The 448,161-nt window shown below is 62.3% G+C and carries 432 protein-coding genes, 5 tRNA genes and 17 pseudogenes (2 of these 454 only partly in view); 189 read left to right on the top strand and 265 right to left on the bottom strand.

The features are described 5' to 3' along the window. Positions 1-293, bottom strand: the start of a protein-coding gene (locus ACVILI_RS15590) for a hypothetical protein (protein ID WP_457102526.1). Its footprint begins 601 nt before the window's first position; the window shows 293 of its 894 coding nt (coding positions 1-293); the start codon lies at positions 291-293; its stop codon lies beyond the left edge, outside the window. A gap of 274 nt (positions 294-567) precedes the next feature. Here ACVILI_RS15590 and ACVILI_RS15585 point away from each other — a divergent pair, with 274 nt between their 5' ends. Beyond that, complete coding sequence (locus ACVILI_RS15585) at positions 568-1,122, top strand: hypothetical protein (protein WP_457102525.1); 555 nt, start codon at positions 568-570, stop codon at positions 1,120-1,122. Between the two features lie 21 nt (positions 1,123-1,143). Here the strand turns inward: ACVILI_RS15585 and ACVILI_RS15580 are convergent, their stop codons facing one another. From ACVILI_RS15580 to ACVILI_RS15565, 4 genes are read right to left on the bottom strand one after another with little or no spacing between them, the layout of a single operon-like run. Then, positions 1,144-1,515, bottom strand: coding sequence for a DUF1515 family protein (locus ACVILI_RS15580; protein ID WP_457102524.1), 372 nt, complete (start codon positions 1,513-1,515; stop codon positions 1,144-1,146). A gap of 49 nt (positions 1,516-1,564) precedes the next feature. Continuing rightward, positions 1,565-1,744 carry a hypothetical protein gene (locus tag ACVILI_RS15575; RefSeq protein ID WP_457102523.1) on the bottom strand — a complete coding sequence of 60 codons (180 nt, stop codon included), beginning with the start codon at positions 1,742-1,744 and terminating at the stop codon, positions 1,565-1,567. Beyond that, the gene (locus tag ACVILI_RS15570; protein WP_457102522.1) at positions 1,716-2,009 is read right to left on the bottom strand and encodes a hypothetical protein; all 294 of its coding nucleotides are present in this window, start codon (positions 2,007-2,009) and stop codon (positions 1,716-1,718) included. The genes ACVILI_RS15575 and ACVILI_RS15570 overlap by 29 nt, the downstream gene beginning before the upstream one ends. After that, positions 2,006-2,860, bottom strand: a complete 855-nt coding sequence (locus tag ACVILI_RS15565) for a glycoside hydrolase family 108 protein (RefSeq protein ID WP_457102521.1) — start codon at positions 2,858-2,860, stop codon at positions 2,006-2,008. The genes ACVILI_RS15570 and ACVILI_RS15565 overlap by 4 nt, the downstream gene beginning before the upstream one ends. A gap of 54 nt (positions 2,861-2,914) precedes the next feature. On the opposite strand from ACVILI_RS15565, the gene ACVILI_RS15560 reads away from it, so the two are divergent. The 3 genes from ACVILI_RS15560 to ACVILI_RS15550 are packed head-to-tail and all read left to right on the top strand — an operon-like array spanning position 2,915 to position 3,665. Continuing rightward, positions 2,915-3,112, top strand: a complete 198-nt coding sequence (locus tag ACVILI_RS15560) for a hypothetical protein (protein WP_457102520.1) — start codon at positions 2,915-2,917, stop codon at positions 3,110-3,112. Then, positions 3,109-3,327, top strand: a complete 219-nt coding sequence (locus ACVILI_RS15555) for a hypothetical protein (protein WP_457102519.1) — start codon at positions 3,109-3,111, stop codon at positions 3,325-3,327. Before ACVILI_RS15560 ends, ACVILI_RS15555 begins: the two co-directional genes overlap by 4 nt. Positions 3,328-3,356: 29 nt before the next feature. Continuing rightward, positions 3,357-3,665 (top strand): hypothetical protein, encoded by a 309-nt coding sequence (locus tag ACVILI_RS15550; protein ID WP_457102518.1) that lies wholly within the window; start codon positions 3,357-3,359, stop codon positions 3,663-3,665. On the opposite strand, the gene ACVILI_RS15545 is transcribed toward ACVILI_RS15550, so the two are convergent. The 21 genes and pseudogenes from ACVILI_RS15545 to ACVILI_RS15445 form a co-directional block, all read right to left on the bottom strand. After that, positions 3,646-4,749 carry an acyltransferase family protein gene (locus ACVILI_RS15545; protein WP_457102517.1) on the bottom strand — a complete coding sequence of 368 codons (1,104 nt, stop codon included), beginning with the start codon at positions 4,747-4,749 and terminating at the stop codon, positions 3,646-3,648. The two genes, ACVILI_RS15550 and ACVILI_RS15545, sit on opposite strands and share 20 nt — an antisense overlap. Positions 4,750-4,807: 58 nt before the next feature. After that, positions 4,808-6,916, bottom strand: a complete 2,109-nt coding sequence (locus ACVILI_RS15540) for an SGNH/GDSL hydrolase family protein (protein WP_457102516.1) — start codon at positions 6,914-6,916, stop codon at positions 4,808-4,810. 54 nt (positions 6,917-6,970) lie between these two features. Then, a complete protein-coding gene (locus tag ACVILI_RS15535; RefSeq protein ID WP_457102515.1) occupies positions 6,971-9,253 on the bottom strand; it encodes a hypothetical protein in 2,283 nt (760 codons plus the stop codon). Further along, positions 9,238-9,645, bottom strand: coding sequence for a DUF6950 family protein (locus ACVILI_RS15530; protein ID WP_457102514.1), 408 nt, complete (start codon positions 9,643-9,645; stop codon positions 9,238-9,240). Before ACVILI_RS15530 ends, ACVILI_RS15535 begins: the two co-directional genes overlap by 16 nt. Positions 9,646-9,653: 8 nt before the next feature. After that, a complete protein-coding gene (locus tag ACVILI_RS15525) occupies positions 9,654-10,286 on the bottom strand; it encodes a hypothetical protein (protein WP_457102513.1) in 633 nt (210 codons plus the stop codon). Between the two features lie 3 nt (positions 10,287-10,289). Beyond that, positions 10,290-11,045: a hypothetical protein gene (locus ACVILI_RS15520; RefSeq protein ID WP_457102512.1), complete on the bottom strand. Its 756-nt coding sequence runs from the start codon at positions 11,043-11,045 to the stop codon at positions 10,290-10,292. Positions 11,046-11,048: 3 nt separating this feature from the next. Beyond that, entirely contained in the window at positions 11,049-14,141 is a 3,093-nt protein-coding gene (locus ACVILI_RS15515) for a phage tail length tape measure family protein (RefSeq protein ID WP_457102511.1), read from the bottom strand. 9 nt (positions 14,142-14,150) lie between these two features. Next, positions 14,151-14,348 carry a hypothetical protein gene (locus ACVILI_RS15510; RefSeq protein ID WP_457102510.1) on the bottom strand — a complete coding sequence of 66 codons (198 nt, stop codon included), beginning with the start codon at positions 14,346-14,348 and terminating at the stop codon, positions 14,151-14,153. 38 nt (positions 14,349-14,386) lie between these two features. Beyond that, the gene (locus ACVILI_RS15505) at positions 14,387-14,734 is read right to left on the bottom strand and encodes a hypothetical protein (RefSeq protein WP_457102509.1); all 348 of its coding nucleotides are present in this window, start codon (positions 14,732-14,734) and stop codon (positions 14,387-14,389) included. After that, complete coding sequence (locus ACVILI_RS15500; protein WP_457102508.1) at positions 14,731-14,919, bottom strand: hypothetical protein; 189 nt, start codon at positions 14,917-14,919, stop codon at positions 14,731-14,733. The genes ACVILI_RS15505 and ACVILI_RS15500 overlap by 4 nt, the downstream gene beginning before the upstream one ends. A 12-nt stretch (positions 14,920-14,931) precedes the next feature. Next, complete coding sequence (locus tag ACVILI_RS15495) at positions 14,932-15,666, bottom strand: hypothetical protein (protein WP_038645889.1); 735 nt, start codon at positions 15,664-15,666, stop codon at positions 14,932-14,934. A 52-nt stretch (positions 15,667-15,718) separates the two neighbouring features. After that, positions 15,719-16,132: a DUF4128 domain-containing protein gene (locus ACVILI_RS15490; RefSeq protein ID WP_457102507.1), complete on the bottom strand. Its 414-nt coding sequence runs from the start codon at positions 16,130-16,132 to the stop codon at positions 15,719-15,721. Position 16,133: 1 nt separating this feature from the next. Beyond that, the gene (locus ACVILI_RS15485) at positions 16,134-16,583 is read right to left on the bottom strand and encodes an HK97 gp10 family phage protein (protein WP_457102506.1); all 450 of its coding nucleotides are present in this window, start codon (positions 16,581-16,583) and stop codon (positions 16,134-16,136) included. Continuing rightward, complete coding sequence (locus ACVILI_RS15480; RefSeq protein ID WP_457102505.1) at positions 16,583-17,623, bottom strand: head morphogenesis protein; 1,041 nt, start codon at positions 17,621-17,623, stop codon at positions 16,583-16,585. The genes ACVILI_RS15485 and ACVILI_RS15480 overlap by 1 nt, the downstream gene beginning before the upstream one ends. Before the next feature lie 3 nt (positions 17,624-17,626). After that, positions 17,627-17,989 carry a hypothetical protein gene (locus ACVILI_RS15475; RefSeq protein ID WP_457102504.1) on the bottom strand — a complete coding sequence of 121 codons (363 nt, stop codon included), beginning with the start codon at positions 17,987-17,989 and terminating at the stop codon, positions 17,627-17,629. Between the two features lies 1 nt (position 17,990). Further along, entirely contained in the window at positions 17,991-18,476 is a 486-nt protein-coding gene (locus ACVILI_RS15470; protein WP_457102503.1) for a DnaT-like ssDNA-binding protein, read from the bottom strand. A 5-nt stretch (positions 18,477-18,481) separates the two neighbouring features. Next, complete coding sequence (locus ACVILI_RS15465) at positions 18,482-18,817, bottom strand: hypothetical protein (RefSeq protein ID WP_457102502.1); 336 nt, start codon at positions 18,815-18,817, stop codon at positions 18,482-18,484. Positions 18,818-18,827: 10 nt separating this feature from the next. After that, positions 18,828-19,782 (bottom strand): annotated as a pseudogene (locus tag ACVILI_RS15460) (DUF2184 domain-containing protein). A 14-nt stretch (positions 19,783-19,796) separates the two neighbouring features. Beyond that, entirely contained in the window at positions 19,797-20,234 is a 438-nt protein-coding gene (locus tag ACVILI_RS15455) for a structural cement protein Gp24 (protein ID WP_038645874.1), read from the bottom strand. Between the two features lie 2 nt (positions 20,235-20,236). Beyond that, positions 20,237-21,385, bottom strand: a complete 1,149-nt coding sequence (locus tag ACVILI_RS15450) for a DUF2213 domain-containing protein (protein WP_457102501.1) — start codon at positions 21,383-21,385, stop codon at positions 20,237-20,239. Between the two features lie 644 nt (positions 21,386-22,029). Then, positions 22,030-23,491 (bottom strand): annotated as a pseudogene (locus tag ACVILI_RS15445) (DUF1073 domain-containing protein). A gap of 62 nt (positions 23,492-23,553) precedes the next feature. On the opposite strand from ACVILI_RS15445, the gene ACVILI_RS15440 reads away from it, so the two are divergent. After that, on the top strand, positions 23,554-24,033 hold the full coding sequence (locus ACVILI_RS15440) for a pyridoxamine 5'-phosphate oxidase family protein (RefSeq protein WP_457102500.1): 480 nt from the start codon (positions 23,554-23,556) through the stop codon (positions 24,031-24,033). Here ACVILI_RS15440 and terL read toward each other — a convergent pair. Together terL and ACVILI_RS15430 are read right to left on the bottom strand one after the other, a co-directional pair. After that, positions 24,030-25,418 (bottom strand): phage terminase large subunit, encoded by a 1,389-nt coding sequence (gene terL, locus ACVILI_RS15435; RefSeq protein WP_457102499.1) that lies wholly within the window; start codon positions 25,416-25,418, stop codon positions 24,030-24,032. The genes ACVILI_RS15440 and terL overlap by 4 nt on opposite strands. Continuing rightward, positions 25,405-25,485 (bottom strand): annotated as a pseudogene (locus tag ACVILI_RS15430) (DUF2280 domain-containing protein); the annotation flags it as partial. The pseudogene ACVILI_RS15430 and the gene terL, both read right to left, overlap by 14 nt. 290 nt (positions 25,486-25,775) lie before the next feature. Between ACVILI_RS15430 and ACVILI_RS15425 the strand changes: the two are divergent. The 3 genes from ACVILI_RS15425 (at position 25,776) to ACVILI_RS15415 (ending at position 28,437) form a co-directional block, all read left to right on the top strand. After that, positions 25,776-26,606 carry a trypsin-like peptidase domain-containing protein gene (locus ACVILI_RS15425; RefSeq protein ID WP_457102498.1) on the top strand — a complete coding sequence of 277 codons (831 nt, stop codon included), beginning with the start codon at positions 25,776-25,778 and terminating at the stop codon, positions 26,604-26,606. Between the two features lie 228 nt (positions 26,607-26,834). Beyond that, positions 26,835-28,103 carry an IS256 family transposase gene (locus tag ACVILI_RS15420; protein WP_457102496.1) on the top strand — a complete coding sequence of 423 codons (1,269 nt, stop codon included), beginning with the start codon at positions 26,835-26,837 and terminating at the stop codon, positions 28,101-28,103. Between the two features lie 127 nt (positions 28,104-28,230). After that, positions 28,231-28,437 (top strand): hypothetical protein, encoded by a 207-nt coding sequence (locus ACVILI_RS15415; protein ID WP_457102497.1) that lies wholly within the window; start codon positions 28,231-28,233, stop codon positions 28,435-28,437. Positions 28,438-28,539: 102 nt separating this feature from the next. Here ACVILI_RS15415 and ACVILI_RS15410 read toward each other — a convergent pair whose 3' ends face one another. The 16 genes and pseudogenes from ACVILI_RS15410 to ACVILI_RS15335 form a co-directional block, all read right to left on the bottom strand. Further along, complete coding sequence (locus ACVILI_RS15410; RefSeq protein WP_457102496.1) at positions 28,540-29,808, bottom strand: IS256 family transposase; 1,269 nt, start codon at positions 29,806-29,808, stop codon at positions 28,540-28,542. Positions 29,809-30,104: 296 nt separating this feature from the next. After that, positions 30,105-30,797 carry a class I SAM-dependent methyltransferase gene (locus tag ACVILI_RS15405; RefSeq protein WP_457102495.1) on the bottom strand — a complete coding sequence of 231 codons (693 nt, stop codon included), beginning with the start codon at positions 30,795-30,797 and terminating at the stop codon, positions 30,105-30,107. A 375-nt stretch (positions 30,798-31,172) separates the two neighbouring features. Then, positions 31,173-32,426: an MFS transporter gene (locus ACVILI_RS15400; RefSeq protein ID WP_457102494.1), complete on the bottom strand. Its 1,254-nt coding sequence runs from the start codon at positions 32,424-32,426 to the stop codon at positions 31,173-31,175. After that, positions 32,423-32,587, bottom strand: coding sequence for a hypothetical protein (locus ACVILI_RS15395; RefSeq protein ID WP_457102493.1), 165 nt, complete (start codon positions 32,585-32,587; stop codon positions 32,423-32,425). The genes ACVILI_RS15400 and ACVILI_RS15395 overlap by 4 nt, the downstream gene beginning before the upstream one ends. 84 nt (positions 32,588-32,671) lie before the next feature. Continuing rightward, positions 32,672-33,277, bottom strand: coding sequence for a transcription termination/antitermination protein NusG (nusG, locus tag ACVILI_RS15390; protein WP_457102492.1), 606 nt, complete (start codon positions 33,275-33,277; stop codon positions 32,672-32,674). Between the two features lie 35 nt (positions 33,278-33,312). Further along, entirely contained in the window at positions 33,313-33,801 is a 489-nt protein-coding gene (locus ACVILI_RS15385) for a hypothetical protein (protein ID WP_457102491.1), read from the bottom strand. Positions 33,802-33,940: 139 nt separating this feature from the next. Next, a complete protein-coding gene (locus tag ACVILI_RS15380; RefSeq protein ID WP_457102490.1) occupies positions 33,941-34,402 on the bottom strand; it encodes a YdaU family protein in 462 nt (153 codons plus the stop codon). 20 nt (positions 34,403-34,422) lie between these two features. Next, positions 34,423-34,644 (bottom strand): hypothetical protein, encoded by a 222-nt coding sequence (locus ACVILI_RS15375; RefSeq protein ID WP_457102489.1) that lies wholly within the window; start codon positions 34,642-34,644, stop codon positions 34,423-34,425. Next, the gene (locus tag ACVILI_RS15370) at positions 34,641-35,492 is read right to left on the bottom strand and encodes a phosphoadenosine phosphosulfate reductase domain-containing protein (protein ID WP_457102488.1); all 852 of its coding nucleotides are present in this window, start codon (positions 35,490-35,492) and stop codon (positions 34,641-34,643) included. Before ACVILI_RS15370 ends, ACVILI_RS15375 begins: the two co-directional genes overlap by 4 nt. Then, positions 35,489-35,710, bottom strand: coding sequence for a hypothetical protein (locus ACVILI_RS15365; protein ID WP_457102487.1), 222 nt, complete (start codon positions 35,708-35,710; stop codon positions 35,489-35,491). Before ACVILI_RS15365 ends, ACVILI_RS15370 begins: the two co-directional genes overlap by 4 nt. Continuing rightward, positions 35,707-36,432, bottom strand: coding sequence for a hypothetical protein (locus ACVILI_RS15360; RefSeq protein WP_457102486.1), 726 nt, complete (start codon positions 36,430-36,432; stop codon positions 35,707-35,709). Before ACVILI_RS15360 ends, ACVILI_RS15365 begins: the two co-directional genes overlap by 4 nt. Beyond that, positions 36,429-36,686 (bottom strand): hypothetical protein, encoded by a 258-nt coding sequence (locus ACVILI_RS15355; RefSeq protein WP_038645847.1) that lies wholly within the window; start codon positions 36,684-36,686, stop codon positions 36,429-36,431. The genes ACVILI_RS15360 and ACVILI_RS15355 overlap by 4 nt, the downstream gene beginning before the upstream one ends. 16 nt (positions 36,687-36,702) lie before the next feature. After that, positions 36,703-37,023, bottom strand: coding sequence for a transcriptional regulator (locus ACVILI_RS15350; protein ID WP_044549986.1), 321 nt, complete (start codon positions 37,021-37,023; stop codon positions 36,703-36,705). A 377-nt stretch (positions 37,024-37,400) separates the two neighbouring features. Continuing rightward, the gene (locus ACVILI_RS15345) at positions 37,401-37,586 is read right to left on the bottom strand and encodes a hypothetical protein (RefSeq protein ID WP_457102485.1); all 186 of its coding nucleotides are present in this window, start codon (positions 37,584-37,586) and stop codon (positions 37,401-37,403) included. A gap of 539 nt (positions 37,587-38,125) precedes the next feature. Continuing rightward, positions 38,126-38,371 (bottom strand): annotated as a pseudogene (locus ACVILI_RS15340) (DUF2312 domain-containing protein); the annotation flags it as partial. Further along, on the bottom strand, positions 38,368-38,589 hold the full coding sequence (locus tag ACVILI_RS15335) for a helix-turn-helix domain-containing protein (RefSeq protein ID WP_095791770.1): 222 nt from the start codon (positions 38,587-38,589) through the stop codon (positions 38,368-38,370). The gene ACVILI_RS15335 and the pseudogene ACVILI_RS15340, both read right to left, overlap by 4 nt. Before the next feature lie 92 nt (positions 38,590-38,681). Here ACVILI_RS15335 and ACVILI_RS15330 point away from each other — a divergent pair, with 92 nt between their 5' ends. Beyond that, positions 38,682-39,095 (top strand): helix-turn-helix domain-containing protein, encoded by a 414-nt coding sequence (locus tag ACVILI_RS15330; RefSeq protein WP_095791771.1) that lies wholly within the window; start codon positions 38,682-38,684, stop codon positions 39,093-39,095. Here the strand turns inward: ACVILI_RS15330 and ACVILI_RS15325 are convergent. Beyond that, positions 38,992-39,222: a hypothetical protein gene (locus ACVILI_RS15325; RefSeq protein WP_179300993.1), complete on the bottom strand. Its 231-nt coding sequence runs from the start codon at positions 39,220-39,222 to the stop codon at positions 38,992-38,994. The two genes, ACVILI_RS15330 and ACVILI_RS15325, sit on opposite strands and share 104 nt — an antisense overlap. 26 nt (positions 39,223-39,248) lie before the next feature. Continuing rightward, the gene (locus ACVILI_RS15320) at positions 39,249-39,500 is read right to left on the bottom strand and encodes a hypothetical protein (protein ID WP_457102484.1); all 252 of its coding nucleotides are present in this window, start codon (positions 39,498-39,500) and stop codon (positions 39,249-39,251) included. Between the two features lie 345 nt (positions 39,501-39,845). Between ACVILI_RS15320 and ACVILI_RS15315 the strand changes: the two genes are divergently transcribed. The 7 genes from ACVILI_RS15315 (at position 39,846) to ACVILI_RS15285 (ending at position 43,936) form a co-directional block, all read left to right on the top strand. Next, positions 39,846-40,061 (top strand): hypothetical protein, encoded by a 216-nt coding sequence (locus tag ACVILI_RS15315; protein ID WP_457102483.1) that lies wholly within the window; start codon positions 39,846-39,848, stop codon positions 40,059-40,061. After that, positions 40,061-40,291, top strand: a complete 231-nt coding sequence (locus ACVILI_RS15310) for a hypothetical protein (RefSeq protein WP_142877699.1) — start codon at positions 40,061-40,063, stop codon at positions 40,289-40,291. Before ACVILI_RS15315 ends, ACVILI_RS15310 begins: the two co-directional genes overlap by 1 nt. Next, positions 40,288-41,070, top strand: a complete 783-nt coding sequence (locus ACVILI_RS15305) for an ERF family protein (protein WP_457102482.1) — start codon at positions 40,288-40,290, stop codon at positions 41,068-41,070. Before ACVILI_RS15310 ends, ACVILI_RS15305 begins: the two co-directional genes overlap by 4 nt. Further along, entirely contained in the window at positions 41,067-41,714 is a 648-nt protein-coding gene (locus ACVILI_RS15300) for a lambda exonuclease family protein (RefSeq protein ID WP_457102481.1), read from the top strand. Before ACVILI_RS15305 ends, ACVILI_RS15300 begins: the two co-directional genes overlap by 4 nt. A gap of 63 nt (positions 41,715-41,777) precedes the next feature. Next, positions 41,778-42,293 carry a hypothetical protein gene (locus ACVILI_RS15295; RefSeq protein WP_457102480.1) on the top strand — a complete coding sequence of 172 codons (516 nt, stop codon included), beginning with the start codon at positions 41,778-41,780 and terminating at the stop codon, positions 42,291-42,293. Continuing rightward, positions 42,290-42,694 carry an HNH endonuclease gene (locus ACVILI_RS15290; protein ID WP_457102479.1) on the top strand — a complete coding sequence of 135 codons (405 nt, stop codon included), beginning with the start codon at positions 42,290-42,292 and terminating at the stop codon, positions 42,692-42,694. The genes ACVILI_RS15295 and ACVILI_RS15290 overlap by 4 nt, the downstream gene beginning before the upstream one ends. Positions 42,695-42,910: 216 nt before the next feature. Continuing rightward, the gene (locus ACVILI_RS15285; protein WP_457102478.1) at positions 42,911-43,936 is read left to right on the top strand and encodes a tyrosine-type recombinase/integrase; all 1,026 of its coding nucleotides are present in this window, start codon (positions 42,911-42,913) and stop codon (positions 43,934-43,936) included. 87 nt (positions 43,937-44,023) lie between these two features. Here ACVILI_RS15285 and ACVILI_RS15280 read toward each other — a convergent pair. Both ACVILI_RS15280 and ACVILI_RS15275 read right to left on the bottom strand, forming a co-directional pair. Continuing rightward, a tRNA-Arg gene (locus ACVILI_RS15280) sits at positions 44,024-44,100 on the bottom strand. A 46-nt stretch (positions 44,101-44,146) separates the two neighbouring features. After that, positions 44,147-44,452: an ETC complex I subunit gene (locus tag ACVILI_RS15275; RefSeq protein WP_015318428.1), complete on the bottom strand. Its 306-nt coding sequence runs from the start codon at positions 44,450-44,452 to the stop codon at positions 44,147-44,149. Between the two features lie 125 nt (positions 44,453-44,577). On the opposite strand from ACVILI_RS15275, the gene ACVILI_RS15270 reads away from it, so the two are divergent. Beyond that, positions 44,578-44,654 (top strand) — tRNA-Pro (locus ACVILI_RS15270). Between the two features lie 403 nt (positions 44,655-45,057). Here ACVILI_RS15270 and hdaA read toward each other — a convergent pair. Genes hdaA through ACVILI_RS15255 form a run of 3 tightly spaced genes read right to left on the bottom strand, consistent with a single transcriptional unit; the run spans position 45,058 to position 47,496 of the window. Further along, a complete protein-coding gene (hdaA, locus tag ACVILI_RS15265; protein WP_019857373.1) occupies positions 45,058-45,762 on the bottom strand; it encodes a DnaA regulatory inactivator HdaA in 705 nt (234 codons plus the stop codon). Next, positions 45,759-46,967, bottom strand: a complete 1,209-nt coding sequence (locus tag ACVILI_RS15260) for an AI-2E family transporter (RefSeq protein ID WP_240565152.1) — start codon at positions 46,965-46,967, stop codon at positions 45,759-45,761. Before ACVILI_RS15260 ends, hdaA begins: the two co-directional genes overlap by 4 nt. Continuing rightward, positions 46,939-47,496, bottom strand: a complete 558-nt coding sequence (locus ACVILI_RS15255; RefSeq protein ID WP_019857371.1) for a CDP-alcohol phosphatidyltransferase family protein — start codon at positions 47,494-47,496, stop codon at positions 46,939-46,941. Before ACVILI_RS15255 ends, ACVILI_RS15260 begins: the two co-directional genes overlap by 29 nt. Positions 47,497-47,701: 205 nt before the next feature. Here ACVILI_RS15255 and purM point away from each other — a divergent pair, with 205 nt between their 5' ends. Genes purM through ACVILI_RS15235 form a run of 4 tightly spaced genes read left to right on the top strand, consistent with a single transcriptional unit; the run spans position 47,702 to position 50,399 of the window. Beyond that, positions 47,702-48,826, top strand: coding sequence for a phosphoribosylformylglycinamidine cyclo-ligase (gene purM, locus ACVILI_RS15250; RefSeq protein ID WP_019857370.1), 1,125 nt, complete (start codon positions 47,702-47,704; stop codon positions 48,824-48,826). After that, positions 48,823-49,536 (top strand): phosphoribosylglycinamide formyltransferase, encoded by a 714-nt coding sequence (gene purN, locus ACVILI_RS15245; RefSeq protein ID WP_019857369.1) that lies wholly within the window; start codon positions 48,823-48,825, stop codon positions 49,534-49,536. Before purM ends, purN begins: the two co-directional genes overlap by 4 nt. Positions 49,537-49,548: 12 nt before the next feature. After that, entirely contained in the window at positions 49,549-49,890 is a 342-nt protein-coding gene (locus tag ACVILI_RS15240; RefSeq protein WP_019857368.1) for a hypothetical protein, read from the top strand. Further along, positions 49,890-50,399, top strand: coding sequence for a SixA phosphatase family protein (locus ACVILI_RS15235; protein ID WP_019857367.1), 510 nt, complete (start codon positions 49,890-49,892; stop codon positions 50,397-50,399). The genes ACVILI_RS15240 and ACVILI_RS15235 overlap by 1 nt, the downstream gene beginning before the upstream one ends. 46 nt (positions 50,400-50,445) lie before the next feature. Here the strand turns inward: ACVILI_RS15235 and ACVILI_RS15230 are convergent, their stop codons facing one another. From ACVILI_RS15230 to ACVILI_RS15210, 5 genes are all read right to left on the bottom strand, one after another. Then, positions 50,446-50,685: a DUF680 domain-containing protein gene (locus ACVILI_RS15230; RefSeq protein ID WP_019857366.1), complete on the bottom strand. Its 240-nt coding sequence runs from the start codon at positions 50,683-50,685 to the stop codon at positions 50,446-50,448. Between the two features lie 212 nt (positions 50,686-50,897). Beyond that, the gene (locus ACVILI_RS15225; protein WP_019857365.1) at positions 50,898-51,131 is read right to left on the bottom strand and encodes a DUF680 domain-containing protein; all 234 of its coding nucleotides are present in this window, start codon (positions 51,129-51,131) and stop codon (positions 50,898-50,900) included. A gap of 386 nt (positions 51,132-51,517) precedes the next feature. Then, on the bottom strand, positions 51,518-51,745 hold the full coding sequence (locus ACVILI_RS15220) for a DUF680 domain-containing protein (protein WP_019857364.1): 228 nt from the start codon (positions 51,743-51,745) through the stop codon (positions 51,518-51,520). A gap of 48 nt (positions 51,746-51,793) precedes the next feature. Further along, positions 51,794-51,997: a DUF680 domain-containing protein gene (locus ACVILI_RS15215; RefSeq protein WP_019857363.1), complete on the bottom strand. Its 204-nt coding sequence runs from the start codon at positions 51,995-51,997 to the stop codon at positions 51,794-51,796. A 46-nt stretch (positions 51,998-52,043) separates the two neighbouring features. Continuing rightward, on the bottom strand, positions 52,044-52,247 hold the full coding sequence (locus ACVILI_RS15210) for a DUF680 domain-containing protein (protein WP_019857363.1): 204 nt from the start codon (positions 52,245-52,247) through the stop codon (positions 52,044-52,046). 484 nt (positions 52,248-52,731) lie between these two features. On the opposite strand from ACVILI_RS15210, the gene ACVILI_RS15205 reads away from it, so the two are divergent. After that, positions 52,732-53,403, top strand: coding sequence for a response regulator (locus ACVILI_RS15205; RefSeq protein ID WP_019857362.1), 672 nt, complete (start codon positions 52,732-52,734; stop codon positions 53,401-53,403). Then, positions 53,390-54,748 (top strand): sensor histidine kinase, encoded by a 1,359-nt coding sequence (locus tag ACVILI_RS15200; protein WP_038645812.1) that lies wholly within the window; start codon positions 53,390-53,392, stop codon positions 54,746-54,748. Before ACVILI_RS15205 ends, ACVILI_RS15200 begins: the two co-directional genes overlap by 14 nt. 13 nt (positions 54,749-54,761) lie before the next feature. Here the strand turns inward: ACVILI_RS15200 and ACVILI_RS15195 are convergent, their stop codons facing one another. The 10 genes from ACVILI_RS15195 to ACVILI_RS15150 form a co-directional block, all read right to left on the bottom strand. After that, the gene (locus tag ACVILI_RS15195) at positions 54,762-55,640 is read right to left on the bottom strand and encodes an ABC transporter permease (protein WP_019857360.1); all 879 of its coding nucleotides are present in this window, start codon (positions 55,638-55,640) and stop codon (positions 54,762-54,764) included. An 11-nt stretch (positions 55,641-55,651) separates the two neighbouring features. Beyond that, positions 55,652-56,461 carry an ABC transporter ATP-binding protein gene (locus ACVILI_RS15190; RefSeq protein ID WP_038645810.1) on the bottom strand — a complete coding sequence of 270 codons (810 nt, stop codon included), beginning with the start codon at positions 56,459-56,461 and terminating at the stop codon, positions 55,652-55,654. A gap of 108 nt (positions 56,462-56,569) precedes the next feature. Next, positions 56,570-57,583, bottom strand: coding sequence for an ABC transporter substrate-binding protein (locus ACVILI_RS15185; protein WP_038645808.1), 1,014 nt, complete (start codon positions 57,581-57,583; stop codon positions 56,570-56,572). Positions 57,584-57,787: 204 nt separating this feature from the next. Continuing rightward, positions 57,788-58,564, bottom strand: coding sequence for a 4-hydroxy-tetrahydrodipicolinate reductase (dapB, locus tag ACVILI_RS15180; protein WP_457102477.1), 777 nt, complete (start codon positions 58,562-58,564; stop codon positions 57,788-57,790). An 8-nt stretch (positions 58,565-58,572) separates the two neighbouring features. After that, positions 58,573-60,666, bottom strand: coding sequence for an ATP-dependent helicase (locus tag ACVILI_RS15175; protein WP_457102476.1), 2,094 nt, complete (start codon positions 60,664-60,666; stop codon positions 58,573-58,575). A gap of 111 nt (positions 60,667-60,777) precedes the next feature. Continuing rightward, positions 60,778-60,951 carry a hypothetical protein gene (locus ACVILI_RS15170; RefSeq protein WP_019857355.1) on the bottom strand — a complete coding sequence of 58 codons (174 nt, stop codon included), beginning with the start codon at positions 60,949-60,951 and terminating at the stop codon, positions 60,778-60,780. Positions 60,952-61,241: 290 nt separating this feature from the next. Beyond that, on the bottom strand, positions 61,242-61,415 hold the full coding sequence (locus ACVILI_RS15165) for a hypothetical protein (RefSeq protein ID WP_236952089.1): 174 nt from the start codon (positions 61,413-61,415) through the stop codon (positions 61,242-61,244). A 317-nt stretch (positions 61,416-61,732) separates the two neighbouring features. Next, positions 61,733-62,893 (bottom strand): M20 aminoacylase family protein, encoded by a 1,161-nt coding sequence (locus tag ACVILI_RS15160; protein WP_038645803.1) that lies wholly within the window; start codon positions 62,891-62,893, stop codon positions 61,733-61,735. 4 nt (positions 62,894-62,897) lie between these two features. After that, positions 62,898-64,130 (bottom strand): Zn-dependent hydrolase, encoded by a 1,233-nt coding sequence (locus ACVILI_RS15155; RefSeq protein ID WP_019857352.1) that lies wholly within the window; start codon positions 64,128-64,130, stop codon positions 62,898-62,900. Further along, complete coding sequence (locus ACVILI_RS15150) at positions 64,127-65,335, bottom strand: diaminopropionate ammonia-lyase (RefSeq protein ID WP_032921036.1); 1,209 nt, start codon at positions 65,333-65,335, stop codon at positions 64,127-64,129. The genes ACVILI_RS15155 and ACVILI_RS15150 overlap by 4 nt, the downstream gene beginning before the upstream one ends. Positions 65,336-65,437: 102 nt before the next feature. Here ACVILI_RS15150 and ACVILI_RS15145 point away from each other — a divergent pair, with 102 nt between their 5' ends. Together ACVILI_RS15145 and ACVILI_RS15140 are read left to right on the top strand one after the other, a co-directional pair. Beyond that, positions 65,438-65,917 carry an Lrp/AsnC family transcriptional regulator gene (locus ACVILI_RS15145; protein ID WP_019857350.1) on the top strand — a complete coding sequence of 160 codons (480 nt, stop codon included), beginning with the start codon at positions 65,438-65,440 and terminating at the stop codon, positions 65,915-65,917. A gap of 28 nt (positions 65,918-65,945) precedes the next feature. Further along, complete coding sequence (locus tag ACVILI_RS15140) at positions 65,946-67,133, top strand: flavin-containing monooxygenase (RefSeq protein WP_019857349.1); 1,188 nt, start codon at positions 65,946-65,948, stop codon at positions 67,131-67,133. A gap of 13 nt (positions 67,134-67,146) precedes the next feature. Here the strand turns inward: ACVILI_RS15140 and ACVILI_RS15135 are convergent, their stop codons facing one another. The 3 genes from ACVILI_RS15135 to ACVILI_RS15125 all read right to left on the bottom strand — a co-directional run bounded on the left by ACVILI_RS15135 (position 67,147) and on the right by ACVILI_RS15125 (position 71,276). Continuing rightward, on the bottom strand, positions 67,147-67,950 hold the full coding sequence (locus ACVILI_RS15135) for an arginase family protein (protein WP_038645799.1): 804 nt from the start codon (positions 67,948-67,950) through the stop codon (positions 67,147-67,149). A gap of 100 nt (positions 67,951-68,050) precedes the next feature. Beyond that, positions 68,051-70,156: a molybdopterin-containing oxidoreductase family protein gene (locus tag ACVILI_RS15130; RefSeq protein ID WP_038645797.1), complete on the bottom strand. Its 2,106-nt coding sequence runs from the start codon at positions 70,154-70,156 to the stop codon at positions 68,051-68,053. Between the two features lie 217 nt (positions 70,157-70,373). Further along, positions 70,374-71,276, bottom strand: coding sequence for a LysR family transcriptional regulator (locus tag ACVILI_RS15125; protein ID WP_038645795.1), 903 nt, complete (start codon positions 71,274-71,276; stop codon positions 70,374-70,376). Positions 71,277-71,454: 178 nt separating this feature from the next. Here ACVILI_RS15125 and ACVILI_RS15120 point away from each other — a divergent pair, with 178 nt between their 5' ends. The 3 genes from ACVILI_RS15120 (at position 71,455) to ACVILI_RS15110 (ending at position 74,581) form a co-directional block, all read left to right on the top strand. Next, positions 71,455-72,735, top strand: a complete 1,281-nt coding sequence (locus ACVILI_RS15120; RefSeq protein WP_038645793.1) for a serine hydrolase domain-containing protein — start codon at positions 71,455-71,457, stop codon at positions 72,733-72,735. 39 nt (positions 72,736-72,774) lie between these two features. Next, a complete protein-coding gene (locus tag ACVILI_RS15115; RefSeq protein WP_038645791.1) occupies positions 72,775-73,650 on the top strand; it encodes an NmrA family NAD(P)-binding protein in 876 nt (291 codons plus the stop codon). A 103-nt stretch (positions 73,651-73,753) separates the two neighbouring features. Beyond that, entirely contained in the window at positions 73,754-74,581 is an 828-nt protein-coding gene (locus ACVILI_RS15110) for an aldo/keto reductase (protein WP_038652423.1), read from the top strand. A 64-nt stretch (positions 74,582-74,645) separates the two neighbouring features. Here ACVILI_RS15110 and ACVILI_RS15105 read toward each other — a convergent pair whose 3' ends face one another. Next, positions 74,646-76,523 (bottom strand): ABC-F family ATP-binding cassette domain-containing protein, encoded by a 1,878-nt coding sequence (locus ACVILI_RS15105; RefSeq protein WP_020628819.1) that lies wholly within the window; start codon positions 76,521-76,523, stop codon positions 74,646-74,648. A gap of 937 nt (positions 76,524-77,460) precedes the next feature. Between ACVILI_RS15105 and ACVILI_RS15100 the strand changes: the two genes are divergently transcribed. Next, positions 77,461-78,132 carry a Crp/Fnr family transcriptional regulator gene (locus ACVILI_RS15100; protein ID WP_038645789.1) on the top strand — a complete coding sequence of 224 codons (672 nt, stop codon included), beginning with the start codon at positions 77,461-77,463 and terminating at the stop codon, positions 78,130-78,132. 75 nt (positions 78,133-78,207) lie between these two features. Here ACVILI_RS15100 and ACVILI_RS15095 read toward each other — a convergent pair whose 3' ends face one another. The 4 genes from ACVILI_RS15095 to ACVILI_RS15080 all read right to left on the bottom strand — a co-directional run bounded on the left by ACVILI_RS15095 (position 78,208) and on the right by ACVILI_RS15080 (position 80,823). Then, the gene (locus ACVILI_RS15095) at positions 78,208-78,666 is read right to left on the bottom strand and encodes a MucR family transcriptional regulator (RefSeq protein ID WP_019857325.1); all 459 of its coding nucleotides are present in this window, start codon (positions 78,664-78,666) and stop codon (positions 78,208-78,210) included. Between the two features lie 152 nt (positions 78,667-78,818). Then, a complete protein-coding gene (locus tag ACVILI_RS15090; RefSeq protein ID WP_019857323.1) occupies positions 78,819-79,022 on the bottom strand; it encodes a hypothetical protein in 204 nt (67 codons plus the stop codon). Then, complete coding sequence (locus ACVILI_RS15085; protein WP_038645787.1) at positions 79,015-79,941, bottom strand: DMT family transporter; 927 nt, start codon at positions 79,939-79,941, stop codon at positions 79,015-79,017. The genes ACVILI_RS15090 and ACVILI_RS15085 overlap by 8 nt, the downstream gene beginning before the upstream one ends. Before the next feature lie 45 nt (positions 79,942-79,986). Further along, positions 79,987-80,823 carry a hypothetical protein gene (locus ACVILI_RS15080; protein WP_038645785.1) on the bottom strand — a complete coding sequence of 279 codons (837 nt, stop codon included), beginning with the start codon at positions 80,821-80,823 and terminating at the stop codon, positions 79,987-79,989. A 112-nt stretch (positions 80,824-80,935) separates the two neighbouring features. Between ACVILI_RS15080 and ACVILI_RS15075 the strand changes: the two genes are divergently transcribed. Beyond that, positions 80,936-81,895: a LysR substrate-binding domain-containing protein gene (locus tag ACVILI_RS15075; RefSeq protein WP_038645783.1), complete on the top strand. Its 960-nt coding sequence runs from the start codon at positions 80,936-80,938 to the stop codon at positions 81,893-81,895. A gap of 80 nt (positions 81,896-81,975) precedes the next feature. Next, positions 81,976-82,551, top strand: a complete 576-nt coding sequence (locus ACVILI_RS15070; protein ID WP_240565153.1) for a GNAT family N-acetyltransferase — start codon at positions 81,976-81,978, stop codon at positions 82,549-82,551. Between the two features lie 23 nt (positions 82,552-82,574). Here ACVILI_RS15070 and ACVILI_RS15065 read toward each other — a convergent pair whose 3' ends face one another. After that, positions 82,575-83,087 (bottom strand): DinB family protein, encoded by a 513-nt coding sequence (locus ACVILI_RS15065; RefSeq protein ID WP_019857317.1) that lies wholly within the window; start codon positions 83,085-83,087, stop codon positions 82,575-82,577. A 67-nt stretch (positions 83,088-83,154) separates the two neighbouring features. Between ACVILI_RS15065 and ACVILI_RS15060 the strand changes: the two genes are divergently transcribed. Then, positions 83,155-83,847 (top strand): glutathione S-transferase family protein, encoded by a 693-nt coding sequence (locus ACVILI_RS15060; protein WP_038645781.1) that lies wholly within the window; start codon positions 83,155-83,157, stop codon positions 83,845-83,847. Positions 83,848-83,930: 83 nt separating this feature from the next. Here the strand turns inward: ACVILI_RS15060 and ACVILI_RS15055 are convergent, their stop codons facing one another. Further along, positions 83,931-84,356 carry a DUF2934 domain-containing protein gene (locus ACVILI_RS15055; RefSeq protein ID WP_240565154.1) on the bottom strand — a complete coding sequence of 142 codons (426 nt, stop codon included), beginning with the start codon at positions 84,354-84,356 and terminating at the stop codon, positions 83,931-83,933. A 131-nt stretch (positions 84,357-84,487) separates the two neighbouring features. Between ACVILI_RS15055 and ndk the strand changes: the two genes are divergently transcribed. Beyond that, positions 84,488-84,910, top strand: a complete 423-nt coding sequence (ndk, locus tag ACVILI_RS15050) for a nucleoside-diphosphate kinase (RefSeq protein WP_019857314.1) — start codon at positions 84,488-84,490, stop codon at positions 84,908-84,910. 60 nt (positions 84,911-84,970) lie between these two features. Here ndk and ACVILI_RS15045 read toward each other — a convergent pair whose 3' ends face one another. The 6 genes and pseudogenes from ACVILI_RS15045 to ACVILI_RS15020 all read right to left on the bottom strand — a co-directional run bounded on the left by ACVILI_RS15045 (position 84,971) and on the right by ACVILI_RS15020 (position 90,097). Further along, positions 84,971-85,735, bottom strand: coding sequence for a YbaY family lipoprotein (locus tag ACVILI_RS15045; protein WP_038645779.1), 765 nt, complete (start codon positions 85,733-85,735; stop codon positions 84,971-84,973). Positions 85,736-85,830: 95 nt separating this feature from the next. Next, positions 85,831-86,310 (bottom strand): molybdenum cofactor biosynthesis protein MoaE, encoded by a 480-nt coding sequence (locus ACVILI_RS15040; RefSeq protein WP_038645777.1) that lies wholly within the window; start codon positions 86,308-86,310, stop codon positions 85,831-85,833. A 5-nt stretch (positions 86,311-86,315) separates the two neighbouring features. Continuing rightward, positions 86,316-86,573: a molybdopterin converting factor subunit 1 gene (gene moaD, locus ACVILI_RS15035; RefSeq protein ID WP_019857311.1), complete on the bottom strand. Its 258-nt coding sequence runs from the start codon at positions 86,571-86,573 to the stop codon at positions 86,316-86,318. 1 nt (position 86,574) lies between these two features. Continuing rightward, positions 86,575-87,171, bottom strand: coding sequence for a CDP-diacylglycerol--glycerol-3-phosphate 3-phosphatidyltransferase (pgsA, locus tag ACVILI_RS15030; protein WP_010915213.1), 597 nt, complete (start codon positions 87,169-87,171; stop codon positions 86,575-86,577). 97 nt (positions 87,172-87,268) lie between these two features. Continuing rightward, positions 87,269-89,335 carry an excinuclease ABC subunit UvrC gene (gene uvrC, locus ACVILI_RS15025; protein WP_019857310.1) on the bottom strand — a complete coding sequence of 689 codons (2,067 nt, stop codon included), beginning with the start codon at positions 89,333-89,335 and terminating at the stop codon, positions 87,269-87,271. After that, a pseudogene (locus ACVILI_RS15020) lies at positions 89,332-90,097 on the bottom strand (SDR family oxidoreductase). Before ACVILI_RS15020 ends, uvrC begins: the two are co-directional and overlap by 4 nt. 413 nt (positions 90,098-90,510) lie before the next feature. Here ACVILI_RS15020 and ACVILI_RS15015 point away from each other — a divergent pair. After that, on the top strand, positions 90,511-91,167 hold the full coding sequence (locus tag ACVILI_RS15015) for an outer membrane protein (RefSeq protein ID WP_038645772.1): 657 nt from the start codon (positions 90,511-90,513) through the stop codon (positions 91,165-91,167). A gap of 61 nt (positions 91,168-91,228) precedes the next feature. On the opposite strand, the gene ACVILI_RS15010 is transcribed toward ACVILI_RS15015, so the two are convergent. Beyond that, complete coding sequence (locus ACVILI_RS15010) at positions 91,229-91,825, bottom strand: glutathione S-transferase family protein (RefSeq protein WP_457102475.1); 597 nt, start codon at positions 91,823-91,825, stop codon at positions 91,229-91,231. Positions 91,826-92,243: 418 nt separating this feature from the next. Beyond that, entirely contained in the window at positions 92,244-92,618 is a 375-nt protein-coding gene (locus ACVILI_RS15005; protein ID WP_196232816.1) for a hypothetical protein, read from the bottom strand. A 643-nt stretch (positions 92,619-93,261) separates the two neighbouring features. Between ACVILI_RS15005 and ACVILI_RS15000 the strand changes: the two genes are divergently transcribed. Beyond that, positions 93,262-93,573, top strand: a complete 312-nt coding sequence (locus tag ACVILI_RS15000; RefSeq protein WP_038645770.1) for a transcriptional regulator — start codon at positions 93,262-93,264, stop codon at positions 93,571-93,573. A 108-nt stretch (positions 93,574-93,681) separates the two neighbouring features. On the opposite strand, the gene ACVILI_RS14995 is transcribed toward ACVILI_RS15000, so the two are convergent. The 6 genes from ACVILI_RS14995 to ACVILI_RS14970 all read right to left on the bottom strand — a co-directional run bounded on the left by ACVILI_RS14995 (position 93,682) and on the right by ACVILI_RS14970 (position 97,440). Next, complete coding sequence (locus ACVILI_RS14995) at positions 93,682-94,296, bottom strand: LysE family translocator (RefSeq protein WP_019857303.1); 615 nt, start codon at positions 94,294-94,296, stop codon at positions 93,682-93,684. A 238-nt stretch (positions 94,297-94,534) separates the two neighbouring features. Continuing rightward, complete coding sequence (locus tag ACVILI_RS14990) at positions 94,535-95,371, bottom strand: EamA family transporter (protein WP_457102474.1); 837 nt, start codon at positions 95,369-95,371, stop codon at positions 94,535-94,537. Continuing rightward, the gene (locus ACVILI_RS14985; RefSeq protein WP_038652405.1) at positions 95,368-95,949 is read right to left on the bottom strand and encodes a TetR/AcrR family transcriptional regulator; all 582 of its coding nucleotides are present in this window, start codon (positions 95,947-95,949) and stop codon (positions 95,368-95,370) included. Before ACVILI_RS14985 ends, ACVILI_RS14990 begins: the two co-directional genes overlap by 4 nt. A 133-nt stretch (positions 95,950-96,082) precedes the next feature. Then, complete coding sequence (locus ACVILI_RS14980; protein WP_019857300.1) at positions 96,083-96,535, bottom strand: hypothetical protein; 453 nt, start codon at positions 96,533-96,535, stop codon at positions 96,083-96,085. 89 nt (positions 96,536-96,624) lie between these two features. Beyond that, the gene (locus ACVILI_RS14975) at positions 96,625-96,987 is read right to left on the bottom strand and encodes a DoxX family protein (RefSeq protein WP_019857299.1); all 363 of its coding nucleotides are present in this window, start codon (positions 96,985-96,987) and stop codon (positions 96,625-96,627) included. A gap of 30 nt (positions 96,988-97,017) precedes the next feature. Continuing rightward, a complete protein-coding gene (locus ACVILI_RS14970; RefSeq protein ID WP_019857298.1) occupies positions 97,018-97,440 on the bottom strand; it encodes a VOC family protein in 423 nt (140 codons plus the stop codon). 205 nt (positions 97,441-97,645) lie between these two features. On the opposite strand from ACVILI_RS14970, the gene ACVILI_RS14965 reads away from it, so the two are divergent. Then, the gene (locus ACVILI_RS14965; RefSeq protein WP_020628817.1) at positions 97,646-98,419 is read left to right on the top strand and encodes an AraC family transcriptional regulator; all 774 of its coding nucleotides are present in this window, start codon (positions 97,646-97,648) and stop codon (positions 98,417-98,419) included. Between the two features lie 34 nt (positions 98,420-98,453). Here ACVILI_RS14965 and ACVILI_RS14960 read toward each other — a convergent pair whose 3' ends face one another. From ACVILI_RS14960 to ACVILI_RS14950, 3 genes are all read right to left on the bottom strand, one after another. Then, positions 98,454-99,302 (bottom strand): 23S rRNA (adenine(2030)-N(6))-methyltransferase RlmJ, encoded by an 849-nt coding sequence (locus ACVILI_RS14960; protein ID WP_019857293.1) that lies wholly within the window; start codon positions 99,300-99,302, stop codon positions 98,454-98,456. Between the two features lie 62 nt (positions 99,303-99,364). Continuing rightward, positions 99,365-99,970: a hypothetical protein gene (locus ACVILI_RS14955; protein WP_038645766.1), complete on the bottom strand. Its 606-nt coding sequence runs from the start codon at positions 99,968-99,970 to the stop codon at positions 99,365-99,367. A 19-nt stretch (positions 99,971-99,989) separates the two neighbouring features. Further along, a complete protein-coding gene (locus ACVILI_RS14950) occupies positions 99,990-100,640 on the bottom strand; it encodes a TetR/AcrR family transcriptional regulator (protein WP_240564698.1) in 651 nt (216 codons plus the stop codon). 112 nt (positions 100,641-100,752) lie between these two features. Here ACVILI_RS14950 and ACVILI_RS14945 point away from each other — a divergent pair, with 112 nt between their 5' ends. From ACVILI_RS14945 to galE, 4 genes are all read left to right on the top strand, one after another. Beyond that, a complete protein-coding gene (locus tag ACVILI_RS14945; RefSeq protein ID WP_051726760.1) occupies positions 100,753-101,226 on the top strand; it encodes a carboxymuconolactone decarboxylase family protein in 474 nt (157 codons plus the stop codon). Between the two features lie 312 nt (positions 101,227-101,538). Then, on the top strand, positions 101,539-101,766 hold the full coding sequence (locus tag ACVILI_RS14940; RefSeq protein WP_141700921.1) for a hypothetical protein: 228 nt from the start codon (positions 101,539-101,541) through the stop codon (positions 101,764-101,766). A 527-nt stretch (positions 101,767-102,293) separates the two neighbouring features. Continuing rightward, on the top strand, positions 102,294-103,334 hold the full coding sequence (locus tag ACVILI_RS14935) for a UDP-glucuronic acid decarboxylase family protein (RefSeq protein ID WP_038645758.1): 1,041 nt from the start codon (positions 102,294-102,296) through the stop codon (positions 103,332-103,334). Then, positions 103,331-104,362: a UDP-glucose 4-epimerase GalE gene (gene galE / locus ACVILI_RS14930; protein WP_038645756.1), complete on the top strand. Its 1,032-nt coding sequence runs from the start codon at positions 103,331-103,333 to the stop codon at positions 104,360-104,362. The genes ACVILI_RS14935 and galE overlap by 4 nt, the downstream gene beginning before the upstream one ends. Before the next feature lies 1 nt (position 104,363). On the opposite strand, the gene ACVILI_RS14925 is transcribed toward galE, so the two are convergent. The 4 genes and pseudogenes from ACVILI_RS14925 to ACVILI_RS14910 form a co-directional block, all read right to left on the bottom strand. Further along, positions 104,364-104,777 (bottom strand): hypothetical protein, encoded by a 414-nt coding sequence (locus tag ACVILI_RS14925; protein WP_069091813.1) that lies wholly within the window; start codon positions 104,775-104,777, stop codon positions 104,364-104,366. Positions 104,778-105,195: 418 nt separating this feature from the next. Then, on the bottom strand, positions 105,196-105,840 hold the full coding sequence (locus ACVILI_RS14920) for a DUF995 domain-containing protein (RefSeq protein ID WP_244748221.1): 645 nt from the start codon (positions 105,838-105,840) through the stop codon (positions 105,196-105,198). A 332-nt stretch (positions 105,841-106,172) separates the two neighbouring features. Then, complete coding sequence (locus ACVILI_RS14915; RefSeq protein WP_223217757.1) at positions 106,173-106,583, bottom strand: hypothetical protein; 411 nt, start codon at positions 106,581-106,583, stop codon at positions 106,173-106,175. Positions 106,584-106,885: 302 nt separating this feature from the next. Beyond that, positions 106,886-108,761, bottom strand: a pseudogene (locus ACVILI_RS14910) (glycosyltransferase family 2 protein). A gap of 620 nt (positions 108,762-109,381) precedes the next feature. On the opposite strand from ACVILI_RS14910, the gene ACVILI_RS14905 reads away from it, so the two are divergent. Together ACVILI_RS14905 and ACVILI_RS14900 are read left to right on the top strand one after the other, a co-directional pair. Continuing rightward, a complete protein-coding gene (locus ACVILI_RS14905; protein ID WP_038652399.1) occupies positions 109,382-110,305 on the top strand; it encodes a glycoside hydrolase family 26 protein in 924 nt (307 codons plus the stop codon). Between the two features lie 66 nt (positions 110,306-110,371). Continuing rightward, positions 110,372-110,890, top strand: a complete 519-nt coding sequence (locus ACVILI_RS14900) for a DUF995 domain-containing protein (protein ID WP_038645744.1) — start codon at positions 110,372-110,374, stop codon at positions 110,888-110,890. A gap of 78 nt (positions 110,891-110,968) precedes the next feature. On the opposite strand, the gene ACVILI_RS14895 is transcribed toward ACVILI_RS14900, so the two are convergent. Further along, positions 110,969-111,418, bottom strand: a complete 450-nt coding sequence (locus tag ACVILI_RS14895) for a DNA polymerase III subunit chi (RefSeq protein WP_019857282.1) — start codon at positions 111,416-111,418, stop codon at positions 110,969-110,971. Positions 111,419-111,427: 9 nt separating this feature from the next. Then, positions 111,428-112,939, bottom strand: a complete 1,512-nt coding sequence (locus ACVILI_RS14890; RefSeq protein ID WP_038652396.1) for a leucyl aminopeptidase — start codon at positions 112,937-112,939, stop codon at positions 111,428-111,430. Between the two features lie 355 nt (positions 112,940-113,294). Between ACVILI_RS14890 and lptF the strand changes: the two genes are divergently transcribed. The 7 genes from lptF to ACVILI_RS14855 all read left to right on the top strand — a co-directional run bounded on the left by lptF (position 113,295) and on the right by ACVILI_RS14855 (position 121,281). Beyond that, positions 113,295-114,497: an LPS export ABC transporter permease LptF gene (gene lptF / locus ACVILI_RS14885; protein ID WP_019857280.1), complete on the top strand. Its 1,203-nt coding sequence runs from the start codon at positions 113,295-113,297 to the stop codon at positions 114,495-114,497. Further along, positions 114,494-115,579: an LPS export ABC transporter permease LptG gene (lptG, locus tag ACVILI_RS14880; RefSeq protein WP_240564700.1), complete on the top strand. Its 1,086-nt coding sequence runs from the start codon at positions 114,494-114,496 to the stop codon at positions 115,577-115,579. Before lptF ends, lptG begins: the two co-directional genes overlap by 4 nt. After that, positions 115,579-118,005, top strand: a complete 2,427-nt coding sequence (locus tag ACVILI_RS14875) for an LPS-assembly protein LptD (RefSeq protein ID WP_019857277.1) — start codon at positions 115,579-115,581, stop codon at positions 118,003-118,005. Before lptG ends, ACVILI_RS14875 begins: the two co-directional genes overlap by 1 nt. A gap of 90 nt (positions 118,006-118,095) precedes the next feature. Beyond that, positions 118,096-119,028: a peptidylprolyl isomerase gene (locus ACVILI_RS14870; RefSeq protein WP_019857276.1), complete on the top strand. Its 933-nt coding sequence runs from the start codon at positions 118,096-118,098 to the stop codon at positions 119,026-119,028. 13 nt (positions 119,029-119,041) lie between these two features. Continuing rightward, complete coding sequence (gene pdxA / locus ACVILI_RS14865; RefSeq protein WP_171880394.1) at positions 119,042-120,058, top strand: 4-hydroxythreonine-4-phosphate dehydrogenase PdxA; 1,017 nt, start codon at positions 119,042-119,044, stop codon at positions 120,056-120,058. Positions 120,059-120,083: 25 nt separating this feature from the next. Beyond that, positions 120,084-120,923: a 16S rRNA (adenine(1518)-N(6)/adenine(1519)-N(6))-dimethyltransferase RsmA gene (gene rsmA / locus ACVILI_RS14860; RefSeq protein WP_019857274.1), complete on the top strand. Its 840-nt coding sequence runs from the start codon at positions 120,084-120,086 to the stop codon at positions 120,921-120,923. 64 nt (positions 120,924-120,987) lie between these two features. Further along, positions 120,988-121,281, top strand: coding sequence for a DUF1330 domain-containing protein (locus ACVILI_RS14855; RefSeq protein ID WP_038645734.1), 294 nt, complete (start codon positions 120,988-120,990; stop codon positions 121,279-121,281). A 6-nt stretch (positions 121,282-121,287) separates the two neighbouring features. Here the strand turns inward: ACVILI_RS14855 and gmk are convergent, their stop codons facing one another. From gmk to fabD, 7 genes are all read right to left on the bottom strand, one after another. After that, positions 121,288-121,944: a guanylate kinase gene (gene gmk / locus ACVILI_RS14850; RefSeq protein ID WP_027053294.1), complete on the bottom strand. Its 657-nt coding sequence runs from the start codon at positions 121,942-121,944 to the stop codon at positions 121,288-121,290. A 21-nt stretch (positions 121,945-121,965) separates the two neighbouring features. After that, positions 121,966-122,856, bottom strand: coding sequence for a YicC/YloC family endoribonuclease (locus tag ACVILI_RS14845; protein WP_038645732.1), 891 nt, complete (start codon positions 122,854-122,856; stop codon positions 121,966-121,968). A gap of 155 nt (positions 122,857-123,011) precedes the next feature. Continuing rightward, positions 123,012-124,277 carry an endolytic transglycosylase MltG gene (gene mltG, locus ACVILI_RS14840; protein ID WP_019857270.1) on the bottom strand — a complete coding sequence of 422 codons (1,266 nt, stop codon included), beginning with the start codon at positions 124,275-124,277 and terminating at the stop codon, positions 123,012-123,014. Between the two features lie 102 nt (positions 124,278-124,379). After that, the gene (gene fabF / locus ACVILI_RS14835; RefSeq protein WP_019857269.1) at positions 124,380-125,642 is read right to left on the bottom strand and encodes a beta-ketoacyl-ACP synthase II; all 1,263 of its coding nucleotides are present in this window, start codon (positions 125,640-125,642) and stop codon (positions 124,380-124,382) included. 34 nt (positions 125,643-125,676) lie between these two features. Further along, a complete protein-coding gene (locus tag ACVILI_RS14830) occupies positions 125,677-125,913 on the bottom strand; it encodes an acyl carrier protein (protein ID WP_006203723.1) in 237 nt (78 codons plus the stop codon). Positions 125,914-126,112: 199 nt separating this feature from the next. Then, on the bottom strand, positions 126,113-126,850 hold the full coding sequence (fabG, locus tag ACVILI_RS14825) for a 3-oxoacyl-[acyl-carrier-protein] reductase (RefSeq protein WP_019857268.1): 738 nt from the start codon (positions 126,848-126,850) through the stop codon (positions 126,113-126,115). Positions 126,851-126,909: 59 nt separating this feature from the next. Then, positions 126,910-127,857: an ACP S-malonyltransferase gene (fabD, locus tag ACVILI_RS14820; protein ID WP_038645726.1), complete on the bottom strand. Its 948-nt coding sequence runs from the start codon at positions 127,855-127,857 to the stop codon at positions 126,910-126,912. 280 nt (positions 127,858-128,137) lie between these two features. On the opposite strand from fabD, the gene ACVILI_RS14815 reads away from it, so the two are divergent. Next, positions 128,138-130,066: a sulfatase-like hydrolase/transferase gene (locus ACVILI_RS14815; RefSeq protein WP_038645723.1), complete on the top strand. Its 1,929-nt coding sequence runs from the start codon at positions 128,138-128,140 to the stop codon at positions 130,064-130,066. A 45-nt stretch (positions 130,067-130,111) separates the two neighbouring features. Here ACVILI_RS14815 and ACVILI_RS14810 read toward each other — a convergent pair whose 3' ends face one another. Then, positions 130,112-131,758 (bottom strand): pilus assembly protein, encoded by a 1,647-nt coding sequence (locus ACVILI_RS14810; RefSeq protein WP_038645721.1) that lies wholly within the window; start codon positions 131,756-131,758, stop codon positions 130,112-130,114. Between the two features lie 464 nt (positions 131,759-132,222). Here ACVILI_RS14810 and rpsF point away from each other — a divergent pair, with 464 nt between their 5' ends. The 17 genes from rpsF to ACVILI_RS14725 all read left to right on the top strand — a co-directional run bounded on the left by rpsF (position 132,223) and on the right by ACVILI_RS14725 (position 147,041). Beyond that, positions 132,223-132,723 (top strand): 30S ribosomal protein S6, encoded by a 501-nt coding sequence (gene rpsF, locus ACVILI_RS14805; protein WP_010915168.1) that lies wholly within the window; start codon positions 132,223-132,225, stop codon positions 132,721-132,723. Then, complete coding sequence (gene rpsR, locus ACVILI_RS14800; RefSeq protein WP_006203718.1) at positions 132,723-132,971, top strand: 30S ribosomal protein S18; 249 nt, start codon at positions 132,723-132,725, stop codon at positions 132,969-132,971. The genes rpsF and rpsR overlap by 1 nt, the downstream gene beginning before the upstream one ends. 217 nt (positions 132,972-133,188) lie before the next feature. Continuing rightward, positions 133,189-133,773: a 50S ribosomal protein L9 gene (gene rplI / locus ACVILI_RS14795; protein WP_010915167.1), complete on the top strand. Its 585-nt coding sequence runs from the start codon at positions 133,189-133,191 to the stop codon at positions 133,771-133,773. A 175-nt stretch (positions 133,774-133,948) separates the two neighbouring features. Further along, the gene (locus ACVILI_RS14790; RefSeq protein WP_038645716.1) at positions 133,949-135,241 is read left to right on the top strand and encodes an SAM-dependent methyltransferase; all 1,293 of its coding nucleotides are present in this window, start codon (positions 133,949-133,951) and stop codon (positions 135,239-135,241) included. 80 nt (positions 135,242-135,321) lie between these two features. Beyond that, positions 135,322-135,645 (top strand): YnfA family protein, encoded by a 324-nt coding sequence (locus ACVILI_RS14785; RefSeq protein ID WP_038645713.1) that lies wholly within the window; start codon positions 135,322-135,324, stop codon positions 135,643-135,645. A gap of 1 nt (position 135,646) precedes the next feature. After that, entirely contained in the window at positions 135,647-136,618 is a 972-nt protein-coding gene (locus tag ACVILI_RS14780; RefSeq protein ID WP_038645711.1) for a small ribosomal subunit Rsm22 family protein, read from the top strand. Between the two features lie 142 nt (positions 136,619-136,760). Then, complete coding sequence (locus tag ACVILI_RS14775) at positions 136,761-137,474, top strand: DUF1428 domain-containing protein (RefSeq protein WP_038645708.1); 714 nt, start codon at positions 136,761-136,763, stop codon at positions 137,472-137,474. A 28-nt stretch (positions 137,475-137,502) separates the two neighbouring features. Then, positions 137,503-137,868: a YciI family protein gene (locus ACVILI_RS14770; RefSeq protein WP_027046676.1), complete on the top strand. Its 366-nt coding sequence runs from the start codon at positions 137,503-137,505 to the stop codon at positions 137,866-137,868. Continuing rightward, positions 137,865-139,118, top strand: a complete 1,254-nt coding sequence (locus ACVILI_RS14765) for an RNA polymerase sigma factor (protein WP_038645706.1) — start codon at positions 137,865-137,867, stop codon at positions 139,116-139,118. The genes ACVILI_RS14770 and ACVILI_RS14765 overlap by 4 nt, the downstream gene beginning before the upstream one ends. A 199-nt stretch (positions 139,119-139,317) precedes the next feature. Further along, positions 139,318-140,808: a replicative DNA helicase gene (locus tag ACVILI_RS14760; RefSeq protein ID WP_019857258.1), complete on the top strand. Its 1,491-nt coding sequence runs from the start codon at positions 139,318-139,320 to the stop codon at positions 140,806-140,808. Positions 140,809-140,855: 47 nt separating this feature from the next. Then, positions 140,856-141,371 carry a hypothetical protein gene (locus tag ACVILI_RS14755; RefSeq protein ID WP_457102473.1) on the top strand — a complete coding sequence of 172 codons (516 nt, stop codon included), beginning with the start codon at positions 140,856-140,858 and terminating at the stop codon, positions 141,369-141,371. A gap of 61 nt (positions 141,372-141,432) precedes the next feature. Next, positions 141,433-142,836 (top strand): DNA repair protein RadA, encoded by a 1,404-nt coding sequence (radA, locus tag ACVILI_RS14750; RefSeq protein ID WP_019857257.1) that lies wholly within the window; start codon positions 141,433-141,435, stop codon positions 142,834-142,836. Between the two features lie 47 nt (positions 142,837-142,883). After that, on the top strand, positions 142,884-143,552 hold the full coding sequence (locus ACVILI_RS14745; RefSeq protein WP_019857256.1) for a CvpA family protein: 669 nt from the start codon (positions 142,884-142,886) through the stop codon (positions 143,550-143,552). 103 nt (positions 143,553-143,655) lie between these two features. Further along, positions 143,656-145,125, top strand: coding sequence for an amidophosphoribosyltransferase (gene purF, locus ACVILI_RS14740; RefSeq protein WP_019857255.1), 1,470 nt, complete (start codon positions 143,656-143,658; stop codon positions 145,123-145,125). Between the two features lie 24 nt (positions 145,126-145,149). After that, positions 145,150-145,890, top strand: a complete 741-nt coding sequence (locus ACVILI_RS14735; RefSeq protein WP_038645702.1) for an SDR family NAD(P)-dependent oxidoreductase — start codon at positions 145,150-145,152, stop codon at positions 145,888-145,890. 118 nt (positions 145,891-146,008) lie between these two features. Then, entirely contained in the window at positions 146,009-146,650 is a 642-nt protein-coding gene (locus tag ACVILI_RS14730; RefSeq protein ID WP_019857253.1) for a hypothetical protein, read from the top strand. Positions 146,651-146,822: 172 nt separating this feature from the next. Beyond that, positions 146,823-147,041: a hypothetical protein gene (locus ACVILI_RS14725; protein WP_038645700.1), complete on the top strand. Its 219-nt coding sequence runs from the start codon at positions 146,823-146,825 to the stop codon at positions 147,039-147,041. Positions 147,042-147,091: 50 nt separating this feature from the next. Here the strand turns inward: ACVILI_RS14725 and ACVILI_RS14720 are convergent, their stop codons facing one another. After that, a complete protein-coding gene (locus tag ACVILI_RS14720; RefSeq protein WP_027046675.1) occupies positions 147,092-147,598 on the bottom strand; it encodes an OsmC family protein in 507 nt (168 codons plus the stop codon). Positions 147,599-147,745: 147 nt separating this feature from the next. Here ACVILI_RS14720 and ACVILI_RS14715 point away from each other — a divergent pair, with 147 nt between their 5' ends. The 3 genes from ACVILI_RS14715 (at position 147,746) to ACVILI_RS14705 (ending at position 151,672) form a co-directional block, all read left to right on the top strand. After that, positions 147,746-149,617 carry a WG repeat-containing protein gene (locus ACVILI_RS14715; protein ID WP_081296147.1) on the top strand — a complete coding sequence of 624 codons (1,872 nt, stop codon included), beginning with the start codon at positions 147,746-147,748 and terminating at the stop codon, positions 149,615-149,617. Positions 149,618-149,827: 210 nt separating this feature from the next. After that, positions 149,828-150,715 carry a DMT family transporter gene (locus ACVILI_RS14710; RefSeq protein ID WP_038645699.1) on the top strand — a complete coding sequence of 296 codons (888 nt, stop codon included), beginning with the start codon at positions 149,828-149,830 and terminating at the stop codon, positions 150,713-150,715. A 60-nt stretch (positions 150,716-150,775) separates the two neighbouring features. Next, positions 150,776-151,672 (top strand): DMT family transporter, encoded by an 897-nt coding sequence (locus tag ACVILI_RS14705; RefSeq protein WP_038645697.1) that lies wholly within the window; start codon positions 150,776-150,778, stop codon positions 151,670-151,672. Positions 151,673-151,901: 229 nt separating this feature from the next. Here the strand turns inward: ACVILI_RS14705 and ACVILI_RS14700 are convergent, their stop codons facing one another. Further along, complete coding sequence (locus ACVILI_RS14700; RefSeq protein WP_038645696.1) at positions 151,902-152,765, bottom strand: LysR substrate-binding domain-containing protein; 864 nt, start codon at positions 152,763-152,765, stop codon at positions 151,902-151,904. A gap of 114 nt (positions 152,766-152,879) precedes the next feature. Between ACVILI_RS14700 and ACVILI_RS14695 the strand changes: the two genes are divergently transcribed. Next, on the top strand, positions 152,880-153,287 hold the full coding sequence (locus ACVILI_RS14695) for a tautomerase family protein (RefSeq protein ID WP_038645694.1): 408 nt from the start codon (positions 152,880-152,882) through the stop codon (positions 153,285-153,287). Positions 153,288-153,425: 138 nt separating this feature from the next. After that, positions 153,426-155,648 carry an AMP-binding protein gene (locus ACVILI_RS14690; protein ID WP_240564695.1) on the top strand — a complete coding sequence of 741 codons (2,223 nt, stop codon included), beginning with the start codon at positions 153,426-153,428 and terminating at the stop codon, positions 155,646-155,648. Positions 155,649-155,675: 27 nt separating this feature from the next. Here the strand turns inward: ACVILI_RS14690 and ACVILI_RS14685 are convergent, their stop codons facing one another. After that, positions 155,676-156,494 carry a CDP-alcohol phosphatidyltransferase family protein gene (locus ACVILI_RS14685; RefSeq protein WP_019857246.1) on the bottom strand — a complete coding sequence of 273 codons (819 nt, stop codon included), beginning with the start codon at positions 156,492-156,494 and terminating at the stop codon, positions 155,676-155,678. Between the two features lie 3 nt (positions 156,495-156,497). After that, positions 156,498-157,196 carry a phosphatidylserine decarboxylase gene (locus ACVILI_RS14680; RefSeq protein WP_038645692.1) on the bottom strand — a complete coding sequence of 233 codons (699 nt, stop codon included), beginning with the start codon at positions 157,194-157,196 and terminating at the stop codon, positions 156,498-156,500. A gap of 330 nt (positions 157,197-157,526) precedes the next feature. On the opposite strand from ACVILI_RS14680, the gene ACVILI_RS14675 reads away from it, so the two are divergent. Continuing rightward, entirely contained in the window at positions 157,527-158,390 is an 864-nt protein-coding gene (locus ACVILI_RS14675) for an SMP-30/gluconolactonase/LRE family protein (protein ID WP_240564694.1), read from the top strand. A gap of 22 nt (positions 158,391-158,412) precedes the next feature. On the opposite strand, the gene ACVILI_RS14670 is transcribed toward ACVILI_RS14675, so the two are convergent. The 4 genes from ACVILI_RS14670 to ACVILI_RS14655 all read right to left on the bottom strand — a co-directional run bounded on the left by ACVILI_RS14670 (position 158,413) and on the right by ACVILI_RS14655 (position 162,104). Next, on the bottom strand, positions 158,413-158,760 hold the full coding sequence (locus ACVILI_RS14670) for an antibiotic biosynthesis monooxygenase family protein (protein ID WP_038645687.1): 348 nt from the start codon (positions 158,758-158,760) through the stop codon (positions 158,413-158,415). 87 nt (positions 158,761-158,847) lie between these two features. Then, positions 158,848-160,731, bottom strand: a complete 1,884-nt coding sequence (locus ACVILI_RS14665) for an ABCB family ABC transporter ATP-binding protein/permease (RefSeq protein ID WP_019857240.1) — start codon at positions 160,729-160,731, stop codon at positions 158,848-158,850. A 25-nt stretch (positions 160,732-160,756) separates the two neighbouring features. Next, entirely contained in the window at positions 160,757-161,104 is a 348-nt protein-coding gene (locus tag ACVILI_RS14660) for an ArsR/SmtB family transcription factor (protein WP_038645685.1), read from the bottom strand. A gap of 67 nt (positions 161,105-161,171) precedes the next feature. Further along, positions 161,172-162,104 carry a LysR family transcriptional regulator gene (locus ACVILI_RS14655; protein ID WP_038645683.1) on the bottom strand — a complete coding sequence of 311 codons (933 nt, stop codon included), beginning with the start codon at positions 162,102-162,104 and terminating at the stop codon, positions 161,172-161,174. Between the two features lie 93 nt (positions 162,105-162,197). On the opposite strand from ACVILI_RS14655, the gene ACVILI_RS14650 reads away from it, so the two are divergent. Next, a complete protein-coding gene (locus tag ACVILI_RS14650; protein ID WP_038645681.1) occupies positions 162,198-162,995 on the top strand; it encodes an NAD(P)H-dependent oxidoreductase in 798 nt (265 codons plus the stop codon). 13 nt (positions 162,996-163,008) lie between these two features. Here the strand turns inward: ACVILI_RS14650 and ACVILI_RS14645 are convergent, their stop codons facing one another. Further along, positions 163,009-164,484: a LysM peptidoglycan-binding domain-containing protein gene (locus ACVILI_RS14645; RefSeq protein ID WP_064984996.1), complete on the bottom strand. Its 1,476-nt coding sequence runs from the start codon at positions 164,482-164,484 to the stop codon at positions 163,009-163,011. A 142-nt stretch (positions 164,485-164,626) separates the two neighbouring features. On the opposite strand from ACVILI_RS14645, the pseudogene ACVILI_RS14640 reads away from it, so the two are divergent. Then, positions 164,627-165,239 (top strand): annotated as a pseudogene (locus ACVILI_RS14640) (LOG family protein). A 35-nt stretch (positions 165,240-165,274) separates the two neighbouring features. Here the strand turns inward: ACVILI_RS14640 and ACVILI_RS14635 are convergent. Further along, on the bottom strand, positions 165,275-166,165 hold the full coding sequence (locus ACVILI_RS14635; RefSeq protein WP_240564693.1) for a LysR substrate-binding domain-containing protein: 891 nt from the start codon (positions 166,163-166,165) through the stop codon (positions 165,275-165,277). A gap of 107 nt (positions 166,166-166,272) precedes the next feature. On the opposite strand from ACVILI_RS14635, the gene ACVILI_RS14630 reads away from it, so the two are divergent. Both ACVILI_RS14630 and ACVILI_RS14625 read left to right on the top strand, forming a co-directional pair. Beyond that, on the top strand, positions 166,273-166,563 hold the full coding sequence (locus ACVILI_RS14630) for a muconolactone Delta-isomerase family protein (protein WP_019857232.1): 291 nt from the start codon (positions 166,273-166,275) through the stop codon (positions 166,561-166,563). A gap of 174 nt (positions 166,564-166,737) precedes the next feature. Beyond that, positions 166,738-167,733, top strand: a complete 996-nt coding sequence (locus tag ACVILI_RS14625) for a transporter (RefSeq protein WP_038645676.1) — start codon at positions 166,738-166,740, stop codon at positions 167,731-167,733. Here ACVILI_RS14625 and rarD read toward each other — a convergent pair. From rarD to cysS, 8 genes and pseudogenes are all read right to left on the bottom strand, one after another. Continuing rightward, the gene (gene rarD, locus ACVILI_RS14620; RefSeq protein WP_038645672.1) at positions 167,711-168,643 is read right to left on the bottom strand and encodes an EamA family transporter RarD; all 933 of its coding nucleotides are present in this window, start codon (positions 168,641-168,643) and stop codon (positions 167,711-167,713) included. The two genes, ACVILI_RS14625 and rarD, sit on opposite strands and share 23 nt — an antisense overlap. Before the next feature lie 83 nt (positions 168,644-168,726). Further along, positions 168,727-170,349, bottom strand: coding sequence for a citramalate synthase (gene cimA, locus ACVILI_RS14615; protein WP_202360326.1), 1,623 nt, complete (start codon positions 170,347-170,349; stop codon positions 168,727-168,729). Then, positions 170,346-171,296 (bottom strand): prolyl aminopeptidase, encoded by a 951-nt coding sequence (gene pip / locus ACVILI_RS14610; protein WP_019857228.1) that lies wholly within the window; start codon positions 171,294-171,296, stop codon positions 170,346-170,348. The genes cimA and pip overlap by 4 nt, the downstream gene beginning before the upstream one ends. Beyond that, a complete protein-coding gene (locus ACVILI_RS14605) occupies positions 171,293-171,769 on the bottom strand; it encodes a GFA family protein (protein WP_027046669.1) in 477 nt (158 codons plus the stop codon). The genes pip and ACVILI_RS14605 overlap by 4 nt, the downstream gene beginning before the upstream one ends. Beyond that, entirely contained in the window at positions 171,766-172,257 is a 492-nt protein-coding gene (locus ACVILI_RS14600) for a GFA family protein (protein WP_019857226.1), read from the bottom strand. The genes ACVILI_RS14605 and ACVILI_RS14600 overlap by 4 nt, the downstream gene beginning before the upstream one ends. A 3-nt stretch (positions 172,258-172,260) precedes the next feature. After that, positions 172,261-172,647: a VOC family protein gene (locus ACVILI_RS14595; protein ID WP_038645668.1), complete on the bottom strand. Its 387-nt coding sequence runs from the start codon at positions 172,645-172,647 to the stop codon at positions 172,261-172,263. Further along, positions 172,644-173,052 (bottom strand): annotated as a pseudogene (locus ACVILI_RS14590) (endonuclease domain-containing protein). Before ACVILI_RS14590 ends, ACVILI_RS14595 begins: the two are co-directional and overlap by 4 nt. A gap of 282 nt (positions 173,053-173,334) precedes the next feature. After that, a complete protein-coding gene (cysS, locus tag ACVILI_RS14585) occupies positions 173,335-174,768 on the bottom strand; it encodes a cysteine--tRNA ligase (RefSeq protein WP_019857223.1) in 1,434 nt (477 codons plus the stop codon). A gap of 417 nt (positions 174,769-175,185) precedes the next feature. On the opposite strand from cysS, the gene ACVILI_RS14580 reads away from it, so the two are divergent. Continuing rightward, positions 175,186-175,341, top strand: coding sequence for a hypothetical protein (locus tag ACVILI_RS14580; protein WP_019857222.1), 156 nt, complete (start codon positions 175,186-175,188; stop codon positions 175,339-175,341). 71 nt (positions 175,342-175,412) lie between these two features. Here the strand turns inward: ACVILI_RS14580 and ACVILI_RS14575 are convergent, their stop codons facing one another. After that, entirely contained in the window at positions 175,413-176,174 is a 762-nt protein-coding gene (locus ACVILI_RS14575) for an SOS response-associated peptidase (protein ID WP_038645664.1), read from the bottom strand. Between the two features lie 126 nt (positions 176,175-176,300). Between ACVILI_RS14575 and ACVILI_RS14570 the strand changes: the two genes are divergently transcribed. The 4 genes from ACVILI_RS14570 to ACVILI_RS14555 all read left to right on the top strand — a co-directional run bounded on the left by ACVILI_RS14570 (position 176,301) and on the right by ACVILI_RS14555 (position 178,647). Continuing rightward, positions 176,301-176,726, top strand: a complete 426-nt coding sequence (locus ACVILI_RS14570; RefSeq protein ID WP_019857220.1) for an NUDIX hydrolase — start codon at positions 176,301-176,303, stop codon at positions 176,724-176,726. A 72-nt stretch (positions 176,727-176,798) separates the two neighbouring features. Beyond that, the gene (locus ACVILI_RS14565; protein ID WP_019857219.1) at positions 176,799-177,176 is read left to right on the top strand and encodes a TIGR02301 family protein; all 378 of its coding nucleotides are present in this window, start codon (positions 176,799-176,801) and stop codon (positions 177,174-177,176) included. 350 nt (positions 177,177-177,526) lie between these two features. Beyond that, positions 177,527-177,784: a hypothetical protein gene (locus tag ACVILI_RS14560; RefSeq protein WP_008874920.1), complete on the top strand. Its 258-nt coding sequence runs from the start codon at positions 177,527-177,529 to the stop codon at positions 177,782-177,784. 71 nt (positions 177,785-177,855) lie between these two features. Beyond that, a complete protein-coding gene (locus ACVILI_RS14555) occupies positions 177,856-178,647 on the top strand; it encodes a hypothetical protein (RefSeq protein ID WP_019857218.1) in 792 nt (263 codons plus the stop codon). Positions 178,648-178,681: 34 nt separating this feature from the next. Here ACVILI_RS14555 and ACVILI_RS14550 read toward each other — a convergent pair whose 3' ends face one another. Beyond that, on the bottom strand, positions 178,682-180,013 hold the full coding sequence (locus ACVILI_RS14550) for a dihydroorotase (RefSeq protein ID WP_027046667.1): 1,332 nt from the start codon (positions 180,011-180,013) through the stop codon (positions 178,682-178,684). A gap of 75 nt (positions 180,014-180,088) precedes the next feature. Here ACVILI_RS14550 and ygfZ point away from each other — a divergent pair, with 75 nt between their 5' ends. The 3 genes from ygfZ to ACVILI_RS14535 all read left to right on the top strand — a co-directional run bounded on the left by ygfZ (position 180,089) and on the right by ACVILI_RS14535 (position 183,791). Then, the gene (gene ygfZ / locus ACVILI_RS14545) at positions 180,089-180,949 is read left to right on the top strand and encodes a CAF17-like 4Fe-4S cluster assembly/insertion protein YgfZ (RefSeq protein WP_038645660.1); all 861 of its coding nucleotides are present in this window, start codon (positions 180,089-180,091) and stop codon (positions 180,947-180,949) included. Then, a complete protein-coding gene (locus ACVILI_RS14540; protein ID WP_019857215.1) occupies positions 180,949-181,584 on the top strand; it encodes an HD domain-containing protein in 636 nt (211 codons plus the stop codon). The genes ygfZ and ACVILI_RS14540 overlap by 1 nt, the downstream gene beginning before the upstream one ends. A gap of 65 nt (positions 181,585-181,649) precedes the next feature. Continuing rightward, entirely contained in the window at positions 181,650-183,791 is a 2,142-nt protein-coding gene (locus ACVILI_RS14535) for a putative bifunctional diguanylate cyclase/phosphodiesterase (RefSeq protein ID WP_038652391.1), read from the top strand. 16 nt (positions 183,792-183,807) lie between these two features. On the opposite strand, the gene ACVILI_RS14530 is transcribed toward ACVILI_RS14535, so the two are convergent. Further along, complete coding sequence (locus ACVILI_RS14530; protein WP_038645658.1) at positions 183,808-184,698, bottom strand: fatty acid desaturase family protein; 891 nt, start codon at positions 184,696-184,698, stop codon at positions 183,808-183,810. Positions 184,699-184,811: 113 nt separating this feature from the next. On the opposite strand from ACVILI_RS14530, the gene ACVILI_RS14525 reads away from it, so the two are divergent. After that, positions 184,812-185,729 carry a LysR substrate-binding domain-containing protein gene (locus ACVILI_RS14525; protein ID WP_027046664.1) on the top strand — a complete coding sequence of 306 codons (918 nt, stop codon included), beginning with the start codon at positions 184,812-184,814 and terminating at the stop codon, positions 185,727-185,729. Positions 185,730-185,747: 18 nt separating this feature from the next. On the opposite strand, the gene ACVILI_RS14520 is transcribed toward ACVILI_RS14525, so the two are convergent. From ACVILI_RS14520 to ACVILI_RS14485, 8 genes are all read right to left on the bottom strand, one after another. Then, the gene (locus ACVILI_RS14520; protein ID WP_019857211.1) at positions 185,748-186,020 is read right to left on the bottom strand and encodes a DUF3303 domain-containing protein; all 273 of its coding nucleotides are present in this window, start codon (positions 186,018-186,020) and stop codon (positions 185,748-185,750) included. Positions 186,021-186,041: 21 nt separating this feature from the next. Further along, positions 186,042-187,505 carry a RimK family alpha-L-glutamate ligase gene (locus ACVILI_RS14515; protein ID WP_019857210.1) on the bottom strand — a complete coding sequence of 488 codons (1,464 nt, stop codon included), beginning with the start codon at positions 187,503-187,505 and terminating at the stop codon, positions 186,042-186,044. After that, the gene (locus ACVILI_RS14510) at positions 187,502-188,608 is read right to left on the bottom strand and encodes a peptidase C39 family protein (RefSeq protein WP_038645656.1); all 1,107 of its coding nucleotides are present in this window, start codon (positions 188,606-188,608) and stop codon (positions 187,502-187,504) included. The genes ACVILI_RS14515 and ACVILI_RS14510 overlap by 4 nt, the downstream gene beginning before the upstream one ends. 207 nt (positions 188,609-188,815) lie before the next feature. Beyond that, a complete protein-coding gene (locus tag ACVILI_RS14505) occupies positions 188,816-189,607 on the bottom strand; it encodes an anti-sigma factor family protein (RefSeq protein ID WP_038645654.1) in 792 nt (263 codons plus the stop codon). Continuing rightward, on the bottom strand, positions 189,604-190,122 hold the full coding sequence (locus tag ACVILI_RS14500) for an RNA polymerase sigma factor (protein WP_038645651.1): 519 nt from the start codon (positions 190,120-190,122) through the stop codon (positions 189,604-189,606). The genes ACVILI_RS14505 and ACVILI_RS14500 overlap by 4 nt, the downstream gene beginning before the upstream one ends. A 161-nt stretch (positions 190,123-190,283) precedes the next feature. Beyond that, positions 190,284-193,037, bottom strand: a complete 2,754-nt coding sequence (locus ACVILI_RS14495; RefSeq protein ID WP_038645649.1) for a DUF2339 domain-containing protein — start codon at positions 193,035-193,037, stop codon at positions 190,284-190,286. A gap of 184 nt (positions 193,038-193,221) precedes the next feature. After that, complete coding sequence (gene recO, locus ACVILI_RS14490) at positions 193,222-193,983, bottom strand: DNA repair protein RecO (protein ID WP_019857205.1); 762 nt, start codon at positions 193,981-193,983, stop codon at positions 193,222-193,224. A 133-nt stretch (positions 193,984-194,116) separates the two neighbouring features. Continuing rightward, entirely contained in the window at positions 194,117-195,268 is a 1,152-nt protein-coding gene (locus tag ACVILI_RS14485; RefSeq protein WP_019857204.1) for a porin, read from the bottom strand. Between the two features lie 715 nt (positions 195,269-195,983). Between ACVILI_RS14485 and ACVILI_RS14480 the strand changes: the two genes are divergently transcribed. Beyond that, a complete protein-coding gene (locus ACVILI_RS14480) occupies positions 195,984-196,787 on the top strand; it encodes a CPBP family intramembrane glutamic endopeptidase (protein WP_038645647.1) in 804 nt (267 codons plus the stop codon). Between the two features lie 131 nt (positions 196,788-196,918). Continuing rightward, positions 196,919-198,424 (top strand): winged helix-turn-helix domain-containing protein, encoded by a 1,506-nt coding sequence (locus tag ACVILI_RS14475; protein WP_019857201.1) that lies wholly within the window; start codon positions 196,919-196,921, stop codon positions 198,422-198,424. 184 nt (positions 198,425-198,608) lie between these two features. Here the strand turns inward: ACVILI_RS14475 and era are convergent, their stop codons facing one another. The 9 genes from era to rpoZ all read right to left on the bottom strand — a co-directional run bounded on the left by era (position 198,609) and on the right by rpoZ (position 206,161). Next, entirely contained in the window at positions 198,609-199,541 is a 933-nt protein-coding gene (era, locus tag ACVILI_RS14470; RefSeq protein WP_010915105.1) for a GTPase Era, read from the bottom strand. Further along, positions 199,526-200,239, bottom strand: a complete 714-nt coding sequence (gene rnc, locus ACVILI_RS14465; RefSeq protein ID WP_019857200.1) for a ribonuclease III — start codon at positions 200,237-200,239, stop codon at positions 199,526-199,528. The genes era and rnc overlap by 16 nt, the downstream gene beginning before the upstream one ends. A 4-nt stretch (positions 200,240-200,243) precedes the next feature. Beyond that, a complete protein-coding gene (gene lepB, locus ACVILI_RS14460; protein ID WP_010915103.1) occupies positions 200,244-200,993 on the bottom strand; it encodes a signal peptidase I in 750 nt (249 codons plus the stop codon). Between the two features lie 78 nt (positions 200,994-201,071). Next, the gene (acpS, locus tag ACVILI_RS14455) at positions 201,072-201,485 is read right to left on the bottom strand and encodes a holo-ACP synthase (protein WP_038645644.1); all 414 of its coding nucleotides are present in this window, start codon (positions 201,483-201,485) and stop codon (positions 201,072-201,074) included. Further along, the gene (locus ACVILI_RS14450) at positions 201,482-202,081 is read right to left on the bottom strand and encodes a DUF2062 domain-containing protein (protein WP_019857197.1); all 600 of its coding nucleotides are present in this window, start codon (positions 202,079-202,081) and stop codon (positions 201,482-201,484) included. Before ACVILI_RS14450 ends, acpS begins: the two co-directional genes overlap by 4 nt. Before the next feature lie 263 nt (positions 202,082-202,344). After that, positions 202,345-202,725, bottom strand: coding sequence for a VOC family protein (locus ACVILI_RS14445; RefSeq protein ID WP_019857196.1), 381 nt, complete (start codon positions 202,723-202,725; stop codon positions 202,345-202,347). Positions 202,726-202,792: 67 nt separating this feature from the next. Continuing rightward, on the bottom strand, positions 202,793-203,371 hold the full coding sequence (gene pyrE / locus ACVILI_RS14440) for an orotate phosphoribosyltransferase (protein WP_019857195.1): 579 nt from the start codon (positions 203,369-203,371) through the stop codon (positions 202,793-202,795). Between the two features lie 31 nt (positions 203,372-203,402). Beyond that, positions 203,403-205,631, bottom strand: a complete 2,229-nt coding sequence (locus tag ACVILI_RS14435; protein ID WP_457102472.1) for a RelA/SpoT family protein — start codon at positions 205,629-205,631, stop codon at positions 203,403-203,405. A gap of 128 nt (positions 205,632-205,759) precedes the next feature. Further along, positions 205,760-206,161 carry a DNA-directed RNA polymerase subunit omega gene (gene rpoZ, locus ACVILI_RS14430; protein ID WP_019857193.1) on the bottom strand — a complete coding sequence of 134 codons (402 nt, stop codon included), beginning with the start codon at positions 206,159-206,161 and terminating at the stop codon, positions 205,760-205,762. A gap of 320 nt (positions 206,162-206,481) precedes the next feature. Between rpoZ and ACVILI_RS14425 the strand changes: the two genes are divergently transcribed. Then, positions 206,482-207,063, top strand: coding sequence for a LabA-like NYN domain-containing protein (locus ACVILI_RS14425; RefSeq protein WP_010915096.1), 582 nt, complete (start codon positions 206,482-206,484; stop codon positions 207,061-207,063). 11 nt (positions 207,064-207,074) lie between these two features. Then, a complete protein-coding gene (locus tag ACVILI_RS14420; RefSeq protein WP_038645642.1) occupies positions 207,075-207,731 on the top strand; it encodes a uracil-DNA glycosylase in 657 nt (218 codons plus the stop codon). A 10-nt stretch (positions 207,732-207,741) separates the two neighbouring features. On the opposite strand, the gene ACVILI_RS14415 is transcribed toward ACVILI_RS14420, so the two are convergent. Continuing rightward, the gene (locus tag ACVILI_RS14415; protein ID WP_038645640.1) at positions 207,742-208,755 is read right to left on the bottom strand and encodes a zinc-binding alcohol dehydrogenase family protein; all 1,014 of its coding nucleotides are present in this window, start codon (positions 208,753-208,755) and stop codon (positions 207,742-207,744) included. Positions 208,756-208,865: 110 nt separating this feature from the next. Between ACVILI_RS14415 and ACVILI_RS14410 the strand changes: the two genes are divergently transcribed. After that, positions 208,866-209,228, top strand: coding sequence for a winged helix-turn-helix transcriptional regulator (locus ACVILI_RS14410; protein WP_171903274.1), 363 nt, complete (start codon positions 208,866-208,868; stop codon positions 209,226-209,228). Positions 209,229-209,259: 31 nt separating this feature from the next. On the opposite strand, the gene ACVILI_RS14405 is transcribed toward ACVILI_RS14410, so the two are convergent. The 3 genes from ACVILI_RS14405 to dapA form a co-directional block, all read right to left on the bottom strand. Further along, positions 209,260-210,003 (bottom strand): glycoside hydrolase family 25 protein, encoded by a 744-nt coding sequence (locus tag ACVILI_RS14405; protein WP_069091767.1) that lies wholly within the window; start codon positions 210,001-210,003, stop codon positions 209,260-209,262. An 86-nt stretch (positions 210,004-210,089) separates the two neighbouring features. Further along, positions 210,090-210,569: an SsrA-binding protein SmpB gene (gene smpB, locus ACVILI_RS14400; protein WP_006202221.1), complete on the bottom strand. Its 480-nt coding sequence runs from the start codon at positions 210,567-210,569 to the stop codon at positions 210,090-210,092. Between the two features lie 25 nt (positions 210,570-210,594). Further along, positions 210,595-211,476, bottom strand: a complete 882-nt coding sequence (dapA, locus tag ACVILI_RS14395) for a 4-hydroxy-tetrahydrodipicolinate synthase (RefSeq protein ID WP_038652384.1) — start codon at positions 211,474-211,476, stop codon at positions 210,595-210,597. A 303-nt stretch (positions 211,477-211,779) separates the two neighbouring features. Here dapA and ACVILI_RS14390 point away from each other — a divergent pair, with 303 nt between their 5' ends. After that, positions 211,780-213,810, top strand: coding sequence for a lytic transglycosylase domain-containing protein (locus tag ACVILI_RS14390; RefSeq protein ID WP_457102471.1), 2,031 nt, complete (start codon positions 211,780-211,782; stop codon positions 213,808-213,810). A 367-nt stretch (positions 213,811-214,177) separates the two neighbouring features. After that, positions 214,178-215,077, top strand: coding sequence for an alpha/beta fold hydrolase (locus ACVILI_RS14385; RefSeq protein ID WP_038645635.1), 900 nt, complete (start codon positions 214,178-214,180; stop codon positions 215,075-215,077). A gap of 70 nt (positions 215,078-215,147) precedes the next feature. Here ACVILI_RS14385 and ACVILI_RS14380 read toward each other — a convergent pair whose 3' ends face one another. Both ACVILI_RS14380 and ACVILI_RS14375 read right to left on the bottom strand, forming a co-directional pair. Continuing rightward, complete coding sequence (locus ACVILI_RS14380) at positions 215,148-216,224, bottom strand: tyrosine-type recombinase/integrase (protein WP_276315230.1); 1,077 nt, start codon at positions 216,222-216,224, stop codon at positions 215,148-215,150. 240 nt (positions 216,225-216,464) lie between these two features. Further along, positions 216,465-217,604, bottom strand: a complete 1,140-nt coding sequence (locus ACVILI_RS14375) for a porin (protein WP_240564692.1) — start codon at positions 217,602-217,604, stop codon at positions 216,465-216,467. Between the two features lie 471 nt (positions 217,605-218,075). Here ACVILI_RS14375 and ACVILI_RS14370 point away from each other — a divergent pair. Both ACVILI_RS14370 and ACVILI_RS14365 read left to right on the top strand, forming a co-directional pair. Beyond that, a tRNA-Ser gene (locus ACVILI_RS14370) sits at positions 218,076-218,166 on the top strand. A 294-nt stretch (positions 218,167-218,460) separates the two neighbouring features. Next, positions 218,461-219,669, top strand: a complete 1,209-nt coding sequence (locus tag ACVILI_RS14365; protein WP_019857181.1) for a porin — start codon at positions 218,461-218,463, stop codon at positions 219,667-219,669. Positions 219,670-219,917: 248 nt separating this feature from the next. Here the strand turns inward: ACVILI_RS14365 and ACVILI_RS14360 are convergent, their stop codons facing one another. Then, positions 219,918-221,582 (bottom strand): tetratricopeptide repeat-containing sulfotransferase family protein, encoded by a 1,665-nt coding sequence (locus tag ACVILI_RS14360; RefSeq protein WP_038645633.1) that lies wholly within the window; start codon positions 221,580-221,582, stop codon positions 219,918-219,920. Between the two features lie 121 nt (positions 221,583-221,703). Between ACVILI_RS14360 and ACVILI_RS14355 the strand changes: the two genes are divergently transcribed. Further along, positions 221,704-222,816, top strand: a complete 1,113-nt coding sequence (locus ACVILI_RS14355; protein ID WP_038645631.1) for a pyridoxal phosphate-dependent aminotransferase — start codon at positions 221,704-221,706, stop codon at positions 222,814-222,816. On the opposite strand, the gene ACVILI_RS14350 is transcribed toward ACVILI_RS14355, so the two are convergent. Next, positions 222,813-223,343: a MarR family winged helix-turn-helix transcriptional regulator gene (locus ACVILI_RS14350; RefSeq protein WP_038645629.1), complete on the bottom strand. Its 531-nt coding sequence runs from the start codon at positions 223,341-223,343 to the stop codon at positions 222,813-222,815. The two genes, ACVILI_RS14355 and ACVILI_RS14350, sit on opposite strands and share 4 nt — an antisense overlap. A 182-nt stretch (positions 223,344-223,525) precedes the next feature. Between ACVILI_RS14350 and ACVILI_RS14345 the strand changes: the two genes are divergently transcribed. From ACVILI_RS14345 to ACVILI_RS14310, 8 genes are all read left to right on the top strand, one after another. Beyond that, positions 223,526-223,810 carry an acylphosphatase gene (locus tag ACVILI_RS14345; protein ID WP_038645627.1) on the top strand — a complete coding sequence of 95 codons (285 nt, stop codon included), beginning with the start codon at positions 223,526-223,528 and terminating at the stop codon, positions 223,808-223,810. 83 nt (positions 223,811-223,893) lie between these two features. Continuing rightward, complete coding sequence (locus tag ACVILI_RS14340) at positions 223,894-224,535, top strand: TetR/AcrR family transcriptional regulator (protein ID WP_038645625.1); 642 nt, start codon at positions 223,894-223,896, stop codon at positions 224,533-224,535. Between the two features lie 72 nt (positions 224,536-224,607). Then, positions 224,608-225,771 (top strand): isovaleryl-CoA dehydrogenase, encoded by a 1,164-nt coding sequence (locus ACVILI_RS14335; RefSeq protein ID WP_038645624.1) that lies wholly within the window; start codon positions 224,608-224,610, stop codon positions 225,769-225,771. A 2-nt stretch (positions 225,772-225,773) separates the two neighbouring features. After that, positions 225,774-227,381 (top strand): carboxyl transferase domain-containing protein, encoded by a 1,608-nt coding sequence (locus ACVILI_RS14330; RefSeq protein ID WP_038645621.1) that lies wholly within the window; start codon positions 225,774-225,776, stop codon positions 227,379-227,381. 1 nt (position 227,382) lies between these two features. Further along, positions 227,383-227,913, top strand: a complete 531-nt coding sequence (locus tag ACVILI_RS14325) for an O-acetyl-ADP-ribose deacetylase (RefSeq protein ID WP_038645619.1) — start codon at positions 227,383-227,385, stop codon at positions 227,911-227,913. A 120-nt stretch (positions 227,914-228,033) separates the two neighbouring features. Next, positions 228,034-228,411 (top strand): hypothetical protein, encoded by a 378-nt coding sequence (locus tag ACVILI_RS14320; protein WP_038645617.1) that lies wholly within the window; start codon positions 228,034-228,036, stop codon positions 228,409-228,411. A 46-nt stretch (positions 228,412-228,457) separates the two neighbouring features. Next, the gene (locus tag ACVILI_RS14315; RefSeq protein WP_457102470.1) at positions 228,458-230,458 is read left to right on the top strand and encodes an acetyl/propionyl/methylcrotonyl-CoA carboxylase subunit alpha; all 2,001 of its coding nucleotides are present in this window, start codon (positions 228,458-228,460) and stop codon (positions 230,456-230,458) included. A gap of 140 nt (positions 230,459-230,598) precedes the next feature. Continuing rightward, positions 230,599-232,227 carry an IS1634 family transposase gene (locus tag ACVILI_RS14310; protein WP_038655116.1) on the top strand — a complete coding sequence of 543 codons (1,629 nt, stop codon included), beginning with the start codon at positions 230,599-230,601 and terminating at the stop codon, positions 232,225-232,227. 184 nt (positions 232,228-232,411) lie between these two features. On the opposite strand, the gene ACVILI_RS14305 is transcribed toward ACVILI_RS14310, so the two are convergent. Beyond that, positions 232,412-233,533 carry a branched-chain amino acid ABC transporter substrate-binding protein gene (locus tag ACVILI_RS14305; protein ID WP_027046653.1) on the bottom strand — a complete coding sequence of 374 codons (1,122 nt, stop codon included), beginning with the start codon at positions 233,531-233,533 and terminating at the stop codon, positions 232,412-232,414. A 425-nt stretch (positions 233,534-233,958) separates the two neighbouring features. Next, the gene (locus ACVILI_RS14300; RefSeq protein ID WP_010915070.1) at positions 233,959-234,225 is read right to left on the bottom strand and encodes an SEL1-like repeat protein; all 267 of its coding nucleotides are present in this window, start codon (positions 234,223-234,225) and stop codon (positions 233,959-233,961) included. A gap of 437 nt (positions 234,226-234,662) precedes the next feature. Here ACVILI_RS14300 and ACVILI_RS14295 point away from each other — a divergent pair, with 437 nt between their 5' ends. From ACVILI_RS14295 to ACVILI_RS14275, 5 genes are all read left to right on the top strand, one after another. Beyond that, positions 234,663-235,004 carry a DUF2147 domain-containing protein gene (locus ACVILI_RS14295; protein WP_019857170.1) on the top strand — a complete coding sequence of 114 codons (342 nt, stop codon included), beginning with the start codon at positions 234,663-234,665 and terminating at the stop codon, positions 235,002-235,004. A gap of 226 nt (positions 235,005-235,230) precedes the next feature. After that, on the top strand, positions 235,231-235,386 hold the full coding sequence (locus ACVILI_RS14290; RefSeq protein WP_167470439.1) for a hypothetical protein: 156 nt from the start codon (positions 235,231-235,233) through the stop codon (positions 235,384-235,386). 41 nt (positions 235,387-235,427) lie between these two features. Next, positions 235,428-235,622 (top strand): hypothetical protein, encoded by a 195-nt coding sequence (locus tag ACVILI_RS14285; RefSeq protein ID WP_019857168.1) that lies wholly within the window; start codon positions 235,428-235,430, stop codon positions 235,620-235,622. A gap of 116 nt (positions 235,623-235,738) precedes the next feature. Next, positions 235,739-237,202 (top strand): AMP nucleosidase, encoded by a 1,464-nt coding sequence (locus ACVILI_RS14280; protein WP_236952097.1) that lies wholly within the window; start codon positions 235,739-235,741, stop codon positions 237,200-237,202. A gap of 66 nt (positions 237,203-237,268) precedes the next feature. Next, positions 237,269-238,345 carry an endonuclease/exonuclease/phosphatase family protein gene (locus tag ACVILI_RS14275; RefSeq protein WP_457102469.1) on the top strand — a complete coding sequence of 359 codons (1,077 nt, stop codon included), beginning with the start codon at positions 237,269-237,271 and terminating at the stop codon, positions 238,343-238,345. 141 nt (positions 238,346-238,486) lie between these two features. Here the strand turns inward: ACVILI_RS14275 and ACVILI_RS14270 are convergent, their stop codons facing one another. The 3 genes and pseudogenes from ACVILI_RS14270 to ACVILI_RS14260 form a co-directional block, all read right to left on the bottom strand. Then, positions 238,487-239,083 carry a DUF922 domain-containing Zn-dependent protease gene (locus tag ACVILI_RS14270; protein WP_038645614.1) on the bottom strand — a complete coding sequence of 199 codons (597 nt, stop codon included), beginning with the start codon at positions 239,081-239,083 and terminating at the stop codon, positions 238,487-238,489. Positions 239,084-239,220: 137 nt separating this feature from the next. Continuing rightward, a pseudogene (locus ACVILI_RS14265) lies at positions 239,221-240,901 on the bottom strand (electron transfer flavoprotein-ubiquinone oxidoreductase). A gap of 63 nt (positions 240,902-240,964) precedes the next feature. Further along, positions 240,965-241,123, bottom strand: coding sequence for a hypothetical protein (locus tag ACVILI_RS14260; RefSeq protein WP_155772704.1), 159 nt, complete (start codon positions 241,121-241,123; stop codon positions 240,965-240,967). Between ACVILI_RS14260 and ACVILI_RS14255 the strand changes: the two genes are divergently transcribed. Genes ACVILI_RS14255 through ACVILI_RS14245 form a run of 3 tightly spaced genes read left to right on the top strand, consistent with a single transcriptional unit; the run spans position 241,122 to position 243,563 of the window. Continuing rightward, positions 241,122-241,766: a hypothetical protein gene (locus tag ACVILI_RS14255; protein ID WP_081296151.1), complete on the top strand. Its 645-nt coding sequence runs from the start codon at positions 241,122-241,124 to the stop codon at positions 241,764-241,766. The two genes, ACVILI_RS14260 and ACVILI_RS14255, sit on opposite strands and share 2 nt — an antisense overlap. A gap of 51 nt (positions 241,767-241,817) precedes the next feature. After that, on the top strand, positions 241,818-242,693 hold the full coding sequence (locus tag ACVILI_RS14250; RefSeq protein ID WP_038645612.1) for a uracil-DNA glycosylase: 876 nt from the start codon (positions 241,818-241,820) through the stop codon (positions 242,691-242,693). Positions 242,694-242,750: 57 nt separating this feature from the next. Further along, positions 242,751-243,563: a helix-turn-helix domain-containing protein gene (locus ACVILI_RS14245; protein WP_019857160.1), complete on the top strand. Its 813-nt coding sequence runs from the start codon at positions 242,751-242,753 to the stop codon at positions 243,561-243,563. Positions 243,564-243,647: 84 nt separating this feature from the next. Here ACVILI_RS14245 and ACVILI_RS14240 read toward each other — a convergent pair whose 3' ends face one another. Then, positions 243,648-244,607 carry a DMT family transporter gene (locus ACVILI_RS14240; RefSeq protein WP_027046652.1) on the bottom strand — a complete coding sequence of 320 codons (960 nt, stop codon included), beginning with the start codon at positions 244,605-244,607 and terminating at the stop codon, positions 243,648-243,650. Continuing rightward, positions 244,604-246,910: a xanthine dehydrogenase family protein molybdopterin-binding subunit gene (locus tag ACVILI_RS14235; RefSeq protein WP_038645610.1), complete on the bottom strand. Its 2,307-nt coding sequence runs from the start codon at positions 246,908-246,910 to the stop codon at positions 244,604-244,606. Before ACVILI_RS14235 ends, ACVILI_RS14240 begins: the two co-directional genes overlap by 4 nt. A gap of 152 nt (positions 246,911-247,062) precedes the next feature. Between ACVILI_RS14235 and pepN the strand changes: the two genes are divergently transcribed. Together pepN and ACVILI_RS14225 are read left to right on the top strand one after the other, a co-directional pair. Continuing rightward, a complete protein-coding gene (gene pepN / locus ACVILI_RS14230; protein WP_457102468.1) occupies positions 247,063-249,708 on the top strand; it encodes an aminopeptidase N in 2,646 nt (881 codons plus the stop codon). A 195-nt stretch (positions 249,709-249,903) separates the two neighbouring features. Beyond that, positions 249,904-252,225, top strand: coding sequence for a PAS domain-containing sensor histidine kinase (locus ACVILI_RS14225; RefSeq protein WP_019857156.1), 2,322 nt, complete (start codon positions 249,904-249,906; stop codon positions 252,223-252,225). A 45-nt stretch (positions 252,226-252,270) separates the two neighbouring features. On the opposite strand, the gene ACVILI_RS14220 is transcribed toward ACVILI_RS14225, so the two are convergent. The 20 genes from ACVILI_RS14220 to ACVILI_RS14125 all read right to left on the bottom strand — a co-directional run bounded on the left by ACVILI_RS14220 (position 252,271) and on the right by ACVILI_RS14125 (position 274,013). Then, positions 252,271-252,741 (bottom strand): EF-hand domain-containing protein, encoded by a 471-nt coding sequence (locus ACVILI_RS14220; protein ID WP_038652367.1) that lies wholly within the window; start codon positions 252,739-252,741, stop codon positions 252,271-252,273. A 139-nt stretch (positions 252,742-252,880) separates the two neighbouring features. Beyond that, complete coding sequence (locus ACVILI_RS14215) at positions 252,881-255,841, bottom strand: bifunctional [glutamine synthetase] adenylyltransferase/[glutamine synthetase]-adenylyl-L-tyrosine phosphorylase (RefSeq protein WP_240564690.1); 2,961 nt, start codon at positions 255,839-255,841, stop codon at positions 252,881-252,883. Next, a complete protein-coding gene (locus tag ACVILI_RS14210; protein WP_038645603.1) occupies positions 255,841-257,319 on the bottom strand; it encodes a sensor histidine kinase in 1,479 nt (492 codons plus the stop codon). Before ACVILI_RS14210 ends, ACVILI_RS14215 begins: the two co-directional genes overlap by 1 nt. An 8-nt stretch (positions 257,320-257,327) precedes the next feature. Further along, entirely contained in the window at positions 257,328-258,002 is a 675-nt protein-coding gene (locus tag ACVILI_RS14205; RefSeq protein ID WP_027046649.1) for a response regulator transcription factor, read from the bottom strand. Positions 258,003-258,357: 355 nt separating this feature from the next. Further along, positions 258,358-259,908, bottom strand: a complete 1,551-nt coding sequence (locus ACVILI_RS14200; RefSeq protein ID WP_019857150.1) for a Do family serine endopeptidase — start codon at positions 259,906-259,908, stop codon at positions 258,358-258,360. Between the two features lie 133 nt (positions 259,909-260,041). Beyond that, entirely contained in the window at positions 260,042-260,509 is a 468-nt protein-coding gene (locus ACVILI_RS14195) for a cytochrome c-type biogenesis protein (RefSeq protein WP_038645598.1), read from the bottom strand. Continuing rightward, a complete protein-coding gene (locus tag ACVILI_RS14190; protein ID WP_038645596.1) occupies positions 260,506-262,497 on the bottom strand; it encodes a heme lyase CcmF/NrfE family subunit in 1,992 nt (663 codons plus the stop codon). Before ACVILI_RS14190 ends, ACVILI_RS14195 begins: the two co-directional genes overlap by 4 nt. Positions 262,498-262,535: 38 nt before the next feature. Further along, positions 262,536-262,979 carry a cytochrome c maturation protein CcmE gene (ccmE, locus tag ACVILI_RS14185; protein WP_010915048.1) on the bottom strand — a complete coding sequence of 148 codons (444 nt, stop codon included), beginning with the start codon at positions 262,977-262,979 and terminating at the stop codon, positions 262,536-262,538. Positions 262,980-262,987: 8 nt separating this feature from the next. Next, positions 262,988-264,127: a c-type cytochrome biogenesis protein CcmI gene (gene ccmI, locus ACVILI_RS14180; protein ID WP_240564689.1), complete on the bottom strand. Its 1,140-nt coding sequence runs from the start codon at positions 264,125-264,127 to the stop codon at positions 262,988-262,990. A gap of 172 nt (positions 264,128-264,299) precedes the next feature. Further along, entirely contained in the window at positions 264,300-264,737 is a 438-nt protein-coding gene (locus ACVILI_RS14175) for a hypothetical protein (protein WP_038652364.1), read from the bottom strand. A gap of 206 nt (positions 264,738-264,943) precedes the next feature. Beyond that, on the bottom strand, positions 264,944-266,314 hold the full coding sequence (locus ACVILI_RS14170; protein ID WP_051112886.1) for an ATP-binding protein: 1,371 nt from the start codon (positions 266,312-266,314) through the stop codon (positions 264,944-264,946). A 40-nt stretch (positions 266,315-266,354) separates the two neighbouring features. Next, positions 266,355-267,020 (bottom strand): response regulator transcription factor, encoded by a 666-nt coding sequence (locus ACVILI_RS14165; protein WP_019857144.1) that lies wholly within the window; start codon positions 267,018-267,020, stop codon positions 266,355-266,357. A 71-nt stretch (positions 267,021-267,091) separates the two neighbouring features. Beyond that, positions 267,092-267,391: a hypothetical protein gene (locus ACVILI_RS14160; protein ID WP_019857143.1), complete on the bottom strand. Its 300-nt coding sequence runs from the start codon at positions 267,389-267,391 to the stop codon at positions 267,092-267,094. Between the two features lie 174 nt (positions 267,392-267,565). After that, the gene (locus ACVILI_RS14155) at positions 267,566-267,973 is read right to left on the bottom strand and encodes a DUF3168 domain-containing protein (RefSeq protein ID WP_038645591.1); all 408 of its coding nucleotides are present in this window, start codon (positions 267,971-267,973) and stop codon (positions 267,566-267,568) included. A gap of 246 nt (positions 267,974-268,219) precedes the next feature. Continuing rightward, positions 268,220-268,939: an SDR family NAD(P)-dependent oxidoreductase gene (locus tag ACVILI_RS14150; protein ID WP_240564688.1), complete on the bottom strand. Its 720-nt coding sequence runs from the start codon at positions 268,937-268,939 to the stop codon at positions 268,220-268,222. A gap of 113 nt (positions 268,940-269,052) precedes the next feature. Then, positions 269,053-269,859: an ABC transporter permease gene (locus tag ACVILI_RS14145; RefSeq protein ID WP_038645588.1), complete on the bottom strand. Its 807-nt coding sequence runs from the start codon at positions 269,857-269,859 to the stop codon at positions 269,053-269,055. After that, positions 269,859-270,692, bottom strand: coding sequence for an ABC transporter permease (locus tag ACVILI_RS14140; RefSeq protein WP_038645585.1), 834 nt, complete (start codon positions 270,690-270,692; stop codon positions 269,859-269,861). The genes ACVILI_RS14145 and ACVILI_RS14140 overlap by 1 nt, the downstream gene beginning before the upstream one ends. Before the next feature lie 20 nt (positions 270,693-270,712). Next, positions 270,713-271,825: an ABC transporter substrate-binding protein gene (locus tag ACVILI_RS14135; protein WP_019857138.1), complete on the bottom strand. Its 1,113-nt coding sequence runs from the start codon at positions 271,823-271,825 to the stop codon at positions 270,713-270,715. Between the two features lie 69 nt (positions 271,826-271,894). Further along, positions 271,895-272,989, bottom strand: coding sequence for an ABC transporter ATP-binding protein (locus ACVILI_RS14130; RefSeq protein ID WP_019857137.1), 1,095 nt, complete (start codon positions 272,987-272,989; stop codon positions 271,895-271,897). 136 nt (positions 272,990-273,125) lie between these two features. Further along, positions 273,126-274,013 carry a LysR substrate-binding domain-containing protein gene (locus tag ACVILI_RS14125; protein ID WP_038645582.1) on the bottom strand — a complete coding sequence of 296 codons (888 nt, stop codon included), beginning with the start codon at positions 274,011-274,013 and terminating at the stop codon, positions 273,126-273,128. A gap of 75 nt (positions 274,014-274,088) precedes the next feature. Between ACVILI_RS14125 and ACVILI_RS14120 the strand changes: the two genes are divergently transcribed. The 14 genes and pseudogenes from ACVILI_RS14120 (at position 274,089) to ACVILI_RS14055 (ending at position 288,951) form a co-directional block, all read left to right on the top strand. Next, positions 274,089-275,675 (top strand): zinc-binding metallopeptidase family protein, encoded by a 1,587-nt coding sequence (locus tag ACVILI_RS14120; protein ID WP_240564687.1) that lies wholly within the window; start codon positions 274,089-274,091, stop codon positions 275,673-275,675. Between the two features lie 40 nt (positions 275,676-275,715). Beyond that, complete coding sequence (locus ACVILI_RS14115) at positions 275,716-276,648, top strand: dimethylarginine dimethylaminohydrolase family protein (RefSeq protein WP_010915034.1); 933 nt, start codon at positions 275,716-275,718, stop codon at positions 276,646-276,648. 159 nt (positions 276,649-276,807) lie between these two features. Then, on the top strand, positions 276,808-277,425 hold the full coding sequence (locus ACVILI_RS14110; RefSeq protein ID WP_019857133.1) for a cupin domain-containing protein: 618 nt from the start codon (positions 276,808-276,810) through the stop codon (positions 277,423-277,425). A gap of 139 nt (positions 277,426-277,564) precedes the next feature. Beyond that, on the top strand, positions 277,565-278,506 hold the full coding sequence (locus ACVILI_RS14105; RefSeq protein WP_019857132.1) for an ABC transporter substrate-binding protein: 942 nt from the start codon (positions 277,565-277,567) through the stop codon (positions 278,504-278,506). A gap of 92 nt (positions 278,507-278,598) precedes the next feature. Beyond that, a complete protein-coding gene (locus tag ACVILI_RS14100) occupies positions 278,599-279,399 on the top strand; it encodes an ATP-binding cassette domain-containing protein (RefSeq protein ID WP_019857131.1) in 801 nt (266 codons plus the stop codon). Then, positions 279,396-280,409 carry an ABC transporter permease gene (locus tag ACVILI_RS14095; protein ID WP_038645578.1) on the top strand — a complete coding sequence of 338 codons (1,014 nt, stop codon included), beginning with the start codon at positions 279,396-279,398 and terminating at the stop codon, positions 280,407-280,409. The genes ACVILI_RS14100 and ACVILI_RS14095 overlap by 4 nt, the downstream gene beginning before the upstream one ends. A 1-nt stretch (position 280,410) precedes the next feature. Continuing rightward, a complete protein-coding gene (locus tag ACVILI_RS14090) occupies positions 280,411-281,499 on the top strand; it encodes a phosphotriesterase family protein (RefSeq protein ID WP_038645576.1) in 1,089 nt (362 codons plus the stop codon). Positions 281,500-281,532: 33 nt separating this feature from the next. Beyond that, positions 281,533-282,304, top strand: a pseudogene (locus tag ACVILI_RS14085) (glutamine amidotransferase). A 2-nt stretch (positions 282,305-282,306) separates the two neighbouring features. Continuing rightward, positions 282,307-283,218: a ribokinase gene (locus ACVILI_RS14080; protein ID WP_038645573.1), complete on the top strand. Its 912-nt coding sequence runs from the start codon at positions 282,307-282,309 to the stop codon at positions 283,216-283,218. Continuing rightward, positions 283,215-284,060, top strand: coding sequence for a BtpA/SgcQ family protein (locus tag ACVILI_RS14075; protein ID WP_038645572.1), 846 nt, complete (start codon positions 283,215-283,217; stop codon positions 284,058-284,060). Before ACVILI_RS14080 ends, ACVILI_RS14075 begins: the two co-directional genes overlap by 4 nt. Further along, positions 284,057-285,301, top strand: a complete 1,245-nt coding sequence (locus ACVILI_RS14070) for a Zn-dependent hydrolase (RefSeq protein ID WP_069091742.1) — start codon at positions 284,057-284,059, stop codon at positions 285,299-285,301. Before ACVILI_RS14075 ends, ACVILI_RS14070 begins: the two co-directional genes overlap by 4 nt. 238 nt (positions 285,302-285,539) lie before the next feature. Continuing rightward, positions 285,540-287,693 carry a transglycosylase domain-containing protein gene (locus ACVILI_RS14065; RefSeq protein ID WP_240564686.1) on the top strand — a complete coding sequence of 718 codons (2,154 nt, stop codon included), beginning with the start codon at positions 285,540-285,542 and terminating at the stop codon, positions 287,691-287,693. Between the two features lie 111 nt (positions 287,694-287,804). Next, positions 287,805-288,389 (top strand): DUF1214 domain-containing protein, encoded by a 585-nt coding sequence (locus ACVILI_RS14060; RefSeq protein WP_019857122.1) that lies wholly within the window; start codon positions 287,805-287,807, stop codon positions 288,387-288,389. Then, positions 288,382-288,951 carry a DUF1254 domain-containing protein gene (locus tag ACVILI_RS14055; RefSeq protein ID WP_038645568.1) on the top strand — a complete coding sequence of 190 codons (570 nt, stop codon included), beginning with the start codon at positions 288,382-288,384 and terminating at the stop codon, positions 288,949-288,951. Before ACVILI_RS14060 ends, ACVILI_RS14055 begins: the two co-directional genes overlap by 8 nt. Before the next feature lie 51 nt (positions 288,952-289,002). On the opposite strand, the gene ACVILI_RS14050 is transcribed toward ACVILI_RS14055, so the two are convergent. Beyond that, the gene (locus tag ACVILI_RS14050) at positions 289,003-289,188 is read right to left on the bottom strand and encodes a hypothetical protein (RefSeq protein WP_056563609.1); all 186 of its coding nucleotides are present in this window, start codon (positions 289,186-289,188) and stop codon (positions 289,003-289,005) included. A gap of 210 nt (positions 289,189-289,398) precedes the next feature. Between ACVILI_RS14050 and ACVILI_RS14045 the strand changes: the two genes are divergently transcribed. Further along, positions 289,399-290,433 carry a hypothetical protein gene (locus ACVILI_RS14045; RefSeq protein ID WP_038645565.1) on the top strand — a complete coding sequence of 345 codons (1,035 nt, stop codon included), beginning with the start codon at positions 289,399-289,401 and terminating at the stop codon, positions 290,431-290,433. Here ACVILI_RS14045 and ACVILI_RS14040 read toward each other — a convergent pair. The 3 genes from ACVILI_RS14040 to ACVILI_RS14030 form a co-directional block, all read right to left on the bottom strand. Next, positions 290,411-290,758, bottom strand: a complete 348-nt coding sequence (locus tag ACVILI_RS14040) for a DUF1491 family protein (RefSeq protein WP_019857119.1) — start codon at positions 290,756-290,758, stop codon at positions 290,411-290,413. The two genes, ACVILI_RS14045 and ACVILI_RS14040, sit on opposite strands and share 23 nt — an antisense overlap. A gap of 208 nt (positions 290,759-290,966) precedes the next feature. Then, positions 290,967-291,779 (bottom strand): peptidoglycan-binding domain-containing protein, encoded by an 813-nt coding sequence (locus ACVILI_RS14035; protein ID WP_038645563.1) that lies wholly within the window; start codon positions 291,777-291,779, stop codon positions 290,967-290,969. Further along, the gene (locus ACVILI_RS14030; protein ID WP_038652361.1) at positions 291,754-293,517 is read right to left on the bottom strand and encodes a sensor histidine kinase; all 1,764 of its coding nucleotides are present in this window, start codon (positions 293,515-293,517) and stop codon (positions 291,754-291,756) included. Before ACVILI_RS14030 ends, ACVILI_RS14035 begins: the two co-directional genes overlap by 26 nt. Positions 293,518-294,049: 532 nt before the next feature. Here ACVILI_RS14030 and ACVILI_RS14025 point away from each other — a divergent pair. Then, complete coding sequence (locus ACVILI_RS14025) at positions 294,050-294,400, top strand: DUF5330 domain-containing protein (protein ID WP_019857116.1); 351 nt, start codon at positions 294,050-294,052, stop codon at positions 294,398-294,400. A gap of 100 nt (positions 294,401-294,500) precedes the next feature. Then, positions 294,501-294,929, top strand: coding sequence for a SufE family protein (locus ACVILI_RS14020; protein ID WP_038645561.1), 429 nt, complete (start codon positions 294,501-294,503; stop codon positions 294,927-294,929). 82 nt (positions 294,930-295,011) lie between these two features. On the opposite strand, the gene ACVILI_RS14015 is transcribed toward ACVILI_RS14020, so the two are convergent. Then, a complete protein-coding gene (locus ACVILI_RS14015; RefSeq protein WP_019857114.1) occupies positions 295,012-295,437 on the bottom strand; it encodes a MucR family transcriptional regulator in 426 nt (141 codons plus the stop codon). Positions 295,438-295,883: 446 nt separating this feature from the next. Continuing rightward, complete coding sequence (locus ACVILI_RS14010) at positions 295,884-296,252, bottom strand: SH3 domain-containing protein (protein WP_038645559.1); 369 nt, start codon at positions 296,250-296,252, stop codon at positions 295,884-295,886. A 114-nt stretch (positions 296,253-296,366) separates the two neighbouring features. On the opposite strand from ACVILI_RS14010, the gene ACVILI_RS14005 reads away from it, so the two are divergent. The 5 genes from ACVILI_RS14005 (at position 296,367) to ACVILI_RS13985 (ending at position 301,097) form a co-directional block, all read left to right on the top strand. Then, positions 296,367-298,490 (top strand): S9 family peptidase, encoded by a 2,124-nt coding sequence (locus tag ACVILI_RS14005; protein ID WP_038645557.1) that lies wholly within the window; start codon positions 296,367-296,369, stop codon positions 298,488-298,490. After that, complete coding sequence (locus tag ACVILI_RS14000) at positions 298,487-299,113, top strand: LysE family translocator (protein ID WP_038645555.1); 627 nt, start codon at positions 298,487-298,489, stop codon at positions 299,111-299,113. Before ACVILI_RS14005 ends, ACVILI_RS14000 begins: the two co-directional genes overlap by 4 nt. 150 nt (positions 299,114-299,263) lie before the next feature. Next, entirely contained in the window at positions 299,264-299,653 is a 390-nt protein-coding gene (locus ACVILI_RS13995) for an SET domain-containing protein (protein WP_027046644.1), read from the top strand. 102 nt (positions 299,654-299,755) lie between these two features. Further along, positions 299,756-300,319, top strand: coding sequence for a hypothetical protein (locus ACVILI_RS13990; RefSeq protein ID WP_038645553.1), 564 nt, complete (start codon positions 299,756-299,758; stop codon positions 300,317-300,319). Next, complete coding sequence (locus ACVILI_RS13985) at positions 300,306-301,097, top strand: serine hydrolase domain-containing protein (protein WP_051726757.1); 792 nt, start codon at positions 300,306-300,308, stop codon at positions 301,095-301,097. Before ACVILI_RS13990 ends, ACVILI_RS13985 begins: the two co-directional genes overlap by 14 nt. Positions 301,098-301,107: 10 nt before the next feature. Here the strand turns inward: ACVILI_RS13985 and ACVILI_RS13980 are convergent, their stop codons facing one another. The 4 genes from ACVILI_RS13980 to ACVILI_RS13965 form a co-directional block, all read right to left on the bottom strand. Continuing rightward, on the bottom strand, positions 301,108-302,058 hold the full coding sequence (locus ACVILI_RS13980) for a cytochrome c (protein WP_038645550.1): 951 nt from the start codon (positions 302,056-302,058) through the stop codon (positions 301,108-301,110). A gap of 9 nt (positions 302,059-302,067) precedes the next feature. After that, positions 302,068-302,505, bottom strand: a complete 438-nt coding sequence (locus ACVILI_RS13975; protein ID WP_038645548.1) for a c-type cytochrome — start codon at positions 302,503-302,505, stop codon at positions 302,068-302,070. A gap of 162 nt (positions 302,506-302,667) precedes the next feature. Next, positions 302,668-303,267, bottom strand: a complete 600-nt coding sequence (locus ACVILI_RS13970; protein ID WP_019857106.1) for a superoxide dismutase — start codon at positions 303,265-303,267, stop codon at positions 302,668-302,670. A gap of 178 nt (positions 303,268-303,445) precedes the next feature. Beyond that, the gene (locus tag ACVILI_RS13965; RefSeq protein WP_019857105.1) at positions 303,446-304,324 is read right to left on the bottom strand and encodes a branched-chain amino acid aminotransferase; all 879 of its coding nucleotides are present in this window, start codon (positions 304,322-304,324) and stop codon (positions 303,446-303,448) included. Between the two features lie 154 nt (positions 304,325-304,478). Here ACVILI_RS13965 and ACVILI_RS13960 point away from each other — a divergent pair, with 154 nt between their 5' ends. Both ACVILI_RS13960 and ACVILI_RS13955 read left to right on the top strand, forming a co-directional pair. After that, entirely contained in the window at positions 304,479-305,138 is a 660-nt protein-coding gene (locus ACVILI_RS13960; RefSeq protein ID WP_019857104.1) for a haloacid dehalogenase type II, read from the top strand. 174 nt (positions 305,139-305,312) lie between these two features. Then, the gene (locus tag ACVILI_RS13955; protein ID WP_019857103.1) at positions 305,313-306,143 is read left to right on the top strand and encodes a L,D-transpeptidase; all 831 of its coding nucleotides are present in this window, start codon (positions 305,313-305,315) and stop codon (positions 306,141-306,143) included. Between the two features lie 85 nt (positions 306,144-306,228). On the opposite strand, the gene ACVILI_RS13950 is transcribed toward ACVILI_RS13955, so the two are convergent. The 7 genes from ACVILI_RS13950 to ACVILI_RS13920 form a co-directional block, all read right to left on the bottom strand. Further along, entirely contained in the window at positions 306,229-307,041 is an 813-nt protein-coding gene (locus ACVILI_RS13950) for a 3-methyl-2-oxobutanoate hydroxymethyltransferase (RefSeq protein WP_038645545.1), read from the bottom strand. A gap of 9 nt (positions 307,042-307,050) precedes the next feature. Next, positions 307,051-307,833 carry a hydroxypyruvate isomerase family protein gene (locus ACVILI_RS13945; RefSeq protein ID WP_038645542.1) on the bottom strand — a complete coding sequence of 261 codons (783 nt, stop codon included), beginning with the start codon at positions 307,831-307,833 and terminating at the stop codon, positions 307,051-307,053. A 1-nt stretch (position 307,834) separates the two neighbouring features. Then, the gene (locus tag ACVILI_RS13940) at positions 307,835-308,146 is read right to left on the bottom strand and encodes a MocE family 2Fe-2S type ferredoxin (protein ID WP_038645539.1); all 312 of its coding nucleotides are present in this window, start codon (positions 308,144-308,146) and stop codon (positions 307,835-307,837) included. Between the two features lie 105 nt (positions 308,147-308,251). Further along, on the bottom strand, positions 308,252-309,076 hold the full coding sequence (locus ACVILI_RS13935; protein WP_019857099.1) for an ATP-binding cassette domain-containing protein: 825 nt from the start codon (positions 309,074-309,076) through the stop codon (positions 308,252-308,254). Continuing rightward, on the bottom strand, positions 309,073-310,077 hold the full coding sequence (locus ACVILI_RS13930; RefSeq protein ID WP_038645537.1) for an ABC transporter permease: 1,005 nt from the start codon (positions 310,075-310,077) through the stop codon (positions 309,073-309,075). The genes ACVILI_RS13935 and ACVILI_RS13930 overlap by 4 nt, the downstream gene beginning before the upstream one ends. Positions 310,078-310,229: 152 nt before the next feature. After that, the gene (locus ACVILI_RS13925) at positions 310,230-311,210 is read right to left on the bottom strand and encodes a sugar ABC transporter substrate-binding protein (RefSeq protein ID WP_019857097.1); all 981 of its coding nucleotides are present in this window, start codon (positions 311,208-311,210) and stop codon (positions 310,230-310,232) included. Between the two features lie 110 nt (positions 311,211-311,320). Beyond that, a complete protein-coding gene (locus ACVILI_RS13920; protein WP_038645535.1) occupies positions 311,321-312,328 on the bottom strand; it encodes a sterol desaturase family protein in 1,008 nt (335 codons plus the stop codon). Between the two features lie 287 nt (positions 312,329-312,615). Between ACVILI_RS13920 and ACVILI_RS13915 the strand changes: the two genes are divergently transcribed. After that, positions 312,616-313,653, top strand: a complete 1,038-nt coding sequence (locus tag ACVILI_RS13915) for a LacI family DNA-binding transcriptional regulator (protein ID WP_038645533.1) — start codon at positions 312,616-312,618, stop codon at positions 313,651-313,653. Between the two features lie 37 nt (positions 313,654-313,690). Here the strand turns inward: ACVILI_RS13915 and ACVILI_RS13910 are convergent. Beyond that, positions 313,691-315,239: pseudogene (locus ACVILI_RS13910) on the bottom strand (helicase HerA-like C-terminal domain-containing protein). Positions 315,240-315,546: 307 nt separating this feature from the next. Between ACVILI_RS13910 and ACVILI_RS13905 the strand changes: the two are divergent. From ACVILI_RS13905 to ACVILI_RS13895, 3 genes are read left to right on the top strand one after another with little or no spacing between them, the layout of a single operon-like run. Beyond that, positions 315,547-316,989: a methylmalonyl-CoA mutase subunit beta gene (locus ACVILI_RS13905; RefSeq protein WP_027046642.1), complete on the top strand. Its 1,443-nt coding sequence runs from the start codon at positions 315,547-315,549 to the stop codon at positions 316,987-316,989. Then, on the top strand, positions 316,986-319,106 hold the full coding sequence (gene scpA / locus ACVILI_RS13900; RefSeq protein ID WP_038645529.1) for a methylmalonyl-CoA mutase: 2,121 nt from the start codon (positions 316,986-316,988) through the stop codon (positions 319,104-319,106). Before ACVILI_RS13905 ends, scpA begins: the two co-directional genes overlap by 4 nt. Positions 319,107-319,144: 38 nt before the next feature. After that, positions 319,145-319,399, top strand: coding sequence for a hypothetical protein (locus ACVILI_RS13895; RefSeq protein WP_240564685.1), 255 nt, complete (start codon positions 319,145-319,147; stop codon positions 319,397-319,399). Between the two features lie 16 nt (positions 319,400-319,415). On the opposite strand, the gene greA is transcribed toward ACVILI_RS13895, so the two are convergent. Beyond that, positions 319,416-319,889: a transcription elongation factor GreA gene (gene greA / locus ACVILI_RS13890; RefSeq protein WP_038645527.1), complete on the bottom strand. Its 474-nt coding sequence runs from the start codon at positions 319,887-319,889 to the stop codon at positions 319,416-319,418. Between the two features lie 108 nt (positions 319,890-319,997). Here greA and ACVILI_RS13885 point away from each other — a divergent pair, with 108 nt between their 5' ends. Then, a complete protein-coding gene (locus ACVILI_RS13885; RefSeq protein WP_038645525.1) occupies positions 319,998-321,374 on the top strand; it encodes a TIGR03808 family TAT-translocated repetitive protein in 1,377 nt (458 codons plus the stop codon). Here ACVILI_RS13885 and ACVILI_RS13880 read toward each other — a convergent pair. Both ACVILI_RS13880 and ACVILI_RS13875 read right to left on the bottom strand, forming a co-directional pair. Beyond that, a complete protein-coding gene (locus tag ACVILI_RS13880) occupies positions 321,367-322,371 on the bottom strand; it encodes an asparaginase (protein ID WP_038645523.1) in 1,005 nt (334 codons plus the stop codon). The genes ACVILI_RS13885 and ACVILI_RS13880 overlap by 8 nt on opposite strands. A 29-nt stretch (positions 322,372-322,400) precedes the next feature. After that, on the bottom strand, positions 322,401-323,567 hold the full coding sequence (locus ACVILI_RS13875; protein ID WP_457102467.1) for an acetyl-CoA acetyltransferase: 1,167 nt from the start codon (positions 323,565-323,567) through the stop codon (positions 322,401-322,403). A gap of 200 nt (positions 323,568-323,767) precedes the next feature. Here ACVILI_RS13875 and betI point away from each other — a divergent pair, with 200 nt between their 5' ends. From betI to betB, 5 genes and pseudogenes are all read left to right on the top strand, one after another. Continuing rightward, positions 323,768-324,358 carry a choline-binding transcriptional repressor BetI gene (gene betI, locus ACVILI_RS13870; RefSeq protein ID WP_019857087.1) on the top strand — a complete coding sequence of 197 codons (591 nt, stop codon included), beginning with the start codon at positions 323,768-323,770 and terminating at the stop codon, positions 324,356-324,358. 29 nt (positions 324,359-324,387) lie between these two features. Beyond that, positions 324,388-325,885 (top strand): annotated as a pseudogene (gene betC, locus ACVILI_RS13865) (choline-sulfatase). Then, on the top strand, positions 325,885-326,886 hold the full coding sequence (locus tag ACVILI_RS13860; protein WP_084791748.1) for a threonine/serine dehydratase: 1,002 nt from the start codon (positions 325,885-325,887) through the stop codon (positions 326,884-326,886). The pseudogene betC and the gene ACVILI_RS13860 overlap by 1 nt, the downstream one beginning before the upstream one ends. Then, the gene (gene betA, locus ACVILI_RS13855; RefSeq protein WP_038645516.1) at positions 326,879-328,531 is read left to right on the top strand and encodes a choline dehydrogenase; all 1,653 of its coding nucleotides are present in this window, start codon (positions 326,879-326,881) and stop codon (positions 328,529-328,531) included. The genes ACVILI_RS13860 and betA overlap by 8 nt, the downstream gene beginning before the upstream one ends. Positions 328,532-328,608: 77 nt before the next feature. Next, positions 328,609-330,073 (top strand): annotated as a pseudogene (gene betB, locus ACVILI_RS13850) (betaine-aldehyde dehydrogenase). A 7-nt stretch (positions 330,074-330,080) separates the two neighbouring features. Here the strand turns inward: betB and ACVILI_RS13845 are convergent. Further along, positions 330,081-332,321 (bottom strand): mannose-1-phosphate guanylyltransferase/mannose-6-phosphate isomerase, encoded by a 2,241-nt coding sequence (locus ACVILI_RS13845; protein WP_038645512.1) that lies wholly within the window; start codon positions 332,319-332,321, stop codon positions 330,081-330,083. 41 nt (positions 332,322-332,362) lie between these two features. Next, positions 332,363-333,262 carry a LysR family transcriptional regulator gene (locus tag ACVILI_RS13840; protein WP_038645510.1) on the bottom strand — a complete coding sequence of 300 codons (900 nt, stop codon included), beginning with the start codon at positions 333,260-333,262 and terminating at the stop codon, positions 332,363-332,365. Positions 333,263-333,363: 101 nt separating this feature from the next. On the opposite strand from ACVILI_RS13840, the gene ACVILI_RS13835 reads away from it, so the two are divergent. From ACVILI_RS13835 to ACVILI_RS13795, 9 genes are all read left to right on the top strand, one after another. Then, on the top strand, positions 333,364-334,248 hold the full coding sequence (locus ACVILI_RS13835) for an NmrA/HSCARG family protein (RefSeq protein ID WP_038645507.1): 885 nt from the start codon (positions 333,364-333,366) through the stop codon (positions 334,246-334,248). A gap of 75 nt (positions 334,249-334,323) precedes the next feature. Further along, positions 334,324-334,400, top strand: a tRNA-Pro gene (locus ACVILI_RS13830). 417 nt (positions 334,401-334,817) lie between these two features. Beyond that, entirely contained in the window at positions 334,818-335,270 is a 453-nt protein-coding gene (locus tag ACVILI_RS13825) for a pyridoxamine 5'-phosphate oxidase family protein (RefSeq protein WP_019857079.1), read from the top strand. A 33-nt stretch (positions 335,271-335,303) separates the two neighbouring features. After that, complete coding sequence (locus ACVILI_RS13820) at positions 335,304-335,951, top strand: DUF6064 family protein (RefSeq protein WP_064983552.1); 648 nt, start codon at positions 335,304-335,306, stop codon at positions 335,949-335,951. 562 nt (positions 335,952-336,513) lie between these two features. Next, complete coding sequence (locus ACVILI_RS13815; protein ID WP_141700918.1) at positions 336,514-337,020, top strand: hypothetical protein; 507 nt, start codon at positions 336,514-336,516, stop codon at positions 337,018-337,020. 121 nt (positions 337,021-337,141) lie between these two features. Next, entirely contained in the window at positions 337,142-337,423 is a 282-nt protein-coding gene (locus ACVILI_RS13810; protein WP_019857076.1) for a hypothetical protein, read from the top strand. Between the two features lie 593 nt (positions 337,424-338,016). Continuing rightward, positions 338,017-338,232 carry a hypothetical protein gene (locus tag ACVILI_RS13805; RefSeq protein ID WP_038652355.1) on the top strand — a complete coding sequence of 72 codons (216 nt, stop codon included), beginning with the start codon at positions 338,017-338,019 and terminating at the stop codon, positions 338,230-338,232. A gap of 4 nt (positions 338,233-338,236) precedes the next feature. After that, entirely contained in the window at positions 338,237-338,674 is a 438-nt protein-coding gene (locus tag ACVILI_RS13800) for a hypothetical protein (RefSeq protein WP_038645501.1), read from the top strand. Between the two features lie 319 nt (positions 338,675-338,993). Then, on the top strand, positions 338,994-339,338 hold the full coding sequence (locus tag ACVILI_RS13795; protein ID WP_051112822.1) for a hypothetical protein: 345 nt from the start codon (positions 338,994-338,996) through the stop codon (positions 339,336-339,338). A gap of 46 nt (positions 339,339-339,384) precedes the next feature. On the opposite strand, the gene ACVILI_RS13790 is transcribed toward ACVILI_RS13795, so the two are convergent. The 4 genes from ACVILI_RS13790 to ACVILI_RS13775 form a co-directional block, all read right to left on the bottom strand. Further along, entirely contained in the window at positions 339,385-341,004 is a 1,620-nt protein-coding gene (locus tag ACVILI_RS13790; protein WP_027046636.1) for an ABC transporter ATP-binding protein, read from the bottom strand. Between the two features lie 17 nt (positions 341,005-341,021). Continuing rightward, positions 341,022-342,143, bottom strand: coding sequence for an ABC transporter permease (locus tag ACVILI_RS13785; protein ID WP_019857070.1), 1,122 nt, complete (start codon positions 342,141-342,143; stop codon positions 341,022-341,024). Continuing rightward, positions 342,136-343,059: an ABC transporter permease subunit gene (locus ACVILI_RS13780; RefSeq protein WP_019857069.1), complete on the bottom strand. Its 924-nt coding sequence runs from the start codon at positions 343,057-343,059 to the stop codon at positions 342,136-342,138. The genes ACVILI_RS13785 and ACVILI_RS13780 overlap by 8 nt, the downstream gene beginning before the upstream one ends. 160 nt (positions 343,060-343,219) lie before the next feature. Continuing rightward, a complete protein-coding gene (locus ACVILI_RS13775; RefSeq protein ID WP_019857068.1) occupies positions 343,220-344,812 on the bottom strand; it encodes a peptide ABC transporter substrate-binding protein in 1,593 nt (530 codons plus the stop codon). A gap of 283 nt (positions 344,813-345,095) precedes the next feature. Here ACVILI_RS13775 and ACVILI_RS13770 point away from each other — a divergent pair, with 283 nt between their 5' ends. Both ACVILI_RS13770 and ACVILI_RS13765 read left to right on the top strand, forming a co-directional pair. Continuing rightward, on the top strand, positions 345,096-345,542 hold the full coding sequence (locus ACVILI_RS13770; protein ID WP_019857067.1) for a TadE/TadG family type IV pilus assembly protein: 447 nt from the start codon (positions 345,096-345,098) through the stop codon (positions 345,540-345,542). After that, entirely contained in the window at positions 345,543-347,312 is a 1,770-nt protein-coding gene (locus ACVILI_RS13765; RefSeq protein WP_019857066.1) for a TadG family pilus assembly protein, read from the top strand. Positions 347,313-347,363: 51 nt separating this feature from the next. On the opposite strand, the gene bglA is transcribed toward ACVILI_RS13765, so the two are convergent. From bglA to ACVILI_RS13715, 10 genes are all read right to left on the bottom strand, one after another. After that, positions 347,364-349,010 (bottom strand): beta-galactosidase BglA, encoded by a 1,647-nt coding sequence (gene bglA / locus ACVILI_RS13760; protein ID WP_038645498.1) that lies wholly within the window; start codon positions 349,008-349,010, stop codon positions 347,364-347,366. Next, positions 349,010-351,007 carry a glycogen debranching protein GlgX gene (glgX, locus tag ACVILI_RS13755; protein ID WP_240564682.1) on the bottom strand — a complete coding sequence of 666 codons (1,998 nt, stop codon included), beginning with the start codon at positions 351,005-351,007 and terminating at the stop codon, positions 349,010-349,012. Before glgX ends, bglA begins: the two co-directional genes overlap by 1 nt. 172 nt (positions 351,008-351,179) lie before the next feature. Beyond that, a complete protein-coding gene (locus tag ACVILI_RS13750; RefSeq protein WP_038645496.1) occupies positions 351,180-352,808 on the bottom strand; it encodes an alpha-D-glucose phosphate-specific phosphoglucomutase in 1,629 nt (542 codons plus the stop codon). Positions 352,809-352,811: 3 nt separating this feature from the next. Then, the gene (glgA, locus tag ACVILI_RS13745) at positions 352,812-354,257 is read right to left on the bottom strand and encodes a glycogen synthase GlgA (protein WP_038645492.1); all 1,446 of its coding nucleotides are present in this window, start codon (positions 354,255-354,257) and stop codon (positions 352,812-352,814) included. A gap of 83 nt (positions 354,258-354,340) precedes the next feature. Beyond that, on the bottom strand, positions 354,341-355,606 hold the full coding sequence (gene glgC / locus ACVILI_RS13740; RefSeq protein ID WP_019857060.1) for a glucose-1-phosphate adenylyltransferase: 1,266 nt from the start codon (positions 355,604-355,606) through the stop codon (positions 354,341-354,343). Between the two features lie 34 nt (positions 355,607-355,640). Beyond that, positions 355,641-357,860 (bottom strand): 1,4-alpha-glucan branching protein GlgB, encoded by a 2,220-nt coding sequence (gene glgB, locus ACVILI_RS13735; RefSeq protein WP_019857059.1) that lies wholly within the window; start codon positions 357,858-357,860, stop codon positions 355,641-355,643. 106 nt (positions 357,861-357,966) lie between these two features. Further along, the gene (locus ACVILI_RS13730; RefSeq protein WP_027046634.1) at positions 357,967-360,435 is read right to left on the bottom strand and encodes a glycogen/starch/alpha-glucan phosphorylase; all 2,469 of its coding nucleotides are present in this window, start codon (positions 360,433-360,435) and stop codon (positions 357,967-357,969) included. A gap of 131 nt (positions 360,436-360,566) precedes the next feature. Continuing rightward, a complete protein-coding gene (locus ACVILI_RS13725) occupies positions 360,567-361,349 on the bottom strand; it encodes an ATP-binding cassette domain-containing protein (protein WP_019857057.1) in 783 nt (260 codons plus the stop codon). Further along, positions 361,346-362,407 carry an ABC transporter permease gene (locus ACVILI_RS13720; RefSeq protein ID WP_019857056.1) on the bottom strand — a complete coding sequence of 354 codons (1,062 nt, stop codon included), beginning with the start codon at positions 362,405-362,407 and terminating at the stop codon, positions 361,346-361,348. Before ACVILI_RS13720 ends, ACVILI_RS13725 begins: the two co-directional genes overlap by 4 nt. Before the next feature lie 160 nt (positions 362,408-362,567). Further along, positions 362,568-363,545, bottom strand: a complete 978-nt coding sequence (locus ACVILI_RS13715; protein ID WP_394811859.1) for a sugar ABC transporter substrate-binding protein — start codon at positions 363,543-363,545, stop codon at positions 362,568-362,570. A gap of 268 nt (positions 363,546-363,813) precedes the next feature. Between ACVILI_RS13715 and ACVILI_RS13710 the strand changes: the two genes are divergently transcribed. From ACVILI_RS13710 to ACVILI_RS13695, 4 genes are all read left to right on the top strand, one after another. Then, positions 363,814-365,040, top strand: a complete 1,227-nt coding sequence (locus ACVILI_RS13710) for an ROK family transcriptional regulator (RefSeq protein WP_019857053.1) — start codon at positions 363,814-363,816, stop codon at positions 365,038-365,040. Then, entirely contained in the window at positions 365,041-365,487 is a 447-nt protein-coding gene (locus tag ACVILI_RS13705; protein WP_038645490.1) for an RbsD/FucU family protein, read from the top strand. After that, positions 365,484-366,407, top strand: coding sequence for a carbohydrate kinase family protein (locus tag ACVILI_RS13700; RefSeq protein ID WP_038645488.1), 924 nt, complete (start codon positions 365,484-365,486; stop codon positions 366,405-366,407). The genes ACVILI_RS13705 and ACVILI_RS13700 overlap by 4 nt, the downstream gene beginning before the upstream one ends. A gap of 265 nt (positions 366,408-366,672) precedes the next feature. Continuing rightward, on the top strand, positions 366,673-367,815 hold the full coding sequence (locus ACVILI_RS13695; RefSeq protein ID WP_038645486.1) for a DegT/DnrJ/EryC1/StrS family aminotransferase: 1,143 nt from the start codon (positions 366,673-366,675) through the stop codon (positions 367,813-367,815). Positions 367,816-367,828: 13 nt separating this feature from the next. Here ACVILI_RS13695 and cysQ read toward each other — a convergent pair whose 3' ends face one another. The 3 genes and pseudogenes from cysQ to cysD all read right to left on the bottom strand — a co-directional run bounded on the left by cysQ (position 367,829) and on the right by cysD (position 371,538). Then, the gene (gene cysQ, locus ACVILI_RS13690; protein WP_019857049.1) at positions 367,829-368,620 is read right to left on the bottom strand and encodes a 3'(2'),5'-bisphosphate nucleotidase CysQ; all 792 of its coding nucleotides are present in this window, start codon (positions 368,618-368,620) and stop codon (positions 367,829-367,831) included. Between the two features lie 10 nt (positions 368,621-368,630). Continuing rightward, complete coding sequence (gene cysN, locus ACVILI_RS13685; RefSeq protein ID WP_019857048.1) at positions 368,631-370,568, bottom strand: sulfate adenylyltransferase subunit CysN; 1,938 nt, start codon at positions 370,566-370,568, stop codon at positions 368,631-368,633. A 2-nt stretch (positions 370,569-370,570) separates the two neighbouring features. Next, positions 370,571-371,538: pseudogene (gene cysD / locus ACVILI_RS13680) on the bottom strand (sulfate adenylyltransferase subunit CysD). A gap of 592 nt (positions 371,539-372,130) precedes the next feature. Between cysD and ACVILI_RS13675 the strand changes: the two are divergent. Together ACVILI_RS13675 and ACVILI_RS13670 are read left to right on the top strand one after the other, a co-directional pair. Beyond that, entirely contained in the window at positions 372,131-373,384 is a 1,254-nt protein-coding gene (locus ACVILI_RS13675) for an O-antigen ligase family protein (RefSeq protein ID WP_457102741.1), read from the top strand. Between the two features lie 18 nt (positions 373,385-373,402). Next, positions 373,403-374,356, top strand: coding sequence for an NAD-dependent epimerase/dehydratase family protein (locus tag ACVILI_RS13670; protein WP_038645482.1), 954 nt, complete (start codon positions 373,403-373,405; stop codon positions 374,354-374,356). Here ACVILI_RS13670 and ACVILI_RS13665 read toward each other — a convergent pair. Together ACVILI_RS13665 and ACVILI_RS13660 are read right to left on the bottom strand one after the other, a co-directional pair. Further along, positions 374,335-374,889: a sugar transferase gene (locus ACVILI_RS13665; protein WP_171880397.1), complete on the bottom strand. Its 555-nt coding sequence runs from the start codon at positions 374,887-374,889 to the stop codon at positions 374,335-374,337. The genes ACVILI_RS13670 and ACVILI_RS13665 overlap by 22 nt on opposite strands. 154 nt (positions 374,890-375,043) lie before the next feature. Beyond that, entirely contained in the window at positions 375,044-377,032 is a 1,989-nt protein-coding gene (locus ACVILI_RS13660; RefSeq protein WP_019857043.1) for a nucleoside-diphosphate sugar epimerase/dehydratase, read from the bottom strand. A 397-nt stretch (positions 377,033-377,429) separates the two neighbouring features. Between ACVILI_RS13660 and ACVILI_RS13655 the strand changes: the two genes are divergently transcribed. Further along, the gene (locus tag ACVILI_RS13655) at positions 377,430-378,881 is read left to right on the top strand and encodes a phosphomannomutase (protein ID WP_148307352.1); all 1,452 of its coding nucleotides are present in this window, start codon (positions 377,430-377,432) and stop codon (positions 378,879-378,881) included. A gap of 197 nt (positions 378,882-379,078) precedes the next feature. Here ACVILI_RS13655 and ACVILI_RS13650 read toward each other — a convergent pair whose 3' ends face one another. Beyond that, positions 379,079-380,011 (bottom strand): glycosyltransferase family 2 protein, encoded by a 933-nt coding sequence (locus ACVILI_RS13650; RefSeq protein WP_038645480.1) that lies wholly within the window; start codon positions 380,009-380,011, stop codon positions 379,079-379,081. A gap of 502 nt (positions 380,012-380,513) precedes the next feature. On the opposite strand from ACVILI_RS13650, the gene ACVILI_RS13645 reads away from it, so the two are divergent. From ACVILI_RS13645 to ACVILI_RS13635, 3 genes are all read left to right on the top strand, one after another. Next, entirely contained in the window at positions 380,514-381,305 is a 792-nt protein-coding gene (locus ACVILI_RS13645) for an ABC transporter permease (RefSeq protein ID WP_019857040.1), read from the top strand. Positions 381,306-381,310: 5 nt separating this feature from the next. Next, complete coding sequence (locus tag ACVILI_RS13640) at positions 381,311-382,012, top strand: ABC transporter ATP-binding protein (RefSeq protein WP_010914947.1); 702 nt, start codon at positions 381,311-381,313, stop codon at positions 382,010-382,012. 294 nt (positions 382,013-382,306) lie between these two features. Continuing rightward, positions 382,307-383,515: a sulfotransferase family protein gene (locus tag ACVILI_RS13635; protein ID WP_051726756.1), complete on the top strand. Its 1,209-nt coding sequence runs from the start codon at positions 382,307-382,309 to the stop codon at positions 383,513-383,515. A gap of 95 nt (positions 383,516-383,610) precedes the next feature. Here the strand turns inward: ACVILI_RS13635 and ACVILI_RS13630 are convergent, their stop codons facing one another. The 15 genes from ACVILI_RS13630 to ACVILI_RS13560 all read right to left on the bottom strand — a co-directional run bounded on the left by ACVILI_RS13630 (position 383,611) and on the right by ACVILI_RS13560 (position 402,824). Continuing rightward, positions 383,611-385,440 (bottom strand): rhamnan synthesis F family protein, encoded by a 1,830-nt coding sequence (locus tag ACVILI_RS13630; protein ID WP_019857038.1) that lies wholly within the window; start codon positions 385,438-385,440, stop codon positions 383,611-383,613. Between the two features lie 346 nt (positions 385,441-385,786). Beyond that, a complete protein-coding gene (locus ACVILI_RS13625; RefSeq protein WP_038652337.1) occupies positions 385,787-387,700 on the bottom strand; it encodes a rhamnan synthesis F family protein in 1,914 nt (637 codons plus the stop codon). 44 nt (positions 387,701-387,744) lie between these two features. Next, positions 387,745-389,679, bottom strand: a complete 1,935-nt coding sequence (locus ACVILI_RS13620; RefSeq protein WP_457102466.1) for a rhamnan synthesis F family protein — start codon at positions 389,677-389,679, stop codon at positions 387,745-387,747. 103 nt (positions 389,680-389,782) lie between these two features. Then, entirely contained in the window at positions 389,783-390,841 is a 1,059-nt protein-coding gene (locus tag ACVILI_RS13615; RefSeq protein ID WP_038645475.1) for an NAD-dependent epimerase/dehydratase family protein, read from the bottom strand. 571 nt (positions 390,842-391,412) lie between these two features. Then, positions 391,413-391,967 carry a class I SAM-dependent methyltransferase gene (locus ACVILI_RS13610; protein WP_084791438.1) on the bottom strand — a complete coding sequence of 185 codons (555 nt, stop codon included), beginning with the start codon at positions 391,965-391,967 and terminating at the stop codon, positions 391,413-391,415. A 237-nt stretch (positions 391,968-392,204) separates the two neighbouring features. Then, positions 392,205-394,340, bottom strand: a complete 2,136-nt coding sequence (locus ACVILI_RS13605; protein WP_457102465.1) for a hypothetical protein — start codon at positions 394,338-394,340, stop codon at positions 392,205-392,207. A 396-nt stretch (positions 394,341-394,736) separates the two neighbouring features. Continuing rightward, positions 394,737-395,609 (bottom strand): lysylphosphatidylglycerol synthase domain-containing protein, encoded by an 873-nt coding sequence (locus tag ACVILI_RS13600; protein WP_038645468.1) that lies wholly within the window; start codon positions 395,607-395,609, stop codon positions 394,737-394,739. Between the two features lie 70 nt (positions 395,610-395,679). Beyond that, positions 395,680-396,303: a class I SAM-dependent methyltransferase gene (locus tag ACVILI_RS13595; RefSeq protein ID WP_038645467.1), complete on the bottom strand. Its 624-nt coding sequence runs from the start codon at positions 396,301-396,303 to the stop codon at positions 395,680-395,682. 1 nt (position 396,304) lies between these two features. Further along, positions 396,305-397,315 carry a glycosyltransferase family 2 protein gene (locus ACVILI_RS13590; protein ID WP_240564679.1) on the bottom strand — a complete coding sequence of 337 codons (1,011 nt, stop codon included), beginning with the start codon at positions 397,313-397,315 and terminating at the stop codon, positions 396,305-396,307. A gap of 300 nt (positions 397,316-397,615) precedes the next feature. Then, positions 397,616-398,494 (bottom strand): dTDP-4-dehydrorhamnose reductase, encoded by an 879-nt coding sequence (gene rfbD / locus ACVILI_RS13585; RefSeq protein ID WP_038645461.1) that lies wholly within the window; start codon positions 398,492-398,494, stop codon positions 397,616-397,618. Beyond that, complete coding sequence (gene rfbB, locus ACVILI_RS13580) at positions 398,491-399,561, bottom strand: dTDP-glucose 4,6-dehydratase (protein ID WP_019857027.1); 1,071 nt, start codon at positions 399,559-399,561, stop codon at positions 398,491-398,493. Before rfbB ends, rfbD begins: the two co-directional genes overlap by 4 nt. A gap of 19 nt (positions 399,562-399,580) precedes the next feature. Beyond that, complete coding sequence (gene rfbC, locus ACVILI_RS13575) at positions 399,581-400,132, bottom strand: dTDP-4-dehydrorhamnose 3,5-epimerase (RefSeq protein ID WP_019857026.1); 552 nt, start codon at positions 400,130-400,132, stop codon at positions 399,581-399,583. 3 nt (positions 400,133-400,135) lie between these two features. Then, positions 400,136-401,017, bottom strand: a complete 882-nt coding sequence (gene rfbA / locus ACVILI_RS13570) for a glucose-1-phosphate thymidylyltransferase RfbA (RefSeq protein WP_038645459.1) — start codon at positions 401,015-401,017, stop codon at positions 400,136-400,138. A gap of 132 nt (positions 401,018-401,149) precedes the next feature. Further along, positions 401,150-402,169 carry an NAD-dependent epimerase gene (locus ACVILI_RS13565; RefSeq protein ID WP_038645458.1) on the bottom strand — a complete coding sequence of 340 codons (1,020 nt, stop codon included), beginning with the start codon at positions 402,167-402,169 and terminating at the stop codon, positions 401,150-401,152. Positions 402,170-402,233: 64 nt separating this feature from the next. Then, the gene (locus tag ACVILI_RS13560) at positions 402,234-402,824 is read right to left on the bottom strand and encodes a biotin transporter BioY (protein ID WP_027046626.1); all 591 of its coding nucleotides are present in this window, start codon (positions 402,822-402,824) and stop codon (positions 402,234-402,236) included. A gap of 113 nt (positions 402,825-402,937) precedes the next feature. Between ACVILI_RS13560 and ACVILI_RS13555 the strand changes: the two genes are divergently transcribed. Further along, positions 402,938-403,846 (top strand): MBL fold metallo-hydrolase, encoded by a 909-nt coding sequence (locus ACVILI_RS13555; protein ID WP_038645456.1) that lies wholly within the window; start codon positions 402,938-402,940, stop codon positions 403,844-403,846. A 51-nt stretch (positions 403,847-403,897) separates the two neighbouring features. On the opposite strand, the gene ACVILI_RS13550 is transcribed toward ACVILI_RS13555, so the two are convergent. Both ACVILI_RS13550 and ACVILI_RS13545 read right to left on the bottom strand, forming a co-directional pair. Further along, positions 403,898-404,683 (bottom strand): DUF1499 domain-containing protein, encoded by a 786-nt coding sequence (locus tag ACVILI_RS13550; protein ID WP_038645453.1) that lies wholly within the window; start codon positions 404,681-404,683, stop codon positions 403,898-403,900. Positions 404,684-404,763: 80 nt separating this feature from the next. Then, the gene (locus ACVILI_RS13545; RefSeq protein WP_038645452.1) at positions 404,764-406,392 is read right to left on the bottom strand and encodes a fatty-acid--CoA ligase; all 1,629 of its coding nucleotides are present in this window, start codon (positions 406,390-406,392) and stop codon (positions 404,764-404,766) included. Between the two features lie 323 nt (positions 406,393-406,715). Between ACVILI_RS13545 and ACVILI_RS13540 the strand changes: the two genes are divergently transcribed. Together ACVILI_RS13540 and ACVILI_RS13535 are read left to right on the top strand one after the other, a co-directional pair. Next, positions 406,716-407,072, top strand: a complete 357-nt coding sequence (locus ACVILI_RS13540; RefSeq protein ID WP_010914922.1) for a hypothetical protein — start codon at positions 406,716-406,718, stop codon at positions 407,070-407,072. Between the two features lie 131 nt (positions 407,073-407,203). Beyond that, positions 407,204-407,593, top strand: coding sequence for a DUF427 domain-containing protein (locus ACVILI_RS13535; RefSeq protein WP_019857019.1), 390 nt, complete (start codon positions 407,204-407,206; stop codon positions 407,591-407,593). A gap of 31 nt (positions 407,594-407,624) precedes the next feature. Here the strand turns inward: ACVILI_RS13535 and ACVILI_RS13530 are convergent, their stop codons facing one another. Next, positions 407,625-408,365 (bottom strand): polysaccharide deacetylase family protein, encoded by a 741-nt coding sequence (locus ACVILI_RS13530; RefSeq protein WP_027046625.1) that lies wholly within the window; start codon positions 408,363-408,365, stop codon positions 407,625-407,627. A 208-nt stretch (positions 408,366-408,573) separates the two neighbouring features. After that, positions 408,574-411,253: pseudogene (ppdK, locus tag ACVILI_RS13525) on the bottom strand (pyruvate, phosphate dikinase). A gap of 225 nt (positions 411,254-411,478) precedes the next feature. On the opposite strand from ppdK, the gene ACVILI_RS13520 reads away from it, so the two are divergent. The 3 genes from ACVILI_RS13520 to ACVILI_RS13510 all read left to right on the top strand — a co-directional run bounded on the left by ACVILI_RS13520 (position 411,479) and on the right by ACVILI_RS13510 (position 412,507). Beyond that, positions 411,479-411,823: a VOC family protein gene (locus ACVILI_RS13520; protein WP_038645446.1), complete on the top strand. Its 345-nt coding sequence runs from the start codon at positions 411,479-411,481 to the stop codon at positions 411,821-411,823. 128 nt (positions 411,824-411,951) lie between these two features. Beyond that, positions 411,952-412,026: transfer RNA gene (locus ACVILI_RS13515), tRNA-Gln, on the top strand. Between the two features lie 112 nt (positions 412,027-412,138). Further along, positions 412,139-412,507 carry a VanZ family protein gene (locus ACVILI_RS13510; RefSeq protein ID WP_038645443.1) on the top strand — a complete coding sequence of 123 codons (369 nt, stop codon included), beginning with the start codon at positions 412,139-412,141 and terminating at the stop codon, positions 412,505-412,507. A 49-nt stretch (positions 412,508-412,556) separates the two neighbouring features. On the opposite strand, the gene smc is transcribed toward ACVILI_RS13510, so the two are convergent. The 3 genes from smc to ACVILI_RS13495 all read right to left on the bottom strand — a co-directional run bounded on the left by smc (position 412,557) and on the right by ACVILI_RS13495 (position 417,540). Beyond that, a complete protein-coding gene (gene smc, locus ACVILI_RS13505; protein ID WP_038645441.1) occupies positions 412,557-416,015 on the bottom strand; it encodes a chromosome segregation protein SMC in 3,459 nt (1,152 codons plus the stop codon). A 117-nt stretch (positions 416,016-416,132) separates the two neighbouring features. Beyond that, positions 416,133-416,876 carry a DsbA family protein gene (locus tag ACVILI_RS13500; RefSeq protein WP_027046623.1) on the bottom strand — a complete coding sequence of 248 codons (744 nt, stop codon included), beginning with the start codon at positions 416,874-416,876 and terminating at the stop codon, positions 416,133-416,135. Between the two features lie 154 nt (positions 416,877-417,030). Further along, positions 417,031-417,540 carry a DUF721 domain-containing protein gene (locus tag ACVILI_RS13495; RefSeq protein WP_019857012.1) on the bottom strand — a complete coding sequence of 170 codons (510 nt, stop codon included), beginning with the start codon at positions 417,538-417,540 and terminating at the stop codon, positions 417,031-417,033. A 55-nt stretch (positions 417,541-417,595) separates the two neighbouring features. Between ACVILI_RS13495 and mutY the strand changes: the two genes are divergently transcribed. Further along, positions 417,596-418,729 (top strand): A/G-specific adenine glycosylase, encoded by a 1,134-nt coding sequence (gene mutY, locus ACVILI_RS13490; RefSeq protein ID WP_081296020.1) that lies wholly within the window; start codon positions 417,596-417,598, stop codon positions 418,727-418,729. Positions 418,730-418,739: 10 nt separating this feature from the next. Then, entirely contained in the window at positions 418,740-419,378 is a 639-nt protein-coding gene (locus ACVILI_RS13485) for an HAD family hydrolase (protein WP_038645437.1), read from the top strand. A gap of 40 nt (positions 419,379-419,418) precedes the next feature. On the opposite strand, the gene ACVILI_RS13480 is transcribed toward ACVILI_RS13485, so the two are convergent. After that, positions 419,419-420,552: a site-specific DNA-methyltransferase gene (locus ACVILI_RS13480; protein WP_038645434.1), complete on the bottom strand. Its 1,134-nt coding sequence runs from the start codon at positions 420,550-420,552 to the stop codon at positions 419,419-419,421. A gap of 176 nt (positions 420,553-420,728) precedes the next feature. On the opposite strand from ACVILI_RS13480, the gene ACVILI_RS13475 reads away from it, so the two are divergent. Beyond that, positions 420,729-421,418, top strand: a complete 690-nt coding sequence (locus ACVILI_RS13475; protein WP_027046621.1) for an HAD family hydrolase — start codon at positions 420,729-420,731, stop codon at positions 421,416-421,418. Between the two features lie 53 nt (positions 421,419-421,471). On the opposite strand, the gene ACVILI_RS13470 is transcribed toward ACVILI_RS13475, so the two are convergent. Then, positions 421,472-422,197 carry a hypothetical protein gene (locus ACVILI_RS13470; RefSeq protein ID WP_027046620.1) on the bottom strand — a complete coding sequence of 242 codons (726 nt, stop codon included), beginning with the start codon at positions 422,195-422,197 and terminating at the stop codon, positions 421,472-421,474. A gap of 129 nt (positions 422,198-422,326) precedes the next feature. Here ACVILI_RS13470 and thrC point away from each other — a divergent pair, with 129 nt between their 5' ends. From thrC to ACVILI_RS13450, 4 genes are read left to right on the top strand one after another with little or no spacing between them, the layout of a single operon-like run. Further along, positions 422,327-423,724 (top strand): threonine synthase, encoded by a 1,398-nt coding sequence (gene thrC, locus ACVILI_RS13465; RefSeq protein ID WP_019857007.1) that lies wholly within the window; start codon positions 422,327-422,329, stop codon positions 423,722-423,724. A 14-nt stretch (positions 423,725-423,738) separates the two neighbouring features. Next, positions 423,739-425,031 carry a M16 family metallopeptidase gene (locus tag ACVILI_RS13460; protein ID WP_038645432.1) on the top strand — a complete coding sequence of 431 codons (1,293 nt, stop codon included), beginning with the start codon at positions 423,739-423,741 and terminating at the stop codon, positions 425,029-425,031. 14 nt (positions 425,032-425,045) lie between these two features. Then, positions 425,046-425,642, top strand: coding sequence for a GNAT family N-acetyltransferase (locus ACVILI_RS13455; RefSeq protein WP_010914906.1), 597 nt, complete (start codon positions 425,046-425,048; stop codon positions 425,640-425,642). 3 nt (positions 425,643-425,645) lie between these two features. Then, positions 425,646-428,534 carry an EAL domain-containing protein gene (locus tag ACVILI_RS13450; protein WP_019857005.1) on the top strand — a complete coding sequence of 963 codons (2,889 nt, stop codon included), beginning with the start codon at positions 425,646-425,648 and terminating at the stop codon, positions 428,532-428,534. 21 nt (positions 428,535-428,555) lie between these two features. Here the strand turns inward: ACVILI_RS13450 and ACVILI_RS13445 are convergent, their stop codons facing one another. Beyond that, positions 428,556-429,164, bottom strand: a complete 609-nt coding sequence (locus ACVILI_RS13445) for a YqgE/AlgH family protein (RefSeq protein WP_027046619.1) — start codon at positions 429,162-429,164, stop codon at positions 428,556-428,558. Positions 429,165-429,335: 171 nt separating this feature from the next. Between ACVILI_RS13445 and ACVILI_RS13440 the strand changes: the two genes are divergently transcribed. The 3 genes from ACVILI_RS13440 to ACVILI_RS13430 all read left to right on the top strand — a co-directional run bounded on the left by ACVILI_RS13440 (position 429,336) and on the right by ACVILI_RS13430 (position 431,284). After that, positions 429,336-430,142 (top strand): protein-disulfide reductase DsbD domain-containing protein, encoded by an 807-nt coding sequence (locus ACVILI_RS13440; RefSeq protein WP_019857003.1) that lies wholly within the window; start codon positions 429,336-429,338, stop codon positions 430,140-430,142. Between the two features lie 87 nt (positions 430,143-430,229). Beyond that, positions 430,230-430,712, top strand: a complete 483-nt coding sequence (locus tag ACVILI_RS13435; protein WP_038645430.1) for a peroxiredoxin — start codon at positions 430,230-430,232, stop codon at positions 430,710-430,712. Between the two features lie 95 nt (positions 430,713-430,807). After that, positions 430,808-431,284: a DUF2938 domain-containing protein gene (locus tag ACVILI_RS13430; RefSeq protein ID WP_038645428.1), complete on the top strand. Its 477-nt coding sequence runs from the start codon at positions 430,808-430,810 to the stop codon at positions 431,282-431,284. Between the two features lie 8 nt (positions 431,285-431,292). Here ACVILI_RS13430 and ACVILI_RS13425 read toward each other — a convergent pair. The 15 genes and pseudogenes from ACVILI_RS13425 to coxB form a co-directional block, all read right to left on the bottom strand. Then, positions 431,293-431,597: pseudogene (locus ACVILI_RS13425) on the bottom strand (type II toxin-antitoxin system RelE/ParE family toxin). Next, positions 431,587-431,754, bottom strand: coding sequence for a hypothetical protein (locus ACVILI_RS13420; RefSeq protein ID WP_457102740.1), 168 nt, complete (start codon positions 431,752-431,754; stop codon positions 431,587-431,589). Before ACVILI_RS13420 ends, ACVILI_RS13425 begins: the two are co-directional and overlap by 11 nt. 12 nt (positions 431,755-431,766) lie before the next feature. Then, positions 431,767-432,134 (bottom strand): annotated as a pseudogene (locus ACVILI_RS13415) (histidine phosphatase family protein); the annotation flags it as partial. Between the two features lie 40 nt (positions 432,135-432,174). Further along, a complete protein-coding gene (rnhA, locus tag ACVILI_RS13410; protein WP_038645426.1) occupies positions 432,175-432,708 on the bottom strand; it encodes a ribonuclease HI in 534 nt (177 codons plus the stop codon). An 11-nt stretch (positions 432,709-432,719) separates the two neighbouring features. Further along, entirely contained in the window at positions 432,720-433,682 is a 963-nt protein-coding gene (locus ACVILI_RS13405; RefSeq protein WP_019856998.1) for a homoserine kinase, read from the bottom strand. Positions 433,683-433,687: 5 nt separating this feature from the next. Beyond that, positions 433,688-434,698 (bottom strand): 4-hydroxy-3-methylbut-2-enyl diphosphate reductase, encoded by a 1,011-nt coding sequence (gene ispH / locus ACVILI_RS13400; protein ID WP_038645424.1) that lies wholly within the window; start codon positions 434,696-434,698, stop codon positions 433,688-433,690. Between the two features lie 88 nt (positions 434,699-434,786). Beyond that, entirely contained in the window at positions 434,787-435,542 is a 756-nt protein-coding gene (locus ACVILI_RS13395) for an SURF1 family protein (RefSeq protein ID WP_019856996.1), read from the bottom strand. Further along, a complete protein-coding gene (locus ACVILI_RS13390) occupies positions 435,539-435,925 on the bottom strand; it encodes a DUF983 domain-containing protein (RefSeq protein WP_019856995.1) in 387 nt (128 codons plus the stop codon). The genes ACVILI_RS13395 and ACVILI_RS13390 overlap by 4 nt, the downstream gene beginning before the upstream one ends. A 2-nt stretch (positions 435,926-435,927) precedes the next feature. After that, positions 435,928-436,419, bottom strand: a complete 492-nt coding sequence (locus ACVILI_RS13385; protein ID WP_038652332.1) for a L,D-transpeptidase family protein — start codon at positions 436,417-436,419, stop codon at positions 435,928-435,930. Positions 436,420-436,510: 91 nt separating this feature from the next. After that, complete coding sequence (locus ACVILI_RS13380; protein ID WP_019856993.1) at positions 436,511-437,392, bottom strand: cytochrome c oxidase subunit 3; 882 nt, start codon at positions 437,390-437,392, stop codon at positions 436,511-436,513. Between the two features lies 1 nt (position 437,393). After that, the gene (locus ACVILI_RS13375; RefSeq protein ID WP_038645422.1) at positions 437,394-438,026 is read right to left on the bottom strand and encodes a cytochrome c oxidase assembly protein; all 633 of its coding nucleotides are present in this window, start codon (positions 438,024-438,026) and stop codon (positions 437,394-437,396) included. Beyond that, positions 438,026-438,184, bottom strand: a complete 159-nt coding sequence (locus ACVILI_RS13370; RefSeq protein ID WP_080512128.1) for a hypothetical protein — start codon at positions 438,182-438,184, stop codon at positions 438,026-438,028. The genes ACVILI_RS13375 and ACVILI_RS13370 overlap by 1 nt, the downstream gene beginning before the upstream one ends. A 2-nt stretch (positions 438,185-438,186) precedes the next feature. Then, on the bottom strand, positions 438,187-439,131 hold the full coding sequence (locus tag ACVILI_RS13365; protein ID WP_038645420.1) for a heme o synthase: 945 nt from the start codon (positions 439,129-439,131) through the stop codon (positions 438,187-438,189). Positions 439,132-439,205: 74 nt separating this feature from the next. Continuing rightward, positions 439,206-440,858, bottom strand: coding sequence for a cytochrome c oxidase subunit I (gene ctaD / locus ACVILI_RS13360; RefSeq protein ID WP_019856990.1), 1,653 nt, complete (start codon positions 440,856-440,858; stop codon positions 439,206-439,208). A gap of 38 nt (positions 440,859-440,896) precedes the next feature. After that, positions 440,897-441,781: a cytochrome c oxidase subunit II gene (coxB, locus tag ACVILI_RS13355; RefSeq protein ID WP_027046617.1), complete on the bottom strand. Its 885-nt coding sequence runs from the start codon at positions 441,779-441,781 to the stop codon at positions 440,897-440,899. A 376-nt stretch (positions 441,782-442,157) separates the two neighbouring features. Between coxB and ACVILI_RS13350 the strand changes: the two genes are divergently transcribed. The 4 genes from ACVILI_RS13350 to ACVILI_RS13335 all read left to right on the top strand — a co-directional run bounded on the left by ACVILI_RS13350 (position 442,158) and on the right by ACVILI_RS13335 (position 445,780). After that, positions 442,158-442,718 (top strand): invasion associated locus B family protein, encoded by a 561-nt coding sequence (locus ACVILI_RS13350; RefSeq protein ID WP_027046616.1) that lies wholly within the window; start codon positions 442,158-442,160, stop codon positions 442,716-442,718. A 172-nt stretch (positions 442,719-442,890) separates the two neighbouring features. Continuing rightward, complete coding sequence (gene tldD, locus ACVILI_RS13345; protein ID WP_019856987.1) at positions 442,891-444,303, top strand: metalloprotease TldD; 1,413 nt, start codon at positions 442,891-442,893, stop codon at positions 444,301-444,303. Positions 444,304-444,367: 64 nt separating this feature from the next. Further along, on the top strand, positions 444,368-444,712 hold the full coding sequence (locus ACVILI_RS13340; RefSeq protein WP_084791746.1) for a Sir2 family NAD-dependent protein deacetylase: 345 nt from the start codon (positions 444,368-444,370) through the stop codon (positions 444,710-444,712). A gap of 393 nt (positions 444,713-445,105) precedes the next feature. Beyond that, a complete protein-coding gene (locus ACVILI_RS13335) occupies positions 445,106-445,780 on the top strand; it encodes a transglutaminase-like cysteine peptidase (RefSeq protein ID WP_167470411.1) in 675 nt (224 codons plus the stop codon). A gap of 117 nt (positions 445,781-445,897) precedes the next feature. Here the strand turns inward: ACVILI_RS13335 and ACVILI_RS13330 are convergent, their stop codons facing one another. Both ACVILI_RS13330 and ACVILI_RS13325 read right to left on the bottom strand, forming a co-directional pair. Then, entirely contained in the window at positions 445,898-446,173 is a 276-nt protein-coding gene (locus tag ACVILI_RS13330) for a hypothetical protein (protein WP_038645418.1), read from the bottom strand. Positions 446,174-446,415: 242 nt separating this feature from the next. Further along, a protein-coding gene (locus ACVILI_RS13325) for a caspase family protein (RefSeq protein WP_457102464.1) crosses the window boundary here: on the bottom strand, positions 446,416-448,161 show its 3' portion. The gene runs 837 nt beyond the window's last position; 1,746 of the gene's 2,583 nt are visible here — the last part of the coding sequence; its start codon lies off the right edge, out of view; the stop codon is at positions 446,416-446,418.

The following is a 448,161-nucleotide window of genomic DNA, read 5'->3' as shown; positions in this document are numbered from 1 at the left end:
CAATGCATTCCTTTGGTATCTTCAGCCACAGCTTGCTGGGCTGCGAGATCACACCAATCAGGAGCTTTCTGGCCGTTGTCGGCTGGCCGGGCTTCTGGATCGCGGGCAGCGGAATCGACGCGGGAGGCCGAAAATGGGCTATCTGGATATTGCTGGGCGCATAGCTGGGCATAATAAGAACTTTGATGTTTGCTGGTACTGTATGACTGCCCCAGCGCTCCGAATAGCAACAGGCCGATGATAGTGGCTATCCAGCCGAATGTAATGTAGTCGTGCCCACCGCCGTCAAGCATGTAAGTAAAAATGCCGCCGTGAATTTGCCTTTAGAGAGCTTATTGCACACGTTTACCTATTCCTCGTCAACGGGCTAATAGGCAGCGTCCTAAACTCATCAGGGAAGTTCGTGCATAAAGACCGCAAAAAAGCCCGCCCCGGCGAACCGGAGCGGGCATTTTAACGTTCTGGCGATCAGCCGACCGGCTTGAAATCGAGATAGAATCTATTGCGGTAGCGCACACGCTCTGTTTAACTTTTGAATATATGATCCAAGTCGACGAGAATTTTTCCATGACGGATGCAGTGGTCGAGTCAAAGATACAACGGCTTCTACGGGCTGCGTCCGAAGAAATGTCACGCTTTTCAAAAACATACGATCCACATCGGAAACAGGAGAGTTGGGAAGACTTCCTCATCAAATGGCGCAGAGCTATTGAAGTCATGAACCACTATGCCGACGAGACACAACGCCCGGATGTGAAGGACGCTAAGCACAGAATACGGACGGCCGACCAAGCGCTGACCTATGCGTGGGAAGCCCGCAATTCAGAGGCTCACGCCGAGGGCAGTTCCACGGTGGGCGATGTTGCGGCTTGGGGCATAGGTGCCGAAGATCCGTCTAAGCCAGTTTATATCGAAAGGATGATCGTCGCTAACGGCGTGGTGTCGGTTTCCCCGGGGAGTTCCAATTGGACCGTCGACCATGAAGGGGGGTTAGAGTTGAAGGCCGTCAAGACACGCGCCAAAACAATGGTTAATCACCCCCAAGGCATGCGGCCTATTGATATCGCACGGGAAGCAATGAAGTTCGCCAGGCTATATGCAACCGATCTAGGCATAAGGTAAGCCGATTGCGGATCAATCTTGTCACCCGCCGCGCATCACGCGCCAAATGTCCCCCCAATAGGCCGTCACCAGCGAAGCCAGCGCCGCCGCTGCCATGCCGGTGACGCCCAAGGCGCCGAGCCCCATAAGCTTCCAGCGCGTCACTTCGGCGGTGACTTCCTTGACGCTGGTCATGTCGGCATTGAGCCTGCTGACCGCGCTTTCGGTGGCGCTCACGCGTTCAACCAGCTCGTCGGTCTTCTGATACATCTTCGCGCGACTGGCGGCGGCGCGCTGCTCAGACTGCTCATAGCTCAAGGCAGCCCGGGCATCGCTATCTTTGATGTCGCGGCGGATTTCGGTGATGTCGCGTTGCATGTTCTGCGTCGCCTCGAGGAGACCGCCGATCATCATTTCGAGACTTTTGTTGGATGGTCCCGGCATGTCATCCGCCCCCAATGTGCTATTTGAGTTCGGCACGGCGCGCTGCGCTGGCCTTGGTGTGCAGATCGCATTCCGCACGGGTGTAGAGCTTGACCGCGCAGCCTGGCGCTACGGTGCGGTCGATCTTGTTCTGATCGGCAACCGTCTTGCCCTGTGCGCCGGGAAGGCTGCTACCGAGGGCCGAGCGTAGCGGCGCCACACCGCTGACGTCCGAAGTCGTACACGCCGCCAGCGTCAATGCACTCATCAAGAGACATGCGAGCGTCGATACCCTTGCGTATCGCATCCTGATTTCCCTTCTCGATTTTGGCGCGAACCTCGTCAGCGCCTTTGTGTTTGATGAACTCGTAGCCGGCGAACACGACGCCCGAGATGGCAACCGCAATCGCCGTCCACGCGATGATGACAGCGACCGGCCGGGGCACGCCGACGACGCCGGCGACAAGGGTGATGAGCCAGGTCACGCCGGCGCCGTTCCAAGCGCCGCGGCGAGACGCTTGGCCTTGCGATTGGCGTACCAGCGATAGCCGAGCCCGCCGATCGCCAGCACCGCGCTTGCGAGTGCCACGACCACGACCACCTTGCCGATCCACTCGCTGGTGTAGGACAGCGGCGACAGCTGGTTCTGCAGATCATAGAGGTAGCCAGACAGACCGAGGCCACCGGTGCCGGCGCCAGTTGCCAAGTCCGCCGGCGCGGTCGACGGTGCGGCGTTGGCATCATCGACAACAAAGGCTTTCGCTTGGCCGCCGTCGACGAAGTTAGCCGCCTGAGGCACCTGACCGGTTGCCCAGGCCTGGCCGATTGCTCGGACTTCAGCAACGCGAGCCGTCCAGCCCCGGCCGAAGGTTCCGAACGTGCTGAGGTGCTTCAGGAACGCCATGCGTGCGTTGCAGATGCGGTCGATCAGCGCGTCGTTGTTCTTGTCCGCCTTCAGCGCCGCAAGCGTGCCAATGCCGAGGACGCCGTCAATGCGGCCGGTATAGGCAGGCCGCAACGCCTGCTGAAGCCACATGATCGAGCGACCAGGACCGGAATTAACCGCACCGTCGAAAACCACGTAGTCGACGCCGGCCGGCAACGCGTCGCCCTGCACCGCGTCCCAATACTGACGATCATAGATATCATTCAGTTCGGCGGTGGTGATGCTTTTAACCGAGCGGGTGGCAAGGCCTTTGCCCTTCCGATAGCCGTCATAGACGCGCTGAGTGACGCCCTTCATTGTCGGGCCACCGGGATCATTGGGATGGTTCGAATAGCCGCCCTCATGCGCAAGCACGCGGGCAAGCGATTCCTTTTCACGGGAAACAGCCATGAATTTACCTTTCGAAGTAATTGCGATTAGGATCGGACCGGGAGGCTTCGTTCGATGCCGAGTTTTACCGTCGAATTGGTACGCGACGGCAAAGCCATGAATAGTGCTGGGGTTCAGGCCGAAAATGCCGTTGAGGCAGCGAAGACCTGGGGCCCGGTAACAATCCCGTTCGGCGATGAGCCCGACATGGGCGAATGGATCAGGGTGACGCACCCGGACGGGACGACGAACTGGTTTGAGGCGGATAAATGAACTACGACGAACCCAAAGGGGATTGGGTCAAACTCCCCGTTGCCTGGTCAGAGCTACGTCCCGGATTGCGGGAAGAATTCGCGCGCAAGGCTGGTGACATCCATACCTTTGACGGCGGCCATGTCCGCCGCGTCGATGGTCAATGGGTGGTGCTGTCAAGCGGCACGTCGAACGACGCCGACGTGGTCCTCAACGCGCTGCGGAAGCCGAACTAGGCGTACCCTGGTTGAACGATGAGATTCAGATGTTCAACTTCAAGCTAACCGAACGAGAACAGCTTCTTGCCCGTTTTGCCGGCGCACTGGCGTTTTTGGTCCTCCTGGCTTCGCTACTGCATGTTGTTGGCGAGAGCCACATCAAGGACGGCGAATGGCATTTCTACGCGCCATCTGACCCCGTCGTGGTCAGCGACGGCACCGAGGTTGCCGGAAGTCCCGTCATGAGCCGATGGAATGGCAGCACTTGGGAATACCGGCATATGACCCAGGATGAGGAAATCGCCTTCAACGATTTGATCGGCGGGCCGCCGATGCCTAGGCCGTCTCGGCCTTGAGATCAGTTACCGTTGCGGCAGACTTCTTTCGCGTCGTGCCAGCCAACCGAGCCACCCATTCAGCTTCGTTGAACCATCGCTCGACCCAATGATAGCTGATCAAGCTAACGGGGAAGATCGCCGCAAACAGGGACAGCCACAAAACCCACTCGCTAACCTTCCCCACAAGGCCCAGTTGCACATAGCTGGCCGCCATCACCGCGAATAGCAGTTGATGCCACAGGTAGAGCGAATAGGAAGCGTTGCCCAGGTCTGTCCAAGCTTTTGAGAACGTCCATATCCGCCTCATCTCGACAGCGACCAAGCCATAGACGATGAAACCGCTCGGTAAGCCGAAGCACACAGTCCGCCACATCACAGGCAAAGCCCACGCCCCCTTCGGATCGTGGAAACGATAACAGATCGCGCCGATGACCAGCCCGCCAAGCCCTAAGGCTAAAGACGACAAGGCGTACTCCGAGAATTTCCTCTCGACCAGCAACGCGACGATAATTCCGAACACGAACTCGAGCACGATAGGCGCGGTAAACACCGAATTCATGTAGATGCCGGCGCTCCAGATGTAGAGAACAATTGCCATCCAAAGAGCGATGATGGCCACGATGCGGCGCGGGAATAGCAAAATACCTAGAGCGCACACCGCATAGAATGTCATCTCATACTGTAATGTCCAAGCAGCCAGAATCCGATTGTTCGGCTGGGCAATGAGCAGCGCCAGCTTCCACCATGGTTGCTGCTTCATGCCCGCCGGGGATAACTCAGCGGCAGGCATCAGAATTAGCACCAGCGATGCGATGAGGAACGCTGTCAGATACACGGGGTAAATTCGGAAAACCCGCCTCACCACAAATTCTCGCAAGGCCCGCCACCTTCCGGTGACGTTGGCTTTCCTCCCCAGCCTGTCAGCGGAGAGGAAAACCACGAAGCCGGAAATCACGAAGAAGAGGTCTACGCCGGATGGGCCGATGGCCCCGACGTACTGCGACCAATGATTCCGCATAGGGACGAGCGGGTAGAAAGAGTGGGTGAACACCACCATCAACGCCGCGATGGCGCGGAGTCCCTGGACATTCTTGTAAACCATGCCACCTGACTATTTCTGACGGCAGGTGGCATAGCAGCACGAGACCGACTGGGCAACTTCACTCCCAGTGGGCGTCAGAGAGGCGGACGAACTTGCTAGTGGTGTTCACCCCGTAGACGTTGACGGCGCCCGATGCCAATATCTCCACCCAGCCCTGCGCATTGCTGCCCGCCACCGCCGCGATTTGCGTGATTGTCGGCAACTGGATTGTCCTAGATGGCCGCATGAAGGTAGGCAGGAGAAGGACCTGTGTGCCGTCCGCTATGGTCGACCCAGCTGTGTTGATGATGCCGTCAAGGTGCTTGTACCCCCGCTCATCAATCCAGAACACGCTGGCCGTCATGTTGACCCAACCGTTCTGAAACCATCCGGCGGGGATTGCAGTGACGGGGTAGGCCTTTGTTTTTCTCGGCGTAATGATACCATAGGCTGCCCTGGCGCACGCCTGCGCAATCTTCGTGCGAGCAGTGCGCCCCTCGTGGATATTGTCGAAGACGTTGGTGTCGACACGACTCCCACTCCATGACGAAGCCCAAGTCAGATATTGCGCGAGGGTAGGCCCACAGATCTTTCCGGCGTCCACCAGGGCAACCTTGCTTCCCGCGTCCCGGTACGTTGCGACGACACGTCGGATGATCTCTCGATACGCAGGGACAGCTGCGCCGTTGACAGAAGCTTGGCCCTGATTGACAAATCCTGTGACCGCATACCCGTCGGCTCTGGTATAGAATGCCGGGGTCAGCAAAAGCGTTACGCGAGCCCCCAGGCTCAAAGCCTGGTTGAGCATCAAACCCAAGTTTGTGGCGAACGTGGTTTGCGATGTGAGACCTTGGGCATCGTTGGTGCCAAGGCCAATGAACACATCGGTGTAACCAGTCATGTCTAGAGCGAGGATGCGAGTAAGCTGCTGAGCCAAGGTCTCGCCAGCTACAGCGATGTTCCTTGTATATTCCCACTGTACGCCCATCGAGCCCTGCATGATGCGCGCAATGTCGTCGGGCCACCCTTGGAAAACGGGGTCCATTTTGCTGTCGCCAACGAACAACGCGCGGATTGGGCGGGGCGCCAGGCGGCTGGGGTTTTTCACCTTCACCATGTTGAAAAAATGAGACGTGCCCGTCTGACCTGGCCCAAAAAACAGGCCTGGCCCGATATACAACGCAGGCGACGGAAGGTCCCCCTCCGCGAACACCACGCCGTTTAAGCCAACCTGGTATTTCGTTGGCGAAATAAGGTCTATCGTGATCGACCCTTGGGCGAAAGTGTACGACGTCTCTGGCGTTATTCTCGCGCCGAAATCCGGAATATTGACTTCAGTGAAAGTGTTGGCGGCCGTCAGCTTCTTGTGGATGGCACGGGAGTTGAGAGCCGCATAGACGGCGTGGTATCCGCCATCAAAGGCAAGCACTGCAAACGGAACGTCGTTGACGTTAGGACCAACCGCCCACGAGTATTGGCAAGTCACCTCGGGCACTACGCCAGCGAACATAAGAACGGAATTGTCTGCCGTCGCCCGATTGATCTGAATGTCGTTGGTCGTCTTGGTGATACCTGTTGACGTCGCCGAAGTCGTGTTGCCGTTCGGCCATGCGTATTTCAGCATAGTGACCGCCGCCGTCGACATGTCGACAACAGTCGGCTCGTCATAAGCGACATCGCCATCGGTAAGGAAATCCACCTTTGCCACCGGCTCCGCATGGCGACGGTACGTGACGTTCAGCGATGTGCTGATCGACGTAAGCCGTCCCGCCCCTACGATCGTAATGGGGGGTCCGCCGGCACCGACTTCGGCTGACGTTCTGTCATTGTAGACGTTCGGTCCGTTGAAAGTCGGATTGCTCGTTGCGTCGATAGGGATGCCGGTAAAATCGCTCGCCGTCGCGAAATAGAACACCCCGGTGTTCTGCCGGACCATGACGAGGATTTCGCCATTCGTGAGCGCTGCCTTTGCCGCAGCCCAGGCGGCGTCGTTGTTGGTGCCGGCATCAACGCCGGCCACGCCATCGTCTACAAACCCGAATTCGGTGGAGTAGTGGACCGAGTCACTGACGGTGCTGATCCGGCCATTCAGATCATTGAAAGTGTCGCGAAGGTCTTGCTTCGTCGGCTGATACGGGTTGCCGACAGGGCCGTCAGCGAAAAGCGTGTTGAAGGGTACGACTGCCATGGATGGTTTTCCTTTTGGCGAACAGGCGGGCGAATGAGAATGATCGGGTGGGCTTTAGGTGACGACTTTCGGCCCTGTGGCGACGCTTGTGGTGCTCTCCACAGCGGATCCGTTCGCCGAGCGCAGCCAATAGTAATAGGTGCCTGCCGCGCGCCCGGTGTCCGTCCAGGCATCGGCCGATGAAGGCGCGCCGTATTCGGTGCGAACGAGGGTAGCGGTGCCCTCATTGTTCACGGTGTTGCGCCTGATGTTGGTAGCGACATAGTTGCCGGAATTCGGCGTGTTCCAGGTGAGCGCGACCTGGCCGACACCGCCCGTGGCGACAACGCTGGTGACCGCCCCGGGCGGCGTCGTATCGACCGTCGAGACCAGCGTCACGGTGCTAGTCCAGGTGCCGTAGCTATTGTCGGCACCGATATAGGCGGCCTGAATGCCGATCGAGTTGTTAGCCGGAACCGGATTTGTGTTGAGGACGATGAGGCCAGCCGACGGCGTCGCGCCAGGGAACTTCTGCTCCACCCAGGCGCCGGGAACGCCACCGCCGACATCCGTTATCCTGTAGTGAACAACCGGCGTGAGATCGATCCGGTTCGGATCGATCAGCGCGACGCGGATGTAAACGCTGCCGCCCCCGGAGACTGCAACCGCTGTGTCGATGATCGGGATCGGAATGCCATCCGATACCGGCTTGGGCGGCACAGGCGGCGCCGATCCCTCGTCGACGGCTGGGTCCCAGGCGTCAATATCGTCGGGCATCATCACGAAAGTCATCTGGAAGCCGCCGCGCGATACCGACAGGACGGACCGGCGGTTGTTGACCAGCTTGCCGTTGAGCGACGGCAACCGACGCGGCGTGTTCAGCCGAACCCACGGAGCGTAGATGGCATTGATACCCGTGAACCTGACGTCGAGCGTGCCGCGCTTCTTGGCACGCGCGCGGGCGAACTCGCGCTTGCCCAGCCGGCGGGCCTGGCGCCATTGCTGGCACCAGATGTAATTGCCATCCTGCGGCAACACGCGACCGGCCGCGACCTGCGCTGCGGTATCCTCGAAATAGTCGGTATCCGTCGTCGTGTAGTCGGTTGCCGGATAGGTGAATTTCGGGATGAACTGATTGACCTCTTCTTCCGGCAACACGTCATGCTGCACGGTGTGGCCGACAATGTCGGCATCGGTCAGCGTGGCGACATATTTTTCGCGAAACTTGCCGGCGACGACAAGCAAGGCGCCATCGCCGCGTTCGCACATCCAGCCGTCGCACGTCGCCAGGATGGCGTTGGTGCCGCTTTTCGGATCATGCTCGGTTGTGTCGAAGCCGCCGCATTCGTAGCGCTTTTCCGTGCCGCCGGAAGCCCTTGGCACATCCTCGTCGCAGACATCGGCTTCCTCCTGCCACATGTCGAGAACAGGCAGCAGCGCCTTGCGGAAATCACGCTTGGTGCCGAACGGATTGAAGCATTCGTGCCAGGCGAGGTGAAGGATCGGATTGCGGGAGAACGCCCAGGTTGATGGGTCTTCCGGACTTTGCGACGGGTTGCGGAAATCCCAGACTAGGGCCATCTCGGCAACAACGGATAGTGCCGGCTTGCCATAGGGGAAGGACTTCAGGAAATTATCAGCTCCGGGGCCGACACAGAGCATGCCGATGGAGGCCTGTCCGTCGCCACGATGATTGTTCGTCCAGATGCCTTGGCCGCTTAAGATGGTAACGAAATCGGCGATCGGCGTCTCAGGCACCAAGCCAAGGGCGGGGTAGACAAAGACAAGATCTCTGTCGTCGTCGACGTAGCGACCGCCGCCGGGCGATTGAACGTGACCGCCGATGACTTCAACCTTGTCATCGTTCAGATAGAAGCCGGTGTAGGCATTGATGCGATGACCGACGATGGCCTGCACCGAGAACATGCGGTTGTCGAGCGCTTCCCACAGCATCATCGCGCCGGCCAGCCTGGCCTCGCCAACACCCCAGAACCGATAGGGAATCGGTTGCGTGAGCGGCGCACGGCCGTCCTCCGGTTTCGGCGGCTTCGGCGTCAGGAGATATTGCACGCCGGCGACAATCGCCGTGGTGACGATCGCCGACGCGATCGCCGCGTAGGAGATAGTCGCACCGAAGAGCGAGAAACCGCCGCTGCCGAGAATGGCGGTGAAGATCGGCGTGAAGATTGGGTCGCGATGGACCGGCCAACGATATTCGCCACTCCAGCCATGGGCGACGATCTCCTGCGTCGTCGCCGTCTCAAAGGCGCCGATGCCGGGATTATAGGTGCTTTTGCGCGACGCTGTCGCCAGCGCCTGGCGTAGCGCATCGTCGAACGGGTTCACACTATGCGCCATGCCACGCCAGTCCAATCGAGATGCTTGACCATGACGCCGCGCGCCGACATGACGGCCCAGAGCGGGCCGAAGCGGATGGCCGGGATTTCCTTCACCATGGCGCTGGCGGCGTCGAAGCCGGTCATGGCCAGGACCATGCCGATATCGCCGTCATGCGGCGCCTGGACGCGATGGAAGCCCAGAGCGGAGAGTTTCGCGCCGACCAGCCGTTCGGCGCCGCCAGAAGCGCGCAGGATGGTGGCAGCGGCATCAGCGTCGAAATAGGTGCCGCGCAATTCGGCACCCGGATCCTTGCCGGTCGCGGCGACAACCCAGTCGGCCGCGAACAGCGTACAGTCGGTGTAGCCCCACTGCCAGCGGTGCGGCAGCCGGATGTATTCTTGCAGCGTCATCTAATGCCTCAGTAATTCGGCCAGGCCGGTGCGACGCCGCGCGCCAGGCGCGCCGTGCCGTCGCAGAACTTGTCGGTGGGATACATCGCCTTCTGGTGTGGCCCCGACCACAGCACCAGCGACGCCCGCGACCTGGTGTTGTTGCCCGATACCGTGGCCAGGGTGATCGTCGTCGTGGGGTTTTCAGAGCCGGACACTGCAGGGCTCGATTCCGTCGGATGCGATGCCGTTCCCGTCCATAGCGCGATGATCGGGCTCGTCGGCTGGTAGTAATCGTCAAGCGTGGTGATGCCGATCTTCAAATCCTTGCCGCGAACATCCGGCATGGTGTCGAGGACTTTGGCGGCGGTATCGGGATCGATGCCGGAGATGCCGAATTCGACACTGGAGCTTTGCCCGTTGACCAGCACCTCGAGCGTCGGGACGTTGAGCAGTCTACCGCCCCCGAGATAAACCGTGCCGTCCTCGTCGAGGCTGTCGAAGCCGGCCGGGATGTCGTTGACGCCGGCCCATATGTGCAGGCCGGGGTCCGTATCGAGCCGAAAGAAGATGCCGAGCATATGGCTCGACGCCATGCGGTCGAGAACGGATTGCGGCACATATTGGAGGCTGTAGGAGCCGACAAGATCCTGCCAGGCCATGGCTCAAAAACCCTCGACGAATTGCAATGTCGGAGACGACTGCCACCAGCCTTCAGCTTCCCATGCCAGCGAGAAATTGGCCGGGAATTTCATGACGCTGCGCGGCCGCGCGAATTCGACCCGGGTTCCCTGGATCACCGCCTCGCGCAACGGACGGTCAAGCGACAGCGTGTAGCGCTGGCCGGCACGCGCCACGCCGTCGATGGTCTCAAAGGCCGGGACTGGGTCAGTGTGATCCCAATTTCGGTAGGCGCGCCAACCCTTGTTTGGATGGTAGATCGAAAACCAGTCAGACCAGCGCAGTTTCCGGGCGGCGCCATAGATCCGAAGCGTGATCTTTCCGGCATTGAGCGCGGCGGCATCCATATTGGCGATCACCGTCGTCTGGCTGTACCCGGCGCCATCGGCAAACAACGCGCCATCGGAATGCGGAATGCCTGATATGACAGGCTGCGGAATACCTTTCGCATCGAGTGGGAAAGGCCCGATCCAGTCGGACATGATCGGCACGTTCATGAACCGGACAGAGCTATTCATGCGCGCGGCGATCCAGTTGATGTATTCGTGCTGCTCTCGATCTTTGACGACGCAGCCCTCATAGGAGCCGACCAGAACCCCGCCGCCGCTGGTCTCAATCGTGACAGATTCCCCGAGACCATTGCGGCCGCCTTCCAAACCACCACCCTTGGTGTCGAATGACATCTTCGTAGGCTTCAGGAAGTCGACGTCGAGCGTGGGGAGATCGGTGTAGCGCCCCATCGCTTAACCCTTCTGCGACGTGTAGCGCCGCTGCGTCTCGCCAAAGCCGCCGTTGATCTGGCCTTGGTGATACTCGCTGATCGCCTCTTGCGCGCCCTGCCTGGACAGCGTGCGAATGTGGTCGTCGCCGCTGGCGCCGGTAACGTGGACATGAAGGTCTATCTTCGGCGTCACAGGCGGCGCACCGTTGTTGTTTTGGGCCGCCATTTGCATCGACCGCGGATTGTTGCGGATGACGTCGCCGGCGCGCAGTTTGCGCAGTTCCGGGCCGCGCTCGCCGACCCAAGCCCAGCCAGACGGGGCGCTTTCCGTACCGTCGGCGAAGCCGAACAGTTTGGGAAGGAAGCCGAGGATCGCACCAAGGAAACCGCCGCCTGACGAACCGCCAGCGGATGTGCCGCCCCCGGAATACCCAAGGATGTCCGAGAGCGTGGTGTTCGCCTGGAAATTCCCCGGCTTCAGCCCATCCAAGATCGATGCAAGCCCGCCCTGCCCCCCAATGCTGCCCGCTAGGCTCTGCACTGTGTTTGTTACCGTCTGGTCGAGACCGCCAAGGCTGTCGGAAGCCTTGGCAACGGCAGTGTTGAACTTGTCGACGTAGACAGAGCCGGAAGTGCCAAGCACGTCCTTGGCCTTGGCGCCGGTCGATAGCGGGCCGCCGGTGAACCAAGCCGACGCCGCGTCCTGTGGGTTGCCGTATTTGATCAGATACTTCCCGAACTGCTTTTCGAAAATCGCATCCTGGGCGGCCGGGTCGGCCAGGAACTGACTTGGCGACAAAGTCTTGCCTAACGCATCCTGGGACCATGACGGCAGGTTGCTCTTCATCACCTGGTAGGCGCCGAGTGCCTGGTTGCCGTTCTTCAGAACCGGGCCGAGCGCCGAATAGCCGCCACTGCCGGCGCTCTCAATCGATCGGATGGCGGCCGCGTAAGCGGCCATATTGCCGCCGACTGCCGCAAGCGGTGCGCGCGTCACCGCGCCAGGCGCATAGTTGTCGTTCGAAGCGGCACCGAAGATCATGTCAGAGAAGCCGCCAGCAGTCCCAAGCGCGGCCGCGCCGCCCACACCCGGCCGCTGTCCGGTGAACGCTGATGCCAACCAGGTCGCCATGGTGTCGAAGATCTTGCCCAACTGATCGTCCATCGACTTGGTCAGTGCGTTCAGGATCGACGCGCCGAGCGCCTTGCCGACGTCTCCACCATTGCGCAGCAGTTCCGACTTGAAGTCGGTCAGGAAGCCGACTGCCAGCCCCTTCGCGTCAGCGAATTTGGCCACGTCGCGCATTTGCTGCGCTTCCGGCGAGTCCATGCCGATGCCGGTGTTGCGAAGGCGGGAGGCGATCTGCTGCTCGCCGGCAGACAGGAATTGCTGCGAGCGCTCGAACGCCAGATCATTTCCCAATTGAGCACGCGCGATCTGGTCGGCCATCTTGCCATAGGCATCGGCCTTCTGTTTGATCAGCTCGAGTTCCTGTTGATCGACGGGGACATTGTTGCGCGCCGCTTCCTCACGAAGCTGCTGCGTCAACTGGAACTGCATCCGCATCGCTTCAGCGGCGCCGGTCGTTTTGCCGATCAGGTCAAGGTCGAGTTGCTGCGAGGCAAGCGTCTGGTCGAGCGACCGCTTGCGTTCCTTTTGCGCCTCGTCCAATGCATGCTGCGCAGCAAGCGCGGCTTGCTGGCCGGCTATGTCGATACGCCGGGCACGCTCCGCCGGGTTCTCGTTGTCGTTGTACTGGGCGCTGGCCTGAGCTCGAGCAGCGGCTGCCAGTTCGGCTGGCGAACGGGCATAGAGCCCCTGACGCTGAGCATCGAATGCCTGTTGTGCGCGATCAGCCGACACAGAGCCGGCCGCCCGGTATCGCTCATAGGCACCCATGTCTTCAGTGCTGAGAGAGCCACGACGCAAGGGCAAGCCGCCGGGTCCCACGCTCCTGGCAAGCGCCTCTTGGGCGATCTCCAACTGCTTCAACGCGCGTGCGGCGGCATCCGCGTCCTTGGTCAGATCGATCAGCTTGCCGGCCGATTCCGTCAACGCGGCATTGTTCGGATCAAGCGCCCATTTGTCCTCGACCATCTTGCGGAACCCGATGATGTCGGGCGTGCCCTCGCGGGCCGTCTTCCGCAGATAGTCAATCGCATCGGAGAAGGGCTTGAACTCCCCAGCAGTGCTGAAAAAGCCCCCAGCGCTCTTGCCAGGATTGACGAACCGGCCGAGATCCGACATCGCGCTTTGGGTCTGGTTCGCGATCTGAATTTTCAGCCCGGCCTGCGTCGAAGACGACAGCAGCTGCAAGCCGTTCAGGTTCGAGACGGAAAACGCGCTCTTTGCCTTGTCGGCAATCGACCCATAGATGTCGCCGATCCCGCGCAGAACCGAGGCGTGGTCCTTCAACAGTTCGTCGAGGCCCTTTACCTCCTTGCGCGTCGAGATGATGTAGGTGGCAAGGCCAGCAACAGCCGCTACGCCAGCACCAGCGGCAAGACCAGCCGGCGTCACCATGAATGCGAGGAGCGCCTGCCCAGCCGATTTGGCCGTAGCGCCGATGGCCGACAGCGATCCGCGAAGGCCGCGCGGACCGCTTTCCAACGCGTCGTAGACTTGGCCAATCTGGGAGGCAAAGATCTGCACCGGGGACGCACCCAAGGCGAACATCGTGATGACGTCGTTGCCTTGGCGCGACAGATTGAGCATCTGGTTCGAAGTCAGCCGCGCTGCATTGGCGTTGTCATTGAGGGCTTTGGTCGACTTGTCCGCCGCCGGCGCCACCTTACCGATGCCGGACACAACCTGCGTCGAGCCGGTGCCGATAGTCGCCAGCGTCGTGTTGGTCTTTTCCGCAGTGGCGACGAGCTTGACCAGCGAGGCATTGCTGCCCTCGGCGATGCTGGCAAGCTTGATGAGCGTGGCGTTTGCCTGCTCGACGCCGGCGGCGATCTTGGTGAGCGCCGCGTTGGACGCCGACGAGGTCGACGACAGACGCTTCTGCGCAGCCTCGGCCTTGGCCGAAGCCGCCGACATGTTGTCGAGGTTCGTCTTCGCCGCGACGGCCTGAGACGAATCTACGGCGAGGCCGAGAGAAGCAACAGTCACTTCGCCACCTCATTCCACCGCAAACATCGCATCGAAGTAATCCTCGCTGATGGGCTGAGCGGTGATCTCGATCGGCGGCTTGTCGGGCTCGCCAAATACGGCGCGCAGGATGGAACTGATCATGTCCCCTCGCCCATCAAGGCCGACCAGGATTGCGTTCACGTCGGCCCTAAGCGTCTGCTCTTCAGTCCAGCCGAGCCAGCCCAAAGCTTTCTCGGCGAGGTCGTCATAGAACTCTGCGAGGCTTATTCTTTCTTCAGAGGGTCCGCCGCTTCCTCTCCTCCCGACATCGGTCGGCCGCCATTGGCAATGATCGTGAGGTAGGTCGAAACAGGCCCAATGAGATCGGTCAGACCGGTGCGCCACACCTTTTCAGGGATGGCCTTCGCTTCCTGGCCGGTCGCGCCAAGGCCGAGCGTGACGACAGAAACGATCACATCGAAATCGTAGTTGCCGACGGATCGGACTGCGCTGGATATGCCGCCGCTCTGACGTGAAATGGCCTGGGCAGCCATCAGTGACGGGCGCAGCACAACGGTTTCGCCGTCGAGCTCAATATCGACGTTCCCGGCGCCCAATGCTGGCTTGCTCATGTCTTTTTCTCCTGCTCGGCCTTAGGTGCCTTGATCGGCGTACCCGTGGCTTCGAAAGGCGACGGCATGGCCTTCGCTTCCGCGTGGGTCAGCTCCAGTTCGACGTGATTGCCGGGGGCGAGAAGATAATCCTCGCCCTTGTGCGACAGCTTGTGGGCGTCGGCCCCGCGATTGAACACTTTCATCTCAGCCTCCTATCAGCCCAGCGCGGCGGCTCGGGCATAGTTCGTGTTGGGCAGCACCGTGCAGTTCAGCATCTGGGCGTTGTTGGCGCCGCCCATGCCTTCCTCCGCCGCCAACACTTGGCCCATGAACAGGCGTTGCGGACCTGACGGAATGGTAGTGGCGGTGTGGGTTCCAGATTGGGTTCCAGTCGTGGCGATCACGGGGCCGCCCTTCGTGGCGGAAAGGGTGAAGGTGTCGGCGTCGAGAACCGTCTTCACGTAGTAGCTCGTGCCGGCGGTCAGACCGGTAGGCAGCGCGCCAGTGGTGGAGAACTTGACTGCGGTGTTGGCCGCAAGGTTGTGGCCGGTCCACGTCACGACGCCCGGCGACGCGATGGTGATGATCGCGGTGGCGGACTTCGGGATTGGAGCGCCGTTGAGCTCGACCTTGAATGGATAGTTGAAGTCCGTAGCTTCGGCCGCGATCATGGCAAGCTGGCCGGGGTCGCTCGTGTTCAACGCGAAATTGTCGGAGCGCTGCGGGGCCTGGCGCGACCCCTTCCAATTGTAGGTGCGGCGACGGTTCAGCAAATTGACCGTGTTGCCTTGGGCGGAATCGCCGGAATTGCCCATGGTCTCGTACTGGCCGACCTCGATCCACGTCACCGCCGAGAAATCGGCCTCGGTCACGTCGGTATCGGGGACGTCGACGGGAGCCGAACCGATATAGAAGCGGCTGCCCGCAACAGGGGACACTTTGATAGGCATTGCTGCCTCCTTTCAGGGTTTTAGGGAGTGGCCTTGCCGAAGGGCGAAGCGGCTATGCGAAGCACTCGTATTCGACGCTCGTCGGCACCAGCCAATGCGTGTCGTCCGCGATGGCTTGGGCGACGTCAGGCGCCTTGGTGACGCGAACGGCGACGGTGCCGTAGATCATCCGGAGATCGGTCGGGAACCATGCTACGACCTGCCCGGCAATCTCAGCCGCGACGGACGCGTCCTGGTTTTTCTTGCTGAACACGTCGACCTGCAGAAGCCCGATGCGCTGGTGGGGCTCGGTTGTGCCGATGAAAAGCCGGCGATTGACGTTGGGGACGTGAGTGACACGGAGATAGCCCTTATTCGGCTTGATGAAATCCTCGTTCGGCCATGCGATGGGCAGGGCCGGCGATAGGGTCAACGCGGCGACCCTCGCCTTCAAGGCTAGCCAGATCTGGGTCTCAATGGATGGCATTTCAGAGCCCCAGTCGCGTCTTCACTTCGGCCGCCTTGGCCTCGACGATCATGACCCAGCGCTGCGCTACCATCGTCACCCAAGGCCGCGGCGTCGTGCCGTTGGCGCCATAGTGGACGTAGGCCGCATAATTCGCCGTGTAGCCGAGGAAGAGCGTGTCGCCGAGATCGGCGCCATTTATCACCAGGATGACGTCGCCAAGGTCGGGCGGCACCGCTACGCCTGGGTTATCCCGCGATAGCGTTGGCATGGCCGAGGTTGACGCCATCAACGAGGCGCGGAGGAAGCCGGTTCGCTTGTATCCCGGTGCCTGCGGCTTGGCGTAGACCTCATCGGCCAGCAGCTGGTCGAGTTGGGAAACAAGCTCTTGTGCCGATTCCTTAAACACAATCTCGAGGGCGATCGGCACCGTCAGGCACCAGTCGCCGACCGTCGCGGCAAAGGATGCCATTACCGCACCAACTGAGCGACGAAATCGATCTTGTATTCAGCAAAGCACTTGCACCCGAGCGTGTGCCTGATCGGAACGCCAGGCGCATGAGGGTAAGGAATTGCAGTACCGTCGGGTGCGGTGAACGACAGATCGAACGGCACGACCTGCCCTTGCATGGCGATGTGCTGCATCCTGCCGTGCTCCTGCGGCGTGTGCTTCCAGCACTTCGTGACGTGCTGGGCCAGAAGGTTGCCCTTCTCGATCTGCTGGCGGAAGGCGATGTCTTTCGACGCGCCGAGGGCTGCGAAAGTCTCGTGCAGGCCGATCGTGTCGGCCCTCAGTTTCAAAAGGTTGTCCGCATACCGCCCGGTGATCCTGTCGACCAACGCGGTAGGGATTGGTTTACCATCTCGGATCGCGGCTGTGATCGTGCGATCGAAACGTTTGTCGCGACGCTGCCGGTTCAGATAGGCCTTCAACTGGTCGGGCTCACCAGTAAGCAGCTCTTGGCGGGCTCGGGCAATGTATTCGCTTTGCGCTGTGGTGAGCCCGATCAACCCGCCTTCACGCCTACCAGTGACGGCGCTGATCTTGCCGACAACAGCCGTCGCCGTCTTGGTCGGATTGTCCCCGCGTGCCAGTCCTGTCTCCAAGGCAGCCCTGATCGCGGTCTGTTGGTCCTGGACGATGCCGCCGATCAGCTGGCTGGAATGCGTCTGCAGCCACTGCTCGGCCGCCAGATTGCGTGCATCCCAGCGAACCACGATGCGATGGCCCGATGGATCGCGCAGCGTCGCCAAGGCATCGACGGTAGCGACACCGCCACCGTTGAACGCCGCCCTGATCGCCTCATCCAGCGGTCTGAAGGCGGCCGGGTCGAGGTTCATGGCGGAGATCGCGCCGTTGATGTCGCCACGCTCCAGGCGCTCGACAATGCGGCGAAGCACTATGTTCGACGTAATGTCGTCGATCGCCTCGATGAAGGCGGCGCGGACGGCCGGCTCGAACTGGCCGACCAGGATTTCGAAGCGTTGACGAGGCGTGAGCCGGACGAGCATCGATCAACCCGCGACGAAAGCGATATACGCGACCACAGTCCCGGCCGGCGGGATCGGCCGCAGGTCCTTCATGGCCAGTTCGACTCCGTCGACGATGAGCGTGTCGGTCATGGCCGGGACGATGGCGGGCACGGCGAACGTGACCTGGTTGTCCGTGGCGACGATGAGGGTGCCATCCACGTATTTCTGAGACACACGGCGCACCGCGGCGTTAAGCGGCCAAGTCTCCACTGTCGGCTCGATCGGCACCCATGGTTGATCGGGATCGACCACACCAGGGGTTTCGCGCTTCAACTGGACGCCGCCTTGGTTGAATTCGGTCAGCAGTTCCGTGGCGACCCCGGCCATCTCGTCGTAAAAGCCCACGTCACACCACCATGATGGCCGGCAGGCCATAGACAGGCCCGATCAACGGGGCGAGCAAGCCCTCGATGATGGTCGAGACGGGCGCATTCGGAGCGAAGATGTTGCCGGTATCTCCCGGCTCGAAGAACTCGCGCTCGATGACGTCGACCTTTTGGCGCTTCACGCGCTGGGCTGGATCGAATGAGATCGACAGCGATCCCGGCTTCTTCAATTCGATATAGGCGGCCTCATAGCTGGCCTCCTCAACCCTCGTGGGTATCAGGTCAGATGCAAGGGCCGAACCATAAGCCGTCGCGCCGGTACGGGGCCATTCCCGCTCTTGCACGATGCCGCCGGTGGGCTGACCCGTAAACCTGAGACCATAAGTCCCATCGATGTAGGCGCTGCCCCGCTGCCTCAAAGCAGCAAACGGGGCATCCGCCGCATAGGTATAGCCGGCTGCGTCCCAATACGCCTTGAGGGCGCTATCCGATCCGTAGCCGGCCATGGTCGTTACTCCGGCTTCGTTGCCAGATCTTCGAGAGCCGCGACGATCTCGGCCTTCTTCTCAGGCGTCTTGTCTCCGAGCAGCTTGGAAGCCGCCGACTTGAACGCCATGAAGTTGCCGTCGGCCAGAGCGAGGACTTCGGCCGCCGTCTTTGCATCGCCAGGCTCGTGGGGCCTGTCGGCCTTACCCCCTCCCTCGAAGCCGAACCAGCCGGTCGCCTTGGCAACCTTCAGTTCCGCGTCCGACAGTTCGACCTCGGCGGATTGACCCGGCTCGACGAGAACCGGTCCAACCTTGGTGTTCAGGCCGCGCGGGCCTGCCTGGTTGTTGGTGACTTTCATGGTCGCCTCCTTAGATGCCGTCGAGGTAGCGGACGGCCTTCGGCCGACGAATATCGACGCCACCCAGGCGGAAGATGCCGGGCACGTCGAACTTGATCGGGCCTGTCTGCCACGCCGGCAGGAACCGGAACGGCATCGGCATGTGCATTTTCAGCACTTCCGGGCTACGCCGATAGGCGACCATGCGCTTGGTACCGCCGGCGCCGGCCGTATCGAGGTAGCCGAACACCCCGCGGATCGTGAGCGGCTGACCCGTGGTGCGGGTGTAGATGTTGTTGCGCTCGATCCATTCCAGGATGGTGGTCTGGTTGACCGCATCGATGCGGCGCGTAGACAGGTCGAGCAGCACCGAATACGGCAGAAAGCAGAGTATCCGCGATCTCCGCGCCCAGCGTCCCGGTGAAGATGCCGGTCAGCTGGCCGTTGATGTCGCGCAGGATCTGATCCGGCGTCTTCGACACGAATGTCGTCGCCGAACCGGTACCGTCGGCCGGAGCCGTGGTTGCGGTCGGGGTCGATGCATTGACGAGACCCGAGAAGCCCTTGCCGGCATCGCCGATGAAGGCGACCTGGTCGATCTTCTCCTCGGCGACGCGACGGGCCGAACTCGCTTTGTCGTTGCTGAGGTTCATCCCGAGCAGCTGGGCGGTGCCGAGCTCCTCGAGATTGTAACCGTAGCCGATCGCCGCCATGGAAACGGTGGTCTCGAACTTCTCGCGGGTCAGCTCGACCTTGGGCACGTCGTGCGCATTGCCGTTGAACCACTGCGCCTGGCCGACCGAATCCATCGAGAAATAGGTGACGGACTGGATCCACTCGGGCGCCGAAGTGTCGACCGGGATCAGGGACGGATACTGGATGTCCTGATACCGGATCGCGTAAACCGTCGGCTCGATGAGCGAGGCCTGACGGATAAGGAAGCTCATCGCGACTTGCTGAGCGTCCTGCATGATGTGTGCGTTCATTGTGGCCGCTCCTGTTAGCCGAGGCGCAGCGCAGCGAGGCCGGCACCGGCGGTGCTGGTATCCCACTGAGCGTTGGCGATGAGGGTGTTGCCCGACGCGGAGTTCGTGAGAACGCCGGTTGCCGGGACGTAGTAGACGGGATCGCCGACGGCGACCGCGACCGAAGCCTGGACGACGATTACGCCCTTCTTCATGACTGCCGCCGTGGCGTACTGTTCGTACTTGCCGGTCGGCTGAGTTTCGTCGAGCACGGCGATACCGCAGAACTTGACGGTGGCTTCGCTGTCCACGACCTGATTGTCGGCCGTGCCCTGAACAGCGACCTTGCCGAAGCCGATCCCTTCCGCGTCCTCGCAAAGGCGCGAGACGATGACGGACGGCTCCATGTCGAGGACCATGCCCTCGATCCAACGCGCATGCTGTGCGCTATAGTTGGTCTGGATTGCCGGCATGACTAGGCCTCCTTCTTGTTCTGCCAAGCCGACGCGAGATGATCGGTCATGGCCTGGTGCGCGGTGGTGACGTTGCCGGCCGCGTCATTGCTCTGCAGGCCGGATTGAACGACCTGACGAAACGGATCGGCGCCGCCAATCTTCTTCGCTGCATCCTCGACCAGAATGTCGAAGCGCGCGTCGATATAGGCGTCGGCCTTGTCCTTCACTGCGGCATCACCGAGCGCGGCGGTGACGGCGGCCTTGCGGATGGCACCGTCGCTGAGACCATCGGTCTTGACGTCCTTGGCGATCGCCTTGGCCTTGGTGATCAGATCGGCGCGGGCCGCGACACGCTTGTCGAGGTCGGCATCCGAAAGCACCTTGGCGTTGGCGGCGTCGCGCTCGGCATGAGCTTTCGCGAGGTCGGCATCCTTGGCCGCGAGTGCGGCCTGATGCTTCGTCTCGGCATCGACCAGCTTTGCGGCCGAGGATTCGAGATCCTTGAGCAGCTTGGAAATGGCCTGGGCGCCCTGATCGGTGGTGGTCACCGACAGTCCGTCCACGACCACAGTGCGAAGTGCATCACTCATGGTGATGGTCTCCTTGTCAGTGGTTGAAATCGGGGCGGCGCCCCACGGTCCCCCATCGTCACCGATGCGAGCTTTTGAACCGGCCCGGGCTCGATCGACGAGCGCCAGGTGGTTGATCTTGATGCCGCGCTGCTGCGCGTCGTAGGCCTCGCCATCGGCCGTAACGCCGGGCGTGAAATCCAGATCGCAGGTGTAGCCGGCGGAAAGCTCGCGCTTGCCATCGACCACCGACTTGATGGCGGCCGCGTCCTTCAGGATCAGCGGGAGCATCACCCACTGGCCGTCCTGCTTGGCGGCGGTGCTGACTTCACCAACCGAGAGAGCTTTCCAGTTCTCGGCGGACACCTCTTCGTCGGGATGGTCGACCGTTATTGGGGCATGGGAGAAGGATTGCAGGCTGTCGGTCGAAAACACCTGATCGGCGGCCCGATAGACCCGAACGACTTCCTGATCCGGCTTGCCTACTTCGTGCCCGGCGTAAAGCTGGACGCCAGTCCTGACTGCCCTCGCCGTTGCGACAAGGTAGCCGTCGGCGGTCTGTCGCGTTCCCGCGACAGATACTTTGTCGGTGAATTGCATGTTATTGGACAATCTCAGTTTGGGATGGGGGTCAAAACCGTGATACCGAGATGGAGCTTTCTTCGAGCGTTTGGTAATTCTGGCATCGTACGGCTAACGATCGTCATGCCCTTGTTCGGCTACATGATCCTGCTGAATGACAATATCTCTCAATGGCTTAGTATGAACGCCCCTTGGCTCGGGCCCGACATATCGTGGTCATTCGGATGGCGAATTGCACTCGTGTATTATGGAACAATGGCTCTGGGGCTAGGTTCCTTAATTTATGCGTGCCGCTGCCCTCCGGAGGTAAAAAGATACGACACTGCGGTCGAGTATGCTCTACAAGAGCGAGAATTCTTTTGGGTTAGAGACCATCACTACCCATATTTACAAAGAATTAAGGCTTTAGCGAGCACACTTTCTGTCAGACAAAAGAATAGACAAGAACTGAGAGACATAGAAACCATACTTGGGAAAGCTGGCCGCGCGACAACCGAAGCTTTAGCCCGTGATGAGCTGATATCCTTGATGAACCTTCGCTGGAACATCCTAGATACAAGCCGTATCTGTAGCCTGTTCGTGGTAGGTTTTCTTTTTTTTGTTGGAACGCTTTTGGTGAGTGTTCCTTCGATAGATACTCTATGGAGGGTCAGCGAGGCGACTTATCGCAGGGTGTTCGACCTCGATGCCGCAGCCGCAATGTCTTGCTCGCTCGGCTCTTGCTCCGCCAGCGTGCCGAATTCCTCGATAGCGGCTTCAAGCCCAGGCAGCGAGCCGTCCTCAACGAATGCGTTGACCAATGCCTCACTGAGCGCATCAATCGGGATCAGTGGCGATTGACCGTTGCCTCCGGCAAGCGTTCGGCCAGCGTCGGCCTTGGTCTTGAAGACGTCGGCCTTTTCCTTTTCCGACATGCCCCAGAGCGGCGCCCACTCATAATAGACGTCGGAAGGTCGAGAGCCGAGAGCGGAGCGGATCAGCGCCTCATCCAAGCGATGCATGGCCGGCGTCATCTCGACTTCCTGCATGGCGCTGAGGCGGTCGTAATAGTTGCGAAGATCGGATTCGCCCGTCGCGTTCATGCCAGCTGGGGCTTGGCCAAGAAGGCGCGTTGCCGGGATATCGGCGGCGCCGGAGACGATCTGCAGGAACCGATCAAGGACATCGGGCAGCGTAGCGAAGGATGCCGCCTTCTGCTCGTATTCCTCTTCCTTATCGAGGAGCAGCGTGCCGTTGATGCCCTTGGCAGTGTTGGCCAAGGTGTACCTTTCTAGGATCTTCGCCTTGTAGTCCTCGCTGGCGAGGCTTGCCATGAAGTTCGGCACCTTGATGATGTCGACCTTCGCTTCGAAGACGAGGGACGCGATATTCGCCGCGGTTCCGTCGGCCTGCTTGATCGCATCCATCACCGACTGGAGCACGCTATCGCCCCAAGCCATGTCGCCCGAGACCAGATCGATATCCGGTTGGGTGTTGCCCTGAAAGTTGACTAGGCGCGATGGGTGAATTTGCACCTGTGCCGTCGTGCCGGCCGTCAGCGTGTAGAATTTCGGCTGTCCGTAGAATTCAGATGCCGGGTCGCGGTCGATCTCGCCGGCGGTCAGCTGGCGCCGCGACAGAACGGTGAGGTATTTTACCCCGCCCTTACCGATACGCTCAATCTCAAGTGGCGCTGCCAAATCCGCGTCACCGGTGCCGATATGAATGGCAGCCCCGCCCCATAGCCTTGCCTTGACCTTGGCCTCGAAAACTACGCTCAATCTCAAGTGGCGCTGCCAAATCCGCGTCACCGGTGCCGATATGAATGGCAGCCCCGCCCCATAGCCTTGCCTTGACCTTGGCCTCGAAAACTTTGCCGCGAACGTTGAGCCGCTTCTCCTCCGCCTCGATCGGCTCGATGCTGTCTCCCTCGGCCTGCCAGTCGCGCCAGGCACGAACGGCGTCAAAGGCCGGAATGTCGACGATCTTCCTAGGCAACCATGCCGTGCGATAGGCCGCCAGCAGTTCGGCGTCCGAAAGAGACGTGAAGGCGTAAAAGCTCGACGCCGCCTTGTCCCGGCCCGTTCCCATGCGGGATACGAGGTTGGTCAAACTGTCGCGAACCAGCGCAATGACATTCGCCATTCCAACCTCGATCCCCGGAACGATTTTCTTGGCCTGACGTTGGCACGGCAAAGGAGAGCCCCATGCCGAATGATCAAGAATTTGCCGACGAGTTCTGGGACTCGATCAGGTCTGACATGACCGCGATGATTGGGACACGTAAGTTGCACCCGAAGCCCATGACAGCTCAATTTGATGGCGATCGTCGAACGATCTACTTCTTTACGGCGTCAGACACCGAGTTGGCATCGGGCGCTGCCGCCCCGACCGACGCAACTTTGGTATATGCATCGAAAGGCCATGATCTGTTCGCGACAGTGCAAGGGACACTGCAGGTCGACAACGACCGCGCGCTTATCGATCGGCTTTGGAACCGTTTCGTGGCCGCTTGGTTCGAAGGCGGCAAGGATGATCCAAAGCTCTGCCTCCTGCGATTTGATCCTGGCCAAGCTGAAATCTGGAAAGACGCCTCGAGCATCGTGGCCGGCGCCAAGATGTTTCTTGGGCTGGGCGATCCGAAAGAAGACTACAAGGACAGCGTAGCGACGGTTAGCCTGAACTAGATATTCGCCAAGGTGTAGGTGCTGGCATCGATCAGGGCGTTGAATGCCCTGCTTGTGCTGTCAGCATCGTCATCGTGCGCGGCTTCGGGAAACCCTTCGAGCGCGGAGAACCACGCCTCGTTCCACGGCGCGCGAAGGACCATCACATTGCCGGCTTCAGCCTGCGCAGAGAACGGGCTGAAGCGCGTAACCTTGTCGCCGGATTCTGGCGTTGCCCTGGCATCGAACCCGATGAGCAGTTTCACCAGGTTCGTCACCTGCGACTTGCCCGCCTGGCCAGGATCTTGCGGAAGCGAGATTTTCGCGTTCCTGCCGTCGGCCTCGGCCGTGTTCTTGATCAGGCGCTCAACGCCGGCGGGTGAGAGGAAGTCCTTGACGTGGTGTCCGACGATGTAACGCCCGTCGGGTAGCTTTCCGATCTTCGTCCCTGCCGTGCCGTCAGGATCGTTGCCTTCAACCTTGGGCGTCGAAGCCAAATCCCAGCCGCGCATCCATGTGACGCCGGCGGGCACCGCGTCTACGACTTCGCACCAGCCACGCTGGAACAGCAGGCCAGCAGCCGGGCGGATTTTCCAGTTGCCGCCGAGAAGGCGCTCCCGCTCTACCGTCGGCTGCGCCATCAGGTTGGCGAGATAGCCGGGGTCCGCCGCCATAAGCAGAGCATTGTCGCTCAGCTTGGCCGGGATGAACGTCACCGACTTCGGCGGGATCGGCTGGCCGTCGATCGGATTGACATGGTGAGCAAGCTCCTCTCGGCTGCTCGCCCAGATGATCGTATCGCCGATCCGGATGAACCAGCGTATGACGCCGGCGCGCTCCGGGATCGCAAATCCGGTCTCCTGATTAATCCACCAGGAAATAAACTCGGCAACCCAGCTATCAGCATCAGGGTTGCAGGTCGCTCGTACGTAGGGCCGCACGCCGCACATGGAGCGATTGCGGCTGAGCATGTACCAGAACTGCTTGGCCGAGAAATGCGTGAGCTCATCGAAACAGATGAGCGGGATCTGCGCGCCTTGCCAGTTGTAGATCGTCTTTTCGTGCTCAAGATGCGCGAACGAGACGGTGGCGCCGGCCGGGAACGTCCAGCTTAGATCGGGCGCCGATCGCGGCTGCGCGTTCAAGCCCGGATAGAGCTTTTCGCTTTCATCCCAGAGGCCGCCTTCGTTCCTGACCTGGGTGAGGTTGCGCCGGAAGAAGACCGCGCCGAAACCAGGATTGGCGACATGCCGAAGCGGCTCCATGAGGAGCGCCCATGTCTTTCCGCCGCCAGCTGCGCCACCGTAGATCGCGATATCCGCCGAGCTGGCCAGGAAGGTTGTCTGTGGCCCGGCCTGTGGACGAACGATAGTTGGGCCGCCCTGCCCTTGCTCAACTCCTGCCATTGTCGGGCAACTGGAAGATGGTGACCAGTACAGCGGGTGCCGGCAAATCCCTTCCATCCTTCCCGGTGTGCTGAACAGCTTGTGGCGGTTTCCCATACGCTCGATCGAGAATGGCATTTGCCGCCGACACTCTGGCTGCCTCGCTTTCACCTTCGCTTGCAATATCGGCCAGAGTCTTGAGCGCCGCCTCGGCATGGACTTTCGCCATGTCGGCAATGGCTCGCTTGGCTTGGGATACCTTCCCCTTCTTGCGCCCAGCACCGGGCCGCTTGCCGCCGCGCTGGTCCATTTTGATTTCCTTGATTGTTTTTCAAAGTAGGCAGTCGGCTTCCCCTAGTGAAGGGCTTGCCTAGTTCAATGCTGGTTGAGAACCTTGCTCTGCCGTCTTCTTGCCGAACGCCATCCAAACTGTTCTACTTCAATTTCAGATCGGGGGACGCAATGCCGATAATGCCGCAATCGGTGCAGTCGTTGCTACTTGAGATGGCTTTCCAGGAAACGGTACTGAGTACGTGCACTGGATTTCTCACAAATTATGACGGCGGCACCGCACTGATAACCAATCGTCACAATTTAACAGGCCGACATCAGCAGACTGACCAGCCTCTATCCGCCCATGGCGGAGTTCCAGATCGCATCTCTATCTGGCAAAATTCGCAAAACGGCCTCGGACATTGGCACAAAGAGACGCATGAAATCTATCGACCTAACGGCGATCCTGCATGGAAGGAGCATCCTCAGCTAGGTGCCCAGGCGGATATTGTAGCGCTTCCACTAACCCTTAATCCTCTGTCGAGGATATACCAATACAGCACAGCGGCACCCGAAGTAGATATATTGGTTACCCCCGGGGACACGTTAAGCGTCGTCGGCTTCCCCTTCGGCCTAACGGGCGGCGGGCGATTTGCAATTTGGGCTACCGGCTTTTTGGCCACTGAGCCCGATGTCGACTTCGACAATCAGCCAGTTTTCTTGATTGACTGCAGAACTCGTCCCGGACAGTCGGGCTCTCCGGTCGTTGCGAGCAGGAGCGGAGGTATGGTTTCCCTTGCGAACGGAAATTCCGCGGTATTTGGCGGCCCCGTGTCAACATTCCTTGGCATCTACAGCGGCCGCATTAACGATCAGTCAGACCTCGGCATTGTCTGGAAGCGAAAAGCTATTGCTGAGCTGATTGCCTCACTTTAGCAAGGCCCGCGCTGCTTGTTGGTGAGCACCATCGGTGACGGGTCTTTACGGGGGAGCGAAATCTTATGGACTGGTGGGTGCCGCTACTGTCGGCCGCATTAGGCGGTGTGCTGTCAACCGCCGGCTCAGGAGCTATGGCGGAAAATGGGTGATGACGGTTTGAGAAGGGCGGCGTATCGAGGCGGGTGATTGAAGCCTGCCAGAACCTCTCAAGGAGAGCGATACGCCATGAACGAGACTATCAACATTGTTCGCCTTCGTCAGCCCGACGAGATCGATGATCCCCTGACGGATGTGCTCCGCACCGGCGCGCGCAAATTGCTGGCGCAGGCGATCGAGATGGAGGCCGAAGCGTTTCTTGCCGAGATGCGGGATCTGAAGCTGCCGGACGGACGTGAGCGGCTGGTCCGGCACGGTCGCGGCCCGGAGCGGAGCATCCAGACGGGGATCGGGCCGGTGCCCGTCAGCCGGGTGAAGGTCCGGGACCGCGGCGCGACCGGCGAAGCGGACCGGGTCCGGTTTTCCTCATCGATCCTACCCAAATGGGCGCGTCGGACGCGAAGTCTGGACGCGCTGCTTCCCGTTCTTTACCTGCGCGGCGTTTCGACGGGCGACTTTCAGGAAGCTCTGGCAGCCCTGCTCGGCAAGGAGGCAGCGAACCTCTCACCCTCGGTGATCACGCGGCTGACGGCAGAGTGGACCACCGAATACGAGCGTTGGCAAAAGCGCGATCTTTCGGCGCGCCATTATGTCTATGTGTGGGCGGACGGGGTCTATCTCCAGGCGCGCATGGAAGACCATGCCGAATGCATGCTGGTGCTGATCGGCGCCACGCCTGAGGGCAAAAAAGAACTCGTCGGCTTCCAGACAGGGATTCGTGAGAGTGCGCAGAGCTGGCGCGAGCTGCTGGTCGACGTGAAGCGTCGTGGCCTGCAAATCGCGCCCGATCTTGCCGTCGGCGACGGCGCGCTTGGCTTCTGGAGCGCGCTCGATGAGGTCCTTCCCGGCACCAAGCACCAGCGGTGCTGGGTGCACAAGACAGCCAACGTGCTCAACAAGGTGCCGAACTCAATGCAGGCCGGCATGAAGACAGATCTGCGCGAAATCTTTTCCGCCCCGAACCGAGCCTCAGCCGAGACGGCGATTGCCGTCTTTGTCGAGAAATATGATGCGAAATACGGCAAGGCGGTCGACTGCCTGACCAAAGATCAGAATGCCTTGCTGGCGTTCTACGATTTCCCCGCCGAACATTGGGATCATCTGCGGACATCGAATCCCATCGAGAGCGTTTTTGCCACCGTTCGCCATCGCACGGTGCGCACGAAAGGCTCCCTATCATCGAAGACCGCAAGGCTGATGGTCTTCAAACTGGTCATGGCCGCCGCCAGGACATGGCGACGATTGAAAGGACAAAATCAGTTGCCGAAACTCATCGCAGGTGCCAGATTCCAAGATGGAATCGAGGTCATCGAATTGAAGCCGCAGAGCGCCGCTTGATCAGCCTCGTCACCCAAATTCCAGCATAGCTCCCGGCTCAGTCTCGGTTATGCTAATACAGGCGAGAAAAGAGGGCAGACGACAATCGAGAGAACTTGCCGTGCGGTTGGCACTAGAAGAGAGAGCCATGCAGATCGAGATGATTAAAAATCTGCAGGCTCCGGCAGCCATATACCCGCTGGATATCTATGTGGCTCATAGCCTTGCGCTCATGGATGTACTGGAAAAGCGGAAGCTGACGCCAGCGGATCTAAAGCGGCTCAGCTCCGATGTCCAACAGCTCAAAGCATCCTTGGATGAATTGAACCCTCCACCAGCAGGATGGCCTGGCTGACAGGTTAGAATAGCTTCGCAAATCTGGGGAGCGGTGACGCTCTCCCCTATGGCCCGGCGAGTATCCCCTCGAGCTATGCTGGAATTTGGGTGACGAGGCTGATCAAGCGGCGCTCTGCGGCTTCAATTCGATGACCTCGATTCCATCTTGGAATCTGGCACCTGCGATGAGTTTCGGCAACTGATTTTGTCCTTTCAATCGTCGCCATGTCCTGGCGGCGGCCATGACCAGTTTGAAGACCATCAGCCTTGCGGTCTTCGATGATAGGGAGCCTTTCGTGCGCACCGTGCGATGGCGAACGGTGGCAAAAACGCTCTCGATGGGATTCGATGTCCGCAGATGATCCCAATGTTCGGCGGGGAAATCGTAGAACGCCAGCAAGGCATTCTGATCTTTGGTCAGGCAGTCGACCGCCTTGCCGTATTTCGCATCATATTTCTCGACAAAGACGGCAATCGCCGTCTCGGCTGAGGCTCGGTTCGGGGCGGAAAAGATTTCGCGCAGATCTGTCTTCATGCCGGCCTGCATTGAGTTCGGCACCTTGTTGAGCACGTTGGCTGTCTTGTGCACCCAGCACCGCTGGTGCTTGGTGCCGGGAAGGACCTCATCGAGCGCGCTCCAGAAGCCAAGCGCGCCGTCGCCGACGGCAAGATCGGGCGCGATTTGCAGGCCACGACGCTTCACGTCGACCAGCAGCTCGCGCCAGCTCTGCGCACTCTCACGAATCCCTGTCTGGAAGCCGACGAGTTCTTTTTTGCCCTCAGGCGTGGCGCCGATCAGCACCAGCATGCATTCGGCATGGTCTTCCATGCGCGCCTGGAGATAGACCCCGTCCGCCCACACATAGACATAATGGCGCGCCGAAAGATCGCGCTTTTGCCAACGCTCGTATTCGGTGGTCCACTCTGCCGTCAGCCGCGTGATCACCGAGGGTGAGAGGTTCGCTGCCTCCTTGCCGAGCAGGGCTGCCAGAGCTTCCTGAAAGTCGCCCGTCGAAACGCCGCGCAGGTAAAGAACGGGAAGCAGCGCGTCCAGACTTCGCGTCCGACGCGCCCATTTGGGTAGGATCGATGAGGAAAACCGGACCCGGTCCGCTTCGCCGGTCGCGCCGCGGTCCCGGACCTTCACCCGGCTGACGGGCACCGGCCCGATCCCCGTCTGGATGCTCCGCTCCGGGCCGCGACCGTGCCGGACCAGCCGCTCACGTCCGTCCGGCAGCTTCAGATCCCGCATCTCGGCAAGAAACGCTTCGGCCTCCATCTCGATCGCCTGCGCCAGCAATTTGCGCGCGCCGGTGCGGAGCACATCCGTCAGGGGATCATCGATCTCGTCGGGCTGACGAAGGCGAACAATGTTGATAGTCTCGTTCATGGCGTATCGCTCTCCTTGAGAGGTTCTGGCAGGCTTCAATCACCCGCCTCGATACGCCGCCCTTCTCAAACCGTCATCACCCATTTTCCGCCATAGCTCTATCCCCTCCGACGGAGGTCCGCTACAGAACAGCCAAATCACCTGAGCACAAATGATAGATCACCTGTGCGCCAGAATGCAAGCGATGTTCCTGATGCGTTCCAAAGCCGAGCCTATGGAAAATCGCTAAGGTGGGATGTGCAGTTCAACGGGTTGGCGCCACTGCCGAAGCGATGCGCCAGAGCGAGTTCATGGCCCTAGTGACGGAACCGGTAGACGCGTGCCAGTCTGTTCGGCACCATCATCAATTCGTCCGCAGTTCTGAAGCCGGCATCGCGACCCATCCCAATCCAAGTCGCGGCCGTCTCGGCATAGTCGGATGCCCGGCAGTGGCTCTCAAAGGCGGCGAACTCCTCGTCGGAGATCGACGCCCACTCGGGCCTCATCCGATGAAATCGCTCCAGCCATCCCTCGCGATCTTCGCCCTCGAGGCGCGTGGGCTCCCAAATCAGGAAAAGACCATCTCGCGGCAATAGGTCTCGGATTTTGCGGATGAATATCCTCTTATCCGGCGCGAGAAGATGGTGCAGGGACTGACCAATCCATACAACGTCAAGCGGTCCTTTCCAATAATCGATGGCCGCAACGAAATCTCCGCAACGCAGTTCGACCGGACAGGTGAGCGGGGCAAGCGCTTGCTTGGCTGCGTCGAGCGAAGGTTGGGATATGTCGATGCCGATATAGCGTGCGACGTTGCTGCCGGCTAGCGCGGCCGCTGAACCAGGCGCTGTGCCGCAGGCTAGATCGGCAAAGACGAAGCCGTCGGAAGCCTCATCGAGAAGAACTTGGCGCAGGGTTTCATAGACCTCCCTATGAGCCATGTAGTTCGCCGCGACAACCTTTTGGTATGTTGCAAGACCCTTCTCGAATAACTCTTGGTCGGACTTCATGGCCCCTCCTCGAGGCGAGCATTTCGCGTACTGCAAAACTCGCTGCGTTCCGATTGGCGCCTGGCATTAGCTCGGAGCGGCCGTGATATTAGCTGCAGCTTAAGGAATGTCCGCCTTTTGCCAGGGGCCGTCAATCTCTTTGCTTTGACGCGAGACGGACGTCATCGGGATAGAGCCGCCCGAACGATCGGTCGACTTCGCATGCTCCACGGACAAGCCGTGGCAGGGTTCGTGGAAGTCCCACCTCTTAACGGCTGCAGGCCGGGCCGCGCTCCAACGGTCCAAAGTAATGCTCGTCGTAGGCCGTGTCCTCCAATTCGGACCGGGCTCCATCATGTATGGCGCTGCGGAATGGCCCGTTCGTGGTTTAGGGCCTCATGCAGGCGGTTCTAGATCGATTGGCGCCACGTTATCGAGTTTATGTTCTTCGGCATGCCATGGGGCTGCAGCGAGTCTTATCGCAAGGGATGCCACTGCTATTCCCAGAATCGAGACGACACCTCCGACCCAAGGCAGCCAGACGTAGCCGACTCCGGCCGACAACACTGCGGCTCCGGCAAATGGTCCTAGTGCATTTCCGACATTGAAGGCCGATTGGTTCAGCGTTGACGCGAGGTTCGGTCCGTCCTTCGACTCTTTTACAACCCGCGTTTGAAGAGGGACGCAGGGTGCGAGGAACAAGAAACCCCATACCGCCATTGTAATTCCGGTCAGGACAACGCTGTGAATAGTGAAAACCAGCAGCAGGAAGACAAGAGCTTGTCCCGCAAACATTGCGACGACGATTGGGAGTTGACGACGGTCGTCAACGTACCCGGCAGCCAATAAGCCTATCGTACCACCGACGCCGAAGAGAAAAAGCATCACGGGTATTGCTTGCTCTGATATTCGCGTTTCAAGCGACAGAAGCGGTGCGATGTACGTGAACACAGAGAATGTTGAAGCGCATACAAGCAGACTCATCGTCATCGCTAGAAGTACTTGTGGTCGACCGAGCGCTCGAATTTCTGTGGCAAGGTTGGACTGCTGACCTTTGGCTTGCCTTGGTATAAATATCGCAATACCTAATGTCGCAATAACTCCGACCGCGGTGATCGCCCAGAAAGTCGCTCTCCAGCCGAACAGATGCCCAATTGCGGCTGATCCAGGCACACCTATTAGACTAGATGCAGAGAATCCCAGCCAAACCATGGAAACCGCACGAGCGCTGCGATTTTCCGCTACGCTGTGAGCAGCGACAACCGCAGCAATCCCTAGGAAGGATGCATGGCAAACGGCGGCCAGAATCCTCGCGAACATTAGCCAAGCATAAGTTGGAGCTGTGGCGGACAGTACGTGTCCCGACACGAAGATCGCCATGAGCAATAATAGAGTGACCTTTCGCTCAAGCGACATGAACAATATCGTTAGTATGGGGCTGCCAATGGCAACACCAGCCGCGTACCCACTGACAAGAATTCCAGCTTTTGGAATGCCAATTTTGAAGTCGTGGGCGATCTCAGGCAATATTCCCACAATTGCGAGTTCGGTGGTGGCGATGCAGAAGGTGGCAACGAACAGTGCGACGATGGGACCGAACGTTCCAACCCTGTCCCCCACCGGTTGGGTTGCTGCAGACCCTTTGGTCACGCTCTCGCCTGGATTTGACGATTCGCTGAACTGGATCGACGCACCTTGTCGCCGATCACTTTGGGCCAGGCCAACGCGTTGGCCTGATCCTTGATAACCGTGCGCCAATGCGACAGGTCGAGCATCCTAGCGACGTAATTCGTCAGTAGTAGATCGGTCATGGGTGCTGCCCCCTGCTCACCGCTAAAATTGCAATAAGTAGATCTATAAGACAATGCGAATGTCCGCGCGAGCTTCGCCGAAGCTCAGGCCGCGCGGGACGGACAGGGCTCGATATCGTCGGCGTCGAATTCTGCCGCTACCAGGCGCCCGAACAGTTCAATCATGCTCTTGACGGTGCCGCGGCCGGTGACGCTGATCACCTCGCCATGGAAGCCGGCGAGCATGTGCTTGTGCTGCCAGTCCTGCTTGACCCGGATGGTTTGCCCTTGGGGAAACGTCATAGCGATCGTCTCGCGCCTGGTCTTGCCTTCGAGCTTACGCTTGATCCTCGATTCCTTGGTGTCGTCGAATTCTAGATCGGCCTCGGCTCGCATGTAGCCCTCGACCGCGCCGGTCGGAACTTGCCAAGGCTTGCCGAACTCGCCTTCGTAGCTCAGGAGGCGACCGAGCCCATCGCAGTCTTTGAGGTGCTCGCCGTTCGCGGACGGCAGCGCAACGAAGATGTAGCCGGTGAATAGAGGGAAGCAGCGCACAATGCGCACGTTCGTCCGGTGATGGATGATCTCTTTGCGCATGCGGGGATAGTAGCACTCGAAGCCGGCGTCGCGGATCGACCGTTCGGCAACGATTTCACCCTTCCTCTCCTCCGGCGTTCCAATCCGATCCTTGGCCGCCTTCGCGCCGCCCATGCCGATCCTCGCGATGAACCATTTTGCCGAATTGCTCATGACCGACCTTTCACGATTTTGGTTTGCTCGAGTTTCGAGATTTCCTGTCGGGGCCGCTTGAGCGTGTCGATGCGCTTCTGCTCGGCTTCGTTCAGCCCGAGGTGCGGCAAGCCCTGACGCTTCGCCGCGCCGGCGGTGACTGCTTCGGCCAACGCGGCTACCCGGCTGCGCACTCCAGGATCCTGCCGTTCCATCTCGACCAGGTGGCGCTTGTGATCATCGGTCGCGCGCTCGATCAGTTTCGAGGCTTCAGTGCGCAGCGCGGCCCGCTCGGACAGGAACGGCATCATGATCGCCCTCGCCCGCTTGGCGAACTCGGCGCATGTCGGCATGAACTGCCCGGTGTGATTGTCGATGCGGCCAGCAAGAAAGTCGCTGGCTGCTTCGAAGACTGCCCATGCCGGCAGGTCGCGGCATGCGGCGAGGAATTCCCCTGCCATGTCGGCGTGATCTATCTCGGGCTGGTCGCGGAACTGTCCGGCCATGCGGACCACCGAGGCGCGAACGTCCTGCGGCCGACACGGAACCATCAGCCCGTCGATCTCGGCAACGCGGGCTCTGATCGCCCTGGCACGGTTGCGATACTTCCCCGGCAGCTTGTCGAAATCATCTTTGGCCACGAGGTCATGCATCGGCGAAAGCCTCCTCGATTTTCTGTTTGCGGGATTTTTTCGGCGCGCCTGCGCGCTCTGAAAAACCGTTAGGTTTTTCTTTGACGGTTATGGAAGGATGGCATTGCCGGAGCATCGCTTGAGCATCATCCTTTTTCTCGTCTTTCCAACGGCTTGCGGCGGCATTGCTCGCTTTGGCCTTTCTATCGACCGCCAATCGCCTCTCTTTCTTGAGGCGTTTTTGCGCCCACCTTTTGCTCCGACCGTCGAGACTCCAGAAGGCCATGACAATGGCTTTCATCTTGCGCCAGCGGGCGAGAGACACGCCGGCGACGCGCGCCAGCATGTCATCGTCATCGGGCAAGGAATTGGTCGGCGATGCCCAGGCGGCCATGAGCAGGAGCAGATAGGCGCCGTGTTCCTCAGTGGTGAGGTGACGAGTGTCGCGCTGGTAGTCGTCGACCCAGAGCGGCATGTATGGGAGGCGCCTTTTGCTCACGCCCGCCTCCGATCGGCCCGGGCGCCGTCCTTGGCCATCTGCAGGGTGCGGTAAACCGCATCCTCGCGGCATTGGAGGGCCTTGGCGATGTCGACGGTGTCGAACTGGCCCGAGCCCCACAGCACGATGGCAGCAAGCGCCTGTTCGTCGCGCAAATAGGCGCCGCCGGCGTGGCCGTCTTCGAAAACGCCATGGCAGTGTGGGCAGGAGGTTTTCATTCGGCCGCCTCCGCTGAGCAGTGAAGGCCGCACTCGGCGTCGTACTCTTCATCACCGGTTAGCCCCGGCATAAACGGCTGTGTGACCACCTCGAGCTCAATGTCAGCGTATGTCCGGGCGCGATTGAATCGTCCGCCAGCGCCCTGGGCCGACACTGAAGCAAGCTCCTCTTGGTGCTTCCACCAGTCGACCATTCCAGGGTTCGCTCGGATGATCTCTTTGAGCTTGCTTATGCTTTTCAAGAAACACAGGTCACAATTGCCTTCGTGTGACTTAAGCTGCAGGTCAAACGGCTGACCGTCCCAAAACGCCTTCACGTCACGGACGGTGACCTTTGCCTTCGAAAGGGGCATGACCGCCGTGTAGCGCTCTTTGCCAAGATCGTTGCGGGCGAGCTGCTTTAGGACGCGGTGGCCTTCATCGTACCGAAGCCCGACAGCATTCACCCACCGCTCATTGCCGAGCGAGCGCATGAACTTGCTCATGACATGGACTTTCAGCTTGGCGGTACAAAATCGGCTCACGCCGTTCGGAACGATGCCGTACTTTCTGATGACGCCGGCAAATGGTTCTCCCGATCGACTCGCCGATTTGAACCCGACCTCTCGAAATCCGATGTCGTCGTCTGTCCATTCCAACCAGCGGACGGAGAGGTTCCACCTGCTCTCACACTCGTGGACAAAGCGCAGGGTTTCCTCACGCTCCTTGCCAGTGTTGGCAAAGGCTACGATGACATCAGCCGGCAGCTTCCCATCATGCGCCCGCAAGATCTCATGCAGCATGAAAGCGCTCGTGCGGCCGCCAGAGAACGAGATCAACGCCGGGCCGGTGATGAGGTACGGGTTCATACCGCGGCCCTCGTCTTCGTGACTTCAACCGCGCGCTCGTAGTCTTCGGCGATGGTGCCGAGCACGATGAGTTCGGCTCGCTTCTGGTCGATCTCGTGGTCAGGACGCTTGGCCTTGCCGTGCGAAAAACGGCCAAGCCAGTCCTGCTTGCCGGCGATGAGTGCGCGCACGGTCGAAAGCTTGACGTCGTAGGTGATCGGCTGGCCGGCGGAGATCATGCCGCCTCCGCAATGAACTCGGCCCTGCGGGCGGCCAGCCTGATTTCATGGTAGGCGCAGTACGGGCGCGACTGAATGACGAGATGGCCGCAACACAGCATGTCGGGACCGGGCCGTTCATCAAGGTCATAGCTGAGCGGAGCCCGGCAGCGAGCAGGAAGACAGTCAACGAAACGCATCGCCGCGAAGTGCGGCTGCGGCGCCAAAGTCCGCACAACCGGCCGCGTGAGATAGTCGAATGCGCTCTGGTCGCGATCGATGTATGCTGTTGCCGCGATAAACAGCCTGCCGGGCAGTTGGCCAGGCGCCGCCTTCGTCCTGTCGCTCGGCCTGCCCTTCTTGCCTCTGAAGCCGATCTCGCTGAGTTCGGGGGTGCGCCGGATCAGGCTTTTCACCCCAAAACGAGAGATGACCCGCCCGCTCTTAAGGGCAAGCCGCTGCGCAATCTGGACGTAGTTTCTCTTCGCCTTCAGGCAGTCGGCGACCAACCTGATTTCCTCGGGCGTGTATGTGCTGGTCCCTTCGGATGCAGGCGATGATTTGGCGCGGCCAAAACCGATTGCAGCGAGCTTGGCGTTTCGGTGAACGATGCCGATGATGGCATTGCGCGAGACCGTTCGGCCTCGCATCGCTGACAGCTTGGCGGCGGCTTTGGAGGCGGAATCCCCTGCCCTTAGCCAGCCGGCAATGCTGTCGATTTCAGATTGGGTGTAGCCGGTCATTTCGGCCTCGCGACAAAATACCGGCAGCAAGGCGTCCCCGACGGGATCGCCTTGCGATCGTCGCCGGTGAGCTGACGATACTTGTCACAGATCATCTTGTTTCGATTTGTGACCCAAAGATCGCACTCGCTGCATGATGAGCCGGACGGCCCTGAGCCCGCGAAATGCGCCATGCCAACAACGGTGCGGTTCAGCGCATCCCTCGCCACAGTGGCGGCGTCGGTCATTATCCCCGCATGCTGGAATGCTGGCATTGCAACCTCCTTCAGATCATTCCGCAGCCTCCAGGATCTCGGAAAGCTGCCGTGAGATTTCAGCCAGCCTGGCGCGCTCGATGATCGGCGCGGCCCACTGGCGGGTTGATGGAACTGCTTCGGCGAGGAAGGCCGGGCCGAAGGCTGAGATCATCGCGGCGAGGTGTTCGCCGGACGGTCGTGTGTGGCCGCTGAGCCATTTCTCTGCTGTCGACATTGTGGCGCCGACGACGCTGGCGAGATGTGCCGCCGTTGATGTCGGAAACGCCCGCCGCGCGAACCGGCAAAAGCCGTCCATGTCGAGCCGCAAAGTTTTGTGGTCGAAGGTCGAAGACATTCTGTGGTGCCCCATGCTGGATTGAAGTCCAGCCAGCCGGGGCGTCGACATCGGGTCGACTTCGCGGAAGAGCGGAGAGCCCGCCTGGTGGCGGCTCCAGAGAGGATCGAACAACATGGAAAGGCCCCACAGACACGATACAAACAGTGAGTTCGAGACGATTGGTCAGGCCGCGCGCAGGCTCCTGGAAGAACTGGACGCGCGGGTAGCAACGAGGGGGGCGAACGATAATCATGCTGCCTCCCTCGCGGTGGCGATGAGGCGGCGCAACTCCGCCTCAGCCTTTGAACGAGTGGCTCCGGTGGCGAATGCCCCGGTTTGTGGATCGCGAGCGGTCCAGGTGCCGTCACAGGTGCAAGTGATGACGAATGACGCGCTCATGACCGCACCGCTTCGATAACCGTCTGGACGAAGCCCCAGCACCAAACAAAGGGGATCGTGACAGGCCAGAACAAGGCGAGCGCGACGGTGCCAATCGACAGCCGTCCGTCGCCGATCTCATGGCTGTACTGGACCGCCAGCAATGAACCTGCAGCGTAGAGATAGATGGCTAGCCCGCTCATGCTGCCCTCCCCCGCTGCCGAGCTATGGCGGCGTCATTGGCGCACTTCGCGCAGGAGGCTTGGCTATGCGACCAGCGGCACGATTGCGGTTTCTGGCAATCGGGATTTGGCGCAGGCGACGGCGGCTTCCTGAGGAATGCCGGAACGTCGGCATCGGAAATGGTGACGGCTTGCTCGGAATGGCCCCGTACAGGCCCTTCCTGACCAATAACGGCCTTGTGAGGACCGTCATTTTTTGCGCGAGCAGCTTCCGAGCTTGGTTTGCTGGGCTGGCCGTCAGCAGCCCCCGAAGTGGCGTGGTCAGGAATCTCGGAATTGGTGCCCGACACGGAGGGAGGAGGTTCCGTGCCGGGCTGGTCCGTCAGCTCCGGGGAGGAGGTCGGAGCGGACGAATTCTGTTCGAAAATCTCGCCTGTTTCGGCGTCGTGCGGAACGTCGGTGGCCAGCTTGGCCGTCTTCGCGCTGGAAGCCTTGTCCGCGCGGGTTTTTGTGGCCGTCGCCTTGGGCTCCTCGTGCACGTGCACGCGAGAGGCGCCCGTAAGAGCCTCCCAATACAGGTCGAAAATCGCGTTGCGCTCTTCGCGCTCGGCACTGTCCAGCTTGCGAGCTGCGACGCACTGCCGAACCGCCTTGACGTCAAAACCGACGCCGCGCAGTTCCTTGTAGATTTCGGACTTGTCGGCGTTCAGCGTTTTGATTTCTTCCTCGACCCGCTCAATGCGCTCGATGAACGCACGCAGTTGGCCGGCGGCAACTGTCTGGCTGGTTTCGGTGATGTCGGTCATGCTGCGCGCTCCGAACTCGGAGCCGGTCCGAAGATGTCAGGGCGCAGGTGATGGCGGGATACCCCAGTGACACGCTCGACATCGAGAACTTTGTCGGCCGCCACGGAACGCGAGCCGTTCTCCATCCTGGACCATTGGACGCCGCTGACCTCAATCAGTGCGCCGGCCTCAGTCGTCGAAATCCCTTTGGCTTTTCGCCAATCACGCAGTTGTTCCATGAGGCATCTATACCATCATGGTATTTTTCCTGCAAGCAGAAATTACCAACATGGTTGAATACCGTTTTCAGCCATCTTGGTAACCTCGAAAAATGGTAGCTCGGTTCAAACTGGACGCCGCTCCCGAGGCGAAGGTTTACCTCCAAGAGTGGCGCGAGACGAAATTCCCAACGCAGCAAGCGCTGTCTGATGAAATCGGACTGGCGGCAGCAACAATCTCACGTATCGAGACGGGAGAGCGCGAGTGGGGTAAAGGATACCTTGAGGCCCTTGCGCATGCGGTGGGTTGCCAGGTGGCCGACCTTTTCGGGCCGCCAGCAGTCGATGCCGAAAGAGCGCTCCGGTCGGCGCTCTTGCGATTCGGCGTCGATGGTGAGGATCTTGGTCGCGCAGTCTCCGCGGTCAAAGTGTTCGTCGACGACCGCGACGAGCAACCATCACCACCCCTTCCCGATGATCGATCCGCACCCGCCACTCACCGCCGTGTAAAAGCGCCATCTCGATAGCCACCTCGGCTGTAAGGCGCTTCACCTTCATCTCTGGATCGATCGGCGGACCGGCGCCCGCCGAGTTTCGCAGATCCGCAACAATCTGCTCGTTCCGCGTTCTGTATCGCGGCTTGACCTTGATCATGGTCGATGCCCCTCCGATGCGATTTGCTACTGGACGCGGTCCATTTCCTTGACCTCGTCCGGCACCGCGCCGAAGGCTTCAATTAGCTTTGCGTCTTCCCACTCGCCGGTTTTCGGATCGCCTTCTCGCTGGAACGCAACCACAAGTGCCTTCCGCACGGCCAGACGCTGCGCAAGGCTGCGCGCATGGCCGGTGCTATTCGCTTGGATGGGGCTGTCGGCCTGCAGCTGGCCGCGCTTACCTGCGATGTAAGACTGAACGACGTACATTGCACTCATGTCGCCTCCCTGGCGCTCGTTGTTAACGGCGATAGGAAAGACTTCCTATGACACAGAGTCAACGACCAGCCGAGATGTCCGCCTGACGAGGCTCCTGACAAGTACCTTCAGGAGTGATTGCGGTCTGGCCGGTTCCTGACAGCTTGAGAGCTGCCGTTCTTGCGGCTACCGAATGGTGGCCTCCAATCAGCCCGCAACCAGTCCGCTTTGGCGCGCCTTTTTGTTGGGCACGATTCGGCTTCGCATGTTGGCTCGCACAACAAAAACGTACCATGATGGTATTTAGCTATTGCCATTTGCTACCATGATGGTAATATCCTCATCAACACCAGATGAGGAGCGGCAATGAACGCCCACCTTCGCCAAGCCATCGCCGAAAGCGCGGACTTCCGCATTGTCACCAAGATTTTCGGTGGCCTTCTCGGCCCCGAGTACACAGTCGCCGCCGGCGGGCGTTATTACCGCGTAGGTCAGCTGACCCTTGACCAGTTGAAGCGCGGCATTCCTGCCGAAGACCTCGACCTGCTCGAGGTCGACCCTGAGACGGACGAGGCGCTGTGATGGGCGCCCCGGTCTTCTTCTCTGAGCACGTTGACGCGGCAATCGCCGACAAACCCGTCGATGAACAGCTGTCAGCGCTCGCCACGCTCATCCAAGACGCCGAATTCGCCAAGCTCTCCGGCTATGGGCCGCCGGCCGATGAACTGCGCACGGCGCGCCGTCGCTGGCTCACTCTCTACGACCAATGGGCAGCGGAAAACCTGCCTTATCAGGAAAGGAAATTTGCATGAGCGCCCTCGCCTCACAGGCCCTTGTCGAGCATGACGCGGCGCAGATCGCCGGCCCGGTTGCCGTCGTACCCGGCGAGCGCCGGGAAATGACGCCCATGGAGATGGTTGGCCTCGCGCTCGAAAAGGGCGTCTCTGCCGAAATCCTCAAGCAGATGATGGACCTTCGCGACCGCGAGGAAGCACGCAACGCCAAGTTAGCGTTCACCAAGGCAGTGTCGGCGGCCAAGGCGGAACTTGGCCCGATCATGCGGACGCGCGCCGTGGATTACACGCCGAGCGGCAAAGAGCGCGTCTATTACAGGCACGAAGACCTTGCCGGCATCGAAAAGCAGGTGACGCCGGTCTTGACCAAATACGGCCTGAGCTACCGATACGAGAGCGACAACGGCCCCGACCGGCCCATCACGATCACCTGCATTCTGGAGCATGTCGACGGCCATTTCACACGCACCCCGCTTTCCGGCCCGGCTGACAACGGCGCCGGCAAGAACAGCCTCCAGGCTATCGCGTCGACGACGACATACCTCCAGCGCTACACGCTGAAAATCGCTCTCGGCCTGTCGGTCAGCCACGACGACGACGGGCTGAAGGCCGACGAAAAGGTCGAGGACCGGATCACCGCCGAACAGCGCGACACCATTCTGAAGCTCATCGATGAGACCGACACCGATATCGTGAAATTCTGCCAGTGGGCGAAGGTCGAAGCCGTCGCCGATATGCTGGCCATCCACTACGACAAGGCCGTCGGCGTCCTCCAGCAGAGGAAGGCCAAGCCATGATGCAGATCTTCGACTGCGAGCAAGGGTCAAGCGAGTGGTTCGCCTGCCGCGCCGGCATCCCGACCGCCTCGAAATTCGCAACCGTAATGGCGAAGGGCGAAGGCAAGACGCGCTCCAAATATCTGCGCCAGTTGGCTGGCGAGCTTTTGACCGGCGAGCCGATGGAGTACTTCACAACGCTGCACATGGATCGCGGCAAGACGATGGAGGACGAGGCGCGGGAAACCTACGCTTTCGTCCACGACGCCGATATCCGGCGCGTTGGCTTCATCCGCAACGGCGACAAGGGCGCAAGCCCTGACAGCCTGGTCGGCGACGAAGGCGGCCTCGAGATAAAGACCGCCCTGCCCGATATCCAGATCGAACGCCTGGTGAGCGGGAAACTTCCTCCCGAGCACAAGGCGCAGGTGCAGGGCAATATCTGGATTTCCGGCCGTGAGTGGTGGGATTTTGTGAGCTATTGGCCGAAGCTCCCGATGCTGACTGTCCGCGTGTTCCGCGACGACATCTACATCGCCAACATGTCGGCCGAGATCGATGCTTTCAACGCCGAGCTCGCCGAGCTTGTGGAGCGCATCCGCAACTATGACCGGCGCGGCGAAGTCCTCAAGAACCAACTCGTTCAAAGCGTTTTAGCTGGCTGACCTCCAGCGTCCGCCGGCGGCAGTGTTTGAGTACCGCCGGCGATTTCTTCGAAAGAACGACCGATGACAGATGCACCGATCATGGTCAGGTACGAAGGCGATGGCTCTTTCTCGCCGGCCTCTCAGTTTTGGGCCGCCCGCGCCGACAAGGCTTTCGTCGTCGGCGAGGTCTACCGGATCGTCGAGCATCACGACCGTTCCGCCAATTCGCATCGGCATTTTTTCGCCTGCGTCCATGCGGCCTGGCAGAACCTTCCCGACGAGCTGGTCGAAATCTACCCGACTGCCGAACACCTCCGCAAAAAGGCCCTGATACGGAAAGGCTACCGTGACGAGCGCGAATATGTCTGCGCGACGAAATCGGCCGCGCTGGATCTGGTTCGCACCATCCGCCCGCTAGACGACTATGCCATCATCGAGGCGCGCGAGAACGTGGTGCGCATCTGGACGGCCAAGAGCCAATCCGTGCCGGCTATGGGCGCCAAGACATTCCAGGAGAGCAAGCAGGCCGTTCTCGATTTTCTCGACGACCTTCTCGGCGTCGAACGCGGCGCGACCGCGAAAAGCGAGGCCGCATGATCGGCAGCACTGGAAAGATCGATGATCCGAATGGCGGCCGCAGCGTGAAGGAATGGATCGGCAAGACGCCGGATTCCGTGCCGCCTCCGACCGTCCGCGCTCGCATCTTCCTTCGCGCCAACGGCATGTGCCATATCAGCCAGCGGCCAATCGGCGCCGGTGAGAAATGGCAGCTTGAGCACGTCAAGCCTCTGTCGTTGGGCGGCGAGAACCGCGAAAGCAACTTGCGGCCCGCCCTGGTCGAACCACACAGGGCGAAATCGGCGGACGAAAACGCCCTGCGAGAAAAGGCTGATCGCGTCCGCGCCAAGCATCTTGGCGTCTACCCGAAATCGAAAGCTCCGATCCGGTCGCGCGGCTTCGCGCCGACCCGAGATGGCGTTGAGCGGAGAAAAGGATGACGCGAGCGCTCGCTCTTTCGCAACGCCAAGCCCAAACATTGCTGCGAGCGGCCGAGGCGGAGCGCGGGATTGTCGAAGTCAAGATAGGGTCGGCAGTTTTCCGCCTTATCCCCGCTAGTCTCGCACAGGCACAGGAGCCAGTTGACGACGATGATTCGCCCGAAGCCTTTGATACGCTGGACGAATATCTAGCGTGGAGAGATAGGAGCGGTGCTGGTGGCGCTTAAAGGCATCCATACGGTAAAGCGCAAGCTGGCCGACGGATCGACGCGCGTCTACCACTACGCATGGCGCGGAGGCCCGAAGATTGAGGCAAAGCCGCACACTGAGGCCTTCGCGCTGGAATACGCCAAGCTCAAGGCGCTCGCGACACCCAAGATTGTCGAGACCCTTGAGACGCTGATTGATCGATTCACCGGCCCGGAGGAAAAGCGCAACCCTGATTTCCTGGCGCTAGCCGACACAACGCAGACGGATCACCTCTACGCCTTCCGGCTCATCAAGGAGAAATGGCCTAAGCTGCCAGTCAGGCTGACCCAGCAAAAGGGCATGAAAGCCGAAATCAGGAAGTGGCACCGGGGCTTCGCTGCCAACCCGCGTAAAGCCGACAAGCTGCTTTTCTCGCTGTCCAAGGTGTTTTCCTACGCCGTTGCCGACGAACTGATCGACAAGAACCCCTGCACCGGCATCCAACGACTGTACAACGGCTCACGGCGCGAATCGGTGTGGTCACAGGAGCAGATCAAGGCTTTCCGAGCCGGCGCTCCTACTCACCTCCTGCTTGCCTTCGAAATGGCACTGCACACCGGCCAGCGCCAAGGCGACCTGCTTTCCCGATCCTGGAAGGACTATGACGGGATCTACCTTCAATTCCACCAGTCGAAGGGCGGGAAGAAGCTGAAGGTCCGCGTCCATTCGAAGCTGAAAGCGATGCTGGATGTCCTCGAAAAGGACAAGATGCGCATCCTGCTCAACTCTCGAAAGCGGCCATGGACCAAGGACGGCTTCAAAACGTCGTGGGGGAAGGAGTGTACCCGCCTCCAGATCGAAGGCGTTACCTTCCACGATCTGCGCGGAACGTTCATCACTGAACGGGCGCGGGAGGGATCGAGCGTCGAGGACATTGCCAAGATATCCGGCCACTCGATTTCAGAGATCAAATCCGTTCTGGAAAAGCACTACCTGGCCGACGATCAGGACGCCAGCGATGCGGTGATCCTGCGCATGGAACGGAACCCATGAGGAACGAAAACTGTAAAACGGTTTGTAAAACGGCCAATTTCGGTTGGTCTTCCGGCCGAAATATGGCATCTAACTACTTGAAATTGTTGGCGATCCCGACAGGATTCGAACCTGTGACCATCGGCTTAGAAGGCCGGTGCTCTATCCAGCTGAGCTACGGGACCGCTGGCCGGCCGAAGGGGCCGGCTGGATATCTGGCGCTGGCGCCGTTCAATGCGTCCAGGGCGTCCTGCGGTCATAGCGGAAATTCTCCGCATAGGAAATCTGGCGGCGCTTGGTCTCTTTCGGCTCCTCGACACGGAAGGCAAGACCTTCCTTTTCGGCGTAGGCCACGGCCTCTTCGCGGGTGTCGAAGGTCAGCCTGATCTGGCTTCTCATGTCTCCCGACGTCGTATAGCCCATCAGGGGATCGATCTTCTTGCGCATCTCGGGGTCGAACTCCAGCACCCAGTGGCCGGTCTTGGCCTTGCCGGACTGCATCGCGGTTTTGGCTGGGCTGAAAATGCGCGCGGACATGGCCACCTCATGGTTGTGCAAGGCAGCATCGCTGCCCCTTCGCCCGTCATTACTGCGCAATGCGCATGGCGGCAAGGTTTTTGCACTTGCCATGTAACACCGAAATGAATAGGCAACAGACCGTTCGGAGTGTAGCGCAGGCTGGTAGCGCATCTGGTTTGGGACCAGAGGGTCGGGAGTTCGAATCTCTCCACTCCGACCATCTTCTTCGTATCCGCCGCGCCAAGGCGCCGTCGCCCGCCACGAGAGCCGGCAGATTTGTCGTGCCTTTGGTCGGATACACGCTCCAGGCCCCGCCTACGCGACGATACGCGTGCCGGTCCAGTTCTGCCGGATGACCGCCGCCACTCCACCCGACTTCAAGTCTGGAGCGCGCCTCCTATGTCGGTCGTGGATAGATCGAGCCCGGTATACAGGAGCGGCTGGAAGGCAAGCTCGCCGGGCGAGAACCCCAAACTCATTCCCGGCGAGCCTACAACCTGATTTGGAACGCAATCAGGACCGGGGTCAGCCGGCAAACTTTGTGCAGCAAGATAGATGCCAGCTGCTCTGTCCCGAAATGGGACATGCCCAGCGTCTGCTGGTGGTCGAGGCATCGCGATCGGCTAAATCTCGAACTCGCGCTGCCCCTCGTCCATGGCGTTGATCGTTTCAGCGGCGAGCGCGCGGGTGATCGGCATCTTGCGCTCGAGCGCGGTGCGGTCCAGCCGCTCCACTACGCGCATGGCTGTCGCCAGCGAGCGCTCGATGCGCCGCACCAGATATTGCACGACATGCGGTTCGACCTCGACCTGGCGGTCGGCGAACAGTTTGGTGATGACACCGGCCAGCAGCAGGTCGTCGGGCTCGTGGATCTCGACCGTCGCCGCCGCCTTCAGCCGCGAGGCCAGATCGGGCAGCGACACACCCCAGGCCGAGGGAAAACGCCGCGCGGTCAACAGCAGCGTCGAGCCGGCGCCGCGCACCGCATTGATCAGATGGAACAGGCCTTGTTCGTCGACCGCGCCGGCATCGACATCGTCGATTAGCGCCGGCCGGGCGCCGAGACTGGTGATGCTGTCGCCGATGCGCCGGGCGTCGACGGCGACCGCATTGGCGCGCACACGCCAGATGGCGGCCAGATGCGTCTTGCCGGAGCCGGCGGGGCCTGCCAGCACCACCACCGGCGAGGGCCAGTCCGGCCAGCGATCGACCAGTGCCGCCGCCTGGTTGTTGGTGCCGGAGACGACGAGTTCGTCGCGCGAATAGCCAGTGCCGTGGCCGAGATCGAGCGGCAGCTGGCGCGGCGGATCGGTTCGCTGGGCGGTCACTTCGAGCGACGTGGTTGGGTGCGGTGGCCGCCGCCACGATCGGCCGGCAGCGGCGGCGCGGCCTCTGTCGCGTGGCCCTTGTAAAGCGGCGATTCGAGATAGCGGGCGATAGCGAAGCGCACCAGAACGGCGACGGCGGCGGAAGCCGGCACGGCAATCAGCAGACCGACAAAACCGAACAGCGCGCCGAAGGCAAACAGGGCGAACATCAGCCACACCGGATGCAGGCCGACGCTTTTGCCGACCAGCCTGGGCTGCAGGATGTTGCCTTCGATGAACTGGCCGATGAAGAAGACCACGGCGACGGCGACGATCATCGTCCAGTCCGGCCAGAACTGGACGAAAGCGACGCCGACGGCCAGCACCAGCCCGGTCACCGAGCCGACATAGGGGATGAAGGAGATGAGCCCGGCGAACAGGCCGATGAGGATGGCGAAATTCAGCCCGGTCAGCGTCAGACCGGTGGCGTACATGGCGCCCAGCACCAGGCATAGCGTGCCCTGCCCGCGCACGAAGCCAGCGGTCGCGGTGTTGATGTCGCGCGCAATGGCGCGCACGGTCGCGACGTTGTCGCGCGGCACCCAGCTGTCGATGACCGCCACCATGCGGTCCCAGTCGAGCAGCATGTAGAAAGCGACGACCGGCGTCACCACGAACAGGCTGACCACCGAGACCAGCGCCACGCCCGAACTCCAGATCGAGGTGAAGACCGTGGTGAGCAGACCGAAACCCGACGTCAGCAGCGAATTCAGCCCATCGCGCAAGCCATTGGCGTTGACGCCGAATTTCTGCTCGAGCCATTTCGGATCAAAGGAGGTGATCAGGCTCTGCAGCCGGGTCAGGTATTCCGGCAGTTTGCCGGCGAAATCGGCCATCTGCGTCGCCAGGACCGGGATGAGGATGACAAAGGCCAGCACCAGCACGATGAGGAAGGTGATGAGGATGACCACCGTCGCCATGAAACGGGACAGGCCAAGCCGCTGCAGCCGGTCGGCGACCGGATCGAGGAAATAGGCAAGCACCATGCCGGCGACGAAGGGCAGCAGAATGTTGCTGAACATATAGAGGAACAGCGCAAGGGCAGCGACGCCGGCCACCCAGAAGGAGATCTGCCGGCGGAACGCGGAGACCGCGGCAAGATCGGCAGCCGCGGCCTCGATCACCGCCGCTTCTTCCTCAGATGTCCGGATTGGAGCCTTCGCCATAGCCGCTCATATGCCTCAGCCAAGCCACGAGATAGGCCGCGGCCGAAGCCACGGTCAAGACCCCGGACAGCAATATGAGGGCTGGCCGCAGCGGGTCGAGGTGCATGGCAAAGGCGAGCTCGCCCAGCACGACCGCCGCCAGCACGATCTGGATGGCTGTATTGGCCTTCGACACCAGGAACGGCTTTATCTCGACCGGATGCGCCATCACCGTGGACAACAGGACCGCGCAGACGATCAGCGCATCGCGCGACACCATGGTGACGACCAGCCACAGCGGCAACTGCCCGATGAAGCCCATGACGACGAACACCGAAACCAGAAGCAGCTTGTCGGCCACCGGATCCAGATAGGCGCCGAGTTCGGACTGCTGGTTGAAACGGCGGGCAATGAAGCCGTCGACGCCATCCGAGACGCCGGCGATGACGAAGCCGGCAAAGGCCCAGTCCCAGCGGGCCTGCAGCATGGCCAGCACCACGGCAGGCACCAGGAGAAGGCGCAGGATGGTGATCAGATTGGGGATGGTCAACTCATTGTCCCGCCATGCGCTGTTTGGAGATAGATGAAGGAGATGGAGAGCCGCCACAAGGGACAGTTCGTTCCAGGAGCGAGCGCCAAACCTGATGCCATTCTATCCACGCTTTTGTCAGGTCAAATGGCGCTCGGCTCCGCCGTTATCCTTGCGGACCGAAACCGTTCATGCGAAGAGCCCGCAAACGAGCAGGAAAATTGCGATGAGCAAGCGCGACACAAGCCAGCGCAAAACGGGCCAGCCCAAAACGGGCCAGGCCAAGACGAGCAAGCGCAGGAACGGGCTCACTTATGCCGAGGCCGGCGTCGATATCGATGCCGGCAATCTCATGGTCGAGAAGATCAAGCCGCTGGTGCGTGCCACGCGCCGGCCCGGTGCGGATGGCGAGATCGGCGGTTTCGGCGGGTTGTTCGACCTCAAGGCGGCCGGCTTCACCGATCCGGTGCTGGTCGCCGCCAATGACGGCGTCGGCACCAAGCTCAAGATCGCCATCGATGCCGGCAAGCACGACACGATCGGCATCGACCTCGTCGCCATGTGCGTCAACGACATCGTCGTGCAGGGCGCCGAACCGCTGTTCTTCCTCGACTATTTCGCCACCGGCAAGCTGGACCCCGACCAGGGTGCGGCGATCGTCGGCGGCATCGCCGAAGGCTGCCGGCAGGCCGGCTGCGCGCTGATCGGCGGCGAGACGGCGGAAATGCCCGGCATGTATCACGGCAAGGACTATGATCTCGCCGGCTTTGCCGTGGGCGCGGCCGAACGCGGCCAGCTTTTGCCCACCGACGACATCGTCGAAGGCGACGTGCTTTTGGGTCTCGCGTCCTCCGGCCTGCATTCGAACGGTTTTTCGCTGGTACGCCGCATCGTCGCCGCCAGCGGCCTGGCGTGGAGCGATCAGGCGCCGTTCAACGACGAGGCGACGCTGGCCGAGGCGCTGCTCGAACCGACCCGCATCTACGTCAAGTCGATCCTCAAGGCGATCCGCAACACGCATGGCATCAAGGCGCTGGCGCACATCACCGGCGGCGGTTTCCCGGAGAACATTCCGCGCGTGCTGCCCAAGGATTTCTCGGCCGAGCTCGACCTGGAAGCCATAGACGTGCCGGCGGTGTTCTCTTGGCTGGCCAAGAGCGGCGGCGTGGCGCCGGAAGAAATGATGCGCACCTTCAATTGCGGCGTCGGCATGATCCTGGCGGTCGCCTCCGGCCAGGCGGCGCAGGTCGCCGCCGTGCTGCAGGAAGCCGGCGAGACGGTGACGCCGATCGGCCGCATCGTGCCGCGCCGCGATGCCGGCGTCATCTATCGGGGCTCGATCGGCCTATGAGCACGCAGAGAAAACGCACTGTCGTCCTGATATCGGGACGCGGCTCCAACATGACCGCGCTGATCGCGGCGGCCAGCGACCCGGCCTTCCCGGCCGAGATCGTCGGCGTGATTTCCGACAAGGCCGACGCCGCAGGCCTCGGCATCGCCAAGGCGCGCGGCATCGCCACGCAGGTCATTGCCCGCGCCAACCATGGCAGCAAGCAGGCGCATGACGCGGCGATCGACGCCGCGCTCACCGCCTTAAATGCCGAGATCGTGGCACTGGCCGGCTACATGCGCATCCTCTCCTCCGGCTTCGTCCAGAAATGGCAAGGCCGGATGATCAACATCCACCCTGCCCTGCTGCCGGCGTTCAAGGGCCTCGACACCCATGCTCGCGCGCTGGCCGCGGGCCTGCGCATCCATGGCTGCACCGTGCATTTCGTCACATCAGAGATGGACGACGGGCCGATCATCGCCCAGGCGGCCGTGCCGGTGATGGTCGGCGACAATGCCGATACGCTGGCTGCCCGGGTGCTGAAGGCCGAGCACCGGCTCTATCCGCTGGCGCTGGGGCTGGTCGCCGAAGGCAAGGCGCGCATGGAGGCCGGGCGCACGGTGCTCGCCCACTTTGCCGACGATGCCGACAACGGCACCTCGGTGGTGATGGCGCCCGATCCGCTGCGCGAGGAGGCCGATCTGGAACATCTGGCGCGGATTACGCCCTGAGGGCCGAGGCCAATGGGCGTTTTCGACAGTGCGATCCGGACGAGAGGCGACCTGGCCGGCGTTTTCGAATATGACGAGGCGGGAGACCCGCAAAACGCCACCGCATATTTTTACCTCTATCGAGCCCAAGGAGACGAGTCAGGCTCCGTCGTTGATACAATTCACATACGATCGGGCTCTTGGGCCATCAGCGGATCGGATATCGTCGTCCGGTGGGATAAGGATGAGCGGCGCGTCGGGTTGTTTATCTTCGGTGCCCTTGCCGCAGCTTTCGACACTGAAGCCGGCACCAAGCACGGCGGCGGATATGGCAGAGACTTTCATGCCGATATTCCCTGGTCGGGCTCAAAATGATGAAACAGCTACTCCTTCTGCGCCACGCCAAATCGAGCTGGGACGACCCTGCTCTCGATGATGTCGACCGGCCGCTGGCCGAACGCGGGTTGAAGGCGGCCAAATTGATAGGGCGGGAGCTTGCGGCGCGCGACTGGCTGCCGGATCTGGTGCTGGTGTCGTCGGCTCTGCGCACCCGTGATACATGGCGGCTGATCGCCGCGGAACTGCCGGCGTATCCCAAGGTCGTGTTCGCCGAAGCGCTCTACGAGACTTCAGCGGCGGATATTCTAAGCCAGATTCGTAAAGTCGACCCATCAAGCGGCTGCCTGGCGGTGGTCGGCCACAATCCGGGCTTGGAGGATCTGGCGAAACAGCTTGCCGGATCAGGCTCGGAGGCCAAGGCCCACAAGAGGCTCGAGGAAAAGTTCCCCACGGCAGCCATCGCGCGCTTTGTCTTCGACGGCGACTGGTCTGGCTTGTCGGTCGCCCGACTGACGCATTGCCTGCGCCCCAAGGATCTGAGCTAGAAGTCCTGCCGGGCATGCGGCGGGCAAGCCCGCCGCGCCCGAAACCTCAGTTGCCCCAGATACCCTGGCCGGGTTCCGGCCAGTCGGTGGTGGTCTTCATCCTGGTATCGCCCGCCTTGTGCCCGGCCATATCAGTGTTCTTGACCGCGCTGGTGGCGGCGTGATCCACGCCGGCAATCGAGGCAACCGGCTGGTTGGCATTGTCGGAGCCGTAGTGGTCACTGCCGGCAAGGGCGCCGCCGGTCGCAATGAAGATAGCGGCGGCAGCGAGAGCAATCTTGTTCATTTCAATCTCCTGGTTTCTCCGTTAGGCGGCGTCTTGGGAGGACGGTTCCGCTGGGAATAAGACCCGAGGCCATCCGGTTTTATTCCCGGACGCGGAGCTTTCCCTCTGCTGCTCAAACCGATGCCAGCCCGTGCCTGCCCTGCTGCGCAAAAAACAAGAGCGGCGGGCCGAACCCACCGCTCTTTGTCATCGAGGCCTGCTTGAGCGTTGGCTTAGTTGCCCCAGATCCCCTGGCCGGATTCCGGCTGGACAGAATCAGGCGTCAGCTTGAAGCCGTGATGCTCGACCGGCTTGCGGATCGAGGCCGTGTGGCTGTGGTCGATGTTGCCCGCAGGCGCTGTGATGGCCGGCTGGTTGACGTTGTCCGAGCCATAATGGTCGCTACTGGCAAAGGCGCTGCCCGTGGCAACGAGGATGGCAGCAGCGGTAAGTGCAATCTTGGTCATTTTCTTTACTCCAGTATTCCTAGTTCTGTCCGTCTAGTGGCGTGCCCTTGGGAGGAATTTCGCGTCGCTCGGACAGGCTGGAAGTGGGTTTTTCGTTCGCCGACTTCCAATCACGAAGATGTTCCATCACGCGCGAGATTCGGACCTTGAATTTTGGCCAAGGGTCAGGTGTAAGAAAATTTATTAATAAATATCATATGGTTATCGGAAGGCGCCCGTGCACATTGTGGCGATTTGTCGAGTCGGCGTTGACCGTCCGCTCACGGTTCGTCAACATTATTTGAACCGATCGGTTCGATTTCAGATCGGTACAATCGCATGCATAAAAAACAAGAGCGGCGGGCCAGGCCCACCGCTCTTTGTCGTCTTCCGGGGGGTTGAAGGAATTAACGGCCCCAGATGCCCTGACCCGACTGAGCCGGGACGTCGGCATTGGCGTCGCCCTGTGCCTTCAAAGACTTCACGATCGAACCGGTATGCGTGGTGTCGATGTTAGAGGACGACTGGCTGACAGCCGGCTGGTTGACATTGTTGGATCCATAATTGTCGCTGCCGGCAAAAGCGGCGCCCGTGGCGACGAGGATGGCAGCGGCGGTGAGAGCGATCTTGGTCATTTTAAGTACTCCTGAATTGAAGTTCGGGTTGATATCGGCAGTCGCGATTTAGCGGCCGAAGAGGTTGCGGTCGGCGCCCTGCGGAGCCTGGGCCTGGACGGTCGCGGTCGACTTCGAGGTCGAAGCGGTGACCGAATGATCGACAGCGGCGGCGGGCTGGTTGACGTTGTTGGAGCCGTAGTTGTCGCTGCCGGCGAAAGCGGTGCCCGTGGCGACGAGGATGGCGGCGGCGGTAAGAGCGATCTTGGTCATTTTAAGTACTCCTGAATTCAAATTAGGTTGATCTCGGCAGTCGCGATTAGCGGCCGAAGAGGTTGCGGTCAGCGCCCTGCGGAGCCTGGGCCTGGACGGTCGCGGTCGACTTCGAGGTCGAAGCGGTGACCGAATGGTCGACAGCGGCGGCGGGCTGATTGACGTTGTTGGAGCCGTAGTTGTCGCTGCCGGCAAAAGCGGTGCCCGTGGCGACGAGGATGGCGGCGGCGGTGAGAGCGATCTTGGTCATTTTCTTTACTCCAGTATTTATCTGTCCTGTCCGTCTAGTGGCGTGCCCTTGGGAGGATTTTCGCGTCGCTCGGACCACCCCGAAGTAGGGAATGCCTTTTGGGATTACCAGTCGCGTCGACTTTGCAGGATTTGCTTATATTATAGACAATGCATATTGCATTGCAGCAATTTCTGCGCGATTTACGCAATGATTTCAGCTCATTAGGCTCAGCGCCCCCAACCAAACCGGAGTGTTTTCGGAGGCCATTGTTCACCGTTTGCGGTACAATCTGTCAATCAGAACCGAACCGTTCGGTTCGATTTATGGGTATGGACTGACTGATTTGAAGCTGCAAGGGTCTGCAGTTATCCCTCGCCAAGACCGCATTTGTCTTGCGTTGAGATCGATACTGTCGCTCATTCAGGAGAGATCAGGGTGCCGCGGTCATCAAGCCAAGGCGACCCGCTGGAAGGCCGCAAATGGGATTGGGACTGTCATAGATATGCGACTGCTGCTCGTTGAGGACAATCGCGAACTGGCCGACTGGCTGGGCAAGACCTTGCGCCAGGCGAATTATGTAGTCGACATCGTCCATGACGGCGAGGATGTCGAGCACGCGCTGGCGGCGGGCGACCATGCGCTCGTCATCCTCGACCTGGCGCTGCCGCGCATGAGCGGCCTGGAGGTGCTGCGCTTGCTGCGGGCGCGCGGCAACCGGGTGCCGGTGATCGTGCTGACCGCCAATGCCAGCCTCGACGGCAGGGTCAAGGGCCTCAATGAAGGCGCCGACGACTATCTGGCCAAGCCATTCCAGATCGAGGAGCTCGAGGCCCGTATCCGGGCGCAGTTGCGCCGCGCCAATGACCGCACCGCGCCTGTCGTTGCCTGCGGCGATCTCGTCTTCGACACCAACACAAGGCTGTTTTCGCTCGCCGGCGAAGCACTGGCGCTCACACCCCGCGAGCATGCGGTGCTGGAGCAATTGATGGTGAAGGCCGGGCGCACGGTGAGCAAGGCAGCACTTTCGGCGGCGATCTATGACTTCGAGACCGATGCCGACCCCAGCGCCATCGAGATCTATGTGCATCGCGTGCGCAAGAAGCTCGAAGGGTCGCGGGTCCAGATCGCCACCTTGCGTGGCCTCGGCTATCTCTTGCGACATGAAGATCAATAGCCTCCGCCTGCAATTGTTGGCATGGGTGGTGCTGCCGCTGGCCGGACTCGCCACCATCAATCTGTGGACCAGCCATGGCAGCGCGCTGGCCACCGCCAACCTGGTCACCGACCGAATGCTGCTCGGCTCGGCTCGGACCATCGCCGAGCAGGTCGCCATGACCGACGGCGTGCTCGATGCCACGATACCGCCGGCAGCGATCGAGATGTTCGATACGGGCGACCGCGACAGCGTCTACTACCATGTCAAGACCGCCAGAGGGCGGCTGCTGACCGGCTATCCCAATCTGCCGGAGGCATTGACGCCGTCCAGCACCGAGGCAACCTATCGCGATCACCGGCTGCGGCTGCTTAGCTTCAGCCAGGGTGTGGTCGGTGCCGGCGAGGATTCGCCGATATCGGTTACCGTCGGCGTCACCCTTGCCGGACATGACGCGATGGTGCGGCGACTCTGGTTTGGCGCCTTTGCCCAGCAGTTGGCGCTGGTGGCTATCGCCGGCCTGTTCGTGCTGCTTGGCCTGCATCGCGGCCTGGCGCCGCTTATCAGGCTGCGCGACGCGGTGCGTTCGCCGAACCGCAGCGACCTCGATCCGATTGAAGTGCGGGGCGCGCAGAGTGAAATCCGCCCGCTGATCGATGCGCTAAACGCCTATATGGCACGCGTGCGGGCACAGATGGCGTCGCAACGCCGCTTCGTCGCCAATGCCGCGCACCAGTTGCGCACGCCGCTGGCGCTGCTGTCGACGCAGGCGAGCTACGCGCTGCGAGAGACAGTCCCCGATGCCCGCCACGAGGCACTGGTGGCCTTGCAGGCAAGCTCCGGCCGCCTGGCACGGCTTGCCGAACAACTGCTGACATTGTCGAGAGCCGAGCCGGGCAGCCGACGGCCGCGCGCCGACCGTGTCGACCTGACCGAAGCGGCTCGCCAGGTTCTGGAAACCCATGCGCCGATCGCCGTCAGCCGCAACGTCGATCTCGGCCTTGAGGAGGCCGGTCCCGTGCCGGTCATCGGCGATGGCACCATGCTGCGCGAGATGATCGTCAACCTCGTCGACAATGCGCTGCGCTACTCCTCGTCAGGTGGCAGCGTCACTGTGAGGCTGGCGGCCCTCGATGGCGAAGCCGTACTGACGGTCACCGACGACGGGCCTGGCATCCCGGTGGAAGAGCGGGATCACGTGTTCGAGCGCTTCTATCGCATCGCCGGCTCGACCGAGGAAGGCAGCGGGCTGGGGCTCGCCATCGTGCGCGAGGTTATCGAAAACGCCGGCGGCCGCGTCACCCTGCGGGATGGCGCGGCCGGCGGTCTGGTGGTTGACGTAAGGTTGCCGCTGGCAAGCAGCTAGCCCAGGTCGCCGCTCATTGCGTCTCATGCAGCGGCTGGGGACGCCATTTCGCCAGGCGATCCTCGACCATGGTCATCAGATATTCGGCGCCGAGCGCCACCACCATGACAATGACGATTGCCGCATACATGCCGGCGGCGTCGAAGGATCCCTTGGCGATATTGATCAGCAGGCCGATGCCATAGCGCGAGCCGACGAATTCGCCGACGATCGCACCGATGATGGCAAAGCCGAAGCTGACATGCAGGCTGGCGAAGATCCAGCTCATCGCCGAAGGGACGATGACCGAGCGCGTCAACTGCCAGTTGGAGGCTCCGAGGATACGGGCATTGGCAATCATTGCCCTGTCGGCCTCCCGCACGCCCTGGAATGCATTGTGGAAGACAACGAAGAAAACCATGACGAAGGCAAGCGCCACTTTCGAAGCGAGGCCAAGGCCGAGAATCATGATGAAGATCGGTGCCAGGACCACGCGGGGGATTGAGTTGATCACCTTGATGTAGATGGAGAAAATGTCGGCGGCCATCCGGTTGCGGCCGAGCGCGACGCCGATGATGATGCCAGCTACCGAGCCGGTCACAAAGCCAATGACCGACTCTTCCATGGTAACATAGAGATGATACCAGAGCGGCCCCTCGGACGTTCCTTCCGTCGTCCATTCATAGAGCCGCTGCGCGATCGCGCTCGGCATCGCGTAGAAGAACGGATCGATCCACGCCAGGCGCGCGGCAATCTCCCACAAGCCGAGAAAGGCGACCAGGATGGCGACCCGCCAGAATATGACGGTGCGGCGGCGGCGCTGCGACGCCTTTGCCGCGGCCGCTTCGATTTCCGCGTCGGAAGTGCCAGGCTTGAATGCCCCTGCCCTGATGTCGATAGCGGCATCTGTCATGGCGTTCCTCCTCAGGCCGCCGCGCGTGCATAGCTGGTCTCGACCTCTTCCTTGAGGTCGGCCCAGATGGTGCGCGAGTAATCGATGAAGCTTTGTTCGTAGCGGATGTCGGCGACGACGCGCGGGCGCGGCAGGTCGATCGTGTAGACCGACTTCACGGTGGCCGGCCCGGCGGTCAGGACATAGACCTTGTCGGCCAAGGCAATCGCCTCTTCCAGGTCATGGGTTACGAAGACCACGGAAGCCTTTGCTTCGGACCAAAGGCGCAGCAACTCCTCATGCATCAGCACGCGGGTCTGCACGTCAAGCGCCGAAAACGGCTCGTCCATGAGCAGGATCTCCGGACCGTTTATGAAAGTCTGCGCCAGCGCCACGCGCTTGCGCATACCGCCCGAAAGCTGGTGCGGATAATGCTGCTCGAATCGCGACAGGCCGACGCGCGCTAGCCAGTCTCGCGCCGCGGCCATGGCTTCGGACTTGGCCTTGCCGCGAAAGAGCGGACCAGCCATCACGTTGTCGATCACGGTTCGCCACGGAAACAGGGCATCGCTTTGGAAAACAAAGCCGATGCGCGGGTCTATCCCTTTGACCGGCGCGCCCATGACACGAACTTCGCCAGCACTTGGGCTTGCCAGTCCGGTCACCAAGTTGAGGGTGGTGGATTTTCCGCAGCCGGTCGGGCCGACAACGGCGACGAATTCGCCGCGCTGTACGGTCATGGTGAAGTCGCGCAGTGCCGTCAGCGATTTGCCGGTGGGTGAAAGGAAACGCCGGCTGACGTTGATCAGCTCGATCGCCGGTGCATTTTTTTCAATAGCCATGGTGGAACTCCTGGATAAGAGCAGACGCCCGCCGTCGGCCCCAAGGCCGCCGGACGTGAAAAACTGACGGGTGCCGGCGCGATGGCTTCATCGCGCCGGCACGGCCTGCTACTTGGCGTTCTTGACGAATTCCGAGGTGTAGGTCTTGGCAAGGTCGATCTGCTTGCCCTGCAGTTCCTTCTTGAAGGCTGAAAGAACCGTCAGCACTGTCTCAGGTCCACCCTCGGGCATGATCCCGTCGGGGGTGAACATCGCCTTGCCGGCATCGAGGGCCTTCACATAGCCTTCCTTGTCGCCGACATAATAGTCCTTCGGCATCTTGTCGGCGATCTCGGCGCCGCTATGCGAATTGATGAACTTCTGCGTCTTGACGAAAGCGTTGGCCAGCTTCTGCACGATGTCCTTGTGCGCTTCGACCCAATCTGTCTGCATATAGAGGGAGGCGGCCGGGTAGGTGCCGCCGAGCGCGGCCTTGGTGCCTTCCATCGTGCGCATGTCGATAAGGACTTTGGCCTCACCAGTCTTCAGCAGCCGCGTGATCGTCGGTTCGGTCGTCATGCCCGCCTGGATCTTGTCCTGCTGCATGGCGGCAATGAAGGTGTTGCCGGCGCCGACCGGAACCGAAGTGAATTCGCCGAGCTTCAAGCCGTTCTTGACGGCAAGATATTCGGTAAGAAAATTCGTCGATGAGCCTAGACCGGTCACGCCCAGGCTCATGCCCTTGAAGTCGGCGGGCGACTTGATCTCGGGATGCTTGGTCGAAACGAGCTCGACCTCGCCCGGCGCCTGGCTGAACTGGACGATGGATTCGACGAATTTGCCCTTGGCCTGCAGATCGATGCAGTGATCATAAAAGCCGACAACTCCTTGCACGGCACCGGCAAGCATCTCGTTTTCGGCGTCGACCCCGGCCGGCTCATTCAGCAACTCGACGTCGAGACCCTCGTCCTTGAAATAGCCCAGTGCTTCGGTCAGTTTGGCTGGCAGGTAAATCTGCTTCTCGTAGCCGCCGACCATGATGGAAACTTTGTCGGCGGCGTGTACGGACGGCGCTGACAAGGCCATGGCGGCGACGAGTGCGGTTGTGGCGGCTGAATCAAGCAGAATTCGCGCGAGCGACATGGCCTCTTCCCTTTGTTCGTTTCCCGCGCCCCTCTCTCTCCCATCGCTTTTGCGCGACAATATGGGGGCGCCGGACAAGAGTTATGGCACCAACCTTTCATCCAGCTTTCAGGGTAAAGCCGAAAATGACGGCAAAGCTTACGGATCAGTAGGCCGTGGCCAGCAGGCCGTCGCGGCGTCGTGAAAATGCCCGCCGTGCCAAGTTCAGCGGTCAAACCCAAGCACGTCGCGCATATCATATTCGCCGGGCGAGCGTCCCGACACCCAAAGTGCCGCGGCGATGGCGCCACGGGCGAACATGGTGCGGTCGCCGGCAGCGTGCGACAAGGTAACAAGCTCGCCTTCGGCACAGAAGCTGACGCTGTGTTCGCCGATGATGCTGCCGCCGCGAACCACCGCAAAACCGATCTCGCCGGCCGGCCGCGCGCCGGTGACGCCGTCGCGGACGCGCCTTGCGACCGCGTCCAGGTCGACGCGGCGTCCACGGGCGACGGCCTGTCCCAGCATCAGTGCGGTGCCCGACGGCGCATCGATCTTGTGGCGATGATGCGCCTCGAAAATTTCGGCATCCCAATCTTCGGGGGCAAGTGCCCTCGCCGCCCGCTCGACCAGTCCGACCAGCATGTTCAGTCCAAGCGAAAAACTGCCGGAGCGGACGATGGGAATCGTTTTCGCGGCATCGGCTATATCAGCCAGTTCGCCCGCATCGAAACCGGTCGAACCGATCACCAGGGCCGGTCCGCCCCAATTTGCGCAAACCCTCGCCAGATCGGCGGAGGCGGCGGGCGTGGTGAAATCGATCACCACATCGGTCATGGCAAGCGCCTCGTCGCGGCTCGCCAGCCCATCGCCGACACTGCTTGGGCGATGGAAGCGGGCAGCAAGCGCGAGCCGCGGATCGGCCTGCACGGCCTCCGCCATCTGCCGCCCCATGCGGCCCAGCGCGCCGGCGATGGCGATCCGGATCGGCGGTTGCACCATGATCTCGGCTATTTCCACATGCCGCGCATGCGCGCGCCGATGTCGACGCGCACCTCCGGCCGGGGCGCCCTGCCCTGTGCCGCCTGTGCGCTCGGCCACGACATCTGCTGGAACGCTCCAAGGATCGAGGCGGGGATGAAGCGGGTGCGTGAGGCGTAGAGGTGACGGTCGCCGCGCGCGGCCTGGCCATGGGGAAAGAAGCGCTGCGGCATGACCAGGTTGAGGCTGTCCTTGGCCCGCGTCATCGCCACATAGAGCAGCCGGCGCTCCTCCTCGATATCCTCCTTGGTGCCGACGCCGAGATCGGCCGGAATGCAGCCATCGACGGTGTTGAGCACGAAGACGTTCTTCCACTCCTGGCCCTTGGCCGAGTGGATGGTCGAAAGGATCAGATAGTCCTCGTCGCGATGCGGCGGCCCCGCCTGGTCGCTGGTCGCGTCCGGCGGATCGAGCGTGAGTTCGGTCAGGAAGCGTTCGCGCGAGGCGTAGCCAGAGCCGATCTGCTCGAGCTGCAACAGGTCGGCGCGGCGTGTGACGGCATCCTCATGGATGCGTTCCAGATGTGGCTCGTACCAGAGCCTGACCTGTTCGAGATCGGCCGGCCATTTGGCGCCGGCCCGCAGGCCGGAATAGAGCGAGACGAAACCCGGCCAGTCATCTGCAGCGCGTTGCGGCGGCCGCCAGCCGGCCAGCCCCATCGCCTCGTCCAGAGCCGATGTCATCGTCTCGACAATCTGCGCAGCAGCCGAAGGGCCAATGCCCGGCATCAGTTGCAGGACGCGAAAGCCGGCGACGCGGTCGCGCGGGTTTTCGGCAAAACGCAGCACCGCCAGCACATCCTTGACATGGGCGGCATCGAGGAATTTCAGGCCGCCGAACTTGACGAAGGGAATGTTGCGCCGCGTCAGCTCGATCTCCAGCGGCCCGCTGTGATGCGAGGCGCGAAACAGCACTGCCTGCGATTTCAGCGCCGTGCCAGCTTCTCGTTCGGCCAGAATGGTATCGCAGACGAAGTTGGCCTGCTCGACCTCGTCGCGGACGCTCACCAGCCTTGGCTTGTCGGTGGATTTTCGCTCCGACCAAAGGTTCTTGGTGAAGCGCTCCGAGGCCTCGCCGATCACCGCATTGGCGGCGGCCAGAATGGTTTCTGTCGAGCGGTAATTGCGCTCCAGCATCACCACATCGGCGGCCTGCGCGAACTGTTTTGGAAAATCGAGGATGTTGCGCACCTCGGCGGCGCGGAACGAATAGATCGACTGCGCATCGTCGCCGACCACCGTCAGCCCGGCGCCGTCGGGTTTCAGCGCCATCAGGATCGAGGCCTGCAGCCGGTTGGTGTCCTGGTATTCGTCGACCAGAACGTGGTCGAAACGCCCGCCCAGATGCGCCGCTATTTCCGGCTCGGCCGCCATCTGCGCCCAATAGAGCAGCAGATCGTCGTAATCGAGCACGTTCTGCGCCTGCTTGGCCTCGACATAGCCGGCGAACAGTTGCTTGAGCTGATCGGCCCAACCGGCGCACCAGGGGAAAGCAGAACCCAGCACTTCGCCGAGCGGCGCCTGCGCGTTGACGGCGCGCGAATAGATGGCAAGGCAGGTGCCCTTGGTTGGGAAACGCGCCTCCGTTTTCGAGAAGCCAAGTTCGTGGCGCACGAGGTTCATCAGGTCGGCGGAATCCTCGCGATCATGGATGGTGAAGGCCGGGTCGAGGCCGATCTCCAGCGCATAGTCGCGCAACAGCCGGGCGCCGATGCCGTGAAAAGTGCCTGCCCAGGTCAGCGCATCGGTGATGACCGCGGCGTCGCGGCCGAGCACCTCGCCAGCGATGCGCTCGACGCGCTTGGCCATTTCGGACGCGGCGCGCCGCGAAAAGGACATCAGCAGGATACGGCGCGGGTCGGCACCCCTGACGATCAGATGGGCGACGCGATGCGCAAGCGTGTTGGTCTTGCCCGAGCCGGCGCCGGCAATGACCAGCAAGGGCCCGGCGATCTTGCCGTCGCCATGCTCGACGGCCTGGCGTTGGGCGTCGTTCAGCCGCGCGAGATAGGCGGGCTGGGGAGTCGGTTCCACAAATGTCGAATCATGGGCGGCGAGGTTCATCGCCCATCAAGCATCGTTTCCGCTTTGTTCGCAACATGCAAGCGGCGCGACGGACCCTTGATTTTGATGCAATTCCCAACGCAAAGCGCTGTGCACTTTCCTGGAATTGCCCTACCGCCGGGGATCGACACCCATGGCCGCCGATTGGCGGCGCAAAGCATCGCGGTCACTTCTCGACGCGGGCAGCAACAGGGGATCAACGTCGCCGGGCACGTCATCGATCATCTTGCGCGCGAGGCGATACGCGAGAAAGGCGAATGTACCTGCCAGAAGCAAACGGATCATGCCGCGGTTCTCCTCTGATGAGGGTCAACCGGAAACATGACGGTTTGTTCCATCACGCGAAGTTCGCAACCAAACCGATGGCGCGTCGTTGAAAGGATGGAGGCGACAGCGATGAAGAAGCTAGGATTAGCCCTCATTCTGGTGGTTTTGGCTGTCTCGGCCTGCGACAACAAATTGCCACCGACCAAGGCCCCTGGTGCCGAACAGAGCTCTCACGCCAGCGATCCTGTCATGGACACGGAGACTGTCAGCAACTGAGATAGTTCCGGTGCAATGAGGACCGCAAAACCTCAATGCATTGCAGCGATGCATTCTTCAAGCAGCTCAAGGCGGAACTTGGCATTGCGCAGTTCGTGGCCGGCGTCCTGCTGCAATTGACGACCTCGGGCCGGCGATGCCACTGTGAGGTTTCTTTCGAGTTCGGCGATGCGCGCACGCACCTGCCGCGCCTCGTCCTGACGCAACGCCTTTATCCAGCTCCGCCCGCGCATCCGTCTTCCCGCAACAGCCCAAATACCGGCGCCTTCCATGCCATAAAGACGCTAACGCCCTGCAAGTGCGAATATTCTAAATTTAATGGATGCTAATTTAGAAGGAGATCGGCGCGGAAGAAGGCCGGCGCCGCTTGGGAGGAGAAGGCGCCGGCCAAGCGGATAAATCAGGTCCGCCGCACCATACAAGGTAGCTGAGTCTTGCCCCTGCGTCATGCGGGATCGCGGATTTCGGCCTTTTCCAGGCGTTTTCCACCGGCAAAGGCGTGCCGACGAGGGTCCGCAGCCGATCAAAATCCGAGCCGTTGCCTGGCGATGGCGGCATGGAAACTGGCTCCGAACACCAGCCCTTCATCATTGAAGTCATAGCTGGAATTGTGCAGCGGCGCCGAAGCCTCGCCATTGCCGAGGAAGACGAAGCAGCCCGGCACGTGATCGAGGAAACGGGCAAAATCCTCCGACGCCGTCATGGGCTCGCGGGCAATCGCGATATTGCCGGGCTCGAAGACATTTTTGGCGGCGGCGAAGGCCGCCTCGACCAGTTCGGTATCGTTGTGCAAGGGCACAAATTCCCTGGTGTAATTGACCTCGGCGGCAACGTTGTAGGCGGCCGCGGTGCCCTCGGCGATGATGCGCATCTGGCGTTCGATCTCCGCGCTGACTTCGGGGCGAAAACTGCGCGCATCGCCGAGGATGCGGGCAAGACCAGGCAGCGCATTGCGGGTGCCGTCGGTGATCAGTTCGGTCACAGAAACCACGGCTATGTCGGTCGGGCTCAGGCGGCGCGAAACGATGGTCTGCAGATTGGTGACCAGCGCGCAGGCGGCGACCAGCGTTTCGTTGCCCGAATGCGGCCGTGCCGCGTGGCCGCCGAGCCCCTTGAGCACGATCTCGAAATTATCCTCGGCCGACATGACCGGGCCGGCACGGGTCTCGAAGTGCCCAACGGGAAGGCCGGGCATGTTGTGCAGGCCAAAGATCTCGTCGAAGGGGAAGCGCTGCATCAGGCCGTCGTCGAGCATGGCCAGCGCGCCCCTGCCCCACTCCTCGGCCGGCTGGAAGATGAAGCGCACGGTGCCGTCGAAGCCACCCTCGCCCGCCAGCAGCTTTGCCGCGCCAAGCAGCATGGCGGTGTGGCCATCATGGCCGCAGGCGTGCATGATACCGGGATTGCCGGAGCGGTAGGGCGCGCTTGATTGCTCCGCGATGCGCAGCGCATCCATGTCGGCCCGCAACGCAATGGCGCGGTTGCCGCTGCCGCGCTTCAGCGTGCCGACGACGCCGGTGCCGCCGACGCCCTCGGCGACATCGTCCAGGCCGAATTCCCGCAGCTTGGCCGCGACGAAGGCCGCGGTGCGTTTCTCCTCGAAGCCGAATTCGGGGTGCGCGTGCAGGTCGCGCCGCCAAGCGGTCATCTCGCGCTTCAGCGTTTCTGGATCGAGTTTAGCCATGTCTTCAGCCCTCGAGTTCGGCAAGTTCAGCGACCACATCAAGCAGGATGTTGGCGCCGGCAACAAGCTCGGCATCCTCGGTGTGTTCATGCGGGCTGTGGCTGATGCCTCCGGCGCTCGGCACGAAGATCATCGCCGCCGGCGCGATGCGCGCGATCATCTGCGCGTCATGGCCGGCGCCCGAGGTCATGCGCCGCGAGGCAAGCCCGCGCTTCCTGGCAGCAGCCTCGATCAACTCGACGACCTGCCCATCGAAAACAACCGGCTCGAAGCGGGCCAGCCGTTCGACCGACACGGTGATGCCCTCGGCGGCGAGCTGTTCGAGAAAGGCAGCCAGCGACGCCTCCTGTGCTTGCAGGCTCTGCTCGTCGGGATCGCGCAGGTCGACCGTCAAGACGGCGCGCGATGGGATGACATTGATGGCGTTCGGCTCGAAGCGCATCGTGCCGACGGTGGCAACGGTCGGCGCGTTGGAGGCCGCGGCAAGGTCATGCAGGAAGGTGACCACGCGTGCCGCGGCATATCCGGCGTCGCAGCGCATCGACATCGGCGTGGTGCCGGCATGGTTGGCGACGCCATCGAGGGTGATGCGCTGCCAGGAGATGCCCTGCAGGGTTTCCACCGCGCCGATCGGAATGCCTTCACGCTCCAGGACCGGCCCCTGTTCGATGTGCAGTTCGACATAGAGGTGCGGCTTGAGAAAGCCAGGTTCGCGCTCGCCGGCGTAGCCGATGCGGACGAGTTCCTGCCCGAGCGTGCTGCCGTCGGTGCCGACAGCGGCGAGTGCCGCCTCGACATCGACGCCGCCGGCATGGACCAGCGACCCCATCATGTCGGGGGAGAAGCGCACGCCCTCCTCATTGGTGAAGGCCGCGACGGCGAGCGGGCGCAACGGCGAGAGACCCGATGCCTTCAGCGTCTCGATCACCTCCAGCCCGGCAAGCACGCCGTAGCAGCCATCATAGATGCCGGCGTCGATGACGGTATCGATGTGGGAGCCGATGAGCAGCGGCGCCTCGCCTACATTGTCGGCACTTTGCCAGATGCCGAAAATGTTGCCGATGCGGTCGATGGCGACATCGAGCCCGGCCTGGCGCAGCCAGCCGACAAAGAGGTCACGGCCCTGCCTGTCGGTGTCGGAGGCGGCCAGCCGGGTCAGCCTGCCCTCGCCGTCGCGGCCAACAGCGCCAAGTTCGCGGATGCGGCCAAGCAGGCGCTGCGCGTCGACCGCGATCATGGCGTTGCCTCGGCAACGAGCTTGCCGGCCAACACATCAGCAGGGCTCATGCCAACCAGTTCGGCATAGCGATGCGGGTCGGTGGCGCCTTCGGTGTTGATCACCAGCACGCGGGATTTGCCGTCGAGGCCAAGATCGGCCCTGTTTTCGGCCATCGCCCGGATCAGTCCGGCAAGACCGACCCCGCCGCTCTCGCCGGCAACGATGACCGGATCGCTGCCGGCAGGCAGGGCCAGCCGCCGCATCGCGCCGACCGCGTCGCCCTCGTCCACGGCCATGAAGGCATCGGCGGCGCGCGCCAGCACGCGCCAGGCGACCTGAGAGGCCTCATAGCATTCAAGCATGGCCATGACCGTCGGCTGGTCGTGCGCCACCTTGACCACATGCCCTGCCCGGGCAGCCGCGACAACGCAGGCCGCGCGCGCTGGCTCGACAACGATGAAGGTCGGCCTGGCGTCGCCGAGCACGATGGCGAGATGGCCGGCCACCGCCGCGGCAATGCCGCCAACGCCGGCCTGGACGAAGACATGGGTTGGCGGTTCGCAGAGCTGGCGCAGCGCTTCGCGCACGATCGCCGTATAGCCTTGCATCACCAGGCCGGGAATCCGCTCATAACCCGGCCACGACGTATCCGACACCACGCTCCAGCCCTTCTCGGCCGCGACCTGTGCCGCTTGCCTGACAGAATCGTCATAATTGCCATCGACGCGAACCATCTCAGCGCCGTAGCGGGCTATGGCAGCAATGCGTCCGTCGCTGACGCCGGCATGGACAAAGATCACGGCCCTGGCGCCGGCAAGCTCGGCGCCTTGCGCGACCGAGCGGCCGTGATTGCCGTCGGTGGCGCAGGCAAATGTCATCTTCGCGGCGACCGAGCGAACATCGGCACGATCGAGATCCTCGATATCGACGGGGCGGCCAAGGCGCTTGCCTGCCTCTTCCAACACCAGGCGGAAGACAGCATAGGCGCCGCCCAGCGCCTTGAAGCTGCCCAGGCCGAGACGAAAGCCCTCATCCTTGACATGCAGCGCAGCGAGGCCAAGTTCGCCCGCCAGCGCCGGCAGCGCGTGCAGCGGCGTCATCGCGTGATTGTCGCGATGGGCAAGAAAGCGCTCGACCGTGTCCGCGCCCGCGATCCCGAGGGTTTCGGCATCGGTCGCATCAAGCGGCTCACCGTGCAAGGCATTGCGATTGGGCAGGAACACTGGCGCCTCCTTGGCAGTCAGCGACAACATATTGCAGGACAGGCGCAAAGAGCGCTGTAATTGAGCCTGCGAAATGCAAGTTTGTTTCACCGGGATACCGCATTGCCTCCATCATCGCCTCCGCTCGACAGTTTCGATCTCGCCATCCTTGCCATCCTGCAGCGCGACAACACGACGCCGCAGCGGCTGATCGGCGAAGTGGTGAACCTGTCGGCACCGGCGGTGCAGCGCCGCATCAAGCGCATGGAGCAGGCCGGCGTCATTGCAAGCAATGTCGCAATCATCGAACCCGCGGCGGTCGGCCAGCCCATCACCATCTTCGTCGAGGTGGAGCTGGAGAGCGAGCGAACCGAGCTGATCGACGCGGCCAAGCGGCAATTCTCGCAAACGCCCGAAGTGCAGCAGTGCTATTACGTCACCGGCGAGGCCGACTTCATCCTCGTCATCACGGTGGCCGACATGGGCGCCTATGAGGCGCTGACTCGAAAGCTGTTCTTCGGCAACAACAATGTCCGGAAATTCCGCACCTTCGTGGCCATGGACCGCGTCAAGGTCGGGCTGACGGTGCCGTTGCCGGATTGAGCCTTGCCGGCAGGCAGGCTCCACCGCCATGCTTTTGACATTCTCAGGACGCGAATTGAGCTGGGAGGCGTGCTTGGACCGCACCACGACAGTAGCGATTATCGGGGCCGGGCCGGCGGGCCTGGCGGTTGCCGCATGCCTGCGGCAGGCCGGCGTCGACTTCATCATCATCGAAAAAGAGCAGCAGGCCGCCCCTGCCTGGCGGCGCCATTACGAGCGCGTCCATCTGCATACGACCAAGCGCTATTCGTCGCTGCCCTTCGTGCCCTTTCCTAAACACTATCCGCGTTATGTGCCGCGCGCTCTCTTCGTCGACTATCTCGATGCCTACGCGCAACGCTTCGACCTCAGGCCCCAGTTCGGAGAAACGGTGAAAGCGGTCACCCGGGACGGTCGCGGCTGGCGTGTGGCCGCGCCATCCGGACCGTTGCGCGCCAAACATGTGGTGATCGCGTCAGGCTACAATGCCGAGCCCTTGCGGCCCGGGTTTGCCGGTATCGACACTTTCACGGGCAAGACATTGCACAGCGCGGACTATCGCAATGCCAAACCGTTCGCCGGTCAGTCGGTGCTGGTCATCGGCATGGGCAACACCGGCGCGGAGATTGCGCTCGATCTGGCGGAAAACGGTGCACAGCCGACCATTTCCGTACGCGGCGGCGTTCATATCGTGCCGCGCGAACTGTTCGGCGTGCCCATCCAGATGGTCGGCATGGCTGCGCGCCTGGGGCCGCAACGCTTCAACGATGTTCTTTTCCCGGTCATTCTCGACGTGGTGCTGGGCAGGCTGGAAAAATACGGGCTCAAACGGCCGGGACAAGGACTGCTAGAACAGATTGCGATTGCGTCGCGCATTCCGGTGATCGATGTAGGCACCATCGGCAAGATCCGCGAAGGCGCGATCAAGGTCGCGCCCGATATCGCCGAGATTTCGCAACGCGGCGCCCGTTTTGCCGACGGCAAACACAGCAAATTCGACGCGATCATCTTCGCCACCGGCTACCGGCCGGGCTATGCCAGATTTCTCGAGCCCGGCATCCAGCCGGACCGCAGTGGCGTTACCCCCAAAGCCTCGGATCTCGGTCTCTACCTCATTGGTTTCCACAATGCAGTCACCGGATTGCTGCGCGAGATCGGGATCGAGGCGCAGGCGATCGCCGACGATATAAGGCACCGGCTGAACAGGAAAAAGGCTTCCGAAATCCTGCCGGTGTGATCTGCGGCCTGCCCTATCCCAGTGCAGTCTTCAGCATCATGCCGGCGATCTCCTTCGTCAGCTTGGCGGCGACAAGCGCCGTCATGTTGGAGAGATCCTGGCTTGGATTGTATTCGACAATATCGGCGGCCACGATCGGCTGGTCGATGCCTTGAATGAGGTTGATGACCTGCCGGGTCGACAGCCCGCCGGGCTCGCGGTGCGAGACGCCGGGTGCAAAGGCGGGGTCGAGCCCGTCGAGATCCATCGAGACATAGACTGGTGTTGTGAGGTCGAGCCGCAGGCCCTCGCCGACATGGCGCGCCTCGACCACCTCGATGCCGAAGCGCCCGATCTGGCCGCGAAGGTCGTCGTTGAGCGTGCGCAGGCCGATCTGAATCAGCCGGTCGGCCAACCGCTCCTCCATGATGCGGGCGAAGGACGAGGTGTGGGAGCGCAAATTGCCCTGATAGGCAGGATAGATATCGGGATGTGCATCGATTTGGACGATCGTCAGGCTAGGGTGGCGCCGCCGCACGGCACGCAGAACCGGCCAGGCAATGGCGTGATCGCCACCCAGGCTGATCAGCGGATGCCCGGCATTCAGCGCGCGTCCGACCTCGCTTTCGATGCGTTCCCAGGGGTCGCCGGCGCCGGCAAAGTCGATGTCGCCATGGTCGAGGAAGCGATCCGTCAGATCGAAGCCGGTTTCGCTCCACGAACTGTGGGCGTCGCTATGCAGCTCCCGCCTGATCAGCGCTGGGGCGTCGGCCGAGCCGCGCAGATGGGACGAGTTCTCGTCATGCGGTATTCCCAGAAGCGAAATCGCGCCTGTCATCGACGTCCTCCCCGATGCAGAGAGAGCCTCTATACCGGTACGAGTTGGCCGTTGCGACGAGAGCTGGTTGGGCCAGGTCCGTGCCAGGGATTGAGATCGGCTAGGCCTTGCGCAGCCAGACCTTGTTGTCGTGGAAGGCGGCGCCGCCATAGGGCGCCGGCGCATCGGCTCCGGTCAGCACGTTGATGCCCTCGCCGCGCTCATGCGCGCTGTTCGGCCAGATGCCTTCGGCGATCACCACTCCGCGCTTGATGCCGTCGAAGAATTTCGCGTGCAGCACCAGCTCGCCGCGCGGGTTGCCGACCTCGACACGGTCGCCGTCGGCAAGCCCAAGATCCGCCGCGTCGTCGGGATGGAGGAGCAATGCCGGCCTGCCTTCCTTTTCCTTCGACACCGGCGTTTCGGCAAAGGTCGAGTTGAGGAAGTTGCGCGCCGGCGAGGTCGTCAGCCGGAACGGATGCGCCTCGTCGGCCACTTCGATCAGGTCGACATGGTCGGGAAACTCTGGCAGGCGCTCCACCGGTCCGAACAGGCCCATGCTCTTCGGCGGCCGGTTGGGAGCCGCCTGGCCGGTCCAGTCGGCGCGGAAGCGAAATTTACCATCCGCATGGCCAAACCCGTTGATAAAATGTGCGGCCTCGAAATCCGGCTGCAGATCGACCCATTTCTGCTCTTTCAAGCTGTCGAAACTGCCCAGCCCACGCTTGCCGAGAATGATGTCGATGTGCTGCTGTTCTGTCAGGCCGAAGCCCGGGCGGTCGGCGACGCCGAGGCGCTCGGCCAGTTGCTCGATGACGAAATGGTTGGTGCGCGGCCCTTCCGGTGGCTCGATCAGCTTTGGCCCGAGCGTGATGTGCTGGTTGCCGCCGCCCTTGTAGACGTCGTCATGCTCCAGAAACATCGTCGCCGGCAGCACCACATCGGCCAGCCTGGCGGTGTCGGTCATGAACTGCTCGTGCACGCAAGTGAACAGGTCGTCGCGCAGAAAGCCCTGCTTCACCAGCCGCTGCTCAGGCGCGACATTCACCGGGTTGGTGTTCTGGATCAGCATCGCCGTCACTGGCGGTCCGCCGTAGAGCGCGTCGCCGGCGCCAGTCAGCACCGGACCGATGCGCGAATGGTCGAGATAGCGGATGGACGGATCGCGCATCCTGGTGCCTTCCAGCACCTCCTGGTTGAGCTTGAAGATGCCGGAATTCGAATGGAAGGCGCCGCCGCCCTCATACTGCCAGCTTCCTGTGACCGCGGCGATGCAGGAGGCGGCATGCATGTTGACGGCGCCGTTACGCTGGCGGGCAAAGCCGTAGCCGAGACGGAAATAGGTTTTCCTGGTCGTGCCAACGAGGCGGGCAAAGGCTTCGATCTCGGCGACCGATAAGCCCGTGATCTGGGCCGCCCATTCAGGGGTTCGCGTCCTAAGATGCTCTTCCAAACCCTTCGGATCGTCGGTGTATTTTTCGAGATAGGCACGGTCGGCCAGGCCTTCCCTGAACAGCACATGCATGACCGCGCAGGCCAGCGCGCCGTCGGTGCCGGGTTTCAGCACCAGGCCCATGTCGGCCTGGTTCATCGTCGCGTTTTCATAGACGTCGATGACGACGATTTTAGCACCGCGTTCCTTGCGCGCCTTGATGGCATGGGTCATCACATTGACCTGCGTGACCACGGCATTGGTGCCCCAGATCACCACGCAGTCGGATTTCGCCATTTCGCGCGGGTCGGGCCCACGCAAGGCGCCCGCCCCCATCATCCAGCCAGTCCAGGCGAGATTGGTGCAGATCGACCCGAAGAAGCCCGAATACTTCTTGGCATGACGCAGCCTGTCGATGCCGTCGCGCTGCACCAGCCCCATCGTGCCGGCATAGAAGTAAGGCCAGACCGTCTCCGAGCCGTATTTGTCTTCGGCCGCGATGAACCTTTCGGCGACGAGGTCGAGCGCGGCCTCCCAGCTCGCTTCCTGCCAGACGCCGTCGCCTTTTGCGCCGGCGCGGATCAGCGGCTTCAGCAAGCGGTCGGGGTGGTGGACGCGGTCGGCATAGCGCGCGACCTTGGCGCAGACGACGCCGGATGTGTAGGTGTTGGCCTTGGCGCCATGGACACGGCCGATGCGGTTGCCGTCGAGCAACTCGACCTCGAGCGCGCAGGTGGACGGGCAATCATGCGGACAGGCCGAATGGCCGATGCGAAGCTTGGCGTGCTGGTTCATGGGGGATGTTTAGCTGGTTCCGAACGTGGCGTGTAGGGCCAGATTTGCCCATAGACTGCCTTTCGGGGATGCCTTTTCTACCCGATATGTGGCGACTTCCACCCGATGTGTGGCGACGCATTGCAAGCACCGCATCCCGCACAGCGTATGTGGCGCCGGACATGCGCTGCCTGCTTCGATCCATAGTTCCATCGACATCGATGGCCTCCGGTATCGATTACAACCCAACGGCAATCTCCTGGATAAAATCCAGGAATGCCCTGACCTTGGCCGGCGGCAGATGGCGTGATGGGTGGTAGGCGTAGAGTGGGTAAAGTTCTTCCGACCACTCCGGCAGGATCGGCACGAGGTCTCCCCGTGCCAGGAACGGCGCCAGGCCGATGGCGAGGCTTTGGAAAATGCCTTGGCCCGCGACGCAGGCCGTGACCGCGACGGAAGGATCGTCCAGCACCAGACGGCTTGGGATCTTGACCTCGACGATCTCTCCGCCTCGGTGAAACTCCCATGGAAAAGGAAGGCCGGTCTGGGGATCGCGGAAGAGAAGCGCCTCGTGGTGGACGAGGTCGTGCGGCGATCGCGGCTCGCCGTGCCGTTCGAGATAGGCCGGCGCCGCAACCGTCAGAATCTGGGCTTCCAGGAGTTTGCGCACGATAAGGGACGATGCATCGGGCGGCCCGAAGCGTATCGCCACGTCCACGCCGCTCATCATCTCCTCGCGATAGTTGCTGGTCAATAAATCCAGCACGAGCAGTGGATAGCGAGCGAGGAACCGCTGCAGCCCGCCTGCGAGCACCGTGCGTGCGAACCACGGGTCCACCGATACGCGCAGCCGGCCGCGCACCACCGCCGCCGCGCCCGCGGCCTCGGCCGCAGCCTCATCCAAGCCTGCGAGCAGCGGCATCACCTGCGCATGGAAGCGCCGGCCTTCCTCGGTCAGGCTGACCTCGCGTGGATTGCGATCGAAGAGCCGCACGCCGACCCTGGCCTCCAGACGCGCGACGGCCCGACTTACCCCCGATGGCGTCAGGCCCAGCATCTCCGCGGCACGGGCGAAGTTCCCGGCCTCCGTTACCGCTGCCAGGACCCCAATGCCGGTGAGAAGCCGCGTGTCGAAAACCATTCGATCTCCCTTCGCCTACACCCCGATGACGAGGATCGGTGATTTCTAGTCATCATAACACTGATCTTAATGCGCGTGAATCACTGGATAGCGAGACGTACAAGCATGGCGTCACCGCAGTGCCGGCCGAGAGAGGCTGAGCAGGTCGGATTTCCTTCGATCCGGAAAGGAGTTAGCCATGAATCACCTCACACGCAGAACGATGCTTCAGCGCGGCGGAATGCTCGGGGCCATCCTGGCTCTCGATGCGGTCAGCCCCGCTCCGGCCAAGACAACGCCAGCCGGTTCGTCGATGCGGTTCAAGGCGATCGACGCCGCCCTGCGCGAAGGCGTTTCGAAGAACGACGTGGCCGGCGTCATCGCCGTCGCGGCGACGCCGAAAGGCATGGTCTATGAGGGTGCCTTCGGCAAGGCGAACACTGCAACGGGGGCGCCGATGACGCTCGACACGGTGTTCTGGCTGCTGTCGATGACCAAGGCTTTCACGGCTACGGCCTGCATGCAGCTGATCGAGCAGGGCCGCCTCAATCTGGACGACGACGCGGCGAAATACCTGCCTGAGCTGGCCTCGCCGCAGGTTCTTGACGGCTTTGCCGAGGATGGAACGCCGCGACTGCGGCCGGCCAAGCGCGCGATCAAGGTGCGCCATCTGCTGACGCATACTTCCGGCTACACCTACTCGATCTGGAGCGAGGCTCTGACCCGCTACGAGAAGGTGACGGGCATGCCCGACATCGCGACCTGCAAGAACGCCGCTTTCACCGCCCCGCTCGAATTTGAACCTGGCGAACGGTGGGAATACGGCATCAGCATGGACTGGATCGGCAAGCTCGTCGAAGCGGTGTCCGATCAGTCGCTCGAAATCTACTTCCGCGAGAACATCTTCGCGCCGCTCGGCATGAAGGATTCAGGCTTTCTGATCGGCACCAAGCAGAAGCAGCGCGTCGCCACCTTCCACAACCGCGGGGCCGATGGCGGGCTGGAGCCGGCGCCCTTCGAGATGCCGCAACGGCCGGAGTTCTTCATGGGCGGCGGCGGTGCCTTCTCGACGCCGCGGGACTATATGGCCTTCCTGCAGGCACTGCTGAATGGCGGCGCGCTGCATGGCGCGCGAATCCTGCGTCCGGAGACGGTCGCCATGATGATGCAGAACCAGATCGGCGAGCTGAGCGTCCAGCAGATGCGCTCGGCGCAGCCGTCCTATTCCCGCAGCTTCGACCAGTTCCCGCAACAGCCGCATAAATGGGGCCTGTCCTTCGACATCAACACGCGGCCGGGACCGAATGGGCGCTCCGCCGGCAGCATCTCCTGGGCAGGTCTGCTCAACTGCTACTTCTGGCTCGACCCGGTGAAGCACGTCACCGGCGCGCTCTTCACCCAGGTCCTGCCCTTCTACGACGAGCGGGTCGTCGCGCTCTACGGCGCGTTCGAGCGCGGCCTCTATGCCGGGCTCGCCTGAACCCCCTGGCGATCGACACCAACCTCTTGGAGAACCACCATGTATGCAATCACCGGAGTAACCGGCAAGGTCGGCGGCGCGCTTGCGCGCAGCCTTCTCGCCGAGGGATTGCCTGTCCGCGCCGTCCTGCGCGACGCGGCCAAGGCAGCGGAGTGGAGACGTCGCGGCTGTAATGTCGCCTTGGCCGAGATGGACGATGCGGCAAGCCTGGCCTCGGCCTTCAGGGAGGCTGCGGGCGTCTTCATCCTGCCGCCCTCCGAGTTCGATCCGGAACCCGGCTTTCCCGAGGCTATGCGCGTCATCTCGGCCGTGACCGCTGCCTTGGCCGAGGCGCGTCCCGGCAAGGTGGTCTGCCTGTCGACCATCGGCGCGGACGCGCCGCACGAGAACCTGCTGACCCAGCGCACGCTGATGGAACAGGCGCTGGACGGGATCGGGCTTCCGGTCACCTTCCTAAGGCCCGGCTGGTTCTTGGAGAATGCGCTCTGGGACATTCCCTCGGCGCGTGACGAAGGCGTGCTGCGCAGCTTCCTGCAGCCGGCCGACAGGCCGTTGCCGATGGTCGCGACGCAAGATGTCGGGCGCCTGGCCGCCGTGCTGCTTCAGGAGAATTGGATCGGGACGCGGTTTATCGAACTGGAGGGGCCTGTCCGCGTCTCGCCCAACGATCTCGCCCGCGCCTTCGCCACGGTGCTGGAGCGCCCGGTCAAGGTCGAGACGGTGCCGCGCGAGAGCTGGGAGCAGATCTTCCGTTCCCAGGGTACGCAAAATCCGTTGCCGCGGATCCGGATGCTTGACGGCTTCAACGAGGGCTGGATCGAGTTCAGCGACCAAGGCCGGTCGGCGATCAAAGGGACAACGACGCTCGATAGCGTTATCACCAACCTCGTCGCGGCGAGCCGGTCAGCCACCTGACACGGTCACGATTTGGCGCATGGACTTGCGAACCAGTCGCTGGCGCGAAGCGGTGGCGGTCGCCCGTGCCCTGCCATCGCCACAGTTTCGAAAGGAAATCATCATGGAATCGATCATCACGCAGGGCGTTGCGATCCCGCGCCTCGGTTTCGGTACGTTCCGCATGCCAGGGGACGACGCCCAGCCGGTCGTCGAGAGCGCCATTGCGCTCGGCTACCGACATATCGACACCGCGGCGATGTACGAGAACGAAGCCGCCGTCGGCGCCGCCATAGCAGCGTCCGGCGTGAACCGGAACGAGCTCTTCGTCACGACGAAGGTATGGCACGACCAACTTGCGCCGGATGCGTTGCGCCGGGCCTTTGACATCAGCCTGGGCAAGCTGAGGCTCGACCATGTCGATCTTTACATGATCCACTGGCCGTCCAAAGACTTCGACATCAAGGCGACGCTGGAAGCGTTGATGTCGCTGCGGGAGCAAGGCCTCACGCGTGCGATCGGCGTGTGCAACTTCAACCTGCCGATGATCCGCCGCGCCGTGGAGGAGATCGGTGCGCCGATCGCGAGCGTCCAGCTCGAATACCACCCATTCCTGTCGCAGGACCGGATGCTGTCCTACCTGCGGGGCAACGGCATCCCCTTGACGGCCTACGCGCCGCTCGCCCAGGGCCGGGCCGCCAGTGACGCAACGCTCGCCGGCCTCGGGCGCAAGCATGGCTGCAGCGCAGCGCAGATGGCCATCGCCTGGCTTCTGGACCAGGAGGGCGTCATCGTGATCCCGAAAGCCGCGCGCCCCGAAAGCCAGAAGTCCAATCTCGATGCGCTCGGCATTCGGCTCGACGATGAGGATCGCGCGACGATTGCTGCTCTGCCGAAGGACCAGCGCTTCGTCCGGCCACCCTTCGCACCCGATTGGAATGCCGCTGCATGAAATCGCGGCATGGGGCTGGCGCTGTGATCGGTCCCAATCGCGGTTTGCGACGAGGTCGGCCGCCCTACTCCGCCGTGCCTTCCTCATACTCGGCCGACATGGTCAGCCATTTTTCCTCGTGGCCGGCCAGCGTCTGGGCGAGCTGCGAGCGCTCCTTGGCCAGGCGCGTTGCCGTCGAGGGATCCTTTTCGTAGATCGCCGGATTGGCCAGTTCGTCCTCGATGCCGTCGATGCGTTTGCGGATGCGGTCCATCAGCGCTTCTGTGGCGCGGATTTCCTTGGCCAGCGGTTCGAAGGCGGCGCGGCGCGCCGCCGCATCGCGGCGGCGGTCGGCTTTTGACGCCTTGTCGGCCTCGCGCCTGCCGCGGCGGTCGCCGGACACGCCGGTGACCAGCGTCTTGTAGTCCTCCAGGTCGCCCTCATACGGATTGACCGCCCCGTCCTTGACCAGCCAGAGCCGGTCGGCGGTCGCCTCAAGCAAATGGCGGTCGTGCGAGATCAGGATGACAGCCCCGGGAAATTCGTTGAGCGCATGGATCAGCGATTCACGGCTGTCGATGTCGAGATGGTTGGTCGGCTCGTCGAGGATGAACAGGTTCGGCCCCTCGAAGGCCGACAAGCCCATCAAAAGCCGCGCCTTCTCGCCGCCGGACAAGTCCTTGGCTGGCGTATTCATCTTCTCGGTCGTCAGACCGAACTGGGCAACACGACCGCGCACCTTGGACTCCGGCGCCTCCGGCATCAGCCGGCGGACATGCTCATAGGCGTTTTCCTCCGGACGCAGATCGTCGAGCTGATGCTGGGCGAAGATCGCCACCTTCAGCCCGGGCGCCACCGTCATCGTGCCGCTCTCCTGCTTGAGCCGGCCCGACAGCAGCTTGGCGAAGGTCGACTTGCCGTTGCCGTTGGCGCCAAGCAGCGCGATGCGGTCGTCGGCGTCTATGCGCAACGTCATTTTCTTCAGGATCGGCTGGCCTTCGGTGTAGCCGACATTGACGTTATTCAGCGCCACGATCGGCGAGGCCACGGTCTTCACCGGTTCGGGAAAAGAGAACGGCCGCACCGAATCGTTCACGATCGCCGCGATCGGCTTCATCTTTTCCAGGGCCTTGATGCGTGACTGCGCCTGTCTGGCCTTGGACGCCTTGGCGCGGAACCGCTCGACGAAGGATTCCATGTGCTTGCGGGCGGCCTCCTGTTTGACGCGACCCTTTTCCTGCAATTCCTTCTGCTCGGTGTATTGGCGCTCGAACTGATCGTAGCCGCCGCGCCAGAAGGTCAGCTTCTTCTGGTCGAGATGAACGATCGAGTTGACGGCACGGTTGAGCAGGTCGCGATCGTGCGAAATCAGAAGCACGGTGTGCGGGTATTTCGACACGTAGTTTTCCAGCCACAGCGTGCCTTCGAGGTCGAGATAGTTGGTCGGCTCGTCGAGCAGGAGCAGATCAGGCTCTGAAAACAGCACGGCAGCCAATGCCACGCGCATGCGCCAGCCGCCGGAGAAGGACGAGGCCGGCCGGCGCTGCGCCGCGTCGTCGAAGCCGAGGCCGGCGAGGATGGTGGCGGCGCGGGACTCGGCCGAATGCGCGTCGATGTCGGCCAGCCGCATGTGGATGTCGGCGATGCGGTGCGGATCGGTCGCCGTCTTTTCCTCTTCGAGCAGCGCCGTGCGTTCGAGGTCGGCCTTGAGCACGATCTCGATCAGCGGCTCCTCGGTTCCCGGCGCTTCCTGCGCCACCTGGCCGATGCGCGTGTTCTTCGGCAGGCTGATCGAGCCGGTCTCGGAGGGAAAATCGCCGGTGATGGCCTTGAACAGCGTCGTCTTGCCGGTACCGTTGCGGCCGACAAGGCCGGCCTTGGTGCCGGCCGGCAAGGTCAGCGAGGCATGGTCGAGAAGCAGGCGCCCGGCCATGCGGAGCGAAAGGTCGTTGATGATCAGCATGGCCGCGCTTTTGCACTGGACATCAACGCTTCGCAAGACCTTCCGGGCCAGTTGGCCGCACAAGGCCTGAAACACAGGCGGGAGCGCGAGGCGAATTGGTGGCCTTGTCCGTGAAATTCGTGCCTGTCCTCGACGACCGCCGAAGGCCTGATCGCAAAACGCGCCTGCGCTCATCACCGGAAAATCCTCGAAGGCTAAAGGCAAAGTCTATCGGCACACTGGCCGCGCCGTGGTGGTCAATATTGAACAGACGGGCGCCCGACGCGCGTCCTACGCTTCACGAGCTGACGAAACCGGACTGCCCCCCAACCACGTTTGGTTACGACAGCAGGAACCCCGGCCGGGGATTTTTCAGCATGGCAAAGGAAACGGCTCGGCATCAATCGGAAAACCGGGTCCGATGAAACTCCCATCAGGGCCCGAATGAACCAAGGCGGCATGGAGATTCGAGGATGCCCACGCTTCCGTTGGCGCTCAAGATCGCAGACGCCGTTTCCGATGCCCAGCGGCGTCGGGGCAGGCTGGACATAGCAGCCGTTGCCAGTCAGTTGCTCGACGCCCATCCCGAGGCTGGGCATAGTTTGATGGAAATTGCCGACACATTGCGGGATGAAGTTGCATCCCAAGGAACCTTGGCACAGGGAACTGCAGCGACGTCTTGTTAGCATCGACATCGCAGGCCGACTTCCCAACCATTCCGAACACTGCGGCGGGCGTGCCTTACGTGACGAAGCCCCGGCCAGGGACTCGTCAAGACGCCAGGAGATCGGGGGAGGAAGACCCGGAATGACGCCGACCGCATTTGGATAGCCTTCGCAGCGGGCCGCATCTGGTCAATATTGACCGGTTCCGCGAGATATCGGATTCTGTTTCATCAAGGCTGAAGCCTCGTCAGCATCGTGATAAAATCCAATCTGGTCAGTGGATGGGGTCATTGATGGAAGGAAGATCAGATCAGCCGTTCGACCCGAAGGTTTTTCTGGCGAAAGCAGATCTCGGGCGCACCATCACACGCTATGGACCCAACCAGAAGATATTCTCGCAAGGCGATGTCGCGGCTTCGGTCTTCTACATCAATGAGGGCCAGGTCAAAATCAGTGTCCTGTCCGAACAGGGAAAGGAAGCTGTCGTCGCCATAATGGGGACCGACGATTTCTTCGGCGAAGGTTGCTTGGCCGGCCAGACCCGGCGCATGGCAACGGCGGTTGCGATGACCGATTGCGAGATCATGCAGTTGGACAAGAAGGCGATCGTGCGCGTCATTCATGATGAGCCGGCCTTTTCGGAAATGTTCATCGCGCATCTTCTGACACGAACCATCCGTGTCGAAGAGGACCTGGTCGATCAGCTTTTCAATTCGAGCGAAAAGCGCCTGGCACGGGCACTTCTGCTGCTTGCAAATTTCGGCAAGGAAGGAAAGCCAGAACCCATTCTCGGCAAGGTCAACCAGGAGACGCTTGCCGAAATGATCGGCACAACGCGACCGAGAGTCAGCTACTTCATGAACAAGTTCCGCGACCTCGGATTCATCGAGTACAATGGGAAACTCGTGGTGCACAGTTCGCTGCTGAACGTGGTTCTGCACGATCAACCACAAATCAGACGGTGAACCCGGAAGGGCAAAGCCGCCTTCCGGGTTCTATTGGCTGTCGCGTCTAGGCCAACTGGCCGGGGCGCTTCCCGCTTAGCCAGCCGCCTTGCGCTTGGCTCCCTTTGCCACGGCAGCCGGTGCGGCTGCCGGTTTGCGGCCAAGTCCCGTCGACTTTGCCAGCGCCGACCGGGTCGCCGAGTAATTGGGAGCGACCATCGGATAGTCCGGGGGCAAGCTCCATTTGGCCCGATAGTCGTCCGGGCTCAGACCATAGTCTGTCCTGAGATGTCGCTTGAGCGACTTGAACTTCTTTCCGTCTTCCAGGCAGATGATGTAGTCGGGAAACACCGACTTTTTCGGGTTTACGGCCGGAACCAGGCTCGGGCTTTCTACGACGACCGCGCCAGCCAACTTTCGAACCGAGGCGCTGACGCTGGCAATCAGGTCAGGCAGGCCGGAAGCTGGTAGCGGATTGTTGCCTACATAGGCCGAGACAATATCGGCCGTTAGCTCTATAACGGTCTTATCCTCGATATTTGACAATTCTTTCATCCTATTTGCGAGAAAGTCATCCACCCCAGCGAAGACTTCGTCGACGTATCTCTTTAACCGCGTCCCCCTAACGGCCCGCCAAGTGCCAAAACGAATCAAGACTTGGCGTCAACTATTTTTATGGGAAATGCACGCTGCGCAATTTAGAAAATCTAATACTTGGAAGCAGCAGACTTGGTCGTCCGGGTATCGGCCAATATCTCAAGAATACGCCGCCAACGGGCACAGCGCCCGAAATCCTTCTGCTCAATTGCCTTTTCGGCCTTCATCGCCGCGTAGAGCGGTGCTTCGGCACCAAATTCCTTGATCAGCCAATGCGCTTCCTGCCTGGCGAGACGTTCATTGTCGTCAAACATAGTCTTGCGCCTCCGAGCGCTCCAGTCCGACCGCGATACAACTGCCGATGACGAGGACGGCCCCGGCAATGGCGGTTGTCGTCAACCGTTCGCCGGACAGGGTCAGCAGCAACGTCGAGGCAATCGGCGTGAGATAGGCGACGACCGCGACCTTGCCACTGCCTTCGAGCTTCAAGGCCCGCGACCAAAAGTAATAACCCAGCCCCATCGGACCGGCGCCGAGATAGAGTCCCAGGGCGAGATCGACGCCGGAGGGCCAGGCGACGCCTTCGCCAGAGGACCAAAAAAGCGTCAAGGCGACACCGACCAGCGACGAAGGCAGCAGCAGGCGATCGGGCGAAGTGGCGAGCCGTCCCACCATCACCGAATAGAAAGCCATGCACAGCGCAGATCCAAATGCGGCGAAATAGCCGACGATATCGCCCTGGAACCAGCTGCTCTCACGCCCTCCCGAAATCACTAGCGCAACACCCACGAAGCCAAGGGCCGCGGCAAGACCCAGCAAGACCGGGCGCCGGGGATTGTCGAAGGCGATCACTGCCGCGGCGACCATCAAGGGCCAGGTGTAGGCCACGAGATTGGCTTCGATCACCGGCATCGAGGCGAAGGCGATGTATTGCAGCACCATGGTGCCGACCAGACCGATGAATCCGACCGCGAGAGGTGCGAGTGCCGCCCTTGGCGCCATTGGCGGCGCTTCCTCTCGGCTCATGAACCGGATCAAGGCGAAGACCAATGCAGCTCCCGCAAATTGCAGGAACTGCACTTGCGATACCGGATGGGTTGCCAGCAGGGATTTGCCGACCAAAGCATTGGTCGACCACAAAGCCACCGCGCCGGCAGCAAAGACCAGCGCGGATATCGAGCCTGATCCATGCCAAAACAATCGGCCTGGGGCTCTATCCCTGTGTTGGACCATGATCTCGTCCGAAGACCGGCTCCCACTTTTCGGGATTATGGTTGATTACCATGATTCCCTGGCTCCGCCCGAAACCTGTGCTTCGGCGGCCGGGGTGGGCGTCGGATGTTCCGCCTCGAACCGGCGATAGGCCGGCAACTGGTTGGTCCAGACGTCTTCAGCCAGTTCGTTGACCCATTCACGGTCGTGATCATTGTCGGCGGCGAGATAGAACATGCGGTTGTCGTCGACGTAGGGCTTGGCCACAGAACGCTGGTTGAGCACAAGGGTGACGCGCTCGCCATACTGGATCGGGGCTGTGCGATGCAGGACGCCAAGGAACTGCCCGAGCGTCGCGTAGTTCATCTTGTGATCGATGCGCATGATGCGGTTGCGCGGGATCTCGCGGCCGGATTCGAGGACGGCGCGGCCGGTCTCGGAATCGTCGCAATAGATTTCGAGATGGCCGCCGACGAGCGGATCGCTGATCGACAGCGGAATGAGTTCGGTAACCGGAACGCCGTCGCAATGCCATTCGACGGCGCCATCCCTGGGATTCATGAAGGTGACGGTCGAACCGACGATCGACAGCGGATAGGGCTCAAGTTTCGTGCCCATCATGTCGGACAGCCGCTCGAGGCGCAGCTTGTCGTGCAGCAACTCCTTGATTTCGGGAATGAAACGGTCGGCGCCGGTGATGAAGGTCAGGTCGAGGTGCTTGTGCACGGCGTGGCTGTCCTTGAGCTTCAAGGCGGCCTCCTCGATTGCCGCGAGCAGCGCCGGGTCATAGCCATGCAGATACTGTGCAACGCCGAAACTCGACACTTTCCAGGCGGTTTCGTGGCCGATAATGGCCTCGCGGCTCATCGCATAGCGCAGATCGGGTATGGTATGTGCGTTCATTGTACTTCTCCAAGTGGGGGGCAAACACTTGGTTAACAGTCGATTAAATTAGCACCCCCTGTAAAATTAGGAATGCTGGTGCTAGTGTAAGCCCAGCTTAAGGTCGAAGCCGGTGCGTTTGCTCAGTCAGGTCAACCTCAATTCGCTGAAAATCGTGGAGAGTGCTGCGCGCCACGGGAATTTCACGCGAGCCGGAGAGGAGCAGTTCATCACTGCGTCAGCGGTCAGCCAGCGCGTCAAGAGCCTGGAGGATCAGTTGCGCTTCAAGATTTTCCAGCGCGGTGGCAATGCGGTGTCGCTGACGCCGGAAGGCGAGACCTATGTCTCGCGCGTTCGCGAGGCGCTGGAGCGGATCGTCGCCGCCAGCATGGAAGCGACCGGGCAATCGCAGGAACATGTGCTGAAGATATCCGTGCTGCCGACCTTCGCAGCACGCTGGCTGTTTCCGCGCCTGCCGGAGTTCCAGCGGCGACATCCCGATATCGTGATGCGGGTTTCGACCTCCTACGCGACGCATGAGTTCTCGACCTCGGATTTCGATCTCGAAATCCGCTATGGCGACGGCCATTTCAACGGGCTGCCATCCGATCTGCTGTTTCGGGAGGACCTGACACCGGTGTGCAGCCGCAAACTGTTCCATGAGGTTCTCGGCGACAAGCCGGCGTCCAAGGTGGAGCCTGACGATCTCAGGCACTTCACACTTCTGCATTCCGACACCTGCACCCAGAACTGGCAGTCCTGGCTTGGCTTTGCCGGTGCCAGCTTCGTGCTCAGCGAGACCAAAAGCATCTATTTCGACTCGTGCATGATGTCCTATGAGGCCGCCAATGCCGGAATGGGCTTTGCCGTGGCCAACCGTGCCTATATGGCCAGCGACATCCGCGCCGAAAGGCTGGTCGCTCCCTTTGCCGTCCACCATCCGAATACCGCCGGCTGGTATTTCGTCTCCCCCCAGAAGTGCTTTGCCGCACGCAAGGTGCTGCTGTTCAAACAATGGGTCATGGCGGAAGCAGCTTCGACGCAACGCCAATTGGACAGTGAAATCCGCGACCTGGCTACCGAAGCTGTCTGAAATTCGTATCAGCGCCCAATTGTCCCCCGATGACCGCCGGTCAGAAAATTGAGAGCCATCGGTTAATGGACGTCCAATCCATGCAACCCGTCCTGGCCGGCAAGATTGTGGAACTCAAGCCGCTTCAGCCGGGGCATTCGCAGGGCCTTCTGTATGCGGCCGCGGACGGTGAGCTGTGGAACCTCGCGGCCACCGTGGTTCCCGGGCCAGCCACGATCGATGACTATGTAGCCTGCGCCCTGGCTGGACGACGGGCCGGGACCGTCATGCCTTATACAATCGTGCTGCGCGGCACGGGAGCGATCTGCGGGAGTACGCGGTTCTGGAAGATCGATCGCATGAACAGAAAATTGGAGATTGGGCACACGTGGCTCAGCGCTTCGGTTCAGCGATCAGGGGTCAATACCGAGGCAAAGTACCTTCTCCTGGCCCATGCCTTCGAGGTCATGGCGTGTGTGCGAGTGCAGTTCACCACCGATGAACTCAATGACGCATCGAGAGCGGCCATTCTGCGGATAGGGGCAAAGCAGGAAGGGATCGTTCGCAACGAGCGGATCATGCCAGACGGCAGGAAACGCAATTCCGTGCGGTTCAGCATCATCGATTCCGAATGGCCTGACGTGAAGGCCATGCTTCTGCAGAAGATGCGGCGGTAGTCGGCGCAGGCCGTTCGCCCGGATCAGGCGAAAGCCCTGCCCTCTTCGGTACGCTGGAAATGCGCCAAATCGAGCGGCACGGAAGGACGGCCGAGGACAGTCAGGATCATATGCGCCTGGCCGCGATGATGGGTCTGGTGGTTGAAGACATGCGCCAGCGCGGGCGCAAGACGCTGCGAGACGGTGCGCATGTCCGACAGGGTCATATAGGTGAAGCGGCCCGACAGCGCCTTGTCGCTCAAGCCGGAGAGCCAGTCGATGATCCGCCGGTCCTCGGCCTCGCGCGCCGTCCTCAGCTTGGGCAAGGCCCGATGCAGTATGGCATCCAGCGCCGTCGGCGCGTCGCCCTCGCCGGTGAAGCGCTTCATCCAGATGCGATCGGCGGCGAGCAGATGGTTGAGGGTGCCCATCAGCGAGCCGAAGAAGGCGCCGACGTCGCGATTGAATTCCTCTTCATCAAGGTCCGCGGCGGCATCATAGATGCGGCCATTGGCCCATTGATTATACGCCGCAAACATCATGAAGTGCTGTTTCATCTTTTCTCCCGCCGCCCCGTTTCGGGGTGTCGCGAGCGATACCTAGACCGCAAAGAGACCCGCGCCAATGACCATTCTGCTTTATGAGCTCGTCGGGCGTGACGAGAGCCGTCCGTTCAGTCCGCATTGCTGGAAGGCGACAATGGCGCTGGCCCACAAGGGGCTCGATATCTCGACCGCGCCGACGCGTTTTCTCGAGGTGCCCGCCATCGAGGGCGGCGCCTCGAAAACCGTTCCGGTGATCCGCGACGGCGACAAGGTCGTCATCGATTCCTTCGACATCGCGCTCTATCTCGAGGAAGCCTATCCGGACCGGCCGACGCTGTTTGGCGGCGACGGTGGCAAGGCGATGGCGCGCTTCATCGAGCGCTGGTCGCAATTGACCATCCATCCCTACGTCACCACTGCGGCGCTCGTCGACCTCCATGCCATGCAGGACGAAGAAAACGCCGTGTATTTCCGGCAGAGCCGGGAGCAGCGCTTCGGCAGGCAGCTGGAAGATGTCGTCGCGGCGCGCGATGCCGGCCTGGCGGCGTTTCGGACTTCGCTCGAACCGCTGCGCTCGATGCTGGGCTACCAGCCTTTCATCGGCGGCGCCTCACCGCTGTTTGCGGATTACATCGTCTTCGGCGCGCTGCAATGGGCGCGCATCGCCACGCCCTACCAGCTGCTTGAAGACAGCGATGCCGTGGCGCAATGGTTCGCGCGTTGCCTCGACCTGCATGGCGGGCTGGGACGAAAGGTTGCGGCAGCGGCCTGACGGCCGCAAGCGCTTGCCCTGCCCGCAAGGCAGATTGGACGCGCCGTCTATCCGTGGCGAGAATCAGCGGCAGGAGAGCGGGCCTACTTAGCCGCCTTCTTTGGCTTGCTGGTCTTCGGCTTGCTGGCTTTCGCGACAGCTTTCTCTTCCTTTGGAGCGGCTTTGGCCTTGCTGGCGCCAGATGCCTTCTTGGCCGGCGTCTTGGCTGCCGACGGCTTGCCCGCATCTTCCCGATCGACATCGGCTGCCGCCTGGTGCCAATGGCGTTCGTGGTGACCGGCCGGTTGCCCCTCTTCCTGCCAGATCTGATGTGCGCGGTTGCGAATGCGCTCCTGACGATCGTCTGCCATGGTCATGTTGTCTCCATTCGGGCCGACTTCAGCGCGGCGCCGACGCGTGACTATAGCAAGCAAAGCGTTGCTGTGCAGCCGTCTGATGTCGCCTGACGGCTTGCCGGCCTGACATAGATGTGCGTAGCGTTGCGGCCCTTCAATCCCCGCTTTGGGCACTCGTCATTCTGAAAGCCAGGCAATCGGCTTTCCGTCCGCTTCGCGGACCGCTCCTCACCCCTTGGCAATAGGCCGGGCGGCTTGTATAGAGCCCGCCACTCTCAATTCCATTTCTCAGACAAGGAAACCCCATGGCGCTCGAACGCACCTTTTCCATGATCAAGCCGGACGCGACCCGGCGCAACCTCACCGGCGCCATCACCCAGATGCTCGAAGACGCCGGCCTGCGCGTCATCGCATCGCGCCGCGTCTGGATGAGCCGCCGCGAGGCGGAAGGTTTCTACGCCGTCCACAAGGACCGTCCCTTCTTCGGCGAACTGGTCGAGTTCATGTCGTCGGCTCCGACGATCGTCCAGGTGCTGGAAGGCGAGAATGCCATTGCCAGGAACCGCGAAGTGATGGGCGCCACCAACCCGGCCAACGCCGCCGAAGGCACCATCCGCAAGGTCCACGCGCTGTCGATCGGCGAGAATTCGGTGCACGGCTCCGACGCGCCGGAAACCGCCGCGCAGGAGATCAAGTACTGGTTCTCGGACACCGAGATCGTCGGCTGAGCCGATACTGCAAAATCTCATGCAAAAGGCCGGCGCTTCGCCGGCCTTTTCATTTGGCGATCAGCTCGCGGCGCTGAAGCGCAGGATTTCGCGGCCGTCCTTGTCCGATATGGCGAGCTTGCCGGCATCGACCTTGTAGGACGCCGCCTTGGCCAAGGCATCGAACAACGCCTTTTCCTCGGCCATCACCTCCGGCGCGCAGGCCTTGTAGGTCGAGCCGATGTCGCTGATGGCGATCGCCTGGCCATCGACCTTGGCGGTGGCGAAATAGGTGTTGCAGGGGCCGCTGCCGCCCGCCTCGCCAGCCTCGCTGACCCTGAGCGTCGCCTGCGGCGCGGTGATGGCGCCAATGCCATCGACGTAGTCGAGCACCCAGATCTGGCCAAAGACGGAAGCCGCCGGCTCGGCGCCTGACGCCACCATTTTCAGCATGATGGTCTGCGGCGCGTCAGTCAGCGGGTCCAGCTGATGGCGCACATCGGAAATGAACATCAACTTGCCGTCAACGGTGATCCGCGCCTGCAGCGCATAGGTCATCTGCGACCGGATCACCGAAGGATCGAACTTGATCTCGAAGCTGATCGGCACCTGGCCGGCCGGCTTGACCGTCTGCTCGCCGATGATCTTGCCCGGTGCATCGGCCAGTGAAACATCGGCAAGCTGGACGGAAAGCACGGCGCTGGGCGGCAGGGCGATGCGTTCGCGATAGATCACCTCGCCCCTCACCGCCTTTTCGGCGGCCACGGACAGTTCCGGTACCGCCAGGATGCCGACGACCAGAGGCACGAAACCGAAGACGAAGAACTCCGCGAGCCTGTCCAGCATGACCACCTCCCTTGCCCGGACTGCCAATCCCCGGGGCTGATCAACCTCACGCAATTGGCCAAAGGATTGCGGTCAATACATGGCTGCGACTGGATTTATTCGGACGGTGACTTCCAGCGCTTTGCCGCCTGGGCGTCGGTTTCCTTGGCCTCGACCCAGCCACCTTCGGAACCATCGGCGCGATGCTCCTTCTTCCAGAAGGGCGCGCGCGATTTGAGGTAATCCATGAGAAAGTTCGCCGCTTCGAACGCGGCCTGGCGATGGCCGGAGGCGGCCACCACCAGCACGATATTCTCGCCCGGACGAACCTTGCCATGGCGGTGGATGACGGTGAGGCCCTGCAGCGGCCAGCGCTCAACCGCCTCGGTGGCGATAAGGCCGATCTCGGCCTCCGCCATGCCGGGATAATGTTCGAGCTCCAGTGCCGAGAGCGCGCCCTGCTCATCGCGGCAGAGGCCGGAGAAAGAAACCACCGCGCCAATGTCGCTGCGGCCTTGCGTCAGTCCGGCGATCTCGGCGGCGACGTCGAAATCCTCGCGCTGGATGCGCACGGTCGGCGCCAGGACGGCCGACATGGGTGTCAACCTCCGGTCATCGGCGGGAACAGCGCGATCTCGCGCGCGCCCGATATCTTTTCGCGGTGGTCGACATGTTCCTGGTTGATGGCAACGCGGATCACGTCGGGATATTGCAGCGCGTGTTCGTAGCCCTCGCCGCGCGATTGCAGCCAGCGCAAAAGGTCGGCGACGGTCTCGATGCCGGCGGGCAATTCGACATCCTCTTGAGGCATGCCGATCCGTTCGCGCACCCAGGCAAAATAGATAAGGCGGGTCGTCATCTCACTCGTCCATGATGTGCTTGAGGCCGGCGCGGAAATAGTCGTAGCCGGTGTAGAGCGTGACGAGTGCGGCGATCCACAGCAGCACAAGGCCGGTCTGCGTCGTCAGCGGGAAGATCTTGTCACCGGCCGGTCCTGCCAGCAGGAAGGCGATGGCGACCATCTGGATGGTGGTCTTCCACTTGGCAAGCTGCGTCACCGGCACCGAGACCTTGAGTGCCGCCAGATATTCGCGCAGGCCGGAAACCAGGATTTCGCGGCACAGGATGATGATGGCCGCCCACAGCGACCAGCCGGCGATGCCGGCATGGCGATCGGTGTCGGCAGCCAGCAGCAAAAGGCAGGTCGCGACCAGCAGCTTGTCGGCGATCGGGTCGAGCATCTTGCCGATATTGGAGGTCTGCTGCCAGGCGCGCGCAAAATAGCCGTCGAAATAATCGGTGACGGATGCCAGCAGAAAAATGACCAGCGCCGACCAGCGGGCGAAGTCGCTCGATTTCAGATGGCCTTCGAGAAAAAAGCACAGCACCACCAGCGGCACCGCGATGATGCGGGCGTAGGTCAGCATGTTGGGCAGGTTGAACGCGCGCTGGGCCATATCTGGTGGACTCTTTCTGCCTGCGTACTCAAATCAGAAGCGAATGTAGGGGGTCAACAGGCCAGATTCGACTGGCCAGCTGAAAGTGCCGAATTTTTCAACTTTCGTGAAAATGATTGTAGACCAGTTTGGCGACCTGTTCGGAAATACCGTCGACTTTCCTCAGATCCTCGATCGCGGCACGGCTGACGGCCTTGGCGGTGCCGAATGCCAGCAGCAGCGCGCGCTTGCGGCCGGGGCCGATGCCGGCGATCTCGTCGAGCGGGCTTTTGACCATCTCCTTCTTGCGCCGCGCGCGGTGAGAGCCGATGGCGAAGCGATGGACCTCGTCACGCAGCCGCTGGACGAAATAGAGCACGGGGTCGCGCACCGGCAGCGAAAAAGAATCCCTGCCCTTGACGAAAAAGCGCTCGCGGCCGGCATCGCGGTCCTGCCCCTTGGCGATGCCGATCGCCACGACGCGGTCCTCGATGCCGAGATCGGCGAGAATCTTGCGCACGGCCGTCATCTGGCCCTGGCCGCCATCGATCAGGATGACGTCGGGCCAGGCCGGGAAGCTGCCGGAGATGTCGTCTTCGACATCATCGCCCGCTTCCACCGAAGCCGCGTCGTCGGGCGCGACATCGCCGTGCTCCTTGAGCAGTCGCGAAAAGCGCCGCTCCATCACCTCGCGCATCATGCCGAAATCGTCGCCCGGAGTGATCTCGGTCGAGCGGATGTTGAATTTCCGGTACTGGTTTTTCACGAACCCTTCCGGTCCCGCGACAACCATGGCGCCGACGGCATTGGTGCCCATGATGTGCGAGTTGTCGTATACCTCGATGCGCACCGGCGGCTTGGCCAGGCCGAAGGTCTCGGCGAAACCGGCAAGCAACCGTCCTTGCGTCGAGGTTTCGGCCAGCCTGCGGCCCAACGCCTCCCGCGCATTCTGCAGGGCGTTGTCGGTCAGGTCCTTCTTCTCTCCGCGCTGCGGCACAGAGATCGCAACCTTGCGGCCGGCGCGGGTCGAGAGCGCCTCGGCCAGCAATTCCTGGTCCTCGACGCCGTGCGACAGAAGGATGGCGCGCGGCGTCGGCTTGTCGTCGTAGAACTGCGCCAGGAACGAGCCCAATACCTCGGCCGCTTCCAGGGCAGGATCGGCCTTCGGGAAATAGGCGCGGTTGCCCCAGTTCTGGCCGGTGCGGAAGAAGAACACCTGGATGCAGACCTGCCCGCCTTCCTGATGGATGGCGAAGACATCGGCCTCGTCGACGGTCGCCGGGTTGATGCCCTGATGGCTCTGCACATGCGACAGGGCGGCCAGCCGGTCGCGATAGATGGCGGCCCGTTCGAAATCGAGGTCTTCAGATGCCTGCTGCATGGCGGCCGAAATCTCGGTCTTCACCTTCTGGCTGCGGCCGGACAGAAAATCCTTCGCCTCGGCGACCAGTTCGGCATAGCCGTCATGCGAGATTTCGCCGGTGCAGGGGCCGGCGCAGCGCTTGATCTGATACAGCAGGCACGGCCGCGTGCGGTTCTCGTAGAACGAGTTGGTGCAACTGCGCAGCAGGAAGGCGCGCTGCAGCGAATTGATGGTGCGGCCGACGGCGCCGGCCGAAGCAAAGGGGCCGAAATAGTCGCCTTTCCGCGACCGCGCGCCACGATGCTTGTAGATGCCGGGCGAGACATGGTCGCCGGTCAAAAGGATATAGGGAAACGACTTGTCGTCGCGCATCAGCACGTTGAATCGCGGCCGCAAGCGCTTGATAAGATTGGCTTCGAGCAGCAGCGCCTCGATCTCGGTGCGGGTGACGACGAATTCCATCGTCGACGTCTCGCGCACCATGCGGCCGATGCGGTTGGTGTGGAACCGGCCTTGCGCGTAGTTGGTGACGCGCTTCTTCAGGCTGCGCGCCTTGCCGACATAGAGCACGTCGCCTGCGGCGTTCATCATGCGGTAGACGCCGGGTGCGTTGGGCAGCCGTTTGACCAAGGTCTGGATCACCTCGGCGCCGACCATGCCTTCGGCATCGCCGGCATGCGGCGTCCAGTCGATGGCGGTGAAGGCGACATCCGGGCCTGTCGGTTCGACGATCTCCTCGAGCGCCTCGTCCTCGAGGTCGATTTCGGGAGGCAGGTCATCGGCGCCGCCACGCGCCTTGTTTTTGTGATCCAAAGGACTCATTCCGTCATGCCTGTCACATCGGGCGTCTGCCATGCAAGATGCTGGCCGCCATCGAGCGCGATCATCTGACCGGTGACCGAGCGCGCATCCCAGAGATAGCGGATGGTGGCGCCGAATTCCGGCAATTCCGGGCCGCGCTTCAGGATCAGGCCAGCGAGCTGTGCGCCAAAATCGGTATCGTCCTGGCGCACATTCTTCAGTGTCGGGCCAGGCCCGATCGCGTTGACGCGAATGCGCGGGCTGAGCGCCTGCGCCAGCATCTGGGTCTGGGTCCACAAAGCCGACTTCGACAACGCGTAGGAGAAGTAGCGTGGCGTCGGCCTCCAGACGCGCTGATCGATGATATTGACGATCAGCCCCTCGCGCCCTTCAGGCAAGGCGCGGGCGAAATTCTGCGCCAACAGCGCCGGCGTTTTCACGTGGATGGCAAAGTGGCGGTCCCCAGGCCTGCCAATCGAAATCCTCGATGGAATCGTCGACGAAAAGCGAAGCATTGTTGACCAGCAGAGAGATTGGACCCAGCGCGGCCTCCGCCTTGCCGACGAGGCCGCTGACGGCGCTCATGTCGGTCAGATCCGCCCCAACCACGGTGGCGCGGCCGCCGGACTGATTGATCCCCGCGGCCAAGGCATCCGCCTCGTCGTGCGAGCGATTGGCGTGGATGGCGACGGCAAAGCCATGGCCGGCGAGGTCTTCGACAATTGCCTTGCCGATCCGTTTCGCCCCGCCCGTCACCAGGGCCGCGGGAGTGGCTTTGCTCATCTGCTGTCAATCCTCGATTTCGGGCCGAAAACACGACGCCGACGAAATATGGCCCGGCATGCGTTAAACGGCATTCGCACTTGGGGCAGCATTGTGGCGAAACGCCCGCTTCGGCATGCCGACTCGCCTTGGAGTCGGAACCGCCGGAACGCAATATAGGATGCTGGACTCCTTGCACCAAGCGGTGTGCAGCGCAGCATGAAATGGCTGCTGACATTTCGCTGTTGCGAAGATGCAACGTCAAGGTTCCGCCTCATTCGCGCCGGGTAATGACCCAAGTTCAGGTTCGCTTCAGCCGCATTTTGACACGACATTTGGAACCGACGAACGCCAGATCCGTTTCACCCCCCGGACGGGTTGATGGCGATCGTGAGAAACAAGCCTGTGTCCTGTGGCTTAAGGAGTAAAGAACAATGCAAGCCAATCTCAAATTCGCACGGCCGCTGGCCGTCGCGCTCGGGCTCTTCGCCCTCGGTGGTACTGCCTATGCCGCAGACGTCGTCCAGGAAGAGCCCCCGGCACCCGCTCCGGTTGCCGAACTGCCTGTCGCGTCCTGGGCTGGCCCGTATGCTGGTCTTAACGTTGGCTACGGCTTCAGCGGCCGTACCAAGGAGAAGGATTTCGACGTTTCGACCGGCACAAAGGGTTTCGTCGGTAGCGTCTTCGGCGGCTATCAGTGGCAGCAGGAGAACTTCGTGTACGGCGGTGAAGCCGAACTCGGCTACAACGGCGTCAAGGGTGACGACAACGGCATCAACTCGAAGGGCGGCTTCGAAGGCTCGCTGCGTGCCCGTCTCGGCTACGCCGTGACCCCGGAAATCCTGCTCTATGGCACCGGCGGTCTCGCCGGCAGGAGCCTGAAGGTGGAAGACTCGGTCATTCCGGCCAGCGACACCGCCACGATGATCGGCTGGACCGCCGGCGTCGGCACCGACATCAAGCTGACCGACAACGTCTTCGGCCGTGTCGAGTACCGCTACACGGACTTCGGCTCGAAGAGCTTCGATGGTATCGGCAAGGTCAAGGCGACCGACAACCGCGTCACTTTCGGCCTCGGTATGAAGTTCTAAGTCGTTCAAGCCACGACACGAAAAAGCCGGGCCTCGCGCCCGGCTTTTTTATTGCCGGTGCTCAGGCCGGAACCGCCGACTTCAGCTCCGGAAATTTTTCGTCGAAACGCGCTGCCCAGCGGGTCAACCGGCCACGGCCTTTTTCCCATTTGCCGGCGAAACGCAGCGCGAGATAGCCGAGGCAGGCACGCAACGCCATCTGACCGGCAGTGATCTTCTTCGGCAGTTTCGGCGGATTGGCATTGAGCAGATCGAGCGCGGCGGTGATCTTCGTCCACTGCCGGTCGAGCCAGGGCTGATAGACCATCTCTTCGGGCCGGATGCGGCGCTCATAGACCATCGACAGCGCGCAATCGCAGATGCCGTCGGCCAGCGCCTCCAGCACCTCCGCCTCCAGCCGCTTGTCGGGATTGCGCGGAAACAAAGCGTTCTTCGAAATCCGGTTGAGGTGCTGGATGATGGCGCGGCTGTCGTGAACAGAACGGCCATCGTCGAGCACCAGCGCCGGTATCTTGCCGAGCGGATTGGCGCCGATCAGTTCGGCTGGTTTGTCCTCGGTCTTGACCGGCACCAGATCGATCGCGACCCCGGCATAGGCCGCGGCCATCCTTACCTTGGAGCTGTAAGGAGAGGTGGACGCATAGAGCAGCTTCGGCATGATCGGTTTCCTGTTTGCAGGCGCCCAGTGTTGACTGGACAGGCACTTGCGATCAACCGCCAGAGCGCGAAAAAACAGCAGCCAGAAACCGATGGCGGTTTCCGCTCCAGACATCACGGACAAGCCCACGGACTGGTACGCCGAAACACGCGCAAACGATGACGGCAGGTTGACGGGATTCAAACCTGCATTCATCCCACGAACCCGAAGCATCGCACCCGGGCCTTCGCCGACCGCGGCAAGGAGACGATCCAAAGAGCGAGCGAGGCAGCCAACCGGCGCCTCGCTTTGCTTGCCCCTCGATCCCATCCCGATGTTCAGCCCTCAAGGCTGAACCCCGCTGCCGGACAGCTTCGATCCAGAGCGTCAGAGCGTCCTTGCGAACCCCGAAGGGATACGCGACGCCCCAACGACTGGTCTACTTCTTGGCCGGAGCCTTCGCCTTCGCAGGCGCTGCCTTGGCCTTCGGCGCGGCGGCTTTCTTCACCGCGGGCTTTGTCGCGGCCGCCGCTGCTTTCGCGGCCGGCTTTGCCGCCGCCTTCGCGGCGGGCTTTGCCGCTGCCTTGGCGGGCGCTGCTTTCTTGGCTGCGGGCTTGGCTGCGGGCTTCGCCGCTGCCTTGGCCGCCGGCTTCTTCGCCGGTGCTGCCTTCGCTGCCGGCTTTGCCGCTGCCTTGGCGGGCGCTGCCTTCTTCACTGCCGGCTTTGCCACAGCCTTGGCCGCCGCCGGCTTCTTGGCCGGTGCTGCCTTCGCCGCAGGCTTTGCCGCCGCCTTCGCAGGCGCTGCTTTCTTCACTGCTGTTGCGGCCTTCGCCGCGACTGCTTTTGCGGGTGCTTTCTTTGCCGGTGCCTTGGATGCCGGCGCTTTAGATGACTGCTTAGCCATGTCATGCCCCTTCACGTTATGCCGTTGGCCGTGAATGACCCCGGCGCGCAATGCATATCTGACTCGCGGCTCGCTAGCCAGCGAAGCAATGGTATGATCTTCTCAGCTTAAATTTTGGTTGAGATCGACACACGATCGCACTCGTCATCGCAAAAATCCGCTGCTGATCTTCCGATACCGCCAGCAATTTCACTCCGGCATTCTCGATGCGAACCCACCATGAAGCCGCGAAGATTAGCGAGCAGCTTCACGCATGATCTTTGGCCGCGAATATCACGACCTGCCACCTCATCGAAGCAATCATCTTCTACGAGCGAGCGATCCATGCGGATCACGAGCGCGATGCGACGACCGATCTGAAGATCACCTTGTCAAGCGTAGTTCCATCGCCATCGGCTGATTGACAGATAACTCTGCAAGGCAGAGTATTCTGCGTAAAGTCAGGAGCTGGCGATTTGATTTCGATCACACAAAGGCAACAGACAGGACCGCAGCCCGTAATCGCCGAGCCACGTTGCGACGGTCCTGGGCTTTGCCGCAGTAGAGCCTATCGGTGAGCGCCGACGACATCATCCATCAAAGCATACGGCTCAGGATCATGGCCATCCTGAACACGTTGGAAAGGCGCGAGGCGCTGGACTTCACCCAGTTGAAGGCCATGATCGAAACGACCGACGGAAATCTCGGAGCGCACATCGATACGCTGGCCAGAGCGGGCTATGTCGATGTCGAGAAGCTTTTCGTCGGGCGACGGCCGCAGACCCGGGTCAAGGCAACGACGATTGGGCGGCGAGCTTTTCGCGGCCACATTGCTTTTCTTCGCAAGATCATCGATCAGGCCGAAGCGACGCAACGCAGGAAATAAGCGCTGCGACCGAGCGATCTCCAACTCTATGCGTTGACGCAATTGCCAAGGGGAAAGCGCTATGCGCTTTTCCCGGGAAAACCGTTTCACACTTTTCCAGGAATTGCTTTAGCGCGTGGCGACCACGGCAACGCCGGCGCCGATCATGACGCCGCCTGCCGCGCGGTTGACCCGGCGCACGATCCTGGGCGTGCGCAACAGACTGCGGGCACGGCCGGCGAGGAGGACATGCCCGCCGATCACCACAATCTCGACAGCCAGGATCACCGCGATCAGGATGCCGAGATGCGCTGATGTGAGCGAGGCACCGACGACGTTGGGCAACAGCGCCACGTAGAACAGCGGCATTTTCGGATTGCCGAGATTGAGCGCGACACCCGTGGCGAAGATCGTCAGCAGCCCGCGCCGCCCTGAGACGGGCTGCAGCTCCGGCACGACGGGCACGGCCGTCCACAGCTTGATGCCCATCCAGATCAGATAGGCCGCTCCGCCGTAGCGAAGCACCGTCATGACGATTGCCATCTTGGCGGCAATGATCGACAGGCCGAAGGCTGCGAGCATCAGGAAGATAAGGATGCCGACCACCGTGCCGGCGCCATAGGCGATGCCCGACGCGGCGCCGCTGGAGATCGTGCGGGCGACGATGGTCATGTTGTCGGGGCCAGGGCTGGCGGCGAACACGAAGAAGGCTCCCGCAAAGGCAATGATGGTGGCAAGGTCCATGACGGTTCCCGAAAGTGACGTGTTGCTCTCGGGTGTTCAGGTTAGCCGATTTGCCTGCCGGCGACAGCCCGAAAGTTCAAGGCCTTCGTGACGCCAGCAGCGCGGCCGCGGCGGATGCCGCGCCGAACAGGCAGGTGCCGCTCCAGCCCCACACCGCATAGGCAAGTCCTGCGAGACCCGAGCCGCAGGCACCGCCGAGAATCATCGTCGCGCGTGCCGGCAGGCGATTTGATTGTCGTCACGATTGATAAGCGAGGCAGATGGCGCCGAGCGCGACTACGGCGCAGGCGCCGACACGGCGGGGCGTCAGCGTCTCGCCAAGAAACAGCCGGCCGATGAAGGCCGCGAAGACGACGCTGGTCTCGCGAATCGCGGTGATCGGGCCGGCCGGCCCGGGCGCCAAGGCCGCCACCACGACGCCATAGGCGAGAAGCGCGAACAGGCCGCCGCCCAGTGCCTTCCAGGTTTCCGGCGCCCGCGGGTCGACAGCAAGCCGGCCGCGGCAAGCAACGAAGGTCGCCGGCAGCAACGCACCATAGGCCAGCAGCACCCAGGCCGTGTAGGCGCCGACATTGCCCGCCGCACGGACGCCGATCGCATCGACCGTCGCATAGGCGGCGATGATTGCTCCCGTTGCCAGCGCGTAGAGGATGGATGTCGTGGCGGCCCTTCCGCGTCCAAGCGACAAACCAACGATGCCGCCACCGACCAAGCCAACGCCGACGGTCTCCAGAACGGTAAGCTGCTGGCCGGCGAGCACGAAGCCGCCAAGGGTGACGAGCAGAGGCACGCTGCCGCGAACAATCGGATAGACCTGTCCCAATTCGCCGTATCTGTAGGCAGCCACCAGGAACACGCTGTAGCCGACCTGCAGGCAGGCCGAGAGGGCGACATAGAGCCAGGCCGATGTGGCTGGAAAACCGTTGATGATGGCAAGAGGAACGGCCAGCGCCGTGCTGGAGAAGCTCATGACGGTGACGGTCCACAACCTGTCGGCGCCGGTTCGCAGGAAGGCGTTCCAGCTTGCGTGCAGGATCGCCGCGAAGAGCGCGAGCCCGATGACCAGCGGGCTCATTGCGGCCTGCGCGAGGCGGCGACGACGTCCAGGGCCGTCTTGCGGGCTTCACGCAATGCGGTATCCGCCTGCCCCATCTGCGCCATCAGGGTGGCGCCTTCGATCAGCATCAACAGCGTCGCCGCCACGTTCTCGGCCCGGCCGCGCGGCATCACCTCCGACAGGATCGACCGCATGCGCTGCCTCAAGCCATTCTTCTGCCTGGCGACAGCCTCGAACACCGGGTGACCGGGATCGCCGAACTCGGCCAGCGCATGCGCGAACAGACAGCCGTGGAAATCCGGGCTGCGGAACCAGCGCCCATGCCAGTCGAATATCTCTGCGATCTTCTGCTCCGGCGTGATGCTCTTCTGGGCAAGCTGGTTGAGCTGATCGTCAAAACGCCTGGCGCGATAGTCGAGCACGGCGACGATCAGCTCGTCCTTGCTGGGGAAATGCCGGTACATCGTCATCTTGGCCACGTCGGCCTCGGCGATGATCCGGTCGATGCCGGTGGCATGGAAGCCGGCGCGTTTGAACAGCGCATAGGCGGTTTCGACAACATGCTGGCGTTTGTCGGAGACAGGCGACGGTGTCATGATGCGCACCATGTGATGAGACAGGTCTGTCTCATCACATGTGACGAATCTCACTTTCTGTCAACACGGCACAAAAACGCCTGCGGCTGATCGAGCCGCAGGCGCCAAAGCAGTCGGGAATGGAAAGCTGCGTCTAGCGCAGGACGCGGCAGCGGCCGTTATAGACCATCCAGCGGTCGAAGCCCGAGACGCAGAACTCGACATTGTCGCCGATCGAGGCGAAGCCCTGGCCTTCCTCGATCAGGTACCAGATGGTGCGGTCGCGTCCGTCGGAGAGACTGACGGTGGCGCCGCAATAGCGGCGGCCGATCGGCCAGGTGTCGTTGGCCGGCAGATAGCGATGCTGGTGGATGCGCCGGAAATCGGTGATCTGCACATCAGGCAGATGCGGCACGTGATGCACCTGATGGGAGAAGCGGCTGGTGATCTTGCTCAGCACCCAGGGCTGGCCGCAGACGCCGCCATCGTCATCGGAATAGACGGCAAGGTCAGCCGCCTGCGCCGCCTGGGTGATACCGAGAGGCGCGGCAAGCGGGGTGCAGAGCGAAATCAGGGCGGCAAGTGCGGATTTGGCGAAGCGAGTCATGGCAGCCTCTCAAGGTCGATTGCGCGCACTGTGCGGATTCGCTCGGCGGCGGTCAAGCGGTTGCCGAAACAATGGTTTCCAGAACAAGACTAGACGGTTGCCGCAAGCAGCAATCCGCCAATAACGGCGAAATTGACCAGAAAGGCGGATCGCGACGTTTGCCGTTCCAGTCCCTCACAGGCCCAGAACCGCAGCAGGAGCATGTTCGCCGCCAGCGTAAACACGACCAGTGCGCCGGCGGCGAAAGGCACCGCAATGCCCATGGCAAGCAAGGAGCCGGCGACGATCTCCAACGCCGAACCCGCGGCGAGCAGGAAGGCCGGGGCCGGAAAGTGCCGGCCGGCCAGATACTCGGTCATTGCCTTGAACTTCACGAAATGTTCGACGCCGGCCCATACAAACACGCCGCCGATCAGAAGCGCGCCCAGCGCCTGAACCGTTTGAGCGAACATGCCAACCTCCTGCCAGATGCCTGCCAGGGTTCAGTCCTCGGGAAGAAAGGCAGGGTTGAAGACGACTTCCCAGAGATGGTCATCCGGATCCTGAAAATAGCCGGCATAGCCACCCCAGAACGTGTCCTGGGCGGGCTTGACGGCGCGCGCGCCGGCGCTGATGGCCTGCGCCATCACGGCATCGACCTCGGCCTTGCTCGTGACATTGTGACCGATGGTGAATTCGGTCGGGCTGCGGCCGGTTTGAGCGACGCCGGCGTCATGGGCGATGTTGGGGCGTTCGAAGATCGCGAACTTCAAGCCGTTCCGCAGATCGAAGAAGGCGACAGCGCCGTGCTCGAACTCCTTGCCGATGATGCCTTCGGTCGGAAACCCCAGTCCGTTTCGGTAGAATTCGAGCGACGCCTCCAGATTATCGACACCAAGCGTGATGACACTGATGCGAGCTTTCATTTTGGTTTCTCCTTTCTATATTCTGGGCTTGAATGGTATCGGTGACCTCGGCGCCGATGTGGCCGCGATGACACCGAAAAGCTTCGTGCAGGTTTGCCATGGCGAGAGCGGCCCGCATTGAAGATTTCGGCCAAAATGGCCCCGGACCCGAATGGCGAGCGAACGAGAAGACCAAGGGCCGAGCAGACTGACGAAAGCTTAAGGGATGGAAGCTGTACTGGCGCAGACCACCGGCTTTTTCCAGGAACGCCCCGCAGACAGGCGGCTGGCTGCCACTTTCGCGTCCGTCTGGGTTCACCGCATGCGGGACCGGGACGCTCCACCTGTCTTGATAACGCCGGACGCCACGATCGACCTGCAGTGGATCGACGGCCGGTTCCGGATCGCGGGACCGGACCGGGAGCCGCAGATCGAGACACTGCCGTCAGGAGCGACGATTGTCGGATTGAGATTCCGGCCAGGGGCGGCCGCCGGCTGGCTAGGCGTGCCGGCCAACCGGATCTTGGGAGAGCGCCTCGACCTCGGTGACCTCTGGGGTGTGCGGGCGCGCCATCTGGCAGGCAACGTCCGCGCCACGCCCGATCTCGCGAGCATGGTGGGACAATTGGAGAAGGCAATCGGCGCGTACACGCAAAACCAGCATGCGCCCGATACGGTCATGGGCTTTGCCTTTGACGTCATCGACCGGGGTCTGCCAGCCGACAAGCCGCTGGTGCCGTTCCTGCTGCGCACCTTGCATATGAGCGAGCGGACGCTGCGTCGCCGTTTCGAAGAGAGTTTCGGCTACGGCCCAAAGACGCTCGACCGCATCCTGCGCTTTCATCGCTACCGGCGCTTGAGGCAAACGTCAGGCGACGCTTCAACCGCGGTGCTGGCGGTCGAAGCCGGCTATTCGGATCAGGCTCATCTGATACGCGAGAGCAGGCGATTGTCCGGCGTCACGCCATCTGCGCTCGCAGACGCCTCTTCGAGACGATAGCAGCGCCGCCCGACGAGGCCGAAGCCGAGGCCGCCTACTCTCCCGCCAGCCATTCCAGCGACCAGTGCGCCGGCTTTTCCACGGCGAGCAGTTTGTGCAGGGTCGGCAGCACGGTTCGCAATTCGCCTTCCAGCGTGAAGGGCGGGTTGACCACCACCATGCCGCTGCCATCGAGGCTGGGTTCCAAAGAGGCCGGCCTGATCTCGAATTCTATGTCGAGGATTTTCGGGATGCCGGATTGCTTCAGTGCCTTCCTGAAGGCGATCACCGCCTTGCGGTCCTTGATCGGATACCACAGCGCATAGATGCCGCCGGGCCAGCGCTTATGTGCCCTTATGAGGCCGTCGACGAGGCGGCCGAACTCGCCCTCCTCCTCGAAGGGCGGATCGATGAGCACCAGGCCGCGCTTCTCCTTCGGCGGCAGATGCGCTCCGAGCGCCAGCCAGCCATCAAGTTCCATCACCCGCACCTGGAAGTCGCCGGCGAATTCCGCCTTCAGCTTGGCGGCGTCTTTCGGGTGCAGTTCGATCGCCGACAACCGGTCCTGCTTGCGCAGGAGATGGCGCGCGAGCAGCGGCGAGCCCGGATATTTCTTCACGCCGTCCCCGGGATTGAGCGACCGCACCGCGTCCAGATAGGGCGCCAGCAGCGCGCCCGCCCTGGTATCGAACGAGGCATCGATCAGCCTGCCGATGCCGCCCAGCCACTCGCCGGTCTTCTGTGCCTCGACCGAGGACAGATCGTAGCGGCCAATGCCGGCATGGGTGTCGACGACGCGAAATGCCTTGTCCTTCTGCTTGAGATATTCAAGCAGAAGCGTCAGCACGACGTGCTTGACGACATCGGCGAAATTTCCGGCGTGGTACGCGTGGCGGTAATTCATGATCTGCTGCCGTTACGCATGTCGTTGCCCCAAAACCGCTGCACATTTTTGGGCGACATGCGTCAACCCCTGCCCCAGCGCGGTGGCGGCGGCTGCGAGTTCGGATTGTCCGGCCGGCCTCCACCCGAACGCCGGGACAGCAGGAAACCGATCAAGCCGACCGCCATCAGGGCGAAGCCGATCGGCCGCGCACGCCCGTCGGTTTCGCCGACACCGGAGCGCAAGATGAGATCGACCGCTCGCATCGGGATGTCCTCGGCGTCGCCCGGACCGACAGTGAAGACATAGGGACCGGAATTGACGCTTGCGATGACGCCTGCGTCGTCGCGAAAGATCTTGTCGGGCAGCTGCGGGCTGGCCTGGCGCGGATTGTCGACATGGTTGAACTGCAACGTCGAGGCAAGCACCGTGCGGCCATTGGTGGCGGCGGTCAGCGTCAACACAGTGCGCTGCTGCGAGACGATGCGTTCGGCCCTCGCGGTGAGGTCGACCAGGACGCGGACCGGGGCGTCGCGGCTTGAGAGCGACACGGTCAACGGCTTGAAGCGGCCTTGCTCATAGACCCGCCAGGTGCCGATCTCGCGGCCGGAAAAATTGGTCATCGCCCAGGGATAGATGAAGCCGATGCCGGTGCCGGCAAGCAGGATCAGGACAAACAGAAAGCGCATTCAGACACTCACCTCGTATTCACACCTTGCCGGACACCTGGCCGGCGCCGACACCGTCGCGCAGGCGTTCCATCTCGTCCAGCAGCATGTCGAGGCCAAGCTCGAATGTCTTGTCGAATTCGGCGGTACCGAAAAAGCGCCCGGCGGCCATGACGTTGGGAAAATCCCGGGCCAGTTGCTCGTCGCTGACCGTGTTTACCGCCGACGGACCTTTGGCATAGCCCGCATTCTCATCCAGCACGGCACCCATCAGATAGTAGCCGACGGCGCGAAACAGCCGCGCGCTGAGTTCGGTGTCGAAACCGCCATCCCTGAACAGGCTCAGAATGCCGTTCAGCCAGGCAAGGCAGATCGGCGAGTTCATCCGGTAGGTGACAAAGAAGGTGGCATAGGCGGGATGGTCGCGGCCGATACGGCGAAAATCCTCGATGGCGATGCGCATTCTTTGCCGCCACGGAAGGCCGGCGTCGGGCATTTCAAGAGCACCGACCAGCCGGTCGACCAGCGCTTCGTGCAAATGCGCCACCGAAGGAAAATGGTGGTAGATGCTCATCGCCTCGCAGCCGAGCGCCGCCGCCAGCTTGCGCATCGAAAAGCCGGCGAGTCCCTCCTTCTCGATCACCTCGAAGGCCGCGTCCTCGATCATTTCGCGCGACAGGCGCCCGCGCACTCGCTTTTTTTTGATTGATGTATCCATCGCGCCGCTTGACAACTTACACTGTAAGGTTCATTTTCCACATCACCTTACATCGTAAGGCTAACAAAGACCAGAGGAGAATGTCATGTCTAATTATCGCATTCTTTCATCCGTGCTTTCGTCGATACAGCACGGTTGCCTGCTCGCCGCCACCGGCTGTGCGCTGGCTGCCCTGGTCGCGGCACCTGCCTATGCCGACGACTATGATGCAACGCTAAAGGATATCCAGTCGACCATGGGCGGCGTACCGAGTTTTGTGAAGCAGTTTCCGAAGGCCGGTCTGCCCGGCGCCTGGGCCGAGGTCAAGGCCATCGAGCTCAGCGACAAGACGGCACTGCCGCCAAAGGTCAAGTCGCTGATCTCGCTTGCAGTGGCGGCGCAGATTCCGTGCAACTATTGCATCTGGTCGGATACGCAGGACGCCAAGCGCGCCGGCGCCACCGACGAGGAGATCCAGGAAGCCGTGGCGATGGCCGCGCTGACCCGCCATTGGAGCACCATCTTCAACGGCATGCAGGTCGATTTCGACACATTCAAGAAGGAGATGGGCGGGCAGTAGGCTATTCGGCCTGGAAGCGGTCGACCGCTTCCAGGTCGATCCATGCCCAATCGACAAAGGATAAATGCGACCGTTTTGTCGTGCCCCGCCAGCGGATGGCCCGCGGATGCGGACCATCCTCTGGCTCAGGATTTTGCGACCGGTTGTGCCGAGGTGCCGCTGCTTGCATACGCGATCGCGCAATGGACGGCGCTCTCTACCTATGCGCTCAATGCCATTGTGGAAATCATCGATGTTTCGGCATCGAATGGACGCTGGCGCCTTTCCCGACCAAAATGACCGTTGATCCCCGCCATGCGAATGAGAGGCCTTATGCACAAAGCCTTTGAGCAGTTCGATGGAACAAAATCGCGGTCCAAATCCGCCGTTATGCAGCGGTTTTCCATTCAGTTTTTGGCTCTCGGCTTTCTCTTGGCTATAAATGGCTGCGATGCCTCCGATTTTCGTAGAGAAATACTGGCAAAGTATTCACATCCCGACGTTTATGTTTGTAGCCCAAGCGGCTTTGGCCAGCAGTCTCATTGTGAACTGAAAATTTGACATCTGCGGGGATCGCCCAGGTCTGTTCTTCATGTAAGTATATTTCCTCGGACGCAGACCGATACGCGCGATGGAGTGGCGGCGTCGGCATTCTCAGCCCCGGCATTGTATCAGCCGCCAATCCAAACCATTGACTTGCAACGAGTATCTCCCCGAGCGCTTACGGTCCGACGTTGCGAAGCCGAGCCCAGCTGAGGGTTAACCATCCGCAAAATGTTATAGTTAAGAAAATACTAATTTAGTTGACTATGGTCTCCGCAGGTATATTTTTGATGCGTTGGGATGTGCAATTTGGGCGAGCAATCGACGATGATGGCACTGTACGTGTGATCGCGATTTTGGGGCGTGGAGACGGGTGAGCGGCAGCACTTAACGCGTGCGGCGCCGACTTGGCGAGCCCAGAGGACAATTAGCGCACATCAATGAACAGCGAATCCGCTGATGCGGAGGGTTTGTCACGTTCTGAAGGCGTCGCCGGGCTGTCGTCCCGGCGCGGCGATAGCGTGCGGGTTGCGTAGGGGAAAAGCATGAGCAAGGTCTTCAAGGTTCTGAAGCTGGGATCCGGGATCGGTCAAAGGGAGCCGCACCAAAAACGACGTCGCGCCCTGGTTGCCGGGGGCGCAGGCTTCCTGGGGTCGCATCTGTGTGAACGCCTGTTGCGGGACGGATATGACGTCGTCGCGCTGGATAATTTCCACACCGGCAAGAGATACAATCTCAACACCTTTCTGCGCGATCCCAGATTCACCTGCATCGAGCACGACATCGTCGATCCGCTGCCGGCCGGCCTTGAGGTCGACGAGATCTACAATCTCGCCTGCCCGGCCTCTCCGCCGCACTACCAGGCTGATCCGATCCATACGTTCAAGACAAGCGTGCTCGGTTCTCTGAACCTTCTGGAACTCGCGCGCCGGAGCAATGCCAAGATATTCCAGGCCTCGACTTCGGAGGTATATGGCGACCCGTTCGTGCACCCACAGCCCGAGAGCTATTTCGGCAACGTCAACACGCATGGACCACGGTCCTGCTATGATGAAGGCAAGCGTTCGGCCGAAACCCTGTTCTTCGACTATTCGAGGACATATGGGCTCGACATCCGCGTTGCCCGCATTTTCAACACTTACGGCCGCCGCATGCAGCCCGATGACGGGCGCGTGGTCTCGAACTTCATCGTCCAGGCGTTGCGCGGCGAAGACCTGACCGTCTATGGCAGCGGCCTGCAAACCCGCTCCTTCTGCTACGCCGACGATCTCATCGAGGGTTTCATCCGGCTGATGAATGCGCCGCATGCGCCCGCCCATCCGGTCAATCTCGGCAACCCCGGTGAATTCACCATCATGGAACTCGCGACGCTGGTCGTCGGCTACACCAACTCCAGATCGAAGATCGTGCACCGACCGCTGCCGATCGACGATCCAAGGCAGCGCAAACCGGATATTTCCTTCGCCAGGGACAATCTCGGTTGGGAGCCGAGGATCAACCTGGCCCAGGGGCTCGCCCATACCGTCGACTATTTCGACACCCTGCTCTACGGCAGCCGGATGATCACCGGGGCCGCGGCTTCATGAGCCGACCGGCGATCCTGGTGACAGGTGGGGCGGGCTTCATCGGCAGTCACACCTGCAAGCTGCTGGCCGCCGCCGGCTATCTGCCCGTGGCTTTCGACAATCTTTGCCGCGGCAACCGGAAATCCGTCGCCTGGGGTCCGCTTGTCGTCGGCGATATCCGGGATCGGGATGCGTTGCGGGCGGCGATCGGGACGTACAGGCCGACATCGGTCATCCACTTCGCGGCGCTGGCCTATGTCGGGGAATCCGTTCAAGAGCCGGCCGACTATTATTCGACCAACGTGACCGGAACCATCGCCGTGCTCGACGCGGCACGCGCGCACGCCATCGACAACATCATCTTCTCCAGCAGTTGCGCTACCTACGGTGTGCCGGAGGCGCTGCCCGTTCGCGAGACCTCCTTGCAAAATCCAATCAGCCCTTACGGGCGCACCAAGCTGATGGGAGAGCAGATCATCGGCGACTATGCGTCCGCCTATGGGATGAAATTCGCGATCCTGCGCTATTTCAACGCCTGCGGCGCCGATCCCGACGGCGAGCTCGGCGAGTGGCATTCACCCGAAACGCATCTGGTTCCCAGGGTGCTGATGGCGGCGTCCGGCATCATCGACGAGATCGAGGTCTTCGGCACGGACTATGACACACCGGACGGAACCTGCGTGCGCGACTATATCCACGTCAGCGACCTGGCCAGTGCCCATCTGAAAGCGCTCCAGCACCTCGAGGGCGGCGGACAAAGCCTGGCGGTCAACCTTGGCACAGGGCGCGGCGTATCCATCAGGGAGATTATACAGGCGGTCGGCCGGATAACCTCAAGACCGGTTCCGGCCGTCTTCAAAAACCGGCGCCCGGGAGATCCGGCAGAGCTCTATGCCGATCCGGGCAAGGCGCGCGCGCATCTTGGCTTTATGCCGCAGCTTTCCGACATCGACACGATCGTCAGGACGGCGGCCCCGTTCTTCGGATTGCGGACAAAACCGGCGGACCTGCCGCCAAGCAAGGCGGCAGCATCCCTCGCTGCTGGCTAGATCAGAGATAGCGCGGGTGGCAACTGGCGCGCTGACCAAATCCGCTGGGGCTGCAGATATAGGGCGAATTGCCCGGAAACGACCCACCAATGACAGGGTTGTAAGCGATCTTCGCGGGTCCCGGCGTGCCGATTTTGATCGGCTGTGGTGATACGAAAGCGTAGTCAATTTCGGTCGACCCTGTCGTGCTCGTCATCAGAAGCTCAGGCTCGACTCTAAGCGAATGAACCGCGGTCATGGCGTAGAGCGGCAGGACCGCGGGTTTGCTGCGGACCGGATGAACCACAGGCTTGAAAGCGACCGCATCGGTTTTTGTCGCATCCAGGGCCTGGCAACCCGAGATCATCGCCACGGCCGCAACAATGCGTAGACTATATATGCCTGGACGAAATGCGCCCATTGCGGAATTGCTCATCACTATCCCCTCTTATCAAGCCAAGGGCGAGGTGCGGCACTCTATGCTGTCGTTGCCTTCACGCCGCTGAGTAGCCACCTGCCACTTAGGAATCACGCCGAATATTAGACAATGCTTATTAAACAAACCGTGCGATTGGGCGCAACCTCTCGCCGTTTTATAGGATTAAATGCAATTCATCGAAGAGTGCGCCAGCAACTCCGGTCGGACCCCACCCTCACCCTTCACGATAAGTGATTCGTAAGTTCCCGGACAGGCTCCCACCAGGCAGCCTGCCGTCGAACCAGAGACCGGTTTGACGGTCTGCCCAACCTGCCACAATGGGACGGAGCAGGATCGCGAAAATCGCCGGCCGCGACAAACTTTCATTCCGGCCACGCCGCAAGGCATCACCGGCTCAGTATGGCTGAAACATGACCTAATTCTTGGAATCGATCAGCTTGCGGGTCTCTTCGAACTGCGCGCCCTTAATGTCGCCCACTTCGAATTTCCGGTATTCATCGGAAAGGTCCTCGGGGGTTCGTTTGAAACTGTACCAGTCCCCGTCCGGATCCTTGCGCTGCTCAATGGCCCCGCCCCTGACGCGGTGGCTATAGCAGATCCGCTGCTGCTTGCCCTTGTAGCTCTTGGATCGCCAGGCGGCGTCCATGCACATCTTGCCGTCCTTCGTCACCAGCCACCTGCCCTCGGCGACAGAGGCTGAATCCTGCCCCGAAGTCCAGGCCCGGAAGGGGCGGCCGGTCTGTCCAAAATAGGCCGCTCCATCTTTCCACAGCCACGTGCGGTCGGTGTAGAGACGCTGCAGCTCGAAAGCCGTCGGCACGGTGGCGGCGGCTTCCGCGGGCTTGGCGTTCTTTTCGTTGGCCGCTTGAGCCGCTCCGGAAAGCGCCAACTGACCACAAACGACCAGCAGGGGCACAAGCCAGGCGTGTCTGGCAGACTGGCCGCCTTCCCGCTCACGACTTATGCAAGGCCAAGGCAATCCGGTCGAAACTGTCAGCGCAATCAGCAGTCGCATTTCGGTTTTTCGTACCCCGATCCAGCATAACGCCGACACGACCATGACTCAGAACACCCCGCCCGGAGCGTTCTCTCCATCGACACAACGCTGGATTTCCCAGGTCGCGCGGTCAGCAGTTGGCTTGCGAGCATTAACAGTCGGGCAAAGACCGATGTCAATCTTTTGCGCCGTGGCGAGGTGGCCAAGGTTCGAGGGATCGGCAAGCTCCGGTAAACCAGACCCGCCCGAGACTTCGACGTCAGGCCACGAGAGCCGATCGAAGACGCTTGTCGATTGGTATCGGCGCGAATGGAAATCCGGGCGCAGGAGGTGCTGGCGCGACCCGTGCCGCCTGACCTCTCACGCCCGGATTCCGGCCCCCAACTCAACTCTTGTTAGCGCGCGCGGCAAGTCGCGCGCTGGCCAAATCCGCTTGGACCGCAGATCCACGGCGAATGGCCCAGGAGCGGGCCGGCGCTACCCAGCCTGTAAGAAACCTTCACCGGCGCCGGCGTGACGATCCTGGCCGGCTGCGGCCGGACGAAGGCGGCGTAGGCCGTTTCAGTCGTGCGCGTCACACTGGTCATCTGCATGAGGCGCTTGTGGTGGAACACGCGAACCTGCTTCTTGCCGACGGTGTGAATTTTCTTGGCGGATGCATGCACCATGGGCGTGCCAGCGAGTGAGCCGGTCGTGGTCGCGTCCATGCTCTGGCAACCGGAAACGATCGAGATCAGTGCAATGGCGGCTATAGACCAGGCATTTTTTCTGCCCTTGGCAGCCAAATCCCTCATCAACTTGTTCATCACCTATCCCCTGCCGAGAAATGCAAGTCGATTGGACGCGGAGATATTTTTCTTTGGTGTCTTCCACGCCGCGTGAACAGCCAATCGCCATTCACATCATGTTCGAATATTAGAGGATACTTATTAAAATTCGCGCAAACGGCATGGTCAGTGCCGCCTTTCAGCGCTCGATCGGATATTATTAAAATTTGATCTTATTTGCTCGTGCCTGAAGCCGCATCATGTCACCGGCCGGCAATCGAAGCCATCCATCAAGGTGAATGTAGTGCAGGAGAGCTCTTTGCGCGCGGATGAAGCTGGCGTCAGCGCCGCGTTTCCCAACCCGGATCGAAGTAGAAATTGCGGGTGCCGATGTTGCCCTGGCCGGCGCCGGAAACCACATAGGCGATGCGGACGATGCGGAAGCCGCCCGCTCCCTGCTGCAGCCCGTAGACGCCTTCCATGCCCCGATCGTAAAAACCCGCGGTCGGCACGGCAAGCGCCAGCATCGCCAGCGATGCCTGAAAGGCGAGTTTCGCGGCATTCGCGCGCAGCGGGATCCTGTTCTCGATGACATGCCTCACGACGATGACCAACACCAGAAGCCCGTAGAGGAAGGCGTTGAGGGCAGCGAACCAGTAGAAGCCGGTGGCGTCGAAGGGGTGGTCGACGAGCAGGACAGGCAGCGCCGCACCGACCGCCAGCACCACATAGGGAACGAAGGCGCGCAACGGAATCAGGCTCTTTGGGCCACTGCCCTTTGGCGTGACGCGGAAATCCACGAACGACTTGGTCAGATAGTCGCGCAGCGACGACACCGTGCCGGCCAGCACCCACGGCCAGCGCGCGAAGAAAAGGAACAGCGTGCCTTCCCAACTGATCGTCTTGGCCGTCATCGGTCGCGAGAGGCCGAATGCCTTCAGCATCATGACCAGGCCAACTAGGGCGCCGGCGTTGGGCAGGTAGTAGAAGAGGAAGTCGGCATACATGACATTGGCAAAGTTGCGCCCGGTGACCAGCGCATACATTGGCATTGCGTACATCAGCAGCGCAAAGGCCGCGAACAGCGGATACCAGAGCTGGCAGAATAGAAACTGGAACCGCAGTCTCGGCGACAGCTTGGGAAAGTATGTGGGCGAATATTCGAGCAGGATCGTCATTAGGCTGCGCGACCACTGGAATTCCTGAGTGACAAGATCGGCAAAGGTTTGCGGGCCATCGCCATGGGCAATAGCGTCCATCGCATGCACGCCGCGCCATCCGGCCGCGTTGATCAGCATCGAGGTCGAATGGTCCTCCGCCAGTTCCGGGCCGAGACCGCCCGCCTGCTTCAGTGCCTTGGTCCGCACCGCATAGTGTGAGCCGATGCAGAGCGGCGCCCCGCCGCCGGTATGGCCGGATTGCAAGGGGCCGTGGAACATCCCTTCCGGAAACAGCCGGCCGCGCGCCGACCAGCTTTCGGCGGCATTGTTGTCGCAGATGCTCGGCGCCGAGACATAGCCGACCGCGGGATCGGCGAAGGGATAAAGGATTTCCCTGAGATAGGTCGGCGTCGGCACATGGTCGGCGTCCATCTGCGCGACGAAATCGTAACGCTCATAACCATAGTGGTCATAGAAGAAGGCCAGGTTGCCTTCCTTGCAGCGGGTGCGGCGCGGCCATGTCTTGCGGTGGTAGTCTTCCCTGCCGCGCCGCGTCGATATCAACACGCCGCGGGGCATCGCACCAGCGGACCGTCTCCTCGGAAGGATCCTCGTCGGCCAGCCAGGTGTCATGCGGATAATCCTGCGCGAGCATTGCTTCCAGCGTGCGCGCGACCACGGCGAAGGGTTCGGATGGAGCCTTGGTCACCACCATGGCGACTCGCGAACTCTTTGGGACGCTGTAAAGCTTTGAAGGTTTCCGTGACGCGTGCACGTTGAGCAGGAAGTACATCGGCATCAAGGTCAGCCAGGCCAGCACGAGTGTGGCGAAGGTGAACGATCCGATGTGTTCGATATGTTCCGGCTTCAGCCACCAGGCCCAGAAAAAACCGAGGGTGGCGAACCAGAAAGCCAGGCCTGTCCGCAGGATCCATTGCTGGATCGGAGAGAGTACGGGCACGAGAAAAGGAGCCTTCTCAGCCGAGACGGCCGGAATTGACCCGGGCCGCTTTGCCCGTCTGCCCGTACGGCTGACGATGCCTACGTCTAAACTCATGTCCCTACACGCCGCCACTTAGGGCTGCAGCCAACGACCGCTGCAAGGCCCTTAAATCCCCACAGGCAGAATCGGCGGTCGCTCCGTTAGTGTCAACTAAATTAAATGCTGCTTAACCATTCTTCTTGAACGTTGGTTAACCTAACCCCTTGAATGGGAGCCCAAACTTTCGGCACGAGGCCAATGGCCGGCTCCGGAATAGACGTTCGGTGAAATTTTTCAGCGTTGGAAAATAGCTGATGGGGCCAAAGGCGCCCGGTGGGATTCCGGCAAGGTCGGCCCGTTAACCATGCCCAGCGAATCATGGTTAAGCAACCGTTAATTGTACTTGACTCTCTATGGCGACCGGCTCTTAAATTAGCCCGGGATGATATATCGGAATATGACGCGAATTTGTGAGTATCGCGGCGAACCTTTTCTCTTGAGCTCCTCGTGCCGGCGTCTTGAGAGATGATCTTCTTGGCGGGAATCCGTGCGCAGCACTCCCGCCAATCGTCGCTCCGAAATCCCGCAGATTCCGCCGATCAAGCCGATCGGGTTTGGATGGTTGCGTCGATCACGTGTCGACGCGTGGGCGAGGCTTCGACTTCCGCAGGATGTCGAAGCCATGGGAGATTATCATGAAACATATCGCAGCAAGTGCGCTTGCAATCGCGTTGGCCTTGGGCGGCAGCGCCGCGTTGCCGACTTCGGCGGACGCCGGCTCGGCACCCGCGACGGATCCCGTTCAGACGAGCAGCGCCGCGTCGGCGTTCGGATCCTATGACCCTTACGGCGACTTCAGCGCCGACAAGACCGCCAGCATCGAGGAGTTGTTCCTACCTTGGGAAGACGTCGATCTGACGACCCTACCCTTGGCCGATGCCTATGCCCTTCAGCGAAACCGGTCGCTCTTGATCACCATCGAGCCTTGGACCTGGTCGAAGGATTGGCGCATCACCCCGAACGAACTGCGCGACGGCATATTGAGCGGCAGATATGACGCCAACATGCAGGCGATCTGCAACCTGGTGGGGACCATGAAGAGCCCCGTCACCATTCGTTGGGCGCAGGAAATGGAAGACAAGAACGGCCGCTTCACCTGGGCCAACTGGGCTCCCAAGGATTGGATCGCCGCCTACAAGCGCGAGGTCGATCTCTGCCGCAAGGCTGCTCCGGCCGCCAAATACATGTGGTCACCCAAAGGTGAAGAGGGTCTGGAGAAGTACTACCCCGGCGACGACTATGTCGACGTCATCGGCCTGTCGGTATTCGGCCTGCAGAAAAAGGACAATGACGAGGCCGGTCGTGACCGTACGTTCGCCGAGACGCTGAAGCCAGGATATGACCGCGTCGCGGGTTTCAACAAGCCGGTCGTGGTGGCGGAACTCGGTTATGTCGGCAAGCAGGAGTATGTCTCGCAGTGGGAGGCCGATTCCCGCAAATCCTATTCGGAGTTTCCGGCCCTGACCTCGGTGGTCTACTTCAACCAGAAGGAGGTGTGGCCATGGTTGGGTGGCTATGGGCTACCCGACTGGAGGGTTACTCAGCATGTCCTGCCCTAGGCGTACTCTGTCAGGGTCGAGTGCAACCGTAAAAACTGAGTGTACGTAAATTGTAGGGGTGGGGTCGTGAAACGAATATTGGGGAATTCCATTGGAACGGCACTTGCCTGTTCCATAGCCGTCCTGGCTTTCCAGCTTCCGGCAACAGCCAAGACGGCGTCGCAAACCGCCGACCTGGCCATGAAGGCCGAGGCGGTGCCCGACGAGGGCATCTATCAGATGTACCAGAACCGTTCATGGCTCTGGGGTCGAAATGGTGCGGGCTATTTTGCCGCGCAGCGCCGTCAATTCAGCGCCTGGACTTCGGACAAGGGCAAGCTGGGTTACGGTGACGGCATCTGGTTCATTCCCGGCGGCGGCAAGGTTTGCTTCCGGGCAAAATGGCATGGCGCGGGAGGCGACTCCAACGCCCTCACCTGCTTCGAGCATCGTCAGGCCGGACGGGTGATCTACCAGCGCAAATTACCGGATGGCGACTGGTACGTCTTCCGGAGTTCGCATCGCAACCTGGCGGACGAGTCCATGAAATTGAAACACGGCGACTACGTCAGCTGGAAACAGAAACGGATCAAGGCCCGCGACTAGAGCCTTGTCATCCGCGGCACATCGCTGACCAAAGCGCATCGCGTTGATGCGCTTTGGGTCTTTCTTGCATGCATAGCGCTAGGCCTTGCGCTCCCAGCGGCGGTCCGATGTCTGCTGCCAGTAGGTCACGGCATGGCCCGCGTCCTTCATCGTCTTCCAATGCCCCCTCGCCGCCTCGACCTGGGCGGCGTCATGGCCATCGAACAGGAACACGGCACGCTCGTAGCCGGCAAGGTCGGACGGCACCGCGCCGTCGACCAGGAACCTTATCTTGGCTTCGTTGGGATTGCCGTCGCCGGTGGTCAACAGGATAGGCTGCTCGCCGGGATAAGCCTCGCGATCGGTCGCGTGCGCCAGGAAAGAATCATCGCGGAACGTCCATAGATGCTGGTCGAGTGCGTCGCGCCGTTCCTCGGTGCCGGTCTGCACCACGGCGCGCCAGCCACGATCGACGCTGCGCTCGAGCAGGCCTGGCAGCGCCTCCTCCAGGGTCGATTCGGTCAGATGGTAGAACAGCACATCGGCCATGGATCGTGGTCAGCTCTCGTAGTGATCGCGCACAAGCCGGTCGAGCAGCCGCACGCCGAAGCCTGAGCCCCAGGACTGGTTGATCTCATTCGACGGCGAGCCCATGGCGGTGCCGGCAATGTCGAGATGCGCCCAGGGCGTGTCCTTGACGAAACGCTGCAGGAATTGCGCCGCTATGATGGCGCCGCCATAGCGGCCGCCAATGTTCTTCATATCGGCGTTCTTGGAATCGATCAGCTTGTCGTATTCGGCGCCGAGCGGCATGCGCCACAGCCGCTCCTGCGTCGCCTGCCCTGCCGCCGCAAGCCTGTCCGCCAATTCGTCATTGTTGGAGAACAGGCCGGCATAGTGGAGGCCGAGCGCGACCATGATGGCGCCGGTCAGCGTCGCCAGATTGACCATGAATTTCGGCTGGAAGCGGTCGTTGCAGTACCACAGCGCATCGGCCAGCACGAGACGGCCCTCGGCGTCGGTGTTGAGCACCTCGATGGTCTGGCCCGACATCGAGGTGACGATGTCGCCGGGACGCTGGGCATGGCCATCGACGGCGTTTTCGACCAGGCCGATAATGCCGACGACATTGGCCTTTGCCTTGCGCGCGGCCAGCGCATGCATGAGGCCGGTCACGGCGGCAGCGCCACCCATATCCCCCTTCATGTCCTCCATGCCCGAAGCCGGCTTCATCGAATTGCCGCCGGTGTCGAAAGTGACGCCCTTGCCGACGAAAGCGATCGGGCCGTCCTTGGGCTTGCCGCCGTTCCACTGCATGACGGCCATGCGCGCGCCGCGGGGCGAGCCTTGCGCGACGCCGAGCAGCGAGCCCATGCCGAGCTTCTTCATCTCCTTCTCGGTCAGGATCTCGACCTTGACGCCGAGCGTCTCGAGTTCCTTGGCGCGAGCCGCGAACTCGACCGGTCCCAGTATATTTGCCGGTTCGTTGACAAGGTCGCGCGCCAGAAGCACGCCGTCGATCACCGCCTCGGCATCGGCGAAGGCTTTCTTGGCGCCTGCCGGGTCGTCGGTGTGGATGGTTATCTTGGCCGGCTTCTTCAGATCAGCCTTTGTGTCATCCTTGTCCTTGCCGGTCTTGTATTTGTCGAAGGAATAGCTGCGCAGGAGGATGCCTGCCGCAAGGTTGGCGGCGTCCTTGCCATCAATCGAAGCGCCGGCAAGGTCGAGCACCACGGCGACGTCGGTTGCCTTGCGCAGCGACGCCGCAATGGTGCCACCAAGTTTCAGCCAGGCATATTCATCGAGCCCCGCCGCCTTGCCCGCGCCGATCGCGACCAACCTGTCGAGCGACGCTCCTTCCGGCGCCAGTATCTCGACGACGCCGGCGAACTTGCCGGTGAATTCGGCCACCGGGAAGGCCCGTTCCAGCGTCTTGCCGGGATCGTAAGCCCTGGCCGCATCGCCCAGGCCGCCGTCATCCGCCGACAGCACGAAGACCGTGCCCTTCCTGTTCGCCGCCGTCTGCGGCGCGGCGAATTTTGCAAAGGCGATCGATGGTCTCGGGTTCATCATGTCCTGCTTTCGGGGATGGCGTGCGAAGCGTTTGAAGCGATCCGCGACATTTGGTCGTTTTCCGGCATTTGGCAAGACTTTGCCAAAGTGGCTACCCATATGACAGTTGGAATCGATGGCGATTCGTCGCGGCACGGCCCCGCTTCATGCCGCAACCTGTTGTTAACCATCGATGTTCGTCCTTTCTTATCCATTCCCTCCGACACTCCGATCCATTGCGGCGCGCGACGTGGGACGGGAACCGGATCGCCTGCCTGATCGAGCCTATCGGAGCCAGTTGTGCGGGCGTCGCCGGGCAGCTACCCTTAGCGTGGTGGCATGATGCCGTTCGAGAAAATCGAGTAAAGCCTTCATGAAGGTCGTTGAACGCTACATCATGCGCCGCGCTTTCGTGGTCTTTCTGGCAGCGCTGGTCTGGACGCTGGCCATCGTGTGGACCACGCAGGTGCTGGCCAAGATCGACCTGGTTACCGACAGCGGCCAGTCGTCGCTGACCTTCTTCGAGGTCGCCGCGCTTATTCTTCCCTCGATCATTCCGATCGTCGTGCCTTTCGCGCTGGTGGTGGCGGTCGCACAGACACTCAGTGTCATGAATTCGGATTCCGAACTTGCCGTCGTCAACGCCGCCGGCGCATCGCGCTGGACGATCGTGCGGCCAATCATGCTTCTGGCCCTTGCGGCGAGCGTATTTTCCTTTGCGGTCGACAACGGCATCGACCCCTATGCGCGGCAGAAGAACCGCGCTTTGGTGGCGCAATCGCGCGCCGATCTGTTGTCGCTGATCATCCAGGAGGGCACATTCCGCAAGATCGAGGATGGGCTGTTCCTGCAAATTGGCGAGCGGCTTCCGGACAATCGACTGGGCGGCATCTTCGTCGCCGATTCGCGCGAAGAAGGCGTCAATCTCGTCTATTATGCCAAGACAGGCAGCGTCGTCGAACGCGGCGGCGAAAAGGTGCTGATGATGAATGACGGCGTCATCCACCGCAAAACGCTGACCGGCGACCTCAGCGTCATCCGGTTCACCTCCTATGCTTTCGACATGTCGGCCTTCATGGCGGCTGCCTCCGAGGTGACGCTGCTGCCGAAGGACCAGACCACCCAGTACCTGCTCAATCCCAACGTCAACGACAAGCTTTATCAGCAGGCCCCTCAGCAATACCGGGCCGAGATCGACCAACGATTTTCGGAATGGCTGTATTCCATGGTGTTCGCGCTGATCGCGCTGGCGGTCGCAGGGGACGCGCGCTCGCATCGCGAGGCTCGCGTCAATCCTTTGATCACGGCCATCACCATATCCCTCTTCGTGCGCTGGCTGGGTTTCTTTGCCGCAAGCAAGGCCGATGAAGTGCCGCAATATGCCTACATGGTCTATGGCGTGCCCATAGTGGCCTCCGCGGTGGCGATCTGGTTCATCGTCTCCAACCGGACCATGGAACTGCCGGTGGCCTGGGCGGACTGGATGACAAATCTGGCCAGCCGAGTCGGCGACAGCTGGAACGCCCTCAAACTGCGCTGGTCCAGGCGCGGCACCTCAGGTCAGGGGATCGGCTGATGGGCTGGACGCTGGGTCGTTATTTCTTCTTCCGTTACGTGACGATCACGATCTGGTTCTTCCTTGGCCTGCTGGCGCTGGTTTTCCTGATCGATTTCACCGAGCTGTCCGGCCGCACCACCGGTCTGCCCGGCTTCACTTACGGAACGGCGGTGGCCATTTCAGGCCTTCGCATGCCGATGATCATGCTGCAGACCGTGCCGTTTGTCGGCCTGTTCTCGGCGATGGCAACTCTGGTTTCGCTCAACCGCCGCTACGAACTGGTCATCGCGCGGTCCGCCGGCGTTTCCGCCTGGCAATTCCTTTTGCCATGCTGCATCGGCGCGTTGCTGTTCGGCTTTGTGTCGGTCGGGCTCATCAACCCGCTGGCCGCGCATGCCTTCTCCTTGTCCGAACAGATCGAAACCCAGTTGCGCTCCGGCAAATCAAATACGGTTTCGGCCGACGCCGCCCCCTGGATTCGTCAGAAAACCAGCACCGGCGACACCATCATCGGCGCGCGGGCCATCCTCGACCAGGGCCTGGAGATGGCCGACGCAGTCTTTTTCGTCCTCGACCAGCAAGGCAACATCGTCGAGCGCAAGGACGCCGCGCGCGCTTACCTGCGGGACGGCTATTGGGAATTGCGGGATGTGAAGACCTTCAGGAACGGCACCATCCAGCCCGCGGCAAGCGATCGTGTGCCGACCAATCTGAAGCCTGAATTCGTGCAGGAGCGGCTGGCGCGCCCGGAGACCATCCCGTTCTACGACCTGCCCGGAAAAATCGAGGTTGCCCGTTCCTTCGGCCTCAAGGCAAATGCGTTTGCCATGCAGTTTGATTCGCTGGTGGCGTTGCCGTTCCTCCTCGTCGCCATGACGCTGATTGCGGCAACAGTTTCAATGCGATTTGCGAGGATGGGACAATCGGCAACGATGATTCTGGGTGGCGTCGTTGCCGGGTTTCTGCTTTATGTCGTTTCGGTGCTGGTGAAGGCATTCGGCGTGGCGGGGTTCGTGCCGACTGCCATAGCCGCCTCGGTGCCAGTCGTGGTAGCTATGTTCTTCGGGGTGACTTTCCTGCTATACAAGGAAGACGGCTAGTGAGGGAGGCGTTTTTGCCCAGCAGCAGGCAGGCCCATTTGGCGCGCCTTTATGCGGCGAGCGCCTTGGCGTGCCTGCTTGCCTGCGCCGTGCCGTTGCCTGCGTTTGCGCAGGAAGTCGGCAAGATGGCGACCAATGTTCCGTCCGGCTCGCAGATGCTGCTGGCGGCCGACACGCTGGTCTACAACAACGACAACCAGACGGTGACCGCCGTCGGTGGTGTGCAGATCGACTATGGCGGCAACCGCCTCGTCGCCCAGAAGGTCATATACGACCGCAACACCAAGCGGATGGTTGCCACCGGCAATGTTGAAATCGTCAACAGCGACGGCACCAAGATCAATTCGCAGCATATCGATATCACCGACGATTTCGCCGACGGTTTCGTCAATGCGCTGCGCGTCGAAACCATCGACAAGGCCTATTTCGCCGCTGAGAGCGCCGAGCGCATGGGCGGCGTGCTGACCACCTTCCACAATGGTGTCTACACCGCCTGCGAGCCGTGCGAAGACAAGCCAGACAAGGCTCCGACCTGGCGCGTGAAAGCCAGGAAGATCATCTGGAATGGCGAGAAGAAGACGGTTCGCTTCGAGAATGCGAATTTCGAATTCTTCGGCTTTCCGCTCGCCTATCTGCCGGCTTTCGAGATCGCCGACCCGACGGTGAAGCGCAAGAGCGGCTTCCTGATCCCGGGCATCAGCTACAACAGCCATCTGGGATACAGCGTCAAGGTTCCCTACTATTTCGCGCTTTCGCCGACATATGACCTGACGGTGTCGGGAAGCGGCTATACCAAACAGGGTTTCCTCGGTGAGGCCGAGTGGCGCCAGCGCTTCAACAATGGCGAATACAGTTTGAAGATCGCCGGAATTCAGCAGCGCGATCCGGACGCCTTCATCGACCGCGCCGGGCGCAACGTCGATTCGGGCACGGCGGGCGATCCCAACAAACTCCGCGGCATGATGGGCACGCAAGGGCAGTTCGCTATCAACGAACGCTGGAATTTCGGCTGGGATGTGCTGCTGCAGACCGACAAGAACTTCTCGAGCACCTACAACATCGACAAGTACAATGGCAGCACCCATCAGTCGACGGTCTACCTGACCGGGCTCAATGGCCGCAACTACTTCGATGTGCGCGCCATGCACTTCGATGTGCAGGAAAATACACTCAACAGCAATATTGCCGCGCGCAGCAACCAGCAGCCCTGGGTGCTGCCGTCGCTTGACTACGCCTATATCCCCGACGCGCCGGTGGCCGGCGGCCAGCTGTCGCTCAACGTCAACACGCGGGTCCTCCGCCGCGATGAACTCGACCAGACTTTCAACGTTCCTTACAATGCCGGCACGCCCGTGCAGCGCGTGCGCGGCATCGAAGGCGAATCCGGCCGCCTCACCACCGAGGCCGAATGGAAGCGGACTTTCGTAACCGACGACGGGCTGGTGCTGACACCGCTGCTGGCGCTGCAAGGAGACGTCGACTACGTCAACGCGTCATCGGGTTCGCTCGCGGCCGTCAACCAGATGGCGACCAATCCGCTGATAAATGCCAACGACGATATGCGCTCGTCGTTCGCCCGCTACATGGCAACCGCCGGGCTCGAGATGCGTTGGCCGCTGCTGTTTTCCATGGCCAGCGGCTCCAGCCACGTCGTCGAGCCGATGGCGCAGCTGTTCCTGCGTCCGAACGAACAATATGTCGGCGGCCTCGCCATTCCGAATGAAGACGCCCAGAGCATGGTGTTCGACGCGACCACCCTGTTCGAGCGCGACAAATTCTCCGGTTATGACCGCATCGAAGGCGGCTCGCGCGCCAATGTCGGCTTCCGCTACTCGGGCTCCTATATCAACGGCTGGGGCACCAATGCGATTTTCGGCCAATCCTACCAGATCGGCGGCGAGAACTCCTTCGCTGCGCCGGATCTGGTCAATGTCGGCGCCTATTCGGGCCTTCAGGACACCAAGTCCGACTATGTCGGCCTGTTTGGCATCAGCAGCCCGAACGGGTTCGCGGCTTCCGTCAGCGGCCGCTTCGACGAACAGACTTTCGAGGTTCGCCGCGCCGAGGTGAAGGCAGCCTATTCAGGCCTGCCGGTGTCGCTCAGCGCCAAGTACGCTTTCATCCAGGCCCAGCCGCTTTACGGTTTCACGACCGACAGGCATGAGGTGACACTCGGTGCGTCCACGCATCTTGCCGAAAACTGGCGCGTGTTCGGGACGGGAACCTATGATCTGCAGCAAAGCCTGCTGGTCAAGGACGGGGTCGGTTTCGCGTACAACGATTCCTGCTTCACCTATCTGATGACGTACTCGCAGTCGCGCGACCTGAATACCAGGGAAGTGACGCAGAGCATCGGCTTCAACCTGTCGTTCCGCACCCTTGGCGACTTCGGCTCGTCGACCAGCGCCATCGACACCATCCAGTAGCCGGCGAGACATCGTTTCGCCGCATAGGGCTGGCACGGATTCGCGCACCCGGAAGAGGACGAAATTGGGCGGAACCGGGATAGAATTGGGATGCCAATGATGAGGAAATACCTCTTTTCAGCAGGGTTCGCGCTGCTTGTGGCGGCGACATCCGTGTCGATGGCGGTCATGACGCCGCCGGCTTTCGCCAGCGCGATCAAATACGTCGTCAACGACGTACCAATCACGTCGGGCGATATCGCGCATCGCGCCGCCTTCCTGAAGCTGCAGCGCAAGAAGGGCGATGCCGCCCAGGAAATGATCGACCAGACGCTGCGCCTTGCCGAAGCCAAGCGACTTGGCATACGCATCAGCGACGCTCAGGTCGAGGCGGCCTACCAGCGCTTTGCCACCAACAACAAGATGCAGCTCAGCCAGCTTGATGGCGTGATGGAAAAATCCGGCGTCGGCAAGGATCATTTCAAGGAATTCATCCGTGCCCAGATGGCCTGGAACCAGGCTTTGAGCGCGCGTTACCGTTCCGGTGAAGGCGGCAGCGTGACCGAGCAGGATGCGGTCAGGCGCATGCTCGACAAGGGCGGGGCCAAACCCAGCGCCACCGAGTACATGCTGCAGCAGGTCATCTTCGTCGTCCCGGCATCTGAACGCAGCGCGACGCTGGCCAAGCGCAAGCGCGAGGCCGATGCCATGCGCGCCCGCTTCAACGGCTGCAACACGACGCGCGAATTCGCCAAGGGCCTGCTCGACGTCACCGTTCGCGATCTGGGCCGGGTGCTGGCGCCGCAGTTGCCGCCGGACTGGGCCGAGCAGATCAAGGCGACCAAGGTCGGTGGCGCGACCACCACGCGCGAGACCGAGCGTGGCGTCGAGTTCATCGGCATCTGCTCGTCGCGCGAAGTGTCCGACGACAAGACGGCCCAGATGGTGTTCCAGAGCGAAGGCTCCAGCGACAAGGCCGCCGACGAACTCAGCAAGAAATATGTCGACGAGCTGAAGGCGAAAGCCCGCATCGTCAAGCGCTGACGTGAAGAGCGGAATGACCGCGCTGGCGCTAAGCGTCGGCGATCCGTCCGGCATCGGCCCCGAAATCGCCATCGCCGCCTTCCTGGCGCGCGAGGCGGTCGCCCTGCCCGCCTTTTATCTTTTGGCCGATCCGGCGCTGATCGCCTCACGGGCAAGCCGGCTGGGCGTGTCGTTGCCGATCGTCGAGACGACACCGGCACAGGCGGCGCAGGCTTTCGCCCGCACCTTGCCGATCGTTCCACTGGCGGCCCGGTTCATCGACAGCCCCGGCCGGCCGGATCCGGCCAACGCGGCCGGAACCATCGAGGCGATCGATCGCGCTGTCGCCGCCTGCCTTGCCGGCGACGCCGCCGCCGTGGTCACCTGTCCGATCGCCAAGAAGCCGCTCTATGATGCCGGTTTCCGCTTTCCCGGCCATACCGAATATCTGGCGCATCTGGCGGCCCGGCACAGTGGTGTCCAGGCAATGCCGGTCATGATGCTGGCAGGCCCGGACCTGCGCACGGTTCCCGTCACCATCCACATCGCCCTGGCCGAGGTGCCGAAGGCCCTGACCACAGAACTGATCGTCGCGACAGCGCGCATCACCGCGGCCGACCTCGCCGGCCGCTTTGGCATCGCCAGGCCGAGGCTGGCCATTGCCGGCCTCAATCCGCATGCCGGCGAAGGCGGTTCGATGGGCCTGGAGGACGAGCATATCGTGCGGCCGGCGGTCGACATCCTGCGCGCCGAGGGCATCGATGCTTTCGGCCCCCTGGCGGCCGACACGCTGTTCCATGCGCGGGCGCGGGCAGGCTACGATGCTGCACTTTGCATGTATCACGACCAGGCGTTGATCCCGGCCAAGACGCTGGCCTTCGACGATGCGGTCAACGTCACGCTCGGCCTGCCTTTCATCCGCACGTCGCCAGACCATGGCACCGCCTTCGATATCGCCGGCAAGGGCATTGCACGGCCGGACAGCCTGATCGCCGCATTGAAGCTCGCCAGAACGCTCGCCGACACCGACAAAAAGGCCGCGGCCGCATGAGCGCCTCCGTTTGGGGTCCTAACGCATGAGCATCGACGGGCTGCCGCCGTTGCGCGATGTCATCGAGCGCCATGGGCTGCAGGCGAAAAAGGCGCTCGGCCAGAACTTCCTGCTCGACCTCAATTTGACCGGCAAGATCGCCCGCAGCGCGGGCGACCTGACAAACACCACGGTGATCGAGGTTGGTCCTGGCCCCGGCGGCCTGACAAGAGCGCTGCTTTCCAACGGCGCCCTCCGGGTTGTCGCCATCGAGCGCGACGAGCGCTGCCTGGCGGCATTGGCCGAAGTCTCCGCTCACTATCCCGGCCGGCTGGAGGTGGTTTCCGGCGATGCGCTGAAAACCGACTTCGCCGCCCTCGCCTCCGCGGCCGCCGGAGCCAGCGGTCAGGTACGGATCGTGGCCAATCTGCCCTACAACATCGGCACTGAATTGCTCGTGCGGTGGCTGACGGTCGTGGACTGGCCACCCTTCTACGCCTCGATGACGCTGATGTTCCAGCGTGAGGTTGCCCAGCGCATCGTCGCAGAGCCGGGCAGCGACGCCTATGGCAGGCTTGGGGTGCTGGCCGGCTGGCGCACTAAGGCCAGGATCGCCTTCGACGTGCCTCCCCAGGCCTTCACGCCGCCGCCCAAGGTGACCTCTTCGGTGGTGCATCTGGAGCCGCGCGTGACGCCCCTGCCCGCTGACGTCAAGAAACTCGGCCGCGTCACCGAAGCCGCCTTCGGCCAACGCCGCAAGATGCTGCGGCAGAGTGTGAAGAGCCTCGGCGGCGAGGCCTTGCTGGAGCGTGCGGGCATAGATCCGACCCGCCGCGCCGAAACGCTCAGCGTCGAGGAATTCGTCAGGCTGACCAATTCTGTTTAGCGCCGGTCTGGAATTGCGACGATGCAGGAATAGATAGTCCGGCGAGCATGCCGGAGAAACCTAAATGCCTGCCTATATCATTTCCGATGTCACCATCCGCGACCAAGAAGCATTCCAGACATACCGCTCGCGTGCCGCGGCTTCCATTGCCCATTATGGCGGGCGCTATCTCGTACGCGGCGGCCAAGTGGATACGCTGGAGGGCGAGTGGCATCCCACACCGCTGATCGTTGTCGAATTTCCTGACATTGAGCAGGCACGGCGCTGGTACGCATCCGCCGAGTATGCTGCAGCGCTGGATGTGCGCGACGCCGCGCTCAGCCGCCATCTGATCCTGGTCGACGGCATGGCGCCCTGACGCCAATCAGACGGTTTTCTCGTCCAGCAGCCCTGAGACGAAATCGAAGAGACCTGGCCGACGGTCGCGCCGCAATCGTTCGGCGACAACGATGCCGCGCACCTCGGCGAAGGCGCGGTCGAGATCGTCATTGACGATGACGAAATCATATTCCTTCCAGTGCTCGATCTCGTTGCGGGCATTCTTCAGCCGCGTCTCGATCACCGCTTCCTGGTCCTCGGCGCGTCGCTTCAGGCGGGCCTTCAATTCCTTCATCGATGGCGGCAGGATGAAGATCGAGACGATGTCGGCGCGCATCTTCTCCTTCAGCTGCTGTGCGCCTTGCCAGTCGATATCGAACAGCATATCGCGGCCCTGCGCCAGCGCCAGTTCCGCGGGCTCGCGCGGCGTCGCATAGCAATTGCCGTGCACCTCCGCCCACTCGAGCAGCGCATCGGAATCACGCAACCGTTCGAACTCGCGCATGGTGCGGAAATGATAATGGACACCCTCGATCTCTGAGCCGCGGCGCGGTCTGGTGGTGACCGAGACCGACAATTCGAGGCTGGAATCGCTTTCCAGGAGGTTGCGCGCGATCGTCGACTTGCCGGCACCGGATGGCGACGACAGGACGAGCATCAGCCCCCGGCGGCGGATGCGGGATCCCAAATCCCTGGGAACCATCGGTTCCTTGGCGACCATCGGCTACTCCAGATTCTGGACCTGTTCACGAAACTGGTCGACCACCGCCTTCAGCTCCAGCCCGATCGCGGTGACGGCTGCGGCGTTCGACTTCGAACACAGCGTATTCGATTCGCGGTTGAATTCCTGTGCCAGAAAATCGAGCTTCCGGCCGACGGCGCCGCCGCCCTCAAGCAGCGCCCGGCCAGATGCGACATGCGTCTTCAGCCGATCGATCTCTTCGCGAATATCAGCCTTGGTGGCGAGGAATGCCGCCTCCATGTGCAGCCGGCTCGCATCCAGATTGACGGACGCGTCGATCAGCAGCCTGACCTGCTCGGCTATGCGTTCACGGATCGCCGCCGTCTCGCGGGACGGATCCGCCTCCGCGCGCAGCGTCAGCGCCTCGATGGCGTCGATGTGGCCAGACAGCAGCAAAGCCAGGGCCGCACCCTCGCTTTGCCGTGCCTGCTCGAGTCCTTTCAGCGCCACGTCGAGCGCAGCCATGATGGAGCTGTCGAGCGCGGCGCGCGCCTCTTCGGTTTCCACGGTTTCGGGAATGTCGAGCACGCCACGCAGCGACAGCAACCCGTCAGCCGTCGCGGGAGCAACGCCGAACTGTTCCTGCAGCCGCTTGGCGAGACCCGCAAGGTCCTTCAGGAACGCCTCGTTGACGACGGGTTGCGCCTGCGTGCCGGCGGCGCGGCCAATGGTCAGCGTCGCCTGGAAATTGCCGCGGGCAAAACGCTTCTGCAGCGTTTGCCTGACCGCCGGTTCCAGCCGCTCGAAACCTTGCGGCAGCCGCAGCCGCACCTCGACGCTCTTGCCGTTGACGGACTTGACCTCCCAGGCGATCGAGGTCCCGTCATGCTCGGCGACCGCACGCGCAAATCCGGTCATGCTCTGTAAATTCATGTCGCCTGCACATCCCTGGCGCATCACCCCGAAACCAGTTTCCGGACAGGGCAAGTGCTGCTTGAAAATAACCCCGCCGTAGGTGCGTCGAAATCGGACGCGTGGCGTTCCTTCAAATGTCAGGCTGTCGCCTTTCGGGCAATGCCTTTCTTCGCCTATTGGGCATCGCCCGCATCGCCGCCGGCGTCGCCATTGTCGCCACCAGTGCTGCCGTCGGCAGGTTTGTCGGTAGCAGGCTTGTCGGCGTTGCCGTTTGCACCAGCGGGAGCGGCGGCCTTGGCCGCGTCATCGGCCTGCTTCTTCTGCAACGCACGATATCGGGCGACGTTCTCATTGTGCTCGTCGAGCGTCGCCGCAAAGACGTGACCGCCCGTGCCGTCGGCGACAAAATAGAGATCGTCGGTCTTCGATGGATTGGCCACGGCCTCAAGCGCTGCGCGGCCCGGATTGGCAATGGGCGTCGGCGGCAGGCCGTTGATCATATAGGTATTGTAAGGCGTCTGCTTCTGGATGTCCGACTGGTAGATCGGGCGGTCAGCGGGCTTTCCCTTGCCGCCGAACAGACCATATATGATGGTCGGGTCGGATTGCAGGCGCATGCCCTTGGCCAAGCGGTTGAGGAAGACGGCGGCGACGCGCGAACGCTCGTCACCCTTACCGGTTTCCTTCTCGACGATCGAGGCCAGCGTGACGAAGTCCTCGATATTGGCCAGGGGCAGGTCCGGCGCGCGCCGCTGCCAGACCTCGTCGACCAGTTTCTTCTGGTCGGCCACCAGCTTGTCGATCATCTGCTGACGCGTCGCACCGCGCGTGAAGCGCAGCGTGTCGGTGGCAACGCTGCCCTCGGGAGGCGTTGTCGCCGGCATGTCGCCGCTCAAGGCGGGTTCATCGGCGATACGCTGCAGAGCCTGCTCAACCGTCAGCCCTTCAGGAATGGTCAGCGAGTACATCACCGACTTGCCGCTTTTCAAAAGCTCCATGATGTCGCGCATGGATGCCCGGGGCTTGATTTCGTATTCGCCGGCCTTGAGCGCGGAATCGTTGCCGAAAGCACGCACGCCAAGGCGGAAGACGCGGGCGTCGCTGATCAGTCCACGGCGCTCAAGCTGGTCGGCGATGTCCTGGACGCCGGTGTTCGGCTTGACCAGGAAGGTGTCGCCATTGGCCGAGGGACCGGGTTCAGTGAATTCCTGCTTGCCGAAGTAAAGTGCCGCGCCCGCGGCCAGAACCATCAGCATCACCAGGGAGATGACGAAGTTCATGAACACCACGACCTGGCTGCGCGAAGCGCGCGAGCGCTTCGGCGGCGGCGTTCCGGCTTCCGGCCGCAAGGCCTCGCTGGCTGTCTTCGGCACGATCGGTCCGGTATTGTTCGCCGGCCGTTGCCCGACTTCTCCATTGCCCGCCGGATTTGTGGTCATCTCGCCCTACCGTTTGATCTCTCAACGAATCCCCTGCGGCAGAGTAGGGGCGAATATGGCAAAATTGACGACATGCCGAAGCATCGCCCGGCAGCCGGACGATCAGCCATTGTAGCGCTGGAACACAAGCGAAGCGTTTGTACCGCCGAAGCCGAAGGAATTGGAGAGCGCCACGTCGATCTGGCGGGAGCGAGGCTTGTTCGGCACCAGGTCTATCGCGGTTTCGCGCTCCGGGTTGTCGAGATTGATGGTCGCGGGCGCGACATTGTCCCTGATCGCAAGGATTGAAAAGATCGCTTCGGCGGCACCCGCCGCTCCCAGGAGATGGCCGATCGACGACTTGGTCGACGACATCGAAATCTTCGACGCGGCATTACCGACAAGCCGCTCGACTGCGCCGAGTTCGATCGTGTCGGCCATGGTCGAGGTGCCATGCGCGTTGATGTAGTCGACATCGGCGGGCGCAAGCCTGGCCCGGTTCAGCGCCGCGGTCATGCAACGGAAAGCGCCATCGCCGTCTTCAGCCGGTGCGGTGATGTGATAGGCGTCGCCGGTGAGGCCGTAGCCGGTCACCTCGGCATAGATCTTGGCGCCACGCGCCTTGGCATGCTCGAGTTCTTCCAGCACCACAACGCCGGCGCCCTCGCCCATGACGAAGCCGTCGCGGTCACGGTCATAGGGACGCGATGCCGTTTGCGGCGTGTCATTTCGCTCGGTCGACAGCGCCCGGCAAGCAGCGAAACCGGCGATTGACAGCCTTGTCACCGGCGCCTCGGCACCGCCGGCGACCATGACGTCCGCATCGCCCCACATGATCAGGCGGGCCGCATCGCCAATGGCGTGCGCACCGGTCGAGCAGGCCGTGACCACGGCATGGTTCGGGCCTTTCAGCCCGTGCCGGATCGAAACCTGGCCGGAGACGAGATTGATGATCTGGCCGGGGATGAAGAAGGGGCTGATGCGGCGCGGACCGCGCTCCTTGAGGATTATCGCGTTCTCGGCAATGCCCTCGATGCCGCCGATGCCGGAACCGATGAGCACGCCTGTGGCGCATTGTTCTTCGTGGGTCTTGGGCTCCCAGCCGGAGTCCTTCAGCGCTTCGTCGGCGGCCGCAATCCCGTACAGGATGAAGTCGCCGATCTTGCGCAATTCCTTCGGCTCGAGCACGGCCTCGGGATTGAAGGTGGCATTGCTGCCGTCACCACGCGGAATGACGTGGGCGATCTTGCAGGCAAGATCCTCCACCTCGAACTCGGTGATGCGCTTGGCCGCGCTGCGGCCGGTCAGAAGTTCCTTCCAGCTGTGCTCGAAGCCCATGCCGAATGGCGACAACAACCCAAGGCCCGTGACGACGACACGCCTCATCGCAGGTCCTCCCCAGTGATGACTGCGGAAAGCGTCAGGCCGAAGCCTTGTCGATGTACTTCACCGCATCGCCGACGGTCAGGATGGTCTCGGCTGCGTCGTCGGGAATTTCAACGCCGAACTCTTCTTCGAACGCCATGACGAGTTCGACCGTGTCGAGGCTGTCAGCGCCCAGATCATCGATGAAGCTCGCCTGCTCCGTCACTTTGTCGGCATCGACGCCAAGGTGCTCGATGACGATCTTCTTGACGCGCTCTGCGGTGTCACTCATTTGGGGCATCCTCGTCTTTTGTTTGTCTGTCTTCGTTAGCGGGCAGAATGCCGCTAATCAAGCTGAAAGATGGTCCTGCCGGAAACGCAACGGCCACGAACCGGTTTTTGCCCGAACCGCCGGGTTGCGGGCCGCATTACACGAAAAATGGCTGAGGTCCAAGGTGAAATGGTCTCTTTTCACAGGCCCGCCATATCCGTCAAATCATGGCCATGCCGCCATTGACATGGATGGTCTGGCCGGTGACGTAGGCGGCTTCGTTGGAGGCGAGGTAGGCGACGGCGGACGCCACTTCAGCACCCGTGCCCATGCGGCGCGTCGGTATCGCCGCCATGATCGCCTCTTTCTGCTTGTCGTTGAGCTTGTCGGTCATGGCCGATTCGATGAAGCCCGGAGCAACGCAGTTGACGGTGATGTTGCGGGTAGCGATCTCCTGCGCCAGCGATTTGGAGAAGCCGATCATGCCGGCCTTTGAGGCGCAGTAATTGGCCTGGCCGGGATTGCCTGTCACGCCGACCACGGAGGTGATGTTGATGATGCGGCCATGGCGGCGGCGCATCATCGGATGGGTGAGTTCGCGCGTCAGCCGGAAAACGGCGGTCAGGTTGACCTCGAGCACGGAGTCCCAATCGGCGTCGGACATGCGCACGAACAGGCCGTCCTTGGTGATGCCGGCATTGTTGACCAGTATGTCCACGCCTTCGAGTTCGGCCTCCGCCTTCTGGCCGAGCGCCTTGACTTCGTCGCGGTTCGACAGGTTGGCCGGAAACAGCTTGACCCGGTCGCCGAGTTCGCCCGCCAAGGCCTCCAGTTTCTCGATGCGGGTGCCGTGCAGGCCGACAATGGCGCCTTGCGCATGCAGCACGCGGGCAATCGCCTCACCGATGCCTCCGGATGCGCCGGTGACGAGCGCCTTGCGGCCGGTCAGTTCGAACATTTTCGTCTCCTGATCTGAGAAAACACCCTTCACACGGGTGGGGTCAAATCGCCAGTGGATTATGCGAATGTGGCCAGGGCGGCCTCGACATCGGCCGGCGTCCCGACGGCCGATGTCGCGATGTCGCGGTTGATGCGCCGTGCCAGGCCCGACAGCACCTTGCCGGCGCCGATCTCGTAAAGCGTGGTGACGCCGTTGGCGCCGAACCATTCTACCGTTTCGCGCCAGCGCACGCGGCCGGTGATCTGCTCGACCAGGCGCCGGGCGATCTCTTCGGGATCGCTGGTCGGGGTCACCGTGACGTTGGACAGCACAGGCACCGCCGGCGCATGCTTCGTCACACCGGCGAGCGCGTCGCGCATGACATTGGCCGCCGGCGCCATCAGCGCCGAATGGAAGGGTGCCGAGACCTGCAGCATCAGCGCCCGCTTGGCGCCCTTTTCGGTGCACAATTTGGCGGCCAGTTCGACCGCGGCCTTGGCGCCGGAAATGACCAGCTGGCCGCCGCCATTGTCGTTGGCGATCTGGCAGACCTTGCCGGAGCCTTGCGCAGCCTCGGTGCAAGCGGCTTCGACATCCGCCTGCTCCAGTCCGATGATAGCCGCCATGGCGCCTTCGCCGGCCGGCACAGCCGCCTGCATGGCATTGCCGCGAATGCGCAGCAACCGAGCCGCATCGGCGACGGAAACGAAACCGGCGGCGGCAAGGGCCGAATATTCGCCCAGCGAATGGCCGGCGACATAGGCGACCTTGTCCTTCAACGAGAAACCGCGCGCTTCCAGCGCCCTGATCGCCGCCAGCGAAACCGCCATCAGCGCCGGCTGCGCGTTGGCCGTCAGCGTCAAGGTCTCTTCCGGACCTTCCCATATCAGCTTCGACAGGTTTTCGCCGAGCGCGTCGTCGACTTCCTGAAAGACCCTGCGCGCCTCGGGAAAGGCGTCGGCGAGATCCTTGCCCATGCCGACAGCCTGGCTGCCTTGTCCCGGAAAGGTGAATGCGACGGCCATGCGTGGGCTCCCGAAGACTGGTTTTACTTGACCTGATAACACGAATTTTCCCTGCCTGTGGCGCAAGGCAGGCCGCCAAGTCAAGCCCGGTTTAACCCGGCCCCAGTTCCGAACCGTACGCCGAGTGCCTGTTCCGAAAGGGCTTTTTGGCGATCACTCCTGATGAAAACCGCTCACGAATCGTTCGCTGGCTCTTCTTATTTCCGCCACAGGCGCTAGCTTTGCGTGACAATTATATGACAATCGCGTGACTTGGGTTGTCGCCGGGTGGGAAGTTAAAGTGGCAAAGAGTTCAAAACGCGCCAGCAAAGCTGCGCCTCAATTCCTGGAAGACGATCCGTCCACCGGCTATTTGCCGGGCCGGAGATGGCCGGTCGTCCGTTACGGGCTGATAAGCTTGGCGATCTCCGCCATCCTGGTGTTCGCCATCGAATTGATCGTGCGCGGTGACGTCGCCGGCACCGTTTTATTCTTCCTGCAGCCGCTCAAGCCGGGCTGGACCACCATCGTCGTGTTCGCGCTGATCCTCATCGGTCTCGACGCCGTTCTGGGACGCAGCCATCAGAGCCTGATGATCGTCGCGCCCTTGACGCTGGCGCTGGCCTTTGTCGGCCATCAGAAATCGCATTATCTCGGCGATCCGCTCTACCCGACTGACTTTCTCTACGCTCGCCAGATCTTCGCGCTGCTGCCGCTTCTGGTGCGTGACCGGCCGATGACCGCGCTCGCCATGGTCGCTGGCATCATCGCCGGCCTGTCGCTGCTCGTCTATGGCTGGCGGCTGTGGCGCCGCAAGGTTCCAGCGCTCAGCCACAAGGGCCGCCTTGCCCGGCTGACGCTGGCGGTGCCGCTGCTCGCCTTCTTCGTCTCGATCATGGACTATGCCACCTTCTCCTGGACCAGGGATCGGCTGCAGATCATCCCGATCATGTGGGACCAGAAAGAAAACTACGCCTCCAACGGCTTTGCGCTCGCCTTCGCGCTCAACGTGCCGATGGCGCATGTCTCGGCGCCGCCGGGCTACTCGGACAAGGCGATCGCGGCGATCGACCGGCCGCAGACGACGGCCTCGGTGCCCGATGAAAAGCCCGACATCATTATCGTCATGAGCGAATCCTTCTGGGATCCGACCAGGCTGCCCGGCGTCACCATCACGCCGGATCCCATTCCCACCGTGCGGGCATTGCGTTCCGGTTCGATGTTCTCGCCTGAATTCGGCGGCATGACCGCCAACATCGAATTCGAGGCGCTGACCGGCTTTTCCAACGCTTTCCTGCCGGCTGGCAGCATCCCCTACCAGCAATATGTGCGCACGCCGACGCCTTCCATGGCGACCTTCCTGAAAAGCGAGGGCTACAGTGCGCGTGCCATCCATCCCGGCACCAACTGGTTCTGGAACCGTGGCGCGGTGTACGCCGATTTCGGCTTCAACGATTTCAAGTCGGAAGAGACGCTGCCGCCCATGGAAAAGCGCGGACCGCTGGCATCCGACGCGGCGATGACGGACGAGATCATCCGCGAAGCCGACGCCAGCAACGACCCGGTGTTCTTCTTCGCGGTCAGCCTGCAAAACCATGGCCCCTATGAACCGAACCGCTATTACAACCCGACCCACGCGGTGCAGGCGCCGATCAGCCAGTGGGCGCGCGACTCCCTGTTGAGCTATGCGGAGGGTTCAGCCGACGCGGACCGGGGCCTTGAACGGCTGATCGAATGGGCCAAGAAGCGGGAGCGGCCGACGATTGTCGCCTTCTTCGGCGACCATCTGCCGCCGCTCGGGCCGGTCTATGTCGAGACCGGCTTCCTCAAGGACAATGTCGCGCCGCGCAAGGAGCCGACGCCGCAGGCCGCCCTTGACCATCACGAAACGCCGCTGATCATCTGGTCGAACCGGTCCGGTCCGGTCGCGAACCTCGGCACGGTGAGCCCGGCATTCCTGCCCTATCATATCCTGACTGCCGCCGGCATCACCCATCCCTACTATACGGGCTTCCTGGGCGAGATGCGGGAGCGCTACCGCGTCGTCGACCGCAACCTGCTTCTGACCCCGGCCGGCGAGGCCACGCCCGACTGGTCGCGCCAGAAGGAGATCGACCCGGCGATCCGCGATTTCCGGCTCATCCAGTACGACATGATGTTCGGCAAGCGCCACGCGGCGCCCGACTTCTTCCCCGAGACGGTCGACAAGGTTGTCGCCCACACGAGTTGATCAGCCGACCCATCGGGTTCAGCCTGGACCTGGCGGGGCGAACACTCAATTCGTCAGTTGCAGCCTTGAGAACTTGTTGGCGATCTGCTGGAAAACGTCCGGCAGCTTGGCCGGGTCGTTGACGGCATAGTAGCCGCTCGGGTCCGAGGCACACGCACTGTAAAGCGCGCGGTTGGCGGCAGTGTCGGATTGCAGCACCATGGTGTAGATTTGCACGCCCTCGTTCTTCAATTGCGTGCAAACGCTTTTGGTCCAGCCGTCGACATTGCGCGCCGCGGCGGCCTGGTCGTCCGATCCGAAACGGCCACCCGCCAGATAACCATAGGATGTGTAGTCGGACTTCGTCGGCTGTTCGCTGGCGCCATAGACGACGTTCTCGCCGTCGGTGAGCAACAGCACGATCTTGCTGATGCCGCTTGTCTTCCACGGCGCTCCATCGGTGTAGGGCGCGGCGGGCGACAGCACCCGCATGCCCCACGACAGGCCTTCGGAGACATTGGTGCCCGAACCGTTCCACTCGGTCATCTCGCTTGCTGCCTTGCGCAGCTTGTCGAAATCGTCGGTCAGGGGGACGATGGGTGTCGGGCAAGCGCGGTTCGGGCCGACGGTGATGGCGGAACCCGTCTCGGTGATGAGCTCCTTGGTCGGCGCAACGTATTTGGCCACCTTTTCCTTGGCACCCTTGTCGGCCGGTGGCACAGGGTCGGCCAGACTGCTGAGATCGATACCGAGACGGTTGCCTTTCAGCTTGGCGACCTTGGTGTTGTCGCTGACGTCGTCGAGATAGGAATTGTTGTAGTATTTGGCCGCATTGCCATAGGAGCTAGATGGCTTTTGGGCACCTTCCGGATCGTCCGGCGCAAAATACGGAACGAACAGCGTGTCGGGCTTGTCCGGGTCGGGTGGGGTATCGGAAATGTTATAAGCGCCCGGCCGCGCCTCGACACAGCCCTTCCATCCGGTGCCGTTCCATCCGGCCGCGGTCCATCCGGTGTCCTTGAGCTGCTTGAAAAGCGCCATATGATTGGGACGCTTGCCGTCGATGACGGGGAAATTGACGCCGTTGGTGGAAGACTTGCCGTCCATGTCGATCCAGGACGGGTCGAATTCATCGCCATTGACGTTGACGGCCGTGACGAACGGAACCAGGGAGGCGCGAATCTGGCGCGTCGGCGATTTTGTCGCCTCGAGTGTGTCCAGCAGGGACTTCGTTGCCGTCCTCAACGCCGTCATGCGGGCACCGGCCATCGAGCCGGTATTGTCCAGCACCAGCACGACTTCGAGCTGATTGTTCGATTCGACCGCCGAGGCATCGACGGCGATGTGTCTGTTCCGGCCGAACAGGAAACCGAAGTTCAAATTGACGTCGGCCGACGCAACCGCCTTGGTCTTGATGAAGTTGACGCCCCTGTCGACGGTCAGCGTCGCCTGCGCGTTGGCGAGTTCGCCATGCCCGGCGATGTTGGCCTGAAAATAGCGATCGAAGGCATCGGTGCGGCTAATGTCGAGGTCGCCGAGATGCGAGGAGGCAAGATTTGCGGCGTCGAGCGCGTTCTGCAGGTTGCTCTTGGCCCGCATGACGGTGGACACGTCGACCGCGAAGGCCACGGCCGACAGGATGGCCGGCAGCCCGAGCCCCATCAGCAGCGCGAAATTGCCGCTCTTCGAGCGCCAGAACCTGTTGAGAAGCATCCTTACCCCCGAAAATGCTTACCGCTTGATCTGCGCGGATCGCTCGGGTTTTTGCGCCTTCCATGATGAATCGACCGTTGACGGCGAGGGCGCAACCTGCACAACCTGACATTGTGGTTAAGGGCCGGTTGCCGGAAATCACCAGGCCATTCCGGCGCTGCCGCCTGATTTTCCGGCGCCCTGCGACATCGGGATCGCCGCCTGCCCTTGCCTTATCAGTGGATTGCTGTATAGACGCCGCCAATCTGCCGGTCCCAGCTGGGGGCTGAACGGAGGGCCGGAGGTTTTATCAAAGCCTTCGTGTGAAGCCAGAAGGGCTTCCGCCTCCCGTGTCTCCGCTCTCGACCGTCTCGTCATGCTCCTTTCTTCCCCGCCCCGTTAACCGGGACAAGCGGGTCAGAGAAGTTGCAGAGGCTTTTGCCGCCGGGAACCGGGAGAGAAACGAAGAAAGGCACGAAGACATAATGGCTCTTTACGAACATGTGTTTCTTGCCCGGCAGGACCTCTCGCAGCAGCAGGTCGATGCGCTTGTCGAACAGTACAAGGGCGTCATCTCCGCGAATGGCGGGTCCGTCGGCCGGGTCGAGAACTGGGGACTGAAGTCCCTCACCTACCGGGTCAACAAGAACCGGAAGGCCTACTACACGCTCATGGACCTCAACTGCCCGCCGGCAGCGCTCAACGAAATGGAGCGCCAGATGGGCCTGTCCGAGGACGTCCTGCGTTTCCTGACCATCAAGGTCGAGGCGCATGAGGAAGGTCCGTCGGCCATGATGCAGAAGCGCGAAGAGCGCTCCGAGCGCGGCAGCTTCGGCGACCGCGACCGTGGCGATCGTGGCCCGCGTTCGTTCGGCGACCGTGATCGCGGCGACCGTGGCGATCGTCCGCCGCGTTCGTTCGGCGACGCCGGTGGCGATCGTGGCCCGCGCCGTCCGCGCGAAGGCTTTGAAGGGGGTGCAGAATAATGGTCGACATCAACCAGATCCCGACCCGGCGCCCGTTCCATCGTCGCCGCAAGACCTGCCCGTTCTCCGGCGCCAACGCGCCCAAGATCGACTACAAGGACGTGCGTCTGCTGCAGCGCTACATTTCCGAGCGCGGCAAGATCGTGCCGTCGCGCATCACCGCCGTCAGCCAGAAGAAGCAGCGTGAACTCGCCAAGGCGATCAAGCGCGCCCGCTTCCTCGGCCTGCTGCCCTACGTGGTCCGCTAATTCTCCCGAACGGGCGGTTCGCCGCCCGTTCCTCTCACCGGCCATGACGGGCATGACCGGTTCAGCCATCAAATCCCGAGTTGAGGTCAAGGCCTCTAACTGCCGCGACAGGCAGGACAGCGACACCGGCGCTCAAGGCGCTCAAGCTTCCTGACCTGTTCCCAGAGAATTCGGCGCCTGCCTTCATGGACGGACGCCAACCAAAAGGAACAAAACCATGGAAGTCATTCTTCTCGAACGCGTTTCCCGCCTCGGCCAGATGGGCGATACCGTCAAGGTCAAGGACGGCTTTGCCCGTAATTTCCTGCTGCCGCAAGGCAAGGCGCTGCGCGCCAACGAAGCCAACAAGAAGAAGTTCGAGGGCCAGCGCGCCCAGCTCGAGGCCCGCAATCTCGAGCGCAAGTCGGAAGCCAGCCAGGTCGCCGAAAAGCTCGACGGCAAGAGCTTCATCGCCGTGCGCTCCGCCGGTGAAACCGGCCAGCTCTACGGTTCGGTGTCGACGCGCGACATCGCCGAGCTGCTGACGGCGGAAGGTTTTTCGGTCAACCGCAACCAGATCCTGCTCAACCAGCCGATCAAGACCATCGGTCTCACCAATGTGGCGATCGCGCTGCATCCGGAAGTCGAAGTCACCGTCACGCTCAACATCGCCCGCACGGCCGACGAAGCCGAGCGCCAGGCCAAGGGCGAGACGCTGACCACCGCCGAAGCCATCTATGGCGACGACATCAACGACAATGCGCGGCCGGAAAACTTCTTCGATCCGAATGCCGAATTCGACGGCGGCGAAGACAACGCCTGATCGCGTACGGCAAGCGAGGGAGCAGCGCTCCGATCACTTTGTCTTAATCCAGCCGTTCTGGACCAATGCCCGGGCCTCTCGCCCGGGCATTTTTGTGCCAAAAGGAACTTTCCGAACCCCCATATATTGTTGCAGAATTAAGGCAGCCAGTCTGACCGTGAGGGGACATTTGGTTATGAACATTCTGCTGAAGCGCGTTCTCGACCGCCTGGTGCGCACGGGCAATCTCAAGGTAACCGGGCCAAAAGGCTTGACAGTCATCTTCGGCGACGGCACCGGCGAGCCGGTGCACATGCACATCAAGACCCGGCATGCCGAACGCGCCATCACCTTCGATCCGATGCTGGCGGTGCCTGAATCCTACATGGACGGCGAGCTCGACATTCTCGAAGGCGGCGTGCTCGGACTGATGCGCATCGCCTTCCAGAACATGGGCAGCGGCGGCATCGACGCGACCTGGTCGAAGGCCATCGAAGGCCTGCGCCACGCCTTCCGCCGCCTGCAGCAGATCAACACTGCCTCGCGCTCGCGCCGCAACGTGCAGCGTCACTACGATCTGTCGGGCGATCTCTACCGGCTCTTCCTCGACGAGGACATGCAGTATTCCTGCGCCTATTTCGAACAGCCAGATATGACGCTGGACGAAGCGCAGGCCGCCAAGAAGCGCCATATCGCCGCCAAGCTCAGGCTGAAGGCCGGCCAGACCGTGCTCGACATCGGCTCCGGCTGGGGCGGGCTCGGCCTCTATCTGGCCAAGGCGTTCGACGTCGACGTCCAGGGCGTGACGCTGTCGACCGAACAGCATGGCGTGGCCACCGATCGGGCGCATGCGCAAGGCCTGGAAAGCCACGTCCATTTCGAGCTGAAGGATTATCGCGAACTCAACGAACGCTTCGACCGCATCGTTTCGGTCGGCATGTTCGAACATGTCGGCGTCAACCACTTCCGCACCTTCTTCGACAAGGCGTCGACGCTGCTGAAGCCCGATGGCGTCATGCTGCTGCACACGATCGGCCGCTCCGGCGTGCCGTGGGCAACCAGCGCCTTCATCCGCAAGTATATTTTCCCGGGCGGCTACATACCCGCCATGTCGGAAGTGCTGCCGGCGATCGAGAAGTCCGGCCTCGTGGTTACCGACGTGGAGATTCTGCGGCTGCACTATGCCGACACGCTGAAGCACTGGGGCCAGCGCTTCGCCGCCAACCGCGACAAAGCCAAGGCCATCTACGACGAACGCTTCTGCCGCATGTGGGAATTCTATCTGGCCGCTTCGGAAGCCGCCTTCCGCTGGCAGGACCTGGTCATCTTCCAGTTCCAGATCGCCAAGAAGAACGACACGCTGCCGATGACCCGCGACTACATGGCCAAATGCGAAAAGGCCTTGGAGATGCGTGACTTGGGCCGCCGCGAGGCGGCTCCCGTCGAGAAGCCAGTCAAGCCCGCCCGCCGCCGCAAGGTGGCGGAGTAGACACGCCGTTCGCCATTGGCGCTTGCCATTCCCGGCCCATGCCCTGAAAAAGGCGTCGTGATCGTCGCGAGGCCTTTTTCATGACTTATCTCCTCTATGCCGCTGCGGCGCTCGCCGAGATCGCCGGCTGTTTTTCGGTATGGGCCTGGTGGCGGCTGGAAAGATCGCCCTTGTGGCTGGCTCCAGGCTTCGTCTCGCTGCTTTTGTTCGCCTGGCTTCTGGCGCTAGTCGACACCAATGCGGCGGGCCGCGCCTATGCCGCTTATGGCGGCATCTACATCGCCGCCTCGCTGGCTTGGCTGTGGCTGGTGGAAGGCGTGCGGCCCGACCGCTGGGATCTTGCTGGCGCCGCACTGTGCATAGCCGGCGCGTCGCTCATCGTGCTCGCTCCGCGAGGAGCATAGCGTGGAACTGCCGGCCCCTCTTCGACAAGCCGTCGATCGCATCCTGGAAAAAATCCCGCTGCCTGAGCTGAAGCAAGCGGCGAAAACCCTGTCGGACCGCTACCGCGCTGAACTGCGCGACGGCCGCCTGCACATGGCGCAGGACATGGCGGTCAAAGCCTATCTGGCGACGCGGCTGCCGGCGACCTATGCCGCGGTCCGCGCCAGTCTCGACGCACTGAACGCGACCCGGCCGGACTTCGAGCCGAAAACCCTGCTCGATGTCGGCGCCGGTCCTGGTACGGTGCTTTGGGCCACCAACGATCTCTGGCCCGATCTCGAACAGGCTGTGCTGTTGGAAGCGAGTGCCGCGGTGCGCAAGGTCGGCGAGACGCTTGCCGCCGATGCCATCACAACCCGAACCATCTGGCGTGCCGGCGACGTCACGATAGACCTTGCCGATCTTCGGCCGGCGGACCTCGTCACTTGCGCCTATGTGCTGGACGAGATCGTGCCGGCATCGTTGCCCAAAATGGTCGACCGGCTGTGGCAGCTGACGACAGACACGCTGCTGATCGTCGAACCGGGCACGCCGGCGGGCTGGCAGCGCATCCTGGCGGTGCGCGCGCAGTTGATCGCCGCCGGGGCGCATCTGCTGGCGCCTTGTCCGCACGAGGCGCCCTGCCCGCTTACCCCACCCGACTGGTGCCACTTTTCCCGTCGCGTCGCCCGCTCGCGCCTGCACCGGCTGGCCAAGGACGCCGATGTTCCGTGGGAAGACGAGAAATTCATCTTTGTCGCCGCGTCGCGCCAGCCGGCCGCCTCGCACGCCGCGCGGGTCATCGCACCGCCGAAATCCGGTTCGGGCAAGGTTCTGCTCAAGCTTTGCCAGGAAGACGGCACGGCCACGGAGCAACTGTTCACCAAGCGTGACGGCGCCGACTTCAAGCTGGCCCGGCGGCTCAACTGGGGCGACAGACTGGTGTCCGAATAGAGCGCCACGGCACTCAGACAGCGCCGCCCAAGAAAAATTTCGCAGCCATGTCGAATCCGGGCTGGGCCGTTCGACCATTGGCGTTCTCGGAGCTTCCGGGAAGCCAAAGCGTCAAGCAGCATCAGCCAACAGGAGAAAGACAGTGAACTATATCGCAGGATTTGTCGCCGCCGTGCCCGCCGCCAGCAAGGAAGCCTATCGCAGGCATGTCACCGAGGCGGCATCGGTGCTGAAGGAATTCGGCACGACCCGGATGGTTGAAGCCTGGGGTGACGACGTGCGCGGCGGCAAGACCACCGACTTCAGGCGCGCCGTGAAGGCAACGCCGGACGAGGTCGTCATCTTTTCGTGGCACGAATATCCCGACAAGGCAGCGGCGGACGCCGCCTACCACACGATGATGAGCGATCCGCGTCTGGCGAAGATCGTCGCAACGATGCCCTTCGACGGCCAGCGCATGATGATAGGCGGCTTCGCATCGATCATCGACGAAGGCGCTTCCGGCAAGCCCGGGTATATTGATGGCTCTCTGGTGCCAGTTCCCATCGCCAATAAGGCCGCCTACCTTGCCGTGGCGTCAAAGCATGCCGCCGTGATCGGGGAATTCGGCGCCACCCGCATCGTCGAAGCCTGGGGCGACGACATCTCCGACGGCGAGGTCACCGACTACAGGACAGCGGTGAAGGCGACGGACGGGGAAGCCATCGTCTATTCCTGGGTGGAATGGCCGTCGAAGCAGGTTCGTGACGAAGGCTGGAAGAAGGTGATTGCCGATCCGCGCATGTATGCCGACATCATGCCCTACGACAACCATCGAAGGGTCCATGGCGGCTTCGCGCCGATCCTCGACGCCTGACATCGCAAATCAAGACCAGGAAACCATCATGCGCTATGCCTGTCTCATCTACTACCATCCTCAGACACTCTTCGGCGGAAGTCCGCAGGCCAATGCGGCGCTTGCCGAGTGCGCTGGATACGACGAGGTGCTCAAGGCCAGCGGCCATTTCGTCGCCGCCGAGGCCCTGGTGCTGCCAGAAGAAGCGATGACCTTGCAGGTCCGCGACGGCAAGATGTCGGCGGTCGACGGCCCGTTCATGGAGACCAAGGAAATGCTGGGCGGGATCATCGTCATCGAGGCCCGCGACCTCAACGAGGCCGTGCGAGTGGCAAGCGGACATCCTTTGGCCACGATCGGCCACATTGAAGTCCGTCCGGTCGTCGACTTCAGCCAGCCCCGGCCGGTGCTGTGAGCGTCGCCGGCACGCATGCCTGCCTGGAGACGGTGTATCGCACCGAGGCGCGGCGCGTGCTGGCGACCTTGATCCGCCTGCTCGGCGGGTTCGACGCGGCGGAGGAGGCCCTACATGAGGCCTTTGCCGCCGCCGCCGAGCAATGGCCGCGCCAAGGCCTGCCGGCCAATCCCTATTCCTGGCTGGTCTCAGCCGGCCGCTTCAGAACCATCGATCGCTGGCGCCGGGAAGCGCGGCTGGCCGGCACTTTGCCGGAACTGTTGGCCTTGAGCGAACAGACAGCGGAACCGATCACGCCTGAAGACATAGCGGACGATGAACTGCGGCTTATCTTCGTCTGCTGCCATCCGGCGCTGGCGCCGGACGCACGCATTGCCTTGACCCTGCGCGAGGTGGGCGGCTTGACCACCGAAGAGATCGCCCGTGCTTATCTGACGCCGGCGCCGACCGTCGCCCAGCGTATCGTTCGGGCCAAGGCAAGGATCCGCGACGAGGCCATCCCCTACGAAGTCCCCGACCGCAACCAGTTGCCGGCGCGCCTCGAAAGTGCGTTGCAGGTGATCTACCTGATCTTCAACGAGGGTTACGCGGCAACCCAGGGACCAAGCCTGACGCGGGCCGATCTGTGCGCCGAGGCGATCCGCCTCGGCCGGCTGGTGGTGGATTTGCTCGACCAGCCCGAAGCACATGGGCTGCTGGCGTTGATGTTGCTGCATGAGGCAAGGCGTGCGACGCGGGTCGGTGCGAATGGCGACCTCGTCCTGCTCGAAGATCAGGACCGGTCGCTATGGGACCGCGGGCTGATCGGCGAAGCCAACGGCCTCATTGGGCGGGCGCTCGCTTCGCGACAGGTTGGACCCTACATCCTCCAGGCGGCCATTGCCTCCATCCACGCGGAAGCGGCGAGGACGGCGGACACCGACTGGACCCAGATCGTTGCACTTTATGATGTGCTGGGGCGCGTCGCCGCCTCCCCGGTGGTGACGCTGAACCGTGCCGCCGCCCTTGGCATGCGCGACGGGCCACAAGCCGGTCTAACGGCGATCGAAGACGTGATGGCACAAGGCAGCCTCGATGGCTACCATCTGGCACACGCGGCGCGGGCCGATATGTTGCGCAGGTTAGGCCTAGCCGAAGCTGCACGCGCCTCCTACCAGCGGGCGCTGGACCTGACCCGCCAGCCGGCAGAACGACGTTTCCTAGAGACTCGTCTCGATCAACTCGCCGAACATCGCACCCTGCGCGACTAGACTCGTCCGACCTTGTTGCAGTGTATTTTCCTGTTTTGTTCCTGATGCAGATTCGCTACGGTCGGCCGCCTGATTCGAGTCAATCGGGATTCTTTCCACCGATTTTTTTGTGCTGTGAACAAGCAGGAGAGGACGACGAATCTTCACCCGCCCTTAACGTGGTCTGCTACGGCAAGGTGGGATTGAAATCGGGGATGTCATGGCAGAGGCAGCGCGGAAATTCGGCGTGGCGGAGCAACCGCTCTATCGCGAGGCACCGAACAATATCGAGGCCGAGCAGGCGCTGCTCGGCGCGATCCTCGTCAACAACGATGCCTTCTACCGCGTCTCCGACTTCCTGAAGCCAGGCCACTTCTACGAACCCCTGCATCGCAGGATCTTCGAGATCGCCGCCGAGCTCATCCGCATGGGCAAGGTGGCGACGCCGATCACCCTGAAGACCTTCCTGCCGGCCGACGAAAAGGTCGGCGACATGACGGTGGCGCAATATATCGTGCGCCTGGCGGTCGAAGCCGTCACCGTCGTCAACGCCACCGACTACGGCCGCGCCATCTATGATTTGGCGACGCGCCGCGCGCTGATCACGGTCGGCGAGGACATGGTCAACATCGCCTATGACGCGCCGGTCGACATGTCGCCCTCCGAGCAGATCGAGGACGCCGAGCGCCGCCTGTTCGAACTGGCCGAAACCGGCCGCTACGATGGCGGCTTCGAGAGCTTCACCGACGCGGTCAAGACGGCCGTCGACATGGCCAACGCGGCCTATATGCGCGACGGCCATCTGTCGGGTCTTGCCACCGGCATGCGCGATCTCGACCGCCGCATGGGCGGCCTGCAATCGTCCGATTTGATCGTGCTCGCCGGACGCCCGGGCATGGGCAAGACGTCGCTCGCCACCAACATCGCCTTCAACATCGCCGAGGCCTATGTGCCGGCGCAGCAGGCCGACGGATCGTTCAAGGCGGCCAATGGCGGCGTGGTTGGCTTCTTCTCGCTCGAAATGTCGTCGGAGCAGCTGGCGACCCGTATCATTTCCGAGCAGACGGAAATCTCGTCGTCGAAAATCCGCCGCGGCGAAATCAGCGAAATGGATTTCGAAAAGCTGGTCGCCTGTTCGCAGACCATGCAGAAGATCCCGCTTTTCATCGACCAGACCGGTGGTATTTCCATTGCCCAGCTGTCCGCCCGCGCGCGTCGCCTGAAGCGGCAGCGCGGCCTCGACCTGATCGTCATCGACTATATCCAGCTGATGCAGGGTTCATCCGCCAGGGCCTCGCAGAACCGCGTGCAGGAAATCACCGAGATCACCACGGGCCTGAAGGCGCTGGCCAAGGAACTCGCCGTGCCGATCATCGCCCTGTCGCAGCTGTCGCGTCAGGTCGAAAGCCGTGAGGACAAACGTCCACAGCTCTCCGACTTGCGTGAATCCGGCTCGATCGAGCAGGACGCCGATGTCGTGATGTTCGTCTATCGCGAGGAGTATTACCTCAAGAACCGCGAGCCGAAGCTTGGCACCGAGGAATACGTCAAGTGGGAAAACGAGATGAACGAGATGCGCGGCAAGGCCGAGGTGATCGTCGCCAAGCAGCGCCACGGCCCGACAGGCTCGGTAACGCTCGCCTTCCACGGCGAATTCACCCGCTTCTCCGATCTGGCGGAAGAGCATCATATTGCGGAGAGGTTTGAATAGCTTGGTCGCGGAGCAACCGATTGGACTTTAGCGATATTTATCAGAGAATGAAGTTTGAAGCGTACGAAATCTCCGAGGACGAACGCACTCAACTGGCTAATTATTTGAAATCTGCCCAGTCAATTTCTAGCCCGAAATCGCACGCCGGTTTGCTGGTGTTTTGCTATTCGAGCGAACCGACGTCCGAGAACATCGAATTGGTGCGGAAATTCCTTGCCAAAAATGTCGACGACTACACAAGAAGCGCGGCAGTGACTGGTCTCTATCGAATATGGAAGCTTGGAAGGGCCGCCGACATCGATGATCTTCTGAGCTTTTTGGCTCTTTCGCTGCAAGAATCCCGGCACGATACGTCCGTGTCTGCGATCGGATGTTCATTCCTTCTGATGCAACGGCTCAAGGAACGCCGCCTTTCGACCGCACTTATGAAATTACTTGAGACGCTCCACGAGGAAGTCAGACGAGAGAACAACTTCGCCGTCAATTATTCACCTATGCGTGTTGGTCGGCATATGACAATTGGGCCCAAAGCAACGGTCAGCGCCGCATCCATTTCGATATGATCGAAGAGGCGTTGCCGATCTATTGGGATCGCCAGAAATATCTTTTGGAATCGATAAACTGATGGCCAAATCGCGCGTCCAGTTCATCTGCCAGAATTGCGGATCGGTGCATCAGCGCTGGGCCGGCAAATGCGATGCCTGCGGCGAATGGAACACGCTGGTCGAGGAAGGCACCTCCGGTGGCATCGGCTCGGGGCCTGCCAATACGCGCAACGCCCGCAAGGGCCGAGCGGTGGTGCTGACCACGCTTTCGGGCGACATCGAGGACGCGCCGCGCATCATCTCGGGCATCGGCGAGCTCGACCGCGCCACCGGCGGCGGCTTCGTGCGCGGCTCCGCACTTCTGGTCGGCGGCGATCCCGGCATCGGCAAGTCGACGCTGCTCACCCAGGCTGCCGCCGCGCTGGCGTCGCGAGGCCACCGCATCGTCTATGTCTCGGGCGAAGAAGCCGTCGCGCAGATCAGGCTGAGGGCGCAGCGGCTCGGCGTCGCCGACACACCGGTCGAGCTGGCGGCGGAGACCAATGTCGAGGACATTCTTGCCACGATCGCCGACGGCAAGCGGCCGGATCTGGTCATTCTCGATTCCATCCAGACGCTGTGGACCGACCTTGCCGATTCGGCGCCGGGTACGGTCACCCAGGTGCGCGCCTCCGCCCAGGCGATGATCCGCTATGCGAAATCCACGGGTGCCGCGATCGTGCTGGTCGGCCATGTCACCAAGGAAGGCCAGATCGCCGGCCCGCGCGTGGTCGAGCACATGGTCGACGGCGTGCTCTATTTCGAGGGCGAAGGCGGCCACCATTACCGCATCCTGCGCACGGTGAAGAACCGCTTCGGACCGACCGACGAAATCGGCGTCTTCGAAATGTCGGACAAGGGTTTGCGCGAAGTCTCCAACCCGTCGGAGCTGTTTCTCGGCGAGCGGCATGCCAAGTCTCCGGGTGCCGCCGTTTTCGCCGGTATGGAAGGCACGAGGCCGGTTCTGGTCGAGATCCAGGCGCTGGTAGCGCAATCCTCGCTCGGCACGCCGCGCCGGGCAGTGGTCGGCTGGGACGGCGCTCGACTGTCGATGGTGCTGGCGGTGCTGGAGGCGCATTGCGGCGTTCGCTTCGGCCAGCACGACGTCTATCTCAACGTCGCCGGCGGCTATCGCATCAGCGAGCCGGCGGCCGATCTCGCGGTCGCCGCCGCACTGGTTTCCTCGCTCACTGGTCTTGCCCTTCCCGCCGATTGCGTCTATTTCGGCGAAATCAGCCTGTCGGGTGCTGTGAGGCCGGTCGCGCATGCGCAGCAGCGCCTCAAGGAAGCCGAAAAGCTGGGTTTTGGTAGCGCGGTTCTGCCCTTGGGCAGCGAGGAACTTGCCGGAGGGATCGGGGCCGGTGCTTTCCAGCCCACCGAGCTTGCCGACCTCGTGGCACGCATAGCCGGCTCACGTCGAAGCCGCGTGGACGACGAAGAATGACGCGGCTCGCCGAGCCGTGAAAAAGAGATCGGAGTGGGGCGAAAGACATGCCGATTACGCTGCTTGACGGAATCCTGGTCGGCTTCACCCTGGTCTCGGCGATGCTCGCCATGGTTCGCGGCTTTTCGCGCGAGGTCCTGTCGGTCGTCTCATGGGCGGCAGCGGCGGCGGCGGCTTTCTTCTTCTACAAGCCCGTCCTGCCCTATCTGAAGCCCTACATCGAGAATGAGAAGATCGCCATGGCGGCCTCCGCCGGCGTCGTCTTCGTCGTCGCGCTGATTGTCGTCTCCGTCATCACCATGAAGCTGGCCGACTGGATCATCGATTCGCGCATCGGCGCACTCGACCGCACGCTCGGTTTCCTCTATGGCGCCGCGCGCGGCATCCTCGTCGTCGCGGTGGCGCTTTTGTTCTTCAACTGGCTGGCCGGCGCCAAGGCCCCGGCCTGGGTGACCGACGCCAAATCACGGCCATTGCTGGAATCGATCGGCGCCAAGATCGAGAACCTGCTGCCCGCCGACACCGAAAACGCAATCCTCAAGAAGCTCAGCCCGAAAGCGGGTGGCGAGACTCCGGCCGCCCCGGATGCGCCAGCGGCGGATGTGCCGGCAACAGGTGACGATGCAAATGCGCCGGCCCCGGACGACAATGACGCTGGCCCCGCGGACAACACAGCCAAGCCAGCACCGGCCGCACCAGCAGCACCGGCAAACTGACACCCGAAAGGGCGCCCGAGCAGACGATGGTGTGAACGACTTTACGGCGCGCGTTGCTTTCGACGCGAACCCGCATTATATGGCGATTTTAGCGGAGCTTAAGATGGCAGACGCAGACGACGTGCTTTCCGCCGAGGCCGACGACCATTTCCACGACGAATGCGGTGTCTTCGGCATTTTCGGCCGGCAGGACGCAGCGGCAATCGTCACACTCGGCCTGCATGCGCTGCAGCATCGGGGCCAGGAAGCGGCAGGCATCGTTTCCTATGACGGCAGCCAGTTCCATGTCGAACGCCATGTCGGCCTGATCGGCGACACTTTCACCAAGCAGCGCGTCATTGACAGCCTGCAAGGCAACCGCGCCATCGGCCATACGCGCTACGCCACGACAGGCGGCGCCGGCATGCGCAACATCCAGCCCTTCTTCGCCGAGTTGGCCGATGGCGGCTTCGCCGTCGCCCACAATGGTAATTTGACCAACGCCATGACGGTGCAGCGCGCGCTGCAGAAGCAGGGCGCGATCTTCTCCTCGACCTCCGACACCGAGACGCTTCTGCATCTGGTTGCGACCAGCAAGGAACGCGACCTCAACTCGCGCTTCATCGACGCCGTGCGGCAGGTTGAAGGTGCCTTCTCGCTGGTGGCGATGACGGCCAAGAAGATGATCGGCTGCCGCGATCCGCTCGGCATCCGCCCGCTGGTGCTGGGCGACCTCGACGGTGCCTGGATCCTCGCTTCCGAGACCTGCGCGCTCGATATCATCGGTGCGCGTTTCGTGCGCGACCTGAAGCCCGGCGAGATGGTCGTCGTCACCTCCAAGGGCATTGAAAGCCTGTTCCCGTTCGAGCCGCAGAAAACGCGCTTCTGCATCTTCGAATATGTTTATTTCGCCCGGCCGGATTCTTCGGTCGAGGGCCGCAACGTCTACGAGGTGCGCAAGCGCATCGGCGCAGAGCTGGCACAGGAAAACCCCGTCGAGGCCGACATCGTCGTGCCGGTGCCGGATTCGGGCACGCCCGCTGCGATCGGCTTCAGCCAGGCGGCCGGCATTCCCTTCGAGCTCGGCATCATCCGCAACCACTATGTCGGCCGTACCTTCATCCAGCCCGGCGATTCGATCCGCCACATGGGCGTCAAGCTGAAGCACAACGCCAACCGCCGTATGATCGAGGGCAAGCGTGTCGTGCTGGTCGACGATTCGATCGTGCGCGGCACCACCAGCCAGAAGATCGTGCAGATGGTGCGCGATGCCGGCGCCCGGGAAGTGCATATGCGCATTGCTTCGCCGCCGACCAGCGCCTCCTGCTTCTACGGCGTCGACACACCGGAGAAATCGAAGCTCCTGGCTTCGCGCATGTCGGTGGAAGAGATGGCCGAATTCATCCGTGTCGATTCGCTGGGCTTCCTCTCCATCAACGGCCTCTACCGCGCGGTCGGCGAGGCCAGCCGCAACGATGAGCAACCGCAGTTCTGCGACGCCTGCTTCACCGGCCAGTATCCGACCCGCCTGCTCGACTTCGAAGGCCACGACAATGTGCGCACGCTGTCGCTGCTGGCGAACAGTGGGGCGTAGGCCAGACCTTACGGAAATTCTCGCATGACCCTCGACCTTACCGGCCGCGTCGCGGTCGTCACCGGCGCCTCGCGCGGCATCGGCTATTTCATCGCCAAGGAATTAGCCGCCGCCGGGGCTCATGTCATCGCGGTCGCGCGCACGGTCGGCGGGCTGGAGGAACTCGACGACCAGATCAAGGCGGCCGGCGGCCAGGCGACGCTGGTGCCGCTCGATCTCGTCGACATGGCCGGCATCGACCGGCTGGGCGGCGCCATCCATGAACGCTGGGGCAAGCTCGACATCCTCGTTGCCAATGCCGGTGTGCTCGGCGTCATCTCGCCGATCGGCCATGTCGAGGCCAAGACCTTCGAAAAGGTGATGACCATCAACGTCACCTCGACCTGGCGGCTGATCCGCTCGGTCGACCCGCTGCTCAGGCTTTCGGATGCCGGCCGGGCCATCATCCTGTCGTCCAACGCGGCGCATTCGGCACGCGCTTTCTGGGCACCTTACGCGGCTTCGAAGGCGGCGGTCGAGACCATGATGCGCTCCTGGGCGCATGAGACGCAAAGCCTGCCGCTGCGCGTCAATGCCGCCGACCCAGGCGCCACCCGCACCGCCATGCGGGCCCAGGCCGTGCCAGGCGAGGATCCGGAGACGCTGCCGCACCCTTCCGAGATCGCCAAGCGTATCGTGCCGTTGGCCAGCCCGGAGCTGAAAGAGACCGGGTTGATCTTCCAGGCCAAGCACAATCGCTTCGTCGCCTACAGGCAGCCCGAATAAATTCGCGCCCTGGTTTTTGACGGCTCCCGGAACCGCATTTGGGTAGCCTATGCCAGGGATTAAAAGAGCCTCCGGCTACGTTCTTCGAACGTAGGACATTCGAAACAGGAGGATCGATATGCGCAGACTTCTCTTCGTTGCCGCCACCGCCTTTGCAGCCGCTCTCGGCGCGACATCAGGTGTGGCCGTCTCGCAAGATGCCAAGATGAGTTTCTTCGTCACCAGTGTCGGCTCCGGCAAGGGCGCCGATCTCGGCGGCCTGAAGGGAGCCGACGCGCATTGCGCTTCGCTGGCCGAAGCAGCCGGCGTCACCGGCAAGAGCTGGCATGCCTATCTCTCAACAAGCGCCGAGGATGCCCGCGACCGCATCGGCAAAGGCCCTTGGTTCAACGCCAAGGGTGAGAAAATCGCCGACGATGTCGCCTCGCTGCACGGCGACGCCAACGGCATCACCAAGCAGACGGCGCTGAATGAAAAGGGCGAAGTAGTGAATGGCCGCGGCGACACACCGAACCGGCATGACATGCTGACAGGGTCGAAACCCGACGGCACCAGGATTGCCGACCAGACCTGCGGCGACTGGACGATGAGCGGCGCCGAAGGGGCGGCAATGATGGGTCATCATGACCGCACCGGGCTCGACGATTCGGCGGCGGCAAAATCGTGGAATTCCTCGCATGCCTCACGCGGCGGCTGCAGCCAGGAAGCCCTGAAGGGCACCGGTGGCGACGGGTTGTTTTACTGCTTTGCAACCAACTGAGCAGCGTAGGTCGCAAACCCTACTCAGAGACCCGCCACATCATCACGCGGCTGTGATCTGAGGGGGAAAAGCTGCGCGGCGGTCATGCTTTCGTCATTTCCCCGGAGTTGTTAGGATCGTAGCGACTCCCACAACAGCGAGAGCCCAAACTGGGCAGAACAAGGAAACTCCCATGGCTACGACCGCAGCATTGGTCTGGTATCTGGTAATCGCCGGTCCACAGGGCGGCATGGTGGTGCTGCCCAGCACCTTCGACAAGCGCGAACAGTGCACCGCAGCCATCACCGAATATCAGAAGCAGCCGACCCCCGCTGGCTGGGCCGTGCAGTGCGTGCCGAGCGCCTCGCCCTTCACCGATGAGGGCGATGCCGAGGAACCGGCCGCGCAGTAAGCATCCGTCGCAACAAGGCCCGCAGCCGTTGGCTGCGGGCCTTGTTGTTTTCAGTGCCGGGCACTCACCGTCAATTCCGGCTTCTGGCTGATGGTCTGGAACACCACGCAATAGCGTTCGGTCAGCTTCAGCAGTGAATCAATGCGCTCCTGCGGTTCATCCGTGCCGAGAGCGAAATTGAGCCGGATGGCACGAAAACCGACCGGTGCATCCTTGGCGACACCAAGGGTGCCGCGAAAATCGAGATCGCCTTCGGCTTCCACCGTTGCGGCGCCGAGCTTGAACTCGAGCGCCGTCGCCACTGCCTTCAACGTCACCCCGGCGCAAGCCACGAGTGCTTCCAAGAGCATGTCGCCGGAGCAGAGCTCGAGGCCTGAGCCGCCGGTTGCCGGATGCAGACCAGCGACAGCGATCGCCCTGCCCGTCTCCACCTTGCAGGCCACCGACTGGTCGTCGATAGAGCCCTTCGCTCTCAGCGTGATCAGCGCCTGCGAGGCATCCTCGCGATAGGCCTGCTTCAGCGGCGCCTGCATCGCCTTAAGTTCGGTGGCGTCCATTTCGTTGCCTCTTTCGTCTGTTTGCTTAGCGTCGTGATCGAGACAGTTCCGGCAGATCTGCAGAATAGGATTTCTGCCACAACCCGAAGCTATGGTTGTCGCGTTCGGTCGGTTTGAGGGAGCTCGGCATTGGTTGGGAAATGTCTGATGCACGCGCTGGCGATGGGGTTTGGCGCCCTGGTGGTCTTTGCCCCGACCGACCAAGCGGCCTCATTCGTCCTCATGTCCTGTTCACCCGGCCAGTTTGCAGGAAAGCCGGCAGAGCCAAATGGCTTGACGGTCGCCTGTGGTGGCAGTTTCAACCTGTGCGGCTACGTTGACCAGTCAAAAAATCAGGTCATCCCATGGCGGTTCGAAGTCGCACTGCCTTTTTCCGACGGATTCGCCGGCGTCAGAATCAACGGAAAGTTTGGCTTCATCGACCGTGCGGGCAAGCTCGTGGTTCCCGCCAAATTCGACGTGGTTGCGGGCTTCACAAAAGGCCTTGCCGAGGTCGTGCTTGATGGCAAGGCGGGCGTCATAGATCGCTCGGGCAACTTCGTCGTCGAACCCAACTATGCGCGCGCGATGCCGTTCGGAGAAGATACGGTTCTTGTCAGCGAAGGTGCCTGGCAGGCGGCTGGTTTCAATGGCTGCGAAAGCCTGAGGGACGCTAAACGGACTTTGCAGCTCGACTTTGTCAAAAACCCCTCGCCGCAATATCGCCTCTGGCACGTTCGGACCCGATCCCTGAGTTCGGAAATCTACAGACTTCGATACTTCGACGACCCGGACCATCTGTTGCTTTGGGCCAGCACCGAAGACAACAATTTGGGCGAGTTCGGGCTCCTGCGATCGGATGGAACCTGGCAAATCACTCCCCGATATGAGGACGTGTCCCCACTCACCGATGGGTTCGCCACCGTGTGCAATATAAAGCCGACCCCGTCCGATCCGTCGAAGCGGAAGGTATGCGGCGCGGTAGACTCCAAAGGAGATCTCGTCGTGCCGATCAAGTTCGATGGCACCTTCTATTGGCGAAATGGCCTCAAGCTGGTTCGAAACGATGACAAAAAGGGAATCGTCGACATAAGCGGCCAACTCCTTGGCAGCCGTTATTTCGACGACGCCAGATTGGCTGAGAAAGGCGATGTCAGTATAGTTCGCATCGGCGATCAATGGGTTGGGCTCGACCGGCGCGGCCAGATTGTCGCGAACCCGGAAGACGGAGAAATCCTTTCCCAATGCCCTTCCGGCATCAAGGTGGAAAAACGGTCAGGCAAGTTTCGCTTCGTCGATGCGAATGGCAAGCCCACCGAATCCTATCTGTTTGAGCAGGCTTTTCTCAAGCTGGACTGCGACCGGCCAACCCCGGTTACCCTCAACGGCCAGTGGGGATTTGTCGACACAGGCGGCCATTTGCTGATGTCGAAGCCAAGCTTTGACAACGTCTACAATTTTCAGGACGGATATGCCGCTGTCGAGGAAGGTGGAAAGTGGGGCGTGATCGATGCCAAGGGCAGATACTCGGCAGCTCCGCAGTTTGACAATCTCCGGCCCGATGATGATGGCGTTTTCGTAATTGACGTCGATGGTCGGAAGTCATGGGTCAATGCTCAGGGACAGCAGGTACCCGAACCGACCCGCAAGAAGGATCGAGCAGCGGTACTTGCCTGCGGCGAGGATGGCGGTCACTTCTTCAGCACCGACACCACCGGCCAAACATTGTGGGGACTTGCCGCAGCCGACGGGACCGTTTTCGTTCCGCCAAAATATCGGGCGCTGCGGTGCTACGCGAACGGTCTTGCCTGGGTCGCTGACGACATGCGTCGGATGTGGTGCCAGATCGATACCCAAGGCGTCATCCGCAATCCGGCTGAATGCAGCCCAAATTTCAACGGCAGAATCATCTTTGACGCCAGTTTTGAGAAATTTTCCGATGATCGATACGAGAGCAGCGTGCTTTGGGAGCGCGCGCTTCTCGACTATGGCCGCGGGGTTCGCAAGGCACCGCCCAAGATTGTTGGCTCAGGGTTTTAAGTGACTTGTCAGCCGCTGCTGCAAGACCATGGCGGATGCGTCAGGCCGGCTCGCACTCATAAGGACGGTCGCGGTGGCCCCTGCGCCAATGCAAGCTCAGGGCTGGCGTAGCGCGGTGTCGGCTTTCACCCGTATAGCTGGGAGCCGAGGCATGATTTCGCAGAGTCCTCGAGCCATCCCTGTCGCTTCCCGCACCTTTGGTCCGCGCCTATGGCCGATGTCGCCATTCTCGAAACACGCGAAAGGGTTCTCGCTGGCATCCTGCTGACCGGTGCCGCCTATCTCTTGTTTTCGACGCAGGACGCCTCGATCAAGCTGCTGGTCACGGGAATGACGGTCTGGCAGATCATGTTCTACCGCAGCATCACCATTCTTGGCGCCTGCGCGGCAATTGGCGGGCGGCAGCTGTTTGCCGACACGGTGCGCTCGCCGATCGTGCGGCCCATGCTGGTGCGCAGCGCCTTCACCCTTGCCGCCTGGCTCTGTTACTATAACGCCGCGCGCAGCCTGCAGCTCGCCGAGCTGACCACCGTCTACTACGCAGCGCCGATCATCGTCACCGTGTTTTCGGTGTTCCTGCTCGGCGAAAAGGTGCCGATGTTGCGCTGGCTGGCGGTTTTGATCGGTTTTGCCGGCGTCTTCGTCGCTTGCGACCCGACCCATCTCGGCCTGTCCGTGCCGGTGCTGCTGGTGCTTGCGGCCGCCCTCTTGTGGGCCATTGCCATCGTGCTCCTGCGCAAGACAGCGCTTGCCGAACGCTCGATGATCCAGCTTCTCCTCAATAACTTCTATTTCCTGCTGTTTTCGGCGGTGCCGGCGCTGTTGTGGTGGCATACGCCTGGTCTGGCCCAGTTGCTGCTTCTTGCCAGCGTCGGCGCGCTTGGCGGCCTGGCGCAATACCTCCTCTTCGAAGGCATGAAGCGTACGCCGACATCGATCCTCGCGCCTCTCGAATACAGCTCGCTGTTGTGGGCGTTCGCGCTCGGCTTCGCGATCTGGGGCGACGTGCCGCGCCGCGAAGTGTTCCTGGGTGCCGCCCTGATCATCGCCGCCGGGCTGCTGATTGTCGGCGGCGAGCATTTCCGCAAGCGGCTGTGATGCGGATGGCGCTCACTGCTGACCCTACGATGTCAGCACCGGACGGGGTAGGTTGCCGGCATGACTGACGTCGCAGCCGCCACAACCGAAACCACCGAACGCACGCTTGGCATCATATTGGTGTCGTCATCGGCGGCGGTGTTCGGCCTGACCGGTGTCTTGACCAAGTCGATCCATGCCGATCCGCTGACCATCACCTGTTGGCGCGGCTTTGTCGGCTCGATCCTGATCAGCCTCTATGTGCTGTGGCGCCGCCATCGCTCGGGCAACCGCGGCACGCTGCGGCTTGGCTGGCGGGGCTGGCTGCTGGCGGTGGAAGGCGCGCTGGCGAGCATCGCCTTCATCTCGGCGTTCAAATTCACCTACGTCGCCAATGTCGCGGTCATCTACGCCACGTCGCCCTTCATTGCCGCCCTGCTGGCCTGGGTGCTGGTGCGCGAGCCTTTCCGCCTGCAGACGATGCTCGCGGCGGCCGTGTCGCTGTGCGGCGTAGGCATCATGGTCTGGTCGGGCTTCGGCACCGGCCATCTGTTCGGCGACGGGCTGGCGCTGCTGATGACGGCCGGCAGCGCGCTCTACATGATCATGGTGCGCGCCTTCCGCGACACGCCGGTGGTGTGGGCCGGCGCGGTTTCAGCCTTCCTGCTGTTCATTCTCGGCTGGTTCATCACCGATCCCCTGGCGGTGTCGGCAAGGGATGCCGTTCTGCTCGTCACCTTCGGCGCGTCCTTCGCATTGTCGTCGATCCTGTGGACGGAAGGGGCGCGGCTTATCCCGGCGCCTGAATCCGGCCTGCTCGGCTCGGCGGAAGTGCCGTTCGCGATCCTGTTTGCCTTCCTTTTCCTGGCCGAGATACCGCCTGTCGCCAGCATGGTCGGCGGCGCCATTGTGCTCTGCGCGGTGCTCGCCCATGCCGGCCGCGACTGGCTGGCAGCCCGCTCGAAGCAGGCAGCGTGAAATATTTCTTAATAAAGTGACGCGGTCACGGAACCATCATCGGACTCAGACATTATTGGTGTGACGGGCCACCCCCCGAGTCCCCCCAAACCCCTCGGCCCGTCCTACTCCCAAGCCGACCGCAAGGTCGGCTTTTTCTTTCTAAATAGGCCCGACCGCAAGGTCGGCTTTTTCTTTGCCAAGGAGCCCGACCGCAGGTCGGGGTTTCTTGCGATAGGCTGGCGCCAAATCAGCCGGGCGGCTGGGACAGGGCCAGGTTGCCGCTGAGCAGCGCCGCCAGATCGCCCGCGGAAGCATCGGCACCGGCACGCAGCCGGATCGCGAATTCGGCCATCGGAACCGGCGGCAGGCCCAACTCGCGCGGCGCTTCGACAATGCCGAAATGGGCAAAGCGCGGGGTTCGCAAGGTCAGCGCAACGCCGGCATTCACCGCGGTGCGCAGTCCGGCCAGGCTGGCGCTGCCGGCGGCGATGCGGTAGCGGCGGCCGGCAGCATCGAGCGCCGCCAGTGCGGCCTCGCGGAACCCGCAATAGGGATCGAGCAGCGCCAGTGGCAATTCTTCCTGCCGCGAGGCCAGCCCTTTCCCTGAACACAGCCACATCATCGGCTCACGCAGGACGCCGACCTCGTCCGGCGCGGCCGCCTGGCGCATGACAATCGCCAGATCGAGGCTGCCGGCCTGCAGTGCCTGCGCCAGTTCGGCGGAGCGGCCAACCCGCAATTCGATCCTGACGCGCGGATGGCTGGTGGCGAAGGCACGCAAAAGCTCCGGCAGGCCGCTGTCGGCGAAATCCTGTGTCGTGCCGATGGCGACACGCCCTGCAGCCCGCGCGCCCTTCAGCGCCAGCCACGCCTCACGGTGCGCGGCAAGAATGCGCCTGGCGTGGCCGACGAGGTCCTCGCCGGCCGGCGTCAGGCCGCGCCCCCTGCCTTGCGGCGCCAGAAGCGGCTCGCCGACGATCTCCTCCAGCCGCTGCATCTGGGCGGTCACGGCCGAAGGCGAACGGCCAACGCTGATGGCCGCCCGCGCCAGCGAACCGCTGTCGACAAAAGCGAGGAAGGTTTTGAGCAGATCCGGATCGAGCGCTTCCATAGTTCGATAATATCGAATCTTTATTTCAAAACAATTCGATTTTTTTGACTAAATGACAGTGACATAATCTCTCCAACGGCGGTCAGATGCCGCCAGAAACCAAGGAGATGAAAAATGCCCATCATCAATGTCAGCGTCACCGGCAAGCCAGATGCCGCTTTGTCCGCCAGTATCGCCAGGGAAATAACCGAGATCACCGCCACGCAATTGCGCAAGGATCCGACGATCACCGCCGTTGCCGTATCCTATATCGATCCGCAGCACTGGTTCGCCGGCGGCAAATCCTTGGCCGAGCATGGCACCAACACGTTCTGGCTGGATATCAAGGTGGTCGACGGCACCAACACCAAACTCGAGCTGGAAGCCTATCTCAAGGCTCTCTTCGATGCCTTCGGTCGCCTGCTGGGCGGCGTGCACGAGGAAAGCTATGCCTTCGTGCATGAAGTGCCGGCAGCCGCCTATGGCTATGGCGGCAAGACGCAGGAGTTCCGCTTCATCAGCGGGCGGTTGAAGGCGGCGTAGGGGTCGTTCCTTCTCCCTCCGGAGGGAGAAGGAACACCGTCTCTTCCCACATTGACCTAGCGCCCACTTGCGCTAGGCTCTGCGCCGACGCGGCCGCGTAAGAGCCGCGATGACAAAGATCGTTGGGAGAGAAGCGGCATGATCCTGACACTGGCGCTGCTTGCGGGTCTCGTTCTGGCCTGGCTGCTGATCGGCGTGGTGGAAAAATTCCGCCTCGGCCTGCGTTTCAGCCAGGCGATGCTCTACGTGCCTTTCAAGCTCGCCTACCGGATCAGCGACAACCGCATCAGGATCGCGCGCAAGGCGCAGGCTCCTGTCATCTACGTCATCTCGCACCAGTCGCGCTTCGAACCGGCGTTGATGCTGTCGCTGCTGCCGGATGACACGCTGCACATTCTGGACGAGGTCTCGGCGCGCTCGCCGTGGCTAGAACCCTGGCGTGAGGTTGGCCGCACGATCGCCTTCAATGCCGAACATCTTTTCGTCAGCCGCCGGCTGGTGCGTGTGCTGAAGGGCAAGGGCCGGCTCGCCGTCTATCTGCCGGATGCGGTCGAGCCTGACGTCAAGACGTTTCGGCTGTTTCGCGCCGTCACTCGCATTGCCATGCAGGCCGACGCCCGCATCGTGCCGATCTTTGTCGCCGGTGCACGGAGCCTGCCGGTTTCCCTGACTCCGGCGGCCAAGGCCCCGCGGCACTGGTTTCCGCAGCTCGCGATGAGCGTGCTGGAGCCGATGACCATCGCCGAACTGGTGGCGCGCAATCCGGACCAGGCCTCGAACACCAATGCGCTGTTCGACCGCGTCGCAGAGGCCCGGCTTTTCGGCAACGACCTCGACCGCGGCCTGTTCCTGGCCATGCGCGATGCCGCGGCCAGGGTCGGCGCCTCGCATCCGATCATCGAGGACGTCATCTCGGGCGCGCTGAGCTACCGCAAGATGTTCATCGGCGCCCGCGTGCTGGGCAGGCGCTTCGAGGCGGTGACGGCGCCAGGCGAGGCGGTGGGAATAATGCTGCCCAACGCCAATGGCGTCGTGCTGTCATTCGTCGGTCTTCTCTCGGCGGGCCGGGTGGCGGCGATGATCAACTACACCGCCGGGCCGGCGAGCGTCACCGCCGCCGTGCGCACGGCCGTCATCCGCACCGTCATCTCCTCGCGCGCCTTCGTCGAGAAGGCCGATCTTGCCGATATCGTCGCCGCGGTCGAGAAGGGCGGCGCCAGGCTGCTGTGGCTGGAAGATGTTCGGGCCAGCGTCACCGCGCTGGACAAGCTTGCCGCCGCCTTGCTGTGGCGCTTGCCGCTGCAGAGGCAGGATGCGGCCAAGCCGGGCGTCATCCTGTTCACCTCGGGCTCGGAAGGTACGCCGAAGGCGGTTGTCCTGTCGCAGAAGAACCTTCTCGCCAATGCCATGCAGGCCGAGGCGCGCATCACCATCTCGCCGGCCGATATTCTGCTCAACGTGCTGCCGGTGTTCCATTCCTTCGGCCTGACGGGCGGCACCATCCTGCCGCTGGTCACCGGCGTAAAACTGTTCCTCTACCCCTCGCCGCTCCACTACAAGATCATCCCCGAGATCGCCCGCAAGGTGAAGCCGACGATCATGTTCGGCACCGACACCTTCCTCGCCAACTATGCGCGCACCGCCAAGGATGGCGACTTCTCCAGCCTGCGCTTCGTCGTCGCCGGCGCCGAGGCGGTGAAGCCGGAAACCCGCCGCGTCTATCGCGAGCGCTTCCAGGCCGAGATCATCGAAGGTTTCGGGCTGACCGAGGCGGCACCCGTGGTCGCGGTCAACACCGCCATCCACGGCCGCGATGGTACAGTCGGCCGTCTGTTGCCGGCCATGCGCATGAAGCTGGAGCCGGTCGAGGGCATCCCGGATGCCGGCCAGTTGTGGCTCGACGGACCCAATCTGATGATGGGCTACATGACCTCGGACCGCCCCGGCGAGCTACAGCCGCTGAGCGGCTGGCATGACACCGGCGACATCGTCGCCGTCGACCGCGAAGGCTTCATCACCATTCGCGGCCGCGCCAAGCGCTTCGCCAAGATCGCCGGCGAGATGGTGTCACTGGGCGCGGTCGAGATGCTGGTGCAGTCGCTGTGGCCGGAAGAACGCCATGCGGCGGTGGCGGTGCCCGACAAGAGGCGCGGCGAGCGCATCGTGCTGGTCACCACCGCCGACGATGCCAATCCCGAAGAGCTGCGCCAGTTCGGCAAGAAAGCCGGGGCCGCCGAACTCATGGTGCCCAACGACATCGTCAAGGTGGAGGAAATCCCGGTGCTGGGCTCCGGCAAGACCGATTATGTCTCGACCAGAAAGCTGGCGATCGACAGGCTGGGGCGGGGCATTGCGGCCTGAGTCAGATCAAGGACTTCGGCGAACCTTCTAACCTATGTCCGAAGGCGGCACCTTCTCGCCTTCGAGCTTGGCGCGCTTGGAATAGGCGCGCACGGAAAACGGCAGGAAGATCAGATAACCCGCGACCGATGCGGTCAGCGTGTACCAGGGATAGGTCATCAGCAAGAGAATGTAGAGCACGACGGCCAGAATGACCGGCAGCACCCTGTCGCCCGGGATCTTGATGCTCTTGCCGGAATAGACCGGTAGCCGGCTGACCAGCAGGAAAGCGACCAGGACGGTGAAACCGGTGGCGACGAAGGCGACCGGCCGGCTTGGCTCCAGCCCGAGCCTCAGAAAAAACAGATAGAGCGGGAGCATCACCAGCACCGCGCCCGCCGGCGCCGGCACGCCGACGAAATATTCCGACTGCCACAGCGGACGCTCGGCCTTCTCGTCGTCGAGCACGTTGAAGCGGGCGAGCCTGAGCCCGCAGGCGATGGCGAACAGAAGGGCGGCGATCCACCCGGGCGAGCCGGCGCGGTCGAGCAGAAAGGCATAAAGCACCAAGGCCGGCGCGACTCCGAAATTGACGATGTCGGCGAGCGAATCCATCTGCGCGCCGAATTTGGAGGTCGCCTTCAGCATCCGCGCCAGGCGGCCGTCGATGCCATCGAGAAAGGCGGCCAGCAGCACCATCACAACCGCCGTCTCGAAGCGGTCCTCGAAGGCAAAGCGGATGCCGGACAGGCCGGCGCAGATGGCCAGAACGGTGACCAGATTGGGCAGCACCATGCGCATCGGGATCTCGCGGATGCGCGGACCGCCGCTGGCATGGGCCTCGAACTTCTTGAACGGCGCGCCCAAGGCTCAGGAAATCCTGACCAGCGGGGTGCCGGCGACGCCGCCGAATTCGGCGAGCACGGTTTCACCGCCGACGGCCGTCTGGCCAACGGCGACGCGTGGCGTCGCGGTCAAAGGCAGGAACACGTCGACACGCGAGCCGAAGCGGATCAGGCCGAAACGCTCGCCAGTGCCGATCGAGCCGCCGGCCTCGGCCCAGCAGACGATGCGGCGCGCCACCAGGCCGGCGATCTGGACGGCCGCCACCGTGCCGTTGGGGCTATCGATGACCAGGCCGTTGCGTTCGTTCTCGGTGCTGGCCTTGTCGAGTTCGGCGTTGAGGAATTTTCCCGGCCGATGCTCGATCTTGGCGATGCGGCCGCGCACGGGCGAGCGGTTCACATGGCAGGAAAAGACGTTCATGAACACCGAGATGCGGGTCATCTCGACATTGCCGAGGCCAAGCTCGCGCGGCGGCACGGCCGGCCCTACAGCCGAGATAATGCCATCGGCGGGGCTCACGACCAAGCGGTCATCGACCGGCGTGACGCGTTCGGGATCGCGGAAGAAATAGACGCACCAGGCGGTCAGGATCAGGCCGATCCAGAACAGGACCGAGGAGAAATAGCCAAGGAAAAGTGTGCCCGCGCCAAAGGCCGCGATGAAGGGATAGCCCTCGCGATGGATCGGTACGAACGCGTTCTTGACCGTATCGACAAGGCTCATCGGGCTGGGCCGGGCTCCGTTTCAGGTCGGGCCTCAATAGCTGAAAGCCCCCTTCGCCGCAACGCAACAATCGGCGACGCCGCATTCGTTGCGGCTGGCGGGCGTGACGATGGGCTACAGTACCTGCAAAATGCTGGCGGCGCGGTCAACACCCGCCGGCGCCGATACCGATGACAACGAACAAGCCACCGTGATGCGGTGCCAGCGCCCTATCGGCAACTTTTCCTAAACGAAATAACAAAGCGGCTGTCGGAAAGAAGCCCCCTCGCCCGTCCTTGGTGAGACATCCAAGGCTTTCAGCCATGATGACGCGCAACAAGGAGTTCCGTAATGCGGATACAATCGGTCACCCCGGCGCGTCTCGTTAGTGCTGGCCTCGCCTTCGGGGAATCGCCGCGCTGGCATGACGGACGCCTGTGGGTCTGCAACTGGGGCACCGGCGAGATCATAGCGATCGATGCCGACGGCAATCGCGAAATCATGCTCACTGTGCCGGCCGTCCTGCCCTATTCCATCGACTGGCTGCCGGATGGGCGGCTGCTGGTCGTCTCAGGCCGGGAAGGCTTGCTGCTGCGACAGGAGGTCGATGGCAGGCTCGTCACCCATGCCGATCTGCGCGGCCTGTCGAAAAGCCCGTGGAACGAGATCGTCGTCGATGGGCGCGGCAACATCTATGTCAATGGCGGCGGGCCGGCGCCGGCTGCCGGTGAGTATTTCGGCCCGGGCACCATCGTGCTGATCATGCCGGACGGCGCGGTCCGGCAAGTGGCTGACAACATCGCCTTTGCCAACGGCATGGCGGTGACGCCGGACAACAAGACGCTGATCCTTGCCGAATCCCATGGCAACCGGCTGACCGCCTTCGATATCGCCGCCGACGGCAGCCTGTCCAACCGGCGCGTGTGGGCCGACCTCGACGGCTATCCCGACGGCATCTGCCTCGATGCCGAAGGCGCGGTCTGGTACGCGGATGTTCCCAACAAGCGCTGCGTACGGGTGCGCGAAGGCGGCGAGGTGCTGCAGATCGTCACCGTCGATCGCGGCTGCTTTGCCTGCATGCTGGGCGGCGCGGACAGGAGGACGCTGTTCATCGTCGCCGCCGAGTGGCGCGGCTTCGAGCACATGGTCAGCGACGCCCGCACCGGCCAGGTGCTGAGCGTTGAAGCGCCGGCACCCGGTATTGGCTGGCCGTAAGCCTAGAGCAGTTCACGTTGCTCTATGCCTCGGGAATCCGCTGATAGTTGGCGATGTCGGCCCGCACGCCGAGGCGCGCGATCGTCTCCTGCGGACTGAAGGCGATACGCTCATGCGCGGCCTTGACGATCGGAACGACCTTGTCGACGGCCGCCTGGCTTTCCCATTCGACGATCGTCACCAGGTTGAATTCGCCTGGCCCCGAAAATTGCTCGAGCAGGAAATCCTGCACGAACCCCTGCTGCTGGCGCAGCAATTCATGCGTCGTCTTGACCTTGACGAGGATCTCCTTGCGGGCGGCGGCCGGGACGACGAACTTGTCCACCCTGAACACGCTGCCGCCGTTAACGTTCTGATTTATGCCGTTCATTTCGATTGTTCCGTTCCTGGATAATGGCGTTTTCGGGCTCCACGAAAGGCGTACAATCTCAACTTAAGTTGAGGTCAAGCGAAAAAATCAATTGACCTCCGACGTCCGCCGGCGAACGACAACACCGAGCTCGTCGCCCTCGCGGGCAAGGCGCAGGCGCTCCTCGGCTTCGGTCGCCTCGCGCTGGCGGTCCCACATCGAGGCATAGAGGCCATGCTTGCGCATCAGCTCGACATGGGTGCCGCGTTCGGCGATCTGGCCGTCCTTGAGCACGATGATCTCATCGGCGGAAATCACCGTCGACAGGCGGTGGGCAATGACAATGGTGGTGCGGCCCTTGCTGACAAGATCGAGCGCGGCCTGGATCTCCTGCTCGGTGTGGCTGTCCAACGCCGAAGTCGCTTCGTCGAGCATCAGGATCGGCGGCGCCTTCAGGATGGTGCGGGCGATCGCCACGCGCTGCTTTTCGCCGCCGGAAAGCTTCAGCCCGCGTTCGCCGACCATCGATTTGTAGCCGTCTGGCAGCTTTTCGATGAACGGCCCGATCTGGGCGAGTTCGGCGGCCTTGCGCACTTCCTCCTCGCTCGCGCCGACGCGGCCGTAGCGGATGTTGTAGGCGATGGTGTCGTTGAACAGCACCGTGTCCTGCGGCACCATGCCGAGCACCGCGCGCAGGCTGTCCTGGGTGACATCCCGGATGTCCTGGCCGTCGATCAGCACCTGGCCGGCCTGCACGTCGTAGAAACGGAACAGCAGTCGCGAGATGGTCGACTTGCCGGCGCCCGAAGGCCCGACAATGGCGACCGTCTTGCCGGCCGGCACCTCGAAGGAAACACCCTTCAGGATCTTGCGGTTCGGATCATAGGAAAAATGCACGTCGCGGAACTCGACCTTGCCCGCGCCGACGGTGAGCGGCTTGGCGTCCGGCTTGTCGACGATCTCCTGCGGCACGTCGAGCAGGTCGAACATGTGCTCGATATCGGTAAGGCCCTGGCGAATTTCACGGTAGATGAAGCCGATGAAGTTGAGCGGCACGGAAAGCTGCACCAGCATGGCGTTGATGAAGACGAAATCGCCGACGGTTTGCGTATGGGCCTGCACCTCCAGCGCCGACATGCACATGACGACGACCGTGCCGAGGCCGAAGATGACGCCCTGGCCAAAATTCAGCCAGCCGAGCGAGGTCCAGGTCTTGGTGGCGGCGACCTCGTAGCGCGCCATCGAACGGTCGAAGCGGTCGGCTTCCATGCGCTCATTGGTGAAGTACTTGACCGTCTCGAAATTGAGCAGAGAGTCGATCGCCTTGGTGTTGGCGTCGGTGTCGCTGTCATTCATGTCGCGGCGAATCGAGATGCGCCAGTCGCTGGCCTTGACCGTGAACCAGACGTAGAGCCAGACGGTGATTGCCACGACGGCCACATATTTCCAGCCATAGGTGAAACCGAATATGCCTGCGGTCAGCGCGAATTCGAGGATGGTCGGCGCGGTGTTGAGCATGATGAAGCGCACGATCGTCTCGATGCCCTTGGTGCCGCGCTCGATGATGCGCGACAGACCGCCGGTGCGGCGCTCCAGATGGAAGCGAAGCGACAGCTGGTGCATGTGAACGAAGGTGCGGAACGCAAGCTGGCGCACCGCATGCTGGCCGACGCGGGCAAACAGCGCGTCGCGCAACTGGTTGAAGCCAAGCTGAACCAGCCTCAGCACATTGTAGGCGACGACCAGCATCACCGGGGCAAGCATGAAAGATGGCAGCGGCGGCGGCGTCTTGAAGCCGCCCGCCAGCGCATCGGTTGCCCATTTAAAGAAATAGGGACCGGCGACCAGCGTTAGCTTGGCGACGACCAGCAGCAGCGTCGCCCAAGTCACGCGCGCCCTGAGATCGGCGCGCTCGGCTGGCCACATATAGGGCCACAAATTGCGCAATGTCGTCAGCGTTGAGGTGTCGGCGGAGACGGTTTTTTCGACCACTTTTCTTGCCTTTTGGGTGAGAGGGTCAGCGGCCGGAGCAGCAGGAATTGACGAGGGCGTTCAACGATGCCGATACATCGGCAAGGGCTGCGCGATCAACGGCATAGCGCGAGCGCTGACGGTCGGACTCGAAGCGGACCAGACCGGCCTCGACCAGAATTTTCAGATGCTGGGACACGGTGGACTGCGCCAGATCGAAACGGTCGACGACCTCGCGGCAGCAGCAGGAATTGCTGGCCGAGAGATGTTTCAGTATCTCGATCCGGGCCGGATGCGACAACGCCGAAAATCGCGCCGCGACGGCGTGGCTATCCGAGCCGCGGTTGGGTAGAGCGCCGGCAGCGCGGTCTGTTTCAAGGGCGGATTCGGTCATCGTTCATCGGCGATAAACGATGGACGGCACCGCCGCAAGCTACTCTTCCGGGCAGATCGGACGGCAGCTAATGCTCCGGGAGGGATTTCTCGATCCCTGGAATAGCGGCAATCTGTTCAACCAGAAACTCAACCAGCAAGCGGACCCTTGCGACGCCTGCGCGCTCCGGGACGATCAACATGTTCAACGGAACGGACGGCAGCGAATAATCCGCCAGTATCGTCTCGAGCAAGCCCGCAGCCAGAAGATCGTCCACAAGCCATCGATGCGCCGGCGCGATCCCCCGAGCGGCGATCATGGCCTGCCGCGCGGCAAGTCCATGATCGATCCGCAGCCGCCCGGCGAAAGGCACCGTGTGGCGTTCGCCGCCGGCGCCTTGCAAAACAAGCGTTTCGCTGCCCGCCACGTTCGACATCCGGATGCCCTCATGGCGGGACAGATCCGAAGGGACGGTCGGTCTTCCCCGCGCCGCCAGATAGTCAGGAGAGGCCACGAGCAGACGCCGCGACTGGCCGAGGGTCCTCAGCTTCAACGAACTGTCCGTGAGCGGCCCCAGCCGAAGTGCGATATCGACACCCTCGCGGACGAGGTCCACCCGTTCATCGGTGAGGCTGAGGTCCACTCCAATGTCGGGATGACGGTCCTGAAAAGCGAAGATCAGGCGGCTGACGTGCAAGACACCGAAAGCCGCCGTACAGCTTATCCGGATCGTGCCGGCGGGCGCGCCGCGCGTGCCCCGGGCCTCATCGCTGGCCTGTTCGACGAGGCGCAGGATCTGAACGCTATTGGCATAATAGCGGCTGCCTTCGGCGGTCATCGTGACCCGCCGGGTCGTTCGGCTGAGCAAAGGCACGCCGACCGCTTCTTCGAGCTCCCGAACGTGCCGCGTGATCGTTGACTGCCCGACACCAAGCTCCCGCGCGACGGCCGACAGGCTGCCACGCTCGGCGACGCGAACGAAGCTGCGCATGCGCTCGAATGTAATGTCTGATTTATCCATTATTCGGCACAATGTTATGCATTACCTGCATATAGTGGATCATATCACCGTTGGCTACGTTTGCGTCAGTTTCCTCAATACCGGATCTGACCCATGAAAGTTCTGCTTGTCTTCGCCCATCCTGAATCACGCTCGCTGAGCGGCGCCCTTCGTGATGTCGCTATCAGGGAACTCGAGGCTCAAGGGCATGAGGTTCGCGTATCGGACCTGTACGCCGAAGGCTGGAAATCCGAAATCGATCGCGCCGACTTCCCGTCGCTGGAACCCGATGCGCGGCTCATCCCGGTCGTGGCTTCCAAGAAGGGTTTCGAGGCCAACACGCTAACCGCAGATGTAAAGGCGGAGATCGAGAAGCTGCTGTGGGCCGACACCTTGATCCTGCAGTTCCCGCTCTGGTGGTTCGCCATGCCGGCAATCCTCAAGGGTTGGGTCGACCGTGTGTTCGCCTATGGATTCGCCTATGGCGTTGGTGAGCATAGCGATCGGCGCTGGGGCGATCGCTATGGCGAGGGCACCCTTGTCGGGAAACGCGCCATGTTGATCGTGACCGCAGGAGGCTGGGAGGAGCACTACACGCCACGCGGGATCAACGGCCCCATCGACGATCTGCTGTTCCCGATCAATCACGGGATCCTCTACTACCCCGGATACGACGTACTTCCGCCGTTCGTCGTCTACCAGGTCGATCGTCTCGACGAGACCGGCTTCGAACCCGTGGCTGAACGGCTGCGTGAGAGGATGCGGACGCTGGCGACGACGGCGCCCATCCCATACCGTCGGCAAAATGGCGGAGATTATCTCATTCCGAGCATGAATCTCCGCCCTGAACTGGGCGATCCCGGGGCAAACGGTTTCGCGCTTCACTCCAACCAAGCAGGCGATGTCAGCTGATCGATGCGGGCTCCTACTGCTTCTTAGTCGGCGCCGTCGTCGCCTGCTCGCCCATTGCCTTGAGGTCGGCGGCTTCGCCTTCCTTGGACTTTTCCGGGACCTTGAACACCTGGCCGGGCCAGATGTGGTCGGGATCCCTGATCTGGTCCTGGTTGGCGAGATAGATGGTGGAATAGCGCACGCCGTGGCCGTAGACGCGTCGCGAAATCCGCCACAGCGTGTCGTTGCGGCGGATAATCACGGCGCCGTCGGCATGTTCGAGCTTGGGCGCTACGGCCTCCGGCACGTCGCTTGGCGGCGTGGTGGCAGCGACAACGGCCGGAGCCTCCGCAGCGGGCGCTGCCGGTGCGGCAGGTGCTTCGGCGGCTGCCGGTGCGGCTGGCTTGGTCTCAGCTGGCTTGGCATCCGCCGGCTTGGTCCCGGCAGGCGCCACGGCGGCAACCGCTTCGCCCGGCTCGCGCTCGAACGGCACCGCGGCGCGGGCCACGACCTTTACGCCGTCGGCATCGAGGCCGTCGACATGGATGGTGTAGCTGCCGACTGGAATGTCGCGCGTCGCTTCGATGAGGAAATGACCGTCCGGCGATGTCAGCGCGTCACCGAGCAGGATGTCGTTGGCATAGGCGCGCACCTTGCGGCCCGGATCGGCGAGACCGGCGACGAAGATCTTGTTGCCGTCGATCTCGACCGCCTCGACGACGATCTTGGGTCCGGCCACGGCGGCGGGCGGTGTCGCCGGCGCGGCGGGCGCCGGAGCGGCAGTTGCGGGCGCTTGAGCGGCCGGAGCTGGCGCCGGTGCAGCCGGAGCGGCAGCCTGGTCGCCGGTGGCAGGTGCTGCCGGTTTGGTCTCGGGCGCGGGAACCGTCAGCAGTTCGGCCGGCTTGCCCGGCTCCTCGACCATGGCCAGCACCTGGCCGGCGGCATTCTTGGGAACCGAAACGACAGCGGTCTGCACCGAGACGGTTACGACCGTGCCGACGGTCGAATGCAGGGTAATCGTATAGTCGCCAGGCTTCAGCGGATCGTCGAGCACGATGACAAAGGCGCCATCGGGACCCGCCATAGTCGAGCCAAGCACCGTCGTGCCGCTCAGGATCTCGACCTTTGAATTGGGCGCTGCATTGCCGGCAATGACGATCGAGCCATTGCCCTCGACGCGCACGACATCGAAAGTCGGCGCGGTCGGGCCGGCCGCTGCGGGTGCGGCCGGTGCAGGCGCTGCCGGAGCTGTAGCCTCTGTCGCGGGCGCGGCTGGAGCAGTCGCCTGAGGCGCCGCGGCGGGAGCGGCCGGCACAGCCGGCGCCGGCAGTCGCCCTTCCGTGCCGGTATCAGCCGGTTTCGGCGCCTCGGGCGGCGTCGAGGCCGCGACCTTCGCCGGCGGCGTTGGATGAAGATACGGGTCGAGTGCGCCCGATATGTAGGCAGTTCCCGCGGCCGCGACGGTCCCACCCGCCGCGAACAGGAACGCCTTCAATGGATTAATTGCCATATTTCCCTACCCCTTAGCCACCTAATGCCGGTCTAGCGTGTTTTGCCAATGCCGACAAGAAAAACGGGCAGTCAAGAAAAAGCTCAGCTTGTCAACCCTTAGGGCTTGACCACGCTTTCAGACCCAATCACCAATCATCAGCATGAACACGATTCGATCCGTCTGCGTCTATTGCGGCTCGTCTCCGGGCCGCAATGAAATCTATGCCAAGGCCGGGCACCTGCTTGGACGCTCGATTGCCAAAGCGGGCCTGCGGCTGATCTATGGCGGCGGCACCAAAGGCATTATGGGCGGCCGTCGCAGAAGGCGCGCTCAAGGCCGGCGGCAAGGTGACCGGCATCATTCCCCGCTTCCTGATCAACAGAGAAGCAACCGAAACCGCGCTCGACCGGCTCGACGAGTTGCTGGTCACCGACAACATGCACGAGCGCAAGCATAAGATGTTCGAGAAATCCGACGCCTTTGTGGCGCTGCCTGGCGGCATCGGCACAGTCGAGGAAATCGTCGAGATCATGACCTGGGCGCAACTCGGCCATCACCGCAAGCCGATCGTCTTCGCCAATATCAACGGATTCTGGGACCCGATGACGGCGTTGCTTGATCACATGACGGCAGAGGGCTTCATCCACACCGCGCAACGGGTCAAGCCGCTGGTCGTCAACGATCCGGAGGCCATCGTCGCCGCCATCATGGTGGCAGGCTCCTCCGTCGACGCCCCGACCGAGGGTGTGCAGTCGGTGATAGACAAGATGTAGGGAATAGGCAGTGGGGAATAGGGCCTGCCTACTGCCTACTGCCTACTGCCTACTGCCTTCCGCAAATCCCCAATCACCGGGCGCTCATCCTGCCGGCGCCAGGCGAGGTAAATCGCCACGCTGCGCTTGAACCAGGGAAGGTCGCGGAAGACTATTCCCGGCGGCGCGGCGCTTCGCAGGCTTTCCTGCACCGTCGCCAGGCCCAGTCCGGCGCTGACCAGGCCGAGCGAGGTCAAGGGATCGGCGGTCTCATAGGCGATGTCGGGCACGAAGCCGGCCTCGATGCAAGCGGCCAGGAACTGGCCGCGGTTGGTGTCGGCGGGCTGGCGCACCACCGTGATCCACGGGCGTCCGTCGAGATGATGCGGGCCGATGTCGGCGACATCCGTAAGCGCATCGCCCTCGGGTATCGCCAGCACCAGCGGCTCGCGGCGGACCAGCATCGAGGCAATTTCAGGATAGTCGGCCGGCGGCGGTGAATAGACCAGGCCGAGATCGAGCGTGCGCTGGCGCAGCCCTTCCAGTTGCGCGGCAGAGCGCAGGCTCATCAGGCTGAGATGCAATTGCAGCCGCTCGCGGCGGAATTGCCTGAGCATATCGGCGACCAGCCTGGCATGCACTGCGCCCTCGACATAGCCGATGGCGAGACGGCCGACCGCGCCGCTGGCAAGGCTGCGGCCGAACTCCTCCACGCGCCGCGCATTGGCAATCAGAGCGCGGGCCTCGGCGAGGAAGGCTCGGCCCTCGGCGTTGAGATGAACCCGCTGCTTTGCCCGTTCGAACAGAGTGACGCCCAGTTGCTCCTCGAGCTGCATGATCCGCCGGCTGAGTGGCGATTGCGAGATGTGCAGGATCTCGGCGGCGCGACCGACATTGCCGGTTTCGGCGACGGTGATGAAGTAGCGGAGCTGGCGCAGGTCGAACACTTTTTCTCCGACGATTTAGTCCTTTCAGGTCTGAACTCTATCCTAATCAGTCTTGGACAGTCTGACCAGCCGCAGGGATAGTCGGCCACCAACCAAAGGAGACCCACATGCAGTTCTTCGCCCTTCTCACCCGCAACACCGCAAAGTTCAGTGACGCTGACTTTGCACCGCTTCTGCCCGGCGAAGCCGAACAGCGCCGCACGCTCTACGCCGAAGGTGCCGTGCGCCAGGTCTGGAACCGTGGCGACATCCCCGGCAGCGGCATGATGTTCGAGGCGGCCGACGACACCGAAGTGCGCGGCTACCTCGCCACCTTGCCGCTGATCAAGGCCGGCATGATGGACGTCACCGCGATCGTGCCCCTCAACCCCTATCCCGGGTTTGGGCCGAAGCGCTGAGTTACCCCCAATCGCAATGCGGTGGCGGTGAAGGTGCCGCCACCGCGCTTCCCTGCTCGACACACTGTGATCGACTGTCAAGAAACTGTCACACGAAACCGGCTTCCCGCATGCTAAGACCTTGCAGTGAGCCGGTTGCGCGGTTCGTTGCTTGGACCATCTGGAGAAGCGACAGTGAACATCGCCCTCCCCGCCGAAGGCACCGACCTTTCGCCCTATTTGCCCGATGAGCACGGGCTGTTCTTCATCTACCATTTCACCGCTGAAGGCGTGCGCACCAAGGATCCCGCGCAAGCCCACTGGACCTGGCGCAGCTACCAGATCACCGACCTCCACGCGCGCCAGGAGATCGGCGCCGAGCAGGCCCTGCCGGCCCCGGCGCGTGACGCATTCCTCGCCCCCAGCCATGGCTGCCACATCGATTATGAGGATGGTTGGCTCTATGGCGATCTGCCGGACCTCAAGCACGATTTCTCGGAGGCGCGCGGGCTCGTCCATTTCCGCTTCGCTTTCAACGACACGATGCTGATCGGCGCCCGCAAACAGCCGCTGGAGTCGGTCGACGCCATCCGCAAGGCGGTGGAGAATGGATCGCGGAAATTCCGCTCGCCGTCGGACCTGATCGAGGCGGTCATGGGCCAGTCGCTCGATGGCATGTCGGGTGAACTCGGCAAGCTTGGCGATGCGCTTGACGGCATAGAGGACCGCGTCGTGCGCGATGCATGGCACAATGAACGCCAGGCGCTGGTCGAGGCGCGCCGGCAACTGGTGGTGATTCACCGGCAGATGGCGACGCTCACCAACCTGTTCCGGCATCTCGACCATTCGCATCGCGACGAGCTGCCTGATCTGATCAATGATATGGCGGCCAGACTCTCGCACCGGGCACTCACCCTCTATAATGACGGCGAGCAGTTGCAGGCACGCACGAGGTTGTTGCAGGACGAGCTGATGGCGAAACTGACCATGCAGTCGAACCAGCTTCTCTACGTTCTCTCCGTCATGACGGCGGTGCTGTTGCCGATGACCATCATCTCGGGCCTGTTCGGCATGAATGTCGGCGGTTTGCCCCTGGTCGACACGCCGATGGGTTTCTGGGTGGTGACCGCGGTCTCGCTGCTGATCGCCGGCGTGACCTATCTCTTCGTCAGGCGGCTCGGACAGATGTAGCCGCCGCCCGTCGCGCGGTGACCAGCATCGACCAGGAATACATCGCCAGCGCCGTCCAGATCAGGGCAAAGGCTATGGCTTGTGCCGTGCCGAACGGCTCGTCGAAGATCAGAACCGCGATCAGGAAAACCATGGTCGGCGCGATGTACTGCATGATGCCGATGGTGGAGAGGCGCAAAAGCTTGGCGCCGAACGCGAACAAAAGCAGCGGCACCGACGTGACCGGACCGCAGCCGATCAGCAGCGCCGTGTCGGTGCCGGTGCTCGACACGATGTGGTCCTGTCCGGTCGCGATCAGGTAGACGATATAGCTAAGAGCCGGCACGGACAGCAAAAGCACTTCGAGCAGAAAGCCCTGGCTTGGCCCGATCGGCAGCGTCTTGCGGAAGAAGCCGTAGGCGGCGAAGGAAAACGCCAGCGCCAGCGACACCCAGGGCAGCTTGCCGCCCTCGATTGTCAGCACCGTGACGGCAACCGTCGCCAACGCGACCGCCGCGATCTGCAACCGGTCGAGCTTTTCGCCCAGCAGCACGGCTCCGACCACGACCACCACCAGCGGGTTGATGTAATAGCCAAGCGCGGTCTCGACGGTGCGATCGACGGCGATCGCCCAGACATAGATGCCCCAGTTGACCGAGATCAGCGCCGCCGTCAGCGCCGCCATGGCGATGGTGCGAGGCGAACGAATGGCCGCCTTGAAGTCCGCCGTGCGGCCGGCCCAGACCAGGACCGCCGCGGCGATCGGCACGGACCAGACGATGCGGTGGGCGATCACCTCGGCAAGAGGCAGATGCGCCACCGCTTTCATGTAGAAAGGCAGCACACCCCACAAGAGATAGGCGCCCAGCGCCAGCAGGAAGCCGCGACGGGCCTTTGACTCTGCGTCCAGGGCAATTGCTTCAGTGACCATGGCCCAACCCTATGGCCCAGTAACCTTGGCAAGACCATCACAAAGTTCTGATGGATCAATGGACTTCCGCTGATGGTTCAACCTTATTCGGCAGCAACAAGTCCGGCCATCTCGCGGTTCTTCATCAGCTTGTAGATGATCGAATCCATCAGCGCCTGGAACGAAGCGTCGATGATGTTTTCGGAAACCCCGACCGTCCACCAGCGCGCACCAGTGCCGTCATGCGATTCGATCAGGACGCGAGTGATGGCCTCGGTGCCGCCATTGAGGATACGCACCTTGAAGTCGGCGAGCTCGAGGTCGACGATCTCGCTCTGGTACTTGCCGAGATCCTTGCGCAGCGCGATGTCAAGCGCGTTGACCGGGCCATGCCCTTCCGCCACCGACATCTTCTCCTCGCCGTCGACAAGTACTTTCACGATCGCCTCGGACACCGTCTTCAACTGACCATTGGCGTCGAAGCGGCGCTCGACCATGCAGCGGAATGAGGTGACATTGAAGAATTCCGGCAGGCCGTGCAGCATCTTGCGCGCCAGGAGCTCGAAGGATGCATCGGCGCCCTCATAGGCATAGCCCTCGGCCTCGCGCTCCTTGACGACTGATATCAGCGCGTCGAGCCGATGATCGTCCCGGGGCACCTCGATGCCGCGCCGCTTCAGCTCGGCGAGGAAATTGGCCTTGCCGCCCTGGTCGGAGACCATGACGCGGCGGCGGTTGCCGACGGATTCCGGCGGCACATGCTCATAGGTCGCCGGTTCCTTGGCCAGGGCGGAGGCATGGATGCCGGCCTTGGTGGCGAAAGCCGAGGCACCGACATAGGGCGCCTGCGCTTCCGGCGCGCGGTTCAGCAATTCATCGAATGCACGCGACAGACGCGAAATCCCGGTCAGCGCTTCGGCCGAAATGCCTGATACAAAGCGATCCGCGAAGGCCGGCTTCAGCGCCAGCGTCGGCACGATCGAGATCAGATTGGCGTTGCCGCAGCGCTCGCCTATGCCATTCAGCGTGCCCTGGATCTGGCGCACACCGGCCTCGACCGCGGCCAGCGAATTGGCGACCGCCTGGCCCGTGTCGTCATGGGCGTGGATGCCCAGATGATCACCGGGAATGCCTGATGCGATGACCTTGGCGACGATGGTACGCACTTCCGAAGGCTGCGTGCCGCCATTGGTGTCGCACAACACCACCCAGCGTGCGCCGGCATCGTAGGCCGTCCTGGCGCAGGCCAGCGCATAGTCCGGATTGGCCTTGAAGCCGTCGAAGAAGTGCTCGCAATCGACCATCGCCTCCTTGCCCGAAGCCACAGCGGTTTCGACCGAAGTCTTGATCGACTCCAGATTCTCCTCGTTGGTGCAGCCGAGCGCTACGCGGACATGATAGTCCCAGCTCTTGGCGACGAAGCAGATGGCGTCGGATTTCGATTGCACAAGCGCTGCAAGGCCGGGGTCGTTGGATGCCGACACCCCTGCCCGCTTGGTCATGCCGAAGGCAACGAATTTGGCGCTTGCCGTGCGTTTCTGCTGAAAGAACGCCGTGTCGGTCGGATTGGCGCCAGGATAGCCGCCCTCGACATAGTCCATGCCGAAATCGTCGAGCAGTTTTGCAATCGCGATCTTGTCCTCGACGGAAAAGTCGATGCCCGGCGTCTGCTGGCCATCGCGCAATGTGGTGTCGAAGAGATAGAGACGCTCGCGGGTCATGGTCATTTGCCTGCAAATTTGTCCGTCGCGCGGATCAGCCGATCGAGGATGCCCGGCTCCGAATAGGCATGGCCGGCGCCCTCGATCAGGTGAAAGTCGGCCTTCGGCCAGACCTTGTGCAGCGCCCAGGCATAACGCGCCGGACACGGCATGTCGTAACGGCCATGGACGATGGTGCCGGGGATATCCTTGAGCTTCCAGGCATCGCGCAGCAGCTGCCCCTCGTCGAGCCAGCCGGCATGGACGAAATAATGGTTCTCGATGCGGGCGAAGGCGATGGCATAGTCGTCCTCGCCAAACTTGTCGCTGGTTTCCGGCTCGGGCAGCAGCGTGATGGTTTCGCCTTCCCACAGGCTCCACGCGCGGGCTGCTTCCAGCTGCGCCTTGCGGTCCGAGCCGACCAGCCGCTTGCGGTAGGCGGCCATCATGTCGCCGCGCTCAGCCTCGGGGATCGGCGCCACGAAACGCTCCCACTTGTCGGGAAACATCTCGGAGACGCCGAACTGATAGTACCATTCGAGCTCGGCGCGGGTCAGCGTGTAAATGCCGCGCACCACGAGTTCGCTGACACGATCGGGATGCGTCTCGGCATAGGCGAGCGCCAGCGTCGAGCCCCAGGAGCCGCCGAACACCAGCCATGTGTCGAAGCCGGCCATTTCGCGCAGTCGCTCGATGTCGGCGACGAGATGCCATGTGGTGTTGGCCTCCAGCGAGGCGTTCGGCGTCGACTTTCCGCAGCCGCGCTGATCGAACAGGATGACGTCGTAGAGTTTTGGGTCGAACAGCCGCCGGTGTTTGGGCGAGATGGTGCCGCCAGGTCCGCCATGCAGGAACACGGCCGGTTTGGCGCCCTTGGTGCCGGAACGCTCCCAATAGACCTCATGGCCATCGCCGACATCGAGCATGCCGCTGTCGAACGGTTCGATCTCCGGGTAGAGGGTGCGCAAGCTCATAGTTTCAGGCCCTGTTGCGGCCAGTTGGCCGTTTCGTGATCGGGATGCTGGAAGGAGATGATCTGCTCCTGCCTTGCGTAAAAGTCGGGATCGTCATGAACCGGCGCCTCGAAGATTTTTTCCACCCAGGGCAGCCGGGACGCGTAATTGACCTGAATTTGCGGCGCCAGGTCCGAGCGGTCGTCGAAGGCGCCGATGGCGATCTCCAGCCCGCCGGGCTGGCGGTAGGTCAGCGGCGTGCCGCAACGGGCGCAGAAGCCGCGATCGATGTTGACCGAAGACTGGAAATAGCTCGGTTCCTCATGGGTCCATTCGATACCGTCCCTGGGCGCCGTCACCAGCGCGCCGAAGAACGAGCCGAACTGTTTCTGGCACATGCGGCAATGGCAGATGGACGGGCGCCCAAGCGCCCCCTTGACGCGGAAGCGCACGGCGCCGCACTGGCAACCGCCGGTTCGGACAGTCTCGGTCATGGTCTTTCCTCCGGCGGCCATTGGTCGGTGTCGTGATCGGGATGCTGATAGGACACAAGCTCGGCGAGATAGGGAGCCGAACCCATGTCCGCCATCGTATCCTCGCCCGGCAGTTGCGGGATCGAATCCACATAAGGCAGTTTTGCCTCGGTGCCCCACTGGATGGTCGGCGCGATGTCAGCCGGATCGTCGAAGGCGGCGATCGCCAGCGCCATGCCGTCGGGCGCCTCGAAGGTCAGCGGCGTGCCGCATTCGGCGCAGAAGCCGCGCCAGGCAGCATTGGAGGAACGAAAGCGCTTGGGCTCGCCGCGCGTCCAGTCAACCCTGGCGCCGCGCACCGAGACCAACGGCAGGTAGAAATTGCCGCTCGCCTTCTGGCACATGCGGCAGTGGCAGATCGAGGCGTCGCCAAGCGTGCCTTCGACGCGGAAGCGCACCGCGCCGCATTGGCAGCCGCCTGTGTAGACCGGCCGGTTGTCAAGGCTCATGGCTCACTCCGGCTCATGGCAGACGGCCTCGACATTGTTGCCGTCGGGGTCGAAGACGAAGGCGCCATAATAGTTCGGATGATAGTGCGGGCGCAGGCCCGGCGCGCCATTGTCCTTGCCGCCGGCTGCCAGGGCCGCGGCATGGAAGGCATCGACCTCGGCGCGACTGCGCGCGGTGAAGGCAACGTGTTGATGGGCCTTTTGACCACCCTTGCCTTCCTGCAGCCAGAACACGGGCCGATCACGGCCATAGCCACCGACCTTGGCACCGCCGGTGTATTCCAGCGGCACCATATAGAGCAGCGAAGCGCCAAGCGGCGCCATCGCCTTGTCGAAGAAAGCCTTCGAAGCCTCGAAGTCGGCAACATCGATGCCGAGATGGTCGATCATGGAAATGCCTCCCTTGCTGGCTCACGTGCTGGCACTTCGGCACCGGCCAAACCGGCCTCGATCACGATGTGCTGGCAGACATTGTCGATATCGCGAATGACGTCGTCGTTCCAGAAACGCAGGATGGTCCAAGCCGCTGGCCTTCAGATAGACGCTTCGCGCCTCGTCGTACTGGAGATGTTCCGCGTCAGCATGCTGGCTGCCATCGACCTCGACAATGAGGCGATGAGCCGAACACGCAAAGTCCACGATATAGGGCCCAATCGGCACTTGCCGCCGAAAGCTCATCTCCATCAGCCGGTGAGCACGTAACTCGTTCCAGAGTTTCAACTCTGCATCGGTCATGACGCGACGCATGGATTTGGCGTTTCTTCGCTGACGGGATGGAACGAGGTCGTGCCCCATCAAACACTCCTTCGCCGGCAACTAGCGAAATCGGCCACGAGGGCTGATCTCCCCCCTTGCGGGGGAGATGCCCGGCAGGGCAGAGGGGGGTGCTGTCCCGCCGGCCTGTCAGCTTGCGACCGCTGCCTTCTCAAGAAGTGATTGGAATAAGGGGGGACAAACGGAAACCTTGGCGTTCCTTCACACCCCCCTCTGTCCTGCCGGACATCTCCCCCGCAAGGGGGGAGAGATCGGCTGTCACCGGCGCCTCCGCCAAACTTGCAAAGGTGCTTGGCGCTACCCTCACCGCTTGACCTCCCAAGTCGTCACACGTTCGCCGGTGGCCGGATCCTTGCCGTCCTTCAACTGTACACCCTGCGCCAAAAGCTCGTCGCGGATGCGGTCGGCTTCGGCCCAGTTCTTCGCCGCGATAAAGGCGAGGCGATCGGCGATCGCCTTGGCAACCTTGTCCTCATCCACCTTTGCCGAGGCAACATCAAAGCCGAGGAACAGCAGTGACGCCTTCAGCGCGGCGGCGGCTTCGTTGCCTTCCGCGGCCTCGCTGGCCAACTGCGTCAGCACCTGGAAGGCGGCATAGGTGGCGAGATCGTCCGACAAGGCACTGATGACCTCCACCGGCAACTGCCCGGCCGCAGGCACCAGATCCGCGGCGCGTTTCCATTTGCGCAGCGTGTTCTCCGCCTCCTCCAGCTTGCGCACGGAGAAGTCGATCGGCTCGCGGTAGTGCGTCATCAGCATCGCCAGCCGCAGCACCTCGCCCGACCAGCTGCGGCCGCCGAAGGTCTCCGTCTCCAGCAGTTCGTGGATCGAGTAGAAATTGCCGAGGCTCTTCGACATCTTCTGCCCCTCGACCTGCAGGAAGCCGTTGTGCATCCAGACATTGGCCATGACTGACGTGCCGTGGGCGCAGCGCGACTGGGCGATTTCGTTCTCATGATGCGGGAAGATGAGATCGAGGCCGCCGCCATGGATGTCGAACACCTCGCCGAGATAAGCCGCCGACATCGCCGAGCATTCGATGTGCCAGCCGGGCCGACCCCTGCCCCATGGGCTCTGCCAGCCCGGCTCTTCCGGTGAGGACAGCTTCCACAGCACGAAATCGCCGGGGTTCTTCTTGTGCGCATCGACGGCGACGCGGGCGCCGGCCTGCTGTTCGTCGAGATTGCGCTTCGACAGTTGGCCGTAGTCCGGCATCGACGCCGTGTCGAACAGAACTTCACCTGCCGCGACATAGGCATGGCCGCGTTTGATCAGGCTTTGAATCAAGGTGATCATGTCGGCCTTGCCATCGGCGCGGGGCTCGACGAATTCGGTGGCGCGCGGTTCGACCGTTGGCTCCAGGCAGCCAAGCGTGGCGACATCCCTGTGGAACTGGTCGGCGGTCTTTTCGGTCACCCGCCGGATGGCTTCGTTGAGCGACAGCTTTCCGGCCGATATCTCGCTGCCGAAATCGCGCAGTGCACGCGCGTTGATCTTGTCGTCGACGTCGGTGATGTTGCGCACATAGGTGACATGCGCCTCGCCATAGAGATAGCGCAGCAGGCGAAACAGCACGTCGAAGACGATGACCGGCCTGGCATTGCCGATATGGGCGAAGTCGTAGACGGTCGGGCCGCAGACATACATGCGCACGTTGAGCGCATCGATCGGAACGAAATTCTCTTTCGTTCGCGTCAGCGTGTTGTAGAGGCGCAGGCCCTGCGATGCGTCGGACATTCCATGCCTTCCCGGTTCAGAACTTTTTATCTGGATGGAGCCAGTCCCGCGCCGAGGCGCAAATCAGACTCCAGCCTGCTGGCCGGGGCGTTTGTCCAATCTGGGGAAAGATGAGGCGAAAACGTCCGGACCAGCGCGAGGCTAGCCAATAATGCAAATGCCACAAATGGCGAAAGACGTTTTCATGGGCGGCTTTATCGCCTTGGTCAGTGTTGCCGTCAAGCCGCCGCTTCCAAGAAAAACGCCGTAAAGATTGGCAAACGCGTCGCCCGATCACGCGGAATCAGGCAGTGAAACATTTTATTAAACATGTCGGCACAGTCATGAAACATTCGCCGGCTAGATCACCAAACGTCACGATTTGGTCGGATTCAACGGTCAAACGCGAACACGAAAACGTTACCTGGGAAGAGAAACATGCCTCGAAGCAAGCAGGAAGCCAACCGCGCCAAGCAACCGGCGCTGGCCAGCCACTATCGCGCCATCGGCCCGGCCGCGATCGTCGCCGCCCTTCTTCATACCGCGAAGAAAAAGAAGCCGGCGCCGAAGATCGTATCACCCCGCGCTGCCTGAAGGAGTGTGCGGCCGGCGCCAAAGGCGCCGGGCATGAGGCGCTCACATACGCCTCGAAATAGCGGTATCCCTTAGAACAACGTCATCTGACTGTCGTCCGCGCCAGGCTTCTGGCGCCTGGTCTTCTCGGGCTCCGGCCCGACCTCGCCCCTCTGCTGAATCTCCGGGCCGGTGTTGGCGACCTTGTTGACGAGGTCGGAGACAGGGATAGCCTCGAAGAAATCGGGCTGCGCCGGCCGCAGCAGGTCGGCAACATCGCGCGGCTCCAACGTGCGGCAATCCAGCCAGCGGGCGAAATCCCCGGGATCGATCACCACCGGCATCCGGTCGTGGATATGAGCGATGTCGGCATTGGCATTGACCGTCAGGATGGCGCCGGTGTCCATTTCCGAGCCCCCAGGCTCGGCATAGGTCTCGATCAGGCCGGCAAAGGCGACCAGGCCGCCATGCCTGGGCCGGATCCAGTAGGGTTGCCCCTTCTTGCCCCCGCTCTGCCGCCATTCGTAGAAGCCAGACGCCGGCACCAGCGCGCGGCGATGACGCATGGCGGCCTTGAACGAGGCCTTTTCGATTGCGCCTTCCGAGCGCGCGTTGAACAGCAGCGGAAACTCCCTTGTGTCCTTGACCCAGGTGGGAATGAGGCCCCAGCGCACCAGCATCGGTTGCCGATCCGGCAAATTGGAGCCCGGTGCACGCGGCGCGCCGGCGGTCGCCATCAGCACGGGTTGCGTCGGCGCGATGTTGTAGCGCGCCGGGAAATCCTCCAGCTCGGCCAGGCCGAGAAAGGCGGCGGTCTGATTCGGTGTGGCGGCCAAGGCAAAACGTCCGCACATGATCGATTGCTCCTGCCTTCGAATGGTTCCAGAAAGTGGCGATGGAACAGCCGCACTGCAACCGCTAAAGCTGTCCGGCGCTGACCCGTCCACAGCGGGCTGCGGCGGTCGAACGGTTGGGAAGCCATGAGCGATACACGAAAGATACTGCCGGCGGTCTCGGTAGCCGTGGTGCGTGGCGACACCGTGCTCTTGGTCAAGCGGGCGCGGCAACCTTCGCAGGGTCTCTATGCCTTTCCCGGCGGCAAGGCCGAGGCCGGCGAGACGCTGGAGGATGCCGCCAAGCGCGAGTTGCACGAAGAGACCGGTTTGCGTGCCACCGGTTTTCGCCCGCTTCGGGTAATTCATATCGACGGCAGGGACGATTCTCACCCGGTCGATTACCGCCTCACGGTCTTCGGCGCCGCCTATGCCGGCGGCGAGGCCGTGGCGAGCGACGATGCCGAGACAGCAGCCTTCTACACACTCCGCGAGATGGCGGCGCTGCCGCTTGCCGGCTCGGTGTTCGCGGTGGCGGAAGATCTGCTTGGCCGACTTGCTGGTTCCCCCTGAAAGCCGCTGAATTCCCCAACCGCCGGGCCGGAAACGCCTTGCAGGCGACAAATTGTTTGGTCACATAGACTTATGAGCCGTGCTCGTTTTCTTGTCGCTTTATGCCTTGCCGTCAGTACGGCCGTGGCCGTGCGGCCGGCGTTCAGCGTCGAGTCGCCGTTCGAGCCGGGGCTGATGCGGTTGGCGGAGGTGCTGGGGTCGCTGCATTTCCTGCGCAATCTGTGCGGCGAGAAGGGCGACCAGTGGCGTGGCGAAATGGAAAAACTGCTCGAATCGGAAAATCCGGATCCGGAGCGTCGCGCCCGCTTCATCGCCAGCTTCAATCGCGGCTATCGTTCCTTCGGCGGCACCTATACGCAGTGCACCGCTTCAGCCACGGAAGCCATTAGCCGTTACATGAAGGAAGGCGAGACGCTGTCGCGCGATATCGCCTCGCGCTATGGCAATTAGGCGTCCATCAACAGATATCCGAGCCGTCGCCGGTCCTATCAGACAAATCTGGCTTGTAGCGGTCTGTGTCTTGGTGCAATCCTGATGTTGCACTTCTGCAACAGCGTTAATCAAACGTTACCGCAAGAATGCGAAATTAACTCAAACTGAAGGTTTTCACCCCGCAGGCAGGCCTAATCGGCTAAGTTTGATCCGGGTTGAAACGCAGCTTCGCCAAACACAGCCGTCTGCTGTAAAGACGATCAAAAAAATGTCGTATTTACAGATACTTACTTAGGGCTGCGTGTAAACGGAACAGATCAAGCCTGATCCGCACTGATGGATCGCAGCTTGAAAGGGTGGACATCGCTATGGAACATGGTGTCAACGACATCGATGCGCTGGTCAGGGAAGAAAAACGCCTGACGGCGGTGGAAAGCCACAGCGAAGCCTGGGCCGAGGGCCTTTCGGCCGGCATCGAGCCCGAGATCATTGCCGAGGCGGCGCTTGAGACCGCGTTCGGTGAAATGCTGCGCGCCAACGGCGAGACATCGGCCCTTGCCCTGCTCGACCGCATGCGTGAAAAGGTGATTGCTGGCGCCTTCGAACCCGAGCGGCTGCGGCACTGAACCGACATCCGGTTCTTTGACGATCGAGTGCCGTTTGGGCATCATGCCCGGGAGCCAAGGAGATACGGGCAGTGAATTTTCCGATGTCAGGCGGGCCGAAGGGCTTGGTCCTCTACATCCGTCTCGCCGCTTGCTGTGCCGCGATTGCCTTTGTGACGTGCCTGGCAAGCAGCCCGGCCTATGCGCTGAGCGAGATCCAACGCGAAGACCTTCCCTCACCTGTCACCCCGTCAGCGGATGATGACGTCTCGTCGCCCGGCGGCGCGATTCCCATGCCCGACCCGGTGGGAACGCCGCCTTCGACCGGCCAGCAGCCTGCCGCTCCGGACGCGGCAGAGCCCGACAGTCCAGCGGATGGCGGCAGCAACAGGCCGCGTGTCGATCCCGAGGCGCCCTTGCCTGAAGTCGTATACGACCTTGGCAAGCTGCCCGAGCCCGTGCGGCGCATGCATGATCTGATCATCGAGGCCTGCAAGAGCGGCGACATCGAAAAGCTCCGGCCCCTGATCGGCAAGGGCGACAGCATGACCCAGCTGTCACTGGCCGACATCGACGGCGACGCCATTGCCTTCCTCAAAGGGCTGTCCGGCGACCCTGACGGCCAGGAGATCCTGGCCATACTGGAGGAAGTGCTCAGCGCCGGCTATGTCCATGTCGACGCCGGAACAGCGCAGGAACTCTATGTCTGGCCGTATTTCTTCGCGCTGCCGCTGGACAAGCTCGACGCCAAGCAGCGGGTCGAGCTGTTCAAGATCGTCACCGCCGGCGATTTCGACGACATGAAGCAGTTCGGCGCTTATATCTTCTATCGCGTCGGCATCACGCCTGCCGGGCAATGGACATTTTTCGTCGCCGGGGACTGAGCGGCTTGCTCCTGCTTGTAGGGGATAGGGAAGCTCAGACGACAAGGGCCTCGGAAAACTCCACCGCCCTGCCCTGGCCCGGTGTGACGATTTCGCCTTCCCACATAACGCGGCGGCCGCGAATGACGGTGCCGACCGGCCAGCCGGTGACTTCCTTGCCGTCATAGGGCGTCCAGCCCGCCTTGGAGCCGGCCTGCGCATTGGTGATGGTCTCGCGCCGCTTCATATCGACAACCGTGAAGTCGGCGTCGTAGCCGGCGGCGATGCGGCCTTTTCTGGCCATGCCGAAAATGCGCTGCGGGCCGTGGCTGGACAGGTCGACGAACCGCTGCAAGGTCAGCCGGCCCGCGTTGACGTGGTCGAGCATGATCGGCACCAGCGTCTGCACGCCGGTCATGCCCGAGGGCGAGGCTGGATAGGGTTTTGCCTTTTCGGCCAGCGTGTGCGGTGCGTGGTCGGAGCCGAGCACGTCGACGATGCCTTGCGCGATGCCGTGCCAGACGCCATCGCGGTGGCGGGAGTCACGCACGGGTGGGTTCATCTGGATCAGTGTGCCGAGCCTGAGATAGTCGTCGGCGCTGAGCGTCAGATGATGCGGCGTCGCCTCGCAGGTCGCGACGTCCTTGTGCTGTTCGAGGAACAAGATCTCTTCGGCGGTAGAGATGTGCAGGACATGGATGCGGGCGCGAACGTCGCGCGCGATGCGCACCAGCCGTTCGGTGCAACGCAAGGCGGCGGTCTCGTCGCGCCAGACCGGATGCGATGACGGGTCGCCCTCGATGCGTTCGCCAAGGCGCTCGCGCAGCCGGAACTCGTCCTCCGAATGAAAGGCGGCACGGCGGCGAGTGTTCCGCAGGATCGAGGCGACGCCTTCGTCGTCCTCGACCAGCAGGTCGCCGGTGGACGAACCCATGAAAACCTTTATTCCCGCGGCGCCCGGCAGCCGCTCGAGCTCGCCGACATCCCTGGCGTTGTCGCGGGTACCGCCGACCCAGAACGCGAAATCGCAATGCATACGGTGGCTGCCTCGCCGAACCTTGTCGGCCAGCGTTGCCTCGCTGGTGGTCAACGGGTTGGTGTTGGGCATCTCGAACACGGCGGTGACGCCGCCAAGCACCGCCGCCCGCGAGCCGGTTTCCAGATCTTCCTTGTGCTCCAGTCCCGGCTCGCGAAAATGCACCTGACTGTCGATGACGCCCGGCAGGATGTGCAGGCCGCGACAGTCGATCGTCTCGCCGGCCGAGGCCTGGCGGAGATCGCCTATTGCGGCGATGCGTCCGTTCTTCACGCCAACGTCACGTGCCCCCTCGCCATCATGGTTGACCACTGTGCCGCCTGTCAGGATGAGGTCGTAGGTCATGGCCATGCTCTCTTGCGGGGGGAGTGTCAGCGGCTTACGTAATGGCCAACCGTTTTGCAAGATCAGGCTTTTATCCTCCCCATGCCCTTTGCCCTGCTGAAAGACCGCGCGCTCATCTCCGTCTCCGGCCAGGATGCCGAGCACTTTCTGCAAAACATCCTGACCACCGATCTCGATACGCTCGGCGCCGGCGAAGCAAAGCCGGGCGCGCTGTTGACGCCGCAAGGCAAGATCCTGTTCGACTTCCTGATCTCGCGTGCCGGCGAAAACGCCTTCCGGCTGGAATGCCGAGCCGACATTGCAGATGATTTCGTGCGCCGGCTCATACTCTACAAGCTTCGCGCCAAGGTCGAGATTGCCAAGTCGGAACAGTCGCTTGTCGCTGTTGCGTGGGGAAAAGAGTCAATCGCCTCAGAAAATGATTCAACCGCGTTTGCCGACAGGCGCTTTGCCAGGGAAAGCGTCACACGCACCTATGCCGGCATTGCGGATGCCGGCGAAATCGCCGCATGGAAGGCCTTCCGCATCGCCCACGGCATCGCGGAGAGCGGTGCCGACTATGCGTTGGGCGACGCCTTCCCGCATGACGTGCTTCTCGACGAGACCGGCGGCGTCGGCTTCAGGAAGGGCTGCTATGTCGGCCAGGAAGTGGTCTCGCGCATGCAGCATCGCGGCACCGCCAGGCGACGTGTGCTGATCGTGCAGGCTGGGCTTGCCCTGCCCGCCTCCGGCACCGAACTCACCGTCGAGGGCCGGCCGGTCGGCACGCTCGGCTCGACCGCCGGCGACATCGGGCTTGCCATTGCCCGCATCGACAGGGTCAAGGCGGCGCTGGACGCTGGCCAGCCGATCCTGGCCGGCGATGTTCCGGTGAGGCTCGCCATTCCCGCCTGGGCCAAATTCAGTTTTCCGCAGGAAACCGTCAGCGCGGAGGAAGCCTGATGGCGGCGGACCGCACCGGTGCGCCGCCGCGCGCCTGGCAGCGCATGCTGTCCGGCCGTCGGCTCGACCTGCTCGACCCCTCGCCGCTCGACATCGAGATTTCCGACATTGCCCATGGGCTCGCCCGCGTCGCCCGCTGGAACGGCCAGACCAGCGGCGAGCATGCGTTTTCGGTCGCCCAGCATTCGCTGCTGGTAGAAGCCCTGTTCAATCATCTGGTGCCTCAGGCTTCTGCCACCGACCGGCTCGCCGCGCTGCTGCACGATGCGCCTGAATATGTCATCGGCGACATGATCTCGCCGTTCAAGTCGGTGATGGGCGGCAGCTACAAGGACTGCGAATTGCGCCTGCAGCGCGCCATCCATCAGCGCTTTTCGCTGCCTCCCGAACCGGCTGCGGCACTGCGCAGGGACATCAAACGCGCCGACCAGATCGCCGCCTATTTCGAGGCAACGCTGCTGGCCGGCTTCTCGACCGCCGAGGCGACCGAATTCTTCGGCCGTCCGCGCGGTTTCTCCGCCGAGCGCTTCGATTTCACACCACGCTCGGTGACCTGGGCGCAAGATGCCTTCCTGAGGCGGTTTTCGGCGCTTGAGAAGTCGCGGCATCCAGTTGCAACGTCGGCGGTAGGGTAGAGAACGCTAAATTAACCGGAAACGGCAACAGTGTGGTGTTCGATCACGCACCGCAGGCGCGCCTCATGCCCGTCGTGGACGTCAAGGATGGTTCGATCGTCCCGCAACGGGCGCCCGAAGGCGTGGAGCGCTCTCGCCGCATGGAAGACGAGCTGCGCGAACAGAACGAACGCTTTTCAGCCGCTGTCGAGAACATGTCGCACGGGCTGTGCATGTTCGATGCCGACGAACGCGTGATCATCTGCAACGGCAACTACCTCAACATCTTCTGCCTCGACGCCAAGCTGGTACGACCAGGCATCCGCTTCATCGACATTCTGCGCCACAGCGTCGACATCGGCATCGCCTCGCAAAGCGCCGACGAGCTCTATGCCATCCGCAAACCCTACATCGACCAGGCGAAACCCTCGACCTACGAAGAGACGCTGTCGGACGGTCGCATCATAAACATCTCGCACCGCCCGCTGGCCGTGGGCGGTTGGGTCTCGATCTACGAGGACATCACCGAACAGCGGCGCGCCGAGCAGGACCTCAAGGAGCAGCATCGCCGTTTCGACGCGGCACTCGCCAACATGTCGCAAGGCCTGCTGATGTACGACGCCGACGGCAGGATGATCGTGCGCAACCGGCGTTTTCTGGAGCTCTACAACGTCACCGCGGGGGACTTTCCGCTCGGGACGACGCATCGCGACGCGCTCGAAAAACTGCTGGAACTCGGCATCTACCAGAAGATCGACGTCGACAGCGAAGTCGCCAAGACCGAGGCCTGCCTGGCGGCGGCAAAAATGCACTCGGCCTATCGTTATCTAACCGACGGCAGGACGGTCCTGGTCACGCGCCAGCCGATGAGCGGCGGCGGCTGGGTGGTGACCTTCGACGACGTCACCGAACGTCGACGCACCGAAGAGCGCATGATCCATCTTGCGCATCACGACACGCTGACCGGACTGCCCAACCGCTCGATGTTTCGCGAGCGGCTCGACCAGGCGCTGGAGGATGCGGCGGCACCGCCGTTGGCGATCTTCTCGCTCGATCTCGACCGCTTCAAGGCGATCAACGACACCTGGGGACATCCCGCCGGCGACTGGCTCTTGAAAAGCGTCGCCGAAAGGCTGCAGCGTTGCCTGCGCAATGAGACTGACGTCGTCGCCCGCTTCGGCGGCGACGAGTTCGTCGTCATGCAGTTCAACTCAAGGGGCGTCGCCGATGCTGAAAAACTGGCGAAGCGCATCGCCGAGGCCATCGCAAAACCGTTTCGCGACAGGAGCCGGGATATGCACATCGGCATCAGCCTGGGTATCGCTGTTTTCCCTGAAGATGGCAGGGACGCCGACACGCTGCTGAAAAACGCCGATACGGCGCTCTATCGGGCCAAGAGCGAAGGGAGAAACCTCTATCGCTTCTTCGAGCCCGCGATGGACGCCATAGTGCAGGCCCGGCGGGCTCTCGAGGTCGACCTCGAGGCCGCACAGCCGCGTCAGGAGTTCGATCTCGATTTCCAGCCCATCATGAACATCGCCTCCGGCGAGATCATCGGCGCGGAGGCCTTGATGCGCTGGCATTCCCCGGCGCGCGGCACCGTCGCGCCGGACGCGTTCATTCCCGTCGCCGAAGAGACCGGCCTGATCGTGCCGCTCGGCGAATGGGCGCTGAGGAAGGCCTGCGCGGCGGCGGCCAGCTGGCCGCCCGGCTTGCGCATCGCGGTCAATGTCTCGGCCGTGCAGCTCAAAAGCGGCGGGTTTGCCCGCAGTGTCATCTCGGCGTTGGCCTTTTCAGGCGTGCCGGCCGGACAGCTGGAGCTGGAAATCACAGAAACCGTGTTGATGGACGAGAGCAAAACCGTGCTGAAGACGCTGCGCCAATTGCGCGATCTCGGCATCCGCATCGCGCTGGATGATTTCGGCACCGGCTATTCCTCGCTCGGTTATCTCAGGCGTTTCCCGGTCGACAAGATCAAGATCGACCGCTCCTTCATCCGCGACATGAGCAATCGCGACACGGCGGCGATCGTCCGCACCATTATCGGGCTCGGCAACGAGCTTGGCATTGTCGTCACCGCCGAGGGCGTCGAGACCGAGGCGCAACTCGACATGCTGCGCGACAATGGCTGTGAAGAGGCGCAAGGCTATCTGATCGGTATCCCCTCGAAGGCGGCGGACATCCAGCGTCTGTTGAAGGCGCGTGCGCTACGCAGCCAGACCGGCTGATAGCGTAGGCGCAAGGTCAGATCAGCGTTTCCACGTATTTCTCGTGGAAGCTGACATAGCCCGGCTCGACCACCTTCAGATGCCGCTCGATCAGCGCGTGAAACTGCGGCAATTGGTGAAACGGCACGCCCGGATAGGCATGATGCTCGGCATGGAACGGCATGTTCCAGGCCAGCTTGCGCACCACCCAGTTGGTCAGCGTGGTTCGCGTATTCTCCAGCATGTTGGCCACGAACGGACAGCGGCCGTGCTCGGCGAGCAGATAGAGGCGCAGAAAGGGCTGCCCCAGCAGAGCCGGAATGATCCAGACATAGAGAAGCACGGAGAGACGGAAATAGACGGCGAACAGAAGAACGACGGCGTAAAAGGCAATCGTGGCGCGCGCTTCGGCCCGCACCTTGGGTCGGCCTTTCGGCGGCACATAGCTTTCCTGGCTGCCGCCAACCGCATTGGCGTAGAGCGTCTTGAGATGGCCCCACCACAGCGGGATGCCGGAAACATGCACGAGGTACTGCCGCAGCGTTTCCGGCTTGGGAAAGGCGAGCTCCGGATCGTTTTCAGGGTCCTGCGTGAAGCGGTGATGGGCGAAATGGAAATAACGGAACCAGTCGGCCGGCAGCGCCAGCGCCAGGCTGCACACCCGCGCCACGGCATCGTTCAGCCACTGCGTGTCGAAGGCCGTGCGATGAACCGTCTCGTGCAGCAGCGTGAACAGGAAGACGATCAGGATGCCTTGCGGCAGCATCAGCAGCGGCCAGAATGGCACTTTCGCGGCGATCAGCGATCCAATGATCACTATCGCTCCCCAATGGGCGCCGAGCTGAACGAGACCCACAGCATTGGACTTGGCGGTCAGGCGACTACGCTCCTCCGGGGTAAGTGACGCGATGATGTCGCGATGGTCCATCGATTTCGATCCAGGCTGGCGATTTGATAAGACCCACTCTAGTTGGTGAAAAAGCTTTCCAAAAACGACGATTCCTGCGATTTGGATAAGTTCATCTTATCTATATGGCGATCATGGTCACATCTCCATCGCTCAAAGGACTTCAGGCCTTCGAGGCCGCGGCGCGTACGGGCAGTTTTGCTGCGGCGGCGGAAGAGCTTTCGGTCTCGGCGGCCGCCGTCAGCCAGCTTATCCGCACCGTCGAGGAACAGATGGGGCGCAAGCTGTTTCATCGGGTCAACCGCAAGGTTGTGCTCACCGAGGCCGGCGTGGAGATGCTGCCTCGGTTGACCATGGCCTTCCACGAAATCGGCAGTGTCTCGCGCGAATTGGGCGGCGATGCCTTCCGCCCGCGCCTGGTGGTGTCGGTGCCGCCTTCCATGGCGATGGGCTGGCTTTCGCAGCGTCTGTCGGGCTTCGTCGCAAGCCACGGCGCCGCCGACATCTCGCTACGCGGCGACGACGACCCGGTGCCGTTCGACCGCGAACTGATCGACATCAGGCTCTCCTACGGTCCGCATTATCGCGAGCACCCGACCGAGGACATCACCCGGGACGCCGTCTATCCGGTCTGCGCACCGAGGCTTGCCAGCGCGATCAAGGCGGACGCCGGTCCGCTCGCCGGGCTGTCGCTGATCCACACCGACTGGGGACCAACCGGCGCCTCGTTTCCGTCCTGGCGCAACTGGTTCGAGGCTGAAGGTGTCCAACCTGGCCGGGCGGCGCAGCGGGGCCTGTCGGCCAACTCGTCGCGCGCCGCCCTCGACCTCGCCATTTCGGGGCTGGGTGTGGCACTGGCGCAAGGGGTCTATTGTGCCGAGGCGGTGGAGGACGGCAGGCTGGTTCGGCCCGCCGCCAGGGCGATCGCACTGCGCCAGCCCTATTGCCTGACCATTCCCGAGCGCAGCGCCAGGCGCGATGTCGTGGCGGCATTCCGCGATTGGCTGATCGAGGAATGCCGTCGCGCCGTGGGCTCGCCGGCGCTGCGTTGACCCGTCGGGCTCGCGTGGTCACAGGTGCCCGCTCAAGGCCGCCACCATTTCCTTGCTCGTCGCCACCGGAATGATCTCGAACTCGACCAGATCGGCCCATTCGATCACCCAGCGTTGCAGCAGCGTGACGTCGTCCGTCTCCACCAGCAGGAAGCAGCGGCTCATGTCCGCGGCGATCCAGCTGTGGTGAACGACAAGCTCCTCCGGCTTCAGGCGGCCCCGATCGCGGAAACGGCGGTAGATATCCTTGCGGTCGCAGCCGGTGAAATCCTCGATCACAATGAACTGCATGTTTTCCCCTTGGTGGACTTGTTACCGCCCCGGCCGGTCGAGCCGCTCCAGGAACCACTGCGTCAGCCGCACCCAGACCTCGTCCTTTTCGCCGGAATCCTCCCAGCCATGGTCGAGATTGGGGTTGTCGTTGACCTCGATGACGAAGACGCCGTCCTTGGTCTCCTTGAGGTCGACGCCATAGAGGCCGTCGCCGATGCAGCGCGCCGCCTTGACCGCCGTCTCGACGACATGGGCCGGCGTCTCCTTCAGCGTGAAGGTCTTGATGCCACCTTGGTCGGGCTTGCCATTGGCCTTGTGGTTGACGATCTGCCAGTGCTTCTTGGCCATCAGATAGTGCACGGCAAACAGCGGCTGGCCGCCGAGCACGCCGACGCGCCAGTCATATTCGGTCGGAATGAATTTCTGCGCGATGAGGAGGTCGGAATCCTCCAGCCACTCGGTCGCAAGCCGTGTCAGTTCCTCAAGATTCTCGCATTTCTTGACGCCGCGCGAGAAGGACGAATCCGGGATCTTCAGCACGAGCGGGAAGCCCAGCGTCTGCGCGGCCAGTTCGAAGTCGGAAGTGCCGGCGATCATCACGGTCGGCGGCACCGGCACCTTGTTGTAGGCCATCAGCTCGTTGAGATAGACCTTGTTGGTGCAACGGATCATCGACAGCGGATCGTCGATGACGGGCATGCCTTCCTGCTGGGCGCGGCGGGCGAAACGATAGGTGTGGTTGGAGATCGAAGTGGTCTCGCGGATGAACAGCGCATCGTAGTTCGCGAGCTTGGCAAGATCCTTCCTGGTGATAGGCTCGATTTCGACGCCCATCTTTTCGGCGATCTTGGCCCAGTAGCGCAGCGACGAGATTTCCGACGGCGGCAGTTCCTCGTGCGGATCGACCAGCGTGGCGAAGGTGTAGCGCGCCGGCGTGCGCCCCTTGGTGTCGCGCCATTCACGGTTGGTGTAGGTCTCCAGGCACTGGATGAAGCTTTTTTCCTCGTCCTCGGTCATACGCGCCAACGGATGGAAGCCGATCTTGCGGATCGAAGCCCATTCAGCGCTGTCCTTGATGTGAACCTCGAGCGCCGGCGCCCGGAACCAGTCGAACAACAGCTTGGCGAAGCGGTCCCAGACTTTCGACGGGCCGATGCCGAAAAAGATGCACACCTTGGCTGGAAAGGCGCCGCCGAGATCCTTGCGGCATTTGTTGAGCGCCAGTTCCAGTTCCGGCAGCGCATGTTCGTAGAGCTTGCGTTCGGACAGGTCGATCATCGTCTCAACGGTCGGAATGACCTTGTGGCCGCGCGAACTCGCCAGCAGCGAGGCATAGTAGCCGCGGCTCTGGTAGCCGTAATTGTTGGACAGGTTGATGACCTTCGGCCGCTGGCCGCGGAACAGCGACGGATGCGCGAGATAGTCGCGATTGGTGATGATCTTATGCGGTGTCGCCACCTGGTCGAGATCGCTCTGCCGGCCGGTAAGGATGACCCAGGTCATTGTGTGTCGCGCTTCCCCAGAGTGATGGCGGCACGCAGTCCGTCGCGGCCGAACTGCGCCATGTTCATGAAGATGCCGTAGGGCACGGGAATGTTGGCGGCATCAAGGATGGTTTCCTGCCTTTCGTCCTCGACCCAGGGATCGTGGATAAGAATATGATCGCCATCGTCGCCGATGGCCAGCACCCAGTGCGGCACCTTCTTGCCGAACATCAGGAAACCGCTGATCAGCACCAGCACCAGTTTTCCCTCTGATATCGCGGTTCTGATGTCATCGATGGTGAAGGAGCGGTAATTCACCGGGATGCCGTAAAGTTCCGCGCGGCGGCGAAAGTCGACCTGGGCCAGTTCCATCACGCGGCGCTTGTCCTCGCTGCGCACCGATTGCAGAAACAGCGCGCCGTAGAAGGAAACAAAGATCTCCGCCGCGAGCCCGCTTTCATAACCCGAGACAGCCAGGCCGAATGGTTCGCAGCCGCCCGGCCCCGACATCATGAAGACGGTCGTGGCCTCGCGCCAGAGGCGGATTTCCATCACCGGATCGGGCACGAAGTCGCGGTCGAAATTGGCCATGGCCATCATCAGGCAGCATGGGCCGCAGGTGAACTCGCAGGTCTGCTGGTAGAACGGCACCCTTGTGGCGACCGGAAGGTCGCCGCGCAGGGTTTTCTCATAACGAAGCGCGGTCGCGCCGTCCTCGTAATAGCCAGGCTCGCGGCCAATCTTGCGGTAGCCGGCCCGCTCGTAGATGCGGATGGCGCGGTCGTTGTCCTCGCGCACTTCGAGACGCAGCATCATGCGATCGTGCCCGAAGGCCGCCTCCTCCGCCGCAGTCAAAAGCTGGCGCCCGATGCCAAGCGCGCCGAAAAATGGACCGACGGCTATGGAATAGAGCCGCGCCACCCCACTGCCCTTGCGGAACAGCACGATCGCGTAGCCGGCGACGCGGCCGTCGAGCTCGGCGACCAGCGTCTCAGCGGTCTCGCGCTCGATGAAAAGGCGAAAGGAGCGACGGGAAATGCGATCGCTCGAAAAAACGGCTTTCTCGATGGCGGCGAGATCATCGACGTCAGACGCGCGGGCCGTACGGATCTCGGCAGGCATGCGACTTGAGAAAACCTCGATTGCGTTGCGGAAACGGCCCCGATCAAAAGCGTCGCAAACACCGGCCGAAGCGCCAGTATTCATCAAGCGCTATCGCTCCTTGATTAGGGCCGAATTGTGACAGTTTCGGCGGTGGCAAGGAAGCTCGCGGGCTTTGAGCAGGATCCCTGTTTGATAGGCCACCGGCTGCGAACAATTGCGGCCAACTCAGCTTGCGAGACCCGCCAGAAGCTGGCCATAGGCATTCTTGGCCACGACTGCCAATTGCTCGCGCGGCAGCGAGCCGACGACGGCGCAGCCATAGCCCTTGTCCAGCCAGTAGACGGCCTGCGGGCCGTCCTGCGCCGAAGCATAGGTGCCCTTGGCATTCTCCACCGATTCCGCGGTGACGAAGAGGGATATGCGCTCGCCCTTGTCGTCCTCGTAGAGCAGCATCGCGGCCTTGCTGTCGCCGGCCGGCAGCAAGCGGCCGCCAACCAGTTGGAAGCCGTTCGCGGTCAGGTCCGGCGCCACCAGCTTCAGCCCGACCCGGTTGGACAGCCAGGTCTGCAAATGATCCTTGTCGCTGGCCGGCACTTCCACGGCATGCCGCTTCTCGGCGGCGTAGATGACATGGGCGGCAATCGCCTGTTCGGCGAGCCGATCTTCCGCCGGGTCCTCCTGTCCGATGCCGTCCATGCCGGCAAAGTAGCCGCCAAATCCACCCGTGGCCAAAAGCACCGCCGCGGCAGCGGCAAGCCACCAGCGCGAGCGCGGCACCGCAGTCTTAACCGGCGCTTCGCCGAGCACCACCTTGCGCAAGCGCGCGGGAACAGGTTCATCCAGCACGCCGGCAAAGGCCGAGCGCAACGCCTCCCGGTCGGCTGTGAAGCGGGCGCTCCTGGCCTTCATCTCGGGGTTGGCGTCCAGCCAGGCATCATAGGCGGCGCGCTCGTCGGCCGGCAGTTCGCCGTCGAGCGCCATATGGATGTCACGTTCTGAAAAATCGCGGCGGATCATTTCTCGACGATCCTTATCGCGCGGCGACGCGCCGTGTCATCCAGCAAGCCGCGCAGCTCCTCACGCCCGCGCGCAATGCGCGACATCAGCGTGCCGGCGGGCACGCCCAGCATGTTGGCGGCCTCGGCATAGGAGAAGCCTTCGATGGCGACCATGACAAGAGCCGCACGGCGATCGGGGCTGATTGCCTGCAGCGCGTTGATGATCTCACGCGAGGCGATGCCGTCCAACTGCTCTGCCGGCTGGGCCACCGCCTCGCCCGCTTCCAGGGGCAGCATCGCCGCTTCGCCGCGACGGTTCACCTTGCGCATCTGGTCGATGAACAAATGATGCATGATCGTAAACAGCCACCTCCTGGGGCTTTCTCCCGTCTGCCAGTTGTCTAGCCGCACGAGTGCGCGCTCGAGGCAGTCCTGGACGAGGTCGTCGGCAGAATCCCGGTCGCGCAACAGCGAGCGTGCGTAGCGGCGCAGGCGCGGTATTTCGCCAAGGATTGCTGCCTTCTTTTCGTCCATGACCGCTGGTTCTGAAATCGCCCTTGTTGATCCCGATTCAACGCGCCTTCCCGGCGCGACGCAAGCGGCCAGCGCGAAGCGGTCCACCGCCCCGGTCACCCAAGCAATGAGATAACGCTGGCGGGTACCGGTTTATTCCCGGCTTGATTGAACGCCTGCCGTCATTGCTCGACGACCGGTATCTCCTCCCTCGCCGCCCTGGTCAAAAGCCGCTGGTAGAACAGGCCAATGCCGATCAGCACGCCGCCGAGGCCGATGAAGGACAGCGCCCTGAGTACGCCCTCCAGCTCCGACATGTCGAAGAGGAAGACCTTCAGCACGGCAATTGCGATCAACGCGGCCGAGGCAATGCGCAGCACCTGCGACTTCAGCCAGACGCCGGCGGTGAGCAGCGCCACGCCGATCACCAGCCAGAGCGCCGAATAGGTGTAGGTTTCCAACTGGCCGAGCCCGCTCCACAGGCCGATGAACTCACCCTTGAACAGCCGCCTGACCGACAGGGTGGCATAGGCAAAGGCAAGCAGCGCCGCGACCAGTGCCAGCATTGCCGAATACCATGTTGGCCGCTTGCCCCTGACATAGAGCGCCAGTCCGCCGGCGGCGACGGCCGGCAGGAGATAGGCAAGGAACAACAGGTTGAAGACCGGGATCCGGCCGGTCGATTCGTCCGTAAACAGCGGATTGAGCACCACGAAGTGCCGGATGACGATCAGGGTGACCGAAACCACGCCCGCTGCCATCGAACCATAGCGCAGCACCGAACTTGGCGAGCGCATGTCGATGGCGACCAGGATGGCGCCGGCGCCGATGGCAATCAGCGTGTAGATCGCCTGTTCGGCGAGCGTCATCGGACCCGTGTCGATGACACCGCCATGCATGGCGTGACGCACCAGCATGGCGACGGCAAGCAGCGCAAACAGCGCCGCCGCGGCTTCCATGACGAGGCGCGGCCGGCCATTGGTGGTGCGGGCGAGTTGCCAGGCGGCGAAGCCAAAGGCGAGCGCCGGGACGCCATAGCCCGGCAGCAGCCAGTTGAACACCGGTGTCGTCGACAGGAACTCGGCGCCGACGATGGTCGGATCGAAGGCGACGCGGCCAAGCACGGCGATCACCGCGCCAACCGAAATCCAGCCTAGCACCGGGTAGGAGCGCCAACGTGTGGCCAGCGCCGGCACTATGACTGCTGCACCAAGCAGAATGGTGGTCCAGCCGGAATTGAAAGCCATGTGCAGCATCAAGAGGCCGGCGATCGCCGCGCCTCCGAGGGCAAACGACACCGCTATGCCGCCCTTGAGCGGCGGCTCTTCGGCGCGCGCGATCCACTCGCCACCGGCGGCGAAAACCACGACCAGCAGTGCTGCGACGGCGGCGTAGACAAAGTCGCGGTCGAGATTGCCGAAGGTGAACCAGAGCGCCAGCAGGATGACCAACGGCACGATGACACCCGATGCCGCCCATGAGGCGGATCGAAGCGAGGAAGATGCCGCGAATTTGCGGGCGGCCCAAAGGCCCGCGCCGATGAAGACCAGGCCGAGCGCAATGCCGATGCGCAAGGTCAGGGCATTGGACGTCGCCACGGGCAAACCATCGACACCGAGTGCGCCGGCCGAAAAGTCGGACACGATCGAGGTTGGCGGGATGATGCCGAGATAGATCATGACCGTCGCCAGTCCGGCGGCGTAAAGCAGCGGTAGCGCCAGCGGGCGATAAAGCGCGACGGCCACCATCGCCGCGAGGATCGCGGCGCCCGGCAAGGCATAGCCGGCCGCGGCGAAGGCTGGGTCGACCGACAGGCCCAGCGCCGAGAAGGCAACGAACAGGGCAGGCACGATGGACGGCCAGTCGAAGGCCCTGGCGGCGACGATTTCATCACGGCGACCGAGCCAGACAAAAGCGAGGACGGCCAGGGTGACGGCGTCGATGAACAGGATGGAGGAGAGGTTCGCAGCCGGCGCGTCGGTCATATAGAGAATGGTCCAGATGCCGGTGCCGAAAAAGGCCGCCGCCACCAGCGCTTTCCAGTCGCGCATGCGGGCGATGACGCTGGTGGCGGCGAGCACGATGGCGAGGTAGCCGAACAACGCCCAGGGGTTGGGCGCCTGGGAGGCGATCAGCATCGGCGTCACCATGGCGCCGACAAGACCGATGCCGGCCAGGGCCAGGCCATGGACCAGGGCAGCCGCGATCGTCGCCACACCGATGGCCCCAAGCAGCGTGAAGGCAAGCGCCGGGCCAATGAAGCCGTAAATGCCATGGGCGGCATAGACAGTGCCGAACAGGATGAAGGCACCGGCCGCCGTCAGGATCGCCGGAACATAGGCGCCGGCAACGCCTTGCACCGGCACCTTGAAGCCGGTGCGGCGTATGAACTCGCCGCCGGCAACCAGCACCAGCCCAAGCACCGCCGCCATGGTGAGCCGCACGCCGGGGCCGAAAATGCCAGCCTCGATTGTGTAGCGGATCAGGAACAGGCCACCCAGTGCCAGCGCGATGCCGCCGACCCAGACCGCCCAGCGCGTGCCGAGTGCCGTCTCGATATCCGGCTTGCCGGGGGCCTTGGAGGCTGCAACCGGCTCGACAGGTTCTGCTGCCTTCGGAGCCTCGCTCGTGGACCAGGGGCCGGACACAGCCTCGCCAGCCGGAGCTTCCGTTTCTGTAGCCGGCGCCTGTACGACCGGTCCACTCACCGCCGGCGAGGCAATATCGGCCGTGGCCGCGAGCACCGGCGCCGCTTCGGCCTTGCCATCGGCCGCCATCTGTTCTGCCGGCTTGGCCACCGGCGGCACGGCGCCTGAAAGGACGAGACTGCGCAGCGCGCCAAGTTCGCGTTCGATCAGACCGATGCGGCTCTGCTGACGCGAAATAATGACGAACAAGGCGATGATGGCGACAAGCCCGATCAGGCTTTCAAACATGGCGGTTCCCCCAAACCAGGCCAGTTTTCACTGACGTTTCATCTCACTGACATCCAAATACGGTGGCTAAACGGCTGAAAAACTCAACGCGCCGCCAGATTGGCGGCTGGAACATGTCTCGGTACCGAAAGCCAAGAGCTTGCCGCCGAGCGACGAATCCGACCCCGATAAAGTTCGACCTCCATCATGCCGCATTGTCTCCGGCAATGGCCTTGCGCGTCGCATGATGCTTGCGCAAGGCGGCGAGAAAGCCGGCGCGGGCATCGGGCTGTTCGATACCGCGCGGCTCATAGACGTGGCGCGTGAAGAAAAACCCGGTGAGCCGGAAGGCGTCCTCGATCGCGGCTGGATCTCCGCGCAGGCCGGAGCCGCGTTGCAGAAAGGCGGGCAGCGCCAGCATCTTGTCGCGCCATGGCGCGCCAGCTTCGCGCGACACCGCGCGGCCCGACTTCGGCGAGACATAGGCCAGATCCTGCCTTGTGCCGGTGGCGGCGCATTGGCTGAGGTCGAGGCCGAAGCCAAGTTCGTCAAGGATCAGAAGTTCGAAGCGCGCCACCAGTTCGCCGGCAGCATCGGGATCGTCGAGATGGACGATCATCACGGAAAGCGCCTCGTAAAGGCCGCCATGGGCGTCACGCTCGGGCAAGAGACGCAGATGCGCGGCCATGGTCTGCAGGCCGTAGACGGCAACGGCGCTGTCCATCAGCCTGGCAGCGTTCATCTCGATCGCCTCGGCCTGGAACGTGCCGAGATGCTCGTCAAGGCGCGCCCGCCATAAGAGATCGACGCGATTGCCGGGCTGGAGAACAGGTTGCTGCTTGCGCGAGCGACCGCCGCGCACGAGGCCGAGATGGCGGCCATGCACACGGGTCATCACCTCGAGTATGGCGCTGGTTTCGCCATGCTTGCGAGTGCCGAGAATGATTCCCTCGTCGCGCCATTCCATGCCCAGAGCTTTTCACCGATCGGGTGGCGAAATCAAGGTATGGGCTTGGCGCCTGGGCCGGCTCTCGCACCCACGCATAAAAAACCGCCCGCAGCGATACGCTGCGGGCGGCCTGGTAAGGTCAGTCGATCGGTTAGAACGAGCGCTGGAAGCGAACGATGCCGCCGACGCTGTCCTTCTTGTTGGCCTTGCTCCAGTTGCCGTAGAGGGACGGGTTGCCATAGTTGCCGTAGTGATCCCAGTCGACTTCGGTCGTGATCGTGAAGCCGGGGACGATGGTGTAAGCGACGTTCGCCGCAAGAGCGTAGTTCTTGTCGTCGTCAGCCGAAGCCTGGACGTTGAACGCGGTCTTGTCGTTGAACTTGTAGGTGCCGCCACCCCAGACGGCCCAGTTGCCGCCCCACGGCTTGTACTGGCCACGGCCCTTGGAGAAGTCGCGGAGATTATCGTCAGTGCCATAGCCGCCCATGACGAAAAGGGTCAGTTCCTTGGTGACGTTGACATCCAAGCGAACCTTGCCGGCCACTTCCTCGTAGTTGCTGTCATAGGCGACGACACCGGTGATCGCACCCCAGTCACCCTTGTACTTCAAGCCACCGACGACATGCGGAACGTAGCTGTCGATCGTGTCGCTGATGCCTGAAGCATCGGTGCCTTCTTCGAGCGAGACGACGCCCGAGAAGCCGCTGCCGGCGTCAAAATAGTAGCTGATAAGGTTGGTGTCCTTGATACCATACGGGATGATGGTGTCCTGGATGACATTGCCGGCGTAGCCGATGAACGAGTCATACGTCGTCTCGTCCTTACCGACGCGCAGGCCGCCGAGCTGGATCCAGGCGAAGTTCAGCGTTACCGCCTTGTTAACAGCCTGCCAGTCGGTGGCGCCGCCAGTATAGTCACCAGACTTGTTGCCGAACTGGAAGCGGGTCTCGGTGAAGGTCTTCAACGTACCGAGCTCGGTTTCCTGACCGGTGTAGGTCCTCAGCGCGAAGCGCATGTTCTTGTAGTAGGTGTCGTGCCTACCGTCGCCCATGTGATCGGCAACGTTGTTGACACCATCCAGCGTGCCCGAATCGCCGACGCCGATGTCATAGCGGAGATAGCCGCCGATGCGCAGGCAGGTCTCGGTGCCGGGGATGTAGAAGTAGCCGGCGCCGTAGACGTCGCAGATCTTGACGTATTCGGCGGGTTCCGGTTCGGCGACGACGACCGCGTCGGCGGCGCGAGCGCCGGAGACCGCGATCAGGGCCGCGGCTGAGCCGAGAAGGAGGCTCTTGATGTTCATTTTCTGACCTCTCCAGTCATAGTTTAAATGGCTTCGGATTTGTGGCTGGCGGATATGTTTTCCCGCCTCACCTCCACAACGAAAAAGGCGCGCACCGCGTCCCCTTTTCGCGGCGAACATACCCATCAATCTTCCGCCTTCAATGACGGTTTTGAAAATAACGGCGATTCACGGAACAGTTTTATGCCGTGTTGCACAAATAACACTAGCTGCGGCACAATCGGAACAACGTCATAAAATAAATATATATGCCGAAAATTTCTCGGCTAACTATATTCTCGAGGCAATGTATTTTGGCGCGTCCGCTGCAATCGCCAATATAACATCGACTTTTCGAAGATATCCTTATTGCTTTTCGCAGAAATGACCATGGCAATTCATCATCGTTTGAGGGCACGCCAGTGCTGCGACGATGCCGGCGCAGCCGATCGGCTTTGCCGAGGCAAACCAGCATCGCCTGGAATGCTGCCCCATTGATAATCGCGTGACGGAGCAGACTGGACACGGCGCAAACAGGCTCGGCCCGCCATAAAATCGGAAATCTTTCAGAAAGCGCTCGGGATTCTTGGCTGCAAAAGCGCCAAAAATCCTGGGTCGGCCGATGTGGCCAACACGGCCTGCTGAACAATTCGGCTGGCTTGTTTCCAGAGGCATGTCGACCGATCGGGCAGTCCGGCGACCTCTCATAGATCCCTGCCCGCTGAGAGGACCTGCGATGACTTCCTTGTTGAGCCTGGTGCGAAGGCACCAGCTGACTGCCTTCTTTTCATTGACGATTGGCCTCACCTGGCTGGCCTTCATTCCGTTCTACATGTCGAATGGCGACAGCATTCCCTGGTTCACGTTCGGTCCGATGGTCTCAGGCTTTGTCGTCGCGGCTGTCTCCGGCGGCTGGAGTTCGGTCAAGGCCATCCTCAGCGCGATGGTGAGGTGGCGGGTTCGTCCGATATGGTATCTGGTGGCGTTCGGCCTGCCGTTCGGAACGCAGTTGGCCTCGATCCTGATCAATCCGATGCTTGGCGCAGCGGCGCCGGCCTGGAGCAACGTCCCGGCGCTGTCCGAGATGCTGCCGATCATTGCGCTCTACGCTCTCTTCAGCGGCCCGCTCGGCGAAGAGCCGGGGTGGCGCGGTTTTGCAACGCCACGTCTGCTTGCCAGTCAGCCGGCACTCGCCGGCAGCCTGATCCTCGGTGTGATCTGGGCTATCTGGCACTTCCCGCTCGGGCTTGTCGGCGACCTCAGCCTTTACGGCACGATCAACGTCGTCCTGGCGGGCGTGGTGTTCACCTGGCTCTATCAGAACACCGGCAGCGTGCTTCTTGCCATCATCATGCACGTCACGCACCAGAACAGCGTCCGTTTCCTAGGCAAGGTGTTCATCGGCGGTGACTATGTGCAGCAGCAGTGGATCGCCGTGGCGATCTGGGCAATCATCGCGGTGGCCATCGTTGCTTACTACGGCACCGAAAGCTTCGTCCGGCGGCCAAGGACGCAACTCGCCGTGGCTGGCGCGGTCTAGGCTCGTATTGAGCGCGGTGTCCGAAGCCGGGCGCCGCGCCTCTTCGTCCGCCGATGGACACGTATGGGTCTTGACCCAGCCCGTCAGCCATAGCCCAATGCCGGCATGGCTTCCACGGAGCAGGCCTTTTGATGGCGGTCTTGGCCACCGACCAGATTTTTCAGTTCGGCGGTTTCACGCTCGATCTGGGCAAGGGCACGCTCAGCCGGGCCGACCAGCCGGCCTTTCTGCGGCCGAAGGCCTATGCGTTGCTGACGCACCTCGCCCGCAACATCGGCCGCGTGGTGCCGAAATCAGAACTGATGGACACGGTCTGGCCAGGCGTTTTCGTCACCGAGGATTCGCTGACGCAATCGGTGCGCGAAATCCGTAAGGTACTCGGCGAAGAGTTGGTGCGAACGGTGTCGAAGCGTGGCTACATGCTGGTGGCCGAGACTGAAGCGGTGCGCGAACCTGGCGCACAGCCGATCGTGGCGGTGCTTAGATTCCGCAATGACAGCGCCGATCCGGCCGACGACGCAATCGTCGACGGATTTGCAGAAGACATTATCAACAGCCTCGCCCGCTTCGGCACGGTGACGGTGCTGGCGCGCAACTCAAGCTTTTCGTTTGCGTCCCATTCGCCCGCCGAATGGCCGGCCATCCGCTCGCGCATCGGCGCCGACTATCTTGTCGAGGGCTCGGTGCGGCGGCAGGCGGACCGCATCGTCGCCGCGGTCAATCTTGTCGATGCAGCCAGCGCCACCCAGATCTGGGGCGATCGCTATCAGGCCGAGGCTGCCGGGCTGTTCGCCATCCAGCAGGATATTGTCGAGGAAATCGTCGGCCGGCTGGTGGTGCGGGTCACCAATGCCGGGCTGCAGCGCGCCGCACGACGACCGGTAACCAGCCTGGCCGCCTATGAGCTGGTGCTGCGCGGCGTCGCCTTGCTGCGCGACCCGGCGCAGAGCGACCTGCAAGGAGCGGCAGAGCTGTTCGAGGCCGCGATAGCCAAAGATCCGGGCTATGGCCTCGCCCATACCTATCTGGCGCTGTCGTATGTGCTGAACAGCGAATTCGGACCCACCAGCGATGCCCTGCTGGCGAAGGCCCGCGACCTTGCCGACAAGGGTATTGCGTTGTCCCCCGATCAGGCAACCGCACACCGCATTCAGTCACTGGTGCGGCTCAGCCTGCGCGACCACGAGGCGGCCGAGCATCATTTGCGGATCGCGCTTCAGCTCAATCCAGGCGACGCCGAATGCATCGGGCAGATGGGGCATCTGCTAACCATGCGCGGGCGGGCGCTCGAGGCGCTTGCCTGGCTGGCGCGCGCGATCAGGATCGATCCGCTCAATCCGCACTGGTACCAGTACGATCGATCGCTGGCGCTCTACATGCTGGGTGAGTACAGGCCGGCCGCCGAGGCGCTGGAACTGGCGACGCGGCCGACGCCATGGATCCGAACGCGACTTGCCGCATGCTATGCGCAGCTCGGCAACATGGAAGCGGCAAGGCGCCAGGCCGCGCTGGTCAACGCCGATGGCTCCGATTTCTCGTCGGTCGAGTATGCGAGGTCTGTCGTTCCGTTCGAAAACAGGGCTGACGCGGAGCATCTCGCCAATGGAGTGTTGCTGGCGCTTGGACAGCCGCGGTAGTCCGATGTTCCTTTCCACTTGCGGGGAACAGGCCCCCGGCGGACCAAAGCCGTGTCAATGGTAAGCTTGCTATCCAAAGGCCGCTAGAGCGTTTCACCGTTTCATGGAAACGGCGAACCACTCTAACTCTTTGTTTTGACGCAATTCCGGACGGAAAACCGCTCACACTTTTCCTGGAATTGCTCTAGTGCGGGAATTCGAGCCCCATCTCGCGGTAACGCTCGGGATCATCGCCCCAGTTCTCGCGCACCTTGACGAACAGGAAGAGGTGCACCTTCTGCTCGAGGATACCTGCGATCTCCATGCGTGCCGCCTGGCCGATGGCGCGGATGGTTTCGCCCTTGTGGCCGAGCACGATCTTCTTCTGGCTGTCGCGCTCGACATAGATGGTTTGGTCGATCCGCACCGAGCCGTCCGGCTTCTCTTCCCATTTCTCGGTTTCGATATGCGAGGAGTAGGGCAGTTCCTGATGCAGCCGCAGATAGAGTTTTTCGCGGGTGATCTCGGCCGCGAGCTGGCGCATCGGCAGGTCGGAAATCTGGTCTTCCGGATAGTACCAGGGGCCGGCCGGCAGAGCCTGCGCCAGATAGTCGAGCAGGTCCTTGCAGCCGGAGCCGGTCAGTGCGGAGACCATGAAGGTGCGCTTGAACGGCACTTTCTCGTTCGCCGCCGCGGACAGGGCCAGAAGCGTCTCGTGCTTCACCCGATCGACCTTGTTGAGGATCAGCGCCATCGGCTGGCGCACATCCTTCAGCCGTTCGAGGATGGCGTCGGCATCACCGCGGATGCCGCGTTCGGCATCGATCAGTAAAAGCACGATATCGGCATCCTTGGCGCCGCCCCAGGCGGTGGTCACCATCGCCGTATCGAGACGCCGCTTGGGCTTGAAGATACCGGGCGTGTCGACGAAGACGATCTGCGCATTGTCATGCGTGGCGATACCGCGCACGATGGCACGCGTCGTCTGCACCTTGTGGGTGACGATCGACACCTTGGCGCCGACCAACTGGTTGACCAGCGTCGACTTGCCGGCATTCGGCGCGCCGATCAGCGCGACGAAGCCGGAATGCGTGGCGGGGGTTTCAGCAGTTTCAATATCGGTCATGCCGCGTTCCATACACCTTCGCGCAACAGAAGGGCAGCCGCGGCTGCCTGCTCCGCTTCACGTTTGGAACGACCGCTGCCGGTCGCCGGCTGAAATGCACCGACCCTGACACTGACGGTGAACAACGGATCGTGGTCCGGCCCCTCGCGGCTGTCGATCTGATAGGCCGGAACGGCACTTGCCGCCTGATGCGCCCATTCCTGCAATTCGGTCTTGGCGTCGCGGCGCGCGGCACCGGAAGCCTGCGAACGCGGGCGCCAGTATTTGTGAATGAAGGCGCGTGCCGCCTCGAGGCCACCGTCGAGATAGAGCACGGCGATCAGCGATTCCAAGGCATCGGCGCGCAGATTGACGCGCTTGCGCCCCTCGAGCCCGCGCACATCCGATCCGGCGCGGATCAGGTCCGGCAGCCCGATATGTTCGGCTATCTCGGAAAGCGCCTCGGCGTTGACCAGCGCATTGAGCCGCAGCGACAATTCGCCTTCCGCCGCATCGGGAAACGCCGCCAGCAACATATCGGCAACGACGAGGCCCAGAACCCGGTCGCCGAGAAACTCGAAACGCTCGTAATCGGTGCCGGCATTGACGCCGCGGGCGCTGGCATGGGTCAGCGCGCGCTGCAGGCGCTGGCGGTCGGCAAAGGCGTGGCCCGTGCGTTCCACCAGCGCTTCGGCGAGCGCATCGGCGGTCAACCGTCTTGTTGCCGCCATGACCCTAGTTGACGAAATGGAACAGGCGCGAAACGCGCATCAGCGACGGCCATTTCCAGATTTCGAGAGGGCTCGCCTTGCCGGCGATCGAGAAGAAGACAAGGTTGGCGCGACCAACCAGGTTCTCAGCCGGAACGTAGCCGACGGTGAACCGGCTGTCGGCGGAATTGTCCCTGTTGTCTCCCATCATGAAATAGTGGCCGGGCGGCACGTCGAATTCGCGCGTGTTGTCGCCGATCGAATTCGGATTGAGGTCGAGCGTGTCGTAGCTGACGCCGTTGGGCAGGGTTTCCCGGTAGACGTCGATCGGCTGAGGCATTTCGGTGATATCGGGATTGTCGATCTGGCCGGTCTTTACGCGCGGCACGCCGACACCGTTGATGAACAACTGGCCATTCTTCATCTGGATCTTGTCGCCGGGCAGGCCGACCACGCGCTTGATGTAGTCGACGGACGGATCCGGCGGGAACTTGAACACCACAACGTCGCCGCGCTTGGGCTCGGAGCCCCAGATGCGGCCCGAGAAGAGGTCAGGCCCGAACGGCAGCGAATAGCGCGAATAGCCGTAGGACCATTTGGTGACGAACAGATAGTCGCCCTCCAGAAGCGTCGGCCGCATCGATCCCGACGGGATCGAAAAGGGCTGGAACAACAGCGTGCGGATGACCAGCGCGAGCAAAAGCGCCTGGACGATGACGCTGACGGTTTCGCCAAGCCCGCCGGATTTCTTCTGGGATTTTTCAGCCACGCTCATGTCGTCCTCGATTGTGCGTTGGATGGTATAGAGTCTCGGCGCGCGCTGGGCAACGTCAATGCCGGTCGTCAGATGCAATCAATGTGGCGCTTGTTCGACGGGCAACGCCTCGATGATCACAAAGGCTTGAGCGAGCGGGAAATCATCGGTGATGGTGAGGTGGATCGCCGCCCTGTGCCCTGGGGGCAGGATTTTTTCGAGCCGGGCCAGCGCGCCGCCGGTCAGCGCCATGGTCGGCGCGCCGCTGGGCAGGTTGACGACACCCATGTCGCGCCAGAACACGCCGTGCGCCATGCCCGTACCCAGTGCCTTGGCGCAGGCCTCCTTAGCGGCGAAGCGCTTGGCGTAGGAGGCAGCGCGGGCTCGTCGGTTTTCCGAACGCGCCTGTTCGACCTCGGTGTAGATCCTCTGGACGAAGCGCTGGCCGTGATGTTCCAGCGATTTCTCGATGCGCCTGATATCGATCAGATCACTGCCTACACCGATGATCATCGCGTAGCGGAACCAATGCTTGCTCCAGGATGAGGCGGTTGCTGGCGGCGGCTTGCGCGCTCGGCCAGCCGCTTGCGCCTCTGCTCGCGAAAGACATTCATGCCCCAGCGCGTGACGCCGTAAAACAGGAGGCCAAACACCAGCCCGAGCGGCACCGCGCCGATCAGCATGGGTTCCAGCACGGGATGCCACAGTTTCGCGAAAGAAAGCGTGTGCAGCATCTCGCCCAGATGCGCCGGCGGACCATGTGCCGGCAGGCGATCGTGCAGGATGAGCTTGCCGGTTTCCCAGGACGCGCCCCACAGAATGGGAAAAGTCAGCGGATTGCCGAAGAAAACAGCGCCCAGTGCCGCCGCCACCAGATTGCCGGCGATCACCCAACACAGAACGGCGGCAATGATGAAATGGAAGCCCACGGGAAAGAATGAAGCGAAGACACCAGCCGCCACACCGGCTGCCACCGCGTGCGGCGTGGCCTTCAGCCGCAGGATGCGCTTGGAGAAATACTGCAGCGAGCGCGAGAACGAGCGGCGCGGCCACAGATAGGTGCGCACCCGCTCCAAAAGACCATCAGGCTTGCGGCGACGAAAAAGCACTCTCTTCCTATTCCCGATACGTTACAGCTTGCGTTCCGGCTGTCTTCAGCCGGACTTCAACCGCCACATCTTGCGCTTTACGGTCACCCGAAGGCAATCGCGACTTTGATATAGCGATCCGCAAACCCGACAACAACCGAAGGCTACCTGTGCAGCGGCCGCGCCACCATAATCTTTGGTAAGGTTCACGTCTCCAACACCTGACAATCGCGGCGAATTTGAGAATGGCTTCGGCCTATTGTCGCAGCCGGATGTCTGAGACACTACCGCAAGTACTGGCTGACTTCGACAAGATTGCCGTCCGGATCGCGGAAATAGACAGACATCATCGGACCGCGCGCCCCGATGCGTTCGACCGGCCCCAGTTCGAGCACGACGCCATTGGCTTCGAGACGGGCGCGGATTTCGTCGAGCGGCCGTTCGGTGATCAGGCAGAAATCGCCTGACCCTGGCGTCGGCGCCTTCGCCTTCGGCTCGAAAGTGCGGCTGATCTCGTGGACATTGATCTTCTGGCCGCCAAAAGCCAGCGCTGTCGGCCGGCCCGGCGTGTCGATGCGCTCGAAACCCAGCACGCGCTGGTAAAAGGCGCAGGTCGCTTCGAGCGACGCCACCGTCAGCACGAAATGGTCGATCCCGACGATCATTTCGAATTGCCTTCACGCATGTCGTCACTCCCAAAACCGCCGCAGACTTTTTGGGCGACATGCATGGTCAGATATTGCGACTGCCAGGCTTGACCGCCGGTATCGCGGCAAGCTCCGGCGGCAGCCGGTCCGGCGGATAGGCCGGAACCTCGTATTCGGCGAGCGCGATCAGCGGCACGCCGACATGGGTCTTGCCGGCGGAACGGTCGATGATGCAGGCGGCCGCCACCACCTCGGCGCCAAGCTCGCGCAGGCACTCGATGGTTTCGCGGATCGACAGGCCGGTGGTGACGATATCCTCGACGATGACGACGCGCGCACCCCTGGCGATCTCGAAGCGGCGCAGGCGGAACTCGCCCCCTTCCCGCTCGACCCAGATCGCCGGCACGCCGAGATGGCGCGAGGTTTCGTAGGCCGGGATCAGGCCGCCGATCGCCGGGCCGACGACATAGTCGATCTTGCCTGGCACCGCTGCCCGGATCTTTTCGGCCAGCGCCTTGCAAAGCCGCTCGGTCTTGTCGGCATGCATGAACACCCGCGCCTTCTGCAGGAAGACCGGGCTGCGCAGGCCCGACGTCAGGATGAAATGCCCCTCCAGAACAGCACCCGCCTCGCGGAAAATGCCCAGCACTTCATCGGTCTTCATCTGCGCCTGCCCCCCAGATAGATCAGCCATGTCAGCCATTCACACGCCGTGCGTCGCTGACGCTCGAATTGTCCTTGAGCTGCGACAGCAGCCGGTTGAGGTGCTTCAGATCCCAGACTTCGAGATCGATCAGCATTTCGGTGAAGTCGGGCGCCGTGCGCACCATCGACAGCGTATGGATGTTGGCGTCATTGGACGCAACGACCTGGGCGAGATCGGCGAGCGAGCCCGGCGCATTGATGGCGGTGACCGAGACACGCGCGGGGAAGCGCTCCTTGGTGCGCTCGTCAATGTCCCAGCGCACGTCGATCCAGCGCTCGGGCTGGTCATCGAAAGCCTGCAGCGCCGGCGACTGGATCGGATAGATGGTGATGCCGGTGCCCGGCTGGACGATGCCAACGATGCGATCGCCGGGCACAGCACCCTCCGGCGCGAAGCGCACCGGCAGGTCGCCGCGTACGCCGCGGATCGGCACGGCGCCGTCACGCGGCTGGTCCTTGTCCTTGCGCGCGGCCCGGCCCGGAATCTGGAACAGCATGCCAGCGGCGTTGCGGATCTTCGACCAGCCCTCCTCGCGCTGCTTGGGCGCGGCCGGCGTGACGCGTTCGTCCTTGTAGTCTGGGAAGACCGCCTTCATGACGTCGGTGGAGGCAAGTTCGCCACGACCGACGGACGCCAGCACGTCCTCGATGTCCTTGCGCGCCAGCCGGTGCAGCACCGGCTTCAGGCTTTCCTTGGTGAAATTCTTGCCGGCGCGTTCGAAGGCGCGTTCGAGAATACGCGCGCCGAGGCCGGAATACTGCTTGCGAATGGCGTTCTTGGTGGCCCGGCGGATGGCGGCGCGCGCCTTGCCGGTGACGACGACCGATTCCCACGCCGCCGGCGGCACTTGCGCCTTGGAGCGGATGATCTCGACCTCGTCGCCATTCTTCAGTTCCGTCATCAGCGGCATGATGCGGCCGTTGACCTTGGCACCGACGCAGGTGTCGCCGACATCGGTGTGCACCGCATAGGCGAAATCGATGGGCGTGGCGCCGCGCGGCAAGGCAATCAGCATGCCCTTTGGCGTGAAGCAGAACACCTGGTCCTGGAACAGTTCCAGCTTGGTGTTCTCGAGGAAATCCTCGGGATTGTCGCCTTCGGCAAGCTGCTCGATGGTGCGCCGCAGCCAGGCATAGGCATTGGTCTCCTTCGAGATCGCATGGCCGGCACCGTTCGTCTTGCCGCCGGTGTCCTTATAGATCGAGTGCGCCGCGACGCCGTATTCGGCGATCTTGTTCATCTCGCGGGTGCGGATCTGCAGCTCGACGCGCTGACGCGACGGCCCGACAATGGTGGTGTGGATCGAGCGATAGTCGTTCTGCTTCGGCGTCGAGATGTAGTCCTTGAAGCGGCCGGGCACCATCGACCATGTGGTGTGGATGGCGCCAAGCGCGCGGTAGCAGTCCTCGACCGTATCGACCACGACGCGAAAGCCGAAAATGTCGGACAGCTGCTCGAAGGACAGCGCCTTGGCCTCCATCTTGCGGAACACCGACCAGGGCTTCTTCTGGCGGCTCTTCACGCCGGCGTTGATGGCATGCTTTTCAAACAGCCCCGACAGCGCCTTTTCAATGTCGGTCAGCACGCCCTTGTTGCGCTCGAATATCTCGGCAAGCCGCGCGGTGACGGCGCGATAGGCTTCCGGATTGATGTAGCGGAAGGCGATCTCCTCCAGCTCTTCGCGCATGCCTTGCATTCCCATGCGCCCGGCCAGCGGCGCATAGATGTCCATCGTCTCCTCGGCAATGCGCAGGCGCTTGGCCTCCGGCATGTGGTCGAGGGTGCGCATGTTGTGCAGGCGGTCGGCAAGCTTGACCAACAGCACGCGAACGTCTTCCGAGATCGCCAGAAGCAGCTTGCGCAGGTTCTCCGCCTGCTCGGCCTTCTTGGAGACGAGATCGAGCTTCTTCAGCTTGGTCAGGCCCTCGACCAGCTTGCCCATTTCGGGGCCGAACAGATCGTCGATCTCGGCCCGCGTCGCCGTGGTGTCTTCGATGGTGTCGTGCAACAGGGCGACGGCGATCGTTGCCTCGTCCATGTGCATTTCAGTGAGGATGGCGGCGACTTCGAGCGGATGCGAGAAATACGGATCGCCGGAAGCGCGCTTCTGGTGGCCATGCTTCTGCATGGCATAGACATAGGCCTTGTTGAGCAGCGCCTCGTTGACGTCAGGCTTGTAGCGCTGGACGCGCTCGACAAGCTCATACTGACGCATCATGGGCGGAATCTCTCAGCGATGAAATGAATCATGCGCCGCACTGCTGTACGGCGCATGTCATAGATAGCCACGAAACTGCCGGGACGGAAGTGCCGGAAACGCGTTCCGGGCAGGTCCAGAAAACTCTCTTAGTAGTCGTCGCTCTTTTCCGGCGGTACCAGACCTTCGATGCCGGCCAGCAGGTCTTCCTCGGTCATGCGATCGAAGGTGATGTTGTCCTCGGCATCGTCGGTTTCAGCGGCCGCGACAGCGCCGCCGGTCTGATCGGCGATCACCTCGCCTTCAGCCTCGGGCTCGTCGACCTCGACATGCTTCTGCAGCGAATGGATCAGATCTTCCTTGAGGTCGTCGGGCGACAGCGTCTCGTCGGCGATCTCGCGCAGGGCGATGACCGGGTTCTTGTCGTTGTCGCGAGGAACGGTGATCTGCGCGCCCTGGCTGATCTGGCGGGCACGGTGGCCGGCCAAAAGCACCAGCTCGAAGCGGTTGTCGACCTTGTCGATGCAATCTTCAACGGTTACGCGGGCCATGGACTGCCCCTTTCATGCCTGGATTTGATGGAAAACAGGGGCGGTCCATAACCCGAACGCGGCCAAAATACAAGCATCATGGCATTGGCGGGACTATTGGGTGCTCAATCCCTGCCCAAACACCGGATCTGGCAAACAGCCCGCGTCGTTCGTTCGACGCCGCGATCACAATTGCTTGCATTGCCGCATCACGCCTTGGATTGCCACCAAACTGGCGTTATCTCGAATGGACAAGGTCAGCCGGTTTATTATGAGCCTGACCGATAGTCGCTACCGCATTTCGTTTAGACGGCCGCATTTTTCGAAAAGGAATATTTTCCATGTTCGACCCACGTGAAAAAATCGCCTTGTTCATCGACGGTGCCAATCTCTACGCTACGTCGCGGGCGCTCGGCTTCGACATCGACTATCGCAAGCTGTTGTCGAGTTTCCAGAAGCGCGGCTATCTCTTGCGCGCCTATTATTACACGGCACTGGTCGAGGATCAGGAATACTCCTCGATCCGCCCGCTGATCGACTGGCTCGACTATAACGGCTTCAAGGTGGTGACCAAGCCCGCCAAGGAGTTCACCGATTCGACCGGCCGCCGCAAGATCAAGGGCAATATGGACATCGAACTGACGGTCGATGCGCTGGAGCTCGCCGATGTCGTCGACCACTATGTCATTTTCTCCGGCGATGGCGACTTCCGCACGCTGGTCGAGGCGCTGCAGCGGCGCGGCCGCAAGGTGTCGATCGTCTCGACCATGGCCTCGCAACCGCCGATGATCTCGGACGATCTGCGCCGCCAGGCCGACCATTTCATCGACCTGACGACGCTGAAGAACGAAGTCGGCCGCGATCCTTCCGAGCGGCCCGTGCGACGGCCCGAACCGGCTGAAGTCGATGAGGACGACTACTGAGGCCGGTTGCCTTGACCGCCCTCTCCCAAGCCGAACCGGGTCGCGACTGCCCGCTCTGCCCGCGGCTGCATGATTTCATTGCGCAGTGGCGGCAGCGCGAGCCGTCCTGGTTCAACGCGCCGGTGCCGACCTTCCTGCCGCCGCAGGGCGAGGACAGCGTCCAGCTTCTGATCGTCGGGCTGGCGCCCGGCCTGCGCGGTGCCAACCGCACCGGCCGCCCCTTCACCGGCGACTATGCCGGCGACCTGCTCTACTCGACGCTGATCGCGCACGGCTTTGCACGCGGTGAGTTCAAGGCGCGGCCCGATGACGGGCTGGAGCTTGTCGGCACCGCGATCACCAATGCAGTGCGCTGCGTGCCGCCGGAGAACAAGCCGGTGGGCGCCGAAATCTCGACCTGCCGCAGCTTCCTGGTGCCGACGATCGCACGCTTTCCCAAGCTACGCGCGGTGCTGGCGCTTGGGTCCATCGCGCACCAGTCGACCGTGCGCGCGCTGGGCGGGCCCGTCGCCGCCTATCCGTTCAAGCATGGCGGGCAGCTGCCGGCCGGCGGCGTCACGCTGTTTTCGAGCTATCACTGCTCGCGCTACAACACCAACACCGGCGTTTTGACGGAGGCGATGTTCGTCAGCGTGTTCAGCGAGATCGCGGCGTTCCTGCAGAAATAACCACCGCCCTTCAAAACCCCTCCAGCACGATCTTGCCCTTGGCCTTGCCGGTTTCGATCAGCGCATGAGCGCGCTTCAGATTGGCGGCATTGATGGTGCCGAAGGTTTCACCCAAGGTGGTGCGGATGACGCTTGCGTCGACCAGGCGCGACAGCTCGTTCAGATGTTCGCCCTGTGCGGCCATGTCCTGCGTCTCGAACAGCGAGCGAGTGAACATCAGTTCCCAATGCACCGAAACGCTTTTGCGTTTGAACGGATTGATATCGAGCGTCTGGGGATCGTCGATCAACCCGAACCGGCCTTGCGGTGCGATCAATTCGGCAATCTCGGCCAGGTGCCGGTCGGTGTTGGTTGTCGAGAACACGAAGGCCGGTGCGCCGATACCGAGTGCCGCGACTTCGGCAGCCAGCGGCTTGGAATGATCGATGACATGATGGGCGCCAAGCCCAAGCACCCAGTCGCGTGTCTCTGGCCTCGATGCGGTGGCGATCACCGTCAGATCGGTCAGTTGGCGCGCAAGCTGCACCGCGATCGAGCCGACGCCGCCAGCGCCGCCGATGATCATGATGGCGTTCGCGGCACCCACGACAGGCTTCTTCACGTCAAGGCGATCGAACAGCGCCTCAAAGGCGGTGATCGCCGTCAGCGGCAGCGCCGCGGCCTGCGCATACTCGAGCGAGCCGGGCTTGCGGCCGACGAGGCGCTCATCGACAAGGTGGAACTCGGCATTGGTACCTTGCGGCGCGAGCGCACCGGAATAGAAGACGTCGTCTCCGGGCTTGAACAGGGTGGCATCCGACCCCGTTGCAACGACACGGCCGGCGGCGTCCCAGCCAAGCACACGCCAGCTTCCGGCCTCGGGTTTGGCACTCCGCCGTATCTTGGTGTCGACCGGATTGACCGAGATCGCCTTTACCTCGACCAGCAATTGACGGCCTTTCGGCTCCGGCTTGGGCAGGTCGATGTCGACAAGGGACGCCTCATCGGTGATGGGGGCTGGGACTTGATAGCCGACGGCGCGCATTTCGATCTCCGCAATTGCTGTTGAGCTTTGTATGCGGCAGAGATGCGGATTATGTGCGCAAGGCGCAAGAATGCACATATAAAGCGCATAGTGTCGAAAAGGATACCGTCATGCCGCGCATTCGCCATGAACGACTCGATTGCAGCCCTGGCTGCAGCGTGGAGGGAACGCTGCGCTATATCGACGGAAAATGGAAAGGCGTCGTGCTCTACCATCTGTTCGAAGGGACGCTGCGCTTCAACGAGATCCGCCGGCGCATTCCCAACTGCACACAGCGCATGCTGACCAACCAGCTGCGCGAACTGGAAGCCGATGGGCTGATTGCTCGCAAGATCTATCCGGAAGTGCCGCCGAAGGTGGAATACAGCCTGACGCCGCGTGGCAGAAGCCTGGGGCCGGTGATCACAGCCCTGAAAGAGTGGGGCGATGCGAATGTGACGCTGGCGCCGCAGGTTTCGCAGGCTGCAGCATAAAGCGGCAGTGAGCGCTGTCCCCTGAATGAGTTCACGGGGATGGCGGAGCTTCCGGAAGGATCGATCCCGGTGATGCTGTGGACAGCGCGGCCAGCACGGCCGGCCCGCCCTGCAGAACGTTCAGGTCGACGTCACCCTCGATGCCATCCACGCGGCCCCGGTTGTGGTACTGCCAATAGACCCAGTCGTGGCGGTCCGGTTCCACCAGCAGCGAGCGAAGCCAGAGCGGGCGAGCAGCGATCTGCCCGGCATAGGCAGCCTCAGCCTCATCGGTCAGATAGACGATCGCCGTCTTGCCGAACGCCGCCTCGACAGGTCCGAGGAAAGCCTGGAGTTCGGCATTCAACTGTTCGGGCGATGGGCGCTGCGGACAGTTGCCGCCGAACTCGACATCGACCACCGGCGGCAGCAAGGGCTGATCGTGCGGTACCACCGAGATGAAATTCTTCGCCTGGTCGGCGCCGGGCCGGCAGAAGGTGAAGAAATGATAGGCGCCTACGGCGATGCCGGCCGCACGGGCCTCACGTAGATTGGTGGCAAAAGCGCGATCGACATGATCGCCCCCCTCGGTCGCCTTGATGATGGCGAAGGCGACATCGTCGGCGGCAGCCCGCCGCCAGTCGATCTGGCCTTGATGATGCGAGACGTCGATGCCCCTGACCGGATATTTGTTACGGTCGGGAGAATAGGTGTGGAAGTAAAAGAAGCCGCCGGCCACGGCCATCGCTGCAAAAACCAGGCTCATCGATCCCCAGAGGATGATCCGGTTCTTCAAAGCGATCCCCCCTGGTACCTGCCGGTTGCGCCTGCCCGAAATTTGGAAGCCAACCTGGCTTTTCGAGGGCTACCGCCTGATGTCTCTCACCCACGCTCCTTCAAGAGCCGGCCCTTCTCGCGCGACCAGTCGCGCTGTTTCTCGGTCTCGCGCTTGTCGTGCAGTTTCTTGCCGCGGCCGACGGCGAGCAGCAGCTTGGCGCGGCCCTGATCGTTGAAATAGATTTTCAGCGGCACCAGCGTCATGCCTTCACGGTCGACGCTCTGCGACAGCTTGGCCATCTCGCGCTTGTTGAGCAGGAGTTTGCGCCGCCGCCTGGGCTCGTGGTTGAAGCGGTTGGCCTGCAGATATTCGGGCAGATAGGAATTGATCAGCCAGATCTCGCCGCCTTCGACCGAGGCATAGCTGTCCTGGATATTGGCCTGGCCCTGGCGCAGCGACTTGACCTCGGTGCCGGTCAGCACCAAGCCGGCCTCGATCGTGTCGAGCACCTCATAGGAAAACCGCGCCTTGCGGTTTTCCGCAACGGTCTTGTTGTTGGGATCGGCTTTTCTGACTTGATTCATGATGTGGAGAGGTGGCGCCTCATCCTCAATTAATCAAGCCGGCGTGCTTCATGGCCGCATCGATCTTCGCCGCGGTCGACTCCTCGACCGTGACCAGTGGCGAGCGCAGCACATTCTCGACCTTGCCCAGCTTCGACAGCGCGTATTTGGCGCCGGACACGCCGGGCTCCAGGAAGATCGCCTTGTGCAGGGGCAGGAGACGGTCCTGCAGCTCAAGCGCCTTCGCGCTGTCGCCGGAGAGCGTCGCCTCCTGGAATTCGGCGCACAGCCGCGGTGCGACGTTCGAGGTCACCGAGATGCAGCCGACACCGCCATGAGCGTTGAAGCCGAGCGCCGAGGCATCCTCGCCGGAAAGCTGGATGAAATCCTTGCCGCAGGTCATCCGCTGCTCGGACACACGCTCGACCTTACCGGTCGCGTCCTTGACGCCGACGATGTTCTTGAAGTCGTGCGCCAGCCGGCCCATCGTCTCCGGCATCATGTCGATCACCGAACGCGGCGGGATATTGTAGATGATGATCGGCAGCTTGGTCGCCTTGGCGACGGCGGCGAAATGCTCGTAGAGGCCGCGCTGCGTCGGCTTGTTGTAGTAGGGCGTGACGACGAGCGCAGCGTCGGCGCCAACCTTTTCGGCATATTGCACGAGGCCGACGGCTTCCGCCGTGTTGTTGGAACCGGCGCCGGCGACGACCGGAGCGCGGCCCTTGGCCACCTCGATGCAGACCTTGACGACATGGCGATGCTCGTCATGCGACAGCGTCGGCGACTCGCCGGTGGTGCCAACCGGAACCAAGCCTGTCGTGCCTTCCCCGAGCTGCCATTCGACAAAGGCGCGAAAGGCTTTCTCGTCGAAACGCCCGCTCTTTTCGAACGGTGTCACGAGCGCAGTAAGCGAGCCTCTCAGCATGTCGTCCAACTCCTTGGGACTTGTTTGTTTATGCATGTCGTTGTCCCAAAACCGGTATCCACTTTTGGGCGACATGCATCGGTGTTTTGTCGATCAGTTTATCGTGCGCGCCTTCTAACCGAAAGCGAGGCGGCGCACCATAGTCTCGACATGGTTGCGCGGCAAGCATCGCCATGGTGCCAGCAAGCGCAATTCGAACGGCCTCGATAACTCTTTGTTTACGAGCCCTTCACGACCTAAGTTTAGGCTTCGAGGCATCTTCGCCTGCTGGTAGAATGCTGGGATAAGGAAAGACACGAGACCATGCCGACCCGTCGGCCTCACCTCTTCGCACTGCTAGGCGCCATCGCCGCGCTGATGCCCGGCGTGGCGATCAGCGGCAGCGTGGATGCGCGGGTCACCTCGGCGATCCCGATGCCGAGCCCGCAGGACAGTGCGCAGCAGGCCCCCTCACCCAGCGTCGCCCCGTTGAAAACTGGGCTCGACGCACTGGCCGCCGGCGATATCCCCGGCGCTCGCGCTGTGCGCGATGCGCTTCCCGCCCAATCGCTCGACCAGCACATTCTGGCCTGGGCGATCGCACTTTACGGTGGCGACAAGGTTCCGAGCGGCGACATCGCCGCCGCCGCGAAGATGCTGCCCAACTGGCCGGGCACCATTGCCTTGCGCAAGAACAGCGAGCGGGCGCTCTATCGAGAAAACCCCGCTCCCGACATCGTCATTGCGGCGTTCGATGGCAGCCAGCCGCAAACATTCGAGGGCGTCATTGTTCTCGCCCGCGCCTATGTGGCGACGGGCAATGTCAAGGCTGCGCGCTCGGTGCTGTCGCCGTTCTGGCGCACCACGGTCCTGGAAGCCAAGGACGAGACGGCGCTGATCAAGGAATTCGGCAGTCTGATCCCTGCCGCCGACCACCGTTTTCGCATGGACCGTATGTTCTATGCCGACCGGGTGAATTCCGCGCTGCGCATTGCCGGTCTTGCCGGCGCCCAGCAGTTTGCCGAGGCCTGGGCCGCGGCCGACAGAGGCGACAAGAATGCGTTGAAACTGCTGACGGCCGTCCCGGCATCCCAGCGTTCTGCCGGCTATTTCTTCGCGCAGGCCGAATATCTGCGCAAGCAGGAGGATTTTGCCGGCGCCGCCGCCGTGGTGATGAAGGCGCCGACGGACCGCGAGGCTCTGGTCGACCCGGACGCTTGGTGGGTCGAGCGCCGGGTGCTGTCGCGCGAACTGGTCGACCAGGGCGACATGAAGACAGCGTACAAGATTGTCGCCACGCATGCCGCTGAAAGTGCAGCCAATGCGGCCGAGGCCGAGTTTCACGCCGGCTGGTATGCGCTGCGTGGCCTCAACGACCCCAAGCTTGCCGCGACGCATTTTTCGCGCATCGCCGACCTTGCCCAAGGGCCGATGACCCTGTCGCGCGCCTATTACTGGCTCGGCCGTGCCGCGGAAGTCGGCGGTCCCGGCAACGCCAAGGACTATTTTGGGCGCGCCGCCAACTACGGCACGACCTTTTACGGGCAGCTTGCCGCCGAACGTGTCGGCCGGCAGGCGCTCAACATCGTCTATCCCACGCCCAGTGCCGCCGACCGGCAGAATTTTGCCGGCCGCGAGGCGGTCAGCGCGATCAAGCGGCTGCAGGAGGCAGGCTATGATCGCTATGCCGAAACACTCTATCGCGACCTTGCCGGCCAATTGACCAGCCCGGGCGAACTGGCGCTGCTTGCTGTCCTTGCCGAGAAGCAGGGCAACCATTTCATGGCGCTGAAGGTCGGCAAGATCGCCGGCGCGCGCGGCATCGATGTCGGCGCGTTGTCGCATCCGCTCGGCGTCATTCCTGATTCGGCCAATATTTCCGGTTCGGGCAAGGCGCTGGCCTATGCGATTGCCCGCCAGGAGAGCGAATTCAACATCGGTGCCGTATCCAGCGCCGGCGCGCGCGGGCTGCTGCAGCTGATGCCGGGAACCGCCAAGCAACTGGCGAAGAAGGCCGGATTGCAGTTTTCGCAGGCGCGGCTGACCACCGACGCCGGCTACAACGCCACACTCGGCTCGGCCTTCCTCGGCGAGCAGCTCGATCGCTTCAACGGCTCCTACGTGCTGGCCTTCGCCGGCTACAATGCCGGCCCCAACCGGGCCAGCCAGTGGGTGGCGAAGTACGGCGACCCGCGCGGCAAGGACATCGATGCGGTGGTGGACTGGATCGAGCGGATTCCCTACACGGAAACAAGAAGTTACGTGCAGCGCGTGATGGAGAATTACGAAGTCTACAAGATGCGTATTTCCGGCAAATACGACATCGTCGGCGACCTCGTGAACGGGCGGAGTTGAGGCTTCTCGGTGCCTCTCCGCTTGTGGGGTGAGCAGCCGGCTCGCGTAAGCGAATTCATCGCGCCGGTGGCACGATGAGAGACCAGCGAACGCCGGGACGCAACAAGCAGCGGGGAAATCCAGTGGACCTTTTGAAGGGGTTCAACGCCCGAAGGCTGGGAGTCTGCGAAGGGCCGGATGGTGGCCGATCCGCCCGACGGCGAATCGGGTATTCACAGTTCGAAGCTCGAAAAGCCAACGAATTGGCTTTTCGTCGGCTACGCGCCCCCCTCCCACCTGACAAGGGGAGAAGGAAAGGCCTTCATTTGACCGATCCTGCACTCGTCTGTAGCAGTCGAAAACAATCCGGCCTGGGAGTCTTTTTCAGATGTCGAGCACCGAAGAATTTGGCGACTTCTTCTACGCCGCGCCTGACGGGCTGAGACTTCATGCCCGCGTCTATGGCGAAGCGAAGTCCGGACATTTGCCGGTCATCTGCCTGCCTGGCTTGACCCGCAACGCACGGGATTTTCATGAGCTGGCACTTTATCTTTCGATGCGATCGCCAGTACCGCGCCAAGTGGTTGCGTTCGACTATCGCGGACGCGGACAGTCGGCCTACGATCCCGATGTCAGCCACTACAATGTCGGCGTCGAGGCCAGCGACATCCTTGCCGGGCTGGCCGCGCTTGGCATCGAGGAGGCCGCTTTCATCGGCACCTCCCGCGGCGGACTGATCATCCATGTGCTTGGCGCGCTGCGGCCGGCCGTGCTGAAAGCCATTGTTCTCAACGACATCGGGCCGGTGATCGAGCCGGCCGGCCTCGCCCATATCCAGTCCTATCTCGAACGCGCACCGAGGCCGAAAACCTTCCCCGAGGCGATGGATGCCCAGCGCAGCGTTCACGGCAAGGATTTTTCCAAGCTCAGCGACGCCGACTGGAGGCGGATGGTGGGAGCGCTCTACCGCGAGACGGCTCAAGGGCTGTTGCCGGATTTTGATCCGAAACTGGTCGATACGGTCGCCAATCTCGACCTGTCACAGCCATTGCCGGCGCTGTGGCCGCAGTTCGAGGCGTTGGCCGCCATTCCCCTGCTCGCCATACGTGGCGCCAATTCGAAATTGCTGTCGGCTGAAACGCTCGAGGGGATGCGAAAGCGTCATCCGATGATGGAAGCGATGACGATCGACGGCCAGGGCCACGCGCCGTTCCTTGAAACCGGCAGCCTCCCCAGCGATATAGCGACCTTCCTTGATCGGGCTGAGCGCGGGCGTCAAACGAAGTAGACCCCAAGACCAGACCTGGTCCTGGGGCCGCCATGACAGTATATGCAGGCCTTAGGAACTGTTTGGGGAACTATTTGACCTTCGAGCTTTTCCCGGACGCTTTGGCTGGCTTCGCTGCGCCCGCCTCGCTCGTCTTGCCCCGCTTTGGCGCGGAAGCCGCGGTCAATGGTGACGAGAACACAGAGCTTTCGGCGTCGCGCGCCGACTCTTCGCTTCGCGGCGTTTCGAGCACCACAACGCAGCCGTCGAGATCATTGGTGGCCAGATGCGCGTAGCGCATGGTCATCGACAAGGTCTGATGGCCGAGCCACATCTGCACGCGCCTGATGTCTATGCCGCCCTGGACAAGACGCGAAGCACAGGTGTGGCGCAGGATATGCGGCACGACCTGATCGTCGGCACCAAGACCGACTTCAGCCTTAGCCTCGTTCCAGATAGCACGATATTGCGCCTGGCTAAGCTTGGTGAACGGACCTTTGGGCCGACGGCCCTCGGTCGGAGGCAGCTTGATCACTTCCTTGACCCGTTCGGTCATCGGAATGGTGCGGCTGCGGCCGGATTTGGTGATCCAGAAGGAGACGCGATGTTCCTGGATGTCGTTCCAAATCAGTCCGAGCGCTTCGCCAAGACGGCATCCAGTGTCGACCAGGAAGACGGAAAGCCTGTAGGCATCCTCGCTGCGGCTTCTGATGGCAGCGAACAGCCTTGCCTCTTCCTCCCTCTCGAGGAAGCGAATCCGTCCCGCCCGCTCCTTCTGGCGGCGGAACTCGGGCAGGCTGTGGATATCTCCCATCTTGTAAGCCTTGCGCAGCAGTTTGCTGAGGGCAGCCATCTTTCGATTGATGGTTGCGTTGCTGTTGCCGCGCTGGCGCAATGTGCCGATAAGGTTGTCAAGGGTACTCTGGTCAAAGGCGCTGAAACGCTCCCCAAGGAGGATCTCGTCTATCTCGCCGATGAAAGAGCTGACATTGTATTTATGCCGCCCATCATCCCACAGTATGTCTCGATAGGCTGAAAAAAGCTCTCCGACTCGGTACGACTTTACTTCTCTTATCTTGTTGTAAGTGTACTTAATCTTTGAATTCTGAGAAGAAAACATCGAAAACGGATCCGGGGGGCTACCCTCTTGAATCGCTTCGTTGGTCATAATTCGTCTCACCCCCGAGTGGATAGATCAGCCCTATCCGCTTGGAAGCGTCCTTTCAAGAGATTTAATCACGCGGTTGTGATCTCATCCGCCCATCTGCGAATCCCACGAAATCACTCTGCGGACTTGTTCAGCTACCGATTCCCCCTCTTCCTTCGTTTGCGTTGACCCAGTCACGAAACAAAAACAGCCCGGGCGTTTGTGCGCCCGGGCTGGATTTCACCTGTAAGGAACCAGCCCTTAGAACGAGCGCTGGAAGCGGAGGATACCGCCGATCCCGTCGAAGCTGGAGTGATAGTCGCTGGCAGAAGCGTTGATGTAGTCAACTTCGCCAGTGATCGTGAAGCCGGGGACGATGTCATAGGCAATGTTGGCCGCCAGGCCGAACTTCTTGCCATCGTCATACGAAGCCTGCACGTTGAACGAGGTCTTCTCGTTGAACTTGTAGCTACCGCCGCCCCAGACTGCCCAGCTGCCGTCCCACAGCTTGAAGAAGTTGTGGCCCGTGTTCGGATCCGTGACGTCGTTCTTATTTCCGAAGCCAGCCATCAAGAACAGCGACAGTTCGTTGGTGGCGTTCACGTCCAAGCGAGCCTTGCCGGCCCATGCTTCGTAGTTGCTGTCGTAAGCAGCAACTGCGGTGATCGCACCCCAGCCCTGCGTCCACTTCACGCCACCGACGACGTGCGGAACATAGCTGTCAATCGTGTCGGCGCCGGCGCCTTCTTCGAGCGAGACCACGGCCGAGAAGCCGTTGCCAGCGTCGAAATAGTACTGAACGACGTTGGTGTCGAACGAGCCGTAGGGGACAAGCGTATCCTGGATGACGTTGCCGGCGTAGCCGATGAACGTGTCGAAAGCCGATTCGTCCTTACCGACGCGGAGGCCACCGAGCTGGATCCAAGCGAAGTTCAGCGAAACCGGCTTGTTGCCAGCCTGCCAGCCGTTCGGATTGTACCCCGTGGCGAAGGGCGCAGTCTGGTCAGCATAGTCGCCGCCGCTGTTGCCGAAGTTGAAACGGGTCTCGGTGTACGTCTTCAACGTGCCGAGCTCGGTTTCCTGGCCAGTCCAGGTCTTCAGCGTGAAGCGGGCGTTCTTGGAGTACGTGTCGTTGGTGCCGCCATCCAGATGGTCGGGAACATTGTTCACGCCGTCAAAAGAAGCAGCATCGCCCACGCCGATGTCGTAACGGATGTAGCCGCCGATGCGCAGGCAGGTTTCGGTGCCGGGGATGTAGAAGTAGCCAGCGCCGTAGACGTCGCAAATCTTGACGTATTCAGCGGGTTCCGGCTCGGCGACGACGACGGCGTCGGCGGCGCGCGCACCGGAAACTGCGATCAGGGCCGCAGCGGAGCCGAGAAGAAGGCTCTTGATGTTCATTTTCTGACCTCCAGTCAAAAGTTAAAAAACGGGTCTGGGTATTCTTTGCTGAAGGACAGCGTTCCCTGCCCCATCCCCACTACCGAAAAAGATGCGCACCGCGCCGCTCCTTCGAACCCGACATTACCCATGAGGCGGCGGCGTTCAACAACGATCGTACCGGCGAAAGGGCTGTTCGGCTGCTATCCCCCAGCGTTGTTGCACAAATGACACGATTTGGCCTCACTCAGAAAGCTCTCGTTAACCATCAGGCCGGTCGCAGCCGCCAGTTTCCAGCCGAATCCGGCAACCGACTGACGGAATCAAGGCAAGGCCTCGAGTCATTAGCCGGAGATTTGCCGCAGAACCGCCTAAACCGGGAAAGGCGCGGTTCGGTGCGCTTCTTATTTTTCCATATTATGTTTCTTTTTCCGAGATAATGGCTGGGGCTTGTTGATTGTGCCGACGCTTTTCTTTATCCAGCGGCGCAACGGAGAGGTGGCCGAGTGGTCGAAGGCGCTCCCCTGCTAAGGGAGTAGAGGTCAAAAGCTTCTCGTGGGTTCGAATCCCATCCTCTCCGCCATCCTGCTTCGCGCTGTGTGCTTCGAATCACATCAACCAGGCCATGTGACGTCGACCAAGGCTCATCTGCCTGTCGTCTTGAAGGCGTGTATTGCGGTCGAAGCGGAGGCCAATGCACGGCAGCTGGAGCGGCATTTCAAGACCGGATCAGCCAAGGCTTTTGCGAGCAAGCGATTTTGGCGAACTGCGTCCCGCCGACGGCCCATGATGCTATCTATCTGAGATAAAACGAAAAACGGCCATTCTACCCGTTTTTCGCCGACCTCTACTCTCGATTCTGACTGGAGGTCAGAAAATGAACATCAAGAGCCTTCTTCTCGGCTCCGCTGCGGCCCTGATCGCAGTTTCCGGTGCGCGCGCCGCCGACGCCGTCGTCGTCGCCGAGCCGGAACCCGCTGAATACGTCAAGATTTGCGACGTCTACGGCGCTGGCTACTTCTACATCCCCGGCACCGAAACCTGCCTGCGCATCGGCGGGTATGTCCGTGAGGATATCGGCGTGGGCGATGCCGGCTCGTTCGATGGCGTCAACCACGTTTCGGACCACCAGGGCGATGGCGACCACTCGACCTACTGGAAGAACACTCGCTTCACGCTGAAGACCTGGACTGGCCAGGAAACCGAACTCGGCACCTTGAAGACCTACACCGAGTATCGCATGAACTTCGGGAACAACTACGGCGACTATGGCAGCTCCACCCTCGCAGGCGGAACTGAGCCAAACCCTAACGCCGGCACCGCCGGCTGGCGGGCTGGTAACAAGAGCAGCGCCCTTGAATTCGCCTGGATCCAGCTCGGCGGCCTGCGCGTCGGCGCTGACGAATCGGCCTTCGATACGTTCATCGGCTACGCCGGCAACGTCATCAACGATACGATCGTTCCCTACGGTGGTTTCCAGACCAACGTCATCCAGTACTACTTCGACGCCGGCAATGGCCTGTCGGCCGTGGTCTCTCTCGAAGAAGGTTCCGGCTTCGACACGATCGACAGCTATGTTCCGCATGTCGTGGGCGGCCTGAAGTGGACGCAGGGCTGGGGTGCCATCACCGGCGTCGTTGCTTATGACAGCAATTATGAAGAAGTGGCCGGCAAGGTTCGCTTGGATGTGAACGTATCCAACGAACTGTCGCTGTTCGCCATGGTTGGCTACGGCTCAGACGGCAATCTGAACGAAGTCCACAACCCAATCACTCAACCTGGGGCCATCGACGCGCTCGGTCGCGGCTTCTACAAGGTGTGGGGTGGCAATTGGGCTGTGTGGGGCGGTGGCACCTACAAGTTCAACGAGAAGACCTCGTTCAACCTGCAGGCGTCGTATGACGACTGGAAAGATATCGGCCTCGCGGCGAACGTCGCCTACACCATCGTTCCCGGCTTCACGATCACAGCCGAAGCCGACTGGCAGCGTGTTGGCCAGGGCGCCATCGACAACAACTCGGTTTGGGTCAGCGCGACCAAGAAGAACAATGTCGGCGGTATCCTCCGCTTCCAGCGCGACTTCTAATCAATTTCGACTTGTCGAAATCGAAACCCGGCGGGCAACCGCCGGGTTTTTTGTCAGGCGCGTCAAAAATGCAGCCTTACTGTCACCAGGCTGAGTGCCTGTCTTGAAAGTTCGCGAGCGGCCGGAGCGGGCGGACGAAACCGGCGCAGCTCTGACAGTTTCGTTCGATGCCTCAGCCCATCTCCGTCACATGGTCGCGCTACGAGAGTCCCTGTCAGTCCAACAGCACTAAGAGCTTTCGTGCCCAATCAAACCCCAGCCAGATCACCCAACGCATCGACCAGCGGCTGGATTGCGCTTCCATAAGCCTTCCAGCGATTGACGGACGAGGTGTAGATCGGCTGCCGAACCTGCCAGCGGCTGAACGTGTTGACCGAGCCTGGTTTGTCAAAGAATCGCAGGCAGGCGCCGTCCCAGGGCAAGCCCAGATGCTCTATCAGGCGGCGCGATTGCCCTTCCTGGTCGGAGACCATGTCCTCATAGCGGTTCTGTAGGATTTGCCCGGGGAAAACCGTATCCCAATGACGCATAAGCCGGTCGTACTCGCGATAGTATAGGCCGAGCGTGTGCAGATCGGCGGCATAGCTATTGTCCTCGTTGAAACTCAGGAAATAGCATGAGAGGCAATTGTCGATGGCGTCGCGGCGGCAGTGAATGATGCGCGCCTTGGGAAAAAGGAGCCTTATGAGGCCGATTAGCTCGAAATTGTGAGGCAACTTGTCGACGATTCGTGAGGCTTCCGGCGATTTTTGCCTGATGTGAATGAGATACTCTTCGGCCAGGGACTTCGACTGATCGACAGTCATATTGAGGATCGATCCGCGCAACTCCTCCGGCGAACGTGTCTTGGGCGCGAGCCTGTTGGTGATGCGCCGGAGTTTTGTCAGCTCGCCGGCGCCATAAGCATCGGGGTGGCTGGCACAGATCTGCTCGGTCAAAGTGGTGCCCGAACGCGGCATGCCAAGCACGAAGACAGGCACTTCGGAAGAGCTGCCATATCCTGCCCTGGCGGCCAGCATCTGCGGGCTGAACAGTTCGATCATGAAATCGACGCTGCGGCGGTAACCCTCCATGTCAAAGCGACGGGCCGAGCGTTTTGCCTGCCTGAAGTGGTCCATCGCCTCGTCATAGCGCCTGAGGTCGTTGAGCACCTTCCCCGCCGCATAGTGGAGCTGCTGAATGCTTTTCGCATCAAGCGCCGGATTTTTCAGCTCAGCCAGAATGGATCTGAATTCCGCCGGCTCTTCCGTGAATTTTCGGATGCTAACCAAGCCGTTGTAGGCAGCGGCGACATCCTGGCGATGGCTGATCGCCTCGTTCATGTAACCTGTCGCATCGTCCATACGGCCGAGGCTTACTAGCGCATTGGCCAGCCCCATTCGGACAAGAGAATGGCCGCCATTGATTCTCAGCGCCTTCTCATAAAGCGGCACCGCCATGTCGGCCTTGCCGAATTCGGTGTAGGCGCGACCCAGCGCGCAAAGCGCCTCAACCCAGTCGGCTTTCAGCTCGCAAGCACGTTCAAAATGCCTGATCGCATGCACATGCTCACCGACCTTCAAATAGGTCTCACCCAGTGTCAGATGGTAGTGCGGATTTTGAGGTACCTCTTTTGCCGCTCGCTCAAAGCATCGAATGGCCATCTCGTCGTCCAGGCCGAGCGCAAAGGTTCCCAATAGATACAAAGCGAGAGGATGCCTCGGGTTATGAGCCAATACGCGCTGACAAAGTGCCTCCGCATCCAGCAACCGATTTGCCCGATGAAGTTCGACAGCCTGCCTGAGCAGTGCGTCATCGGCCTGCGCTTGGGATCGCGAGCTTGCTTTCAGTTGGGCGATTTTCGGCTGCGGGTTTTTCGGTCCGGACGGAGTTTTCAGATGCCTGGACCAGGCGGGCGGCAGACGATTGTTCATCGTCCTTCGCTAGCAAAAAGGGGTGACGGAATCCAGCGCTACGGCTGGAAACCGCAGGGTGCTTGCACGGTTATGCCGGCCACGCTAGCAAGAAGTCCCTTTTTCCAAGCGAGCTTCAACCATGCGTTTGCGCCCTCCCCTTTCGCCGCTTATCGCAGCACTTCCCTCGACCGTGCCTTTTGTCGGCCCGGAAGCGCAGGAGCGTGAGCGCGGGCGGGCTTTTCGTGCCCGCATCGGCGCCAATGAGAGCAGTTTTGGCCCGTCGCCACGCGTCATCGCCCGCATAGAGCGCGTCGCGCGCGACCAGTGGATGTATTGCGATCCCGACAATTACGAGCTGAAGGTCGCGGCTGCCGCGCATCACGACGTAGCGGTCGAGAACGTCGTTGTCGGCGAAGGCATAGACGGCCTGCTCAGTCTTGTGGCGCGCATGTATGTGGCACCTGGCGATGCCGTGGTCACCTCGCTCGGCGCCTATCCGACCTTCAACTTCCATATTGCCGGCGTCGGTGGGCGGCTGGTGACAGTCCCTTACGAGAACGACCGCGAAAGTCTGAACGGTCTGCTCACGGCGGTCGTCAAGGAGAAGGCTCCGCTGGTCTATCTGTCCAACCCGGACAATCCGATGGGCAGTTGGTGGGAAGCGGACGAGGTGATCCGCTTCATCGAGGCGCTGCCGGAGACCACCATGCTGGTGCTCGACGAGGCCTATGGCGAATTGGGGCCCGCCTCGGCCCTGCCGCCGATCGATATCTCGCGACCGAATGTCATCCGCATGCGAACCTTTTCAAAGGCTTATGGGCTTGCCGGGATACGCTGCGGCTATGCGATTGCAGAGACCCAGGTGATCCGCGACTTCGAGAAGATCCGCAACCACTATGGCGTCAGCCGCATGGCGCAGATCGCCGGCGTCGAAGCGCTCGCCGACCAGGCCTATCTCGAGACGGTAGTGGCGCGCGTGGCTGCCGGGCGCCGGCGCATCGCGGCGATCGCCGAGCAGAACGGGTTGAAGCCGCTGGCCTCGGCGACCAATTTCGTCACCATCGATTGCGGTCATGACGGCCCCTTCGCGCTGAAGGTGCTGCAAGGTCTGCTGTCACGTGATGTGTTCATCCGCAAGCCGATGGCGCCAGGACTAGACCGCTGCATTCGCGTCAGCGTCGGCCTCGACCACGAACTGGATATCTTTGCCGAGGAATTGCCGGGCGCGCTGGCGGCAGCGCGGGGGAACTAGGCGCTTTCGCGGCGTTCGGATGCTGGCGCTGCGCTTAGCAGATGCCTGACGCGTGCCAATATATCCGACAACTCGGCGGCTTCCTCGTCGCCCAGGTCCACGGTCAGGCGGGTGAGATCGCGATCCGCGGCCGACTGAAGTTCGGCGAGCGCGGCCTGGCCGCGTATGGTGAGCGAGAGGACGCGCCGGCGCAGAGCATCGGGGCCGGCACGCGTTTCGGTGAGGCCGGCGGCAGAGAATTTTCGAAGGATTCTCGTGACATAGGCCGGATCCAGCTGGAGGTCCCTGGCAATGTCGGACGCTGCTGGTTCGAAGTCGATTTGAAGCACCCGTGCCAGAAAGCCTGCCTTGCCGCCGGAATTGGCTGCAATGCTGCCGAGTCGACGACCCAGTTCGAACAGCACCCGCGCCTCGGTCAGCGTAAAGGCGCTGTGCGTCAAGGTTTCGTCGAGCAGCCCGATCAGGCCGGTATAAAACCGGTTGAAGCATCTGAGATCGCGGACCAAGGCACTGCGATCGGCTGGCATGTCATGCGCCTTCCCTGAGATTCCACTTCGGTGGATCATTGCGTAAAAGTTGACCAAGTCAACTATTTATTGGATGGAGTCATCCACCTTGCGAGCAAGCCTCGGGCTTCTGTTCGATAGTCCCCTTCAAGCCAGTTGCCTTCGCTCGATCCTGCGCCAGACTCTAAGGAAGGGAGCGCACGATGAACGATCAGAAAAGGGCCGTGCAGGCCCGCGTACACGGCAGGGTGCAAGGCGTCGGCTATAGGATCTGGGCGAGAGGCGAAGCGGCAAGGCTTGGGCTGGTGGGCTGGGTGCGCAACGAAAGAGATGGCTCGGTAACGGCCTGGCTTGCCGGCGCCGACATGGCGGTTTCGTCCATGATCGAACGACTTCGCCAGGGCCCGGCGGGCGCTTCAGTCTCGCGGGTCGATGTCGAGGAGATCGAGACCTGGACCGCGCCTGGAGATTTCAGGATCGTCGCATAGGCGCATGCGCATCACTTGACTAGCCTTGCACTCTTGAATTAATTGAACGTTCGTTTTATTATCGTCGGATTAACGAGGCGATCATGGCGCGCACCACGGGATCGGACGGCGAGCGAACCGAGGCGGCAGTCCGCGAAGCGGCGGTCAACCTGATCGCACGCTACGGCTACGAGGCGATGTCGATGCGCCAGCTGGCGGCCGAGGTCGGCGTGCAGGCGGCCGCGCTCTATCGCTACTTTCCGACCAAGGAAGACCTGCTGTTCACGCTGATGCGCGAGCACATGGAGGGGCTTCGGGAGGCCTGGGAACGCGCGAGGCCATTCGATGCGGATCCGGCGGAGCAGCTTGCGGCCTATGTGCGCAACCACATCGCTTTCCACATCGGGCGCCGGCATGCCACGCATGTGTCGAACATGGAACTGCGCAGCCTGTCGCCCGACAGGCTGACACAGATCCTCAAGCAGCGCACAGCCTACGAAAAGGAACTGCGCACCATCCTGCGCGAAGGCGCCGAGGCGGGCGACTTCAGCATCGAGGACACCGGCCTGACGGCCATGGCGCTGATCCAGATGATGACCGGCGTCATCGTCTGGTTTCGCCCAGGCGAGCGGCTGTCGGTCACTGAAGTAACGGCGACATATCTTTCAATGACAATGCGCCTGGTTGGCGCGAGGATGGACACCTACAGCGCCGCACGTCCCTTGGACGGGCAAAGGACGCAGTAGCACTTGAATTTGCGCATGATCCTTTCCGAAAATCGAAGTCGATTTTCGGGGTCATGCGGCAGGAGGAACGGCATGTACACGAACACGCTCAGCTTCGGGCATGACGAGGATATCGAGGCGCTGCGCGACCTGGTACGCCGTTTTGCCCAGGACAGGATAGCGCCGATCGCCGGCGATATCGACCGCCAGAACGAATTTCCGGTGCATCTGTGGCGCGAGCTCGGCGACCTCGGCCTGCTCGGCATCACCGCCGACCCCGATTTCGGCGGCAGCGGCATGGGGTATCTCGCCCATGTGATTGCGGTGGAAGAAATCTCCCGCGCCTCGGCTTCGGTCGGTCTTTCCTACGGCGCCCACTCCAATCTCTGCGTCAACCAGATCAACCGCTGGGCGACGCCGGTGCAGAAGGAAAAGTTCCTGCCGCCGCTGTGTTCGGGCGAGCGCGTCGGCGCGCTGGCGATGTCTGAATCCGGCGCCGGCTCCGACGTCGTCTCGCTCAAGCTGCGCGCCGAGAAGCGCAATGACCGCTATGTGCTCAACGGTACCAAGATGTGGATCACCAACGGCCCGGACGCCGACACGCTGGTCGTCTATGCCAAGACCGATCCTGAGCGGAAATCGCGCGGCATCACCGCCTTCATCGTCGAAAAGGCTTTTGCCGGGTTTTCCGTGGCGCAGAAACTCGACAAGCTCGGCATGCGCGGCTCCAATACCGGGGAGCTGGTGTTCGAGAATGTCGAGGTGCCATTCGACAATGTGCTGCATGAGGAAGGACGCGGCGTCGAGGTGCTGATGTCGGGCCTCGACTATGAACGCACCGTGCTTGCCGGCGGCCCGATCGGCCTGATGGCAGCCTGTCTCGACGTGGCGATCCCCTATGTGCACGAACGCAAGCAGTTCGGCCAACCGATCGGCGAGTTCCAGCTGGTGCAAGGCAAGCTCGCCGACATGTACACGGTGATGAACGCCGCGCGCGCTTACGTCTATGCCGTCGCGGCCGCCTGCGATCGCGGCCAGACCACCCGCAAGGACGCCGCCGGCTGCGTTTTGTTCGCGGCCGAAAAGGCGACGCAGATGGCGCTCGACGCCATCCAGCTGCTGGGCGGCAACGGCTATATCAACGACTATCCGACCGGCCGGCTGCTGCGCGACGCCAAACTCTACGAGATCGGCGCCGGCACCAGCGAAATCCGGCGCTGGCTGATCGGTCGCGAGATCATGGCGGAGGGGGTGTGAGCATGGCCGTCCTGCAAACCCAGATATCGCCTTCCTCCGACACCTTTCGCGCCAATGCCGAACGCATGCGCGCGCTGGTCGCCGACATCGCCGACAAGGCCGCGACCGTCGAGCGCGGCGGCTCCGAAGAGGCGCGCGAGCGCCATATTTCACGCGGCAAGCTGCTGCCACGCGAGCGCCTGGCACAATTGCTCGACACCGGCTCGCCCTTCCTCGAGATCGGCCAGTTCGCAGCGTGGTCAATGTATGGCGAGGAGATTTCCTCGGCCGGCATGATCGCCGGCGTCGGCCGGGTCGAGGGCGCCGAGGTGATGGTCGTCGTCAACGATGCCACGGTGAAGGGCGGCACCTACTATCCGCTGACGGTGAAAAAGCATCTTCGCGCGCAGGAGATCGCGCTGCAGAACAATCTGCCCTGCATCTATCTGGTCGACAGCGGCGGCGCCAATCTGCCCAACCAGGACGAGGTCTTTCCCGACCGCGAGCATTTCGGCCGCATCTTCTACAACCAGGCCAACATGTCGGCTGCCGGCATCCCGCAGATCGCCTGCGTCATGGGGTCCTGTACCGCAGGCGGCGCCTATGTGCCGGCGATGTCGGACGAGACGATCATGGTGCGCAACCAGGCGACCATTTTTCTCGGCGGCCCGCCGCTGGTGAAGGCGGCCACCGGCGAGGATGTCAGCGCCGAGGATCTGGGGGGCGCGGATGTGCATACGCGGCTTTCCGGCGTTGCCGATCATTATGCGATGGACGACGAACATGCGCTCGCCATCTGCCGGCGCATCGTCAAAAACCTGAATCGGAACAAGACCGTAAGCCTGAACTTACAGAGATCGATTCCACCGCTTCATCCGGCGGATGAACTCTACGGCGTCGTGCCGACCGATCTGCGCCAGCCCTATGACGTGCGCGAGGTGATCGCGCGTCTTGTCGACGGCTCCGAGTTCGACGAGTTCAAGCAGAACTACGGCACGACGCTGATCACCGGTTTTGCCCATCTCCACGGCATGCCGGTCGGCATCATCGCCAACAATGGCGTGCTGTTTTCCGAAAGCGCGCTGAAGGGCGCGCATTTCATCGAGTTGTGCTGCCAGCGCGGGATCCCGCTGGTCTTTCTGCAGAACATCACCGGCTTCATGGTCGGCCGGAAATACGAGGCCGGCGGTATTGCCAAGGATGGCGCCAAGCTGGTGATGGCGGTTGCCACCGCCAGGGTGCCAAAGGTGACCGTCATCATCGGCGGTTCGTTCGGCGCCGGCAATTACGGCATGTGTGGCCGCGCCTATTCCCCACGCTTCCTGTGGATGTGGCCGAACGCCCGCATCTCAGTGATGGGCGGCGAACAGGCGGCAACCGTGCTCGCCATGGTCAAGCGCGAAGGCATCGAGCGCAAGGGCGGCGAGTGGAGCGCCGAAGAGGAGGCGAAATTCAAGAAGCCTATCCTGATGAAATACGAGCATGAGGGCTGTCCGCTCTACTCGTCCGCCCGCCTCTGGGACGACGGCATCATCGACCCGGCGAAGACACGCGAGGTGCTGGCACTCAGCCTTTCGGCCGCACTCAACGCCGAGATCGAGGACACGCGGTTCGGCGTGTTCAGGATGTGAGATGAGCAAGGCGCTGGACAGGATTCGCATCCACACCGGCGACATCACGAAGCTGGATGTCGACGCCATCGTCAATGCCGCCAACACCTCGCTTCTCGGCGGTGGCGGGGTCGATGGCGCCATCCATCGCGCCGCCGGCCGCGAGCTCGAGTTCGAATGCCGGATGTTGAACGGATGCAAGGTAGGCGACGCCAAGATCACCAAGGGTTACAAGCTGCCGGCTCGACATATCATCCACACCGTCGGGCCGGTCTGGCAGGGCGGCGGCAGGAGCGAAGCCGAACTGCTGGCCTCCTGCTATCGCAGGTCGCTGGAACTCGCGGCCGCCAATGATTGCCGAACGGTGGCGTTTCCGGCGATCTCGACCGGTGTTTACCACTACCCGAAAGATGAGGCGGCCGAGATCGCTGTCGGCACGGTCACCATGGTCATGGAAGAGAAAACCGTGCCTGAAGCTGTCATCTTCTGCTGCTTCGACGAGCACATGGCGGAACTATACTGGCAAGCCGTTGCTGCGCTCCGGAAGGGTTGAACTGTATGGACCAACCGATTCACCAACACATGCAAGCTCGAACCCCCGGCAACGAACTGGCGGCGAGGAAAAATATTCGCTACTGCTTGTCCCGCGCAATGCAACGGGGACAGGGTGGAAATGGAACTGAAATATTGCCGGGGGATGGCTGCCTCGATACTTGCAAGTTTGCTCATATTCGCAACACATGGCGCCGGTTCGGCGGAATCGCTGGCGGGCAAGATGGGCGACAAGCGGTTTTCCCCGACCTTGTCACTCGATCCGAAGGAAGCCTGCTACAAATCCTACCTCGCCTATATCGCGGCCAGCGGCCATTCAGCCTACGCCACGACGTTCTATTCGCGCGTCGTCGATCTCCACATTTTCTGCAGCGTGAAGCTGAACGCACCTTCGCAGAAGGCCGCGGAGGAAACGGCGTTGCGCGCCTGTCAGAGCGGCTTCGCCAAATGGAAGGTCAAGACCGCAAGCGGCGGCTGCGCGATCGCTGCGTCGAAGTAAGCCGACGGCCAGGCTGGTGCCGCCCGAGGCAAACCCGGGAGGCTCCATGTTCGCCAAAATCCTGATCGCCAATCGGGGCGAGATTGCTTGCCGTGTCATCCGCACGACCCGCAAGATGGGGGTGCACACCGTCGCCGTCTATTCGGACGCCGACGCGAAATCCCTGCATGTCGAGATGGCCGACGAGGCCGTTCACATCGGCCCCTCGCCTGTCGGTGAGAGTTACTTGCGCGGGGACCGGATTGTCGCGGCTGCGCTTTCGACGGGGGCGCAGGCCATCCATCCCGGCTACGGCTTCCTGTCGGAAAATCCTGATTTCGTCGACCAGGTGGTGGCGGCGGGGCTCACCTTCATCGGTCCGTCGGCGGCCTCGATCCGCGCCATGGGGCTGAAGGATGCCGCCAAGCGGCTGATGGAGAAAGCCGGCGTTCCCGTCGTTCCGGGCTATCATGGCGAAGCGCAGGAGATCGTGCTGCTTGCCTCCAAGGCACGCGAGATCGGCTATCCCGTGCTGATCAAGGCGCGCGCCGGCGGCGGCGGCAAGGGCATGCGGCGCGTCGAGCATCCCGACGATTTCTCCGAGGCGCTATCCAGCGCCCGGCGCGAAGCAAAGGCTGCTTTCGGCGACGACCGCGTTCTGGTCGAAAAATATGTCGACAAGCCGCGGCACATCGAAGTGCAGGTGTTCGGCGATAATTTCGGCAATGCGGTGCATCTTTACGAACGCGACTGCTCGGCGCAACGCCGCCACCAGAAGGTGATAGAGGAAGCCCCCGCCCCCGGCATGACGCCGGTGCTGCGCAAGGCGATGACGGAAGCGGCGGTGAAGGCAGCCAAGGCGATCGGCTACTCAGGCGCCGGCACCATCGAGTTCATCGTCGACGCCTCGCACGGGCTGAAGGCCGACCGCTTCTGGTTCATGGAGATGAACACTCGCCTGCAGGTCGAGCATCCCGTCACCGAAATGGTCACCGGCATCGATCTGGTCGAGTGGCAGTTGCGGGTTGCCGGCGGCGAAAAGCTGCCGAAGACGCAGAGCGAGATCGCGCCGACCGGCCATGCCCTGGAGGCGCGCATCTATGCCGAGGATGCGGCAAAGGGGTTCCTGCCCGCAATGGGTACGCTGCATCATCTGAAGTTCCCTGACGCGGCCCCCGAAGGCGCCACAATGCGCGTCGAGACCGGCGTGCGGGCCGGCGATGCCATCTCCCCCTACTATGATCCGATGATCGCCAAGCTGGTGGTTCATGCCAAGGACAGGCAAGCAGCGCTGGAAGCGCTCGGCGCGGCGCTGTCGCGGACCGAAATCGCCGGTTCCACGGTCAACACCGGTTTCCTTGCCGCCCTTGCCGCCGATCCCGACTTTTGTGCTGGCGACGTCGATACCGGCCTGATCGGCAGGCATCAGGCGGCACTGACCGGGGTCGCGCCGCCGACCGGCGAAATCGTCTCGGCAGCAGCGCTCGCCGCCTCCGGTGCGGAAGCCTTGCCGCCATCGAACGACCCATGGTCGTCGCTTTCCGGCTATGCGCATTTCCACGGCGTGGCGCGGCGCACGCGGCTGAAGTTCGGCGAGACCGATATACTGGCAAAGGTTTCGGTGCGGCCGGACGGGCGCTTCCAGGTGGCGCTCGATGCGCCCTATGACAGCACCAATTCGCATGATTTCCGCGCCACTCCCCGCCTCGCCCGCTGGCCTGGCCACATCACTGTGTTCGAAGGCGCCGTCGGCTACACATTCGCGGTATCGGACCCCTTGGCACGCAGCGATGACGCGGCTGCCGCCTCCGGCAGCTTGCGCGCGCCGATGCCCGGGCTGGTCAAGCTGGTGCGCGTAGCGAAAGGCGACGCGGTGATCAAGGGACAAGCGTTGCTGATCCTCGAGGCGATGAAGATGGAGCACACCATCGCCGCCCCGCATGACGGAGTGGTTGCCGAGATCGCCGTGGAAGGAGCGCAGGTCACCGACGGGACGGTGCTGGTGCGGTTCGTCGAGGAACAGAGCGCGCCGACCGCTGCCACACCCAACTTGAACAGTTGGACGTGAACGGATAGCGAACACTGTCCGTTAAGCCATTGAATTCATTTGCCTTGAATTTCGGGCGCGAAAATGTGTGGTAACAACATTTGTGCTGTTTGCTCTGTTTTGTCTGGATTTGACGGCATTTATTTACTAACAACGCTGGCATGTTTGTCGTTGAGAGAGTCGCGCGCGGCCATCGCTATCTCTACCTCGTGGAAAGTGTCCGCGACGGCAAAACCGTTCGCCAGCGCACGATAAAGGCACTGGGCCGCAAGGATGCGCTGGTTGCCAGCGGCGAACTTGACAGATTGGCGGCCTCGATTGCGCGCCATGGCGAACGCAGCCTCATCCTGTCCGACATTGACGCGGGGCGGATTGCCTCTCGCCGCATTGGCGGTCCGCTGTTGTTCGGGCGGCTGTGGCAGCGGCTCGGGATTGGCGATGTGCTGGAAGAGGTGCTGGAAGGGCGCCAGTTCGGCTTTGCGGTGGAACGGGCGGTGTTCATTGGCACGTTGCATCGGCTGTTCGTGTCGGGCTCGGACCGCGACTGCGCGAACTGGATGGCCGATTATGGTATCGAGGGCGCCGAGGGTCTGGCGCTCCATCACTTTTACCGGGCCATGGCGTGGCTGGGCGAGGAACGCGGCGAAAAGGCGCAAGGCGCGCTGGTGGCGCGCTGCGTGAAAGACGTGATCGAGGAAAAGCTCTTCGCGCGCCGGCAGGACCTGTTCACCGACCTCAGCCTTGTGTTCATGGACACAACCTCGTTATCCTTCTACGGCGCGGGCGGCGAGACGCTGGGCAAGCGCGGGCATTCCAAGGACTTCCGCCCCGATCTGGCGCAAATGATCCTGGCGCTGGTCGTTGATGGCGAGGGCCGGCCGATCTGCACCGAGATGGTGCCTGGCAACACCGCTGACGTGACCGTCCTGTTGCCGGTGGTCGATCGGCTGCGAACGCGCTTCGGCGTCACACGCGCCTGCGTTGTCGCCGATCGCGGCATGATCAGCGCCGATACCATCGCCGCGCTCGAAAAGCTGGGCATGGAATACATTCTGGGGGCCCGCGAACGCTCGAGCAGCGTGATCCACAACGTCGTGCTCAATGACACGGCGCCGATGGTTCCGCTCGTTCTCGAGCGCCAGCGCGGTGAAACTCAGTTGTGGGTCAAAGAGGTCAAGTTCGGTAAAGACCGCTACATCGTCAGCCGCAATGACGCCGAGGCCGAGAAGGACAAGGCCGACCGCCAGGCGATCATCGCCGGCCTCGAGGCACAGCTCAAGAAGGGCGACAAGGCACTGGTCGGCAACTCGGCCTACCGGCGTTACCTCAAGGCCGGCGGCAAGAACTTCAAGATCGATGTCGGCAAGCTTGCCGAGGAAGCCCGCTACGACGGTATCACCGTGGTGCGGACCAACGCGAAGGTGACCCCGCTCCAGGCCGTGCTGCGGTATCGCGATTTGCTCGAGGTCGAGAGCCTGTTCCGCGCCGCCAAGGCAACCTTCAATACCCGGCCGATCTTCCACCAATCCGATGCCGCCATCCGCGGGCATGTGTTCTGCTCGTTCCTGGCGCTCGTGCTCAGCAAGGAACTGCGCCGCCTCTGCCGGGCCAAAGGCCTGACGCCCGAATGGCAGCCGCTCCTACGCGATCTCGATCGCCTCCAGGAAGCCACCATCGAAAAGGATGGTCGCATCGTCACAACCAGAACTCACGTCACCGGCCAAGTGGGCAACGTCTTCAAGGCAGCTGGCATCGCTCTGCCACACAACCTCGACGAACAACTCGCCTGAGATCCCCCCAAAATGTAGTGGTAACACGCGCCGGCGCGCGCCTAACATGCTGACTTAATGACATATTCTCACAGGCGGTGTTTAAGTCGGGCCACAGGCTGACAAGCGGAACGCTGCGCGGACCGCAAACAAAATGGCCGGGGCGAACCCCGGCCATTTCCTTGGATTATCTCATTACCCGAGATTACTGCGCGATCGGCGCGTACTTGCCGTCATGCCACTGGTTGATGTCGTAGCTGGCGTTCTTGAGGTCGCCCTTTTCGTCGAAGGTGACGTCGCCGACAACGGTGCTGATCGGCGTGCCGTTCTTCAACGCTTCGGCAACCTTGGCCGGATCGTCGCTGCCGGCGCGCTTGATGCCTTCGGCGAACGCCTGGACCACGGCGTAGGAGAACAGCGTGAAGCCTTCCGGCACGAAGCCGCCGGCCTTGATCTTCTCGACGGCGGCCTTGGCTTCCGGCTTTGCTTGCGGGTCCGACGGGAAGACGAACATGGTGCCTTCGCCGGCCGGGCCGGCAACCTGCCAGAATTCCGGCGAGGCGATGGAGTCCGGCATGATTAGCTGGAACTTCAGGTTCTGTTCGGCCGACTGGCGCAGGATCAGGCCGGCTTCAGGATGATAGCCGCCGAAATAGACGACGTCGGCCTTGAGATCCTTCAGCTTGGTGACAAGCGCCGAATAGTCCTTCTCGCCGGGATTGATGGCGTCATAATAGACTTCCTTGAGGCCGCCAGTGTTCATGGTCGCCCTGACGGCATCGGCCACGCCCTGACCGTAAGCGCTCTTGTCGTGCAGGATGACGACGTTCTTGCCGGCATATTTCTTGGCGATCCACGGGCCGATGAATGCGCCCTGTGCATCGTCACGCGTATAGAGGCGCATGATGGTCGGCCAGCCGGCCTTGGCGGCCGCGTCGGTCAGCACCGGGTTCGAGGAAGCCGGGCTCATCATCAGCGCGCCGGCCTCGGCATAGACGGCCGAGGCCGGAATGCTCGAGCCCGAGCAGGCATGGCCGTCGATGAACTTGACGCCGTTGGCGACGATGCGGTTGGCGACCGACACGGCCTGCTTGGGATCGCACTGGTCGTCCTCGATATCGAGCTTGATCATCGAGCCGTTGACGCCGCCCGCGGCGTTGATGGCATCGGCGGCGGCCTGTGCGCCCTGTTTGAACTGATCGCCGATGGTGGCGAGCTGTCCGGTCATCGGGCCGACCACCGAGACGGTGATGTCGTCGGCGAATGCGACGGGCGCACTCATCATCAGGCCGAAAATGGCCGCGCTCAAAATACTCATTTTTTTCATGGCAATAGAACTCCTCCACTCACGCGCGGCCCCCGGCCGCGCTTCTTCCAGAGAGGCGGGACAATTTCATCCTTCATTGGGCCTGTCTAGGCGCATTGGCGCCACTCGATTGGGCCTGCGAGCCCTCATCCACGCAAAAAGCCACGCCAGCCTTGTTCCGGCTGGTCGTGGCTTTTTTTGCCTATCGGGCGGTTTCCCAGCGCCCCCGCGCCGCGAACCCCAACGTAGCCTTCCCTGTCTTCCCTGCCATGATCCGAAGAACGGATACTTTTCGGGGTCATGGTCCGTCGCACGGCTTGGCCGATCCTGCATGCCGCATTCTTGTTGTTGATGGCCCGTGGCCTGGCTGTCTGCGCAGCCTTATCCCTATTTTGGCCCGACCGTCTTGGAGCGGTCTTGGCCGGAGCGTCCCCGTCTGCCGAAACTCAGTGCATGGTCATCCATTCGCGGGCTTCGCGCAGCGCCTTGGCGATCTCGACCTTCGACATGGCGGCCGACAGTTCCGAGCGCAGTTCCGCGGCGCGGGCCGAGCCCTTGATGGCGGCGATGTTGAACCATTTGTGGGCGGCAACGACGTCGGTTTCGCAATCGCGGCCGGTCGCATACATCATGCCCAGTTCGAAAAGAATGTCGGCCTGGGCAGTTGCCCCCATGGCGCCGAAACCTGCTTCAAGCATTTCAAAACGTGCCATTTTAGTCCCCTGTCTGGCTCCCGAGAGCTGCCTCCGTTCGTCTTGTCCGGGCCGCTCTTTCGATGCTTCCGAGAATGCCGATCAGGCTTGAATCCGTCGTTAAATGGCGTGCTTAATTTGAAGAAAACAAAGCTAAAACAAGAGGTAAACGCGGAAATTCGTTAAGGATACGAAGTCAGCAATTCAGCCGATTTTCGTCAAATTCGACGAAAATTTTTCGAGCCTGGATCAACACTCCGCTAACCACGGGAAACAAACGCACGTGCCGGTCGTTTTCATTTCCTCGCCGACGGAGCCAATTCAGGCGGCTTCAAAATCCCAAAGTCTTCCGTTGCGGCACCGCTTTTGTTTTGCCGGGAGCTGGATTAGCTTACGTTTGCGTAAGCGGCAGACCGGCGAGGCGGAGAATTCGGCCGGCTATCCAAAGGGAGCAAGACATGTTTCGAAAAGTGAGCCTGGCTCTTGCAGCCACATTGATCATCGCGGGTGCGGCGTGGGCCGATCCGATCGAGGGCAATTGGAAAACGCAAGCCGGCGATACCGCGGCCATTTCAGGCAGCGGCTCGTTTTCCATCACGCTCAAATCGGGCAAATATGCCGGCAAGACGATCGGCTCGCTCAAGGCGGCGGGCGACAACAAATATGCCGGCAGCATCACCGACCCTGCAAACGACAAGACCTATTCGGGCAAGGCGACATTGTCGGGCACCGCTCTCAAGATGAGCGGCTGCGTGCTTGGCGGACTGATCTGCAAGAGCCAGACCTGGCACAAGCTCTGATCGATCTATCCTTGCGACATCCATGACGGGGCCCGACGGGCCCCGTTTTCGTTTCACCGGCACGTCAAGCCGTGGGGCTCTTGCCCCCGCTGCCGGTGGCCGGCCGGGCCGGCGACGACCCGCCCAGATCCCGTCAATCAATTTGAACCGCAGATGAACGCCGGCATCAGAGCCGGTTCAGAGGCGTTGGGGCATTCTCCGGCGTGTTGAAGGAGACACGACCCCAATGCTTGCTCGCCGCTTCACCATCGTCTGCCTGCTGATGAGCCTGTTTGGAATGTTCTTCGCCATCCTCGTCGCCGAAGCGGGCCGTTCTCCCCGCTCCTGGGACGAAGTCACCAGAATGTGCCGCCTCGCCTGCCCGACCAACCTTCGTCACTGAAACAAAGAAACCCGGACCTCGAAAAGAAAAGCTCAGACATCATGACCCGCATCGCCGCCAACACTCTCAAGACCCTTCGGCTCCTGCCGCGGGCGGCGCTCATCCTGGTGCTCCTGGCCGCGCCGGTCCTGGCGGTGCCGATGATGCGCGCGGATGCCGGCTCGACGATCGAGGCGCCGGCCCTGAGGAAGTCCGGCGTGGGTTTCGTTCTGCTGGTCAGCCTGCAGCGGGGATAAAGAAAAATGGCGCTTTGGGCGCCTTCGGCAGCGACACCCCTCCCAACCGCTCGTCCAAGTCTCTATATTGAGCCATGGAAAAGCGAATCTACCCTCAAGCCATCGAATCTGTCGTCATGCCGGAGCCTTTTGGCCGGCAAAGCTTCGACAGCGCCGAAAAAGCCGTTGCCGCACTGCAGCTGCTTTACGACCGCAACACCAAGTTCCTGCGCGACGCCTTCTCGGCCCTGGCGGCCGCCGGCGGCGACAGCAGCAAGCGCTACCGCGCCTTCTATCCCGAGATCGGCGTCACCACGAGTTCGTTCACCCAGGTCGACTCGCGCCAGGCCTACGGCCATATGCCGACACCCGGCCATTTCGCCACCACGATCACACAGCCGCACCTGTTCGAGAGCTATCTGGTCGAACAGCTGCGCCTGATCATGCGAAACCACGGTGTCTCTGTCACGGTTTCGGAATCGACCACGCCCATTCCGCTGCATTTCGCCTTCCTGGAGGGAACTTACGTCGACGGAGCCGCCGCGGAGCGCATCAAGCGGCCGATCCGCGACCTGTTCGACGTGCCGGATCTCGACGGCACCGACGACCAGATCGCCAACGGCACCTTCGAAGTGGCCTTCGGCGAACCAAGGCCTCTGGCTCCGTTTACCGCGCAGCGCATCGACTATTCGCTGCACCGCATGACGCATTATACCGCCACCAGCCCGCAGCATTTCCAGAACTTCGTGCTGTTCACCAACTACCAGTTCTACATCGACGAATTCGTCGCCCGCGCCCGCGACCTGATGGAGAAGGGCGGCGGCGGTTACGCGGAATTCGTCGAGCCTGGCAATGTCGTGACCAGGGCCGGGCAGAGTTCGCCCAGCGAAGGCGTTGGGCCGCAGCGCCTGCCGCAGATGCCGGCCTATCACCTGAAAAAGCCGAACCACGGCGGCATCACCATGGTCAACATCGGCGTCGGCCCTTCCAATGCCAAGACGATCACCGACCACGTCGCAGTGCTGAGGCCGCATGCCTGGGTGATGCTTGGCCACTGCGCCGGGCTGCGCAACACACAGGCGCTCGGTGACTATGTGCTGGCGCATGCCTATGTGCGCGAGGATCACGTGCTGGACGACGACCTTCCGGTCTGGGTGCCGATCCCGCCGCTGGCGGAAATCCAGGTTGCCCTGCAGGAAGCGGTCGCCGAAGTCACCGGCCTGTCCGGCTATGATCTGAAGCGCATCATGCGCACCGGCACGGTCGCCACCATCGACAACCGCAACTGGGAACTGCGCGACCAGCGCGGACCGGTGCAGCGCCTGTCGCAGTCGCGCGCCATCGCGCTCGACATGGAATCGGCGACGATCGCCGCCAATGGCTTCCGTTTCCGTGTCCCCTATGGCACGCTTCTGTGCGTTTCCGACAAGCCACTGCATGGCGAGTTGAAGCTGCCTGGCATGGCGACCGAGTTCTACAAGCGCCAGGTGGCGCAGCACCTTACCATTGGCATCAGGGCGATGGAGAAGCTGGCCGAGATGCCGATGGAGCGGCTGCATTCGCGCAAGCTCCGGAGCTTTTCGGAGACAGCGTTCCAATAGGCGGCCGCAGCGCCTGGGCGAGGCATTTCGTCGTCTTGCCCGGCCCGCAATTTGGCCGATAAGCAGATGGAACGGATCGTCAGGCGGCATTCGGCAGACACGACCTCGATGATGACAGGCGCGCGCTTGAAAATGATGGCTGGGTTGGCATTCCTGGCGATGACGGCGCTATCGGCCGCGCTGTTGGCCGGATTCTTCGGCACGCTGCATCCGGCTTTCGATTCCTTCTCGCATTTCCGCATTCACTTCAGCGTGCTCATGGCGCTTCTGGCACTGCCGCTGCTTGCCAGCTCGTTTCGGCTGCAAGCGGCAGCGGGGCTGCTGTTTGCCATCGCCTGCCTGGCCACGACGGCAAGCGCCCTGCCGAGGCTCTGGCCGCAACCGGCGGTTGCCAAGCCCACCGATCAGGCCGTCTACAGCCTGCTGCAGATGAACTTGCGCTTCAACAACCCGACACCGAAGAAAGTGCTCTCCCTGATCGGCCGCACCAACCCGGACGTAATCACCCTCGATGAGGTGTCGGAGATGTGGACGACCGAGCTTGGCACCATCGCCAGCGCCTATCCCTACCGTATCCTGTGCCCCTACCCGAACGGCATGTTCGGGGTCGCGCTGCTGTCGCGCCGGCCCTTCGTGGCCGGCACGACACCGCGCTGCGAGCCGCGCGGCGCGATGGCAACCGCCGCCATCGACTTCGGCGGGATCGACGTTGATGTCGCCGCGATCCATTTGAGCTGGCCGTGGCCGAAGGAGCAATACTGGCAGATCGGCGAACTGGCGCAGACATTGGCCGGGTTGGGCGAGACCGCGATCATGGCCGGCGATTGCAACGCCGTGCCTTGGAGTGCTGCGGTGCGGCGGGTCGCGGCTCTCGGCGGGCTGACAGTGATGCCTTCCGCCGGCCCGACCTGGATCCACCGGACACTGCCCGACATCCTGCGCCGTTTTGCGGGCCTGCCGATCGACCAGGTGTTCAGCAAGGGCGGGTTGACGCTCCTGTCTTCCAAGCGGCTGGAGGACACCGGCTCCGACCATCTGCCGGTGCTCGTCGAGTTCACGCTAAGGCCAGACGACAAGCAGCCTGAGAATGACCACGCCACCGCGCTCGCGGCGAGCGACTTTTCGGTGAAGCCGCAAAGCTGACACGCCAATCGAGCGGGCTGGCGGCAAGGACCCGCGATGGCGAGGGGTCTAGTCCTTGTTCTAACGCAATTCCCAAGGGAAAGCGCTACGGCGCTTTTTCCCGGGAAAACCGTTTTACACTTTTCCTGGAATTGCCCTGGTTCAAGGTTTTCCGGTCAAGGCAGCGATCAGATGCTCGACATGGCCGCCATCGCTGTGTTCGCGCCGATCGAAGGCGTTTTGTTTGGCCTCATATTCGGCATAGATCGCCTGGATGCGCAGCCGCGCCTGGCGGCGCGTCTTGTAGCAGGACGGGTCGTTGACGACTTGCAGGCCGGTTATCGACCTTTCCGTAGCGCGCATCATCTCCCTGGCGATGCGCCCATGTGTTTCCTCATGGGCGCGAACACCTGCGAAAAACTTGTTCCAGCGCCTCTTCAGCGCCGACGTCGCGGGTGAGGCAAGGCGCGGAAAGGTGTAGGAAAGATTCAGCGTGCCATTGACCCCTCGCATCCGACAGAAGCCGTTGCCCTGCCCGGCGTCGAGGTCCCAGTCGACGGTATAGGAGGTTGTGGCGATGGCATGCGTCATGAAGCCGTGCCGGGGGCCTTTTCTGTCCATCGCGTCGACGAGGGCGGTGCCCGAGCTTCCGGTGACGTCGTAGGTCCGCGTCTGGACCACTGCCCTGGTGCCGGCCGAGGCCTGTGGCGCAAACAGCGCTCCGATGGCGACGAGGCATGTCAGAACTGTCCGGCGCATCGGCCTTCTCCCTATCTCCAGAGAAGGAACCATAGACCGGTGGCCGTTTCAACGTTTCTGCTGGCCTGCATGCCCTCGCGGCCAGCCCTACCTGCATTTTCTTGCCGCCCACGCCGAAACCGCCCTGCCGCGCGAGATCACATGCCCTGGTAGACCGGCCCCTCGCCGCCCTGCGGCGGCACCCAGTTGATGTTCTGGTTCGGGTCCTTGATATCGCAAGTCTTGCAGTGGACGCAGTTCTGCGCGTTGATGACGAAGCGGACGTCCTTTGCCGCCGGATCGGCGGCGGCGTTGCCGTCCTTGTCGACCCATTCATAGACGCCGGCCGGGCAATAGCGTGTCGAAGGCCCGGCGAAGACATCGTGCTCGGACCGCTTCTGCAAATCCATGTCGCCGACCAGCAGATGGACCGGCTCGTTCTCTTCGTGATTGGTGTTGGACAGGAACACCGAGGACAGGCGGTCGAAGGTCAGCACGCCGTCGGGCTTCGGATAGGCGATCTTCTTGTGCTGGGCGGCGGGCTCGAGCGTGGCATAGTCGGCCTTGCCGTGCTTCAGCGTGCCGAAGGGCGAGATGCCGAACAGCGTATTCAGCCACATGTCGAGGCCGCCAAGACCGACGCCGACGATGGTGCCGAAGCGCGACCACAGCGGCTTGACGTTGCGAACCTTCTTCAAATCCTTGCCGATATCGGTCGCGCGCCAGGCTTGCTCGTAGGAAGTGAGTTCATCATTGGCGCGGCCGGCGCCGATCGCCTCGGCGACATGATCGGCCGCCAGCATGCCCGACAGCACGGCATTGTGGGAGCCCTTGATGCGCGGCACGTTGACGAAGCCTGCGGCGCAACCCATCAGCGCGCCGCCTGGGAAGGACAGTTTCGGCACCGACTGCCAGCCGCCCTCTGTGATGGCGCGTGCGCCATAGCCGAGTCGCTTGGCGCCCTCGAACGTGCCGGCGATCGCCGGATGGGTCTTGAAACGCTGGAATTCCTCGAAGGGCGACAGATACGGGTTCTTGTAGTTGAGGTGGAGGACGAAGCCGACCGCCACCTGGTTGTCCTCGAGATGGTAGAGGAAGGAGCCGCCGCCGGTCTTCATGTCGAGCGGCCAGCCGAAGGAATGCTGGACCAGGCCCGGCCGGTGGTTCTCCGGCTTGACCTGCCAGAGTTCCTTGAGACCGATGCCGTATTTGCCTGGCTCGCGGCCATCGGAGAGTTTGTATTTGGCGATCAACTGCTTGGCGAGCGAGCCGCGCGCGCCTTCGCCGATCAGCACATATTTGCCCATCAGAGCCATGCCCGGCGCGAAGCCCGGCCCATGCGTGCCGTCCTTCTCGACGCCCATGTCGCCGGTGACGACGCCGGTGACGGCGCCCTCCTCATTGTAGAGCAGGCCGGCGGCGGCAAAGCCCGGATAGATCTCGACGCCGAGCGCCTCGGCCTTGCCAGCCAGCCAGCGGCAGACATTGCCGAGCGAGACGATGTAGTTGCCGTGATTGTTCATCAGCGGCGGCATCAATATGTTGGGCAGGCGGAATGAGCCAGCCGGGCCGAGCACCAGGAAATGATCCGCCGTGACGGGCGTCTTGAACGGGTGACCTTCCTCCTCGCGCCAACCGGGCAGCAGCCGGTCGATGCCGATCGGATCGACCACGGCGCCGGAGAGGATATGGGCGCCGACCTCGCCGCCCTTTTCCCAGCACGACGACGGAAAGCTCGGGATTGACCTGCTTGAGGCGGATGGCCGCGGCAAGGCCGGCCGGACCGGCACCGACGATGACCACGTCGAATTCCATGCTTTCGCGTTCGATATCGCTCATCAACCCCTCCGCACTGGCTTGCCGCTGTTGCGTATCTTGCTGGCTCCTGCGCTGCATAGCGCATCAATTGGCGACAGGAAACCGGCGCAGACGTGACAATGCGGATTTGGCCAAAAAGTCGCGCATCTTGCGGCGGGGCAGGCATTTGCGCCCGGTAAGACCGGCCACGCCTGCGTTTTTTAATTGTTCGGCGGCTTGCTTATCGGCCATACTTCCCGCCATGCGCTTTCCTGGGCCAGCGGGCTTTTCTTCGACGCGCTTTCTTTTCCCGCCCGGCCGGGCCTGCCGGGCGATTCTTCTGGCCCTTCTGACGTCGGCACCGGGGCACGCCACAGCGAACGAGGTGAAGGTCTGGGCGACAGGCGCCTACTCCTTCTCCGACGAGCTTGGCGGCTTCCGCATCACCGGAGCCTCCGGCATCGGAACCAAGGACGATCCGCTGGTCATCACCGAAGAGCTGAATTCGGCAACACCGGTGACGCTGACCATCCGCACGACCAAGCCGATCCAGACGTTCGGCAAGGCGGGCGAATTCGCCAATGGCATCATGTATATGCGCATCAACGTGCTCAACAACAGCGGCCAGGCCTGGATCGAATTCCAGTTCGAACTTCAGGAGATATTGGATCAGCCGAGCGTGTTTGGAGACGGGTTTTCCTTCGACCAACGCAACAAGACGCCCGACAATATCTGGTCGAGCAATTTCGCCGATTTCGACCGGGAGTTCGAGCCCTATGACCGGCTGCTGTTCAAGAACGGCAAGGTCGACCCGCTGAGGACCGTCAGCTTCGAGTTCCTGATGACCGATTACACGCCGCGATGGACCTTCTATCTGGTGCAGGATCCGCGCATCCCGACGGGATAGGGTAAGCCGCCGGTCTTGCAAATTGCAGTCGTGCGGACGAATGTGCGCGCCATGACTGCCGCGTCCCCCAATAGCCCGACCGATATTGCCGACATCCTGGCCTTCTATGCCAGCGCCGGCGTCGACGAGGCGCTGGAAGACGCCCCGGTGAATCGCTTCGCCGAGGCGGCGCCGAGATCTGTCGAGCGCGCACCGGCGCCGGTGGCGCCACCTCACGAGGAGAAGGCGGCGGAGCGGCCAGCGGCACCGCCCGGACTGGATGCAAGCAACGTACCGGATGCGCCACCGGCGCGTTCATCGGTCGCCGCGGTGCCAGACGAGGCTCAGGCGGCGCTTGCGCGCCAGTTGGCGACAACCGCAACGACCCTGGACGAGTTGCGTCAGCACATGGCTGCCTTCGACGGCTGCAATCTCAAGGCCACCGCCAAGAACCTGGTGTTCGCCGACGGCAACCCGGACGCCGCGGTGATGCTGGTGGGCGAAGCGCCGGGCCGCGACGAGGACATTGAGGGCTTGCCCTTCGTCGGCCGCTCGGGCCGGCTGCTTGACCGCATGCTGGCCGCGATCGGGCTCGACCGCACTTCGGTCTACATTGCCAACGTCATCCCGTGGCGGCCGCCGGGCAACCGCACGCCGACGCCGCACGAGACTGAGATCTGCCGGCCGTTCATCGAGCGGCAGATCGAGCTGGTCAATCCCAAGGTGCTGGTCAATCTCGGCGGCCCGTCGGCCAAGACCTTGCTCAACACCTCGGAAGGCATTTTGCGGCTGCGTGGCAACTGGCGTGTCCACACCACCGCCTCCGGCATCGCCATTCCGGCCATGCCGACGCTGCATCCGGCCTATCTCCTGCGCACACCGGCGCACAAGAAGCTGGCATGGCGGGATTTTCTCGAGGTGAAGGCGAAGCTGCGGGCACTCTCGTAGATCGCCATAACCTCGCTGGTAATTGAAATGCCGCCCCCGTCAGCCTAACCATTTCACATGACATCAGCCCAAACCTCCGCCGGCAGTCTGATCCGCGAATGGCGCACGCGGCGCCGCATGAGCCAGCTCGACCTCGCCACGGAGGCCGAGATTTCGCAGCGGCATCTCTCCTTCGTCGAGAGCGGGCGCGCCGCGCCCTCGCGCGACATGGTGCTGCATCTGGCGGAGCAGCTTTCGATCCCGCTGAGGCAGCGCAACCAGCTGCTGCTGGCCGCCGGCTTCGCGCCGAGCTTCAGCGAACGGCCGCTCAGCGACACGACGCTGGCGCCGGCGATGGCAGCGGTCGAGATCGTGCTCAAGGGACACGAGCCCTTCCCTGCGCTGGCCGTGGACCGGCACTGGAACCTGGTCTCGGCGAATGCCGCGATCGCTCCCTTCCTTGCCGATGTCAGCGAGGCTTCGCTGCTGACGCCGCCGGTCAACGTACTTCGCCTTTCCCTGCATCCCGGCGGCATCGCACCGCGCATCGTCAATCTCGCGGAATGGCGCACGCATCTGCTTGAGCGTCTCAAACACCAGAATGATGCCAGCGGCGACCCGGTGCTGGTCGAATTGGAGCGCGAGCTGCGCAGCTATCCGTCCGGGCTGAAGGGCAGCAGGCCGACACCCGTCGAGCCGAATGCCATCGTGCATCCGCTCAGGCTCGCCCATGGCGATCAGGTGCTGTCGTTCATCAGCACCATCACCGTTTTCGGCACCCCGATCGACGTGACCTTGTCGGAACTGGCGATCGAGTCTTTCTTCCCGGCCGACGAGCAGACTCGTGCGGTGCTTGTGCGGCTGGCGAAGGAGCGGAGCGAACGGTCGTAACTGAGGAGACCGGCCCTTCGCTCCGGGCGTTCGTCGTTCGGAAAGCCAAGCAATTGGCTTTCCGTCCGCTACGCGGACCTCTCCTCACCCCTGCGGCAGCGTCACCTTGCGCGTTCGCGTGCGCTCCAGGCCCAGTTGCCGCTCGCGCCAGATGATGAAGATGCCGGCGGCCACCACGATCGCACCGCCAATCAGCGTGTTGAGCGAGGTCACATCGCCGAAAATGAAATAGCCGACCACAACGCCGAGGATCATCGAGGTGTATTCGAACGGCGCCACCACCGAGGCCTCGGCGTGGCGATAGGCCGACGTCATCAGGATCTGGCCGAGGCCGCCGCAGAAGCCGGCCATGACGAGCAGCGCGGCTTGCGTCGGCGTCAGAGCTTGCCAGCCGAAAGGCAGTGTCAGCAGCGAGAGCACGCTGGCCGTCGACGAGAACCACAGGACGATGGTCGCCGTCTTCTCCGTCTGCACGAGATTGCGCACGAGCAGCATGGCGACCGCCGAGATCGCCGCGGCCACCAGCGCAGCCATGACGCCCAGGACCTCCTGGTCGTCGAGCCCTTCATCCGAGTTGAGCAGCGTCAGCTCCGGCCAGGAAATGATGAGCACGCCGACAAGACCAACGGCGACCGCGCTCCACCGATAGACGTGGATCGACTCGCCAAGGAAGACCGAGGAGAACACCACGACCAACAGCGGCTGCGCATAGTTCAGGGTGATCGCCTCCGGCAACGGCAGCCTGGTGAGCGCGAAGAAGCCCAGCCCCATGGCGCCGACGCCGACGACGCCGCGCGCGACATGGTTGAAGGGACGTTTGGTGACGAATGCCGTCGGCAGCTGTCCCTTCAATGCCAGGAAGGCAATGATCGGGAAGATGGCGAAGAAGGAGCGGAAGAAGACGATCTGCCCCGCCGGCACGTCACCGGCCGCCTTGATGCAGGTTTGCATGCCGACAAAGACCGCGACGGACACGATCTTCAGCGCGATGCCCCTCAGCGTGCCGTGGCCTCCCGTCGTTCCTGGTTCCGCCCCTGATGTCACGTCGGCGATGCGCCCCTGATCGCGGCCCAGATGCGCGCCGGCGTCGCGGGCATCTCGATATGCCTGATGCCATAGGCGCGCCACAGCGCATCGGTGACGGCATTGAGCGCCGCCGGTGTCGAGCCGATCGTGCCGGCCTCGCCCGCGCCCTTGATGCCCAGTGCATTGGTGGTCGAAGGCACGTTGCGGGTCTCGAAATGGAAGAACGGGAAATTGTCGGCGCGCGGCATGGCATAGTCCATGAAGCTCGCCGTCAAGAGCTGCCCATCCTCGCCATGGATGGTGTTCTCGGTCAACGCCTGGCCGATGCCTTGCACCACGCCGCCATGCACCTGGCCGGCGAGCAGGATCGGATTAACGGTGACGCCGAAATCGTCGACGATGGTGTAGCGGACGATCTCGGTCGCGCCGGTGTCGGGATCGATCTCGACCTCGCAGATATGGGTGCCGTTCGGATAGGTGCACTCGTCCTGCACGAACTCGCCGAACCCCTTAAGGTCATCCGGCGTCTTCGCGGCCTTGGCGATGCTCGAGAAATCGATGCTCCGGTCGGTGCCGACGATGCGGGCAACGCCATCGGACAATTCGATATCGCCGGCCGAGGCCTCAAGCTCGTCGGCGGCGATGCGCTTGATCTTGTTGGCCAGATCCTCGCCGGCGCGGGAAGCCGAGACACCCCCCAGCGGAATGGAGCGCGAGCCGCCTGTGCCGCCGCCCGCCTTTAATTCGTCGGTGTCGCCCTGGCGGACATGGATCTTGTCGATATCGAGATTGAGTTTTTCCGACAGGAACTGCGCATAGGCGGTGGCATGCCCCTGGCCGTTGGTCTGGGTGCCGATCTTCAGCGTCACCGTGCCGTCGCCATTGAGCTCGACAAAGGCCGGCTCCGAGCCCGGAAAGGCGCAGGCCTCGATATAGGTGGCCATGCCGATGCCGCGGATCTTGCCGCCGGCTTTGGACTGTTCCAGCCGCTGCGGAAACGCCTTCCACTGCGACCGTTCGATGGCGCGGTCCATATGGCCTTCGAATTCGCCATTGTCGTAGAGACGGCCCGTCTGCGTGCGATAGGGAAACTGCTCGGGCCGGATGAAGTTGCGGCGGCGGATCTCTTCGACAGGCAGGCCGAGATCATGAGCGCAGGCGTCAACCAGTTTTTCCAACAGGAACGCCGCCTCGGGACGCCCGGCGCCGCGATAGGCGTCGACCGGGCAGGTGTTGGTGTAGAGGCCGGTCACCGAGACATCGAGCGCCCTGATATCATAGACGCCGGTCGACATGGTGACGCCGATATAGGGAATGAAAGGGCCATATTGCGAGATATAGGCGCCGATATTGGCAAGCAGCTCGACCCTCATGCCGAGGAAGCGGCCGTCCTTGTCGAGCGCCATTTCGGCCGTCACCGCATTGTCGCGGCCTTGGGCGTCGGTGAGGAAGTGCTCGGTGCGGTCGCCAGCCCACTTCACCGGGCGGCCAAGCCGCTTCGCCGCCTCTAGCACCAGCGGATATTCGCGGTAGACGAAGCTCTTCGGCCCGAAACCGCCGCCGACATCGGGCGTGATGACGCGCAGTTGGTCCTTCTTGATCTTGAACACGCTGGCCAGGATGTACTGCATGGAATGCACGCCCTGCGACCCGGTGGTCAGCACAAAGCGGTTTTCCCCGACATTCCATTCGCCGATCGCCGAGCGCGGCTCCATGTAGTTGCAGACCAGCCGATTGTTGACGAATTCGATGCGCGTGACGTGAGCGGCCCCGGCGAAGGCCGCGTCCGTCTTCCTCTTGTCGCCGATATGATAGGTGAAGGCGCGGTTGGAGCCGAGTTCCGGCCAGACCAGCGGCGTGCCCTCCGCAAGCGCCGTCGCAGTGCCGGAGGCGGCGTCCTCGCCGTCATAATCGACCTCGATCAGTTCGGCGGCATCCTGCGCCAAGGCACGGCTGTCGGCGACCACAAAGGCAACCGCATCGCCGACATAGTTGACGCGGTCCCGGCACAGGATCGGAATGTCGCGCGTCGGCGCTTTGGTGCCGTCCGGCTGTGCCTGCATGACGCCGGACTTGAGATCGCGCAGATGGGTGACATCCCCACCGGTCAGCACGAGATGGACGCCGGGTGCCGCCTTCGCCGCGTCGATCGAGCCGATGGTGAAGCTTGCCTTGGCGATCGGCGAGCGCAGGACATAGCCGTGCAGCACGCCGTCCGGCTTGATATCGTCGGTGTAGCGGCCTTGGCCCTGGATGAAGGCGGTATCCTCGCGCCGCAGCACGGAAGCGCCCATGCCGAATTTCGGTGTGACGACGGTCATGGCTGCCTCGCGGGGATGTGGAGAACGAATGCCTGAAATAGGCATCGGCCGAGTTTTGTCGAGGGACCATTTCGTGTAAAGAGCGCGGACTTCAAATTTCTTGGACCAGTGGGAACTCCGCGTCCAACGCAATCGACAGGAAAAACAACGGAATGCGCACGGACACCGGCCAGGTCTTCAAGCTCGAAGACTATCGCCCCAACGATTATCTCATTCCGCAGACCAACCTCACCTTCCGCCTTTCGCCCGAGGCCACGATCGTCACCGCGACACTGACGGTCGAACGCCGCGACGGCGTAGCCGCGGCGGCGCCATTGGTGCTCGACGGCGATGGGCTGACGCTCAAGCGCCTCGAGATCAACGGCAAGAAGGCAAAACCGGCGGACCTGCTGGTGACACCTGATCAGCTCACCATTCTCAAGCCGCCGGGCGCGCGGCGCTTCCAACTGCTGATCGAGACCGAGCTAGCCCCGGCGGGTAACGAGGCCCTGATGGGTCTCTACCGCTCGAACAACGTCTATTGCACGCAATGCGAGGCCGAGGGCTTCCGCCGCATCACCTATTTCCTCGATCGCCCCGACATCCTGTCCGTCTACACCGTGCGGATCGAGGCGCTCCGTGACGAGGCGCCGCTGCTCCTGTCCAATGGCAATCCGGGAGACAAGGGCGATATCGGCGACGGTTGGCATTATGCCGTCTGGCATGACCCCTTCCCCAAGCCATCCTACCTGTTCGCGCTGGTGGCCGGCAATCTTGGCCAGGTCGCCGACAGTTTCGTCACAATGTCGGGCCGCGAGGTCGAACTCGGCATCTATGTCGAGCGCGGCAAGGAGAAGCTGGCCGGCTATGCCATGGACGCGCTGAAGCGGTCGATGCGATGGGACGAGGAGGCGTTTGGCCGCGAATACGACCTCGACGTCTTCAACATCGTCGCCGTGTCCGACTTCAACATGGGCGCGATGGAGAACAAGGGCCTCAACATCTTCAACGACAAATATGTGCTGGCCGACGAGGAGACCGCGACGGACGCCGATTTCGCCAATATCGAGGCGATCATCGCGCATGAGTATTTCCACAATTGGACAGGCAACAGAATCACTTGCCGCGACTGGTTCCAGCTTTGCCTGAAGGAAGGCCTGACTGTGTTCCGCGACCATGAATTCTCCGCCGACCAGCGCTCGCGCGCGGTCAAGCGCATTGCCGAGGTGCGTACGCTGCGCGCCCACCAGTTTCCCGAGGACCAGGGTCCGCTGGCGCATCCGGTGCGGCCGCGCCGCTACCGTGAGATCAACAATTTCTACACGGCGACGGTCTACGAAAAGGGCTCCGAAGTGGTGCGCATGATCCGCACCATCCTGGGGGCAGATGTCTTTCGCGCCGGCATGAACCTGTATTTCGAGCGGCATGACGGCGAAGCGGCGACCATCGAGGACTTCATCAAAGTGTTCGAGGATGCATCCGGCCGCGACCTGTCGCAGTTCGCGCTCTGGTACCATCAGGCCGGCACGCCCAATCTGACGGTCAGTTCGACGCACAATCAGGCCGCGCAGGAATTCACGCTCGAAATCGAGCAGTCGGTGCCGCCGACACCCTCCGAAAGCCGTAAGCGGCTGATGCATATTCCTCTCGCCTTCGGGCTGATTGGCGCCGGCGGCAAGCCTGTCGCGTTTAGCGGCGTCGAGGGCGCCAACGTCGAGGACGGCGTCATCCATCTACGCAAGCGCCGCCATATGGTGCGTTTCTCGGGCGTTGCTGAACGTCCGGCGGTGTCGCTCAACCGCGGCTTTTCGGCGCCGGTGACGCTGTCGGTCGAGCAGAAGGCCGACGACCAGTTCTTCCTTGCCCGCCATGACAGCGATGCCTTTTCGCGCTGGCAAGCCTTCAACACGCTGCTCACCGATGCGCTGATCGTTGCCTTCCGCGAGTTCCTTGGCGGCAAGCATCCGGTCTTCGCGACACGACTGACGGAGCTCGCCGGCAGCATCGCCGGCGATGAGACGCTGGAGCCTGCTTACCGGGCGCTTGCGCTGGCACTGCCGGGCGATGCCGACATCGCCCGCGACATCGGCAAGAACATCGACCCCGATGCCATTCATGCAGCCCGGCAGACCCTTGCGCTGGCGATCGCTACGGCCAATGGCGAGGCATTTTCCGAACTCTACCACAGCCTTGCCGACAAGGCCCCCTTCAGCCCGGACGCGGCGAGCGCGGGACGACGCGCCCTGCGCAACACTTTGCTGGACTATCTCTCGCTGCTGCCGGGCGGAGCGGCATTGGCGGCCGGGCATTTCCAGTCGGCGACCAACATGACCGACCGCGCGGCCGCCCTTGCCGTGCTCGCGCATCGCCATCACGCCTCGCCGGAGGCAAACAAGGCGCTGGCGGCTTTCGAAAAGACCTATGCATCCGATCCGCTGGTCATGGACAAATGGTTCCAGATCCAGGCCAGCGTGCCGGGGCCGCAGGCTGTGGACACGGTCCGGGCTCTAACCGCCCATCCGGCCTTCTCGATGGCCAATCCGAACCGGGTGCGTTCGCTGATCGGCACATTCTCCAGCGCCAACCAGACCGGCTTCCACCGCGCCGACGGCGAAGGCTACCGATTCTTCGCGCAAACGGTGCTCGAGGTCGAGAAGCGCAATCCGCAAGTGGCGGCAAGGCTGGCGACGGCACTGCGGTCGTGGCGTTCGCTCGAGCCGGGCCGGCAGGCCAAGGCCAGGGAGGCGCTGCTTTCGATCGCCAATGCCGAAAACCTGTCGGCGGACCTGCGCGATATTGTCGAGCGCACGCTGGCCTAGGCGCCCTTGCCTTCTCCCGTGTGGGAGAAGGCCCAGCCGCCGCACCAGCAGAAGCGCATTATTTTAGTCGATTTTTAATCTTTTTTCGCCGGGCCACTGGACAAGGCGAATCACGTTTGATTCTTTACTGACGATTCGGAAGTGCGGCGTTTGCCGGATCACAAAGCAGCATAGGCAATTCGGGGAGTGCCATTTATGGCAAAGGCGGACGCGTGGGGCGCGCCCGGTGGGATGGTTTTTGCGCGTCGCGAGGCGCGCAGCGACGGCCTTGCCGGGAATACGCGGCTCATTGCCGAACCGGCCTACAAGCGGCTTCTGGCCGCCGAACCGCTGCTGCGCCGGTCGATACCGGCCCTCATCATCATCTTCCTGCTCGTCATCGCGGCGCTGCGCGTGCTGTCGCTGATGAATGAGCGCGACGATGTCGAACGCGACGCCAAGGCGATCCTAACGCTGGCGGCGGGCCAGCTGGCCAGTTCGCTGGCCACCACCTCGGACACCGTGCCCGGCGCTGTCCAGGACCTGCTGGAGACCACCAGCCGCCAGGGCGCGATGGGCCGCAGCCATGTGCTCGTCATCACCGACAGCGCTTTCAGGATCACCGCGGTGACGCCGCGCTCGATGCCCTGGCAAGGCCATTCGCTCGACGGCCTCGTCCAGGGCGGCCAGCCGCTGTTCATGTTCGGCGACCGTGCCGGCGTCATGGAGGTCAACATCGGCGGCCAGGACTGGTACGCCGCGGTCAGCGTGGCCAAGGATCGCAAGGGAGCCGCGGCGGCGCTGGTGCCGCAAGAGGCGGTCTTCGACACGTGGCGCAAGACCGTCTCGCTCAACGTCACCTTGTTCGTGCTGACGGCCGGCGTGCTGATCATCATCCTCTACGCCTATTTCGGGCAGGCGGCGCGCGCCCAGGCCGCCGACCGCATCTATCTCGAAGCGCATCAGCGCATCGACATGGCGCTGGTGCGTGGCCGCTGCGGCCTGTGGGACTGGGACATGGTGCGCGGCAAGATGTACTGGTCGCGTTCCATGTACGACATGCTGGGCTACGAGCCCTGCGATACGATGCTGTCCTTCGGCGAGGTCGACGAGATCATCCATCCCGAAGATGGCGACCTGTTCGAGCTCGCCAATAGAATCGTCGCTCGCGAAATCGACCACATCGACCAGGTGTTCCGGATGCGGCATGCCGATGGCCAATGGGTGTGGATGCGTGCTCGTGCGCAGGTCATGGATCCGGAGGCGCCGGAAATCCAGCTGATCGGCATCGCCGTCGACGTCACCGAACAGCGCCATCTGGCGTTGCGGTCCGAAGCCGCCGACCTTCGCCTGAGAACAGCGATCGAGAACATCAACGAATCCTTCGTGCTGTGGGATTCGGCGCAGCGGCTGATCATGTGCAACTCCAAATACCAGCAGGACAACGGACTGTCGGATCGCGACGTGATGCCGGGTGTGACACGCGCTTCGCTGGAAGGGCGGATGCTGGCCTTTGCGTCCGAACGCCGGCTTGCCAACACCAATGGTCCGCAAGGCGGCGCCACTTTCGAGCGGCAGCTGTCCGACGGCCGCTGGCTGCAGGTCAATGAGCTTCGGACCCGGGACGGCGGCATCGTCTCGGTCGGCTCCGACATCACCCAGATCAAGCTGCATCAAGAGAAGCTGGTCGACAGCGAACGGCGGCTGATGGCGACGATCCATGATCTCAGCCTCGCGCGGCGGGCCGAAGAGGAGCGGTCGCGCGAACTCGTCGACCTCAACCGCAAATACATGAAGGAAACCGAGCGCGCCGAGGCGGCGAACCGGGCCAAGTCCGAATTCCTGGCCAACATGTCGCATGAGTTGCGCACGCCGCTGAACGCCATCATCGGCTTCTCCGAGTTGATGGAACAGCGGCTGTTCGGTCCGCTGGGGTCGGCGCGCTACGAGGAGTACGCCACCGACATCAACAGCAGCGGCAAATACCTGCTCGGCGTTATCAACGATATTCTCGACATGTCCAAGATCGAGGCCGGCCAGTTCTCGCTGGACCAGGAGCAGATCGACCTCGGTCCGCTGATCAGCGAGACGGTGCGCGTCGTCTCGTTGCAGGCAGCGCAAAAGGCGATCACGGTGGAAACGCGCATCGCCGACGCTCTGAGTCTGTTCGCCGATCGCCGGGCGATCAAGCAGATCGTCATCAACCTTCTGTCCAACGCGGTGAAGTTCACCGGCCAGGGCGGCCATATATCGGTCAGGGCCCGCAACACATCGGGCGCGCTGGTGCTGACCATCGAGGACAATGGCTGCGGCATCCCGAAAGAGGCGCTCGGCAAGCTCGGCCGACCCTTCGAACAGGTGCAAAACCAGTTCTCCAAGAACCATGCTGGGTCCGGTCTCGGTCTCGCCATCTCACGTTCGCTGGCCGAGCTCCAGGGCGGCGCGCTGAAGATCCGTTCGACCGAAGGTGTCGGCACGATCGTGTCGGTGCGCATTCCAGTGAAGAAGGCGCCGCCGGCCGTCAGGGCCGCCGCTTGAGCAGCAGGCTCCGAGCGATATCGCCGGAGCCTTGATCAAACAATGTTATTGGACGCCGTCGTCATCATCCGATTGGCGGTGATGGCCAAGGCGATGGCCCTTCGGCAGTTCGCTCTTCTCGATCTTGCCGTCATTGTTCTTGTCGAGCATGGCGAACACCTTCTTCTCACGACCGGTGATGTCATCCGTGGTCAGCGTGCCGTCGCCCTTGGTGTCGTAGCGGGCGATGATGCGCCTGGCCATCCGCTCGAAGCGCGCCTTCTCCAGCGCGTCGGCGAGTTGGGCGACGGTCAGCTTGCCGCCATTGTCGGCAACGAGCTTCTTCAGCCGCGCGTTCATGGCGTCGGAAAACTGGTCGAAGGTGATGGCGCCGCCTGAATAGCTCATCGCCTTGTCGAGTCGGGCCATCATGCCGTCGCGCATTTTCGCGCTGGCATTGTTTTCGGCATAGGCGGTGGTGCCGACGGCGCCGGCAAGTGCTGCGAAGGCGAGGGCAAGCTTGGTTGACTTTCTCATGGTCTTCTCCTGTTGCATCGTCACCCCCGATGCGAGAGCGGCGGATCTTCGATCCTGTTGCCGCTCTATCTCATTGTTCGAGCATCGGATTTTCCCAAAACCGGCTTCCACTTTTGGGTCCGACGCTTCGACAGTTATTTCATGGTCGTCCGGCATGAAGCAAAAGATCAAAGTCCTTCCTGACCTTCTGCGACGTCTCCTTGAGATGTGCTTCCAGCACACCGAAATCCGGCAGGTCGGTGACCGCCAGAAGCAGATCCGAAAGCCCCGGCGGAACGTCGTCGCGCTCGAACGGGCCGGTGAGGCACAGCCGGGTCATCTGGGTCAGCGCCAGATAGAGTGCGAAGGCGGCACCAAGCTCTTGCCTGACCCCGGCACCGGCGAAGCCAGGCGCGAGGCGGGACAGGATCTCCGCCGTACCGGTGACACGCGGCCCGGCCTCGACCTTCCCGGTGATGACAGCCACCTGGGCGATGAATTCGAGATCGATCAGCCCGCCGGGAATCAGCTTGATGTCCCAGAGATCGCGTGCCGGCTTTTCCTTCTCGATCATGGCGCGCATGTCCGAGGCTTCGGTCTTCACCTTTGCCGCGTCGCGCGGCTGGCCAAGCACGGCTGCGACTTCCGCTTCGACCTCGGCGCACAGGCCGGCATCGCCGCCAATGGCGCGTGCCCGCGACAGCGCCATGTGTTCCCAGGTCCAGGCCTCCTGGCGCTGGTATTTCTTGAAGGCATCGATGTGGGTGGCCACCGGCCCCTTGTTGCCGGACGGCCGCAGCCGCAGGTCGAGTTCGTAGAGCACTCCTTCCGCCGTCGGCGCCGATACGGCCGAGATCAGCCGCTGCGTCATGCGGGTGTAGTAGTGGGAAGGCGCCAGCGGCTTGTCGCCGTCGGAGTCCTCGGCGTCCGCGTCATGGTCGTAGAGCAGGATGAGATCGACGTCCGATCCCGCGGTCAATTCGCGGCTGCCGAGCTTGCCCATGCCGAGCAGCGAAACCACGCCGCCGGCGATCGTGCCGTGGCGCGCCGCGAATTCGGCGGTCACCGCCTGCAACGCCGCCTCGATGGTGAGATCGGCGAGATCGGAAAAGGCGCGGCCGGCGCGGGCCGGATCGATCGAACCGGCAAGCAGCCGCACGCCGATCAGAAACTTTTGTTCCGAGGCAAAGATGCGCAGCCGGTCGAGCACCTCCTCATAGGCCCTGTCGCCTTCAAGGAAGGCGGAAAGCCGTGCCGAGAGATAGGCGCGGTCGGGGAGTTCAGTCAGCAAGGCCGGGTCGAGCAGGCCGTCGAAAACATGCGGCCGGCGCGTGATGATCGCCGCCAGCCGAGGCGCGGCGCCCATGATCGTCGCCATCAGCTTGAGCAGCGCCGGGTTGGACTGCAACAGCGAGAACAGCTGGATGCCGGCAGGCAGGCCGGCAAGGAATTCGTCGAAACGGATCAAGGCTTCGTCCGCCCGGCGCGTCTGGCCGAAGGCCTTGAGCAGCGCTGGCGTCAATTCCGTCAACCGCTCACGCGCTTCCGCCGACTGGGTGACGCGATAGCGGCCGAAATGCCAGCCGCGGATGACGCGGCAGATGTCGCTCGGCCGCTGGAAGCCGAGACCCTGCAAGGTCTGCAGCGTGTTGGGGTCATCGACATCGCCGGTGAAGACCAGATTGCCGATCCCCGCCGAAAGCTCCGGGGCCGTTTCAAAAAGGGCTGCATAATGGCGCTCGACCTGCTGCAGCGAGGCGCGGAATGCCAGGGAAAACCCCGCCGCATCGGCAAAGCCCAGCATGTGGGCGATGCGCTCCAGCCCTTCATCGTCTTCCGGCAGCGTGTGCGTCTGCTCGTCCGCCACCATCTGAACGGCATGCTCGACACGGCGCAGGAACCAGTATTGGCGCGCGAGTGCGTCACGCGCATCGGCGGTGATCCAGCCGCGCGCGGCGAGCTGGCCAAGCATCGGCACCGTTTCACGGCCGCGCAGTTCGGGGAAGCGGCCGCCGGCGATGAGCTGCTGGGTCTGGACGAAGAACTCGATTTCGCGGATGCCGCCTCGGCCGAGCTTGACGTTATGGCCCTTCACGGCGATCTCGCCATGGCCCTTGTGGGCGTGGATCTGGCGCTTGATCGAATGGACGTCGGCAATCGCCGCGTAGTCCATGTATTTGCGCCAGATATAGGGCTGGAGTTCCCTGAGGAATGCAGCACCCGCAGCCAGATCGCCGGCCACCGGACGCGCCTTGATCATCGCCGCGCGTTCCCAGTTCTGGCCGCGCGCTTCGTAATAGCGCAGAGCCGCTTCAACCGGAATCGCCAGCGGCGTCGAACCGGGATCGGGACGCAGCCTGAGATCGGTGCGGAAGACATAGCCGTGCTCGGTGCGGTCCTGCAGGATGCGCACCAAGCGCCGCGTCAGCCGCGAAAACAGCTCCGTGGCGTCGAGCGGGTCGACCACGGCAGGCGCTTCCGGATCGAAGAAGACGACAAGATCGATGTCGGAGGAGAAATTCAGCTCATGCGCGCCAAGCTTGCCCATGCCGAGCAGGATCCAGCCCGATTGCAGCGACGGGTTGTCGAGATCCCGCAGTTTGAGCTTGCCCTGGCCATGCGCGTCGCGCAGCAGGAAGTCGACGGCCGCGCGAGAGCAGGCATCGGCAAGATCACTCAAACGCCGCACGGTCAGCGACGTTTCCGCCTCACCGGCAAGGTCAGCCAGCGCGATCAGGAAATGTGCCTCGGCTTTGCACTGGCGCAGTTCCATCATCAGGCTGGATTCGGAGACCGCCTCGGCCAACGGCGCCTGTTCGATCGCGGCGGTGATCGCCTCCAGGCGCGCCTCGACCGGCTGGTCGAAAAGGGCATCCAGGATACGAGGCCTGCGCCGCGCCGCGTCACGCAAAAACGGCGAGAGGTCGAAGACTGCGGCCAAGAAATCCCGGCCCTCCCCCTTGCCGGCCAGGAATTTGGCCAGCCGCGTCAACCCTTCTTCGCGTGCAGCCGCGGCGATTTCGGCCAGTTCCTGCCGCGACCTGGCTTCGTCGAGAGGGGCGAGCCCAAGGGCAGGCTTCAACTGCCAGTCCGTGACCGTCCGCTTCGCAACCGCAGCCATCAGTGATCCTCCCGTGCGGGGAAACTCATGACCACGGATAGTCCCGGATTGCCAGGCAAGAGATCAAGCCTTCCATGATGGAAACTCATGACCGCCTTAGCGAGGCTGAGGCCAAGGCCGGAGCCCGGTTGCGAACGGCTCTTCTCCAGCCGCACGAAACGTTCGGTCGCCCGGGCCCGATCGGCATCGTCCGGAATGCCCTGGCCGTTGTCGACGACACAAAGCCTGATCTCGCCATGGGTCCGCTCGAGCGTCACGCGAACGGCCGGCTTGGATGTGGAGTCCGTCGAATATTTGATCGCATTGTCGACGATGTTGGACAGCGCCTGGCCGATCAGCTCGCGGTTGCCGTCGACAAGAAAAGCGCCATTCACGTCGGCTTCGAGCGAAACGCCAGCCTCTTCCGCCACCGGCTCGTAGAGCTCGGCGACATCACGCACGGCCGCCGCCAGATCGACGCGATTGGTGTGCTCTGACGAATATCCGGCCTCGAGCCGAGAGATCATCAGGATGGCGTTGAAGGTCTTTATCAGCTGGTCGGACTCGGCGATGGTGCTTTCCAGCGCCTGGCGGTAGTCGGCGGGCTTGTGCTTGCCCGAAAGTATCGCTTCGGCGCGGTTGCGCAGCCGGGTCAGCGGCGTCTTCAGATCATGCGCGATGTTGTCGGAAACCTGCTTGAGGCCTTCGTTGAGCGTGGCGATCCTGGCCAGCATGGAATTGAGATTTTCCGAAAGCCGGTCGAATTCATCGCCGGCGCCGGTCACCGGCAGCCGGCCCGAGAGATCACCGCCCATGATGCGACGACTGGCCTCCGAGACGCTGTCGATGCGCTTCAGCGCGGCGCGGCCGACAAAGAACCAGATTAGCAGTCCGCCGAGCCCCATCATGCCGAGCGCCAGCGTCAGCGCACGGCGGATGACGGCACGAAAGCGCTCCGGTTCGCCAAGATCGCGGCCGACCAGCATGATCATCTGGTTAGGCAGCCGCAGCACCAGCGCAATGGCGTTGTGGCCCTTCTCGCCTTCGGCCGGCACCGCGTTCTCGCCGGTCGCAGGCGGCGGCGTCTGGTCTGACGTTCCGCTGCGCAGGCGATCAAGCTCGCCTTCGCCAAAGCGCTTGTAGGAGAACGGCTCGGTCGTCCAACCCTCGGTGTCGATCACCCCCGGCTCGAGGCTCTGTACGTTGCCGGTTAGAATCTGGCCGTTGGCATCGGCGATGAGATAGAGGTTGGCCCCAGGCTGGCGGGAGCGGTTTTCGACCACGCGCACCAGCACGGGCAGGCCGCCGCGCTGATAGGCGCGGGCGAGGCCCAGCACTTCGTCGTTGATGGTCTCCTGCGTCTGCGCCGTCAGCATGCGCGCCGAAAGCGAGGTCATGTAGAAGACGAGCAGAACGGCGCAGAGCGCGAAGAGCAGAAGGTAAAGCGCCGAAAGCCGCGCTGCCGTCGTCCTCATGATGGCCGGCACGGAGAGAGCCATGCTGTCGCCTAGCCGCCCTTCAGCATGTAGCCGGCGCCCCGAACCGTATGCAGGATCGGCTTGTCGAAGCCTTTTTCGATCTTGCCGCGCAGCCGCGAGACGTGGACATCGATGACATTGGTCTGCGGGTCGAAATGATAATCCCAGACATTTTCGAGCAGCATGGTGCGCGTCACCACCTGGCCGGCATGGCGCATCAGATATTCGAGCAGGCGGAACTCGCGCGGCTGCAGGGTGATCTCGCGCGCCGCCCGGCGCACCGAATGCGACAGCCTGTCGAGTTCAAGGTCGCCAACCCGGTAGACGGTTTCGGCTTCCTTGGCACTGGCACGGCGGTTCAACACCTCGACGCGAGCCAGAAGTTCGGAAAACGCATAGGGCTTGGTCAGATAATCGTCGCCGCCGGCGCGCAGGCCGGTGACCCGGTCATCGACCTCGCCCAGCGCCGACAGGATCAGCACGGGCGTGGTGTTGCCGCGGGAGCGAAGACCGGCAATGACCGACAGACCGTCGCGGCGCGGCATCATCCGGTCGATGACCATCACGTCATAGTCGCCGGCATCCGCAAGCGCAAAACCGGTCTCGCCGTCACCGGCGACATGGGCGGTATGACCAGCCTCGGTGAAGGCTTTCTGCAGATAATCGGCAGCCTCGCGATCGTCTTCTATGACGAGAATCTTCATAGGGCCGTTATACGCGATTTCGCTGGAAGGTTGAGTGGCAGACATCTGCATTTTAGCCTTTGCCAAAGCGCATCGCGATCAAGATGATCGAGGTCCCGCGCGGAAGAATCTTACTCTGTGATTGTCTTCATCCCGGACACGCCCGCTTCGAGGCATGATCGGGCAAATCATCACATTCTCTCGGCTCAGGCCCGAGGCAGCGTTTTTGGGCGGCTTTTAGAATGTGCGGCAGCGGGCGATGGGAGGCCCGCTGCCGCTGGAGGAGAGCACGATGACTGACTAACGTACCCGGCTCCATGCTTTCCCGTGCGGCGGCTCGGGGGTGTTTGATACCGCCGCACCGGAAAAGTCGTTGTCAGCCCTTGGCGACGGGCAGCGCGACGAAACGGTTGTTGTTGTCGCGGGTTACCTGCATCAGCACCGCCTTGCGGCCGGACTTCACCGCGTCGGTCATCGCCTTGGTGACATCCTCGGTGCCATTCACTTCGTTCGAATTGACCGCGGTGATGATGTCTCCCGGCTGAATGCCGCGGTCGGCCGCAGCGCTGTCGGGATCGACATCGGTCACCACAAGGCCCTTGCCGTTTTCGGATTTGGTGACGGTGAGGCCGAGATCGGCCAGCGTATCAGGCTTCGCCGGAGCGGCGGGTGGCTGCTGCTGATCGTTCGAGGCCTGCTTGTCGCTGGCCGGCAGCTTGCCGAGATCGACCTTGATCGTCTGGCTCTTGCCGCCACGCCAGACGGTGACGTCAACCGACTTGCCGGGCGAATAGGCGCCGATCAGGCGGGCGAGTTCCTTCGGCGAGGCAACATCCTTGCCGTCGACCTGGGTGATGACGTCGCCAGCCGTGATGCCGGCCTTCTTGCCGGGACCTTCGTCCTGGGCACTCGACACCAACGCACCATTGTTGGACTTCAGACCGAGCGATTCGGCGATGTCCGAGGTAACCGGCTGGATTTCGACGCCCAGCCAGCCGCGCTGCACCGCGCCACTCTTCATCAGGTCCTCGACAACCTGCTTGGCGGTCGAGGCAGGAATGTCGAAGGCGATGCCGACACTGCCGCCCGAGGGCGAGAAGATCGCCGTGTTGATGCCGACCACCTGACCGTTGAGGTTGAAGGTCGGGCCACCCGAATTGCCGCGGTTGACCGAGGCGTCGATCTGCAGGAAATCGTCGTAGGGGCCGGCGCCGATATCGCGGCCGCGCGCCGATACGATGCCGGCGGTGACGGTGCCGCCGAGGCCGAACGGATTGCCGACTGCCACGACCCAGTCGCCGACGCGAACCTTGGAATCGTCGGCGAAGTCGACATAGGTGAACTTGCCACCACCTTCGACCTTCAGCACGGCGAGATCGGTGCGCGGGTCGGTGCCGACCAGCTTGGCGTCGAGTTCCTTGCCGTCATTGGTCACCACGGTGAAGGCGGTGCCCTCTTCGACGACGTGGTTGTTGGTGACGAGGTAGCCGTCCTCGGAAATGAAGAAGCCGGAGCCCTGCGCCACCGGGCGCGGCTGGTCATTGCTGTGGTCGCGGTGACCGAAGCGGCGATGGCCTTCGTCATCCTGGCCGCCCTGGTCGCCAAAGCCCCGGAATTCCTTGAAGAAGCGGCGCAGTTGCGGATTGTTGGGAAGATTGTCGAAGCCGTCCTGGCCATCGGAGCCATCATCGGCGGTCGGCTGGATCTTGGCCTTCACCTTGACGCTGACCACGGCGGGCGACACGCGCTCGACGACATCGGCGAAACCTTGCACCTGCGGCGCCTCGACGCGTACGGCATCGGCCAGAACGGGGCTGGTTCCGCTGGTCAGCGCGCCAACGCCGATCACGCCGGCAACGGCGACGGAAGCGGCGGCAGCCAGGAGACGCTTGCGGGTGCGGGAGTATGAATTGGGGGCAATATTCATGGGGTCTCGTATCCTCTTTCAAAGGGACGCGGCTTGATCGGCATCCTCAGGAAAGGAGAATTAGAGCGGCGCACATTACCGCGCCATTTCCGACGCATGAAACTTTGGTAATGTTGGCGGTCGAAGGGAGCCGTCAGTCGCGGTGCAGGATAGCGTCCAATGCCGCCTGTTCATCGGCGGACAGGCTCTTTGTCGCCAGGGGTCGGCGCGAGCGCGCGGTCAGCACGATGAACACGCCTCCGACCAGCAGCAACAGCGCCGGCGTGCCCCAAAGCAGTGCGTTGCGCAGGTCGAAGCGCGGCTTCAGCAGCACGAATTCGCCGTAGCGCGAAACCACATAGTCCATGACCTGCTGGTCGGTATCGCCGGCGACGAGGCGCTGACGCACCAGGATGCGCAGGTCGCGGGCAAGGTCGGCGTCGGATTCGTCAATCGACTGGTTCTGGCAGACCATGCAGCGCAGGCCTTCCGACAGCGCCCGCGCCCGCGCCTCGAGCGCCGGATCGGCCAGCATCTCGTCAGGCTTCACCGCCAGCGCCGTGCCGGCAAAGCCGAGCGCCAGCATCAGGACGAGCAACGCGGCGCAGAACCTTGCCTTCATGGCAGGACCGTGGGCGCCACGACGTTCGCCTGCTTGCGCCGGCGCGAGGGCGCGCCGACACGCAGACGCCTGTCCATCAGCGACATGGCGGCGCCCGCCATCATCACCAGACCGCCGCCCCAGATCAGTGTCACCAGCGGCTTCCACCACAGGCGCACCACGACCGTGCCGTCCTTGGCCTCGTCGCCAAGCGATAGGTAGAGCTGGGAAAGACCAAGGGTCTTGATGCCGGACTCCGTCGTCGTCGTCTGCCGCACCGGATAGAAACGCTTGGCGGAACTGATTTCGCCGACAGGACTGCCGCTGACACCGATCAGCTCGAAGCGGCCACGGTCCTCGCTGTAGTTTGGCCCCTGCGCCGGATAAAGCCCGACGAAACGCAGCGTATGGCCAGACAATTCCACCGTCTCGCCGGCGCGCATGGTGAGGATCTTCTCGGTGCCGAAAGAGAGCGTGGCGACGATGCCGAGCAAGGTCAGGCCGAGGCCGAGATGGGCCAATGCCGTGCCGAAGACCGAGCGCGGCAGGCCGGCAAAGCGCCTGAGCATGACCGCCGGCGCAACCGATCCGACGCCGGACTTGACGGCAAGGTCGGTGAGCGCACCGGCGACCAGCCAGACCGCAAGGCCGATGCCGAGGGCGGCGAACACCGAGGCGCCGTCGATAAACAGGCCGGTGACGAGCATCGCCGCCAGCGCCGTGGCAAAGGCCGCCATAAGACGCTGAGACGCGGCGATGATGTCGCCGCGCTTCCAGGCGAGCAGCGGGCCGAACGGCACGAGGACCAGAAGCGGCAGCATCAATGGGCCGAAGGTCAGGTCGAAGAACGGTGCCCCGACCGAGATCTTGTCGCCGGTGAGCGCCTCCAGCGCCAGCGGATAGAGCGTGCCGACGAGCACTGTGGCGGTCGCCGTGGTCAGGAACAGATTGTTGAGGACGAGCGCGCCTTCACGCGAGATCGGATGGAACAGGCCGCCGGCGGTCAATCGCGAGGCGCGCAGCGCAAACAGCGCCAGCGAGCCACCGATGAACAGCGTCAGGATGCACAGGATGAAGACGCCGCGCGCCGGATCGGTGGCGAAGGCATGCACCGAGGTGAGCACGCCCGAACGGACCAGGAAGGTGCCGAGCAGCGACAGCGAAAAGGTGAGGATGGCGAGCAGCAGCGTCCAGATCTTCAGCGCCGAGCGCTTTTCCATGACGATCGCCGAATGCAGCAGCGCGGTGCCCGCCAGCCACGGCATGAAGGAGGCGTTCTCGACCGGATCCCAGAACCAGAAACCGCCCCAGCCGAGTTCGTAATAGGCCCAGTACGACCCCATGGCGATGCCGCCAGTTAAGAACATCCAGGCGACCAGCGTCCATGGCCGCACCCAGCGCGCCCAGGAGGCGTCGATGCGCCCCTCGATCAGGGCGGCGACCGAGAAGGAAAAGCAGATGGAGAAGCCGACATAGCCGAGATAGAGCAGCGGCGGATGAATGGCCAGGCCGAGATCCTGCAGGACCGGGTTGAGGTCGCGGCCCTCGATCGGCGCCGGATTGAGCCGGATGAAAGGATTGGACGTCGCCAGGATGAACAGGAAGAAGGCAGCGCCGATAGCGCCCTGGACGGCCAGCACATTGGCGCGCAGCGTCGCCGGCAGATTGGAGCCGAAAGCGGCGACAAGCGCGCCAAAGAAGGTCAGGATCAGCACCCAGAGCAGCATCGAGCCTTCGTGATTGCCCCAGGTTCCGGTGATCTTGTAGATCATCGGCTGCAGCGAATGCGAGTTTTCCCAGACGCTCGCCACGGAGAAATCGGAGTTCGCATAGGCGCTCGCCAATGCGACAAAGGACAGCGCCGTCAGCGCGAAGCCGGTCACGGCGACAGGACCGCCGACAGCCATCAGGCGCTGGTTGTTGAGGCGTGCGCCGAACAGCGGCACGATCGTCTGCACCAGCGAAAGCGCAAACGCCAGGACCAGGGCGAAATGTCCGGTCTCAACCATGGTTGTTTCCGCAATTCACTCTTGCTCTCCCGCCAGGGCTATTCACTCTTGCTCTCCTGCCAGACGCCCTTGGCCTTCAGCCCGTCGGCCACTTCCTTGGGCATATAGCGCTCATCATGCTTGGCAAGCACGCTGTCGGCAACAAAGACGCCGTCCGGACCGAAACTGCCCTCGGTGATGACGCCCTGCTCCTCGCGAAAGAGGTCGGGCAAGATGCCGGTATAGGTGACCTTGACCGATTTGTGCGTGTCGGTGACCGAAAAGGCGACCGTCGCGCCCTGCCCGCGCTGGATGGTGCCTTTTTCGACCAAACCGCCGAGCCTGATGCGCTGGCCGGGCTGGACGCTCGCCGTGGTGAGGTCGGCCGGCATGTAGAAGTAGGAGGCCTTCTGGCCAAGCGCGTAGAAGGTCAGCCCGGTGGCGGCACCCAGGAAAGCCAATCCGCCCACGATGACCGACAATCGCTTCTGCTTGCGTGTCATGACACGTTTTACTCCGTCGCCGTCAGGCCGAGCGAGGCGGCAAAGGCGGTGAATTTCTTGGCTTCGTCGCTGCCGGCGCCAAAGACGGCGATGGCGCGACCGAGCGCCTCGCGCGCCTGATCGGTTTTGCCCAGCACGACATAGGAACGAACGAGCCGCATCCATCCTTCCGTGTCTCGCGGATTTTGCCGCAGTTTTTCGTCGAGGCCGGCGACCATGGTGTTGATCATGGCTTCGCGATCCTGCGGCGACATGGAGGATGCGGCGTCGACATCTGCGGCATCGGGGCCCTTCGCGGCCGCGCCGGAAGCGACTTCGGGGCTAGCGGATTTTGCCAGTGCCTGCTCGACGGCACTGCGCCATGGCGAATCCGGCGGCAAAGTGCCCAACATCGCCTGCCAGGCCGTGGTCGCTTCCTTGTTGCGCCCCTCCTGCGCCAAGGCCACGGCCAGGTAGAAGCTGGCCTTGGCATTGGCGGGATCGAGCTTCAGCGCCGCCTCGAAGGCATCCTGGGCATCGGCGGAAACGATACCGCCCGCGGCACCGGCGATTGCCTCGCCGAGGCCGGCCTGGCGAACAGCGCTGTCGCCGGCGAGGCGGATGGCATTGCGGTACGCGGCGACCGCGTCGGAGAAGCGCTGCACGCGCAGATAGACCGGGGCCAGCACGTCCCACCCCCTGCCGTCGGACGGGTTGGCGGCAAGGTGGGCCTCGGCGCGTGCAACCAATTCGTCGACCGAACTGTCGGCCGGGTTCTTGGTCAGCCGTTGGCTGAGCGGCTGCGCCGGCAAGTCAGGCGAGCCGATCTGGCTGTAAACACCCCAGCTGACCAGCGGGACCGCCAGCACCGCCACGGTCGCGACAAGCCGCGCCGTGACCGAAGCCGGCCGGGCCGATGCCTTGCCGGCCGTATCGGCATTGTCGAGGCGCAGGATGCGGCGCGCGATTTCGGCGCGCGCCTCGGCCGCTTCCACCGGCTGGATCAAGCCGCGCCCGGCGTCGCGGTCAAGCTCGGACAACTGGTCGCGATAGACTTCCAGATCGTGATCGCCACTCGACGACGTGCCCTTGGCTCCCGCGGCCAGCGGCAGCAGCACCGCCAGGCTCGCGCCGAGCGTCAGTATCGCGGCTATGACCCAGAACAGCATGGTTCTTCCAATAACGACAGAGCCCCGCCCTGCCAACACAGGCATCCTGCGACGCTTTGACGGTCAGCGCGCCTGACGTCCTTGATCGACATCAACCGGAGCTGGGCCGGTCCGTTTTTGGTGCATGTCATTGTCCCAAAACCGCTGCGCACTTTTGGGCGACATGCAGCTGTCAGGTTAGCGGCGTCCAGCTGCCATCGGCATTGCGGCAAGCGGTTCCGCGCGCCGTCACCCCGGCGCCGCCGGTGAACACCGTCTGCGTGTATTGGCGGCAGTCCTGCGAACCGACGCGATAGGGCTGGGCCGGAACCACCTCGCCATAGTGCGAAGCCTGATCGCCTTTCCACGCCACTTTCTGACCGCTCGTCGTATATTCAAGCGCCTTGTATTCGGCCTCGAGCGCACTGCGCTTCTCGGCGTCGCTGAGGCCATTGCCGATCGAGCCGCCGACGAGGCCGCCGTCCATCGCCGAAATGATCGACTTGGTGACCTTGCCGCTTGTCGGAGGCGTCGAGGCCGGTGTCGGAGTCACGGTAGGGCCCTTGCCGCTCAAGGTGGTGCAGCCGGAGACGGCCAGCAATGCGGAAACAAGCGCGACGCGAATCTTCATGCCAACAACCGGTTTTCTTGAGTTGGAGCCTGCCATGGATGCGCCGGGGGCCGCGTCATCGGAGAAGTAGGCGTGGCCATAGTATTGATATTTGTCGGAAATTTGGCCGCTGCCAGCAAGTTCGAGAGCAATCGGCATTGCTCCGGGATCAATCGATATGCCGCCATGACAAACGCCTTCCATCGCTGTCGATTGGTCCGGGATCATCACTGAAGGCTCCGCAAGCGCACCGCTGCCTTCAATCCACCCAGGTCGGACCGTTCGAGCGCGAGAACGCCTCCATACTCGTTGACGAGGTCGGCGACAATGGCAAGTCCCAGACCTGTTCCCGGTTTTGTCTCGTCCAGACGCCTTCCACGCTTCAGCGCGTCGCGCGCCTTGTCCTCGGGAATGCCAGGACCGTCGTCGTCGATGCTGATCTCGAAAAGATTGTCGTCCTTGCCGGCCAGGGGCGCCACCGTGACCGAGACCGCGCTTTTTGCCCATTTCATCGCATTTTCGAGAAGATTGCCGAGCAGTTCCTCGAGGTCCTCGCGCTCCCCGGCAAAGACGATCTCGGTGGCCGGCAGGGACAGCGACAGGCTGGTCTGCGGATTGAGCTTCTGCAAGACCCGCACCATGCGCTGCACCAGCGGCGCCACCGGCGTACGATAGACGACGCTGTCGCGCTGAGCCGCGACGCGGGCGCGCTGCAAATAATGGTCGACCTGCTTCTGCATCGAGGCGGCCTGCTCGGCGATCAATTGTCCCTTGGCGCCGCCAAGCGCCCGGCCCTCATTGAGCAGCACCGCAAGCGGCGTCTTCAGCGAATGGGCGAGATTGCCGACCTGGGTTCGCGAGCGCTCGACGATGCGTTTGTTGTTTTCGATCAAGGCGTTGGTTTCGTTGGCTAACGGCTCGATCTCGGCAGGAAAGCGGCCGTCGAGCCGCTGCGCGGTGCCTTCGCGCACCATGGCAAGGGCGTTGCGCACCCGGCGCAGCGGCTGCAGGCCGAGCAGGATGGCAATGGCGTTGATGGCGATCATGCCGACGCCGAACAGGCTGAGATAGGTCAGCAGGCGGCGCTGGAAGGTGGCGATTTCCTGTTCGAGTTCGCTCTGGTTGCCCATCACGCGAAAACGCGCGGCGCGGTTCTTGGCATCGAGCACGAATTCGCTCTCGAACACTTCGAGCTGCTCGCCGTCTATCCCTTCGGCCGAATAGCTGCGCTGGAAGCTGGCATTGAAGGGCACCTCGGCGACGCTTGGCGACGGAATTTTGCTCGTCATCGACGACGAATGAAGGTCACCATGCACACCTTCCGAGGCAGGCTCGACCGACCAGTACCAACCGGAATTCGGCTCGGAGAAGCGGAGGTCGCCAAGGTCCGGGGCGCCGGTGAGCGCACCGGTGTCGGAAATGCCGATGGACCCGATCAGGTTGAACAGATGCGCCGAAAGCAGGCTGTCGAAGCCGCGCTCGCTGGCCTGGCGGTAGAGCGTGGTGATCAGGGTGAAAATAACGACAAGGGTCAGGATCGCCCACACGGTGGAAAAGGCGATGACGCGGAACGTCAGCGAACGCGGCCACAAACGCAGCGAAAGCGGCGCCCTTGCGGTTGGTTTGAGCGGTTCCGAGTTACGCCTCCGGCTCGCGCATGCGGTAGCCCATGCCACGCACGGTTTCGATCATGTCGATGCCCATCTTCTTGCGCAGCCGCCCGACAAAGACCTCGATGGTGTTGGAATCGCGGTCGAAATCCTGGTCGTAGAGATGCTCGACCAGTTCGGTGCGCGAGACCACCTCGCCCATATGGTGCATCAGGTAGGCAAGCAGGCGGAATTCGTGCGAGGTCAGCTTCAGCGGCACGCCGTCGACATCGGCTTTCGAGGCCTTGGTGTCGAGGCGCAGCGGCCCGCAGGTGAGTTCCGACGAGGCATGGCCGGCGGCGCGGCGGATCAGCGCCCGGAGCCGCGCCAGCACCTCCTCGATGTGGAAGGGCTTGGTGACATAGTCGTCAGCGCCGGCATCGATGCCGGAGACCTTGTCGCTCCAGCGGTCGCGCGCGGTCAGGATCAGCACCGGCATCTTGCGGCCGCCACGGCGCCAACGTTCGACCACGCTGATGCCGTCCATCTGCGGCAGGCCGATATCGAGCACGACGGCGTCGTAGGGTTCGGTGTCGCCGAGGAAATGGCCTTCCTCGCCGTCGAAAGCACGGTCGACGACGTAGCCGGCGTCGACCAGCGCGTCCGCTATCTGCCGGTTGAGATCCTTGTCATCCTCGACGACGAGTACGCGCATGCGGAGATCGATACCTTTTGAAGGACTTGTTCAGATATAGGCCGATTCCGGCAGCCTGGGAAACGGGTGGGTCAGTTCTGCGGAACGACGATCTCGGAACGGCGCGGACGCTGCCCGTCCTTGCCAGGCACCAGCACGACGATGACGCAGACCGGCTGGCCACCGCGTGTCGACTGCGAGGCCTTGGCCAGCGTCCCGCCATTCTGCTCGGCCACCTGCTGGCCGATCGCGTAGCAGTCGGATGCGGCCAGGACGATCGGGCTGGACTGGTCGGGCGCGATCACCGACATCGCCGTCGCCTGCGACGCCAACAGCCCGGCCGCACAGAGCGCCAGGGTCGCGGTTCGAAAGTGGGAGCGAAGCGTTTTCATGGTCGGCGTTGTAACGCATCGGTGCTGAACGTGAAATGAACGGTGATCGATGCGAAAACCATGCCCGCTACACCCCCCTGAAACGCCAGACGACCGATGTCATTTCGACGCCCCGACCCGACGAAATCCCGCAGACGCCAGTCTAGACTCCGTTTCGGCCAGATTGAAAGCGTGTCAGGCATTTTCCTGCGTTAGCGCGCGAAACCGCAGCAGCCCGTGATGCACGAGGAGTTCCTCGTCGTAACGGGCCTCGGTGAATTCAAGCGACAGCCGCGTCTTGCCGCGCCGGCCGACCACCAGTGCGGCGTTGGCAAGGCGGGCCTTGATGGCGGCCATGATGGCAAGGGTTTCGTCTTCACCATGGGCTTTCGACCAGACATGCAACGTAATCAACTGATCGTCGTCGTTCTCGGCGCCGGTGTCCCAGTCAAAGGCACTGGTCTGACCAAAAGTCACGTAGGGAAAGGCGGCATTCTCGGTCGCCCGCTCAAGCAGCCCGGCGCCACCAAGCAGCGCAGACAGCGACTTATCGCTTTTGAGCCTCAGAAAAAGTGCCTGCAGCAAATCGCCGGGCGCGGTCATTTTTCGTCCCCCCTCGCCTGTCATGCCTTGAGCAAGCGGTTCGTCATATTGGCAAATTCACGCGCAGCGTACCGGCTCGTCAAGCCTGTGCCATATCGCATGATTCGTCTCGTCGCGATCATGATCGCCGATGATCTCGAAAATACGACCCCTGTGATGAACAGATTGCCATGCCGAGCAACCTTGGAGAGCCGATCTGCTCAGCCGGCATGTTGCCCGGGGATACTTTGATTCCCGCGATCTCTGTCAGTATCGGGCTCGGCCGCCCGACATGTCGAAAACAGCGCCGGTGTTGAACGCACTGGCATCCGAGCAAAGCCACACCACGAGCGCCGCTACCTCGTTCGGATCGCCGAGCCGCTTCAGCGGACTTGCCGATATCATCGCATCGACGGTTTCATTGCCGAGATCGCGGATAAGGCGCGTATCGATCGGTCCCGGAGCGATACAGTTGACGCGAATATCGGTATCGCTGATCTCACGCGACAGTGCTTTGGTAAAAGCGATGACACCGGCGCTGGCCGCGGAATAGGCCGCAAGGCTCGGCAGTCCCTCTTTCCCGGCAAGGGATCCCATGTTGACGATACGACCCTTTCCCGCTCGTCGCATAAGCGGGAGCACGCGATGCGTTACTTCGAACGTGCCAAGAAGGTTGACCTGCAGGATTCTCTGCCATTCCGCCGGTTCGAATTCCTCGAACGGCTTATAGCCACCCAGCCACCCCGCATTGTTGACGAGAATGTCGACCCCGATTTCACCCATGATGGTCAGCGCTTGCATGACGTTATCGCGTTTCGTCACGTCCACTGAAAGAGATCGTGTGCCTTCAAGCTCGACGGGCTCAATATCCCAGATCCAGACGTCCGCTCCACTCAAAGAGAGCTTGTGGGCTATCGCTCGACCGATACCACGGGCGCCTCCTGTGACGATTGCTGTTCGGCCCGAAAAATCATACGTCACCGACATCATCACCTCCCATGAAACGCCAGTGCTTTGTATATATTTAGTATATTTAGCGCCGTATCGTGAATGAAGTCGAGGAGACGGGCGAGGCTCGGCCGCATCTCGGTGCGGTTTGTCTAGTGCCCGGCGCGCTGCCTGGTCATCACACTGCGCACCGCCAGCACCAGCACCGTGATGATGATTAGGATCACCGAAAGGGCGGCGATCGCCGGGTCGATGTTGTCGCGCAGGCCCATCCACATCAGGCGGGGCAGCGTGATGGCGTTGACCGAGGTGATGAACAGCGTGACGCCGATTTCTTCCCAGGACAGTACGAAGGACAAAAGCGCAGCTGTGATGATGCCGAACTTGATGTTGGGCATGATGATGCGGGTAGCACGCTCCCAGACAGTTGCGCCAAGGCCGCGCGCGGCAAGGTCGATGCGGCGGTCGAGCTGGCTGAGCGAGACCAGGATCAGCACGGTGGCGAAGGGCACCGTCATCACCGAATGGGCCATGGCGACGCCGAGCCAGGTGTCGTAGCCGAAGTACGAGCTGAAGCCGGAGATCGAGGTTAGCAGGAAGTAGAGCGTGATTGCCGAAACCACCGGCGGCACCACCATCGGCAACAGCACGAAACCGACGAGCGCGGCGGTAAAGCGCGGCTGGAACATCCACACGCCGAGGCTGAAGCAGAGTGCCAGCACCGTGGAAATCGCGCTGCTGACGATGCCGATGCGGATCGACAGCAGGATCGACTGGAGCCAGCGCGGATCCTCGATCAGCGAGCGATAGTGGCGCAGCGACAGTTCGCCCGTCGGCATCGCCAGCATGCGGCTCGGCGTCAGCGACACCGGGATGACCGCAAGCAGCGGCATCAGCAGGAACAGCGCCACAAGGGCGGCGAGGATCAGCGAGACGGGACCGGGGCGATAGGTCGGCATCAAATCAACTGCTTCGGTCTGACATAGCGGAACAGCAGCGCCATCAGCGCGCCGACGAACAGCACCAGCACGACGCTGATCGCCGCCCCCAGCCCCCAGTCCGGACTCTGGAAGATCCTGAGATAGATCAGTTCGGCGATCATCACGCTGCGGCCGCCGCCGAGGATTGCCGGCGTGACGAAGAAGCCGAGCGAGAAGACGAACACGATGAGCGCCGAACCGATGATGCCGGAGCGTGTCATCGGCACGAACACCGTCCAGAAGGTGCGCGTGCGGCTGGAGCCAAGCCCGCGCGCCGCAAGCAGCACGCGGTCGTCGAGGCTGCGCATGGCGGACGCCAGCGGAAAGACCGCGAAAGGAATGAGGAAATGCGTCATGCCGACGACGACGCCGAACTCATTGCGCACCAGGGTCAGCGGTTCGGAGATGAAACCGATCGATTGCAGCCAGGTGTTGATCAGGCCGCGATTGGACAACAGCGCCACCCAGCCAAAGGCACGGGTCAGCACAGAGATCCAGAACGGCACCAGGATGCAGAATTCGGCGATGAGGCGCTGCGCCGGGCTGCCACGCACCCAGACCACCGTGATGGCGTAGGCGGCAGCGACGGAAACAACCGTGACGATCGCCGCGATGCGCAGCGTGCGGATGAACACCGACTGGACCAGATCGTCGGTGAGCAAGGCATCATATTGGCCAAGCCCCGGCGTCGGCAGAGTAAAACTCCACTTCACCACGCCGAGAAACGGCCAGGCATAGGCCAGGACGAGGAACAGGAGCAGCGGCGCCATCAACAGCGCCGCGCCCATCCTGTCGGAGAGAACGCCTCTCATCTCAGATCAGCATCCCGCTCTCAGGCGGAGATGATCTTGGTGTATTCGTCGAGCGCCGCGCCGTAGTTCTTGGCGTACCAATCCATGTCGAGTGCGATCTGCTTCTTCATGTTTTCGGGATCGACCGGGTTGATGCGCTTCTTGTCGGCGGGGATCAGCGCATCGGCCGCCGGGTTGGCCGGGCCCTGGCCGAGCTTGTCGAACATGACGAGCTGCTTTTGCGGATCCTGTGCGCTGGCGATGAACTTCATCGCCGCGTCCTTGCCGCCGGGATTGTTCTTGAGAACGGCCAGCGCGCCGGGCGAGATCAGGCCCTGGTCCCAGATGAACTTGATCTTGCCGCCGGAATCCTGCTCGATCAGCGAGGCGCGGGTCGACCAGACGATGGCCATCGAGGCTTCGCCATTGAGCAGCACGCTCTGGCTCTCGGCGCCGCCGCCCCAGTAGGCGACGACGTTTTCCTTGAAGGCGGCGATCTTGTCATGCGCCCGCTTGAGGTCGAGCGGATAGAGCGAAGCCGGCGCGATGCCGTCGGCCAAAAGCGCCGCTTCCCAGCTCGACACGCCCCATTTGTAGAGGGAACGCTTGCCGGGGAACTTCTTGACGTCGAAGAAGTCGGCCATGCCGGTCGGGGCATTGCTGCCGTATTTCTCGGAATCATAGGCGATGACATAGGAGAAGAAGTAGGTCGAGGCGGCATATTCCCAGCCGAAGCCGGGGCGCATCTTCTTCTTGTCGACGATGTTGTAGTCGATCGGTTCGAGCGCGCCCTGTGCGCCGAGCGTGATGGCCGAGAACGGATCGACGTCGACCAGGTCCCAGGTCGGCGCACCGCTCTTGAACTGCGCCGAGATGGCGCCCTCGGTCGGGCCCGAGCCGTCCATCTTGACGGTGATGCCGGTGTCCTTGGTGAAGGCCTGGCCGTAGGCCGCATCATAGGCGGTGATGGCGTCGCCACCCCAGTTGACCAGCACCAGTTCCTTGGCCGCGGCAAAGGCTCCGGTCGAGCGCAGCAGCATCGGCGTGCCGGCGAGCACGAGGGCTGCCAGCTGCGTGAACTGGCGGCGCGAGATCTCGCCGCGTCTGGCCCTTTCGGACAGCGTGTCGATGGCGTTTTTCTTGGTGTCGTTCATGTCAGTTCCCCTTTGTTTTCGTTGATTTCAGTCCGGAAGCCGGTGCGCCGGATCAGGCCGCGCCGGCGCTCATTGTCCTCCGTCCGGAAGGAGGAAACCCTTTTCCGCCGGCCAGGTCAGCCAGACGGAATTGCCTTTGCTGAGTGCTGCGGCGGCGACCTCGTTCGGCACCGAGACGGTCACCTTCGCGCCCTGCCGTGTGGTCAGGTCGAGCTTGGTCGCTGCCCCCAGATAGGTGGAGGCGATGGCGGTCGCCGCAATGCCGTTTTCGCCGGCCGCCGCTTCGCGCGCGATCGACATGTGCTCGGGCCGGATCGCCAGGATGGCGTCACCACGGACCTTCTCGGCCTTGCAGTGCATATTGACCGCGCGGTCCTCGCAAAGGCCCGTCGAGCCATTGTCGGCGGGCTTGACCCCCTTCAGCGGCAGCATGTTGATCTCGCCGAGGAATTCGGCGACGAAGCGGTTATCCGGCCGGTCGTAGACTTCGTCCGGCGCGCCGACCTGCAGCAATTTGCCGTGGTTGAAGATGGCGACTCGCGAAGACAGCGCCAGGGCCTCGCTCTGGTCGTGGGTGACGAAGACGAAAGTGGTGCCGGTTTCCTGGTGCAGGCGCTTCATCTCGGCCTGCATCTGGCCGCGCAGGCTCTTGTCCAACGCCGAGAACGGCTCGTCGAGCAGAAGCACGCCCGGCTCGAACACCAGTGCGCGGGCCAGCGCGACGCGCTGCTGCTGGCCGCCGGAGAGCTGCGAGGGCAGTTTTTTCTCATGGCCGACCAGGCCGACGCGCTCGATCATCTCGCCGACGCGCTTCTTGATGTCGGCGGCCGATTTCTTGCGCACCTTGAGCGGGAAGGCGATGTTGGCCTCGACGCTCATATGCGGGAACAGCGCATAGCCCTGGAACACCATGCCGGCGGCGCGCTGCTCGGCCGGGCGGTCGGTGATGTCGGTGCCGTCGCTGAAAAGCTTGCCTTCGGTCGGCTGTACGAAGCCGGCCAGGATCATCAGGAAGGTGGTCTTGCCCGAACCAGAAGGGCCGAGCAGCGTCAGGAACTCGCCGCGGCCGATATTGAGCGACAGATTGTCCAACGCACGGAACGAGCCGAAGCTCTTGCCGATTCCGATTGCCTTGATCTCTGCGGCCCGGCCGGGTTGCTGCATCCTGCCTCTTCCTCAGTCCCAGGTGAAATCGTAGGCAGGCTGGCGGCTCACCGCAACCGAATAGTTTTCGCCTGATCGGCAAATTTGATTCACGTCTGGCAGTTGGGACGCGTCTAATCTTCCCCTCCGGGGGAGATTAGAGTCGGCTCTCCGACAGCTTCGCCCTGAGCCAGTCGCTGAAGGCGTTGAGCACGGGATGACCAGCCTTGGCATGCTCGAAGACCAGGAAATAGGAGCGTGGCGAGGGCACGGAAGCTTCAAACGGCTTGACCAGCCGGCCTTCGCTGAGCGCCCGGCGGCCGGTCAGCTCGTCGCCCATGGCAATTCCCTGGCCGGCGACCGCCGCCGAAAAGACGAGGTTCATGTCGGAAAAGAAGATGCCGCCTTCGGTATCCGGGTTTTCCACCTTGGACAGCGCCAGCCAGCGCGCCCAGTCCTCGGTGTCGGAGAGATGCAGAAGGTTGGCGCGCAGCACGTCCGCCGGTTTGGAAAAGCCGCCGACCTTGTTGAGCAATGTCGGGCTGCAGAGCGGCGTGAAGTGGACTTCGCAGAGCAGCTCCACCGCCCGGTTCGGCCAGTTGCCGACGCCGAAGGCGATGAAGGCGTCGGCGTCCGGGTTCGAGACGTCATCGAGCCGGCGCGGCGTCAGCACCGAGAGCGCCACGTCAGGGTACATCTGCTGGAACTCGCCGATATGGGTGCACAGGAACATGGAGGCGAAGCCTGGCGGGCAGGAAATGGCGAAAGAGCCGCCGACGCCGGCGCCGTTCGTCTGCGCTCCCGCGTCGCCGAGCACGGTCAGCGCCTTCCTGACATCGGCTGCGTAGCGCTGGCCGCGCGGCGTCAGCGCCACCCCCTTGCCGATGCGCTGCAGCAGATCGAAGCCGAGATCGCGTTCCAAAAGCCGCAACTGGTGGCTCACCGCGCTGCGGGTGAGGTGCAGTTCGTCGGCGGCACGCCAGACGCTGCCGTGGCGGGCGAAACTGTCGAGGGCGCGCAGCGCCTGTGTGGATGGAATTCTCAAGAGGTGAACCGAATTTGCATGAACCGGGAAAACATATCACTTTTTGGCGAGCCGCTTCACTGCTTTCTTTGATGCATGGACAAACCGGTGACGACATCGGCGCAAGAGACCGCCCTTGCCTGCCTCGACGGCATCCAGCCGCTGCTGTCGGCTTGGACGCGCACCATCTTCGATTTCGGCGAGACCGCCTGGCGCGAATACCAGTCGGCCGCATGGTATGTGGAGCGACTGAAGCGGGAAGGCTTTACCGTCGAGGAAGGTTCCGGCGGCATGCCGACCGCCTTCTGCGCCCACTGGACGAATGGCGCCGGACCGACGATCGGCCTGTATGCCGAATATGATGCAGTGCCCGGCAACTGCCAGGACGCGGTGACGGTGAAGCAACCGCGGCCCGGCCTTGGCGTCGAGGCCGGCGGCCACACCGATCCGCATTCGGGGTTGGGCATGGCAAGCCTCGGCGGCCTGCTGGCCACCAAGGCGGCGATGCAACACCACGGCATCCCAGGCACGTTGCGCTTTACCGGCGAGCCGGCCGAAAAGGTGCGCGGATCGAAACCGATCCATGCGGCCAAGGGTTATTATGACGGCCTTGCCGGCATGATCTCGTTCCACCCTTTCTACATGCTGCCACTCTGCAATACGGCGCGCTGGGACACGCATTGTGGGGCAGCCTACGCCATGATCTTCCGCTTTGTGTGCGACGAACCCGAAAACTGGGTTCGCGCAGGCGACGGCGCACCGATCCCGCAGGCGCATTCGGCGGTCCGCGCCCCCGGCGCCAACGACGCGCTGATGACGATGTACATGGCTTCCAAGGCGCTGCGCGATTCCATGCTGCCGCACCAGGGCGGCTGGTCGATCAGCGAGGCGATCCTGACAGCCGGCCAGGCGACCGCCGATAATCTGCCGGCGGGGCTGGCAGAAATCCAGTACATGATCCGCGTGCCGACCATTGGCATGGCCGAGCAGGTGACGGCCGTGCTCGACCGCAATGCGGCGGCGGCGGCCGCGATCAGCGGCTGCCGTTACGAGCGCCACTGGGTGTCAAAGTCGCGGCCCGGCTTGGCCAATCATGCCATGGCCGGGATTGCCTATGAGGCGCTATCGACGGTCGGGCCGCCCCGCTGGGACGAGGCCGCCAGGGCGATCGGGCGCGAAATCCAAGTCAATGCCGGTGGTACCGCGACCGAGAACCCGTTCATCGACGAGTTGGAGCGGTTGATCGCACCACAGGAGGCGGAAGCGATCCTGCGCCGCGACCTGCCGCCCTCGCAGGTGAATTCAACCTCTGACGACTACACCGACATGAGCTGGCACGCGCCGACCGCGCGCTTTTACGTCGCCCGTCCGGCGCTGCGCTCGACGAATGGCCATACCTATCCCTCTTGGGTGATGAATGCGCTGGGCGGCATTTCCGCCACCATCGACCCGATGGTTGCCTGTGCGGCCAAGACGGTCGCGCTGGCGGCGCTGCGCCTGCTCGAGGACGAAAAAGCCCGCGATGCGGCGATGGACGAGTTCGTCACCCGCACCGGCGGCGGCATTGGCGGCACTAACTGGATCGCGCCGCTCTGCGACTACGAACCGCCGATCAACTTCCGCTGGCCGGAATATGTCACCACGGTGCGCGGCCGCGACTGGTGGATCCCGAACAGCGCATGACCCGACCAACTCTTGAGAACAAGCCCACGAGGAGAACCGCATGACCGTTCATGACCGCATCGTCGCCGAGCCGTTTTCGCTGCAGCGCCGCAACCCGGCCGGCGGCACCAAGCCGCTGACATCATGGGGCTTCGCCAACGAAACCGACGTGCTGACCGACGTGCTGCTGGGGTCGCCGAATTTCCTGCGGCATCTGTCGACCAGCTCGCTGTCGCGCAAGCATCTGCGCGAGGCGCCCTGCAACGTCCAGATCGCGCAGGCGCAGCACAAGGACCTGGTCGCCGCCTATGAGCATTTCGGCGTCAACATCCACTGGCACGAGCCGACGCCGGAACTGCCGATGCAGGTCTATTCCCGCGATTCCAGCGTCATGACGCCTTACGGCGCCATCATCACCGCCATGGCCAATTGGTGGCGGCGCGGCGAAAACTATGCCGCCATCCGCACCTACGAGAAGCTCGGCATCCCGATCTACGACATGGTCACGGCAGGCACCTTCGAGGGCGGCGACTTCAACGTCATCGAGGACGGCGTGGTGCTGATCGGCTGCGGCGGCGCCCGCACGCAGGAAGAAGGCGCCCGCCAGGTGCAGGCCTGGTTCGAGAAGGAGGGCTGGGAAACCCGCATCGCCTTCATCGACGAGTACTATGTCCATATCGACCTGATGGTGGTGCCGATCGCCGAAAAGCTCACAGCGGTCTGCTTAGCCTGCACCGAACCCGGCATCGTCGACTGGCTGAAGGGCAAGGGCCACGAGATCATCGATGTCCCCTTCCAGGACACGATGGCGCTCGGCTGCAACTTCATGTCGCTCGGCAAGGACAGGGTCATCGCACCGACCTCCAGCCAGACGTTGATCGGCCAGCTCAAGGCGCGTGGCTTCGAGGTCGCGGCCGTCGACATGAGCGAAATCTCCAAGACCGGCGGCGGCATCCACTGCATGGCGCAGGCCTTGAAGCGCGAAGCCGCGTAAGAGATCACCGCCCCGCCGGTGTTATACGGCGGGGCGCGGAGACTGCCTGGACGGGTCCTTGGCTCGATCCGATGCATCGTCTGTTTTTCGCAAGGATGGACAACGCACGGGATCGGTTTTACGAGTCAGCCCGACCAGCGGAGATGTTCGCGCCCCCCAATGAACAAGATCGATACCCACAACAGCAAGGGCGGCGACGAGCGCTCTACCGCCACCAGCCTGTTACGGCTCGGCACAAGGTTGAAGCTCTCCCGGCAGACGCGTGGCCTGACCTTGAAGGCGCTAGCCGCCGCAGCCAACTGCTCCGAAAGCCTGCTTTCCAAGGTCGAGAACGGCAAGGTCTCACCCTCGCTGCCCATGCTTCACCGGCTGGTCGAGGTGCTCGGCACCAACATCGGCTGGATGTTCGAGGAAGCCGATGGCGAGGAAGGCATCGTCTTTCGCGCTGGAGCACGGCCGTTGATCGCGCTCGATCCGCTCAGGCGCGGCGAAGGCATATCGCTGGAGCGCGTCATTCCCTATTCGCCGGGCCACCTTCTGCAGTGCAATATCCATCATATCGAGGCGGGCGGAGAAAGCGCCGGCCCGATCCAGCATGCCGGTGAGGAAGTCGGCTATCTCCTGGAAGGCGCCATCGAACTGATGGTCGGTGAAAAGACGTTTCGCCTGACCGCTGGCGATTCCTTCGTTTTCAACTCGGAACTGCCGCACTGGTACCGCAATGTCGGCGACGAACGCGCCAGCATTTTCTGGGTGAATACGCCGGCGACATTCTGATCTGGCCAGCCCCTTCTCCTTTCGCCGACGCTAATTCAAGTCGCTTGACAAGAAATCAAGTATCTTGAATTATGCGTCTGCGCTCAGCGCCAGATGAGCCCGATCAAGGGCCTTTTCCGCAAAACCAAGGGGAACCGGAATGCGTCTTATCAAGATCCTTTCAGGCTGCGCCGCAGCCATCGCCATGACCCTCGCGCTTGGCTCCGCCTCGGCCATGGCCGAAACCTATGCGCTGGTCACCATCAACCAGCAGGCCCTGTTCTTCAACCAGATCAATGACGGTGCCAAGGCCGCGGCAAAGGCCGCCGGCGTCGACCTCGTCATCTTCAACGCCAACAATGTGCCGAGCGCGCAAAACGACGCGATCGAGAACTACATCACCCAGAAAGTCGACGGCATCATTCTCGTCGCCATCGATGTCAACGGCGTGAAGCCCGCGATCACTGCGGCCAAGGCCGCCGGTATTCCGGTGATTGCCATCGACGCGCAGATTCCGAATGGCGACAATGTCGCCTTCGTCGGCGTCGACAACACCAAGGCCGGCGAGGATATCGGCAAGTTCTACGCCGACTACGTCAAGACCAAGCTGAACGGAACCGCCAAGATCGGCGTTGTCGGCGCGCTTAATTCGTTCATCCAGAACCAGCGCCTGGACGGCTTCAAGAAGGCTGTCACCGAGAGCGGCCAGAAGGTAACCTTCCTCGACACGGTCGATGGCCAGAACGTGCAGGACGTGGCGCTGTCGGCCTCCGAAAACCTGATGACGGCCAATGCCGACATGACGACGCTTTATGCGACCGGCGAGCCGGCCCTGCTCGGCGCCGTTTCGGCCGTCACCAGCCAGGGCCGTACCGGCGACGTCAAGGTGTTCGGCTGGGATCTCACCAAGTCCGCGGTGCAAGGCCTCGAAGAGGGCTGGGTAATCGCCGTCGTCCAGCAGGATCCGGCCGGTGAAGGCAAGGCTGCCATCGAAGCCTTCGGCAAGCTCAAGAAGGGCGAGAAGATCGATCCGATCATCAATGTTCCGATCACCATCGTGACCAAGGAAAATGTCGGCCAGTTCAAGGACATGTTCAAGTAAGATCCTCCCCAGACCGCCGGGCCGCGCATTGACTTTGTGGTCGTTGCGCAGCCCGGCGACCGTTTGAACATGCCGCATTGAGAACTGGAACCATGATGAGCGATGGCGAGACCTACCGCGTCAGGATGACCGGTATTTCCAAACGATACGGGCCTATCCAGACGCTGGATGATGTTTCGCTGAACCTGAAACCTGGCGAGGTGCTTGGCCTGGTCGGCGACAATGGCGCCGGCAAATCCACCTTGAGCAAGGTTCTGTCCGGAGCGGTCATTCCGGATTCCGGCACGATCGAGATCGATGGCAAGGCCGTGTCCTTTTCCTCGCCGGCCGATGCCCGCGCCGCACGGGTGGAGATGGTCTACCAAGACCTTTCGCTCTGCGACACGGTGGATGTGGCGGGCAATCTCTTCCTTGGCCGCGAGCCTCGCCGCCACGTACTCGGCCTCCCCTTTCTCGACAACAGACGCATGCATGACCAGACGCGCGAGATGCTCGACCGGCTCGGCATCGTCATCGCCGACACCAGGCTCAAGGTCGAGAACCTGTCCGGCGGCCAGCGCCAGTCGATCGCTATCGGCCGCGCCGCCTCCTTCGATCCATCGGTGCTGATCATGGACGAACCGACAGCCGCCCTTGCGGTGGCGGAAGTCGAGGCGGTGCTGGACCTCATCCGCGCCGTCAGCGCCCGCGGCGTCAGCGTCATTCTCATCACGCACCGGCTGCAAGACCTGTTCCTGGTCTGCGACCGCATCCAGGTCATGTATGAGGGCCGAAACGTCGCCGAACGCAGGATCGGCGACACCAGCATCGAGGAGGTCGTCAACCTGATCGTCGGCCGCAAATTCACCGCGCGTTCGGCGCGCGCCAGCCGCGACGAGGGGGTACAGCCATGAACGTCACCTCCGCCGGTGTCGGCGCCTCGCCGCCCAAACGTGCCCACAACAGCACCTGGAGGGATGTGGCGCTAGCCAATGGCAGCGTCGTCTCCATCGCGCTGTTCTTCATCGTCGTCTGCGTGGTCTTCTCGCTGGTCACCGGTTCCTTCCTGACGACACCCAATCTGCTCAACATCGTGCGCCAATCGGCGCCGTTGCTGATCGTTGCGGCGGCGATGACCTTCGTCATCACCACCGGAGGCATCGATCTTTCGGTTGGGTCCGTGCTGGCGCTGACGGCGACACTTTCGGCCGTTGCGCTGCAGGCCGGCCTGCCATGGCCGCTGGTCGTTGTCGGCATGCTGGCGCTTGGCGCGGCGATCGGCGCCTTGCAGGGTTTCTTCATCGCCTATGAGCGCATCCCGGCCTTCATCGTCACCCTTGCCGGGCTCTCGGTCATCCGTGGCGTGGCGCTGCTGATCACCGGCGGCTATTCGATCCCGGTCGAGCCGACGAGCTTCTTCGTCAACATCGGCAGGGCCTGGTTCCTCGGTGTGCCGGTACCCGCATTGCTCGCCCTTGTCGTCCTGGCCATCGCCTATCTCGCCTTCAACCAGACGCCGTTCGGCCGCTATGTGACCGGCATCGGGGCCAACGCCGAGGCTGTGCGCCGCGCCGGTGTCGATACGCGCTTCATGACGCTCTTCGTCTATGTCCTGTCGGGCATGGCGGCAGCGTCGGCCGGCGTCATTCTGGCCGCGCGGCTGGGCTCCGGCTCGTCCAATTCCGGCCAGGGCTTCGAGCTCGATGTCATCGCCGCCGTGGTGCTTGGCGGCACCAGCCTGTTCGGCGGGCGCGGTACGATCATCGGCACCGTGCTCGGCGCGTTGACCGTCGCTGTCATCGGCAACGGCCTGATCCTGGCGCACATGTCGCCCTTCCTGACGCCGATCGTCACCGGCACAATCATCCTCGTTGCCATCTGGCTGAATTTCCGCCTGTTCAAGGGCGCGACGCGGAGCCGCTGACATGGATCATTTGTTCGACAACACGCCAAGGCAAAGGGTGCCGATCGGTGTTCGCTCCGGCACCGTGATGACCGTTGCCGGCCCGGCCGCGATCGCCGACATGGGCGTGACGCTGATGCACGAACATATCCTGCTCGATGGTTCGACATCCTGGAAATGCCCCTGCCATCCCGACGACCGGAAGATCGCCGAGCAGCCGGTCAGCATGGAGATCATCGGCGAATTGCGGATGAACCCCTACATGAATCGCGACAATGTCTCGCTCGACAATAGCGACCTGGCGCTTTCCGAGCTCGCCAGGTACCGGGCGCTTGGCGGCCATACGGTTGTCGACGCGACCAATATCGGCATCGGCCGCGATCCGGTGAAGCTGGCGCGTATTGCCCGCGCCTCCGGATTGCGCATCGTCATGGGCACGGGCTTCTATCTGCAGCACACCCATCCCGACTGGCTGAAGGCGATGGACGTCGACGCCGTCACAGAATTTCTCGTCAACGATGTCGGCGGCGGCCCGACGCAGCCCGAGATCATGGCCGGCATCATCGGCGAGGTCGGCGTCAGCAAGGATTTCACCGAAGAGGAACGCAAGTCGCTGCGGGCTTCAGCGCGCGCGGCCAGGATCACCGGCGTCCCGCTGACCATCCATCTGCCCGGCTGGGAACGGCTGGCGCATGACGTGCTCGACGTGGTCGAGGCGGAAGGCGCAGATCTCAGACACACCGTCCTCTGCCATATGAATCCGAGCCACAATGATCTTGCCTACCAGAGAAGCCTCGCTGCGCGTGGCGCCTTCCTGGAATACGACATGATCGGCATGGATTTCTATTATGCCGACCAGAATGCGCAATCGCCTTCCGACGAGCAGAACGCGCAGGCGATCCGTTCGTTGATCGACATGGGGCTGGTCGACAGGATCCTGCTGTCGCAGGACGTCTTCCTGAAGATCATGCTGACGCGCTTCGGCGGCTTCGGCTACGGCTTCATCCTCAAACATTTCGTGCCAAGGCTGAAACGCCATGGTGTCGAGCAATCGGCAATCGACCGCATGCTCGTCGACAACCCAAAGACCGTGTTCGCCGCGAGCCTCTGAACCGCCGGCCACAGCAAAAAACAGGGAGTTTACATGTCCAGGAAGAAAGTTCTTCTCGCCGGCGAGTCCTGGGTCTCGACCGCGACCCACATCAAGGGCTTCGACCAGTTTCCGACCGTGACCTATCACACCGGCGCCGATGAACTGCTGGCGGCGCTGAAGGATGGTCCGTTCGACGTCACCTTCATGCCCGCGCACGAAGCGCAGCGGAATTTTCCCCAGACCATGGAGACGCTTTCGGCCTATGACGCCGTGGTGCTTTCCGACCTTGGCGCCAATACGCTGTTGCTTCACCCCGACACCTGGGTCCACTCCAAGCCGACGCCGAACCGGCTGCGGCTGCTGCGCGACTATGTCGGCAATGGCGGCGGCCTCCTGATGTTCGGCGGCTATTACAGCTTCCAGGGCATCAACGGCGGCGCACGCTACCACAAGACGCCGGTCGAGGACGTTCTGCCGGTGACCTGCCTGCCGGTGGACGATCGCGTCGAGGTGCCCGAGGGCTATGCGCCGGTCGTTGTCGGCCCTCAGAGCCATCCAATCTTGAAGGGCCTGGGCAAGGATTGGCCGATCCTGCTCGGCTTCAACGAGGTCACGGTCAAGGAGGGCGCCGAAGTCCTCGCCACCGTGTCTTCCGACTACCGTTCCATGCCCCTGCTGGTGACCGGCAAATATGGCAAGGGCCGCACCGTCGCCTGGACATCGGATGTCGGGCCACACTGGCTGCCGCCGGGCTTCATCGCCTGGAATGGCTACAAGACACTCTTCGAACAGATGCTGGGGCTGGGCGACAGCCAGGGATTAGCCATGCGCGTCCATGTCGTCGGCAATGTCTGCGTCGATACGACGTTTCAGTTGGGCCGCTTTCCGCGGCCGGGCGAGACGTTGAACGCGTCCAGTCATATTGACGGACTTGGCGGCAAAGGGGCGAACCAGGCGGTGGCCGCCGCCCGCACCGGAGCCGATGTCCGCTTCCACGCGGCGATCGGCGACGACGCCGCCGGCCTTTGGATAGGGGAACAGTTGAGCCGCGACCTCGACGCCAGCCATCTGACGATGCTGGCACTGCCCAGCGACCGGTCGACGATCATCGTCGATGTGCGGGGCGAAAACCTCATCGTCACCGGCGCCAGCTGCGCCGCCGCCTTCGATCCGCTGGCCGACGGCGGTTTCGCGACGTCGATCGAACGCGGCGACATTGTGGTGATGCAAGGCAATCTTCTTCCCGATGTAACGACAGCCTGCCTGCAAGCGGCGCGCAGCGCGGGCGCCATGACGATCCTCAATCCAAGTCCGCTTGCGGTGGGTTCGACACCGTGTATGGGCGCCGTCAGCCTCGCTGTCGTCAACGCAGGCGAAGCAGAGCAACTGACCGGAACCGGCGATGCAGCCGCGGCGGCCCGCGAATTGATCCGTCAAGGCGCCGACAGCGCGATCGTGACGCTTGGTGCGGCCGGCTGCCTGGTTGCCAACCGCGAAGGACGGATCGACCGGTTCGCGGCGCCCAAGGTGGACGTGGTGGACACCAGCGGCGCGGGCGATGTCTTTTGCGGCTGCCTCGCAGGCTGCCTTGCGGCTGGCATCAGCCTCGCCGCGGCCGCGCGGATCGCGGTACGAGCCGCGGCCATTTCGGTCGGTCGCCCCGGCACGCTCGGCTCGTGCCCCGACAGGCAGGAGATGAAGATACTCATGGAAACGACGGAAGCGGAAACCGCATGACAACATCCCCCAACTCCATCGGCTCCAAGCAGGGCGCCGACGCGCTGCAGTCGATCTTCGGCCGAAAGAAAGTGGTCATCGGCGTCGTTCATCTGGCGCCCTTGCCGGGCGCGCCGCGCTACGATGGCGAGGCGGTCGAGACCATCTACCAGCGCGGCCTCGACGATGCCAAAGCCTATCTCGATGGCGGTTGCGACGGCGTGATCGTCGAAAACCATGGCGACGTGCCCTTCGCCAAGCCGGACGATATCGGCCCAGAGACCTCCGCTTACATGTCCGTCGTCTCCGACCGCATCCGCAGGGAACTCGGCCGGCCGATCGGCATCAATGTGCTCGCCAATGCCTCCATCCCCGCGCTGTCGATCGCCAGCGCCTCGGGTGCCTCCTTCGTGCGCGTCAATCAATGGGCGAACGCCTATGTCGCCAATGAGGGCTTTATCGAAGGCGAGGCGGCGCGCGCCATGCGCTTCCGTGCCGGGCTTCGCGCCAACGGCATCCGCATCTTCGCCGATGCCCATGTCAAGCATGGCGCCCATGCGATCGTCGGCGACAGGCCGGTCGAGGAACAGGTCAAGGACCTGGTGTTCTTCGATGCCGATGCGGTGATCGCCACCGGTCAGCGCACCGGCCACGCCGCCGACCTCGGCTATATCAGGATGATCAAGGAGGCCGCCGGGCTGCCGACGCTTGTCGGCAGCGGCGTGACGCCCGAAAATGCCAACGACATTCTCGACATTGTCGACGGCGTCATCGTCGCCAGCTCGCTGAAACATGATGGCGTCTGGTGGAATCAAGTCGATCCGCTGCGGGTGAAGGCCTTCATCAGCGGCCTCAAGCGATGAGTTTGACGCCTCGGATCGACGGCGACAGACTGCTCGGGCGGCTTGATGCTTTCGCTGGGATCGGGGCGACACCCGCCGGCGGTGTCAACCGGCAGGCGTTCAGCGTCGAGGATCGCAGGGCCCGGCGCCTCCTGGCTGAGCTGGCGCTGGAGCGTGGCTTCACGGTCTTTCAGGATGGTATCGCGAACCTCTTCATTCGCCGCGAGGGTACGGATGCCACTCTGCCACCGCTCCTGATCGGCAGCCATCTCGACAGCCAGCCGACAGGCGGCCGCTTCGACGGTGCGCTCGGCACGCTTTGCGCCTTCGAGGTGCTCGAAGCGCTGGAGGACGCACAGACTGAAACCCGAATGCCGGTCGAGGTCGTCGCCTGGGCCAATGAAGAAGGCAGCCGCTTCGCGCCGGGCGTCATGGGCTCCATGGCTTTCACAGGCGCGGATGCAGCTACCTGGAAATCCATTGTCGGCGCCGACGGTGCGCTCCTCGCGGCTGAGCTGGACGCGACGATCACCGCCTTGCCGGAGGCTGCCCTCCGTCCAACCGGCATGCCGATATCAGGCTATATCGAACTCCATATCGAACAGGGGCCAGCGCTGGAAAAAGAGCAGTTGCCGATCGGTGTCGTGACCGCCGTCCAGGGTACGCGCTGGCTGGAAGTCTCCATCCAGGGCACTGCCGGTCATGCGGGCACGACAGACCTTGCCTACCGCAGGGATCCGATGGTCGCAGCGATTGCCGCGATCCACAGGCTGCAGACGACAATCATGCCGCTCGACAGCAGCGCGCGGCTGACGGTGGGCCGGATCGCCGCCAGGCCGGGATCGATCAACGCCATACCGCAATCGGTGGCCTTCACCGTCGATATCAGGCATCCGCTGGCAGAGCAGCTCGATGTCATAGAGACCGAGGTCCGCCAGGTCTGCGCGGCGGAAGCAGAGGCCCAACATTGCACGGCAATGATCAAGCGATCGTTCGACATGCCCGGGGCGGCCTTCTCGCCCGATATGGTCAACCTCGTCGAGGAGGCCGTCAATTCCCTGGGGCTTCCGCACAAGCAGATGATATCGGGCGCGTTCCATGATGCGCTGTTTCTCGCCCGCGTCGCGCCTGCCGCAATGATCTTCGTGCCATGCCGTGATGGGCTTAGCCACAACGAGGCGGAGTATGTGGAACCTGCCGACGCAGTGACCGGCGCACGCGTTCTGCTGCGGACGGCCATCATGGCCGCCTCGCCGCGATGACCATTCATAGCACCCGTCTCTGACAGGCTGATCGCAGTCAGCCGACCAAACGCCGTTTCGAGGTGGCGACCGTCGCCGATCATGGTTGCCCCTGCCCCCTCGTCGACAAACCTTGCAGCTGTGTCCTCACAGCCCTTGTGGGCACCCATAAAATGGATGAATAGTCGGGACAGGGCGCTGCCCTGAAATTGCCGGCTTGCGGTTTTCAGGTCACGCCACAGCCGAGCCGGGTTTTTGAATGGTCAGCCCTGAACCGCGCAAGAGAAGAGGTCCGATCGCGTCGCGCCTTCTGGCGCTGGACGCCTGGATCGATTCCTCGCTCTATGAGATCGGGTTCAAGGCGCGGCAGTTCTGGGAGGCCGCAACGATCTTCTCGCGGCGCTTCCGTCTCAAGGGCTGGCGGCGCGGCATCATCGAGATTTTGAGCGAAGGTTTCACGCTCGGCGCCGGCGGCATCGTGGTGATGCTGGCCCTGGCCATTCCGGCGTTCCAGGACACGGCCGGCGACTGGCGCGCCCAGGGCGATTTCGCCGTCACCTTCCTCGACCGCTATGGCAACGAGATCGGCCAGCGCGGCATCATCCAGCGCGATTCCGTGCCCGTCGACGAGATGCCCGATCACGTCATCAAGGCAGTGCTGGCCACCGAGGACCGACGCTTCTTCGACCACTACGGCATCGACGTACTCGGCCTGTCCCGCGCGATCTTCGAGAATGTGCGGGCGAACTCGGTCGTCCAGGGCGGCTCGAGCATCACCCAGCAGCTGGCCAAGAACCTGTTCCTGACCAATGAGCGCACCTTCGAGCGCAAGATCAAGGAAGCCTTCCTGTCGCTGTGGCTCGAAGCCAATCTGTCGAAAAAGGAAATCCTGCAGCTCTATCTCGACCGCGCCTATATGGGCGGCGGCACCTTCGGCATCGAGGCGGCGGCGGACTTCTATTTCGGCAAGAGCGTCAAGGACTTGAACCTGGCCGAAGCGGCGATGCTGGCCGGCCTGTTCAAGGCACCGACCAAATACGCCCCGCACATCAACCTGCCGGCAGCGCGCGCCCGCGCCAATGTGGTGCTGTCGAACCTGGTCGATTCCGGCTTCATGACCGAAGGCCAGGTGCTGCAGGCAAGACTGCATCCGGCCGACGTCGTCGACCGCGGCGAACAAAAAAGCCCCGATTATTTTCTCGACTGGGCCTTCGACGAGGTCAAGAAGATCGCCAAGCCGGGCCAGCATTCGCTGGTTGCCCATACCACCTTCGACGCCAACATCCAGAAGGCGGCGGAAGAGTCCGTCGAGTTCCACCTGCGCCAGTTCGGCAAGGAGTACAACGTCACCGAAGGTGCCGTGGTGGTCATTGAGACCAATGGCGCGGTCCGCGCCATCGTCGGCGGCCGCGACTACGGCGCCAGCCAGTTCAACCGCGCCACCAAGGCGCTGCGCCAGACCGGTTCGTCCTTCAAACCCTATGTCTACGCCACGGCGATGGAACACGGCTTCACGCCCAACTCCATCATTTCCGGCGGTCCGATCAGCTGGGGCAACTGGTCACCGCACAATTACAGCGGCGAATCAGCCGGCAACATCACGCTGATCATGGCGATGGCCAAGTCGATCAACACCGTACCGGTGCGGCTGGCCAAGGACCATCTCGGCATCGCGCCGATCAAAGCGATGGCCGAGGCGATGGGCGTGGAATCGCCGCTCGAGGCACACAAGACGATGGTGCTCGGCACTTCAGGCATGACCGTGATGGACCAGGCGACGGGCTACAGCGTGTTCGCCCAGAACGGCTTCGTCGGCTCCCGGCACGGCATCACCCAGCTCGTCACCCGCACCGGCGACGTGGTGTATGACTGGACCAAGGATGCGCCGCCGCCGCACCGGGTGCTGTCCGAGCAGGCGCTGAAATCCATGAACACCATGCTGGCGGCCGTGCCGGTGATGGGCACGGCGCGGCGGGCGCAAATTCCCAACATCGTTGTCGCCGGCAAGACCGGCACGACGCAATCCTATCGTGATGCCTGGTTTGTCGGCTTCACCGGCAACTACACGGCGGCCGTGTGGCTCGGCAATGACGATTTCACCCCGACCAAGAACATGACCGGCGGCTCGCTGCCGGCGATGGTGTGGCAGCGCCTGATGGTCTACGCGCACCAGAACATCGACCTGAAGCCGATCCCCGGCATCGACAAACCTTTTGTCGACGAGGATATCGCGGCCAAGGCAGCGGAAGCGCAGAAGAAGAGCGAGGAACAGGCCGCGGCTGACGCGGCCGCCGAACGCCCGGCTGTGCTGTCCAGCCGGACCACGCAGACGCTGAGGGATATGACGCAGCTGTTCCAATCCGCCCCCAAACTCAACGCCGCCGCCTCGCCCGAAACGCTCTCGGCGCTGTGACTTCGGCCTCGGCGCGGACCAAGCCAACAGGCAAATCCATCACGCCCGCTTGCCACAGGGCCCCGCGCCGCGATATCCCCGAACGGCAATCCTTCGCGCACGCGGCCCTTCATGCTCAAGAACGCCTTCCTGATGCTGCTTTCGCTTGCCATAGCCATTGGCGGCGGCGGCGCCAGCGTCTGGTATGCGCTGAAGATCCAGGACGGCGTCGGCGCCATCCGCATCGGCCAATGGACGGCCTTCCCCGATATCGGCACTCCAGCAGCCGACCCCTACTCGAAGGCCCGCGTGGCGCGCGAGGGCGTGCTTGCACTCGGCCGCGCCGAAGGCCTGTCCTTCGTCGCCGAAAATGACGCTGCCGGCGACCAGCTCAAGCGGGAATGCAGCTACAGGATAGAGGGCGGATTCCCGACCGCCCGCTTCTGGACGCTCTACGCCGCCGATCAATCGCTCGGCGTCGTCGAGACCGGCAAGCCGCGGCTTGCCGCGCTTCAATCCTACCAGGTGCTGCGCCAGGCCGACAATTCGGTGACCATCTCGGTCGGCCATCACCCCATGCCCGGCAACTGGCTTCTGACCGACGGTTCTGGACGGATGTATTTCGTCCTGACCTTCTACGACACGCCGATCGCCAGCAGCACCGGCCTGTCGGACGTCTCGCTGCCCAGGATCGTGAAGGCCGGCTGCGATGCGTAATGTCCTGGCCACGCTGCGCCGTCTTTTCCACGCTGTGCTGCTCGGCCTGGTCGGCGCCGGCATTGTCCACATCGTGGTGCTGCTCCTGGTGCCGGAATTTTCGGAACGCGATGCCTGGTCGCGATTGTCCATGGCGTCCGATCTCTACCGGATGAACCGGCTCGATGCCGAGGCGGGCGGCGCGCCGGTGGTGAAATCGGTCGATCCGCTGTTCTACGCCACGGCCTGCCGGTTTGACCTCGAGGAAGGCATGGTCCGCATCAAGGCGCCGGGGAACGTCCCCTTCTGGTCGGTGTCGGTCTATGACCGCAACGGCCACAACATCTATTCCTTCAACGACCATACGGCGACCGGCGGCAAGCTCGATGCCGTGGTGCTGACGCCGGCGCAGATGATCGACGTGCGCAAGGATTTGCCCGAGGATCTGCAGGGAGCGATCTTCGTCGAAGCGCCGATCGACGAGGGCATCTTCGTCATCCGCAGCTTCGTCCCGGACGACAGCTGGAAGCCGATCGTGTCACGCTTTCTCGACCAGAGTTCCTGCGAGCTGCAGGATTTCTAGACCAATAGCCAGAGGCCCAGATCTAGTAGCCTGACGGAACGGACCAAGGCTTCAGTGGTGCGGCACCGGCGTCCGTGGCGATCCCGGCTTGTCGGGCCCGGCAGGCCGAGCTTCCCCGGTGCTGGACCGCTCATAGCGGATGCCTGGAAAGATGATCACCGCCGCCGGTATTTCGGTGGTTTGCTTGGCTCGATTGGTCGGTGCCGCACGCGGCACGAAAGACAGTACCATGCCCATGATTCGCGCATTCCTCTCGGTTTCCCCGGAGCACAACGCAACGCCTCCAAATATCATTAAGGCCGGCAGAGGGTTAACGGAGCGCTAACGGATCACCGCTAACTTGATCTTTGTCTTGAGGTCAGCAGGTTCTGACCAGGGCAATCGCTCAACCGACACAGTCCCGGTTGAGCGTGGTCAAGGCTATGAATCGAGTATCGGGTATCCTTCGTGTCATCTTCGGACTTCAGGCAAATCGCGATACGGACGGAATCGGGCAAGGCCGAAAGGCTGTTCCGCGCCGCGGTGTCGGCGTTCTGCTCGCTGACCCGCCCGTCACGCCGCGAGATCGGCCAACTCGAAGACCTGACGCTGCCGCTGTTCGACGATGTGTCCGTCGAATCGCGACGCTACGTCGCCGCCGCCCTTTCCGAATGTGAATATGCCCCTGCGGCGCTCGTGCGGCGCCTCTGCGAGGAACCGGTCGACATTGCCGCACCGCTTCTGATCCGTTCGCGCGCCGTCAGCGATATCGACCTGATCGCGCTGATCGGCCGGCACGGGCTGCCGCATGCGCGCGCCATAGCGCGCCGCAAGGACCTGAACCCGACCATTGCCGACCTGATCAGGGCGCTCGAACGGCCGACACTGGTGCGGGTGCGGGAACCGGACGTGCAAGCCCCCATGGCGCCAACCGTCGCAGCAGTGAATGCGGAAGCTGCCGCGGACAGTGCTTCAAGCCAACAGTCTCCCGGCATTGCCGCCGAGAATGCCCGGCGCAGGCTGCGCTCGATGATGCGTACCGGCGACGAAGCGTCGGCAGTGAAGGTCGATGCGTTCCCCGGCTCGGATACCTATGTCAAACTGCGCGAGACGGCGCTGACGGGAAATGCCGCCTTCTTCCAGACCGCGCTTGCGGATGCGCTCGACATTGATTTCTCGACCGCGCGCTCGCTGACTGCCAGCCAGAACTATGCCTCACTGCTCGCGGCGCTACGCTCGCTCGACTTCAGCGAGGACAGGGCCTTCCTGATCACCGTCGCCATCTACCCCAGCCTGTTCCCGCATCCGCAGGCCATCCGCACCTATCTCGACCGCTACCGCCTGCTGCATCGCGATGTGGCTCTGGACAGGGTGCGGGGATGGAAAGCCGAGGCCCTCTCCAGGATGGTTCGCGACGCGTCGCCCGCAAACAGCGACAGCCGCAGGGCATCGAACAGCGACGAAGCCTCAGCCCCTGCCCTCAAGGCGTCTTCACGGAAATAAGCTCCTCGACGGGAACGGTGCCGGCCTCGATCTCCACCACCCAGATGTCGGGATCGAACTTCTTTTCCCTCTCGAGACGGGCATCGAGCACGGCCGGATCGTCTTCGGCGGCGAGAAGGCTGAAGAAACGGTCGTCGGGCTTGGCCGAATCGTAGCTTGTCTGCGGCGCCGGCCCGTAGAGGGCGACGTCACCCAGCCTGCCCCGCGCCAGCACGAAAACAGCACCGGCCTCGGTCGCGCCACGGTTGACCACGGCGGCAAATCCGCCAGCGCCGAAAACGCGGCGCACCAAGGCAGAAACCCACAGATCCGATGTGACGCGCATAAGAAAGCTCCGAAAGCGTGCGCGGCTATCTAAAGCAGATGGCCGTTTCAAGGAAACGGCCATCTGCTCTAACTCTTTGTTTTGACGCAATTCCCTAGGGAAAGCGCTACGCGCTTTTCCCGGGAAAACCGTTCAAACTTTTCCTGGAATTGCTTGCCGATAATTCCGCCGCTCGGCGAGCCGTCGTTTCGGCCTCCTTGGCCGGACCTCAATTGGTCAGGCCGATCTCGCGCATCTTGACGTAGACGATCTCGTCGGGCTCGCCGGTCTGCGGCAGGCCGAACAGCGACTGGAATTCCTTGATCGCCGCCTTGGTGCGCGCGCCGACGACACCATCCAACTGCATGTCGTCATTGCCGAACGCCTTGAGCCCGGCCTGGATCTTGACGATGCGGGGGTCGGGTCCCTGGGTCGGGGCGGCATCCGTCTGCCCGGAATTCGTTTGCCCAGAATTTGTCTGACCAGAATTTGTCTGGAGGGACACCGGAACGGCGGCCTGCGTATCCGGGCGCGGCTGCGGTTTGGGCACGGAGGCAGTCTTCGGCGTTGCACCAAGCTGATCGAGCAACAGGGCATCGATCTCGCCGGAAGCGTTGAGGCCGACCTTCTGCTGGTAGGCCTGTATGGCCTTGCGCGTGTTGGGGCCGGAAATGCCGTCGACCGTGCCGGAATAGAAGTCGAGGTCCTTCAATATGCCTTGCACCTGCTCGACCACCGGATCACCCTTCATCGGTGCGGGGGCCGCATTGGGCCGCACGATGTTGATCGTCGTCTCCGGCTCGTCGGAGGCAGTGTGCGGAAAACCCTGGAAATTGCGGGTGGCGAAGAACGCCCCGGCATGCGGGAAAGGCTGATACCACAGCGCATTCGCCGAGACATAGAACAGCGTCACCAGGAATGCCGTCGACCCGCCGACCAGGACCGGATTGCGCGAAATCATCCCGCCGACGGCGATGGCGCCGTCCTGGAAGGCGTTGCTGCGGCGTTTGACCGCCTTAGGCTGTTTTGCGGAGCGAGCCATTTCTGTCCCCTTTCGCCCTCGTCACCGGCATCGTCAGCACCCCTGCCTCGTTCGCCGGACGCCCCTTCGGCCCGTTGACCGGCAGGCTGATGGTCACCGTGGTGCCCTCGCCCGGCATGCTTTCGATCGACATGGTGCCTTCGTGCAGCGCCACCAGCCCCTTCACCAGCGACAGGCCAAGGCCGGTCCCCTCGAAACGGCGCGTATAGTCGTTCTGGATCTGCGTGAAGGGCTTGCCGAGATTGGCGAAATCCTCCTCGGCAATGCCGATGCCGGTGTCCCTGACCCAGAAATGCAGGCGCGAACCGATCCGCTTGGCGCCAACGACGACATCGCCGCCGTCGGGCGTGAACTTGATCGCATTGGAGACGAGATTGATCAGCATCTGCTGCACGGCGCGGCGATCTGCATTGATGTCGCCGGCGTCGGGAGCGATCTGCGTCTGCAAATCGATGTTCTTGGCCTGCGCCTGCAGCCGCATCATCGACTGGCACATCTCGACGGCTTCCATAAACCGGAACGGCTCCGGGTCCGCCGTGTAGGCGCCCGATTCGATCCTCGACACGTCGAGTATGGACGTCACGACAGCCAGAAGATGCTGGCCCGAATCCCGCACCAGGGTGACATATTCCTTCTGGCGCGGATCCTTGAAGGCGCCGAACATCTCATGCAGCAGCATGTCCGAGAAGCCGATGATGGCGTTCAGCGGCGTGCGCAGTTCATGGCTGACCACCGCCAGGAACCGGCCCTTGGCCACTTCCGCGGCTGCCGCCGTCTCATTGGCCTGCGCCAGTTCCTCACGCAGGCGGGCAGTCTCGTCATTCTCGCGCAGCACCAGCGTGAAGACGTCGCTCTGCTCCTCGCCACGCAGCAGTTCGAGCAGGAATGGCCGGTAATTGTCGGCCATCAAGCGACTGTCACTTTGGCGCGTATCATTCTGGCCGTTGCCGTTCTGGGGCAGCCTGACGCGCAATTCGAGGCGGCGCGAGGCAGCACCATCGCGCATATCCGCCAGGGCGCTGAGATAGGAGACACGGTCCGACAGGTGGACACGGTCGAACAAGCCGGTTCCGGAAAGCAGTTCCGGCGGCAATTTCAAAAGCGTGCGTGCCTTGGCGGACGCATCGAGCACCTCGCCATGGCGGGCGACGCGCAGGATCACTGCGTCGATGATGTCTTCCAGCCGGTCGCCGGTATCGAGCGTATCGGCCGCACCGGCGCTATCGCGAAACGCCGACAGGCGCGGGATCAGCGTAAGCGCCCAGGCCAGCGGCACCAGCCAATGCCAGGCAGCGATCTGCGCGCCCGCGAAGGGCAAGAAGGCCGCAGCCAGAGGCTGAAGGGCGATGGCGGCAATGGCCGAGACCGCTCCCCACAGGACCGCACGCCGCGAAGCGCCGATCCACCAGGCTTCGAAGGGCAGCGCCACGGCAAGCACGGCGACGGGAGAACTCAACCCGCCGGCGGCGGCGATCAGACCGCCAAGCGCAACGGCCGCCATCGCCAGGGCAACCGGTGCCGCCACGGGCATCTTGCCGGTAGCCGCCACCAGCAAGGCGACGAACCAGCACAGACCGAAGGCGGCGAAGATAGCGGCCATGGTCACAGCGGCGCCCATGCCTGATGTGACCAGCGTGACCGCGGCACCCGCGGCGAAGAATGGCGCTGCCAGCATGACACCGATGAAACGGCGTTGGCGCTCGCGGCCGCTCTGCCCGAGAATGGAGGGATGGACCATACGTTCGCAACCGGCGGCAATCGCGCCAGGCAATTCAGCGTATCTGGCCTTGATCGGCATCAACTCAACGCACTCGCACTCGTCGTGAACAGCTCTGCTTTTGCAGATTGTTTTGATTGGCTCCGAAACTCTCATCCAGCGTTTAAGGAATGGATAAGGCAGGGCCGACCAAAGCCCGGCCCGTGGCAAATATCGGGATCGCAGCGGTCGAAAACCCGGGCAAATGCCGCCATAGTAAATGGAGGGTTATCTGCGAACGCCTGCCGTCGCCGGATCATGGACGAGGTGAGAACCGACTGAATTCCAGAAAAATTCAATGGAAACAGCAGGATAAACGGTTATCAAGAGATAACGAAAATCGTCCCGATATGAAACAAATCCATGGCAAAACGCTTCGTTTCGAATTTGCCTAAAATTTGAGGAAAATTGTCGCTGTGCGCGCAAGCCGTCCTTTGTGCCTGTGTGCCAACATCCTGCCCATAAAAGAGGTCATGCCATATGATGCATGATCCGGTCACGACAAGAGGCAGGCATGTTCTTCCTGATAAGAATGGCTTTCTGGTTTTCACTGGTGCTGCTGGCGCTGCCGCTGGGTGTCGGTTCCGACGAGCCGGGGCAGGAAAGCGTCGGGCCGATCCAGGCCCTGTTCGCGGCACGCGACGCGGTGGGCGACATTGCCGGCATCTGCGAGCGCAAACCCGACGTCTGTGAGACGGGCAAGTCGGCGATGCACACCATCACCGCGCGTGCCAAGGAAACCGCCAAGATCGCGGCCGCCATGCTGGACGACAAGTCCACCGGCCCCGATACCTCGACAATGACGGGCAGCGTGGCGGAAGAGATCGTCCTGCCCGAGACCGTCAACCTGCCGGTCAAGAATTAAGCCGTCTCGACGGCGCACCGCGGGCCGTCTGCCCTCTCGACGCCCGCGGTGTCCTTGTTTTTTCCGTGACGCGGGGCCGCCGCGTGACTATATCCGGGTCATGACGACCACGATCCAGACGATCCGCGACGACTTCTCCTTCCTTGACGAATGGGAGGACCGCTATCGTTACGTCATCGAGCTCGGCGAGGCGCTGCCTCCCTTTCCCGATGAAGAGCGCAATGCCGCCAACAAGGTCCCGGGTTGCGTCAGCCAGGTCTGGCTGACCACCGAACAGGGACCGGGCAGCGATCCGGTCATCACTTTCACGGGGGATTCGGACGCCCATATCGTGCGCGGTCTGGTCGCGGTCATGCTGGCGCTGTTTTCCGGACGGACCGCCAGCGAAATCCAGAAAACCGATGCGGAAGCCACGCTGAAGGCACTCGGCCTGGACGAGCACCTGTCGCCGCAGCGCGCCAATGGCCTTCGCTCGATGGTCAAGCGCATCAAGCGCGATGCCGAGATGGCACTCAAGCAGACCGCCTGACGCCCTCCGGCCAGCCTGTTCCCCAAAATCAAACGGCGCCCGAAGGCGCCGTCGATGTCGGGTCGACCTGAGGGAACAGCGACTACCGCGCCTTGCGCTTGCGGCCAAGGCCCATCTTCTTGGCGAGCTGAGAGCGGGCTGCCGCATAGTTCGGAGCAACCATCGGATAGCTCGGGTCGAGATTCCACTTTTCGCGATACTGCTCCGGCGTCAGATCATAGTGGGTCATCAGGTGACGCTTGAGCGACTTGAACTTCTTGCCGTCTTCAAGGCAGACAATGTAGTCGTCATGAACCGAGCGCTTCGGGTTGACAGCCGGCTTCTGCTTGTCGGCGGGGGGCTGTTCGGCGGTTCCGCCCACACGCCCGAGAGCGGCATGGACATCGGATATGAGGTTCGGCAATTCGCCGACCGGCACGGGGTTGTTGCTGACATAGGCGGCCACCACATCGGCGGTCAGCTCGATCAGCGCATCGTTGTTTCTGGAAGGTGTTTCGACAATATCCATGGTCTTCAGGCCCCAACAAGAGTTACGTCGATATGCGCCCTTTTTTACAGGCAGGGCATCGCACGAATTTTGAGCAGGTAGTGTTTCTACGATTCGTGTCGTGGGCACATCAATGCGACCATGGAGCAAGTAAGTCAATTCGCCCTTTGCATTATATTTAGGAAAGCTGATCAACTATTCGCCAGTCAGCTTCAATCTTTCGTGCATCATGTAATTTTTCGATATTTCGTTCGCCAAACCGGCACTGCCTGACGTTAGGTCAGCTGATCGTTACATTCGCGATAACTCACAAAGCAATTCTCAATGCTCTGGTTTGCTTTGTCAGGGCGCCGTCAATCTTGGTTGTTCACAACTGTGCACAAAACCATAGGTTGCCGCTCATCTTTTCGCAGACAACGAGGCGACCTGTCCCACCGGCCGCATCACAAGCAATCGACGACCGTCAATCAATACGGGGTGATGTACTTCCCATAGGCCCAGCCGGTGACGAAAGCGCCGTTTTTGGCCGGGTCGTGCCAGACCTCACACCAGCGATAGCGAACCGTCTGGTGTTGCTTCCATGCCGGCTGATTGGCGATGTCGAGCAGGTTTACGCCGCCGGTGCATCGCCCGGTCATCTGCAGGACGGTGCCGTTCGGGTATGCGGCCTGCTTCTGGGAGGTGCCGGACGGATACTTGCGCACGTTGAGCGTGTCGCCGAACGGCACATTGGCCACTTGCCAAGCCGCGAATACGGTCGCATGAGACTGGCCGGCAAAGACCAGAGTCAGCGAAGCGACGGCGAAAGTCGCAGCGATCCGAGATCGAATAGTCATGATCTTCCTCCCGACCCACCTCATGGAGCCGACACCACCTCTAGGTTACGGCCCTTGAACCCACCCTGATCGGCGTGTTCACTCATCATTCAAGATATTCCCAAGCGAGACGCAATGACCAAGACTTCCGGATTTCCGATCGTCAGCCCGCCGACACCGCAGAAGCGGCCGGTTTTCGACACGCATCACGGCATCACGCGAACCGATGAATATGCCTGGCTGCGGGCCGACAACTGGCAGGAGATGTTTCGGGACCCGTCCCTGCTCGATGCGGGCATCCGCGCCGAACTCGAAGCCGAGAATGCCTACCAGTCGAAGCTGATGGCCGACACTTCAGACCTGCGGAAGCAGCTTTTCAAGGAGATGAAGGGCCGCATCAAGGAAGACGATTCTTCCGTTCCGATGAAGGACGGGCCCTATGCCTATGGATCTTCTTTCAAGCTCGGCGGCGAGCAGCCGCGCTATTTCCGCATGCCGCGCGACGGCGGAACCGAGCAGATCCTGCTCGACGGCGACCTCGAGGCGGAAGGCAAGGCGTATTTCCGGCTCGGCGGTGTCGACCATTCGGCTGATCACCGCAGGCTGTTGTGGGCCTTCGACGACAAGGGGTCCGAGTTCTACACGTTGTGCGTGCGCGACCTTGCCTATGGCAAGGACCTGGCGGACCAGATTCCCGCGACAGGCGGCTCGGGCGTATGGGACGCGGGCAATGACGGATTCTTCTACACGCGTCTCGACCCCAACCACCGGCCCTCGAAAGTGCTGTTCCACGCGCTTGGACAAGACCCTGGAACCGACCGCCTGATCTATGAGGAAACCGATCCCGGCTTCTTCATGAATGTCGACGGCACCCGCGACAACCAATGGATCATGATCGGCATCAACGACCACGAGACCTCGGAATATCGGCTGCTGAGCGCCAGCGATCCGTTTGCCGAACCCAGGCTGGTTTGTGCGCGCGAGACCGGCCTTCAATATGAGCTGGAGGAAGGCGGCGACATCTTGTTCATCCTGACCAATGCGGACGGCGCCAAGGACTTCAAGATCATGACGGCGCCGGCAAGCGATCCGGTCCGCGCCAACTGGCAGGAGCTGGTGCCGCATGAACCGGGCCGGCTGATCCTGTCGGTGATCGGCTTCAAGGACCATATGGTCCGGCTTGAGCGCAAGGAGGGCCTGCCGCGCATTGTCGTGCGCGACCGCACCAGTGGCGAAGAGCATCTTCTGTCTCTCGATGAGGAGGCTTTCTCGCTCGGCCTGTCGGGCTCCTATGAATACGACACCGAGATCATGCGCTTTTCCTATTCGTCGATGACGACGCCGGCGCAGGTGTTCGACTACAATATGCGCACTCGCGAACGTGTGCTGCTCAAGACCCAGGAAGTTCCGGCCGGTCATGATGCGGACCATTATGTCACCAGGCGGCTGATGGCGCCCGCCGCCGACGGCGAGCTGGTGCCGATCTCGCTTCTGCACCATCGCGACACGCCGCTCGATGGATCAGCACCTTGCCTGCTTTACGGCTACGGCTCGTACGGCATCACCGTGCCGGCGGCCTTCAACACCAACTGCCTGTCGCTGGTCGACCGCGGCTTCGTCTACGCCATCGCTCATGTGCGCGGCGGCAAGGACAAGGGCTACGGCTGGTACAATGACGGCAAGCGGGCGCACAAGATGAACACGTTTACGGATTTCATCGCCTGTGCGCGCCACCTCGTTGCCGAGCGCTATAGCGCGCATGACCGCATGGTCGCGCAAGGCGGCTCGGCCGGCGGCATGCTGATGGGCGCCATCGCCAATATGGCGCCGGACTGCTTCGGCGGCATCGTCGCCGAGGTTCCCTTCGTCGACGTGCTCACCACCATGCTCGACGCGACCTTGCCGCTGACACCGCCGGAATGGCCGGAATGGGGCAATCCGATCGCGTCGGCCGACGACTACCGCACCATCGCCGCTTACTCGCCTTACGACAATGTCGCGGCCCTCGACTATCCGCCGATCCTGGCGCTCGCCGGCCTCACCGACCCGCGCGTCACCTATTGGGAGCCGGCCAAATGGGTCGCACGGCTGCGCGACCGCAAGATCGGCGACAATCCGGTGCTGTTCAAGATCAACATGGATTCCGGCCATGCCGGCGCCTCCGGCCGGTTTTCAAGGCTGGAGGAGATCGCCTATACCTATTCCTTCGCGCTGAAGGTTACAGGCAAGGCGCAGCTTATCGAGGAGACCCTCCGATGATCGATCTGTCGACATTGATCGCCTACATCGCCGTCGTGCTCGGCTTTGTCTTTATTCCGGGTCCGGCCACGCTGCTGACGATCGCCCGGGCAACGAGTTCGGGAACGAAGGTCGGGATCGCGACCGGCGCCGGGATCGCGGCCGGCGACATTTTTCACACTGTCATGGCGATGCTCGGCATCTCGGCGATCATCGCCACCTCGGCGACGCTGTTCAGCATCGTAAAATATATCGGTGCGGCCTACCTGGTTTATCTCGGCATCCGCGCCATCATTGAGAAAACGCCGGCCGATCCCGCTGCCGGCGCGCTCGCGATCTCGGCTGACAAGGCGTTTCGGCAGGCCGTCCTGACCGAAGTGCTCAACCCCAAGACCGCACTGTTCTTCCTGGCATTCCTGCCTCAGTTCGTACGGCCCGAAAACGGAACGGTGATGCTTCAATTGGCCGTGCTGGGAATTGTCTTCGTCGTGCTCGGCCTTTTCAGCACGATCGTCTTTGCCGTGAGCGCCGGTCGTCTCGGCTCTTTCCTGCGCCGAAATCCGACCGTGCTGAAATGGCAGGGCAAGGTTGTCGGCGGCATCTACTGTGCCTTGGGCGTGCGCCTGGCCTTGCAGCAACGCTGAGGCTCCGGACAGCACGTTCACTTTTGGGTTCAGCGATCATGACTTTTTGAATTCCGCATTGCTCATTTCCACTCGCAATTGCGATGGTCGCGCGTTACCCCTGCACGACTTTCCCGGGCGATGAAGCCCGCACGCGCACAAGGGTCCATTATGCTGCTCGTCGACGTCTATCTCGACAAATCGCCGATCCAGGGCATCGGCGTCTTCGCCAAGCACCACATCCCCAAGGGCACGCTGATCTGGAAGCTCGACCCCCGCTTCGACCGGATCATCGACGTCGAGACCTATGAGGGCGAGAGCGGGCCGGTGAAGAACTATCTCGACCGCTATTCCTACCCGGACCGGCGCGATCCGGCCTATATCGTCTTCGAAGCCGACGACGCCCGCTACATGAACCATGACGACGAACCGAATTGCGATGTCTCGTCACCCGAGGAAACCTATGCCTTGCGCGACATCGCACCCGGCGAGGAACTGACCTGCAACTACAACCATTTCTTCGAGACGGGCTTCGATTTCCTCGGCGATCGGCACCTCTAGTCTGAAAATGGGCATGGCCCCTAGAAGCCGGGGCCGGAGACTTCGATTGCCCGGCCCCTGTCTGGGCTGCTAGTTTGGGTCCTGATAAATTAGAGCCCAAAAATGCTGCGGTCATTCGAGCAACTGCGCGACACGGCAGAGGCCGATCTTCTGATTGCGGCCGACGAGGAGCAAGCGGCTTTGGCCGGCAGTGGCGCCTACGCCATGCCGTGGCACTGGCACGATTGCCTGATGTTCATCCTACCAAGCCATGGAACGGTCGAGCTCAAGCACGAAGACCAGCGCGAAGGGACGTGGCTGTCGCAGGATCGGTTCGCCGTTGTGCCGCAGAACAGAGCGCATGAGACCCGCGCCGGGATTGGCGCGCATCGCCATGTCGCCATCTATGTCACCGGCGCCATTCTACGCCGGCTCGACCGGGAGATCGGCTCGCTCAGCGAGTTCCATCGGCGCACCCGGACGACGGCTCTGGTTCGCCGCACCGCCACGGTGCGGGCCCTGCAGGCGCTCTCGCTTCGCAATGACGGCGGCGCCTACGGCAACTCCGGTGTAAAACATTCTGTGAGTTCCGCCCTGCTCGTTCAATGCATTGCCGAGGTGATGGCTGGCGAGATGATGCCTGGCGAACCAGAGCCGTCGTCCGGGTGCGTCGATGGAACTCATTGAGCGAGCCGATCTCCCGGTCGAGCCGGCGCAGAATGGCGCCGGTGACATAGATGGCGATGCGCGGGTCTGCGATGTCCTCGACATGCGGGTGAGCCTGGATTTCGAGGAGATCTATCACGATCCGCGCGGCCCCTACGCGCGCTATCGCCGGGCCGGCCTGCTGGACCCCTCCGAACCCGGTGAGGAGCCCGAGACGGTCGTCGGCTTCATCGCCGGGCTGAAAAAAGGCCGGGGGGACCACGGCGGCGTCTATCACTACGCCTCCCCCAACTCCGATGTTCTGGGCCTCGTCATCCAGGGCGCTTCCGGGCGGCGCTTTCCTGATCTTGCTTCGGAGCGCCTGTTTCAGCCGCTTGGCGCCAGGCAGGATGCCTATGTCACGGTCGATCGAGCCGGCACGCCGCGCACGGGCGGCGGCATCAACATGACGCCGCGCGATCTCGCGCGCATCGGCGAGATGATGCGGCAGGGCGGCGCCGCCAATGGACGCCGCATCGTCTCGCAGGCCTGGGTGAACGACACCACTACCGGCGGCTCTTCCAAGGCCTGGTCCGAAAGCACTTCCGCGAGCTGGCTGCCGAAAGGCCGTTACCACAACAAATGGTACCAGACAGGCAACGGCGCCTTCTTCGCACTCGGCATTCATGGCCAGTGGCTCTATGTCGATCCGCGGGCAGAGATGGTCCTCGCAAAGTTTTCATCACAACCCGATGCCATCGTCGACGACGCCAAGGATTTCAATCTCACTCTGTTCGACGCACTGGCAAAGATCGTCTGAGCCTGAACGCTCAATTCGCAGCCTGCTTGCGCGCGGGATAGCCGTTCGGGTGCGGCGGCACAGCTTTGAGATAGGCGGCGATCGCAGCCCGGTCCCCTGCCGTCAGTTCGGCCATGTTGCGCTGGACGTCGACCATCGCGCCGCCAACGGAATCGAAATTGGGCGTGAAGCCGGTTTCGAGGTAGTTGGCGATGTCGGCTTCGGACCAGTTGGCGAGGCCGCCCTTGCCCGATGTGATGTTGGGCACGATGCCCGAGCCCTCGGCCGCCACGGCCCCCGCCAGCCATTCGCCTTTCTTCGTCCCCCCTGCGAAGTTACGCGGCGTGTGGCATTCGCCGCAGTGGCCCGGCCCCTCGACCAGATAGCGGCCGGACGCCACCGGATCGGGCGCGCCATCGGCCAAGGCAACAACAGGCTGGTCGCTGAGATAGAGGCGCTTCCACAAGCCGATGCCACGCCTGACGTTGAACGGGAACGCAAGCGAATTGCCCGGCGCCTTGCCGGCGACGGCGGGCAGCGTCTTCAGGAAGGCATAGAGATCGGCAACGTCCGACGGCTTCATGCGGGCGTAGGACGCGTAGGGAAAGGCCGGATAGAAATGCTCGCCGGACGGTGAAACGCCCTTGAGCATGGCGTTGGCAAGGTCCTCGACCGACCATGCACCGATGCCGTCCTTGGGGTCTTGCGAAATGTTGGGCGGGACAAAGGTGCCGAACGGCGTCTTGAGTTGAAGACCACCGACCAGTTGAAGCCGAGCATCGCCCTGCGAACCGGGCTTCGCGTGGCAGGAGGTGCAACCGCCGGCATAGAAAATGCGCTTGCCCTTGGTCGCGTCGCCCGGCCCGAGTTGCGCCAGGGCCGTCGCGTCCAGCTTGACCGGTGCCGACAGCAGCCAACCACCGGCCGCGCCGACGCTGCCCAGTATGAGGGCCGCGCCGACCAGCTTCTTCAGCCATGCCATGTCAGGCAATCAGCCCTTCTTGATCCTGTAACCCTGATGGCAGGCGCCGCAATCCGAACCGATGGCGCCGACTTGCGCTTTCAGCGCGTCGACATCGGCGGGAGCCGCCGCGACCGCGGCCTTGACGTTGGCGAGATACTTGTCCTCGGCGGCCTTGAAGCCGGCCGTGTCTTCCCAGATTTTCGGCCCCGCCGTGGTGTCGCCGGCATCGCTGCCTTTCGGGAACAAAGCGTCGACGTCGAACTTCTCGGCATTCACCTGCAGCGCCTGCAACTGCGTCAGCACGGCAGCGGCATCAAAGGAGTCCTCGCCCTTGGCAACTTTCGCCAAGCCGCCGACGATCTTTCCGCGTTCCTTCATCAGAGCCTGCCGGTCGATGATCGGATCGGCAAAGGCCGCCGAACCGGCGAAGGCGAGCATTGAGATGGCGATGACAAGCTTTCTCATTCATTTGGCTCCGTGATGAAGGGATTTGGGACACGACGTTAACGGATGCGGCGGACGGAATATTCCCTGTCCTCGGATGGTTTTTTCCGGGCCTTCGCAGCCACTGATATCGATACGGAAAAAGAAAGGCCCCGGGATTGCCGGGGCCTTTCTGACTGTCGATCACTTCGCCTTTTCGTAAAGTTCCAGCACATGATCCCAGTTGATCAGGCTGTCGACGAAGGCCTCGAGATATTTCGGGCGGGCGTTGCGGTAGTCGATGTAATAGGAGTGTTCCCAGACGTCGACACCGAGGATCGGCGAGGCGCCATGAACGAGCGGGTTTTCGCCGTTCGGGGTCTTCGAGATCGCCAGCTTGCCGTCCTTGACCGAAACCCAGGCCCAGCCCGAACCGAACTGCGTCGTGCCGGCGGCGACAAAATCAGCCTTGAACTTGTCGTAGCCGCCGAGATCGCTGTCGAAGGCCTTCTGCAGCGCGCCCGGCAGCTTGTTGCCGCCGCCGCCCTTCTTCATCCACTTCCAGAAATGGATGTGATTGTAGTGCTGCGCGGCATTGTTGAAGAGACCTGCATTCTTGCCGAACGACTGCTTGACCACCTCTTCGACCGACAGATCACCCATTCCGGCCTCGGCAGCCAGCTTGTTGCCATTGTCGACATAGGCCTTGTGATGCTTGTCGTGGTGATATTCCAGCGTCTCTTTCGACATGTAAGGCTGCAAGGCCTCATAGTCGTAGGGCAGAGCGGGCAATTCAAAAGCCATGGGTAGTACTCCCTCGTGGAAAAAATCCGGTATGGATACCGGATTAAGATAGGACTGGATTGAGCTGGAACAACTCCGGAAGTGAAGCGCCGGTTCCCTTTCTAAGCGGGTTCCGGAAAACTGTCACACGGTTTTCCTGCGGCCAAGCGCGCAGCGACAAAAAGGCCGAAGCGGCGCGTCAGCCGGCCGACGCCGAATGCGCCCAATCCCAATAGAGCTCGCGCGCCTTCTTGGCCACAGGGCCGGGTTGCAGATCGCGATCCTCGATGCGCGTGATCGGCACCACCTTGGAGTGGTTGCCGGTCGAGAAGATTTCGTCCGCTTCGAGGAAATCGCGCACCGACAGCGTCTTTTCCGTCGTCTTGAATCCGTACTCGCCCAGCAGCGTCATCGTGCGCGAGCGTGTGATGCCGGACAGGAAGGTGCCGTTCGGCGCCGGCGTCAGCACGTGGCCATCCTTGACCAGGAAGATGTTGGAGCTTCCGGTCTCTGCGACGTTGCCCAGCATGTCCAACACCAAAGCATTATCGAAGCCGCGCATCTTGGCTTCGAGGATGGCGCGGCCATTGTTGGGATAGAGGCACCCGGCCTTGGCGTTGGTCGGCATGGTTTCGATCGTCGGGCGCCGGAACGGCGATACCGTCACCGAAAACCCGGTCGGCGAGATCATCGGCGATTCATAAAGGCAGAGGCAAAAACGGGTCGAAGCAGGATCGGCCGGCACGCCCATGTAGCCGCCATGCTCGGCCCAGTACATCGGCCTGATATAGACCGCCGTCTTGCCGTCGAATTTCTTCAATCCGTCCCAGGTCAGCCCGACGATCTGTTCGGGCGACATGTTCGGCTTGAGGCCGAGCGCGATCGCCGAGGCGTTCACCCGCCTGGCGTGCAGGTCGAGGTCGGGCGCCACGCCCTCAAACCAGCGCGCCCCGTCGAACACGCTGGTGCCGAGCCACATGGCGTGGCTGCGCGGGCCCAGAATGGCGATATTGCCCTCGTACCAGTCGCCGTCGACGAAAGTCCATGTCGCGGATTGCGCCGCTGCCGCCAGTGTCATCGCGTTATCCCATTCCGATCAATCTTGTGTGACAACATTGGATGATGCTTTGGCCGCTGCCGTCAACGGGCATCGGGGAGTTTTGTTGAGGCCAGCGGGGCCGCGATGCAATCAAGGCTTGCACCTTGCCCCGCCTCGCCTCAAAACTGTCGCCATGCAATACGCCGCCTATGTTTTCGACGCCTACGGCACATTGTTCGACGTGCACGCCGCCGTGCGCCGGCATGCCGACCGGATCGGCCCGGACGGCCAGTTGCTGTCCGAAATCTGGCGCGCCAAGCAGCTCGAATATTCCTGGGTGCGCTCGCTGATGGGCGCCTATGCCGATTTCTGGCAACTGACCGAACAGGCGCTCGACTTCGCCTTGCGCAAGGTCCCCTCCGCCGATCCCGGCCTCAGGACAAAACTGCTGGAAGCCTACTGGCGGCTGGACTGCTACCCGGAGGTACCGGCCGTGCTGAAGGCGCTCAAGGCCTCTGGAGCCAGGCTGGCGATCCTCTCCAACGGCTCGCCCGAAATGCTGGAAGCGGCGGTCAAATCGGCCGCGCTCGACCATGTTCTGGACGACATCTATTCGGTCGATACGGTGCGGCGCTTCAAGACCGATCCGGCGGTCTACGACATGGTCGCCACCGGCTGGCGCCTCTATCCCGGCGCGGTGTCCTTCCAGTCCTCCAATCGCTGGGACATTGCCGGCGCCACCAAATTCGGCTTTCGCACCGTGTGGATCAACCGCTCCAACCAGCCCGAGGAATACCGGGACTTTCCGCCGGCCTTGATCCTGCCGACCCTCGAAGCGCTGGTCACCGCCTGAGCTGTCGAGCTGTGACCCTGGCGCAACAGTGGCGGCGCAGTCACAGCTTCGCCTTTGTTTGTCCACGTTCGGGCCAGAATCGGAACCGCCTATCACCTCAGGTGTTGTCAGGCACCCGCATAGCGGCAAGCGTATTCACGCTTTGTTGCAATTTGAGTCCTAAAGAAGGCAGCCATGTCCATAGCCGAAATCGAATCCTATCGCCTGAGCCGTCGCGGCTTCCTCAACGCCGCAGCATTGGGCGCCGCATCGATCGCGGTTTCCGCATGCGCCACCACCGGGCCAGGACCGGTCGAGCCTCCGCAGCCAACCTATGTCGAGCCGCCGCTCGCCGACTATGCGTCGATGTACGCGGCTGTCAGCGATGGCGGCTTCGACCTGCCGGCCATCCCCTTCGACAGGATCGATCCACAGTTCCTACGCCAGATCGTTCCCGATCCGACCGGGCAGAAGCCCGGAACGATCGTCGTCGATACGACAGGCCATTTCCTCTATCTGGTTCGTCCGGGTGGCCAGGCCATCCGCTATGGCGTCGGCCTCGGCCGCGCCGGCTTCGAATGGTCAGGCGACGCCGTCGTCCAGTGGAAGCAGAAGTGGCCGAAATGGACGCCGCCGGATGAGATGATCGCCCGCCAGCCGGAATTGAAGCCATACAGCGCCGACAATGGCGGCATGCCCGGCGGGCTGAAGAACCCGCTCGGTGCCCGCGCGCTCTATCTCTTCCAGGGCAATGTGGACACGCTCTATCGCCTGCACGGCTCGCCGGAATGGAAGTCGATCGGCAAATCGGTGTCGTCGGGCTGCGTGCGCCTGATGAACCAGGACATCATCGACCTCTACGACCGCGTGCCGTCGAAAACCCCTGTCATCGTGACCAGCGACGCCAGCCAGCCGATGGCGGCGGCAGCGACGGCCAACCACAAGGCCATCCCGATCGACGCCGGCGTGCCGGACGGATCGGTGCTGCTCGGCCCAGTCAAGGCAGTGACGAACGCGATCTTCTGAGTTTGTCGAAGGAGCGGCGGACAGTCGCCGCTCCTTCCATGCATGTCGGTGCCGCAGCCTAAAACGATTTCAAGGGCGGTATCCGTCAGAGGCCAAGCGGGGCCCTGAAGGCCGCGAGTTCTTCGTCGGCGATCGAGACGACGTGCTGCGGCTCGGGATAAGTGCCGGTCTTCACATCGGAGATGAACTCGCGATAGGCGGCGATGCGCTCGCGCTGCAGTCGCTCATACTCGGCGGCGAAGTTGCGGTAGGTCTTGGCGTGGCGTGGCCTGTGGCCTGAGGTGTGGCCGAGTACGTCCTCGCTGAACAAATACTGCGCATCGGCATGCGGTCCGGCGCCCATGCCAAGCATGATCATCGGCGTGCTTCTGGTGATCAATTCGGCAATCCGGTCCGGCACCACTTCCAGCTCGGCGCCGAAGCAGCCGATGGTTTCAAGGCGCTTGACGTGATCCCACACCGCACGCGCGCTCTCGGCCGTCCTGCCGACGGCCTTGAAACCGCCGGTCCAGGTGCATTGCGAAGGGATCAGGCCGACATGGGCGACGACCGGCACGGCGTTGTCGCACAGCGTCTTCTGGATATCGAGCGAGGCGGCGCAGTAGAAGCAGTCGCCGCCGATGCGCATGAAATGGTAGGCGGTTTTCAAATAGTCCTCCGCCGTAACCAGATTGCCGGCTGGGCCGTAGGGAAGCCCGACCTGCACGAAGCAGCGGCCGGCCGCCTCGCGCATCTCGGGCGAGAAGAAGCGGCCCTCGATCGAAAGCATGTCGACGCCGGCCGCGTCGGCCGCCGCCGCCTCTTCGAGCGAGGTGACGTAGAGCATGGAAATCTTCTGCCCGCGGCCCTTCATGGCGCGGATGTCGGCGACGGTGGGCCGGGTATTTTTGCTGACCATTTTGTTCCCTCAGATGGTGAAAGCTTCGCGGAAGGCTTGCAGGGCGGCCTCAGGATCGCCTGAGGCGAACGCCTCCATGCCCACCGGCCCGCGGTAGCCCATGTCCTTCAGCGCATGGGCGATACCCCGGTAATTGATCTCGCCGCTGCCGGGCTCCATGCGTCCGGGGACGTCGGCCACCTGGACCTCGCCGATCCAAGGCAGGCAGGCGCGGCACAGCTCGATCAAATTCCCTTCGCCAATCTGCGCATGGTAGAGGTCGAGGTTGAGACGCAGACCGGGCCGGTTGACATCAGACACTAGCGCTAACGTGTCTTCCGCTCGTCCAAACGGCACGCCGGGATGGTCGACCGGCAGGTTCAAATTCTCCAGCGTGAAGGTCACGCCTTCCGCCTCGGCGAGGTCGGCGATGCGGTTCAGCGTGTCGCGCGCCTTGAGCCACATGGCACCGGTGACAGCCTCGCAAGGAGTGACCGGCAGGCCGCCTTCGCCGAGCCCCGTGCCGTGCAGATTGAGCCGCGCGACGCCGAGACGCTTGCCGACCGCCACCGTCTCCTTCGCCGTCTTCAACAGTTCGGCAGCGCCCTCGTCATCGGAAAGCCTGCCGCTGAGGTAGCCGTTCATGATCGAGAAGGTCGCGCCGGATCTTTCCAGCATCGCTAGGTCATGGTCCGGCCAGTTCCAGAGGCCGACCTGGAAGCCCAACTCGGTGAGGCGCTCGACGCGCCATTCCATCGGCCGGTCGCGCCACAGCATCTCGACACAGGCCGCAAGGGTGAAGGTATCGGACATGTCAGACCTCGATGTACACGCGGCCATCCTCGACCTTCGTGTTGTAGGTTTTCAGGTTCACGCAGACCGGTGCGCGCAGCGCTTCGCCGGTCCGGTAATCGAACACGCCGCTGTGCTTCGGGCATTCGATCCTGTGTTCCATAACCAGCCCATCGCTCAGATGCACCTTTTCATGCGTGCACAGCCCGTCGGTGCAAAAGAATGCATCGTCGGGGCTGTGGTAGATGGCGAATGTCCGGCCCTCGTGATCAAAGCGGATGACGTCCTCTTCGTCGATGTCATCGGTCGCGCACGCATCAGTCCATTTTGCCATTGTCACTTTGCCGTCTGTTCTTTGGTTGGTCGAAAAGGCGGCCGGCGGGATCCCGCCGGCCGCACCGGAAGATGCCGGGGAGGAGGAGATGGGCACCTTCGCTGATCATACATGGCTCGCACCGCGCGGCGCATGCCCGTCATCAGCCGCCGAGAAGCTCTCGATCTCGGCTTCGAGCTCGGCCATTTGCTCGCCGCCCGCCATCAGGTCGGTGATCGCCTCGCGGCTTTTCTCGCCCTTACGGAAGTCGGCGGCCTTGGAGCCTCTGATGAGCACGGCGAAGTGATCGCCGACGGTCAGCGCATGGACGACATTGTGGGTGATGAAGATCACCGCGATGCCCTTGCGGCGCGCCTGGAGCACGATGCGCAGCACATGCGCCGCCTCCTTGACGCCGAGCGCCGCTGTCGGCTCATCGAGGATCAGCACGCTGGCGCCGAAATGCACGGCGCGTGCGATCGCCAGCGCCTGGCGCTCGCCCCCGGACAGCCCGCCGACGAGGCGATCGCCGTCGTCGATGCGGGTGATGCCGAGCTGACGCATCTCGGTGACGGCGATCTCGTTGGCTCGCTTGCGGTCGTAGATGGTGAGCGGCCCCCAGCGCCGCGTCGGCTCGGCGCCAACGAAGAAGGACCGACCGATGCTCATCAGCGGGAACGTGCCGCCGAACTGGTGGACGGTGGCGATGCCATGGTCACTGGCATCGCGGGGGGTGTCGAAGGCGACCGATCTGCCGTCCATTTCCATCGTGCCCGATGTCGGGCGGTGGACGCCGGAGAGAATCTTGATCAGCGTAGACTTGCCGGCGCCGTTGTCGCCAAGCAGGCAAAGCACCTCGCCTCTGTAGACCTCGAGCGAGATGTCGTGGAGCACGTCGATCGGGCCGAACGACTTGTTGATTCCAGTCAGCCTGAGCAGAGGCGTGGTCATCGGCGTGCACTCAGTTTGGTGCGCGGCGCGTAGGTCAGGGCCATGGTGCGGAAGGTGTTGTTCATCAGCACGGCCGCCAGCAGCAGGACACCGATGATCAGGCTCGCCCAGTTGGCGTCGAAGCCGGTGTAGAAAATACCCTGGTTGACGATGGCGAAGGTCAGGGTGCCGAGCACGATGCCGACCACCGAACCGTAGCCACCGGTGAGCAGCACGCCGCCGATGACCACCGCGATGATCGAATTGAAAATGAAGGACTGCCCCGCGGCCACCTGGGCGCTGTTGTATAGGATGGCCTGCGACATGCCGACGAAGGAGGCGCACAGGCTGCTGCTCATGAACAGCGCTATGGTCACCCGGTCCGTCGGTATGCCGGCATTGCGAGCGCTGACGGCGTCACCGCCCATGGCCAGGATCCAGTTGCCGAACCGCGAGAAATTCAGGATGAAGCCGACGATCAGGATGGCGGCGATCCACCAGAACAGCGTCACCTCGAACTTGCCGCCGAGATAGTCGCCGAACAGGAGTTTGGCGATCGGCCCGCTCTTCAGCGCGACGCTGGTGCTGCCGGACAGGATGACCGAGAGGCCGAGTGTCAGGCCGGCCAACGCGAACAGCGTGGCCAAGGTGACGACGAAGGACGGCACCTTGGTGCGAATCACCAGCACGCCGTTGACGAAGCCGACGGCGAGCCCAAGGCCGAGCGCGGCGAGGACGCCAACGATGATCGGCAGGCCGTAATGGCCCGACAGGATGGCAGTGGTCATCGAACTGGCGGGGACCATCGAACCGACGGAGAGATCGAGATGCCCGGCGATCATCAGCAACCCGATGGGAAGCGCGATGATGCCGAGTTCCGAGGCGACGTTGAGCCAGCTCGCGGCCCCCCCGGACGACATGAAGTTGGCGCCGCCGAAGATCGAGAAGAAAACCAGAACGGCGATCATGCCGATCAGCGAGCCGACTTCGGGCCGGCGTACGAGACTGCCGATCGAGGGCATCGAAGAGCGCTGAGAGAGCGGCGCGGTAGTTGCCGCGGCGAGTTGGTCGTGGGCTTGGGATGTCATCGAAATGTCCCTGGCTTGAACAATGGAGAGCCTGGCGCGGGGCAGATGTCCGGCCCTCGGATGGGCCGGACACCAATCCGCGCAAGCTAGCGAGCGCCGGCTGCGGCACCAGCCATTGTCGCGTCGACATTGGCAGCGTCGACGATCCCCGGTCCGGTCAGCACCGGCTTGGTCGGCAGGTCCAGCCCATAGTTGGCGAAGCCGTTCAGCAGCGAGACCGCGAGATAGCCCTGCAGATAAGGCTGCTGGTCGACCGCGAACATCTGCGTGCCGGCCTTGATGCGCTGCAGGCCGGTCTCATCCATGTCGAAGGAAGCGAGCTTCACCTTGTCGCCGGCATTGGCCTGGCTGATGGCGTTGGCTGCGCTGTTGGCATCGCCGGCGCTGATGGTGATGACGCCGTCGATGGTGTTGTCCTTCAGCACGGCCGCCTTGATCGCCTCGGCGACCGCGGTCGGGTTGCCGAAGCTGGACGAGGGCAGCGGCAATTGGGTCGATTTGCCGCCGCTCTTGGCAATGGCGTCGGCAATGCCCTTGCAGCGGTCTTCGGTGTTGGTGGCACCCGGCAAAGTATTGACGCACAGCACGTTCTTGGAACCATGGCTGCCGTAGTAGGTGCCGCCGCCTAGACCTGCGGCGTATTCTTCATTGCCGACATAGTTCATGGCGCCGAGCCGCTTGGCCGCGTCCATGCCACCGGAATTGTAGATGATGAGCGGAACTCCGGCGGCAACGACCTCCTTGAAGGCGTCGTCCATGGCCTCCGGCACCCAGTCGGGGCCGACAATGGCGCTCGGCTTCTGGCTGAGCGCGGTGCGGATCAGCTTGGCCGCGTCGGGGCCGAGATTGTCGTAGTTCTGCGGACCGAGCCAGGTCACCGAACCCCCAGTCAGTTCAGCGACCTTACCGGCATCGTCGGCGCCCTTCTTGACCTTCGACCAGAACGGGTCGTCCGCCTTGCCGCCGATGACGAAGATCTTCGCCCCGTCGGCCATTGCCGACGTGGCCGATGTCGCCGCCACGCCCGCAAGCATGATTGCCGTCAGCAGTTTCGTGATTGTTTTCATTTCATTCCTCCCGGTTGCCGTCGTCAGACGGATTAGAAAAACAGCTGCTTCGTCGCTCCATGCGCGCCTCTCTCCCGATTGCGCGTCACGAATGCTCGCCTCGGCGTTGCTCACGCCCTGGCGTTCATGCGTTCCTTCTTTTTCTGGAAGCGGGCGTCCATCATGGCTTCGCCCTCCCTTGTGCCGTCGTGCCAGGTGCCGAACCACCTATCGAGCGGGATCAGCCCGTCGCCGCCATAGTTCACCTCGAAATATTTGTGGTGCAGGTAGTGCGTGTAGGCATGGCTGTTGACGGCCGTCTCCTCGGTCACCTCGAGCTTGTCGAAGCCGAGATGGCCATTGACGGCCCCGAAGCCGGCAACATGCAGCTGGAACAGCGCGACGATCGGATTGGACGGGATGATCAAGTGCCAGAAGGCGACCGCGTGATAAAGAAACCCTTCCACCGGATGCATCGACAGCGACGACCAGGGCGAGGGGTTGATCGAATTGTGATGGACCGAATGGATCCAGCGATAAAGCGGTCCCCAGTGGATCAGGCGGTGGATGAAGAAGAAATGCACCTCGTGGATGGCCGGCGCGATGAGCACCAGTGCGGCGAGGTACACCGGATGATCCTGCCAGCCGACCCACGGCACGTAGCCATTGGCAAAGCACCAAAGAAAGATGACTTCGACCACGGTCCATAGCGGAATGGTGATGAAGAACGAGCGCAGGAAATTGTCGAGGTTCTGGCTCTGGAACCAGAAGACGTCGGAGGGCGCATCGGCTGGGAATTTGTGGTTGTACTTGAAGCGTGTCGCCTGGGCGCGCTTGATGTAGTAGCGCAGCTCGAAGATGCCGTAGAAGACGAGGATCGCCGCCGCATTGACGGCATAGAGCCACAGTGTCCAGCCCCAGCTGATCGTCTTCATCGTCTCTACGCCGGGGACGATATAGAACCAGTAGAGCAGCGCCGTGACCATGTGGAAGGCATTCCACGGCCAGATGTAGCCCGGCAACCACGCCAGGATCTTCGGCAGCCTGGGCGGCCAGTTCCATAACGGCGCGCCCTCGATGCGTCCGTTCGGCTTCCAGTCGCCGCGCTTGTCGCGCACGCCGTATTTGAGATCGTCCATGCAATTTCTCCACCCGCAATGCCGCACCCGCAACGCCTTGAGATGGGCCGCACGCGCGCGCTGCCTCACACCGTTTGAGAGCGGTGGGCGAAAAACCTGTCTGCGCTGTGCTGCTGCTATCCCTGGGCTGGCGGTGCGTCCGCCTTGCTTGCTTTTGACGAGATAAACATCTTGATCCAAAATGAATCAAGAATAGAATGTTTGTTCCAAGTTGATTGTGTCATTCATATCAATCTCGCATGGACAATGATATTTTTGTATCAGATGTGACAGGCTGATGAGATAAAATGGATCAGGGCAAGCGGCCAACGATCAAGGATGTAGCCGCCGAGGCGAATGTTTCGGTGGCCACCGTCAACCGGGTGCTGAGCGGCTCGGGCGCCGTTCGCCAGGGCATGCGAGAGCGTGTCCGGCTGGCGGCCGAGCAAATCGGTTTCTACGGCATGGGCGCGCTGCGCAGCCGCGTGGCGGCCGCCCGGCCGCGCTACCGGTTCGGTTTCCTGCTGCACCAGCCCGGCCGCGCCTTCTACCGCAACATGGCCGAGGCGCTGCGCCTGGCAACCGAAGCGGTGCCCGATTGCGAGATCGAACTGCGCACGGAGTTTCTGGACGATCTGTCACCGCAGAATGTCGCATCGCGGATGCTGGCGCTCGGCGCCGAATGCGACGCCGTTGGCGTCGTCGCCGCGGTTCATCCCCTCGTCACCCAGGCGGTGGACACATTGCATGCCCGCAACGTGCCGGTCTTTGCGCTGATCTCGCAGATTTCGGCGACCGGGCATGTGCGCTATATCGGACTGGACAATTGGAAAGTCGGGCGCACCGCGGCCTGGGTGTTCGAGCATGTCTGCCGCGCACCCGGCAAGCTCGGCATCCTTGTCGGCAACCACCGCTATCGCTGCCAGGAGATGAACGAGAGTGGCTTTCGCTCCTATTTTCGCGAGCACGCGCCTGGCTTCACGCTGCTCGAGCCGCTGCTGACTTTCGAATCCAGCGCCATTGCGCAGGAGATGACCGAAAAGCTGCTGAACGAAAATCCGGACCTGTCTGGGCTTTATGTCGCCGGGGGTGGCATCACCGGCACTATTGCGGCCCTACGCTCCACCGGCAGGGCCGGAAGCCTCGTTGTTGTCGGCTATGAACTGATGGAGTCGACCCGCCCGGCGCTGCTCGACGGCACCCTGACCTTCATCATCTCGCACCCCCTCGCCCGCATTGCGCAAGAGACCTTGGCCGGCATGATCCGCGCTGTCTCAACACCGAACGAAGGCGGGAATTTTACAAACATCCTGCCCTTCGAGATCTACACCCGCGAAAACATCTAGCAGGTTGCGCCCGACTTGCTACCGGCCCTGGCGCGGCTCAGCGGCCTCTCGACAGGCTCCCCAGGATCCCGCGCACGATGGCGCGTCCGACCGACGAGCCGACCGAGCGCACCACGGACTTGATCGCGGCCTCGGCCACAGTCTGGCGATTGGAAGGGCGCGGCGCCGGCGCGCGGCGGCCACCGGACGGCGGTGCGGGATCGTCATTGCCGAAGCCCGGTATGGTCCAGCGCGAGCCGCCTGTGCCTGCCTGCTGCGCCTGCTGCTCGGCGTCCTGTGCGTCCTTGGCCTTTTTCTGCAGCATCTCGAAAGCCGAATCGCGGTCGATGACCTGGTCGTACTGGCCAGTGACCGGACTTTCCGCGATCAGCTTTTGCCGCTCGGCGGGGGTTATGGGTCCAAGCCGCGAGGATGGCGGCCGGATCAGCGTACGCTGCACCATGGACGGCACGCCCTTGGCCTCCAGCGTCGAGACCAGCGCCTCACCGGTGGCGAGCTGGGTGATGGTGGTGGCGCAGTCGAAATCGGGATTGGGGCGGAACGTTTCCGCCGCTGTCCGAACCGCCTGCTGCTCACGCGGCGTATAGGCGCGCAGCGCGTGCTGGACGCGGTTGCCGAGCTGGGCCAAGACCTTTTCCGGAATATCCAGGGGGTTCTGCGTGACGAAATAGACGCCGACGCCTTTCGAGCGGATCAGGCGGACCACCTGCTCGACGCGGTCGATCAGCACCTTCGGCGCCTCGTCAAACAGCAAATGCGCCTCGTCGAAGAAGAACACCAGCTTCGGCTGGTCGGGATCTCCGACCTCGGGCAGTTCCTCGAACAGCTCCGACATAAGCCAAAGCAGGAAGGTCGCGTAGAGGCGCGGATTCATCATCAGCTTGTCGGCGGCCAGCACGCTGACGGCGCCTCGGCCGTCACGCGTGGTGCGCATGATGTCGGAGATGCGCAGAGCCGGCTCGCCGAAGAAGTTGGCCGCGCCCTGTTGCTCCAGTACCAGCAGCGTGCGCTGGATGGCACCCACCGATGGCTTGGTGACATTGCCGTAGCGCGCGCTGATCTCCTCGGCGCGCTCGGCGATGTTGGCAAGCAAAGCCTGCAGGTCCTTGAGATCGAGAAGCAGCAGGCCCCTCCTCGTCGGCAATGCGGAAGGCAATGTTCATGATGCCCTCCTGCGCGTCGGTCAGGTTCATCAGCCGCGACAGGAGAAGCGGTCCCATTTCAGAAATGGTCGCGCGGATGGGATGCCCCTGCTCTCCGAACAGGTCCCAGAAGATGACGGGGAATTCCTGGAAGTCGTAAGGGTCGAGCTTGACCTGCGCGGCCCGCTTGACCAGGAAATCCTGCGCCGTGCCCATCATCGCGATACCGGACAGGTCGCCCTTGATGTCGGCGCAAAACACCGGAACGCCGGCATTCGAAAAACCTTCAGCCAGGATCTGCAAGGTGACGGTCTTGCCGGTGCCGGTGGCACCGGTCACCAGGCCATGGCGATTCCCATATTGCAGCAGCAACTGCTCGGGGCGCTGATAGCTGTCGTCGGGCTTGCGGCTGGCGCCGATGAAAATACTGGTGTCGTCAGCCATATATCCGGTCTCCGCAAACTGATAAGTCAAAAGCCAGCCTTTGCCCGAAGGTATAGTGAGGCTGTCGCACAGCGACAATGCCAATTGTCCAGAGCGGGGCCAATCGTCCCAATCAGGCCTGTCGTCGAAATCGGATTTTGGAACTTGCGGATTTTGCTGGTGTTTGGCAATCGTTCATGGTTCGTCCATGCAAGCCGACCTATATCTGATGGATCCAATTCAGGCTCGGGATGCGCATTGCGATAACCGACCGGGAACCGTAGAGTGAACCGCCCGGCTGGTGCGGCCATATGAACGAGGAAGATGGATGGGCGCCGGAGCCTTGACCAAGGATGTTGAACCAGTTGGCGCCGAGCGCCAGCGATGGCTGGCCCTGGCGGAAAAGGCACTGGCTGGCGCGTCCTTCGAGGAAAAGCTGGTTTCGCACACCGACGACGCCATCCGCATCGAGCCCCTTTATGACCGCGCGACCGGGGCCGAACCGCTCGTGCGCACGAACCCCCGATCGCCCTGGATCGTCAGCCAACGCGTCGACGACCCCAACGTCGATCGCGCCAAGGCCCAGGTTCTGGACGATATCGCGCAGGGTGCGACAGGACTGTCGCTCGTCTTCGAAGGCGCCCCGAACGCTTTCGGCTACGGTCTGCCGAGAACCGCTCAGGCGCTGGAAACGGTGCTGGAGGGCGTGCCTCTCAATCGGATCCAGATTCGCATCGACACGCACCCGTGGAGCCGCCCGATGGCCGACTGGCTGGTGGCGTTCCTGAGCAAGCGCCGCTCCGATCCGGCAAAGCTCAACCTGTCCTTCGGCATCGACCCGGCGGCGATCCTTGCCGGCACCGGCCGGCTGCGCATGTCGATCGAAGCGCTGCAAGAATCGATGCCCCAGTCGCTGGCGCACTTCTTCTCGATGGGCGTTCCCGGTGTGCTGCTGGAAGCGGACGGTCGCGTTTTCCACAATGCCGGCGCCACGGAAGCGCAGGAACTCGGCATCATGCTGGCTTCGGCGGTCTCGTATCTCAGAATGTTCGAGAAGGCGCGGCAGCCGCTTGTCTATGCCGCGCCGCATATCGGCTTCGCGCTCAGCGTCGACCAGGACCAGTTCCTCTCCATGGCCAAGGTGCGGGCCCTGCGCAGGCTGTGGGCACGCGTGCAGGAAACCTGCTCGATCCCCAACTCCACGGCCAACATCCATGCCGAAACGTCATTCCGCATGATGACGGCGCTGGATCCCGAAACCAACATCCTGCGCACGACGATCAGTTGCTTCGCCGCGGCGGCGGGTGGAGCCGATTCGATCTCCATCCTGCCGCATACGATCGCGCACGGCCTGCCGGCGCCTTTTGCCCGCCGCGTCGCGCGCAACGCCCAGCTGATCATGGCCAATGAAAGCCATGTCGATCATGTCGCCGATCCCGCCTATGGGTCCGGCGCGGTCGAAGCGCTGACGGCGGACCTTTGCGAAGCCGCGTGGGCGGAGCTGCAGGCGATCGAGGCCGAAGGAGGCGTATTGTCGAGCCTTCGGGACGGACACATCCAACAGCGCGTTCGCGCCGCCGCCGCCCGGCGCGACGCAGCCTTCAAGGCCGGTGAGCGGGCCATCATCGGCACCACACTCTATCCGCAGAAAGGTGAACGCCCGGTCGAGACGCTGGATGCGGAGCAGCGGCCTGCCTTCACCGAAGGCGTCGTGCTGTGCGAAGCGCTGTTCCCGGCCCGCATCGACCAATCCATCGAGGCTGCCTCTTGATCCCGGATTTCAGTCAGGTCGGCTGGGCGCCGCCGCGCCGCGCGTCGGTCGAGGTCAAGGGCCAGCGGGTGACGCCGGAAGGGCTTGTCGTCAAGCATCTGTACAATCAGGGCGACCTCAAGGGTCTGCCGCATCTCGACACCTATCCAGGCTTGCCGCCCTTCGTGCGCGGCCCCTACCCGACCATGTATGTCCAGCAGCCGTGGACGATCCGGCAATATGCCGGCTTCTCCACGGCCGAGGAGTCCAACGCCTTTTACCGGCGCAATCTTGCCGCCGGCCAGAAAGGATTGTCGGTCGCCTTCGATCTCGCCACGCATCGCGGCTACGACAGCGACCACCCGCGCGTAGCCGGCGATGTCGGCATGGCGGGTGTCGCCATCGATTCCATCCTCGACATGCGGCAGCTCTTCGACGGCATTCCGCTCGGCGACATGACGGTGTCGATGACGATGAACGGCGCGGTGCTGCCGATCATGGCGCTTTACATCGTCGCGGCGGAAGAACAGGGCGTCGCGCAGAAGGATCTGGCAGGCACCATTCAGAACGACATTCTGAAGGAGTTCATGGTCCGCAACACCTACATCTACCCGCCAAAACCCTCGATGCGGATCGTGTCGGACATCTTCTCCTACACCTCGAAGAACATGCCGAAGTTCAATTCGATATCGATCTCCGGCTATCACATGCAGGAAGCCGGTGCGACGGCCGACCTGGAGCTCGCCTATACGATCGCCGACGGCATCGAATATGCCCGCGCCGGCGTCGCGGCGGGCCTCGACATCGACCGCTTCGCGCCGCGCCTGTCCTTCTTCTGGGCGATCGGCATGAACTTCTTCATGGAAGTGGCCAAGCTCCGGGCCGCGCGGCTGCTGTGGGCGACGCTGATGAAGAAGAATTTTGCGCCGAAGGACGAACGCTCGCTGTCGCTGCGCACCCATTGCCAGACGTCCGGCTGGTCGCTGACGGCGCAGGATCCTTATAACAACATCATCCGCACCATGATCGAGGCGATGGCGGCGACCCAGGGGCATACCCAGTCGCTGCACACCAACTCCTTCGACGAGGCGATGGCGCTGCCGACCGATCATTCGGCGCGCATCGCCCGCAACACGCAGCTCATCCTGCAGAAGGAATCCGGCACCAGGCGCATCATCGACCCGTGGGGCGGCTCGGCCTATCTCGAACGGCTGACCCACGATCTCGCGGCGCGCGCGCTGAGCCATATCGAAGAAGTCGAGGCTCTCGGCGGCATGGCCGCCGCGACCGAACAAGGCATTCCCAAGCTGCGCATCGAGGAAGCGGCGGCGCGCACGCAGGCGCGCATCGATTCGGGCGAGCAGATGCTGGTCGGCGTCAATGCGCATCGCCCCGAGACCGACATCGAGGTCGACGTACTGAAGATTGACAATGCCGAGGTCAGGGCCCGGCAATTGTCCAAGCTGCAACGGCTGAAGGGCACGCGCGATGTCGCTGCGGTGGAAAGCGCGCTCGATGCGCTGACGCGCGCCGCGCAAGGCAATGAGAACCTTCTGGAGTTCGCCATCCGCGCCGCGCGTGCGAATGCGACCGTCGGCGAGATCTCGTTCGCGCTGGAACGGGCCTTTGGCCGCCACGTCGCTACGGTGCAGACCATTTCCGGCGTCTATCGCAAGGCGCTTGGCGACAGCCCCGTGGTCGACGGGCTGCAGGACAAGATTAGCGCTTTCGAGAAGAAGAACGGCGGCAAGCCGCGCATCCTCGTTGCCAAGATGGGACAGGATGGCCACGACCGTGGGCAAAAGGTGATCGCCACCGCCTTCGCCGATCTCGGCTTCGACGTCACCGTCGGCGCGATGTTCCAGACGCCGGAAGAGATCGCCAAACTGGCGGTCCAGCATGACGTCCATATCATCGGCGCCTCATCGCTGGCGGCGGGACACCTGACGCTGATCCCCGAATTGCGCGACGCGCTGAAAAAGCTCGGCCACGGCGACATGCTGATCGTGGCCGGCGGCGTCATCCCGCCGCAGGACTACGAGGCCGTGCTGCAAGCCGGCGCGGCGGAAATCTTCCCGCCGGGCACGGTTATTCCGGAAGCGGCGGACCGGCTGATGGACCGGCTGCTGGCGGGCTGAGCAAAACATTCTGTATTGCTGGAAAAGGTTGTGCCAAAATGACAGACGCAACCACGGGCAACGGCAATGAAGACTCTCATCCACAAGCTCGACGACGGATCAGGCGCCTTGATCTTGCCACGGGAAATGCTCCACGCCCTGAAGCTGCAAGTGGCGATCAACTTCAGATCATCGAAACCGATGACGGCGTCATTCTAAGACCGGTAGAGAGCAACGACGTCGGACGGCAGATGCGCGCTGCTCGTGATGTCATGGACAAGTATGAGGTCGCATTGCAAGGGCTGGCCAAATAGGGAAACCCAACTGGCGTCAGCTGTCCGAGAGCTTGACGATTTCCCATTCCTTGCCGTTGACCGCGGCCACGTCGCCGACCTTCTTGCCGAACAGGGCGACGGCCATCGGCGAAACATGCGAAATGCTGCCCTTGGTGGGATCGGCCTCGTCCTCGCCGACGATCTTCCAATGCACCTTCTTGCCATCATCGGCTTCCAGCGTGACCCCCATGCCGAAGCGGACGACGTCGCTGCCGGGCTCCGGCACGGACAGTTCGGCGTTTTCGCGCCGCGCCGTCCAGTAGCGCAGATCGCGTGACACCACCGCGATGCGCTCGCGGTCTGCCTTCCTCTCGGCTTTCGCCAGAACGTCGCGCAGATCGGCCAGATTCTCCTCGATCTGCGCCAGGCCGCGTTCCGTCACAAGGTTGCGGTGCGTGCTGATCGGCCGCTCGCCGACGCCGGCAATGGCATTCTCGCTGTCTTCTTCGCGGGTAAAAGCTCTGCTCATTGCCTGAACCTAGGCCTCGAGCGGCTGCTCGACAAGTCATTGTGAAAAGGAACGGAACGTTTGGCACGATTCCTGCGACGTCAGGTTGAACGCGGGGATTCTGTGCCGATGTTGAACAGACGAACGCTGCTAACCGGAACCGCCGGCTTTGCCGTTGTGGGCCTTGCGCTCGGCAAAGCGGCGGCCGCCGGCCTGACCGGTATCGAAAAAGCCTCGATGCGCGGTTCCATCAATGCCACCGAGCTCGGCGTACAGCCCGGCACGTTCGACGACCAGAGCAAGGCTTTCGCCAAGCTGCTGCGCGACGCGAACAGCCGGGACATGCCGGTGTTCCTGCCGGCGGGCACCTATGTGGTGTCCAATCTCTCGCTGCCCGGCCGCGTGCGCCTTTCCGGCGTGCCGGGCGCGACGCGGATCGTCTATGGCGGCGACGGCCATCTCTTCATGGCCGAACAGGCCGACCATATCGAACTGAGCGGGCTGGTCTTCGACGGTTCGAACCGCTCGATGGGCGACTATACGCAAGGGCTGCTCGATCTGCGCCGGGTCGGCCATCTCGTCGTCGACAATTGCCAGATAACCGGCAGCGGCAAGAACGGGCTGGCGCTGGAACATGCGACAGGCCGCATCGAACGCTCCGACATATCGGGCGCGGCGGACGCCGGCATCTATTCGGTCGAGGCCGCCGGACTGACGATATCAGGCAACACGGTCTCCGACTGCGCCAATGGCGGCATCCTCGTGCATCGCTGGCAGGCGGCCGAAGACGGCACGATGGTGACCGGCAACCGTGTCGAACGCATCGGCGCGCGCAGCGGCGGGACCGGCCAGAACGGCAATGGCATCAACGCCTTCCGCGCCGGCAACGTCATCATTTCGGGCAATGTCGTCTCGGATTGCGCTTTTTCGGCGATCCGCGCCAACAGCTCCAGCAATCTGCAGATTTCCGGCAATACCTGTTCGCGCTCGGGCGAGACCGCGGTCTATTCCGAATTTTCGTTCGAGGGTGCGGTCATCAGCAACAACATCGTCGATGGCGCGGCCAACGGCATCTCGATCGTCAACTTCAACGAAGGCGGCCGCATGGGTGTCTGCTCCGGCAACATCGTGCGCAATCTGTCGACCAGCGGCCCCTACACAGCCGATCCGCCCGGCTTCGGCGTCGGCATCGGCGTCGAGGCAGACACCATCGCTTCCAACAACGTCATCGAGAACGCGCCGCTCTACGGCATGTCGATCGGCTGGGGACCGTATCTGCGCAATGTCGTGGCCACCGGCAACATCATCCGAAAGGCCGGCACAGGCATCGTCGTCAGCGTGGTCGAGGGTGCGGGCACGGCCGTCATCTCCGACAACGTCATCGACGGCGCGGTGAACGGCGCCGTCATCGGCCAGCGCTGGGCCGAGCCGGTAACAGCCGACCTGACCCAGTTAAGCAGCAGCGGTTTTGCGCATTTGACCGTTGAGCGCAACCGCGTCAGTTGAGGGCGGCAGTCGGCCTCAACGCGCCTACCTTGGCTCCGATCCGGCTTTGGATCGGCGCGTTTGCCAGTTCAATGAGCCTCGCCGCCAGGCCCTCGTCCGCACGCAGCAGCTTGGCGAGGACGGCGGCGACCATGGCTTCACTGGCGCGGTGGGCGCCATCATCGCATTTGAGCGCGATACCGAGGCCAAGCTCCGGAATTGCGGCACAATGGACACCTTCGGCGCCGCCTTTCGCAAAGATCCGCCCAGGTGCTGCTTCCATCAGCGCGACGTCTTCGCGGCCGGTGCCGGCGACAAAGAACGGTTCTGCCATGCAGGCCGCCAGCAACCGCTTTGCCGCCTTGGCCCGCTCGGGGCCGAAACCATTTGTCGTGGCCATGCGGGCAAAGCCGAGCGCGAAGCTCCTGAGCGGCACCGCATAGGTCGGGATCGAGCAGCCGTCGGTCGCCCGCTCATCGGCACCATGGACAACACCTGTGACCGACTGCATCGCGTCGCGCACCATCTCTTGCAGTGCGTGCCCCGCCTTGACGTAGCCACTGTGCGCAATGCCGGAATGCACGCAGGTGCAGAGAAAGCCGGAATGTTTTCCTGAACAGTTGTTGTGCAGCGCATTCGGAGAACTGCCGGCACGCGCGAGTGCGATCTCGGCGGCATGGTTCGAGGGCCAGTGTGCGCCGCATTCGAGCGCGGACCCGTCGAGCCCGGCCCTGGCCAGCATGGACCGCGCCAGTTCGACATGCTCCGGTTCGCCCGAATGGGAGGCGCAGGCCAGCGCCAGCTCACGGTTGCCGAAGCCATAGGCGTCGGCAGCACCGGTTTCCACCAGCGGCAAGGCCTGGATTGCCTTGACCGCCGAGCGCGGGAACACCGGCTTCGAGGTGTCGCCTATCTCCAGGACCGGTTTGCCGTCGGCATCGAAGACCGCGACAGCCCCGCGATGCGCGCTCTCGACGATCGCGCCGCGCAGAACCTCGATCAGAACCGGATTTGCCATGCCACCTCCAACGAATGTTGGGGGGCGGTTTACCTGATCCGGTCGAGAATGGAAACGTAGTTGGCGACCGCGGCGCCACCCATGTTGAAGATGCCGCCAAGCTTCGCACCCGGCACCTGGATGCCGCCGGCTTCGCCGACAAGCTGCATGGCGGTCAAGACATGCATGGAGACACCGGTGGCGCCGATCGGGTGGCCCTTGGCCTTCAGCCCGCCGGAGGGATTGACCGGCAGGCGGCCGTCCTTGGCCGTCGTGCCATCAAGCGCCAGCTTCGCGCCCTCGCCGGGCTTGGCCAGGCCCATCGCCTCGTATTCGATCAGTTCGGCAATGGTGAAGCAGTCATGCGTCTCGACAAAAGACAGGTCGTTGAGCGTCACGCCGGCGTTCTTCAGCGCGCGGGTCCAGGCCTGCTCGCAGCCCTCGAAAGCCAGGATATCGCGCTTCGACATCGGCAGGAAATCCTGCACATGCTCGTTGGCGCGGAAGGCGACGGCGCGGCGCATCTTCAGCGCGGTTGCCGTGTCGGCAAGGATAAGGGCGGCGGCGCCGTCTGAAACCAGTGAGCAGTCGGTGCGCTTGAGAGGACCGGCGACGAAGGGGTTCTTCTCGCTCTCCTGCCGGCAGAAATCATAGCCGAAATCCTTGCGCATCTGCGCATAGGGATTGTCGACGCCGTTCTTGTGGTTCTTGGCGGCGATCATGGCGAGCGCATCGGACTGGTCGCCATAACGCTGGAAATAGGCCTGTGCGATCTTGCCGAAGACACCGGCGAAGCCAGCGGGTGTCTCGCCGTCTTCAGGCAGATAGGACGCTTTCAGCAGGTTCTTGCCGATCTCGGGTCCGGGCGTCGTTGTCATCTGCTCGGCGCCGACCACCAGCACGATGCGGGCAGCGTTGGCGTCGATTGCACGGATGCCTTGCCGGACCGCCGCCGATCCCGTCGCGCAAGCATTCTCGACTCGCGTTGCCGGCTTGAAGCGCAGCCGGTCGTCGGCCTGAAGCACCAGGCTCGCGGTGAAATCCTGCGCCGAGAAGCCGGCGTTGAAATGGCCAAGCACGATCTCGTCGACCTCGTCCGGACCGATGCCGGCATGGTCGAGCGCATCCCTCGCGACCTTGACGATGAGGTTTTCGAGCGTCTCGCCCTCAAGCTTGCCGAAGCGCGAATGCGCCCAGCCAACGATGCATGCGGTCATGGCGGTCTCCATCCTTGGCGCCAGCCTAGCATACCGGGCTCATGGCGCACTTCGCCTTTATTGTTCAAAGATAAACATTCTCGCCCAGACCGTGAAGGGCCGGAACAGGACAATCGCTTGGTACAGGTCGCGCTCACGTCGATTTTTTGTTGATTGACCCGTCAATAAAAAATAATCTCCGCGCAAAAATCGGAAACAGCATGCCAAAAGTCGGAATGGAGCCACTGCGCCGCAAGGCACTCATCGACGCGACGATCTCGGCGATCGGCGAGCGCGGCTCGCTTGACGTGACCATGTCCGAGATCGCCGGGCGCGCCGGTGTGTCCTCGGCCCTTGCCCATCACTATTTCGGCGCCAAGGACGAATTGCTGTTCGCGACGATGCGGCACATCCTCGCCGAACTGGCCATCGACATGCGCCGCGCCCTGCAATCCGCCAGGTCCCCGCGCGAACGCGTTTCCGCCGTGGTCGCCGTCAACTTCTCCGACATCCAGTTCCAGGCCGAAACCATCGCCGCCTGGCTTGCCTTCTACGTCGAGGCGCAGAAATCATCGGCGTTGCGCCGATTGCTCAAGATCTATGCGCGGCGGCTGCATTCGAACCTGATGAGCGGGCTGACCGGCATCCTGCCCAGGGCCGAGGCCGACCGCGCCGCCGAAGCGACAGCGGCGATGATCGACGGGCTCTACATCAGGCGTGCGCTGAAGGATGGCGTGCCCAACGCCGCGACCGCGATCGCGCTGGTCGAGGACTATCTCGAAACCAAACTCGGCGAGCGGCAAAAACAGTGACAGCGAAGCGACCCAATTTCCTGATCGTCATGGTCGATCAGCTCAACGGGACCTTTTTCCCCGATGGGCCCGCGGATTTTCTGCATGCGCCAAACCTCAAAGCGCTCGCGGCGCGGTCGGCACGTTTCAGGAACAATTACACCGCCTCGCCGCTCTGCGCGCCAGGCCGCGCCTCGTTCATGAGCGGCCAGCTGCCGTCGCGCACCGAGGTCTATGACAACGCCGCCGAATTCGCCTCGTCGATCCCGACCTTTGCCCATCATCTGCGCGCCGACGGCTATCACACCGTGCTGTCGGGCAAGATGCATTTCGTCGGACCGGACCAGTTGCACGGCTTCGAGGAGCGGCTGACCACCGACATCTATCCCGCCGATTTCGGCTGGACGCCGGACTACCGCAAGCCCGGCGAGCGCATCGACTGGTGGTATCACAATCTGGGCTCGGTGACCGGCGCCGGCGTCGCCGAAATCTCGAACCAGATGGAATACGACGACGAAGTCGCCTTCCACGCGGTGCAAAAACTCTACGATTTCGCGCGCATCTCCGACGATGCGGCGCACCGGCCCTGGTGCCTGACGGTTTCCTTCACCCATCCGCACGATCCCTATGTGGCGCGGCGGCAGTACTGGGATCTCTATGGGGATTGCCCGGCGCTGGAACCCGAAGTGGGTTTCATCCCCTATGACAGCCAGGACCCGCATTCGCAGCGGCTCTACAAGGCGTCCGACTACGACAGTTTCGACATCACGGTAGAACAAATCCGCCGCTCGCGGCGCGGCTATTTCGCCAACATCTCCTATCTCGACGACAAGGTCGGCGAACTCCTGTCGGTGCTGGAACGCACGCGCATGCTCGACGACACGATCATCCTGTTCTGCTCAGACCATGGCGACATGCTCGGCGAGCGCGGCCTGTGGTTCAAGATGTGCTTCTTCGAGGGCTCGGCGCGGGTGCCGCTGATGATCGCCGGCAAGGACATTTCCGCCGGCCTGATCGAGGCGCCGGTCTCCAATCTCGACGTGACGCCGACGCTGTGCGATCTCGCCGGCATCGACATGAGTGCGATCGCGCCATGGACCGACGGCCAGTCGCTGCTGCCGCTGCTGAATGGCAAGCCGCGCACCGCGCCGGTGCTGATGGAATACGCCGCCGAGGGCTCCAACGCACCGTTGGTGGCGATCCGCGAAGGCCGCTACAAGTTCGTCCATTGCGAGATCGATCCGCCGCAACTCTATGATATCGAAGCCGACCCGCATGAATTGAGCAATCTTGCCGCCGATCCGGCACATGCCGATCTGGTGACGGCTTTCCTGGAAAAGCTGCGCGCACGCTGGGACATGGCAGCTTTCGATGCCGCAGTGCGCGCCAGCCAGGCGCGGCGCTGGGTGGTCTACCCGGCGCTGCGCAACGGCACGCACTACCCCCTGGGAGTTCCAGCCGCTGCAGAAGGCCTCGGAACGCTACATGCGCAACCACATGGATCTCAACGTGCTCGAAGAGCAAAAACGCTTTCCGCGAGGCGAATGATGACAGACCTTCTCGTCCCTTCGCTGGCCCATCTCAAGCAGGCCTATGCCGTCACCTCCAGGGCGACGCAGATCACGCCGCTGCTGGAATCGACCGCACTCGCCAGGGAGACCGGTGCTGCCCGTGTCTTCGTCAAGCCGGAATCGCTGCAATGGGCCGGATCCTTCAAGATACGGGGCGCCTATTGGCGGCTGAAGCGGCTGTCGGCCGACGAGGCGAGGAACGGCGTCGTCGCCTATTCCTCCGGCAACTTCGCGCAAGGCCTGGCGGCCGCCGGCCAGGCGCTCGGCATTCCCGTCACCATCGTCATGCCGATCGATGCGCCGGCCGCCAAGCGTGACGCGACGGCGGGCTATGGCGCGCGCGTGGTGCTGACCGATCACGGCGAGCGCGCGCGCGAAGAGGTCGCCGCCGCCAAGGCGCGCGAGATCGCGGAAACGGAAGGGCTGGCCCTGCTGCATCCCTTCGACGATCCGGAGATCGTCGCTGGCCAGGCTGGCGCCGGCCTTGAAGCGCTCGACCAGCTTGAGGCCAAGGACGCCAGCGCCGATCTGTTGTTCTGCTCGGTCGGCGGCGGCGGGCTGATCGGCGGCGTTTCGCTCGCCTTCCACTATCTGTCGCCGGCGACAGAGATCATCGGCGTCGAGCCCGAAGGTTTTGATGGCATGGGCTCGTCGCTGGCGCATGGCAGCATCGAGACCATGCCGATAGGCCCGAAGTCGATCTGCGACGGGCTGATGTCGCGACGGCCGGGCGACGCGCCGTTCGCGGCGGTCAAAACCGCAGGTGTTCGCGGCATCACCGTCGACGATCAATCGGTGCGGCGTGCCATGCGGATCGCCTTCGAGCGGATGAAGCTGGTGCTGGAGCCGTCCGGGGCTGCGTCGCTGGCGGCGCTGCTCGGCGGCAAGGTGGACGTGGCGGGTAAGACCGTCCTTGTTGTGGCAACCGGCGGCAATGTCTCGTTCGCCGATTTTATGGCGCATATGAACCATGCTTGAAGCGGATTTCGTTATCATCGGCTCCGGCTCGGCCGGCTCGGCCATGGCCTATCGCCTGTCGGAAGACGGCAAGCATTCGGTCATCGTCATCGAATACGGCGGCAGCGATATCGGGCCGCTGATCCAGATGCCGTCGGCGCTGTCGATCCCGCTCAATATGAGCCTCTACGACTGGGGTTTCGCCAGCGAGCCGGAACCGCATCTCGGCGGCCGCGTCCTTGCGACGCCGCGTGGCAAGGTGATCGGTGGCTCGTCCTCGATCAACGGCATGGTCTATGTGCGCGGCCATGCCCGCGACTTCGATCATTGGGCCGAAGAGGGTGCAACGGGTTGGGGCTTCGCCGACGTGCTCCCCTACTTCAAGCGCATGGAGGACAATGACGGCGGCGAGGACGGTTGGCGCGGACATGGCGGGCCGCTGCATGTGCAGCGCGGTTCGCGTAAAAATCCACTCTACGGCGCCTTCGTCGAAGCCGGCCGTCAGGCCGGGTTCGAGCTGACCGACGACTACAACGGCTCCAAGCAGGAAGGTTTCGGGCCGATGGAGCAGACCATAAGCGGTGGCCGCCGCTGGTCGGCTGCGTCAGCCTATCTGAAGCCGGCGCTCAAGCGGAAAAACGTGAGTCTGGTCAAGGGCTTTGCCCGTCGGGTGATCATCGAGAATCAACGCGCCATCGGCGTCGAGATCGAGGCTCACAAACAGATTCAGGTCGTTAAGGCGCGACGTGAGGTGATCGTCGCCGCGTCGTCGATCAATTCGCCCAAAATCCTGATGCTGTCCGGCATCGGACCGGCCGAGCATTTGCGCGAAAACGGCATTGCCGTGGTCGCCGACCGCCCCGGTGTCGGCCGCAATCTTCAGGACCATATGGAGCTTTATATCCAGCAGGAATCGACCAAGCCGATCACGCTGAATTCCGTGCTGAACCCGTTCTCCAAGGCACTGATCGGAGCACAGTGGCTGTTCTTCAAGTCCGGACTCGGCGCCACCAACCATTTCGAGGCCGCCGCCTTCGTGCGCTCGCGCGCCGGCGTCGATTATCCAGACATCCAGTACCACTTCATCCCGGCGGCAGTGCGCTATGACGGCAAGGCGGCGGCGAAGTCGCACGGCTTCCAGGCCCATGTCGGGCCGATGCGGTCGAAGTCGCGCGGCGCGGTGACGCTGCGCTCGCCGGATCCGAAAGCGAAGCCGGTGATCCGCTTCAACTACATGTCGCATCCGGACGACTGGACCGAGTTCCGCCACTGCATCCGGCTGACCCGCGAAATCTTCGGCCAGTCGGCGTTCGACGCTTTTCGCGGCCAGGAAATCTCGCCGGGCAGCCATGTGCAGTCGGACGATGATCTCGACGTCTTCATCCGCGACCATGCCGAGAGCGCCTACCACCCCTGCGGCACCTGCAAGATGGGCCGCGCCGACGATGTGATGATTGTTGTCGATCCGGAATGCCGGGTCATCGGCGTCGACGGGCTGCGCGTCGCCGATTCCTCGATCTTCCCGCGTGTCACCAACGGCAATCTCAATGCGCCGTCGATCATGACCGGCGAGAAGGCGTCCGACCATATTCTTGGCCGCACGCCGCTGGCGCCGTCCAATCAGGAGCCATGGATCAATCCGCGCTGGCAGGTGTCGGACAGATAGAGCATGATCCACCTGTCAGATTGAGCCGTCCCTAGATTGAGCCGTCCCTTTGGGGCGCAGACATTCGGAGACTACCCATGCGCGCCCAGCCCACGGCATCGCACTATGTCAACGGACGCTACATCGACGACGAGCAAGGGGCGCCGTTGCCGGTCATCTATCCGGCCACAGGCGAGACCATCGCCATGCTGCGTTCGGCGACGCCGAATGTGCTGGAACTCGCCGTCGAGGCCGCGCGGGCCGCGCAGCCGGGCCTGGGCGCGGCTGAAGCCGGTCGAGCGCGGACGCATCCTGCGCCGGGCCGCCGACATTCTGCGTGCCCGCAATGCCGATCTCGCCCGCATCGAGACGCTCGACACCGGCAAGGCGATCCAGGAAACGCTGGTGGCGGACGCACCATCGGCCGCGGACTGCCTTGAATATTTCGGCGGCGCGGTCGCCGCCTATAATGGCGAGGCCGTCGACCTTGGCGGGCCCTTCGCCTACACGCGGCGCGAGGCGCTTGGCGTCTGCGCCGGCATCGGCGCCTGGAACTATCCGATCCAGATCGCCGGCTGGAAATCCGCACCGGCGCTGGCCATGGGCAACGCCATGGTGTTCAAGCCGTCGGAAAACACGCCCCTGTCAGCGCTGGCGCTGGCCGAAATCTACAGCGAGGCCGGCCTGCCCGACGGGCTGTTCAACGTCGTGCAGGGCTATGGCGATGTTGGCGCGGGCCTTGTCGGCCACGATGTCGTCGCCAAGGTTTCGGTCACCGGCTCGGTGCCGACCGGGCGCAAGGTGCTGTCGCTTGCCGGTTCGAAGATGAAGCACGCGACGATGGAGCTGGGCGGCAAGTCGCCGCTGATCGTCTTCGACGATGCCGACATCGAAAACGCCATTGGCGGCGCCATGCTCGGCAATTTTTACTCCACCGGCCAGATCTGCTCTAACGGCACGCGGGTCTTCGTGCAGAGCGGCATTCATGACCGCTTCGTCGAGCGGCTGGTCGAGCGGACGAAGAAAATCCGCATCGGCGACCCGCTCGATCCCGAAACGCAGATGGGACCGCTGGTCTCCAAGGCACAGCATGAAAAGGTCGTCGGCTATATCGCGGTCGGCAAGCAGGGTGGCGCTGTTCTGGCCTGTGGTGGCAACGTGCCTTCGCTGCAGGGTTTCCAGGGCGGCTTCTTCGTCGAACCGACGGTGTTCACCGGTGTCACCGACACGATGCGCATCGCCCGCGAGGAGATTTTCGGACCTGTCATGAGCGTGCTGAAATTCGACGGCGAGGACGAGGTGATTGACCGCGCCAACGACACCGAATTCGGCCTCGCCGCCGGTGTCTTTACCCGCGACCTGCCGCGCGCCCACCGCGTTATCGCCGAGCTGCAGGCCGGCACCTGCTGGATCAATGCCTATAATCTGACGCCGGTGGAAATCCCCTTCGGCGGCTTCAAGCAGTCCGGTATCGGCCGCGAGAATTCGCTGGCGGCGCTGGCTCTCTATTCGCAGCTGAAGTCGATTTATGTCGAGACTGGGGACGTGGCGAGCCCTTATTGAGCCGAACCTAGACCGCCTTCTTCGCCGTCCCATCCAGATACTGCGTCAGGGCGGAGACCAGATGATAGAAGATGCTGGCCGGCACGTCGGCCGCCAGCGAACGGCCGCGTTCGTCGACGCGATCGATCCAGAGGCCCAGCGGCGCCGGGTCGATGTGCCAGCGGAAAAGCCGGCCGACACGGGCTTCGATCTCGGGCTTCAGGTCGGGACCACCTGAGCCGTCCAACGCGATCGCCGCCTTGATGGCTTCGGCCTGCGGCCAGCTGCGCGAGATCAGGTCGAGCGGCAGGCCCTGCCTGGACACGGCGCCATAGGCAAGGCCGGTGGCCCGGTTGAGGCCGTTGGCGATGGCCGAAGCGTAAAGTTTCCTGGCGAAGCCGCTCAGTTCGGCCTGGCCGCTGCGTTCGGCGAAATCGACCAGGAGCGAAGCCCATTCGAAATGATGGCCTGGCTCGGTCCAGCCCCCTTTTTCGCCGGCGGCCGGTTTCCATTCGGCATCGAAATATTCGCCGAGCGTCCAGCTCTCGGCGTCGAAGAAATGGCTGCGGAAGAGGTCGATGATGCGAGCCGCGCGGCGCAGATGGGCGCGCTCGCCGGTCGCCTGATACCAGGCGAGGAAGGCCTCCAGCAAATGCATGTGTGGGTTTGAGCGCCGCGCACCCTCTCCGTCCGATGTCTCGAGGAAGCCGGTCATGCGGCTGTCCTCGAGATGTGCGTCGAGGAAGGCGAAGGTTTCCTGACCGAGCCGCAAGGCATCGGGATTGCCCGACATATGCGCATGCGCCAGCGCCAAGAGCACGCAGGAATGATCGTAGGCGTCTTCCGTGGCGTCGGCGACAGCGCCGTCGACGTTCAGCGTGCGCACCCAACCACCGCGTTCGGTGCGGCCCTTCCCTGCCATGAAGTCGATGCCATGCGCGATCAGACGCTCGGCCGGGCCAGTCCAGCCGCGCTCCTTGGCAACCGCAAAGGCATAGACCTGACGGGCCTGCGTGCGCATGCGCTTCGGCTTCATCAGCGGGGAGCCGTCGAAGCCAAGCGCTTCATGGAAGCCGCCATGGCGCTCGTCGACGCCCGATGTCGACCACAGCGGCAAGGTTTCCTGGAACAGCCAGTGGTGCACGCGCCGCCGCCAGGCGCCGCTTTCGATGACGCGATTGTGCGCCGGGGTGAACCGGGTTTCCAGCCGGCCCGATTTCTCGAGCTGCTCGACCACCTTCTTGACATGCTGGCTGTGGCTGACCGGGGCGACGAAAGTGGCATCGGCCGTCGAAACGATGGCGACGTCCTTCATGCCGATCGCCGACAAGAGGCGCCCTTCGCTGCGGATGTAGGAGTTTTCGCAATCGATGGCGACGACATCGCCGACAATGACATTGCCCTGGTCGTCGGCAGGGCCGACATCGAGCAGCGACTGCCAGGAGCCGAGATCGTTCCAGCGGAAACCGGCGGGCACCATAGCGATGTCCCGCGCCCGCTCCATGATGGCATAGTCGATCGAATTGGACGGGATGGCCGCGTAGAGCTCGAGCGGCATATAGAGGCCGGACAGATCCGATGTCGCTGCCTTGTAAGCGGCTTCGGTCGCCTGCCAGATGTCCGGCTGGAACACAGCGAAAGCGTCGCGCATGGCAGCGGCGCGAAACAGGAAGATGCCGGTGTTCCAATAGAAGTTTCCGGCTTCGAGATAACCCTGCGCGGTCGCCAGGTCCGGCTTTTCGACGAAGCGCGAAACGTCTGATACCCCCCCCTTCTCGGCGGAGACCTCGATATAGCCATAGCCGGTTTCGGGCTGCGTCGGCTTGATGCCGAACACAACGAGCCGGCCGGCGCGCGCCGCCTCGGCGCCTGCCTCGACGCTCTGCCAGAATTGCCCTGCCGTCGATATTTCGTGATCCGACGGCACCACCAGCACCAGGCTGTCGCCGAATTCGGACAAGGTGCGCAGCGTTGCAAGGGCCACCGCCGCGGCGGTGTTGCGCCCTGTGGGCTCGAACAGCGGACCGCCGCCGGCAAGATCGAGGCCGGCGAGATCGGCATGGACGCGGTCGGCGTGGCGCTCCGAAGCGATCAGGAAGATCGGAGTTTGACCGTCGGGCCTTGCCGCCAGGCGGCGCAAGGTCTTGGCCAGCATGGAGCCATCACCCGAAAAATCGTGAAACTGCTTCGGATTGTCCTCGCGCGACAATGGCCAGAGCCGCGAGCCGACGCCGCCGCTCATGACAAAACTGACGATGCGCTGACTCATTGGGGTCTCGCTGAGAAGTGGGTCGGAGGTAGCAGACATGCTTAAGCCGTGTTCGCCCGATTGGAAATCCGCTCGACCGCCAGGTCGATGAAGGCCTTAACCAGGGGTGAAAGGTGCCGGCTGCTGGGAAAGAGAACGTGCAGGCCGCCGGCCGGCGTCGTGTAGCCGTCGAGAACGCGCCGCAACCGCCCCTCGTTGATCAGCCCGTCGGCCATCGGCTGGGGCAATTGGGCGATGCCGAAACCCGCGAGCGCGGCCGCCACCACCGCCTGCATCTCATTGGCGGCGAATCGCCCGGCGACCACGACAGTTTCCTGGCCCTGTGGTCCATCCAGCACCCAATGAGCGCCTGAGACCGACGGGCCCGCGATGACGCATCGATGGCGGGCAAGATCGGCCGGGCCTTCCGGCATCCCGTAGCGTGCGAGATAGTCATGGCTGGCGCAGAGCAGCCTGTGCGTGGAACCCAGCTTGCGAGCGATGAGCGTCGAATCCTCAAGCCTTCCGGTGCGGAAGGCGAGGTCGATGCCGTCTTCGATCAGGTTGAGCTTGTCGTCGGTGAGGCGCAGCTCGACATTGGTCTTCGGGTACAGGGTCAGAAAGTCGACCACGGCGCGGATGAGGAAGTGACCGCCAAAACCAACCGGGGCCGAAATGCGGATCGTGCCCAAAGGCTCCGCCCTCGCCTCCGCAAGACGCAGGTTCGCCTCCTCGATCGTCCGCAGCCCCTGGCTGCTTTGCTCATAGTAGAGACGCCCGGCATCCGTCAGGTTGAGGCTGCGTGTGGTGCGCTGCAGCAGCCGCACACCGACCTCACGCTCGAGCGCGGCGACACGGCGGCTGACGGTTGTCTTGGGCATGGCCAGCAGGCGAGCTGCAGCGGTGAAGCTGCCGGCTTCGACGACGCGGGCAAATACGAAGACATCGTTGAGATCGACCATTGTATTCATTATCGAGACAACATTTCCCAATTATAGGCAATTACGCATCAATGAGATAGAACCTAATTTTGCTCCTGACAAACCGACAAGGAGCAAATGAGATGACCAGCAAACGAAGCATTCTTGTGACCGGCGCCACAGGCCAGCAAGGCGGCGCCGTTGCGCGCGCCCTGCTGTCCAGGGGCCATCGCGTCAAGGCTCTGACGCGCAAGCCCGACAGCGATGCCGCACGGCAACTGGTCGCGGCGGGTGCCGAGGTCGTGGCCGGCGATCTTGCCGACGCAGCCTCCATCGTGCGGGCCGCAAAAGACGTCGACACCATGTTCCTGATGGGTAACAGCTACGAGGCCGGACTTGAGGAGGAGACCCGTCAGGGGATCCTAGCCGCCAATGCAGCGAAGGCCGCCGGCATCGGACACCTGATCTATTCATCCGTCGCCGACGCCGACAAGCAGACCGGAATTCCGCATTTCGAAAGCAAGTATCTGGTCGAACAACATGTCAGGCAGCTTGGCATTCCGCATACGATCAGCGCGCCGGTCGCCTTCATGGAGAACGCCGTCGCACCATGGTCGACCGGTGCGCTCAGCCAAGGCACTCTTGCCTTCGCCATGCCGCCGAAGCGTGCCCTCCAACTGGTTGCGCTGGCGGATATCGGCGCCTTCGTCGCCGCGCTCGCAGAGCGGCGGGAACAGGTGTTCGGCAAGCGCTATGACTTCGCCGGGGACGAATTGTCCGGCGAGGAGCAGGCAAAAATCCTGACCAAAGCCATCGGCCGTCCGATCCGCTATCAGGAGATCCCGATCGCTGCAGCCCGCCAGCAGAGCGAGGACGCGGCACTGATGTTCGAATGGTTCGATCGCGTGGGTTACGACGTCGATATCGCTGCCTTGCGCAGGCAATTTCCCGAGGTGCGGTGGCACGGTTTTGCCGACTGGGCGCGCGCGTTCGACTGGAGCGCCAGCGGCCTGCGCAGCGAAAGCTGATGAAATGCGACAGAAGCGCTGCCATTGCCGCTTGCAGGAATGAAGTGTGGCGGCTATAAGCCCGCCGTCTGGTCACGGAGTGTAGCGCAGCCTGGTAGCGCACCTCGTTCGGGACGAGGGGGTCGCAGGTTCAAATCCTGCCACTCCGACCAGAAAAAACAGATACTTAAATATCTGTTTCTCCCGATACCCCACAGGTTGGGATCGCGTTTCGCGCCCAGCGGGAGCGTAACCCTATTTCCTTCCTGCTCTCTGCAATGCTGCTCTGCGGTGTGCCGATCGTTCTGGACGGCGACACGATCGTGCTCGATGGGACGCGTGTCCGAATCGCCAGTATCCACGCCGTGAGATCCATCACTTCCATTGCGATGCGGAGCTGCCGATTGGGTCAACGTCATCGCCGCCACCGCCCGGCCTTACAGCCAATACCGTGCTGACGCATGATAGGTTGCGGGGCAGTTTGGTGCCGCAAGCTCATCTGCCGCGCTGGGTCTATTTGACCCGCATCAAAGCTGGCTGATCCCCGTTTGCACTACCATGGCCACGTCCTGCTGTTTTGGGGATCGACCATGGATCAGAAAATCAGAGACACAATTCTCAATCTGTTGAGCACGCACCGTATCATGACGGTTGCCACTTTACGGCCTGACGGCTGGCCCCAGGCCACCACCGTGGGATATGTGAACGATGGCTTGACCCTCTATTTCCTGTGCGGTCTTGAGAGTCAAAAGGCCAAGAATCTGGCGAGGGACAACCGGCTTTCCCTCACGATTGACCATGACACCGCCGATCTGATGGCGATCACTGGCCTGTCGATGGCAGCCCACGCCGAACCCGTGCTGGACCGTGCCGAAGCGGAGAAGGTTCTCAGCATGTTGCCGTTGAAATACCCGGACGCCCCGCCCTTGCCGATGAAGATGCCAGGCCCGGATGAGGTTCGGATATTTCGGGTGATGCCGACGATCGTTTCGGTGCTCGACTACACCAAGGGCTTTGGACACACGGACCTTGTCGCCTACTGACGCAACGCCTTCCTGCACAGTTTGGACATGAACATGCCATTCGGTGTCGAACAGTTCTTTGCAGTCTTCACCGCTTACAACAGGGCGATCTGGCCGACCCAGATTGTCGCCTATGCCTTGGGCGCGTTTGCCGTCGGTGCGATATTGAGCGGTCGTTCTCCTGCCCGCGAAAGGATCGTTTTCGCTGTCCTGTCATTTCTGTGGGCATGGAATGGGGTGGCTTATCAGTTGCTGTTCTTTTCGCCGGTCAATCCGGTGGCAAAAGTATTTGCCGGGCTGTTCATTGCCCAGGCCGCTCTCTTCGCTATGTATGCCGTCATCGGTCCTCCAGAACTCAGATTCGAGCTTCGATCGGGCTGGCAATCAATTGCCGGCTTGGCGCTGATCCTATATTCGTCGCTCGTCTACGAAATTCTTGGGATAGCGGCCGGCCATGGCCTGATGAACGGACCGTTGTTCGGAGTGGCGCCGTGTCCAAGCACGATCTTCACGATCGGCTTGCTGTTGCTGCTTAGAGGTCGATCTGTGGTGCCGCTGTCGGTGATCCCTGTCATCTGGGCCTTGATAGGCACCGGTGCGGCGCTGATGCTTCAAGTCCGCGAAGATTTCGGCCTCGCAATAGCGGGCCTTATTCTAAGCGTCAGTCTCACTTCCGACTGGCTGCGATACCCACAATCGTGATGAGTGAAAGCTTCGCCGCCTAGCGCGCGAGCCGAGCGGGAACAAAACTGCCGCTGTGAACAACACATGGCGGCAACCAAGGAAGCCCGGAGCAGCGCCCTCCGGTTATCGCCAACGCATTGCGGCAGGTGGGGTTGTTGAAAACGCCGACGCATTAGGCCGCTGCAGTCTGTCGGTCATCGGGAATGAATTTTCATTCGCCGCGCGGCATTCAACAACGCCGCGCCATTTGCCTCGATCCTGTCTACGAGTTCGCTGGCTTGGTCCGCGCTGATGCCTGTTTCACTGGACAAGAACCAGACGCGAAACCTCCTGTCTTCAGGTGGAAAAGGGACAATAACCTCCTTGCCATCGTTTTGCTCTTCTGCCGATAGCCCGCGGCGCTTTCGCATTGTCCGCTTCGGCGACGGAGGGTCGATGGACATAGCTGACGTCGCGCTTATCGCAGGCCGAAGAAGCTCAATATCGCTATGACGATGACCACCGCTCCGACGAGCCAAATGATATTGTTCATGATCTTTCTCCGTTGCCTGGAAAAGCCCGCGCCTGTGGTGGAGGAGCGTTGGCCGACCAGCCGTTCCCGACTGATCTTCAGGAGACCCCAAGCGATGGTGTCTCCTGCAAGGGAGAACTATTAGGCAAGCCTAATGTTCCATCGCTTGGCAAGATCGAGAAATGGCCCTGCAATTGCTTTTATATTAGCTGCGCTGCATGTTTTTCTGAGGAATGCCAGAACGCCGGTGACATCGGAGCCAATATGAAAAGACTGGTTTTCGCAGCAGCGGTATTTGCATTTGCCTGCCATTGCGCGCCCTCTCGGGCGGACGATGAGCGGTCATGCCAGATCATGGCAGCCGCAGCCCTGCTTTCCGGGAAGACCAACTGCAGAGACGGCGACATCGCCACCATCTCCGGCGTCACCACCAAAGAGGTGCCGGAAGCGATAGCCAGGTATTGCGATTTTTGGGCACAGATCGTCGTGCTGCCCGACGCTAGCGCGTCCGATGCATCGAGCCATTTCGTCCTTTGCAAGTACCGTCAGCGAGAGGCGGCCCCTTCCCAGCCTTAGCCCATACGCTTCGTCCACTCGGTCTGCCGCAGGCGGTTCGACGGTCCTGGGATACCCGGAACCAAAGGGCCTACCAGCACTTATCCAACGAAGAGCTAATCAAGGTAACGGAGAAATTGCAATGAAATCAATGATCATGTGCGCTTTGGCGCTTTCCATCGGGTTGCCGGCTGTCGCTTCGGCGGCCGAAGCCGACGTAATCATCAGGACTCACCATCGCCACCACAGCAACGTCAGGATCATCAACGAGGACGGTCAGCGACTGCATCACCGCCACCATGGTACGGTGGCTTTCTACGATCACGGCCGCCGGCATCATCGCCCCGACGCCGTCGTTGTTACGAGTTCGGTCTACAAGCACCATCACCGCCGCCCCGTGGTGATCCAAAACAACGATTACTGATCGACCCAAGGCCCGGCTCGTTATAGCCGGTCCTTCTGCATGAAATCTGACATGTCGCTGGTGACCTGGCGTGCCGACACACAGCATCATCAACGGACCGTCGTGTGAATACGACGCCATTCAGCCTCTCCGAAAAAAGGTCGAGGAATCTCGCCACGTAGGCTGGAATGCCGGCTACGGCGCCTGCAGATATTTAGGGTTCGCCCGCCACGCGGACGTGGCGGGCGAACCCTATTGGCGCAGGAAGGGACGTAGCTGCGCCAATCTGCCAAATACTCTCGGATGGTCAGCCAAAGGCTATTCCAATCGCCATGAAGGTGATGGGCATGGCGAAGATCACCGCGAGCAACCAGCGCGCTTGGCCAACACTCTTGTCCATCAGCTTCCTCCCGAACGTGTAGCCGACAACGGCCACGAACGGTGGCTGTTCCAAGCAGCACCACAGGCAGGACCATTGCATTTTGCAGCCGGACCAAAGTCCGGCTCTCTATCGGACCGAAGCCCAGCTAGGGAACGTTTTCGCTGCGACCCTGTTTCAAGTGGTTGGGCGCGGGGACGATCAAACGAGGAAGCGAAACTGGATGAACGTCACCATGTCTGGCAGTGAGGCCATACAATCCGATGTCTTGGGGGTGCGCGTAGCTGACCTCAAGGTCAGAATGCGGCAGGCCCGGATTACCATGAGCGAAATGAAGACCTTCCAAAAGGTCGCGGCCATGATGGTCGACGGACGAGGCAGCATTGACGGCGACGACTTGATCGCCGCGTCCTTCGTTGCGGACATGTCCCTGGACGAGAAAACGTTCTGAGACCATGCGGACAATCAGCAAGCTTTTTGATTCCCACGCCGAAGCCGCCCAGATTGCTGGAGAGCTGGTGGCGGTCGGTGTTCCTCGCGTTCAGGTTGCCATTATCGGGCCCTACCAGGACGAACTAACAGTCCTAAGGTCTCCAAGTGTCATCCTTTGTGCCGTCGGTGCGGCATTGGCTTGCCTGAGCGCCCTCGCGGTCTACGGCGTCAGTTCTGTTCCGGCCGGACTGCCGGCAACAGCACTGGTTTGCGCGGTCTGCGGCGGCGGTGCCGGCGGGCTGCTCGGTGCCTTCATGACCACAGCGGCAAGGTCGGATGATCGGAGCGTTGCCGAGGGCATCGTCTTGGTGACGGCGCATGTCGATGAAAATGAAACCGGCATCGCCCAGGCTGTGCTGGGCGGTTGCGATCCCACCGCATTCATCGCCGAAGCAGCCTAACGGCAGGCTGAACGAACGGCGCGGCATGACGGCCGGGCGCCACAGCAGCGCGAGCCGCTGAGATCGCGCCGGGGCAAGGATCGAGGAAAGGCCGCCCCGGCGTCAACCGGGGCGGACTCTCTTCGTTTCCAGTGATTGAAATTAGACACTCGACGGACACCAACTTCAGGTGGCCGAGAACGTTCCCACATCGGCTGGCCCGGTGGTCCCACGCCCGTAGGGCTCCTTTCGCGAGCCCAATCTTTGACGAAATAATCGTCGGCTCCAGATAGTTCGGTGGATATGATGAAGCCAGTGAAACGGTGAGCCGGGTGTGGATATGAATTTGATCGCGACGACGACCTCGACCCCGACTCTTGTGCTTGCAGTGCTTCTCGTTACCGGCTGTTCGTCGATCGGCAGGACCGCCGATCCGGCGACGTACGATAAGATGAGCTGCGCCGAGCTCAACAGCGCGCTGGGTGAGAACGCCATCGAAATCTCACAAACCGCCATCACCCGCGGCAAGGTCGCCAACACCAGTGTTCCGCGCTGGCTGCTTGGTGGTTCGCGCGTGAAGACCGCCGTCGCCAATCGTGAGACCGCCAGGATCGATCGGCTGAAACAGCGGCAGGATGCCATTGGCGCCGTGCGGGCGCGCAAATGCTCCAGGTCAGCGGGCTGAGCGAACGGACGCCGCCGTGATGATTGCCCTCACCTGAAGCGACGTCTCAGGCGCTCAGCCGAAAGCGCGTCACATCGATCGCCGCATTCATCAGCGTCTGCGTGTAGGGCGCTTGCGGGTTGCTGAAGATTGCCTCGGTCGGCCCCTCCTCGACGATCTTGCCCTGCTTCATGACGATGATGTAGTCGGCCATGGCTCGCACCACGGCGAGGTCGTGGCTGATGAACAGGTAGGACAGTTCATGGTCCGCCTGCAGCTTGCGCAGGAGTTCGACGATCTGTTTCTGCACCGAGCGGTCGAGCGCCGAGGTCGGTTCGTCCAGCACGACCATTTTGGGCTTCAGGATCATGGCGCGGGCAATGGCGATGCGCTGCCGCTGGCCGCCGGAGAATTCGTGCGGATAACGGTTGCGGGCGTTGGGATCGAGGCCGACTTCAAGCAAGGCCTCGACCGCGCGCTGGTCGCGCTGCTTGCCCGAAAGGTTGGGCTCATGCACCAGAAGCCCTTCGGTGATGACCTGGCCGACGGTCATGCGCGGCGACAGCGAGCCGAAAGGATCCTGGAAGACGAGTTGCATCTGGCGCCGCAGCGGCCGCATCGCCTGGCGGTCGGCGGTCGAAATGTCGCGATCGCCGAAACGGATCAAGCCATCGCTCGGCAGCAGCCGCAGCAGGGCGCGGCCAAGGGTCGATTTTCCCGAACCGGATTCGCCGACAATGCCGATGGTCTGGTTACGCTGCAGCCGGATCGAAATGTCGTCGACGGCGCGCAGCATCAGCGGCTCGCCGGCCAGAAACCCGCCGCCGATCCTGAATGTGACCTCGACATGCCTGCCTTCGAGCACCACGGGGGCATTGGTGGGCGGCGGCGCCTTGCTTCCCGTCGGCTCGGCCGCCAGCAGCATCTTGGTATAGGCGTGCTGCGGGTTGGCGAAGATCGCTCCCGCTTCGCCCTCCTCGACCACCTCGCCTTGGCGCATGACATAGACGCGGTCGGCGAAGCGCCGGACGATGCCGAGATCGTGGGTGATGAAGACGATGGCCATGCCGAGCTTGCGCTGCAATTCGGCGAGCAGCATCAGGATCTGCGCCTGAATGGTCACGTCGAGCGCCGTGGTCGGCTCGTCGGCGATCAGGATGTCCGGATCGTTGGCGAGCGCCATGGCGATCATTACCCGCTGGCGCTGGCCGCCGGACATTTCATGCGGGTAGGATTTCATCCGCCGCTCCGGATCGGGAATGTGCACCAGCCGCAAGAGCTTGAGCGCCTCTTCGCGCGCTTCGGCGGCATTCAAGCCGCGATGCCTGCGGATCGGTTCGATCAGCTGATTGCCGATCGAATAGAGCGGATCGAGCGAAGTCATCGGCTCCTGGAAGATCATGCTGATCTTGGCGCCGCGGACCTTATTCAGGTCGGATTTGCTCAGCGTCAGCAGGTTGCGGCCACGATAGTCGACGCTGCCCGTGGCCTCGCCGTTCGAGGCGAGCAGGCTCATCGCCGCCATCATGGTCTGGCTCTTGCCGGAACCGGACTCGCCGACCACGGCGACGGTCTCGCCCGCATTGACGTGGATGTTGATGCCCTTCACCGCTTCGACCGCGCCGTCGAGCGTGCGGAAGCGGACGCGCAGGTCCTTGACGCTGAGGATCGTTTCGGGAGTGGCCATGTCAGCGGTGCCCATCTTTATCGATCTCTCGGGTCGAGCGCGTCGCGCAGGCCATCGCCGACGAAGTTCAGCGCAAACAGCGTCGAGACGAGGAAGAAAGCAGGAAACAAGAGCAGCCAGTTGGCGGTGCCGATGTTCTTGGCGCCGACTGAAATCAGCACGCCCCAGCTGGTCATCGGCTCCTGGACGCCGAGGCCGAGGAACGACAGAAAACTCTCCAGGATGATGACCTGCGGCACCAGCAAGGTCATGTAGATGACGACCGGGCCGAGCAAATTGGGAATGACGTGGCGCAGCAGGATGCCGCGCTGGCCGACGCCCATGGCTTCCGCCGCCTGGACATATTCCTGGCGGCGGATCGACAGCGCCTGGCCACGCACGATGCGCGCCATGTCGAGCCACAGCACCGCGCCAACCGCCAGGAACATCAGCACGAAGTTGCGGCCGAAGAACACCACCAGCATGATCACGAAGAAGATGAATGGCAAGGAATAGAGCACATCGACGATGCGCATCATCACCTCGTCGATCCTGCCGCCGGAGAAACCCGCGGCGGCGCCATAGATCACCCCGATCACCACCGCCACGACACCGGCGAGCAGGCCGATGGCCAGCGAGATGCGCCCAGCCATCAACGTGCGCGAGAGCAGATCGCGGCCGGTGTTGTCGGTGCCGAACAGAAAATATTGCTGCTTGACCGACGCGCTCATGGTCGCTTCGAGCCCGTCGGGCGACTTGCTCTCGATCTTGGTGTCGTCAAAGGCATCGGAGCGGTCAAGGTAGCGGATATTGCGGTCATCGATCGGCTTCGTCGACTTGACCGTGACGAAGACGTGATCGCCCTCCTGGTGCCATTCCTTGATATCGACCCGCATGCGCTTGATCGCATCATTGAGCGCGGACTCGATCATGTCGGGCTTCGGATAGGCTGACAGGCTTGGCGGCATGCGTACATAGTCGGCATAGATGGTCGTGTACTGATGCGGCACGAACCAGGGGCCGAACACGCTGACGAGCCCGATCAAGGCGAGGTAGTAGAGGCTGAACATGGCGGCGCGGTTGGCCTTGAGGCGCGCCCAGGCATCGCCCCACAGCGAACGGCCGACGATAGCGGGAGCAGTGGCTGCGATGTCAGTCATAGCGCACCCTCGGGTCGACGACCGCGTACATGACGTCGACGATCAGGTTGAAGACGATGGTGAAGATGGCGATCACCACCACCGTTCCCATCACCAGCGTGTAGTCGCGGTTGAGCGCGGCATCGACGAAGTAGCGGCCGACGCCGGGAATGGAGAAAATCGTCTCGACGATGACGGAGCCGGTCAAAAGGGCCGCCGCCGCCGGGCCAGTGAACGAAACGATCGGCAGGATGGCGCCGCGCAAGGCGTGTTTGACCACAACCGACCAGTCGGAAAGGCCGAGCGCGCGGGCGGTGCGGATGTGATGGGATCGCAGCGATTCGATCATCGAGCCGCGCATGAGGCGGGCGACGATGGCGATCTGCGGCAAGGCAAGCGTCAGCACCGGGCCGACCTTGTTGATGAAGGCGCCATCGCCCCAGCCGCCGATCGGCAGGAGCTTCCAGGTCAGCCCGAAGAGAAGCTGGATCACCGGCGCGATGACGAAGGTGGGAATGGTGCTGCCGGCCGTGGCCAGAGCGATCACCGTATAGTCACCAAGCTTGTTCTGGTTGAGCGCGGCAATGGTGCCGAGCACGGAACCGAGCAGCAGTGCCAGGATCAGCGCCGAGGCGCCGAGCTGCACCGAAATGGGCAGGCCCTTGGCGAACAGTTCGGTGACGGTGAAATCCGGCATGTTGTAGCTCGGGCCGAAATTGCCCCGCAGAAGATTGCCGAGATAGTGGACATATTGCAGCCAGAGCGGGTCGTTGAGGCCGAACTGGGCTTCAAGGTTGGCCTTGATCTCGGGGCTTAGCCCCCGCTCCTGGTTGAACGGCCCGCCCGGCGCGACGCGCATCAGGAAGAACGCCATCGTCACGATGACGAACAGCGTCGGTATGGCGGTCAAAAGCCGCCGGAATACATATCGCAGCATAGGTGCCCCACTTGATCCGGAACACGCCTGTCCGATTGGACCATTGTGCTCCAGCCTTCAAATCTTCGCACCGGATTTTCCGAAAATCGATTGCGCTTCCCGGCCGATGCGATGGCAAACCAGCCGCCGCGCACGAAGTGCGCGGCGGCTTGGCCAGGGATCAATCCTTGCTGACGAAACGTGACGGATGGACGTCCATTACATTGTCGACGAAGCCATGCAGCTTCGAGGACACGATGTCGTGGTAGCTGTAGTAGAGCAGCGGGATCTGGCCGACATCGTCGACGAGAATGCGCTCGGCCTCGGAGAGCTCCTTCATACGCTCCTCGGGCTTGCCGCCGGCGGCGGCTGCCTTGTCCATAGCTGCTTCATAGGCCGGGCTGTTGTAGTTCGAGTAGTTGTTGCCGCTCGCCTTGCGCGAGATGCCAAGGAAGGTTTCCGGATCCTTGTAGTCGGCGATCCAGGCGGCACGCGCCACGTCATAGTCGCCCTTCTGCTCGAGGAAGGAGTAGTGCGTCTTGGTGTCGGTGTTGAGCAGTGTGACGTCGACGCCAAGCGGCTTCAGCTGTTCCTGGATGGCGACCGCGGTGTTCTTGTGGTTCTCCGAGGTGTTGTAGCGGATTTCCATCTTCAGCGGATGTTCGGGCGTGTAGCCGAGTTTCTCGAGGATTTTCTTGGCTGCGTCCTCGCGGTCTATCTGCGGCATGTCGGCATATTTGGCCATTGCGGGCGTGTACCCCTCGATGCCGGGAGGCACCATCGAATAGCCGGGCAGCATCGAGTTCTGCCAGACCTTTTCGGCAATGAAGTCGCGGTCGATCGCCATCGAGATGGCGGTGCGCAGTTCAGGATTGTTCCAGGGCGCCTTGTCGGTCTTGATCGCATAGTAGTAGGTGCCGAGATACGGGCCGACATGGATCTGGTCGCCGAACTTGGTCTTGAGGTCGGCGAGCTGCTCGGTCGGCAGATCGTCATAGCTGTCGAGTTCGCCTGCCTCGAAGCGCTTCATCGCCGATGAGCGATCTTCGGTCGGGATGTAGTTGACCACGTCGAACTTGACGGTCGCGGCATCCCAGAATTTCGGATTCTTGACCAGCTTCATGTGGTCGTTAGGAACCCATTCGGCCAGCGTATAGGCGCCGTTCGAGACCAGCTTGCCGGGCTTTATCCAGTCGGCGCCGAGCTTTTCGATCGAGGCCTTGCTGACCGGATAGGTCGCCTGGTGAGTCAGCATCTCCAGGAAGTAAGGCGTCGGCGCTTTGAGCGTCACTTCCAGGGTGGTGGCGTCGATCGCCTTGACGCCCATGTCCTCGGGCTTGCCCTTCTTGGTGTTGACGTCCTCGGCACCCTTCACCGGATACAGCATCGAGGCATATTCGGCGCCGGTCGCCGGGTCTTCCAGCCGGTGGAAGGCGTAGACAAAGTCGTCCGCCGTTACCGGGCTGCCGTCCGACCACATGCCGTCCTTGCGCAGCTTGAAGGTGTAGACAGTGCCGTCATCCGACACCGTCCAGCTTTCGGCGGCGCCCGGAATGAGGTTGGCCTTCTGGTCCTGCATGACCAGGCCCTGGAACAGGTCACGCAGCACATTGGCTTCATAGACCGTCGAGGTCTTGTGCGGGTCGACCGATTCCGATTCGGCGGCGGTGCCCCTGTTGTAGACGCTCTCGGCGAACGCCGGCGAGTAGAATGCGCCGGCGGCTACCGCCATGGTGGTGGCGAATACCGTCGCCTTCAGCATGTTTTTCAGCATGAAGTTCTCCCTGTCGGCGCTGCCGTGGGCGCGCCTTTGAGTGTTGACGCCCCGGAACCGATGCCTGGTTCCTTTGAGCGCGCCGCCGGTTCCCCCCGGCAGCTGGTGGCAGGAGACTAGACAGGAGGTAAGCTCTTTTCAACCGAGTACTGATTGACCCTAAGTCAATCCTCAGAATCGAAGAAGCAACAGCTAAATTAGAGCGACCTTTTCAATCGCACGCATCTGCAGGTTGCACCGAGAGTTTTCGCTTTCTGCATGCGAACTTTGGCATGTTGGTATCATGGTTCAGAAGCTCATTTCCATGCTCCGAAGACGCGCGTTCCGAACAGACAATTCGGGGACGTCGGCGGTCGAGTTCGCCCTGCTGTCGCCGATTTTTATCCTTCTTCTGCTCGGAATGGTTGCGTACGGTATTTATTTTGGTGCCGCCAACTCGATCCAGCAGATCGCGGCGGATGCCGCCCGGACGGCTATAGCCGGGCTGAACCAGACCGAGCGGCAGACGCTCGTGGCCGCCTTCCTCGCCAACAATGCCGGTGGATACCCCTTCGTGGACGCCAGCAAACTGACCTACCAGGCCAATGACAGCGTGGCCGACGGCAGCCAGTTCGTGGTGTTGATTTCGTACGATGCGCGCAACCTGCCGATCTGGAATCTCTTCCCGGGCATAGCCTTGCCGGGGACCACCATCAAGCGTCAGTCAACGATCAGGGTTGGGGGTATCTGAATGCTGCAGCGTGCCGGCAAAGGCATCGGCCGGCTTGCACGGTCGATGATGGGGGACAGGAGGGCGAACTTCGCAGTGATGACCGCGCTGAGCGCGCCGGTCGCGCTGGCTCTGGCGGCTGTGGCCATCGATGAAGCCTCCATCTACTCCGAGCGCCGGCAGGCCCAGGCGATGGTCGATCTGGCGGCGATCACCGCCGCGTCGAACATCAACAATGTCAACACCGCGGTCGTCACCACGCTCACCGACAACGGCATGCCGGGTGTCGTCGTTCAAGCCTCTGGCCAGACCATTGCCCCGGCCGTCGGCAAGACGGTGGTGACGGTCACGCAAGGCCGATACGCCTCGACGACCACCAATGTCACCCAGCGCTTCCAGGCGGGCGTGACACCCTACAATGCGGTGCGTGTCACGCTGGCGAAAGTGCCCGCCCGCTATTTCGCGAGCTCGCTGATCCCCACTCCGGTCATCGGCACCCAGGCCACGGCCAGCATGACGCCGCAGGCGGCATTCTCGGTGGGGTCGAGACTGCTCAGCGTCAATGGCGGGATCCTCAATGCTTTGCTGAGCGGGCTCCTCGGCGGCAACATCTCGCTCAGTGTCATGGACTATAACGGGCTGATCTCGGCCGATGTCAGCGTCCTGTCGTTCATCAGTGCGCTCGCCACACAATTGAACATCACCGCCGGCACCTATTCGGACGTACTGGCCTCGAAAGCGACTGTCGGCCAGATCGCCACCGCCATGGCCAACGTCCCTGGCCTTGGCAACACGGCCAAGGTTGCCCTGCAGACCATCGCCTCCAAGTCGACCAGCACGGTCAAGATCCCGCTCTCCAGCCTTGTCGATCTCGGCTCCGTCGGCAGCCTGGGCCTCGGGCAACAGCCGTCCGGCTTCGGCGTCGATGCAAGCGCCATGGGAATGCTGACCGCCGCCGCTGTGCTCGCCAACGGCACCAACCAGGCCGCGGTCGATCTCGGCGCCACCATCCCGGGACTGCTCTCGACCAAGCTCAACATCGCCATCGGGCAGCCGCCGCAATCCTCGCCGTGGCTCGCGGTCGACGGCATCGGCACTGTCGTGCGCACCGCCCAGACGCGCATCAAACTGACGGCCTCCGTCGGTGTCGGCACGCCCGGCCTCGGCGGCGGCATCAGCCTGCTCGCCGTCAACCTGCCGCTCAATGTCGAAGTCGCCTACGCCGAAGCCAAGCTGACCGACATCACCTGTCCGGCAGGGCCTTCCAGCATTAGCGTTTCGATCGCGGCGCATCCGGGCGTTGCCCAACTGAACCTCGCCAACAGCAACAATCCCTCCGGCTTCGCCGATTTCAGCCAGCCGCAGACCTTCACCGATGCCGACATCGCGGATGTGAGCCTCCATCTGCTGCTGATCAACATCCCGCTGATCCAGGTGATGGGATCGGCCGCGACCGCGATCACCAACAACAGCCCACAGACCTTGACCTTCAACGCAACCGACATCGCCAACAAGACGGTGAAAACCGTTTCGACGCGCAACATCTCGCAGTCGCTCACCACGTCGCTGGTCAACAACCTGTCGCTTTCGGCCAATGTGCTTGGTCTCGGTATTGATCTCAGCTCCCTGCTCGGAACGGTCAAACCGGCAGTGGTGACCCTGCTCAACACCGTAACGGCGCCCGTCGACGACTTGCTCTACAATGTGCTGTCAGCGCTGGGAGTCGGCGTCGGCCAAGCCGACGTGCGCGTCACCGGCGCGACCTGCGGTCGGGCGGTGCTCGTTCAGTAAGGTTTTCGTGGCCAAGCGGGTCGCCTGGCCAAGGCGCGGTCGAGCGGCCAGTCAGTCGAGCCGGCCAAGGAAGCAATCGAGAGCCGGCAGCGAAAGCGCTTCCTCCTCGCCTGCAGCGGTGCCAGCCAGGACAGCAGCGACAGCGCCAATATCCGGTGGCAAGGGCCAATTCGCCGGCTCTCCAGCGAAATTGAAGACGGAGAGCAGTCTCTGCCCGCCGCCTTCCCGGATGAAGGCCAGCACGTCGCCTTCGGCGTCGAGAAAGCGGATCGAACCGCTGACCAGCGCCGGATGCTGCCTGCGCAAGGCAAGCGTGGAGCGGTAGGCGGACAGCACCGATTGCTCGTTGCCGTTCTGCACATCGGCGGCGCGGGCGCGATGGCTGGCTGGGACCGGCAGCCAGGGTTTTCCTGTCGAGAAACCCGCATTGTCGGCGCCGGCTTCCCAGACCATCGGCGTGCGACAGCCATCCCTGCCCTTCACACCGGGCCAGAAACGGATACCGACGGGATCGCGCAGATCCTCATAGGCAAGCTCCGCCTCCTCCAGGCCGAGTTCCTCGCCCTGGTAGAGGCAGATCGAACCGCGCAGGCAGGCGAGCAGCATGATCGCGAATCTGGCCACCGCATCGGCATCGCCATCCGGCCCTGTCCAGCGACTGACATGGCGCACCACGTCATGATTGGAAAACGCCCAGCAGACCCAGCCGTCGGCAACCGCATGTTCGAAGGCCTCGACACAGCCGCGCACGTGCGCCGCCGAAAATTGCGGACCGAGCAGGTCGAAGGTGTAGGACATCTGCAGCTTGTCGCCGCCGGAGGTGTAGGCTGCCAGCGTCTGCAGCGAGCGGCCCTCATCGCCGATTTCGCCGACGGCGGCGCGGTCTGGATATTCGTCGAGCAGCGCGCGGAAACGCCTGAGGAAAGCCAGGTTCTCCGGCTGCGTCTTGTCGAACAAATGCTCCTGGTAAAGGTAGGTGTTGGTCTCGCCATTGGTGCCCGCGACGCTCGACGCCAGAGGCGGATTGCTGCGCAGCCAGCGGTCATGGACATAATAGTTGACCGTATCGAGCCGGAAACCGTCGACGCCACGCTCGAGCCAGAAGCGCACCGTGTCCAGCAGCGCGTCCTGGACCTCCGGATTGTGGAAATTCAGATCGGGCTGCGAGGCAAGGAAATTGTGCATGTAATATTGCCGGCGGGTCGAATCCCACTCCCAGGCCGGGCCGCCAAATACGGACAGCCAGTTGTTGGGGGCATTGCCGTCGGGTCTCGTATCGGCCCAGACGTACCAGTCGGCCTTGGGGTTGTCGCGGCTGGCGCGGCTTTCGATGAACCATTCGTGTTTGTCGGATGAGTGGGACAGCACCTGGTCGATGACGATTTTCAGGCCCAGCCGGTGCGCCTCGGCGACCAGAGCGTCGAAATCCTCCAGCGAACCGAACATCGGATCGACGTCGCGATAGTCCGAAACGTCGTAGCCCATGTCAGCCATCGGCGACTTGAAGAAGGGCGACAGCCAGACGGCATCGACGCCGAGCGAGGCGATGTGGGCAAGCCGCGTGGTGATACCCCTGAGATCGCCGCTGCCGTTGCCGGTCGTGTCCTGGAAGGAACGCGGATAGACTTGATAGATGACGCAGCCGCGCCACCATTCGGCCCCCTGCCCCGCCCAAGGGTCGGCATTGTTGTGGGCCATCACGACCTCTTTCTGGTGCGGCTCTTTGCAGTCCCGCGCTCAAGCATGAAATGGACGCTTCGGCCCGGCAGCGGCCGTGCAAGGTCGATCGCCTGCGTCTCGATCGCCGGCTGCCATTGGAAGCCGTCCCGCGCGGGCAAGGTGAAGACGCATTGCCGACGATCGCCGTTGATCATGATAGCAAGGCGGCCGCCTGCGTCACCCAACAGCATGACGAGGCGGTGCCGGGCGGGGTCGTTCCAGTCCGCCTCGGCAAGCGGCATGCCGGTCTCGGTCAGCCAGGCGACATCGGGGATGCCGGAAGCATCGGCCGGTTGTCCCGTCAGGAAATGCGTGTCCGACAGAGCGGGGACGGTACGGCGAAGGATGCCGAGCGCCGATGCGTGGCGCTCCAGCGCCTGGTCGCGGCCGGCCCAGTCGAGCCAGGTGATGGCATTGTCCTGCGCATAGGCGTTGTTGTTGCCCTTCTGCGAGCGGCCGAACTCGTCGCCCGCTGTCAGCATGATGGTGCCGCGCGAGGCAAACAGCGTCGCGAGCAGCGCGCACTGGTCGTCGAAGCGCGCCTTGGTGATCGCGGCGCTGTCCGTCTCGCCCTCGGCGCCATTGTTCCAGGACAGATTGTCGTTGTGGCCGTCGCGGTTCTGCTCGCCATTGGCCTGGTTGTGCTTGCGCTCATAGGCGACGAGATCGGCCAGCGTCATGCCGTCATGGGCGGCGATGAAATTGACCGTGCGGCTGGCCGGCTGGCCGGCCTTGCCAAAAACATCGGACGAACCGGCAAGCCGCGTCGCCAGCGCTCCTACCGCGCCGGCATCGCCACGCCAGAAGCGCCTGGCATCGTCGCGATAGCGATCGTTCCATTCGAGGAAGCGCGGCGGGAAGTTGCCGAGCTGGTAGCCGTCAGGACCGATATCCCAGGGTTCGGCGACCAACACGCGATCGGCCAGCATGGGATCGCCGGCGATCGCCGCGAGCAAGGGCGCCGCGGGATCGAACACGCCGTCGACGCGGCCCAGCACCGGCGCCAGGTCGAAGCGGAAGCCGTCGACGCCGGCATTGCAGACAAAATGCCGGAGCGTGTCGAGCACCATGTCCCGCACCGCCGGATGATCGCAGGCGACGGTGTTGCCGGTGCCGGTGTCATTGACCAGCCTGCCATCCGGTTGGTGCCGATAGTAGGCCTGGTTGTCGAGGCCGCGCAGCGACAGCGTCGGCCCCAGCCGGTCGCTTTCGCCCGTGTGGTTGAAGACGAGGTCGAGGATCGTGCCGATGCCGGCCTTGCGCAGCGCCGCCACGGTGTCGCGCAATTCCTTGAGGCCGCCGGGCGCGAGACGCGGGTCGAGCGCCATGAAGGTAACGGGATTGTAGCCCCAGGCGTTGCTCAGGCCCAGCGGCGGCAGGTGCCGCTCGTCGATCGACGCCGTCACCGGCATCAGTTCGACGGCCGACACGCCGAGCCTTTGCAGATGCTCGATGACGACAGGATGAGCAAGTGCCGCGATCGTACCGCGCTGCGCTTGCGGAATGTCGGGATGCAGCTTGGTGAAGGCGCGCACCGGCACCTCGTAGATCAGGCCGCCTGGGCGGAACAGCGGCGGCAGCACTGGCATCGCCTTGGGCAGTGCTTTCGCCACGGTCTTGGGCATCAGCGGCGCGGTGTCGGCGCCCTCGTTGCGCCGCGCGGCGAGCCGCCAGTGATAGGCATAGGGCCGGTCGATTTCGACGGCGTAGGGATCGGTGAGCAGCTTGTCCGGGTCGAACCACAACCCGCGCTCGGGCGCATAGTCGCCATCGGCGCGAAAGCCATACCGCGTGCCCGCGGCAAGGCCGGGAACGAAGAGCGCATGCACCCCCGCGCCTTCCGGCTGCAGCTCCAGTCGGTCGAGTTCGCGGTTTCCCTGCCCGTCGAAGATCGAGACCCAGAGGCGACGGGCCGACGAGGACCAGGCGGCAAAGCGGATGCCTTCGCGGGTGACGGCTGCGCCGAGCTGGGTCATGCAGGCTCCCCCTTCTCCCCTTGTGGGAGAAGGTGTCGCCGAAGGCGACGGATGAGGGGTGCTCCAGCTTGGGAAAGACGGCGATCCGTCACGCACCCCTCATCCGTCTCGGCGCTGCGCGCCGATCCACCTTCTCCCACAGGGGGAGAAGGAAGAGCGCGCACCGCCACCCTCAAGTAATCACGCTCGGCTTGTTGCGGCCGGTGTGGCTCTTGATCCCGGCAATGTCGTCGGCGGCCGCGATGAGGTCGGCAAGGGCTGCCTGCGTGTCGAGATCGTGCCTGGCCTTGTCCGGCTCGTAGCGCTCGATGTAGACGCGCAGTGTCGCGCCGGACGTGCCGGTGCCGGAAAGCCGGAAGACGACGCGCGAGCCGCCTTCGAACAGGATCCTGATGCCCTGATGCTCGCTGGTCGAACCGTCGACCGGGTCGTGATAGGCGAAATCGTCGGCCTTGGCGATCTTCAGGCCGTGCACGCTGGTGCCGGGCAGCGAGCCGAGCTTGGCCCTGAGTTCATCGACCAGAGCGTTGGCGCGGTCGCTCTCGACCTCCTCATAGTCGTGGCGGGAATAGTAGTTGCGCCCATAGGCCGCCCAGTGCTCGGTGACGACCTGCTTGCAGCTTTCGCCGCGCGCGGCGAGGATATTGAGCCAGAGCAGCACCGCCCACAGGCCGTCCTTTTCGCGGACATGGTTGGAGCCGGTGCCGGCGCTCTCCTCGCCGCAGATCGTCGCCATGCCGGCATCGAGCAGATTGCCGAAAAACTTCCAGCCGGTCGGCGTCTCATAGATGCCGATGCCGAGTTTTTCGGCGACGCGGTCGGCGGCGCCACTGGTCGGCATCGAACGGGCGATGCCCTTCAGCCCGTCCTTGTAGCCGGGCGCCAGACGGGCATTGGCGGCAAGCATCGCCACCGAATCCGACGGGGTGACGAAAATGCCCTTGCCGATGATCAGATTGCGGTCGCCGTCGCCGTCGGAAGCGGCACCAAAATCCGGCGCGTCCGGCCCCATCATCTCGTCATAGAGATGCTTGGCGTGCACCAGGTTCGGATCCGGATGATGGCCGCCGAAATCCGGCAGCGGCTTGAAGTTACGGCAGGTGCCGCTGGGCGCGCCAAGCCGGTTCTCGAGGATTTCCTTGGCATAGGGACCGGTCACCGCATGCATGGCGTCAAAGCGCATGCGGAAGCCCGATTTGAACAGTCTGCGCAGCGCGTCGAAATCGAACAGGCTTTCCATCAGCTCGGCATAATCGGCGACCGGATCGATGATCTCGACCGTCATGCCGGCTGCCTTGACGGTGCCGATCGTGTCGATGTCGATGGGATCGATGTCCGATGTCTTGAAGCTCGAAATCGCCTTGGTCTTGGCAAAGATCGCGTCGGTCAGCTTTTCCGGCGCCGGGCCGCCATTGCCGGCATTGTACTTGATGCCGAAATCCTCATGCGGGCCGCCGGGATTGTGGCTGGCCGACAGGATGATGCCGCCGAAGGTCTTGTACTTGCGGATGACATGCGAGGCGGCCGGCGTCGACAATATACCGCCCTGCCCGACCATGACCTTGCCGAACCCGTTGGCGGCCGCCATGGCGATGGCCTTCTGGATGACCTCGCGGTTGTAGAAGCGGCCGTCGCCACCGATCACCAGCGTCTTGCCCTTGAAGCCGTCCAGCGCGTCGAAGATCGACTGGATGAAGTTCTCGGCATAGTGCTCCTGCTGGAACACGGGCACCTTCTTGCGCAGGCCCGACGTGCCGGGCTTCTGGTCTGAATAGGGCTTGGTGGGGACGGTCCGTATCATGCTTCAGGCAACCCTTTTCGAAAGCAGCAGGCGATAGAGTTCAAGATATTTTTCCGCGCTCTTGTCCCATGACACATCGGCCTTCATGCCTTGGCGCTGGATGGTCTCGAAGGCCGCGGGGTCGGCGTAGGCATCGACCAGGCGGCGTATGGCGTGCAGCATCGCGCTGCCATTGTTGGGAGCAAACTGGAACCCTGTCGCCACGCCGGCGGCCATAGCCGCTTCGTTGGCGTCGATGATGGTGTCGGCAAGGCCGCCGGTGCGGGCGACCACCGGCACGCAGCCGTAGCGCAGGCCGTAGAGTTGCGTCAGTCCGCAAGGTTCGAACCGCGACGGGATGATGATGGCATCGCAGCCGCCCTGCATGGTGTGCGACAGCCCTTCGTCATAGCCGATGACCACGCCGATGCGGCCACGGTGGCGTGCGGCGGCGGCAAGCAGCGCGCCTTCGAGGCCGGCATCGCCCGAGCCCAGCATGGCCAGCCGCGCCCCGGTCGCGACGAGGCCGTCGATCACCGTCGCCAATATGTCCATGCCCTTCTGCCAGGTCAGCCGGCTGATGACGCAGACGATCGGGCTGTCGTCGCGGTCGAGGCCGAAACGCTCCTCCACGGCCGCCCTGTTCGGCGCCCGGGCCTCGAGCGTCGCGGCCGTATAGTTCGACACCAGATGCTTGTCCGTCTCCGGATCCCAGATGGCGGTGTCGATGCCATTGACGATGCCATAGAGATCGCTGGAGCGCATGTTAATCAGGCCGTCGAGACCCATGCCGAATTCCGGCGACCGGATCTCCTGCGCATAGGTCGGGCTGACCGTGGTGATCGCCCAGGCCGCCTGCAGGCCGGCCTTGAGGAAGCCGACGCCACCATAATATTCGACGCCGTCGAGCGCCATCGCCACCGCCGGCAGGCCGAGTTCGCCGAAGATGCCGGCGCCGAACTGGCCCTGGAAGGCGAGATTGTGGACGGTCATCATAGACGGCATGCCGACGGCCTTGCCGTAGCGCATATAGGCCAGCGTCATCGCCGACTGCCAGTCATGGGCATGGACGATGTCGGGCAAGTAGCCCGAGATGGCGCCGCCGGCGATATCGGCGCCGGCCTGGCCCAGTGCCGCAAAACGCCGCCAATTGTCCGGCCAGTCGGCGCCCGAAGCGTTGCCGTAGGGACCGCCCGGGCGGTCGAAGAGATGCGGCGCGTCGAGCACGAAAAGGTCGAGCCCGGCGATCTGGACAGCATGGATCGAAGCCTTGCCGCCCTGCAGCAGCGGGTATTGGTAAACAGCCTTCTTTTTCTTGAAGGCATCCGTCACCACGGGAAAGCCTGGAATGAGCGTGCGCATGGTCACGCCCTTGGCCGCCAGCGCGACGGGCAGCGCACCGGTCACGTCGGCAAGCCCGCCGGTCTTGATCAGCGGGAAGATCTCGGGCGTGACCGACAGAACCTGCATGCGTCTATCCCGATCCTGTCCAATTCTTTGTTTCCAGGCAATTCCCGGACGGAAAACCGTTTCGCACTTTTCGCGGAATTGCTCTAGAGCCCGAGTTTGTTGATCATATCCTGTGTGATCAGGCAGATGCCCTTCTCCGAAACGCGGAAGCGCTTTGCGTCTAGCGCGGGATCCTCGCCGACGACCAACCCCTCCGGTATCCTAACACCATGGTCAATGACGACGCGCTTCAACTTTGCGTTCCGGCCGACATGAACGTCGGGCAGCATGACGACCTCTTCCAGCGTCGAATAGGAATTGATGCGCGCGCCGGTGAAGATCAGACTTTTCTTCAGTGAAGCGCCCGAGACGATGCAATCGCCCGAGACCAGCGAGGAAACGGCCGAGCCGCGCCGGCCATCCTCGTCATGGACGAATTTTGCCGGCGGTTTCAACTCGGCATACGTCCAGATCGGCCAGTCGCGGTCGTAAAGGTCAAGCTCCGGCGTGATATCGGTCAGGTCGATATTGGCTTCCCAATAGGCGTCGACCGTTCCGACATCGCGCCAATAGGCTTCGTTCTCGGCGGTCGAGCGCACGCAGGATTTGGTGAAACGGTGCGCGATCGCCTTACCGTGCTGGACGATATAGGGGATGATGTCCTTGCCGAAATCGCGGCTTGAGCCCGGCTCGGCGGCGTCGCGGCGCAACTGCTCCATCAGGAACTTGGTCCTGAAGACATAGATGCCCATCGAGGCCAAGGCGAAGTCCGGATTGCCCGGAATGCCGGGCGGATCGGCGGGCTTTTCGACGAAGGCGATGATGTTGTCCTTGGCATCGACATGCATGACGCCAAAGCCTGTCGCCTCCATGCGCGGCACTTCGAGGCAGCCGACGGTGACGTCGGCATTGGCGTCGACATGCTGACGCAGCATCATCTCGTAGTCCATCTTGTAGATGTGGTCGCCGGCCAGAATGACCATATATTCCGGGCCATAGGCCTCGATGATGTCGATGTTCTGGTAGACGGCGTCGGCCGTGCCTTCATACCACTGCGTTTCCGAGACGCGCTGGCTGGCCGGCAGGATGTCGAAGCTTTCGTTTCGTTCCGGCCGCAGGAAGTTCCAGCCGCGTTGCAGGTGGCGGATCAGCGAATGTGCCTTGTACTGCGTGGCGACGCCAAGGCGGCGAATGCCGGAATTGAGCGCATTGGAGAGCGCGAAATCGATGATGCGCGTCTTGCCGCCGAAATAGACCGCCGGCTTGGCGCGACGGTCGGTCAGTTCCTTGAGGCGGCTGCCACGGCCGCCGGCCAGTACATAGGCCATGGCATCGCGCGCCAGCGGCTGGGTCCGTTTCAAGTCTGCCATTTCTACCCTCCCAAGTTACTCAAGTCTCGCCCTGTTAGTCGGCCTCGGTCACGAGTTCGAGCATGATTGTCGACAGCGGCGGCAGAAGCATCGTTGCCGAGATGTTCTTGCCTTCCGCCCTTGCCTCGACCATGCCGCCATTGCCCATGCCGGAACCGCCATATTCGGATGCGTCGGTGTTGATGATCTCCCGCCACTTGCCGGCCTTTGGCAGCGGCACACGATAATTGTCGCGCGGCACCGGCGTGAAGTTGGAGATGACGGCCACCGGGCTGCCGCCCGGCGCGTTGCGCACCCAAGCGAAAACCGAATTCTGGCTGTCGTCGACGATCAGCCAGGAAAACCCTTCCGGTTCGCAGTCGCGGCCGTGCAGCGCCGGGCGCGACCGATAGAGATAGTTGAGATCGCGCACGGTCTGCCAGACGCCGCGATGCGGGCGGAAATCGAGCAGGTTCCAGTCGAGCGCGCGCGCCTCGCTCCATTCGCGGCGCTGCGCGAATTCCTGTCCCATGAACAAGAGCTTCTTGCCGGGATAGCCCCACATGAAGCCGTAATAGGCGCGCAAGGTCGCGAATTTCTGCCAGTCGTCGCCGGCCATCTTGCCCAGCAGCGTGCCTTTGCCGTGCACGACCTCGTCATGCGAGAGCGGCAGCACGAAATTCTCCGAGAAGGCGTAGGTCAGGCCGAACGTCAGGTCGTTGTGGTGGTGCTTGCGGAAAATCGGCTCCTTGGAGAAATACTCCAGCGTGTCGTGCATGAAGCCCATGTTCCACTTGAAGCCGAAGCCCAGCCCGCCTTCATGCACCGGCGCCGAAACCTTCGGCCATGAGGTCGATTCCTCGGCGATGGTCATGACGCCGGGATGGTGGCCGTAGACCTCCTTGTTCATCTTCTGCAGGAAAGAGACCGCCTCGAGGTTCTCGCGGCCGCCCTTCTCGTTGGGGATCCACTCGCCGGCCTTGCGCGAATAGTCGAGGTAGAGCATCGAGGCGACCGCATCGACGCGCAGACCGTCGACATGGTATTTCTCGGCCCAGAACAGCGCATTGTTGACCAGGAACGACACCACCTCGCGGCGGCCGAAATTGTAGATCGCGGTGTTCCAGTCGGGGTGAAAACCCTTGCGCGGATCGGCATGTTCATAGAGTGCGGTGCCGTCGAAATGAGCCAGGCCGTGCGCGTCGACCGGGAAGTGCGCCGGCACCCAGTCGAGGATGACGCCGACGCCGGCGCGATGCGCGCCATCGACGAAACGGGCAAAGCCGTCCGGATCGCCGAAACGGGCCGACGGCGCATAGAGGCCGGTCGTCTGATAGCCCCAGGACGGGTCATAGGGATGCTCGGAAATCGGCATGAACTCGATGTGGGTGAAGCCGGTCTCGACCACATAGGGGATCAGCCGGTCGGCCATTTCGTCCCATGACAGGAACGTGCCGTCGTCGTGGAGCTGCCAAGACCCAGCGTGGACTTCGTAGATCGAGACGGCTTCGCGCCGGGGATCGGCATTGCGCCAGTAGTTGCGATGCGCCTCGTCGCCCCACTCATGCGCCGGCGGCACGGCGACAACCGAAGCCGTGGCGGGACGCAGTTCGGATTTGAACGCAAACGGATCGGCCTTCAGCGGCAGCCTGACGCCATCGGGTCCAATGATCTCGTATTTGTAGGGTCGCCCGGCACCTATGTCGGGGATGAACACCTCCCATATGCCGGTGTCGCGGCGATCGCGCATCGTGTGGCGGCGGCCATCCCAGTCGTTGAAATCGCCGACCACCGAGACGCGTCTTGCGTTGGGAGCCCAGACGGCGAAATGCACGCCGGTGGCGCCTTCGTGCTTGATGACGTGCGCGCCAAGCTTGTCGAACAGCCTGAGATGCGACCCTTCGGCGATATAGTAATCGTCCATCGGCCCGAGCACCGGGCCGAACGAATAAGGATCGGTCAGCCACCAGTCACCGCCGGCATTACGCGCGTGATAGCGCAGCGGCTGCCGCTTCCTGATCGACAGCTTGCCTTCGAAGAAGCCGGCATCGTCTCGCCTAGACAACGCACCGGCCTCGATGCCCGTCAGCGTATAGGCAGTGACGGTCTCGGCATGCGGAACGAAACAACGGGCAAACAGGCCTTTGCCGACCTCATGGACACCGAGGACCGCGAACGGATCTCCGTGCGTGCCGGCGACAATCGCCGCAACATCGCTGGCTGGCGCCAGTCCGTCCGGCCCGCTTGTCGCAGCGGTCACGCGCGGCTTCCTCATCAGGCAGTGTCCCTCCCAGGGCACCAGGTGTCTATTTCTGGTGATGTGAGTTGGCATTCAACCCAAATCACCGGGACCACATTGTTCGTGGCCTCATGCAATCACATCAGGCAGGCACGTTCCAGATTTCTTTCGCGTATTGGCGGATGGTGCGATCGGACGAGAACCAGCCGACGCGCGCGACGTTGCGGATTGCTCTGGCATACCAGTCCGGGCTGTTGCGCCAGACAGCGTCGACATCACGCTGGGCGGCGGCGTAGGCGTCGAAATCGGCGGCGACCATGAACCAGTCGCTGGTGTAGAGGCCGTTGATGAGGTCGCGGTAACGGTCCGGGTCATCAGGCGAAAAGACGCCCGAGGAAACGGCCGAGACCGCCTGCGACAGTTCGGGCGAGCCCTCGATCACGGCACGCGGGTTGTAGCCATTGTTGCGCCGCTCGGCGACTTCGGCCGTGGTCAGGCCGAAGATGAAGATGTTGTCGTCGCCGACACATTCCTTGATCTCGACATTGGCGCCGTCGAGCGTGCCGATGGTCAGCGCGCCGTTGAGCGCGAACTTCATGTTGCCGGTACCCGACGCTTCCATGCCCGCGGTCGAGATCTGCTCGGACAGGTCGGCCGCCGGCATCATGACTTCGGCCAGGCTGACATTGTAGTTCGGCACGAACACCACCTTCAGCAAGCCGCGCACCGCCGGGTCACGGTTGATGACCCTGGCGACATCATTGGCGAGTTTGATGATCAGCTTGGCGTTGTGGTAGCTGGGCGCCGCCTTGCCGCCGAAGAATTTTACGCGCGGCATCCAGTCGCGCTCGGGATGCGAGCGGATCTGGTCGTAGAGCGCGATCGCCTCGAGGATGTTCAGAAGCTGGCGCTTGTATTCGTGGATGCGCTTGACCTGAATGTCGAACAGCGCCGACGGGTCGACCTTGATGCCGAGCCGGTCGGCGACGAGATTGGCCAGCCGCGCCTTGTTCTGGCGCTTGACGCCCGCGAACTTCTCCCGGAACGCGCTGTCATCGGCAAAGCCGTCGAGCCCTTTGATGGCGTCGATGTCGTCGAGAAAACGGTCACCGATCGCCTCGCGGGCGAGCGAGGTCAGGCCGGGGTTGCATTGGATCAGCCAGCGCCGCGGCGTGATGCCGTTGGTCTTGTTGTTGATGCGATCGGGATAGAGCTTGTGCAGGTCGGCAAACACCGTTTCCTTCATCAGCTCGGTATGCAGTGCCGAGACACCGTTGATCGAATGCGAGCCGACAAAGGCGAGATTGCCCATGCGCACGCGGCGGTCGCCATTTTCCTGGATCAGCGAAATGCGGCTGATCTGATCATCCGAGAACTGGTCGGTGGCGCGAGCCTCCAGAAGCACCTGCGCGTTGATGGCGTAGACGATCTGCATATGGCGCGGCAAGAGCCGCTCGAACAGCGGCACCGGCCAGCTTTCCAGCGCTTCGGGAAGAAGCGTGTGGTTGGTGTAGCCGAAGGTGCGTTTGGTGATGTCCCATGCGAGATCGAAGTCCATGCCGTGGACATCCATCAACAGCCGCATCAGTTCCGGCACGGCAATCGCCGGATGGGTATCGTTCAAGTGGATCGCCGCCTTGTCGGGCAGCGACTTCAGGTCGCCATACTGGCTGAGATGGCGTTGCAAAATGTCCTGCAGCGAAGCGGTCGAAAAGAAATACTCCTGCCGCAACCTGAGCTCCTGCCCGGCCACGTGGGAATCTGCGGGGTAAAGCACGCGCGACAACGCGTCCGCCTTGTTGCTTTCGGCGAGCGCGCCGATGTGGTCGCCGGCATTGAACTTGTCGAGCAGGATCGGATCGACCGGCATGCCCGACCACAGCCGCAGCGTGTTGACGCGGTTACCCCGCCAGCCGACGACAGGCGTGTCGTAGGCGACAGCCAGGACATGTTCGGTCGGCTTCCAGACGTGACGCTCGAGCCGGCCGTCCTTTGACGTGATGGACTCCACCGAACCGCCGAAGCCGACTTCGAAGGAGCGTTCGCGCCGTTCGAACTCCCAGGGGTTGCCGTGATCGAGCCAGGTCTCTGGCAGTTCCACCTGCCAGCCGTCGTGAATCTCCTGGCGGAACATGCCATTGGCGTAGCGGATGCCGTAGCCATGCGCAGGAATGTCGACGGTCGCCATGCTTTCCATGAAGCAGGCGGCAAGCCGGCCAAGGCCGCCATTGCCGAGCGCCGCGTCGGGTTCCAGCGCCGCGATAAGATCGAGGTCGACGCCGAGCGACGACAGCGCCTCGCGCATATTGGCCATCAGGCCAAGATTGGAGAAGGCGTCGCGCATCAGGCGGCCGATGAGGAACTCCAGCGACAAATAGTAGACGCGCTTTTCCTGCTGGTCATAGGCCTCTTTGGTTGCCTGCATCCAGCGATCGACGATGCGGTCACGCACGACCTTGATCGAGGCCGTCAGCCAGTCGTACTGGGTCGCGACGGTGGTGTCCTTGCCGACCCGGTATTTGAGGGCCACCAAGACTTCCCTTGCGAGCGTCTTCGGATCAGGATTTTCGAGCAGTGGCGGAAGGGTTTCGGATGTCATTGCGCGCGTCATGCTGCCTCTCGTGCGGTTGCAACGATCATACCGGCTTTCACCATTCATCCCAGCCCATGTTACCGCATCGCAACATATATTCAATCGATTTAGATGGACGTGCGCCGGCTTACCCTGCGGCAATTTGACAATCAGGCGGCCAGTGCGGCCTCCGGAGGAGCCTTGGCGCCGGTCATGAAGGCGACGGCGTCGGACATCGTATATTGCTTGGGATCGATGACGGCGAGGCGACGGCCGAGGCGATGAATATGGACGCGGTCGGCCACCTCGAAGACATGCGGCATGTTGTGCGAGATCAGCACGATCGGCAGGCCGCGCTTCTTCACGTCGAGGATCAGTTCGAGCACACGGCGGCTCTCCTTGACGCCAAGGGCTGCCGTCGGCTCGTCCATGATCACCACGCGGCTGCCGAAGGCAGCGGCGCGCGCCACCGCGACACCCTGGCGCTGGCCGCCCGAGAGCGTTTCCACCGCCTGGCCAATGTTCTGGATGGTCATCAGGCCGAGTTCGGTGAGCTTGTCGCGAGCGCGCTTTTCCATCGCCGGACGGTCGAGCATACGCAGCCATTGGCCAAGGAAGCCGGGTTTGCGTATCTCGCGGCCGAGGAACATGTTGTCGGCGATCGACAGTGCCGGCGACAGAGCGAGGTTCTGGTAGACGGTCTCGATACCGGCTTCGCGGGCCTCCATCGGCGACTTGAAGGCAACGGTCTTGCCTTCAAGCTGGATTTCGCCTTCGTCGGGCACGACAGCGCCTGAAATCGCCTTGATGAGCGACGACTTGCCGGCGCCGTTGTCGCCGATGACGGCGAGGATTTCGCCGGGGTAGAGGTCGAAGTCGGCATTGTCGAGGGCGGTGACGCGGCCATAGCGCTTGACCAGGCCACGCGCGGTGAGAATGGGGTCCTGGGTCATGCCGAAACCTTTCTGATCCATTGGTCGACCGCCACGGCGCCGATGATCAACACACCGGTGAGCAGCACTTTCCACTGCGGGTCGGCGCCCAGCATGTTGAGGCCCATGGAGACGACGCCGACGATCATCGCGCCAAACAGCGTGCCCAAGATCGAGCCGCGCCCGCCGAAGAGGGAAATACCGCCGATCACCGTCGCGGTGATCGCCTGCAGATTGTAGTCGGTGACGGCCGCCGACGGCGAGATCGAACCGTTGCGGCCGATGGAGACCCAGGCGGCGAAAGCGGCGATCAGCCCGGCAAGGGTGTAGACCGTCACCAGCACCTTCTTGGTCTGGATGCCCGACAGCTTGGCCGCCTCCTGGTCGTCGCCGACAGCGTAGACATGGCGGCCCCAGGCGGTGTGGTTGAGGACGTACCAAAGCAGCAGCACCAGCGCGACCATGGCGATGACGCCGAGCGTCAGCACCGCGGTACCGACCTTGAAGCTCAGGGCGAAAAGATGCAGCAGCGGCGCCTGGGTATCGACGTCGGTGTCACGGATCGTTTCATTGGCCGAATAGATGAAGTTCGTGGCCATGACGATGTTCCACGTGCCCAGCGTCACGATGAAAGGCGGCAGCTTCATGTAGGCGACCAGCAACCCGTTGAGCAGCCCGCAGGCAGCACCGGCGGCAAGCCCGAGCGCCACGGCCACCACGCTCGGCAAGCCGTAGCTGACGGCGCAATTACCCATGATCACGGCTGAGATCACCATGATGACGCCGATCGACAGGTCGATGCCGGCGGTCAGGATGACCAGTGTCTGCGCAGCACCCAGAATGCCGACGATGGCGATCTGCTGCAGGATCAGCGTCAGCGTATAGGACGAGAAGAAGCGCCCCCCAATGGTGATGCCGAAGATGATGATCGACAGGACCAGCACGATTAGCGGCACCGCCGCCGGCGTCGAATGCAGGAAGTGCTGGACGCGCCTGACTGCGGATTTGTGTTCGTCGAACGCGGCAACGCTGGTGTCGCTGCCCGAGAGAACCTTCTCGAATTCTTGAGCTTGAGCCATGTTTCCTCCCCGTGAGGGGTCAGCCTAGCGCCGACGCCCGTCCACGCCTTTCCGGTCTGTCGCCGGGATTGTTCGCGGTCACGCGACCCATCGTCCACCCGAAGCGGCCGGGGATCAAGCCCCGACCGATCGAGTTCTGTAATTGCCGGTCAGACCAGCATCAGCCCCAGCACTTGGCGAGGCCTTCCTTGGTGTCGATGGACTTTACGCCCTTGGCCGGCTTGTCGGTCACCAGGTTGACGCCGGTGTCGAAGAAATTCTTGCCTTCGGTCGGCTTCGGCTTGGTTCCATCCTTGGCGAAGGCGGCGATCGCCTCAATGCCGAGCGCCGCCATCTGCAGCGGGTACTGCTGCGACGTCGCGCCGATGACACCTTCCGTCACCGACTTCACGCCGGGGCAGCCGCCGTCGACGGAGACGATCAGCACCTGCTTTTCAAGGCCGACAGCCTTGAGCGCCTGGTAGGCGCCGACTGCGGCGGGCTCGTTGATGGTGTGGATGACGTTGATGGTGTTGTCCTTCTGCAGAAGGTTCTCCATCGCCTTGCGGCCGCCCTCCTCGTTGCCGTTGGTGACGTCGTGGCCGACGATGCGCGGATCGGTTTCGTCGCCGATCTTGTTAGGATCCTTCACGTCGATGCCGTAGCCCATCATGAAGCCTTGGTCGCGCAGCACGTCCACGGTCGGCTGCGACGGCGTCAGGTCGAGGAAGCCGATCTTGGCGTCCTTGGCCTTGTCGCCGAGCGTCGCGGCGGCCCAGGCACCGATCAGCTTGCCGGCCTCGAGATTGTCGGTGGCGAAGGTCGCGTCGGCCGCGTCGATCGGGTCGAGCGGCGTGTCGAGCGCGATCACCAGCAGGCCGGCGTCACGCGCCTTCTTCACGGTCGGCACGATGCCCTTCGTGTCGGATGCAGTGATCAGGATGCCCTTGGCGCCGTCGGCAATGCAGCTTTCGATCGCCGCCACCTGGCTTTCGCTATCGCCGTCGATCTTGCCGGCATAGGTCTTGAGGTCGACGCCGAGTTCCTTGGCCTTTGCGGTCGCGCCTTCCTTCATCTTGACGAAGAACGGATTGGTGTCGGTCTTGGTGATCAGGCAAGCGCCGACGCCGGCCGCGGAGGCGGACGACGCAAACGCCATCAGACCCAGGGCAGCCGCGGCAAACACGGTCGATTTCAACAATTTTGTATTGGTCACGATCTTCCTCCCAGTGGAACCATTCCGGATGCCGACCAACCGGCATCTACGGCGCATCCTACGAAATTCTCCCAGCGTGGACGCCGCCTCAACAGACACCAGACCGCAGCCGCTGTCAATAATTAAATCACTCTTATTTATTATTGACAGCCTTGCGTCGTTCACTCATTCTGGCCCAAAAGCATTGAGGGGAAACGATGGGAGGAACAGGGTGGAGACCGCCACTGCGAGGCACGGTTCGCCCGAAGCGAATGACAGCCTGATTCACCGCGGCACCAACCAGAGCGGCATGCGCGATCACAACGAGCGGCTGGTGCTCTCGCTGGTGCGCCAGCAAGGCAGCCTGGCGAAATCCGACATCGCCCGCATGACTGGACTTTCGGCGCAGACGGTTTCGGTCATCATGCGCGAACTCGAGGAAGAAGGCCTGCTCGTGCGCCAGGCGCCGCTGCGCGGCAAGATCGGCCAGCCCTCCATACCTATGGCGCTCAATCCGGAGGGCGCCTTCTTCATCGGCCTCAAGATCGGCCGCCGCAGCGCGGAACTGGTGCTGATCGATTTTCTTGGGCACGTGCGCTCGATGCTGCAGCACTCCTATCGCTATCCGGCGCCGCGCGAGACGGTAGAATTCGTGACTTCAGGCATGAAAAAGATGCGCGGCGAACTGACACCGGCACAGGACAAGCGCATCGCCGGGCTCGGCATCGCCATGCCGTTCGAACTGTGGAACTGGGCCGACACCGCCGGTGCGCCGCGCGATGTCATGGACGAATGGCGCCACCGCGACATCAGGGCCGATATCCAGTCGCAATGTGATTTTCCGGTCTATCTGCAGAACGACGCCACCTCGGCCTGCGGCGCCGAGCTCGTCTTCGGCCAGGCGGGCGGCGCGCGTGACTTCGTCTATTTCTATATCGGCGCCTTCGCCGGCGGCGGCATCGTGCTCAACGGCCGGCTGTTCGGCGGGCCAACCGGCAATGCAGGCGCGCTCGGCTCCATGCCGGTGCCTGGACCAGACGGCAAACCTACCCAGTTGATCGACGTGGCGTCGATCGCCATGCTGGAAAAAGCGCTCAATGCCCGCGGCGTCGAGGCCTCGCATCTATGGACCTCGCCCGAGGACTGGGGCGAGATCGGTCCCGAACTCGCCGACTGGATCGCCAGCGCTTCACAGGCGCTCGCCTATGCCATCGTCGCGGCGTCCTCGGTCATCGATTTCGAGGCGGCGGTGGTCGACGGCTGGATGCCGCAGGCGGTGCGCCGCAGGCTGGTCGATGCCATCATCGCGGCCATTGCGACAATCGACGGCGAAGGTCTGAAACTTCCCGCCGTTCGCGAGGGGACCGTCGGCATTCATGCCCGGGCGCTCGGCGGCGCCAGCCTGCCGCTTTCCGAGCGCTTCCTGATCGGCTCGACGACCATTTCCAGGAGCGCCTGAATGCTTATCGGAATCCCGGCGCTGCTCGGTCCGGACCTTCTGGCGACACTGCGCGCCATGGGCCATGGCGATGAGATCGCCCTGGTCGACGGAAACTATCCGGCCGAGGAGCAGGCAAAGCGCCTGATCCGGGTCGATGGTCATCATCTCATTCCCGTGCTCGATGCGATCCTGAGCGTGCTGCCGGTCGACGACGCCGTTCCGGAAGCCCTGTTTCGCGCCTCGGTCAAAGGCAATCCCTCGATTGCCGATCCAGTCCATCACGAGATCGAGGCGATCTGCGCCAAGCACGCACCGGGCCGCAAGGTGGTTGCACTGGCCGGCGCCGACTTCTATGCACGGGTCAAGTCGGCGCATGCCATTGTCGCGACAAGCGAGCCCAGGCTTTACGCCAACATCATCATCCGCAAGGGCGTGATCTATCCGCCGGAGACCAAGACGCCATGATCCTTTGCTGCGGCGAAGCCCTGATCGACATGCTGCCGCGCATCACGACGCAGGGCGAGCCGGCCTTTGCCCCCTATGTCGGCGGCGCGGTGTTCAACACGGCGATCGCGCTTGGCCGATTGGGCGCACCGGCCGGCTTCTTTTCGGGCCTGTCGTCGGATCTTTTCGGCGGCCAGTTCAGGGATGCGCTGGGCGCGAGCAAGGTCAGTTCCACCTATGCGCACACCTCGCCCAGGCCGACCACGCTCGCTTTCGTGCGGCTCACCAATGGCCAGGCGACCTACACGTTCTACGACGAGAACACCGCGGGGCGCATGCTGACGATCGACGACCTGCCGTCGCTCGGCAACGAGATCGAGGCCATGCTGTTCGGCGCCATCAGCCTGATCTCGGAGCCCGCCGGCGGCGCCTATGAAGAGTTCATGCGGCGCGAGCATGCAAGCCGCGTCATGATGCTCGACCCCAACATCAGGCCGAACTTCATCCCGGACAAGGCCAAGCACCTCAGGCGCATCCGCGAGATGATGGCGATGGCCGACATCGTGAAACTGTCGGACGAAGACCTCCAATGGTTCGGCGAAGCCGGCTCGCACGAGGATGTCATCCGCAACTGGCTCGACCGCGGACCCAAGCTGATCGTCGTGACCCATGGCAGCGAAGGTGCCGTCGGTTACACCAAAGACCACACCGTCACCGTGATGCCGGAAAAGGTCGAGGTGGTCGACACGGTCGGCGCGGGCGATACGTTCAACGCCGGCATCCTTGCCTCGCTGCATGAACAGGGCCTGCTGACGAAGGCGGCCATCGGCGGCCTTCCGCAAGACGCCATTCGCAAGGCATTGGCGCTTGGTGCCAAGGCAGCGGCAGTGACCGTGTCGCGCGCGGGCGCCAATCCGCCATGGCGGCATGAAATCGCCTGAGTAACGCTCAATTTAAGTTGAGCCAGCCGATCACTTTATGTTTCGCGGGGCCGCCCAGCGGGACTATAAGGGCGCAAACGCGCCCGACGAAGCCCGGATTTCCGGCATCTTGTGAAGATACGCCGGAAATCGGAGGTAACAGACTGCGACACCCAGGCAATTGGCAGCTGTGGCTGTCCGGCTTTCTCGGCAAGCGCAACTCTGGTACCAGCGGCCGTTGTTATTTGGCCAGACCGCCCGGTCAAAAATCGTTTTTGAGGCTGACATGCAGTTCATCGATCTTGGCGCACAGCGCGAACGCATCCGCGACCGGCTGAAGGCCGCGATCGACCATGTCGTCGAGGACGGCCGTTACATCCTGGGCCCGCAGGTCGCGGAGTTCGAGAAGAAGCTTGCTGCCTATATCGGCACCAAACATGTCGTGGCCTGCGCCAACGGCACCGATGCGCTGCTGCTGCCGCTGTTTGCCGCCGGGATCGGCCCGGGCGATGCCGTGTTCGTGCCGAGCTTCACTTTCGCCGCCACCGCCGAAGTGGTGGCACTGGCCAAGGCGGAACCTGTCTTCGTCGATGTCGATCCGGTGACCTACAACATCGACATCGCCAGCCTCGAGGCGGCCATCGCCATGATCAAGAAGGAAGGCCGGCTGAAGCCGAAGGCGATTATCCCGGTCGACCTGTTCGGCCTCGCCGCCGATTACGATGCGATCATGGCGATCGCCAACCGCGAAGGGCTGTTGGTGATCGAGGACGCCGCCCAGTCGATGGGTGGGTCGCTTGACGGCAAGATGTGCGGTGCGTTCGGCCATGTCGGCTCGACCAGCTTCTATCCCGCCAAGCCGCTTGGCTGCTATGGCGATGGCGGCGCGATGTTCACCAACGACGACGAGATGGCCGACAAGCTGCGTTCCTTTGCCTTCCACGGCAAGGGCGAGACGCAGTACGACAACATCCGCGTCGGCATCAATTCGCGGCTCGACACGCTGCAGGCGGCGATCCTCATCGAAAAGCTCGCCATTCTCGAAGACGAGATGGTGGCGCGCCAGGTGGTGGCAAACCGCTATGCCGAAGGGCTGGGCGACATGGTCACCGCAGCCCGCAACCTCGATGGCAGCCGTTCGGCCTGGGCGCAGTACGCCATCGAGACGCCCAAGCGCGACGGCCTGAAGGCGCATCTGAGCGAAAAGGGCATTCCGTCCGTCATCTACTACGTCAAGCCGCTGCATGCGCAGGTCGCCTATAGCGACTACCCACGTACGCCGACCGGTCTTGCCGTCTCGGAGGAGCTGCCGAAGCGCATCCTGTGCCTGCCGATGCACCCCTATCTCAGCGAAGCCGACCAGGACCTGATCATCGAGACGATCCGCAACTATATCGGCTCGAACTCGGCGCAGGCCGCAGCCGAGTAGTAGGCAGCGACTCTCAGGCGGGGCTCGCCCCTGCCCTGCCGCTGGCGATGAAATGCGGATTGGCGAAATCCTCGTCGTCGGCCTGGTCGCGTTTGCCGTAAGCCAAGGGCTTGCCGTCCAGCGTGCGTGTCGTACCGCCAGCCGCGCGCAGCACCGCGTCGCCCGCCGCGGTGTCCCATTCCATGGTGCGTCCAAAGCGCGGATAGACATCCGCCTCGGCGCTGGCAAGAAGGCAGAATTTCAAGGACGACCCAACGGAAACGATCTCGGCGGCGCCGAGGTCGCGAATATAGGCTTCGGTTTCCGGCGTGTTGTGGGAGCGGCTGGCAACCACGGCCAGCGGTGACGCGGCCGCCCTCACCGAAATCGGCCGGCGGCCGATGATCTGATAGTCGTCATCGATTTCCAGGGCTTCCGCGCTGCCCGGCCGTCCCGAAAAGAAGCGGCCGGTGCAAGGCGCGAAGACGACGCCGACTTCCGGCACGCCATGGCGGACAAGCGCGATGTTGACGGTGAAGTCGGTGCGGCGATTGACGAATTCCTTGGTGCCGTCGAGCGGGTCAATAAGGAAAAAGGCCTCGCCGAGATCGGTCGGCATGATTCCAGCCGCCGCTTCCTCTTCGGCCACGCAGGGAATGTCGGGAAATGCCGCGCGCAGGCCGGAGAGGATGATCTTCTCGCTCTCGCGGTCCGCCTCAGTCACCGGCGAGGCGTCCGATTTCCGGTCGACGGCGCAGCCGGCGTGGAAGACGCGCATCACCTCACGTCCAGCCGCCAGGGCCAGCCGCTCGAAGATGTCGAGCATCGACCTATCGTCAGATACCGCCGCCACTTTCATATTGGTCTTCGGCAATGTCGCGCTCATTCAGCCAATGTTCCAGGGCATCTACCATCTCTTCCGCCGATTTGCCGAGCGTCTTCAGATGGATCTCCGGGTTTTCCGGTGCTTCGTAAGGTGAATCCACGCCGGTGAAATTCTTGATCTCGCCATTCAGCGCGCGCGCATAAAGCCCCTTCGGATCACGCCTGGCGCATTCCTCGAAGGGCGTGTCGACAAACACCTCGATGAACTCGCCATCGGCCATCAATTCGCGCGCCACGCGCCGTTCGGCGCTGAACGGCGAAATGAACGAGACAATGACGATCAACCCGGCATCGGCCATCAGCTTGGCCACTTCAGCGACCCGGCGGATGTTCTCGACGCGGTCGGCATCGGTGAAGCCGAGATCGCGGTTGAGACCGTGACGGACATTGTCGCCGTCCAGAATATAGGTGTGCCGGCCGGTGGCGAACAGCTTCTTCTCGAACAGGTTGGCGATGGTCGACTTGCCGGAGCCGGAAAGCCCGGTGAACCAGAACACGGCAGGGCGCTGGTTCTTCATGTCGGCGCGCACGCGCTTGCCGACATCGAGCGATTGCCAGTGGATGTTCTCGGCACGACGCAGCGAGTGCACGATCATGCCCGCGCCGACGGTGGCGTTCGAGATGCGGTCGATCAGGATGAAGGCGCCTGTGGTCCGGTTCTCGGCGAAGGGATCGAAGGCGATCGGCGCCCGTGTCGAGATGTTGCAGATGCCGACTTCGTTCATTTCAAGCGACTTGGCCGCCTCATGGGCGAAGTCGTTGACGTTGATGCGGTATTTCAGGTCGGTGACGGTGGCGCTGGTCTGGTCGGTTTCGGTGCGCAGGATGTAGGAGCGGCCCGGCAGCAGCGCATGCTCATCAAACCAGACGATGTTGGCTGCGAACTGATCGGCGACCTGCGGCCTGGCGGCCGGCGAAACCAGCATATTGCCTCTGGAGACCTCCACCTCGTCGTCGAGAACAAGCGTGATGGCCTGGCCGGCCACCGCCTGTTTGAGATCGCCGCCATGAGCGACAATGCGTTTGACATGCGAGGACTTGCCGGATTTGGCGACGACGACCTCGTCGCCTTGTACGATGGCGCCGGACGCGATCGTGCCGGCAAAGCCGCGGAAATCGAGATTTGGGCGATTGACGTACTGCACCGGAAAACGGAACGGCTGCTCGGCGGCAGCCTCTTCGACCGAAACGCTCTCGAGGTGCTCGATCAGCGTCGGGCCGGAATACCACTGCATGTTGTCGGAGCGGCCGCTGACATTGTCGCCGTAGCGGGCCGACATCGGGATCGGCACGATGGTCTGGAAGCCGAGATCGCGCGAGAATTGGCCGTAGTCTTTGACGATCCGGTCGAAGACCGCCTGGTCGAAATCGACGAGATCGATCTTGTTGACGGCCAGCACGATGTGGCGGATGCCGAGCAGCGAGGCGATGATCGAATGACGCCTCGTCTGGCGCAGCACCCCTTGCCTCGCATCGATCAGCACGATCGCCAGATCGGCGGTCGAGGCGCCTGTCGCCATGTTGCGCGTGTATTGTTCATGGCCGGGCGTGTCGGCGACGATGAACTTGCGCTTCGGCGTGGCGAAGAAGCGGTAGGCGACATCGATGGTGATGCCTTGCTCGCGCTCGGCCTCGAGACCATCGACCAGCAGCGCGAAATCGATGTCATCGCCGGTGGTGCCGTGCTTGCGCGAATCGCGTTCGAGCGCGGCAAGCTGATCCTCGAAAATCTGCTTGGTGTCGGACAAAAGGCGGCCGATCAGCGTCGACTTGCCGTCGTCGACCGAACCGCAGGTCAGGAAGCGCAGCAGCGACTTCTTTTCCTGCGCGGCCAGGTAGTCGCGGATGCTGTCGGTGGGGGCGAGGCTTTTTGCCATGATGTGACGCATGGTCAGAAATACCCCTCGCGCTTCTTCTTTTCCATCGAGCCGGCTTCGTCACGGTCGATCAGGCGGCCCTGCCGCTCGGATGTGCGCGCGGTCAGCATCTCGCCGACGATGGCTTCGAGCGTGTCGGCATCGGATTCGATGGCGCCGGTGAGCGGATAGCAGCCCAAAGTGCGGAACCGCACCAGGCGGTTCTCCACTGTCTCGCCGGGGCGCAGTTTCATGCGGTCGTCGTCCTTGAGGATCAGCATCCCGTCACGCTCCACCACCGGCCGTTCCTTGGCGAAATAGAGCGGCACGATCGGAATGTTCTCCTGCAGGATGTACTGCCAGATATCGAGCTCGGTCCAGTTCGACAGCGGGAAAACGCGGATCGATTCACCCGATGCGATGCGGGTGTTGAAGATCTTCCACATTTCGGGACGCTGGTTCTTCGGATCCCAGACATGTTGGGCATTGCGGAACGAGAATATGCGCTCCTTGGCGCGCGACTTCTCCTCGTCGCGGCGGGCGCCGCCAAAGGCGGCATCGAAACCGTATTTGTCGAGCGCCTGGCGCAGCGCCACCGTCTTCATCACGTGGGTGTGGGTGTTCGAGCCGTGGTCGAACGGATTGATGTTGTCGCGCACACCGTCTTCATTAACATGCACCAAAAGGTCGAAGCCGTGTTTTTGCGCCATCTGATCGCGGAAAGCGATCATCTCGCGGAACTTCCAGGGGGGGGTGGGAGAAGGGGGAGGGAGCAGGGGGGGGGGGAGTGTTGGTGATGGGGGGGGGAGGTCGTGTCGACATGAAGAAACGGGAAAGGCGGCTTGGCGGGATAGAACGCCTTCATTGCCAGATGCATCAGCACGGATGAATCCTTGCCGACCGAATAGAGCATGACCGGCTTGGCAAAGGCGGCCGCAACCTCTCGGAAAATGTGGATGGACTCGGCTTCAAGCCGCTGCAGATGCGTAAGCGCTGTTATCATAGACTGTGAGCGTTCTCTCGTGCCTTGCGACAGAAGTCCTTGCGTCAAATCATCGAGCTTTTGTGCCCGGTTCAAGCGTCGCTTCTGGACAAAGTGTTTCGTGCGGGCGTTCTAGCAGATCGGCGCACGGCAAAACAATGCAAGACGAGCCCGGCAGCAGTCAGTTCGGGAATGATTTTTCCATGCTTTCGCCAAAACCCGGAAATTTCTGTTCGCAATGCCTGCAGCCGGGAAAAGGCCGGGAAAAAATTGCTCGGCAGACCATGACGACAGACGCTGCTTGAGCCCATTCCCAATCGTCGGGCACCGGCCGCCGATTTTAGGTGACGACAAGCTCCACCGCACTATCGAAAAGACAGCCCAGCCGCTATACAACCTCCGGAAGCGGGCAAGATGCGTCATCAGGCATGGGCAAATTTCAACGCGAGCACATTCGGTTCCGCCGAACAGGATGTGCCGCATAGAGCTACTCGAGAATAGCGGGCCCGAAAACTTGACCGGTCTTTCGTCTGCAAGACAGCAACTCACGCCTTCGCGGATCAATATCTACTTCTCCATTCTTTGCTTCTTTTTTCCACCGGTTTTGGGATCGGTGGTCAGCTTCGTGTTCAATGGCGGCGCTCTGTGGTCCGTCCTGTTGCTCGCTCTCAGGAAAAGGCGCTTCAATATCGACCCGGCGATGATGGCGATGACGATCGCGATCTATGCCTATTGCGCGGCCAATCTGGTGGCGTCCATCGTCAACCACGCGATCGCCAGGGATGCATTGCACCTGATCCCGCTTGTCACCTTCCTGTTTTTCCCCATCTCCTATTCGACCTGGAGCATTACGCAGAAGACAACGCTTGTCCGTATCATCGTGCTGAGCAGCATGGCGGCCTGTTTTGTCGCGCTGCTTCTGGCGGTCTTCCAACAACATTGGCTTGGTATCCGCGCCGAGGGTGGGGCCGGGAATGCAATTGTGTTCGCGGAGGTCCTCTGCCTTGCCGTGGTGGTCTGCGTGGCAGGCGCTCTGTCGGATACAGAGAGACACAGGATCGCCCTCATTTGTGCGGCACTTGGCGGGACGATCGCCATCATCTACTCCGGCACCCGAATTGTCTGGCTGGCACTGCTGATTGCCGGTATCGCCGTTCTGCTGATCAACCAGCATAGGCTCAAGGGAAGGAACGCCATTCGCCTGCTGGTGCTGTTGCTGGCGGCCGGCGCCGTGATCGCTGCTGTCGGCTTCCAGACCATATCCGGGCGTGTCGACTTTCTGCGTTCCGACTTGGACGCGCTCGCCCTCAAGGGTGACCACACGACGGCTATAGGATTGCGATTGGCCGTGTGGGACATTGGTCTGAAAGCGTTTCGTGAGATGCCGCTGTTCGGACATGGAGTAGGTGCCACCCAGGCCTTGATAAAACAGGGCTTCCACGATCAGTTCGGGATGGATGCAGGCTTCAATCATTTCCACAACGGCTTCCTGACAGCCCTGGTGCAGGCAGGACTTCTGGGCGCCTTGACGCTGGCGGCGATCTTCGTCGTTGCCGCCAGGAATGCAGCCGTGGTTTTGCGAAATAGCACCGACCCGATCGAGCGTTTTGGCGCTACGATGATCGTCATCGTGGTGATCACCTATCTCACGTCCGGGATGACAGGCATCCTGATTGGCCACGACATTCTGGACTCGGTGCTGATGGTCTTCCTGGTGTCGGGAACGTATCTCGCCTCGGGCCGTCAGGCTCCGTTGCCGCAAGACCAGGCGTTTCCGCCCGAGACGGAAGAGCGCGTGCTTCCGCCGGTGACGGAAGACGCCCTTCTTCCAGGGATGGAACATCGGGCGCTTCGCTTCACTCAATAGCCGTTCGGGGCAAGACCAATGAAAGTCCTGGTCACAGGCGCGACAGGCTTCATCGGTCGTCAGGTGGTGCATCGGCTTCGCGAGGCGGGCACCGAGCTCCGCCTCGCGTCCCGCTACCCGGAGAGGCTTGGTCCGGGACATGATGCCATGCAGATGCCCGATGTCGATGCGCCGGCGGCTGCCTTCCTGGCGCTTGCCAGGGGGGTTACCGATGTCGTTCATTGCGCGGGTCTGAACAATGATGAGGGCAACGCCACCGAAACCGATTTTCGGGCGGCCAATGCGGAATTGAGCGCAAGGCTGGCGCAGGCTGTGGCCGAACAGGCAAGTGGACGGTTCATCCTGCTCTCCTCGATCCGGGCCGTGATCGGCGCGCGCGTCAGCGCAACGATCGACGAGGACACGATTCCCCATCCGCAATGCGCCTATGGGCGCTCGAAGCGCGAAGCAGAGATCGGGGTGCTGGACGCCTATGCGTCGTATGGCCGTTCCGACGCCACCGTATTGCGACTGCCCCCAGTCTACGGGGCCGGCATGAAAGGAAACTTGGCGGCGCTGATGCGCCTGGCCGATACGGGCCTGCCGCTGCCGAGAGGTGCCCTGACGGGAACCCGCTCGCTGCTGTCATCGCAATCGACGGCAGGCGCGGTATGGCATCTTCTCAGCCTTTCGGGGCGGCTGCGATCGATCTATGTCGCCAGCGATGTGCCGCCGGTTTCGATCGCCGACATTGTCGGCGCCTTTCGCGACGGTTTCGGACGGCCGAGGCGCCTTGTGGCCATGCACGCCAAGCCGTTGCGTGCAGCCGCGATCCTCTTGGGCAAGCGGGCGTCCTGGGACAGCCTGACCGCGACACAGATATGCGACCCTTCCCTGCTCGTATCCGAAGGCTGGCTGCCGGAAACCGGGACGCTGGAGCGGCTGGCCGAAATAGCGCGGCTCGGAGACGCTCAATCGCCCCCGTGGCGATAGAGCGTTCCAAATAGGATGCGAAGGTCGAGCGAGAACGACACCGTCCTGAGATAGGCGGCATCCGTTTCGGCCAGAAGCTGCGGGTTGGACATGTCGATGCCCCTGATCTGGGCCATGCCGGTAATGCCCGGTCGTGCCGCCAAAACCCCCAGCTGCCGGCGGCGCTCGATCAGTTCCGTCTGTGTCGGCAGGCAAGGGCGCGGCCCGACCAGGCTCATCTCGCCCCGAAGAACATTCCAGAATTGCGGCAGCTCATCGAGCTTGAACTTCCGCAAGGTCCTTCCGACCGCGGTCACGGCATTTGCTGGCGCCTCGTGCGAGGGCAAGGACGGCGTTCCCTGATACATCGTCCGCAATTTGTGGCAGCGAAACAACACACCATCGCGGCCGACCCGCGTCTGTGAAAAAATCACCGGACCGGGCGACGATGCCCGCACCGCAAGCATGCAGAGCAATAGAACAGGGGATGTCACCAACAACAGCAAGACTGCCGCGACGAGATCGAAGGCGCGCTTCAGTCCCTTCACGGCCATCCCCTGATCACTAGAGCCATTTTAGGAAGAGTGTGAAACGGTTTCCCCAGCAAAAGCCAGAAGCGCTTTCCCGGCGGAAATTGCTCCGACACCGCCGGCCGCGGAATCGATATCCAGGCAAAATCCCGCCATTCAACCGTCAGCTGCAACGTATCTAACCTGCTTGCCCGACCGTTCTCGGACCAGTTTCCTGCCGCGTGTCGGGCGCTGGCGTCTCCGGCAGATGGAGTTGCGCCAACACGGCAAGGGCGGAAGCCTTGTCCTGGCTCTTCATTGCCGCCTGCAACGCGGCCAGCGAGGCCTGAACCCTAGGCCACGCCACCACATCGGTCCTGAGACCGAAGATCTTGGCGATGTCGAGCGTGATGATCTCTTCATTGGCGCCCTGGAGCGTCTCATGCAGCTTCTCGCCGGGTCTGATACCGGTGAAGCGGATCGGGATATCCGCATAGGGCGTCTTGCCGGCCATGCGGATCATGGTTTCCGCGACTTCGAGAATCGGCACGGGTTTGCCCATGTCCAGCATATAGATGGCATAGTCGTCCTTGCCGTTACGCGACTGGGCGTCGGCGGCCGCCATGATGACGAGGTCGACGGCTTCCGCCACCGTCATGAAATAACGGGTCATGCGTCGATCGGTAATCGTGACCGGGCCGCCGGCTTCGATCTGTGCCTGGAAGATGGTCGCCACCGAACCATTGGAGCCAAACACGTTGCCGAACCGCACGGCTATGAATTTGGTTCCGGAACGGCGCCCGTCCGGCGCGATTGCGTGGCTTTCGTGCAAGGAACTGACGAGTTGCTCGGCGGCTCTCTTTGTGATGCCAAGCACCGAGGTCGGATCCACGGCCTTGTCGCTCGATATGAGCAGGAACTGCGGAACACCGCATTTGGCGGCAACCTCAGCGCAGACAAGCGTACCGAAAACATTGGTCTGGATAGCTGATTCCCAGTTCTCCTCGAGCAGCGGAACGTGCTTCAGAGCCGCGGCATGAAAGATGATGTCCGGTTTGAATTCCGTGACGACACGCGTCATCTGACGCCGGTCCGCGACATCGACAATGCGCACCTTCAGGCGATCATGGTCCTTTTCGTCGACATACTGGCTCAACTGGAAGATGCCGAACTCGGAATTGTCGGCGACCAGCACCGCCCCTGCTCCCAGCTCCAGCGACCGCTTGACCAGCGTGCGGCCGATAGATCCGGCGCCTCCCGTCACCAGGACGCGCTTGCCGTCGACGAAGGCACCAATACGCGCGATATCGGACGGCACGGTCGGGCGGCGCAGGATCGTTTCCATCTCGACTTCGTCGAGAACGATCTTTCCCTCCTGCCCAAGCTGCGAAAGGCTCGAGAACTGCAAGACGGTTATGCCGCCATGCCGGGCGACACGCACAAGCTCGGAATATTCCTCGATCTCATGCTCGACACCGCTGCCGAAAATAAGCAGGTCGATGCTCCTGGTGCCGGCGGCGTAGTCCTCCAGGACATCGATCAGGCGTGGCCGGGACGCCACCACGGGAACACCTTGAATCCGTGTACCCAACGGTGCGCCACGCTCGGTCGCCATGATGCCGGCAATGGAATAATCGGTCGGCTCTGCCGTGCGCGTGAAGCGAATGATCAGGTCGGCCTCACCAAGCCGACCGACGAACAGCGCCCGCCTGGCCTGCACTTTGTCGACCCTGTGGGTAAGGATGCCCCAACTCGCGCCGTCGCGAAGAAATCGGTAGAACAGCCGCGGCGCCGATATGATGGTAAAGGAAACGAGGAAAAAGACGATGAATTGGCGTTCGTTGAGGCCAGCCACGGGCTGGATGAAACGAAACATCAACGAAAGAGCATAGAGCACGACCGTCAGAATCGCACAGCTCTTCAGAATGTTGAAAAAGTCCGGAGTCGAGGCAAAGCGCCAGATCGTGGTGTAGAGACCACAATATCTGAACAGCAGGTGACTGATGAGAACGATCCCGAGCCAGGTGACCAGGCCTTGGTAGGAGAATGCATCGAACGAAAGGTCTGACCGGGAGAGGACGAGACTAAGCGCCACCGCAACCAGGACCATGAGCAGGTCCTGGACCATGATGATGACGCGCCGTATCTTCGGTCGAAATCCGAACACGGCTTCTGCATAGGAAGTCATTGGCGAGTATTGAACTCCAGGCGTGAGAACTTCAACACTAATGCGGCGTCAGATCGAATACCATCCGTCACCGGCCACCTGTTCTCAGCGTCAAATCCTCGGCCCCCGCCGTCGCTACCGCATAGCGTGGACGTGAGGTCATCGCCAGAGATTTCTTCACAGACGGTTCGATCGGGATCAAGTGTCGACCAGGATATCGCGCAACCGGCGGGGAGGTTTAAGGTTCACGCTGTTGCCAGGAGCAGGTCAGGCGATGCGATTGGCTGCCGTCTGACGCACTTTCTACAGCGCTGCCGTTGCCCGTTCGTTCATCGCGACGCACTATTTTTCAAGCTCTCGAGGAAACCTCGGGTGGGCGGCAAAGCGCTTTTCGGTTAACAGGGGAACCTACCTCAATATGACAACCTTCCCTCTCATCAGCCAAAGCGAAGTGATGAAATTTGGATCGAGTGGCCTCAGAGGCCTGGCTTCGGAACTGGTCGGGAACCCAAGTGGGCTTTATACTGAGGCTTTCGCCTGGCGCCTGGCTGCCGGCGGGATTCAGCCAAATGCCATGGTGCTGGTGGGCCGTGACTTACGCGACAGCAGCCCCACCATTGCCGCCAACTGCATGGCGGCCCTGGCGGCAAGCGGGCTTCAACCGATCGATTGCGGCGCTATTCCAACACCGGCTTTGGCGCTGTACGGCCAGCAGCATGGCGCAGCGGCACTTATGGTGACGGGTTCGCATATTCCCGCTGACCGCAACGGTATCAAATTTTACGGCCCGCACGGCGAGATCAGCAAGGCCGATGAAGCCGCCATGGCACAATACGCCGCCGGAAGATCGGGAGCCTATCGCCCTCCGCCTCCGCCAGGAACGGCCTTGCCGACACGCCATGATCAGGCGATCGCCGCCTATCGCGCGCGCGCCGAGATCATATTGGAGCCCAGCTCCCTTTCCGGCATGAGGGTCGGCGTTTATCAGCACAGCTCGGTGGCGGCGGATCTGCTGGTCGAGATTCTCCAATCCCTTGGCGCTCATGTGACGCCTGTCGGGAAATCCGGGACCTTCGTGCCCGTTGACACCGAAGCCGTCAGCCCGACCACACTTGCCAAATTCAAGCGTTGGGCTGGGGAATTCGACCTCGATGCCATCGTGTCGACAGATGCCGATGCCGATCGTCCGCTTATCGCCGACGAAAATGGCGATCTCTTTCGCGGCGACCTGATCGGCCTCGCCACGGCCTTGTTCTTGCGGGCAGACGTCGTCGTAACGCCGGTGACCTCCAATTCGGGCATTTCGAAAGCTTTCGGTTTCGAGGTCGTGAGAACGAAGGTCGGATCTCCCTTTGTTATCGAAGGGATGGAAGCATCATACCATGCCGGTCGCATCGTCGTCGGCTTCGAGGCCAATGGCGGCGTTCTCCTGGGATCGGATTGTTCCCTGCGCGGAAAGACACTGACGGCATTACCGACACGGGATTCCCTACTCCCGATCCTCGCCGTCCTGGGTCTGGTTGCATCGACAGGAAAAACGCTGTCGCAGCTGCGCGAGGTTTGGAAGCTTCCGGTTTGCGCAAGCGAGCGACTTGAAAACTTCCCGGTGGAAAGCTCGCACAGCTTGATGCGCCGCCTTGCGGATCGGGATGCATTGCAGCAATTCCTGGCGCCTTTCGGGACCGTTGCCGAAGTCGACGAGACCGACGGCTTAAGGATGCGAATGCAGACTGGTGAGATCATCCATTTGCGGCCCTCCGGCAACGCACCAGAACTTCGCTGCTATTCGGAGGCTGCAAACCCGGACAGAGCGGCGGCGATCGTGGCATTGACGCTTGAGAGGGCGCGGGCGATCACGTCCACGGATTAAACCGCGGGCGTCTCATGAAGATGGTTCTCGCACTGGCGCAAGCCCCTTCCGACGGCGGTCACTGCATTCGCTGGCCTCATGCGAGAACAGCTCGGCGTTCCTCGACGTATCGCCCTCAACTTGTAACAGCGAAGAAACGCTCGGGCCAATAGAGCACGAGGTCACCGCTCGACCACGCGCCTTGAAGCGATCCGATTTCAGATGCGACCCAGGACGAATGCGAGATAAAGCCCTAGGGTCCCGGCAAGAGTCTGCCGGTAGACACCGCTTGCGGGCAGAGTGCGCAAACGCTGGAAAAGACTGCCCTTCCGACCGCTTGCGAACAGGTCGAGGCACGCCGCGGCATCCGGCGTAAGGAGGTCGCGATTGACCGCCAGACCGGCAAGGTTGAGATCGGTCCAGTCGGCAAACTCGCCCTTGAACAGGCGCCCAAGCCGCGAGACCCTTGCCCGCCACGACACGTTGGCGCCGACAAGGTTCGCCGCGTGCTGCCGGTAGTGCACCAGGGGCCGCGGGTCGTAGTGGACAACGCCGCCGGCACCGCTGACAACCAGATAGGCCCACCAGTCGTGGCTGACGAAGCCCGTGCGTGCCGAAGCCCTTGCCAACAGATCGCGTGCCGTGCGGTTGAGCAGGATGGTGTTGCCGCCGGCGATGCTTTGCACGAGCGCGTTGCGGAACGATGGCGGCCGCCGAAACAATGGCGACTGGCCGACAAGGCTTCCCGTTTCGGTCATGGTCGCGGTTCGCGAGCAGAACATCAACGGCATTTCCGCGCCGAACGCCTGCATCCATTGGATGGCACTTTCCAGCCTGTCCGGCTCCCAGACATCGTCCTGATCGCTGAAGGCATAGAAGTCGGCATCGATACGCCGGTCGAGTATCATCGAGCGGAAATTGGCGGCGAACCCTCGGTGCGGCCCCTCCACCAACGTCACTCGACCCTTTGTCCAGCGGGACTTCCAGGCTTCGATGATGGGAACCGTGCCGTCGACGGAGCCATCGTCGGAGATCCAGAGGTCGATGAGCGGATGCGACTGTGCGAGCAGGGATTGCAACTGCTCATCAATGAACGCCGCGCCGTCTTTCGTGCCCATCAGCACCGCTATGCGCAGATCTGCCCTATCCACGAATGTCGAACACCTTACTTGAGTTCTTCATGAAGGCGAGGTGCATCCGTGGCCGAAGTCCGAATACAGATTCCAGCTTCATCGGATGGCACCAGGCTCCAGGCTCGTGGACGTGAACACCAGCAAAGTGCGAACACGAAAATCGCTCATGGCCGTTCAGTTTTCTCAAAGCGCGATTTCCGGCCCGTCGCTTTGTATCGCATACTGTGGGCTGGAAGTCATAGCCAGAGGTTTTTTCGGCAAGAGCGGACGGTCAATGGACAAGCGTGGTGCATCATTCTTGGGTGATTGCCGCGAGCCTGATATTAGTCTCAGCTAACAAAGAAACCGCACGGTATCAGCACGTGCCCAGTTTTGCCGCAGTTGACTCTGCTCTTGACCTCGTTACGACGCAATGCGTTGCCATATGCCCGTCGAAATGGCTATTAGAGATGGGTGTGGTGGTTCGCGATGGCCAGCGAAGGACAATGCGCCAGAACAACGGATTGCGATATTCCCAGCTATGATTGCGGCACTAAACGGCGCTTTTGACGACATCTCAAAAGCCATGAGATTACACCGAGTCTGGATCGCGCTTGCCCATGAGGACATCGGCGACCAGCACAGACGCACGACGCTCGGCCCGCTTTGGATGCTGGTCAACTATTTCGCTTTCGTCGGCACATTTGCCTTTGTTTTCGTGACCAAGGACGCAAGCAACCCAAGCTATATAGCCTATGTGGCCATCGGCATGCTGGTGTGGTTCTATCTTACCGAGACCATCACCATGAGCGTGTCTCTCTTCCAACGCGAAGCGAGCTTCATTCAGGGCACGACGCTGCCGTTGTTCGTGTATGTGATGCGCTTGACGATGCAATGCATTATTCGAGCTGGTTATTCGCTGGCGGGTTGCGTTCTCATTCTGCTTTTGAGCGGTTACGGAATCAACACAAACTGGCTGCTGTCCTTGGTGGGATTGTTGCTCCTCATCCTGGCAACCCCTGCATTTGTGGTGGTTTTTGCGTTCCTGGGCGCATTCTTTCCCGATAGCGAATTCATCGTTGGCAACCTGATGCGGGTGGGCATGTTCTTCACGCCTGTCTTCTGGGTCTATAGTGGGCAAGAGGGCGTTCAAGAATATGCCTATCACTGGAACCCGTTCACCTATTTCCTGGAGGGCGTGCGCGAGCCGATCACGGCGGGCATATTTCCGGGGCATTCCTTGGCGGTGACAGGTTATTTCTGCCTCGGCCTCTGGGCTATTGCGCTGCTGCTGCTGGGCCTTTATCGCAAGCGCATCGTTTTCCTGATCTGAGTTCCATGACCTCCATCACACTGAACAATGTCAGCCTCGTCTATCGACTGTTTGAAAAGTTGACGCTTTCGGCGCCCGGCCGGCGTCGGAGCGCTCTCGGCGGCAATATAGCCAAGTCGGGCACCAAACAGGTCGTGCAGGCGCTCGACGGTGTCAGCTTCGAGCTCAAGGCGGGCGACCGGTTAGGGCTTGTCGGCCCGAATGGCGCCGGCAAGACCACCCTGCTCAAGGTTCTATACGGAATCTACCAGCCATCGGGTGGTACGATATCGATCACCGGCAAGGTCGATGCCCTGTTCAACATCCACATAGGGTTTCGTCCCGAGGCCACCGGGCGCAGAAACATCGTGCTGAGAGGGTTGATCAGTGGTTGGACGGCGGCCGAGATCGAAGAGAAAATGGAAGAAATAATCGATTTCAGCGAACTGGGCGACTTCATCGACCTGCCGTTCAAGGCGTACAGCCAAGGCATGGCGGCACGTTTGGCGTTTGCAGCAGCGACCACTCTCGAGCCTGAAATCCTGCTGATGGATGAATGGATTGGCGCCGGTGACGCGTCGTTCCAGGAAAAAGCCAAGCGACGCATGGACGAACTGGCGGAAAAGGCCGGCATCATCGTGTTGGCAAGCCACGACGATGCGCTCATCCGGCGGGTCTGCACGAAGAAACTCACACTTCGGGCTGGCCGGGTGGAGTCGCTGGCTTAAGGCGTCTCGCGATATTCGATATCGAGGTCGAGCGAGGGCACGATAGTCGTAGCATCCTCCTTTTCCGCAGGCCTTCAACGGTCCAAAACCACTGGCGAAGTCACGGCCGAACAACAGAGATCGGGTGCACCCTGTCAGCCCCGCATGCGATCTTCATAGAATTGACGCTTTGATAGAGCCTGGTCTAAGCGTACTGAACGTTGACCAACCGGACCGAAAAGCACCTTCAATGTGATAACCCCAACAGCCGGATTGCCACAGGGACCGAGGCGTCAAGCCATCTTAATCCTGGGAATGCACAGGAGCGGAACCTCGGCGCTTGGGGGTGTAATCAATGCACTGGGAGCAGCCGGCCCGAAGACCCCGCTGCCGTCGCACGCGGCCAATCCGCGCGGATTCTTCGAGAGCGCGCCCCTTGCCCTTGCCCACGACGCACTGCTCGCATTAGCAGGCTCGTCCTGGCTTGACTGGCGTCAACTCGATCAGCAAAGGATGAACTCAAAGGCAACAGAGCCGTGTCGTCAGAAAATAAAACAGCTGCTCATCGACGAGTTCGGTGACGAACCATTGATCGTAATCAAAGACCCGCGGACATGCAGATTTGTTCCGTTCATGTCGTCGATCTTGGACGAAATGAATGTCAGCCCTGTCGCCCTTCTGCCGGTACGCAATCCTCTTGAGGTCGCATATTCGCTGCACCGGCGAGACAAAATCACACTGCCAGAGTCCCTTCTGTTGTGGCTCAGGCATGTGCTCGAAGCTGAATATCATTCACGACACATGCCGCGATATATTCTGTCATATGAAGGGTTCCTGGTCGACTGGCGAAAGCATATGGACCGCGCAGCTGAAAAAACAGGTGTCGTCTGGCCTGCTCAGCCCGACCAGTCGGACGTCAAGATCGAGCAGTTTCTGACGACAGACCTTTATCATGAAAGGTCCACGCTCGAAGATGTGCATAATCATCCGGATGTTACGTCGCTGGTCCGCGAGACCTATCAAATTCTGTCCACAATCGCCGCCGGGGATGAAGACAATGGCTTGCTTGCTCAGCTGGATATTATGCGGACGAGATTCGACGAAGCCTGCGAAACATTTTCGGTAGCCATGGCGACGGAGGAATTGGCGGTTGCGCAATTGCGTGGTGAACTCAGCGCGCGCAGCACCGAGACAGAGCAGGTCCGTCAAGAGAATTCGAGGCTTGCGAGCTTTCTGGAACAGCAATCCGTTGAAATCCGCGGCTTGGCGGACGAACGTGATGCCCTCGTCGGAACTCGCGACACTCTGATCGCTGAACGGGATGCCCTCGTAAACGCCCAAGCCAGCTTAATCGCTGAACGGGATGCCCTCGTTAATGCCCAAGCTAGCTTAATCGCCGAACGCGATGCTCTCCTGCGGGACATAATCGGCATCGCCAATGAGCGCGACGCGATACTCACGTCGCGCAGTTGGCGGCTGACCGCACCTTTGCGACTGATACGTGGTCTGTTCGCCCGTGGCTGATGCGGGCGCGGACAGTAAACGCGCGAGGCACATGGAGCCCCTCACGCGCGACTTCGCCCACGTAAGAGAGCTCAGTTTGCTGTATCGCGATCTGGCTAATCCCCGAACGCGATTATCCTTCGTAGGCCGCGATAGAGTGGCCTGAGAATCCTGAACGCTAATGGCGATCTGGCTACAATCGATCTCTTGATCGAGAAGATGAGGCCACGAAAGGATCTTACCACTCCATAGTTTCCAAATTCCGCCGGAGCTCCGTTCTCGCATAGGGCTTGCAATTTAGCCTCCAGCATTACGTAGTTGTGAGCAGCATGCCCGGCAGTCATCACGTGCCGGAAGGTATAGCCGGCGTCGATTGCAACATAGGCTATGATCCGCTCTATGGCGTGGACCAAACTTCCATCCCGATAATCCATATTGGCAAAATCGTTCCAGCCCCACTTTTCTTCGAAAAGCTTCCTTAGAGCTGCAGGACGAAACCAGTACATCCCACCGTAAGGCGCGACAGGTGTACTATCATCCAGATGCACGATCAAACCCAACTGTCGGGCAAGCTTCGCTACGTTGGCTTTGTTGCCAGCCCATGAATTTCCAATGGTCGGATACCCAATATGAACCAACGGCGGCATGACGAGACCAAGCACTGGATTGTTGGCAAAGAGTTCAAGCAAATTCGAGACATATCCAGGCGTATGAAGAAGGTTTTCAAAAGTGTGGAGTTTAAACAACTCTCCCCTCGGGCCGTCTTGGGGAGATCGCTTGGAATGGATCCGGCAGATCAAGTCGTACCGATCCTCGAGTACATAGTCCCGGCAACCGACAAGAAGGGCGGAAGTGTCCCTGCCATCGTTCCGGACGACCAGGACGACCGCATTCCTGGCGTTCGTCGCCTTCGCGACTGCTTGCTGAATCAATGCCTGCTTGTTGGCATTGTCGGTCGTGACGATCAGATCGTAGCCTTTCGGCACGTTTTCGGCATAGCCGAGAACCTCATCGATCATGTCAACGTGATACACATGCGCAAGAACTGCTATCCGATAATCGTCCCAATTCCTTTGCGCGCCAATATGGATGTCCGGCAGGACAGAGAGCAACGCGGCATTGCCATTTAGCGTACGAGGCGAGCCCAAGCGGCCAACGCTTTTCCATATCAGCGACAAATCATAATCAGATTGGTTTTCTACGATCTCCAAGGCACGCGGCAGGTTGATGGCCGCGCGCTCGAGGGACAGCGTGTCGTGAAAAAAGAGGCGACGCTTCAGTATCGGGCTCCGGTCCTCCAGCGTTTTGTCCGGCTCCATGAAAACCGGGTATGGCGTCCTGTATCGTTCCGGATCGAGCAATACCGAACAGGTGTAGCCCAAAGCCTGAAAATGCGCTGTGAACACCGTCTCGTGCTTCGCAACTGACTCCATATAGGAGTTGATGGACACCATCCGGGTCCAATAGTCACGAAACGCCTTCGACTGATGCAAGGACCGCCGCACTGCGATGAAATGGGAATTGAGATGGAAGGGCAGTTCCGATTTTCTGACGTCGATCGGATTGGGCCTTATCGCCTTGTGGGCGGAGATTCCCCAAAAGTCACAGTGACGTTGGTCCATCTCCGAGAACATTTCGGAAAAGGGGAAGATCGGCCCGTAGAAAGTGTGGTTGAAAAACAATATCTCGTCGAAGTGTGAAAGCTCATCCCACCCGATATGTTCGAGGGCAGCCCGATAGGCCCAGACATCGAACCCCTTGTTTTCCCTGATTAGAAAGCTGTCGGTAGCGTCAGAAAGGCGAGATCGGGCCTCGTCGTCTACCGGACCGTTGCAAACGACCAGCAGTTTTTCAACAAAGGGCCTTATCGATGCAATCAGGTGAAAATAATACTCATCTATCTTGCCTTCTTGATCGTAATAAAATGCGATTGCCAGGCGCCTCATCGACCTAATCTCTCTCTGGTGCAGATGGCACTTAGAATTAGAACGCTCCGATATGGGATCGCCGGCGGCACCGAACCACATCCTGCCACGCAAACATCATCGAGAGGCGGTGTTTCCAGGTTGCGCCCTCGATGCCCGTGATAGCGTTGAAAAACAGGTATTCCAAGACCGCTGGTTGGAATGGCACCATCTGGCAGGACGTCGACCGCACCCATTAAACCATTCGGTGCCGCCAAAAAAGGCCGGCCACATGCGATCTTCTACACGACGCCGACATGCGGCTTGCCAAATGATGCCCGCCTTCCAGGAAAAAGCGCACAGCGTTTCGCCATGCCTGGAGTTTGATTTAGGGCTTGGCCACAGCTCGATAGATCGGTCTCAGTATTTTGAACAGGGTAGGCGCTCTGAACCACAGAGAGTTTTTAATGGCCAAATTGAGTTTACCCAGAGAGCGCTTCACTGACGTTACCGACGTCTGCGACGATGACGCAGCGGGCGGTAGATGGTTTGCCACGGGATAACCGGCTTTCTTCCACTCAGACAACAAATGGCACTGCCAAGGGAAGTCGCCTGACGGCATCAGGCTGGCAAGTTTTTGCAGCTTGAACTCCAGCATGGTGTAGTTGTGCGCCGCCTGATGCGCGCACATGATGTGCCGCGTGGTATATCCGGCATCCTGAGCCGCATAGGCGATCAGCCGCTCCAGCACATGAGCCAAGCCGCCGTCAACATCATTTGGCTCGGCATTAAAGTCTTCCCATTTCCACTTGTGTTCGAAGATCTTGCGCAGGGCGCGTGGCCGGAACCAGAACATGGTGCCATAGGCAGCCACCGGGGTGTCCTGATCGAACTTGACCTTGATATTCAAAAGCCGTGCGGTTTCCTCAACCTTTGGCTTGTTGAAGAACCATGCGTGCCCCATGGTCGGATAGGAAATATGAACGACAGGCGGAACGGCCAGTCCGACTGACGGATTGTCGTGAAACATGTCCAACACGTTGTGGACATAGCCACGCGTATTCAGCAAATTCTCAAGCATATGCCGCTTAAACAGGTTGCTTCTCGACGCCTGCACGTGAAGCGACTTTTTTGTATGCAGGCGGCAGACAAGATCATAGCCGTCATCGACAAGCAGATCGCGCAAGGAAATGAAAAGCGAGGACATGTCACGACCGCGATTTTTCTCGACGATGCGGACGATGACGTTCTTCACGCCAGGGCGTTTTGCCAGTGTGGCTTCAATCTCGGCCCTTTTTTCCGGCGTATCCGTGGTGGCAATGAAATCATAGGGCACCGGGATGTTGCCGGTCAGCGCCAGTATCTCTTCCAGCATATCGGTGTAGTAAATATGCGCGCAGACAGCGATCTTGCCGTAGTCGGAAGGAGCGTCGCCGTCTTTGGCTCGCTCATCGGGCAAAACGCTCATCAGTGCGGCATTGGTGTTTAGATTCCTCAATTCCGAAGTGCGCAGGACATTGCGCCAAATCAGATTGAGATCGTAGTCGGATGTCTCTTCAAGAACTCGCAAAGCGCGCGGCAAATCAATGCCTTGAGCATTCAAAAACGTCGGATCATGAAAAAACGGACGTCGCTTTAGCAAGGGAAAGCGATTGATGATCGTCTCATCAACGTTAATAAACGCCGGATATTGCGAACCATACTTATCCGGATCGACATACGCTTCCGCCGAGTAGCCAAGATCTGTAAAATGCTTGGTAAACTGCGACTCGTGAAGCATGATCGCATCGATGTAAGTTTTGATCGCCGGCAGATTTTCCCAATATGTTTTGAAGGCACGTGATTTCAGCATCTTCTCGCGCACAGCAATGAAGTTTGCTGTGAGGTGGCGGGGCAGATGGCCTGTTCCGGTAAACGGATTTGGCGTCACTTTCGAATGGGCAGCGCTGCCCCAGAAATCACAATTCCGGCGCTCCATTTCCGAAAACATCTCCGAAAACGGGAAAAGAGGCCCGTAGCAGGTGTCATTCAGCAGGATAAGTTCATCATACTCGGAAAGAGCGTCAAAGCCGACAGCGTCAATACCGGTCTTGTATCCCCATACATCAAATCCCACGTTCTCCCGGACCAGAAGCTGATCACAGCTGGCTTTGATTGCTATTTCCGAAAGCTTGGAAAGATTTCCATTGGATACGACAACAATCCTCTCGACAAACTCGCGCAGCTTTTCGAGGAGGAAGATGACATAGTCATCGGCAATTCCATGCTCGTTGTAGAGAGAAAATACGGCAATACGACGCACCTTGATGCTCCTGACTAGACCGTGAACCTGTCTGATGCCCGCCATCATCCGCCACTACGCCGAGAGTTCGGTTTCAAAACCGCCCTCGTGCCGCGATAGATCGGTCTTAGTGCTTTGAACAGGATAGGCGCCCTGAACCTCAAAGAGCTTTTGACGGCCAAATTGAGTTCAGCCAGAGAATGCTTCACCGACGTCGGCATTGGTGCCGCAGTGGCCGATACATGGCTTCCCAAGGGATAGCCGGCCTTCTTCCACTCGGACAACAGATGACTCTGCCAAGGGAAGTCGCCTGATGGCATGAAGCTGGCGAGCTTTTGCAGCTTGAACTCCAGCATGGTGTAGTTGTGCTCCGCCTGATGCGCGCACATAATGTGCTGCGTTGTATATCCAGCATCCTGAACCGCGTAGGCGATCAGCCGCTCCAGCGCATGGGCGAAGCCGCCGTCGACATGATCCGGCTCGGCATTGAACTCCTCCCATTTCCACCTGTGTTCGAACATTTTGCGCAAGGCGCGTGGCCGGAACCAGAACATGGTGCCATAGGCAGCCACCGGAGTGCTCTCATCGAACTTGACGTCGATATTCAAAAGCCGCGCGGTTTCCTCAACCTTTGGCTTGTTGGCAAACCACGAGAACCCCATTGTCGGATAGGAGATATGAAAGATAGGCGGAATGGCCAGGCCGACCGAAGGATTGTCGAGAAACATATCCAACACGTTGTGCACGTAGCCACGGCTATGCAGCAGATTGTCAACCATATGCCGCTTGAACAGGTTGCCCATCGACGACTGCACTTGAGGCGATTTTTTTGTATGCAGGCGACAAACAAGGTCATAGCGATCGTCGACAAGCAGATCTCGCAAGGAGATGAAAAGCGAGGACATGTCACGGCCGCGGTTCTGCTCGACCACGCGGACGATGACGTTCTTCACGCCAGGGCGTTTCGCCAAAACGGTTTCGATTTCGGCTTTTTTTTCCGGCGTATTCGTGGTGGCAATGAAATCATAGGGTACCGGGATATTGCCGGTCAGGCCCAGTATCTCGTCGAGCATATCGGTGTAGTAGATATGCGCGCAGACAGCGATCTTGCCATAGTCGGCAGCAGTACCGTCGCCTTTAATCCGCTTGTCCGGCAAGACACTCATCAGCGCCGCGTTGGTGTTGAGGATTCTCAATTCCGAAGAGCGCAGGACATTGCGCCAAATCAGATTGAGGTCGTAGTCCGATCTCTCTTTGAGCATCCGCAAAGCACGCGGCAAATCGATGCCATTCTGCTCCAAAAAAATCGGGTCATTAAAGAAAAGCCGTCTCTTTAAGATTGGATTCCTGTTGGCAACAGTCTCATCGACTTCAATGAATATCGGATATTTCGACGTGTATACATCCGATTCAAAATATATCGAAGATGAATATCCAAGATCTTCAAAAAACTTGGTAAAACGTGACTCGTGAATCAACACCGAGTCTTTATAGTCTTTAATTGGCGGCATGCTTTCCCAATAATTCCGGAAAGCGATCGAGATAAGCATCGCCCTTCTTATCGCGATGAAATGAGAATTTAGATGACCAGCCAAGCTCCCTTGCCCGGTGAAAGGATTGGGCGCCATTTCCCTGTGACCGGATATGCCCCAAAAATCGCAGTCCCGGCGTTCCATTTCCGAAAACATTTCCGAGAACGGAAAAACAGGTCCGTAGAATGTGTGGTTAAGCAAAAGGATTTCATCATAATCGCCGAGCTTGTCGTAACCGATGAACTCGAGCCCTTGGCGATACGCCCCAACGTCAAATCCTGTATTCTCGCGGATGATAGTTTCGTCAACCGTGGATCGCAGTGAGACTTCCGATGATTTTGAAATTGCCCCGTTTGAGACAAAAATAATCGTCTCCACGAATGGCCGCAATTTTTCTAGAAGGTAGAATATATAGTCATCAACCTGGCCGCGTTCGTCATAGAAGAAAAATATCGCCGCACGCCGCATCGCCAAGTCCCTGCAAATATCACATCCACGTGGTATAGGGACCACGTCTCCCATGGAAGCATTTTCGACGGCAGAACGCTTCCCTTGTCACGATCTCATAATTCTAGCCAATTTGTGAATCGATCCACTCGGAAAGCTGACCGATCCCCTCGTCTACGCTTTTCAAAGGTCGCCATTCCAGTTCGCGCACCGTCCTGTCGATGTTGGCGACAGCGCAGCGAACGTCGCCGTTGCGGAACATGCCGTTGACGTGCGGTTCCGGCGCCCCGTATCTTTTTGCGACGATCCTTGCCAGGTCAAGAACCGTGGTCTTGGACCCGGTGCCGACATCATAGGCGAGCGACTGTGACAGATCCGTGGCCGTGGCCTTGTCGAGAGCCGACGCCACATCATCGATGAAGACGAAGTCGCGTCCGATATCCCCGTCCTCATAGACCGGGATGCTCTTGCCTTCCTTCGCCATCCTGATGAACAACGACACGATTCCCGTGTAGCTGTTGGTCAGCGATTGGCCAGGACCATATACGTTCTGAAGCCGAAGCACGTTGACAGCTGTTCCGAACGAAAGGGCCCAAGCCCGCAATATCTGTTCCTGGGTTAGTTTCGTTGCTCCGTAGATGCTGGTTGGGTTCGGTATCGTTGTTACCGCGTCCATCGGCAGAGGTTCGAGCCCGGCAAAATCCCACTCCGCGCGTTCGAGCTGCTGTTTCGATCTCTGACCGGGATACGTTATCTCGCCTGTTTTCCTGGACCGCCATGCCCCTTCTCCATAGACCGCGCGGCTCGAAGCCAGGACAAAACGCTCAGGAACGTGCGATGCCGTGGCGAAAGCATCCAACATGCGGGTGGTGCCAAGAACATTTGCTATCGCGTGGCGAGAGGCCTCCGTGAGCGACTGACCCGTGCCCGTTTCGGCAGCTAGATGCACCACAACTTCAGGTCGGATGGTTTCCAGTGCCTGCGGCCAGGTCGAGGCCTCGGTCACATCGGCAACCACGAGTTCAACGCGCGGATCAAGGTCGGCGGGACGCTTTCGCTCTGCGTGGATCTGCGGATGCAAACTGTCGATGACAACCACGCGATCGAAACGGTTTGCCAATTTGGCGGACAACGCGCATCCAATGAATCCAGCTCCGCCCGTCACCACGCATGTTTTAGACATTCAGATAGCATTCCCGTTTCATTGACTTGGCCGTTCGTTATCAGCGTCGATCCCATTTGAATAGACAAAAGAGGTCCAGCTCCAGCTGGATCGGGATTCACACGTCAAGTTCGGCATCCGCTCTGGTGAGTGAATTTGAAGTTTTGAGCCCTGCTTTACGCAGGGCTGTTTCTCAAATGTCAAATTCAAACCTTCACCAGCGATGGATGGTGAATGGTGGCGACACTGTTGGCGGATAGGTACTGCGGTCGCACCAACGCAGGAAGTGGTGAGGGCAAAAATCAAAAGCTGTCCGCTATCTGCTCGTTTTAGGCGGCTTGTGGGCTAAAGACGTGCTGCCTTTTGCTGCGTTTCACGACATACTCGGCATGACAGTTGCATTGATTTGGTTCGCGTCGTCGCCAGCGTCATGGCTCTGCCGCCCCACAAATGTTCACATTTTGGCGACTGGGCGACGGCCTCCCAGCTTTCACGAAATATAGATACCCAACTTGGAACACGAATTGTTGCGCATCGTGTTGGGTGTAAACGCGGTAATTCTACCTGCCGGTTGGAATCCAGCGTTATTCAGTTAATCGGGAACCGGCTCGAAGACTGCCAGCTGATTGGCCCACAGCAAAAATCGCTCATAATGAGACAGACGCATGCCACAAGTTTTGCCCAACTTCGCTAGCGAAGTCCGATCGAACATTTCCTCATGCTCGTCGGCAGCGTCTGGGCTGAATAGACGAACTGCGGCCCCCAGATCGTGAACCCTCCGGAATGCTTTGTGCGGCGTTGTCAATACAATGCGACCGCCCGGAGCAAGAAGCGATCGCCACTCATTGAGATGATCTGCTGGATCCTCGAGATGCTCCAGCAATGCAAGAGCAATGACTGTGTCAAATCGCCGGCCTTCAGGAAGTACAGTGCCGAATTGGTGTTTTGGATAGGACTGGCGAGCCAACTCGACCGAATCCGCATCGTAGTCGTATCCGAAATATTGATCCACCTCAACGAACGAGGCGAGCGCTCCGCTTCCGCACCCGACGTCAAGTGTGTCGCCACGCAACCAAGGCCGAGCCTTGGTTATCCTCGCCAAACGAAGGGCGGGAGAAAATATTCCCTGCGACGCTTGATCCGCCAAAACCCAATTCCTCCTATATCGAGTGTCGCAAAACTTGCCCTGTTGTCATCAAACATTACTTGCTTCAGACAGTCCGGCAATGAACTGACATCACAAAAAACGTCAAGAGTCGCTGCTGCATATTCGGTTGGAATCGCGTCCCCGGCGGTGGTGTAATATCACTCACCAGGTCGTGGTTTAGACTAACGCCCTGAGCCAGGGGGGCGAAGCATATTCCGCCGCCCGTTAGTCCGATGCTCATTCAGCCGCATTCAAAGAACCCGTTTGGGACCCAGAGGTTCTGCGATTTACCATGATTAGGAGAATGACTGATGCTGCAAAACCAGCAATGCAAAGCTCCAGCGTTTTCAGCAAGTGACTGCTATCGTAATAGAAACGAATCTTGCTTCGTCCGCTCACCTCCACAGCGGGAAAAAACTCCAGAAACTTCTTCAATTCCACAGGCTTTCCATCCAGCGTGGCTCGCCAATCCTCATTGATGCGAATTGGGAAAACGACCCATCCATGGGTTGCGCCCGAATATTCCACCGTCAGGTCATCCGGTCGATATGTCGCAAGGTGCACAGGGCCAAAATCCGCGTCCGGTTGTCCGCTCAAATCATTCACATAATAGGCGGAACCTGAAACCGCATGATTTTCGATAACGCTAATGCCCGGCTCTACCGACGCCGTCGAGAAATTCCGTGGAGTACGAACCCTGTCGCCAATCTTAATCATTGGCATGCCGGGAAATACACTCGACCCAATTTGATAAGTTGCTCCTCCAGCGGTTTCGAAGGCCCATGCACTGAGCGGCTTCTCGCTATCCGGCTTGATCATTGAAATGACGTACCGATAGGTTCCGGCCGTAAGAGGGATATCTTGATTGAAACGAAAGGTGGCGAATTGGTTGTTGCGTATCGCCTCCGGCGGCAATTCAGCATGGGCTACGAGGAGTGCATCCCGGTAAAGATCAAGCGTCACTGCCGAAGGGGCGAAATCCTGATCATAGGTTGCGAGCAGCACCTGTACATTCGTAGCGTTCATGGACTTGTCGATTAACAAGTCACCGTTAAGGGCACCGCTGTTAAGAGGGAGAGTAGCTCGCTGACCCGTGCCAGCGGTTTCGTAATCCAAGTCGACACAGTTGTCTTTAATAAGGAGGAAACGGATCGCGGCGTAGGTAATGTCTCGGCTGGAGAAATTAATGTCGGAGCATTGAATGACTGATGCCGTGTATGTTGTCTGAAAGGAAGGCAATATGTCCGCGATTATCTTTCTTTGAGCATCGGTACGAAAGCCATGAGCAAATAACTCTGGCAATCCATATTTTGATAGAAAACCAGATACATGAAAGCTGTTATCCGCTACAACACTTTGACCCGGCAAAATCTTAGATAAAACATAGGATAAAGATGGAGTAACTGGAAAGAACGTATCGATATCAGGTCTCGCATTATACTGCCTGAACCAATATCCTAGATTAATTGCCTGCAATACACACAGAAATAGCACTGCATGCAATTTATAAGACGAATTAATTTTTAAAGGCGATACAGACTCCATAGAAGGTAATATGATTGAGAGTGAGTAAGACGACAATATAGCTGCCGACACTCCGAATAATATTGACCCTCTGCTCCATGCATTGAAGCCAAACCCCGGAATTGCCTCCACTAACTCGGCGGGCGCCGCCCCAAAAACAGTCGCCAGCATGAATATTGCCACGATTAGCCCAAAAAAAGCAAACCGATTAGGAAACTTAAAAATAAGACATAGTGCAAGAAGAGCAAGGAGAGCGGCAGGTGCTCCAGCCGAAAAGATGCGCTCAACGCGGAAATGATTCACAAAGTCGAAGCCGAACATATAAATGATATCGTAGGGCGTGAACCACGTTCCACCTGTTCGGCTCGATAGATCAGTTGAACCTAGAATGCCCTTGACTTGCAAGAGACCTGGAAGGGCGAGGAACGCACCGGCAATACCTGCGCATCCCAGCCCCATAGCTCGCCTGATCGCAAGCTGGTTGATGCCGGCGCTCCAGAGTTCGGTCCAGAGGAGTATGACCGCCAGTGTCAGAGATGAGAGGGTTCCAAGGAGGGCAACAAATGGAAAGCCGCCCAGGGCCATCAGGGCCACGCTGAAGGAGAACCCCAAGGCCCAACTCAAACGGCCTGTTTGCCAATATCGAAGTTGGGTAGCGAGCACCCATGGAATTAGAGCGCCGGTCGTCACGTGCGGCCAATGTGCCCAGGCGATGTTGAAACCGCAAAATGCAAACACCATGGCACCAAAAACCGCGGCCACACGATTTCCGAACATGAAAAACAACAGAAAATAGGCGCCGAAAGCAGCCAGGAGATAATTCGACAGAATTGCGAACGTGTAACCCATAGCCCTCGTTCGGCGTGAGGGCATAAACTAAAAAAGGTATTGAAAGGCCTTCATAAATCGGTGCCTGGATGCCAGCCGCACCGAGTTGATGGAGGGGGTTCCATAGTGGGATATGCCCTTCCCGCAACTCTCGCCTGAACTCCCGCCAGTTTGGCAGCCGATGATCCAATGCGTCGGAACGCTCTATGTTGACAAGTGGAGTGTCGATCCCGGCATTGTCCCATCCTGGATAGGCCAACAGCAGATCCATCGGCGCCAGCGTTTGCCGAAAAGGATTCACGCCCACGATCCCCAGGACAAGAGCGAAAAGAAGCACCATCGAAATGATGTGTCGCAAAAGCGGAACCCGGTCCGGCATATGGGTGTCTTGCACGGATGTCGCCGTCATTTGCCGCGTCATGCGCTTTTCCCTTTTCGGATAGCCAACTCTACCAAGGCGACCAGGCAATCCCCAAGAACGGTGACAAGCCGGTTGCCGAGGGCAACCGCAGTGGCCGATGGGGCCGGCAGACCCGCGGCAGCAAGCCCCATGATCAGAACGGCCTCGCGCACGCCAAGCCCGCCTGGCGCGCCCGGAACGACAAAGCCAATGAGCCAGGCCACCGCTCCTATGCCGATCAACTCGGCCATATGGCTCGTATCGTTCAGGGTCCTAGAAAGCGCGACGATCAGCAGCCCATTGCCAATGAAAAACAGTGCATAAAGGAAAAACGCTTCAGCACATACCACAAGCGCTCTGCCACCGATGTCGGCCATCCTGAAGCGGAAAAATAGTCCCATCCCGATCGCAAGCGCCAAAAGACCGGCGGCGACCAATCCCAAAGTCAAAGTAGGATTGTGTGGACCATACTGTCGATACGCGCTTTGGAAAATCGGCCACGCCAGCAATGCACCCAACGCCCCGGCAGCCAGAACGGTGATGGACAATTCACCTATTTGGGCAACGGCAAGCGCTCTGTTCGACGCCCCGGCGTTGCGGGCAAGGGCAAAACGACCAACCATATGCATCACATTGCTCGGCAGGTATTTGTAAACCTGTATCCGTCCAAAAATGGCAAGCGCACGACCCAATCCAAACGAAGCCCCATCGACGAGAACCAGGAACCGGTACCAGGCGATACCGACCAGTTGCAGAATGACTGCATAAGCGACAGCGCACCCCAATATGGCGATCAAGAAGAGCGGGGAAACGAACTGGCGTTGCACATCGCCGAAGGAGCGATGGATCGCCAGCCCCACGAAGACGAGCGCCGCGAGACTGACGGCCATCGCTCCAAGGCGAACTAAAGACTTTAGCCTGAGCCTGCTGCTTTTGGGTGGCTGTGCCGTCTGCGTTGGCTCAGTCACAGCGGCAAAGGACCATGGTCCAGGGAAAGGGCTTGCTGACTTTCACGACCTTTAGCGTCTTGCTCAACAGATCGATGAAAGACGCGGATGACCAGTGATTGATATGCCCTGGCGTGTTGCCAAACTGGGTTACATATTTTCCCCTGGCGACATTCAGGACCCGCCAGATCGGCTCTCGCGGCACGCTGACAAGGAGATACGGCTTGCCAAGCGATTTCAGGACCGAGAGCGCTTGTTGCGTATTTGGAACATGCTCGAGAACCTCACAGCATATTACCAATTCAGCGGAGTTCGCCTGCGGCGTCAGTTCGAAAAGCGAGCGCGTTTCAAACAACGGCGCTATCCCACGCTTGACGCATTGCTCATTGGCCTGCGAAACACTGACGCCTTCCAGATCGCTGCCGCGGACGTTCCACCCCCGATCATGAAGCCGAATGGACAAATTTCCTTCGCCACAGCCGACCTCGTAGGCATTGCGAACGCCTGTCTCGGCCGTCAACGCATCGAAGCTACTTAAAAAGCCATCCATCAAATATCGCGCAACCGGATTCCGGGTGTTGTACTTATCATAGTAATTACCTGGAACGTTATCGTAAGCGACCGGCGTATCATTCATCTTATATCGTTCCGCCTACACTTTCTTTCTTGATTTTGCTCTCTACTGTAAACGACCGGATCCTGGCCCTTGCACCATACTCTTGCTGCAATTGCCTGATCCTTATTTCTTCAAGCAATTGCCTGTTGACCGCGATGAGCTCGGAAATGATGCCGCTCATCGCAAGAATGCCGGCAAGCGCGAGCAGGGCGCTGGACAGAACGAGTGACTGGATGTTGCCACTGCCTTCGCCCATCAAATAGTGGACAAGGAACCGGATAACCCCGATCAACCCCGGCGCGGCGACGATTGCCGCACATGTCGAGAAGAAGCGCAGCGGGCTATAGACGACAAAAATCCTCACGACCGTTATCAACGAGCGCCGCACATAGCTCGGTATGCTCTTGACCAGCCGCGAGGGTCGAAGATCGCCGTTGACGCGGATCGGCACCGAGGTGATCGGGATGTTCCTGCGCCCCGCCTGGATGATCGTTTCCAGCGTATAGGTATAGCGGTTGAAGACATTGAGTTGCATCGCCGCGTCGCGATGAATGGCCCGGAAACCGCTCGGGGCGTCAGGCACCGTCGTGCCACTGGCAAGCTTGACAACGAAGCTGCCAAGCTTCTGCAGAAATTTCTTGACCGGTGAAAAATGCTCTATCTCGCTGATCGGCCTTGCGCCGATGACGATCTGAGCTTTTTTCTCCAGTATGGGCCGGACGAGATCGGGAATGCAGGAGGCATCGTACTGGTTGTCCGCATCGGTGTTGACGATGACGTCCGCGCCCAGTTTCAGCGCGGTTTCGATGCCGGTCATGAACGCTTTGGCAAGCCCCTGATTATGGGGCAGCGAGACCACGTGATCGACGCCGTTTTCCCGGGCGACCTCGACCGTGCGGTCGGTGGAGCCATCATCGATTACGAGCCATTCCACCGTGCTGAAACCCGCGACCTGACGCGGCAGATCGGCCAATGTGACGGCGAGCGTCCCCTCCTCATTCAAGCATGGGATTTGAATAATAAGCTTTGACAATCCACCCTCTTCTTTCCGCAAGGCTGATAGGCTGCCGTATTCCATATGGACCTAAAGAACTTTGCTTCCGCGCGCTACCTGCTTTGGCAAAATAAGCTGTTTTTGCGGCTGACAAAAACGGCGCGAGGAGCTCCGGGCGGCGCCGACTTCATGGCGTTCAGGCGAACTCGCTCAGGGAGCCATTATGCATTGGTCACGAGCCGGATGGCGGGGGCGCCGACATTGACCGACATCTGTTCTGAGCTTGCCGGTATTGCCCTGCGCCGGTGGCCGGTTTTGCCTTGCGCGGGTTCGCGTCTCTCAGGGCAGGACCCGACGCACCACTGCTTCCGTCGAAAGCCGCCAGTCCGGCGCAGACCAGCCGAAGGCGGAGGCGAACTTCGCGCTCGATAGCCGGGAATTGGCAGGGCGCCGCGCCTTGGTCGGGTAGTCCGTCGTCGTAATGTCGCGGACCCGCGCTGAAGGACCGCCAGACACGCGGCTCGTGTCGAGGATATGACGGGCAAAGCCGCTCCAGTTGGCCTCGCCGGTGCCGGCCAGGTGATAGATGCCGAACGCGGCGAAGTCCTTGTCGCGGTGCAGCGTGGCCGCGGCATGCAGGATCGCATCGGCGATATCCAGCGCTGAGGTGGGATTTCCCCATTGATCGGCCACCACTGAGATCTCGTCGCGGTCGGCCGCAAGCCGAAGCATGGTTCTCACGAAATTCTTGCCGAACGGACTGTAGACCCAGGCGGTACGCAGGATTAGGTTGCGCGGATTGGCGGCGGCCACCGCCTGTTCGCCGGCGAGCTTGGAAGCGCCGTATACGCTGGCTGGCGCGGTCGCATCGGTTTCGACATAGCTACCGGAAGCGCTGCCGTCGAAGACGTAGTCGGTCGAAAGGTGGATGACGGGAACGCCAAGCCGCGCCGCGGCTTGCGCCACCTTGCCGGCGCCGACGGCGTTCACCCTGAATGCCAGATCGGGCTCATCCTCGGCCTGATCCACGGCCGTGTAGGCGGCAGCCGAGACGACGACGTCAGGCCTGGCCGCAGCAATGGCTTCGATCACGGTGTCGGGGTTTGCCAGGTCGAGCTGCGGACGGCCAATGGCGATGACGTCTACACCGGCAAGCTGGCCGGCCTCCAGAAGGCTCGACACAACCTGGCCTTCGCGTCCGGTGACAACGAGCCTCACGCGGCCCCCTTGCGGGCTTCGCCCAGTCTTTCGCCGGCATAGTTCTGCTCGCGGATTGGCCCCCACCACCATTTGTTGTCGAGGTACCAGTCCACGGTTCTGGCCAGGCCGCTGTCGAAATTCTCGTTGGGCACCCAGCCGAGGTCCCGGCTTATCTTCGATGCGTCGATGGCATAGCGGCGGTCATGGCCGGGGCGGTCGGTGACGAAGGAAATCAGGTCGCGGTAGCTCTTGCCGCCGGCCCGGGGACGCCTGCTGTCGAGCAGGTCGCAAATCGTCTCGACGACGCTGAGGTTTGTCCGCTCCGAATTGCCGCCGACATTGTAGCTCTCGCCCGGCGTGCCTTTGGTGGCGACCAGTTCCAGGGCTCGGGCGTGATCCTCGACGAACAGCCAGTCGCGCACATTGGCACCGGCGCCATAGACCGGCAGCGGCTTTTCGTCGAGCGCGTTGAGGATGACGAGCGGGATCAGTTTTTCGGGAAAATGATAGGGGCCGTAATTGTTCGAACAGTTGGAAAGCACGACCGGCAGGCCGTAGGTCTCGTGCCAGGCGCGGACCAGATGGTCCGAGGCCGCCTTCGAGGCCGAATAGGGCGAGGACGGCGCGTAAGGCGTCTCCTCGACGAACATGCCGCCATCGAAAGGCAGGTCGCCGAACACTTCATCGGTCGACACGTGATGGAAGCGGAAGCGGCCCTTCCTGTCGTCGGCAAGGCCGCGCCAGTATTCGAGCGCCGCATTGAGGATGCGGTAGGTGCCGACGATGTTGGTCTCGATGAAGGCGCCAGGCCCATCGATCGAGCGGTCGACATGGCTCTCGGCGGCAAGGTTCATGACGATGTCGATATCGTCACGGCGCATTATGTCGAGCACCGCTTTCTCGTCGCATATATCGACCTGGGCGAAGCGATAATTGTGCGCGTTCTCGATTTGCCGCAGCGAGGCCAGGTTGCCGGCATAGGTGAGCTTGTCGAGATTGGTCACCCTATAGGCCGGATTGGCGCACAGATGCCGACACACCGCCGAACCGATGAAGCCAGCCCCGCCTGTCACCAGAAAATTCATGCCGCTATCCTCATGCCCATCAGGCAAACACTTCGGCCTCGGCGAGCACCGGCGCCTTGAGGTCCTTGTCCGAAAGCTGGAATCCGCCAGCCACTGAAGGCCATTCGATGCCGATGATGGGATCATCGAAGCGAACAGACCGATCGTGCTCGGGCGAATAGGTGTCGGTAACCTTATAGAGAACCTCGGTGTCGGGCACGAGCGTCACAAAGCCATGCGCGAAACCCTTCGGCACCAGAATCTGATTGCCCTTTTCGGCCGAAATCTCGCAGGCGACCCACTTCCCAAAGGTTTTCGAACCACGGCGGATATCGACTGCGACGTCGAGGATACTGCCGCGAATCACGCGCAGCAGCTTGTCCTGGGCCCGCGGCTCGAGCTGGTAGTGAAGCCCTCGCAAGACGCCTGCCGTAGCGGAATAGGAGTGGTTGTCCTGGACGAAAACCAAGTCGATGCCCGCCTGCGAAAACCGCTCGGCATTGTAGGTTTCCATGAAGAAGCCGCGTGCATCGCCATGTCGCTTGGGAACGATTTCCAGCACGCCATCGATGCCGAGGGACCTGATCTCCAAAGCTTAGCCCTCCAACAGATCGGCGACGCGCCGCCGCAGATAGGCGGCATATTCATTTTTGCCCAACCGAGTTGCGCGTTGCAGCACTTGCTCTGCCGTCAACCAGCCCTGCTCGAAGGCGATCTCCTCAGGGCAAGCAACCTTGATGCCCTGCCGATGTTCGATCGTGCGCACGAAAGAAGAGGCTTCGTGCAAACTGTCGTGCGTGCCGGTGTCGAGCCAGGCATAGCCACGTCCCAAACGGTGCACGTGCAGCTTGCCGCGCTCGAGATAGACATTGTTGACAGCCGTGATCTCGAGCTCGCCTCGCGCCGAGGGGCGGATCGTCGGGGCGATGTCGACCACGTCATTGTCGTAGAAATAGAGACCGGTGACTGCCCAGTTCGACTTCGGCTTCTGCGGCTTTTCCTCAATCGTCAGCGCGGTTCCGGTTGCCCTGTCGAAGGACACAACACCATAGCGCTCGGGATCCTCGACATGGTAGGCGAACACCGAAGCACCCGCTTCGCGCGCAGCGGCGGCGCGGCAAAGCTGCGACAGGCCGTCACCGAAATATATGTTGTCGCCAAGAATCATCGAGACACTGTCTTTGCCGATGAAATCACGGCCGATAATGAAAGCTTCCGCAAGACCATTGGGCTGCGGCTGCTCGGCGTAGGAGAACGCCAGCCCGAACTCCGATCCGTCGCCGAGTAAATCACGAAAAGCCGGCAGATCACGCGGCGTCGAAACAATCAGAATCTCACGGATTCCCGCGAGCATCAGTACGCTCAGCGGATAATAAATCATCGGCTTGTCGTATATCGGAAGGATTTGCTTAGAGACTGCTAATGTCAGTGGATAAAGACGCGTTCCACTGCCTCCAGCAAGGATAATTCCTTTCAAGAAGCTCTCCTTGACATGCTGAGCCCCCCGGCCCTGATCGACCGTGCTTAGGTTTCATTCAATGGCTTGTCAATGCGGCACCCGGCACAGGAGAGGTCTGTTTCGCACGCCAGGACATGACCTCCGCCACCCCTACCCAAAATACGCCTGGTACCACTCGACGAACCGCCCTACCCCGTCTGCCACGGACGTGCCGGGGCGGTAGCCAACAGCCTCCTGCAGCGCGGAAGTGTCGGCGAATGTGTCCGGCACGTCGCCGGCCTGCAGCGGCAAGAGTTCTATGACGGCCTTGCGGCCAAGCGCGCTTTCCAACGCCTCGACATAGGCGGTCAGCCTCACCGGATTGTTGTTGCCGATGTTGAAGATGCGCCAGGGCGCGCTGCTCGTTGCCGGATCCGGATGACCGGAATCCCAGGCGGGATTGCCGGCTGCAGGGCTGTCGCTGGTCCGGATCACACCTTCGGCGATGTCGTCGATATAGGTGAAATCGCGCGTGTGGTTGCCATTGTTGAACAGCTTGATCGGCTCGCCGGCCAGAATGCTCCTGGTGAACAGGAACAGCGCCATGTCGGGGCGCCCCCAGGGGCCATACACGGTGAAGAACCGCAGCCCGGTCGTCGGCAGCCCGAACAGATGGCTGTAGCTGTGCGCCATCAGCTCGTTGGCGCGCTTGGTCGCGGCGTAGAACTGCAGCGGATGATCGGCCGGGCGGTGCTCGGAAAACGGCATGTCGGTGTTGGCGCCGTAAACGCTCGAGGTGCTGGCATAGGTCAGGTGCGCTATGCCGGCATTGCGGCAGGCCTCCAGCATGTTGGTGAAAGCGACGATGTTGCTTTCGACATAGGCGCGCGGGTTTTCCAGGCTGTAGCGCACCCCTGCCTGGGCGGCGAGATGGATCACCCGATCAAAGCCGTGAGCGGCAAAGCAGCCGTCCACGATTTCGCTGTTTGCAAGATTGCCGTGGATGAAATGATAGCCGGCATTGGTGCGTTGGCTGGCTTCGGCCAGCAGCCGCAGCCGCGCCTGCTTGATCCGCGGGTCATAGTAGTCGTTGACGCTGTCGATGCCGACAACCTCGTCGCCACGCTCCAGAAGCCGCCTGGCGACATGATAGCCTATGAAGCCGGCGGCGCCGGTGACCAGAACCTTCATCGGAAGCGCCCATCCTCGGGAATGGATCCCTGACGTCTATGGCACGCCAATCTTCCTACAGACCTCAGGAGCGTTTCAGCAGCGACCAGACGGCCGGCACAAGGCTTGCCGCCAGCGCAACCTTGATGAGGTCGCCGACGATGAACGGCACGACGCCGAACTGCCAGGACTTTTCCGGGCCGATCAGCAACGCCAGCCAGGCAAAGCCCATCGCCATCATCACCACTTCGGCAACCAGCATAGCGTTGAAAAGCTTGATCGGGTGGCGATCCCAGCCGCGATCCGCGGCCCAGCCGACAATCGCCGCCATGACGACAAAGCCCGCGAGATAGCCACCCGTCGGGCCGACCATGTAGGCAAGGCCAATGCCCTTCTCAGGCGTGCCCTGGAAGACCGGGAAGCCCATGGCGCCTTCCGCCATGTAGAGCAGCAGCGTGGCGACGCCGAGGCGAAGGCCGAAGGCGGCGGCGATCAGCAAGACGGCGAGCGTCTGCATCGAGATGTCGACGGGCCCCAGCACAACCTTGGTCTTGGCCGACAGGGTCAGCAGCAGCGTTCCGGCAATCGCCAGGAAAAGCTGTGTTGCCAGTCGCGCCGCGCCTTCCTGCGGCAAAGCCAGAGAAACAAGCGGGCGCATCGTCGTTGCAGTTGCCATGGTCTTCCCCATTCGGTCTAGCGCGATCCTATAATCGCGGTCCTGCGTTTTCCTATATTGGCTTGCGTGCTATGCGGCAATCGGTTTTGCCGTTCCGGGAACAATGTGCCGACATGGCTCTCAAATTCGATACCAGCTTCGATCCGCACTACGGCCAGGGCGTGAACGTCGGCCCGGACGTGCAGCGCGTCACGGTCCGGAACCCCAGCCCCTTCACCTTTCATGGCACCAACAGCTATGTCATCGGGCGCGACACGCTGGCGGTCATCGATCCCGGGCCGGATGACGAGGCGCATCTTCAGACCTTGCTCGGCGTGATCGCCGGCAGGCCGGTCAGCCATATCTTCGTCAGCCACACGCATCGCGACCATTCCCCGCTGGCGGCCCGGCTGAAGGAGCGCACCGGTGCTTTGGTGATGGCGGAAGGGTCGCACCGGCCGGCGAGGCCACTGCATATCGGCGAGACCAATGCGCTCGACGCCAGCGCCGACACCGCTTTCATTCCCGACATCGCACTCCCGGACGGCGCGTTGGTCGCCGGCGACGGCTGGGCGATCCGTACGGTTCTGACCCCCGGCCACACCGCCAATCACGCGGTGTTCGCGCTGGAAGAAACCGGCATCCTGTTTTCGGCCGATCATGTCATGGCGTGGGCGACATCGATTGTCGCGCCGCCGGACGGGGCCATGGCCGACTACATGGCATCGCTGGACCGCCTGATCGAGCGCGACGACCGCCTGCTGCTGCCTGGGCACGGCGGGCCGGTGACGAAGCCGCGCGCTTTCATGCGGGGACTGAAGACCCATCGCAAGATGCGCGAGCGGGCCATATTGGAGCGGGTCAGAGCCGGCGACCGGACGATTCCCGACATGGTGAAGTCGATCTATCGCGACACCGATCCCCGGCTGCATGGTGCCGCCGGACTGTCGGTACTTGCCCATCTCGAGGACCTGGTGGCGCGCGGGATGGTATCGACAGACGCCGCCCCCGCTATCGACGGCATTTTCATCCCAGCCCGATAGGGCCTGCCTCCCCGGGGGGCTCCCGAAGGCGCTGGATCCGTGGGAAAATGCCTATTCGGCCGGAGCCGCTCCGACCTGGCCGGCGACTTCCTGATCCAGTTCCGCCAAGAAATCGGTGATGCGCGCGGCATTGTCACCAAGGTCGTAGCGGCCGTAACGCGAGGCCGACCGCATGTCGACGATCACGCTATCGCCATCGTCCGTCACACGGATCGCCACATCGGCCGGAAGGCCGAGCACGAAACCCTTGGCGACAGCGGTGATGGTCACGTCGCTTTGCCCGGCAAGGTCGGGATAGGGTTCGGAAAGATCCCAACTGCGCCGGTCGAGCACGGTTTCGACGGCATTGACGATGGTCTCGAATGGCAGGTCGTAGCTGCGCGCGGTGACCAATGGATAGCTGTCGGCCTGCAGCCTCTGTTCGCCCGGCGTCGATGGGGACAGCACATTCATGTCCTTTGTCCGCTCGCTGACGTCGAGCGCGGGCGGCTCATCGAAATCGGTCGAAATGTCCCTGAGCGGCGGATAGATCGTCGCCCAGTAGGCGGCAACGCCATAGGGGGCCAGCACCAGCAGTGCCAGCAAGGCGCCGACGGTCAGGTCGCGGCCGCCGCGATCGCCGAATTTCCATAGTCTCGAAAAGGCAAAGGCGGCGAACAGCAGCGCCAGCGCCGCGAGCAGCGCGACGATGCCGAGCACCCACAGGAACACCGGCGTCTCGACGAGATCGAAGCGGTGGCCGGCGAAGTCGGTCAGCAAAAGCACCGCTGAAAACGCGGCCGTGCGCCGCGACCAGCCGGCAGCCTTCGACGTTCGCCGTTCGGGAATGCTAACCATGGTTCTCTGCGTTGCCCCAACCCGGACGGAGGTTTAGTGCCTTTTCGCGGCGGCTTGAAGCCGAAACACGCAACATCCCCTCAATCCGTCGGCAAGCGGTAGTCCCTGAACTGCTGGCGCAAGGTGATCTTCTGGATCTTGCCGGTGGCGGTATGCGGTATTTCGCCGACGAAGGCGACATCGTCGGGCATCCACCACTTGGCCACCTTGCCATCCATGAAGTGGAGAATATCCGCCTTGGTCGGCTCCTTGCCGGGCTTGGTAACGACGACCAGCAAGGGCCGCTCGCCCCATTTCGAATGATGGACGCCGATCGCCGCAGCTTCCGCCACGTCCGGGTGGCCGACGGCCAGATTCTCGAGATCGATGGTCGAAATCCATTCGCCGCCGGACTTGATGACGTCCTTGGCACGATCGGTGATCTGCATGTAGCCGCCGGCGTCGATGTGAGCGACATCTCCGGTATCGAACCAGCCGTCCTCATCGAATTGCTCCGCCCCGGCGCCACCATAATAGGCGCGAGCGACGGCCGGGCCGCGCACTTTCAGGCGGCCAAAGGTCTTGCCATCCCAGGGTTGCGCATTGTTCTCGTCATCGGTCACCTTCATTTCGACGCCGAAGGGCGGGTAGCCCTGCTTTTGCTTGATATCAAGCCGAGCCTCGCCCTGGAGAGCGGTATATTCCGGCTTCAAGGTACACAGCGTGCCGAGCGGCGACATTTCAGTCATGCCCCAGGCATGGATGACCTCGACACCGTAATCGTCATGGAACTTCGTCATGATCGCGCGTGGACAGGCAGAACCGCCGATGACGACCTTGTTGAGATAGGGAAGCTTCTTGCCGGTCTCCTCCAGATATTGCAGCAGCATCATCCAGACGGTCGGTACGGCGGCGCTGAAGGTTACCTTCTCGGTGTCGAGCAACTCATAGATCGAGGCGCCGTCCATCTTGCAGCCGGGCATGACCAGCTTGGCGCCGATCATCGGCCCGCTCTGGCCAAGGCCCCAGGCATTGGCGTGGAACATCGGCACAACCGGCAGGATCGTGTCGCGCGACGACAGGCCCATCGCGTCGGGCATGGCGGCGATCATGGCGTGCAGCACGTTAGAGCGGTGGCTGTAGACGACGCCCTTGGGATCGCCTGTGGTGCCTGATGTGTAGCACATGCCGGCGGCGGTGCCTTCGTCGAAGGCCTTCCAGGCGAAGTCGCCATCGGCCTCGTCAAGCCAGTCCTCATAGGCGACGGCATTGGGCAAGGTCGTCTGTGGCATGTGCACCTTGTCGGTCAGCACGATCACCTTCTTCAGCGATTTGACGGCACCGGCGATCTTTTCCAGCAAAGGAATGAAGGTGAGGTCGACGAAGACCGCCTTGTCCTCGGCATGGTTCATGATCCAGACGATCTGCTCGGGAAACAGGCGCGGATTGAGCGTGTGATAGATCGCGCCGACGCCCATGATGCCGTACCAGGCCTCGAGGTGGCGCGCCGTGTTCCAGGCCAGCGTGGCGATCCGGTCGCCCAAGCCATAGCCGTCCCGCTCCAGCCGCTGGGCGACCTTGAGAGAACGACGATGGATGTCGGCGTAGGTGGTGCGCACGATCGGCCCCTCGATCGAGCGCGATACGATCTCGCGCACCCCATGTTGCCGTTCGGCGTTGTCGATAAGCTTGTGGCACAGCAGCGGCCATTCCTGCATCAGCCCCAGCATCCGGTTCCTCCTCCCTCGCGCATTTTGCGTCGTAGCTTTGGCGCATTGTGAAGCGAACCGGCGGATTGTCCAGTCACCCGCTCGCGCGGCACACGAATTTCAGGGTCCGTGCCGCAACGGCAAGCAGTTGAATTTTGACATGTTTTGGATTTTGGACTGCTGGGCATTCGTGCCACCGCGATGGCAGGAGGGTCGAAAACACTGCAGGCGCTACGGTGTCCTATCCCACGAATTGACTGGGAAATCCGCCACAATCCGGCCATCGTCGGCGTTAAGCTTCGTTAACGGGTAAAGGGGGCGATTGGCGACTGAAAGAGGTTCGCATGGACACGCAGCTCGACGACAAAGCCCTTGAGAGCACACTTGCCGAAAGCCTGGCCGATCTGGTGCCGGACGAAAAGACTGTTTCCGAAGACGAATTTGTTGAAGTTGTCGGCGGCGCGCTCGAAGCGGTCGGCGGCACGCTCCTGTTCAAGATGTGCGTCCAGAACGAGGGGGAAGGCCAGCACGTCGCGGCCGCATCCGTCGGCGCTGGAGGCAATCGCCAGTTCCTGCTGCTCACCTTGCCGACCGGCGGCGGCTCGCTGAAGGTCGAGACCGTTTCCAGGAGCAGCAACCCGGTTGCGGGCATCGCGGCCGCCTATGCCGGACTGATGGACGCATTCAAGACCGCCGCCTGAGCCACGGCTGCCACTCGAAGCGCTGCAGCGCCACGCCTTGGTGATTGGCGCGCCTGTTTTCGTGATGTGAACCCACCTTGCGCAACAGCTGTGCCCGCCACACTTTAAGGGGCCACGCAAGGAGAACCAGCATGGACAAGATCGCCAACCCGGCACCCGGCTTCCAGCGCAACCCCGACAAGATCATCACCATCGAACCCTATGTCGGCACCGTCACGGTGCGCGCTGGCGATACGGTCATCGCGTCGTCCACGAAGGCCAAGGTCCTGAGCGAAGCGCCCTATCCCGCCGTCTTCTACATTCCGTTCGCCGACATCGATTTCGACAGGCTGAGCGGCACCGAACACTCGACCCATTGCCCTTACAAGGGCGATGCCAGCTATTGGAGCGTGCTGCCTGCCGGCGAAGCCGGTCAGAACGCGATGTGGGCCTATGAGCGGCCTTTCGACGAAATGACCGAAATCCGCGACCACGGTGCTTTCTACGCCAGCAAGGTGACAATCGAAGCCACGCCGGGTTGAGTAGGGGTCAGTTCCAGCTCGTCCTGCGGAATTAGTCCGTGGTGCCGTGATTGCCTGTGCCGTCGGCATCGTCGAGGCGCACGAAGATCATGCCTTTGGCTTTCAGCGCCAGCAGGCCTTGCACCACGCCCTGGCCGGCGGCGTGGGTCGGCTGGTTGATGTGTGAGATGATGACGTCGCCGTCCTTGGCCGCGGCGATGCGCTTGGCGGTTTCCTTGGCGCCGAGCAGCGAACCGCCATCGCCATTGATCGAGAAGCCGGCAATCTTGAAGCCGAGCTTGCGGATCATCGCGATCGCCGAGGGGCTGTATTCGGCAGTTGCACCGCGGAACCATTTGGGCGTCGGCTCGCCGGTCCTGGCGAGTGCCGCGGCCCCCGACTCGACTTCGGCCAGCACGGCATCCGGGCTGCCGGCGCTCTTTATGCCATAGATCTTCTGTGGCGTGTCGACCGCCGGAATGTGGCGGCCGCCGTGATTTTCCAGTTCGAAAAGGTCTGGATGCGCCCGCATGATCTCGACGGCCGCGGCATTGCGCTTCAGCCAGATGCCGGTGACGAAAATGGTGGCGGGGATCTTGTTTTCCACCAGGGCCGAGAGAATGCGTGTGTCGGTCCGTCCGTCGCAAGCATCGAGCGTGAGCGCAACGCGGCCCGCTCCGCTCGCCGCGGGCTTGATGTGCAGCGTGGGCTCGACCAGCGTCGCGGCATGGGCGCTGGATACAGCCACCAACGACATGGCGATCATGCAGAGATGTCTTTGCAGCAGACGCATCAAACCGAATTCCTGATTGGCGATTTCAAGCCGGCATCCAAAGACCCGCATGAAGGCGGAAATCGGACGATGGATAGCAGAAAAATGCATGGCGCGGCAATTTGACTGCCCTGGTGCACGCGCCATTTCGGCAGCCTGACGAGCCGTTGCCCTTCAGACAGCGCGTTGCCGCTTCATCTCGGTGCGATTACGCAATGCCTTGATCTCCCTATCCGCGCCCCGCTTTCGCCACCTGTACCGCGGCCTGCGCGGCCGCCAGCCTGGCGATCGGCACGCGATAGGGCGAGCACGACACATAGTCGAGCCCGACCTCCTCGCAGAAGCGGATCGATGCCGGGTCGCCGCCATGTTCGCCGCAGATGCCGAGCTTGATGTCGGGGCGCGTCGCCCTGCCCTTTTGCGCGGCCATGCGCACCAATTCCCCTACGCCGTCGATGTCGAGCGAGACGAATGGATCCTGCTCGATGATGCCTTTCTGGCGGTAGGTCTCCAGGAACGAGGCCGCATCGTCGCGCGAGATGCCGAACGTGGTCTGGGTGAGGTCATTGGTGCCGAAGGAGAAGAACTCGGCTGTAGCGGCGATGACATGGGCGCGGATCGCCGCGCGCGGCAGTTCGATCATCGTGCCGGTGAGGTAGTCGATCTTGACGCCGCTCTCCTCCATGACGCTCTTGGCGACCGCATCGATGCGCGCCTTCACATAGTCGAGCTCCTTCACCAGGCCGACCAGCGGCACCATGATTTCGGGGACGACCAGCGCGCCGGCCTTCTGGCCGGCCTCGACGGCGGCCTCGAAAATGGCGCGTGCCTGCATCTCGGCGATCTCGGGATAGGAGACGGCCAGCCGGCAGCCGCGATGGCCGAGCATCGGATTGAATTCGTGCAAGGCCTCGGTGCGCTGCCTGAGCTTGTCGGGCGACACATTCATGACGGCCGCGACCTCGGCGATTTCGGCCTCGGTCTTGGGCAGGAATTCATGCAGCGGCGGATCGAGCAAGCGTATTGTCACCGGCAGGCCGGCCATGATCTCGAACAATTCCAGGAAATCCGAGCGCTGCATGGGCAGAAGCTTGGCAAGGGCGGCGCGCCGATCCTTTTCGGTGTCGGCCAGGATCATCTCGCGCATGGCGACGATGCGGGCGCCGTCGAAGAACATGTGCTCGGTGCGGCAGAGACCGATGCCTTCAGCGCCGAAAGAACGCGCCATGCGGGCATCGAGCGGGGTTTCGGCATTGGTGCGCACCTTCATGCGGCGCACGGCGTCCGCCCATTCCATGATGGCGGCAAAATCGCCGGACAGTTCGGGCTGCAGCATCGCCACGGCGCCCTTCAGCACCTGGCCGTTGCCGCCGTCGATGGTGATGATGTCGCCCTTGCGGAAGGTCTGCCCCATCGAGAGCAGCGTGCCGGCCTTGTAGTCGACGCGCAGCGAGCCGGCGCCAGACACGCAAGGCTTGCCCATGCCGCGCGCGACGACGGCGGCATGGCTGGTCATGCCTCCGCGCGTGGTCAGGATACCTTCCGCGGCGTGCATGCCGTGGATGTCCTCGGGGCTGGTCTCGATGCGCACCAGGATCGCCTTGCGGCCCTGTGCCTTCAAGTCTTCCGCATCGCCGGAGGAAAAGACGATCTCGCCGGTGGCAGCGCCAGGCGAGGCCGGCAGGCCGACGCCGATGACGTCGCGCGCGGCCTTCGGGTCGATGGTCGGGTGGAGCAATTGGTCGAGCGAGGCCGGATCGATGCGGGCGACGGCTTCCTCCTTCGTGATCAGGCCGTCCCTTGCCATTTCGACGGCAATCTTCAGCGCCGCCTTGGCGGTGCGCTTGCCCGAGCGGGTCTGCAACATCCACAACTTGCCGCGCTCGATGGTGAATTCGAGGTCCTGCATGTCGCGATAGTGCTTTTCCAGGCTGTCGGAGATGGTGACGAAGGATTGGAAGGCGTCCGGCATCAGCTTCTGCAGCGACGGCTTGTCGGAAACCGGCTGCGATGCGGGCGGCTTCGGTGATGTTCTGCGGCGTGCGGATGCCGGCGACGACATCCTCGCCCTGTGCGTTCACCAGGAATTCGCCATAGAGCTGCTTTTCGCCGGTCGAAGGGTTGCGCGTGAAGGCGACGCCGGTGGCCGAGGTCTCGCCCATATTGCCGAACACCATGGCCTGGACGTTGACCGCCGTGCCCCAGCTTTCGGGAATGTCGTGCAGGCGACGGTAGGTGATGGCGCGGTTGTTCATCCAGCTCGAGAACACCGCGCCGATGGCGCCCCAGAGCTGCTCCTGTGGATCCTGCGGGAACGGCCTGCCGAGCTCTTCCTCGACCTTGGCCTTGTAGAGCGCGATGACGCCTTGCCATTCGATGGCCGTCAGTTCGGTGTCGAGCTCATGGCCGAGGCTTGCCTTCTGGTCTTCGAGGATTTCCTCGAACACCTCGTGATCGAGGCCCATGACGACATCGGAATACATCTGGATGAAGCGGCGGTAGCTGTCATAGGCAAAGCGCGCATCGCCGGAATCGGTGGCCAGCGCCTCGACCGTTTCGTCGTTGAGGCCAAGATTGAGCACGGTGTCCATCATGCCCGGCATCGAGGCGCGAGCTCCGGAGCGCACCGACACCAGCAGCAGCTTCGAAGGATCGCCGAACCGGCGGCCGGTCAGCCGGCCGATGTGATCGAGCGCGACCGCGACATCGCCTTCCAGCCCCGCCGGATAGGCGCGGCCATTGGCATAATAGGCATTGCAGACCTCGGTGGTGATGGTGAAGCCTGGCGGCACCGGCAGGCCCAGGCTGCACATCTCGGCCAGGTTGGCTCCCTTGCCGCCCAGCAGATTCTTGTCGCCGGCACGGCCTTCCGCCGCACCATCGCCAAAGGTGAAAACCCATTTGGTCATGCTTTGCTCTCCGGTTGCAGGAGATTGGAAAGATTGGCGAAACGGAAAGTTCCACCCTGGTCCGACTTTGGAGCGATATGATGCTGCAGTGCGAAAGGCAAGCGCCGGCAGAGCCGTCCCGCCGCTACAATCGATTAAGAAAAAGCCTCGCTTCGGCATGCGTCAAAAAGACTTGCCACCTCACCACTTGATGACTAGAACATAAAGGGAACAAAAAGGTGCCCCATGAAACTGACTGGAAAGCTCGACTATCTGGAAATGCCGGCGACCGGCGGCACGCTGGACCGGTTGAAGGCTTTCTACAGTGCCGCCTTTGCCTGGTCGTTCACCGACTACGGGCCGACCTATTCGGCCTTTGCCGAGGGTCTGGATGGCGGTTTTCAGGCGGATACCGCGGAAGCACCTGCCCAGCCACTGCCAGTGCTCTATAGCGACGACCTCGAGGAAACCCTCGGCGCCGTCGAAAGTGCAGGCGGCACGATCATCAAGCCGATCTTCCCGTTTCCCGGCGGCCGGCGCTTCCACTTCGTCGATCCGGCCGGCAACGAGCTGGCTGTCTGGGGCAAATAGCCTTCCCGAATGGGATCCGGTGGCATTTGTGGATTGCTCGATTTGGGCGTTCCTGCCATCGCTCATAACCATTGTGCTTTTCGGCTGCTCTGCTAATAACGCGCCGCACAAGCGACTCTGACGGCTATTGGGGCGTCGCCAAGTGGTAAGGCATCGGTTTTTGGTACCGACATTCCCAGGTTCGAATCCTGGCGCCCCAGCCATCCCATTGCCACCGGATGGTTGCGCCGCGGCCTGATCCGTGCTTGGCCTGGATCGTCCTGCGGCTCAAGGCCTCGGACCGATGTCAGCTCTCTTCGAAGATTGTTGGAGCAGATGAACTTTTATTCGGTGGCCATATCGACCGCCTTTATCGTCACGCTCGTTGCGGTTCTGGTCCTCGCACTACTGCCAGTGCCCGAGCTTCAGGAATTCGGGTTCGATATCGGTTTCGAAAATGACAGGGTCAATCACGCCAGCGCATTCGCCACCCTGGCTGCTCTTGGAGCTTTTGGCTGGCCCAGGCGCATAGTCACGCTGGTCATTTTCCTGGCGCTGGTCGGGGCCGCCATCGAAGTCCTTCAGGGCACGACGCTGATAGACCGCGATCTCGACATGTTCGACTGGGTTGCCGATTGCATCGGCATTGCGGGCGGCCTCGTGGTCGCGCTGTGTGTAAATTGGGTCATGCGCCGCAAAGGCTGATAGCCAACCGCACCCTGCTCTGCTGGCCGGAGCCGCCAATCCGAACGCTTCAGCTCGCCTCGCGCATCGCCTCGGCGGCCTGAAGGTCGACCGAAACGAGCTGGCTGACGCCCTGCTCGGCCATGGTCACGCCAAACAGCCGGTCCATGCGTGCCATGGTGATCGGATTGTGGGTGATGATGACGAAGCGCGTCTCGGTGGTCTTGGCCATCTCGTCCATGAGATTGCAGAAGCGCTCGACATTGTGATCGTCGAGCGGCGCGTCGACTTCGTCGAGCACGCAGATCGGCGCCGGATTGGTCAGGAAGACGGCGAAGATCAGCGACATCGCCGTCAGCGCCTGCTCGCCACCGGACAGCAGCGTCATGGTCTGCGGCTTCTTGCCGGGCGGGCGGGCAAGGATTTCAAGCCCTGCCTCGAGCGGATCGTCGGACTCGATCAGCTGCAATTCCGCCGTGCCGCCGCCGAACAGATGCGAGAACAGCCGCTGGAAGTGGCTGTTGACCACATCGAAGGCGGCGAGCAGCCGCTCGCGGCCTTCGCGGTTGAGGCTCTGGATCGCCTGCCGCAGCTTGCGGATCGCCTCGATGATATCCTCGCGCTCGGTAACGATCGCTTCGAGCCGGTCGGAGAGCTCCTTCTGCTCTTCCTCGGCGCGCAGATTGACGGCGCCGAGCCGTTCGCGCTCGATCTTCAACCGGTCAAGCTGGCGTTCTATCTCGGCCATTTCGGGGATCGGGTCGTCGGCTTCCAGGCCGGTATGGCGGATGACCAGATGCGGCGGCGTGTTCAGCGTTTCCTGGATACGCGCCTCGACCTCGAGCCGGCGCTCGTCGGCCGCCGTCAGCCTTTCCTCGGCGCGGGCACGGGTCTCACGCGCCTCGGCCAGCGACTGGATGGCCGATGTGGCTCCCTTGTCCAGTTCGGCCTGCCGGTTTTCCGCTTCCTGCAGCCGGTCGGCGGCCGCCTTGCGCAAGGTCTCGGCCTCGGTGAGCTGCGACAGCAGCGCGCGCCGCTTGGCATCGATCTCATCGGGCGCATCGGCCAGCCGTTCGCGCTCGGCCTCGGCCTCGGCCTTGCGCTCGCCGAGCGAGGCGATCTGGGTCGAGGCGTTTTCGGCGCGTACCAGCCAGTTGCTGCGCTCGGCACCGATGGCATCGAGCCGGCGCGTCCGCGCCTCGGCCTCGCGCCGCAGCCCTTCATGGACGGCCCGCGCGTCGGCAAGCGTGGCGCGGTCGCGGGAGACATTGGCCGAGGACTGTTCAAGCTGCAATTGCAGGTCGCCGAGATCGGGCGCGTCCTGCAGCAGCATTTCGGCCTCGACGAAGGCCGCCGAGGTTTCCTCATGGCTGTCGACGATGCGCGCGCGCGCCTCATCGAGTGCCGCGCGCCGGCTCGCCAGCTCGCCGCCGGCCTTTTCGGCCTCGGCCAGCGCATTGCGGGCCGCATCCAGCCGGTGCTGAGCGTCGCGTCCAGCCTGGCGCGTGTTGCGTTCGGCCTCGCTTGCCTGGCGAAGCGCCTGCTCGGCCCGTGCTAGCGCATCCTCAGCCTGGCGCAGCACAAGTGTCGCTTGCACTGCTTCGGCATCAAGTTCGGCAAGCCGGTTCTTCTGCGCCAGCCTTTGTGCGGCGGCCGTCGGCGCATCGGCGCTGGCGGTCAGGCCGTCCCAGCGCCAGAGCGCGCCTTCACGGCTGACCAGTCTCTGGCCGGGCGCAAGCAGCGCCTGGAGCCGGCGGCCGTCAGCGGCCTCGACGATGCCGATCTGCGCCAGGCGGCGGGCAAGCTGCGCCGGGGCGCGAACCACGCTGGCCAGGCTCTTGATGCCTTCCGGCAGTGCCGCGTCGCCCGGCTGGATCTGGCTTTCGCCCCAATGCGCCGGCGCGCTGCGGTCGAGCGGCACGTCGAGGTCTTCGCCAAGGGCAGCACCCAGCGCCGTCTCGAAGCCGCGCTCGACACTGATTTGCTCCAGTACCGAAGGGAAGAGATCGCCACTGGCGGCATTGAGGATCTTGGCCAGCGTGCGTGCTTCGGTCTCGATCCGCGCCAGTTCGGCCCTGGCGTCCTGAAGCGGCGGGCGGGCAGCGCTTTCGTCGGCTCGGGCATCGATGACCGATTGTTCGGCCTGCGCCACGGCGGCTTCGGATTCTTCCAGCAGCGCCATGGCCTGTTCGACCAGCACGCGCTTTTCGGCCGGATCCGGCAGGCCGGCGACCTTGGAGAGGATATCCGACAATTCGCGGTCGACCTCGGCGAGCTGGCGGGCGAAGCGGTCGCGGCGCTCGGCCGTTTCGCGCAGCGTGCGCTCGATCTGATGGCGCGAAGCGGCGGCCTCGGCCCGTTCGGCGGTCAGCGCGGCAAGCCTGGCTTCGCTTTGCGCCAACGTCGATGCCGCCTGTTCGAAAGCCGCGCGGGTGGTGGCCTCGCGCTCCGCGGCGCCGGCGTTCTCGGAATTCAGCGTGGCTTCTTCGGTGCGCAGCCGTTCGAGGACATCGGCATTGTCGCGCACCATCCGCTCCTCGCGAGCGATGTCGCCGTCGAGCTGCTGCAGGCGGCGCTCGATTTCGGCCTGGCGGTTGCGAATGCGGCCGGCTTCCTCCTCGATCTGCGACCTGGCGATCGACAGGCGCTGGAAGGCGGCGGCAGCGGCGGCTTCCGCGTCGCGCAGATCGGGCAGGCGATGAGCGCTGATGCCCTGCTCCTTGGCCGCGTTCATCTGCGCGGCGGCGCGGTCGCCGACCAGTGCCGTGGCAACAGCCAGCGCGGAACGTGCCTCGCCTTCCTGTGTCTTGGCGAGCGTCCAGCGCAGATGCAGCAATGTCGCTTCGGCCTTGCGGATATCGGCCGACAGGTTCTTGAAGCGCGAGGCCTGGCGCGCCTGGCGCTTCAGGCTTTCGATCTGGCTTTCCAATTCGCCGACGACGTCGTCCAGGCGTTCCAAATTCTGTTCGGCCGCCTTCAGCCGCAGTTCCGCCTCGTGGCGGCGGGTGTGCAGGCCGGAAATGCCGGCGGCCTCTTCGAGCAGCGCGCGGCGCGCCTGCGGCTTGGCCTGGATCAGTTCACCGATGCGGCCCTGCCCGACCATCGACGGCGAGCGCGCGCCAGTCGACTGATCAGCGAACAGAAGCTGCACATCCTTGGCGCGCGCTTCCTTGCCATTGATGCGGTAGAGCGAGCCGGCCTCGCGCTCGATGCGGCGCGACACCTGCAACTCGTCGGCATCGTTGAACGCAGCGGGCGCCGAACGATCACTGTTGTCGAGGAAAAGCGTGACTTCGGCGGTGTTGCGGGCGGGCCGCGTGCCTGAACCGGAAAAGATGACGTCGTCCATGCCGGACGCGCGCATGTTTTTGTAGGAGCTTTCGCCCATCACCCAGCGCAACGCCTCGACAAGGTTCGACTTGCCGCAGCCGTTCGGCCCGACAATACCCGTGAGGCCGCGTTCGATGACGAACTCGCCGGGCTCGACGAAGGACTTGAAACCGAGGAGGCGAAGGCGCGAAAACTTCATTCGCGCCGCCCCGCAAGCGGGTTCCGCAAAAGTGTTCCGCGGTTTTGCGAATAGAGCCCGCGACAAGGCAAATGGATGGGCACGCCGAAGCGCTGCCGCTTCAGCGCTGCGCGAGCGTCAGAGCAGAGGGTCGATGATGGCCGACATTTCCTCAATCGACATCGCCCCTTTGTAGGTCTTACCGTTGATGAAGAAGGTCGGTGTCGAGTCGACCTTGAATTCATTGGCGCCGCGCTTCTGGACCGATCTCACATCGTCCAGAAGTTTCTGGTCCGTCAAGCAGGCCTCGAAGGACTCCTGTGTAAAACCGGCGAGCTTCGAGATTTGCAGCAGCGCATCCTTGGTGTTCGAGACGCCAACCCAGTTCGCCTGCTGCCTGAACAGCACGTCCACCATCGGGAAATAGTTGTCCTTGGCGCAGCGCGCCAGCATGAAACCGGCTTCCGCGCTCGGGTCGAACGGGAATTCGCGCAGGATATAGCGTGCCTTGCCGGTGTCGATGTACTTCGTCTTCAGGTCCGGGAAGGTGGTTTCGGCGAAATGCGCGCAATGCGGGCAGGTCATCGAGGCGTATTCGACGATGGTGACCTTGGCGTCATCCTTGCCGAGCTGCTTGTCAGGCAGCGCGCCCGGCTTCAACAGTTCTGCCATATCGACATTGCCCTGGGATTCGGGAACCTTGGCGGCAGCCGGCGTGGCGGGCTTTGCGGGAGCGGCCGGATCCGCGGGCTTCACATCCGCCGCCTTGGCCTGCTCGCCGGAGTCGCTGCAGGCGGCAAGCAGGGCCACCGCCGGAATGGCGGCCAGCGAAGACAGGACGTTTCTGCGAGACAGACTTTTGCCGAACGGAGGACGGTTCATACGAATCACCTGACAAGGGTTGAATTTTGCAATGCAAAGGCACGAAAAGGCGAGAGTTGGCGCGAATTAAGGCATCTCCATCCCCAATCCAATCGTGAAACCTGACAAAGGCGATCACGAATGCGAGATGTTGACGACGAATCCATGACTGTCTTCAAGGGGTTTTTGACTTCCTTTCACCCAAAATGGTTGCGCCAAGCCTTTCCAGCGAGGCGCGCAGCCCGTCATCCTCGATCAGTTCGACCGTACTGGACAGTCTGGTCTGCTCCGCCGCCGTCAACGGCCTGAAGGTCGGTTTAGGCCGTCCCTTGTCCGTCGTCACCGGTTTTTGCACGATCCTGATGCGGCCTATTGCCGTAAAGCCGAGGAAAGCGTTGACCCGGTTGATGATCTCGCCGGTCTCGTGCTGCAGATGAAGTGCTGCCATGCCTTCACAGGCAATGACCAATACCGCCGGCTCGAACGGATCGTCCTCATGCAGGCGGCGTGGCCATTGAATTTTCTCAGGCCGCGAGCGGCTGGCCAGGCGCGGCCCGGCGATCTCTTCCCAGGACTGGACGAGACCAATCGAGATGCCTGCCCGTTTGCGCAGCACCGGGTCGAGGATTTTGGTGGCAAGATCGCTCACCGGAACGGGATTGCCGTAGGGCGTTCTCCCTGCCATGTACGTTCTCCAGCCGCGACCCCAGCAGATTACCGGCAAGGCCAATACACGATCAATGGCACCAGCAGACCAGACCCGCAAGACCCAGGCACGCAAGGCCCAGACACGCAAGGCAATGCCGGACGATACCGCGTCGCGCCTGCTCGCCTGGTACGACGTGCATCATCGCGAGCTGCCGTGGCGGGTGAGCCCGCGCGAGCATGCACGCGGCGTGCGGCCCGATCCCTACCGCATCTGGCTGTCCGAAGTCATGCTGCAGCAGACCACAGTCGAGGCGGTGAAATCCTATTTTCGAGCCTTTGTCGAGAAATGGCCCGATGTCGAGGCACTGGCCGCGGCGCCGACCGAGGACGTGATGAAGGCCTGGGCGGGGCTCGGCTATTACTCCCGCGCCCGCAACCTCAAGGCCTGCGCCGATCTGGTGGCGGCACGCGGCGGCCGGTTTCCCGACACCGAGGCCGGTTTGAGAGACCTGCCCGGCATCGGCGCCTACACCTCGGCGGCGATCACGGCGATCGCTTTCGACCGCCCCGCTGCCGTGGTCGACGGCAATGTCGAACGCGTCATATCGAGGCTGTTTTCGATCACCACGCCGCTCAGCGAAGCCAAGACCGAGATACGCGCCCATGTCGAGGCCATGGTGCCGGTGGCGAGGCCGGGCGATTTCGCCCAGGCGATGATGGATCTCGGCGCCACGATCTGCACCCCGCGCCGGCCGCGCTGCATGCTGTGCCCGCTGCGCGAGAGCTGTAGTGCCGTCGTTTCGGGCGACCCTGAAAACTTCCCGGTGCGGCTGCCCAAAGCCGACAAGCCGCAGCGACGCGGTGCTGCTTTCGTCGCCATGCGCGAGGACGGGGCCATACTTCTGCGAAAACGGCCGGACAAAGGTCTGCTCGGCGGCATGACCGAGGTGCCGACAACGGGCTGGACCGCGCGGGTGGACGGCGCCACCACGCAGGCGGCGGCGCCCTTTCCCGGCGACTGGCGGCGCGCCGGGACAATCACGCATGTCTTCACCCATTTCGCGCTCGAGCTCGAAGTCTTTCACGCCCACATCAAAGGTGCTGCGCCGGCAGGGCATTTCTGGTCGCACGCCCACGAGATTTCCGAAGAGGCCCTGCCCACTGTCATGAAAAAGGCAATCGAGGCTGCGATACCCGGCGCGACGAAAAAGCAACGCCCGCATTGAAAGAGGCTTCATGACCGAGATCCGCCACATCGTTTTCGACATCGGCCGCGTGCTGATCCACTACGATCCAGACATTCCGTTCAGCCGCCTCATCCCCGATGCCGAAGAGAGAAAGTGGTTCTTCGACAATATCTGCACGCATGACTGGAACATCGAGCAGGATCGCGGCCGGAGCTGGGAAGAGGCCGAGGCGCTGCTGATTGCGGACTATCCCGACCATGCGGAAAACATCCGCAATTTCCGCCGCCACTGGCACGACATGGTGCCGCATGCCTATGACGACAGCGTCGCCATAATGCTTGGCCTGATCGAGAGCGGCCATGATGTGACCATGCTGACCAACTTCGCCTCCGACACTCTGGCGGAAGCCCGCGAACGCTTCGATTTCCTCAATCGGCCACGCGGCGTGACCATCTCCGGCGAGATCGGCAAGATCAAGCCGGATCGTGACATTTATGACCATCACGTGGCTGCGTTCGGGCTCGAACCCTCGGCGACGCTGTTCATCGACGACAGCCAGAAGAATGTCGACGGCGCCAAGGCCGCGGGCTGGAAAGCCGTGCTGTTCACCGATGCCAGGACGCTTCAAGCAGATCTTGAACGCTTGGGAATCAAGGCGCGATCTGAATCGCTTGCGGCGATGCGCTGAGATTTTGATTCAACGCAATACGCGATAATTCGGCAGGGGGTCAGCCCCCTGCCCGCTCCATGCCGAGACGGGCGATGCGGCGCAGTTCGTCGATCGGGGTCAGCCCGCCGCTGCGCTCATAATGCCAGAAGGTCCAGCCATTGCAGGCGTCCAGCCCCTGCACTTCGGCGCCGATCTTGTGGATCGAGCCGGCGCTGTCGCCGATCGCCACCGTGCCGTCGGCGCGCACCTTGGCCGCCCAGCGCTTCTTGGCGTCGTACAGCGTGACGCCCGGCTGCATCAGCCCGGTGTCGAGAAGGCTGACGAAGGCGACGCGCGGCTCGGCGCGCTTGCCGGTTAACACCGTCAGATCAGCATCCTCCAGCGGCCGCACCGCATCGATACGCTCGTTGGCGGCGTCGATATAGGGCTGCTCGCGCTCAATGCCGACGAAATGGCGACCAAGACGCTTGGCGACCGCACCTGTCGTGCCGGAGCCGAAGAAGGGGTCGAGCACGATGTCGCCGGGCTTGGTCGAGGCCATCATGATGCGGGCGAGCAGCGCTTCCGGCTTCTGCGTCGGGTGCAGCTTGTCGCCATTGTCGTTCTTCAGCCGCTCGCCGCCGGTGCAGATCGGGAACAGCCAGTCGGAGCGCATCTGGATGTCGTCGTTGGACGCCTTCAGCGCCTCGTAGTTGAACGTATAGCCCTTGCCCTTCTGGTCCCGGGAAGCCCAGATCATCGTCTCATGCGCGTTCTGAAAACGGCGGCCACGGAAATTCGGCATCGGATTGGTCTTGCGCCAGACCACGTCGTTGAGGATCCAGAAGCCCAGATCCTGCATCTTGGCGCCGACCCGGAAGATGTTGTGATAGGAGCCGATGACCCAGATGGTGCCGTTGGGCTTCAGCACGCGGCGCGCCGCCAAAAGCCACGCGCGGGTGAAGGCGTCATAGGCCTCAAAATTCTCGAACTGGTCCCAGTGATCGTCGACCGCGTCAACCTTGGACTGGTCGGGCCGGTGCAGATCGCCGTCGAGCTGCAGATTGTAGGGCGGATCGGCGAAGATGACGTCGATCGACTTTTCGGGTAGGCGGTCGAGGGCCGCGACGCAGTCGCCCTTGAGGATCGTGTCCAGCCATTCGGATTGCTGGGGAGCGCGGGACAACTCGTGGAGAAGACGCACGGCAGACATTTTTACACCCAAGGCACGCGTTACTGTTTACTCCCCGTTATGGTTACCGATCAGCGTAAATATTCGGTGAAGGCCGGCGCGATCGCCTGCCAGGTTTGCGAAGGCCGGGCCATTGGTGTATGCCGCGCCGCCTGAGGCCTTCCTGGCCGCTTCATCCTTTCTTTGTCCGGATCACCATGCCCCAGCCAGACCTTGTCATCTTCGATTGCGACGGCGTGCTCGTCGATTCCGAAATCATCGCCGCGCGGGTCGAGGCCGAGCTGATAACGCTCGCCGGATATGAAATCTCGGCCGAGGAGATTGCCGAAAGCTATGCGGGCCTGACGTTCAAGGACATACTGATGCGGATCGAGGAGAAGTCCAAGATTCCGTTCCAGGCGTCGCTGATCGACCGCGCCGAAGAGCTCGTCGACCGCAAACTGCGCAGCGATGTGCGTGCCATCGAGGGCGTGCGCGAAGCGGTCGCCTCGGTCACGGCGCAACGCTGCATCTGCTCTAACTCACGCTCGGAGCGGATAGAATTCATGCTGGAGAAAGTGCATCTGCTGACCTTCTTCGCCGGCCGCATCTTCTCGGCACTGGAAATACCGAGCAAAAAGACCAAACCCGCGCCGGACGTGTTCCTGTTCGCGGCGGAAAGACTCGGCGCGAACCCAGCCAACACTTTCGTCATCGAGGATTCCGTGCACGGCGTCGCCGGCGCCAAGGCAGCCGGCATGCGGGTGATCGGCTTCACCGGCGCCAGCCACAGCTACCCTGGCCATGCCGACGCGCTGACCGAGGCCGGCGCCGAAACGGTGATCCGCCGCTGGGCAGAGCTGAAAAGCGTGATCGCGGCGCTTTCGGAATGGTCGGCCGACGCCTGAGCACCGTGCGCCGCCACGCACGTTGCCCTTAAAGTATCAGGACTAGACCCCGACTAGTTTGTCGCCGCGGCCCTCTTCCTGTGGGTCTTCTTCGGCTTGTCCGTCGCCTTCGGCGCGGTTTCGTCATAGCCGGCATAGACCTGATAATCCTGCGCCGTCGGTGCCGGCACGACGACATTGGAATCGGTGAAGACGAACTGGGTGGCGACCGACGGATCGGTGACCTGGACCTGGTACTGGTGAATCTGCGAATAGAGCACGTCGGTGCCGTGCATCACCGCGGTGCGGATCGGCATGGTGATGGTGCCGGGCGTAAACTTCGCTCCCGGCACGATCTTGCCGGCAACCGCTATCTTCATCGTCAGCTGTCCGTCGGCACGGCTGCAATCGCGGGTCACGTCGGAAATCGACGCCTGGTAAATGATCCTCGCGGAATCATCAGGCGGTGTGGCAGCGGCGGCGTCAGCCGCGGCCTGCGCCGCGGCATCCGCGGCGGCGTCGCCGGTCTTCTTGAGCTTCGGCTTGGCCTTCTTGACCTCGTTGGCATAGGTGTTGAAAAAGGCCGTGCCGTCGCGCACCGTCACCCGCGGGCAATAGGCGTTCAGCTGGCTGGCCAGAATCTTGGGATCCTGCGGAGGCGGAGGCGCCGTCGGGTCCTTCTTGCCGAAACCGAGGTTAAGGATGCCATTGTCGCCCGATTGGCAGCCGGCGGCGGCGAGCATAAAGCCGGTGAGCGCAAGACCCGCCAAAAAGCGGCCACTTGATGTACGAAACGCCATGAAACTGCACTTCCCTCTCGTAAAGCTGGTGACGTATATCAACGGCGCGGCAAAAATGCGACTGGAGCCGGCACAGAAATTAACCACCTTGTGGTGAACGGAAAAGCCAAGCGGCAACGGGACTGAGATATGCAATATGTGAGTACGCGCGGGGAAGCACCCGCGCTTGGATTTTCCGATGCCGTGCTGGCGGGGCTGGCACGCGATGGCGGGCTTTACGTGCCGCGCGAGTGGCCGCAGTTTTCAGCTTCCGATATCCGTGCCATGCGTGGCCTTGCCTATCCCGATCTCGCGATCCGCGTGCTGTCGCCGTTCCTTGGCGGCGAAATTCCGGCGCCGGTCTTCGAGCGCCTGGTGCGCGAAGCCTATGCCACGTTCCGTCACGAGGCGGTCTGCCCGCTTGTCCAGACCGGCCCCAACACGTTTGTCCTCGAACTCTTCCATGGGCCGACGCTGGCATTCAAGGATGTGGCGATGCAGCTGCTCGCCCGGCTGATGGACCATGTGCTTGCCGAACGCGACCAGCATGCCACCATCGTCGGCGCCACGTCAGGCGACACCGGCGGCGCGGCGATCGACGCCTTTGCCGGGCGCAGCCGCACCGACATCTTCATCCTGTTCCCGCATGGCCGCGTTTCGCCGGTGCAGCAGCGGCAGATGACGACGTCGAAGGCGGAAAACGTCCATGCGCTAGCGATCGAAGGCAATTTCGACGACTGCCAGGGGCTGCTCAAGGACATGTTCAACGACCACGCCTTCCGCGACCGGGTGGCGCTGTCGGGGGTCAATTCGATCAACTGGGCGCGCATCATGGCCCAGATCGTCTACTATTTCTCCTCGGCCCTGTCGCTCGGCGCGCCGGACAGACCGGTGTCGTTCACCGTCCCGACCGGCAATTTCGGCGATATCTTCGCCGGCTATGCCGCCAAGAAAATGGGCCTGCCGATCGAACGGCTGGTCATCGCCACCAACGACAACGACATATTGGCGCGCACTTTCGCCACCGGCGAGTACCGCACCAAGGGTGTCTTTGCGACCACTTCGCCTTCGATGGACATCCAGGTTTCGTCGAATTTCGAACGCCTGCTGTTCGAAGCCTCCAACCGCGACGCGGCGACCGTGCGACGCTACATGGACGGCCTGAAGCAGTCCGGCGCCTTCACCATTGAAGCCCGTGAAATCAATGGGATGCGGTCGGAGTTCGACGCCGGCCGCGCCACCATGGACGAGGTCGCCGCCACCATCCGTTCGACGCTCGCGGCCAGCAATTACCTGCTCGACCCGCACACGGCGGCAGCCGTGCATGTCGCGGCTGGCAAGGCGGCAAGCGCCGTGCCGATGGTGGTGCTGGGCACAGCGCACCCGGCCAAATTTCCGGCCGCCGTCGAGGCCGCCAGCGGCGTCTCGCCGGCCCTGCCCGCATGGCTAGGCGGATTGATGACATTTGAGGAAAAATACACGGTACTTCCATCCGACCTGAAAATGGTGGAAGATTACGTCAGCCGCCGCGCGCGGGCGGCGCGTTAGGGAGTACGAACCATATGGGTGTTGAGGTAAGCCGTCTGTCGAACGGCCTGACAGTCGCCACCGAAACCCTTCCAAGTATCGAATCGGTTGCCTTGGGTGCCTGGGTCAAGTCCGGTGCCCGCAATGAACGTGACGAAGAGCATGGCATGGCCCATCTGCTCGAGCACATGGCGTTCAAGGGCACGAAGCGACGGACGGCCTTCGAAATCGCATCGGAAATCGAGGATGTCGGCGGCGAGATCAATGCCGCCACCAGTGTCGAGACCACATCCTACTACGCCAGGGTGCTCAGCGACGACGTGCCGCTGGCCGTCGACATCCTCGCCGACATCCTGCAGGAGTCCGAATTCGACCCGCAGGAACTCGAGCGCGAGCAGCACGTCATCCTGCAGGAGATCGGCGCTGCCCACGATACGCCAGACGATATCGTCTTCGACCGTTTCACCGAGACGGCCTTTCGCCACCAGACCATCGGCCGCTCGATCCTGGGCACGCCGGAAACCGTCAAATCCTTCACCTCCAAGCAGCTGCACGATTTCATCGAACGCCAATATGGCGCCGAACGGATGGTGATCGTGGCTGCCGGCGACATCAAGCACGACAATTTCGTGCGCGAGGTGGAGAAGCAGCTCGGCGGCTTCCGCAGCAAGGCCGACAGCACCATCCCGCAATATGCGCAATATGTCGGCGGCGATTTCCGCGAGGACCGCGACCTGATGGACGCGCAGATCGTGCTGGGCTTCGAAGGCCGCGCCTATCACGTGCGCGATTTCTATGCCTCGCAGGTGCTGTCGATGATCCTCGGCGGCGGCATGTCGTCGCGCCTGTTCCAGGAAGTCCGCGAGAAACGCGGCCTGTGTTATTCGGTCTATGCCTTCCACTGGGGCTTTTCCGACACCGGCATTTTCGGCGTCCACGCCGCGACGGGCCAGAGCGACATCGCCGAACTCGTGCCTGTCATCATCGACGAGCTGCAGAAGGCCGGCGAGAACATCCTGCAGGAAGAACTCGACCGCGCGCGCGCGCAGTATCGCGCAGGGCTGATCATGTCCGCCGAAAGCCCGGCCAGCCGCGCCTCGCAGATCGCAAGGCAACTGCTTTTATTCGGCAGGCCGATCGCCAAGGAGGAATTGATGGAGCGCCTGTCGGCGCTGACGGTGGGGCGGCTGACAGACCTGTCGTCGCGGATGTTCTCAACCAAACCGACGCTCACCGCTGTCGGGCCCGTGGGTACGCTGGCACCATATGAGGCGATCCTCGATTCGCTTCCGGGCACGCAGACCACGGCCCGCAGGCTCGCCGTCTAAGTCCCCCAAGCGCCGTGTTCGCGCTCCCTTTCTTTCGCCGTGACCTGCCGGCGCTGAAGGGCAATCTCGTCACGTTGCGCGTGCCATACACCAATGACTATCGGGAATGGTCGACGCTGCGCGGCGAAAGCCGCGCCTTCCTGGAGCCGTGGGAGCCGCGCTGGACCCCCGATGAACTCGACCGCACGGCATGGCGCCTGCGCATCAGCCGCTACCGCGAAGATTATGCGCAGGGAACCGCGATCGCCTTCTTCATCTTCGAGAAGTCGAGCGGCAAGCTGGCCGGCGGCATCACGCTCGGCAACATACGCCACGGTGTCTCGCAAAGCGGCCATGTCGGCTACTGGATCGGCGAGCGCTTCGGCGGCCGCGGCCTGATGACCGACGCGGTCAAGGTCGTGGCCCGGTTCGCCTTCGATACGCTGAGGTTGCACCGGATCGAAGCCGCCTGTATTCCCGACAACATTCGATCGATCCGCGTGCTTGAAAAAGCCGGATTCCGGCGCGAAGGACTGTTAAGATCTTATCTCAGGATCAACGGCATCTGGCAGGACCATTACCTCTACGCCCGGATCGCGGACGATCCGCTGGACGCAGGAACGAAGGACTGATTTTTGACGAATTTCCTGCGAAACGGGCCGCTGTTCGCCTTTGTCCTCGCGGCAATCCTGACGCTGTGCGCGGCTTCGTCGGCCTTTGCCGTCGAACCGATCAAGATTGCCCGCGACGACGTCGCGCTCGACCTGTCGCGCGCCTTCGAGATCTACCGCAACCAGGGTGAGAACTTCCAGGTATCGACCGCGCCCGGGCCTGACGGCATCGTGCGGCGCATCGAGGTCGAGGCCAATGACGCGCGTTCGACCGGCGACTGGGCGGTGTTTGCGCTGGCCAACACCACCGACCAGCAGCTCGACAGGCTGATCGTGGCGCCGCATTTCCGGCTGGTCAATTCCGGCATCTTCTGGCCCGATCTCGGCGCAACCCGCATTGCAGCGATCACGCCCAGCGAGGGCTTCGCGCTCGACCGCCAGACCAGCCCTGACGCCGATGTGTTCCGGGTGACGCTGAACCCGGGAACGGTGATCACCTTCATCGCCGAACTCGCCTCGCCCAAGCTGCCGCAGGTCTATCTGTGGGAGCCGGAAGCCTACAAGGACTCGGTCAACTCCTACACGCTGTTTCGCGGCATCGTCATCGGCATTGCGGGCCTTCTGGCGCTGTTCCTGACCATCCTTTTCGTGGTCAAGGGGACCTCGATGTTCCCGGCAACCGCGGCCCTTGCCTGGGCGGTGCTTGCCTATATCTGCGTCGATTTCGGTTTCCTCAACAAGGTCATCGAAATCTCGCCCGGCAACGAGCAGATGTGGCGAGCTGGAACGGAGGTGGCGCTTGCGGCGACCTTTGTGGTCTTCCTGTTCGCCTATCTCAACCTCAACCGCTGGCACGGTCACTTCAGCTATGGCGCGCTGGTCTGGATCCTCGGGCTGGTGCTGATTGCAGGCGTGGCCATCGTCGATCCGGCGGTCGCCGCAGGCATCGCCCGCATCTCCTTTGCCGCCACCGCATTGACCGGGCTCGGCCTGATCATCTTCCTCGGAATTCGTGGTTATGACCGCGCCATCATGCTGGTGCCCAGTTGGGTCATGGTGCTGTTGTGGCTATGCGGGTCGTGGATGGCGATCACCGGCATGCTCGACAATGACATCGCCCAGCCGGCGCTCGGCGGCGGGCTGATCCTGATCATCCTGTTGATCGGCTTCACCGTCATGCAGCATGCCTTCGCCGGCGGCGCGCTGCATCAGGGGCTGTTCTCCGACCTCGAACGCCAGGCGCTGGCGGTGGCCGGGTCGGGCGACACGGTGTGGGACTGGGACGTTCTGCGCGACCGCGTCGTCACCAAGCCTGATGTCAGCATCCAGCTCGGCCTAGCGCCCAACAGCCTTGGTGGTGCCGCGCGCAACTGGCTGCCGGTGCTGCATGCCGACGACCGCGACACGTTCCGCACGACGCTCGACGTGGTGCTGGAGCACCGGCGCGGCCGGGTGGCGCAGAATTTCCGCCTGCGCGGCGCCGACGGGCACTATCATTGGTTCGCCTTGCGGGCGCGGCCGGTCATAGGATCGGACGGCGAAGTCATCCGCTGCGTCGGCACCATGGTCGACGTCACCGAGCAGAAGAAGTCCGAGGAGCGGCTGCTGCACGATGCCGTGCACGACAATTTGACCGGCCTGCCGAACCGCGAACTGTTCATGAACCGGCTGGAAGCGATCATCTCGATCGCCCGCACCGAAGAGAAGGTGCGTCCGACAGTCTTCGTCATCGACATAGACCGCTTCAAGCAGGTCAATGACGGGCTCGGCATCTCGGCCGGCGACACCATCCTGCTGACCATCGCTCGGCGCCTGCACCGGCTGTTGAAGCCGAAGGATTCGCTGTCGCGCTTTGCCGGCGACCAGTTCGCGCTGATGCTTTTGTCCGAACAGGACCCCGCCCGCATCGCCGGCGTGGCGGACGCCATCAAGCATGCGATCAACAACCCGATCACCTTCGCCAAGCGCGAGATCGTGCTGACCGCCTCGATCGGCCTGATCACCTGGACCTCGGCGCAGACTTCGGCCGAGGACATGGTCAAGGACGCCGAACTTGCCATGCATCAGGCCAAGCGTTTCGGCGGCGACAGGATCGAGCCGTTCCGCCCGGCTTTCCGCACCGTCGGCACCGACCGGCTGCAGTTCGAATCCGATTTGCGGCGCGCCATCGAGCGGCGCGAATTCACCCTTGCCTACCAGCCGATCGTGCGGCTGGAGGACGGCAGCGTCGCCGGCTTCGAGGCCTTGCTGCGCTGGGACCATCCGCGCCGCGGCATGATTCCGCCGGCGGATTTCATTCCGGTCGCCGAAAGCTGCGGGCTGATCGTGCAGCTCGGGCTGTTCGCCATGCAGCAGGCGGCCGAGGACCTGGCCGGATGGCAAAAGCAGATCGGCGACGCGCCGCTGTCGGTCTCGGTCAATCTGTCCAGCCGCCAGCTCATCCGCCGCGACCTGGTCAGCGATGTCCGCTCGGTCATCGCGCGGGCCAATCTGAAGCCGCGCTGCTTCCGGCTCGAGCTCACCGAGTCCCTGGTGATGGACAATCCCGAGCAGACCGCCCATGTGCTGACCAAGCTGAAACAGCTCGGCATCGGCCTGTCGCTGGACGATTTCGGCACCGGCTATTCATCGCTCGCCTATTTGACGCGTTTCCCGTTCGACACGATCAAGATCGACAAGAGTTTCGTCGATGACAGCACGCCGAAGCGCGCTGTGCTGCTCAAATCCATGGTCAACATGGCGCATGAACTCGGCCTGTCGGTGGTCGCCGAGGGCATCTCGGACGAACGCGATGCGCTGGAATTGCGCCAGATGGGTTGCGAATATGTGCAGAGCTTCATGTTCGGCGCGCCGATGCCGGGCGACCAGGTGCTGAAGACGTTGAAGGAGCAGTATCCGCTGACGCAGGCTTAGAGGCTGCGTTAGCGTGACAGGTCAGGCGTGTCCGGCAGCCAGGCTGAGATGCGCCAGATCGATACCGATCGAGGCGAGGATGCGATCGTATTTGCGCTCGATGTCCGCGTCGAAGAGAAGTTCGGGACTGGCCGGACAGGTCAGCCAGCCATTCTCGGCGATCTCGGTTTCCAGTTGGCCGGCGCCCCATCCGGAATAGCCGAGCGCCATCAGCGCGTGACGCGGGCCGCGGCCCGACGATATAGCGCGCAATATATCGACCGTCGCGGTCAGGCAGATATCGTCGGAAACGGTCAGCGACGATTCCACGCGGTAGTCGCCCGAATGCAGGACGAAGCCTCGGCTGCGATCGACAGGCCCGCCATTGCGCACGACGAAATCGCGCGCCTGCGCCGGCAGGCGGATCGCTTCCTGCTCGTTCATGATGCCGAGCTGCACCAACAGATCCGGAAACAGCATCTGCTGTGTCTGGTTGATGATCAGGCCCATCGCGCCTTCATCGCTGTGGGCGCAGATGTAGATGACCGAGCGCGTGAAACGGTCGTCCTTCATGCCGGGCATGGCAATCAGGAACTGATCGTCGAGAAAGCCGCGTCCAGCAGCCGTCTTTTTGTGGCGCAACAAATCCATGACAGGGAGGGTACCGTGTTTCCCCGGCGCCGAAAAGATGCGCCGCGCCGGATTCGACCAAAGCCCATGGCGCCAGGCCGCCATGGCTTGCCACCAGGGGTCACGCAAATATGATGCCGGCAGGGCCATGAAATCATTGCACCGCCACGAACGGACGATCAAATCACCGCCATGCAAAGCTTGAAAATCCTGTTGCTCGGCGCCGCCATCGGATCGGCGAGCGTTCTCCCCGCCTCGGCCTCCTCGTCCGCCTGGTACAACAGCGAAGGCGGCAAGGTGCGGCTGGTGACATCAGGCAAAGCCGACGAGGCCGGCCGCATCCAGGGCGTTCTCGACATCGCGCTCAAGCCGGGCTGGAAGACCTATTGGCGTGATCCGGGCGACGCCGGTGTGCCGCCGCAGCTCGATGTTTCGGCCAGCACCAATATTGCCGACGCCACACTCTCGTTTCCGGCACCCCAACGTCACGACGATGGTTATGGCAAATGGGCAGGCTACAACTATCCGGTTTCGCTGCCCGTGGTGTTCAAATTATCGGCAGCGAAGGATTCGGCCGTCATCGACGCCGACGTCTTCCTCGGCATTTGCGAAACGATCTGCATACCGGTGCAGACGCGGCTGACGGTCGACCCTGGTTCCGACCCCGACAATGCAGACGATGCAGCCCTGGTGAAGGCAAGTTTCGCGGCATTGCCGGCGCCCGCGAGATCGGATTTCGGCATCAATGTCCTGCCGGGCGATCACGAGACGCTGGTTGTCGAGGCGAATTTTCCCGGTGACCCCGACGCGGCGGATTTCTTCGTCGCCGGCGAGCGGGATTACATGTTCGGCGCCCCTTCCCGCAGCGAAAAGGACGGCAAGCTGATCTTCACCGTGCCGATCCTCGACCGCCCCTCGGCAACGCCAACGGATGGCGGACTTCACTACACGCTGACGAGTTCGGCGGGCGCCGTCGAAGGGCTGCTGCCTTTCCCTTGATCCAGCTTGCCCGAACGGTTGCAGGACGCCGCCGAGTTCGCTACGCAAGCATGCATCCTTCCTTCCCATTCCCCAAGCGAGGAACTCATGACCATTTCCGTCGGCGACAAGCTGCCCGAGGTAACCTTCAAGACGATGACCGACGACGGCGCCAAGACGATCACCTCAGCCGAGATTTTCCCGGGCAAGAAAGTGGTCCTGTTCGGTGTTCCCGGCGCCTTCACGCCGACCTGCAGCAACAACCACCTGCCCGGCTATCTCGAAAACCATGACGCGATCCTGGCACGCGGCGTCGACACCATCGCCGTCGTTTCGGTCAACGACGTCCATGTCATGGGCGCCTGGGCGCGCTTCACCGGCGGTGAGGGCAAGATCCTGTTCCTCGCCGACGGCAGCGGCGATTTCGCCAAGGCGGTCGGCCTCGACAACGACCTTTCCGCCGCCGGCATGGGCCTGCGCTCGAAGCGGTTTTCGATGATCGTCGACGACGGTAAGGTCACCGCGATCAATGTCGAGACCAAGCCGGGTGTCGACGAGTCCGGCGCGGCTCATATTCTCGGGCAGCTCTAGGCGTCAACGGTCGCGTCGGGCGAAGCCGCAGGGCTGACCTCGCCCGACGACCGCTTGCACCCCAGAACTGCCGGCTTTCGGGGGGGATCCCAACGATGTTCGACGTCTTCTGGCGCGCTGTCGTGATCGGCATCGGCGCCACGGTGCTGATGGATCTCTGGGCCATCCTGTTCCATAAGGCATTTGGCCAGCCACGGCCGAACTGGGGACCGGTCGGTCGCTGGGTCTGGCATCTCACCGACAAGGTCTTTCACGATGATATCGGCGACGCGGCACCCTACGCGCACGAAGTGGCGCTGGGCTGGGCGTTTCACTATTTCGTCGGCATCGTCTACGGCATCATCCTGGTCGTGCTGGCAGGGACCGGCTGGCTTGCCGCGCCGACCTTCCTGCCGGCCTTCATCCTCGGCATCGTCACCGTCGGCGCCGGCTGGTTCCTGTTGGCGCCCGGCATGGGTGCCGGATGGGCAGCCTCGAGGCGGCCCAATCCGATGCGGATCCGGGCGCTGAACCTGGTGGCGCACACGGTCTTCGCGCTCGGGCTTTGGGGCACGGCGCTGCTGATACGCTAGCTAGACAGCTAGAACAGACGGTTCAGATCCCGCCGCCCGTCCACCACACGGACAACCCACTCGACAGGGCCGTCGTCGGTGTAGGAATCGTTTCGTAGAGCAGTACAAACGGCGCCTCCACCAGCATTCGTGCGGAAGGCCTGATGTCCGGTCGCCTAACACCCATGCGCGGCTGGTCTGCCAGTTGCATGGCCCGCGCTTCCAACCGATCATAGTAGCGATCGGCCGCCCGTATGTTTTCGCTGCCTATCGTCACGTAGATGTCGATGAGGTCCGTCCTGGCTGCGGGTGACCAAACCAGCCTAACGGCCATTCGACGAGGCTTCCGTCAGCTTTCGCCGGGCTTCCTTCCGCAACGCGTCGAAATCCACAGGCTCCGGTGGGCCGCTTGCCTTGCCTTCATCCCACCGTTGCCTCAGCCGGCGAATATCGTCATGCCGCAATTCGCGCTTGGCCTGCCAATCCCGCACCGCTTCACGCACAATCTCGCTAGCGGTGGCATACTCGCCGGCCCGCTCCCACCCGCGAATGCTTTCGTGCGGGTTGGCGAAGAACTGGTCGGCGACTGCTTCGAACTCCGGCGGCGGCAGGAAGCCGGTCGCGGACCGGTCATTCTCATGCATCCGCTCCCTGACCTCGACCGCAAGGCGGAGATGACTTGCCAGGATTTCGGCCGTTTCTATTGCCTTGCGTTCGCCCGACGACACGATGCGCCGGATTGCACCGACCCATGGCTGATCGAGCATGGCAACAGCTCTCGCCCGCCCGACGCCGGACAGCCCCCATTCCGGCACGGGAATGGCGGCATCGATCTGAACCTGGGATGCGTGACATAGTAGAGGATCGGCACGATCGAGGTTCCTGCCTGAAAGTGGACCGGCCGCCGGAACTCAATAGCTCTGGGTCGAACGACGCGCTTTCGTGGCCACCGGCTGCTTGGGCTGGGCATCCGGCTTCGGCGCTGATACCGCCGGCTTGAAAGAGCCCTTCTTGAACGGCGCCATGCCTTCCCGCGCGAGCTCGTCGGCGCGCTCGTTCTCGGTGTGGCCGGCATGGCCCTTCACCCAGTTCCAGGTGACCTTGTGGCGTCGGTTGGCTTCATCCAACGCCTGCCACAGCTCGCCGTTCTTGACCGGCTTCTTGTCGGCGGTCTTCCAGCCGTTCTTCTTCCAGCCATGGATCCATTTGGAAATGCCGTCCATGACATATTTGCTGTCGGTGTGAAGCTCGACCGTGCAGGGCTCCTTCAGCGCATTCAGCGCCGATATGGCCGCCAGCAACTCCATGCGGTTGTTGGTCGTTTCGGCCTCGCCACCGGAAAGCTCCTTGGTGGTGCCGTTGAAGCGCAGGATGGCACCCCAGCCGCCAGGGCCGGGATTGCCCGAACAGGCGCCGTCGGTGAAGATTTCAACCTGTTTGCTCATGATACCCCATATCAGGCCAATCCATATTCCGAAGCAGATTTGATCGCCCGATGGAACCGCATCCGCCTGATATATTCGGTCGGGTCGCGTTTCATGACCAGGCCGCCATCGGGAACGGTCAGCCAGTCGTAGAGCCGGGTCAGCATGAAACGCAGCGCCGAACCGCGAGCCAGCATGGGCAGTGCCGCCTTTTCCTCTTCGCTCAGCGGGCGCACGCTCTGATAGCCGGCGAGCAGTGCCTTGCCCTTGGTGAGGTTGAAGGAGAAATCCTTCTCGAAACACCAGGCGTTGAGGCAGGTGGCGACGTCGTAGGCATAGAGGTCGTCACAGGCGAAATAGAAATCGATCAGGCCGGACAGCTTTTCGCCCAGGAAGAAGACGTTGTCCGGAAACAGATCGGCATGGATGATGCCCGCCGGAAGGCCCTTAGGCCAGTTGCGCGCGAAATCGGCGAAGTCGGCGTCGACCTCCGCCGCCAGGCCTGGCTCGACCTCGTCCGCCCGGTCGCGGGCTGCGTTCCAAAGCTTGCGCCAACCGTCGATGGCGAGCGCATTCGGGCGGGTCATCGGAAAATCGGCACCGGCCAGGTGCAAGGCGGCCAGCGCTTTGCCGACCTCGGCGCAGTGCGTCGCCGTCGGGCGCCGCAGCGAAAGCCCTTCGAGGAAGGTGATGATGACGGCCGGCCGGCCGGCCAGCGTGCCGATGACGCTGCCGTCATGCGCGGTCACCGGCAGCGGGCAGGACACGCCCTTGTTGGCGAGATGGCCCATCAGCCCGAGGAAAAACGGCAAATCCGCCTTCTCGACCCGCTTTTCATAGAGCGTCAGTATGTAGGAGCCGCTGGAGGTGTGCAGCAGGAAGTTGGAGTTTTCCGTGCCTTCGGCGATGCCCTTGTAGGACAGGAGATCGCCAACCGGATAGTGCTTCAGGAAAGCGCCGAGTTCGCCCTCCGCAACGTCGGTATAGACCGCCATCTGCCTTACGCGGCCCCATTGACGAAGGCCATATCGGCCGGCGTCAGTTCGACATCGCGCAGTACCCGCATGACCGGAAAATCCTCTGTTTCGGTGGCCGTGATGGCCAGGTCGATGGTGACATCGAAGCGCTGGCGGAACGCGTCGATGATCTCGTCGACGATGATCTCCGGCGCCGATGCCCCAGCCGACAGGCCGAGCGTCGAAATGTTGCCGATGTCATTCCACGGAATCTCGGCTGCGCGCTGCACGAGAAGCGACATTGTGGCGCCGGCACGCTCGGCCACTTCGACAAGGCGCCGCGAATTGGAGGAATTGGGAGCGCCGACGATCAGGTAGAGATCTGCGCCAGGGGCGGTGTCCTTGACCGCTTCCTGGCGGTTGGTGGTTGCGTAGCAGATTGATTCCGCCGCCGGCGCATACAGATCGGGAAAGCGCTCCCGCAGCGCACGGATAATGCCGGCGGTGTCCTCGACTGATAGTGTGGTCTGGGTGACGAAGCCAAGCGCCTTCGGATCGGCGGGCACGAGCCTGGCGGCATCGGCCTCGGTCTCGACCAGCGTGACAGCGCCGTCCGGCAATTGGCCCATGGTGCCGATCACCTCGGGGTGCCCGGCGTGGCCGATCAACAGCACATGGCGGCCAAGCCGCTGATGGCGCATCGCCTGTTTGTGGACCTTGGAGACCAGCGGGCAGGTAGCGTCGAGATAGAACAGGTTGCGCGCCTGCGCGTCCGCCGGCACCGATTTCGGCACGCCGTGCGCCGAGAAGACGACCGGCGACTGCCGGTGTTCGGCCGGGATCTCGGAGAGTTCCTCGATGAAGACGGCGCCAAGGCTCTGCAGCCCTTCGACAACGTAACGGTTGTGCACGATCTCGTGGCGGACATAGACCGGCGCGCCGTATTTCTTCAGCGCCAGCACGACGATCTGGATCGCACGGTCGACGCCGGCGCAGAAACCGCGCGGCTGGCAGAGCCGGATCGTCAGCGGAGGCTTGTTGGTTGTCTGATGCATTAAATCCTGGCCGGTTCGTCAGCGCCGAAATGAGGTGCCTAGCCCTGCCCTGTCAAGGGCGTCGGTAGAAAGGGGGCGTCGCGCGCGGTCATTCTTCTTTCGCGGGACGGCGAAGCCGCAGGATGAGCACTGCGGCCAGCGCCGCGGCAAGCCCATACCAGGTCATCGCATACTGCAGATGGCTGTTCGGCAGGTCGATGATGGTGACACCGCCGATCGGCAGACCGCCGGGATTCGGCGTCTTGTCGGCATCGATGAAGATCGGCACCAGCGTGAACTCGGCCGGCAGGCCGGCGCTCGCCGCCATGGCGTCGCGGTCCTTCCAGTAGAAGATGTTCTTTGCCACGTCATTGTCGGGAAGCATCATCGACGGCTTTGCCGGCAACGGATTGCGGGCAAGCCCGGTGATGGTCACCTTGCCTGGGATCTGCCCCTTGGCGCGCTTGGCCGGGTCTTTCAGATCATAGGGTATGAAACCACGATTGATCAGCACGAAGCGGCCATCATCGAGGGCAAGCGGTGTGTAGACGTTGAAGCCGGCATCACCTTCCCAGGTCGCGTAGAAATGCCGTTCGCCCGAATGCAGGAACGTGCCGGAGACCGTGACCGGCGTGTAGTCGACGTCGCCGGTGGAGGCGAATTCCTTCTCGACTTCGGCTAGCGGCAGCGGCGCAGAATGCGTGCGCTGGTCGATGGTCTGCAGGAGACCTTCCTTCCAGTGCAGGCGCTGGACCTGCCAGGTGCCGAGCGCCAGCAGGATCAAAAGCAGCACCAGGCCAAGGCCGAGCAGCAATGCCGATCGTGGCCGCGAACGGCCGGCACCTTTGATGGCTGCCTCGCTCATTCGCCGCGGTCCAGCCGGCCTTCGGCCGCCTTGTTGGCATATTGGAGAGTGAGCAGCACGCCCTTGATCAGCCGCAGCGCCGTCAGGCACAGCACCAGGGCCAGCGGGATCCAGACCAGCAGATGCAGCCACAGCGGCGGGCTCAGCGTCACCTCGACCCAGAGCGCCAGGCCGACGATGATGAAGCCGATGATCAGGATGACGAAGACCGCCGGGCCATCGCCCGCATCGGCGAAGGAATAATCGAGGCCGCAATTGACGCAGCGTTTGCCGACGGTGAGGAAGCCGGAAAACAGCCGCCCTTCGCCGCAGCGCGGGCAGCGGCCGTGCAGGCCGGCCGAAATCGGATCGATCGGAGGCCAGATCGCCTTGTCTTCACTCATCGCTACTGCTCGATCTCTATCGGTGTCCCATCGGTCACCATTGCCCAGATTTCGTCCATGTCGGAGTCCGTAACGGCAATGCAGCCATCAGTCCAGTCGACCAATTGAAGCAGCCAGCCCCACCAGCCGAAACCATTGGGCTGGCCGTGGATCATGATCATGCCACCGACGTCGACATTGCGCGCCTTTGCCGCCACCAGATCGTCGGCACTGGGATAGGAGATGTGGATCGATCTGTGCGCGATGCTGTTGGGGTTGCGCCAATCGAGCATATAGCGCCCCTCGGGCGTGCGCCGGTCGCCCTCCTGGTGCTTATGGCTGACGGGATCCCCGCCAAGCGCAATGCCGTAGCGGCGCACGACCTTGCCGTCGCCGATCAGTTCCAGTAGCCGCTCCGCCTTGTGGACACGCACCAGATCGACCTGCTCAGCCGCAAAGGCCGGAAATGCCAGGAGGATGAACGCGCAAATCGCCCAGGGAATTGTCTGCCGCATTGGCAACCGATCGGCGATCATTTCGCCGAAAAGAAGAAGGCGGCCACGTCGCCGCGGCCGCCTTCTTGAAATCAAAATCCCAAAGGCCGGATCAGTGGCCTTCGATCACCGCACCAGCCGATCCCCAGACATAGATCGCCGAGAACAGGAACAGCCAGACTACATCGACGAAGTGCCAGTACCAGGCGGCCGCCTCGAAGCCGAAATGCTGCTTGGGGGTGAAATCACCCTTCATCGCGCGGATCAGGCAAACCAGCAGGAAGATGGTGCCGATGATGACATGGAACCCGTGGAAGCCGGTCGCCATGAAGAAGGTGGCGCCGTAGATGGAATCCTTGAAGCCGAACGGAGCGTGTATGTACTCGTAGGCCTGCACCATGGTGAACAGCATGCCGAGGCCGACGGTCAGCACCAGGCCGTTGATCAGGCCCTTGCGATCGCCATGGATAAGCGAATGGTGCGCCCAGGTGACCGTGGTGCCCGACAGCAGCAGGATGATGGTGTTATAGAGCGGCAGGTGGAAGGGATCGAGAACCTCCATGCCCTTCGGCGGCCAGACACCACCGGTAAATGTGTGGCGCGCATAGTTCTGCACCTCACCGGCAAAAAGGCTGGCGTCGAAATAGGCCCAGAACCAGGCGACGAAGAACATCACCTCAGACGCGATGAACATGATCATGCCGTAGCGCAGATGCAGCGACACGACACGCGTGTGATGGCCCTCATGCGCTTCCTTGATCGTGTCCGACCACCAGGCGAACATGGTGTAGAGGACGATCACCAGGCCGATGAAGAACAGCCACGGATTGGCGATGTTGTGGCCGAAGATCGGGAAGGAGCCGCCCTTCAAATACTCCATGAGGCAGACGCCGCCAAAGGCGGTGACGAGTGCGCCTACCGATCCCAGGAAAGGCCATGGGCTCGGATTAACCAGATGATAGTCATGCTGTGGTTTTGCGTGCGCGTCTGCCATATCAACCCCCGAGATTTGCTTCGGTATCTGAAACTGTCTTGCTGGTGCCTTGTACCGGCTCCGAAGAGGCAACCGGCTTGTTCTTCTCGGCCGGGAACATCGTGTAGGACAGCGTGATCGTCTTCACGTCCTTCAGTTCCGGCACATTCACGATATCGGGGTCCACGTAGAACAGGACCGGCATGTCCAGCGTCTCGCCAGGCTTCAGCGACGTATCGGTGAAGCAGAAACACTCGACCTTGTTGAAATACGGGCCCGCCAGTTCCGGCTGCACGTTGAAGGTGGCGCGGCCGGTGACGGGGCGATCGAACTTGTTGGTCGCCTGATAATGCGCCTGCACGGTCTCGCCTATCTTCATGCTCATTGAGCGCTGGACCGGCTGGAATTCCCACGGCACACCGGCGACATTGGCGTCGAAACGCACGGTGATCTCACGGTCGAGCACACGGCCAGCATACTGCTTCTCGACACGTTGCGTCGTGCCGCCATAGCCGGTCGCCTGGCAGAACATTTTGTAGAGAGGCACGGCGGCATAGGCCATGCCGATCATGCCTGTGAAGAAGGCAAGGCACACCGCAGCGACGATGCGGTTGCTGTTCTTGCCGGTCGGTTTTTTGGACGTCTCGACGCTCATCACATCGTGCCCAGATTGTGGCCGAACTTGATGATCGTGGCGATGTAGAAAATGACGACAAGCACCGCCAGCGCCACGCCGATCGCGATGGACCGGCTGCGCTGGGCCTTCCTCTGACGCTCGGTCAAGGTGACCGTCTCAAGCTTTTCCTCGACCATGATCATGCCCCACCCATGGCAAGCGCGCGTTCGACAACGCTGTCGGCCAGGTAGGCAGCGAAGATGGCGAAGAGATAAAGCAACGAATAGGCGAACAGCGCCTTGGCCGGCTTCATGGCGCGGTCGTCGTCGGCCATACCGAGCACTTTCCACGCATACCAGACAAAGCCAACCCCAAGCAGCATGGCGGCCACGCCATAGAAAGGCGTCGTGTAGCCGAGCAGCCACGGCGCCACGCCGACCGGGGCCAGCACCAGTGCATAAGCGAAAATCTGACGGCGGGTCGACGCGTGGCCGGCGACATTGGGCATCATCGGGATGCCGGCACGCTCATAGTCCCCCGACTTGAACAGCGCGAGCGCCCAGAAATGCGGCGGCGTCCACAGGAAGATGATCAGGAACAGGACGATGCTTTCGAGGCTGACCGATCCGGTCACCGCGGCCCAGCCGATCACCGGCGGAATGGCGCCGGCCGCGCCGCCGATGACGATGTTCTGCGGCGTCCAGCGCTTCAGCCACATCGTGTAGACGACGGCATAGAAGAAGATGGTGAAGGCCAGCAGCGTTGCCGACTGCCAGTTGACCAGCACGCCGAGCGTCATCACCGACAGCACCGACAGCACCAGGCCGAAGCTGAGCGCCTCGTGCGGCTGGATGCGGCCGGACGGCACCGGACGGCTTGCGGTCCTGGTCATCACCGCGTCGATGTCGGCGTCGTACCACATGTTGAGCGCGCCCGAGGCGCCGGCGCCAATGGCGATGGACAGGATGGCGATCACAGCCAGCAGCGGGTTGATGGTCACCGGGGCGGCGACAAGCCCGACAAACGCCGTGAACACTACCAGCGACATTACGCGCGGCTTCAGCAGGGCGAAGAAATCGCCCGCCGTCGCTTCCGACATGCGGAAGCCCGCTTCGTCAATGCTGGTTTCGTCGACTAGGGCCATGCGTACTCAGTCCATCATTCCGTTGGCCAAAACCGCCGGCGGGCCGGCGGTTTTGTATTCGGGCGGGAGCCGCCTTACTTGATCTTCGGCAGCTGCTCCCACTGGTGGAACGGCGGCGGCGAAGGCAGCTGCCATTCGAGCGTGGTGGCACCCTCGCCCCATGGGTTGGCGCCGGCGATCCGCTTCTTCTGGAAGGCTTCGAACACGCCGTAGAGGAAGATCACCACGCCGACGGCCGAGATATAAGAGCCGATCGACGACACGTAGTTCCAGCCGGCAAACGCGTCCGGATAGTCGATGGTGCGGCGCGGCATGCCGGCCAGGCCAAGGAAGTGCTGCGGGAAGAAGATCAGGTTGACGCCGACGAAGGTGACCCAGAAGTGGGTGTTGGCGATCACGGGCGAATACATGTAGCCGGTCATCTTGGGGAACCAGTAGTACCAGCCGGCGAAGATGGCGAACACCGCGCCCAGCGACAGCACGTAGTGGAAGTGGGCGATGACGAAATAGGTGTCGTGCAGCGAGCGGTCGAGGCCGGCATTGGCCAGCTGGACGCCGGTGACGCCGCCGATGGTGAACAGGAAGATGAAGCCCAGCGCCCACAGCATCGGCGTCTTGAACGAGATCGACCCGCCCCACATCGTCGCGATCCAGGAGAAGATCTTCACGCCCGTCGGCACCGCGATGACCATGGTGGCAAAAACGAAGTAGCGCTGCGTGTCGAGCGACAGGCCGGTCGTGTACATGTGGTGCGCCCAGACGATGAAGCCGACGGCGCCGATCGCGACCATGGCGTATGCCATGCCGAGATAACCGAACACCGGCTTCTTCGAGAAGGTCGAGACGATGTGGCTGATGATGCCGAAGCCCGGCAGGATCAGGATGTACACTTCCGGATGGCCGAAGAACCAGAACAGGTGCTGGAACAGCAGCGGATCGCCGCCGCCATCGGGGGCGAAGAAGGTGGTGCCGAAATTGCGGTCGGTGAGCAGCATGGTGATGCCGCCGGCCAGGACCGGCAGGGACAGCAGCAGCAGGAAGGCAGTGACCAGCACCGACCAGGCGAACAGCGGCATCTTGTGCAGCGTCATGCCCGGAGCGCGCATGTTGAAGATGGTGGTGATGAAGTTGATGGCGCCGAGGATCGACGAGGCACCGGCGATGTGGATCGACAGGATCGCCAGATCCATGGCCGGGCCCGGCTGACCCGAGGTCGACAGCGGCGGATAGAGCGTCCAGCCGCCGCCGACACCGTAGGCGCCCGGCGCACTCGGCACGAACATCGAGGTGAGCAGCAGGATGAAGGCCGGCGGCAGCAGCCAGAAGGAGATGTTGTTCATGCGCGGGAACGCCATGTCGGGCGCACCGATCATGATCGGCACCATCCAGTTGGCGAAGCCGCCGATCAGCGCCGGCATGACCATGAAGAAGATCATGATCAGCGCATGCGCGGTGGCGAAGGCATTGTACATGCTCTTGCCGCCGTCGACCGCTGCGTCACCGTTCATGCCGTAGACCATCTGCGCCAGACCGCTGAATATCTGGATGCCAGGCTCCTGCAGCTCCATGCGGATGGCGACCGACAGCGCGCCGCCGATGATGCCGGCCATGATCGCGAAGATCAGGTAGAGCGTGCCGATGTCCTTGTGGTTGGTCGAATAGACCCAGCGCACCCAGCCATGATAAGGCTTGTGGTCGTGGCTGTCGTGAGCTGCAGCGTCTGCCATGTTCCGCTCCGTTCCCTAAATCTTACTAACCCGCGGCATCAATTGCCGGCGGCCGCTACCTTGTTCTGGCCATCGACCTCGGCCATCAGCGTCTTGTTGGCGCCGGGCAGATCGGTCTTGGCCGCAGCCAGCCAGGTCTTGAACTGCGCGTCGGAGACGACACGAATGGCGATCGGCATGAAGGCGTGGTCCTTGCCGCAAAGCTGCGAGCACTGACCATAATAGAGGCCTTCCTTCTCCGCCTTGAACCAGGTCTCGTTGGTGCGCCCCGGAATGGCGTCGATCTTGATGCCGAAGGACGGCATGGCGAAGGAGTGGATCACGTCGGTCGCGGTGACGAGCACGCGCGTCATCGTGTTGACCGGCACCACCAGCTCATTGTCGACGGCGAGCAGGCGCGGATAGACCTTGCGATCCTCCTTGCCGGCCTTGGCGCGGTCGCCATCCTGGAGGATGGCCGAATTGAAGGAGAGCGTGTTGTCGGTCTGGTATTCATAGTCCCAGTTCCACTGGTTGCCGGTCGCCTTGACGGTCAGCTTGGCTTCCTCCGGCGGAGTGTACTGCGCGGTCAGGAGCTGGAATGAGGGGATGGCGAGACAGAGCAGGATCACGACCGGGCCGACGGTCCAGATCACCTCGATCAGCGTGTTGTGGCTGGTCTTGGAGGGAACCGGGTTTGCGCTCGCGCGGAACCTGACGATGCAGTAGGCGAGGAGAAGCAGCACCAGAATGGTGATCGGGACGATGAACCACATCGTGTAGTTCCCGAACCATTCGATCTGCCGCATCATGTCGGTCGCCGGCGCCTGGAAGGTCGTCTCCCACGCCACGGGCTGGTCTGCATGGGCGGACGTGACCGCGAAAAGCGCGGTGGCAGCCCCAGCACTGGCTAGAAACTTGGCGTCTGCTAGGAAATTTCTCATCGCCCTCTTCGTCTCCCAGTTCCTCGCGGCGGTGCCAACGAGAATAACGAACAATGCCGGGACGGGAATCCCGACAGTCTCAAACTGGTTCAAACCATACTCTTTTTCCCTCCGCAAGAAAGGAGCGGAGGAAACTGTGCGGCATTTTTGCGCGCAAGGTGAGACGGCTCTTCCGGGGCAGCGGCGATGGCGGCGAATCGCGTATGTCCGGCAGGTTGCTCGCCTCATGTTGGCGAGGTGCGCGATGCGTCGTAATTCAGGCGAATTTGACAGAGAAAAGCGCTGTATTGCCTGTTTCGGGACAGTTCGGCAGCGGTCTCGTCCTTTACTTGGCATTGGCGCGGCTTAAAGTGCCGTGATTCGCAATGGAGCCGTCATGAACTCTTGGCTTTCGAGACTGGGGCATACGAGACCGGAGCTTTCGAGCACCTTGGTCAAGGCCATGTTTCTTGCCGCTTTGTCCGCAGCCGGTCTGTTCGTGGCCGGTCAGGCCAATGCCGCCCAGCCGAGCGGCACGGTGCGCTCGACGCATGGCGCCTGGTCGATCATCTGCGACACGCCGGCGGGCGCCACCTCCGAACAATGCGTGATGATGCAAAATGTCGTCGCCGAGGACCGTCCGGAGATGGGGCTGTCGGTGGTCGTGCTGCGCACCGCCGACAACAAGGCCGAGATCCTGCGCGTGCTGGCGCCGCTCGGCGTGCTTTTGCCGAACGGGCTCGGCCTCAATGTCGACGGCAAGGACATTGGCCGCGCCTATTTCGTGCGCTGCTTCCAGGACGGCTGCTATGCCGAGGTCATCCTCGAAAAGCCGCTGCTCGACACGCTGAAGACCGGCACGTCGGCGACGTTCATCGTCTTCCAGACGCCGGAAGAAGGCATCGGCATCCCTGTCGACCTCAAGGGTTTTGCCGACGGCTTCGCCGCCCTTCCCTGATCCCGAGCTTGGCGCAGAACCAGGTTCTGACGCAGCTCTCCTGAATGCCGCATCTGAATGCCGCATCGGCTGGCCGTCGTCATTCGCCGACGCCGATCGTCATTGCCGATTGTGCGAGCGCGGCTTCGCGCCTACATCGGGGGAAAGCAATCTTCCCACGGACGGACGCGCCATGAACAGCCTGATCGGCCAATTCGATATTTCCGACGATCGCATCAAGCAGATCGTCGCCGACACCATCAACGGCGCCGACGACGGCGAACTGTTTCTCGAATACAGCGAGAGCGAGGCGCTGATGTTCGACAATGGCCGGCTGAAGACCGCCAATTTCAACACCGACCAGGGCTTTGGCCTGCGTGCCGTCGCGGGTGAAGCCAGCGGCTACGCCCATTCGAGCGACCTCTCCGAAGCCTCGCTGCTGCGCGCGGCCGCTGCGGTCTCGACCGTCAAGGGCGGCTATTCCGGAACGCTTGCCGCTGCCCCTGCCCGCACCAACCGCCATCTCTACGGCGACGAGAACCCGATCCCCTCGCCCTCCTTCGAGGCCAAGGCGAAGCTGCTGCAGGAAATCGACGCCTGGCTGCGCGCCGAGGATCCACGCGTGCGCCAGGTGACGGCCTCGCTCGCCGCGTCCTGGCAGCATGTCGAGATCGTGCGCGCCGACGGCCAGATGGTGCGCGATATCAGGCCGCTGGTCCGCATCAACGTCTCGGTCGTCGTCGGCGACGGCGACCGCCAGGAAAGCGGCTCCTACGGCATGGGCGGACGCAAGGCATTCGGCGACTTCCTGATCGAGGACAGCTGGAAGCATGCCGCCAAGGAAGCGCTGAGGCAGGCGCTGGTCAATCTCGAGGCCATCCCAGCTCCGGCCGGCACATTCGACATCGTGCTGTCCAGCGGCTGGCCGGGCGTCATGCTGCACGAGGCCGTCGGGCACGGGCTGGAAGGCGATTTCAACCGCAAGAAGACCTCGGCCTTCGCCGGCCTGCTGGGCCAGCAGGTCGCCGCCAAGGGCGTCACCGTCGTCGACGACGGCACCATCCCGGAGCGGCGCGGCTCGCTCACCGTCGACGATGAAGGCACGCCCTCGGCCCGCAACGTGCTGATCCAGGACGGCAAACTGGTCGGCTACATGCAGGACCGGCAGAACGCACGACTGATGGGCATGAAAGCCACCGGCAACGGAAGGCGCGAAGGCTACGCGCACCAACCGATGCCGCGCATGACCAACACCTACATGACGTCAGGCGACATGGAACCGGACGAGATCATCGCCTCGGTCAAGAACGGCATCTACGCCGTCTCCTTCGGCGGCGGCCAGGTCGACATCACCTCAGGCAAATTCGTGTTCGGCTGCACCGAGGCCTACATGATCGAGAACGGCAAGGTGACGCAGCCGATCAAGGGCGCCATGCTGATCGGCAACGGGCCCGACGCCATGCACCGCGTCTCGATGGTCGGCAACGACATGAAGCTCGACAATGGCATCGGCATGTGCGGCAAGGCCGGACAGGGCGTGCCGGTCGGCGTCGGCCAGCCGCATCTCAGGATGAACCAGATGACGGTGGGCGGCACCAGGGTTTGAGGCTCGAGCCGTTCCGGTAACATCGCCCGCCAAAGTGATGTTTCCGAGTTGGGGCGGCCTGACAATGTCCAGATCCAAAATCGTCATCCTGACGGGCGCCGGCATTTCGGCGGAATCGGGCGTCGCGACCTTTCGCGATCCCGATGGCGTCTGGGCCAAATTCAACCTTGAGGACGTTGCGACGCCCGAAGGCTTTGCTCGCGACCCCGCCAAGGTGCAGGATTTCTACAACATGCGGCGGCGGCAGATGGACGGTGTCGGGCCGAACGCGCGCGCCGCCGGCGCCTTGACGATCGAACTCAACCTAAAGTGCGCCGGCTGGGCCTCCAGCTTCGACGAACAGTTGGAAGGACCGGCGACACAAGTGGTGCCGGCTTTCGTGGGGCGGATTCTTTCGGGCGTCGGCTGACAGTCCGTGTCGCCTCGGAAATCGGGGCGATCAATATCCGCGTATATCGAGAGAGGAACCATGATGGTCAACGGAAAAAATTTCAAAGCCGTCAGTTCATCCGATGATCAAGTCGCACAAGCTGCTCCGGTCCTTCCTTTAACGCGGCCTGAGGACGTGTTCGCGTCCCTGCCCCGGAGGGCCAAGCCGAAGACGCTGGGAGAAATGGATGCGGGGGTGCTCGCCGAAGCACCCCGACGCCGCGTTAGCGATTGATGCCAACCAGATCGTCCGCGATCATCACCTTGAAGTGAACACAATTCGCATTAGGAAATTAGTAACTGTTAAACTGCCTGGGCTGCCTTTTTGCGCACGACGCAGCACCAGTTCCTCGTTGCGATGGTGGTTTCGGCAATGCGGCATTCTTCGGTCCTGACTTCGTCAATCCTGCTTGGCTTGGTTTCGTTGATCGGCGCGACAGCGCTGCAAGCCGCTCCGGCAGCAGCACAGTCGACGTGGTTCAAAGTACGATCGACGCAATCTTCTGCCGTCACGGTCGGTGGTCCTACCAGCGTCCCCTACGGCTGGGTCGATTTCTGCCATCGCCGGCCAAAAGAGTGCAAGGTGCCCGCTCTGCCGGCCACGAACGTCAAGCTGACCGCGCAGAACCTGCGCACTCTGAAGCGGATAAATCAAAAGGCGAACAGTTCCATCAAGCCCGTCAGCAATTTCGACCACTGGGGCACGATGGCGGACCACTGGGATTACCCGGTTGACGGTAAGGGTGACTGCAAGATCTACGCACTCTACAAGCGCAAGCTTCTTCAGGAGGCCGGGTTCCCCCGGCAGGCGCTGCTGATGACCGTGGTGCACGACCTCGACAATGAAGGCCACACCATCCTGACGGTGAAAACCGACAAGGGCGATCTGGTCCTGGACAATCTGGTCGACGAAATTAGGCCGTGGAACGCGACCGGCTACTACTTCGTGAAACGCCAGTCGCAGCAGAACCCGAATATCTGGGTGTCGATCAACCAGCGGGGCGGCACGCCGCAGACCCTCACGAACGTTGCCAAGCTCGTAGATTGAGCAACCTTTGTGGCCGTAGCAGTCCAGGCGCCACCGACGTCTGATGAGTTTCAGCGCTCGGGATGAAGGAATTGCCGCCAGCCTAGGCTGGCGGCAATAGCCGAAATCAGCTGTTGATCAGGTGGCCTTGCCACCGTTCTTCTTGCAATCGGCCCGGAACTTCTCGCGCGCCTTGCCGTGGAGCTTCTTGGCGTCCGCGAGTGCGGAACATTGCTTGGAAATCGCGGTCTTCTCCGGCGTCATGGCAGAGGCCGCCGATTTCTTCGCCGGGGCGGCCGTGGTGGCGGCCGGGGCAGCCGTGGTCGTGGTCGCTGCTGTCGTCGCTGCCGCGGCGACTCCCGTCGCTATGAACCCGGCCAGGGCGATGGACGTCAGAACGCTTGCAATCCTCATTGTGCTCACTCCGTTGAGACCCCCCGGCGCCGACTGGGTACCAGCGGGCCGAGGCACTGCGCAATCTTGGTCGTGGCCAACCACGCAGTTGTGATCTGATCGCGGGTAGCCGTCACGGCCAGCCATGTATTGTCGCCGGCCGACACAGCCGGTTACCTCACACAACGCGACCAGCGACGCGTTTCAAGCCTTTGTCTCATGCATGTCCCGACCCAAGCCGAACCACCTCTGGCCGACATGCGTTATTTCTTGCAAGCGGGCTCATTGGGGTGCCCGCAAGACGGCTTCTTGACGGCCGGCGGCTGCGGCTGCGGCGGCCTTGGCTGTGCCTGCCGCTGTGCCTGCCGCTGCACCTGCTGCTGCATTTGCTGCTTCGGCTGGGCGTGGAACTCCGGCCTCTGCGGCCTGGGCTGACCCTGCACCTTCAGCTGCGGGTTGCCGTTGTTGACCTTGAATTTCTGCTGGACATTGCCACCACCATTTCCGTTGGCAGGCAAACTGTGGAATTTGGGACCGTTGCCATTGCCCTGTGCCCCATTGCCTTGCCCATTGGCCTGACCGTTCGTCTGGCCGCCGCCCTGATTGTGAAGCTTCTTGAACTTGCCGTTGGGCGGGTTCTGGCCTGAATTCTGGCCAACAAGCGCTGGTGGGTTGTTCACCCCATTCGCCGCGGACGTGCCGTTGGCGCCCGGGATCTTGCGCAACTTGGCATCCTTGCCGGTCTTGCCGGTTGCATTCTGGCCTTGCCCATTGCCCTGGCCATTGGCCCCGTTTTGCCCATTAACCACCGGGTTGCCGGTCACGGCGTTTCCACCTGCCGTGGCCTGATTGTTCAGGAGCTTCCTGGACTTGTTCTTCGGCAGGTTCTGTCCATTGAGCACCGGCTTGCCATTGACGAGCGGCAGCGTGTTGCCGTCGGCGCCGGGCAAGGCATGACCCGTCCGCTTGTCGGCAGGCAATGTCTTCGACAGCGGCGTGACACCGCCCGGCTGCTGCCCACCCTGCCCCGGCTTCGGCGGGAGGCCGCCCGGGTTCTGCTTCGGCAGATTCGGGTTGTTGGGCAGGTTCTGCCCATTCAGCACCGGCTTGCCATTGACGAGCGGCAGCGTGTTGCCGTCGGCGCCGGGCAAGGCATGACCCGTCAGTTTGTTGGCAGGCAATGTCTTCGACAGCGGCGTGACACCGCCCGGCTGCTGGCCACCCTGCCCCGGCTTCAACGGGAGGCCACCGGGATTCTGCTTGGACAGCACGGTTTCCTTTTTCTGCAGGAAGGCCGGCAACGCGACCTTCGTTGCCAGCGCCGCCGCACCCAGGCCCACGGCGCCAGCAGTCAGTTTCTGGCCGGTGGTGAGGCCACCGCCCTGGTTGTTGTTCTCGTTGATCGTCGTGTTGTTGATGATCGTTGTGTTGTGGATGTTGTTGAAGATGACGTCGTTCGGCGGCGGGGAGATATCACGCGGCGGGTTCACCCAGGCAGGCACCGGCACGAAAACAGGCGTCGGCAGAAGGAAGATTCCGACTGGCGGCGGCGGCGGTGCCAGTTCAATGAAGTCGCGCGGCCGCGGCGGCAGGAAGATGACCGCCACGGGTGGCGGTGGCGCGAAATCGAATTCCGGGTCGTCGAAATAGAGCACGGGCCGGTCGACATAGACGATCTCATCGGGCGGTGGCGGCGGCACGTCGTAGGCGTAGACGGTAAAGCCCTGCGGCGGTTCAAGCGCGGCGTCGAAATGCTCGAGCCTGCGCCTTGCGTCCCAGGCGTGCGGACCGTGCGGATAGCGATCGAGATAGGACCAGTAGGCTTCGGGCGTGTCCCTCAGCCAGGTCTGGCGCCAGGTGATCGCCTCGCGCCGCGCCGCCAGGATCGCGCGCACGCGCCTGGCCATCGGATCGTGGGGATAGGCGACCAGAAAATCCTCGTAGCCACGCATCGTGTCGCGATCGACAGCCGCGATATAGGCATCATGCGCATCGAAGTCGCGGATTTC

The sequence above is a fragment of the Mesorhizobium sp. USDA 4775 genome (genome assembly GCF_054062655.1).
This window is presented reverse-complemented; position numbering and strand designations above follow the sequence as displayed.

Bases quoted from the DNA above. Each gene is read 5' to 3' on its own strand.
- ACVILI_RS15585 (WP_457102525.1), top strand. From the start codon at position 568: ATGACGGATGCAGTGGTCGAGTCAAAGATACAACGGCTTCTACGGGCT.
- ACVILI_RS15580 (WP_457102524.1), bottom strand. From the start codon at position 1,515: ATGATGATCGGCGGTCTCCTCGAGGCGACGCAGAACATGCAACGCGAC.
- ACVILI_RS15565 (WP_457102521.1), bottom strand. From the start codon at position 2,860: ATGGCTGTTTCCCGTGAAAAGGAATCGCTTGCCCGCGTGCTTGCGCAT.
- ACVILI_RS15560 (WP_457102520.1), top strand. From the start codon at position 2,915: ATGCCGAGTTTTACCGTCGAATTGGTACGCGACGGCAAAGCCATGAAT.
- ACVILI_RS15555 (WP_457102519.1), top strand. From the start codon at position 3,109: ATGAACTACGACGAACCCAAAGGGGATTGGGTCAAACTCCCCGTTGCC.
- ACVILI_RS15550 (WP_457102518.1), top strand. From the start codon at position 3,357: ATGTTCAACTTCAAGCTAACCGAACGAGAACAGCTTCTTGCCCGTTTT.
- ACVILI_RS15545 (WP_457102517.1), bottom strand. From the start codon at position 4,749: ATGGTTTACAAGAATGTCCAGGGACTCCGCGCCATCGCGGCGTTGATG.
- ACVILI_RS15540 (WP_457102516.1), bottom strand. From the start codon at position 6,916: ATGGCAGTCGTACCCTTCAACACGCTTTTCGCTGACGGCCCTGTCGGC.
- ACVILI_RS15535 (WP_457102515.1), bottom strand. From the start codon at position 9,253: ATGGCGCATAGTGTGAACCCGTTCGACGATGCGCTACGCCAGGCGCTG.
- ACVILI_RS15530 (WP_457102514.1), bottom strand. From the start codon at position 9,645: ATGACGCTGCAAGAATACATCCGGCTGCCGCACCGCTGGCAGTGGGGC.
- ACVILI_RS15525 (WP_457102513.1), bottom strand. From the start codon at position 10,286: ATGGCCTGGCAGGATCTTGTCGGCTCCTACAGCCTCCAATATGTGCCG.
- ACVILI_RS15520 (WP_457102512.1), bottom strand. From the start codon at position 11,045: ATGGGGCGCTACACCGATCTCCCCACGCTCGACGTCGACTTCCTGAAG.
- ACVILI_RS15505 (WP_457102509.1), bottom strand. From the start codon at position 14,734: ATGAGCAAGCCAGCATTGGGCGCCGGGAACGTCGATATTGAGCTCGAC.
- ACVILI_RS15500 (WP_457102508.1), bottom strand. From the start codon at position 14,919: ATGAAAGTGTTCAATCGCGGGGCCGACGCCCACAAGCTGTCGCACAAG.
- ACVILI_RS15495 (WP_038645889.1), bottom strand. From the start codon at position 15,666: ATGCCTATCAAAGTGTCCCCTGTTGCGGGCAGCCGCTTCTATATCGGT.
- ACVILI_RS15490 (WP_457102507.1), bottom strand. From the start codon at position 16,132: ATGCCATCCATTGAGACCCAGATCTGGCTAGCCTTGAAGGCGAGGGTC.
- ACVILI_RS15485 (WP_457102506.1), bottom strand. From the start codon at position 16,583: ATGGCATCCTTTGCCGCGACGGTCGGCGACTGGTGCCTGACGGTGCCG.
- ACVILI_RS15480 (WP_457102505.1), bottom strand. From the start codon at position 17,623: ATGCTCGTCCGGCTCACGCCTCGTCAACGCTTCGAAATCCTGGTCGGC.
- ACVILI_RS15470 (WP_457102503.1), bottom strand. From the start codon at position 18,476: ATGGCCGGCTACGGATCGGATAGCGCCCTCAAGGCGTATTGGGACGCA.
- ACVILI_RS15465 (WP_457102502.1), bottom strand. From the start codon at position 18,817: ATGAAAGTCACCAACAACCAGGCAGGCCCGCGCGGCCTGAACACCAAG.
- ACVILI_RS15455 (WP_038645874.1), bottom strand. From the start codon at position 20,234: ATGCCGGCAATCCAGACCAACTATAGCGCACAGCATGCGCGTTGGATC.
- ACVILI_RS15450 (WP_457102501.1), bottom strand. From the start codon at position 21,385: ATGCAATTCACCGACAAAGTATCTGTCGCGGGAACGCGACAGACCGCC.
- ACVILI_RS15440 (WP_457102500.1), top strand. From the start codon at position 23,554: ATGCCGAATGATCAAGAATTTGCCGACGAGTTCTGGGACTCGATCAGG.
- terL (WP_457102499.1), bottom strand. From the start codon at position 25,418: ATGGCAGGAGTTGAGCAAGGGCAGGGCGGCCCAACTATCGTTCGTCCA.
- ACVILI_RS15425 (WP_457102498.1), top strand. From the start codon at position 25,776: ATGCTGGTTGAGAACCTTGCTCTGCCGTCTTCTTGCCGAACGCCATCC.
- ACVILI_RS15420 (WP_457102496.1), top strand. From the start codon at position 26,835: ATGAACGAGACTATCAACATTGTTCGCCTTCGTCAGCCCGACGAGATC.
- ACVILI_RS15415 (WP_457102497.1), top strand. From the start codon at position 28,231: ATGCAGATCGAGATGATTAAAAATCTGCAGGCTCCGGCAGCCATATAC.
- ACVILI_RS15410 (WP_457102496.1), bottom strand. From the start codon at position 29,808: ATGAACGAGACTATCAACATTGTTCGCCTTCGTCAGCCCGACGAGATC.
- ACVILI_RS15405 (WP_457102495.1), bottom strand. From the start codon at position 30,797: ATGAAGTCCGACCAAGAGTTATTCGAGAAGGGTCTTGCAACATACCAA.
- ACVILI_RS15395 (WP_457102493.1), bottom strand. From the start codon at position 32,587: ATGACCGATCTACTACTGACGAATTACGTCGCTAGGATGCTCGACCTG.
- nusG (WP_457102492.1), bottom strand. From the start codon at position 33,277: ATGGGCGGCGCGAAGGCGGCCAAGGATCGGATTGGAACGCCGGAGGAG.
- ACVILI_RS15385 (WP_457102491.1), bottom strand. From the start codon at position 33,801: ATGGCCGGACAGTTCCGCGACCAGCCCGAGATAGATCACGCCGACATG.
- ACVILI_RS15380 (WP_457102490.1), bottom strand. From the start codon at position 34,402: ATGCCGCTCTGGGTCGACGACTACCAGCGCGACACTCGTCACCTCACC.
- ACVILI_RS15375 (WP_457102489.1), bottom strand. From the start codon at position 34,644: ATGAAAACCTCCTGCCCACACTGCCATGGCGTTTTCGAAGACGGCCAC.
- ACVILI_RS15370 (WP_457102488.1), bottom strand. From the start codon at position 35,492: ATGAACCCGTACCTCATCACCGGCCCGGCGTTGATCTCGTTCTCTGGC.
- ACVILI_RS15365 (WP_457102487.1), bottom strand. From the start codon at position 35,710: ATGATCTCCGCCGGCCAGCCGATCACCTACGACGTCAAGCTTTCGACC.
- ACVILI_RS15360 (WP_457102486.1), bottom strand. From the start codon at position 36,432: ATGACCGGCTACACCCAATCTGAAATCGACAGCATTGCCGGCTGGCTA.
- ACVILI_RS15355 (WP_038645847.1), bottom strand. From the start codon at position 36,686: ATGCCAGCATTCCAGCATGCGGGGATAATGACCGACGCCGCCACTGTG.
- ACVILI_RS15350 (WP_044549986.1), bottom strand. From the start codon at position 37,023: ATGTCTTCGACCTTCGACCACAAAACTTTGCGGCTCGACATGGACGGC.
- ACVILI_RS15345 (WP_457102485.1), bottom strand. From the start codon at position 37,586: ATGAGCGGGCTAGCCATCTATCTCTACGCTGCAGGTTCATTGCTGGCG.
- ACVILI_RS15335 (WP_095791770.1), bottom strand. From the start codon at position 38,589: ATGGAACAACTGCGTGATTGGCGAAAAGCCAAAGGGATTTCGACGACT.
- ACVILI_RS15330 (WP_095791771.1), top strand. From the start codon at position 38,682: ATGGTAGCTCGGTTCAAACTGGACGCCGCTCCCGAGGCGAAGGTTTAC.
- ACVILI_RS15325 (WP_179300993.1), bottom strand. From the start codon at position 39,222: ATGATCAAGGTCAAGCCGCGATACAGAACGCGGAACGAGCAGATTGTT.
- ACVILI_RS15320 (WP_457102484.1), bottom strand. From the start codon at position 39,500: ATGAGTGCAATGTACGTCGTTCAGTCTTACATCGCAGGTAAGCGCGGC.
- ACVILI_RS15315 (WP_457102483.1), top strand. From the start codon at position 39,846: ATGAACGCCCACCTTCGCCAAGCCATCGCCGAAAGCGCGGACTTCCGC.
- ACVILI_RS15310 (WP_142877699.1), top strand. From the start codon at position 40,061: ATGGGCGCCCCGGTCTTCTTCTCTGAGCACGTTGACGCGGCAATCGCC.
- ACVILI_RS15305 (WP_457102482.1), top strand. From the start codon at position 40,288: ATGAGCGCCCTCGCCTCACAGGCCCTTGTCGAGCATGACGCGGCGCAG.
- ACVILI_RS15300 (WP_457102481.1), top strand. From the start codon at position 41,067: ATGATGCAGATCTTCGACTGCGAGCAAGGGTCAAGCGAGTGGTTCGCC.
- ACVILI_RS15295 (WP_457102480.1), top strand. From the start codon at position 41,778: ATGACAGATGCACCGATCATGGTCAGGTACGAAGGCGATGGCTCTTTC.
- ACVILI_RS15290 (WP_457102479.1), top strand. From the start codon at position 42,290: ATGATCGGCAGCACTGGAAAGATCGATGATCCGAATGGCGGCCGCAGC.
- ACVILI_RS15275 (WP_015318428.1), bottom strand. From the start codon at position 44,452: ATGTCCGCGCGCATTTTCAGCCCAGCCAAAACCGCGATGCAGTCCGGC.
- ACVILI_RS15260 (WP_240565152.1), bottom strand. From the start codon at position 46,967: ATGGCGAAGGCTCCAATCCGGACATCTGAGGAAGAAGCGGCGGTGATC.
- purM (WP_019857370.1), top strand. From the start codon at position 47,702: ATGAGCAAGCGCGACACAAGCCAGCGCAAAACGGGCCAGCCCAAAACG.
- purN (WP_019857369.1), top strand. From the start codon at position 48,823: ATGAGCACGCAGAGAAAACGCACTGTCGTCCTGATATCGGGACGCGGC.
- ACVILI_RS15240 (WP_019857368.1), top strand. From the start codon at position 49,549: ATGGGCGTTTTCGACAGTGCGATCCGGACGAGAGGCGACCTGGCCGGC.
- ACVILI_RS15235 (WP_019857367.1), top strand. From the start codon at position 49,890: ATGAAACAGCTACTCCTTCTGCGCCACGCCAAATCGAGCTGGGACGAC.
- ACVILI_RS15230 (WP_019857366.1), bottom strand. From the start codon at position 50,685: ATGAACAAGATTGCTCTCGCTGCCGCCGCTATCTTCATTGCGACCGGC.
- ACVILI_RS15225 (WP_019857365.1), bottom strand. From the start codon at position 51,131: ATGACCAAGATTGCACTTACCGCTGCTGCCATCCTCGTTGCCACGGGC.
- ACVILI_RS15220 (WP_019857364.1), bottom strand. From the start codon at position 51,745: ATGACCAAGATCGCTCTCACCGCCGCTGCCATCCTCGTCGCCACGGGC.
- ACVILI_RS15215 (WP_019857363.1), bottom strand. From the start codon at position 51,997: ATGACCAAGATCGCTCTTACCGCCGCCGCCATCCTCGTCGCCACGGGC.
- ACVILI_RS15210 (WP_019857363.1), bottom strand. From the start codon at position 52,247: ATGACCAAGATCGCTCTCACCGCCGCCGCCATCCTCGTCGCCACGGGC.
- ACVILI_RS15205 (WP_019857362.1), top strand. From the start codon at position 52,732: ATGCGACTGCTGCTCGTTGAGGACAATCGCGAACTGGCCGACTGGCTG.
- ACVILI_RS15200 (WP_038645812.1), top strand. From the start codon at position 53,390: ATGAAGATCAATAGCCTCCGCCTGCAATTGTTGGCATGGGTGGTGCTG.
- ACVILI_RS15195 (WP_019857360.1), bottom strand. From the start codon at position 55,640: ATGACAGATGCCGCTATCGACATCAGGGCAGGGGCATTCAAGCCTGGC.
- ACVILI_RS15190 (WP_038645810.1), bottom strand. From the start codon at position 56,461: ATGGCTATTGAAAAAAATGCACCGGCGATCGAGCTGATCAACGTCAGC.
- ACVILI_RS15185 (WP_038645808.1), bottom strand. From the start codon at position 57,583: ATGTCGCTCGCGCGAATTCTGCTTGATTCAGCCGCCACAACCGCACTC.
- dapB (WP_457102477.1), bottom strand. From the start codon at position 58,564: ATGGTGCAACCGCCGATCCGGATCGCCATCGCCGGCGCGCTGGGCCGC.
- ACVILI_RS15175 (WP_457102476.1), bottom strand. From the start codon at position 60,666: ATGAACCTCGCCGCCCATGATTCGACATTTGTGGAACCGACTCCCCAG.
- ACVILI_RS15170 (WP_019857355.1), bottom strand. From the start codon at position 60,951: ATGATCCGTTTGCTTCTGGCAGGTACATTCGCCTTTCTCGCGTATCGC.
- ACVILI_RS15160 (WP_038645803.1), bottom strand. From the start codon at position 62,893: ATGGCTAAACTCGATCCAGAAACGCTGAAGCGCGAGATGACCGCTTGG.
- ACVILI_RS15155 (WP_019857352.1), bottom strand. From the start codon at position 64,130: ATGATCGCGGTCGACGCGCAGCGCCTGCTTGGCCGCATCCGCGAACTT.
- ACVILI_RS15140 (WP_019857349.1), top strand. From the start codon at position 65,946: ATGCTTTTGACATTCTCAGGACGCGAATTGAGCTGGGAGGCGTGCTTG.
- ACVILI_RS15135 (WP_038645799.1), bottom strand. From the start codon at position 67,950: ATGACAGGCGCGATTTCGCTTCTGGGAATACCGCATGACGAGAACTCG.
- ACVILI_RS15130 (WP_038645797.1), bottom strand. From the start codon at position 70,156: ATGAACCAGCACGCCAAGCTTCGCATCGGCCATTCGGCCTGTCCGCAT.
- ACVILI_RS15125 (WP_038645795.1), bottom strand. From the start codon at position 71,276: ATGGTTTTCGACACGCGGCTTCTCACCGGCATTGGGGTCCTGGCAGCG.
- ACVILI_RS15120 (WP_038645793.1), top strand. From the start codon at position 71,455: ATGAATCACCTCACACGCAGAACGATGCTTCAGCGCGGCGGAATGCTC.
- ACVILI_RS15115 (WP_038645791.1), top strand. From the start codon at position 72,775: ATGTATGCAATCACCGGAGTAACCGGCAAGGTCGGCGGCGCGCTTGCG.
- ACVILI_RS15110 (WP_038652423.1), top strand. From the start codon at position 73,754: ATGGAATCGATCATCACGCAGGGCGTTGCGATCCCGCGCCTCGGTTTC.
- ACVILI_RS15105 (WP_020628819.1), bottom strand. From the start codon at position 76,523: ATGCTGATCATCAACGACCTTTCGCTCCGCATGGCCGGGCGCCTGCTT.
- ACVILI_RS15100 (WP_038645789.1), top strand. From the start codon at position 77,461: ATGGAAGGAAGATCAGATCAGCCGTTCGACCCGAAGGTTTTTCTGGCG.
- ACVILI_RS15095 (WP_019857325.1), bottom strand. From the start codon at position 78,666: ATGAAAGAATTGTCAAATATCGAGGATAAGACCGTTATAGAGCTAACG.
- ACVILI_RS15090 (WP_019857323.1), bottom strand. From the start codon at position 79,022: ATGTTTGACGACAATGAACGTCTCGCCAGGCAGGAAGCGCATTGGCTG.
- ACVILI_RS15085 (WP_038645787.1), bottom strand. From the start codon at position 79,941: ATGGTCCAACACAGGGATAGAGCCCCAGGCCGATTGTTTTGGCATGGA.
- ACVILI_RS15080 (WP_038645785.1), bottom strand. From the start codon at position 80,823: ATGAACGCACATACCATACCCGATCTGCGCTATGCGATGAGCCGCGAG.
- ACVILI_RS15070 (WP_240565153.1), top strand. From the start codon at position 81,976: ATGCAACCCGTCCTGGCCGGCAAGATTGTGGAACTCAAGCCGCTTCAG.
- ACVILI_RS15065 (WP_019857317.1), bottom strand. From the start codon at position 83,087: ATGAAACAGCACTTCATGATGTTTGCGGCGTATAATCAATGGGCCAAT.
- ACVILI_RS15060 (WP_038645781.1), top strand. From the start codon at position 83,155: ATGACCATTCTGCTTTATGAGCTCGTCGGGCGTGACGAGAGCCGTCCG.
- ndk (WP_019857314.1), top strand. From the start codon at position 84,488: ATGGCGCTCGAACGCACCTTTTCCATGATCAAGCCGGACGCGACCCGG.
- ACVILI_RS15045 (WP_038645779.1), bottom strand. From the start codon at position 85,735: ATGCTGGACAGGCTCGCGGAGTTCTTCGTCTTCGGTTTCGTGCCTCTG.
- ACVILI_RS15040 (WP_038645777.1), bottom strand. From the start codon at position 86,310: ATGTCGGCCGTCCTGGCGCCGACCGTGCGCATCCAGCGCGAGGATTTC.
- moaD (WP_019857311.1), bottom strand. From the start codon at position 86,573: ATGACGACCCGCCTTATCTATTTTGCCTGGGTGCGCGAACGGATCGGC.
- pgsA (WP_010915213.1), bottom strand. From the start codon at position 87,171: ATGGCCCAGCGCGCGTTCAACCTGCCCAACATGCTGACCTACGCCCGC.
- uvrC (WP_019857310.1), bottom strand. From the start codon at position 89,335: ATGAGTCCTTTGGATCACAAAAACAAGGCGCGTGGCGGCGCCGATGAC.
- ACVILI_RS15015 (WP_038645772.1), top strand. From the start codon at position 90,511: ATGCAAGCCAATCTCAAATTCGCACGGCCGCTGGCCGTCGCGCTCGGG.
- ACVILI_RS15010 (WP_457102475.1), bottom strand. From the start codon at position 91,825: ATGCCGAAGCTGCTCTATGCGTCCACCTCTCCTTACAGCTCCAAGGTA.
- ACVILI_RS14995 (WP_019857303.1), bottom strand. From the start codon at position 94,296: ATGGACCTTGCCACCATCATTGCCTTTGCGGGAGCCTTCTTCGTGTTC.
- ACVILI_RS14990 (WP_457102474.1), bottom strand. From the start codon at position 95,371: ATGAGCCCGCTGGTCATCGGGCTCGCGCTCTTCGCGGCGATCCTGCAC.
- ACVILI_RS14985 (WP_038652405.1), bottom strand. From the start codon at position 95,949: ATGACACCGTCGCCTGTCTCCGACAAACGCCAGCATGTTGTCGAAACC.
- ACVILI_RS14980 (WP_019857300.1), bottom strand. From the start codon at position 96,535: ATGACTCGCTTCGCCAAATCCGCACTTGCCGCCCTGATTTCGCTCTGC.
- ACVILI_RS14975 (WP_019857299.1), bottom strand. From the start codon at position 96,987: ATGTTCGCTCAAACGGTTCAGGCGCTGGGCGCGCTTCTGATCGGCGGC.
- ACVILI_RS14970 (WP_019857298.1), bottom strand. From the start codon at position 97,440: ATGAAAGCTCGCATCAGTGTCATCACGCTTGGTGTCGATAATCTGGAG.
- ACVILI_RS14965 (WP_020628817.1), top strand. From the start codon at position 97,646: ATGGAAGCTGTACTGGCGCAGACCACCGGCTTTTTCCAGGAACGCCCC.
- ACVILI_RS14960 (WP_019857293.1), bottom strand. From the start codon at position 99,302: ATGAATTACCGCCACGCGTACCACGCCGGAAATTTCGCCGATGTCGTC.
- ACVILI_RS14955 (WP_038645766.1), bottom strand. From the start codon at position 99,970: ATGCGCTTTCTGTTTGTCCTGATCCTGCTTGCCGGCACCGGCATCGGC.
- ACVILI_RS14945 (WP_051726760.1), top strand. From the start codon at position 100,753: ATGTCTAATTATCGCATTCTTTCATCCGTGCTTTCGTCGATACAGCAC.
- ACVILI_RS14940 (WP_141700921.1), top strand. From the start codon at position 101,539: ATGCACAAAGCCTTTGAGCAGTTCGATGGAACAAAATCGCGGTCCAAA.
- ACVILI_RS14935 (WP_038645758.1), top strand. From the start codon at position 102,294: ATGAGCAAGGTCTTCAAGGTTCTGAAGCTGGGATCCGGGATCGGTCAA.
- galE (WP_038645756.1), top strand. From the start codon at position 103,331: ATGAGCCGACCGGCGATCCTGGTGACAGGTGGGGCGGGCTTCATCGGC.
- ACVILI_RS14925 (WP_069091813.1), bottom strand. From the start codon at position 104,777: ATGAGCAATTCCGCAATGGGCGCATTTCGTCCAGGCATATATAGTCTA.
- ACVILI_RS14920 (WP_244748221.1), bottom strand. From the start codon at position 105,840: ATGGTCGTGTCGGCGTTATGCTGGATCGGGGTACGAAAAACCGAAATG.
- ACVILI_RS14915 (WP_223217757.1), bottom strand. From the start codon at position 106,583: ATGAACAAGTTGATGAGGGATTTGGCTGCCAAGGGCAGAAAAAATGCC.
- ACVILI_RS14905 (WP_038652399.1), top strand. From the start codon at position 109,382: ATGAAACATATCGCAGCAAGTGCGCTTGCAATCGCGTTGGCCTTGGGC.
- ACVILI_RS14895 (WP_019857282.1), bottom strand. From the start codon at position 111,418: ATGGCCGATGTGCTGTTCTACCATCTGACCGAATCGACCCTGGAGGAG.
- ACVILI_RS14890 (WP_038652396.1), bottom strand. From the start codon at position 112,939: ATGAACCCGAGACCATCGATCGCCTTTGCAAAATTCGCCGCGCCGCAG.
- lptF (WP_019857280.1), top strand. From the start codon at position 113,295: ATGAAGGTCGTTGAACGCTACATCATGCGCCGCGCTTTCGTGGTCTTT.
- ACVILI_RS14870 (WP_019857276.1), top strand. From the start codon at position 118,096: ATGCCAATGATGAGGAAATACCTCTTTTCAGCAGGGTTCGCGCTGCTT.
- pdxA (WP_171880394.1), top strand. From the start codon at position 119,042: ATGACCGCGCTGGCGCTAAGCGTCGGCGATCCGTCCGGCATCGGCCCC.
- rsmA (WP_019857274.1), top strand. From the start codon at position 120,084: ATGAGCATCGACGGGCTGCCGCCGTTGCGCGATGTCATCGAGCGCCAT.
- ACVILI_RS14855 (WP_038645734.1), top strand. From the start codon at position 120,988: ATGCCTGCCTATATCATTTCCGATGTCACCATCCGCGACCAAGAAGCA.
- gmk (WP_027053294.1), bottom strand. From the start codon at position 121,944: ATGGTTCCCAGGGATTTGGGATCCCGCATCCGCCGCCGGGGGCTGATG.
- ACVILI_RS14845 (WP_038645732.1), bottom strand. From the start codon at position 122,856: ATGAATTTACAGAGCATGACCGGATTTGCGCGTGCGGTCGCCGAGCAT.
- mltG (WP_019857270.1), bottom strand. From the start codon at position 124,277: ATGACCACAAATCCGGCGGGCAATGGAGAAGTCGGGCAACGGCCGGCG.
- fabF (WP_019857269.1), bottom strand. From the start codon at position 125,642: ATGAGGCGTGTCGTCGTCACGGGCCTTGGGTTGTTGTCGCCATTCGGC.
- ACVILI_RS14830 (WP_006203723.1), bottom strand. From the start codon at position 125,913: ATGAGTGACACCGCAGAGCGCGTCAAGAAGATCGTCATCGAGCACCTT.
- fabG (WP_019857268.1), bottom strand. From the start codon at position 126,850: ATGTTCGAACTGACCGGCCGCAAGGCGCTCGTCACCGGCGCATCCGGA.
- fabD (WP_038645726.1), bottom strand. From the start codon at position 127,857: ATGGCCGTCGCATTCACCTTTCCGGGACAAGGCAGCCAGGCTGTCGGC.
- ACVILI_RS14810 (WP_038645721.1), bottom strand. From the start codon at position 131,758: ATGCTTCTCAACAGGTTCTGGCGCTCGAAGAGCGGCAATTTCGCGCTG.
- rpsF (WP_010915168.1), top strand. From the start codon at position 132,223: ATGGCTCTTTACGAACATGTGTTTCTTGCCCGGCAGGACCTCTCGCAG.
- rpsR (WP_006203718.1), top strand. From the start codon at position 132,723: ATGGTCGACATCAACCAGATCCCGACCCGGCGCCCGTTCCATCGTCGC.
- rplI (WP_010915167.1), top strand. From the start codon at position 133,189: ATGGAAGTCATTCTTCTCGAACGCGTTTCCCGCCTCGGCCAGATGGGC.
- ACVILI_RS14790 (WP_038645716.1), top strand. From the start codon at position 133,949: ATGAACATTCTGCTGAAGCGCGTTCTCGACCGCCTGGTGCGCACGGGC.
- ACVILI_RS14785 (WP_038645713.1), top strand. From the start codon at position 135,322: ATGACTTATCTCCTCTATGCCGCTGCGGCGCTCGCCGAGATCGCCGGC.
- ACVILI_RS14770 (WP_027046676.1), top strand. From the start codon at position 137,503: ATGCGCTATGCCTGTCTCATCTACTACCATCCTCAGACACTCTTCGGC.
- ACVILI_RS14760 (WP_019857258.1), top strand. From the start codon at position 139,318: ATGGCAGAGGCAGCGCGGAAATTCGGCGTGGCGGAGCAACCGCTCTAT.
- ACVILI_RS14755 (WP_457102473.1), top strand. From the start codon at position 140,856: ATGAAGTTTGAAGCGTACGAAATCTCCGAGGACGAACGCACTCAACTG.
- radA (WP_019857257.1), top strand. From the start codon at position 141,433: ATGGCCAAATCGCGCGTCCAGTTCATCTGCCAGAATTGCGGATCGGTG.
- ACVILI_RS14745 (WP_019857256.1), top strand. From the start codon at position 142,884: ATGCCGATTACGCTGCTTGACGGAATCCTGGTCGGCTTCACCCTGGTC.
- purF (WP_019857255.1), top strand. From the start codon at position 143,656: ATGGCAGACGCAGACGACGTGCTTTCCGCCGAGGCCGACGACCATTTC.
- ACVILI_RS14735 (WP_038645702.1), top strand. From the start codon at position 145,150: ATGACCCTCGACCTTACCGGCCGCGTCGCGGTCGTCACCGGCGCCTCG.
- ACVILI_RS14730 (WP_019857253.1), top strand. From the start codon at position 146,009: ATGCGCAGACTTCTCTTCGTTGCCGCCACCGCCTTTGCAGCCGCTCTC.
- ACVILI_RS14725 (WP_038645700.1), top strand. From the start codon at position 146,823: ATGGCTACGACCGCAGCATTGGTCTGGTATCTGGTAATCGCCGGTCCA.
- ACVILI_RS14720 (WP_027046675.1), bottom strand. From the start codon at position 147,598: ATGGACGCCACCGAACTTAAGGCGATGCAGGCGCCGCTGAAGCAGGCC.
- ACVILI_RS14715 (WP_081296147.1), top strand. From the start codon at position 147,746: ATGCACGCGCTGGCGATGGGGTTTGGCGCCCTGGTGGTCTTTGCCCCG.
- ACVILI_RS14710 (WP_038645699.1), top strand. From the start codon at position 149,828: ATGGCCGATGTCGCCATTCTCGAAACACGCGAAAGGGTTCTCGCTGGC.
- ACVILI_RS14705 (WP_038645697.1), top strand. From the start codon at position 150,776: ATGACTGACGTCGCAGCCGCCACAACCGAAACCACCGAACGCACGCTT.
- ACVILI_RS14700 (WP_038645696.1), bottom strand. From the start codon at position 152,765: ATGGAAGCGCTCGATCCGGATCTGCTCAAAACCTTCCTCGCTTTTGTC.
- ACVILI_RS14695 (WP_038645694.1), top strand. From the start codon at position 152,880: ATGCCCATCATCAATGTCAGCGTCACCGGCAAGCCAGATGCCGCTTTG.
- ACVILI_RS14690 (WP_240564695.1), top strand. From the start codon at position 153,426: ATGATCCTGACACTGGCGCTGCTTGCGGGTCTCGTTCTGGCCTGGCTG.
- ACVILI_RS14680 (WP_038645692.1), bottom strand. From the start codon at position 157,196: ATGAGCCTTGTCGATACGGTCAAGAACGCGTTCGTACCGATCCATCGC.
- ACVILI_RS14675 (WP_240564694.1), top strand. From the start codon at position 157,527: ATGCGGATACAATCGGTCACCCCGGCGCGTCTCGTTAGTGCTGGCCTC.
- ACVILI_RS14670 (WP_038645687.1), bottom strand. From the start codon at position 158,760: ATGAACGGCATAAATCAGAACGTTAACGGCGGCAGCGTGTTCAGGGTG.
- ACVILI_RS14660 (WP_038645685.1), bottom strand. From the start codon at position 161,104: ATGACCGAATCCGCCCTTGAAACAGACCGCGCTGCCGGCGCTCTACCC.
- ACVILI_RS14655 (WP_038645683.1), bottom strand. From the start codon at position 162,104: ATGGATAAATCAGACATTACATTCGAGCGCATGCGCAGCTTCGTTCGC.
- ACVILI_RS14650 (WP_038645681.1), top strand. From the start codon at position 162,198: ATGAAAGTTCTGCTTGTCTTCGCCCATCCTGAATCACGCTCGCTGAGC.
- ACVILI_RS14645 (WP_064984996.1), bottom strand. From the start codon at position 164,484: ATGGCAATTAATCCATTGAAGGCGTTCCTGTTCGCGGCGGGTGGGACC.
- ACVILI_RS14630 (WP_019857232.1), top strand. From the start codon at position 166,273: ATGCAGTTCTTCGCCCTTCTCACCCGCAACACCGCAAAGTTCAGTGAC.
- rarD (WP_038645672.1), bottom strand. From the start codon at position 168,643: ATGGTCACTGAAGCAATTGCCCTGGACGCAGAGTCAAAGGCCCGTCGC.
- cimA (WP_202360326.1), bottom strand. From the start codon at position 170,349: ATGACCATGACCCGCGAGCGTCTCTATCTCTTCGACACCACATTGCGC.
- pip (WP_019857228.1), bottom strand. From the start codon at position 171,296: ATGAGCTTGCGCACCCTCTACCCGGAGATCGAACCGTTCGACAGCGGC.
- ACVILI_RS14605 (WP_027046669.1), bottom strand. From the start codon at position 171,769: ATGACCGAGACTGTCCGAACCGGCGGTTGCCAGTGCGGCGCCGTGCGC.
- ACVILI_RS14600 (WP_019857226.1), bottom strand. From the start codon at position 172,257: ATGAGCCTTGACAACCGGCCGGTCTACACAGGCGGCTGCCAATGCGGC.
- ACVILI_RS14595 (WP_038645668.1), bottom strand. From the start codon at position 172,647: ATGATCGACCATCTCGGCATCGATGTTGCCGACTTCGAGGCTTCGAAG.
- cysS (WP_019857223.1), bottom strand. From the start codon at position 174,768: ATGTCCGACGCATCGCAGGGCCTGCGCCTCTACAACACGCTGACGCGA.
- ACVILI_RS14580 (WP_019857222.1), top strand. From the start codon at position 175,186: ATGCCTCGAAGCAAGCAGGAAGCCAACCGCGCCAAGCAACCGGCGCTG.
- ACVILI_RS14575 (WP_038645664.1), bottom strand. From the start codon at position 176,174: ATGTGCGGACGTTTTGCCTTGGCCGCCACACCGAATCAGACCGCCGCC.
- ACVILI_RS14570 (WP_019857220.1), top strand. From the start codon at position 176,301: ATGAGCGATACACGAAAGATACTGCCGGCGGTCTCGGTAGCCGTGGTG.
- ACVILI_RS14565 (WP_019857219.1), top strand. From the start codon at position 176,799: ATGAGCCGTGCTCGTTTTCTTGTCGCTTTATGCCTTGCCGTCAGTACG.
- ACVILI_RS14560 (WP_008874920.1), top strand. From the start codon at position 177,527: ATGGAACATGGTGTCAACGACATCGATGCGCTGGTCAGGGAAGAAAAA.
- ACVILI_RS14550 (WP_027046667.1), bottom strand. From the start codon at position 180,013: ATGGCCATGACCTACGACCTCATCCTGACAGGCGGCACAGTGGTCAAC.
- ygfZ (WP_038645660.1), top strand. From the start codon at position 180,089: ATGCCCTTTGCCCTGCTGAAAGACCGCGCGCTCATCTCCGTCTCCGGC.
- ACVILI_RS14540 (WP_019857215.1), top strand. From the start codon at position 180,949: ATGGCGGCGGACCGCACCGGTGCGCCGCCGCGCGCCTGGCAGCGCATG.
- ACVILI_RS14535 (WP_038652391.1), top strand. From the start codon at position 181,650: ATGCCCGTCGTGGACGTCAAGGATGGTTCGATCGTCCCGCAACGGGCG.
- ACVILI_RS14530 (WP_038645658.1), bottom strand. From the start codon at position 184,698: ATGGACCATCGCGACATCATCGCGTCACTTACCCCGGAGGAGCGTAGT.
- ACVILI_RS14525 (WP_027046664.1), top strand. From the start codon at position 184,812: ATGGTCACATCTCCATCGCTCAAAGGACTTCAGGCCTTCGAGGCCGCG.
- ACVILI_RS14520 (WP_019857211.1), bottom strand. From the start codon at position 186,020: ATGCAGTTCATTGTGATCGAGGATTTCACCGGCTGCGACCGCAAGGAT.
- ACVILI_RS14515 (WP_019857210.1), bottom strand. From the start codon at position 187,505: ATGACCTGGGTCATCCTTACCGGCCGGCAGAGCGATCTCGACCAGGTG.
- ACVILI_RS14510 (WP_038645656.1), bottom strand. From the start codon at position 188,608: ATGCCTGCCGAGATCCGTACGGCCCGCGCGTCTGACGTCGATGATCTC.
- ACVILI_RS14505 (WP_038645654.1), bottom strand. From the start codon at position 189,607: ATGATCCGCCGCGATTTTTCAGAACGTGACATCCATATGGCGCTCGAC.
- ACVILI_RS14500 (WP_038645651.1), bottom strand. From the start codon at position 190,122: ATGGACGAAAAGAAGGCAGCAATCCTTGGCGAAATACCGCGCCTGCGC.
- ACVILI_RS14495 (WP_038645649.1), bottom strand. From the start codon at position 193,037: ATGTTTGAAAGCCTGATCGGGCTTGTCGCCATCATCGCCTTGTTCGTC.
- recO (WP_019857205.1), bottom strand. From the start codon at position 193,983: ATGGAATGGCGCGACGAGGGAATCATTCTCGGCACTCGCAAGCATGGC.
- ACVILI_RS14485 (WP_019857204.1), bottom strand. From the start codon at position 195,268: ATGAACATCAAGAGCCTCCTTCTCGGCTCAGCCGCGGCCCTGATCGCG.
- ACVILI_RS14480 (WP_038645647.1), top strand. From the start codon at position 195,984: ATGACTTCCTTGTTGAGCCTGGTGCGAAGGCACCAGCTGACTGCCTTC.
- ACVILI_RS14475 (WP_019857201.1), top strand. From the start codon at position 196,919: ATGGCGGTCTTGGCCACCGACCAGATTTTTCAGTTCGGCGGTTTCACG.
- era (WP_010915105.1), bottom strand. From the start codon at position 199,541: ATGGAACGCGGCATGACCGATATTGAAACTGCTGAAACCCCCGCCACG.
- rnc (WP_019857200.1), bottom strand. From the start codon at position 200,239: ATGGCGGCAACAAGACGGTTGACCGCCGATGCGCTCGCCGAAGCGCTG.
- lepB (WP_010915103.1), bottom strand. From the start codon at position 200,993: ATGAGCGTGGCTGAAAAATCCCAGAAGAAATCCGGCGGGCTTGGCGAA.
- acpS (WP_038645644.1), bottom strand. From the start codon at position 201,485: ATGATCATCGGTGTAGGCAGTGATCTGATCGATATCAGGCGCATCGAG.
- ACVILI_RS14445 (WP_019857196.1), bottom strand. From the start codon at position 202,725: ATGATCGTCGGGATCGACCATTTCGTGCTGACGGTGGCGTCGCTCGAA.
- pyrE (WP_019857195.1), bottom strand. From the start codon at position 203,371: ATGAAGACCGATGAAGTGCTGGGCATTTTCCGCGAGGCGGGTGCTGTT.
- ACVILI_RS14435 (WP_457102472.1), bottom strand. From the start codon at position 205,631: ATGATGCGTCAGTATGAGCTTGTCGAGCGCGTCCAGCGCTACAAGCCT.
- rpoZ (WP_019857193.1), bottom strand. From the start codon at position 206,161: ATGGCCCGCGTAACCGTTGAAGATTGCATCGACAAGGTCGACAACCGC.
- ACVILI_RS14425 (WP_010915096.1), top strand. From the start codon at position 206,482: ATGTTCGACCCACGTGAAAAAATCGCCTTGTTCATCGACGGTGCCAAT.
- ACVILI_RS14415 (WP_038645640.1), bottom strand. From the start codon at position 208,755: ATGCGCGCCGTCGGCTATCAAGTCCCAGCCCCCATCACCGATGAGGCG.
- ACVILI_RS14410 (WP_171903274.1), top strand. From the start codon at position 208,866: ATGCCGCGCATTCGCCATGAACGACTCGATTGCAGCCCTGGCTGCAGC.
- smpB (WP_006202221.1), bottom strand. From the start codon at position 210,569: ATGAATCAAGTCAGAAAAGCCGATCCCAACAACAAGACCGTTGCGGAA.
- dapA (WP_038652384.1), bottom strand. From the start codon at position 211,476: ATGCTGAGAGGCTCGCTTACTGCGCTCGTGACACCGTTCGAAAAGAGC.
- ACVILI_RS14390 (WP_457102471.1), top strand. From the start codon at position 211,780: ATGCCGACCCGTCGGCCTCACCTCTTCGCACTGCTAGGCGCCATCGCC.
- ACVILI_RS14385 (WP_038645635.1), top strand. From the start codon at position 214,178: ATGTCGAGCACCGAAGAATTTGGCGACTTCTTCTACGCCGCGCCTGAC.
- ACVILI_RS14380 (WP_276315230.1), bottom strand. From the start codon at position 216,224: ATGACCAACGAAGCGATTCAAGAGGGTAGCCCCCCGGATCCGTTTTCG.
- ACVILI_RS14375 (WP_240564692.1), bottom strand. From the start codon at position 217,604: ATGAACATCAAGAGCCTTCTTCTCGGCTCCGCTGCGGCCCTGATCGCA.
- ACVILI_RS14365 (WP_019857181.1), top strand. From the start codon at position 218,461: ATGAACATCAAGAGCCTTCTTCTCGGCTCCGCTGCGGCCCTGATCGCA.
- ACVILI_RS14360 (WP_038645633.1), bottom strand. From the start codon at position 221,582: ATGAACAATCGTCTGCCGCCCGCCTGGTCCAGGCATCTGAAAACTCCG.
- ACVILI_RS14355 (WP_038645631.1), top strand. From the start codon at position 221,704: ATGCGTTTGCGCCCTCCCCTTTCGCCGCTTATCGCAGCACTTCCCTCG.
- ACVILI_RS14350 (WP_038645629.1), bottom strand. From the start codon at position 223,343: ATGCCAGCCGATCGCAGTGCCTTGGTCCGCGATCTCAGATGCTTCAAC.
- ACVILI_RS14345 (WP_038645627.1), top strand. From the start codon at position 223,526: ATGAACGATCAGAAAAGGGCCGTGCAGGCCCGCGTACACGGCAGGGTG.
- ACVILI_RS14340 (WP_038645625.1), top strand. From the start codon at position 223,894: ATGGCGCGCACCACGGGATCGGACGGCGAGCGAACCGAGGCGGCAGTC.
- ACVILI_RS14335 (WP_038645624.1), top strand. From the start codon at position 224,608: ATGTACACGAACACGCTCAGCTTCGGGCATGACGAGGATATCGAGGCG.
- ACVILI_RS14330 (WP_038645621.1), top strand. From the start codon at position 225,774: ATGGCCGTCCTGCAAACCCAGATATCGCCTTCCTCCGACACCTTTCGC.
- ACVILI_RS14325 (WP_038645619.1), top strand. From the start codon at position 227,383: ATGAGCAAGGCGCTGGACAGGATTCGCATCCACACCGGCGACATCACG.
- ACVILI_RS14320 (WP_038645617.1), top strand. From the start codon at position 228,034: ATGGAACTGAAATATTGCCGGGGGATGGCTGCCTCGATACTTGCAAGT.
- ACVILI_RS14315 (WP_457102470.1), top strand. From the start codon at position 228,458: ATGTTCGCCAAAATCCTGATCGCCAATCGGGGCGAGATTGCTTGCCGT.
- ACVILI_RS14310 (WP_038655116.1), top strand. From the start codon at position 230,599: ATGTTTGTCGTTGAGAGAGTCGCGCGCGGCCATCGCTATCTCTACCTC.
- ACVILI_RS14305 (WP_027046653.1), bottom strand. From the start codon at position 233,533: ATGAAAAAAATGAGTATTTTGAGCGCGGCCATTTTCGGCCTGATGATG.
- ACVILI_RS14300 (WP_010915070.1), bottom strand. From the start codon at position 234,225: ATGGCACGTTTTGAAATGCTTGAAGCAGGTTTCGGCGCCATGGGGGCA.
- ACVILI_RS14295 (WP_019857170.1), top strand. From the start codon at position 234,663: ATGTTTCGAAAAGTGAGCCTGGCTCTTGCAGCCACATTGATCATCGCG.
- ACVILI_RS14290 (WP_167470439.1), top strand. From the start codon at position 235,231: ATGCTTGCTCGCCGCTTCACCATCGTCTGCCTGCTGATGAGCCTGTTT.
- ACVILI_RS14285 (WP_019857168.1), top strand. From the start codon at position 235,428: ATGACCCGCATCGCCGCCAACACTCTCAAGACCCTTCGGCTCCTGCCG.
- ACVILI_RS14280 (WP_236952097.1), top strand. From the start codon at position 235,739: ATGCCGGAGCCTTTTGGCCGGCAAAGCTTCGACAGCGCCGAAAAAGCC.
- ACVILI_RS14275 (WP_457102469.1), top strand. From the start codon at position 237,269: ATGGAACGGATCGTCAGGCGGCATTCGGCAGACACGACCTCGATGATG.
- ACVILI_RS14270 (WP_038645614.1), bottom strand. From the start codon at position 239,083: ATGCGCCGGACAGTTCTGACATGCCTCGTCGCCATCGGAGCGCTGTTT.
- ACVILI_RS14255 (WP_081296151.1), top strand. From the start codon at position 241,122: ATGCGCTTTCCTGGGCCAGCGGGCTTTTCTTCGACGCGCTTTCTTTTC.
- ACVILI_RS14260 (WP_155772704.1), bottom strand. From the start codon at position 241,123: ATGGCGGGAAGTATGGCCGATAAGCAAGCCGCCGAACAATTAAAAAAC.
- ACVILI_RS14250 (WP_038645612.1), top strand. From the start codon at position 241,818: ATGACTGCCGCGTCCCCCAATAGCCCGACCGATATTGCCGACATCCTG.
- ACVILI_RS14245 (WP_019857160.1), top strand. From the start codon at position 242,751: ATGACATCAGCCCAAACCTCCGCCGGCAGTCTGATCCGCGAATGGCGC.
- ACVILI_RS14235 (WP_038645610.1), bottom strand. From the start codon at position 246,910: ATGACCGTCGTCACACCGAAATTCGGCATGGGCGCTTCCGTGCTGCGG.
- pepN (WP_457102468.1), top strand. From the start codon at position 247,063: ATGCGCACGGACACCGGCCAGGTCTTCAAGCTCGAAGACTATCGCCCC.
- ACVILI_RS14225 (WP_019857156.1), top strand. From the start codon at position 249,904: ATGGCAAAGGCGGACGCGTGGGGCGCGCCCGGTGGGATGGTTTTTGCG.
- ACVILI_RS14220 (WP_038652367.1), bottom strand. From the start codon at position 252,741: ATGAGAAAGTCAACCAAGCTTGCCCTCGCCTTCGCAGCACTTGCCGGC.
- ACVILI_RS14215 (WP_240564690.1), bottom strand. From the start codon at position 255,841: ATGGCTGCGGTTGCGAAGCGGACGGTCACGGACTGGCAGTTGAAGCCT.
- ACVILI_RS14210 (WP_038645603.1), bottom strand. From the start codon at position 257,319: ATGGCTCTCTCCGTGCCGGCCATCATGAGGACGACGGCAGCGCGGCTT.
- ACVILI_RS14205 (WP_027046649.1), bottom strand. From the start codon at position 258,002: ATGAAGATTCTCGTCATAGAAGACGATCGCGAGGCTGCCGATTATCTG.
- ACVILI_RS14200 (WP_019857150.1), bottom strand. From the start codon at position 259,908: ATGAATATTGCCCCCAATTCATACTCCCGCACCCGCAAGCGTCTCCTG.
- ACVILI_RS14195 (WP_038645598.1), bottom strand. From the start codon at position 260,509: ATGAAGGCAAGGTTCTGCGCCGCGTTGCTCGTCCTGATGCTGGCGCTC.
- ACVILI_RS14190 (WP_038645596.1), bottom strand. From the start codon at position 262,497: ATGGTTGAGACCGGACATTTCGCCCTGGTCCTGGCGTTTGCGCTTTCG.
- ccmE (WP_010915048.1), bottom strand. From the start codon at position 262,979: ATGACACGCAAGCAGAAGCGATTGTCGGTCATCGTGGGCGGATTGGCT.
- ccmI (WP_240564689.1), bottom strand. From the start codon at position 264,127: ATGCTGTTCTGGGTCATAGCCGCGATACTGACGCTCGGCGCGAGCCTG.
- ACVILI_RS14175 (WP_038652364.1), bottom strand. From the start codon at position 264,737: ATGAAGATTCGCGTCGCGCTTGTTTCCGCATTGCTGGCCGTCTCCGGC.
- ACVILI_RS14165 (WP_019857144.1), bottom strand. From the start codon at position 267,020: ATGCGCGTACTCGTCGTCGAGGATGACAAGGATCTCAACCGGCAGATA.
- ACVILI_RS14160 (WP_019857143.1), bottom strand. From the start codon at position 267,391: ATGAAAACGCTTCGCTCCCACTTTCGAACCGCGACCCTGGCGCTCTGT.
- ACVILI_RS14155 (WP_038645591.1), bottom strand. From the start codon at position 267,973: ATGACCGCGCCCGGCGATTTGCTGCAGGCACTTTTTCTGAGGCTCAAA.
- ACVILI_RS14150 (WP_240564688.1), bottom strand. From the start codon at position 268,939: ATGTCGGTGACGTATGATTTTTCGGGCCGAACAGCAATCGTCACAGGA.
- ACVILI_RS14145 (WP_038645588.1), bottom strand. From the start codon at position 269,859: ATGCCGACCTATCGCCCCGGTCCCGTCTCGCTGATCCTCGCCGCCCTT.
- ACVILI_RS14140 (WP_038645585.1), bottom strand. From the start codon at position 270,692: ATGAGAGGCGTTCTCTCCGACAGGATGGGCGCGGCGCTGTTGATGGCG.
- ACVILI_RS14135 (WP_019857138.1), bottom strand. From the start codon at position 271,825: ATGAACGACACCAAGAAAAACGCCATCGACACGCTGTCCGAAAGGGCC.
- ACVILI_RS14130 (WP_019857137.1), bottom strand. From the start codon at position 272,989: ATGCAGCAACCCGGCCGGGCCGCAGAGATCAAGGCAATCGGAATCGGC.
- ACVILI_RS14120 (WP_240564687.1), top strand. From the start codon at position 274,089: ATGGACAAACCGGTGACGACATCGGCGCAAGAGACCGCCCTTGCCTGC.
- ACVILI_RS14115 (WP_010915034.1), top strand. From the start codon at position 275,716: ATGACCGTTCATGACCGCATCGTCGCCGAGCCGTTTTCGCTGCAGCGC.
- ACVILI_RS14110 (WP_019857133.1), top strand. From the start codon at position 276,808: ATGAACAAGATCGATACCCACAACAGCAAGGGCGGCGACGAGCGCTCT.
- ACVILI_RS14105 (WP_019857132.1), top strand. From the start codon at position 277,565: ATGCGTCTTATCAAGATCCTTTCAGGCTGCGCCGCAGCCATCGCCATG.
- ACVILI_RS14100 (WP_019857131.1), top strand. From the start codon at position 278,599: ATGATGAGCGATGGCGAGACCTACCGCGTCAGGATGACCGGTATTTCC.
- ACVILI_RS14095 (WP_038645578.1), top strand. From the start codon at position 279,396: ATGAACGTCACCTCCGCCGGTGTCGGCGCCTCGCCGCCCAAACGTGCC.
- ACVILI_RS14090 (WP_038645576.1), top strand. From the start codon at position 280,411: ATGGATCATTTGTTCGACAACACGCCAAGGCAAAGGGTGCCGATCGGT.
- ACVILI_RS14080 (WP_038645573.1), top strand. From the start codon at position 282,307: ATGCGCGTCCATGTCGTCGGCAATGTCTGCGTCGATACGACGTTTCAG.
- ACVILI_RS14075 (WP_038645572.1), top strand. From the start codon at position 283,215: ATGACAACATCCCCCAACTCCATCGGCTCCAAGCAGGGCGCCGACGCG.
- ACVILI_RS14070 (WP_069091742.1), top strand. From the start codon at position 284,057: ATGAGTTTGACGCCTCGGATCGACGGCGACAGACTGCTCGGGCGGCTT.
- ACVILI_RS14065 (WP_240564686.1), top strand. From the start codon at position 285,540: ATGGTCAGCCCTGAACCGCGCAAGAGAAGAGGTCCGATCGCGTCGCGC.
- ACVILI_RS14060 (WP_019857122.1), top strand. From the start codon at position 287,805: ATGCTCAAGAACGCCTTCCTGATGCTGCTTTCGCTTGCCATAGCCATT.
- ACVILI_RS14055 (WP_038645568.1), top strand. From the start codon at position 288,382: ATGCGTAATGTCCTGGCCACGCTGCGCCGTCTTTTCCACGCTGTGCTG.
- ACVILI_RS14050 (WP_056563609.1), bottom strand. From the start codon at position 289,188: ATGGGCATGGTACTGTCTTTCGTGCCGCGTGCGGCACCGACCAATCGA.
- ACVILI_RS14040 (WP_019857119.1), bottom strand. From the start codon at position 290,758: ATGCGCGTCACATCGGATCTGTGGGTTTCTGCCTTGGTGCGCCGCGTT.
- ACVILI_RS14035 (WP_038645563.1), bottom strand. From the start codon at position 291,779: ATGGCTCGCTCCGCAAAACAGCCTAAGGCGGTCAAACGCCGCAGCAAC.
- ACVILI_RS14030 (WP_038652361.1), bottom strand. From the start codon at position 293,517: ATGGTCCATCCCTCCATTCTCGGGCAGAGCGGCCGCGAGCGCCAACGC.
- ACVILI_RS14025 (WP_019857116.1), top strand. From the start codon at position 294,050: ATGTTCTTCCTGATAAGAATGGCTTTCTGGTTTTCACTGGTGCTGCTG.
- ACVILI_RS14020 (WP_038645561.1), top strand. From the start codon at position 294,501: ATGACGACCACGATCCAGACGATCCGCGACGACTTCTCCTTCCTTGAC.
- ACVILI_RS14015 (WP_019857114.1), bottom strand. From the start codon at position 295,437: ATGGATATTGTCGAAACACCTTCCAGAAACAACGATGCGCTGATCGAG.
- ACVILI_RS14010 (WP_038645559.1), bottom strand. From the start codon at position 296,252: ATGACTATTCGATCTCGGATCGCTGCGACTTTCGCCGTCGCTTCGCTG.
- ACVILI_RS14005 (WP_038645557.1), top strand. From the start codon at position 296,367: ATGACCAAGACTTCCGGATTTCCGATCGTCAGCCCGCCGACACCGCAG.
- ACVILI_RS14000 (WP_038645555.1), top strand. From the start codon at position 298,487: ATGATCGATCTGTCGACATTGATCGCCTACATCGCCGTCGTGCTCGGC.
- ACVILI_RS13995 (WP_027046644.1), top strand. From the start codon at position 299,264: ATGCTGCTCGTCGACGTCTATCTCGACAAATCGCCGATCCAGGGCATC.
- ACVILI_RS13990 (WP_038645553.1), top strand. From the start codon at position 299,756: ATGCTGCGGTCATTCGAGCAACTGCGCGACACGGCAGAGGCCGATCTT.
- ACVILI_RS13985 (WP_051726757.1), top strand. From the start codon at position 300,306: ATGGAACTCATTGAGCGAGCCGATCTCCCGGTCGAGCCGGCGCAGAAT.
- ACVILI_RS13980 (WP_038645550.1), bottom strand. From the start codon at position 302,058: ATGGCATGGCTGAAGAAGCTGGTCGGCGCGGCCCTCATACTGGGCAGC.
- ACVILI_RS13975 (WP_038645548.1), bottom strand. From the start codon at position 302,505: ATGAGAAAGCTTGTCATCGCCATCTCAATGCTCGCCTTCGCCGGTTCG.
- ACVILI_RS13970 (WP_019857106.1), bottom strand. From the start codon at position 303,267: ATGGCTTTTGAATTGCCCGCTCTGCCCTACGACTATGAGGCCTTGCAG.
- ACVILI_RS13965 (WP_019857105.1), bottom strand. From the start codon at position 304,324: ATGACACTGGCGGCAGCGGCGCAATCCGCGACATGGACTTTCGTCGAC.
- ACVILI_RS13960 (WP_019857104.1), top strand. From the start codon at position 304,479: ATGCAATACGCCGCCTATGTTTTCGACGCCTACGGCACATTGTTCGAC.
- ACVILI_RS13955 (WP_019857103.1), top strand. From the start codon at position 305,313: ATGTCCATAGCCGAAATCGAATCCTATCGCCTGAGCCGTCGCGGCTTC.
- ACVILI_RS13950 (WP_038645545.1), bottom strand. From the start codon at position 307,041: ATGGTCAGCAAAAATACCCGGCCCACCGTCGCCGACATCCGCGCCATG.
- ACVILI_RS13945 (WP_038645542.1), bottom strand. From the start codon at position 307,833: ATGTCCGATACCTTCACCCTTGCGGCCTGTGTCGAGATGCTGTGGCGC.
- ACVILI_RS13940 (WP_038645539.1), bottom strand. From the start codon at position 308,146: ATGGCAAAATGGACTGATGCGTGCGCGACCGATGACATCGACGAAGAG.
- ACVILI_RS13935 (WP_019857099.1), bottom strand. From the start codon at position 309,076: ATGACCACGCCTCTGCTCAGGCTGACTGGAATCAACAAGTCGTTCGGC.
- ACVILI_RS13930 (WP_038645537.1), bottom strand. From the start codon at position 310,077: ATGCCCTCGATCGGCAGTCTCGTACGCCGGCCCGAAGTCGGCTCGCTG.
- ACVILI_RS13925 (WP_019857097.1), bottom strand. From the start codon at position 311,210: ATGAAAACAATCACGAAACTGCTGACGGCAATCATGCTTGCGGGCGTG.
- ACVILI_RS13920 (WP_038645535.1), bottom strand. From the start codon at position 312,328: ATGGACGATCTCAAATACGGCGTGCGCGACAAGCGCGGCGACTGGAAG.
- ACVILI_RS13915 (WP_038645533.1), top strand. From the start codon at position 312,616: ATGGATCAGGGCAAGCGGCCAACGATCAAGGATGTAGCCGCCGAGGCG.
- ACVILI_RS13905 (WP_027046642.1), top strand. From the start codon at position 315,547: ATGGGCGCCGGAGCCTTGACCAAGGATGTTGAACCAGTTGGCGCCGAG.
- ACVILI_RS13895 (WP_240564685.1), top strand. From the start codon at position 319,145: ATGACAGACGCAACCACGGGCAACGGCAATGAAGACTCTCATCCACAA.
- greA (WP_038645527.1), bottom strand. From the start codon at position 319,889: ATGAGCAGAGCTTTTACCCGCGAAGAAGACAGCGAGAATGCCATTGCC.
- ACVILI_RS13885 (WP_038645525.1), top strand. From the start codon at position 319,998: ATGTTGAACAGACGAACGCTGCTAACCGGAACCGCCGGCTTTGCCGTT.
- ACVILI_RS13880 (WP_038645523.1), bottom strand. From the start codon at position 322,371: ATGGCAAATCCGGTTCTGATCGAGGTTCTGCGCGGCGCGATCGTCGAG.
- ACVILI_RS13875 (WP_457102467.1), bottom strand. From the start codon at position 323,567: ATGACCGCATGCATCGTTGGCTGGGCGCATTCGCGCTTCGGCAAGCTT.
- betI (WP_019857087.1), top strand. From the start codon at position 323,768: ATGCCAAAAGTCGGAATGGAGCCACTGCGCCGCAAGGCACTCATCGAC.
- ACVILI_RS13860 (WP_084791748.1), top strand. From the start codon at position 325,885: ATGACAGACCTTCTCGTCCCTTCGCTGGCCCATCTCAAGCAGGCCTAT.
- betA (WP_038645516.1), top strand. From the start codon at position 326,879: ATGCTTGAAGCGGATTTCGTTATCATCGGCTCCGGCTCGGCCGGCTCG.
- ACVILI_RS13845 (WP_038645512.1), bottom strand. From the start codon at position 332,321: ATGAGTCAGCGCATCGTCAGTTTTGTCATGAGCGGCGGCGTCGGCTCG.
- ACVILI_RS13840 (WP_038645510.1), bottom strand. From the start codon at position 333,262: ATGGTCGATCTCAACGATGTCTTCGTATTTGCCCGCGTCGTCGAAGCC.
- ACVILI_RS13835 (WP_038645507.1), top strand. From the start codon at position 333,364: ATGACCAGCAAACGAAGCATTCTTGTGACCGGCGCCACAGGCCAGCAA.
- ACVILI_RS13825 (WP_019857079.1), top strand. From the start codon at position 334,818: ATGGATCAGAAAATCAGAGACACAATTCTCAATCTGTTGAGCACGCAC.
- ACVILI_RS13820 (WP_064983552.1), top strand. From the start codon at position 335,304: ATGCCATTCGGTGTCGAACAGTTCTTTGCAGTCTTCACCGCTTACAAC.
- ACVILI_RS13810 (WP_019857076.1), top strand. From the start codon at position 337,142: ATGAAATCAATGATCATGTGCGCTTTGGCGCTTTCCATCGGGTTGCCG.
- ACVILI_RS13805 (WP_038652355.1), top strand. From the start codon at position 338,017: ATGTCTGGCAGTGAGGCCATACAATCCGATGTCTTGGGGGTGCGCGTA.
- ACVILI_RS13800 (WP_038645501.1), top strand. From the start codon at position 338,237: ATGCGGACAATCAGCAAGCTTTTTGATTCCCACGCCGAAGCCGCCCAG.
- ACVILI_RS13795 (WP_051112822.1), top strand. From the start codon at position 338,994: ATGAATTTGATCGCGACGACGACCTCGACCCCGACTCTTGTGCTTGCA.
- ACVILI_RS13790 (WP_027046636.1), bottom strand. From the start codon at position 341,004: ATGGCCACTCCCGAAACGATCCTCAGCGTCAAGGACCTGCGCGTCCGC.
- ACVILI_RS13785 (WP_019857070.1), bottom strand. From the start codon at position 342,143: ATGACTGACATCGCAGCCACTGCTCCCGCTATCGTCGGCCGTTCGCTG.
- ACVILI_RS13780 (WP_019857069.1), bottom strand. From the start codon at position 343,059: ATGCTGCGATATGTATTCCGGCGGCTTTTGACCGCCATACCGACGCTG.
- ACVILI_RS13775 (WP_019857068.1), bottom strand. From the start codon at position 344,812: ATGCTGAAAAACATGCTGAAGGCGACGGTATTCGCCACCACCATGGCG.
- ACVILI_RS13770 (WP_019857067.1), top strand. From the start codon at position 345,096: ATGGTTCAGAAGCTCATTTCCATGCTCCGAAGACGCGCGTTCCGAACA.
- ACVILI_RS13765 (WP_019857066.1), top strand. From the start codon at position 345,543: ATGCTGCAGCGTGCCGGCAAAGGCATCGGCCGGCTTGCACGGTCGATG.
- bglA (WP_038645498.1), bottom strand. From the start codon at position 349,010: ATGGCCCACAACAATGCCGACCCTTGGGCGGGGCAGGGGGCCGAATGG.
- glgX (WP_240564682.1), bottom strand. From the start codon at position 351,007: ATGACCCAGCTCGGCGCAGCCGTCACCCGCGAAGGCATCCGCTTTGCC.
- ACVILI_RS13750 (WP_038645496.1), bottom strand. From the start codon at position 352,808: ATGATACGGACCGTCCCCACCAAGCCCTATTCAGACCAGAAGCCCGGC.
- glgA (WP_038645492.1), bottom strand. From the start codon at position 354,257: ATGCAGGTTCTGTCGGTCACGCCCGAGATCTTCCCGCTGATCAAGACC.
- glgC (WP_019857060.1), bottom strand. From the start codon at position 355,606: ATGGCAGACTTGAAACGGACCCAGCCGCTGGCGCGCGATGCCATGGCC.
- glgB (WP_019857059.1), bottom strand. From the start codon at position 357,860: ATGAGGAAGCCGCGCGTGACCGCTGCGACAAGCGGGCCGGACGGACTG.
- ACVILI_RS13730 (WP_027046634.1), bottom strand. From the start codon at position 360,435: ATGACGCGCGCAATGACATCCGAAACCCTTCCGCCACTGCTCGAAAAT.
- ACVILI_RS13725 (WP_019857057.1), bottom strand. From the start codon at position 361,349: ATGACCCAGGACCCCATTCTCACCGCGCGTGGCCTGGTCAAGCGCTAT.
- ACVILI_RS13720 (WP_019857056.1), bottom strand. From the start codon at position 362,407: ATGGCTCAAGCTCAAGAATTCGAGAAGGTTCTCTCGGGCAGCGACACC.
- ACVILI_RS13715 (WP_394811859.1), bottom strand. From the start codon at position 363,545: ATGGCGTTTGCGTCGTCCGCCTCCGCGGCCGGCGTCGGCGCTTGCCTG.
- ACVILI_RS13705 (WP_038645490.1), top strand. From the start codon at position 365,041: ATGCTTATCGGAATCCCGGCGCTGCTCGGTCCGGACCTTCTGGCGACA.
- ACVILI_RS13700 (WP_038645488.1), top strand. From the start codon at position 365,484: ATGATCCTTTGCTGCGGCGAAGCCCTGATCGACATGCTGCCGCGCATC.
- ACVILI_RS13695 (WP_038645486.1), top strand. From the start codon at position 366,673: ATGCAGTTCATCGATCTTGGCGCACAGCGCGAACGCATCCGCGACCGG.
- cysQ (WP_019857049.1), bottom strand. From the start codon at position 368,620: ATGCTCGACATCTTCGAGCGGCTGGCCCTGGCGGCTGGACGTGAGGTG.
- cysN (WP_019857048.1), bottom strand. From the start codon at position 370,568: ATGCGTCACATCATGGCAAAAAGCCTCGCCCCCACCGACAGCATCCGC.
- ACVILI_RS13670 (WP_038645482.1), top strand. From the start codon at position 373,403: ATGAAAGTCCTGGTCACAGGCGCGACAGGCTTCATCGGTCGTCAGGTG.
- ACVILI_RS13665 (WP_171880397.1), bottom strand. From the start codon at position 374,889: ATGGCCGTGAAGGGACTGAAGCGCGCCTTCGATCTCGTCGCGGCAGTC.
- ACVILI_RS13660 (WP_019857043.1), bottom strand. From the start codon at position 377,032: ATGACTTCCTATGCAGAAGCCGTGTTCGGATTTCGACCGAAGATACGG.
- ACVILI_RS13655 (WP_148307352.1), top strand. From the start codon at position 377,430: ATGACAACCTTCCCTCTCATCAGCCAAAGCGAAGTGATGAAATTTGGA.
- ACVILI_RS13645 (WP_019857040.1), top strand. From the start codon at position 380,514: ATGATTGCGGCACTAAACGGCGCTTTTGACGACATCTCAAAAGCCATG.
- ACVILI_RS13640 (WP_010914947.1), top strand. From the start codon at position 381,311: ATGACCTCCATCACACTGAACAATGTCAGCCTCGTCTATCGACTGTTT.
- ACVILI_RS13635 (WP_051726756.1), top strand. From the start codon at position 382,307: ATGCACAGGAGCGGAACCTCGGCGCTTGGGGGTGTAATCAATGCACTG.
- ACVILI_RS13630 (WP_019857038.1), bottom strand. From the start codon at position 385,440: ATGAGGCGCCTGGCAATCGCATTTTATTACGATCAAGAAGGCAAGATA.
- ACVILI_RS13620 (WP_457102466.1), bottom strand. From the start codon at position 389,679: ATGCGGCGTGCGGCGATATTTTTCTTCTATGACGAACGCGGCCAGGTT.
- ACVILI_RS13615 (WP_038645475.1), bottom strand. From the start codon at position 390,841: ATGTCTAAAACATGCGTGGTGACGGGCGGAGCTGGATTCATTGGATGC.
- ACVILI_RS13605 (WP_457102465.1), bottom strand. From the start codon at position 394,340: ATGGGTTACACGTTCGCAATTCTGTCGAATTATCTCCTGGCTGCTTTC.
- ACVILI_RS13600 (WP_038645468.1), bottom strand. From the start codon at position 395,609: ATGGCCGTCAGTCTCGCGGCGCTCGTCTTCGTGGGGCTGGCGATCCAT.
- ACVILI_RS13595 (WP_038645467.1), bottom strand. From the start codon at position 396,303: ATGAATGATACGCCGGTCGCTTACGATAACGTTCCAGGTAATTACTAT.
- rfbB (WP_019857027.1), bottom strand. From the start codon at position 399,561: ATGAATTTTCTGGTGACAGGCGGGGCTGGCTTCATCGGTTCGGCGGTG.
- ACVILI_RS13565 (WP_038645458.1), bottom strand. From the start codon at position 402,169: ATGAAGGTTCTGGTCACCGGCGCCGCCGGCTTCATAGGCTATCATGTC.
- ACVILI_RS13560 (WP_027046626.1), bottom strand. From the start codon at position 402,824: ATGGCAACTGCAACGACGATGCGCCCGCTTGTTTCTCTGGCTTTGCCG.
- ACVILI_RS13555 (WP_038645456.1), top strand. From the start codon at position 402,938: ATGGCTCTCAAATTCGATACCAGCTTCGATCCGCACTACGGCCAGGGC.
- ACVILI_RS13550 (WP_038645453.1), bottom strand. From the start codon at position 404,683: ATGGTTAGCATTCCCGAACGGCGAACGTCGAAGGCTGCCGGCTGGTCG.
- ACVILI_RS13545 (WP_038645452.1), bottom strand. From the start codon at position 406,392: ATGCTGGGGCTGATGCAGGAATGGCCGCTGCTGTGCCACAAGCTTATC.
- ACVILI_RS13540 (WP_010914922.1), top strand. From the start codon at position 406,716: ATGGACACGCAGCTCGACGACAAAGCCCTTGAGAGCACACTTGCCGAA.
- ACVILI_RS13535 (WP_019857019.1), top strand. From the start codon at position 407,204: ATGGACAAGATCGCCAACCCGGCACCCGGCTTCCAGCGCAACCCCGAC.
- ACVILI_RS13530 (WP_027046625.1), bottom strand. From the start codon at position 408,365: ATGCGTCTGCTGCAAAGACATCTCTGCATGATCGCCATGTCGTTGGTG.
- ACVILI_RS13520 (WP_038645446.1), top strand. From the start codon at position 411,479: ATGAAACTGACTGGAAAGCTCGACTATCTGGAAATGCCGGCGACCGGC.
- ACVILI_RS13510 (WP_038645443.1), top strand. From the start codon at position 412,139: ATGAACTTTTATTCGGTGGCCATATCGACCGCCTTTATCGTCACGCTC.
- smc (WP_038645441.1), bottom strand. From the start codon at position 416,015: ATGAAGTTTTCGCGCCTTCGCCTCCTCGGTTTCAAGTCCTTCGTCGAG.
- ACVILI_RS13500 (WP_027046623.1), bottom strand. From the start codon at position 416,876: ATGAACCGTCCTCCGTTCGGCAAAAGTCTGTCTCGCAGAAACGTCCTG.
- ACVILI_RS13495 (WP_019857012.1), bottom strand. From the start codon at position 417,540: ATGGCAGGGAGAACGCCCTACGGCAATCCCGTTCCGGTGAGCGATCTT.
- mutY (WP_081296020.1), top strand. From the start codon at position 417,596: ATGGCACCAGCAGACCAGACCCGCAAGACCCAGGCACGCAAGGCCCAG.
- ACVILI_RS13485 (WP_038645437.1), top strand. From the start codon at position 418,740: ATGACCGAGATCCGCCACATCGTTTTCGACATCGGCCGCGTGCTGATC.
- ACVILI_RS13480 (WP_038645434.1), bottom strand. From the start codon at position 420,552: ATGTCTGCCGTGCGTCTTCTCCACGAGTTGTCCCGCGCTCCCCAGCAA.
- ACVILI_RS13475 (WP_027046621.1), top strand. From the start codon at position 420,729: ATGCCCCAGCCAGACCTTGTCATCTTCGATTGCGACGGCGTGCTCGTC.
- ACVILI_RS13470 (WP_027046620.1), bottom strand. From the start codon at position 422,197: ATGGCGTTTCGTACATCAAGTGGCCGCTTTTTGGCGGGTCTTGCGCTC.
- thrC (WP_019857007.1), top strand. From the start codon at position 422,327: ATGCAATATGTGAGTACGCGCGGGGAAGCACCCGCGCTTGGATTTTCC.
- ACVILI_RS13460 (WP_038645432.1), top strand. From the start codon at position 423,739: ATGGGTGTTGAGGTAAGCCGTCTGTCGAACGGCCTGACAGTCGCCACC.
- ACVILI_RS13445 (WP_027046619.1), bottom strand. From the start codon at position 429,164: ATGGATTTGTTGCGCCACAAAAAGACGGCTGCTGGACGCGGCTTTCTC.
- ACVILI_RS13440 (WP_019857003.1), top strand. From the start codon at position 429,336: ATGCAAAGCTTGAAAATCCTGTTGCTCGGCGCCGCCATCGGATCGGCG.
- ACVILI_RS13435 (WP_038645430.1), top strand. From the start codon at position 430,230: ATGACCATTTCCGTCGGCGACAAGCTGCCCGAGGTAACCTTCAAGACG.
- ACVILI_RS13430 (WP_038645428.1), top strand. From the start codon at position 430,808: ATGTTCGACGTCTTCTGGCGCGCTGTCGTGATCGGCATCGGCGCCACG.
- rnhA (WP_038645426.1), bottom strand. From the start codon at position 432,708: ATGAGCAAACAGGTTGAAATCTTCACCGACGGCGCCTGTTCGGGCAAT.
- ACVILI_RS13405 (WP_019856998.1), bottom strand. From the start codon at position 433,682: ATGGCGGTCTATACCGACGTTGCGGAGGGCGAACTCGGCGCTTTCCTG.
- ispH (WP_038645424.1), bottom strand. From the start codon at position 434,698: ATGCATCAGACAACCAACAAGCCTCCGCTGACGATCCGGCTCTGCCAG.
- ACVILI_RS13395 (WP_019856996.1), bottom strand. From the start codon at position 435,542: ATGAGCGAGGCAGCCATCAAAGGTGCCGGCCGTTCGCGGCCACGATCG.
- ACVILI_RS13390 (WP_019856995.1), bottom strand. From the start codon at position 435,925: ATGAGTGAAGACAAGGCGATCTGGCCTCCGATCGATCCGATTTCGGCC.
- ACVILI_RS13385 (WP_038652332.1), bottom strand. From the start codon at position 436,419: ATGCGGCAGACAATTCCCTGGGCGATTTGCGCGTTCATCCTCCTGGCA.
- ACVILI_RS13380 (WP_019856993.1), bottom strand. From the start codon at position 437,392: ATGGCAGACGCGCACGCAAAACCACAGCATGACTATCATCTGGTTAAT.
- ACVILI_RS13375 (WP_038645422.1), bottom strand. From the start codon at position 438,026: ATGAGCGTCGAGACGTCCAAAAAACCGACCGGCAAGAACAGCAACCGC.
- ACVILI_RS13370 (WP_080512128.1), bottom strand. From the start codon at position 438,184: ATGGTCGAGGAAAAGCTTGAGACGGTCACCTTGACCGAGCGTCAGAGG.
- ACVILI_RS13365 (WP_038645420.1), bottom strand. From the start codon at position 439,131: ATGGCCCTAGTCGACGAAACCAGCATTGACGAAGCGGGCTTCCGCATG.
- ctaD (WP_019856990.1), bottom strand. From the start codon at position 440,858: ATGGCAGACGCTGCAGCTCACGACAGCCACGACCACAAGCCTTATCAT.
- coxB (WP_027046617.1), bottom strand. From the start codon at position 441,781: ATGAGAAATTTCCTAGCAGACGCCAAGTTTCTAGCCAGTGCTGGGGCT.
- ACVILI_RS13350 (WP_027046616.1), top strand. From the start codon at position 442,158: ATGAACTCTTGGCTTTCGAGACTGGGGCATACGAGACCGGAGCTTTCG.
- tldD (WP_019856987.1), top strand. From the start codon at position 442,891: ATGAACAGCCTGATCGGCCAATTCGATATTTCCGACGATCGCATCAAG.
- ACVILI_RS13340 (WP_084791746.1), top strand. From the start codon at position 444,368: ATGTCCAGATCCAAAATCGTCATCCTGACGGGCGCCGGCATTTCGGCG.
- ACVILI_RS13335 (WP_167470411.1), top strand. From the start codon at position 445,106: ATGCGGCATTCTTCGGTCCTGACTTCGTCAATCCTGCTTGGCTTGGTT.
- ACVILI_RS13330 (WP_038645418.1), bottom strand. From the start codon at position 446,173: ATGAGGATTGCAAGCGTTCTGACGTCCATCGCCCTGGCCGGGTTCATA.